Source organism: Flavobacterium johnsoniae (assembly GCF_001879205.1).
Lineage (GTDB): Bacteria > Bacteroidota > Bacteroidia > Flavobacteriales > Flavobacteriaceae > Flavobacterium > Flavobacterium johnsoniae_A.
The window spans coordinates 1-461373 of record NZ_MLFK01000006.1 but is presented as its reverse complement, the minus strand read 5'-3'; the positions used below and the strand labels follow the sequence as shown (position 1 = coordinate 461373).

The 461373-nt window shown below is 34.3% G+C and carries 380 protein-coding genes, 14 tRNA genes, 3 rRNA genes and 1 riboswitch (1 of these 398 only partly in view); of the genes, 161 read left to right on the top strand and 236 right to left on the bottom strand.

The features are described 5' to 3' along the window. Window positions 1-1015, bottom strand: the 5' portion of a protein-coding gene (locus BKM63_RS11225; RefSeq protein ID WP_071636666.1) for a FecR family protein. Its footprint begins 137 nt before the window's first position; only the first 1015 of its 1152 coding nucleotides appear in the window; it begins with the start codon at window positions 1013-1015; its stop codon lies beyond the left edge, outside the window. Window positions 1016-1293: 278 nt separating this feature from the next. Between BKM63_RS11225 and BKM63_RS11220 the strand changes: the two genes are divergently transcribed. Continuing rightward, window positions 1294-1896 (top strand): RNA polymerase sigma factor, encoded by a 603-nt coding sequence (locus tag BKM63_RS11220; RefSeq protein ID WP_071636665.1) that lies wholly within the window; start codon window positions 1294-1296, stop codon window positions 1894-1896. Window positions 1897-1913: 17 nt separating this feature from the next. Here the strand turns inward: BKM63_RS11220 and BKM63_RS11215 are convergent, their stop codons facing one another. Next, window positions 1914-2264, bottom strand: a complete 351-nt coding sequence (locus BKM63_RS11215) for a gamma-glutamylcyclotransferase family protein (RefSeq protein WP_083572218.1) — start codon at window positions 2262-2264, stop codon at window positions 1914-1916. A gap of 55 nt (window positions 2265-2319) precedes the next feature. Next, entirely contained in the window at window positions 2320-3042 is a 723-nt protein-coding gene (locus BKM63_RS11210) for an MBL fold metallo-hydrolase (RefSeq protein WP_071636664.1), read from the bottom strand. Between the two features lie 100 nt (window positions 3043-3142). Between BKM63_RS11210 and BKM63_RS23885 the strand changes: the two genes are divergently transcribed. Further along, complete coding sequence (locus tag BKM63_RS23885) at window positions 3143-3439, top strand: LysR family transcriptional regulator (protein ID WP_242661132.1); 297 nt, start codon at window positions 3143-3145, stop codon at window positions 3437-3439. A 12-nt stretch (window positions 3440-3451) separates the two neighbouring features. After that, a complete protein-coding gene (locus BKM63_RS23880) occupies window positions 3452-4018 on the top strand; it encodes a LysR family transcriptional regulator substrate-binding protein (RefSeq protein ID WP_242661131.1) in 567 nt (188 codons plus the stop codon). 109 nt (window positions 4019-4127) lie between these two features. On the opposite strand, the gene fsa is transcribed toward BKM63_RS23880, so the two are convergent. The 12 genes from fsa to BKM63_RS11145 all read right to left on the bottom strand — a co-directional run bounded on the left by fsa (window position 4128) and on the right by BKM63_RS11145 (window position 19627). Continuing rightward, a complete protein-coding gene (fsa, locus tag BKM63_RS11200; protein ID WP_071636663.1) occupies window positions 4128-4784 on the bottom strand; it encodes a fructose-6-phosphate aldolase in 657 nt (218 codons plus the stop codon). Window positions 4785-5347: 563 nt separating this feature from the next. After that, on the bottom strand, window positions 5348-6673 hold the full coding sequence (gene xylA, locus BKM63_RS11195; RefSeq protein WP_071636662.1) for a xylose isomerase: 1326 nt from the start codon (window positions 6671-6673) through the stop codon (window positions 5348-5350). A gap of 8 nt (window positions 6674-6681) precedes the next feature. Next, complete coding sequence (locus BKM63_RS11190; protein ID WP_071636661.1) at window positions 6682-8163, bottom strand: xylulokinase; 1482 nt, start codon at window positions 8161-8163, stop codon at window positions 6682-6684. A gap of 4 nt (window positions 8164-8167) precedes the next feature. After that, on the bottom strand, window positions 8168-9178 hold the full coding sequence (locus tag BKM63_RS11185; protein WP_071636660.1) for a GntR family transcriptional regulator: 1011 nt from the start codon (window positions 9176-9178) through the stop codon (window positions 8168-8170). 248 nt (window positions 9179-9426) lie between these two features. Then, window positions 9427-10461 (bottom strand): glycoside hydrolase family 43 protein, encoded by a 1035-nt coding sequence (locus tag BKM63_RS11180; protein ID WP_071636659.1) that lies wholly within the window; start codon window positions 10459-10461, stop codon window positions 9427-9429. Between the two features lie 24 nt (window positions 10462-10485). Further along, window positions 10486-11919 (bottom strand): MFS transporter, encoded by a 1434-nt coding sequence (locus BKM63_RS11175; RefSeq protein WP_071636658.1) that lies wholly within the window; start codon window positions 11917-11919, stop codon window positions 10486-10488. A gap of 253 nt (window positions 11920-12172) precedes the next feature. Then, window positions 12173-13282, bottom strand: a complete 1110-nt coding sequence (locus tag BKM63_RS11170; protein ID WP_071636657.1) for an endo-1,4-beta-xylanase — start codon at window positions 13280-13282, stop codon at window positions 12173-12175. A gap of 71 nt (window positions 13283-13353) precedes the next feature. Next, window positions 13354-14514, bottom strand: coding sequence for a mannonate dehydratase (gene uxuA, locus BKM63_RS11165; protein WP_083572223.1), 1161 nt, complete (start codon window positions 14512-14514; stop codon window positions 13354-13356). Between the two features lie 172 nt (window positions 14515-14686). Further along, window positions 14687-15424, bottom strand: a complete 738-nt coding sequence (locus BKM63_RS11160; RefSeq protein ID WP_071636655.1) for an SDR family NAD(P)-dependent oxidoreductase — start codon at window positions 15422-15424, stop codon at window positions 14687-14689. A 165-nt stretch (window positions 15425-15589) separates the two neighbouring features. After that, complete coding sequence (locus BKM63_RS11155) at window positions 15590-17743, bottom strand: alpha-glucuronidase family glycosyl hydrolase (protein WP_071636654.1); 2154 nt, start codon at window positions 17741-17743, stop codon at window positions 15590-15592. A gap of 282 nt (window positions 17744-18025) precedes the next feature. Further along, the gene (locus BKM63_RS11150; protein ID WP_071636653.1) at window positions 18026-19054 is read right to left on the bottom strand and encodes a LacI family DNA-binding transcriptional regulator; all 1029 of its coding nucleotides are present in this window, start codon (window positions 19052-19054) and stop codon (window positions 18026-18028) included. 135 nt (window positions 19055-19189) lie between these two features. After that, the gene (locus tag BKM63_RS11145; protein WP_071636652.1) at window positions 19190-19627 is read right to left on the bottom strand and encodes a PepSY-like domain-containing protein; all 438 of its coding nucleotides are present in this window, start codon (window positions 19625-19627) and stop codon (window positions 19190-19192) included. 199 nt (window positions 19628-19826) lie between these two features. On the opposite strand from BKM63_RS11145, the gene BKM63_RS11140 reads away from it, so the two are divergent. Beyond that, the gene (locus tag BKM63_RS11140; RefSeq protein ID WP_071636651.1) at window positions 19827-20843 is read left to right on the top strand and encodes a proline-specific peptidase family protein; all 1017 of its coding nucleotides are present in this window, start codon (window positions 19827-19829) and stop codon (window positions 20841-20843) included. 250 nt (window positions 20844-21093) lie between these two features. Here BKM63_RS11140 and rrf read toward each other — a convergent pair. The 6 genes from rrf to BKM63_RS11110 form a co-directional block, all read right to left on the bottom strand. Continuing rightward, window positions 21094-21203, bottom strand: a 5S ribosomal RNA gene (gene rrf / locus BKM63_RS11135). Window positions 21204-21363: 160 nt separating this feature from the next. Beyond that, window positions 21364-24247: ribosomal RNA gene (locus tag BKM63_RS11130) — 23S ribosomal RNA — on the bottom strand. A gap of 157 nt (window positions 24248-24404) precedes the next feature. Next, window positions 24405-24478: transfer RNA gene (locus BKM63_RS11125), tRNA-Ala, on the bottom strand. Window positions 24479-24585: 107 nt separating this feature from the next. After that, window positions 24586-24659 (bottom strand) — tRNA-Ile (locus BKM63_RS11120). 121 nt (window positions 24660-24780) lie between these two features. Further along, a 16S ribosomal RNA gene (locus BKM63_RS11115) occupies window positions 24781-26294 on the bottom strand. The 16S, 23S and 5S rRNA genes sit together here with 2 tRNA genes alongside, the layout of an rRNA operon. Before the next feature lie 944 nt (window positions 26295-27238). Next, complete coding sequence (locus tag BKM63_RS11110; RefSeq protein WP_071636650.1) at window positions 27239-28255, bottom strand: LLM class flavin-dependent oxidoreductase; 1017 nt, start codon at window positions 28253-28255, stop codon at window positions 27239-27241. 174 nt (window positions 28256-28429) lie between these two features. On the opposite strand from BKM63_RS11110, the gene BKM63_RS11105 reads away from it, so the two are divergent. The 4 genes from BKM63_RS11105 (at window position 28430) to BKM63_RS11090 (ending at window position 33698) form a co-directional block, all read left to right on the top strand. After that, a complete protein-coding gene (locus tag BKM63_RS11105; RefSeq protein WP_071636649.1) occupies window positions 28430-28945 on the top strand; it encodes a DUF2975 domain-containing protein in 516 nt (171 codons plus the stop codon). 2 nt (window positions 28946-28947) lie between these two features. After that, entirely contained in the window at window positions 28948-29154 is a 207-nt protein-coding gene (locus tag BKM63_RS11100; protein ID WP_012024053.1) for a helix-turn-helix domain-containing protein, read from the top strand. 115 nt (window positions 29155-29269) lie between these two features. Then, window positions 29270-30154: an ABC transporter ATP-binding protein gene (locus BKM63_RS11095; protein ID WP_071636648.1), complete on the top strand. Its 885-nt coding sequence runs from the start codon at window positions 29270-29272 to the stop codon at window positions 30152-30154. Between the two features lie 4 nt (window positions 30155-30158). After that, window positions 30159-33698, top strand: a complete 3540-nt coding sequence (locus tag BKM63_RS11090) for an ABC transporter permease/M1 family aminopeptidase (RefSeq protein WP_071636647.1) — start codon at window positions 30159-30161, stop codon at window positions 33696-33698. 250 nt (window positions 33699-33948) lie between these two features. Here the strand turns inward: BKM63_RS11090 and BKM63_RS11085 are convergent, their stop codons facing one another. Then, on the bottom strand, window positions 33949-35181 hold the full coding sequence (locus BKM63_RS11085; RefSeq protein WP_071636646.1) for a polysaccharide deacetylase family protein: 1233 nt from the start codon (window positions 35179-35181) through the stop codon (window positions 33949-33951). 366 nt (window positions 35182-35547) lie between these two features. Here BKM63_RS11085 and BKM63_RS11080 point away from each other — a divergent pair, with 366 nt between their 5' ends. Further along, complete coding sequence (locus BKM63_RS11080) at window positions 35548-36333, top strand: alpha/beta fold hydrolase (protein ID WP_071636645.1); 786 nt, start codon at window positions 35548-35550, stop codon at window positions 36331-36333. A gap of 175 nt (window positions 36334-36508) precedes the next feature. Here BKM63_RS11080 and BKM63_RS11075 read toward each other — a convergent pair whose 3' ends face one another. Next, a complete protein-coding gene (locus BKM63_RS11075) occupies window positions 36509-38482 on the bottom strand; it encodes a sigma 54-interacting response regulator (RefSeq protein WP_071636644.1) in 1974 nt (657 codons plus the stop codon). A gap of 207 nt (window positions 38483-38689) precedes the next feature. Here BKM63_RS11075 and BKM63_RS11070 point away from each other — a divergent pair, with 207 nt between their 5' ends. The 5 genes from BKM63_RS11070 (at window position 38690) to kdpA (ending at window position 45130) form a co-directional block, all read left to right on the top strand. After that, on the top strand, window positions 38690-41131 hold the full coding sequence (locus tag BKM63_RS11070; protein ID WP_071636643.1) for a sensor histidine kinase: 2442 nt from the start codon (window positions 38690-38692) through the stop codon (window positions 41129-41131). A gap of 50 nt (window positions 41132-41181) precedes the next feature. Continuing rightward, the gene (locus BKM63_RS11065) at window positions 41182-42537 is read left to right on the top strand and encodes a sigma-54-dependent transcriptional regulator (protein WP_071636642.1); all 1356 of its coding nucleotides are present in this window, start codon (window positions 41182-41184) and stop codon (window positions 42535-42537) included. Between the two features lie 224 nt (window positions 42538-42761). Further along, complete coding sequence (locus tag BKM63_RS11060) at window positions 42762-43043, top strand: DUF7674 family protein (RefSeq protein WP_071636641.1); 282 nt, start codon at window positions 42762-42764, stop codon at window positions 43041-43043. Window positions 43044-43229: 186 nt separating this feature from the next. Beyond that, window positions 43230-43307: a K(+)-transporting ATPase subunit F gene (gene kdpF / locus BKM63_RS11055; RefSeq protein WP_071636750.1), complete on the top strand. Its 78-nt coding sequence runs from the start codon at window positions 43230-43232 to the stop codon at window positions 43305-43307. 104 nt (window positions 43308-43411) lie between these two features. Beyond that, window positions 43412-45130, top strand: coding sequence for a potassium-transporting ATPase subunit KdpA (kdpA, locus tag BKM63_RS11050; RefSeq protein ID WP_071636640.1), 1719 nt, complete (start codon window positions 43412-43414; stop codon window positions 45128-45130). Window positions 45131-45265: 135 nt separating this feature from the next. Here the strand turns inward: kdpA and BKM63_RS11045 are convergent, their stop codons facing one another. After that, complete coding sequence (locus BKM63_RS11045; RefSeq protein ID WP_071636639.1) at window positions 45266-45625, bottom strand: four helix bundle protein; 360 nt, start codon at window positions 45623-45625, stop codon at window positions 45266-45268. A 68-nt stretch (window positions 45626-45693) separates the two neighbouring features. Here BKM63_RS11045 and kdpB point away from each other — a divergent pair, with 68 nt between their 5' ends. From kdpB to BKM63_RS11020, 5 genes are all read left to right on the top strand, one after another. Next, window positions 45694-47751 (top strand): potassium-transporting ATPase subunit KdpB, encoded by a 2058-nt coding sequence (kdpB, locus tag BKM63_RS11040; protein ID WP_071636638.1) that lies wholly within the window; start codon window positions 45694-45696, stop codon window positions 47749-47751. Window positions 47752-47913: 162 nt separating this feature from the next. Beyond that, on the top strand, window positions 47914-48465 hold the full coding sequence (locus tag BKM63_RS11035; RefSeq protein WP_071636637.1) for a K(+)-transporting ATPase subunit C: 552 nt from the start codon (window positions 47914-47916) through the stop codon (window positions 48463-48465). A 360-nt stretch (window positions 48466-48825) separates the two neighbouring features. After that, on the top strand, window positions 48826-49905 hold the full coding sequence (locus tag BKM63_RS11030) for a porin (protein ID WP_071636636.1): 1080 nt from the start codon (window positions 48826-48828) through the stop codon (window positions 49903-49905). A gap of 83 nt (window positions 49906-49988) precedes the next feature. After that, window positions 49989-51113 carry a universal stress protein gene (locus BKM63_RS11025; RefSeq protein ID WP_071636749.1) on the top strand — a complete coding sequence of 375 codons (1125 nt, stop codon included), beginning with the start codon at window positions 49989-49991 and terminating at the stop codon, window positions 51111-51113. A gap of 81 nt (window positions 51114-51194) precedes the next feature. Then, window positions 51195-52913, top strand: coding sequence for an ATP-binding protein (locus tag BKM63_RS11020; RefSeq protein WP_071636635.1), 1719 nt, complete (start codon window positions 51195-51197; stop codon window positions 52911-52913). Window positions 52914-52990: 77 nt separating this feature from the next. Here the strand turns inward: BKM63_RS11020 and BKM63_RS11015 are convergent, their stop codons facing one another. The 4 genes from BKM63_RS11015 to BKM63_RS11000 are packed head-to-tail and all read right to left on the bottom strand — an operon-like array spanning window position 52991 to window position 55007. Further along, the gene (locus BKM63_RS11015; RefSeq protein WP_071636634.1) at window positions 52991-53440 is read right to left on the bottom strand and encodes a GNAT family N-acetyltransferase; all 450 of its coding nucleotides are present in this window, start codon (window positions 53438-53440) and stop codon (window positions 52991-52993) included. 3 nt (window positions 53441-53443) lie between these two features. Further along, a complete protein-coding gene (locus BKM63_RS11010) occupies window positions 53444-53833 on the bottom strand; it encodes a hypothetical protein (protein ID WP_071636633.1) in 390 nt (129 codons plus the stop codon). A gap of 4 nt (window positions 53834-53837) precedes the next feature. Beyond that, window positions 53838-54212, bottom strand: a complete 375-nt coding sequence (locus tag BKM63_RS23435; protein WP_083572217.1) for a DUF4160 domain-containing protein — start codon at window positions 54210-54212, stop codon at window positions 53838-53840. Between the two features lie 21 nt (window positions 54213-54233). Continuing rightward, window positions 54234-55007, bottom strand: a complete 774-nt coding sequence (locus tag BKM63_RS11000; RefSeq protein WP_071636747.1) for an XRE family transcriptional regulator — start codon at window positions 55005-55007, stop codon at window positions 54234-54236. Window positions 55008-55097: 90 nt separating this feature from the next. Between BKM63_RS11000 and dinB the strand changes: the two genes are divergently transcribed. The 9 genes from dinB to BKM63_RS10955 all read left to right on the top strand — a co-directional run bounded on the left by dinB (window position 55098) and on the right by BKM63_RS10955 (window position 65764). Then, complete coding sequence (gene dinB / locus BKM63_RS10995) at window positions 55098-56279, top strand: DNA polymerase IV (protein ID WP_071636632.1); 1182 nt, start codon at window positions 55098-55100, stop codon at window positions 56277-56279. After that, window positions 56279-59338, top strand: coding sequence for a DNA polymerase III subunit alpha (locus tag BKM63_RS10990; protein ID WP_071636631.1), 3060 nt, complete (start codon window positions 56279-56281; stop codon window positions 59336-59338). The genes dinB and BKM63_RS10990 overlap by 1 nt, the downstream gene beginning before the upstream one ends. Before the next feature lie 32 nt (window positions 59339-59370). After that, window positions 59371-60750 (top strand): exonuclease domain-containing protein, encoded by a 1380-nt coding sequence (locus tag BKM63_RS10985; RefSeq protein WP_071636630.1) that lies wholly within the window; start codon window positions 59371-59373, stop codon window positions 60748-60750. A gap of 71 nt (window positions 60751-60821) precedes the next feature. Next, a complete protein-coding gene (xth, locus tag BKM63_RS10980; protein WP_071636629.1) occupies window positions 60822-61598 on the top strand; it encodes an exodeoxyribonuclease III in 777 nt (258 codons plus the stop codon). 7 nt (window positions 61599-61605) lie between these two features. Next, window positions 61606-62232 carry an alpha-ketoglutarate-dependent dioxygenase AlkB family protein gene (locus tag BKM63_RS10975; RefSeq protein ID WP_071636746.1) on the top strand — a complete coding sequence of 209 codons (627 nt, stop codon included), beginning with the start codon at window positions 61606-61608 and terminating at the stop codon, window positions 62230-62232. Window positions 62233-62389: 157 nt separating this feature from the next. Next, window positions 62390-62851, top strand: a complete 462-nt coding sequence (locus BKM63_RS10970; protein WP_071636628.1) for a DUF1810 domain-containing protein — start codon at window positions 62390-62392, stop codon at window positions 62849-62851. Window positions 62852-63136: 285 nt separating this feature from the next. Then, window positions 63137-63880 (top strand): hypothetical protein, encoded by a 744-nt coding sequence (locus tag BKM63_RS10965; protein WP_071636627.1) that lies wholly within the window; start codon window positions 63137-63139, stop codon window positions 63878-63880. Window positions 63881-63896: 16 nt separating this feature from the next. Further along, window positions 63897-64913 carry an alpha/beta hydrolase gene (locus BKM63_RS10960; RefSeq protein WP_083572216.1) on the top strand — a complete coding sequence of 339 codons (1017 nt, stop codon included), beginning with the start codon at window positions 63897-63899 and terminating at the stop codon, window positions 64911-64913. Window positions 64914-64930: 17 nt separating this feature from the next. Next, complete coding sequence (locus BKM63_RS10955) at window positions 64931-65764, top strand: alpha/beta hydrolase (protein WP_071636626.1); 834 nt, start codon at window positions 64931-64933, stop codon at window positions 65762-65764. A gap of 268 nt (window positions 65765-66032) precedes the next feature. On the opposite strand, the gene BKM63_RS10950 is transcribed toward BKM63_RS10955, so the two are convergent. Continuing rightward, window positions 66033-67442: an APC family permease gene (locus BKM63_RS10950; RefSeq protein WP_071636625.1), complete on the bottom strand. Its 1410-nt coding sequence runs from the start codon at window positions 67440-67442 to the stop codon at window positions 66033-66035. A gap of 173 nt (window positions 67443-67615) precedes the next feature. Between BKM63_RS10950 and BKM63_RS10945 the strand changes: the two genes are divergently transcribed. The 3 genes from BKM63_RS10945 to BKM63_RS10935 all read left to right on the top strand — a co-directional run bounded on the left by BKM63_RS10945 (window position 67616) and on the right by BKM63_RS10935 (window position 70214). Beyond that, the gene (locus tag BKM63_RS10945) at window positions 67616-68011 is read left to right on the top strand and encodes a DUF5958 family protein (protein WP_071636624.1); all 396 of its coding nucleotides are present in this window, start codon (window positions 67616-67618) and stop codon (window positions 68009-68011) included. Window positions 68012-68413: 402 nt separating this feature from the next. After that, entirely contained in the window at window positions 68414-69838 is a 1425-nt protein-coding gene (locus BKM63_RS10940) for a sensor histidine kinase (protein ID WP_071636623.1), read from the top strand. Continuing rightward, window positions 69828-70214: a response regulator gene (locus tag BKM63_RS10935; protein WP_071636622.1), complete on the top strand. Its 387-nt coding sequence runs from the start codon at window positions 69828-69830 to the stop codon at window positions 70212-70214. Before BKM63_RS10940 ends, BKM63_RS10935 begins: the two co-directional genes overlap by 11 nt. Window positions 70215-70223: 9 nt before the next feature. Here the strand turns inward: BKM63_RS10935 and BKM63_RS10930 are convergent, their stop codons facing one another. Next, on the bottom strand, window positions 70224-71678 hold the full coding sequence (locus BKM63_RS10930) for a LysM peptidoglycan-binding domain-containing protein (protein WP_071636621.1): 1455 nt from the start codon (window positions 71676-71678) through the stop codon (window positions 70224-70226). A 240-nt stretch (window positions 71679-71918) separates the two neighbouring features. Between BKM63_RS10930 and BKM63_RS10925 the strand changes: the two genes are divergently transcribed. Continuing rightward, entirely contained in the window at window positions 71919-73280 is a 1362-nt protein-coding gene (locus BKM63_RS10925) for a Kelch repeat-containing protein (protein WP_071636620.1), read from the top strand. Between the two features lie 180 nt (window positions 73281-73460). Here the strand turns inward: BKM63_RS10925 and BKM63_RS10920 are convergent, their stop codons facing one another. The 4 genes from BKM63_RS10920 to BKM63_RS10905 form a co-directional block, all read right to left on the bottom strand. Further along, window positions 73461-75725, bottom strand: coding sequence for an aconitate hydratase (locus tag BKM63_RS10920; RefSeq protein WP_071636619.1), 2265 nt, complete (start codon window positions 75723-75725; stop codon window positions 73461-73463). Between the two features lie 137 nt (window positions 75726-75862). Beyond that, window positions 75863-78634: a bifunctional aconitate hydratase 2/2-methylisocitrate dehydratase gene (locus tag BKM63_RS10915; RefSeq protein WP_071636618.1), complete on the bottom strand. Its 2772-nt coding sequence runs from the start codon at window positions 78632-78634 to the stop codon at window positions 75863-75865. Window positions 78635-79042: 408 nt separating this feature from the next. Next, window positions 79043-79996, bottom strand: a complete 954-nt coding sequence (locus BKM63_RS10910) for an AAA family ATPase (protein WP_071636617.1) — start codon at window positions 79994-79996, stop codon at window positions 79043-79045. Window positions 79997-80074: 78 nt separating this feature from the next. Next, complete coding sequence (locus BKM63_RS10905; protein ID WP_071636616.1) at window positions 80075-81502, bottom strand: peptidylprolyl isomerase; 1428 nt, start codon at window positions 81500-81502, stop codon at window positions 80075-80077. Window positions 81503-81988: 486 nt separating this feature from the next. Between BKM63_RS10905 and BKM63_RS10900 the strand changes: the two genes are divergently transcribed. Then, complete coding sequence (locus tag BKM63_RS10900; protein WP_071636615.1) at window positions 81989-83428, top strand: alpha-amylase; 1440 nt, start codon at window positions 81989-81991, stop codon at window positions 83426-83428. Window positions 83429-83576: 148 nt separating this feature from the next. After that, window positions 83577-85169: a peptide chain release factor 3 gene (locus BKM63_RS10895; RefSeq protein WP_071636614.1), complete on the top strand. Its 1593-nt coding sequence runs from the start codon at window positions 83577-83579 to the stop codon at window positions 85167-85169. An 87-nt stretch (window positions 85170-85256) separates the two neighbouring features. On the opposite strand, the gene BKM63_RS10890 is transcribed toward BKM63_RS10895, so the two are convergent. The 20 genes from BKM63_RS10890 to BKM63_RS10795 form a co-directional block, all read right to left on the bottom strand. Then, window positions 85257-85994: a hypothetical protein gene (locus BKM63_RS10890; RefSeq protein WP_071636613.1), complete on the bottom strand. Its 738-nt coding sequence runs from the start codon at window positions 85992-85994 to the stop codon at window positions 85257-85259. Between the two features lie 358 nt (window positions 85995-86352). Further along, window positions 86353-86664 (bottom strand): DUF3467 domain-containing protein, encoded by a 312-nt coding sequence (locus BKM63_RS10885; protein WP_012024017.1) that lies wholly within the window; start codon window positions 86662-86664, stop codon window positions 86353-86355. 11 nt (window positions 86665-86675) lie between these two features. Further along, window positions 86676-90986: a DNA-directed RNA polymerase subunit beta' gene (gene rpoC / locus BKM63_RS10880; protein ID WP_071636612.1), complete on the bottom strand. Its 4311-nt coding sequence runs from the start codon at window positions 90984-90986 to the stop codon at window positions 86676-86678. Window positions 90987-91267: 281 nt separating this feature from the next. Then, a complete protein-coding gene (gene rpoB, locus BKM63_RS10875; protein ID WP_068845397.1) occupies window positions 91268-95080 on the bottom strand; it encodes a DNA-directed RNA polymerase subunit beta in 3813 nt (1270 codons plus the stop codon). Window positions 95081-95346: 266 nt separating this feature from the next. After that, the gene (gene rplL / locus BKM63_RS10870) at window positions 95347-95718 is read right to left on the bottom strand and encodes a 50S ribosomal protein L7/L12 (RefSeq protein WP_025572412.1); all 372 of its coding nucleotides are present in this window, start codon (window positions 95716-95718) and stop codon (window positions 95347-95349) included. An 89-nt stretch (window positions 95719-95807) separates the two neighbouring features. Beyond that, window positions 95808-96311, bottom strand: coding sequence for a 50S ribosomal protein L10 (gene rplJ / locus BKM63_RS10865; protein WP_042564008.1), 504 nt, complete (start codon window positions 96309-96311; stop codon window positions 95808-95810). 22 nt (window positions 96312-96333) lie between these two features. Beyond that, window positions 96334-97023 carry a 50S ribosomal protein L1 gene (rplA, locus tag BKM63_RS10860; protein WP_012024013.1) on the bottom strand — a complete coding sequence of 230 codons (690 nt, stop codon included), beginning with the start codon at window positions 97021-97023 and terminating at the stop codon, window positions 96334-96336. 13 nt (window positions 97024-97036) lie between these two features. Then, window positions 97037-97474: a 50S ribosomal protein L11 gene (gene rplK, locus BKM63_RS10855; protein WP_026713295.1), complete on the bottom strand. Its 438-nt coding sequence runs from the start codon at window positions 97472-97474 to the stop codon at window positions 97037-97039. A gap of 66 nt (window positions 97475-97540) precedes the next feature. Next, on the bottom strand, window positions 97541-98092 hold the full coding sequence (gene nusG / locus BKM63_RS10850; protein ID WP_029273444.1) for a transcription termination/antitermination protein NusG: 552 nt from the start codon (window positions 98090-98092) through the stop codon (window positions 97541-97543). 10 nt (window positions 98093-98102) lie between these two features. Next, window positions 98103-98300 (bottom strand): preprotein translocase subunit SecE, encoded by a 198-nt coding sequence (secE, locus tag BKM63_RS10845; protein ID WP_008466927.1) that lies wholly within the window; start codon window positions 98298-98300, stop codon window positions 98103-98105. Between the two features lie 18 nt (window positions 98301-98318). Next, window positions 98319-98389 (bottom strand) — tRNA-Trp (locus tag BKM63_RS10840). A gap of 60 nt (window positions 98390-98449) precedes the next feature. Beyond that, window positions 98450-99637: an elongation factor Tu gene (tuf, locus tag BKM63_RS10835; protein ID WP_057123935.1), complete on the bottom strand. Its 1188-nt coding sequence runs from the start codon at window positions 99635-99637 to the stop codon at window positions 98450-98452. Between the two features lie 55 nt (window positions 99638-99692). Further along, window positions 99693-99764 (bottom strand) — tRNA-Thr (locus tag BKM63_RS10830). Between the two features lie 83 nt (window positions 99765-99847). Then, window positions 99848-99928: transfer RNA gene (locus BKM63_RS10825), tRNA-Tyr, on the bottom strand. Window positions 99929-99991: 63 nt separating this feature from the next. Further along, window positions 99992-100065 (bottom strand) — tRNA-Thr (locus tag BKM63_RS10820). A 90-nt stretch (window positions 100066-100155) separates the two neighbouring features. After that, window positions 100156-100458, bottom strand: coding sequence for a ribosome hibernation-promoting factor, HPF/YfiA family (gene hpf / locus BKM63_RS10815; protein ID WP_053472330.1), 303 nt, complete (start codon window positions 100456-100458; stop codon window positions 100156-100158). Window positions 100459-100492: 34 nt separating this feature from the next. Next, the gene (locus BKM63_RS10810; protein WP_071636611.1) at window positions 100493-101386 is read right to left on the bottom strand and encodes a tyrosine-type recombinase/integrase; all 894 of its coding nucleotides are present in this window, start codon (window positions 101384-101386) and stop codon (window positions 100493-100495) included. A 132-nt stretch (window positions 101387-101518) separates the two neighbouring features. Next, window positions 101519-101713 (bottom strand): 30S ribosomal protein S21, encoded by a 195-nt coding sequence (gene rpsU / locus BKM63_RS10805; RefSeq protein WP_012024008.1) that lies wholly within the window; start codon window positions 101711-101713, stop codon window positions 101519-101521. Window positions 101714-101950: 237 nt separating this feature from the next. Further along, window positions 101951-103093: an acyl-CoA dehydrogenase family protein gene (locus BKM63_RS10800; RefSeq protein WP_071636610.1), complete on the bottom strand. Its 1143-nt coding sequence runs from the start codon at window positions 103091-103093 to the stop codon at window positions 101951-101953. 14 nt (window positions 103094-103107) lie between these two features. Next, window positions 103108-103998, bottom strand: a complete 891-nt coding sequence (locus BKM63_RS10795; protein WP_071636609.1) for a ComEA family DNA-binding protein — start codon at window positions 103996-103998, stop codon at window positions 103108-103110. A 274-nt stretch (window positions 103999-104272) separates the two neighbouring features. Between BKM63_RS10795 and BKM63_RS10790 the strand changes: the two genes are divergently transcribed. After that, a complete protein-coding gene (locus tag BKM63_RS10790) occupies window positions 104273-105724 on the top strand; it encodes an amino acid permease (RefSeq protein WP_071636608.1) in 1452 nt (483 codons plus the stop codon). A gap of 66 nt (window positions 105725-105790) precedes the next feature. Here the strand turns inward: BKM63_RS10790 and BKM63_RS10785 are convergent, their stop codons facing one another. The 7 genes from BKM63_RS10785 to BKM63_RS10755 form a co-directional block, all read right to left on the bottom strand. Continuing rightward, complete coding sequence (locus BKM63_RS10785; RefSeq protein WP_007810860.1) at window positions 105791-106018, bottom strand: PspC family transcriptional regulator; 228 nt, start codon at window positions 106016-106018, stop codon at window positions 105791-105793. Window positions 106019-106129: 111 nt separating this feature from the next. Then, the gene (locus tag BKM63_RS10780; protein WP_071636607.1) at window positions 106130-107401 is read right to left on the bottom strand and encodes a DUF2851 family protein; all 1272 of its coding nucleotides are present in this window, start codon (window positions 107399-107401) and stop codon (window positions 106130-106132) included. 74 nt (window positions 107402-107475) lie between these two features. After that, window positions 107476-107958: a 3'-5' exonuclease gene (locus BKM63_RS10775; RefSeq protein WP_071636606.1), complete on the bottom strand. Its 483-nt coding sequence runs from the start codon at window positions 107956-107958 to the stop codon at window positions 107476-107478. 83 nt (window positions 107959-108041) lie between these two features. Continuing rightward, window positions 108042-109403: a pyridoxal-phosphate dependent enzyme gene (locus BKM63_RS10770; protein WP_071636605.1), complete on the bottom strand. Its 1362-nt coding sequence runs from the start codon at window positions 109401-109403 to the stop codon at window positions 108042-108044. A 40-nt stretch (window positions 109404-109443) separates the two neighbouring features. Next, the gene (locus BKM63_RS10765) at window positions 109444-111417 is read right to left on the bottom strand and encodes a putative porin (protein ID WP_071636604.1); all 1974 of its coding nucleotides are present in this window, start codon (window positions 111415-111417) and stop codon (window positions 109444-109446) included. Window positions 111418-111604: 187 nt separating this feature from the next. After that, the gene (locus BKM63_RS10760) at window positions 111605-113038 is read right to left on the bottom strand and encodes a RagB/SusD family nutrient uptake outer membrane protein (protein ID WP_071636603.1); all 1434 of its coding nucleotides are present in this window, start codon (window positions 113036-113038) and stop codon (window positions 111605-111607) included. A 12-nt stretch (window positions 113039-113050) separates the two neighbouring features. Beyond that, window positions 113051-116185 (bottom strand): SusC/RagA family TonB-linked outer membrane protein, encoded by a 3135-nt coding sequence (locus BKM63_RS10755; protein ID WP_071636602.1) that lies wholly within the window; start codon window positions 116183-116185, stop codon window positions 113051-113053. A gap of 332 nt (window positions 116186-116517) precedes the next feature. Here BKM63_RS10755 and BKM63_RS10750 point away from each other — a divergent pair, with 332 nt between their 5' ends. Beyond that, on the top strand, window positions 116518-117183 hold the full coding sequence (locus tag BKM63_RS10750) for a ribonuclease HII (RefSeq protein WP_071636601.1): 666 nt from the start codon (window positions 116518-116520) through the stop codon (window positions 117181-117183). A 47-nt stretch (window positions 117184-117230) separates the two neighbouring features. Here the strand turns inward: BKM63_RS10750 and BKM63_RS10745 are convergent, their stop codons facing one another. From BKM63_RS10745 to BKM63_RS10720, 6 genes are all read right to left on the bottom strand, one after another. Further along, window positions 117231-117971, bottom strand: a complete 741-nt coding sequence (locus BKM63_RS10745) for an SDR family oxidoreductase (RefSeq protein WP_071636600.1) — start codon at window positions 117969-117971, stop codon at window positions 117231-117233. Between the two features lie 64 nt (window positions 117972-118035). Then, the gene (locus tag BKM63_RS10740) at window positions 118036-118638 is read right to left on the bottom strand and encodes a Crp/Fnr family transcriptional regulator (protein WP_083572214.1); all 603 of its coding nucleotides are present in this window, start codon (window positions 118636-118638) and stop codon (window positions 118036-118038) included. Window positions 118639-118738: 100 nt separating this feature from the next. Beyond that, complete coding sequence (locus BKM63_RS10735) at window positions 118739-119329, bottom strand: NAD(P)H-dependent oxidoreductase (protein ID WP_071636599.1); 591 nt, start codon at window positions 119327-119329, stop codon at window positions 118739-118741. Between the two features lie 79 nt (window positions 119330-119408). Further along, the gene (locus tag BKM63_RS10730) at window positions 119409-120227 is read right to left on the bottom strand and encodes an AraC family transcriptional regulator (protein ID WP_071636598.1); all 819 of its coding nucleotides are present in this window, start codon (window positions 120225-120227) and stop codon (window positions 119409-119411) included. Between the two features lie 21 nt (window positions 120228-120248). Next, window positions 120249-120950: a lipoyl(octanoyl) transferase LipB gene (lipB, locus tag BKM63_RS10725; RefSeq protein WP_071636597.1), complete on the bottom strand. Its 702-nt coding sequence runs from the start codon at window positions 120948-120950 to the stop codon at window positions 120249-120251. 5 nt (window positions 120951-120955) lie between these two features. Further along, window positions 120956-121711, bottom strand: coding sequence for a hypothetical protein (locus BKM63_RS10720; protein WP_071636596.1), 756 nt, complete (start codon window positions 121709-121711; stop codon window positions 120956-120958). A gap of 365 nt (window positions 121712-122076) precedes the next feature. On the opposite strand from BKM63_RS10720, the gene lysS reads away from it, so the two are divergent. Then, entirely contained in the window at window positions 122077-123780 is a 1704-nt protein-coding gene (lysS, locus tag BKM63_RS10715; RefSeq protein WP_071636595.1) for a lysine--tRNA ligase, read from the top strand. A 74-nt stretch (window positions 123781-123854) separates the two neighbouring features. Here lysS and BKM63_RS10710 read toward each other — a convergent pair whose 3' ends face one another. After that, window positions 123855-124457 carry a hypothetical protein gene (locus BKM63_RS10710; RefSeq protein WP_071636594.1) on the bottom strand — a complete coding sequence of 201 codons (603 nt, stop codon included), beginning with the start codon at window positions 124455-124457 and terminating at the stop codon, window positions 123855-123857. A gap of 29 nt (window positions 124458-124486) precedes the next feature. Continuing rightward, window positions 124487-125491, bottom strand: a complete 1005-nt coding sequence (locus BKM63_RS10705) for a 2-hydroxyacid dehydrogenase (RefSeq protein ID WP_071636593.1) — start codon at window positions 125489-125491, stop codon at window positions 124487-124489. A 186-nt stretch (window positions 125492-125677) separates the two neighbouring features. Here BKM63_RS10705 and BKM63_RS10700 point away from each other — a divergent pair, with 186 nt between their 5' ends. Then, complete coding sequence (locus BKM63_RS10700; RefSeq protein ID WP_071636592.1) at window positions 125678-126109, top strand: hypothetical protein; 432 nt, start codon at window positions 125678-125680, stop codon at window positions 126107-126109. A 162-nt stretch (window positions 126110-126271) separates the two neighbouring features. Further along, window positions 126272-127009: a hypothetical protein gene (locus BKM63_RS23875; RefSeq protein ID WP_242661130.1), complete on the top strand. Its 738-nt coding sequence runs from the start codon at window positions 126272-126274 to the stop codon at window positions 127007-127009. Between the two features lie 42 nt (window positions 127010-127051). Here BKM63_RS23875 and BKM63_RS10690 read toward each other — a convergent pair whose 3' ends face one another. From BKM63_RS10690 to BKM63_RS10670, 5 genes are all read right to left on the bottom strand, one after another. Then, a complete protein-coding gene (locus BKM63_RS10690; protein WP_071636591.1) occupies window positions 127052-129526 on the bottom strand; it encodes a zinc-dependent metalloprotease in 2475 nt (824 codons plus the stop codon). Between the two features lie 187 nt (window positions 129527-129713). After that, the gene (hemL, locus tag BKM63_RS10685) at window positions 129714-131000 is read right to left on the bottom strand and encodes a glutamate-1-semialdehyde 2,1-aminomutase (protein WP_071636590.1); all 1287 of its coding nucleotides are present in this window, start codon (window positions 130998-131000) and stop codon (window positions 129714-129716) included. Between the two features lie 104 nt (window positions 131001-131104). Next, entirely contained in the window at window positions 131105-132001 is an 897-nt protein-coding gene (locus tag BKM63_RS10680; RefSeq protein WP_071636589.1) for a glucosaminidase domain-containing protein, read from the bottom strand. Next, complete coding sequence (locus BKM63_RS10675) at window positions 131998-132903, bottom strand: 1-aminocyclopropane-1-carboxylate deaminase/D-cysteine desulfhydrase (RefSeq protein WP_071636588.1); 906 nt, start codon at window positions 132901-132903, stop codon at window positions 131998-132000. Before BKM63_RS10675 ends, BKM63_RS10680 begins: the two co-directional genes overlap by 4 nt. Window position 132904: 1 nt before the next feature. Continuing rightward, on the bottom strand, window positions 132905-133234 hold the full coding sequence (locus BKM63_RS10670; protein ID WP_071636587.1) for a hypothetical protein: 330 nt from the start codon (window positions 133232-133234) through the stop codon (window positions 132905-132907). Between the two features lie 117 nt (window positions 133235-133351). Here BKM63_RS10670 and BKM63_RS10665 point away from each other — a divergent pair, with 117 nt between their 5' ends. From BKM63_RS10665 to ilvA, 4 genes are all read left to right on the top strand, one after another. Next, a complete protein-coding gene (locus tag BKM63_RS10665) occupies window positions 133352-133537 on the top strand; it encodes a DUF5522 domain-containing protein (RefSeq protein ID WP_071636586.1) in 186 nt (61 codons plus the stop codon). Window positions 133538-134006: 469 nt separating this feature from the next. Then, complete coding sequence (locus BKM63_RS10660) at window positions 134007-135986, top strand: urocanate hydratase (RefSeq protein WP_071636585.1); 1980 nt, start codon at window positions 134007-134009, stop codon at window positions 135984-135986. A gap of 192 nt (window positions 135987-136178) precedes the next feature. Then, a complete protein-coding gene (locus BKM63_RS10655; protein ID WP_071636584.1) occupies window positions 136179-136718 on the top strand; it encodes a DUF4136 domain-containing protein in 540 nt (179 codons plus the stop codon). 345 nt (window positions 136719-137063) lie between these two features. Further along, a complete protein-coding gene (gene ilvA / locus BKM63_RS10650; RefSeq protein WP_071636583.1) occupies window positions 137064-138308 on the top strand; it encodes a threonine ammonia-lyase IlvA in 1245 nt (414 codons plus the stop codon). 80 nt (window positions 138309-138388) lie between these two features. On the opposite strand, the gene BKM63_RS10645 is transcribed toward ilvA, so the two are convergent. Beyond that, window positions 138389-140533: an RICIN domain-containing protein gene (locus BKM63_RS10645; RefSeq protein ID WP_071636582.1), complete on the bottom strand. Its 2145-nt coding sequence runs from the start codon at window positions 140531-140533 to the stop codon at window positions 138389-138391. Between the two features lie 373 nt (window positions 140534-140906). Here BKM63_RS10645 and BKM63_RS10640 point away from each other — a divergent pair, with 373 nt between their 5' ends. The 3 genes from BKM63_RS10640 (at window position 140907) to BKM63_RS10630 (ending at window position 143774) form a co-directional block, all read left to right on the top strand. Continuing rightward, a complete protein-coding gene (locus BKM63_RS10640) occupies window positions 140907-141317 on the top strand; it encodes a group III truncated hemoglobin (protein WP_071636581.1) in 411 nt (136 codons plus the stop codon). Window positions 141318-141412: 95 nt separating this feature from the next. After that, complete coding sequence (locus BKM63_RS10635) at window positions 141413-141859, top strand: hypothetical protein (protein WP_071636580.1); 447 nt, start codon at window positions 141413-141415, stop codon at window positions 141857-141859. Between the two features lie 139 nt (window positions 141860-141998). After that, a complete protein-coding gene (locus BKM63_RS10630) occupies window positions 141999-143774 on the top strand; it encodes an aromatic amino acid hydroxylase (protein WP_071636579.1) in 1776 nt (591 codons plus the stop codon). Between the two features lie 195 nt (window positions 143775-143969). Here BKM63_RS10630 and BKM63_RS10625 read toward each other — a convergent pair whose 3' ends face one another. The 5 genes from BKM63_RS10625 to BKM63_RS10605 form a co-directional block, all read right to left on the bottom strand. Next, window positions 143970-144599: a DUF4230 domain-containing protein gene (locus tag BKM63_RS10625; RefSeq protein WP_071636578.1), complete on the bottom strand. Its 630-nt coding sequence runs from the start codon at window positions 144597-144599 to the stop codon at window positions 143970-143972. A gap of 222 nt (window positions 144600-144821) precedes the next feature. Beyond that, a complete protein-coding gene (locus BKM63_RS10620; RefSeq protein WP_083572213.1) occupies window positions 144822-147137 on the bottom strand; it encodes a BamA/TamA family outer membrane protein in 2316 nt (771 codons plus the stop codon). Next, window positions 147121-152223: a translocation/assembly module TamB domain-containing protein gene (locus BKM63_RS10615; RefSeq protein WP_071636577.1), complete on the bottom strand. Its 5103-nt coding sequence runs from the start codon at window positions 152221-152223 to the stop codon at window positions 147121-147123. Before BKM63_RS10615 ends, BKM63_RS10620 begins: the two co-directional genes overlap by 17 nt. Window positions 152224-152453: 230 nt before the next feature. Further along, complete coding sequence (locus BKM63_RS10610; protein ID WP_071636576.1) at window positions 152454-153410, bottom strand: GSCFA domain-containing protein; 957 nt, start codon at window positions 153408-153410, stop codon at window positions 152454-152456. 102 nt (window positions 153411-153512) lie between these two features. Further along, entirely contained in the window at window positions 153513-154295 is a 783-nt protein-coding gene (locus tag BKM63_RS10605) for a hypothetical protein (protein WP_071636575.1), read from the bottom strand. Window positions 154296-154675: 380 nt separating this feature from the next. On the opposite strand from BKM63_RS10605, the gene BKM63_RS10600 reads away from it, so the two are divergent. Beyond that, window positions 154676-156421 carry an ABC transporter ATP-binding protein gene (locus tag BKM63_RS10600; protein ID WP_071636574.1) on the top strand — a complete coding sequence of 582 codons (1746 nt, stop codon included), beginning with the start codon at window positions 154676-154678 and terminating at the stop codon, window positions 156419-156421. 272 nt (window positions 156422-156693) lie between these two features. On the opposite strand, the gene alaS is transcribed toward BKM63_RS10600, so the two are convergent. Continuing rightward, window positions 156694-159324, bottom strand: coding sequence for an alanine--tRNA ligase (alaS, locus tag BKM63_RS10595; RefSeq protein WP_071636573.1), 2631 nt, complete (start codon window positions 159322-159324; stop codon window positions 156694-156696). Between the two features lie 278 nt (window positions 159325-159602). Here alaS and BKM63_RS10590 point away from each other — a divergent pair, with 278 nt between their 5' ends. The 8 genes from BKM63_RS10590 to BKM63_RS10555 all read left to right on the top strand — a co-directional run bounded on the left by BKM63_RS10590 (window position 159603) and on the right by BKM63_RS10555 (window position 167089). Continuing rightward, entirely contained in the window at window positions 159603-160580 is a 978-nt protein-coding gene (locus BKM63_RS10590; protein ID WP_071636572.1) for a M23 family metallopeptidase, read from the top strand. Between the two features lie 46 nt (window positions 160581-160626). Then, window positions 160627-160959, top strand: a complete 333-nt coding sequence (locus BKM63_RS10585; RefSeq protein ID WP_012023968.1) for a MerR family transcriptional regulator — start codon at window positions 160627-160629, stop codon at window positions 160957-160959. Between the two features lie 34 nt (window positions 160960-160993). Then, window positions 160994-161578: a LemA family protein gene (locus tag BKM63_RS10580; protein WP_071636571.1), complete on the top strand. Its 585-nt coding sequence runs from the start codon at window positions 160994-160996 to the stop codon at window positions 161576-161578. Between the two features lie 59 nt (window positions 161579-161637). Next, on the top strand, window positions 161638-162075 hold the full coding sequence (locus BKM63_RS10575; RefSeq protein ID WP_071636570.1) for a TPM domain-containing protein: 438 nt from the start codon (window positions 161638-161640) through the stop codon (window positions 162073-162075). A 3-nt stretch (window positions 162076-162078) separates the two neighbouring features. Further along, entirely contained in the window at window positions 162079-162906 is an 828-nt protein-coding gene (locus BKM63_RS10570) for a TPM domain-containing protein (RefSeq protein ID WP_071636742.1), read from the top strand. Window positions 162907-162977: 71 nt separating this feature from the next. Then, window positions 162978-163391 carry an RrF2 family transcriptional regulator gene (locus BKM63_RS10565; protein WP_057117104.1) on the top strand — a complete coding sequence of 138 codons (414 nt, stop codon included), beginning with the start codon at window positions 162978-162980 and terminating at the stop codon, window positions 163389-163391. A 249-nt stretch (window positions 163392-163640) separates the two neighbouring features. After that, window positions 163641-166187 (top strand): TonB-dependent receptor, encoded by a 2547-nt coding sequence (locus BKM63_RS10560; RefSeq protein ID WP_071636569.1) that lies wholly within the window; start codon window positions 163641-163643, stop codon window positions 166185-166187. A gap of 164 nt (window positions 166188-166351) precedes the next feature. After that, a complete protein-coding gene (locus BKM63_RS10555) occupies window positions 166352-167089 on the top strand; it encodes a DUF2490 domain-containing protein (protein ID WP_071636568.1) in 738 nt (245 codons plus the stop codon). An 84-nt stretch (window positions 167090-167173) separates the two neighbouring features. Here the strand turns inward: BKM63_RS10555 and BKM63_RS10550 are convergent, their stop codons facing one another. The 3 genes from BKM63_RS10550 to era all read right to left on the bottom strand — a co-directional run bounded on the left by BKM63_RS10550 (window position 167174) and on the right by era (window position 172555). Continuing rightward, entirely contained in the window at window positions 167174-169942 is a 2769-nt protein-coding gene (locus tag BKM63_RS10550) for an outer membrane beta-barrel protein (RefSeq protein ID WP_071636567.1), read from the bottom strand. A 138-nt stretch (window positions 169943-170080) separates the two neighbouring features. Continuing rightward, window positions 170081-171388 (bottom strand): ribosome biogenesis GTPase Der, encoded by a 1308-nt coding sequence (gene der / locus BKM63_RS10545; protein ID WP_071636566.1) that lies wholly within the window; start codon window positions 171386-171388, stop codon window positions 170081-170083. Window positions 171389-171673: 285 nt separating this feature from the next. Further along, window positions 171674-172555 carry a GTPase Era gene (gene era / locus BKM63_RS10540; protein WP_071636565.1) on the bottom strand — a complete coding sequence of 294 codons (882 nt, stop codon included), beginning with the start codon at window positions 172553-172555 and terminating at the stop codon, window positions 171674-171676. 116 nt (window positions 172556-172671) lie between these two features. Here era and BKM63_RS10535 point away from each other — a divergent pair. Next, window positions 172672-172744, top strand: a tRNA-Met gene (locus tag BKM63_RS10535). A gap of 226 nt (window positions 172745-172970) precedes the next feature. Further along, window positions 172971-173471, top strand: a complete 501-nt coding sequence (locus BKM63_RS10530) for a GNAT family N-acetyltransferase (RefSeq protein WP_071636564.1) — start codon at window positions 172971-172973, stop codon at window positions 173469-173471. A gap of 273 nt (window positions 173472-173744) precedes the next feature. Here the strand turns inward: BKM63_RS10530 and BKM63_RS10525 are convergent, their stop codons facing one another. Both BKM63_RS10525 and yiaA read right to left on the bottom strand, forming a co-directional pair. Further along, window positions 173745-174335 carry a DUF4844 domain-containing protein gene (locus BKM63_RS10525; protein WP_071636563.1) on the bottom strand — a complete coding sequence of 197 codons (591 nt, stop codon included), beginning with the start codon at window positions 174333-174335 and terminating at the stop codon, window positions 173745-173747. A 733-nt stretch (window positions 174336-175068) separates the two neighbouring features. After that, the gene (gene yiaA / locus BKM63_RS10520; RefSeq protein WP_071636562.1) at window positions 175069-175542 is read right to left on the bottom strand and encodes an inner membrane protein YiaA; all 474 of its coding nucleotides are present in this window, start codon (window positions 175540-175542) and stop codon (window positions 175069-175071) included. 127 nt (window positions 175543-175669) lie between these two features. On the opposite strand from yiaA, the gene BKM63_RS10515 reads away from it, so the two are divergent. Next, the gene (locus BKM63_RS10515; RefSeq protein WP_071636561.1) at window positions 175670-177184 is read left to right on the top strand and encodes a hypothetical protein; all 1515 of its coding nucleotides are present in this window, start codon (window positions 175670-175672) and stop codon (window positions 177182-177184) included. Window positions 177185-177392: 208 nt separating this feature from the next. Next, a tRNA-Glu gene (locus BKM63_RS10510) sits at window positions 177393-177464 on the top strand. Between the two features lie 172 nt (window positions 177465-177636). Here the strand turns inward: BKM63_RS10510 and BKM63_RS10505 are convergent. After that, the gene (locus BKM63_RS10505; RefSeq protein WP_071636560.1) at window positions 177637-178581 is read right to left on the bottom strand and encodes a homocysteine S-methyltransferase family protein; all 945 of its coding nucleotides are present in this window, start codon (window positions 178579-178581) and stop codon (window positions 177637-177639) included. A gap of 172 nt (window positions 178582-178753) precedes the next feature. After that, window positions 178754-178988: riboswitch (cobalamin riboswitch) on the top strand. Between the two features lie 102 nt (window positions 178989-179090). Here BKM63_RS10505 and BKM63_RS10500 point away from each other — a divergent pair. From BKM63_RS10500 to BKM63_RS10465, 8 genes are all read left to right on the top strand, one after another. Further along, entirely contained in the window at window positions 179091-181136 is a 2046-nt protein-coding gene (locus BKM63_RS10500) for a TonB-dependent receptor (protein WP_083572212.1), read from the top strand. Between the two features lie 34 nt (window positions 181137-181170). After that, the gene (locus BKM63_RS10495) at window positions 181171-182328 is read left to right on the top strand and encodes a YncE family protein (protein WP_071636558.1); all 1158 of its coding nucleotides are present in this window, start codon (window positions 181171-181173) and stop codon (window positions 182326-182328) included. 17 nt (window positions 182329-182345) lie between these two features. After that, the gene (locus tag BKM63_RS10490) at window positions 182346-183905 is read left to right on the top strand and encodes a PKD-like domain-containing protein (RefSeq protein WP_083572211.1); all 1560 of its coding nucleotides are present in this window, start codon (window positions 182346-182348) and stop codon (window positions 183903-183905) included. A gap of 181 nt (window positions 183906-184086) precedes the next feature. Then, window positions 184087-184635 (top strand): DUF4494 domain-containing protein, encoded by a 549-nt coding sequence (locus BKM63_RS10485; protein ID WP_071636556.1) that lies wholly within the window; start codon window positions 184087-184089, stop codon window positions 184633-184635. A gap of 213 nt (window positions 184636-184848) precedes the next feature. Further along, window positions 184849-186360: a glycosyltransferase family 39 protein gene (locus tag BKM63_RS10480; RefSeq protein ID WP_071636555.1), complete on the top strand. Its 1512-nt coding sequence runs from the start codon at window positions 184849-184851 to the stop codon at window positions 186358-186360. Continuing rightward, the gene (locus BKM63_RS10475; RefSeq protein ID WP_071636554.1) at window positions 186361-186885 is read left to right on the top strand and encodes a DUF4269 domain-containing protein; all 525 of its coding nucleotides are present in this window, start codon (window positions 186361-186363) and stop codon (window positions 186883-186885) included. A gap of 126 nt (window positions 186886-187011) precedes the next feature. Then, window positions 187012-187084, top strand: a tRNA-Met gene (locus BKM63_RS10470). Between the two features lie 630 nt (window positions 187085-187714). Continuing rightward, entirely contained in the window at window positions 187715-188809 is a 1095-nt protein-coding gene (locus BKM63_RS10465; RefSeq protein WP_071636553.1) for an exopolyphosphatase, read from the top strand. A 185-nt stretch (window positions 188810-188994) separates the two neighbouring features. Here BKM63_RS10465 and BKM63_RS10460 read toward each other — a convergent pair whose 3' ends face one another. The 16 genes from BKM63_RS10460 to BKM63_RS10385 form a co-directional block, all read right to left on the bottom strand. Continuing rightward, window positions 188995-193650 (bottom strand): hypothetical protein, encoded by a 4656-nt coding sequence (locus tag BKM63_RS10460; RefSeq protein WP_071636741.1) that lies wholly within the window; start codon window positions 193648-193650, stop codon window positions 188995-188997. A gap of 92 nt (window positions 193651-193742) precedes the next feature. Then, entirely contained in the window at window positions 193743-196199 is a 2457-nt protein-coding gene (locus BKM63_RS10455; RefSeq protein WP_071636552.1) for a hypothetical protein, read from the bottom strand. Between the two features lie 6 nt (window positions 196200-196205). Beyond that, the gene (locus BKM63_RS10450; RefSeq protein WP_071636551.1) at window positions 196206-197549 is read right to left on the bottom strand and encodes a PKD domain-containing protein; all 1344 of its coding nucleotides are present in this window, start codon (window positions 197547-197549) and stop codon (window positions 196206-196208) included. Between the two features lie 81 nt (window positions 197550-197630). Beyond that, the gene (locus tag BKM63_RS10445; RefSeq protein ID WP_071636550.1) at window positions 197631-198935 is read right to left on the bottom strand and encodes an IPT/TIG domain-containing protein; all 1305 of its coding nucleotides are present in this window, start codon (window positions 198933-198935) and stop codon (window positions 197631-197633) included. A 33-nt stretch (window positions 198936-198968) separates the two neighbouring features. Beyond that, window positions 198969-199820, bottom strand: coding sequence for a hypothetical protein (locus BKM63_RS10440; RefSeq protein ID WP_071636549.1), 852 nt, complete (start codon window positions 199818-199820; stop codon window positions 198969-198971). Further along, window positions 199820-200170 carry a hypothetical protein gene (locus tag BKM63_RS10435; RefSeq protein WP_071636548.1) on the bottom strand — a complete coding sequence of 117 codons (351 nt, stop codon included), beginning with the start codon at window positions 200168-200170 and terminating at the stop codon, window positions 199820-199822. The genes BKM63_RS10440 and BKM63_RS10435 overlap by 1 nt, the downstream gene beginning before the upstream one ends. 3 nt (window positions 200171-200173) lie before the next feature. Next, entirely contained in the window at window positions 200174-200866 is a 693-nt protein-coding gene (locus tag BKM63_RS10430; RefSeq protein ID WP_071636547.1) for a hypothetical protein, read from the bottom strand. Between the two features lie 240 nt (window positions 200867-201106). Next, entirely contained in the window at window positions 201107-201499 is a 393-nt protein-coding gene (locus tag BKM63_RS10425; protein ID WP_071636546.1) for a hypothetical protein, read from the bottom strand. A gap of 1 nt (window position 201500) precedes the next feature. Then, on the bottom strand, window positions 201501-201704 hold the full coding sequence (locus BKM63_RS10420) for a hypothetical protein (protein ID WP_123907064.1): 204 nt from the start codon (window positions 201702-201704) through the stop codon (window positions 201501-201503). A gap of 270 nt (window positions 201705-201974) precedes the next feature. Then, a complete protein-coding gene (locus BKM63_RS10415) occupies window positions 201975-202415 on the bottom strand; it encodes a hypothetical protein (RefSeq protein ID WP_071636544.1) in 441 nt (146 codons plus the stop codon). A gap of 91 nt (window positions 202416-202506) precedes the next feature. Then, window positions 202507-203205 carry a hypothetical protein gene (locus tag BKM63_RS10410; RefSeq protein ID WP_071636543.1) on the bottom strand — a complete coding sequence of 233 codons (699 nt, stop codon included), beginning with the start codon at window positions 203203-203205 and terminating at the stop codon, window positions 202507-202509. 3 nt (window positions 203206-203208) lie between these two features. Further along, window positions 203209-208569 carry a fibronectin type III domain-containing protein gene (locus BKM63_RS10405; RefSeq protein WP_083572210.1) on the bottom strand — a complete coding sequence of 1787 codons (5361 nt, stop codon included), beginning with the start codon at window positions 208567-208569 and terminating at the stop codon, window positions 203209-203211. Between the two features lie 4 nt (window positions 208570-208573). Further along, on the bottom strand, window positions 208574-213655 hold the full coding sequence (locus tag BKM63_RS10400; protein WP_083572209.1) for a T9SS type A sorting domain-containing protein: 5082 nt from the start codon (window positions 213653-213655) through the stop codon (window positions 208574-208576). Window positions 213656-213659: 4 nt separating this feature from the next. Beyond that, window positions 213660-215726, bottom strand: a complete 2067-nt coding sequence (locus tag BKM63_RS10395) for a fibronectin type III domain-containing protein (RefSeq protein ID WP_071636540.1) — start codon at window positions 215724-215726, stop codon at window positions 213660-213662. Between the two features lie 243 nt (window positions 215727-215969). Continuing rightward, window positions 215970-216275 (bottom strand): hypothetical protein, encoded by a 306-nt coding sequence (locus tag BKM63_RS10390; protein WP_071636539.1) that lies wholly within the window; start codon window positions 216273-216275, stop codon window positions 215970-215972. A 229-nt stretch (window positions 216276-216504) separates the two neighbouring features. Further along, entirely contained in the window at window positions 216505-217218 is a 714-nt protein-coding gene (locus BKM63_RS10385; protein ID WP_071636538.1) for a leucine-rich repeat domain-containing protein, read from the bottom strand. 185 nt (window positions 217219-217403) lie between these two features. Here BKM63_RS10385 and BKM63_RS10380 point away from each other — a divergent pair, with 185 nt between their 5' ends. Both BKM63_RS10380 and BKM63_RS10375 read left to right on the top strand, forming a co-directional pair. Further along, window positions 217404-217892: a DUF1761 domain-containing protein gene (locus BKM63_RS10380; protein WP_071636537.1), complete on the top strand. Its 489-nt coding sequence runs from the start codon at window positions 217404-217406 to the stop codon at window positions 217890-217892. Window positions 217893-218008: 116 nt separating this feature from the next. Then, window positions 218009-219154 carry a GNAT family N-acetyltransferase gene (locus BKM63_RS10375; protein WP_071636536.1) on the top strand — a complete coding sequence of 382 codons (1146 nt, stop codon included), beginning with the start codon at window positions 218009-218011 and terminating at the stop codon, window positions 219152-219154. 52 nt (window positions 219155-219206) lie between these two features. On the opposite strand, the gene BKM63_RS10370 is transcribed toward BKM63_RS10375, so the two are convergent. Then, window positions 219207-220076, bottom strand: a complete 870-nt coding sequence (locus BKM63_RS10370) for a diacylglycerol/lipid kinase family protein (RefSeq protein WP_071636535.1) — start codon at window positions 220074-220076, stop codon at window positions 219207-219209. Window positions 220077-220139: 63 nt separating this feature from the next. Here BKM63_RS10370 and BKM63_RS10365 point away from each other — a divergent pair, with 63 nt between their 5' ends. Continuing rightward, the gene (locus BKM63_RS10365; protein ID WP_071636534.1) at window positions 220140-221102 is read left to right on the top strand and encodes an App1 family protein; all 963 of its coding nucleotides are present in this window, start codon (window positions 220140-220142) and stop codon (window positions 221100-221102) included. A gap of 84 nt (window positions 221103-221186) precedes the next feature. On the opposite strand, the gene BKM63_RS10360 is transcribed toward BKM63_RS10365, so the two are convergent. The 18 genes from BKM63_RS10360 to BKM63_RS10270 all read right to left on the bottom strand — a co-directional run bounded on the left by BKM63_RS10360 (window position 221187) and on the right by BKM63_RS10270 (window position 237581). Continuing rightward, window positions 221187-223100 carry an ABC-F family ATP-binding cassette domain-containing protein gene (locus tag BKM63_RS10360; RefSeq protein ID WP_071636533.1) on the bottom strand — a complete coding sequence of 638 codons (1914 nt, stop codon included), beginning with the start codon at window positions 223098-223100 and terminating at the stop codon, window positions 221187-221189. Window positions 223101-223352: 252 nt separating this feature from the next. Continuing rightward, window positions 223353-224360, bottom strand: a complete 1008-nt coding sequence (locus BKM63_RS10355; RefSeq protein ID WP_071636532.1) for a TerC/Alx family metal homeostasis membrane protein — start codon at window positions 224358-224360, stop codon at window positions 223353-223355. Window positions 224361-224390: 30 nt separating this feature from the next. After that, a complete protein-coding gene (locus BKM63_RS10350) occupies window positions 224391-225902 on the bottom strand; it encodes a helix-hairpin-helix domain-containing protein (protein WP_071636531.1) in 1512 nt (503 codons plus the stop codon). Window positions 225903-225904: 2 nt separating this feature from the next. Next, complete coding sequence (locus BKM63_RS10345) at window positions 225905-227311, bottom strand: PP2C family serine/threonine-protein phosphatase (protein ID WP_071636530.1); 1407 nt, start codon at window positions 227309-227311, stop codon at window positions 225905-225907. A 3-nt stretch (window positions 227312-227314) separates the two neighbouring features. Then, entirely contained in the window at window positions 227315-228367 is a 1053-nt protein-coding gene (locus tag BKM63_RS10340; protein ID WP_071636529.1) for a TerY-C metal binding domain-containing protein, read from the bottom strand. A gap of 252 nt (window positions 228368-228619) precedes the next feature. After that, window positions 228620-229105: a hypothetical protein gene (locus tag BKM63_RS10330; RefSeq protein ID WP_071636527.1), complete on the bottom strand. Its 486-nt coding sequence runs from the start codon at window positions 229103-229105 to the stop codon at window positions 228620-228622. Between the two features lie 2 nt (window positions 229106-229107). Beyond that, the gene (locus tag BKM63_RS10325) at window positions 229108-229743 is read right to left on the bottom strand and encodes a vWA domain-containing protein (protein ID WP_071636526.1); all 636 of its coding nucleotides are present in this window, start codon (window positions 229741-229743) and stop codon (window positions 229108-229110) included. 162 nt (window positions 229744-229905) lie between these two features. Next, window positions 229906-230544 (bottom strand): vWA domain-containing protein, encoded by a 639-nt coding sequence (locus BKM63_RS10320; RefSeq protein WP_071636525.1) that lies wholly within the window; start codon window positions 230542-230544, stop codon window positions 229906-229908. A 13-nt stretch (window positions 230545-230557) separates the two neighbouring features. Continuing rightward, a complete protein-coding gene (locus BKM63_RS10315; protein WP_071636524.1) occupies window positions 230558-230974 on the bottom strand; it encodes a hypothetical protein in 417 nt (138 codons plus the stop codon). Then, window positions 230974-231633, bottom strand: coding sequence for a TerD family protein (locus BKM63_RS10310; protein WP_071636523.1), 660 nt, complete (start codon window positions 231631-231633; stop codon window positions 230974-230976). Before BKM63_RS10310 ends, BKM63_RS10315 begins: the two co-directional genes overlap by 1 nt. 21 nt (window positions 231634-231654) lie before the next feature. Continuing rightward, window positions 231655-232206 (bottom strand): TerD family protein, encoded by a 552-nt coding sequence (locus tag BKM63_RS10305; protein WP_071636522.1) that lies wholly within the window; start codon window positions 232204-232206, stop codon window positions 231655-231657. A 12-nt stretch (window positions 232207-232218) separates the two neighbouring features. Continuing rightward, window positions 232219-233187, bottom strand: coding sequence for a hypothetical protein (locus BKM63_RS10300; protein ID WP_071636521.1), 969 nt, complete (start codon window positions 233185-233187; stop codon window positions 232219-232221). 20 nt (window positions 233188-233207) lie between these two features. Next, window positions 233208-234296 carry a toxic anion resistance protein gene (locus tag BKM63_RS10295; protein WP_071636520.1) on the bottom strand — a complete coding sequence of 363 codons (1089 nt, stop codon included), beginning with the start codon at window positions 234294-234296 and terminating at the stop codon, window positions 233208-233210. 6 nt (window positions 234297-234302) lie between these two features. Continuing rightward, on the bottom strand, window positions 234303-234911 hold the full coding sequence (locus BKM63_RS10290; RefSeq protein ID WP_071636519.1) for a TerD family protein: 609 nt from the start codon (window positions 234909-234911) through the stop codon (window positions 234303-234305). A gap of 4 nt (window positions 234912-234915) precedes the next feature. After that, window positions 234916-235470, bottom strand: a complete 555-nt coding sequence (locus tag BKM63_RS10285; RefSeq protein WP_071636518.1) for a TerD family protein — start codon at window positions 235468-235470, stop codon at window positions 234916-234918. A gap of 4 nt (window positions 235471-235474) precedes the next feature. Continuing rightward, window positions 235475-236281 (bottom strand): phosphoribosyltransferase family protein, encoded by an 807-nt coding sequence (locus BKM63_RS10280; RefSeq protein WP_071636517.1) that lies wholly within the window; start codon window positions 236279-236281, stop codon window positions 235475-235477. 2 nt (window positions 236282-236283) lie between these two features. Further along, window positions 236284-236949: an HAD family hydrolase gene (locus BKM63_RS10275; RefSeq protein WP_071636516.1), complete on the bottom strand. Its 666-nt coding sequence runs from the start codon at window positions 236947-236949 to the stop codon at window positions 236284-236286. A gap of 56 nt (window positions 236950-237005) precedes the next feature. Beyond that, the gene (locus BKM63_RS10270) at window positions 237006-237581 is read right to left on the bottom strand and encodes a TerD family protein (RefSeq protein ID WP_071636515.1); all 576 of its coding nucleotides are present in this window, start codon (window positions 237579-237581) and stop codon (window positions 237006-237008) included. A gap of 302 nt (window positions 237582-237883) precedes the next feature. Here BKM63_RS10270 and BKM63_RS10265 point away from each other — a divergent pair, with 302 nt between their 5' ends. Beyond that, window positions 237884-238267, top strand: coding sequence for a DUF983 domain-containing protein (locus BKM63_RS10265; protein WP_071636514.1), 384 nt, complete (start codon window positions 237884-237886; stop codon window positions 238265-238267). Here the strand turns inward: BKM63_RS10265 and BKM63_RS10260 are convergent. The 8 genes from BKM63_RS10260 to topA all read right to left on the bottom strand — a co-directional run bounded on the left by BKM63_RS10260 (window position 238248) and on the right by topA (window position 249261). Beyond that, window positions 238248-239321, bottom strand: coding sequence for an NAD(P)/FAD-dependent oxidoreductase (locus BKM63_RS10260; protein WP_071636513.1), 1074 nt, complete (start codon window positions 239319-239321; stop codon window positions 238248-238250). The genes BKM63_RS10265 and BKM63_RS10260 overlap by 20 nt on opposite strands. 76 nt (window positions 239322-239397) lie before the next feature. Next, complete coding sequence (gldN, locus tag BKM63_RS10255; protein WP_071636512.1) at window positions 239398-240387, bottom strand: gliding motility protein GldN; 990 nt, start codon at window positions 240385-240387, stop codon at window positions 239398-239400. Between the two features lie 198 nt (window positions 240388-240585). Continuing rightward, window positions 240586-241575 (bottom strand): gliding motility protein GldN, encoded by a 990-nt coding sequence (gene gldN / locus BKM63_RS10250; protein WP_071636511.1) that lies wholly within the window; start codon window positions 241573-241575, stop codon window positions 240586-240588. Between the two features lie 44 nt (window positions 241576-241619). Beyond that, complete coding sequence (gene gldM, locus BKM63_RS10245) at window positions 241620-243161, bottom strand: gliding motility protein GldM (RefSeq protein ID WP_071636510.1); 1542 nt, start codon at window positions 243159-243161, stop codon at window positions 241620-241622. 49 nt (window positions 243162-243210) lie between these two features. Further along, window positions 243211-243858: a gliding motility protein GldL gene (gene gldL, locus BKM63_RS10240; RefSeq protein WP_071636509.1), complete on the bottom strand. Its 648-nt coding sequence runs from the start codon at window positions 243856-243858 to the stop codon at window positions 243211-243213. A gap of 72 nt (window positions 243859-243930) precedes the next feature. Next, a complete protein-coding gene (gldK, locus tag BKM63_RS10235; protein WP_071636508.1) occupies window positions 243931-245325 on the bottom strand; it encodes a gliding motility lipoprotein GldK in 1395 nt (464 codons plus the stop codon). Between the two features lie 263 nt (window positions 245326-245588). Further along, on the bottom strand, window positions 245589-246740 hold the full coding sequence (locus tag BKM63_RS10230) for a formimidoylglutamase (RefSeq protein WP_071636507.1): 1152 nt from the start codon (window positions 246738-246740) through the stop codon (window positions 245589-245591). A 4-nt stretch (window positions 246741-246744) separates the two neighbouring features. After that, window positions 246745-249261 (bottom strand): type I DNA topoisomerase, encoded by a 2517-nt coding sequence (topA, locus tag BKM63_RS10225; RefSeq protein ID WP_071636506.1) that lies wholly within the window; start codon window positions 249259-249261, stop codon window positions 246745-246747. Between the two features lie 368 nt (window positions 249262-249629). Here topA and miaB point away from each other — a divergent pair, with 368 nt between their 5' ends. The 10 genes from miaB to BKM63_RS10175 all read left to right on the top strand — a co-directional run bounded on the left by miaB (window position 249630) and on the right by BKM63_RS10175 (window position 260278). Further along, entirely contained in the window at window positions 249630-251075 is a 1446-nt protein-coding gene (miaB, locus tag BKM63_RS10220; protein WP_071636505.1) for a tRNA (N6-isopentenyl adenosine(37)-C2)-methylthiotransferase MiaB, read from the top strand. A gap of 89 nt (window positions 251076-251164) precedes the next feature. Next, on the top strand, window positions 251165-252124 hold the full coding sequence (locus BKM63_RS10215; RefSeq protein WP_071636504.1) for a hypothetical protein: 960 nt from the start codon (window positions 251165-251167) through the stop codon (window positions 252122-252124). Window positions 252125-252157: 33 nt separating this feature from the next. Beyond that, entirely contained in the window at window positions 252158-253414 is a 1257-nt protein-coding gene (locus BKM63_RS10210; protein ID WP_071636503.1) for a sigma-54 interaction domain-containing protein, read from the top strand. A 99-nt stretch (window positions 253415-253513) separates the two neighbouring features. Next, window positions 253514-254023, top strand: coding sequence for an LptE family protein (locus BKM63_RS10205; RefSeq protein WP_071636502.1), 510 nt, complete (start codon window positions 253514-253516; stop codon window positions 254021-254023). A gap of 107 nt (window positions 254024-254130) precedes the next feature. Beyond that, entirely contained in the window at window positions 254131-255810 is a 1680-nt protein-coding gene (locus BKM63_RS23775) for a tetratricopeptide repeat protein (RefSeq protein ID WP_071636501.1), read from the top strand. 4 nt (window positions 255811-255814) lie between these two features. Then, the gene (gene secG / locus BKM63_RS10195) at window positions 255815-256156 is read left to right on the top strand and encodes a preprotein translocase subunit SecG (RefSeq protein ID WP_071636500.1); all 342 of its coding nucleotides are present in this window, start codon (window positions 255815-255817) and stop codon (window positions 256154-256156) included. A 139-nt stretch (window positions 256157-256295) separates the two neighbouring features. Continuing rightward, the gene (locus BKM63_RS10190; protein WP_012023920.1) at window positions 256296-256571 is read left to right on the top strand and encodes a co-chaperone GroES; all 276 of its coding nucleotides are present in this window, start codon (window positions 256296-256298) and stop codon (window positions 256569-256571) included. An 85-nt stretch (window positions 256572-256656) separates the two neighbouring features. Next, window positions 256657-257013: a four helix bundle protein gene (locus tag BKM63_RS10185; RefSeq protein WP_071636499.1), complete on the top strand. Its 357-nt coding sequence runs from the start codon at window positions 256657-256659 to the stop codon at window positions 257011-257013. A 43-nt stretch (window positions 257014-257056) separates the two neighbouring features. Beyond that, window positions 257057-258688, top strand: coding sequence for a chaperonin GroEL (groL, locus tag BKM63_RS10180; protein WP_071636498.1), 1632 nt, complete (start codon window positions 257057-257059; stop codon window positions 258686-258688). Window positions 258689-259075: 387 nt separating this feature from the next. Continuing rightward, window positions 259076-260278, top strand: a complete 1203-nt coding sequence (locus tag BKM63_RS10175; RefSeq protein WP_071636497.1) for an ectonucleotide pyrophosphatase/phosphodiesterase — start codon at window positions 259076-259078, stop codon at window positions 260276-260278. Between the two features lie 158 nt (window positions 260279-260436). Here BKM63_RS10175 and BKM63_RS10170 read toward each other — a convergent pair whose 3' ends face one another. The 5 genes from BKM63_RS10170 to BKM63_RS10150 form a co-directional block, all read right to left on the bottom strand. Beyond that, a complete protein-coding gene (locus tag BKM63_RS10170) occupies window positions 260437-261276 on the bottom strand; it encodes an oxidoreductase (RefSeq protein ID WP_071636496.1) in 840 nt (279 codons plus the stop codon). Window positions 261277-261367: 91 nt separating this feature from the next. Beyond that, entirely contained in the window at window positions 261368-262276 is a 909-nt protein-coding gene (locus BKM63_RS10165) for a helix-turn-helix domain-containing protein (RefSeq protein ID WP_071636495.1), read from the bottom strand. Between the two features lie 116 nt (window positions 262277-262392). Further along, the gene (locus tag BKM63_RS10160; RefSeq protein ID WP_071636494.1) at window positions 262393-263922 is read right to left on the bottom strand and encodes a SulP family inorganic anion transporter; all 1530 of its coding nucleotides are present in this window, start codon (window positions 263920-263922) and stop codon (window positions 262393-262395) included. Between the two features lie 250 nt (window positions 263923-264172). Then, window positions 264173-264385 (bottom strand): hypothetical protein, encoded by a 213-nt coding sequence (locus BKM63_RS10155; RefSeq protein WP_071636493.1) that lies wholly within the window; start codon window positions 264383-264385, stop codon window positions 264173-264175. 30 nt (window positions 264386-264415) lie between these two features. Further along, complete coding sequence (locus tag BKM63_RS10150; RefSeq protein ID WP_071636740.1) at window positions 264416-265405, bottom strand: hypothetical protein; 990 nt, start codon at window positions 265403-265405, stop codon at window positions 264416-264418. Between the two features lie 180 nt (window positions 265406-265585). Here BKM63_RS10150 and BKM63_RS10145 point away from each other — a divergent pair, with 180 nt between their 5' ends. Both BKM63_RS10145 and BKM63_RS10140 read left to right on the top strand, forming a co-directional pair. Beyond that, window positions 265586-266584 carry a sensor histidine kinase gene (locus tag BKM63_RS10145; RefSeq protein ID WP_071636492.1) on the top strand — a complete coding sequence of 333 codons (999 nt, stop codon included), beginning with the start codon at window positions 265586-265588 and terminating at the stop codon, window positions 266582-266584. Then, on the top strand, window positions 266557-267267 hold the full coding sequence (locus tag BKM63_RS10140) for a LytR/AlgR family response regulator transcription factor (protein ID WP_071636491.1): 711 nt from the start codon (window positions 266557-266559) through the stop codon (window positions 267265-267267). The genes BKM63_RS10145 and BKM63_RS10140 overlap by 28 nt, the downstream gene beginning before the upstream one ends. A gap of 97 nt (window positions 267268-267364) precedes the next feature. Here BKM63_RS10140 and BKM63_RS10135 read toward each other — a convergent pair whose 3' ends face one another. Then, a complete protein-coding gene (locus tag BKM63_RS10135; protein ID WP_071636739.1) occupies window positions 267365-267781 on the bottom strand; it encodes a DoxX family protein in 417 nt (138 codons plus the stop codon). A gap of 263 nt (window positions 267782-268044) precedes the next feature. Here BKM63_RS10135 and BKM63_RS10130 point away from each other — a divergent pair, with 263 nt between their 5' ends. After that, on the top strand, window positions 268045-268512 hold the full coding sequence (locus BKM63_RS10130; RefSeq protein WP_071636490.1) for a hypothetical protein: 468 nt from the start codon (window positions 268045-268047) through the stop codon (window positions 268510-268512). Window positions 268513-268784: 272 nt separating this feature from the next. Here BKM63_RS10130 and BKM63_RS10125 read toward each other — a convergent pair whose 3' ends face one another. Next, window positions 268785-269477 carry a S24 family peptidase gene (locus BKM63_RS10125; RefSeq protein ID WP_071636489.1) on the bottom strand — a complete coding sequence of 231 codons (693 nt, stop codon included), beginning with the start codon at window positions 269475-269477 and terminating at the stop codon, window positions 268785-268787. Window positions 269478-269566: 89 nt separating this feature from the next. Here BKM63_RS10125 and BKM63_RS10120 point away from each other — a divergent pair, with 89 nt between their 5' ends. Further along, on the top strand, window positions 269567-269794 hold the full coding sequence (locus BKM63_RS10120; protein WP_071636488.1) for a hypothetical protein: 228 nt from the start codon (window positions 269567-269569) through the stop codon (window positions 269792-269794). Window positions 269795-270005: 211 nt separating this feature from the next. Here the strand turns inward: BKM63_RS10120 and BKM63_RS10115 are convergent, their stop codons facing one another. Next, window positions 270006-270959: a hypothetical protein gene (locus tag BKM63_RS10115; RefSeq protein ID WP_071636487.1), complete on the bottom strand. Its 954-nt coding sequence runs from the start codon at window positions 270957-270959 to the stop codon at window positions 270006-270008. Between the two features lie 197 nt (window positions 270960-271156). On the opposite strand from BKM63_RS10115, the gene BKM63_RS10110 reads away from it, so the two are divergent. The 8 genes from BKM63_RS10110 to BKM63_RS10075 all read left to right on the top strand — a co-directional run bounded on the left by BKM63_RS10110 (window position 271157) and on the right by BKM63_RS10075 (window position 279085). Continuing rightward, window positions 271157-272386, top strand: a complete 1230-nt coding sequence (locus BKM63_RS10110) for a TMEM143 family protein (RefSeq protein ID WP_071636738.1) — start codon at window positions 271157-271159, stop codon at window positions 272384-272386. A 35-nt stretch (window positions 272387-272421) separates the two neighbouring features. Beyond that, window positions 272422-272970, top strand: coding sequence for a DUF2199 domain-containing protein (locus BKM63_RS10105; protein ID WP_071636486.1), 549 nt, complete (start codon window positions 272422-272424; stop codon window positions 272968-272970). Between the two features lie 46 nt (window positions 272971-273016). Then, window positions 273017-273481, top strand: coding sequence for a DUF962 domain-containing protein (locus tag BKM63_RS10100; RefSeq protein WP_071636485.1), 465 nt, complete (start codon window positions 273017-273019; stop codon window positions 273479-273481). A gap of 8 nt (window positions 273482-273489) precedes the next feature. After that, a complete protein-coding gene (locus tag BKM63_RS10095) occupies window positions 273490-274362 on the top strand; it encodes a class I SAM-dependent methyltransferase (RefSeq protein ID WP_071636484.1) in 873 nt (290 codons plus the stop codon). Between the two features lie 258 nt (window positions 274363-274620). Then, entirely contained in the window at window positions 274621-275211 is a 591-nt protein-coding gene (locus BKM63_RS10090) for a hypothetical protein (protein ID WP_123907063.1), read from the top strand. Between the two features lie 235 nt (window positions 275212-275446). Then, a complete protein-coding gene (locus BKM63_RS10085; protein WP_071636482.1) occupies window positions 275447-277288 on the top strand; it encodes a TlpA disulfide reductase family protein in 1842 nt (613 codons plus the stop codon). A gap of 113 nt (window positions 277289-277401) precedes the next feature. Further along, a complete protein-coding gene (locus BKM63_RS10080) occupies window positions 277402-278082 on the top strand; it encodes a metal-dependent hydrolase (protein WP_071636481.1) in 681 nt (226 codons plus the stop codon). Window positions 278083-278233: 151 nt separating this feature from the next. Next, window positions 278234-279085 carry an alpha/beta fold hydrolase gene (locus tag BKM63_RS10075; RefSeq protein WP_071636480.1) on the top strand — a complete coding sequence of 284 codons (852 nt, stop codon included), beginning with the start codon at window positions 278234-278236 and terminating at the stop codon, window positions 279083-279085. Between the two features lie 14 nt (window positions 279086-279099). On the opposite strand, the gene BKM63_RS10070 is transcribed toward BKM63_RS10075, so the two are convergent. Next, window positions 279100-279897, bottom strand: a complete 798-nt coding sequence (locus tag BKM63_RS10070; RefSeq protein ID WP_071636479.1) for a zinc-dependent peptidase — start codon at window positions 279895-279897, stop codon at window positions 279100-279102. Window positions 279898-280196: 299 nt separating this feature from the next. On the opposite strand from BKM63_RS10070, the gene BKM63_RS10065 reads away from it, so the two are divergent. Then, a complete protein-coding gene (locus BKM63_RS10065) occupies window positions 280197-280382 on the top strand; it encodes a hypothetical protein (RefSeq protein WP_071636478.1) in 186 nt (61 codons plus the stop codon). Window positions 280383-280424: 42 nt separating this feature from the next. Here the strand turns inward: BKM63_RS10065 and BKM63_RS10060 are convergent. The 15 genes from BKM63_RS10060 to BKM63_RS09990 all read right to left on the bottom strand — a co-directional run bounded on the left by BKM63_RS10060 (window position 280425) and on the right by BKM63_RS09990 (window position 297351). Further along, window positions 280425-280498: transfer RNA gene (locus BKM63_RS10060), tRNA-Arg, on the bottom strand. A 90-nt stretch (window positions 280499-280588) separates the two neighbouring features. Further along, window positions 280589-281038, bottom strand: coding sequence for a GatB/YqeY domain-containing protein (locus BKM63_RS10055; protein WP_071636477.1), 450 nt, complete (start codon window positions 281036-281038; stop codon window positions 280589-280591). Window positions 281039-281242: 204 nt separating this feature from the next. Then, window positions 281243-283231: a cell division protein FtsZ gene (ftsZ, locus tag BKM63_RS10050; protein WP_071636476.1), complete on the bottom strand. Its 1989-nt coding sequence runs from the start codon at window positions 283229-283231 to the stop codon at window positions 281243-281245. 86 nt (window positions 283232-283317) lie between these two features. Continuing rightward, a complete protein-coding gene (gene ftsA / locus BKM63_RS10045; RefSeq protein ID WP_071636475.1) occupies window positions 283318-284727 on the bottom strand; it encodes a cell division protein FtsA in 1410 nt (469 codons plus the stop codon). Window positions 284728-284733: 6 nt separating this feature from the next. Further along, entirely contained in the window at window positions 284734-285456 is a 723-nt protein-coding gene (locus BKM63_RS10040; RefSeq protein ID WP_071636474.1) for a cell division protein FtsQ/DivIB, read from the bottom strand. Beyond that, complete coding sequence (gene murC / locus BKM63_RS10035) at window positions 285443-286792, bottom strand: UDP-N-acetylmuramate--L-alanine ligase (protein WP_071636473.1); 1350 nt, start codon at window positions 286790-286792, stop codon at window positions 285443-285445. The genes BKM63_RS10040 and murC overlap by 14 nt, the downstream gene beginning before the upstream one ends. 209 nt (window positions 286793-287001) lie before the next feature. Continuing rightward, complete coding sequence (gene murG / locus BKM63_RS10030) at window positions 287002-288087, bottom strand: undecaprenyldiphospho-muramoylpentapeptide beta-N-acetylglucosaminyltransferase (protein ID WP_071636472.1); 1086 nt, start codon at window positions 288085-288087, stop codon at window positions 287002-287004. 45 nt (window positions 288088-288132) lie between these two features. Next, a complete protein-coding gene (locus BKM63_RS10025; RefSeq protein WP_071636471.1) occupies window positions 288133-289452 on the bottom strand; it encodes an FtsW/RodA/SpoVE family cell cycle protein in 1320 nt (439 codons plus the stop codon). A gap of 78 nt (window positions 289453-289530) precedes the next feature. After that, the gene (gene murD / locus BKM63_RS10020) at window positions 289531-290862 is read right to left on the bottom strand and encodes a UDP-N-acetylmuramoyl-L-alanine--D-glutamate ligase (protein ID WP_071636470.1); all 1332 of its coding nucleotides are present in this window, start codon (window positions 290860-290862) and stop codon (window positions 289531-289533) included. After that, entirely contained in the window at window positions 290863-292095 is a 1233-nt protein-coding gene (gene mraY / locus BKM63_RS10015) for a phospho-N-acetylmuramoyl-pentapeptide-transferase (protein ID WP_071636469.1), read from the bottom strand. It abuts the gene before it with no gap. 78 nt (window positions 292096-292173) lie between these two features. After that, entirely contained in the window at window positions 292174-293637 is a 1464-nt protein-coding gene (locus tag BKM63_RS10010; protein ID WP_071636468.1) for a UDP-N-acetylmuramoyl-L-alanyl-D-glutamate--2,6-diaminopimelate ligase, read from the bottom strand. Beyond that, a complete protein-coding gene (locus tag BKM63_RS10005) occupies window positions 293634-295640 on the bottom strand; it encodes a penicillin-binding protein (protein WP_071636467.1) in 2007 nt (668 codons plus the stop codon). Before BKM63_RS10005 ends, BKM63_RS10010 begins: the two co-directional genes overlap by 4 nt. Next, window positions 295631-295978 carry an FtsL-like putative cell division protein gene (locus tag BKM63_RS10000; protein WP_071636466.1) on the bottom strand — a complete coding sequence of 116 codons (348 nt, stop codon included), beginning with the start codon at window positions 295976-295978 and terminating at the stop codon, window positions 295631-295633. The genes BKM63_RS10005 and BKM63_RS10000 overlap by 10 nt, the downstream gene beginning before the upstream one ends. A 16-nt stretch (window positions 295979-295994) precedes the next feature. Beyond that, a complete protein-coding gene (gene rsmH, locus BKM63_RS09995; protein WP_207539252.1) occupies window positions 295995-296903 on the bottom strand; it encodes a 16S rRNA (cytosine(1402)-N(4))-methyltransferase RsmH in 909 nt (302 codons plus the stop codon). Continuing rightward, window positions 296878-297351, bottom strand: coding sequence for a division/cell wall cluster transcriptional repressor MraZ (locus tag BKM63_RS09990; protein ID WP_071636465.1), 474 nt, complete (start codon window positions 297349-297351; stop codon window positions 296878-296880). The genes rsmH and BKM63_RS09990 overlap by 26 nt, the downstream gene beginning before the upstream one ends. Window positions 297352-297729: 378 nt before the next feature. On the opposite strand from BKM63_RS09990, the gene BKM63_RS09985 reads away from it, so the two are divergent. The 3 genes from BKM63_RS09985 to BKM63_RS09975 all read left to right on the top strand — a co-directional run bounded on the left by BKM63_RS09985 (window position 297730) and on the right by BKM63_RS09975 (window position 299917). Continuing rightward, on the top strand, window positions 297730-298494 hold the full coding sequence (locus BKM63_RS09985; RefSeq protein WP_071636464.1) for an alpha/beta fold hydrolase: 765 nt from the start codon (window positions 297730-297732) through the stop codon (window positions 298492-298494). A 42-nt stretch (window positions 298495-298536) separates the two neighbouring features. Next, window positions 298537-299169 carry a ribosome biogenesis GTP-binding protein YihA/YsxC gene (gene yihA / locus BKM63_RS09980; RefSeq protein WP_071636463.1) on the top strand — a complete coding sequence of 211 codons (633 nt, stop codon included), beginning with the start codon at window positions 298537-298539 and terminating at the stop codon, window positions 299167-299169. 121 nt (window positions 299170-299290) lie between these two features. Further along, entirely contained in the window at window positions 299291-299917 is a 627-nt protein-coding gene (locus BKM63_RS09975) for a hypothetical protein (protein ID WP_071636462.1), read from the top strand. Window positions 299918-300161: 244 nt separating this feature from the next. Here the strand turns inward: BKM63_RS09975 and gldC are convergent, their stop codons facing one another. After that, window positions 300162-300497, bottom strand: a complete 336-nt coding sequence (gldC, locus tag BKM63_RS09970; protein ID WP_071636461.1) for a gliding motility protein GldC — start codon at window positions 300495-300497, stop codon at window positions 300162-300164. After that, a complete protein-coding gene (gldB, locus tag BKM63_RS09965) occupies window positions 300497-301453 on the bottom strand; it encodes a gliding motility lipoprotein GldB (RefSeq protein WP_071636460.1) in 957 nt (318 codons plus the stop codon). The genes gldC and gldB overlap by 1 nt, the downstream gene beginning before the upstream one ends. A gap of 111 nt (window positions 301454-301564) precedes the next feature. Between gldB and nadE the strand changes: the two genes are divergently transcribed. Beyond that, the gene (gene nadE / locus BKM63_RS09960) at window positions 301565-302371 is read left to right on the top strand and encodes an NAD(+) synthase (RefSeq protein WP_071636459.1); all 807 of its coding nucleotides are present in this window, start codon (window positions 301565-301567) and stop codon (window positions 302369-302371) included. A gap of 92 nt (window positions 302372-302463) precedes the next feature. Next, window positions 302464-303093, top strand: coding sequence for a response regulator transcription factor (locus BKM63_RS09955; protein ID WP_026730588.1), 630 nt, complete (start codon window positions 302464-302466; stop codon window positions 303091-303093). Window positions 303094-303177: 84 nt separating this feature from the next. On the opposite strand, the gene dnaG is transcribed toward BKM63_RS09955, so the two are convergent. From dnaG to BKM63_RS09930, 5 genes are all read right to left on the bottom strand, one after another. After that, a complete protein-coding gene (gene dnaG, locus BKM63_RS09950) occupies window positions 303178-305247 on the bottom strand; it encodes a DNA primase (RefSeq protein ID WP_071636458.1) in 2070 nt (689 codons plus the stop codon). Window positions 305248-305377: 130 nt separating this feature from the next. After that, window positions 305378-306469, bottom strand: a complete 1092-nt coding sequence (locus tag BKM63_RS09945; protein ID WP_071636457.1) for a hypothetical protein — start codon at window positions 306467-306469, stop codon at window positions 305378-305380. 34 nt (window positions 306470-306503) lie between these two features. Further along, entirely contained in the window at window positions 306504-307232 is a 729-nt protein-coding gene (locus BKM63_RS09940; protein ID WP_071636456.1) for a hypothetical protein, read from the bottom strand. Further along, a complete protein-coding gene (locus tag BKM63_RS09935) occupies window positions 307219-307779 on the bottom strand; it encodes an RNA polymerase sigma factor (RefSeq protein WP_071636455.1) in 561 nt (186 codons plus the stop codon). Before BKM63_RS09935 ends, BKM63_RS09940 begins: the two co-directional genes overlap by 14 nt. 206 nt (window positions 307780-307985) lie before the next feature. Continuing rightward, window positions 307986-308963: a polyprenyl synthetase family protein gene (locus BKM63_RS09930; RefSeq protein ID WP_071636454.1), complete on the bottom strand. Its 978-nt coding sequence runs from the start codon at window positions 308961-308963 to the stop codon at window positions 307986-307988. Window positions 308964-309121: 158 nt separating this feature from the next. On the opposite strand from BKM63_RS09930, the gene BKM63_RS23870 reads away from it, so the two are divergent. Both BKM63_RS23870 and BKM63_RS09925 read left to right on the top strand, forming a co-directional pair. Next, on the top strand, window positions 309122-309346 hold the full coding sequence (locus BKM63_RS23870) for a hypothetical protein (RefSeq protein ID WP_242661128.1): 225 nt from the start codon (window positions 309122-309124) through the stop codon (window positions 309344-309346). 7 nt (window positions 309347-309353) lie between these two features. Then, window positions 309354-309983 carry a hypothetical protein gene (locus tag BKM63_RS09925; protein ID WP_242661127.1) on the top strand — a complete coding sequence of 210 codons (630 nt, stop codon included), beginning with the start codon at window positions 309354-309356 and terminating at the stop codon, window positions 309981-309983. Between the two features lie 94 nt (window positions 309984-310077). On the opposite strand, the gene rlmN is transcribed toward BKM63_RS09925, so the two are convergent. Continuing rightward, the gene (rlmN, locus tag BKM63_RS09920) at window positions 310078-311127 is read right to left on the bottom strand and encodes a 23S rRNA (adenine(2503)-C(2))-methyltransferase RlmN (protein ID WP_071636453.1); all 1050 of its coding nucleotides are present in this window, start codon (window positions 311125-311127) and stop codon (window positions 310078-310080) included. Window positions 311128-311437: 310 nt separating this feature from the next. On the opposite strand from rlmN, the gene BKM63_RS09915 reads away from it, so the two are divergent. The 3 genes from BKM63_RS09915 (at window position 311438) to BKM63_RS09905 (ending at window position 313384) form a co-directional block, all read left to right on the top strand. Next, window positions 311438-312031, top strand: coding sequence for a YceI family protein (locus tag BKM63_RS09915; RefSeq protein ID WP_071636452.1), 594 nt, complete (start codon window positions 311438-311440; stop codon window positions 312029-312031). A gap of 199 nt (window positions 312032-312230) precedes the next feature. After that, window positions 312231-312629 (top strand): hypothetical protein, encoded by a 399-nt coding sequence (locus tag BKM63_RS09910; protein WP_071636451.1) that lies wholly within the window; start codon window positions 312231-312233, stop codon window positions 312627-312629. Window positions 312630-312742: 113 nt separating this feature from the next. Continuing rightward, a complete protein-coding gene (locus BKM63_RS09905) occupies window positions 312743-313384 on the top strand; it encodes an O-methyltransferase (RefSeq protein WP_071636450.1) in 642 nt (213 codons plus the stop codon). 270 nt (window positions 313385-313654) lie between these two features. Here BKM63_RS09905 and BKM63_RS09900 read toward each other — a convergent pair whose 3' ends face one another. The 7 genes from BKM63_RS09900 to BKM63_RS09870 form a co-directional block, all read right to left on the bottom strand. Further along, on the bottom strand, window positions 313655-314218 hold the full coding sequence (locus tag BKM63_RS09900) for a phosphatase PAP2 family protein (RefSeq protein WP_071636449.1): 564 nt from the start codon (window positions 314216-314218) through the stop codon (window positions 313655-313657). 1 nt (window position 314219) lies between these two features. Then, complete coding sequence (locus tag BKM63_RS09895) at window positions 314220-314567, bottom strand: Sec-independent protein translocase subunit TatA/TatB (RefSeq protein ID WP_071636448.1); 348 nt, start codon at window positions 314565-314567, stop codon at window positions 314220-314222. 103 nt (window positions 314568-314670) lie between these two features. Continuing rightward, window positions 314671-316908 (bottom strand): M1 family metallopeptidase, encoded by a 2238-nt coding sequence (locus tag BKM63_RS09890; protein WP_071636447.1) that lies wholly within the window; start codon window positions 316906-316908, stop codon window positions 314671-314673. 66 nt (window positions 316909-316974) lie between these two features. After that, window positions 316975-317481, bottom strand: coding sequence for a DUF6702 family protein (locus tag BKM63_RS09885; protein WP_071636446.1), 507 nt, complete (start codon window positions 317479-317481; stop codon window positions 316975-316977). After that, window positions 317481-318233, bottom strand: a complete 753-nt coding sequence (locus BKM63_RS09880) for a hypothetical protein (protein ID WP_071636445.1) — start codon at window positions 318231-318233, stop codon at window positions 317481-317483. The genes BKM63_RS09885 and BKM63_RS09880 overlap by 1 nt, the downstream gene beginning before the upstream one ends. Continuing rightward, window positions 318223-318951, bottom strand: coding sequence for a carboxypeptidase-like regulatory domain-containing protein (locus tag BKM63_RS09875; protein ID WP_071636736.1), 729 nt, complete (start codon window positions 318949-318951; stop codon window positions 318223-318225). Before BKM63_RS09875 ends, BKM63_RS09880 begins: the two co-directional genes overlap by 11 nt. Beyond that, the gene (locus BKM63_RS09870; RefSeq protein WP_071636444.1) at window positions 318938-319705 is read right to left on the bottom strand and encodes a carboxypeptidase-like regulatory domain-containing protein; all 768 of its coding nucleotides are present in this window, start codon (window positions 319703-319705) and stop codon (window positions 318938-318940) included. Before BKM63_RS09870 ends, BKM63_RS09875 begins: the two co-directional genes overlap by 14 nt. Window positions 319706-319871: 166 nt before the next feature. Between BKM63_RS09870 and pepE the strand changes: the two genes are divergently transcribed. Next, window positions 319872-320579: a dipeptidase PepE gene (gene pepE, locus BKM63_RS09865; RefSeq protein ID WP_071636443.1), complete on the top strand. Its 708-nt coding sequence runs from the start codon at window positions 319872-319874 to the stop codon at window positions 320577-320579. 127 nt (window positions 320580-320706) lie between these two features. On the opposite strand, the gene BKM63_RS09860 is transcribed toward pepE, so the two are convergent. After that, window positions 320707-320779, bottom strand: a tRNA-Gly gene (locus tag BKM63_RS09860). A 105-nt stretch (window positions 320780-320884) separates the two neighbouring features. Beyond that, window positions 320885-320957 (bottom strand) — tRNA-Gly (locus BKM63_RS09855). A 134-nt stretch (window positions 320958-321091) separates the two neighbouring features. Between BKM63_RS09855 and BKM63_RS09850 the strand changes: the two genes are divergently transcribed. Both BKM63_RS09850 and BKM63_RS09845 read left to right on the top strand, forming a co-directional pair. Further along, complete coding sequence (locus tag BKM63_RS09850) at window positions 321092-321529, top strand: GNAT family N-acetyltransferase (RefSeq protein ID WP_071636442.1); 438 nt, start codon at window positions 321092-321094, stop codon at window positions 321527-321529. Window position 321530: 1 nt separating this feature from the next. Beyond that, entirely contained in the window at window positions 321531-323114 is a 1584-nt protein-coding gene (locus tag BKM63_RS09845) for a L,D-transpeptidase family protein (protein WP_071636441.1), read from the top strand. Here BKM63_RS09845 and BKM63_RS09840 read toward each other — a convergent pair. Continuing rightward, window positions 323103-323828, bottom strand: coding sequence for a murein L,D-transpeptidase catalytic domain family protein (locus BKM63_RS09840; RefSeq protein ID WP_071636440.1), 726 nt, complete (start codon window positions 323826-323828; stop codon window positions 323103-323105). The two genes, BKM63_RS09845 and BKM63_RS09840, sit on opposite strands and share 12 nt — an antisense overlap. A gap of 597 nt (window positions 323829-324425) precedes the next feature. Between BKM63_RS09840 and gpmI the strand changes: the two genes are divergently transcribed. Then, window positions 324426-325943 (top strand): 2,3-bisphosphoglycerate-independent phosphoglycerate mutase, encoded by a 1518-nt coding sequence (gene gpmI / locus BKM63_RS09835; protein ID WP_071636439.1) that lies wholly within the window; start codon window positions 324426-324428, stop codon window positions 325941-325943. A gap of 345 nt (window positions 325944-326288) precedes the next feature. Here gpmI and BKM63_RS09830 read toward each other — a convergent pair whose 3' ends face one another. Further along, the gene (locus BKM63_RS09830) at window positions 326289-327542 is read right to left on the bottom strand and encodes a DUF445 domain-containing protein (protein ID WP_071636438.1); all 1254 of its coding nucleotides are present in this window, start codon (window positions 327540-327542) and stop codon (window positions 326289-326291) included. Between the two features lie 244 nt (window positions 327543-327786). Between BKM63_RS09830 and map the strand changes: the two genes are divergently transcribed. The 6 genes from map to apaG all read left to right on the top strand — a co-directional run bounded on the left by map (window position 327787) and on the right by apaG (window position 334718). Then, the gene (gene map / locus BKM63_RS09825) at window positions 327787-328605 is read left to right on the top strand and encodes a type I methionyl aminopeptidase (protein ID WP_071636437.1); all 819 of its coding nucleotides are present in this window, start codon (window positions 327787-327789) and stop codon (window positions 328603-328605) included. A 65-nt stretch (window positions 328606-328670) separates the two neighbouring features. Continuing rightward, complete coding sequence (locus tag BKM63_RS09820; RefSeq protein WP_071636436.1) at window positions 328671-329075, top strand: GxxExxY protein; 405 nt, start codon at window positions 328671-328673, stop codon at window positions 329073-329075. A gap of 40 nt (window positions 329076-329115) precedes the next feature. Further along, window positions 329116-329889 (top strand): class I SAM-dependent methyltransferase, encoded by a 774-nt coding sequence (locus BKM63_RS09815; RefSeq protein WP_056204700.1) that lies wholly within the window; start codon window positions 329116-329118, stop codon window positions 329887-329889. A 117-nt stretch (window positions 329890-330006) separates the two neighbouring features. After that, entirely contained in the window at window positions 330007-332907 is a 2901-nt protein-coding gene (locus BKM63_RS09810; RefSeq protein ID WP_071636435.1) for a DEAD/DEAH box helicase, read from the top strand. 85 nt (window positions 332908-332992) lie between these two features. Further along, window positions 332993-334252, top strand: coding sequence for a DUF5103 domain-containing protein (locus BKM63_RS09805; RefSeq protein WP_071636434.1), 1260 nt, complete (start codon window positions 332993-332995; stop codon window positions 334250-334252). 79 nt (window positions 334253-334331) lie between these two features. Next, complete coding sequence (gene apaG, locus BKM63_RS09800) at window positions 334332-334718, top strand: Co2+/Mg2+ efflux protein ApaG (protein ID WP_012023834.1); 387 nt, start codon at window positions 334332-334334, stop codon at window positions 334716-334718. Here the strand turns inward: apaG and pdeM are convergent. From pdeM to BKM63_RS09780, 4 genes are all read right to left on the bottom strand, one after another. Next, a complete protein-coding gene (gene pdeM / locus BKM63_RS09795; protein ID WP_071636433.1) occupies window positions 334715-335350 on the bottom strand; it encodes a ligase-associated DNA damage response endonuclease PdeM in 636 nt (211 codons plus the stop codon). The two genes, apaG and pdeM, sit on opposite strands and share 4 nt — an antisense overlap. Window positions 335351-335357: 7 nt before the next feature. Beyond that, window positions 335358-337817 carry a ligase-associated DNA damage response DEXH box helicase gene (locus BKM63_RS09790; protein ID WP_071636432.1) on the bottom strand — a complete coding sequence of 820 codons (2460 nt, stop codon included), beginning with the start codon at window positions 337815-337817 and terminating at the stop codon, window positions 335358-335360. Window positions 337818-337914: 97 nt separating this feature from the next. Continuing rightward, complete coding sequence (locus BKM63_RS09785; protein ID WP_071636431.1) at window positions 337915-339516, bottom strand: ATP-dependent DNA ligase; 1602 nt, start codon at window positions 339514-339516, stop codon at window positions 337915-337917. Between the two features lie 149 nt (window positions 339517-339665). Then, complete coding sequence (locus BKM63_RS09780) at window positions 339666-340721, bottom strand: ligase-associated DNA damage response exonuclease (protein ID WP_071636430.1); 1056 nt, start codon at window positions 340719-340721, stop codon at window positions 339666-339668. Window positions 340722-340914: 193 nt separating this feature from the next. Here BKM63_RS09780 and pruA point away from each other — a divergent pair, with 193 nt between their 5' ends. Both pruA and BKM63_RS09770 read left to right on the top strand, forming a co-directional pair. Then, window positions 340915-342540, top strand: coding sequence for an L-glutamate gamma-semialdehyde dehydrogenase (pruA, locus tag BKM63_RS09775; protein WP_071636429.1), 1626 nt, complete (start codon window positions 340915-340917; stop codon window positions 342538-342540). A gap of 309 nt (window positions 342541-342849) precedes the next feature. Then, the gene (locus BKM63_RS09770) at window positions 342850-343581 is read left to right on the top strand and encodes a hypothetical protein (RefSeq protein WP_071636428.1); all 732 of its coding nucleotides are present in this window, start codon (window positions 342850-342852) and stop codon (window positions 343579-343581) included. Between the two features lie 55 nt (window positions 343582-343636). Here the strand turns inward: BKM63_RS09770 and rsmG are convergent, their stop codons facing one another. Beyond that, entirely contained in the window at window positions 343637-344266 is a 630-nt protein-coding gene (gene rsmG, locus BKM63_RS09765) for a 16S rRNA (guanine(527)-N(7))-methyltransferase RsmG (protein WP_071636427.1), read from the bottom strand. 107 nt (window positions 344267-344373) lie between these two features. Between rsmG and BKM63_RS09760 the strand changes: the two genes are divergently transcribed. The 6 genes from BKM63_RS09760 (at window position 344374) to BKM63_RS09735 (ending at window position 351173) form a co-directional block, all read left to right on the top strand. Then, the gene (locus BKM63_RS09760) at window positions 344374-345471 is read left to right on the top strand and encodes a fatty acid desaturase family protein (RefSeq protein ID WP_071636426.1); all 1098 of its coding nucleotides are present in this window, start codon (window positions 344374-344376) and stop codon (window positions 345469-345471) included. 71 nt (window positions 345472-345542) lie between these two features. Beyond that, entirely contained in the window at window positions 345543-346733 is a 1191-nt protein-coding gene (locus BKM63_RS09755; protein ID WP_071636425.1) for a pyridoxal phosphate-dependent aminotransferase, read from the top strand. A 151-nt stretch (window positions 346734-346884) separates the two neighbouring features. Next, complete coding sequence (locus BKM63_RS09750; RefSeq protein ID WP_123907062.1) at window positions 346885-347898, top strand: hypothetical protein; 1014 nt, start codon at window positions 346885-346887, stop codon at window positions 347896-347898. Window positions 347899-348012: 114 nt separating this feature from the next. Continuing rightward, a complete protein-coding gene (locus BKM63_RS09745) occupies window positions 348013-348468 on the top strand; it encodes a ferritin-like domain-containing protein (protein ID WP_071636423.1) in 456 nt (151 codons plus the stop codon). A gap of 117 nt (window positions 348469-348585) precedes the next feature. Continuing rightward, window positions 348586-349164: an autotransporter outer membrane beta-barrel domain-containing protein gene (locus BKM63_RS09740; protein ID WP_083572207.1), complete on the top strand. Its 579-nt coding sequence runs from the start codon at window positions 348586-348588 to the stop codon at window positions 349162-349164. 134 nt (window positions 349165-349298) lie between these two features. Continuing rightward, window positions 349299-351173: a peptidase U32 family protein gene (locus BKM63_RS09735; RefSeq protein ID WP_071636422.1), complete on the top strand. Its 1875-nt coding sequence runs from the start codon at window positions 349299-349301 to the stop codon at window positions 351171-351173. Between the two features lie 49 nt (window positions 351174-351222). Here the strand turns inward: BKM63_RS09735 and BKM63_RS09730 are convergent, their stop codons facing one another. Then, complete coding sequence (locus tag BKM63_RS09730) at window positions 351223-352017, bottom strand: hypothetical protein (RefSeq protein ID WP_071636421.1); 795 nt, start codon at window positions 352015-352017, stop codon at window positions 351223-351225. Between the two features lie 956 nt (window positions 352018-352973). Here BKM63_RS09730 and purT point away from each other — a divergent pair. From purT to BKM63_RS09710, 3 genes are read left to right on the top strand one after another with little or no spacing between them, the layout of a single operon-like run. Then, window positions 352974-354278, top strand: coding sequence for a formate-dependent phosphoribosylglycinamide formyltransferase (gene purT, locus BKM63_RS09720; RefSeq protein ID WP_431733022.1), 1305 nt, complete (start codon window positions 352974-352976; stop codon window positions 354276-354278). A 3-nt stretch (window positions 354279-354281) separates the two neighbouring features. Further along, a complete protein-coding gene (locus BKM63_RS09715) occupies window positions 354282-354602 on the top strand; it encodes a DUF6370 family protein (protein ID WP_071636418.1) in 321 nt (106 codons plus the stop codon). Then, on the top strand, window positions 354602-355177 hold the full coding sequence (locus BKM63_RS09710) for a Crp/Fnr family transcriptional regulator (RefSeq protein ID WP_071636417.1): 576 nt from the start codon (window positions 354602-354604) through the stop codon (window positions 355175-355177). Before BKM63_RS09715 ends, BKM63_RS09710 begins: the two co-directional genes overlap by 1 nt. 206 nt (window positions 355178-355383) lie before the next feature. On the opposite strand, the gene aceA is transcribed toward BKM63_RS09710, so the two are convergent. Then, entirely contained in the window at window positions 355384-356664 is a 1281-nt protein-coding gene (gene aceA / locus BKM63_RS09705; protein ID WP_071636416.1) for an isocitrate lyase, read from the bottom strand. 323 nt (window positions 356665-356987) lie between these two features. Next, a complete protein-coding gene (aceB, locus tag BKM63_RS09700; protein ID WP_071636415.1) occupies window positions 356988-358589 on the bottom strand; it encodes a malate synthase A in 1602 nt (533 codons plus the stop codon). Window positions 358590-358786: 197 nt separating this feature from the next. Between aceB and BKM63_RS09695 the strand changes: the two genes are divergently transcribed. The 4 genes from BKM63_RS09695 (at window position 358787) to BKM63_RS09680 (ending at window position 362318) form a co-directional block, all read left to right on the top strand. Beyond that, window positions 358787-360268, top strand: coding sequence for a helix-turn-helix domain-containing protein (locus tag BKM63_RS09695; protein ID WP_071636414.1), 1482 nt, complete (start codon window positions 358787-358789; stop codon window positions 360266-360268). A gap of 6 nt (window positions 360269-360274) precedes the next feature. Continuing rightward, a complete protein-coding gene (locus tag BKM63_RS09690; RefSeq protein WP_071636413.1) occupies window positions 360275-360631 on the top strand; it encodes a hypothetical protein in 357 nt (118 codons plus the stop codon). Window positions 360632-360916: 285 nt separating this feature from the next. Then, window positions 360917-361633, top strand: a complete 717-nt coding sequence (locus BKM63_RS09685) for a pirin family protein (RefSeq protein WP_071636412.1) — start codon at window positions 360917-360919, stop codon at window positions 361631-361633. Between the two features lie 151 nt (window positions 361634-361784). After that, window positions 361785-362318, top strand: coding sequence for a YceI family protein (locus BKM63_RS09680; protein ID WP_071636411.1), 534 nt, complete (start codon window positions 361785-361787; stop codon window positions 362316-362318). 146 nt (window positions 362319-362464) lie between these two features. Here BKM63_RS09680 and BKM63_RS09675 read toward each other — a convergent pair whose 3' ends face one another. Continuing rightward, window positions 362465-363325, bottom strand: a complete 861-nt coding sequence (locus tag BKM63_RS09675) for a helix-turn-helix domain-containing protein (protein WP_071636410.1) — start codon at window positions 363323-363325, stop codon at window positions 362465-362467. A 96-nt stretch (window positions 363326-363421) separates the two neighbouring features. On the opposite strand from BKM63_RS09675, the gene BKM63_RS09670 reads away from it, so the two are divergent. After that, the gene (locus BKM63_RS09670) at window positions 363422-363784 is read left to right on the top strand and encodes a DUF983 domain-containing protein (RefSeq protein ID WP_071636409.1); all 363 of its coding nucleotides are present in this window, start codon (window positions 363422-363424) and stop codon (window positions 363782-363784) included. A 72-nt stretch (window positions 363785-363856) separates the two neighbouring features. Beyond that, window positions 363857-364732, top strand: a complete 876-nt coding sequence (gene fabD, locus BKM63_RS09665; RefSeq protein WP_071636408.1) for an ACP S-malonyltransferase — start codon at window positions 363857-363859, stop codon at window positions 364730-364732. 129 nt (window positions 364733-364861) lie between these two features. Here the strand turns inward: fabD and galE are convergent, their stop codons facing one another. Together galE and BKM63_RS09655 are read right to left on the bottom strand one after the other, a co-directional pair. Continuing rightward, complete coding sequence (gene galE / locus BKM63_RS09660; protein ID WP_071636407.1) at window positions 364862-365875, bottom strand: UDP-glucose 4-epimerase GalE; 1014 nt, start codon at window positions 365873-365875, stop codon at window positions 364862-364864. Between the two features lie 41 nt (window positions 365876-365916). Further along, the gene (locus tag BKM63_RS09655; protein WP_071636406.1) at window positions 365917-367050 is read right to left on the bottom strand and encodes a DegT/DnrJ/EryC1/StrS family aminotransferase; all 1134 of its coding nucleotides are present in this window, start codon (window positions 367048-367050) and stop codon (window positions 365917-365919) included. Between the two features lie 134 nt (window positions 367051-367184). Between BKM63_RS09655 and BKM63_RS09650 the strand changes: the two genes are divergently transcribed. Both BKM63_RS09650 and BKM63_RS09645 read left to right on the top strand, forming a co-directional pair. After that, window positions 367185-368414: a 3-deoxy-D-manno-octulosonic acid transferase gene (locus BKM63_RS09650; RefSeq protein WP_071636405.1), complete on the top strand. Its 1230-nt coding sequence runs from the start codon at window positions 367185-367187 to the stop codon at window positions 368412-368414. Between the two features lie 345 nt (window positions 368415-368759). Beyond that, window positions 368760-368984 (top strand): PG1828 family lipoprotein, encoded by a 225-nt coding sequence (locus BKM63_RS09645; RefSeq protein ID WP_012023801.1) that lies wholly within the window; start codon window positions 368760-368762, stop codon window positions 368982-368984. A gap of 121 nt (window positions 368985-369105) precedes the next feature. Here BKM63_RS09645 and BKM63_RS09640 read toward each other — a convergent pair whose 3' ends face one another. The 4 genes from BKM63_RS09640 to mutS form a co-directional block, all read right to left on the bottom strand. Beyond that, on the bottom strand, window positions 369106-369486 hold the full coding sequence (locus tag BKM63_RS09640; RefSeq protein ID WP_071636404.1) for a DUF1508 domain-containing protein: 381 nt from the start codon (window positions 369484-369486) through the stop codon (window positions 369106-369108). 172 nt (window positions 369487-369658) lie between these two features. Beyond that, window positions 369659-369744 (bottom strand) — tRNA-Leu (locus BKM63_RS09635). 14 nt (window positions 369745-369758) lie between these two features. Continuing rightward, window positions 369759-369831, bottom strand: a tRNA-Gly gene (locus tag BKM63_RS09630). Window positions 369832-369992: 161 nt separating this feature from the next. Further along, window positions 369993-372599, bottom strand: a complete 2607-nt coding sequence (gene mutS, locus BKM63_RS09625) for a DNA mismatch repair protein MutS (RefSeq protein WP_071636403.1) — start codon at window positions 372597-372599, stop codon at window positions 369993-369995. A gap of 157 nt (window positions 372600-372756) precedes the next feature. Between mutS and BKM63_RS09620 the strand changes: the two genes are divergently transcribed. The 3 genes from BKM63_RS09620 (at window position 372757) to BKM63_RS09610 (ending at window position 376966) form a co-directional block, all read left to right on the top strand. Then, on the top strand, window positions 372757-373188 hold the full coding sequence (locus BKM63_RS09620) for a DUF1573 domain-containing protein (protein ID WP_071636402.1): 432 nt from the start codon (window positions 372757-372759) through the stop codon (window positions 373186-373188). Window positions 373189-373262: 74 nt separating this feature from the next. Further along, window positions 373263-373799: an RNA methyltransferase gene (locus BKM63_RS09615; protein WP_071636401.1), complete on the top strand. Its 537-nt coding sequence runs from the start codon at window positions 373263-373265 to the stop codon at window positions 373797-373799. Between the two features lie 113 nt (window positions 373800-373912). Further along, a complete protein-coding gene (locus BKM63_RS09610; RefSeq protein ID WP_083572206.1) occupies window positions 373913-376966 on the top strand; it encodes a T9SS type B sorting domain-containing protein in 3054 nt (1017 codons plus the stop codon). 19 nt (window positions 376967-376985) lie between these two features. Here BKM63_RS09610 and folK read toward each other — a convergent pair whose 3' ends face one another. Further along, a complete protein-coding gene (folK, locus tag BKM63_RS09605; protein ID WP_071636400.1) occupies window positions 376986-378119 on the bottom strand; it encodes a 2-amino-4-hydroxy-6-hydroxymethyldihydropteridine diphosphokinase in 1134 nt (377 codons plus the stop codon). Window positions 378120-378256: 137 nt separating this feature from the next. Between folK and sppA the strand changes: the two genes are divergently transcribed. The 3 genes from sppA to BKM63_RS09590 all read left to right on the top strand — a co-directional run bounded on the left by sppA (window position 378257) and on the right by BKM63_RS09590 (window position 383740). Continuing rightward, entirely contained in the window at window positions 378257-380014 is a 1758-nt protein-coding gene (sppA, locus tag BKM63_RS09600) for a signal peptide peptidase SppA (protein WP_071636399.1), read from the top strand. Between the two features lie 10 nt (window positions 380015-380024). Next, the gene (locus BKM63_RS09595; RefSeq protein ID WP_071636398.1) at window positions 380025-380972 is read left to right on the top strand and encodes an alpha/beta hydrolase; all 948 of its coding nucleotides are present in this window, start codon (window positions 380025-380027) and stop codon (window positions 380970-380972) included. A 167-nt stretch (window positions 380973-381139) separates the two neighbouring features. Then, window positions 381140-383740 (top strand): AsmA-like C-terminal region-containing protein, encoded by a 2601-nt coding sequence (locus BKM63_RS09590; RefSeq protein ID WP_071636733.1) that lies wholly within the window; start codon window positions 381140-381142, stop codon window positions 383738-383740. 74 nt (window positions 383741-383814) lie between these two features. Here BKM63_RS09590 and BKM63_RS09585 read toward each other — a convergent pair whose 3' ends face one another. Together BKM63_RS09585 and BKM63_RS09580 are read right to left on the bottom strand one after the other, a co-directional pair. Continuing rightward, a complete protein-coding gene (locus BKM63_RS09585; protein ID WP_071636397.1) occupies window positions 383815-384867 on the bottom strand; it encodes a glycosyltransferase family 9 protein in 1053 nt (350 codons plus the stop codon). 304 nt (window positions 384868-385171) lie between these two features. Then, window positions 385172-385966, bottom strand: coding sequence for a DUF2797 domain-containing protein (locus BKM63_RS09580; protein ID WP_071636396.1), 795 nt, complete (start codon window positions 385964-385966; stop codon window positions 385172-385174). Window positions 385967-386213: 247 nt separating this feature from the next. Here BKM63_RS09580 and BKM63_RS09575 point away from each other — a divergent pair, with 247 nt between their 5' ends. Continuing rightward, window positions 386214-387737 carry a GH3 auxin-responsive promoter family protein gene (locus BKM63_RS09575; protein ID WP_071636395.1) on the top strand — a complete coding sequence of 508 codons (1524 nt, stop codon included), beginning with the start codon at window positions 386214-386216 and terminating at the stop codon, window positions 387735-387737. Window positions 387738-387909: 172 nt separating this feature from the next. Further along, the gene (locus tag BKM63_RS09570; RefSeq protein WP_071636394.1) at window positions 387910-388149 is read left to right on the top strand and encodes a redox-active disulfide protein 2; all 240 of its coding nucleotides are present in this window, start codon (window positions 387910-387912) and stop codon (window positions 388147-388149) included. 198 nt (window positions 388150-388347) lie between these two features. Here BKM63_RS09570 and serB read toward each other — a convergent pair whose 3' ends face one another. From serB to BKM63_RS09540, 6 genes are all read right to left on the bottom strand, one after another. Next, window positions 388348-389577, bottom strand: coding sequence for a phosphoserine phosphatase SerB (gene serB, locus BKM63_RS09565; RefSeq protein WP_071636393.1), 1230 nt, complete (start codon window positions 389575-389577; stop codon window positions 388348-388350). A gap of 237 nt (window positions 389578-389814) precedes the next feature. Next, window positions 389815-390252: a VOC family protein gene (locus tag BKM63_RS09560; RefSeq protein WP_071636392.1), complete on the bottom strand. Its 438-nt coding sequence runs from the start codon at window positions 390250-390252 to the stop codon at window positions 389815-389817. 58 nt (window positions 390253-390310) lie between these two features. After that, entirely contained in the window at window positions 390311-390748 is a 438-nt protein-coding gene (locus BKM63_RS09555; RefSeq protein WP_071636391.1) for an ATPase, read from the bottom strand. A 2-nt stretch (window positions 390749-390750) separates the two neighbouring features. Next, window positions 390751-391158: a VOC family protein gene (locus BKM63_RS09550; RefSeq protein WP_071636390.1), complete on the bottom strand. Its 408-nt coding sequence runs from the start codon at window positions 391156-391158 to the stop codon at window positions 390751-390753. Between the two features lie 117 nt (window positions 391159-391275). After that, complete coding sequence (locus BKM63_RS09545) at window positions 391276-391680, bottom strand: SRPBCC family protein (RefSeq protein ID WP_071636389.1); 405 nt, start codon at window positions 391678-391680, stop codon at window positions 391276-391278. 48 nt (window positions 391681-391728) lie between these two features. Then, entirely contained in the window at window positions 391729-392139 is a 411-nt protein-coding gene (locus tag BKM63_RS09540; protein WP_071636388.1) for a VOC family protein, read from the bottom strand. 142 nt (window positions 392140-392281) lie between these two features. On the opposite strand from BKM63_RS09540, the gene BKM63_RS09535 reads away from it, so the two are divergent. Continuing rightward, window positions 392282-393247, top strand: a complete 966-nt coding sequence (locus BKM63_RS09535) for a GlxA family transcriptional regulator (RefSeq protein WP_071636387.1) — start codon at window positions 392282-392284, stop codon at window positions 393245-393247. 49 nt (window positions 393248-393296) lie between these two features. Next, complete coding sequence (locus tag BKM63_RS09530; protein WP_071636386.1) at window positions 393297-393770, top strand: hypothetical protein; 474 nt, start codon at window positions 393297-393299, stop codon at window positions 393768-393770. A gap of 83 nt (window positions 393771-393853) precedes the next feature. Here BKM63_RS09530 and clpX read toward each other — a convergent pair whose 3' ends face one another. The 5 genes from clpX to BKM63_RS09505 form a co-directional block, all read right to left on the bottom strand. Beyond that, window positions 393854-395086, bottom strand: coding sequence for an ATP-dependent Clp protease ATP-binding subunit ClpX (clpX, locus tag BKM63_RS09525; protein ID WP_071636385.1), 1233 nt, complete (start codon window positions 395084-395086; stop codon window positions 393854-393856). A gap of 167 nt (window positions 395087-395253) precedes the next feature. Further along, a complete protein-coding gene (clpP, locus tag BKM63_RS09520) occupies window positions 395254-395928 on the bottom strand; it encodes an ATP-dependent Clp endopeptidase proteolytic subunit ClpP (RefSeq protein ID WP_071636384.1) in 675 nt (224 codons plus the stop codon). Window positions 395929-396172: 244 nt separating this feature from the next. Then, window positions 396173-397495 (bottom strand): trigger factor, encoded by a 1323-nt coding sequence (locus BKM63_RS09515; protein ID WP_071636383.1) that lies wholly within the window; start codon window positions 397493-397495, stop codon window positions 396173-396175. 115 nt (window positions 397496-397610) lie between these two features. Then, a complete protein-coding gene (locus tag BKM63_RS09510; RefSeq protein ID WP_071636382.1) occupies window positions 397611-397955 on the bottom strand; it encodes a phage holin family protein in 345 nt (114 codons plus the stop codon). A 53-nt stretch (window positions 397956-398008) separates the two neighbouring features. Next, complete coding sequence (locus BKM63_RS09505) at window positions 398009-398773, bottom strand: alpha/beta fold hydrolase (RefSeq protein WP_071636381.1); 765 nt, start codon at window positions 398771-398773, stop codon at window positions 398009-398011. A 207-nt stretch (window positions 398774-398980) separates the two neighbouring features. Between BKM63_RS09505 and BKM63_RS09495 the strand changes: the two genes are divergently transcribed. Next, complete coding sequence (locus tag BKM63_RS09495; RefSeq protein WP_071636379.1) at window positions 398981-400378, top strand: hypothetical protein; 1398 nt, start codon at window positions 398981-398983, stop codon at window positions 400376-400378. Window positions 400379-400427: 49 nt separating this feature from the next. Here the strand turns inward: BKM63_RS09495 and BKM63_RS09490 are convergent, their stop codons facing one another. From BKM63_RS09490 to BKM63_RS09480, 3 genes are all read right to left on the bottom strand, one after another. Then, window positions 400428-401282, bottom strand: a complete 855-nt coding sequence (locus tag BKM63_RS09490; RefSeq protein ID WP_071636378.1) for a DUF4249 domain-containing protein — start codon at window positions 401280-401282, stop codon at window positions 400428-400430. Window positions 401283-401287: 5 nt separating this feature from the next. Continuing rightward, the gene (locus BKM63_RS09485; RefSeq protein WP_242661126.1) at window positions 401288-403489 is read right to left on the bottom strand and encodes a TonB-dependent receptor; all 2202 of its coding nucleotides are present in this window, start codon (window positions 403487-403489) and stop codon (window positions 401288-401290) included. A 146-nt stretch (window positions 403490-403635) separates the two neighbouring features. Next, entirely contained in the window at window positions 403636-404349 is a 714-nt protein-coding gene (locus tag BKM63_RS09480) for a pyridoxine 5'-phosphate synthase (RefSeq protein WP_071636376.1), read from the bottom strand. 116 nt (window positions 404350-404465) lie between these two features. On the opposite strand from BKM63_RS09480, the gene BKM63_RS09475 reads away from it, so the two are divergent. From BKM63_RS09475 to BKM63_RS09445, 7 genes are all read left to right on the top strand, one after another. Beyond that, window positions 404466-405125 (top strand): CBS domain-containing protein, encoded by a 660-nt coding sequence (locus tag BKM63_RS09475; protein WP_071636375.1) that lies wholly within the window; start codon window positions 404466-404468, stop codon window positions 405123-405125. Between the two features lie 90 nt (window positions 405126-405215). Continuing rightward, complete coding sequence (locus tag BKM63_RS09470; protein WP_071636374.1) at window positions 405216-406100, top strand: NAD kinase; 885 nt, start codon at window positions 405216-405218, stop codon at window positions 406098-406100. A 173-nt stretch (window positions 406101-406273) separates the two neighbouring features. Next, window positions 406274-406963 (top strand): DUF6089 family protein, encoded by a 690-nt coding sequence (locus tag BKM63_RS09465; protein WP_071636373.1) that lies wholly within the window; start codon window positions 406274-406276, stop codon window positions 406961-406963. A gap of 2 nt (window positions 406964-406965) precedes the next feature. Further along, on the top strand, window positions 406966-407706 hold the full coding sequence (locus BKM63_RS09460) for an isoprenyl transferase (RefSeq protein WP_071636372.1): 741 nt from the start codon (window positions 406966-406968) through the stop codon (window positions 407704-407706). After that, window positions 407639-410416, top strand: coding sequence for a BamA/OMP85 family outer membrane protein (locus tag BKM63_RS09455; RefSeq protein WP_071636371.1), 2778 nt, complete (start codon window positions 407639-407641; stop codon window positions 410414-410416). The genes BKM63_RS09460 and BKM63_RS09455 overlap by 68 nt, the downstream gene beginning before the upstream one ends. Window positions 410417-410458: 42 nt before the next feature. Next, window positions 410459-411472, top strand: coding sequence for an OmpH family outer membrane protein (locus BKM63_RS09450; protein WP_071636370.1), 1014 nt, complete (start codon window positions 410459-410461; stop codon window positions 411470-411472). A gap of 14 nt (window positions 411473-411486) precedes the next feature. Beyond that, window positions 411487-411990 carry an OmpH family outer membrane protein gene (locus tag BKM63_RS09445; protein ID WP_207539250.1) on the top strand — a complete coding sequence of 168 codons (504 nt, stop codon included), beginning with the start codon at window positions 411487-411489 and terminating at the stop codon, window positions 411988-411990. A gap of 149 nt (window positions 411991-412139) precedes the next feature. Here the strand turns inward: BKM63_RS09445 and BKM63_RS23505 are convergent, their stop codons facing one another. Then, a complete protein-coding gene (locus tag BKM63_RS23505; RefSeq protein ID WP_123907061.1) occupies window positions 412140-412313 on the bottom strand; it encodes a class IIb bacteriocin, lactobin A/cerein 7B family in 174 nt (57 codons plus the stop codon). A gap of 113 nt (window positions 412314-412426) precedes the next feature. Here BKM63_RS23505 and murI point away from each other — a divergent pair, with 113 nt between their 5' ends. Continuing rightward, on the top strand, window positions 412427-413203 hold the full coding sequence (gene murI / locus BKM63_RS09440) for a glutamate racemase (protein WP_071636369.1): 777 nt from the start codon (window positions 412427-412429) through the stop codon (window positions 413201-413203). A gap of 4 nt (window positions 413204-413207) precedes the next feature. Here murI and BKM63_RS09435 read toward each other — a convergent pair whose 3' ends face one another. Both BKM63_RS09435 and BKM63_RS09430 read right to left on the bottom strand, forming a co-directional pair. Beyond that, a complete protein-coding gene (locus tag BKM63_RS09435) occupies window positions 413208-414446 on the bottom strand; it encodes an aromatic hydrocarbon degradation protein (RefSeq protein WP_071636368.1) in 1239 nt (412 codons plus the stop codon). Further along, window positions 414447-415772: a DUF4270 family protein gene (locus BKM63_RS09430; RefSeq protein ID WP_071636367.1), complete on the bottom strand. Its 1326-nt coding sequence runs from the start codon at window positions 415770-415772 to the stop codon at window positions 414447-414449. It lies immediately after the preceding gene. Between the two features lie 230 nt (window positions 415773-416002). On the opposite strand from BKM63_RS09430, the gene BKM63_RS09425 reads away from it, so the two are divergent. The 5 genes from BKM63_RS09425 (at window position 416003) to BKM63_RS09405 (ending at window position 420128) form a co-directional block, all read left to right on the top strand. Beyond that, window positions 416003-416845 carry a DUF6268 family outer membrane beta-barrel protein gene (locus BKM63_RS09425; protein ID WP_071636366.1) on the top strand — a complete coding sequence of 281 codons (843 nt, stop codon included), beginning with the start codon at window positions 416003-416005 and terminating at the stop codon, window positions 416843-416845. Window positions 416846-416861: 16 nt separating this feature from the next. After that, a complete protein-coding gene (locus tag BKM63_RS09420; protein ID WP_071636365.1) occupies window positions 416862-417869 on the top strand; it encodes a Kelch repeat-containing protein in 1008 nt (335 codons plus the stop codon). Beyond that, the gene (locus BKM63_RS09415; RefSeq protein ID WP_071636364.1) at window positions 417859-418188 is read left to right on the top strand and encodes a DUF4907 domain-containing protein; all 330 of its coding nucleotides are present in this window, start codon (window positions 417859-417861) and stop codon (window positions 418186-418188) included. Before BKM63_RS09420 ends, BKM63_RS09415 begins: the two co-directional genes overlap by 11 nt. Continuing rightward, on the top strand, window positions 418189-419289 hold the full coding sequence (locus BKM63_RS09410) for a sensor histidine kinase (protein ID WP_071636363.1): 1101 nt from the start codon (window positions 418189-418191) through the stop codon (window positions 419287-419289). It begins immediately after the preceding gene. Window positions 419290-419411: 122 nt separating this feature from the next. Further along, window positions 419412-420128, top strand: a complete 717-nt coding sequence (locus BKM63_RS09405; protein WP_071636731.1) for a LytR/AlgR family response regulator transcription factor — start codon at window positions 419412-419414, stop codon at window positions 420126-420128. Window positions 420129-420216: 88 nt separating this feature from the next. Here the strand turns inward: BKM63_RS09405 and BKM63_RS09400 are convergent, their stop codons facing one another. Both BKM63_RS09400 and BKM63_RS09395 read right to left on the bottom strand, forming a co-directional pair. Further along, window positions 420217-420735, bottom strand: a complete 519-nt coding sequence (locus tag BKM63_RS09400) for a gamma carbonic anhydrase family protein (RefSeq protein ID WP_071636362.1) — start codon at window positions 420733-420735, stop codon at window positions 420217-420219. A gap of 8 nt (window positions 420736-420743) precedes the next feature. Beyond that, window positions 420744-421733, bottom strand: a complete 990-nt coding sequence (locus tag BKM63_RS09395) for a PorP/SprF family type IX secretion system membrane protein (protein WP_071636361.1) — start codon at window positions 421731-421733, stop codon at window positions 420744-420746. Window positions 421734-421875: 142 nt separating this feature from the next. Here BKM63_RS09395 and BKM63_RS09390 point away from each other — a divergent pair, with 142 nt between their 5' ends. From BKM63_RS09390 to BKM63_RS09380, 3 genes are all read left to right on the top strand, one after another. After that, on the top strand, window positions 421876-422775 hold the full coding sequence (locus BKM63_RS09390) for a NifU family protein (RefSeq protein ID WP_071636360.1): 900 nt from the start codon (window positions 421876-421878) through the stop codon (window positions 422773-422775). A gap of 155 nt (window positions 422776-422930) precedes the next feature. Next, complete coding sequence (locus BKM63_RS09385; RefSeq protein WP_071636359.1) at window positions 422931-423224, top strand: hypothetical protein; 294 nt, start codon at window positions 422931-422933, stop codon at window positions 423222-423224. A 92-nt stretch (window positions 423225-423316) separates the two neighbouring features. Then, on the top strand, window positions 423317-424129 hold the full coding sequence (locus BKM63_RS09380) for a mechanosensitive ion channel family protein (RefSeq protein ID WP_071636358.1): 813 nt from the start codon (window positions 423317-423319) through the stop codon (window positions 424127-424129). 6 nt (window positions 424130-424135) lie between these two features. Here the strand turns inward: BKM63_RS09380 and tsaB are convergent, their stop codons facing one another. The 7 genes from tsaB to BKM63_RS09345 all read right to left on the bottom strand — a co-directional run bounded on the left by tsaB (window position 424136) and on the right by BKM63_RS09345 (window position 432092). Continuing rightward, window positions 424136-424810 (bottom strand): tRNA (adenosine(37)-N6)-threonylcarbamoyltransferase complex dimerization subunit type 1 TsaB, encoded by a 675-nt coding sequence (tsaB, locus tag BKM63_RS09375; RefSeq protein ID WP_071636357.1) that lies wholly within the window; start codon window positions 424808-424810, stop codon window positions 424136-424138. 94 nt (window positions 424811-424904) lie between these two features. Next, window positions 424905-426188, bottom strand: a complete 1284-nt coding sequence (locus BKM63_RS09370) for an efflux RND transporter periplasmic adaptor subunit (protein ID WP_071636356.1) — start codon at window positions 426186-426188, stop codon at window positions 424905-424907. Window positions 426189-426194: 6 nt separating this feature from the next. Further along, window positions 426195-427646 (bottom strand): TolC family protein, encoded by a 1452-nt coding sequence (locus BKM63_RS09365; RefSeq protein WP_071636355.1) that lies wholly within the window; start codon window positions 427644-427646, stop codon window positions 426195-426197. An 80-nt stretch (window positions 427647-427726) separates the two neighbouring features. Continuing rightward, entirely contained in the window at window positions 427727-428842 is a 1116-nt protein-coding gene (locus BKM63_RS09360) for an efflux RND transporter periplasmic adaptor subunit (RefSeq protein ID WP_071636354.1), read from the bottom strand. A 43-nt stretch (window positions 428843-428885) separates the two neighbouring features. Then, window positions 428886-430151, bottom strand: coding sequence for an ABC transporter permease (locus BKM63_RS09355; protein WP_071636353.1), 1266 nt, complete (start codon window positions 430149-430151; stop codon window positions 428886-428888). A gap of 2 nt (window positions 430152-430153) precedes the next feature. Further along, a complete protein-coding gene (locus BKM63_RS09350; protein WP_071636352.1) occupies window positions 430154-431398 on the bottom strand; it encodes an ABC transporter permease in 1245 nt (414 codons plus the stop codon). Then, a complete protein-coding gene (locus BKM63_RS09345; protein WP_071636351.1) occupies window positions 431391-432092 on the bottom strand; it encodes an ABC transporter ATP-binding protein in 702 nt (233 codons plus the stop codon). The genes BKM63_RS09350 and BKM63_RS09345 overlap by 8 nt, the downstream gene beginning before the upstream one ends. A 178-nt stretch (window positions 432093-432270) precedes the next feature. Between BKM63_RS09345 and BKM63_RS09340 the strand changes: the two genes are divergently transcribed. Next, on the top strand, window positions 432271-433677 hold the full coding sequence (locus BKM63_RS09340) for a DUF4403 family protein (RefSeq protein ID WP_071636350.1): 1407 nt from the start codon (window positions 432271-432273) through the stop codon (window positions 433675-433677). 16 nt (window positions 433678-433693) lie between these two features. Here the strand turns inward: BKM63_RS09340 and BKM63_RS09335 are convergent, their stop codons facing one another. The 19 genes from BKM63_RS09335 to BKM63_RS09245 form a co-directional block, all read right to left on the bottom strand. After that, on the bottom strand, window positions 433694-433909 hold the full coding sequence (locus BKM63_RS09335) for a hypothetical protein (protein WP_242661125.1): 216 nt from the start codon (window positions 433907-433909) through the stop codon (window positions 433694-433696). 46 nt (window positions 433910-433955) lie between these two features. Further along, window positions 433956-434498, bottom strand: a complete 543-nt coding sequence (locus tag BKM63_RS09330; protein WP_071636348.1) for a DUF420 domain-containing protein — start codon at window positions 434496-434498, stop codon at window positions 433956-433958. 1 nt (window position 434499) lies between these two features. Next, complete coding sequence (locus BKM63_RS09325; RefSeq protein WP_071636347.1) at window positions 434500-435186, bottom strand: SCO family protein; 687 nt, start codon at window positions 435184-435186, stop codon at window positions 434500-434502. 11 nt (window positions 435187-435197) lie between these two features. Further along, window positions 435198-435854 (bottom strand): hypothetical protein, encoded by a 657-nt coding sequence (locus BKM63_RS09320; RefSeq protein WP_071636346.1) that lies wholly within the window; start codon window positions 435852-435854, stop codon window positions 435198-435200. Between the two features lie 78 nt (window positions 435855-435932). Then, window positions 435933-436283, bottom strand: coding sequence for a cytochrome C oxidase subunit IV family protein (locus tag BKM63_RS09315; protein WP_071636345.1), 351 nt, complete (start codon window positions 436281-436283; stop codon window positions 435933-435935). 18 nt (window positions 436284-436301) lie between these two features. After that, on the bottom strand, window positions 436302-437288 hold the full coding sequence (locus BKM63_RS09310) for a cytochrome c oxidase subunit 3 (protein WP_071636344.1): 987 nt from the start codon (window positions 437286-437288) through the stop codon (window positions 436302-436304). A gap of 42 nt (window positions 437289-437330) precedes the next feature. Continuing rightward, a complete protein-coding gene (locus tag BKM63_RS09305) occupies window positions 437331-437918 on the bottom strand; it encodes a cytochrome c oxidase subunit 3 (RefSeq protein ID WP_071636343.1) in 588 nt (195 codons plus the stop codon). Between the two features lie 2 nt (window positions 437919-437920). Further along, window positions 437921-438823: a heme o synthase gene (gene cyoE / locus BKM63_RS09300; protein ID WP_071636342.1), complete on the bottom strand. Its 903-nt coding sequence runs from the start codon at window positions 438821-438823 to the stop codon at window positions 437921-437923. 158 nt (window positions 438824-438981) lie between these two features. Beyond that, window positions 438982-441096, bottom strand: a complete 2115-nt coding sequence (locus BKM63_RS09295; RefSeq protein ID WP_071636341.1) for an energy transducer TonB — start codon at window positions 441094-441096, stop codon at window positions 438982-438984. A gap of 19 nt (window positions 441097-441115) precedes the next feature. After that, window positions 441116-441859, bottom strand: a complete 744-nt coding sequence (gene deoC / locus BKM63_RS09290) for a deoxyribose-phosphate aldolase (RefSeq protein WP_071636340.1) — start codon at window positions 441857-441859, stop codon at window positions 441116-441118. A gap of 115 nt (window positions 441860-441974) precedes the next feature. Further along, window positions 441975-442358 (bottom strand): VanZ family protein, encoded by a 384-nt coding sequence (locus tag BKM63_RS09285; RefSeq protein WP_071636339.1) that lies wholly within the window; start codon window positions 442356-442358, stop codon window positions 441975-441977. Beyond that, complete coding sequence (gcvH, locus tag BKM63_RS09280) at window positions 442351-442731, bottom strand: glycine cleavage system protein GcvH (RefSeq protein WP_053471664.1); 381 nt, start codon at window positions 442729-442731, stop codon at window positions 442351-442353. The genes BKM63_RS09285 and gcvH overlap by 8 nt, the downstream gene beginning before the upstream one ends. A gap of 86 nt (window positions 442732-442817) precedes the next feature. Continuing rightward, on the bottom strand, window positions 442818-450035 hold the full coding sequence (gene sprA, locus BKM63_RS09275; protein WP_071636338.1) for a cell surface protein SprA: 7218 nt from the start codon (window positions 450033-450035) through the stop codon (window positions 442818-442820). A gap of 24 nt (window positions 450036-450059) precedes the next feature. Next, window positions 450060-450641, bottom strand: coding sequence for a Holliday junction branch migration protein RuvA (ruvA, locus tag BKM63_RS09270; protein ID WP_071636337.1), 582 nt, complete (start codon window positions 450639-450641; stop codon window positions 450060-450062). Window positions 450642-450720: 79 nt separating this feature from the next. Then, window positions 450721-453012 (bottom strand): NADP-dependent malic enzyme, encoded by a 2292-nt coding sequence (locus BKM63_RS09265; RefSeq protein WP_071636336.1) that lies wholly within the window; start codon window positions 453010-453012, stop codon window positions 450721-450723. 156 nt (window positions 453013-453168) lie between these two features. Beyond that, window positions 453169-453594 (bottom strand): CBS domain-containing protein, encoded by a 426-nt coding sequence (locus BKM63_RS09260; protein WP_071636335.1) that lies wholly within the window; start codon window positions 453592-453594, stop codon window positions 453169-453171. Between the two features lie 363 nt (window positions 453595-453957). Continuing rightward, window positions 453958-455961, bottom strand: coding sequence for an OmpA family protein (locus BKM63_RS09255; RefSeq protein ID WP_071636334.1), 2004 nt, complete (start codon window positions 455959-455961; stop codon window positions 453958-453960). A gap of 11 nt (window positions 455962-455972) precedes the next feature. Next, window positions 455973-456890: a PorP/SprF family type IX secretion system membrane protein gene (locus BKM63_RS09250; protein ID WP_071636333.1), complete on the bottom strand. Its 918-nt coding sequence runs from the start codon at window positions 456888-456890 to the stop codon at window positions 455973-455975. 49 nt (window positions 456891-456939) lie between these two features. Continuing rightward, window positions 456940-461373, bottom strand: a 4434-nt coding sequence (locus BKM63_RS09245; protein WP_123907060.1) for a gliding motility-associated C-terminal domain-containing protein, incomplete at its 5' end; no start/stop codon positions are given.

The window sequence follows — 461373 nt, the reverse complement described above, 5'->3', positions numbered from 1 at the left end:
TAATAAAAGTCACGTTATAATGACGTTCCAGCTTTTGGATAATATCATCAAACGAAGCGTTCTTAAATACCAGACTTCCCTTTACCCAAGCTGTATAATAATCCGGATTTACCTGTTCTTTTGTAATGGCCGTTTGTCCTTTTAGGATTGAGCCTTTTTCATTAGGTTTCAAATAAACCTGGCTGCGATCTGTTTTTTGGTCCTTAAAAAGCGAAACTTTACCTTCAACCAAAACAACATCTGTGCTAATATTTTCTGTGTAGGTATCGACATTAAACTTGGTACCCAAAACCTCAACATTTACATTCTGAGTATTTACCGTAAACGGATGTGCTTTGTCTTTTTCTACTTCAAAATAAGCCTCCCCAAGAAGATATACCTGTCGATTTTTATTTTGAGAAAACTGTACAGGATATCGAAAGGATGTTCCGGCATTTAAGTGCACCAATGTTCCATCTGAAAGCTGGACTTCAAACTTTTTGCCATACGGAATTCGGATGGTATTGTAAACCAGCTCTCCTTGTGTATAGGAATTGTTATAAACCAACCTGTTTTTTTCCTGTTTTCCAATTATGTTTCCCTTTTCATCCGTGACATTTCGGGCATCATTAAGATTAAGATTTTGTGATTCATTCCCAAGCTGAAGGACGATTTGATCTTCTCTCGGAATCACTACATTTTGTTTCGTGTGTGTCGTATTACTGGAATTTTTATAAAAATAAAAAACTCCTAAAGCCACAATCACAATCGCTGCATATTTATAATAAGATGAAAATCTTCTTTTATAAAACACATTTTTCTCTTTCTGAATTCTCTCCGATATCTCTTTCTTAATTTCAGAAGAATCAAAATGATACACAGCAGTGTCTATGGTGTAATTGATTTTTACAAAATCCTTAAACACTTTTTGGTTTTCATCTTCTTTTAACCATTCAGTCAGCTTTTCAATTTCTTCCTGACTGGCCTGATTTGTGATAAACTTAACAATTAATCGTTCTGACTTTTTTACTGTCATTTTAGCTATTTTTAATATTATTACGAAGCCAAAAAACAAAACCCTAACAATTTGATAAAGTTTTTTTCATTTTACTGATTTTTTTATTTTTCACAAGTCTTTTCTTTCAATAAACGCTGCTAATTTGATAGAGGTAAAAGAGTAGATTGTTTTACCTTTGTATTTTAGGTCATTTTATTTGTAATAATTTTCAAATAGAAAACAAAAAAATAGCTCATTTTTACCAAATACCAGCCTTATTTTAGCCCTAAAACCTATTAATTTATATATTTGTTTTTATGAAGATTGAGGATTACAACGATAATAGTACATTAATAGAGTCTCTTAAAAATGGAGATGAACATGCCTATACGTACCTTATTGACACTTATCATCATAAACTTTGTGTATATGCCAATAGTCTGGTAAAAAATGTATACAGCGCCGAAGATATTGTGCAGAATGTTTTTATTAAAGTATGGGAACAGCGTACGAGATTAAAAACAGACCATGCGCTGAAAAGTTTTCTTTATAAATTGGTTTACAATGAATTTATCGATTTGTATAGAAAAAATCAGTCTTTGTTTTCATTAGAAAAATCGTACTATGATGCCTTAAACGGAATTGTACAGGAAGATGATGCCGAATCTTTTCAAAGAGTTATGAATGCCGTAAATAATGAAATTCAAAATCTGCCTCCAAAATGTAAAGAGGTTTTTATTTTAAGTAAAAAAGAAGGCTTAACCAATATTGAAATTGCCGAACACCTGGATGTTTCAATAAAAACGGTCGAAGCCCAGATTACAAAAGCATTTTCAATTCTTCGCTCTTCACTTGAAGAAAAAGTTAGAAGTGTTTTATTTTTATTTTTTCCGAAGAAAAAAAAATTCAGACTAAACTAATAATCTGAATTTTTAATTTATTGATTTAAGGCATATATAAATCCTATTCCTTTTTTGCCGTTTTCCAATTCGTATTCTGTTTGAATGCGCTGATAGCCGTCGCCTTCAAATTCGTCCAGATAATCCCAATTTGATGGCAAATCTTCAGAAAAAAGAACATAACAATTGATCGTTTCAGCTTCTTCAGAATTTACAGAAATAAATCCGTTATAGCCTAGAGAGGAACCCCAGCCTCCTTCCTGCAATTTTCCTTTTATCGTTGCTTTTTGCCAATCTCCTTTTATAGGCGCCATAACCGAATGATTTGACTCGCCCGGCGCCAGAGATCCGTAAATAATTAAAGCCGGAATTGATTCGGTACTTTTCATTTTAAAATAATATTGTGTTTATTATTAGGTGATACTAACCCCCCACTCATAACTCTTAAAACTCCAAAACAGTAGTCTTCATATCGTGATACAAAAGTACTTTCCAGTTTTGATCTTTTGCTTGCTGCTCCCATTTTTTGCGGGATTCCATAGCGCGTTTTCCGTTAAAATCTGTTTTGTAGGCAACATGCATAGAAAGATATACTTTTTGAGGTAAATCGTCGGCGCCGTAAAAAACAATTTCATCATCTCCTTTGATCCAAAAAACCTGATGAAATTTAGTGTGTCCTGCCGAAACTTCATAGAAAATTTCATCCGTAATTTGTCCGCTGTCAGTATCCAGTAATTCAACATTAGGAAGTTTTTCGAGCTCATTCAATATTTCAAAAACATAAGACGGATTATTGGTTTGTTCCAATGCAAAATCTATTTCTCTTTTCTGAATATAAATTGCAGCTTCTGGGAAATTCTGAATAAAATTATCGTCTTCAAAATGTCCAATTCCTTCGATATGATCTTTATGCAAATGCGAAACCAAAACTTTTGTAATTTGATCCGGTTCGATATTATTCTTTTTCAGCATTTGATGAATAAAAGGAATCCCGTTGTTTACAAATCCCAAACCGAAATCCAATAAGATAACGTCACTAGCTGTAATAACCACAAAAGGCTGAATCGCCATTTTAAGTCCGGATTGAGTGGTTTCTTCGGTAATAAGTTTGAATTCTTTGTTAGAATCTGCGATATAATTTCCTTCTTGTAAAGCTATAATCTTCATTTTTTCTGCTCTAATTTGCAACTCTGCAAAGTTCTTAAGAATTTCTATATTTGTAAAACCTTATTTTTCGATAAAATCAATCGATAAAACCGATTTAGAAATGGAACTCAGACAACTCAGATATTTTCTTAAAGCTAAGGAATTATTGAATTTTACCGAAGCAGCATCGGCCCTTTTTATCAGCCAAAGTACTTTATCACAACAAATTAAACAACTCGAAGAAGAACTGCAGGTTCCTCTCTTTAACCGAATTGGAAAACGGATTACTTTAACAGAAGCCGGTAATTTATTTTCGGTTTATGCACAGCAATCTATAAGCAAAGCTTCTGACGGATTCGAATTATTGAAGGATTTGAATAACCTCCAAGCCGGGGAAATTGCCATTGGCGTAACCTAAGCTTTACGTCATGTGGTAACAAAAGCATTGATTGTTTTTAGTTCTGAATTTCCTAAAATACAGTTTCAAATTGTCTTTGGAACTTCGCAGGAATTAATTCAAAAACTAAATTCTTTTGAACTCGATGTTATTTTAACTTTTGAGGAAATAGCCTCCGAAGCGCATTTTAAATACCGTGAATTGTTTACTTCTCCAATGGCATTGGTTACGTCAACCGAAACACCTTTAAAAAACAAAAAAAGTATTGCTCTCGATGAGGTAAGTTCCCTGCCTCTTGCGCTTCCGTCGAGTGGTTTTAGTACAACTCAATTTATCAATAAAGCTTTTCAAAAAGATAATTTAAACCCAAAAGTTACAATTGAAATAAACGATATTCCTACTTTACTGGAATTAATTAAAACCGGCAAATGGCATACGATTTTAACCAAAACAACGGTTGAAAATGAAAATGATTTATTTGCGATTCCAATAAAAGGTGAAAATATGACGAGAACTGCTATGCTAATCTCTTTGAAAGAAGTATATGAGAAAAAAGCAGTTAGTGCTTTTTTGAAAACGCTTATGAAGAATTTGGAATAGTTTTTTTTGAATATAATCTTTAAAAAAGGCAAGTCGGTTGTTATAAAACTAAAAAAAAAGCTCCTTTCAAACCGAAAGAAGCTTAAGTGTTGTGTTGTTTTATTGTAGTTTATAGATTCATCTTTTTAGCATCTTCAACAAATTGTTTTAAACCAATATCTGTTAACGGATGTTTCAATAATCCTTTAATTGCAGAAAGCGGTCCGGTCATGACATCTGATCCAACTTTGGCACAATTTACAATGTGCATTGTATGCCTGATTGAAGCTGAAAGTATCTGCGTGTTGTAATTGTAGTTGTCATAAATCTCTCTGATTTCCGAAATTAAATGCATTCCGTCTGTTGAAATATCATCTAATCTTCCTAAAAACGGGGAAACATAAGTCGCTCCGGCTTTTGCTGCTAATAAGGCCTGTCCGGCAGAAAACACGAGCGTAACATTGGTTCTTATTCCCTTAGAAGAAAAATATTTGCAGGCCTTTACACCATCTGTAATCATAGGCAGTTTTACCACAATCTGCGGATGCAAAGCAGCAAGCTCCTCGCCCTCTCTTATCATTCCGTCAAAATGGGTTGAGATTACCTCTGCAGAAACATCGCCGTCGACAATGTTACAAATATCAAGATAATGTTTTAAAATATTCTCTTTTCCAGTAATGCCTTCTTTCGCCATTAACGACGGATTTGTGGTCACGCCGTCTAAAACACCCATAGACTGTGCTTCTGTAATGTCTTTTAAATTAGCGGTATCGATAAAAAATTTCATAAGTTTTTTGGTTTTATGGTTGATTAGAATTGTTGAGTATAATCCGTATAGTTGTCATTTCAACTGAAAGGAGACTCGAGCGATAGTGAATAGACGAAGTAAATCGCACTAATAATTTCGGATGCAAAATCGCCAATCTTTGTAGATTTTCTTGTGCGATTTCTCTCCATCCCGAAGTTTCGGGATCGAAATGACAAGATTGTGAGTAAAGTTTTAGTGAGTAAAAAATGTGCATCGCAATTCTATTCTTCAAAAAACATTCAATAAAAATATAACTCCCTTATAATCTTATCAAACTGACTTTGCTGTTAGTTCTAATTATCAAAAAATAGCAACTAAACCTTAAATCTATTTTCCTCAAATTTGAATCTTAAAACAAGTCAAAATCTTAATACACATTTTTAATTTTTATCTTAAATATTTAAAAACAGCCTTTAAAAGATTTTAACATTCTTCGGTTATCTTTAAAAAATTTCAGATTTATTTCTTTATTAGATTTGTAGAAGAAACCTAACAGACTTTAAAAACCTGTTAGGTTTGATATGTTTTAAAATCTAAACCAATTAAATATATTGGTTGATGATGTTTTCAAACAATTCTTGTTTACCGCTTTGAAGGTTTAATTCTCCATTTTCGTGAGCGATAGTATAAAGATCTTTCAAACTCAATTTTCCGTCAGCAAAATCTTTTCCTTTTCCAGAATCAAAAGAGCTGTATCTTTCTGTTCTTAATTTTTCGTATGGAGATGAAGTAATGATTTTATCTGCAGTCAATAAAGCTCTTGCAAAAGTATCAGCACCACCAATGTGCGCTAAGAAAACATCTTCTAAGTCAGTTGAGTTTCTTCTGATTTTAGCATCAAAGTTAACACCGCCGCCTTGTAAGCCGCCAGCTTTTAAGAAAACCAACATTGCTTCAGTCGTTTCCTGAATGTTATTAGGGAATTGGTCTGTATCCCAGCCGTTTTGGTAATCTCCTCTGTTGGCATCGATACTTCCTAACATTCCTGCTTTTGCAGCTACTTCTAGTTCGTGTTGAAAAGTGTGTTGTGCCAATGTAGCGTGGTTTACTTCGATATTAATTTTGAAATCTTTATCTAAACCGTATTGTTTTAAGAAACCAATTGCTGTTGCCGAGTCAAAATCGTATTGGTGTTTAGATGGTTCCATTGGTTTTGGTTCAATAAAGAAAGTTCCTTTAAAACCTTGAGCTCTTGCATAATCTCTAGACATTGCCAGGAATTGCGCCATGTGGTCTAATTCTCTTCCCATATCTGTGTTAAGCAAAGACATATAACCTTCTCTACCGCCCCAGAATACATAGTTTTCACCGCCTAAAGCGATTGTTGCATCCAAAGCCAATTTTACTTGCCCTCCAGCTCTTGCCACAACATTAAAGTCAGGATTTGTAGCTGCTCCGTTCATGAATCTTGGGTTTGAGAAACAGTTTGAAGTTCCCCAAAGCAATTTAATTCCAGAGTCTGCTTTCTTTTGTTTTAAGTAATCTGTAATGAATGCCAAACGCTTTTCTGATTCTGCGAAAGTTGGGCCTTCTGCAATCAAATCGTAATCGTGGAAACAGAAATAATCGAATCCCATTTTACTGATAAATTCAAAAGCAGCATCTGCTTTATCTTTAGCCGCTTGGTAGGGATCTGATGATGCATCCCAAGCAAAATTTTGAGTTCCTGGTCCAAATGGGTCGCTTCCTTGTCCGCAGAATGTATGCCAGTAAGCGATAGCAAATTTAAAGTGCTCGCGCATTGTTTTTCCAGCTACTACCTGATCTGGATTATAATATTTAAATGCCAACGGATTATCAGATTCTTTTCCTTCAAATTTAATTTGGCCAATACCTTTGTAGTATTCTTTATCTCCTAAAACTATCATTTGATTTTTTATTTAGTTGTTAATATTAATTCTAATTCTTTCTTCCATTTTTGATAAGCAGTCTCGTAAGGTTCTTTGTTATGAAGCGGTAAAAATGTCATTACATGATCGTTGTCACTAACATTAGTTCCAAATTTGCTGTAATCACCATCTTTTAAACCCACTGCTCTTGCTGCACCGACTGCTCCGGTCGTATTGTAAATTTCTATTTCATGACCAATTAAAGTTGCCACCGTATTTGAGAAAATCTCAGAACGGAATAAATTATCATTTCCTGCCCTGATTACATTAATCGTCGCATTATCTTCTTTTAAACATTCCATTCCGTACACAAACGAAAATGCAATTCCTTCTAAAGAAGCCCTAAACAAATGCGCGCTGTTGTGAATATTTAAGTTGAGGTTTAAAAAATGTGTTCCGATATTTTTATTGTTGAACATACGCTCTGCACCATTCCCGAACGGAATTACCACAACGCCTTCTGATCCTACTTCCACATTCGAAGCTTTTTCATTCATTACTTCGTAACTTTCGTTCCCCATATTATTACGAAGCCATCTGTACTGAATTCCTGCTCCGTTAATATTCAAAAGTTTACCAACTCTCGGCGTTTCTAATTCGTAGTTTACGTGAACAAAATTGTTTACGCGGGTGCTTTTTCCAGAAGACATTTCGCTTACCGCATAAAAAACTCCGGATGTTCCGCCTGTTGCCGCCACTTCTCCCGGATTCAAAACATTTAATGACAAAGCATTATTTGGCTGATCTCCTGCTCTATACACAATAGGAATTCCTGCCGGAAGCCCTGATGCTGCCGAAGCTTCTTCTGTAACAATTCCCTGATTTGTAAAGTTTTCTACAATTCTCGGCGTCAAAGACTGATCGATTCCGTAGTAATCCAAAAGCCAGTCGGCTACTTTATTTTCTTTATAATCCCAAAGCATTCCTTCAGACAAACCATTTTTAGTCGTCGTTACTTCGCCTGTAAATTTCAAAGCGATGTAATCTCCCGGAAGCATGTATTTGTCAATTTTTTTATAAACTTCGGGCTCGTTTTCTTTTACCCATTTCAGTTTCGAAGCCGTAAAATTTCCTGGAGAATTCAGTAAATGCTCCATGCATTTTTGCTCTCCAATTTCGGCGAAAGCCTTATTTCCAATTTCTACTGCACGGCTGTCGCACCAGATAATCGAATTGCGAAGTGCATTTTTTTCGTTATCCACAATTACTAATCCGTGCATTTGGTACGAAATTCCAATTCCCTGAATTTTCGATGCATCGATATTAGCTTCGCGAATTGCTCTTTTGGTCGCCGTACAAATGTGCTGCCACCAGATTTCCGGATCCTGTTCTGCCCAGTCTGGGTGAATAGACAGAATTTCCATTTCGTTTTGAGGCTCGTTCAAAACAATTACTTTTTTGCCTGTTTCTGCCTCTACGATTGCCGCTTTTACAGAAGAACTTCCAATATCATATCCTATATAATACATAACTTTATAATGATTCTCTTAAAATTAAATTTGTCGGCACATAACACTGAGTATCTTCATCATGCGTAATAAATGCCGCTGCTTTGGTTCCTAATTCTTTAAAATCAGTCGACACGACCGATATTCCTTTGTATATAAATTTCTTCATTGGCGTTTCGTTGTACGATAAAAATCCAACGTCTTTTCCGGGCTCAAAATCTTTCTCTTTGCATTGCTCTAAAAAGTATCCCAAAATCCTGTCGCTCACACTTATATAAGCAATTCCTTTTTCAATATTAAACTTTTTCGGATCTGTCAAAATTTCAAAATCAAAACTAAAATCAGCACAAAATTTCTTAAAAAAGTCAAGTGTTTCCTTTGGGTGATTAGTAAAATCCGGATACACAAATTGTATCTTTCTATACTTTTTAAACAAATCAACCGCCGGTATCAAAGACTCATAAAACGCTTTTCCAAAATCCTGAAAAACATAATTATTATTTTTATCCGCCTGAATATTCCAGTCAATCAGCAATAATTTATCTTTTGAAATAGCCGACAAAGCAGGCGCAATCTCAGGATGATCAAAATTCATGACTACATATTTGTAATACTTTCCAATTCCGTTATTAATGATGGTTTTAAAAACATCGATATTATAATGATGAAACTGTACATCCGTAATCACATTATCCGGCAGATTATTGACAAAAGAATGATACAAAACCTCTTTATACGCCTTAAAAGTGTCTAAAACCAAAAGCACTTTTCTCGTCTCTCCCGAAACATAATACCCTTTATTAGGCACAGAATCGATCGTTTTTTGGTCTTTTAAAATTGTATAGGCCTTAAAAACCGTATCTCTCGACAACTGATTCGTCTTGCAAATACTATTTACCGAAGGAAGTAAATCTCCCTTTTGTAAAATATTCTCAGCAATCGCATTATTTATTCCGTTTACCAACTGCTGGTATTTCGGAATATCACTATCATGATTAATAGTAAATACAAATTTTTCCTGTTCTTCGTTTAGCATACTGTTCCGTTCTGTTCTGGTATGCTAAAGTAGCTAATTCTATTCTATAAAAAAATACATTTTATAATAAAAATGTTAACTTCTTAAATCTGTTTGAATTTTATATTTTTTTGGGCGTGTCCTCCGGCCGGGCTATTCGTTGCAAGTCCTCGCACTTCCTTCGTCAGGCTGTGGGCTTTTCACTTCTATCCCTCACGCAACCCGTTTTCAGAAGACACATCTTTTTCTTTATAATGATAATCAAAGTTTTAATCAAACAATCTTCTTATTCCATACGGATCAATTGTTACAATAGAACCATCTTCCAGATAATCGATTTTGGTAACTTTCATGCTTCTTAAATGCGTTACCCCTTTTGACAAACTCGAATCGTGATAAAATAAATACCATTCCCCTTCAACTTCACAAATAGAATGATGCGAAGTCCAACCCACAACCGGATTTAAAATTCTACCCTGATAAACAAACGGCCCATAAGGATTGTCGCCAATCGCGTAACAGATAAAATGCGTATCTCCGGTAGAATAAGAGAAATAATATTTTCCGTTGTATTTATGAACCCACGAAGCTTCAAAAAAACGGCGGTTATTATCGCCAGCCAGCAGAAGTTCTCCGTTTTCATCCAGAATTTTAATTTCTTTTGGTTCTTCTGCAAACTCCAGCATATCGTCGCGCAGCAAAGCCACAATCGGACCTAAAGCGGATTCATTTCCAGAAGGTTCTTCGTTATTCTGGTCGTATTTATTGTTTCTGTATTTTTGAAGCTGTCCTCCCCAAATTCCTCCAAAATAAATATAATGTTTTCCATCTTCGTCTTCAAAAACCGCAGGATCAATGCTGTAACTTCCTTTTATCGCGTCTGGTTGAGGCAAAAAAGGTCCTACAGGTGAATCGCTTACAGCAACACCAATTTGGAAAATTCCGTTGGCACGTTTTGCGGGGAAATACAAATAATATTTACCGTTTTTACAGGCAGCATCGGGGGCCCACATTTGTTTTTCGGCCCAGGCAACGTCATCTACATGAAGCGCAACACCATTATCCACAGCTTTTTCCGCAATATTATCCATCGAAAAAACATGATAATCTTCCATCCCAAAATGATCTCCATTATCGTTAAACGGAATTCCGGCATCGATATCATGCGACGGATAAATATAAATTTTACCATTAAATACATGCGCAGACGGATCTGCAGTATAAATGTGAGACACTAAAGGCTGTGAAATCGCCAGTTTATTAATTTCTTCGAAATTAATTTGTTCAATACTATCTTCAGGCATAGTGATATCTTTGTTTTTAAATAATTAAGTTCTTCTTTCTTTTAATTCGGTTTCGATCTGCACTTCGAACTGTTTATTGATTTTATAGAAAAACAATAATCCGGCTCCAATTAAAAATGGAATCGCAGGAAAAATGCTGACCAATAATTTGATTCCGTTAATGGCCGTTTCAGTTTGCACAGTAGAATTTGGAGCGTAATGAAAATATCCCAAAAACAATGTTGTTAAAGCACCGCCAATACTCAATCCGGCTTTTAAGCCAACCATCATGGCCGAGAAAATTATAGCTGTGGCGCGGCGGTTATTAAGCCACTCTGAATAATCGGCAACATCTGCTATCATCGCCCAAAGAATCGGGATAGTGATTCCATAGAAAAATCCGTGCAGGATTTGGGAGAAAAACATTAGGCCGATGGATGCTGGCGGAAAGAAATAAAAAGCGATAATAAACAAGGTTGAAATGAATAAAAACAATCTGAATATATTTCGCTTTCCGTATTTATCGGCCAGGTTTTTAGATAAAGTAATTCCAACAATCATAAAAATAATACCGCCCGCATTAAACAACCCGAATCCGGCAGAAACAGGATCATTTCCAAAATGATTCAAACCAATATTTGATAAAGTATCTAAAATAGGCTGAATAAAAACGGCCAATTGTTCTTTATCTACATAGTTTTCAAAGTAATAAACATAAGCCCCGCCTTTCATGGCCAGCGTTATAAAAACCAAAGTCGTAAGCGAAAGCATAATAATCCACGGTCTGTTTTTCATCAAATCACTTAAATCTTCTTTGATGCTGGATTTTTGTTCCGGTTTAGGAATAATCCTTTCTTTTGTAGTCAAAAAAGTGATTAAAAGCATGATAGTCCCAATAATTGCCAGAACCGTCATTACCTTTTCTATACCAATTGCTTTGTCTCCGTTTCCGGCACTTTTAATTATCCCAAGCATAAAAACCTGAACAAAAAACTGAGCAAACATAACCGCCACAAAACGGTACGACGACATACTGTTTCTTTCAGACATATCGCCTGTAATAACGCCGCTTAAAGCAGAATACGGCAGGTTATTTCCGGCATAAAAAAGCAGTAACAAAGTATAAGTTACAACAGCGTAAATTACTTTTCCTTTATACGCAAAATCAGGCGTTGAAAAGGCTAAAAGTGCCACCACACCAAGCGGAATTGCTGTTAACAGAATCCACGGTCTGAATTTTCCCCATTTTGTACTGGTTCTATCGGCCAGCACACCAATAATCGGGTTAAAAATAAAAGCGGCAACTAAACCTACCACTAACATTATGATAGAAGAATCAGTTGGCGATAATCCGTAAATATCAGTGTAGAAATAAGCCAGATATGTCATCAAAGTCTGAAAAACCAGATTAGCAGCTAAGTCGCCTAAGCTGTAACCAATTTTTTCTTTGATGGATAATTTTTGTGAAATGTTATTCATTTTGTGGTTTTGTGGTTAGTTAGTCCTGCAAGGTTTTCTAAACCTTGTAAGTTTAAATTGTTTTTATACTGCTTGTCATACACCTGGAAGGTTTCGAAAACCTTGCAAAAGAACACTGGAGCAAATAAAACAATCGGTTGTGTAAATTTAGATAAAAAAACATATTACGCAAATTTAGTTTACTTTATTTCAAGAATATTTTTAAAAACAACCGATTGTTATTATTTTTTCAATTAAAAACGCATTTGACTAATTATTCTTCAGTCTTTTTTAAATTCAAAATACTATCGTATGCTTTTTTATGCTTTAAATTTGTATCAAATGGAAGCGGATAATTGGTTCTTCCTTTTATCGGCCAGCCATTTAACCAAGACTGTCCATCGTAAACTCCCCAAAAAGTAACGCGGCTGATTTTATCTTTGTGTTTTAAAAACAATTTAAAAATCGATTCATAACGTTCTGCAAGTTTGTTTTGAATAGAATCTGGTAATTTTTCAGGATACGGATTCATTTTTGGATTTCCTTCAAATTTCTGATTTACATCTGCTCCCTTTAAGTCCCACGGATTTGGGAGAACGGTAATATCCAATTCTGTAAAAGCGACTTTGATTCCTAAAGCCGAATATTCTAAAATACTTTTTTCAATTTCTTCTAACGACGGACTATTTAATTTCCAATGTCCCTGACTTCCTATTCCGTCAATTTTTCCGCCTGCCGCTTTTATTTTTTTGATTAAAGCTATAGCTCCAGCTCTTTTTGCCGGATCTTCAAGATTATAATCGTTATAATACAAATCTACTTTCGAATCTGCTTCGGCCGCCAGTTTAAAAGCATCAACCAGATATTTCTCACCCAGTGTATTCAAAAAAACCGATTTTCTTAAGGTTCCGTCTTCGTTTAAAGCTTCATTCACCACATCCCAAGAATCGATTCTTCCCTTATATCTGGAAACAATTGTTGTGATGTGATCTTTCATAAAAGCTTTCATTTCGGTACTGTCGGCAATTTTCTCCATCCACGGCGCTAATTGGCTGTGCCAGATCAATGTATGTCCGTGAATAAACATTTTATTTTTCTCGCCATACGCTACAAATTTATCCGACAAAGCAAAATCGTACTTGTCCTTTTGCGGATGCGTGTACATCGACTTCATAATGTTTTCTGCAGTAATCGCATTAAATTCTTTTCGAATTAACGAATCTGCTTTAGCATCTTTTTCTTCAATTTGATCTGCGCTTAAAGCAGTTCCGATATAGAAATCGTTTTTGTAAGCTTCTTTTAATGAAGTGGTTTCTTTTTGAGATGTACAGCTTACAGCCAGCAAAGTGCTGACGACAAACAAATAAGGGTTAATAAATTTCATATATTTTGGTTTAATAGTTAATAGTTTTTTTTGTCAATAGAGACTTGACAGGTATATGTAGTAAGTTTATTCTATTTCAATTTATAAGCAATTCCCATTTCTAAACCTCTTAATTCGGCCAATCCTTTTAATCTTCCTGTCAGAGAATAACCTGGATAGGTTTCTTTAGCTTCATCAACTTCGTGCAGAAAACCATGATCGGGACGCATTGGCAGGCTAACTTTTCGTTTATTCATTACAACTAAAATCTTTTCTACAATCTTTTCCATTTTGACATCGCCGTTTAAATGTTCTGATTCGCGGAAAATAGTTTCGCTTTCGCGGATGGTATTTCGAAGGTGCAGAAAGTGAATTCTATCTTCGTAATCGTCAATTATTTTTTCCAGATTGTTTTTCGGATCGGCGCTTAAAGATCCTGTGCAATAACACAATCCGTTTGCAGTTGAAGGAACAGCGCTGAAAATAGCTTTCAAATCAGCTTCTGTTGAAACGATTCTGGGTAATCCCAAAACCGAAAACGGCGGATCATCTGGATGAATCGCTAATTTCGCACCGATTTCTGCTGCAACGGGAACAACTTCTGATAAAAAATAAATCAGGTTTTCTCTTAATTTTTGGTTGTCGATTTCAGCATAATTGTCCAAAAGCGATAAAATCTGTTCTGCCGTAAAATTGATTTTGCTTCCCGGCAATCCCAATAAAACATTTTTAAACAACAATGCTTTTTCTTGTTCTGAAAGATTATTTCCAAAGTTTAAAGCATTCTGTTTTTGAACTTCTGAATAATCATTTTCGGCATTGGGTCTTTTTAACAGAAAAACATCAAAATAAGTAAACGCATCCTGATTGTATAAAAGGGCCTTACTTCCGTCTTCGTTGATAAAATTATGATTCGTACGCACCCAGTCCAAAATCGGCATAAAATTATAAGTAATGATTTTGATCCCGCATTCTGCCAGATTTCGCAAACTGATTTTATAATTTTCGATGTATTGCAGATAATTTCCCGAAGCTCGTTTTATTTCTTCATGAACAGGCAGACTTTCAACCACAGCCCATTCCAATCCGTTATTCCGAATGATTTCCTGTCTTTCTTTTATGTCTGTAATCGTCCAGACATCGCCCACCGGAATTTGGTGCAAAGCGGTTACAATTCCCGTTGCTCCGGTCTGCTTAATATCAATCAAACTGACATTGTCATTAGGACCGAACCATCGCATGGTTTGCTGCATTTTTATCATACTTATTAATATTATAATTATTTAACACATAGAAACATAGATTTATTTTTATTTAGAAAAAGTTTAAAATAAATGATTAATCATTTACACATAGTTATGTGCATTAATGCAAATGAAATGTCTTTGCAGATAAAGAAAAACTATGTTTCTATGTGTTTAAAAATTAAAACCCAATACTATTTCCCCCATCAACAGGTAAAACAGTTCCTGTTGTGTATTTTGACTCGCTTAAAGCGAAATAGTAAACGGCATCTGCAATATCCGAAGGTTCTCCTAAAAAGCCCATTGGAGTTCTTCCCAACACTTTATTTTTTCTTTCCGGATCGTTATCCAATGCTGCTGCCGACATTTTGGTTTTGATAAATCCCGGAGCAATACAATTTACGCGAATGCCTGACGGAGCCAGTTCTGTAGCCATCGCACGCGTCATAGATTCGATTGCGCCTTTGCTTGCCGAATATGCAATTACTTTCGGGATTCCGTATTGTGATGCCATCGAACTGATGTTGATGATACTGCCGCTTCCGTTGGCTTTCATGTTTTTAATTACTTCGCGGCTTACGGCAAAAACACTCAATAAATTGGTATGAATGATCGAAAGAAAATCTTCATCCGTCACGTCTGGAATTTCTTTTTTCATATTGATTCCGGCGTTGTTTACCAAAATATCGATTGGCCCGTTTTGGGTTATGTTTTCGATCATGGCTGGAATTCCATCCAGATTATTTAAATCGAAAATTACCGGAATCGCATTTTCTCCAATTTCCCTGCAGGCATCTTCTGTTTTTTCTTTTGATCTTCCGATGATGTAAGTTGTGATTCCGTTGTCACAAAGTTTTTTTGCGGTTGCAAAACCTAATCCTGAATTTCCTCCGGTTACAATTGCCGTTTTTTTGCTCATAATTTATTTTTTTTGGTACGCATATTTAACAGATTCGTTTTCGCGAAGACACGGAAAAAACGGGTCTTTCTCTAAACGAAAAAAAATAAAAAATACGTGTAAATCTGCGTTTTTGCGAAAGCGAATCCGCGTCATCTGCGTTCTAATTAATCTCAATAATTTAATTTATCCATTTCCCGGTGCAAATGGGAATTTTAATGATTTAAAATATTCTAATGTTTGTGTTGGTTTTTCGACTCCTGACGGCAATTCTTTTCCTGAAAACTGCTGAAAATACAACAAACAGGCATCACGCCACCATTTTGCTTCTTTCTGCTGAATTTCCAAGAGCATTTTTACTTCGTTAAATCGTTCGCTGTCCACATACTTTTTAGCTTTATTCCAAACATTTTGCATCTCGGCAACCTGATTTACGCCTTCCTGATATTGGAGCGCCAAACCGTTCCAAAGTGTCTGGCCGTCCTTTAATTTATAATCCCACGAAACATGATGAAACCATAATAAATCTTTCTCGGGACAAGTTTCTAAGCTATTGAAAACTTTTACCATTTCTGGCGCGTATTGTGAAACAGCATTTGTTCCTGATTTGGAGCGGTCAAAACCAATTCCGTTTTTATTGGCTTTATGATAATAGGTCGGATTCCATTCCGGACGAGATAAATCAGAAACCCAAGGTCCTGGTCCGTAGTGATGACCTGTATCCATAATATGATGAAGGCCAAGCGGTGTCATATAGTTGACAACAGCTTCACGTGAATCGATCATCATCTTTTTAACTGGTTTTATAAAATTTTCATCGTTTGAAAAAGTACATCTCAACCACTCATCGGCAATGGTTTCAGAATCCAAATACGGATTCCAGGCCAATCTTCCGAAACCATACCAATTCGCTTGCGCAAAAGGATGACCTGTCCAGTTTAAATCATTTCCAATATTAGAAACGCCTGCAATTCCAGTTAGTTTATTTTGATATAAAGTGCCGTCAATGACTTTGGCAACGTGTGAACCTTTTCCTTTTTGATAGGTATCTGATTCTAAAACTTCCTGAAATAATTTAGGCAGAAAAACCAAATGCGTGCTGAAACCTAAATATTCCTGTGTGATTTGAAATTCCATCATCAAAGGCGTTTTTGGCATGGCACCAAATAAAGGATGAAAGGGTTCTCGGGGCTGAAAATCGATTGCTCCGTTTTTTACCTGAACAATTACGTTTTCTTTAAATTTTCCGTCATACGGCTGAAATTCAGCATAAGCTTGTTTCGCACGATCGTTTGCGTCATGCTCAGAATATACAAAAGCTCTCCACATAATTACACCTCCAAATGGAGCAACTGCATCGGCCAGCATATTCGCACCGTCGACATGATCTCGTCCGTAATTTTGAGGACCGGGCTGTCCTTCTGAATTGGCTTTTACTAAAAATCCGCCAAAATCCGGAATTTGTTTGTAAATTTCCGCTGCTTTATTTTTCCACCAATTTATCACTTCGGGATCTTTTGGATCGGCAGTTTTTAGTTTTCCAATTTCAATTGGTGCCGAAAAACGGGCTGTCAAGTAGACTTTTATTCCGTAAGGTCTGAAAACATTTGCTAAAGCTTCTACTTTTTCTAAATATTGCGGCGTTAAGATTAATGCGTTTGCATTTACATTCGTTAAAACAGTTCCATTAATGCCGATTGAGGCATTCGCTCTGGCGTAATCAATATAACGCTGATCGATAAAATCAGGTAATTTCTGCCAGTCCCAAAGCGAAAATCCAGCGTAACCGCGTTCTACGGTTCTATCCAGATTATCCCAGTGATTTAAAATTCTGATATTTGTTTTGGGAGAATCGGTAATATTTAAGTGTTGAATTGATTTATTAGTCTGTAGTAATCTCAAGAAATTAAAAACTCCATACAAAACTGCAATATCATTTTTCCCAGTAATGATAATTTGCTTTTTATTTTTAAAACTAATGGTTTTGATTAAAAATCCTTCGCTGTTTATTTTGCTAAAATCATCTTGAAGTGTTTTTTGTAAATCAGGAGTTAATGATTTTTGAGATGCAATAATCAGATTTTTTTCTCCTGTTATTTCTGATTTAATTTCAGGTTTATTCCCCAGTAAAGCAGCAATTCCGTTTTCTAATTCTTTCATAGCAATTTTAGAAGTTTCAGAATTTTCCAAAGAAACAATTCCCTGAATATTACTTTTGTATTCTGATGCCAAAACGGTATTTGCTGTTTTATCAAACTGAAGCCATAATTTATAATCCTTTTGGGCTAAAGCCGAAAAGGAAATGGAAAGAAACAGGAAAACAAATCTGAATGAAGTCATTTAATTTAGTTTACGCTTTAAAATTCTACTTAGAAAGAAATATCAGTTTTGTCTTTTAATAAAACATTTGATAATATTTTAATTTAAAAAATGCATTATCAAAAACAAAACAACAATTGCAATCGGTTGCGTAAAAATATAGGATTGTTGTTTAAGAAAAAAATTTTACTACTCTTTTTTTCTTAAAATATATTTTTATAACAAATAAAAGCAGGATAATTTGAAAAACTATCCTGCTTTAGTATGGTTGAATCAAGATTAAATCCTGCTATTTTGTTTTATCTACTTCTCTGTAGATTCTCTTGCCAGCACTTCTGTATTTAAGAAAGTAATTTCTTTGGCATCATCATTTTTAGATGATTTCAGGTTTTTGATGATAATTTCGGCTGCCGCTTTTCCCATTTTTTCAGCCGGATGCGTAATAGTAGATAAATTAGGATCTATAATCTGTGAAATTGGATCGTTATTAAAACCAATGACCTTAAATTCTTCCGGAACTTTAATTCCTCTTTTTTTTGCAGTTTGTACAGCGCTTACTGCCAAAATATCTCCGGGAGCAAATAATCCGTCCGGAATGGGTTTTAAATCAAATAAAGCGTTGCTGGCTTTTACTCCATCTTCGTAGGTCACAGAATTCAAATTAATAATTAATTCTTCTTCAACGGCAATATTATGATCTTTTAAAGCTTCAATATAACCTCTCTTTCGTTCGTTGTATAAATTTCCTAATTCGAAACCGGCAGTTAAATGTGCTATCCGGATACAGCCTTGTTCAATAAGATGCTTTGTAGCTTTATAACCCGCCGAATAATTATCAATAACAACTCTAAATGTATTATAATCTTTCGGAACCCTGTCGACAAAAACCAACGGAATATTATTGTTTGAAAACTGATGGAAGTGCGCCGTATCTCTGGTTTCCATAGCAAGAGAGCAAATTACGCCACTTACACGATTGCTGTATAAGGATTTAGCCATATTAACTTCCTCCTCATAAGAATCATGTGATTGCATAATAATTACTGTATAATCAGATTTTTGAGCCGTTATTTCGATTCCGCTGATTAAAGAGGACAAAAATGGCTGTGTAACGGTTGGAATTAAAACTCCAATTGTTCTGGTTTTATTTCCACGTAAACCTGCAGCTAAAGTATTAGGAACAAATCCCATTTCTTCAGCTGTTTTTTTCACTTTCTTTATCGTTTTATCACTTATGGTATGATGATCTTTTAAAGCTCGTGAAATAGTAGATGTTGCTAAATTTAGTCTCTCGGCAATATCGTAAATCGTTACATGTTTATTTTCTTCCATGAAATAAAAAATAGAAATGTAAATATAAACTATTTTCCCTCAAGATGATCTCTCATGAAAATTGGTTCTAAATAAAAAATCCTGTATAGACCAACATAAAATGGTTATCTATACAGGATCATTTTTACTGTTTTTTTATTTGTCTTTTTTATCTTTCAGAATTTTACCATCTTTAGTAAATTCTAAATCGATATTGTTCGTTAAGTCCACATCCAAATCTTTGTGACCATAGTCAATATGTGTTATCTTTTCGTTAGGATGATTTTTTGCAACATAGGCTTTGATATTATCCGGTATAAAAGCAGTTGGAATAGGCTTATCTCCACCATCCACTTCACGATAAGAACCATCTTTCCAGAATTCCACCTCTGTTCCGTCTTTTAACTTTACTTCAAACCCTTTCTCACCGTGCTCTGCATCTTTCTTCGCACTTTCAACGGGGGTATTGCTAAAGTGTTTCTTCAAAAATTCCTGCGCTGGTTTTGGCAGTTCTGTTACTTCAATTTTTTTTTGTGCACTGGCCGATATTGTTAAACTTAACAATGTTATGGCTAAAAATATTCTCGTTTTCATAATTATTTATTTAAGTATAGTATTACTAATTTACTACAAGAAAATTTGCTCTCAAATCTATTTAAGATTTTTTTAGTTTTTAGAAGACAACATATACAACTGAAAACAAGATCAATACAGCAAAAATTCAGTAAAAAAAGGAAACAACAGATCTTGAAAATAATTTGTAAATTAGTTCAAACAACTAAATTGTAAACCCATGCGTTATATCCTGATCTTTGCATTCCTTTTACTTACAGTCTCGTGTAAAAAAGAAAACCAATCAAATGAACTTACTAATTATTTTACCTACGATCAAGGCGAGGTAGAAGCTGCCGGAATAAAAATGATTCCCATAAAAACACCTGTTGGAGAGTTTAAAGTCTGGACAAAACGTTTTGGAAATAATCCAAAAATAAAAATTCTGTTATTACACGGAGGTCCAGCCATGACGCATGAATACATGGAATGTTTTGAAACCTTTTTCCAAAGAGAAGGCTTTGAATTTTATGAATACGATCAACTGGGATCTTATTACAGTGACCAGCCAAAGGACAGCAGTTTATGGACCACCGAAAGATTTGTTGAAGAAGTTGAGCAGGTTCGAAAAGCAATAAATGCAGATAAAAACAACTTTTATGTTCTTGGAAATTCCTGGGGAGGTATACTTGCAATGGAATACGCCTTAAAATACCAGCAAAATATGAAAGGATTATTAGTTGCAAACATGATGGCCAGCGCTCCGGAATACGGAAAATATGCCAACGAAGTTTTAGCAAAACAAATGAAACCCGAAATTCTCGCAGAAATAAGAGCTTTAGAAGCAAAAAAAGATTTCAATAACCCAAGATATATGGAATTGTTACTGCCAAATTTCTACAAAGAGCATTTATGCAGACTAAAAGAATGGCCAGACGGTTTTAATAGAGCCGCTAAGCACGTAAATGGAGAAATCTATACTTTAATGCAAGGTCCAAGTGAATTTGGAATCAGTGGAAGATTAGCCAACTGGGATATCAAAAACAGATTACACGAAATCACAATTCCAACCTTAATGATAGGAGCCAAATACGACACAATGGATCCAAAAGCGATGGAAGAACAAAGCAAATTAGTAAAAAATGGACAGTATTTATATTGCCCTAACGGAAGTCATTTAGCAATGTGGGATGATCAAAAAATCTTTATGAATGGGGTAATTAAATTTATAAATGGTGTTAATAACAACAAAATTTAATGACGTATAATTCATAAAACACTAATTTACAAATACATAAGATACTCATGGCGTTCCCTCCGGGCCGGGCTGTGCGCTGTATCTTTTGTTTTTTAAAGAAAAAAACAAAAGGATGCCGCTTCCATCCCTAACGCAGGCGTGTTATAAGAAACTTTTTTATTTATTCGAGTGCAATACGCAGATTGATGCGAAGTTTTAAAAACTGCTATAAAACAAAAAACCCTATTCGCTGGAATAGGGTTTTTCAAAAGAAAGGCGACGACATACTCTCCCACATAACTGCAGTACCATCTGCGCAGGCGGGCTTAACTACTCTGTTCGGGATGGGAAGAGGTGAGCCCCGCCGCAATAACCACCTTAAGAAGTTATAATTGCTTTGGGCAATCTGTTTTAATTAACAATTGATAATTCACAATTCATAATTAAAACCAATATCTTAACATACTGAGATAAAGAAAAGTATTTTTATTTAGTATTTTTAGAAAGTTTCTCCCCCCGACTTGCATCGGGGGAAAAGGGTGTACATAAGCTTACGGATTATTAGTACTACTCGACTATGACATTACTGCCTTTACATCTATAGCCTATCAACGTGGTCATCTTCCACGATCCTTAAAAGAAATCTCATCTTGTGGTGGGTTTCGCGCTTATATGCTTTCAGCGCTTATCCCTTCCAAACGTAGCTACTCTGCGGTGCCCCTGGCGGGACAACAGATACACTAGAGGTTTGTCCAATTCGGTCCTCTCGTACTAGAATCAGATCCACTCAAATTTCTAACGCCCACAGTAGATAGAGACCGAACTGTCTCACGACGTTCTGAACCCAGCTCGCGTGCCACTTTAATGGGCGAACAGCCCAACCCTTGGGACCTTCTCCAGCCCCAGGATGTGACGAGCCGACATCGAGGTGCCAAACCCCCCCGTCGATATGAGCTCTTGGGGGAGATCAGCCTGTTATCCCCGGCGTACCTTTTATCCTTTGAGCGATGGCCCTTCCATGCGGAACCACCGGATCACTATGCTCTACTTTCGTACCTGATCGACCTGTATGTCTCTCAGTCAAGCTCCCTTATGCCATTGCACTCTACGCACGGTTACCAAGCGTACTGAGGGAACCTTTAGAAGCCTCCGTTACTCTTTTGGAGGCGACCACCCCAGTCAAACTACCCACCAAGCAATGTCCCCCACAATATGGGGTTAGGCCTCAGATAAACAAAGGGTTGTATTTCAACAATGACTCCACAACGCCTGGCGACGCCGCTTCATAGTCTCCAACCTATCCTACACATCATTTATCCAAGGTCAATACTAAGCTATAGTAAAGGTGCACAGGGTCTTTTCGTCCCACTGCGGGTAAACGGCATCTTCACCGTTACTACAATTTCACCGAGCTCATGGCTGAGACAGTGTCCAGATCGTTACACCATTCGTGCAGGTCGGAACTTACCCGACAAGGAATTTCGCTACCTTAGGACCGTTATAGTTACGGCCGCCGTTTACTGGGGCTTCAATTCAATGCTTCTCCGAAGATAACATCTCCTCTTAACCTTCCAGCACCGGGCAGGTGTCAGGCCCTATACTTCATCTTACGATTTTGCAGAGCCCTGTGTTTTTGATAAACAGTCGCCTGGACCTCTTCACTGCGGCCCTGATTGCTCAGGGCGACCTTTCTCCCGAAGTTACAGGTCTATTTTGCCTAATTCCTTAGCCATGAATCTCTCGAGCACCTTAGGATTCTCTCCTCAACTACCTGTGTCGGTTTACGGTACTGGTACTAATTACCTGAAGTTTAGAGGTTTTTCTTGGAAGCCCTTAGGCGCACTATCTCTTTGTCCGAAGACTCCGAGTACTATCGTATTTCACCAGTCTCTGCGGATTTGCCTGCAGAGCCTATAGCTAGGTACTTTAACGAACTATTCCGTCAGTTCGCGGCGCTTTCATCACTCCGTCACCCCATCACAGTAATTAGTAGTACGGGAATATTAACCCGTTAGCCATCGACTGTCCCTTTCGGGTTCGCCTTAGGACCAGACTAACCCACAGCTGATTAGCATAGCTGTGGAAACCTTAGTTTTTCGGTGTGCGGGTTTCTCGCCCGCATTATCGTTACTTATGCCTACATTTTCTTTTCTAACCAGTCCAGCCCTCCTTACGAAAAACCTTCAACCCTGTTAGAATGCTCCCCTACCACTTAGAGTAATCTCTAAATCCATAGCTTCGGTAATATGCTTATGCCCGATTATTATCCATGCTCGTCCGCTCGACTAGTGAGCTGTTACGCACTCTTTAAATGAATGGCTGCTTCCAAGCCAACATCCTAGCTGTCTGGGCAGACAAACCTCGTTCTTTCAACTTAGCATATATTTGGGGACCTTAGCTGATGGTCTGGGTTCTTTCCCTCTCGGACTTGGACCTTAGCACCCAAGCCCTCACTGTTAGTGAACATTATACAGCATTCGGAGTTTGTCAGGAATTGGTAGGCGGTGAAGCCCCCGCATCCAATCAGTAGCTCTACCTCTATATAACTTTATAACTAACGCTGCACCTAAATGCATTTCGGGGAGTACGAGCTATTTCCGAGTTTGATTGGCCTTTCACCCCTACCCACAGGTCATCCGAAGACTTTTCAACGTCAACCGGTTCGGTCCTCCACTGTGTGTTACCACAGCTTCAACCTGCCCATGGGTAGATCACACGGTTTCGCGTCTAACACTACTGACTAAAGCGCCCTATTCAGACTCGCTTTCGCTGCGGATCCATGGCTTAACCACTTATCCTTGCCAGCAACGTTAACTCGTAGGCTCATTATGCAAAAGGCACGCCGTCACCCCACGAAAGGGCTCCGACCGCTTGTAAGCGTATGGTTTCAGGATCTATTTCACTCCGTTATTCACGGTTCTTTTCACCTTTCCCTCACGGTACTGGTTCACTATCGGTCTCTCAGGAGTATTTAGCCTTAGCGGATGGTCCCGCCAAATTCAGACAGGGTTTCACGTGCCCCGCCCTACTCAGGATACCACTATCTATTACATTTATTACCCATACGGGGCTATCACCCTCTTTGGCGTCACTTTCCAGTAACTTCCGGTTCTGCATGCATAAAATCTCGTGGTCCTACAACCCCAGCAATGCCGTAACATCACTGGTTTGGGCTAATCCGCGTTCGCTCGCCACTACTTACGGAATCACTTTTGTTTTCTTCTCCTCCGCCTACTTAGATGTTTCAGTTCAGCGGGTTTGCCCACCTATCGGTGTACTATGTCTTCAACATAGTGGGTTGCCCCATTCAGGTATCTGCGGATCAATCGGTGTGTGCCCGTCCCCGCAGCTTTTCGCAGCTTATCACGCCTTTCATCGCCTCTGAGAGCCTAGGCATCCCCCATACGCCCTTATTTTGCTTATTGTACCAATCATAAAATCAATTATGACCGTTTTTTTTTGTTCTTTACAATAAATTATAAAAAACGCTTTCTACTTTTTATTATTTTCTTATCTCAATATGTCAATGAACTTTATATGCTTCGCGCTTTACGCACTAGGCCTCAGGCTTACAGCCTTTTGTGGAGAATAACGGAGTCGAACCGTTGACCTCCTGCGTGCAAGGCAGGCGCTCTAGCCAGCTGAGCTAATCCCCCATTTTAAATCTTAGATTTTAGAATTCAGATTTTAGATTTCTAATTCTTCTCTAATTTCCTTTGGTGAATCCCAGCTTCCAGAATTTCCTTTTTCTTAAGTAATTTAGTAGTCCCGGGCAGACTCGAACTGCCGACCCCTACATTATCAGTGTAGTACTCTAACCAGCTGAGCTACGAGACTCTGTTTTACTTAAAAATTTATTATTTGAACTAACAGCAAGAGTAATATTATCCCTAAATCCTAAAACCAATAGAGCATCTTTTTCCCCGGCGTGTGTTTCCACTAACACTCAGGGCTCTAGAAAGGAGGTGTTCCAGCCGCACCTTCCGGTACGGCTACCTTGTTACGACTTAGCCCTAGTTACCAGTTTTACCCTAGGCAGCTCCTTGCGGTCACCGACTTCAGGCACCCCCAGCTTCCATGGCTTGACGGGCGGTGTGTACAAGGCCCGGGAACGTATTCACCGGATCATGGCTGATATCCGATTACTAGCGATTCCAGCTTCACGGAGTCGAGTTGCAGACTCCGATCCGAACTGTGACCGGCTTTATAGATTCGCTCCTGGTCACCCAGTGGCTGCTCTCTGTACCGGCCATTGTAGCACGTGTGTAGCCCAAGGCGTAAGGGCCGTGATGATTTGACGTCATCCCCACCTTCCTCACAGTTTGCACTGGCAGTCTTGTTAGAGTTCCCGACTTGACTCGCTGGCAACTAACAACAGGGGTTGCGCTCGTTATAGGACTTAACCTGACACCTCACGGCACGAGCTGACGACAACCATGCAGCACCTTGTAAATTGTCTTGCGAAAGTTCTGTTTCCAAAACGGTCAATCTACATTTAAGCCTTGGTAAGGTTCCTCGCGTATCATCGAATTAAACCACATGCTCCACCGCTTGTGCGGGCCCCCGTCAATTCCTTTGAGTTTCATTCTTGCGAACGTACTCCCCAGGTGGGATACTTATCACTTTCGCTTAGCCACTGAGATTGCTCCCAACAGCTAGTATCCATCGTTTACGGCGTGGACTACCAGGGTATCTAATCCTGTTCGCTCCCCACGCTTTCGTCCATCAGCGTCAATCAATTAGTAGTAACCTGCCTTCGCAATTGGTATTCCATGTAATCTCTAAGCATTTCACCGCTACACTACATATTCTAGTTACTTCCTAATAATTCAAGTTCAGCAGTATCAATGGCCGTTCCACCGTTGAGCGATGGGCTTTCACCACTGACTTACTAAACCGCCTACGGACCCTTTAAACCCAATGATTCCGGATAACGCTTGGATCCTCCGTATTACCGCGGCTGCTGGCACGGAGTTAGCCGATCCTTATTCTTACGATACCGTCAAATTCCTTCACGAAGGAGTGTTTCTTCTCGTACAAAAGCAGTTTACAATCCATAGGACCGTCATCCTGCACGCGGCATGGCTGGATCAGGCTTGCGCCCATTGTCCAATATTCCTCACTGCTGCCTCCCGTAGGAGTCTGGTCCGTGTCTCAGTACCAGTGTGGGGGATCTCCCTCTCAGGACCCCTACCCATCGTAGCCTTGGTAAGCCGTTACCTTACCAACTAGCTAATGGGACGCATGCTCATCTTTCACCGTTGTGACTTTAATTATATCTCGATGCCGAGGCATAATACTATGAGGTATTAATCCAAATTTCTCTGGGCTATCCCTCTGTGAAAGGCAGATTGCATACGCGTTACGCACCCGTGCGCCGGTCTCTATATCCGAAGACATATACCCCTCGACTTGCATGTGTTAAGCCTGCCGCTAGCGTTCATCCTGAGCCAGGATCAAACTCTTCATCGTATATTTTTATATTATATTGCGATGCTTTATTCTAGTGGTCTTTTTTCGAATCAAACGATTCTATTACTCTTTATTATTTGTTTTGAGATCTCTCTCAAAACGGCTGTCAATTCAATATGTCTACGAACGTGTTTCTTTTTGTTTTCACTTGTGTTTCAAAGCGGGTGCAAAACTAAAACTTTCTTTTTAAATGTGCAAGAAAAATTTAAAAAAATTTGAAACTTTTTTTTCGCCTCTATTTCTTCTATTTTCTTATCACTATATCAAGGAACTTTCCGTGTTTTGCGGGGTGCAAATGTAACATCCGTTTTCCATTCTCACAAGCTTTTTTTAATCTTTTTTTTGAAAAAATTTCTTCATCCAAATCTTATAAGCTTGTCAGTATTTCAGGGAACGTCTGTCGCTGTTGCGGGTGCAAAAGTACCACCTTTATTTACATTTACAAGCCTTTTTTTTATATTTTTTCCATCTTTTTTACAAATCGCTGGTTATGCGTTTTTTACAAACCAAAGTTTTTTTGAGTCTTTTTGCGTCAGACCCATTTTGTGTTGATTTTAACGCTGAGACACCAAGACATAATCTTCTTTTTAGCTATTGCACAAAGAACACTGGACTGGATTTTATTGAGATTTTCTTCCGCTCTCACCTATCCTTCCTTGTTTATTCTTCTAAAAACTGCCATCGCTCTCTGGGTTTTATTCTGAAAACCCACACACCTGGCTCCGATAGAAACGGAGTAAGCTCCCCGTTAAAATGTAAATTTTGAAATTCCAGATTCCAAAACTGTATCAAAAGGCTTTGGCTTAGCTCAACCTTACAATAGAAATTTTCTGCTTATACATTATAGTATAGTTTTCTACTTATATATGTATAAAAATTAAACCCGCCAAGTTTTAGAAAACTGGCGGGTTGTGGAATGAAATCTACTCTTATATATAGTATACTTATATATGTATACTTTCGTTTAGAGTATCGATCGCTTCTTTAGTGATTTGAATGCTTTTTAATTTTGCCTGATGATCGAAGATTGGACTTGTTACCATTAGTTCGTCTATTCTGGCGTAGTCAATAAACTTTTTCAAATCAGTTACTAATTGTTCTTTGTTTCCTGTGAAGGTTCCAGCTGTCATTTGATTGACATGAAAACGTTCTGCTTCATTCATAATATCATCTAATGACGGAACTGGAGGCTGTAATCCTTTACGATCATTTCTAATTAAGTTCAGAAACATTTGATACAAACTTGTAGACAATACTTCTGCTTCTTCATTTGTGTCTGCCGCAATGATATTGACACAGGCCATTGTTTTTGGCTGGTCTAAATATTCTGAAGGCTGGAAATTCTCGCGATAAAATTCAAATGCCTGAATCATCAGCTTTGGAGCAAAGTGTCCAGCAAAAGCATAAGGCAATCCGTAAGCCGCTGCCAAAGCCGCGCTATCCATACTTGAACCCAGAATCCAAATTGGTACTTTTAATCCTTCGGCCGGGAATGCACGCACTTTTCCTGTTTCATTTTCGGAAGAAAAATACTCCTGAAGCTTACTCACGTTTTGCGGAAAACGCTGTGCCTGCTCAAAAAAATCTTTTCTGATTGCTTCGGCAGTTGGCTGATCTGTTCCTGGAGCTCTTCCCAAACCTAAATCGATTCGATTTGGATAAAGGGTTTCTAAGGTTCCAAATTGTTCGGCAACTACTAAAGGAGAATGATTCGGCAACATGATGCCGCCAGAACCTACACGAATATTTTTTGTCTGACTTGCCACATAACCAATTAAAACAACCGTTGCTGTACTTGCTACGTGTGCCATGTTATGATGTTCTGCCAGCCAAAATCGCTTGTATCCTAAATTATCTGCTAATTGCGCTATGTCTTTTGTTTTGTGAAATGTTTCCGTGGCGTTGCTATTCTGAGTGATGATAGCGAGCTCTAATAATGAGACTGAAATTGGGTTTTTCATATAAAAAAATGCTAGTCTACAAAATTAACTCATTTATGTGGATGCCTTTTGTTTTCTAATGTTAATAGAATTATAATATTCTCAAATTCATCAAAAGAAGCATTTTTTAATAATTATTTATTGTTTTACGATAATTAATTATACATTTGCAATATCAATTTAACTTTTCAATATATGAAGACCACTCATATTGTATCTAGAATATTATTTTACTTTACCCGATTTTTGGCTGTTGTTTATTTCTTTTTAGCCACATATTCTCTTTTTACTTTAGTAACGGGATTGTTTTTGACTTTTAAGGATAACGGAAAGTATTTTCAGGTTTGCTATCCTTTTACTACCCATCCATTAATGCTGGGAGATTATAACCTGCCCTATATTCTTTTTGATTTTTTGGCACCTTTGAGTTTGTATGGACTTTTCTTTTTATTAAGCAGTAATGTTTTTAAAGTGTTTTTTCAGCCTAAATTATTTACCGCAAAAGGAATTTCTCATTTAAGGCGCTTCTACTTATCTAATTTATTGATTCCGGGAATTGTAATATTTGCAGCTTTCTTTTTTGTGCCTTTAGACAATGAAGTTTCACTTTTTATATTACTGCACGGAATGCTTGGTGTTTTTGCTTACTTTTTAGCAGCCATTTTTAAGCAGGGTTTAAACCTTCAGAACGAACAAGACTTATTTATATAACTATGCCAATAATTGTAAATGTTGATGTAATGCTTGCCAAACGCAAGATGCAGAGTAAAGAGTTGGCAGAAAAATTAGATATTACGCCTGCCAATTTATCGATTCTAAAAACTGGAAAAGCAAAAGGGATTCGGTTTGATACTCTCGAAGCTATCTGTAAAATTCTGGATTGTCAGCCTGGCGATATTTTAGAATACGTGGCAGAATAGCATTCATTAATTCTTAATTTCTAAACATAATAAATCGGTTTTTGATGCCGACAGGTATTCTATTGCCTAATTTTTTCAAATCATATTTTATTCAATCATCTAAATCAATCAAAAAATGAACAGTTTATCAATCAAAAATCTCAGCAAAACGTACGAGAACGGTACAAAAGCAATTGACCAATTATCGCTTGAAATCACAAATGGCATGTTTGGCTTACTAGGTCCAAACGGTGCTGGAAAATCCAGTTTAATGCGAACTATCGCCGCTTTGCAGGAACCCACTTCGGGAATTATTGAATTTAACGGAATTAATATTCTGGAGAACCCAATGTTTATTCGACAAAATCTAGGGTATCTTCCGCAGGAATTTGGTGTTTATCCTAAAATTTCTGCTTATCGGCTGCTTGATCATTTGGCAGTTTTAAAAGGTATTGTCAATAAAAAGGAACGACAAGATCAAATTTTGTATTTATTGCAACAGACCAATTTATTGCAGCATAAAGACAAAGCAGTTCATTCTTTTTCTGGAGGAATGCGTCAAAGGTTTGGAATTGCTCAGGCTTTGCTTGGAAATCCGAAGATTATTATTGTGGATGAACCAACGGCTGGGCTTGATCCAGAGGAAAGAAACCGATTTAATAATTTACTGAGCGAAATTGGCGAAAGCATTATCGTGGTTTTATCAACTCATATTGTAGAAGACGTTCGCGATTTATGCCCTAAGATGGCGATTATCTCTAACGGAAAATTGATTTTGGAAGGAAAACCGAATGACGCAATCGATTCCCTGAAGGATAAAATCTGGATGAAAGCGATTCAAAAAACAGACTTGAAGAATCATCAATCGAACTTTAATATCATTTCATCACACTTAAATTCAGGGAAAATCAATATTCATGTTTTCGCAGATGAATGTCCGGATTCGGGTTTCGAATTAATATCGCCAGATTTAAGCGATGTTTATTTTAGTGTTTTAGGTCAAAATCAACTTCAAAATTAAGGTTATGTTTTCTAAATTAATTCAATTTGAATGGCATAACAATACCAGAAGCTGGACTTTTTATGCCACATTTATTATTTATCTGATTCTAGGATTTTTTGTGAGTGCGTTTGCGAACTTCTCTTTTTCGGACGCTCACAAAAACAGTCCGTATGTTTTAACTTATGCGATTGGCCTGATTTCGTTAATGACGATATTCTCGATAACGCTTCAGGTGGCACAGAGTTTTTTAAAGGAATATGAAACGAAATTCGATTCGATTATTTTCTCCTCTCCTATTTCTAAGTTTCATTATTTAGCTCCAAAATTTATTACAGCATTTATAATCGCCGTAGTTTCTTTTGGAATGTTTATCGTCGGAATGATCGCTGGACACCAAATGTCCTGGCTTCCTAAAACTGAAATTGGTCCTTTTGAAATTATAAATTATTTGTGGCCGTATTTCGTAATTGTAATTCCGAATATTTTCTTGTGCCTTTCTATCTTGACTGCTTTGGCCTGGCTTACCCGAAGTAAACTCTTAATTTATGTTGGCGGATTATTAATTTACATCTTATATATAGCAGGTTCGATTTTTTCGAATTCGCCCTTATTTGCAAATGCTTCTCCGTCTTCGGCGAAAGCCATGTCTTTGGCAGCAAAAATAGATCCGTTTGGTTTGGCAGCGTTTTTAGAACAAACGAGATATTGGACTTCAATTGAAAAAAACAGCCGCCTGGTTTCACTTTCTGGCAACTTTTTATTCAATAGAATACTGTGGATTTCTGTTTCTCTCCTTTTACTTTTTGTTTCGTATAAATTGTTTTCATTCCGAAAAACCAAAACCAAAAAGGTAAAAACATCTAAAGTTATTCAAAAAGAAACAAAAGTATTGTCAGCAGCAATTGCTAAAAACATCGAAATCAAATCTTTCAGTCATAATTTGGCTGTCTTTAAAAGCAATTTAAAACTGGATATTTATTTAATTCTGAAAGGAATTCCGTTTTTACTGATCGTTCTTTTATTTTCTGGATTATTAATGATTGAGATTTCAGATGAAATTGACGGCGGCATCCGCTTGTCCGAAAAAATTACCGATACTGCTTTAATGATTTCCACAATAATGGATCGCCTGCCTTTTATTCTGATCTTGATTCTTCTTTTTTACAGCAGTGAATTATTAAACCGAAGCGAAAATTCGAGATTTGAAATGCTTGAAAATAGCGCGCCTTTTTCTCCATTTGTTGTTTTACTGTCAAAATTGACGGCTCTTTTTATTATTCCGATGATCATAATTGCGATAAGTATTTTAATTGGATGCGGATTTCAAATTATGAATGCGAATGCTACCATCGAAATTGGTCTTTACTTTTCTTTGTTTTATTTCATTGGGTTTCCGTTGCTCTTAATTTCATTTTTGATCATTGCAATTCAGACTTTCATCAAAAACAAATATATCGGACTTGCAATTTCGGCTTTTGTATGCATTTTATTTTGTACCGGAATTGGAGAGCAATTAGGAATTTCACATCCTCTATTTCGTTTTGGAAATGCCTTCAAAACAGAATATTTTGATTTGAATGGTGTCGGAAAATATACAATTCCATTTCATATTTCGATGTTCTACAATTTCGGATTGGCATTAATCCTTTTGACCCTGACTGGAATTTTATGGAAAAGAAATGCTTCAATCCTAAAAACTTTTCGCAGAAATTCATTTAATGGTATCCAAAAAGCAATTTTAGGATTCGGAATGATTCTTTTTATTGGCTTTGGAAGTTATCTTTTTTACAAAACCAATATTGAATATCCATATTTGACCGAAGACGATCAGAATAATTGGAGCGAGAAATATGAAGCTCAATTTAAAAAATATATAAATCTTGCCCAGCCCACGATTGTTTCGGTAAAAAGTAAAGTCGATTTATATCCCGAAGAAAACCGCTATGAAGTAAAAGGCACTTATGAATTAATCAATAATTCTGAAAAACCAATTGATAGTTTACTCCTATATATAGATCGAAATTCAAAGCTGACTTCCGTTGAGATTCCGAATTCTAAAAAATTAGATGATGTTGCTGCTTTTCATCATTATTGGTATCGATTAGAAAAACCTTTACAACCAGAGCAAAAAATGAAAATGAATTTTTCTTTTGAATCTTCCTGGTCACCTTTTAAAGGACATACAGCTTTTAATTCTATCATCGAAAATGGTTCTTTTATGCGAATGAGCCGTTACTTTCCGCTTTTTGGTTATCAGGAATCGAATGAAATCAGCAGTAAAAAAGAGCGTGCAAAAAGACATTTGAAACCGCAGACGCCTCTTAAAAAGTTGGAAGATAAATCGGAAACTAAATATGATTTTGTTGATTATGATGCTGTGGTTTCGACCTCAAAAAATCAAACTGCCATTGGTGTTGGAGATTTAATTGGAAATTGGAAAAAAGACAACCGTAATTATTTTCATTATAAATCTAATGGAAAAATTCCGTTTCGGTTTGCTTTTTCTTCTGCCGAATATCAAATTCAAAAAACAAATTATAAAGGGGTTTCTATTGAAGTTTTTTATGATAAAAGACATTCCAGAAACATCAAAAAACTAATTCAGGATGTAAAAAACACTTTAGATTACTGCCAAAATAACTTTGGTAAATATCCTTATAAAGCGATTCGCTATGCCGAAGTTTCTGCTTTCGCTGATGGGTTTGCGGCGACTTCGTATCCATCGACTGTTTTTATGAAAGAGAATTTCGGTTTTTACAGCGATCTCAAAAACAAAGATAAAGAAGACGTCATCAATCAATTAACAGCTCACGAATTGTCGCACGAATGGTGGGGAAATGCACAGATAAGTCCGGAACAGAAAGAAGGAAGCTGGATTTTGACCGAAACTTTGGCGCAATACACAGAATTGATGCTTTATGAAAAGGAACATGGTTTGGAAAAAGCACTCGAAACTTTAAAAATCCATCTGGATTTATATTTGAGCAGCCGAAGTTACGATCCTGAAACGCCTTTATACAAAACAAATTACGACACGCCGCATTTACCTTATGATAAAGGAATGCTGGTCATGCATCAGCTTCGGATTTTAATTGGTGAAGAAAAGGTAAACCTGGCTTTGAAAAATTTTCTAAATCATTTTAAATATCCCAATCCGTTTCCTGATTCTGAGGATTTATTAAAAGAGATTTATGCCGTAACGGATAAAAAACTATATCCAAAATTAGATGAAATGTTTAAGCAGATTATCACCTATTCTTCAAAAATAGAATCGGTTTCAAGTATTAAAAAGAATGGTTTTTATGAGGTTTCTTTTAAAGCGGTTTCTAAAAAATTCAGAGAAAATGCAACTGGAGAACGAAAATCAATTCCAAACGACAGTACAATAGATGTTGGCATTTATGATGAAAACGGAAAATTGTTTCTTTATCCTTTCGCTATCAAAAACAATACAATTGAAGGCAAAATCAAACTCAGAACAAAACCTCAACGTATTGTTATTGATCCTTATTTAATGAATATCGATACTTTTATAAAAGATAACGAAAAGGAAGTTGATTAGTTTTTTTTGCCACGAATTTCACGAATTTCCACGAATTTTTATTTTTAGTTTTCGCAAATGCTCAAAATACAGCTCACGATTTCAACCACGGGAAAAGTTACGAATGGGGTGTAATTACATATTGTGTGCCCGTGGTTGAAACCACGGGCTATGTTTAAAATAAAAACCAGTAAAAAAAATAGGAATTAGAGAAATTCGTGAATTCGTGGCAAAAAAAATCTTTTAATCCTTTAATCTCTGGCTAAAACTTTTATTTCAATTGAATTAAAATCTGTTTGTGAGTTGTTTTTCCGTCGTCTTTAATTTTTAAATCTTTACTTGATTCTATTTCAAATTTTGAAGAAGTATCGATTACTAATGAAATATCGCGATGTTTAAATGTTTCTGGAATTTCAGGCAATTCAATCGTAACTTCAACTTCTTTATTTTTCTGTTTGTAATCGACTTTTATTCTGTCTCTTAACCAAATATATTCGTAAACTTCCTGCCACGGCGCCATCCAAATTGTATCACTTCCTTTTACGCCGTATTTATCTGCAAGGGTTGTCATATAATATTTAAAATCTGGAAAACGCATGCTTAAATTCCATAGATTTCCATTTCCTGTTCCGTGTGTGAATTCATTAAACCAAACGGGATCTGACTGTTTAACAATTGAATCTACTGTTTTTAAATAACGATCCATCGTTTTAAAACTAGTTGAATCTTTTGAACTCTGCACAAAAGTTCTGGCAGAAATCATTTTATCTAAATCGACTTTTGAATCGACTTTAAAAACAGGTCCAACACCTGTATAAGATGCAACAGAAAAAGCCCCATTTGCCAATGCCTCTTTTTCATATTCATGATGATAATCCGGATCTCCTTCTCCGCCTGGCACTACAAAATGCGACATTGTAAAACCAAGATTTTGTTTTATCGAAGCTGTATTTTCGGTTACTTCAGTCAAATAATTTGTACCGTGTTTTGTCGCATGATGAAAACCGTGATTCAAAATATCCCAACCGGCATTATACATTTCTTTAATCTCCGACCAGGAAAGATGCCCTCGGTTTGCCGGTAAATCGCGAACTGCACCACCGTTAACGGCTAAAGCTAATTTAAATGGAATTTTGTTTCCGAATCCGTCTGAATAAAAAAGTCCTTTTGAAGTTGTTCCGTCTCCGCCTTGATCGATTTTCCATTCGTTTTTATCGGGATTGCTGATTTTTCCGCCATTCAATAATGGAAACGCTGTCAAATAAGCCGATCGATATCCATCATCCAGCGTAAAACTATAAGCAAAATGTTTATTGAATTTTAAAGGAGCGGATTTTATTTTGACTTTATTGTCTGATTTCAATTTGATTTTAAAGGAAACAGTTTTCGCTTTTGAGGAATCAATTTTAGTCTTGAATTCATTTGCAGCAAAAAGTGAAACCGAATTAATCAGCAGAACAAAAAGGAATAAAAAGTGTTTTATTCGGGAATGTGGTATTTTCATTTTAAGGTTAGAATTAGAGATTTTAAAGATACATTTTCTTTAAACATAAATTCATGTGATTAATGGAACACAGATAAAACGGATTCACTTCGTGAAAACGCTGATTGACACAGATTTGATTTTTAAATGATAAAGCAGAAATAAAAAAATCCTTTATTATCCGCATTTTCACGAAGTGAATCCTTAAAATCAGCGTCTACAATTAATAATCAAACATTTAAAAAGAATGATATTTCAACACATTAAAAGTATTTAACGAAATATAATAAGTCCCGTAAGGTCAAAACAGCAATAAATGCCTTATAATCAGTACTTCGCAAAAGGGCATGCAGATTGTATTTTAATGTATAACTAAAAAATCCTGCTATGTATCTTTCTAATACAAAAACGATTGTTTTTATTTCGGGAGCTTTTGTGAGTCATTTTTATTGGGAAGAATGGCTCACGTTTTTTAAAGATAAAGGATATAAGGTTGTAGCGCCTCCGTGGCTTCACAAAAATGATTCGGCAGAAAACTTAAGAGATCAAAATCCGTGCGTAAAAATTGGATCGATCTGTTTATTTGACCTTTTGTGTTATTATACAGAAATCATTGAAAAACTTCCTGAGAAACCCATTTTAGTGGGACATTCTTACGGCGGGCTCTTGGTGCAATTGCTGGTTCAGAAAGATTTGGCCGAGGCTGGAATCTGCATTAATCCTTTCCCTCCAAAAGGTTTTACTACTTTAAAGTTTTCATTTTATAAAATCATTTTACGTTTTTCGTGCGCTATTTTTTCTTCTAAAAAAACGTTCATCTTACCATTCGAAAATTGGAAAAATGCATTCTTTAATACTGCAGTAAATGAAGAACAAAAGAATACATACGAAAACTTCATTATTCCAGAATCTAAAAAAGCTCTGCGGAATTTATTTTCAAAAAATGCGAAAATCAATTTCAGGAAAAAACACGTGCCTTTGTTTTTTATTTCTTGTTCTGAAGATCAAATTGTGCCACCAAAATTAGTTCATTGGAATTACAGAAAACATAAAAACATCCATTCTATTACCTGTTACAAAGAATTTAGAACCAGAAATCATTTTGTAATTCTTCAAAGCGAATGGCAGGAAGTTGCTGAAAGCATTACAAAATGGATTGAAAAAGTTACTTAACCTAACAGATGAGGATCATTAAACACATAGAAACATAGATTCTAATATCTTTAAAAGACGTTTCACTTGCATAAATAAACATAGCTGACTATGTGTTAGAAACTAGTTTGTTTTGACTTTCTTTTTAGAATAATTAAATATATGTTTCTATGTGTTAAACATTTAAAACCGTAGATTAACTTATTTCTCTCTTAATTTCCAATTTCTTGATTTTTGAATTTAAGGTTGAAGGATGAATATCCAGGATTTCTGCAGCACCGCCCGCGCCCGAAATTTTTCCATTGCATTTTTTCAGGATATATAAAATGTAATCCCGTTCATTTTCCATAATCGTTTTTATCGAAAATGAATCGGTGTTTTGCTGCGTATGCATTTTTGAAGAAGGCGAAAATTCAATTGTTTTAATGGTATTTCCTTCTGTAAGCAATAATGTGCGCTGTATGAGATGTTCGAGTTCTCTTATATTTCCCGGCCATTCATAATTTGTAATCTGCTGTAAGGCATTATCGGAAAGTATTGGCACTTTTCTGTTCATGCGTTCGCTGTATACTTTAATAAAATGATCTGCTAGTTCCGGAATATCTTCTTTTCGCTTTTTTAATGACGGAACTAAAATTGGAAAAACATGAAGTCTGTAATACAAATCCATTCTAAAACGTCCGGCGGCGACCTCTTCTTCGAGATTTTTATTGGTTGCCGCAATAATTCGAACGTCTATTTTTATGGGCATAAGTCCGCCTACCCTTTCAATTTCGCGCTCCTGCAAAACACGCAGTAATTTTACCTGAAGCTCTAGGGGCATTTCTCCTATTTCATCCAGAAAAATTGTACCGCCGTTTGCCAGTTCAAATTTTCCTATTCGTTTTTCTGATGCTCCGGTAAAAGCTCCTTTTTCATGTCCAAAAAGCAATGACTCGGCCAGGTTTTCAGGAATGGCACCGCAATTTATAATAATCAGTGGTTTGTCTTTTCGCGGTGATAACGCATGAATGCTTTGTGCAATTTTTTCTTTTCCGGTGCCGCTTTCGCCTAAAATTAAAACAGAAGTATCAGACGGCGCTACTTTTTTGATATAATTAAAAACCGTTACCATTTGAGAACTGTTCCCAATTATTCCTTCAAAACCAGATTTTATATTTTCGGCTTTTTCTCTTTTTACCGGAATTTCTTTTGGTTCCAGAATTATGGGTGCCGACGAATAAAAACGGGATATAAATTGTGAAAATATATTTTCTAAATTAGATAATAATTTCAGGTTTTCATTTGAATAAACATTAAAATTCCTGCTGTAAAAAGTAAAACAAAAACGCTGCGTTGCGGCAATAGAAATTGGAAAAACCAAATACGATTTGATTCCGAAATTATGCGAAATAATTCCTTTTATCGGCGCGGCCTGAAAATTATTAATCAACGATTCTTCACTGTAAATAACCGGTTTAATATCAATTTGAGATTTTATATAGGTTTCGTTTAATTCTTTTATAGATAGATCTGCAATCTGCGAAAGCTTTTGTACGCTGATAATTTGGTATTGATCGATGTTTTTTCGGATGATTCCCAGATTCGAATATTGCTCTGCATTTACAAATCCAACTTCTAAATAATCAAAACAAACAAAAGTCTGGATGATTTTGGCAAAAGCCAATAAAGCGTCTTCGAGTTTAAGGTTGGAATTGATTAATTCTGTAATATTGTTTTTCAATTCTAATTGCTGCATTAACTGCGATTCTAAACTGTACTCTTGTCTGTAAAAAGCAATTTCAAGCGTAGTTAAAATATCCTGATCTCTAAACGGTTTTACAATAAATCCGTATGGATGCGTGGTTTTGGCCTGATCTAAAATTCTCTTGCTGGAATTGGCTGAAATAAAAATAAAACCGATATTTTTTTCTTTTAAAATATGTGCCAGATCGATTCCGTTTTTATCTCCTTTGAGCATAATATCCAAAAATACTAAATCCGGCTTTTGTGTCTGAATAACATCCAATGCCTGATCGACAGAACGCACAATCCCGATCACTTTATAATTTGCTTTTTCAAGAATTAACTGCAAATCATGCGCTTCTATAAATTGATCTTCAACAATTAGTATTTGTTTTTGAAAGCCGTTTTTTTCAGATTGGGTGCTGTTTTCAGAGACCGTTCCCATAAATGTAGTATTATTTATATTATAACTCTGTAATTAACTGGCATAAAATTAGTTAAATATCACCATTAAATTCAGTGTTTTGAAAAAATTAAACAATAAAAATCATATTTAATGTGAATTTTCTTGATATTTTTCAAAAAAAACATTTCTCTTTATTTTATATTTGTTTCACCAAAACCAATTCAAAAATCTAATTTTTAACCAATTATGAAACGAATTCTGCCTTTTTCTTTTCTTTTCTTAATTACTTTTTCAACGCTGGCGCAGGTTTCGCCGGCAGTAGCAAAATATAATCTTCCTAAAAAACGATTATTAATACAATCCTGCTCGATGTATTTGTATAATGCCAACCAGGGTGCTATTGATGCAGACAGCGCGGTAGTAGTGGCTTGTAAAGCTTATAAACTGCCGGTTTCGTTAAGCTACAATGAAGGTTTTTATGATGGTACAAAACTAATAGGAAGTGATTTAATTGAAAAAGGAAACATCAATTCTGCCATAAGACTTCTGGCTAAGTCAAATGGAGAAGATAAAATTAAGCTGTTACTTGAATTAGGAAGCTTTTATCTTTTTAAACCCGGCACAAAACCAGAAGATTTAAAAAATGCAAAAACGTATATTGATAAAGCAGTTTCGGCAGGCAGTGAGCTTAAAGAAAAAAGATGGCAGCATCAAAGTTTATTGTTGTTAGGAAAATATTATTATCAGGCCAATAATCCTGCCGAAGGAAAAAAATATTTTTTGCAGGTTATAGAGGAATGCCGAAAACAAAATGATAAAAAAGGTCTTGCCGAAGCTTTAGATGCTTACGGAACGCTCTTATTTAATTTAGATCCCGAGAAAGAAAAAATACTGCAAGAAGCTGTTTCGCTTTATGCCTCTCTAAATCTTGAAGAAAAGAGAATAGAGAATTACATGAAGATTACCACTATTTATTTCTGGGGAGGAAAAGTAAATGAAGCCAAAAAAAGGCTCTACCAAAATTTAGCTGATTTGCGAAAAATTGGTTTTACACATCAGCAATTTGCAGAAACAACTATAACTTTTATTGAATTAGGGCAGCACAATATTCCTACGGCTCTTTACTATGCCTTAAAAAGTGTAAAAAGAATGGAAGCTGAAAAGGATTATACTTTTGGTGATATTTTTTACACACGTCTTGGGGATGTATATAACACTTATGGGCACAACGAAGAAGCGCTCGAATTGTATAAAAAAAGCATTAAAATTGGACAAAAAACTTTAGATACAGGTACTTGGTACAAAAGCTTTTTAAGCGCTGTTGCTGCTTTGTCGATAAAGAAAAAGGACGAAGAAGCTCTTGCATATATTAACACTGTAACCGCTGATTATCCTCCAAAAAGTATTTTTGACAAAATGCTTCTGGCTTATGCAAGAGCCAACTGTTATGGATCATTAAAGAAATATGATTTAGCAGAAAAATATTTTATAGAAATGGATTCTTATGCGCGACAATTAAATGCGCCCGAAACCTTTCGAGAAGTTACTCATTGTTATGCAAGTATGGCCTATTTTTATTCCTTTATAAATAATGCACAAAAGGCTAAATTTTATGCAGATAAAGTTTTTGCACTTTCTAAAATACACAAAAAACCTTATAATTCAGAAATCTTTCAATATTCTTTATACAAAATTGATTCGCTTAATGGAAATTATCTGGGTGCTTTAGAGCATTATAGAAATGTAAAAAAACTTAGTGATTCGACTAGTGGCATCAACAAAAACAAACAAATTGATGAACTAAAAATTGATTATGAAACGGCCTCTAAAGAACAAAAAATAAAACTTTTGAATAAGCAGGATAAATTGCAAAAAAGTGAATTGCAAAAATCAAAACTTTTAAACAGCGTATCGATCTGGAGTTTGATTTTATTGCTGGTTATCATTGCTTTATTGTTTAACCGATACCGTTTAAAACAACGAAATCATGCCAAACTGGAAATCAAGGAAAAAGAAATCAACCAGAAAAATATTAACCTTAAACATTTACTGGATGAGAAAGAATGGCTTTTAAAAGAAATTCATCATCGCGTAAAAAACAATCTGCAAACGGTTATCAGTCTTTTAAATTCGCAATCGGCTTATTTGGAAAATGATATGGCTTTATCGGCAATAAAAAACAGTCAGCACAGGATTCATTCGATGTCATTGATTCATCAAAAATTGTATAATTCTGAGAATATCTCGACAATCAATATGCCCAATTATATTAAAGAACTGGTCGAGTATTTACGAGAATCTTTTTCGCTTGGGCAGAGAATTCGTTTTGAAGTAAAGGTCGATCCGCTGGAATTAGATGTGGCACATGCCGTTCCGCTTGGATTGATTTTGAATGAAGCAATTACGAACTCCATTAAATATGCTTTCCCGGAAGATCGAACCGGAATGATTTATGTAACGCTCGCAACTATAGGCGAGAATAAATATTTGCTGACTATTTCTGATAACGGAATAGGTTTTGATACTGACCTCAGCAATAAAAAAGCAAACTCCTTTGGAATGAGCTTAATAAAAGGTTTAACGGATGATCTTGAAGGAAAATTGACGATGGAAAATAATAACGGAACCATTTTGAAAATTGAATTTTCGCAAGAATTTCCTCTGAATCAAAAAAGGAAAGTGATTTAAAACCTAAATTTGTACATCAAAATACCAATTCGGTTTTAGCTTATCTGCAAATGACACACAAAATTTTAATTATAGACGACGAAGAAAAACTGAGAAGTCTGCTGGCACGTATTATAAAATCGGAAGGATTTGACGTTTTTGAAGCTAAAGATTTAAAATCAGGTTTTAAAAAACTCGAACAAATGGATATTGATGTGGTTTTATGTGATGTAAAACTGCCTGACGGAAACGGCGTAGATTTTCTTCAAAACATAAAAGCAAGTTTTCCATTGTCAGAAGTTATTCTGCTAACCGCTTTTGGGAATATCCCAGACGGAGTGCAGGCAATGAAAAATGGTGCTTTCGATTATATTGTAAAAGGCGATGATAATGATAAAATTATTCCGCTTCTTTATAAAGCAGTCGAAAAAGTACAATTGCAGAAAAAAGTACAACAGCTTGAAAAACGTATTAACGATAAATATTCCTTTAATACCATTATCGGAAAATCAAAAGGAATTGAACAAGTAATTGATCTCGCTCAAAAAGTAGCCAAAACAGATTCGACTGTTTTACTTACGGGTGAAACCGGAACCGGAAAAGAAGTTTTTGCACAGGCCATTCATGAAAACAGCAATCGCGTAGGAAAATCGTTTGTGGCCTTAAACTGCAGTACTTTCAGCAAAGAAATCTTAGAAAGCGAACTTTTTGGTCACAAACAAGGTGCTTTTACCGGAGCCCTGAAAGATAAAAAAGGTTTTATTGAAGAAGCCAATGGCGGTACTTTATTTCTGGATGAAATTGGGGAAATGCCAATTGATCTTCAGGCGAAATTATTACGCGTTTTAGAAACTTCCGAATATATTCCGGTTGGCGACACAACTCCGAAAAAATCAAATTTTAGATTAATTGCCGCTACAAACCGAGATTTAAAAACAGAAAGTGATGAACATCGTTTCCGTTCTGATTTGTATTTCCGTTTGAATATCTTCGAAATAAAACTGCCGTCTTTACGAGAAAGAATAAAGGATATTGCCGTTTTGACGCATCATTTTGTCAAACAGTTTTCTGAGAAAACAAACAAAAAAACATTACATATTGCCGATGATTTTCTGCAGAAATTAGAAAATTATTCCTGGCCGGGAAATATCCGTGAACTTAAAAACATCATCGAAAGATCGGTTATTTTGAGTAGCGGTGATACTTTAACTTCGGACGTTCTGCCTTACGAAATGCAGCATCAGGCGGAGAAAACAACTAAATCAATGTCGGCTTTCTCTATGCAGAGCGTTGAAAAACTGCACATACAAAAAGTTTTAAATTATACGAAAGGTAATAAAGCTGAAACGGCTCGATTATTAGAAATTGGAATTGCGACTTTGTACAGAAAATTAGAAGAATATGGGATTGAAAATTCTAAAATTTAAATTCCAACTACAATAACAATGTCAATGACAAATTCAATTTACTAGAGCTTCGGAGCTTCAACAACATATCAAAACGAGAAAAGCTTATCAAAATGATAGGCTTTTTTTATGCCTGATTTTCGGCACACAACTACATTCCTTTTATTTACAACACTTTAGCTGTATCTTGACTTTTTCGGAACATATTTTGGCATAAGGAAGGAGAACATTAAAATTCATTCCAAATGAAAACTCAAGTTACCTCAATCTACAAACAAGCTGAGCGCTTTGCCGAAATCACCAAAAAATCGATTATTTCCGGCAATATCGTAAGAGCTAAGAAATGTCTGGCTCTTGCCGAACGTTTGTTTATAACCGGAAGCATCGAAACAAAAAATGCCATTTCTAATGTGTATGTTTTTTCGGTTTCTTCTTTTATGGAAGTGCGCCATTGCAATATTTCGCACTTATTTCCGCAAACACTTAAAGCGGAATATATCAAGCAGGTTAATGCTTCAGGAGTCTAATTAGTGAAATGTTTTTTGTGAAATGTAAGATGTTCATCACTTTTCACAAAAAACATTTTACTTCTCACATTTCACATTTCACAAATCTAAAATAATCCTATGATCACATTTCTTTTACTCGCATTGGCCGTTGTGCTGTTTGCTATTTGTTTTATCTCAGTTGAATTTTTTGAAAAAATCTAAATCATGACCGCACTATTTATCATTTCAGTCGCCGTTTTCGTGTATTTGGTTTATGTCTTAATCAAACCCGAAAAATTTTAATCTAGTGAAAAGTTATAAGTGAGAAGTTAGATGTTATGCGTCAATCCTGTTTTACAAATTACATCTCACTTTTTACATTTCACATCTCACAAAAAATAAAAAATATGAACACAGAATTATTAGGCGTCATTGGTATTTTTATTCTAACCATTGTTTTAGCGATTCCTTTAGGAAAATATATTGCTAAAGTTTATTTGGGAGATAAAACACTTCTTGACCCGATTTTCAATCCAATTGAAAAATTTATTTTTAAAATCAGCGGTATAAATTCCACTGAAGAAATGAACTGGAAACAACACTTAAAAGCCCTTTTAAGTATTAATATGGTTTGGTTCTTTCTTTGCTTTTTTGTCTTATTGTTTCAGGGTTCTCTGCCTCTTAATCCGGACAACAACCCTTCTATGACGCCAGATTTGGCATTTAATACTGCTATTTCGTTTTTGGTCAATTGTAACTTACAGCATTATTCAGGCGAAAGCGGGGTTTCTTATCTTTCACAAATCGTCTTGATGTTCCTTCAGTTTGTTTCTGCCGGTATCGGAATGGCTGCTGCCGCAATGATTTTCACGGCAATGAAAGAAAGAAGTACAGAAAAATTGGGTAATTTTTATAATTATTTCATCAAAAGCTGTACTCGTATTTTATTACCACTTTCAGCAATTGTAGCTGTTGCACTAGTATTCAGCGGTACTCCAATGACTTTTGAAGGTAAAGATGCTATTACAACGCTGCAAGGCGATCATGTAGAAGTTTCTCGCGGACCAGCAGCTGCTTTTATTGCTATTAAACATATTGGTACAAACGGCGGTGGATTTTTTGGAGCCAACTCAGCACATCCTTTAGAAAACCCAACTTATTTTACGAATGGAGTTGAACTTTGGGCGCAGATGATTATTCCTTTTGCAATGATTTTTGCACTTGGCTTTTTCTTAAACAAAAGAAAACTTTCAAACATTATTTTTGGTGTAATGACAATTGGATTCTTACTTCTGGTTGTTCCAACAGTGATGAGCGAAATCAACGGAAATCCTGCTATCGAAAAAATGGGAATTGCACAAGCGACCGGAGCGATGGAAGGAAAAGAAGTTCGGTTTGGACCCGCAATGTCAGGTTTCTGGAGTATTGCCACAACGGTAATTTCTACAGGTTCTGTCAACAGTATGCACGATAGTTCGATGCCGGTTTCTGGCGCAATGCAATTATTATCGATGATGGTAAATGCCTTTTACGGCGGTTGCGGCGTGGGTATTTTGAACTACTACATTTTCATTATCCTGGCTGTATTCATCTCTGGATTAATGGTGGGTCGAACTCCTGAATTTTTAGGGAAGAAAATCGAAGCACGGGAAGTTAAAATAGCCGCTTTTATCGCTATTCTTCATCCTTTATTAATATTATCAGGAACTGCATTAGCATCTTATTTTACTGCACACGATACCGCAATGGGTTATTGGTTCAGCGGTAACGCAACAGGCTGGTTAAACAATCCTGGAAATCACGGATTCTCAGAAATGTTATATGAATATACTTCGAGCGCGGCCAATAACGGTTCTGGTTTTGAAGGTTTAGGAGATAACAATCCGTTTTGGAATATCACAACAGGAATTGTGTTATTGTTAAGCCGTTTTATTCCAATCATTGGGCCGTTGGCAATTGCTGGTTTACTGGCAGGTAAAAAATATATCCCAGAAAGTGCAGGAACTTTAAAAACAGATACTTCAATTTTCGGAATCATGACTTTTGCCGTAATCGCAATTATCGCTGCTTTATCTTTCTTCCCAGCTTTGGCTTTAGGTCCATTGGCGGAATTCTTTGGAATGTAAAATGTGAAAAAGTGAAATGTGAAATGTAAGATGTGAAAAAGTAAGACCCAAACTCAAACAACAGCTTACATCTAACAACTCACAACTCACACCTTACACCTTACAACTCACATTTTACTTTTTCACAAATAACAATCATACACGCGCTTCAAGATTCTTGATTAATCCATAAATAAGTTTTCCTATGATATCTAATTTTTCAATCAATTGTTCACATTCTTTTTCATTGAGAAAATCTAACTCTTTACTTAATAAAAGTAAAGTGTCAAGCTCTGATAAAGAACCTAATGAAATATGCAAAAAATGGATAAACTCTTTTGTTCCTTTTCTTGCTGCTCCCTCAGCAATATTGATGGGTACGGAAACCGATGCTCTACGGATTTGAGAAGTAATTCCAAACTTTTCCTCAGAAGGGAATTGTCTTGTAGCTAAATAAATTTCTTTAACAAGTTCAAAACTTTTAATCCAAGAATTCAATTTTTTGTGTGGTTTCATATTTCAAATAATTATTTACAAAAGTAGGAATTTTCACATTTTACATCTAACATTTTACACAAAGAAAAATGACAACTAATAAATCCACATCATTGTTTGAAAGCAAGCAGGTAAAAGAAGCCTTAGTGCAGTCTTTTGTCAAGCTGAATCCAAAAATGATGATCAAAAATCCGGTAATGTTTACCGTAGAAATTGGAACAGCCATTATGTTTGCGGTCTGCGTTTCCATATTAATGGGAGCCCAGGATCAAGGCAGTTTCCTCTATAATTTAATTGTGTTCTTGATTTTACTGGCAACGCTTTTATTTGCCAATTTCGCCGAAGCAATTGCCGAAGCAAGAGGAAAAGCACAAGCTGATAGTTTACGCAAAACTCGTGAAGAAACTCCGGCAAGACAGATTCTGCCAAATGGAGAAATCCGAAACATTAGTTCATCAGCATTAAAAAAAGATGATATTTTCGTTTGCGAAGCAGGCGATTTAATTGCTGCTGATGGTGAAATTATCGAGGGTCTGGCTACGATCGACGAAAGTGCCATTACCGGAGAAAGTGCTCCTGTAATTCGGGAAGCAGGCGGAGATAAATCATCTGTAACCGGAGGAACAAAAGTATTATCAGATAAAATTAAGGTAAAAGTAACATCTGAACCAGGCGAAAGCTTTTTGGATAAAATGATTGCTTTGGTTGAAGGTGCGAGCCGTCAGAAAACACCAAACGAAATTGCCTTAACCATTTTATTAGCCGCATTTACCTTAATCTTCGTGATTGTGTGCGTTACGCTAAAACCGTTTGCCGACTATGCCAACGCACCCATCACGATTGCGGCTTTCATTGCTTTGTTTGTATGTTTAATTCCAACCACGATTGGAGGATTGCTTTCTGCGATTGGTATTGCGGGAATGGACAGAGCGCTTCGTGCCAACGTAATTACAAAATCCGGAAAAGCGGTTGAAACTGCCGGAGATATTGATGTACTGCTTTTGGATAAAACCGGAACCATCACGATTGGAAACAGAAAAGCAACCAATTTTTATCCAACAAAAGGAATTTCTTTTGATGACTTTGTAAAATCAGCTGTTTTGAGTTCGCTTGCAGATGATACTCCTGAAGGGAAAAGTATTCTCGAGTTAGGTAAAATCTTAGATGTAAATAGTAAAATGCAATCAGACATTTCACTTCTTACAGAAAACATCTCACACAGTATAAAATTTACCGCTGAAACAAGAACTTCTGGAGTAGTATTAAAAGACGGAACCAATATTAGAAAAGGCGCACAGGATGCTGCAAAAAATATTGCACAGCAAGCCGGAAATGCTTTCCCCGAAGATACTGCACAGCAAGTTATTACGATTTCATCTAATGGAGGAACACCATTGGTAGTAATTAAAAACAATGAAGTTCAAGGTGTTATCGAACTTCAGGATATTATAAAAACCGGAATGAAAGAGCGTTTTGAGCGTTTGCGCAGAATGGGAATCAAAACGGTTATGGTAACGGGAGACAATCCACTTACGGCCAAATTTATTGCCGAAGCTGCAGGAGTTGATGATTTTATTGCCGAGGCTAAACCTGAGGATAAAATGAATTATATCCGAAAAGAACAGGCTGAAGGAAGACTCGTTGCCATGATGGGTGACGGAACAAATGATGCTCCTGCCCTTGCCCAAGCCAATGTTGGAGTTGCCATGAACAGCGGTACTCAAGCTGCAAAAGAAGCCGGAAACATGGTCGATCTTGACAATGACCCAACGAAACTAATTGAGATTGTTGAAATTGGAAAACAGCTTTTAATGACTCGAGGCACTTTAACTACTTTTTCTATTGCAAATGACGTTGCGAAATATTTTGCTATTGTTCCTGCTCTTTTTATTACTGCGATTCCTGCGCTGCAAGGTTTGAATATTATGCATTTGCATAGTCCCGAAAGTGCGATTTTATCGGCTGTAATTTTCAACGCGGTTATTATTCCAATTTTGATTCCGCTTGCGCTGAAAGGTGTTGATTATCGTCCAATTGGAGCCAGTGCGATCTTAAAAAGAAATCTTTTGATTTATGGTTTAGGCGGTCTAATTGTTCCTTTCATCGGAATTAAAGTTATTGATTTGCTAGTCTCTTTATTTATGTAAGGTTCTGAGATGCTAAGACTCTAAGATGCTAAGTTTTCTTTTTAGAGTCGTAAAACCGAAGAACTTTAAAAACTCAATTAAAAACACAGACTATAGATTATTAAGCTTTCAAGAAAAAACCTTAGAACCTTAGCAACTTAGTCTCTTAGAATCTCAAAAAGAATGAAAAATCTATTTTCACTATTAAAACTTACCGTATTTACTTTGATTTTATTTGCGGTTATTTATCCTCTTGCGATTTACGGAATCGCACAAATTGCTCCAAATCAAGGAAAAGGAGAAACGATTTCGGTTAACGGAAAAGTGGTTGGTTACCAAAAAATTGGTCAGAAATTCGATAAGTCGAATTATTTCTGGGGAAGACCTTCTGCCGTTGATTATAACGCTGCCGGAAGTGCCGGAAGTAACAAAGGTCCAAGCAATGCTGATTATTTGGCTTTGGTTCAAAAAAGAATTGATACGCTTTTATTGGTTCATCCGTATTTGAAAAAATCTGATATTCCGGCTGATATGGTTACGGCTTCGGGAAGTGGTTTAGATCCGAATGTATCTCCTCAAGGCGCTTTGATTCAGGTAAAACGAATTGCCAAAGAAAGAAAACTGGACGAAACAAAAGTAAAAGCTTTGGTTGAATCTAAAATTAATACTGCCGTTGTTGGTCCGGAAACAGTTAATGTTTTGGAATTGAATGTGGCTTTAGACCAATTAAAGTAATCCGTTTTTAAACCCGACAGGTTTTCAAAACCTGTCGGGTTTGACAAAGTAATTTCGTCATTTTTGTCATCCCGAGGAACGAGGGATCTCCGCGAGTAACTCTACAAAGATTGGCGATTCACTTTACGGAGCTACTTACGGAGATTTCTCTCCCGAAGCCTCGGGATCGAAATGACAAACTAAGCGATAAAAACTAAACTTAAAATTAAATACCTACAAGGTTTTGTCCCGAAGCTTCGGGATTGCAGGAAACGAAAATGCCTTTTTTACCCCAAATGCCCTAGCCCCGATAGTCCCGAAGCTTCGGGAGCGGGATTAGCTCCTAAAAAATCTACAAATAAATAATTGAATACCACAAAAATGAAAAAAATAATACTTACTGCTTTAATCGCTTTTGGTTTTAGCAACTTACACGCACAAGAAGAATCAAAAAGTCCGTTTACGTTTTCAGGATATGTAGACGCTTATTACAGCTATGATTTCGGGAAACCGGAAGATCATACACGGCCAAACTTTTTTTATAGTTACAATAAAAGCAACGAGGTAAACCTGAATTTGGGTATGGCAAAAGTGAATTATTCGAAAGAAAATATTCGGGGGAATTTTGCCTTGATGGCGGGAACGTATGCCGAATATAATATGGCTGCCGAACAGGGTTTGTTGAAAAATGTTTACGAAGCAAATGTAGGTGTAAAGATTTCATCGACTCATAATTTATGGATTGATGCAGGGATTATGCCGTCGCATATTGGCTTTGAAAGCGCCATTGGCAAAGACTGCCAGACTTTAACGAGAAGTATTATGGCTGAGAATTCTCCTTATTATGAAACAGGAGTGAAAATTGGTTATACCTCAGAATCTGGAGAATGGTATTTGGCGGGAATGTACTTAAACGGCTGGCAGAGAATTGAGAAAGTAAAAGGCAACCAGACACCTGCTTTTGGGACTCAGGTTACCTACAAACCGTCTGATAAAGTTGTTTTGAACTGGAGCACGTATGTGGGGAATGAACAGCCGGATATTGACAAAAAATGGCGTTATTTTAATAATTTCTACGGACAATTTAAAGTAACGGAGAAAACAAACGTAACGGCTGGTTTTGATGTTGGATCACAGCAATCGGCTAAAAACAGTAACAAATATGATACTTGGTTTTCGCCAGTTTTGATTCTGCAATACAAACCAACAGATAAAATTCAGCTTGCAGCACGCTGTGAATATTACAGCGATGAAAAAGGTGTAATTATCGCAACTGAAACGCCAAATGGTTTTAAAACTTACGGATTTTCAGCTAACTTTGATTACTTAATTACTGATAATGTTATGTTTAGAATTGAAGCAAGAAATCTTTCAAGCAAAGATGAAATCTTCACCAATAAAGATAATCTCCCGACGGATACGAATACGTTTGTAACGAGTTCGCTGGCGATTTCATTTTAGCTTTAGGCTATAGGCTTTAAGCAGTAAGCTTTTTAAAAGTTATACTGCCTAAAGCCTAAAGCTTATTGCTTAAAGCAAAAATCATGGAAAACGAAAATAATAACGCACAGCACTTTCTCGATTTAATTCAGAAATCAAGAAAAGGGAAGTTTAAAATCTACATTGGAATGAGCGCCGGTGTGGGCAAAACTTTTCGTATGCTTCAGGAAGCGCATTCGTTATTGAAAAACGGAATCGATGTAAAAATTGGCTACATCGAAACGCACATGCGAAAGGAAACGCATGAATTATTGGCGGGTTTGCCGATAATTCCGAGACGGACCATTTTTTATAAAGGAAAAGAATTGGAAGAACTCGACGTTCAGGCTATAATAAATCTTCGTCCAGAAGTGGTTATTGTAGATGAACTGGCACACACAAACATTGAAGGAAGCAAAAATGAAAAACGCTGGCAGGATGTCTTAGAAATTCTGGAAGCTGGAATAAATGTAATTTCAGCAGTTAATATTCAGCATATTGAAAGTTTGAATGAAGACGTAAAGCGCATTACAAACATTGATGTTCAGGAAAGAATTCCAGATAATGTTCTTCGATTGGCAGATGAGGTGGTCAATATCGATTTAACATCGGAAGATTTGATTGCGCGTTTGAAAGAAGGAAAAATTTATACTCCGGATAAAATTCAGACTGCTTTGACGAACTTTTTTAAATCGGAACAAATTCTTCAACTTCGAGAACTGGCTTTGAAAGAAGTAGCGAGTCAAGTCGTTCGAAAAGTTGAGAATGAAGTTCCGAATCTTCATGCTTTGCGACATGAAAAATTGCTGGCCTGTATAAGCAGTAATGATAAAACGGCTAAAATTGTCATTAGAAAAGCAGCACGGCTGGCCAGTTATTACAACGGATCGTGGTATGTTTTGTACGTAGAAACACCACAGGAAAGCAGTACCAAAATTGCTTTAGACAAACAAAGACATTTAATTAATAATTTTAAACTCGCCGTACAATTGGGCGCAGAAGTTATTAAATTAGAAAACAAAAATATTGCCGATGCGATTTTGATTACCGCCGAAGAAAAACAAATTACAACTGTATGTATCGGGAAACCGCATTTGAATTTATTTAAAGTAATTTTGTCTACAACAATTTTCAGGCGTTTGCTAAACAAATTGTCTTTATCAAATGTGGATCTTGTTATATTATCGTGAAATGTTTGATGTAAAATGTGAAATGATCTTTCTGAAATACATTTTACATCTCACAACCAACATTTTACAAAAATTAAAATTATGAGAATTAAAACCAAATTAAATCTGGGAGTTGGATTGTTATTTTTAATGATTATTATACTTTCGTTAGTTAGCGGTTATTCTGTTTTTTTGATAAAAGCAGACACAGAGAATATTCTAAAAGCGAATTATAATACGCTGGAATATTCGCGAAATATGATTTTGTCTTTGGATGAAATTAAAGCAAATCCAGATAATGAGATTAAGACTTTTAAAGAATATCTGGAAAAACAAACTCAAAATGTAACCGAACCTGGAGAAAAAGAAGCAACTGCAAACCTAGAGAAAAGCTTTGCTCTTTTAGAAAAAAATGGAGCAAATGAAGTTCTGAAAACACAAATCAGACAGGATATTTTTGCGATTATGAAGTTGAATCTCGATGCTATAAAACAGAAAAGCGATATTGCCAAACTTACTGCCGAAAATGCTAATTTATGGATTGCTATTGTGGGAAGTTTATGCTTTTTAATTGCTTTTAATTTACTGGTCAATCTACCCAATAATATTGCGAATCCTATTAAAGAATTGACACTGAGTATTAAGGAAATTGCCAATAAAAATTATTCAGAACGCGTACATTTTACCAATCATAACGAATATGGAGATTTAGCCAAATCGTTTAATACGATGGCGCAAAAACTTCAGGAATATAATGACAGTAATTTGTATAAACTCTTTTTCGAAAAGAAACGACTGGAAACTTTAATCAATAATATGCACGATCCTATTATTGGTCTGGACAATGAAGGAATTGTTTTGTTTGCCAATGATGAAGCCTTGAAAATTGTTGGTCTGAAACTGGAAGATGTTATCGGGAAATCGGCTTCTACCCTAGCCTTATCGAATGATTTGATTCGTTCTTTGATTTTAAAAGAGGATGCAGATTCTCCTAAAAAGCAACCACTTAAAATTTTTGCACACGGAAAAGAAAGTTATTTCGAAAAAGAAATTCTGAATATTACCATAATTCCGACTGGTGAAGAAAAAGAAATCAATATTGGAGATGTGATTATTCTGAGAAACATTACGCTTTTTAAAGAACTGGATTTTGCTAAAACCAACTTTATTGCCACCGTTTCGCACGAATTAAAAACACCGATTGCCTCTATAAAATTAAGTCTTCAATTGCTTGAAAATGCCAAAACGGGCGACATGAACGATGATCAGAAACAATTGGTTGAAAGCATAAAAGATGATAGTCAGCGCTTATTGAAAATTACGGGTGAATTGCTCAATCTGTCTCAATTAGAAACCGGAAATATTCAACTGAATATTGAAAAAAGCAACCCGCACGAAATTGTAAATTATGCTGTTGAAGCCGTAAAAGTTCAGGCCGATCAAAAGCAGATTAAATTGATAATTGATGCCGATGAAAATCTGCAGGACGTAAAAGCCGACAGCGAAAAAACGGGCTGGGTTTTGATTAATTATTTGTCAAATGCGATTCGGTATTCTTCTGAAAAAAGCACGATTATCATCAAATTAAAAAAAGAAAACAATCAAATCGTTTTTCAGGTTATCGACACCGGAAAAGGAATTGACACACGATACAAAGACAAAGTTTTCGATAAATATTTTCAGGTTCCGGGAAGTCAGAAATCCGGAACGGGATTAGGATTAGCGATCAGCAAAGAATTTATTGAAGCCCAAAATGGGAATGTTGGAGTTGAGAGTAATTTGGGATTGGGAAGTACGTTTTGGTTTTCGTTGAAGGTTTAGATTTTTTTTCGCCACGAATTCACGAATTATTTTAAATCAAAATTCGGGAATTAGTGACAGATTTTTTTTCTTCGAAATTATAGCTTCATTTCCATAATGGGCATAAATCTATTTTTGATTGAAGTTTCAAATTCGCCGATTTTTGTAAATCCGATTTTTTGGTAGAATTTTTCGGCATTGGGTTCTGAGTCTAAAATGATTTTTTGACATTTTTCATTTCGCATTCTTTCCACGAAATCATTCATTAAAAAAGAACCAAATCCTTTTCCAATATATTCAGGTAAAATAAATAAGTTGTCCAATTTTACCTGATTGTCTTGTAGTTTGAAATAAGAATAATAACCAACAATCTGATTTTCATCAACTAAATTAAAAACAGGATTTGTTTCGATATAATCTATTGTGATAGTTAGATTATTATTCCATTTCTCCATTTGCTCTTCAGAATATCCCCAATACGCTTTTGACTTTTTGGTGATTTCCGTCAAGCGGATGTGATCTTTTGGAATTGCTTTTAATATATTCATCACTTATTTACAAATAAGTAAATACATAAAATATATAAATACACCAAGAGTTGAAAAAAGAGAAAGCAAAGAATAAAGATTCGTTTTATGATCTTTCTTGTCAACAAAATCAATTAATTCGTCTATGTCAAAATCTTCAATTCTATACTCTTTCCGACTTTTTTCCATCATTAAATATTCTATAAGAATTAAAAATATTAAATTTAATAATGGAATTATTATCACTAAAATATCGATATTATCTTGCACTCTTGAAAGAGCAAAGTAGCCAGCTATAAAAATATTATTTGAAGTAAATAATTTATCATGAATCCGGTTGAAATGATTTATTATATTTTTCCCAGCATCTTCTTTAATCTTTTCAATTTGCTTTTCAAATTTTTCTACATCCATAGCTTTAATTTAATATTGATAAGTCTATTTTTTGTCCCGCTTGCATATCATCCCAAATAATTAATAGTTTATCCCTATTTTTTTCCATCCATTCAAAAACTTTCCTTTCATATTTTTTTTCTATTGAACCCGCTAAAAAAGATAGTTTTTTTATACTAATACTAGCATTGTGGCTAGATTTTCCAATATCTATATGAACATGAGGTTCTCCATGATGCTCTTTATACATTTTTATTTTTATATTAGCATCAGGCCTAAAAATCAGTTGTTTTATTATAAGATCTCGTGAATTTAATTTCTCATTTAATAAATCAATTAACTGAATTTCCTTCTTTAATTTTAGAGATTCTTGGTATAATTCTTCTAATATTTTTTCCATATTTTAGCTAATATAAACTTTTTACGTATTCGAAGTATTATTCTTAATCTCTCGCACTTCTCGTTTCAATTCTAAAAGCAAATCCTTCATTGCTCCGGTTTCCGATATTTCTTGTTTTTTATCCGAACGTCCAATATTACATTCGTATTCCCAAATCTCCAAAATGTCTGAAGCTTTCACTTCATAATTCGGATAAAAACTATTGTCGGATTCTAAAACCAAAGCGTTCTTTTTGTTTTTATTAAGACGTTTATACACCATTCCTTCATTTTTAGTAATCAGGATATAGGTTTTTCCGTCCATAACTTCTCCTAATTTTTCTACGTAGCGGCCAATAATAATCGAACCATCTTCGTGTGGCGGCATCGAATCTCCTTCAACGGGAAATCCGCGATGTTTTCCAGGGCCTAAAAACGGAAGTGTAATCTGCTGTAAGCTTTCGATATATTCCGGATCAGCATAACCATTAAGGTATCCTGCTTTTGCTTTTTGAGATACAATTTCAATAAAATTTTCTCCAAAACTATCTACTTGTATTGGCAGAATAAGTCGATTACCTTCTAGTTTGATCAAATTTTGCACATCAATTTTACGAATATCGACAGATAATATCAAGTCGATGCTCATATGAAAATACAAGGCAATCTTCTTCAAAATATCATACGGTGCTTCCGAAGTTCCATCTTCGTATTTCACGTATCTTCCTCTGGTAATGCTAAGGTTTTCAGCTAATTTCTCCTGAGATATTTTATGCTTAACCCTTAATGCTCTGATGTTGTCTGAAAATAAGGACATAATTAATTTGTTATAATTTGGAACAGCAAATATACAAAAAAATGTTACCATCTGTACTAATTTTGCTTTATACAAAAACAAAAAGGAAAAATGGCAAGGGCAATTGTACATATGGATCTGGATACCTTTTTTGTATCCTGCGAAAGACGCACCAACTCTGAACTTAATGGTATTCCGCTTATTATAGGCGGAGGTGATCGCGGTGTCGTTGCTTCTTGTTCGTATGAAGCCCGTAAATTTGGAGTCCGTTCTGCTATGCCAATTCGTATGGCATTAAAACTTTGTCCGGACGCAAAAGTTATGAAAGGCGACATGGAATTGTATTCGCAGTTATCTCATGATGTTACTGAAATTCTTCAGGAAAAAGCACCAGTTTTAGAAAAAGCGAGTATCGATGAGTTTTATCTGGATATTACCGGAATGGACAAATTTCACGGTAGTTATAAATGGACAAATGAATTGGCTCAAAAAGTAATTAAAGAAACTGGACTGCCTATTAGTTTTTCCTTATCTATTAATAAAACGGTTTCTAAAATTGCAACCGGCGAAGGTAAACCTGTAGGAAATCTTGAAATTCCGGAACAAAAAGTACAAGATTTTTTAAATCCATTATCAATTCAGAAAATACCAATGGTTGGAAATGTCACTTTTCAGCTTTTGTCCCGAATCGGTGTTCGTAAAATTCAGACTTTAGCCGAAATGCCAGCCGAAGTTTTACAACAGATGATTGGTAAAAACGGCCTGGATATATGGAAAAAAGCCAACGGAATCGACCATACGCCTGTTGAACCTTATACCGAAAGAAAATCAATTTCTACCGAACATACTTTTTCTCAGGATACTATTGACATTGCCAAATTGAAAAGAGTGCTTTTAGGAATGGTGGAAAAACTTTCTTTCCAGCTTCGATCCGAACAATGGCTAACCTCAACGGTTACGGTTAAAATACGTTACGCCAATTTTGATACCGAAACGAAACAATGCAGGGTAGCTTATACTTCTGCAGATCATCTTTTAACTAAAAATGTAATGGAACTTTTTGAGAAGTTGTACCAGCGTCGTATGCGGCTGCGGCTGATCGGCATTCGCTTTAGCGGACTCGTGCGAGGTACTTATCAAATTGATCTTTTTGAAGATACTCAGGAAATGCTTTCGCTTTATGCTGCCATGGATAAAATGAAAAGCCGCTACGGTTTTGACGCCGTAATGCGCTGTGCCGGAGCTTCTTTTAAACCTAATAATAAAGACGAAATTTTAAAACGTATTAAATAATGTATCTCAATTGTCATTCTTATCATTCATTGCGTTACGGCACTATTCCGCTTAAGGAATTGGTTGAGCAGGCTGTCTTGTCTGGCGTAAAAACAATGGCATTGACAGATATTAATACCGTTACCGGAATTTACGATTTTATAAGAGAATGCGACAAAACAGGAATTAAGCCGCTTGTAGGAATGGAATTTCGATGCCATCATCAATTCCGATATATTGGTTTGGCCAAAAATGCCGAAGGTTTAGGCGAAATGAATCGCTTTTTGACGAAACATAATTTCAGTGGAGCATCTCTGCCATTGATTGCTCCTGAATTTGATTCGGTTTTTGTGATTTATACTTTAGAAAATGCTCCGAAAACGCTTCGTGAAAATGAATTTATCGGCATTCGTCCTGATGAAGTTTCCAAGCTTTTTACATCAGAGCATAAAGATAAAATTTCTAAAATGGTTATACTGCAATCGGTAACCTTTAGAAATAAAAGAGAATTTAATCTTCATAAAATTCTACGTGCGATTGATACGAATATCATTTTATCAAAACTGACTGAATCTGATTACTGCAGGACTTCTGAAAAAATCCTGCCTTTAGAATCGTTGCTGCCTTATTATGAAAACTACCCTCAGATCATTGAAAACACGCAGTATATAACCGATTCTTGTAATTTTCAATATGACTTTTCAACGCCTAAAAACAAAAAGTTTTTTACTGAAAATCGCGAAGGCGATATAGCAAAACTGACTCAATTGGCTCATGAAGGCTTATTATGGCGCTATGGCGAAAATCATGAAATAGCAAAAAACCGTATAGAAAAAGAACTCAAAGTAATTGACGAATTAGAGTTCAGCGGTTACTTTTTAATTACCTGGGATATCGTTCAGTACAGCAATAGTCAGGGATTTATGCATATTGGCCGAGGCAGCGGCGCCAATAGTATCATTGCGTATTGTTTAGGCATTACTGATATCTGTCCGATAGAATTGGATTTGTATTTTGAGCGTTTTTTAAATTTAAATCGAAAAAGTCCGCCTGATTTTGATATCGACTGGAGTTGGAAAGAACGTAATACGATTTTAGAATATATTTTCGATAAATATGGACGCGATCATGTTGCTTTTTGCGGTACCAATGTAGAATTCAAACACCGCTCTATTTTCAGGGAAGTCGGAAAAGTGTTTGGTCTCCCAAAAGAAGAATTGGATATGCTGGCCAAAAACCCAATGGCTTTACAAGAAACCAATTCTATTGTAAAACTCGTTCAGGATTACAGCCTGATGATGGGCAAATACCCCAACCAGCGGAGTATGCACGCTTGCGGTATTATTATTTCCGAAGAACCAATTACCAATTACACGCCTCTTGAAATGCCTCCAAAAGGTTTTCCAATTGTTCTTTTTGATATGCATATTGCGGAAGAAATTGGTTTCGAAAAATTCGATATTTTAAGTCAGCGCGGTATTGGACATATTGATGACAGCGTAAAGCTAATCGAAAAAAACCGAGGTATAAAAGTGGATATTCGAAATACTTCGATCTCTAAAGATGAAGCAGTTTGCAATGTTCATTTGACACAAGGAAAAACCATTGGGTGTTTTTATATCGAAAGTCCCGCTATGCGCGGCTTATTACGTCGTTTAAATTGTGATAATTATAAAATTCTGGTAGCTGCTTCGTCTATTATTCGTCCCGGCGTGGCACAATCCGGAATGATGAAAGAGTATATTTTTCGTCATAACAATCCAGATCAGTTTCAGTATTTCCATGAGGTTTTTAAAGAGCATCTTGGCGAAACTTACGGCATTATGGTATATCAGGAAGATGTTATTAAAATTGCCCAGCATTACGGCGGACTTCCGGCTGCCGACGGCGATATTCTGCGTCGTGCCATGTCTGGAAAAGGACGTTCTGTGGAGGCTTTGCAAAAAGTAAAAGACAATTTCTTTGCCTGTTGTGCCGAGAAAGGACATCCTGAAGAACTTAGTCAGGAAATTTACCGTCAGATTGAATCCTTTGCAGGTTTTTCGTTTTGTAAGGCCCACTCTGCTTCTTATGCTGTAGAAAGTTACCAAAGCTTATATCTCAAGATCAATTATCCTGTAGAATTTATGACCGCCGTAATCAACAATCAAGGCGGGTTTTACAGAACCGAAGTTTATGTACACGAAGCACGCATGTCTGGAGCAGCAATTCTTAATCCGTGTGTGAATAAAAGTGAATATCAAACTACGGTTTATGGAAATGATATTTACCTGGGCTTTATGCATTTGCAGGGTTTAGAATCGAAAATAGCAAATTTGATTGAAGCCGATAGAGAAAAAAATGGTGATTTTCTTTCTTTGGAGGATTTTATCAATCGAATACCTATTGGAATTGAAAGCATTAAAATTTTGATTTTTATAGATGCTTTTCGCTTTACAGGAAAAACCAAAAATCAGCTTCTTGTTATTGCAAGTTTGCTTCTGAATAATTTTAAACCAGAAAACAGGGGTTTAATGCTTTTACAAGAACCCGTTAAAGAATATAAGCTTCCAACTTTAGAGCGTTCTCTTTTTGAAGATGCTTTTGATGAAATTGAGCTTTTGAGTTTTCCTGTATCGTGTACCGTTTTTGATTTACTTCAAACCAAATATCGCGGCGATGTTATGGCGAAGGATCTTGTCTTGCATCATAAAAAACAGGTTCGTATGCTGGCTTATCTCATTGCCAGAAAACAAGTTCCTACCAAAAAAGGGAATATGTATTTTGGCACCTGGATTGATCATGAAGGTACTTATTTTGATACGGCACATTTTCCGGATAGTCTGGTGCAGCATCCTTTTCAGGGCGGAGGCTGTTATTTGCTTTTAGGAAATGTAGAAGTTGATTATCACTTTCCAACGATAACGATAACCAAAATGGCAAAAATGCCTTTTATTCCAGATCCCCGTTATATGGATGCTAAAGATCAGTTTAAAACACAGCAATTAATCAAGGAAGATGTTAGTCCAACGCATCGTAAGCCTTACCCACAGGCAAATGAAATTAATCTGCCGAGACATCGAATGAAATTTTTAGGCTAAAATAACCGAAGAAAAATTTACGTTATATACAGATGAAAAATACGGAATATGCCATAGTCGATATCGAAACCACAGGCGGGAATGCCAGTGGCAGCCGCATTACAGAAATTGCCATTATTATTCATGATGGTAAAAATGTAATTGACCGTTATGAAACCCTTGTAAATCCAGAAAAAGATATACCACTGTCTATTTTTGGATTAACAGGCATTAATAACGAAATGGTTGCAAATGCGCCAATCTTCGACGATATTTCAGAGAAAGTCTTAGAGATGCTTACAGATCGTATTTTTGTTGCTCATAACGTTAACTTCGATTATTCATTCGTACATCATCAGCTGGAACAAGCTGGTTTTAAATGGTCGGCAAAAAAACTTTGTACGGTTCGTGCAGCACGAAAAATCAAACCGGGTTTAGGTTCTTACAGTTTAGGAAATCTTTGCAACTCTTTAAATATCTCTTTAGAAAACAGGCACCGCGCCGGCGGCGATGCCGATGCAACCGCCGTATTATTTTCACTTTTACTAGAATGGGATGATGCCGGAGAAATCGAAAAAATGATTAAAAAAACGGCACAAGACCAGCGTTTACCTCCTAATCTCCCACCCGAGGATTTTAATAATTTACCCGAAAAACCAGGCGTATATTATTTTTATAATCAACAGAAAAAAGTGATTTATGTTGGAAAAGCCATCAACTTAAAAAAACGCGTGGCTTCGCATTTCAGCGGTAATAATATCAAACCGCAAAGACAGCATTTTCTGCGGGATATTCACGGGATTTCTTTTGAAGTCTGCGCTACCGAACTCATGGCGCTTCTTTTAGAATGCAGCGAAATCAAGAAACTCTGGCCGACTTATAACAGGGCTTTAAAACGTTTTGAAGCCAAATTTGGCATTTATCAATACGAAGCCCGAAACGGTTATAAATATCTGGCTATTGGCAAAGTCAGTAAGTTTCAAATCTGTATTCACGAATTTAACAGCTTGCACGTGGGTATAAATTTACTCCGAAGTCTTGCAGAGCAATTTGAGATCGATCACCGCTTTTGCAAATACTCAAGACCCGAAGAAGGAGAATTTTTCTATACTCCCGAAATAAAAGAGCTGCCAGATGTAGTAATTCATAACGAGCAAGTTGACAATGCGATTGATTTTTTACTGCACAACAGGCCTACTTTTGCGATTATAGATAAAGGAAGAACTGGAGACGAACGCAGCTGCATTTGGATAGAAAACGGTCATTTTCACGGAATGGGATATATACCAAGAGATGTTGCTATTAATGATCCCGAAGATGTAAAAAGTTATGTTACGCTTTATAAAAGCAATCAATATATTGAGCAGTTAATTTTTGCTTACGCAGAAAAATATCCGGGTAAAGTATTCTTTAACAAACAGTTCCTGAAATAAGAATACAAAACCAACTTAGATTAAATGCTTAATAATCAGTAAATTTAATGATACAAATTAATAAATGTACCATGAAAATAGCAACATATAATGTAAACGGAATCAACGGACGCCTGCCTGTTTTATTACGCTGGCTCGAAGAAACAGCTCCAGATATTGTCTGCCTGCAGGAATTAAAAGCACCACAAGATAATTTTCCGCTTAAAGCAATTAATGATGCGGGGTATAATGCCATTTGGCATGGACAAAAGCAATGGAACGGCGTTGCAATCCTTGCCCGAAATATGGAAATTGAAGAAGTAACCCGGATTCTTCCGGGAGATAATGAGGATGTTCAGAGCCGCTATATCGAGGCTTTGATCAACGGAATTGTAATTGCCTGCCTCTATCTGCCAAACGGAAATCCGGCACCGGGGCCGAAGTTTGAATATAAACTGAAATGGTTTGACCGACTTGCTGAACGCGCGCAAACATTATTAAACTTAAAAATTCCTGTAATACTTATTGGAGATTTTAATGTTATGCCAACAGAGCTGGATGTTTACAAACCTGAAAAATGGGTAAACGATGCTCTTTTCAGACCCGAAGTTCGAAAAGCTTTTAAAGATATCGCCTCACAAGGATGGACAGATGCCATTCGCACATTATACCCCGGTGAAAAAATTTACACTTTTTGGGATTATTTTAGAAATGCTTATGAACGAGATGCAGGTTTAAGAATTGACCACTTTTTACTGAGTCCGCAAATAGCCAAAGAACTGCGTTCAGGTGCTGTTGACCGTCATGTAAGAGGCTGGGAAAAAACAAGCGATCATGCTCCTGTTTGGATTGAAATTGACAAAAAATAAATGGAAAATGACATTATTTAACGACACCGAATTATTTACCGCAGGTTTGGCAGGAAAAAAAGTATTTGACATCCCTGATTCTGAATTGATTTTGATTGATAATTTCTTCACAAAAGAAGAGTCTGATCGTTTTTACGAAAGACTGCTTCGCAAAACCAAATGGAGAGAATATGAAATGGAGATTTACGACAAAACCTATACCGTTCCCAGAATGATCGCCTGGTACGAAGACAAAGATAACCCCGGTGCAGATCCAAAAGGCCCGGACTGGAACTATGAATTACTGACTATTAGAGGCCGTGTCGAAAAAGAAACGCAGCTGGATTTTAATACTGTACTGCTTAATTTATACCGAGATGGAAATGACGGTGTAGGCTGGCACAGCGACAAAGAACACAATACGGGGCCAAACCCGGTTATTGCTTCAGTGACTTTTGGCGAAACGAGAATGTTCAAGCTGCGTCATAAATTCAGCAAGGAGATTCCGCAGGTCGAAATTCCGCTGCATCATGGCTCATTTTTATTGATGGCAGGAACCACAAATAGCTTTTGGCAGCATCAGGTTCCGAAAACGGCACGGAATGTTTTACCCAGAATAAATTTAACTTTTAGACAAACGCATCGAAATGTGTAATTATTTAATAACTAAAAACAAGCGTATTTTTTAGCTCTATAACGATGAGGAAAATTCTGTCGAAAAAAGTTAAAATACTGATTGTATGCATGTTTTATTAGGCAGACCCTTTCTTTTTTACTACTTTTGCAACCCTTTTTTAAAATATAATACCAAAATGGCTTATTCAAACAATGATTTAATGCGCTTTTTAGATGCGCAGAACAAACTTTATCTTACTGCCCTTGCTGAAATTAAAAAAGGAAAAAAAGAAACACACTGGATGTGGTTTATTTTTCCTCAAATTAAAGGCTTAGGCACTAGTGATACGTCAAATCTTTATGCCATTGCCGATCTTAAAGAAGCTTCAGAATATCTGGAACATCCTATATTAGGAAAACATCTTATTGAAATTTCAGAACTGTTATTAACCTTTAAAAGAAAATCAGCTGATGGGATTTTTGGAGATTTAGATGCCAGAAAATTACGTTCTTCAATGACTCTTTTTTCTTTGGTAGAAAACACCAATCCTGTGTTCCAGGAAATATTGGATGCTTTTTTCTCTGGAGAAATTGATCCGCTTACTATATCTATTATTAATTCAACTATAAAATCATCTGTTGAACCAGTTGTTGTATAACAAACTCAATAGGTCATTTAATATCAAAAAGACATTGTTTTTTAGCAGTGTCTTTTTTTTGTTTCAGCAATATCTGTTGATGATAAAATTCCTAAACTTCTGTCAATCCTCTTTATCCTATTCTCTACTTTTTGATAGCGAAATTTCACGAAATAAAATTCGATTCACGAAATATAACACCTCATCATAAAACAAAATTTCTTTCAAGCCTTCTATTTTAGGGTATTCTCCGTGTGGCATGTCTATTGGTTTCTTATTGTCAATTAACATTAAACCACATGAATTATGAAAAAATCAATGTTTATTTTATGCTTTATCCTTTTTAATTACACTATTACTAAAGCCTGCGATAAATGCGGTACTTATAACAACAGTGACTTTAAAATAAAATCGGCTGTGATTACCCACAAAGCAGATTTAGGTATTACGGTTTGGGATATAAAAGTGGAAGGAACTGCTGGTAAAACTACACCTAAACCAGTTGGACAATTAAATGGAGCGCCTGTATTGGCTTATGTTTTCCCTACGACATTAAAATCTTCTGATATTGGTTTTGGTCAAGCCGAAGGAATTGCAGCACTTGCTTTAACCTCACATCCGGATTTTGAAGATACGCCGCTTTGGGATGAAAGTCTCGACGGAAATTATCTTAATGACGGTTTGGTTTGGCATGCGCATTGGGTTTTATTGGTAGAAGACAAGCGTGTTGCCGGAGGACTCTCGGTTAAAGAATTTACAAAAGGCGACCCAAATGTTGTTTTGCCTCCAACAAATCCCGGAATGGCAATGTATATGGACAGCCCGGGTTTTAATATAGTGACCAAAGGAAATTCAATTAAAGTAATTGTTCCTGATTTTAGAATCAATAACAAAACAAATTTCAAATTTGATGCTGTAAGCTGTTACATGGAAGTAAGTACAGGTGACGGCGGGTCGCACGAAGGCGAAGGAAAAAAACCAATGCTGGGAGTTTACAAAGTGTATACAGTAGCCAGTGGCAATCTTTCTCTTCCATATTCTGTAAAATAATCTAAATCCATTTAAGATGAAAAATTTTAATCCTTTACTATTAATTATAATTATAACAAATATGAGCTACGCACAAATAGATTATGCATCAGATCCCCATTTGACTCCGGCAGTAAAAGCATTCTTAAAACCTTTAAACGGAGGCGGACCACCACTTGAATCACTTCCTGTTGCAGATGCACGAAATGTTTTGGTTGGAGCACAAAATGCTTTTAAAGTAGATTTGTCCGGAATTGATGAGTCTGAAAAAGACATTACTTCCGATGGATATAAAATCAAATTAAATATAGTTCGCCCAAAAGGAGCAAAAGGAAAATTACCTGTCTTTTTGTTTATTCATGGCGGAGGCTGGGTTTTAGGCGATTATCCAACACACAAACGTATGGTTCGCGATTTAAGCGTTCTTACGGGTTATGTTGGTGTTTTTGTAAATTATTCATTGGCTCCTGAAACCAAATATCCACAGCCTGTAAATGAAGTTTATGCAGCCGCAAAATGGATTGCGACACATGGCGACGAAATTAATGTTGACGGAAATAAGCTAGGAATTGTGGGAAATAGTGCTGGTGGAAACCTAGCCACAGCAAGCGCTTTAATGGCAAAAGAAAAAGGAACGCCTTTGTATAAAGTGCAGATTCTTTTTTGGCCAGTAACCGATGCTAATTTTGAAACAGAATCATATAAATTATATGGAAAACAACGTTTCCTGACCGATACTTTGATGCAATGGATGTGGGATCAATATGTGGATAAGTCTAAAAGAAAAGAAATTTATGCCTCTCCGCTTCAAGCGAGTTTAGAACAATTAAAAGGCCTTCCTCCTACTTTAATTCAGGTTGCTGAAAATGACATCCTGAGAGACGAAGGCGAAGCATACGGACGCAAATTGAGCGATGCCGGAGTTATTGTAACCACAGTTCGCTATAATGATGTTATTCATGATTTTGGACTGTTAAATGGTTTGTCCGAAATTCCGCAGACAAAAGCTTTGTTTTTGCAGGCTGCTGTTGAACTCAAAAAGTACTTAAAATAATATTTAACATCAATGATATGAAAACAAATTCTAAATATGTAATGTTCGTTACCGGTGCTTTTGTAAGTCACACGTGTTGGGACAACTGGGTTAAGTATTTTGAAGAAAGAGGATATACGGCTGCAGCACCCGCCTGGCCTTTTAAAGATGCCTCGGCAAAAGAACTTCGTGACCGTCAGCCAAACGATATTGGTCTGGCTACCTTGACTTTAACGCAATTGGTTGATCATTATGCAGCGATTGCCAAATCATTTCCAGAAAAACCTTTAATTGTCGGCCATTCTTTAGGCGGATTAATTACGCAGATATTGGTCAATCGGGACTTAGCCTCTGCGGGAGTTGCGGTGCATTCAGTTCCGCCTATGGGTGTCATTCCGTATGAATTTACCTTTCTGAAATCCGGATGGAAAGTTTTGGGATTGTTTACTTCTTTAAAAAAAACATACTTAATGTCATTTGAGAAATTTCAATATGCCTTTGTAAACGGACAGCCTTTTAGTGTTCAAAAAGAGGCTTATGAAAAATATGTAATCCCGGAATCAAAAACCGTAGCCAGAGGCGGATTAACCTCAGCTGCTGCTGTTGATTTTAAGAAAAATCATCCCCCTCTTTTATTTGTTGCCGGAAGTGAAGATCAGTTTTTATCTCCACATTTAAATACTCGTAATTTTAAAAAATACAAACGCAATAATTCTATCTTGGATTACAAAGAATTTAAAGGCCGAAACCATAACGTACTGCTTTTAGACACCTGGAAAGAAAACGCTGATTTTATACTAAACTGGGTTGACAATGTTTTAACCCATACAGATTATGGCAAAGGGAAAGTCTTAACCAATTCACTTTATTAAACATTTTGGGAATCCGCAGGTTTTAACGGGTTAAACGGATTTACACTAATTTTCATTAAACAGCATAGTTAGAATAGACAGTAAATCTATTAAATTCCGTAAAAATCTGTGGATTATTTTTTTTAAGCAGATTTTGCAGATTCTGAATCTTTATAATCTTTTAATCTGTGGCAAAATAAATTAAATGTAAAAGCGCCTTGCAATTAGCAAGGCGCTTTATTATTCATAAAGTTTTTCAACTGAAACTTTAAACCTGAAACAAAAATCCTTATTCTTTTGGTTTAGTTAAGTAGTAAACAGGAATTCCGGTTAACATAATTAATACTCCCCATCCGCAGGTTGAGAATTTCGTAATTAATAACGAAACACAAATTGCTGCTGCTGTAATGATATACAACAATGGTAAAAACGGATATCCAAAAGCTTTATATGGTCTTTCTGCGTCTGGCATTTTTTTTCGCAAAATGAAAATGCCGTAAATCGTTAAAATGTAAAAAATTAAAACAATGATAATTACGAAGTCTAATAAATCCCCGTATTTTCCTGTCAAACATAAAGCCGAAGCCCAAATATACTGTGCCCAAAGTGCCCATGCCGGTACACTTGCCTTATTTAAAACAGCTGCTTTTTTAAAGAATAAACCATCATTTGCCATGGTGTAATATACTCTTGCTCCAGCCATAATTAATCCGTTATTGCAGGCAAAAGTCGAAATCATAATCATAATGGCGATTATCAGGGTTCCAATATTTCCGAAAATATATTGTGAAGCCACAACAGCTACACGATCTGATTTTGCTGTCGCAATTTCATCTAAAGGAATGACGGCCAGATACATAATATTTGTTAAAACATAAATAATCGTTACAATAAAAGTTCCCAGAAACAAGCTGAAACCCACATTGCGTTTTGGGTTTTTAATTTCTCCGGCAATAAAAGTAACTCCATTCCAGGCATCACTTGAAAATAAAGATCCTACCATTGCTGCCGAAATTCCAGTAATCAAAGCTGTTCCGCCAATTGGAAGCCATGAACCTGTTTCTTTATCAAACGAACGTGTGTTCCAAGCATCAGCCCAATTGGCATCCCAAACAGAAGCTTTTGCTGCAAGTGTTAATCCAAAAACGATTAATCCAAGCAATGATAAAATTTTGATAATCGTAAGAACGGTCTGAAGCGTCTTACTATTTTTAACCCCTCGGCTATTAATATACGTTAGTAAAATAATTGTAAAAATTGATACAAGCTGGGCGGCATTGAGTTTAAAAGAACCGATCTCGTACAATATATTTTCGTCACTAAAAGGTTCATATAGATAAGCTGCAAATTTTGAAAATGCTACTCCAACTGCTGCAATTGTTCCGGTTTGAATTACGGCAAAAAAGCTCCATCCATACAAAAATGCAATTAATTTATTGTACGCTTCTTTTAAATAAACGTACTGTCCTCCTGCTTTAGGAAACATCGCACTGAGCTCTCCATAACTAACTGCAGCAATAATAGTAATTAATCCAGAGATCAGCCAAATCAGTGTCAGCCATCCTGCAGATCCTACTTGTCTGGCGATATCAGCGCTTACAATAAATATCCCGGATCCAATCATGGAACCTACCACGAGCATGGTTCCGTCTAATAATCCGAGTTCTCTTTTAAAATGTTCTTGGTCGTTTTCTAGCATTTTTTTGGTTTTTGGGTTGGTTAAAGATATACTTTTTTTGGAAATTCAAATGTTATCAATTTTAAATTTTAAAATTCCAAATTCCAATCTTAAAAATCAACAATTCAGAATGATATAAATGATATTTCATACTTTAGCCTGATTAAGTTTTTAAAATCAATTTTATTGAAGTTATGAATCAGCAAGAACAACTAATCAACAAAATCGCACAGGATAAAATAGATTTTAAGTTGGGCTTAGCGGTTTTATTAGATGATGATGAATATAATTTCAAAAAGGTATTTACGACTTTGAGAAATTATATCATTAACGCTATTCCAAATAAAGTTGATTATAATTCAGAAGCGTATCAAACTGCAATAAATACCATTCCTTTAAAACCTACTTACACTCCAATTGTTCTTCTTAAAACTTTTTCAACAAAAATTGCTTTTGACAAATTAGCTCTCCTTCCTGAATCTGAACATAAAAAAACGATAACTGCTTTACTTTGGATTTTTAAAATAACCGATACAGAAAGAAGAAATACGGAATGTAAAAGTGGATGCGGCCATTTTTGGCACAAATGAAAATATTGATATTCAAAGCATTAAACAAATCTTTTCTAGAGAACTATTTGGCATTAAACAAAAAACCGTATTGATTTTAAAATACCTCATCTAAAAAAAACATACAAAACAAATAACATCTGATTATTTTAAAGACAACAAAACATTAAAATACTGACTGCCAATAAATTAATCCTTAACCTAAAAATATACAAGAAAAAACTTCGTTCTTGTAAAAAGATTCGTATTTTTTACTAAATTTGGTTAAAGACTACATTAGTCTTAAAATTTAGATATTTTCATTAACAATTGTTTATTTTTTATTATTAAAAATAATCAGCCTCAAAGGTTATTTTTAATAATAAAAATAAAACAGCTCGACATACGGCAGAACATTAATATTAACCTACTAATATGAAATTTATGTATAAGGTTCGCTCTATAAAAAACCTGCGTTTGCCAAATGTTTTCATTCTAATATTAATTGTATTTATTTCGTGCGCTTTATTAATCTGCATCAATTTTTTTACGATTAAAATTTTATCTGCAAACAGAGCTTATGTTAATGGAGAATCTCATTATTCTAAAGGACAGAAAGACGCTTCACGGCATCTTATTACCTACCTCTACAACAAAGATCCAAATCAATGGAGATTATATAATGAAGAACTAAAAGTACCGCAGGGCGACGGTATTGCACGAAAAACACTTTTAAAAGCAGGTGATAATGAAGTAGCCAGGCAAGGCTTTTTAACCGGGCGCAATCACAAAGACGATCTGGATGATCTTGTTTGGCTGTTTGTAAATTTCAGAAAGGTTTCGTTTTTGGCAAAGGCAATACATGAGTGGGAACTTGGCGATAATTTAATCAATGAACTTTTTATTATTGGAACTCAAATTAATGCCAAGATTGAACATAATTCATTAACAGAAGCTGATCAGAAAAAATTTATTCTTCAAATAAGTCGTATCAGCGACAAGCTTACCATTAACCAACGTAATTTTTCGAATACCTTGGGCGAAGGAACACGAAAAATAAAGACTCTTTTAATTATAACAAACATTTTTTTCATTTTAGTTATCGTTTTAAGTGTCTGCTCTTATTACTCTATAATGGTAAAACGTTTAACCATTTCTAAAAAAGAAATCGAAGTCAAAAATGAAAACTTAACATTAGTAAACCACGAACTTGATCGTTTTGTTTACAGTGCATCGCATGATTTAAGATCGCCTATAACTTCTTTAAAAGGTCTTATAGAGATTACTCAGCTGGAAGATGATGTAAACCAGATAAAAGATTATTTACAATTAATGCATCAGAGCCTGACAAGACAGGATCAATTTATAAGTGATATCATTGATTATTCTAAAAACAAGAGAAAGCAGATTATCATGGAACCTGTAAGTCTTCAGGAAATTTTTAATGAAGCTATTTCACAGTTAATGCATATCGAAAATGCAAATAAGATTACTTTTAAGCAGGAATTATTAGTAGATCAAATTGAAAGTGATGGTTTACGTCTTAAAATTATCATCAGTAATTTACTTTCCAATGCAATTAAATATGCTGATAACAGCAAACAAGAAATGTTCATTTCGATAAAAACTTATATTCTTGACGGATTTAACAAAATTGAGGTGATCGATAACGGAATTGGAATTAACGACGACTGTAAAGATTATATTTTTGAAATGTATTTTGGAACGAACAAAAATAAAGGTTCTGGATTGGGATTGTATATTGTAAAAGAAGCTGTAGAAAATATTAAAGGCAATATCACTGTATTTTCAGAAAGCAATATTGGAAGCAAATTCGTTGTAACTATCCCAGTCTCTTATGGAATCTAATCCAACATTTCTTTTAATCGAAGACAACTTAATTGATCAGCTTGTAACAAAACAACTGCTGAAAAAAATCCTTAATATTGATCAGGTTTTTGTTGCTAATAATGGTTTAGAAGGTTTACAATGGATAATTAAAAACAAAAATACCAGACAGGATATAATAATTTTATTAGATATTCAAATGCCTACAATGAATGGTTTCGAATTTCTGGAAATGTTTGAAACACTAAATACAGAGGTTAAAAAAGAAATTAAAATATATGTTTTATCTTCAACTTTAGATGCAGATGAGATTAAAGAAATCAAGAAAAGCAGTTATGTTACCGATTTTTTGAACAAGCCGTTCCCTATTGAAGAATTAAAAAGAAAACTTACCTAATACTAATTTCTATTCTAAAATACGATTTACCTGCGAAAAACTTCTTTGATAATAAGGTTCTTTGGTTGAAGAAATTATCACACCACCGTGAGTTGAAGAGTGTACAAATTTAATTTCTCCATCGGCGGCTTCCACTACCATTCCAACATGATTAATGTGGCGCCTTCCATTCGTTTTAAAGAAAATCAGATCGCCTTTTTGCGCTTCTGCAGAGGCTACTTTTGTTCCGATGCGGGATTGCTCTATTGAACTTCTAGGCAGTTTAATGTCAAAATTTCCAAAAGTACAAAACATCAAACCTGAGCAGTCAAAACCAGCTTTCGTAGTACCGCCAGAACGATAGCGTGTTCCAATATTCTCTGTTGCACTAACAATAATCTGATCAATTAAATCAGAATGATTGCCGTTATATACAAATGTTGAATCTTTTTTAGTTACTGTGTTGTTATCTGCAACCTGAGATTGATTTTCTACAGCTTCACCTAGTTGAGGCTGAGAAGGAGTTACCGCATTTGCTGCATCTGCTTTTTCTTTGGTCGTCTTTATTTTCAAAACGTAACCAACAGGAAGTTTTCCCTTTATAAACGGATTTTGAAGTTCTAATTCTGCAACCGTAATTCCGTATTTTTTTGCTATTGCGTATTTTGTTTCTTTTGGCTGTACTTCTACAACAACTTCAACATCTTTTGCAGAAATAATTTCAGGTTGATCAGTTTTAATTCCATTTTCCGGAATCACCGCAGATGTGTTGTCCTGTTTTACATCCGCTTTTTCAGCAACCTGACTTTTAGATGCATTGAAAGCATCTTTCATGTTCTGATTTGCTTTTTCTGCTGAAGTCCGGATTTTTAACATATAACCCGTTGCTAATTTCCCTTTTATAAAAGGATTTTGACGCTCTAATTCTGCAACTGTTATTCCGTATTTTTTTGCTATTGAAAATTTTGTCTCTTTAGGCTGTACTTCCACTACAATTTCCACATCGGCTGCAGGAATAATTTCCGGACGGGCTTCATTAGTTTTAGCAGTGTTTCCTGCAAGTGCTGTAGTATTAGACGGAATAGTAAGCTGCTGTCCTATTTTCAAATCTTCTGTTTCTAAAGCCGGATTTGCTTTTTTAAGATCATCAACAGAAACATTGTATTTTTTTGCTATTCCCCAAAGTGTTTCTTTTTGCGAAACTTCATGCAGTCCAGTATTATTAGCAGCAGAAGTCACTGCCAGTGATTGGGATGTTTTTTTAGGCGTTTGAACATTTTTATTCGGAATTAACAATACCGAATTCAGTTTTAAAACCTTTGGTGCATCAGGATTGGCATCTTCGATATCTTTAACTTTTACTCCGTATTTTTTAGCAATTACAGTAAAGTTTTCCCCTTTTGATATTTTGTGTTTGATAAATTTTTCCTGAGAAAAAACACCAACACTAAAGAAAAACAGCACTATAATCAATCTAAAAACCATACTCACCTATTAAAGTTATTACTCTTTTAAGTTTAGACACTAATTTTAAACTCAGAAAGCGTAAATATATTGCCTAAAAAGCGAATTTAACTTTTTAAAGTAAAATTTGCACGTTTTTTAACAACTAATTTACCTCGAATTAACAACCTCGGCACAAAGTTTGAGCCAACACTTTGAAAATATGCTTTTTATAAAAAACAGCATTTTTTAAACCAAAACTAACTTAAACCTGAGAACAATATGAAAAAACTATTACTATTGTTAATTCTCCCTGTTCTGTCTTTTGCTCAAAACATAAATGGTACTGTTTTTTGTTTACAAACCAATCTTCCAATTGAAAATACCAATGTCCTGGCCCTATCCAGTAAAGTAAGAACTATTACCGATCAGGATGGTAAATTCTCATTAAAACTACTTTCTCAATTTAAAGATGAGGAAATTTTAGAATTTTCTCATATTGGATTTACCAGCATAAAAATAAACATAGAAGACTTAAGAAAAACAAAGTTCAACGTTTTACTTTCAAATGAAATTGAGAATTTATCTGAATTAAAAATTAACGCTAATTATCAGTTAAAGCTAAAATCAAAATTGAACTTTAATACATTAGCTCCTCTAAAATATCCTATTTTCTCCTTTGGAGCTTTTTTAAAGGACGGCAAAATTTATGTTATTGGCGGAGATGGTTCGCGAGAAACTGATTCATGGAAAAAGGTCACTGCAGAAAAACCTGCTCCAACACTAAAAGATCTTCAGGATGAACTGAGACAGAATTCAACTTTTTTATTCTATAAGGGAGATTTTTCTATATATGACATCAAAACTGATACTTGGGAAATTTCAACAATAAAATTTACAAAAAGAGCTTATCATGATATCCATTTATATGATAACGCAATTTATGTATTGGGTGGAAAGAAAATTTCTGCAAATGGAAAATTTGAATATCTGCAAGATCAAATTGAAGTTCTGAACCTTAATAATAAGGCCATTAAACTAGATAATACTAATCCGCATCAAGCAGCAAATTTTGCCTCGTTTACTTATAAGGATAATATTATTGTAATGGGAGGTTCTGTAAAAATGACGGAGAGTGGTAAAAAAGATTTTACTAATAAAGTCCATTTTTATAATATCACATCAGGTTTATGGTATGAGTTAGCAGATATGCCGGTTAGAAAAGAAGCAAATGGAATATTAATAGATAATAAGATCTACCTCATTGGAGGAAATAACGCAAAACTTTTATCTGAAATCGAAAGTTTTGATTTGATTACAGAAAAATGGCAAAAGGAAGGTGAATTATTTTCCAGCATAGAATATCCAGCAATTGCTTGTGACCATAATACCATTTATTTTTTTGAAAACCAGAAAATGTATGTTTATGATTTAAAATCAAAACAATTGAAAGAATATGAAATTGAACTTCCATTAAAATATTCTGCGATGTTTTACAGTGATAATAAATTATATATTCTTGGCGGACGTACCGATAATGATTACTCTAAAACACCAACCAATAAAGTATTTAGTATTGATGTAAATGAATTTCAAATTACAAAACCTTCGAAATTCAAAAACTTATTTCAAGAAGCTAATTAGTAAAACTAATGGATCATTTTCTTTTAAAAAACAGGTACTCCAGCCCAGAAGAAGCGATATCTTTTTTTTTATCCGCCACAGCAGCTAAAAAGACATAGCGGATAGCTGAATCAGCTTCTAATAAAAATAAAAACGCCCTGTTTTCACAGCGCGTTTTTATTTATAATTGAATCGTAAAGATTAAGCTTTTCCGGCCGCAATTAAGTTCAAGGCAGAACCCGCTACGAACCATCCAATCTGCCCAGCATTGTAGGTATGATTTGCAAGGATAATATCTTTTGTACCATCTGCATGGATGAATTCTAATGTTAATGGTTTTCCTGGAGCAAATTCAGTTAAATCAGTAAAGTTGATTGTATCGTTTTCCTGAATTTTATCATAATCAGCTTCGTTTGCGAAAGTTAACCCTAACAGACCTTGTTTTTTAAGGTTTGTTTCGTGGATACGAGCAAAAGATTTTACTAATACCGCTTTAACACCTAAGAAACGAGGTTCCATAGCTGCATGCTCACGAGAAGATCCTTCTCCATAGTTGTGATCTCCCACAACGATTGATGGAACTCCGGCTGCTTTGTAGGCACGGGCAACAGCAGGAACAGCATCGTATTCTCCAGTTAATTGATTTTTAACCGAATTAGTTTTTTGATTAAATGCATTTACTGCACCAATTAGCATATTATTAGAAATATTATCCAGATGTCCGCGGAAACGTAACCACGGTCCAGCCATAGAAATATGATCTGTTGTACATTTTCCGAATGCTTTGATTAGCAATTTAGCACCTGTGATATTTTTACCATCCCAGGCATCAAACGGAGCTAACAGCTGCAAACGCTCTGATGTTGGACTAACAACCACCTGAACTCCTGAACCATCTTCTGCCGGAGCTTGAAATCCCGGGTCTTCGGCGTAGAAGCCTTTAGAAGGAAGCTCATCGCCCGTTGGAGCATCAAGCATTACTTCTTCACCATCCTCATTAATTAATTTATCTGTTAGAGGATTGAAACCTAAATCACCTGCAATAGCTAATGCTGTTACCAATTCTGGCGAACCTACGAAAGCTAATGTGTTTGGGTTACCATCTGCACGTTTTGAGAAGTTACGGTTGAAAGAGTGAACGATTGTATTTCTTTCTTCCTTCTCTGCTCCTTCTCTGTCCCACATACCAATACAAGGTCCGCAGGCATTAGCAAAAACGGTTGCTCCAATTTTATTAAAAGTATCAATAAATCCATCTCTTTCGATAGTAGAACGAACTACTTCAGAACCTGGAGTAATAGTAAACTCAGCTTTTGTTTTTAAGTTTTTAGAAGCAACTTGTCTAGCCAAAGAAGCTGCTCGGGAAATATCTTCGTAAGAAGAGTTGGTACAAGAACCAATTAGACCAACTTGAATTTGTAATGGCCAATTGTTTTTAATTGCTTCTTCTTTCATTTTAGAAATTGGAGTAGCTAAGTCCGGAGTAAAAGGACCATTTAAATGCGGCTCTAATTCAGATAAGTTAATCTCGATAACCTGATCAAAATATTTTTCAGGATTTGCATAAACTTCCGGGTCTCCGGTTAAATAAGGTGCAATTTTATCTGCAGCATCTGCAACCTCTGCTCTGTTTGTAGAACGCAGGTAACGTCCCATTGAAGCATCGTAACCAAAAGTTGAAGTTGTTGCTCCAATTTCAGCCCCCATGTTACAAATAGTTCCTTTACCGGTACAAGACATAGAAGTTGCCCCTTCTCCAAAATATTCAACGATTGCCCCAGTACCACCTTTTACAGTAAGAATACCGGCCACTTTAAGAATAACATCTTTTGGAGCAGTCCATCCTGATAATTTACCAGTTAATTTCACTCCAATTAATTTAGGAAATTTAAGTTCCCAGGCCATACCAGACATAACATCTACAGCATCGGCACCACCAACACCAATAGCTACCATTCCTAAACCACCTGCGTTTACAGTGTGAGAATCGGTACCAATCATCATACCTCCAGGAAAAGCATAATTTTCAAGTACTACCTGGTGAATAATTCCGGCTCCCGGTTTCCAGAAACCAATTCCGTATTTATTAGAAACTGACGATAAAAAGTCGAAAACCTCATTACTTTGCGTTTTTGCTCTGGCCAAATCAGTTGCGGCATCTACTTTTGCCTGAATCAAGTGATCACAGTGCACCGTTGTAGGAACTGCTACTTTAGATTTACCTGCATGCATAAATTGCAATAATGCCATTTGTGCAGTTGCATCCTGACACGCTACTCGATCTGGTGCAAAATCTACATAATCAATTCCTCTTCCAAACGCCTTCTCTGGATTTCCATCCCAAAGGTGATTGTACAAAATTTTCTCCGTTAAAGTAAGTGGACGACCAACAATCTCGCGTGCTTTATCAACACGACCCGGCATGTTCTCATACACTTTTTTAATCATTTCAATATCAAAAGCCATAAGTATATAATTGTTTTTGTTTTTTATTCTATTTTGAACATGACAAGTTACAAAAAATAGAAGAGCTATAAAAGAAAAAGCCCGAGTTTATCGCTCGGGCTTTCTATATATAATGATTATAACTAATCCTATATTTATTACATAACTAACTGTTTATTAGATGGTGCAAACTTGGTTAAGTTAATACCGTCTACTGCAGTTGTATATTCGTCTAATGTTGGAGTTCTGCCTAAAATTGTAGATAAAACTACAACTGGAGTAGAAGAAAGTAATGATTCTCCTTTTTTACCATCAGCGTCTTCTACAACTCTGCCTTGGAAAAGACGAGTTGAAGTTGCCATTACAGTATCTCCTTTTGCTGCTTTTTCCTGGTTACCCATACAAAGGTTACATCCTGGACGCTCTAAATACAACATGTTTTCGTATTCAGTACGTGCTGCACCTTTTGGAGCGTTATCATCGAATTCGAAACCAGAGTATTTTTGCAATACTTCCCAGTCACCTTCAGCTTTAAGTTCATCTACGATATTATATGTAGGAGGCGCTACTACAAGCGGTGCCAAGAATTCTACTTTACCTTTTTGCTCTTCGATGTTTTTAAGCATTTGAGCTAAAATTTTCATATCTCCTTTGTGAACCATACAAGAACCGATAAATCCAAGATCTACTTTTTTCACTCCTCCATAGAAAGAAAGAGGTCTGATAGTATCGTGAGTATATCGTTTAGAAACATCAATATTGTTTACGTCTGGATCAGCAATCATTGGCTCAGAAATCTGGTCAAGATCAACAACCACTTCAGCGTAATATTTAGCGTTTGAATCTGGAGTTAATGCTGGTTTTTCAGCTGATTTAATCTCTGCAATTCTCTTATCTGCTTTGTTGATCAACCCTTGAAGAACGTGTTTATCGTTATCCATTCCTTTGTCGATCATGATCTGGATTCTGCCTTTTGCAATTTCCAATGATTCAATTAAAGTATCATCTTCAGAAATACAAATAGACGCTTTTGCTTTCATCTCTGCAGTCCAGTCTGTAAATGTAAATGCCTGGTCAGCAGTAAGAGTCCCGATATGAACCTCAATAATTCTGCCTTGGAATACATTTTCCCCACCAAACTGATGAAGCATCTGAGCTTGTGTAGCATGAACCACATCACGGAAATCCATATATCCTTTCATATCTCCTTTGAAAGTTACTTTTACTGATTCCGGAATTGGCATTGAAGCCTCACCAGTAGCTAATGCAAGAGCAACCGTTCCTGAGTCAGCACCAAAAGCAACACCTTTTGACATTCTTGTATGAGAGTCACCACCAATAATGATAGCCCACTCATCGATAGTAATATCATTAAGAACTTTATGGATTACGTCTGTCATAGCGTGATAAACACCTTTCGGGTCACGAGCAGTGATCAAACCAAAATCGTTCATGAATTTCATTAATTTTGGAATGTTTGCCTGAGCTTTTTTATCCCAAACCGAAGCAGTATGACAACCTGATTGGTAAGCACCGTCAACAATTGGTGAAATTACCGTAGCCGCCATAGATTCTAATTCCTGAGCAGTCATAAGACCTGTAGTATCTTGCGAACCTACGATATTAACCTCTACACGAACATCTGAACCTGCGTGCAATACTTTACCAGGAGCAATTCCTACTGCATTCTTGTTGAAGATTTTTTCTACAGCAGTAAGACCTTGTCCTTCGTGTGAAATTTCTTTTGAAGCAGCAAATACAAGAGGAGCTTCAATACCTAAAACTTTTGCCGCAAGTGTTTGAAGTTTTTTACCAAATACAATAGCATAAGAACCACCAGCTTTAATAAATTCTAATTTCTGAGGAGTAAACGCCTTAGAAATATCTATTAGCTCCTGGTCGCCATTGTAAAGTTTTTTCTCTTTAATATTGATTGTAAGCACTGTACCTGTTTCAACAGAATACGTTTGCTCTAATATTGGTTCATCGTTTTCATTACGAACAACGTTACCATCTGAATCTGTTTTTTTAACCCAGTTTTTAAGATCTAGTCCAATACCGCCTGTAACGTCTACAGTTGTTAAGAAAATTGGAGAGATTCCATTAGTTCCTGCAACGATTGGAGCGATATTAACGAATGGAATATATGGGCTTGCTTGTTTACCTGTCCAAAGTGCTACATTATTTACACCAGACATTCTTGAAGAACCTACTCCCATAGTTCCTTTCTCAGCAATTAACATCACACTTTTATCAGGATGCTGCGCTTGTAAAGCTCTAATTTCCTGCTGTGCCTGTGGAGTAATCATACATTGACCGTGAAGTTCACGATCTGAACGTGAGTGAGCCTGGTTACCCGGAGAAAGTAAATCTGTTGAAATATCTCCTTCACCAGCAATAAAAGTAACTACTTTAACTTCGTCAGCTACATCTGGAAGTTTTGTAAAAAACTCAGCCTGTGCGTAACTTTCCAAAATTTCTTTGGCAATCGGATTATCATTTTTAAATGCTTCTATCAAACGGTCAGTGTCAGCCTCGTAAAGGAAAACTTGTGTTTTAAGAACTTTTGCCGCTTCTTTTGCAATAGCAGTATCATTTCCCAGAGCTAAATCAAGCAGTACTTCAATAGAAGGCCCGCCTTTCATGTGTGATAATAACTCAAAAGCAAAAGCAGGGGTGATTTCTTTTACTACAGATTGACCAAGAATAATCTCTTTTAAAAACTTAGCTTTTTCACCAGCAGCGCTTGTGGTCCCTGGTAAAGTATTGTAAATAAAAAACTTAAGAGAATCCTCTCTGTATTCATTATCTAAATCTTTAATTTGTGCAATAATTTCGCTTAATAATTCAGCTGTATCAATTGGCTTAGGGTGAAGTCCTTGATTTTTTCTTTCTTCAATTTCTTGAATATAATCCTTATAAATGTTCATAATTAAGGCAGATTTATTTTTTTGATGCAAATTTAAACATTAAAGCCGATAATTAAAAAAAATATAATAGAAGTCGCCTTTTCAAAAATTATTATTGTTAAAAAACGATTTTCACTGCTTGTTTTTGTCAATATATCAATTTTATATTAAAATAATGAATTATTGATATTTTAAAATCTTTTCTTTAACAAAGTCGAAATTTAGTGTTACAAACTATGTGAGATTTTACCTCTGTTTTAGCTAAGAAACTTTCTAAATAAGAATTTATAACGTTATAGTTGCGATTTATTGATCCTGTTTAGAAAATTTCACAGCACCTCAAGGTTAATAATTATTTCAGCTTTTTTACAGCATAAAAAAAAGCCTGATGATAAATCATCAGGCTTTTGTAAAATATATTTTTTGAATTTACATCAGCTTTTTAATAATAACTTCCTCAGTTATTCCTTCAGCATCTGCTTTATAATTTTTAATAATTCTGTGACGTAGAATTCCGGTTGCAACAGCTTTTACATCTTCAATATCGGGTGAAAACTTACCATTAAAAGCAGCATGAGCTTTTGCAGCCAATATTAAATTTTGCGAAGCTCTTGGTCCTGCTCCCCAATCCAGATAATTTTTTACAAAATCTTTTGTCAAAGCATTGTCCGGACGAGTTTTACTTACTAAAGTTACAGCATATTCGATAACATTATCAGCCACAGGAATTCTGCGGATTAAATGCTGGAAATCTATAATTTCCTGAGCAGTAAACAAAGGTCTAATTTCGACTTTATTATCAGACGTTGTTTGTTTTACAACTTTTACTTCTTCTTCAAAAGTTGGATATTCTAATTTAATTGCAAACATAAAACGGTCTAATTGAGCCTCCGGCAAAGGATAAGTCCCTTCCTGCTCAATTGGGTTTTGTGTAGCCAAAACAAAATACGGCAAATCTAACTTATAATTCTGCCCTGCAATTGTAACTGAACGCTCCTGCATTGCTTCCAGCAAAGCTGCCTGTGTTTTAGGAGGCGTTCTGTTAATCTCGTCGGCCAAAACGATATTAGAGAAAATTGGTCCTTTTATAAATTTAAAGTGTCTGCTTTCATCTAAAATTTCACTTCCTAAAATATCCGAAGGCATTAAATCCGGTGTAAACTGAATTCTTTTAAAATCTAATCCTAAAGCCTGAGACAAAGTATTTATCATTAATGTTTTTGCCAAGCCGGGAACACCAATTAAAAGTGCATGACCTCCAGAAAATATACAAAGTAAAATTTGGTCAATTACGGCGTCCTGCCCTACAATGATTTTTGCTATTTCGTTTTTTAATTCGTTACGTTTCTGAACTAAGTTGTGAATTGCTGTTACGTCAGACATTTATGAATGTATTTAAAATTAAAAAGAGTTAGTTTAATGAATTCATAAAACTAACTCTTTTTCTTTATTTAATAAAAATTATTTTTTCAACCAATTGTTAGCAAATGTACAATCTCTGTATTCTCCAATAATTTTAATGTAAGTGTCCTTAATTTTAGTATCAAACCATTTTGCAATTGCATTGATCTGCTTTTCTTTTAATGCCAATTCTTTAATTTTTGTATAATCTTTGGCATAATCTGCTGTATGTTCATCAATTCTGTTAGTAACAGTAATTAATTTATACGTTTTCTTTCCTTTATCATCTACATTTAAAAGTGGTTGCGAAATTTCGTCATCTTTTAAATTTGAAACCTGACTGTATAAAGTTGGATCCATTTTAGTTAACTCAAAACGAGTATCCTGTGTATTTGGATTTACTAAAGTTCCTCCGTTTGCTCTTGTTTCTTTTTCATCAGATTCTGTTCTGGCTGCTTCTGCAAAAGAAATCTCTTTGTTTATAATTTTAGCTCTGATGTTTGTGATTCTTTCTTTTGCTTCTTTTAAAGCACTTTCAGAAACAGTTGGAGCAATTAATATATGACGTAATTCGACTTCTTGTCCTTTTATTTTATCAACCATAATGATATGGAATCCAAAAGTAGTTTCAAATGGCGCTGAAATTTCACCTTCCTGCAAACTAAAAGCAACATCTTTAAATTCTTTTACGAAAGGTGTTTTACGCGTCATTTTGTAATAACCTCCATTAGGCGAAGATCCAGGATCTTGTGAATACAAAACAGCTTTTGTTGCAAAACTAGAACCTTCTAAAACGTCTTTTCGAATAGCATTTAATCGATCTATTACTTTTTGCTTGTCTTCTTTAGAAACTGCTGGGTCAACCACGATCTGCGCTACTTCCATCTCAGCTCCAAAAGTTGGCAATTCTTCTTTCGGGATTTTTTTAAAGAAATTACGAACTTCCTCAGGAGTAATTTCTACATCCTTAACAATTTTATCTCTCATTTCTGAGGCTAATTTTTGCTCTTTTAAGATATCAGCAAAATAGGTTTTAAATTCCTCAACAGAACTTTTTTTGTAATATTCAACTACTTTATTAATGTCTCCAACCTGTTGAATCATATAGTTCAAACGCTCATCCATCATGCTTCTAACTTCAGCATCACTCACAATAATACTATCCTGAATTGCCTGATGTGCATAAAGTTTATCTTCTAACAGTTTTCCAAGCATTTGGCATCTTGTAATATCTTTTATATTACCTCCTTGGCTTGCGATTTCCAAATATCCTTTATCAATATCAGAATCTAAAACAATATAATCTCCAACTGTAGCGATAATACCGTCTATTTTTTGTTTTCCATGCGGAACTTCAACCGGTTTCTCAGCTACAACATCCTTAATAATTTCCTGAGCTGAAATTATGGAGTTGAAAAAAAGTAAAAAACACATTGTTAAGACTAACTTATAATCAATCGTTTTTAGCTGTAATTTTTTTAATAACATTATTTTAAATTTAATTTGGATGTAAAGATCTGTATGTAAAATTTAATAAGCTATTATTTGTTTTCAAAAGTTATTCTGAAAAACTAAATAATTCACTTTTATTTCTTTTATATAAAACGAACAAAAATAACAATTCAATTACATAATACAACTATCAGCCATAGTATTAACAAAAAATTATGTGGAACTTAATCAAATTGAATACCTGAGGTTTTCATTCTTCCCACTTTTTGTTCGTCAAAAATATATTTAACAAAACTCACTTAAGTATAAAGAGTTAATTTATAACCAAATAAAAAAAAGTTGTAAACACTACAACGTTTTCGTTGTAAAACTATTTTCCTACAAAAACCAATCGAATTAAAAAACTTCTACTTTAGATGCAGAATTATTAATTTATATCTGTAAAAAATAAGGATTTATTCTTTTTACACTATTAAAACTAATAATTACAAACTTTACAATTTAACCTTAACCACATCTATTATGAAAAAACCTATTGCAAGATTATGTTTCATTACTGCAATTACAGGATTGCTGTTTTCCTGTTCACAAAATGAAATAAATGATGCTGACTTAAAAACAGAAAGTCAGCAGTTTAAAATTATCGACGTTACCCATCACGACGGAAAACCTTTCAGCACTGGCAAATCTTCTTCTGTAACCGGAAAATATGTTGATAATCCCGGTGGAGGTGTTATGATGCAGGCTTTTTACTGGGATGTTCCTGCGGGCGGAAACTGGTGGAATACCGTAAGCAGTAAAGTAACAGCGTGGTCAAATGCCGGAATTGGTTCTATTTGGCTTCCTCCTGCATCGAAAGCACAAAACGGAGCTTTTTCTATGGGATATGATCCTACGGATTATTTTGATTTTGGAGACTACAATCAAAACGGTTCCGTTGAAACCAGATTTGGTTCAAAAACTGAATTAGTAAATTTAATTACGAATGCACATGCCGAAAACATGAAAGTTTATGCTGATATTGTAATCAACCATAATAGCGGTGGACAGTCAGAAGCCAATCCTTTTACGGGAACTAACACCTGGACAAATTTCAGCGGTGTTGCTTCGGGAAAATTTACTCGTAATTATAATGACTTTTATAAAAACAGCTACGGAAATAACGATGAAGGTGCTTTTGGCGGTTTTCCGGATTTATGCCATGCAAATCCACACGTACAGGATTGGCTTTGGCTGAGAGCTGATGGAGTTGGTAAATATTACAAAAACACTATGAAATTTGACGGCTGGCGATTTGATTATGTAAAAGGATTTGGTGCATGGGTTGTAAATGCATGGAATGCTAATGTAGGTGGTTTTTCGGTTGGGGAATTATGGGATTCAAATGTAAACGTATTAAATGACTGGGCTAATAATGCCAATAGTTCTGTTTTTGATTTTGCTTGTTATTACAAAATGAATGATGCTTTTGACGGAAACAATCTTGCATTATTGAACGATGACATGATGTGGAAACGTAATCCGTATAAAGCCGTGACTTTTGTAACCAATCACGATACAGATGAAATTTGGAGCAAAATGTTAGCTTACTCCTATATATTAACTCACGAAGGTTATCCAACCATTTTCTATAGAGATTACGAAGAATGGCTGGATAAAAACAAGCTAAACAACTTAATCTGGATTCATAACAATAAAGCAACCGGTACGACTTCTATCTTATATTCTGATAATGATGAATATGTAGCGAGAAGAAACGGATACAACGGAAATCCGGGACTGGTGGTATACATCAATAACTCTGATACCTGGCAGGAAAGATGGATTCAAACCAATTGGGCCAATACTCAAATCAAAGATTTTACAGGAAACTCAACCTGGTATCCCACAACTCAGGCAGACAAATGGGTTAAAATACAATGTCCTCCACGAGGATATTCAATTTGGTCAATTAATCAGTAATTTTAAAATGACTATTTAAGGCTGTTGCAAAACAGCCTTATTTTTTTTCCAAAAAAGAATCTTTAGGAGAAAGACTTCCCAAATTAAGAAGTGAATATTTTTATTAAGCGGTAATTAATAGTATTTTTGCAACCTATTTATACAAAATATGAGCTTTTTAAAAGAAATACAACGCAGAAGAACATTTGGAATTATCTCGCATCCCGATGCCGGTAAAACAACATTAACAGAAAAGTTATTGTTATTTGGAGGGGCGATTCAAGAAGCAGGAGCTGTAAAAAACAATAAAATTAAAAAGGGAGCAACGAGTGATTTCATGGAAATCGAGCGCCAGAGAGGTATTTCGGTTTCGACTTCTGTACTTGCTTTTAATTATAAAGACAAAAAAATCAATATCCTTGATACTCCAGGTCACAAGGATTTTGCCGAAGATACTTTTAGAACTTTAACCGCTGTTGATAGTGTAATTGTTGTTATTGACGTTGCAAAAGGGGTTGAGGAACAAACTGAAAAATTGGTTTCAGTTTGTAGAATGCGTAACATTCCTATGATTGTTTTCATCAATAAATTAGATCGTGAAGGTAAAGATGCTTTTGATTTGATGGATGAAGTAGAACAAAAATTGGGATTGAAAGTTACACCTTTAAGTTTCCCAATTGGTATGGGGTACGATTTTCAGGGAATTTACAATTTATGGGAAGAAAACATCAATCTTTTTAGCGGAGACAGCCGTAAAAACATTGAAGAAACAATTGCTTTTTCTGATGTTCAAAATAATCCTGAACTAGATAAAATTGTTGGCCAAAAAGCTGCTGAAAAACTTCGAGAAGAATTAGAGTTAATTGATGAAGTATATCCTAAATTTGAACGTCAGGATTATCTTGATGGAAAAATCCAGCCTGTATTTTTTGGTTCAGCTTTAAATAATTTTGGAGTTCGCGAATTACTAGATTGTTTTGTAACAATTGCTCCTTCTCCAAGACCAAAAGATTCTGAAACTCGTTTGGTTGATCCTGCAGAAGAAAAAATGACTGGTTTTGTATTTAAAATCCATGCTAATATGGATCCAAAACACAGAGACCGTTTAGCATTTATTAAAATTGTTTCGGGAACTTTTGAAAGAAACAAACCTTATTATCACGTTCGTCAGAAGAAAAATTTAAAATTCTCGAGTCCGAATGCATTTTTTGCAGAGAAAAAAGAGATTGTAGATATTTCATATCCTGGTGATATTGTAGGTTTGCATGATACCGGAAACTTTAAAATTGGAGATACCTTAACAGAAGGTGAAGTAATGAGCTTTAAAGGAATTCCAAGTTTCTCTCCGGAACACTTTAGATATATCAACAACGCCGATCCGATGAAAGCTAAGCAATTAGAAAAAGGAGTCGATCAGTTAATGGATGAAGGTGTGGCCCAGTTATTTACTTTAGAGATGAACAATCGTAAAGTTATTGGAACTGTTGGAGCACTTCAGTATGAGGTTATTCAGTATCGTTTAGAGCACGAATACGGAGCAAAATGTACTTACGAAAACTTCCCTGTACATAAAGCCTGCTGGGTAAAACCTGATGATGCTAAAAACGAAGAATTCAAAGAATTTAAGCGAATCAAACAAAAATTCCTGGCTCACGATAAATACGGACAATTGGTATTTTTAGCCGATTCTGATTTTACAATTCAAATGACACAAAGTAAATATCCAAGCGTTAAGTTATATTTTACTTCTGAGTTTGATTAATATTTTTTGTTTAAAGAAAAATTACAAAAGGCTGTCAATTTATTTAGACAGCCTTTTGTATTTACATTCTCCAATATGTAAATTTAATTATTGCCCGTTATAATTAATTCCTAATCCGCCGGCAATATAAATTTTAGTCAGTTCTTCTGATGCAATAATGATATTTTGCTTCCATACATTTCCTTTAACCGATTTTATGTTAAAAGGGATTTCTTTAGCAAGATAATAGTCATTTCCGCTTATTGTAACCATAAGTGTTTTACTGTCTTTTGGAACTGCTGTTGTTATAGAAAATTCTCCAGTTTTTGGATTTACTTTTACCGCATTTCCTGAATTATTAATAGCAATTGTTAAATTAGAATATGCTTCTCCTCCAAATGGTCTATTAGACTTCGATTCAATTAATCTACCTTTAATTGTGATCAAAATCTCCTTGTTTACCGTTTGGTTATGAGCTACTTTACCTAATCTATACATAATAGGTGCTGCATAGGATTCTTCAGTTTTAACGGATTCCTTTTCCTGCGCAGTAAGATTTGAAGCTAATAAAACAGATGCTGCAACCGCTGCATATTTAAGATTATGAATTCTAGAAGTTTCATTGTATTGAAATTCTTCTTCCAGTTGAGTTACTTTTAGTCGGGCACAAATATTTTTGTCTTTAGTTTCGGCAATGAATTTAGCAACCTCTGAATTTGTTTTTCTACTCAAATCAACTACATTCTTCATACAAGAATTGCAAAATGAACCATTTGCATTAGGAATCATTTTGTCAAAATTTTCAGAACAAGGGTTTGCTATTTCTAAAGTGAATTTCTTTTTCATACGATACTTATTTAAATTAAAACCTTTTGAACCGGCTCTTACTTATATAGAGTATATTTTTAATGAAAAGGTTGGGAAGAAAACGAAAATAATTTTCACATTCAACTTAATCACTTAATTTTCAAGTATAAAAAAAGCGCTAATGTAAATAATTAGCGCTTTTTTTTAATTTGAATTAATTAACCTTACTAAGTCATTATATTTCAAAAATTAATTTTTTCTAGGAACAGCCAATTTAAAACAATACGTCGGCGAAAAGAAATTTTTCCGATTAAAGTAAATTAAATCAGACAAACTGCATTTATATTTTGATTTTACCTCAAAAAAAAAGCCCCATTAAAAAATGGGGCTTTAAAATTTATGCTTGTCCTGCCGGACCAAAATTAAGTGGTATTGGAGCTTGTTCTGTCTCTTTGATTTCGCCGTGGGCTGCTTCAAATCGATGAATATTTTCGCCAATGGCTCTTAATAATCTCTTAGCATGTTGTGGTGTCAAGACAATTCTTGACTTTACCTTGGCTTTAGGAATACCTGGCATAATGCTCACAAAATCTAAAACAAACTCTGATGAGGAGTGATTAATAATCGCAAGGTTAGAATAAATTCCTTCTGCGATAGTTTCGTCTAACTCAATATTAATTTGCTCTTGTTGTTGTTTCGGATTACTCATAGTTTCCCTAATTAATAAATGTATTCTTCTTTATTAGCCATCATTTCATTGTAATCGTCTTTAGATCCTACGATAGTGTTATCGTACTCTCTCATACCAGTTCCCGCGGGAATTCTGTGTCCAACAATTACATTTTCTTTTAATCCTTCTAAATCATCTACTTTACCAGCTACTGCAGCTTCGTTAAGTACTTTTGTTGTTTCTTGGAAAGAAGCAGCAGAGATGAATGATTTAGTTTGTAACGAAGCTCTTGTAATACCTTGAAGAACTGGCGTTGCAGTTGCAGTAATTACGTCTCTTGCTACAACAAGATTTTTATCATTTCGTTTCAATAATGAGTTTTCATCACGTAATTCACGAGGAGAAATAATTTGACCTGGTTTCAATACAGCAGAATCTCCAGCATCTTCAACTACTTTCATACCATATAATTTATCGTTTTGAACGATGAAATCTTTAGTGTGAATTAATTGATCTTCTAGGAATAATGTATCTCCTGGATCCTGAACTCTTACTTTACGCATCATTTGACGAATAACTACCTCAAAGTGCTTGTCATTAATTTTTACCCCTTGTAAACGGTAAACCTCTTGAATTTCATTTACCAAATACTGTTGAACAGCAGCCGGTCCTTGAATTCTTAAGATATCATCTGGTGTAATTGCACCATCAGACAATGGAACTCCCGCTCTTACGAAGTCATTTTCTTGTACTAAGATCTGGCTTGAAAGTTTAACTAAATACTTTTTAATTTCACCAAATTTAGATTCGATAACGATCTCACGGTTACCTCTTTTGATTTTTCCAAAAGAAACAACACCATCAATTTCAGATACAACTGCTGGGTTTGAAGGGTTACGAGCCTCAAGCAACTCAGTAATTCTTGGTAAACCTCCCGTGATATCGCCTGCTTTAGAAGAACGACGAGGGATTTTCACTAATACTTTACCTGCTTTAATTTTCTCACCGTTTTCAACCATTAAGTGTGCACCTACTGGTAAGTTGTAAGAACGAATCAATTCACCTTCTTTACCATAAACTAATAAAGTTGGAATTAATTTTTTGTTTCTAGCCTCAGAAATTACTTTTTCCTGGAAACCAGTCTGCTCATCGATCTCAACCATGAATGATTGTCCTTGTTCTAAATCCTCGTAAGCAATTTTACCAGTAAATTCAGAAACAATTACACCATTATAAGGGTCCCATTTACAGATTACAGTTCCTTTAGCAACAGTTTCTCCGTCTTTAACAAAGATACTAGAACCGTAAGGAATATTATGTGTATTTAAGACGATTCCAGTTTTCTCGTCAACTAATTTTAATTCAGTTGAACGTGATACTACGATATCTACCGCATTACCTTCGCTGTCTTCACCTTTAACAGTTTTTAAATCTTCAATCTCAAGTCTACCGTTGAATCTTGTAATAATACTAGACTCTTCAGAAATACCTCCTGCAACCCCTCCAACGTGGAACGTACGAAGTGTTAACTGTGTACCTGGCTCACCAATAGACTGAGCTGCAATAACTCCAACAGCTTCACCTCTTTGTGTCATCTTACCAGTAGCTAAGTTTCTACCGTAACATTTAGCACAAATACCTTTTAAAGCTTCACAAGTTAATGGAGATCTAACCTCTACTTTTTCAATTGGAGAAGCTTCGATAGTTCTCATAATTGCTTCAGTAATTTGCTGGCCAGATTGAACCATTACTTCATTAGTAAGTGGGTTTATAACATCTTGCAATGCAACACGTCCTAAAATTCTTTCTCCTAATGATTCAACGATTTCCTCATTTTTCTTCAATGCAGCAACTTCAACACCTCTTAAAGTTCCACAATCTTCAATGTTAACAATAACATCTTGAGAAACGTCATGAAGCCTTCTTGTTAAGTAACCAGCATCGGCCGTTTTAAGAGCCGTATCCGCAAGACCTTTACGAGCACCGTGAGTAGAAATAAAGTACTCAAGGATCGAAAGACCTTCCTTAAAGTTAGAAAGAATCGGGTTTTCAATAATCTCACCACCACCAGCAGTAGATTTTTTAGGCTTAGCCATCAAACCACGCATACCAGTTAACTGACGAATCTGTTCTTTAGAACCCCTCGCCCCAGAGTCAAGCATCATATATACAGAGTTGAAACCTTGCTGGTCTTCTCTAATATTTTTCATTGCTAATTCTGTCAACTGAGCATTTGCAGAAGTCCATACGTCAATAACTTGGTTGTAACGTTCGTTATTGGTGATAAGACCCATGTTATAGTTGGTTGAGATACCTTCAACTTGCTCTCTGGCATCTGCAATCAATTTAGTTTTTTGTTCTGGAATTCTAATATCACCTAAAGAGAATGATAAACCTCCTCTAAATGCGAATTTATAACCCATATCTTTCATATTATCCAAGAAAGCTGCCGTTGTAGGTACATCAGTCACACTTAAAATGTGTCCGATAATATCTCTAAGGTTTTTCTTAGTCAATACGTCATTGATATATCCAGCTGCTTCCGGTACTACTTCGTTAAATAATACACGTCCTGCAGTTGTTTGTATAATTTTGTACACTAACTCTCCAGCGTCATTAAAATCTTTTGCTCTAATTTTTACACGAGCATTCAATTCTAATCTACCTTCGTTTAATGCGATGTTTACTTCTTCAGCAGAATAGAAAGTCAAATCCTGACCTAAAATCTTATGATCTTCTGTAGAAATACGTTCTTTGGTCATATAATAAAGACCCAAAACCATGTCCTGAGATGGTACCGTAATAGGTGCACCATTTGCAGGGTTCAAGATATTATGAGACGCAAGCATTAATAATTGAGCCTCTAAAATAGCTTCTGGTCCTAATGGTAAGTGAACCGCCATCTGGTCACCATCGAAATCGGCGTTGAAAGCCGTACATACTAATGGGTGCAATTGGATCGCTTTTCCTTCAATTAATTTTGGCTGGAAAGCCTGAATACCAAGTCTGTGTAACGTAGGAGCACGGTTAAGCAATACTGGGTGTCCTTTAATTACATTTTCTAGAATATCCCAAACTACCGGCTCTTTTTTGTCAATGATTTTCTTAGCAGATTTTACAGTTTTTACAATACCTCTTTCAATCAATTTACGGATAACGAAAGGTTTGTATAACTCAGATGCCATATCTTTTGGCAATCCGCATTCGAATAATTTTAACTCAGGACCAACAACAATTACCGAACGAGCAGAATAATCCACACGTTTTCCAAGTAAGTTTTGACGGAAACGTCCTTGCTTACCTTTTAAGGAATCAGATAAAGATTTTAATGGTCTGTTAGATTCTGTTTTAACAGCAGAAGCTTTACGAGTGTTATCAAATAATGAATCTACAGATTCCTGTAACATACGTTTCTCGTTTCTCAAGATAACCTCTGGAGCTTTAATCTCCATTAATCTTTTCAAACGGTTGTTACGGATGATTACACGACGGTATAAGTCATTTAAATCTGAAGTTGCAAAACGACCTCCATCAAGCGGCACAAGCGGACGTAATTCTGGCGGGATAACAGGAACCACTTTCATAATCATCCATTCAGGACGATTTTCGCGGTTTTCGTTAGACTCACGGAAAGACTCAACAACTTGTAATCTTTTTAAAGCTTCCGTTTTACGTTGTTTAGATGTTTCGTTGTTAGCACTGTGTCTTAATTCATAAGATAAAGCATCTAAATCAATACGAGCTAATAAATCCATAATACACTCTGCTCCCATTTTGGCAACAAATTTATTTGGATCTAAATCATCTAAATATTGGTTTTCCTGCGGAAGAGTATCTAAAATATTCAAATATTCTTCTTCAGTTAAGAAATCTAATCTTTGTAATGATTCTCCATCTGCATTTTTAGCAATACCAGCCTGGATTACTACATATCTTTCGTAGTAAATGATCATATCTAATTTCTTAGATGGAAGACCAAGTATATAACCAATTTTGTTTGGAAGAGAACGGAAATACCAGATATGAGCAATTGGCACAACAAGGTTGATGTGTCCTACTCTATCACGACGTACTTTTTTCTCAGTAACTTCAACACCACAACGGTCGCAGATGATACCTTTGTAACGAATTCTTTTATACTTACCACAAGCACATTCGAAATCTTTTACTGGTCCGAAGATTCTTTCGCAGAAAAGTCCGTCACGCTCTGGTTTGTGAGTTCTATAGTTAATAGTTTCCGGCTTTAAAACCTCTCCTCTTGATTCTTTCAAGATAGATTCTGGTGAAGCCAATCCAATAGAAATTTTGTTAAATCTTTTTACCGGATTCTTATCTTTATTATTGTTTCTGTTATTCATCATAGTTTTTACTATTGATTTATTTGCAATTAAAAAATTGATTTAGATTTATAATCTACTCTTAAAAAAATAAGAGTTAATCATTCAGCTACTACCTCGGATTACTTCTCTAAACCTCAAGATTTAAACTTGAAGTGCTAGTTATAAAATGCCTCGCATTGTTATAAAAAATCGGAACGGTTTACGGGTATAAATCTTTAAAAACTTCTAACATTTAGTAAACAGCCGCAGTCTCAGTTTTCAGTGCTAAACTGAATACTGAGACTGTAAACTGAAAACTTTTATTATTCTTCCAAACGAAGATCTAATCCTAGACCTTTCAATTCGTGCATTAATACATTGAATGATTCTGGTAAACCTGGTTCTGGCATAGTTTCTCCCTTAACGATTGCTTCGTAAGTTTTAGCTCTACCAATAACGTCATCAGACTTAACAGTTAAGATTTCACGTAGTGTACTAGAAGCTCCATAAGCCTCAAGTGCCCAAACCTCCATCTCTCCAAAACGCTGACCTCCAAATTGAGCTTTACCTCCAAGTGGCTGCTGCGTAATCAATGAGTATGGTCCGATAGAACGTGCGTGCATCTTATCATCAACCATGTGTCCTAATTTAAGCATGTAAATTACACCCACAGTCGCTTTTTGTGCAAAACGCTCTCCAGTTCCACCATCATAAAGATATGTATGGCCAAAACGTGGTACGTTAGCTTCATCAGTCAAAGCATTGATCTCGTCTAGAGAAGCACCGTCAAAAATTGGAGTAGCAAATTTTCTACCCAAGTTCATACCAGCCCATCCAAGAACAGTTTCATAAATCTGACCAATGTTCATACGTGAAGGTACCCCAAGTGGATTCAATACGATATCTACCGGTGTTCCGTCTTCAAGGAAAGGCATATCTTCATGACGAACGATTCTAGCAACAATACCTTTGTTACCGTGACGTCCTGCCATTTTATCCCCTACTTTCAGTTTACGTTTTTTAGCAATATAAATCTTAGCTAATTTCAAGATTCCAGATGGTAATTCATCCCCAACTGTAATAGTGAATTTTTCTCTTCTTAAAGATCCTTGTAAGTCGTTCAGCTTAATTTTATAGTTATGAATCAAATCATTAACCATTTTATTTGTAGCATCATCAGCAACCCATTGACCTTTGCTTAAGTGAGCAAAATCTTCTACTGCGTAAAGCATTTTTTGAGTATATTTTTTACCTTTTGGTAAAACTTCTTCACCCAAATCATTCATTACACCCTGAGATGTTTTTCCGTTAACGATCAGGAATAATTTTTCAACTAATCTGTCTTTTAATTCAACAAATTTAGTTTCAAATTCCATTTCTAAAGCGCCTAAAGCATCTTTATCCTGAGTACGTTTACGTTTATCTTTTACGGCTCTTGCAAATAATTTTTTGTCAAGAACTACACCGTGTAAAGATGGAGAAGCTTTTAATGAAGCATCTTTTACATCACCTGCTTTATCCCCGAAGATCGCACGAAGCAATTTCTCTTCCGGAGTAGGATCTGATTCTCCTTTTGGTGTAATTTTTCCGATTAGAATGTCGCCAGGTTTAACCTCGGCTCCAATTCTGATCATACCGTTTTCATCTAAATCTTTAGTAGCTTCTTCAGAAACGTTAGGAATATCGTTTGTTAACTCTTCATTTCCTAACTTAGTATCTCTAACCTCTAATGAATAATCATCAACGTGGATAGATGTAAAAATATCATCACGAACTACTTTTTCAGAAATTACAATCGCATCCTCAAAGTTATAACCTTTCCATGGCATGAACGCAACTTTTAGGTTTCTACCTAAAGCTAATTCTCCATTTTGAGTAGCATAACCCTCTGATAATACTTGTCCAGGAACAACTCTATCACCTTTTCTTACGATTGGTTTCAAGTTGATACTTGTACCTTGATTGGTTTTTCTAAATTTAATTAAGTTGTATGTTTTCTCATCAGCATCAAAACTAACCATTCTCTCGTCTTCTGTACGATCGTATTTAATAGTAATGATATTAGCATCAACATATTCAACAGTTCCATGCCCTTCAGCATTGATTAATACTCTTGAATCTGAAGCTACCTGACGCTCTAAACCTGTACCTACAATTGGTGCTTCAGGACGGATCAAAGGAACTGCCTGACGCATCATGTTTGATCCCATCAACGCACGGTTCGCATCATCATGCTCCAAGAAAGGAATCAATGACGCAGAAATAGATGCAATCTGATTAGGAGCAACGTCTGTATAATGAACTACAGATGGTTCAACAACTGGGAAGTCACCCTCCTCACGAGCAATAACATTGCTAGCTGTAATTTTACCAGTTTCGTCCATTTCAATGTTTGCCTGAGCAATCATTTTTCCTTCTTCTTCTTCAGCACTTAAGTAAATTGGAGTACTTTCTAAATCAACTACACCATTAGTTACTTTACGGTATGGAGTTTCGATGAATCCCATTCCGTTTACTTTTGCATAAACACCAAGAGATGAAATCAAACCAATGTTTGGTCCCTCAGGAGTTTCAATCGGACATAAACGACCATAGTGAGTATAGTGAACGTCACGAACCTCGAAACCAGCTCTTTCTCTCGAAAGTCCACCTGGTCCAAGTGCAGAAAGTCTTCTTTTGTGCGTAATCTCAGCTAATGGATTTGTTTGGTCCATAAATTGAGATAACTGGTTAGTTCCAAAGAAAGAGTTGATAACTGATGATAATGTTTTAGCATTGATCAAATCAATTGGTGTAAACACCTCGTTATCTCTAACGTTCATACGCTCTCTAATAGTTCTAGCCATACGTGCTAAACCTACACCGAATTGTTGAGACAATTGTTCACCAACTGTTCTAACACGACGGTTTGATAAGTGATCAATATCATCAATCTCTGCTTTAGAGTTAATTAATTCGATCAAATATTTTACGATTGTAATGATATCTTCTTTAGTAAGCACCTGCTTATCCATAGGGATATCTAAATCTAACTTTTTGTTCATTCTGTAACGACCAACTTCACCTAAGTTGTAACGTTGATCAGAGAAGAACAATTTATCTATAATACCACGAGCAGTTTCCTCATCAGGCGGTTCAGCGTTACGCAGCTGACGGTAAATGTGCTCTACAGCTTCTTTTTCTGAGTTAGTTGGATCTTTTTGTAATGTATTGTGGATAATAGCATAATCAGCTTGATTATTATCCTCTTTATGTAACAAAATAGATTTAACGTTAGAATCGATGATTTCTTCAACATTATCTTTATCGATAATTGTATCACGATCAAGGATGATTTCGTTACGTTCGATAGAAACTACCTCTCCGGTATCTTCATCAACGAAATCCTCGTGCCATGTATTTAATACACGTGCAGCAAGTCTTCTTCCAATATATTTTTTGATACCTGTTTTAGAAACTTTAATTTCTTCGGCTAAGTCGAAAATTTCAAGGATGTCCTTATCTCTTTCAAAACCAATTGCACGGAATAAAGTTGTAACAGGTAATTTTTTCTTTCTATCGATATAAGCGTACATTACGCTGTTGATATCTGTAGAGAATTCTATCCAAGATCCTTTAAAAGGAATTACTCTTGCAGAATAAAGTTTAGTTCCATTTGCGTGGAATGACTGTCCAAAGAAAACTCCAGGAGAACGGTGTAATTGTGATACTACTACACGCTCGGCACCATTAATTACAAAAGTACCACTTGGAGTCATATAAGGTATTGTTCCAAGATAAACATCTTGTACAATTGTTTCAAAATCTTCGTGTTCTGGATCTGTACAATATAGTTTTAACCTGGCTTTTAAAGGCACACTATAAGTAAGACCTCTCTCTATACATTCTTGAATTGTATAACGCGGCGGATCAACAAAGTAATCTAGGAATTCCAATACAAAGTTGTTTCTTGTATCTGTGATTGGAAAGTTTTCCATGAAGGTGTTGTATAACCCTTCGTTGCCTCTTTCGTCAGATTTCGTTTCTAATTGAAAGAAATCTTTAAAAGATTTAACCTGAACATCTAGAAAATCTGGATAGTCAGGAATATTTTTTGTAGAGGCAAAATTCAATCTTTCAGTCTGATTTGTTATCATCAATGGACAAAATTTTGATTAAAAAAAAGTAATTTTTTTGTGTAAAAACACACTGTTTAATCTATACTTTCTTATTATAATCAATACATCTTTAAAAATAAACCGGTAAAAATAAGTTGTATTTTTTTTCTTCGTATTGATCAAAAACTTTTTCGTATTTTAAACTATTTGATAATAAAACTTGATCTATTTTATTATACGAAAAATGGTTTAGACCCTTGGATGATTCCATCCAAGGTCTAAACCTAGTTCTAAACTGTGTTTTGTTATTTTAACTCAACAACAGCTCCAGCTTCTTCTAATGATTTTTTAAGACCTTCAGCCTCTTCTTTAGAAACACCTTCTTTAACAGTACTTGGAGCACCATCAACTACATCTTTAGCTTCTTTAAGACCTAAACCTGTAAGTTCTTTCACTAATTTTACAACTGCTAATTTAGAAGCTCCAGCTTCTTTTAATACAACTGTAAATTCAGTTTGTGCTTCTTCAGCAGCACCTTCTCCACCACCAGCAGCAACTACTACAGCTGCAGCAGCAGGCTCGATACCATACTCGTCTTTTAATATTGTTGCTAATTCGTTAACTTCTTTAACTGTTAAGTTAACTAATTGTTCTGCGAATTGTTTCAAATCTGCCATTTTTTCTATCGTTTAAAATGATTTGTAAAATTATATTTTGTTTATTGTGCGCTATCTAAGCTGCAAGGAAACATTCCTTACAATAATTATTATGCCTCAGCCTCTTCTTCGCTGCCAGCAAATTTGTTTTGCAAAGCAGAAATAATTCTTTGAGCTGGAGATTGTAATAATCCAATAAGTTCTCCAAGAAGTTCTTCTTTAGATTTAATAGTTGCTAATGCATCTAATTGATTATCTCCGATGTAAATTTCATTATTAATGAAAGCACCTTTTAAAACTGGTTTATCAGATTTCTTACGGAAATCTTTAATGATTTTTCCAGGAGCATTAGCTACATCAGAAATGAAGATAGCACTATTACCAGTCAAAACTGAAGGTAAATCACCATAATCATTAGCAGAAGCTTCCATTGCTTTTGCAAGCAAAGTGTTCTTTACAACTTCTAATTTAATACCTGCTTTAAAACAAGCTCTACGTAAGTTTGAAGTTGTTTCTGCGTTTAATCCAGAAATATCCGATACATAAATAATATTTGTACCAGCTAACTGCGCAGTTAAATTTTCAATCGCGATTGATTTTTCTTCTCTAGTCATACTAAAAATTTTTAACTACCAATTATACTGCTTTTGGATCCAATGCAATAGCTGGACTCATAGTGCTAGTTAAGTGAATACCTTTAATGTAAGTACCTTTAGCAGCAGTTGGTTTAAGTTTTATTAATGTTTGAATAATTTCGTGTGCGTTGTCAACAATTTGCTCAGCTCCAAAAGAAACTTTACCAATTCCTGCGTGAACGATACCAGTTTTATCAACTTTAAAGTCAATTTTACCAGCTTTAACCTCTTGAACAGCTTTTGCAACATCCATAGTTACAGTACCTGTTTTAGGGTTTGGCATTAAACCTCTAGGTCCTAAAATACGACCTAATGGACCTAATTTACCCATAACAGCCGGCATAGTGATGATAACATCAACATCTGTCCAACCGTCTTTAATTTTTTGTAAGTAATCGTCAAGACCAACGTGATCTGCTCCAGCTTCTCTAGCTTCTGCTTCTTTATCCGGAGTAACCAATGCTAATACTTTAACGTCTTTTCCTGTTCCGTGAGGTAAAGTAACTACACCTCTAACCATTTGATTCGCTTTTCTTGGATCTACACCCAAACGAACTGCGATATCAACAGACTCATCAAATTTTGCAGAAGCAACAACTTTCAATAATGCCGCAGCATCTTTTAGAGAGTATAATTTGTTCTTTTCAATTTTTGAAGCAGCCTCTTTTTGCTTTTTTGTTAATTTTGCCATGTCTTTTTCTTAATTAAAAAGGAGCATCTCCTGATACGGTTATACCCATAGATCTAGCTGTTCCAGCAACCATACTCATTGCTTTTTCTACTGTAAAAGCATTTAAGTCTGGCATTTTGTCTTCAGCAATTGCTCTAATTTGTTCCCAAGTAACGCTAGCTACTTTTTTACGGTTAGGCTCACCTGAACCAGATTTTAGCTTTGCAGCTTCCATTAACTGAACCGCTGCTGGAGGAGTCTTAACAACAAAATCGAATGATTTGTCTTTGTACACAGTGATTTGCACTGGACAAATTTTGCCAGGTTTATCCTGAGTTCTAGCATTAAACTGCTTACAAAACTCCATGATATTAACCCCAGCAGCTCCTAAAGCAGGTCCAACCGGTGGCGACGGGTTCGCAGCACCTCCCTTAACTTGTAGTTTAACTACCTTACTAATTTCTTTAGCCATTTTTAAAAAATTTAACATCACAATCAATTGGAAGCGATTGTAATGGATATTATATGTAACAAAAAATTATACTTTTTCAACTTGCATAAAGCTCAATTCTAATGGTGTTTTTCTTCCGAAAATCTTAACCATAACCTCAAGTTTACGCTTTTCTTCATTGATTTTTTCAACTGTACCGTTAAAACCATTGAAAGGACCATCGATCACTTTTACTGTTTCTCCTAAGTTGAAAGGAATAGCACGAGTATCTGTATTTACAGCCAGCTCATCTACTTTACCTAACATACGATTTACCTCCGACAATCTTAAAGGAACAGGTTCTCCTCCTTTAATCTCTCCTAAGAAACCAATTACACTTGTAATAGACTTAATAATATGAGGTATCTCACCAACTAAATTAGCTTCGATCATAACATATCCAGGGAAATACACTTTATCCTTAGACATTTTCTTTCCTTCTTTTACAGTAACCACTTTCTCAGTAGGCACTAAAACTTGGGAAACATAATCACCCATACCTAATCTGGCAATCTCGGTTTCGATGTAAGCTTTAACCTTATTCTCCTGGCCGCTTACAGCTCTAACCACATACCACTTTTTCACATTATTATCTGCCATCACAAAAAAATTATCCTTTTAACCAGTTAAAAAATCCAGCCAAAGCTTTTGCAAAAAATTCGTCTACTCCCCAAGTTGCCAAAGCGAATAGGATCGAAAATACAGCTACGACAATTGTCAATTTTTGAACCTCAGCCCAAGCAGGCCAAGTAACATTTGACTTTAATTCTTCGAAAGCCTCTGATAAATAATTAGTAACTTTTGTCATTTGATATATTTTTTATTGCACGGGCGGAGGGATTCGAACCCCCATCAACGGTTTTGGAGACCGCTATTCTACCCTTGAACTACGCCCGTAATTAAAGCCAGTGACTTCAGTTAAGAAAATCAACTGGCTTTTTTTTATTATTTATAGAATTACTCTACGATTTCAGTAACCTGACCAGCACCAACTGTTCTACCACCCTCACGGATAGCGAAACGTAAACCTACGTTCATAGCGATTGGGCTTAATAAAGCAACTTCAATAGTTAAGTTATCACCTGGCATTACCATCTCTACACCTGCTGGTAAAGAAATAACTCCTGTTACGTCAGTTGTACGTACGTAGAACTGTGGACGGTAGTTATTGTGGAATGGAGTGTGACGTCCACCTTCTTCTTTTTTCAAGATATAAACCTCAGCTTTGAATTTAGCGTGTGGTTTTACTGAACCTGGCTTAATAATAACCATACCTCTTTTGATATCAGCTTTATCAATACCTCTTAACAATAAACCTACGTTATCTCCAGCTTCACCTCTATCAAGGATTTTACGGAACATCTCAACTCCTGTAATAGTAGAAGTTAATTTTTCAGCTCCCATACCAATGATTTCAACAGGATCTCCAGTGTTAGCAACTCCAGTTTCGATACGACCTGTAGCAACAGTTCCACGACCTGTAATTGTAAATACGTCCTCAACTGGCATCAAGAATGGTTTAGCTACGTCACGCACTGGCTCTTCGATCCAAGCATCAACAGCTTCCATTAATTCAATAATTTTAGGAACCCAAGCAGGATCGTTATTCAATCCTCCTAAAGCAGAACCTTGAACTACAGGACCATTATCTCCATCATATTCGTAGAAAGATAATAAATCTCTAATTTCCATTTCAACAAGCTCTAACAACTCAGCATCATCAACCATATCCACTTTGTTCATGAAAACAACGATTCTTGGAATACCAACCTGACGTCCTAAAAGGATGTGCTCACGAGTTTGTGGCATTGGACCATCTGTAGCAGCAACTACTAAGATAGCTCCGTCCATTTGAGCAGCTCCAGTAACCATGTTCTTTACGTAATCCGCGTGACCAGGACAGTCAACGTGAGCGTAGTGACGGTTAGCAGTTTCATACTCTACGTGTGATGTATTAATAGTAATACCTCTTTCTTTCTCCTCTGGAGCGTTATCGATTTGATCAAACGATTTTGCTTGACAGTAACCAGCATCTGACAATACTTTTGTAATTGCAGCAGTTAATGTAGTTTTTCCGTGATCTACGTGTCCAATTGTACCTATGTTTAAGTGCGGTTTGGAACGATTAAAATTCTCCTTTGCCATTTTACTTAATTTTTAATCTTAGTTATATATTAATTTTCAATTTCCTACTTACTTGAGCCAATGTCGGGATTTGAACCCGAGACCTCTTCCTTACCAAGGAAGCACTCTACCCCTGAGCTACACCGGCAGAGAGTTCTGATTTTAGATTTTTGAATTTAGATTTCAGATTTTTGAAAATCTAAAACCTAAAACCTCACCTTCTTTTTTTTGTGGGGAGAGCAGGATTCGAACCTGCGAAGTTCACACAGCAGATTTACAGTCTGCCCTCGTTGGCCGCTTGAGTATCTCCCCTAATTTCCTAAATTTCAATCTTTTAAAGAACCTGTTTCAAATCGCATTTGAAACTTATTTTTGAGCCGATAGAGGGACTCGAACCCACGACCTGCTGATTACAAATCAGCTGCTCTAGCCAGCTGAGCTACATCGGCAATTGCATTAAAAAAGTCCGCTATTTCTAACGGACTGCAAATGTAGCTATTTTATCTTTTAATCAAAACATTTTTTAAAAAAAATTTCAATTATATGTGTGCTCTTATTTTTTCTTTCCTTTTTACCAGCAAACGTTCTAGCGATTCTGCCGAAAGCTCTACAGCCTCTTCGAATGATTTACACTGCTTTTTAACCAAAAATTCATCTCCCGGAACATTAATCTTAATCTCTACTGCCTTATTCTCCTTATCACTTGTTCTCTCCACCTTCAGAAAAACATCTGCCGAAACAACTCGATCATAGTACTTTTCAAGCTTATCCATTCTTTCCTGAATAAAATCCACCAATTTTCTATCAACAGTAAAGTTAACTGCATGAACATCTACCTTCATAATAATAATTTTAGGGTTAAACATTTCAGAATTACTATTTATTTCTTGGATGCGCATCAGAATACACTTTTTTAAGCTCCGCTAAACTATTATGAGTATAAACCTGCGTAGATGCCAAACTCGAATGTCCTAATAATTCTTTAACTGAATTTAAATCTGCTCCGTTATTTAATAAATGAGTCGCAAATGTATGCCTAAGCACATGCGGACTTTTTTTTACTTTCTCAGAGACCCTACTAAAGTAAGAATTTATTAATCGATACACAAAAGATTCACTCAATTTTAACCCTTTTTTCGAAATAAAAAAATAATCCGAATCACGAATTTCTTCAAGCCCAGATCTTTCTTTTAAATACAAATCAATCTGACCCGCAACAACAGACAGAAGCGGCATAATGCGCTCTTTATTTCTTTTTCCCAAAACCTTAATTACATTCGAAGACAAATCAACATTCCTCAACATCAAACCAATCAATTCTGCGCGACGCATTCCCGTGGTATAAAAAAGATCCACAATAAGCTTATCCCTCACCTCTTCAAATCCAAACGGAGAATCCACCCCCAGCATCAAATCATTTACTTCTTTCTCCGAAAAAGGAATCTGAATAATTTTAGGAGTTTTAAGCGATTTATGTTTCAACATCGGATTAACCTCTATTTGCTTTATCTTCAAAAGAAATTTATAAAAAGCCTTTAACGAAGCCATTTTCCTATTTACCGAAACATTAGAAATTTCATTATCTACCAAAGAAACAATCCAGCTTCTAATCTGGCTGTAATTTACCTTTTCCACACCATCCTGTTCAAAACGAGTTTTGTTAAACTCCTCGAACGACTCAACATCTTTCAAATAAGCATTAACCGTATGTGGAGAATATTTTTTTTCCAGCTGCAAATAATCACGAAAGGCTTCTTTATTAGATTGCATAAGAAAGTTAATTTTGATTTACCTTTATATATAAGTAAAACATTTACGTAAGATTATAAAAACAAAAAACCGTTAGCATCAAAGTTAAAACTTTTTGATGACTAACGGTAATTATTTTTGAAAAGCGAAATACTAACTTTCTAAACTATCTTTCAAAGTTTGGATGTAAGCAGCTTTTTGAATTTGAGCTCTTTTTACAACAGAAGGCTTAATAAAAGCAGTACGCGCTCTTAATTGACGAACAGTTCCTGTTTTATCAAATTTTCTTTTATAGCGCTTTAATGCTCTATCGATATTTTCTCCGTCTTTAATTGGTATAATTAACATAATATAGACACCTCCTCTCGTTAAGGCTGCAAATGTAAAAATTAATTATTAAATATGACTTATAAATTGTAAATAATTTTAATAAAATCGTTTTTTATGTGTGCGTGAGGGATTGCAACGGAAATCCTTTTTGTTTTTTTCTTTAAAAACAAAAAGATTGGAGTGAAAAGCCCGACCATAAAAACAAAAGCCACTCAACGTTTGCTGAATGCTTTTGTTTTTATGGGCACGCCCAAACTATTCTTTTAATAAATTCCTGGAAATAACCAGTTTTTGAATTTCTGTAGTTCCTTCACCTATAGTGCATAATTTAGAATCTCTGTAAAATTTCTCAACAGGAAAATCTTTGGTATATCCATAACCACCGTGAATTTGCACTGCTTCATTTGCAATTTTCACGCAAGCTTCAGAAGCATACATTTTGGCCATTGCTCCAGATGTTGTAACAGGTTTATGCTGTTGTTTTAAATAAGCTGCTTTATGCAAAAGCAATTCTGAAGCTTCAATCTCCGTTGCCATATCGGCTAGTTTAAATGAAATTCCCTGAAAATTACTAATTGGCTGACCAAACTGATACCTTTCTTTTGAATACTTTAATGCTGCTTCGTAAGCTCCTTTTGAAATTCCTAATGATAAGGCTCCAATAGAAATTCGTCCTCCATCTAAAATTTTCATTGCCTGAACAAATCCCTGTCCAACTTCACCTAACCTATTTGCATCAGGTACACGGCAATTATCAAAAACCAATTCTGCAGTTTCACTTGCACGCATTCCTAATTTATTTTCTTTTTTACCTGATGAAAATCCCGCCATTCCTTTTTCTAATACAAAAGCTGTCATTCCTTTCGAATCGCCTTTTTCGCCGGTACGAACAATTACAACTGCAACATCACCCGATATTGCATGTGTAATAAAATTTTTGGCTCCATTAATAATCCAGAATTCCCCATCCTTTACAGCTGTTGTATTCATTCCTCCGGCATCAGAACCTGTATTGTGTTCTGTTAAACCCCAAGCTCCAATATATTCGGCAGTTGCCAGTTTTGGCAGAAATTTCTTTTTTTGATCTTCATTCCCAAAAGTCAGGATATGATTAGTACAAAGCGAATTATGAGCTGCCACAGATAACCCTATTGAAGGATCTACTTTTGAAATCTCCTCAACCACGGTAATATATTCATGATAACCCAATCCTGATCCGCCATATTCTTCCGGCACTAAAACACCCATAAATCCCATTTCTCCAAGTTTTTTAAACAAGTCGACAGGAAAAATTTGTGCCTCATCCCACTCCATTATATAAGGTCTTATATTTTTTTCGGCAAACTCTTTTATAGATTGTGCAATCATCGACTGCGTTTCGTTATATTCAAAATTCATTGTTTACTAATTTTTTAGAACTCCAAATATAAACTAATTATTTTTGCTTTTTCAACAGGAAAACCTTTAATTTTTGATAAATCCTCAATATTATTAAAATTTCCATTCATACTTCGATAAGTTACAATTTGTTTTGCAAGAGAATATTTAAAATATGGAAACTGCGATAATTCTTTTAAGGAAGCATCATTTATGGATATTTTTTTAAAATTGGAAGGAATAACAACTTTAAAGTGACTGTTTAATTCTACTATCACTTCGGGCGAAAGCCCCCAAACATCTTTCAACTGCTCCATTGAAACAAATCCTCCTAAAATTTCTTTTTGTCTTAATATTCTAGCAGATAATGTCTCGCCTACACCGTATACTTTAATCAAATCTTCCTGAGCCGCCTGATTTATATCCAGAAGTGCAATTTTTGCTTTAGCAGAGAATACTTTTGGGACATATTCTTTTTTCTCTGTTTTAAAATCATTCTTTTTCTGCTGCGTCCAATCTGGAAATTTAAACTGCGGCGAAAGCACTTTTAATAATGAATCTGAAATTTGTGTTACTTTTTGAAACTCCTCTGCAGAGTTTACATATTTATTTTCTTTTCTGAAAGCCAATAAACGATCAATTTCCTGAACAGACATTCCCAGTTTATATCCTTTATAATCTGAAATAAAATTTGGATTAAACGTATACACCTTATTCTTTTCGTTATTTTTTTCGAGTTTGGCGTTATCTATTTCTGTTTGCAGCGACAGCCATTGAGGCTCTTCAGCAAACTTCTTTTCTGGTTCTGAAAAATCTAAAAAAAAATACAACAGCTGCAATACAATTATAATAACAAAAAGCAAAAAAAGCCCCGTTCGTTGTTGTTTTGTAAACTTAAAATACTCATTTACTGCTTTAAAATTCATATTTAATAAAAATAATAATTGAACAAAAAAGCCGAAAATAACGAAAAATAAATTAATTTATTAGGAAAAATAGTAAGAAATGAATTTTCTTAATAAATACATATACTGCAGCTTTACCTCAATTAAATTAATGAATCTCAGCATACAAAGAATGTATGCTTTACGTTTCCTCAAAAAATTAAATATTTTATAACTTAAAATATGATAATTGTTTTTATTTTTTACAAAAAACAATACATTTGGAGCTTAATAACAAATAAACCAATATTATAGTATGTCAATTTGGAAAACTAAACCTCTTTCGGTATTGCTTGGTGAAGCATCCGAATCTGAGAAAGGACTAAAAAGAACCTTATCTTCACGTTCGCTTGTTGCACTTGGAGTTGGAGCAATTATTGGAGCGGGACTATTTTCGCTAACAGGAATTGCCGCTGCAGACCATGCAGGTCCTGCCGTTACAATTTCTTTCGTTTTAGCTGCAGTAGGATGCGCATTTGCGGGACTCTGCTATGCTGAATTTGCTTCGATGATACCTGTTGCCGGTAGTGCTTATACTTATTCTTATGCCACTATGGGAGAATTTATGGCTTGGATTATCGGTTGGGATTTAGTTTTAGAATATGCTTTAGGAGCCGCAACCGTTGGGGTCAGCTGGTCTCGATACCTTCTTGAATTACTTGCTAAATTCAACATTCATCTCCCGCCTGATTTAATTTGCTCTCCCTGGGAAACTTTAACGTTAAGCAATGGTACTGTAATAGAAGGGGGAATTGTGAATTTACCAGCAATTTTTATCGTTTCATTACTTTCATTATTATTAATTAAAGGAACAAAAGAATCTGCTACTATAAACAATATACTAGTTGTTGTAAAAGTGGCTGTTGTAATTATCTTCATTGTATTAGGATGGAAATTTATTGATCCAACTAACTACACGCCTTATATTCCTGAAAACACAGGGGTATTCGGAAAATTTGGATGGTCTGGAATTGCTGCCGGAGCCGGAACTGTATTTTTTGCTTTCATTGGTTTTGATGCTGTTTCTACAGCTGCACAAGAAGCTAAAAATCCTCAAAAAGGGATGCCAATTGGTATTCTGGGTTCATTAATTATTTGTACTCTATTATATGTATTGTTCTCTCACGTTATGACAGGACTTGTACCTTATTATAAATTTGCCGGTGATGCTAAACCAGCTGCGACTGCATTTGCTGTAACTGGTTACGACTTTTTACAAACAGGTTTAATTATTGCAATTCTTGCAGGTTATACATCTGTAATGTTAGTAATGCTTATGGGACAAAGCCGTGTTTTCTATACAATGAGTAAAGACGGTTTATTACCTTCTTTCTTTAGTGAAATTCATGCAAAATTCCGTACGCCTTGGAAAACTAATCTTTTCTTCTTAGTATTCGTTAGTTTATTTGCAGGTCTTGTACCGGTTAGTGATTTAGGCCATATGGTAAGTATCGGAACTTTATTGGCATTCGTATTAGTTTGCGTTGGCGTTATGGTAATGCGAACAAAAATGCCAGATGCACCAAGAGCATTTAGAACTCCTTTGGTTCCATTTGTTCCAATTGCAGGAATTGTAATCTGCTTGGCTTTAATGTATTCATTACCAAATGAAAGCTGGGCTAGACTTGTTATCTGGATGGCATTAGGAATACTTATCTATTTTGTTTACGGTAAGAAAAACAGTAAATTAAACAATCCGGAAAAATAGTTTACACACCTTATAAAAAATCAAAAGGGATCATAATTTATGATCCCTTTTTTATTGTTCTCTTATTTACAAATCAAAAACCGAGGTCCTCTTTGCTCTGATTAAATCTTTTAAACGAATCCAAAAAGCCAGGGTAAGATAAACTCCAAATCCTAAACCAGCCGTAACAAACGAAATGTAGATAAAAAATAACCTTACACTTGTTACTCGCATTCCTAATTTATCTGCCAATCTAGACGATACGTGAAAACCGTATTTTTCGAAAAAGAATTTAAGTTTTAAAATAGCTGACATCTTTGATATTTTAGATTTTAATCCCGATTCCGAAACTTCCGGACGGGGTTGATTTTAGTTTCCTCTTATTACAAAAGTACAAATTATCTCACTGTTACATTTTATAATTGGCTAATTATTTTTGAGCAGTTCTATCCCCACTGCGCATTTTAAACATGCTTTATGATTACAATATTCATTCTTTAGTTCTAATAAAGTCTGGGTTTCAAAAGCGTTTTTAGATTGCATTCCGAAAGAATCAAACTTGTCTATAATGGCATTTTTTTCTGGTGCAATTTGATTCATAAGTTCAATTAAATCTTCAGAAATAGATTCTCCCCTTATATTAGAATAGGCAAACTGAATTGGAATTATGCTATTAATAATTACTAAATCCAGAAATGATTTTGATACAGTTTTGGCCTTCTTCGGGCTTTCTTTATCGAACTGATAATGATTTTTCCAATATGAACTTACAGAAACATTTAATACTTCATAAACATCCGAAACAGATTTTAAAGCAATTATTTTAGAAAAAAGATTTTGATGCCGACTGTATAAAGCAGCCAACTGCGAGAGCCGGATTGTTGGAAAATTATCCGGACGATGTTTAAAAAACTGAACAGGGATAATACATGTTTTCTCTAATTGATATTTATGGAGCAGATAAAAATACCTAAATTTTAAATCTTTAAAATAAACATCTTCTTTTTCTTCATCTAACAAACCTAAAGTCCCAAAAAGTAATGCCTCGAGGTTTTCAACTTCAAAACTTTCTTTTCTTATAACCGAAAAAGGTATTGATTTTGACATTTGCAGAAAAGCTGATCCGTTTGTATTTAAGCCAAAATTCTTTGCCAATAAGCAAAATAAAACGGCTTCCCAATCTTGATTTGTCTCTTCTAGCAAATCATAAATAAACTTAGATTTGCGCTCCTGACGTTCAAAAAACAATCGTTCCTGCCAATTATTAAAAACAAAGACATCTATTTGCTTTATTTGCTTTTCGCAGGAAATCCAGGTTTTGGGAGAAATCAGTGCATTATAGTTTTCTACTACTTCCCGGGTGACATAATCCTTAAGAACCAAAACGGGAATTTCGGTATTATTTTCCCTAAAAATTGCAGTATCATTTTCCCATACAACATGCAGGATTACATTTGTATAAGCCGGATCTTTTTCATGATTGTGCAAATACCAATCTGAAGATTTTAAATGAATTTCAACATTTCCTGCCCATTTTTGATTTCCAATCTTAATCTGGGTATTAAAAAAATCCGGCCCTGCAAGTTCCAGATAATCTCCGGTTTTAATAATGGTAATATATTCATTTTGAGCAGTCTTTAAGTTCAAGGTGTCAAACTTCTTGAATTTCCAGAGATAATGAAGAAAGTCTTCTCTCATTTTTAGATTTTATAATGGATAACAAAATCTAAAAATAATAAATTTTAATATTATTCTTACAAAATAAACAATATTTAACGAAGCAAATATAGCTTAGCACAAGCTTTTGCATCAGAAAGTGCTTCGTGATGGTTCAGCTGTATCTTCATTTCCCGACAGCAGTCACTTAATTTTGTGGGCTTTAAACCTTTTGCTTTATAAATTTTTACTGTGCATTCCCATTTTGCAGCAATATTTAAATCTTCATAATTTAACCCGTACAACAGCATCGATTTCATTAAAACATTACGATCAAAGCTTTCGTTGTGCGCTACTACTACTCTATTTTTAAGTCTTTTTTCAATTTCAGGATAAACCTGCAGGAATGATTTTGAGTTTACCGTATCTTTTGGATAAATGCCATGCACCCGAATCGTAAACGGATTGTACTCATTATTGGGCGGTTTAATCAAAGTCACAAACTCATCAACGATAATCCCGTTCTGGACCGTAACAATACCAACAGAACACGGGTGATATCCTGTAGCAGTTTCAAAATCTATAGCTGTAAAGTTCATTTTAAAATTTTTAAAGATAAAAAATCCATAAACCTAATTGCACATTACAATCAGATTTATGGATAACTTTTATTTGTAAGTTCTTATTTTATAGAACCAATAATATCATATTTGGTGATTATATGGTGATTTCCGTTTCCTAAATCAACCAAAACAGCATCATTTTCTTTGGTAAAAAGTTTTGATACTTCTTCAATTGGAGTTCCTAATTTCACAATCGGGAAAGGTTTTCCCATTACTTCTTTAATTGGTTTTTCAGCTACATTTTTATCAGCAACATAACTTCTAAATAAGTCTGTTTCGTCAACAGAGCCTACAAAACCGGTTATATCAACAACCGGAATTTGTGAAATTTTATATTTACGCATACGCTCAATTGCATGCGATACTAATTCTTCTGTACGTACTACAATTAATTCTTTATCAATATGATCTTTGATAACATCTTCGGCTTTGGTAACGTTTTCTTCCAGGAATCCGCGTTCACGCATCCAATCATCATTAAACATTTTCCCTACATAACGGCTTCCTGAATCGTGAAATAAAACTACGACAACGTCATCCGGTTTAAAATGGTCCTTCAGCTGAAGCAAACCTTTAATACAAGCTCCGGCTGAGTTTCCAACAAAAATAGCTTCTTCAAGTGCAATCTTTCTTGTATAAACAGCAGCGTCTTTATCAGTTACTTTTGTAAATCCGTCAATTAAAGAAAAGTCAACATTTTTTGGAAGTATGTCTTCTCCAATTCCTTCTGTTATATAGGAGTAGATTTCGTTTTCGTCAAAAATTCCAGTTTCATGGTATTTTTTAAAAACTGAACCATACGTGTCAATTCCCCAAATTTTAATATTTGGATTTTTCTCTTTTAAATATTTCCCAACTCCCGAAATTGTTCCTCCAGTTCCTACCCCCACAACAAAGTGAGTAATTTTACCTTCTGTCTGTTTCCAGATTTCTGGTCCGGTCTGCTCATAATGTGCCAATGAATTTGACATATTATCGTACTGGTTTACATACCATGAATTTGGTGTTTCTTCTGCCAAACGCTTTGAAACCGAATAATAGGAACGAGGATCTGTAGGTTCAACATCTGTAGGACAAACGACAACTTTTGCTCCAACAGCACGAAGAATATCCATTTTTTCCTTAGACTGTTTGTCTGAGATTACACAAATCAATTTGTACCCTTTTACAATAGCAACAAGTGCCAGTCCCATTCCGGTATTTCCCGAAGTACCTTCAATTATAGTTCCTCCAGGTTTAAGTCTGCCGTCAGCTTCTGCATCTTCAATCATTTTTACGGCCATTCTGTCTTTTACAGAATTTCCCGGATTAAATGTTTCGACTTTTGCCAATACTAACGCATCAATTTCAGCAACAATTTTGTTGAGTTTTACCAATGGTGTGTTACCAATTGTTTCTAAAATGTTATTTGAAAAGTCCATTTTTATTTAAGTTTAATGTGGTATTTAAGTTAAGCCAGATTTATTGGAAGAAATTCCAAACCAAACCAAATCTGATTACGAAATCACGATATGGATTATCAGGCGCTGCATAATAATTGCTTTTTGCGAATAATGCGTTCAAATGTTCTGCTTTTAAATAGAAACGTGTTTGACGTATTCTAGCGTTTATAAAAACATCAAAAGTGGCATAATTACCAATTTCTTTTGTGTTCTGAACAAAAAATTCTCCAATAACCGGGTTGTAACTATTACCATAATATTTGGTAAAATAATTAAATACAATTCCTCCCTGAGCGTATAATGCCTTTTTGAAAAAGTAGTTGGTGTAATAAAATGTATTTCGGGTTACAAAATCAGGAACATTTAAAATCAAATCTGACTGATCTACTTTTTGATATAATAAAGTATTATCTAAAGCAAATTTTCCAAACTTAAATTCTCTATTTGCCTTAATTTCTAAATAATTTATTGCATTTCCATATTGAGTTGGTTTTATAATTTGTGTTCGTACTGCTGCTTCTGCTGCTGTAGATACGTCTGCAAAATATAAGTGATCATTTAATACCGTATATTGAACTTCTGCATTTACCCATGGTGTAGACACAACAGCTCCTAACAAATTAATTTTTTCGTTTTTAAAATTATTCGACCAATTGTACTCTACGTAACTACTCTGGTATAAGTTATAATTATTGTTTGGCAGTTTATTAATATTTCTATATCTGAAATCAAACTGTATTTTCTCGTTTAGGTTGTAACGTAATTTTGCATCCAAATCAGATAATGACTGGTTGGTAATAGATCTTGTATACAAAAAGCGTCCGTTCCATTTATTCTTTTGATATTCAAATTGCCCTCCAACATTATTAATCTGTAAAAATAAATTATCCGGAATAACATTTCCTGAAGCATCTATCAAAATTCGATTATACTTGTAGTTTGATCTGTAATCGTCTACAAAAAAATTAAATTTTCCTAAAAGAGAATTTTCATAAGCCACTCCCACTTTATTATAAAGTCTTTCAAAGTGTGTTTGATCATTTATACTGCTTGTTACATAAGATTCTCCAAAACGTTTTACTGGCAAAGATATTCCATCAACTGTTGAAAGAACCGTTGGCTGTTTGTATTCGTATGATTTATTTTCGTAGTTAAATTGATGATTTATATACAAATTGTTGTTTCCGTTTTTCGGATTTATTCTAAATGCATGATCAAAAAACAAACGTCTTCCTTTTAATAATGACTCTGCATCTGTCAAATAAACTTGTAATCGCTGACGGTTTTTAAAATCCGGATCGTCACTTTCGAAATCTGCCGTTGTTGTAATACCGCCATTTTCTTCGTTCATATTATCCTGATAGGTATAATGCGCATTTAGTGCATATCGTCTGTTGGTCGTCGCATAGCTTGTAGTAAATCTAAAACTTCCGGAACTCACTAGCTGATTTATATAATCTCCTTCTGAACGCAAGCCTCTGTAGGCAATAGAAAAATTAAGGTTTTTTGATGTATTTAGTGTAATAAACGAATCTACGTTTTGTCCTTTGTTTATTGTGGTGTTGAAAAATAATTCAGTTAAAGGTGTTGGAGCTGAGTAATATCTTACTTCATCGGCTTGTATGTAATTATAATGTTTGGCACTAAAACCAATTTCGGGGTACGGTGAAAAACTAGTTAAACTATATTGTAAAGTATTCAATGGCAAACCAATATTTGAAAACTCTAAAAGACCAAAAAGATCTTTTCTAAGATGGTTTTGTTTGTATGCGCTTTTAATAGTCAGGGAAGTATCTACATAAGTGGTATCATGCTCTAAAGTAATTATATGATACTGATCTATCTTGGCTACTATTGACTTTTTCTTTTTAACTGTGTCTGTTATACTTGAATATTGTGTATTCATATCTAAACTACTTTTTGGAGTAGTTTTTTCCTGAGAAAACAATAAGGCTGGTACAATTAATAGATATAGAAAAATGAATATTCTCATTTGATAGCGTTATATAAAATTATTTCGGCAATTTTTGTTGAGCAAAGGTAAAAGATAAAAACGTATAAACGAAAAAAAACAAATTCTTAGTATTTTAATTATCTATAAAAAAACCGTCTCAAGTTAACTTGAGACGGTTAATTATTTAGCTCCTTATTAGAGACAAGATAACCTGCACGAATACTAATTATCTATTACTATTTATATCTTTAGGAATTAAAGGATTAGCATCAATTTCTGCTTGAGGGATTTTTAGGAAAAACTTTTTATCATCAACGCTCAAGTTTGCTGCCTCTCCAATTCTATGATTTCCTGTTCTAATAATCCCTTTTCTTAAACGTTTTGCATCAAACCATTCGACACCAACTTCAGCATACAATTCTTTTCTTCTTTCAATTAAAATTTCATCAATTAACGCGGATCCTGTATTTGAAGACATTATGGCATTTACATCTCGATTCTTTTGTAATACAAAAAGTAGATTATGCGCCCCCTCGTTATCTCCCAAATTTGCTTTAGCTTCTGCTTCAATTAGGATCATCTCAGGAGTTCTAATAATAGGATTATCTCCCGCAAAACTAAATGAAAACTTGCGTGTTATCCAATACCTGTAATCATTAACATCTGATATTGAAGCACTTTTCATTTGAAAATACCCCCTAACATCTGTTGGAGAGAATAAACTAACAAAATCTTTATTAATAAATGTTGCAGCATAGGATGGTACCATATGATCAGTCATAACAGCTGGGGCATTATAATAATAATTCGTTTGATCTGATCTTTGTGCGCTTCCCCAAATCCATTCAATATTAGAATAATCGTCAAATCCTAAACGATAACTCGCAGCATTTAATACTGCCAAAGGGTTTCCTCCATATGCCGCTTTTGCAGCAATTTCAGCACCAGACCAATTTCCCATTACTTGATAAACCTGAGCTAAAATACCATTAGCAACACTTTTATTAATATATGATTTGCCCAAACGATCTTCCTTTAACCCATCAACTGCTTTTATTAAATCTGACTCGATAAATTTATATAACTCTCCAACAGTTGACATAGAATTTCCAATCATAGATAAACCTGTATAAATTGGAGGAGCAGGATAATTAACATCAACCGAATAAGATGGACAGAATTCTAAAACCAACTGGTGATAGAAAAATCCTCTCAAAGCATATCCATAGCTGGTTAACTCTTTTTTATCATCTACTGATAACGCATTGCTTTCTTCAACTCCAGAAATTAAAGCATTTGCCTGATTAATCATATAATAGCAGTAATTCCAAGTAAATATAGTTCTTCTATAAGTAGGTTCTCTATTAGTATTTGCGTAATCAGATCCGAACCATGTATCAGACTGAATTAAATCATTTCCTTTCAAACTTCTTGCAAAAAAAATCGAATTAAGACCTGCGGAATCTACGTTTGTATATTGTCCTCTGAAGCGTCTCATTATTCCTGAAATGAAAGCTTCTACTCCTTCTCGTGAACTAAAAACAACCGTTTCAGAAACACCAGCTGTTGGTTGTGGCTCGTCAAGAAAATCTTTGCTACAACTCGTCACTATAAGTAATGCCACTATGGCAATGAAAATTCTTGAAATTAAATTTTTCATGTATTTTTTATTTTAAAATTCTAAATTAAGTCCGCAAGAGATTATTCTTAAGTTATAAGACCTACTATCCGTTGTTCCTGCAAGATTCTGCTCTGGATCAAGTCCTTTATGAGATTGGAAAGTAAATAAATTATCTCCTTGGAAATATAATCTTAGTTTAGAGAGACTGGTTCTATCAAGAACACTTTGCGGGAAATTATAACCAAAATTTAAAGACTTAAGTCTAACGTAGTCATTTCTAAATAAAAATCTTGTAGATTGAGAATTGAAATCATTATTTGACGCCAATAATAATGGTACATTAGTAATGTCTCCAGGGTTTTGCCAACGATTTTCAATATCCTTACTAGCTGCTCTACCTGCTGATTTAAGACCTTCCATCAAACTAGCATAACTACTATCATATATATATGAACCACAACTGAAATTAAATAGTATATTTAAGTCAATGTTTTTATATCTGAAAAAATTTGTAAATCCACCAACGAAATCAGGTAAAGAAGATTTATTAACATAATACCTTGTAGCTTCAGAATAAACTTTAGTTGTAACTCGTTCACCTGTTGGTTTACCATCAGCTCCTAGTACGTCCTTATACCACATTCCATAACCTGTTTCTGGATCTACACCTGCCCAGTCCTGAAGATAAAATTCATATAAAGAGCGTCCAACTTCCCATCTTTTGGTTCCATTAATAAAACTTGCTTGTGTAAGTTGGGTAATTTCATTTCTATCAAAAGACAAATTCAAGCCTGAAGTCCAATCAAAATTTTGAGTTTTAATATTTTTTGAGTTCAAAGAAAATTCCCATCCGTAATTTCTTAAGGATCCCACATTTGTAGTAATACCAGTATTACCTGTAGAGCCTGGAAGAGGTTTGGTATAAATTAAGTCAATAGATTTTTTATTATAATAATCAATTGTCCCCGTTAATCTGTTTTTGAATAATCCAAAATCAACTCCTATATCTGTTGAAGCCGTTTTTTCCCATGTTAATAATCGATCTACAGCAGAACCTAATACAACCCCTGTATTATCTAATTCGTTATACCCCGATTCAAATAATTGTTTATAAGGAAAATAGTTGGGGTTTCCATCAGCATCTAACGTTTGATTATTACCTAATTCTCCATAAGAACCTCTTAATTTTAAGTCACTAATGATAGTATTTTCTTTTAAGAAATTCTCCTGAGATATTAACCATGAACCTCCAACAGAATAAAAATTACCCCATCTAACATCCGAATTAAATCTCGAAGAACCATCTCTTCTATAACTTCCTTCTATAAAATATTTTTCTTTATAATTATAGGCTAATCGTCCAAGATAACTAGAAATCCTCTCTTCTGATATATATCCCCCAACACTAGATGGAGTAGTACTTCCATCCAATACTTTAACTCCAGGTAAAAAACCTTCTCCTTGCGCTCTCATAGCATCAATTTCGAATTTATAAGCTTCTTGTATTAAATCTGCAGAAAAGTTATGGTTACCAAAAGATTTTTTATAATTCAAACTATTAATCAAATTTGTAGATGTCGTAATATCTCTATCCTTAGTAATCCTTCCACCTACACTAGCCGCATATCCAACTTCACTACTAGCATAATTAGAATAATCATTTAAATATCTATCATAAGCTAGATTAGTTTTAAAAGTTAAATCCTTTGCTAATATGAATTCTAAGTAAGCATTTGCTGTATAGTTTTCACGCTTATAACCTACCTTGTAATTATATAATGAACCATAAGCATTTTCATTATTTAATTGAGGTCTACTTCCGTTAAATGCTTGCCCTGGAGTAGATCCGTAATCAAAAATTTTCTGTCCATTTGAATCTAGTGTTAAATCACCCGAGGCATTTCTTTGATATACTGGATAAATTGAAGGAATAGTATAAATCCATTGAATAGCACTTTGAAAACTAGTACCACTCTGAGAAGGAAAATTTTGATTTGATGTCGAATAAAACATTGTTGTTCCAACTTTAAGCCAATTATTTACTTTTGAATCAACACTCAAACGTGTTGTAACACGTTCAAACTTTGAAGTAACCACATTTCCTTCCTGAGATAAATAATTTGAAGTAAAAAAGTATCTTGTATTATTACTACCACCAGAAACAGATAAAGTATTTTCTTTTCTGACAGCTGCATTATTTAACATTAGATCTGCCCAATCAGTATCCCATTTTTTTTCAGTTGTTACTAAATTACCATTTGCATCAACTGGATTTGCAACCGTATAAGGATTATAACCTAATCTTGAAATTAATGAGTTAGAAGCATTTAAACCAGCCGTTTCGGCCGTTTGTTTATTAACATATTGATTTGCATTTTTAATAGCTTCCCATGTCAATTTCATATAATCATCTGAGCTTACTAATTTTTGCAAGGGAACAGCACTATCAGCAAATCCAACTGTGCTTGTAAAACTAATTTTTGGAGCTGAATTTAATTTTCCCCTTTTTGTTGTAATAAGTATAACTCCATTAGCCCCTCGAGAACCATAAAGAGCTGTTGATGATGCATCTTTTAAGACACTCATAGATTCAATTTGATCAGAACTTATTGAGTTTAAATTTCCACTAAAAGGTGCTCCATCCAATATAATTAAAGGTTCAGCAGAAGCATTGATAGAACCAACACCTCTAATTCGAATAGTAGGATTTTCACCTGGCATACCTCCAGACGAAATAACATTAATACCCGCCACACTGCCTTGCAAAGCGTTTAGTACATTCGCATTTTGTTGTTTTTCGATAACATCAGAATTAACAACTGCAAGTGATCCAACTATTGATTTAAGTTTTTGTTTACCATAAGCCACAACAACTACTTCTTCCAATTCTTTTCCATCTTCTTTCATTTTAGCATTTACTGTAGAACTGCTTCCAACCGCAGCTGTAAAATCCTGCATTCCCATGTACGAAAAAACCAAAACATCTCCCGTTTTTGCCTTTACTGAATATTTACCATCAAAATCAGTTTGTGTGCTGTTTTTTGTTCCTTTTACAATCACGTTAACTCCCGGAACAACACCACTTCCATCCGAAACAATTCCTGAAATTGTTCTTTCTTGTGCAAAAGAGAACAGAACACAAAAGAGTAACAATAATGTTAAAATAGACGTAAATTTTAATTTCATCCTAAATCATTTTAAGTTAATAAGCCGACAAAATTGAAATTATTTTCCTACATTAACAATTTTAAAGTGTTAAATAATTGAATACTTTTCTTACTTTTTTATTGTTTCAAATAATCAAACTCGAAATTTTTAACAAAAAACATCCTTTTAGAAATAATCTTAATTTATTTATAGTCACAACGTGGTTAATCTAAAAAATAAAAACAAAACGTTAAAAATTAAGACTTTAAATATTTTACATTATAATGCAAAGGGATTTAATCGTTTTTTTTATCATATTTTTTCAATAAGTTTTAGAAAAAAATATAATATTTGCGATTAAACAAATTAGCATGCTGCAACTTAATTATTCGGGATTTATTCTGGAAACCGGCACTGACGAAGCCGGCCGTGGATGTTTAGCGGGGCCTGTAACGGCTGCTGCCGTAATTTTACCCGAAGCATTTGAGAACAAAATATTAAATGACAGTAAACAATTGTCTGAAAAAGCACGGGCACTTCTAAAACCTGTAATTGAAGAACAGGCACTTTGCTTTTCAGTAACTCACTTATTTCCAAATGAAATAGACGAAATAAATATTTTAAATGCTTCTATGAAAGGAATGCAGGAGTGCATATTGAAATTAAAACATGTTCCTGAATATATCATTGTAGACGGTAACCGGTCTTTAAATGCAAAATTGGGATTGAAAAATACTTTTGGAAGACAATTTTCTGATGAAGAAATAAAACTATTAAAATCGATTCCAAATCAAAGCATTATTAAGGGAGATGCAAAATATTTAAGTATTGCCGCAGCTTCGATATTGGCTAAAACATATCGGGATGAATACATGGACCAAATTCATGAAGAATTCCCTATGTACAACTGGAAACAAAACAAAGGATATCCCACAAAAGAACATCGCGAAGCGATTAAAAAATATGGTACAACAAAATACCATCGAATGAGTTTTAGACTTTTACCAGATCAATTAGAGCTCAATTTCTTCGAATAACAAAAAAAGACTTATCTTAAAATGATAAGTCTTTTTTGTTACGAATTTCAGCTTAAACTATTCATCTTTCTGAATGCCAGTCGAGGTGCAATCCTAAAAAGCAAATACAGTAGTTTGACTTTTGAAACCCTTATTTCTGTTTTGTTTCTGGCAATTCCCTTCATCATTTCTAAAACGGCTTTCTCCGGCGAAATAGCAATTTTCGGTACATTCCCTTTATGCCATGGAGTATTTACTACCGGAAACAAAACTTCAATTACTTTTATTTTTTCACTTTTAAACTGTTCTCTCAAAACCTGAGTAAAAGAATGCAGCCCCGCTTTTGCTGCGTTATAAAAAGGATAAATGCTTCTTGGAACATAAACCAGACCTGTGGTAATATTTATAATTTTTGGCTGTTTATTTTCGATCAAAACCGGATATACTAGTTTAACCAATCGTATTGGAGCAATTAAATTTACAGCAAATTCGTCTTGCATTTTTTCTAAAATAAAATTGTCTTTCAAAAAACTGCTCTTGTTTGCTATTGCCGCATTGTTGATCAAAACATTAGTTTGAGAATAATTAATTCGCAGCCATTCGACGAAATCTTCGCATTGTAATTCTTGTGCAATGTCGCATTGATAAATAATCAAATCAGGCAGCTGCTTTTTCGCATTATTAAGTTTCTCTAAAGAACGTGAACAGGCAATTACTTTATTTCCTTTTTCAATAAACTGTTTACACATTTCAAGTCCTAAACCCGAGCTGCCTCCGGTTATAACAATTGTACTATTTATAATTTCCATAACTTCTGTTTTTAAATTAGGAATCAAAAATAGTTTTATCCATAAAGGATTACATTGATCTATGTTAAGCCTTATATTTTCTTTTTATACGACTGAGTGACTCGGGCTGAATACCTAAATAAGAAGCTATAATTTGCTGAGAAATTCGGTTTTCTAAGTTTGGAAATTCAGCCGTAAAGATTTCATATCTTTTCTCAGCATCTAAAAGCAGTAACTCTCTTTCGCGTTTTTCTTTTATGCAAAAAGCCTTTTCGATTATTTGAAGTAAAAAAATATTCCAAAACGAATTCTGATCTTTTATCTTCTGCCAGTTCTTATAATCAATTTCAAGAATTTCGGATTCTTCTAAAGCTTCAATCGAAAAATAAGAGGAACTATTCTGAATCATAGCCGAGTACGAACTGATAAAGCTGTTTTCTAGTATAATGCTTTTTGTAAACTCATTTCCTTTTTCATCAACATAAACATACCTGAACAAACCTTTTATTACAAAAGCCATCTTTTTTGGGATTTGCCCTTCGCTAATAAAATAATCGCCTTTGGATATTGTTTTAGGTTCCGAAATATTCCACAATTCATTTAATTCTTTTTCCGGAAGATTTAAATGATTTAAAAGTGTTTTCTTATTTTCCAATTTCTGCGATTCATTTTTGGCAACAGGCTGCATAATTATGAGTTTTAGGATTAATTGCCTTGAGTGTTAAATTAAACATCCAAAATCAATTAAAAATACGAGTTAAAAACCTATAAGTCAAGAATATTTAAAACTAGCTGCATAAAGATTTTTCCTGAAAGAATATTTTCAACTCCTTTTCCCATGCCGAAATATTTTCAGATGAAGCTCTATCTGCTTTATCAAAGTAAAAATGATGTTTAATTTCTAAACCACTGTATGCAAAAATTCCCGTATCTGAAGTTAGAGCCAAAGCCTTATTCATCCCCATAGCCTCATATTCGTCATTTGATTTTCCGTGAGAATTAACAATAATAGTTTGTTTTCCGTTCAGTAATCCTTTTTGAACACCCTGATCGTATCGATACGCAAATCCATAACTAAAAACACGATCAATATAACCTTTCATAATAGCCGGCATTCCTGTCCACCAAATTGGGTAAATAAAAATAATCTGATCGGCCCAGGAAATAAAATCCTGTTCTGTTTTTACATCATCAGCCACTTGTCCCATTCTTTGGCTGCGCATATCATCCAATGAAAGAACAGGATTAAAATTAATTTCATTTAAATCTCGAACTACAATTTCATCTCCTAATTTTTCGAGGCTTTCTACAATCGTTTGTTTAAAGAAATGGTTTAAACTTGCTGCATTTGGATGTGCGTAAATAATTAAATTTTTCATGTTTTCTATTTTTAAAGATTCAACATGACAAATGTAAAATGCAAGTTGCAGCAGCAATTGTAAGAAAACGAAATCTCCTTTAAAGCTCTTTTGAACTGCAGATATCGTTTTGAAATTTGAGAAATTTTGTTGGTGAAATATTCATATAGTATTTAAAGTCATGAATAAGCTGGCTTTGGTCGTAATAACCACATTCGTCAACAACAGTTAGCCAATCTGTTTTAGATTCATTTACTATATTTTTTTGTATTTGATTTACCGCTTTTAAAAACCTTTCATAGCGATTTGCTTCTTTCATAGTATAGCCAAAAATTTTCTTTTGATTAAGCTGAATATTTCTTTCTGTCTGCTTGAGTTGTGAAGCAATTGTTTTAATCGGGTCTAAATTCTCATTTTGAAAATCTGTTAAAAGTGTTGTTATTTCTTTTTGTTCTCGTAAATAAGGCTTGCAGAAATCTAAAATATAATCGACACGTTCTTGTGTATCAGAAAGTTTTTGAAGTTCTTCCCATAAAAGAGTAAAGCAATTTTCATTAATTAAATCATCAGGATGAATGGGCAGAGAATCAAAAAGGGCATTACCAAAGAATCTGTAAAAAGCATCTTCCTTAAAATTGGCTGCCAAAATTTCTGAATTGGGTTCCAGAGTATAATCAAAAGCTTGTTTTACAGGTCCTAAAACAATACATTTTTCAACCTCCAAAAAAGTATGCTGCTGCGATTTTAAAGATGATTTTGTTCCGAAGTTAAAAACCAGAATGGTTTGAAAACTCGGCAATAAAGTTTTTGTGATAGGAAATTCTGTTTTATTTTCGGCGAAATAAAAGTGCGAAAAAACAGTTTCAAATGCTGAAGGAACTGCAATCCTGTAATTGTTATTTTCTTCAGCATTTTTCATTCTATTATTTTTTTTAGAAGCTTATTTAATAAATTCTGCTTCAAATAAATGCGTTAAATGTTTTATGATTTTAGACTTTACTTCGTCTTCATCTACTTTTTCGACGCCAAGTTCAACGTTTAAAGAGGTGACACCTTTTCCGCGAATACCGCACGGAATTATATTATCAAAATAACCTAAATCTACATTTACATTTAAAGCAAATCCGTGCATGGTTACCCATCGTGAAGCGCGAACGCCCATAGCACAAATTTTACGGGCAAAAGGAGTTCCAACTCCAAGCCAGACTCCGGTCTCGCCTTCGCTCCTGCCCGATTCTAATCCGTATTCTGCTAATGTCAAGATCACGGATTCTTCAAGTAAACGCAAATATTTATGAATATCTGTAAAGAAATTTTCTAAATCCAGAATGGGATAACCCACAATTTGTCCCGGCCCGTGATACGTAATATCACCGCCGCGATTGATTTTATAAAAAGTTGCTCCTTTTGCTTCGAGCTGTTTTTCATTTAACAATAAGTTCTCTAAATCACCGCTTTTACCCAAAGTATAAACATGCGGGTGCTCAACAAATAATAAATAATTTGGTGTTGGCTGCTCAAGTTCTTCTCGTCTGTTTTTGATTTTTAAATCGACAACATCCTGAAAAAGTTCTTCCTGATATTCCCAAGTCGATTTATAGTCTCTGTTTCCCAGATCCTGAAGTTGAATTTTTTTATTCATTTTAATTATTTTTCAAACTCAACATCAAAGTTCAGTTTGTCAGGATTCTCCATATAATCCGTGAAAGGGTATTGAATTGTAATTGATTTTCGGTCGTCGCTGAATAAAGCGTTTGGATTGGATACTTTTTTGATCTTTTTTGGAAAATGATACTTCACTACATACGTCGACGAAGCAAACATCATTTTAGACATATCTCCGGCAGAATCTTTGGCTTTTTCGGCCTTTTTTTGAGTATCGATAACGGCTTTTCTGGTAAATTTCTTCCCGTCGTAGCTGTAACTTAATTTACTGTTATTGTTTCCAAAACCATTTCCAAAAGGAGACGCAGGTGCTGCTCCTCCTTCTAATTTTTGAAGCGTACTAAGTGTTTGCAAAATATCCTGCATTTCATTTACATTTTTAAAATCACTTGACAAGGTCATTAAAAACTGTTTTTTCTCAGCATTCATTTTAGTATTAACTACAAAATTTTCGAGTTTTTTAATTTCTTTCTGCGCTTCTGCCGATAATTTTGCGATGCTGTCTTTTTTCTCTTCAAACACTTGTTTAAAGGTAAAAGTCGTATCTACATCTTTTTTAGCATCAGCTCCCATTTGGCTTCCAATTTGATCACCGGCCATTTCCATTAAAGCAGAGCCGTCCATGTCTACAGAAAATTTTCCGGTTCCATTATCATTAATGTAAATATTTTCGGTAAAAGTGCAGCTAGTTAAAGTTGCTATTAAAAAAGAAAAACTAAGTAGTTTGTATAATTTCATCGTAGTATAATTTTTTATCAAATATACGAACTCTATTTTGTTTTTAAAGATTCTGAGGTTCTGAGATTCTAAGCTGCTGAGATTTTATATTGTGTAATCGTTAATTTGTTTAATTGTTTAGTGAAAATTGACCACAGATTTTACCGATGAAACGGGTTTATACTTTTTTTGCAGTGTGAAACTTTGCCAAAGTTCGCATTAACATAATCTGCGTAAATCCATTTCATCGGTAAAATCAGCGCACCATTCATACATTATTTTATAGATTGAAACCCAATAAATTGCTGCAGCAAAAAATCTAAAAACTGCATTCTAAAATCTACATTCTTTTCTTTATCTTTGCACACTTAAAAAAAGAGCACAAAATGGCATTATCAGAACAAGAAATCATCCGAAGAGAAAAACTTCAAAACTTACGCAGTCTGGGAATCAATCCTTATCCAGCTAATCTTTTTCCTGTAAATCATACTTCTAAGCAAATAAAGGAGTCATTTGAAGAAGGTAAGAAGGTTATCGTTGCGGGTCGTTTGATGAGCGTGAGAGATCAGGGAAAAGCTTGTTTTGCTGAATTGCAGGATAGCGAAGGACGTATTCAATTATATGTAAATCGCGATGTTTTGTGTGAAGGTGACGATAAAACTTTATACAACCAGGTCTTTAAAAAATTAACTGATTTAGGTGATTTTATTGGTATTGAAGGTGAATTGTTTACTACAAAAGTGGGTGCGCAATGTGTTCGCGTTGACGGTTTTACTTTCTTAAGCAAAACATTACGTCCGCTTCCTTTACCAAAAGTTGATGAAGAAGGAAACGTTCACGATGCATTTAATGATGCAGAGTTACGTTACAGAATGCGTTATGTAGATTTAACAGTTAACCCACACGTTAAAGAAACTTTTATTAAACGTACAAAGTTGTTCAGCGCAATGCGTGGTTATTTTAATGATGCAGGATATCTTGAAGTTGATACGCCGGTATTGCAGTCAATTCCTGGTGGTGCAGCCGCAAGACCTTTTATTACACATCATAATTCGCTTGATATTCCGCTTTACATGCGTATTGCAAACGAATTGTATTTAAAAAGATTAATTGTTGGTGGATTTGAAGGTGTTTATGAGTTCTCTAGAAACTTCCGTAACGAAGGAATGGACAGAACGCATAATCCTGAATTTACTGCCATGGAAATATATGTAGCTTACAAAGACTACAACTGGATGATGGAATTTGCAGAAGGCTTATTAGAGCATTGTGCAATTGCCGTAAACGGTACAAGCGAAGTGACTTTTGGAGAACACAAAATCAACTTTAAAGCGCCTTACGCCCGCGTTACAATGACCGATTCTATCAAACATTTTACTGGTTTTGATATTTCAGGAAAAACAGAACAGGAATTGTTTGAAGCAGCAAGAGGAATGGGAATCGAGGTTGACGAAACAATGGGTAAAGGAAAATTGATTGATGAAATTTTTGGAGCTAAATGTGAAGGAAATTATATTCAGCCAACTTTCATTACAGATTATCCAAAAGAAATGTCTCCTCTTTGTAAAGAACATAGAGATAATCCAGATTTGACTGAGCGTTTTGAATTAATGGTTTGCGGAAAAGAAATCGCAAACGCATATTCTGAATTAAATGATCCAATTGACCAGCGTGAGCGTTTTGAAGATCAAATGCGTTTAGCTGCAAAAGGCGATGATGAAGCAAACGGAATTATCGACGAAGATTTCTTAAGAGCTCTTGAATACGGTATGCCTCCTACTTCCGGAATGGGAATTGGAATGGACCGTTTGATTATGTATTTAACAAATAATGCATCGATTCAGGAAGTTTTATTGTTTCCGCAAATGCGTCCGGAGAAAAAACAAGCTCAGATTGAATTGACTGAAGAAGAAAAAGTAATTATTACTTTATTGAAAGGAAACGAAAATAAAATGGAATTAGCGCAGCTAAAAGTTACTGCTAACTTAAGCGGAAAAAAATGGGATGCGTCTATGAAAAACTTATCTAAACATGGTTTGACTAAAGTTGTCGTTGACGGCGAGTTTAAAACTGTGGAATTGGCAGGATAATTTTCGTTTTATTTTATTATAAATGCAACCCGATAGGTTTTATAACTTATCGGGTTTTGTATTTTTAATAACTCTTAAAACGAATACTTCTCTAAACTCTTCCCCTGGATGTCCAAAATCTTTGTACTTTCTTTAGGAATATCTCCTTTTACTTTTTCCTGTACAGAGGGGTTTGAAGGATATTTTCCATTTTTCATTTTCAGAAGATGAAATTTTCCCCCTGTTTCAAAAATAAGATCGTAAAACTTTTCAGTTGAAGACGTGGTTACATATATCGGGAAATCGGTTACGGTAAAACGATTAATCACACTTCCGTCATTGTTTAGAATATATCCTGTACAGCCTCCGCTTCCGCAGAAATAAGAGTTTGAAAAACCTACGAAATACTCATTTTTCTGATCATTATTTAAATCGAAAGCTTCATAGTAAAAAAACCGGTCATCTTTTGTCATTGCCGGCAAATCATTTTTTAGTAAATCTTTTAATTTAGTTCTGATCTGCTCGACTGCTTTATCTTCTTTTGCAGGAGTATCACTTACATCTGCTGTACCTGCTGCTGTTTTTGACAATGTGTCTTCGGCAATTGTTTTAATAACATTTTTCGATTCTGTTTTATCTTTATTCTGACAAGAGAACATTCCTAAAACCATTAACGCAATTAATATTTTACTTTTCATAATTAATATTTTAAGTTCTACATTTATTTTTAAGCCAATAATGCTGCTTGATTCTCGATGTTATTCTGAGTCAATAAGGATTGGATATTATGGAAGGTTACCAATGCAATCTGCGTTAAAGCTTCGTTAGTAAAAAATGCCTGATGCGCGGTTACCAAAACATTGGGAAAACTCATTAAACGCTGGATTGCATCATCCTGAATAATATCTGCTGATAAATCTCTAAAGAAAAGTTTCTCTTCCTGTTCGTAAACATCGATTCCCAGATAACCAATTTTACCTTCTTTTAGACCTTCGATAACGGAGGCAGTTTCTATTAATCCGCCACGGCTTGTATTGATAATCATAACACTATCCTTCATCAATTCAATTGATTTTTTATTGATAACGTGCTTTGTTTGGTCATTTAAAGGGCAATGAAGCGAGATAATATCACTCGATTTAAAAATTTCATCCAAACTAACAAAAGCAACTCCGTCTTTTATCATTTCATCATTTCTAACAATATCATAGGCCAAAACTTTGCATCCAAAACCTAATGCAATTTTAGCAAAGGCTTTCCCTATATTCCCAGTCCCAATGATTCCGATTGTTTTTCCAAATAAATCAAATCCCAACAAGCCATTAAGTGAGAAATTTTGTTCCCTCACTCTGTTGTAGGCTTTATGTGTTTTTCGGTTTAAAGTCAAAATCATAGCTATGGCATGTTCTGCAACGGCCTGAGGTGAATAAGCAGGAACACGACAAACTTTTAAACTGTACTTTTTTGCTGCTTCTAAATCAACATTATTGAAACCGGCACAGCGTAATGCAATTATTTTTACCTTTTTTTCGGCCAATTGCTTAATCACTGCTTCGTTTACAATATCGTTTACAAAAACACAAACTATATCGGCATTTTCAATTAAAATGACTGTTTGCGGATTCAATTGTGTCTCAAAAAAATCCAATTCAAATCCAAAATCAACATTGTACTTATTAAAGAATGCTTTATCATAAGGTTGTGTAGAGAAAAAGGCAATTTTATTATTCATAAGATTTGTTTTTGGATTTATACTTAATTGTTATCTTAAAAATAAGCAATTAAATTGGTATTTCGCAAGAATAAACTGCTTTAATAAACTACATTATACTGTGTTAAATAAGCGATTCTAACAATATAATTAAACCAAATCAGTTTATTATAGTCTAAATGCTATAACCTTAAAAAGAAACAAATCATGAAAAAATTATTAATTGCAGCTATGTTATTTGTTGGAATAGCAAGTTTTGCACAAGAGACTGATCAAAAACCGTCACGCGAACAGAGAGAAAGATTAACTCCGGAACAACGTAATGAAAAGCAGTTACAAAAGCTAACTACAGAATTGAGTTTAGATGCCAATCAGCAAGCTCAGGTAAAACAATTGCTGGCTGACCGAAGTGCCAAAGCAGAAAAACTTAGAGAAGCGAGAAAAGATAATAAAACAAAACCAACAGAAGCAGAAAGAGAAGCTTTTAGAAATGAGTTGAAAGCTGAAAAAGATGCTAATGATGCTAAAATGAAAACAATTCTAACTGCTGATCAATACACGAAATGGCATTCTTTACAAGAAAAAAATAAAGAAAAAGCCAGAGAAAAAATGAAAGAATACAAAAAAGAAAACGAATAATTTCGTTTACCAAAAGAGGCCTCAAGCCTCTTTTTTTATTTCATAATAGACTTTATATTTTAATTAATAGTTTCTGTTAAATAAAAGATAAATCTGACAATTCAATTAAACTTAGCAAACTCTTTGAAGTCTAAAGCATATAAACCTTTAAAAAAACGAAAAATGAAAAAATTATTTATTGCAGCTTTATTGTTCGTTGGAATGGTAAGTTTTGCGCAAGACATCAATCAGAAAACGCCACGTGATCAACGAGAAAAATTAACTCCGGAACAACGTAGTGAAAAGCATTTACAAAAATTAACTTCTGATTTGAACTTAGATAAAAAGCAGCAGGAACAAGTCAAACAACTTTTAGCAGAAAGAAATGCTAAAGCTGAAAAATTTAGAGATACCCGAAAAGACAGTAAAACAAAACCAACTGCCGAAGAAAGAGAAGCTTTTAAAAAACAAATTGCTGCTGAAAGAGAGGCAAACGATGCCAAAATGAAAGCGATTTTAAATGCTGATCAATACACAAAATGGACATCTCTTAAAAAAGAACACAGAGGACATCATGGCAAAAAAAATCATAAAGGTGAGTTCAAAAGCCCGCAAGAACGCGATCAGGCACATTTGCAAAAACTAACAACAGATTTAAATTTAAATGCCGATCAGCAAAAACAAGTCGGCGAACTTTTATCTGAAAGAAGCACCAAAATGGCAATGCTTAAAAAAAGCAGAGGGGATGCAAAACCAACTGATGCTGAAAGAAAAGCCATGAGAAAACAAATGGAAGAAGATCACAAAGCGGCCGATGCAAAAATGAAATCTATTCTGAATGCGGATCAATATAAAAAATGGACTGCGATTCAAAAAGAACGCAAGGATAAAATGAGAGAACACAGAAAAGATAAAATGTAATTGAAACAAAAAAAGAGGCTTTAAAAGGCCTCTTTTTTTATATTATTTTATTGGATTTAATATCAAATCAATTCTTTTGATACAATCTTCGTAGTGGTATTTGGTTTCGGTATTTATTGCTCCTGCTTTTGCAGCAACAATTGATTTTCGTAATGCACTTAATTCTCCTCTAACTAAAGCTCTAAGATCAGACTGTGCAGTGTTGTAATATATGAATGACTTATCTGTCGGTTTAATCTCCTCAGTCATTAAATACCCCATTCTGTCAATATAAGCACGTTGTAAATTTCTGCGATATACTGTTACATTAGCAGCTGTGCCTGACTCTTTCCAAATACCTTTGCGAATATCTTTAAAGAAATCCAAAGCTTTGTAATTATCCCCGCTTAGAATTTCATTATCCATTAATCTTCCTATTCGTCCTAAAGTCATTAAACTATAAAGCTGCCTTACTTGTAGATTTCTAAACTTTTCTGTGTAACCCGCAAACTCTGTATTTTGTAAAGTTTTTACATTTACAATCCAAGTTGGCGATTCAAAAGCATTTTTCTGAAGCCAGTTCATTGCTTCAATTTGTTTTGCTTTCGGAACTACTTCATAAACACTTCCCGCTTGATTTGGCTTTTTGGTATTCTCATAAATCCCTCCTACATTGGTTACAACATGACCAGTATAACGACTCCAGCAATCTAGTAACTCTTTGTATAATTCGTCTAAATCTTCGTAATTATTAGTAACATTACTTGTCCATTCGTTTAAATGACTGGCTACATATTCTAAATTTTTAAGTCCGTACGAACTTGCTTTCATTGAATTATTTCCAATATCTTCTGTTTGAGAAGTTGGATCAAAAGCACTGCTTTGTTTCCCAAATTTATAAATAGGATTTCCTGCTTTATCCAAAATCCATTTGTCTAAAACTGCAACTTCTGCCTCTGGAGATTTTGCATTCGGAATCACTCTATATCCCCAGTTTAAGGCATAATGATCGTAAGCTCCCATTTTACGGATAAAGCGAATATTTTTATCTCCAGGCTGTGCGATATAATTAAAACGTGCATAATCCATTATACTGGCCGAAATCCCGTTTTGCTGCGTAAAATCACCATTTCTATAACTTTCGACATCATACGCGCAGCTTGCCCCCATATTATGCGGAAACCCCAGAGCATGTCCTACTTCGTGCGCAATTACCATTCGCATCATTTCTCCCATTTCTTCATCAGCGGTTTGCAAAGTTCTGGCTGACGGATTTGCTGCTCCGGTTTCTAACAAATATCTGTTTCTGTAAGATCGCAAATGATTATGATACCAGATAACATCACTTTCGATAATTTCTCCGGTTCGAGGATCAGAAACACTCGGGCCAACTGCATTTCGGGTTGTACTTGCCACATATCTAATGACCGAATATCGAATATCTTCGGGACTAAAATCCGGATCTTCTTCTTTCGTTGGAGCATCTTTAGCAATTATAGCATTTTTAAAACCAGCTGTTTCAAAAGGTTTCTGCCATTCTTCAATTCCTAATTTGATATATTTCTTCAACTTTTCCGGAGTGGCAGGATCTAAATAATAAAGGATAGGCTTTATTGGTTCAACCAATTCTCCTCTATTATAGGCTTCCGGATCTTTAGGTTCTAATCTCCAACGTTTAATATAAGTTTTAAGGTCAGATTTCAATTCGTTGCTTCCATAATCGTATTGACTTACCGTAAACCAACCCACACGCGGATCTGCCAATCTCGGTTTCATTGGCACTTCGGGCAGTAAGATCATCGATTGATTCATTTGAATGCTTATTGATTCTGTTTCTTCTAACATAGAAGGTTTTGAAGCATTATAAGTCATATCCTGAATTACCTCAATATTCATCGGGAAACTTTTAATCGTATTGATAAAACTTCTCGAATCATCCAATCCTTTTACTTTGTAAGTTTCGCGCATTTCTGCAGTTATACCGCTGATTGCCTTAACATCTGTACTATAAAATTTCGTAACATCAATAACCGTATTGGCAGAATCTTTACTAAAAGCAACGATATCAAAAGCAAATAATGTAGGTTCATAATTATTTGATTTTACGGAAATACTAATAGGCAGTGTATCGTTTGCAACCGAATTATATGATTTAGATTTGATGAGAATCTTATCCTGAAAACGCTGCCAGACAATTAATTGCTCATTGGTTTCAGAGCCAGCATTTACATATCCGCCGCCTAAATTGGATGGAAGTTTAGAAAGTCTGCTCACTAAAAGCATGTCTTTTTCTAGATATTTATTCGGAATTTCAAAATAATATTTTTTATCTACTTTATGAACCGTAAACAATCCCTCATCAGATATAGCGTCTTTGGTTATAACTTTACTGTATTCTTTAATCGTCGATTCTGCTTTTTTTTCGGGAGGAGCACTAACTGGTTCTTCTTTTGATTTTTTCTTGCGCGATTGAGCATATTGTGAAGTACTAAACAGCATAAAAACTGTCATCATTATAAAAATGAAAAATCTCTTCATTTATTATTGGTTTTATGGTTATTTTCCAAACAAAAATAAATTTTATTCTAAATATTTAAGAAAAAACAGCACTATTAACTTTATATTAACTAAAATTAATTCAGACTTTAAACCATAAAAAAAGGTTCAGCTTTAATGAAAAAGCTGAACCTCAAATTGAAAAAAAATATAATCTATTTTCTAATATTTAAAAAGTTTTTGAAACCTTATCGATTGCATTTATAGTAAAATCTAAATCTTCATAAGTTAAAGCATCTGTAATAAACCAGGTCTCATAAGCAGATGGTGCGATATAAATTCCTTCCTGCAATAATCCATGAAAGAATTTCTTAAACGTTTCATTATCTCCTTTTGCCGCCGTTTGAAAATCGGTAACCGGATTAGCATCAAAGTGAACAGAAATCATAGAACCCACTCTATTGATGGTAAAAGTGACATTATTTGCTTTTAAAACTCTGTCGATTCCTGCTTCTAAATAAGCTGTTTTTTCTTCTAAACGGGTAAAAATTTCGCGGTCCTCGTCTAATGCTTTTAACATTGCCAGTCCGGCAGCCATTGCTAACGGATTTCCTGATAAAGTACCTGCCTGATAAACAGGCCCAAGAGGCGCTAAATAATTCATAATTTCTTCGCGTGCCGCAAAAGCTCCAACCGGAAGTCCGCCGCCAATTACTTTTCCGAACGTTACAATATCAGCATCAATACCATATAATTCCTGAACTCCGCCGCGAGCCAGACGGAAACCCGTCATAACCTCATCAAAAATCAGTAAAATTCCGTTTGCTGTACACAACTCTCTTAAACCTTCCAGGAAACCTTTTGCTGGTGGGATACATCCCATATTTCCTGCAACTGCTTCGATAATAATCGCCGCAATTTCCCCTTTATTAGCTTCGACTAAAGTTTTTACATTTTCTAAATCATTGTACTTAGCTAGCAAAGTATCTTTTGCAGTTCCTTCTGTAACTCCTGGACTATTTGGAGATCCAAAAGTTACGGCACCACTTCCTGCCTGAATCAAAAATGAATCTGAATGTCCGTGGTAACAACCTGCAAATTTTACTATTTTATCTCTTTTTGTAAAGCCGCGAGCCAAACGAATCGCGCTCATACAAGCTTCTGTACCTGAATTTACAAATCTAATTTTATCAATATTCGGAACCATCGAAACGGCCAAAGCTGCGATTTCGGTTTCCAGTTCTGTAGGCATTCCAAATGAAGTTCCCAGTTTTGCTTTTTCGATTACTGCATCAACAACCGGCTGATACGCATGACCCAAAACCATTGGCCCCCAAGAGTTGATGTAATCTATTAATTTGTTTCCGTCCTCATCGTATAAATAAGCACCTTTGGCACTTTTTACAAAAATTGGAGTTCCGCCTACTGCTTTAAATGCTCTTACTGGTGAATTTACTCCTCCCGGAATTACTTTTTCTGCTTCAGCAAAAAGCTGACTACTTCTTTTATATAACATTTAATTTTAGATTTTTGAGTTCAGATTTCAGATTAGAAACTGAAAACTTATTTTTGGATTTTAAATTAACTTTAAACTGAAAACTGTCAACCGAGACTGAAAACTTATTTCACTTTCAACCTCTGCCCAATTGAAATAGCATTATCAGTCAGGTTATTTTTCCTTTTCAAATCGTCAACTAATAAATTGAATTTCTTTGAAATGGAATATAAAGTATCTCCTTTTTGAACTTCATATGAATTCGGGTCGTATGAATTCATATTTATCTTTGGATCAGAATTCGCCACTGAAGATGAACTTCTTGCTGGAGCCGAAGTATTGATTGGTACGTAGTTTCTTCCTGTAACCTGACAATCGTATTGATGCAGATTGTAACGCTCAATATAACTAACTAACTTGTCTGGATATTTTGGATCTGTTGCATAACCTGCCGCTCTCAATCCTTTTGCCCAGGCTTTATAATCGTCTTTTTCGAGAGTAAATAAAGCTTCGTATCTCTTTTTTCCAACCAAAAACAAAGCGTGGTCTCTATAAGATTCTGCCGCTTCCGGATATTTCCTAAAACACTCCTGAGCCGAATCATCGTCGTGACGGACACTTTCTCCCAGCCAGTCTTTATGGCATTTTATTCCGAAATGATTATTAGCTTCAAGCGCCAAATCGCCTCTTCCTGCACCCGATTCTAAGATTCCCTGCGCCAAAATAATACTGGCTGGAATTCCATACGTTTTCATATTTCCAATTGCAATATCTTTGAATTGTAAAATATAATTGTTAATCAAATCGCTGGTTACAACTGTTTTTGAAGTAGATTGAATAACCTCAGTTGTATTATTTGTAGAAGGGTATTTAGCTGTAGGTTTAGAATAAACAGGCTTTTTAGCTGCTGCTGTTCTTGTTTGATGCACAGCCGCTTTTTTGGTCGTTGCGATAGCAGGCTTGCTTGACGAACAGCTTGCCAAAACTATAACTGTAAAAAGCAATACAATTTTTTTAATCATTGTTTTTTGAGTATTGGTAATTTTTTCTGCTTCAATTTTATGTTCATTCCTTCAATTCCCTGTAATCCCCCGGTGTGAATGAGTAAAATTTTTGAATGTGCAGGAAAATAATTTCTGCCTATTAAATCTATAACGCCAAAAACCATCTTTCCTGTATAAATTGGATCTAAGGGCACTTTTGTTTCTTCAAAAAAAGTGTTGATAAATTCAATTAATTCTAAATTTATCTTTCCATAACCTCCAAAATGATAGTCAGAAATCAAATTCCAGTTATCTTTTTTTGCAAAAATACGAATTTCATCGGTTAAAAAGTCACCTTTTAACGCCGGAAAACCTAAAATTTTCTGATTTGGCAGCGAATTATTAATTAATCCCGAAATTGTACCACCAGTTCCAACAGCACAGCAAACGTAATTAAAAACGGAATCTTCGGCTGTTAAAATCTCTTCACAGCCTTTTACCGCTAATTCGTTTGTGCCGCCTTCAGGTACTAAATAAAAATCGCCAAACTTCTCTTTTAGCTTTTCAACAAACGCAGGATCGTTTTTTAAACGGTAATCTTCACGCGAAACAAACTCAAACTGCATTCCGTTTTCCTGAGCAAATTTCAAGGTTGGGTTTTCTTCAATTTTATCAAAAAGCTCATCACCGCGAATAACTCCAATTGTTTTAAACCCCTGCTCCTTTCCGGCATACGCCGCAGCAGTAATATGATTGGAAAAGGCACCGCCAAAAGTCAGCAGTGTTTCCTTGTTTTCGGCTTTCGCCTGAAGCAGATTGTATTTTAACTTTCTAAATTTATTCCCCGAAACAAACGGATGAATTAAATCTTCACGCTTTATCGTTAAGGAAATATCATTTGGATAATTAATTGAAATATGTTGATTAAAAACTGGGTTCATTTTATTTTATGTATTTTAAAAACTGAAAAAAAGATCGGTTTTTTAAATAATGTAAGTCGGTTTCGTTCGTGTAAGCTTCTCTTTCAAAACTAATATTTCGATAAGCCAGGTCTTTGTTTTTATATTGAATAAGCCGAATTAAAAACTCTAAAAAATACCAGACAAAAAACGGTATTATTAAAAGTTCCAACTGCTGTCTCAAATGAATTTTTTCGTGGTTTACAAAAATTCCGTTTGTTTTATCAAAATCATATTTTACTAATATAAACGGAAATAAAGCCATACCTCGATATCCTTTCGGAATTAAATATTTGACAACAATCAGAAACATTGGCTGTAAAATTTATAAATTTGTAGCTATAAAATTGTTCGATTTCAATAAAATCATAATCAAATATTTTTATTTTTAATTTTAAAATTTATCCGAACACGAACACGAAGCCGATTTATGAAAGAGCAAAGTAATGAAAATAAATTAATCGAAGGCGAAGATTTTTACTATACGCCCGAAGGTTATAAATGCTTTACTGAAAAACATCATTTAAAAAGAGGCTATTGCTGTAAAAGCGGTTGCCGCCACTGCCCGTACGGATTTGATAAACGCACTGGGGAAATAAGAAAAAAGACTAATTAGATAATTTTAGCAATCTAAATCTAAAATCAACAATATAAAATATCAATATGGATGTTCGCTCAAGAAAATTTAGGATTACGATCCACAAGTCCTATCACAGGTCGGATATCCGTTATCCCTAGTTTTTTTTAATTAGAAAATGTGGCAATGTGCCAATTTGAAAATGAGATAATTATTTTTTGAATTGAATTTTCATTGACAATCTTATTTCGCTCCTATGGAGCTTTTGTATTGCGTGATTATTGTTTTCTACAAATATTACGCCTTTCCAAGGCTTTAGATCTGTTTGATCTAATTAAGCTCCATCGGAGCAAAATATTTATAGAAACAAGCCATCAGTCACATTTAAGCCCCAGCGGGGCGACATACTTTTAAAAACAAAAAAATTAATCTGTTGTTAATCTTGCTAAATTATCTTAGCAACTTAGTCCCGAGGCTTCGGGATAGCAACTTAGCATATCTAAAAAAAATGACTTTTCAAGAAGAAATAAAACAAGGAATTCCATCTGTATTACCTCAGAAAAAAGAATACGATCCAGCCATTAATCATGCTCCGAAACGAAAAGAAATTCTTTCGGCAGAAGAGAAAAAACTGGCTTTAAAAAATGCGCTGCGTTATTTTGAACCCAAACATCACGCTGCATTAATTCCGGAATTTTCAGAAGAATTAGAAAAATACGGACGCATTTATATGTATCGCCTTCGTCCTGATTACAAAATGTACGCAAGACCAATTGATGAATATCCGGGAAAATCATTGCAGGCAAAAGCGATTATGCACATGATTCAGAACAATTTGGATTATGCAGTTGCACAACATCCGCATGAATTGATCACGTATGGCGGAAATGGCGCTGTTTTCCAGAATTGGGCGCAATATTTATTGACGATGCAATATTTGTCTGAAATGACCGATGAGCAGACTTTAACCATGTATTCAGGTCACCCAATGGGTTTGTTTCCTTCGCATAAAGAAGCGCCGAGAGTCGTGGTTACAAACGGAATGGTTATCCCAAATTATTCTAAACCGGACGATTGGGAAAAAATGAACGCACTTGGTGTTTCACAATACGGACAAATGACAGCCGGAAGTTATATGTACATTGGGCCGCAGGGAATTGTACACGGAACGACGATTACGGTTTTAAACGGTTTCAGAAAAATAAAATTAAATCCCGAAGGAAATCTTTTTGTGACTTCTGGACTTGGAGGTATGTCTGGCGCACAGCCAAAAGCCGGAAATATTGCCGGATGTATTACGGTTTGTGCCGAAGTAAACCCAAAAATTACTAAAATCCGCCACGAACAAGGCTGGATTAATGAAGTGGTAACTTCTACCGATGAGTTAGTCGCAAGAGTCAATTCGGCGAAAGCCAATAAAGAAACCGTTTCGATTGCTTATTTAGGAAATGTAGTTGATGTTTGGGAACGTTTTGATGAGGAAAATATCAAGATTGATTTAGGATCAGACCAGACTTCACTTCATAATCCTTGGGCGGGAGGTTATTATCCGGTTGGAATTTCATTTGAAGAAGCTAACGAAATGATGGCCAATAACCCGGATTTGTTCAAAGAAAAAGTTCAGGAATCTTTGCGCAGACAAGCGAAAGCAATTAATAAACACACCGCAAAAGGAACGTATTTCTTTGATTACGGAAATGCCTTTTTATTAGAAGCTTCCCGTGCTGGTGCCGATGTAATGGCGGAGAATAATATCGATTTTAAATATCCAAGTTATGTACAGGATATTATGGGACCAATGTGTTTTGATTACGGATTTGGACCATTCAGATGGGTTTGTACTTCCGGAAAACCGGAAGATTTACAAAAAACAGATACAATTGCAAGCCAGGTTTTAGAAGAATTGGCCAAAACTTCTCCAAGTGAAATTCAGCAGCAAATGCAGGATAACATCAAATGGATTAAAGGTGCACAGGAAAACAAATTGGTTGTAGGCTCGCAAGCCCGAATTCTTTATGCTGATGCCGAAGGAAGAATTAAAATTGCCGAAGCTTTTAACCAGGCGATTGCAAAAGGCGAAATTGGAGCCGTAGTTTTAGGACGCGATCATCATGACGTTTCAGGAACTGATTCTCCTTATAGAGAAACATCAAATATTTATGATGGATCTCGTTTTACAGCAGATATGGCCATTCAAAACGTGATTGGAGACAGTTTTAGGGGAGCAACCTGGGTATCAATTCATAACGGCGGCGGAGTTGGCTGGGGAGAGGTCATAAACGGCGGATTTGGTATGGTTCTTGATGGTTCTAAAGAGGCTTCAAAACGTTTAGCATCAATGCTTTTTTGGGATGTCAACAACGGAATTTCAAGACGAAGCTGGGCCAGAAATGACGAAGCTATTTTTTCTATAAAAAGAGCCATGCAGGTCGAGCCGTTATTAAAAGTAACTTTACCTAATATGGTAGACGAAAGTTTACTTGGTTAAAGTTCATTAAAAATAGATTTTGTTATAAACGCGCTGTCACCCTGAGCGATCCCGAGGTTTCGGGAGAAGGGTAATCTGAGAAAATTTGAAGACTGATGAAAAAAGGGATTCAACTCCGCTCAGCCTGACAAACAAAAGAATTGTGGTTACGATAAAACAAACAAAACGAGAACATTAAAATTTCTAATAATTATGAAAACATTCAAATTAGTTCCGATTTTACTGCTATTGATACTTTCATCATGCAGCAGTGTTACTGTATACTCTGATTACGACAAAAATGTCGATTTTACGCCCTATAAAACGTATGCTTTCTTTAAGCCCGGAATTGATAAGGTCGAGATTTCTGATTTGGATAAAAGACGTATCCTTCGTGCTATAGATAACGAAATGCAGGCTAAAGGATTTACAAAAAGTGAGAATCCTGATTTATTAGTAAACATTTTTACCAAATCAAGAGAGCAAGTCGATGTAAATCAGTTTAGTGCCGGCTGGGGTTATGGCTGGGGCTGGGGTTGGAATCCGTGGATGATGTACGGAGGAAACCAAACAACTGTTTCTACTTCTACCGAAGGAACTTTGTACATTGATTTAATCGATGCCAAAAAGAAAGAAATGATCTGGCAGGGTGAAGGTCTGGGAACTTTAACCCGAAACATTGATAAAAAAGATCAAAGAATTGCCGAATTCGTAAACAAAATTTTAGCACAATATCCGCCGGTTAAAAAATAGTGATCAGTTTCAGTGATCAGTTCTCTGCTTTTTATAAAACTTTAAATAGCTGTGAACTTTTCAAAATAATTTTTTACATTTGCTATTCAATCAGCTAAAAAAATGACAAACTTTAATAACATTATTATCGCTATTATCAGCATTATTGCAATTCAGCAGTAATGGCGAGGTGTTATATAAGTATGTAAAAATATAATTTATAGAAACCTCCCAATTGGGAGGTTTTTTATTTTAAAAAAGATTTTAAATCGCCACGAATTACACAAATTAGCACGAATTGTTTTTGTCAGCTTCTAGATAAAAATTAGTGGACATTAGTGGAATTCGTGGCAAAAAACAACAATTATGAGTTTATTTAACGAAGTACTTAACGCAAAAAAGCAGCTCGAAAACGTAGTTGCCGCGACGCCTTTAACCCAAAATCTAAATCTTTCAGACGAATTCAAATCGACTATTTTATTAAAACGGGAAGATTTGCAAATTGTTCGTTCGTATAAAATTAGAGGCGCTTACAATAAGATTTCTTCGTTAAATGAAAAAGAAAAAACAAACGGAATTGTTTGTGCCAGTGCAGGAAATCATGCGCAGGGCGTTGCATATTCTTGTAATTTGCTGCATATAAAAGGCAAAATTTACATGCCCAAAACAACTCCAAAACAAAAAGTAAAACAGGTGCAGTTATTCGGGAAATCATTTGTTGAGATTGTTTTAACCGGAGATACTTTTGATGATGCATACGCTTCGGCTACTGCAGATGCAATTAAAAATCATAAAACCTTTATTCATCCTTTTGATGATGAAAAAGTAATTGCAGGACAAGGAACCGTTGGTCTGGAAATTCTGGAAAGTTTTAAAGAACCTATCGATTATGTTTTTGTGCCAATTGGCGGCGGCGGACTGGCTTCTGGTTTATCTGAAGTTTTTAGACATTTAAGTCCGAACACCAAAATAATCGGTGTTGAGCCAAAAGGTGCTCCTTCGATGAAAACCTCTATTGAAGAAAATAAAAATACGGCTTTAAAAACGATTGACAAATTTGTTGACGGTGCGGCTGTAAAACAAGTTGGCGATAAAACTTTTGAAATCTGCCGATATAATCTTGAAGATATTGTTCTGGTTCCCGAGGGAAAAGTCTGCACCACTATTTTAAGATTATATAATGAAGAAGCAATGGTAGTAGAACCGGCAGGTGCTTTAACCATTGCAGCTTTGGATTTTTATAAAGACAAAATTAAGGGCAAAAATGTAGTTTGTGTAGTAAGCGGCAGTAATAATGACATTGAAAGAACTGCTGAGATAAAAGAACGTTCACTGCTTTATGAAGGTTTAATGCATTATTTTATGATTCAGTTTCCGCAGCGTCCGGGGGCTTTAAAAGAATTTGTAAATAATATTTTAGGTCCTGATGATGACATCACTTATTTTCAATTTGCTAAGAAAAACAGCCGCGAAGTAGGTTCGGTTGTTGTAGGTTTAGAACTGAAAAAGAAAAAAGACATTATGCCTATTAAAATGAAAATGACACAATATGGTTTTGAATTTCAATATTTAAACGATAATCAGGATTTGTTTACGCAATTAATTGGATAAAAAAATAAAAGGCTGTCTAAATAAATCAGACAGCCTTTTAACATCAATATAAAATTACTAATTGAATTCTTTGTTTGCGACTATTGCTTCAATACTTTTTTAGAATAAGAACCCTCACTGTCGTTTATTCTCACAATATAAACTCCTTTTGGAAGTCTTGAAATTTCAATTTCAGATGGATTCCCTTTTACAAAATTTACATTTTTCTTCACAAGGCTCTGTCCTCCAATATTAAATATTTCAACATCGGCACTTCCTTCATGACTGGTATCGATTTTTAAATAATCATTTGTCGAATTAATAAAAACGGCCATATCATTTAAAATTTCACCATCTGCTGTAATTTCTGTTAAAGCTTTTTTCGCAGTTGATTCTACCTGAACCAATTGCCATTGCTGATTTAGTCCTCCTGTATAATCCCAAACCTGAATATTAGCCCCATTTGCTGTAGAAACACTTTCAACATCAAGAGATTTGCCTGTATTTAAATTGGTAATCTTATAATAACCTCCGCCAAGACTTTCAACTTTCCATTTAAATTCATTAGAATTAACAAAAGTTCTTTGCTGTACTTTAAGTCCATTTGCAGTTCCATTATTTTCTACCGCCAGATACATTCCGGTTGATTTTACTATTATATAATAATTTCCTGCTCCGTCAGAAACAAATTTCCAACGCTGGTTATTTCCGCCTCCGCCGGTTACATCATATTGCTGAATTCTGCCGCCGCTTGCAGTTGAATTATCCGCAACATCTAAACCTTTATTACTGTTTCTGGAAATAATATTATAGTAACCAGGTAAACCCGTAACCGGAGGCGTTCCTGCTCCCCAAGTAAAAGTTACTGCAGAAGAAGCCGGCACAGTATAATTAAAAGCCGATGATCCTGAAACTACTTTAATGGTATTTGATCCGCCTGAATTATAAACTACAAGCGCAATCGAACCATCAGGATTTCTGAATGCAACAGAGAAAATACTGCCGTTGCTGCTTGAAGAACCAATACGCACAGCACCCGGTTTTACATATTTTGAGATTTGGCCAATAATATAGTAAGCTACATTTTTGGTGTAACTGGTACTATTATTAACTGTAATCGCACCTAAGCAGGTACTGCATCCGCCGGGAGTACGCGGTCCTAAACTTGAATTATTGGCTGCATTCCATTCTAGTACTGTTTTTGACCAGTTGTTGGTACTCCCAATAACTACGTTTTGCATATGCCAGCCAAAATCACCGCTAAAGCTTCCGCCAGAGCCTGTATATTGTTCTGTAAAATAAACGTTTTTATTAGTCGCATTTCGTACGGTTGACATAGCCGAAATATTCCCTAAATACAAATGAAACGCCGCGCCGTCAACATAACTACTGTTATTTAAAACATCAATAGGATAAGCTGTATTGTCACAATTATGATCAAAAGCAATAATTTTGACACCTCCATAACCAGCTGTGGCCAATTGTGGTCCAAGCTGTTGATTAATAAAATTCTTTTGTTCTGTAGAATTCATCAGCATACTAGGCTCATTGTGTGGATTTTCAGGTTCGTTTTGTGGTGTGATTCCCCAAATTGGAATTCCCTGCGCCTGCATTGCGGCAATGTATTTTACAAAATATCGGGCATAAGCGGCGTAATATTGCGTTTGTAAACTGCCTCCAATCCATGAATTATTAGTTTTCATCCAGCGAGGTGCTGACCATGGTGTGGCCAATATTTTTATGTTGGGATTAATCTGCTGGATTTTTTTGATAATCGGAATTAAATACGTCAAATCTGGCCCGTTTAGACTAAAGTTATTCATATTTGTATCTCCCGAAGTTTCGTTATAACTGTAAGAAGAACTGCTTAAATCTGAAGCCGCAATACTAATACGAATGACACTTGCGTTTAATCCTGTTGTAGGATTATACAAGTCATTCAATAATTGATTCTGCTGCGTTGCTGCCATACCGCTGATCACTTCGGCACTTCCTTCAGTAAGAGTGTAACCAAAACCGTCCATAGTCTGGTACGTGGTTCCAGCATTAACGGTTACTGTAGATGGGTTAGTTCCGGAATTCGTCCCGAAACTTACAGTAGATTGCTGCTGCAATAATCTCGTCTGATCACCTGATGTTATAAAAGGTGTTACGGTTTGTGCGTTTACATTAATAATAAAGAGCATTATAATGACTTTCATTACTGCCATTACTCGATTTGTAGGTTTTTGAGTAGTTTTGTGCATTTTTTTAAGGTTTTTGTGGTTTTTAGATAGTTAATTTTTTCTCATTTTATTATGATTATTTTTATTAAAACGCATCTAAATTACATAAACCTTCAACGAAATCGTTGTAAATCAAACTTTACAAATACACATCATTTGTAAATATTACCTTAACAAAAACTTATCTTTTATTTTTTCAAAACATTAATTATCAAATAGTTAAAAACAAAAAAAAGCACAAAACATTATTTTTAGTTTTATTCACTTAAAGATCAGGATTTTAAATTGTACGGTATCTCTTTTTGCTATGATAAAATTTTCACAAATGACAAATATCATTGAATAAACTTGGAGTTATAACGTATTTTTGCGGTTTATATAATTACAAAAAAATATGGAAACTCTTAAAGATATTTCGAGCTTAGAAGACATCAAGCAAATGGTTAACAGCTTTTATGCAAATGTTAGAAAAGACGATCTGATTGGTCCTATTTTTAATGACAAACTTCAAGATCGCTGGGAACCTCATCTGCAAAAAATGTACGGATTCTGGCAGACCATTTTATTTGATGTAAGAGCTTATTCCGGAACTCCTTTCCCGCCGCACAAACAATTACCCGTAGATAAAACGCATTTCGACCGTTGGATACAAATTTTCAACACCACGATTGATGCTCAATTTGCCGGTCCCATTACCGAAGAGGCTAAAATGCGTGCCGCAAATATGGCGTATATGTTCAGTCATAAAATTGAATATTTTAGAAATGCTGAAAATGAATTGCGAAATGCATCAGGAAAATCTTAAAAATACTTAGCATTTAGATTGGATACTATTTTTAATTAAATAAATTTGATTGGAAAAAATACTATTAAAAGCCCAAATCAAAACAATTAATTAAAATGAAAAAAATAATCCTGTTCTTTACAATCTGTTTTTCTTTATTAAATCATTTAAACGCACAATCACAAGCACCTATTCCTAATTTATATAAAGGAACCGTAGATGGAAAAATGCCTATAACCGTTTACATTAAAACAGAAGAAAACCCTTGTACTGCAGATTTAATGTATACGTCGATGTATCGATATAATAAATCAAACAATTGGATTCAGCTTGATGTTACTCAAAACAAAAAGAAGGAAAACGAATTTATTTTAGTTGAACATGGTTTTAGCGGCGTATTAATTCTAAAGAAAACCGGAAATACTTTTACCGGCTTATGGATTAGTCCCGATGCTCAAAAGCAATTAAAAGTAGATTTAAAAGAAGCTTCAATGACTAAAAAAGAACTTGAAAACTTCGCAAAAACACTAGAAAAAGTCAATTATGAGAATAATGACTGTTAGAAAAATTCTCTTTCTTCCGAGTTGATAAAATCTATAAAAATGCAATAAAAAACACTTTCGAATAAAAATATTGTGATGAACATCAAAAATTAGCGGTCTAAATTCGTAATTTTACATTCTAATCTACAACGTTTTCGAAATGAATGCATCTATAGAAACCAATCCGTTATTAGAGCGATTGCCAAAACATTTAAAGCAATTTATTAAGCCTCAAGATTATAGCGACTACACTCCTATTAACCAAGCGGTTTGGCGATATGTTATGCGCAAAAACGTAGATTATCTTTCGAAAGTTGCCCATCATTCTTATTTAGATGGTCTGCGCAAAACCGGAATCGAAATTGATTCTATTCCGAGTATGTATGGTATGAATCGTATTCTAACTGAAATTGGCTGGGCGGCCGTTGCGGTTGACGGATTTATTCCGCCAAATGCTTTTATGGAGTTTCAGGCTTATAACGTTTTGGTTATTGCATCAGATATCAGACAATTAGAACATATTGAATATACACCCGCACCAGACATTATTCATGAAGGTGCCGGCCACGCTCCTATTATTGCCAATCCTGAATATGCTGAATATTTGAGACGTTTTGGTGAAATTGGCTGCAAGGCGATTTCATCTCACAAAGATTATCAGATGTATGAAGCGATTCGACTGCTTTCTATTTTAAAAGAAGCTGAAGATACTCCTCAGGAAAAAATTGACGAAGCCGAAAAAGCGGTTGCCGATTTGCAAAATGATATGGGCGAATTGTCTGAAATGGCCCAAATTCGAAACCTGCATTGGTGGACCGTTGAATATGGTTTGATTGGAACGGTTGAAGATCCAAAAATTTACGGCGCCGGATTACTTTCTTCAATTGGGGAAAGTGCCTGGTGCATGACTGATAATGTAAAGAAAATACCTTATGATATTTCAGCAGCGAATCAGAATTTTGATATTACGCAATTACAGCCTCAACTTTATGTAACACCAACTTTTTCTTATTTAAGTCTGGTTCTGGAAGAGTTTGCAAATAAAATGGCCTTGCGTACCGGAGGCCTTTCGGGAATTAAGAAACTAATTCAGTCGAATGCTCTGGGTACAATTGAGCTGAGTACTGGTTTGCAAATTTCAGGAGTTTTCACAAATGTTATTGAAGAGGAAGGAAAACCGGTTTACATTCAAACAACGGGAAAAACAGCCTTGTCTTATCGTGAAAAAGAATTGGTAGGACACGGAACTTTAACGCATCCTCACGGATTTGGAAGTCCGATTGGTAAACTGAAAGGTTTTAATCTGGCAATTGAAGACATGAGTCCAAAAGATTTGCAGGCTTACAGTATTGTAGAGAATGAAACGGTAAAACTGGAATTTGAAGGCAATATTATTGTGGAAGGTGAAATTATTACGGGATCCCGAAATTTACACGGTGAAATTATCCTGATTAGTTTTAGAAATTGTACCGTAACTCATGGCGAAACTATTTTGTTTCAGCCTGATTGGGGAAATTACGATATGGCAATTGGTAAAAAAGTGATTTCTGCTTTTTCTGGCCCAGCTGATGTAAACAGTTTTGATTTAATAAATATTGTTCCGACAACTAAAACCATAAAAGCAAAACATACTGATGAACGTGATGAATTGGAGAATTTATATGCGTCAGTTAGAGATATCAGAAAAAATAAAACTTCTAAAACAGAGCTGAAATCTATTTTTGAAAACCTAAAAAAAAGCCATCCAAATGATTGGTTATTGTCTGTTGAGATTGCAGAACTTTTGAAAGATTCAGATGAAAAACAACTTTTGCAGGAGGTATTAGTTCATTTAGACCAACTGAAAGAAAAACGTCCTGAAATTGCGCATTTAATTGCTGGCGGTTTGGATTTGATTTTTGATAGTTCTTTGCCTCATTTGCCACAAAGGCACTAAGGCACAAAGTTTTTTATTTTGCCCACGGATTGTGCAGATTTAAACGGATTACGCAGGTTTTATTTTTAGCAAAGATTTCCACAATCTTTTTGAGATATTTTCAAATGCAAAAATCATTTTAATCCCTTAATCTGTGGCAAAAAACCTTTGAACCTTTGCTACTCTGTCCCGAAGCCTCGGGATTGAACCTTCCTCTTACAATTTCAAATCTTCAGTAAAATCTTTATCAGATTCGATTGTTTTTCCTTCGTATTGTAATTTCCAGCCCATTGAGTTGGTTAAAATTAAAATCTTAGACAATTCGCTGATAAGTCGGTTTTGGGCATTTGATTTTAAGGTAGATTTTTCAATTTTTTTCGCCAGGTTGGCTTTTACAGATTTGTTGATTTTATTATAATCGTCTCCCGTAAAAGGATTCAGTTTACTTTGTTCTACATCATAAAACTGAATATCAGGGTTGATTGTTATTTCTTCTTTTGGAATATTTAAAATCGTAATCGTTTTGTTTTTTTCGTCGATGTCGTATTTCATTTTATGCAAATCGTAAGCAACGGTAACATTTGCATTTACGACAACTAATGCTTTCTTTTCAAAAGAAACCATATCCATTAAATATTTCTGCTGGTTTTTATACGTGATCACTTCTGAAAAATGTCCCTCAGTGACCACCAGCTTTCCCACATTTAAAATTTGCTGCTGAATTAAATTGGTATTATAATCGATTGTAGAATCGTCGTCTTTTTTGAATTGACAATATTTGAAAGCCAAAACGATCAAAAGTACAACCGCAGCAAAAACTATTATTCTCTTTACTAAATTTTGCATTCTATTATTTTATTAGACCAATTTACTTCTTTTTTTTAGATTTTTTCGCCACGAATTATTTTTTCTTTCGCCACGAATTTCACGAATTACACTAATCTCAACTTTGTGTTTTTCTATCAATTTCACGAATTATAAATTCGTGAAATTGATAATTATGCGCAAACTACTAATTAGTGTAATTCGTGAAATTTGTGGTAAAAAAATCATGATAAAAAAAACTTTTTAGAACGGATATCCAATCGCAATATTTAAAATCAGGTTGTCTTTTCGCCATGGTCCGCTTCCGAAATTAATATCATCAATTACCCAGCGCTGTCCATCTGGCAGTGCTGGATTTCTAAGAGGAAAAGCTAAATCAGTTCTTAAAACCAAGAATGACAAATCGAAACGTAATCCCGCACCGGCGCCAATTGCCATTTGTTTCATAAAATCTTTTGAGATTTCTGCTCCGGGTTTATCAGGATCAGCGTGTAAAAGCCAAATATTTCCCGCATCGATAAACACTGCTCCCCTTACAATACTAAACAGCTTTGCTCTGTATTCTGTATTAAATTCCAATTTTAAATCTGCCGATTGATCTGGTGTATAATTGTTGTTTGTTGTTGGCGGAATTACATAACTTCCAGGCCCTAAAGTTCTGGCTCTAAAAGCGCGAATACTATTGGTTCCTCCTACTACAAATTGTTTTGATGTTGGCAGGGTCCTTGAATTTCCGTAAGCAATTCCTGCACCTACAATTAATCTGCTGGCTAATTCGCTTTCTTTCCCAAGCTTTAAATAATGCCTGAAATCGGTTCTGATTTTTACATATTGGCTAAACGGAACATCAAATATGGTTTTTACATTGTCTTTATAATCTGCACCTGTAACTAAACCCGTTATATTTCCCGCCAAATCTAATTCTCCATTAAAATAGATCGTGTTTTTTCGGCGTTTCTGCATCGTGTTTGTGTAGGTGTAATTATAAGTTGGGCCAAAAATAAGCTGTTTCTCAATTACTTTCCCCAGAGCAGCATCATCTTTAATATCTTCTAAATACTCCGGCGTAACATGATTTGGACTCACGTAGGTTACATCTATTACATTTAGCTGATGTTCTTTCCTGATGTTTTCTTTCCACAAATATCCAAAAGACGTATTAAAAGAATTAAGTGCATACAACTGTGTTCTTTTTTGATATTCATAGCGTAAAGTTGCTTTTGTTCTTGGCACATATTCGCTGTTTCCTTCAATATTAAACGGCGTTATAAATCTCGGCCAGGTCAAACTGGTTTCAGCTCCCAGTTTATAAATATTTTTTCCCTTATTTACACCGCCCAGCTGAAAATCGGCACCGCCAAAAACGGAAACGGTAAATAATTCTGCTCCTTTAAGTAAATTTCGGTTGTTCCAGTTTACATTTAATTCTGTACCGGTATAACTGGCTGAATTTGTTTTCCCTAAAACCTCGACCCTAATGAACTTTTTAGGCAGAAGTGTTAGATAGTAATAGGAATCTAAAGCATTTTTTATACTGTCTGATGGTTTAAATTCATTTTTAACAAAACTAAAAGTACCCAGATTTACAAACCGATTAAGGGTTAGATTATGGTCTTTTCTGTTATATAAATCCCCTTTTTTGAAATATATGGTTCGATCGTAAACTCTTGGTTTAAAAGTTTCCGTTGTATCAATAATCGTGAAGTCTTTATACTTTGTTATATTTTTTCGTCTGTAAACAACGCTGTCATTTGAAAGAGAATAATTAGGATAAACAAAAATGTTATTGATCTTATAAGCTGTAAGGGCTTTGGGCGGTGTATCTGGTTTAATTACCAGTCTGATTTTTACTTCATGATCACCTTTACTGCTGTCTACCTGTGCCAAAAGATAATCCGGATTAAAGTAGAAATAGCCTTTCTCTTTAAGTCTTGCGTCAATTCGTTCTCTTTCGGCTTTTATGATATCTAAATCGTATGGTTTTCCAACTTTCAATAAACTTCTTCGGCTTGATCTTCCAATAATTCTGGACATTGCCAGGGAATCATCAGGAAAAGTCACGCTTTTAATGATGTATTGTTTTTTGGGTATAACGGTATATTCTGCTGTAACTCGTTTATTACGAACGGTAGAATCAGCGCTGACACGGGTTTTAAAATAACCGCGGTTTTCGGTAAAATTTCGTAGAACAGAAGCATTGTAATCTAAATCGACTTTACTGAAAAGTACAGGCGCTTCACCTACTTTATTACGAAGCCAATATCTGGTTCCTTTTTGTTTTTTAGGTTCTCCGGCAATATTATAAATCCATAATTTAGGACGCAACCCTAAAAATTGTTTGTTGGGTTTTGGGCGTAATAAGTCCTCCAATTCTGTTTCGAGTGCTTTTCTTTGTTTTTTCTTTATCAAAGAATCTTTGACCGTTACAGAACCTCCGGTGTAAAGTAAATCGCCTTCCGGTAAATATTTTGTATTACTGCAGCCTAAAACAAAAAACAGGCAAAACAGTACAAAATACTTTACATACCAATTTTCTATATGATTATGTTTTTTGTTCATTGCCTTCAATTTTATTTTCTTCCTGATTCTCTTTTAATTCTTTTTCTTCTTTCTCTTTTTGCTTTTGTTTCTCTTTACGAAGTTTTTCTTCTTTTATCATTTGTTTTTCTTGTTCTGAACGATGAAAAAGCTCTCTGAATTTATTGTAACTCATCGTGATAATAAAAGCGACACCCGTTTCTACAACCTGGCCTTCAACTGCTACCTGATATTGATTTTTTCTGTAGGCACGCACCATATAGCGGCCGTCTTTAGTAAGCTGATAATCCAATGCCACATCTCCCGCAATATTGGTGCTTTCTTCGTTTGCACGTTCTGCACCTTCAACGCCAAAACTGCTTCCTACGGTGACTTTCAATCGGTCATCCAGTAGTTTTTTAGAAACAGCAACATTTAAATCAGTTCTGTTTTCCATTGTTCCGGAAGTATAATCTTCTGTAGATTCTAAATCGAAGTTGACTTCAAATCCGGTAATCAATTCGCCGGCAAGATTGTTCAGTTGCTGTGAAAGAATCTTGCTCACACTTTGTCTGGCCAAAGATTCTGCATTTGTACCGCCGCTTTCGCTTGCAAACGGATTTTCGCCCACAAATCGGTTCAATAATAAAAGAGCAAAAACCTGTTTATTTAATTCTGCAGGATCTTGTTCTAATTGTTTCAGTTTAGTCTGCGTCAGGGTCACCACATCCGAAGAAACATCATAATTACCATCCGGAAGTACAATTCCGAAAGAGATATCCGGTTTCATCAACTCCCCTTTCATTTTCAATAAAGTCTGAAACGGAAGTTTTTGTTTGTATCTGTTTCTTATGGCCGGATCATCGTTTCCAAGCTGGTTTCCTAATAAATCAATTGGTGCGGCATTTACTTTATAAACAGCCGTAATATTTAGATTCGCCATTGTAGGCTCACCATTCCAGGTAATATAGCTTCCTTTCTGGATATCAAATTTTCTTTTGATTCCGTTAAAATTCATTTCATAAGCTCCGTCCGAAAACTCATATTTACCAGTCAAAGTTGTTTTTCCTGATTTATCGATACCTCCAACCAATTCGGCTTCGCCTTTCAAATTCAAATAATCACCATTCGCCTTATCGATTAACAAAGTCAATTCAGCTTCTTTATCAATCGAAATGGCCACATTTACATCCATTCCTTTTACTTCAGACTGATCCAGTTTGTTTTGCAAATCGACTGTTTGTTTCAAATACATATTATCTTCATCAACAAACTCCACAATTCCTTCACGGTCAGCAATCGAAGGGTCAGACTGCGGCATTACAACCGTAAAATTGGTTTCTTTATTAATTTTTATGGTTCCGTCAATAACGGGGCTGTCAAGATTTCCTTTAATATTTAGTTTAGTATCTAAAAACATATCTCCATAGAACAAATCATTATCAGCTTCTTTAGAATGGATAGCTCTAAAATCGTCTGCAGTAACTACTAAACCAAAATTATAATTCTTGAAATCCGGAGACTGAATGGTTCCGTCTACAGATAATTGATTATCGTTTTCGTCGTTAAGCGTAAATTTATCAAAGGTGATTACATCATTATTAAAAGTGATTTTTTCCTGATCTGTTTTAAAGAATGAATTCAGCTGTGTGATTCTAAAACCGGTATCGTTAAAGTTTAATTCACCCGATACTTTTGGACTTGATGCATTACCTACAATTTTAAAATTTCCAGACAAATAGCCTGTTCCTTCTGTAACATTACCCATTGTAAAACCCTGAATGCTTTTGATAAAAAGTTTCCTTAAATCTAAATTAAAATCAAGATTTCCATCATCCATTCTATAATTTCCGGTCAGGTTTACTTCATTCCCTTCACCTGTAAGGGCTACATCGGCGTTAAGTAAATTAGTAGTTTTATTATCGACTTTTATGGCAATATCGCCAACAGCTTCTCCTCTAAAAGCAAAATCATCTATTTTTAAATCTGAAGTAAAGGTCGGACTCGTCATGACATTTTCAACAACAGCATTTCCGTTGATCAATCCCTGCATTAACAATTTGTCTTTTTTGACAATATTCATAATGGTTTCGATTTTGAAGTTTACAAAATCGACTTGCAATGGTGCATTTTCCTGCGTTCCCTGCGACTGAACTTTCAACTCGTTTCCGTTATTATTAAGGAAAAATTTGTTCACGTACAATCTTTTACCTCCAAATTCAATCGCATTTTCCGGATCTATATTCCACTTATCATAATTTAAAATGAAATTTTCCGCATCGATTTTAAAAATGTTTTTAGAATCTTCCGCTTTAAATTCTCCGGCAATAAAATATTGTGGTTTTTCTTTTGAATCCTGAACTTCAAGTGCATAAGTTAAAATATTATTCTCAACTTTTCCGGACAAACTGGTAAACGGAACTTTTAATGAACCGCTTTCGATTGTAGCAACAGAAACCGAATATTCTAAAGCATTTTCTTTGGCTTCAATATTAATTTTCCCGTCGGCAATTGTATTATCTGCGTATACGATTCTTGGAATTGTTCCTCTTATTTCTAAAGAATCGGTTACATTATTGTATTTTCCGGTAATTTTAATTGGCTCTAATCCTGTCAGCTTTGGAATTAATTTGAAAAGAATTGGGTCGTTATCAACCGTTAAAGTAAAAGCTAATCTTTGTTCGTCAGATTCTCCATTTACTTTTGGAGTTTTCAAATCGATGTATTTTGACAATGATTTTTTTATTGCCGCTGTCAATGTGGTCAATTTGTATTTTCCATCCACTTCTGCTTTTAAAAACTGAGAGGATATTTTAATGTTGTTTCGAGTGTTATCCGAAAAAGCAATAACACGAACCGAATCCAGAACAATTGGTTCTTTATCCTGTAAAACCTGAATATTTGACAAAAACACCTTTCCATTCAAAAAATCCGGATTGCTATTGGCAATATCGGCGTCTACATTGCCTCGGAGCTTCATTGGTCCAGCATGAAGATTCAGTTTTTCAAGATCGGCAATATCCAGATTTAATTTTAATTTTATTGAAGGATACTTTTCCTGCGTATTGCCGCTCGCTGCCAAATCAAAATTTAAATTTGGATCCTGCATTCCTGATTTTACTGCGAATGAACCATTTGCAATATTTCCTTTTAAAGCCAAATCCCTGTATGTGTATCTGTTGAAAACTGCTTTTTGTACAATTCCGTCCAATTCTGCCTGAGCCGTTTTGGGATCCAGACCTTTTCCTTTTACTTTTGCTTTCAGCGTAATTTTTCCAATCGAATCATTTTTGATTAATCTTCCTAAATCAAAATCAAGCAGATAAACTGATGCATCGTATTTCTCTTTTTTCTTAACACGCTGGTCAAATAACGCATCTACTTTTGCATTTCCGAAACTGCTGTTTAAAGTCAGATTGGTCTTGAAATTTTGAACAGAACCTTTAAATTTTCCCTGCAGATTTAACTGCGATGGAAGCTGTATGTTTTTTGGAATTGTTCCTGCAGGAACAAACGAATTAATATCTTTTGAAGTACTGGCTATTCTTTTAATATTCAGGTCATAATATGCTTTTTGAGCATCAGGCAGTCCGGTTATCTTCCCCGAAAGGGAAACCTTTGTAGATCCGATACCGCTCATTTCAAACAAAGGAATATTTAAATCTTTTACTTTTCCGCTTACACGGCTGTTTATATACAAAATCGCATTTGGATTACTTTTAAACGGATTTGTTTTCTGCAGGTCAGGAACAAATAATAAAATGTCTTTGAAACCAATTTTTGAGTCATTCAAATTGGCATCAACAGAAAGGTTTGCAATGTCTTTTTGCAGCGCGGCAAGTGATTTGTATTCTACTTTAATTTTATCTTTTACAAGTGTTTGAGGCGTTTTTAAATATAAATTATCCAAGTAAGCATTTTTAGGCCCGTAGAAAAAATCTGTTTTTAAAGACTGAATGTTCAATCCGCTTTTTTCTGTTGCAACAAGTGATTTTATATTTCCAGAAATCGTATCATTTCCATAATACAATTTCTCGGCTTCAAGATTGAATTTGCTTAAATCTAAGTGGCTGTAATCGATTCCTTTTTGAACCGGTTTCGACTGCATATCATCAAATTTAAAAGCTATATTTTGAATGTTGACTTTGTTTAGTCTGGCTTTCCAGCCGGCTTGTTTTATGGCTGTTGTGTCTAGACTGGGCGCTTGAATTTGTTTGTCTTTTGCTCCTAATCTTAAATTGCCGCTTAGATTTTTAAGTTCGAAAGTGTCGAAATCTAAAAGCTGTTTGTTCAGGTCAATTTCATTAACGGATAAATCTAAATTACCCAATTTTATTCCCGAATCTAATTTTGAATCTTTGTTATCATATGCAATATCAATTTTTGACAAACTGATTTTACCTAATTTTAATTTGAAGTCTTTTCGTTTTGAAATTGTATCAACAGTTTCTACTGAAACTTCGGCAATTTTTTCGACTACATCCTGATTTAAAACCAATTTTAATCCATCCAAATCAATATTTGGAATATCAAAATCCATTTTATCCAAATCGAATTTATTGAATTTGGTGTCGAAATGCGTCAGTTTTACGGCAATGTCATTTTTAGAAAAATCGTCTTTAAAATTGAATTTGACATTATCCAGATTTACTTTTACAACAGAGATTTTAAAAGGTTTGCTATCCGGATCTTCTACTTTTGGCTCTTTTGATTCGAATGCTTTTATGATATAATCGAAATTAAAAACACCTTCTTTATTTCGGGAAATATTGGCTTTTACATTTTCAAGTGAAACCGAATTGATTTCGAGTTCGCTGCTTACCAGTTTAAACAAATCAACATCAACCTCTAACCTTTTGCCTGCCAACAAGGTATCTTTCTTTTGATCTTCAAAATAAAAACCTTCCAGAACTACATCTTTTGGAAATTTAATAGAGATATGATCTAACGAAACTTTAGTTTTGATTTTGTCCTGCAGATAGGTTATTGCTTTGTCTTTTACGAAATTTTGAACAGACGGAACCTGAATTAAAATAATAAGAAGTAATAAAAGTGCAACTACAGTAATCACGCACCAAAGAAGTATACGTAATGCTTTTTTAAGAAAATAAACAGGTTTCTTATTCATACGCCGATAAGCACGATTAGATTAAAGTTGTGTTATTGTAAAAACTGTATTTCTACAGATTACAAAATTGGAAATTTTAAACCTTAACAATTTACATAATTATATGCAATTATTCTAAAATTTCATGGTAAAATAGTTAATTTCCTACTTTTGTTGTTTTGATCACAAACTCGATAAGACTCCAATTACCTTTGTTTATCATCGATTTTCAATGAATGCTTATTTCGAGATTAGAATTTAATGTGAGGTAACTTTTCTCCTAAACGATTTATTTTCTGCTGCAGGTTTGCTAAGAATTTTTGATGCTGTTCAGATTCTGGATTGAAGCTTCGATGGCGCAGGCTTTTTTGGATTTCATCAACTTCCTGCAGGATAGAAATGCTTTCCGACGAAATATAATTTTCACTGAAAAGTTTCCAAATATAATCGATTGCAATTTGATTAGGATGCAGCATATCTTCAGCATAAAAACGATAATCGCGAAGTTCGTCCATCATGATTTCGTAGGAAGGGAAATACGCTAATCTTTGATTGTAGATTTTAGATTTTAGAATAGAATGTAAGGCTGTAAACAAATGCGATTTACTCAATTGATTTTCTACAAAACCATCTTTTATGTGGCGCACCGGCGAAACGGTAAAAATGAAATTGATCTCTGGATTTAAAGTCTGAATTAAATCGATTGTGTTTTGAATGCTTTTCTCGATTATATCTACCGATAATAATTCTTTTGAAAATTGTTTTTGAGGTACTTTATGGCAATTGGCCGCGATTTCTTCACTTTCAATATTTCGATAAACCCACGAAGTCCCAAACGTGATAATAATATGTGTAGCTTCTTTGATTTTTTTATTTGTTTCCGTAATCGCTTTATTCAGCGTCTCCAGTAATTCCTGTCGGTCAGCATTACTTAAATCAGAATGAACCTCAAAACTGTGCCAGCGCTCGTTATAAAAAAAAACATCTTTTTCTTCAAACAATTCTTCTTTACAAACTCTGCTGAATAATTTGTTTATTGAAACTGGATTAAAAATAATTCCGAAAGGATTGGTTTCATTTTGCAATTTAAAATAATCGAATTTTTCGGCCATATTTTCTGCAAAACAGGAACCAATAGAAAGTACTTTCGAATTGTAATCGATTGGGGTATTACTTTTTGAAATTGGAATTTGAGTTCTGAACTGCATTTTGTTTTTTTATTCAAAAATACGGTTTAAAACTTATTTACGAATCAAAAAAAATCCCCAAAATCAATTGATCATGGGGATTATTTTAATTATTTTGAATTATTAGTATTCAATTTCTAATTTTTCAGAGTTTTTGGCATCTCCAGAAAACAACTCAGTAACATAATTACTTCCATTGTATTTATTAGTATTTGTTACTGTTGCTGTTTCATCAACTGCTCCTTCGCTGTCGTAAGTTACTGTAACATTTTTTACTGTATTGTTTGCTGAATAAAAATCAAAATAGTTATCTAGATCTAACAAAAGTTTAGCTCCTGTAATGTTAATGTATGGGCTTTTCTTATCGTCAAATGTGCTTGTAATTTTTTCTTCCAAACGACCATCAATTAATTCTGTAGAAGCGATGTTTCCATTTACAAAAGTATAAAGAGTAGTTGTATCATACTTTGTTTCTAGTCTGTCGATGATTTGAGATTGGTTTGCGTTAACAGTTCCGTTTGCATTGTAAACGAAAGTTAATTTATCCTGAATACTTTTGTTAGATTCTCTTGTAGTGATTTTAGAAACTAATTTTCCACCTTCGTAAGCATAAACATCCGTAGATTGTAAAATACCCGATTTAAATAATTCAACCTTAGTAATAAGATCTCCTGTGTAAGTGTAAACAGATTTAGAAGCATCTGAAAGAGAGATTTGCTTCAATTTGTTTCCATCGTACGTTAAAGTGTAAGTAATACTTCCTGATTTTCCGTCTTCAACAACTGTTTCAGTAATTTTTTTTGGTAATAATACTGCATTTTCAGATTCTGATGAATTATCATCACTTGAGCAAGAAGAAATCAGTACCATTGATAAAGCACTAAAAAGGCATAAAATTTTTTTCATTTTGAATTGGTTAAATTTATAATGCTGCAAACGTAATACAACCTTACACCAAAACCTTACGGCATTCCACATTGAAAAGAAATAATGTAACTTAAACACTTATAACCCATTAACTATAAACAATATAAGTCAGTTTTTTTCTGCTAAAAAAATTACTCAAAAATAAAACTCCGTTTAGATCTATAGTTTTTTTCTTATTTTTTATGATATAAAAATTAAATAAATATCTTTTAAGATTAGCAAATCTAAATTCTACTTTTTATAATGCTGTACTGTGAAAAAACAACTTTACAAAAATTACATTTTTAATAACAAAAACCATCACCGCAAACTAAAACATTTGCTTACTTTTGCATCTTCCATTTTTTTAATATCCCTATATGAAATTATTATATTCTTATATAATCAGACATAAAATGTTATTGTTTTTTGCTTTGATTATGGCCTCTATAAACATTTGTTTCAGTTTGTCAGATTCTATTATTACCGGTAAATTAATGCAGGATTGCGGTGTTGGACTGGCAAAATACAAAGGAAACGAAATCGGGTTTATAAAATCTTTATCATTCTGGCTGGGTCTTTCGCTTGGTGCTGCCATGATTTCCAGAATTACCAAAAATTTTCAGGATTATTTTACCAATGTCGTAATTCAGAGAACCGGTGCTCAAATGTACACGGACGGAATCAAAAAATCGCTCGATTTACCTTATGCCGAATTTGAAGATCAGCGAAGCGGTGAAACTCTAAGCAAACTAACCAAAGTTCGTTCTGATTCTGAAAAACTGATTACGCTTTCTATATCACTTATTTTTCAAACCATTATCGGATTCATATTTGTCATTTTGTATGTGGCCCGAATTGACTTTAGAATTTCGATTATCTTTTTAATTACTGCTCCTATTATTGCTTTGGTAAGTTCTTATTTGGGTAAAAAGATTAAAATCGTTTCTAAGAAAATTGTCAATCAAACCAATGCTTTAGCCGGTTCTACGACAGAAAGTCTGCGAAATATCGAATTGGTTAAAAGTCTTGGATTAACTTATCAGGAAGAGAAACGTTTGAATTTAAACACTTTTAAAATTCTGCAGTTAGAGTTAGAAAAAATCCGTTTTATTCGAAGTTTAAGTTTTATTCAGGGTACAACGGTTCACTTTTTAAGAACCTGCGTCGTTTTCACATTATATTATTTCTTGTTTGGAGGAAAAATTATCGTGGGCGATTTACTTACAATGGTTTTCTTTACTTTCTTCATTTTTGGCCCGCTGCAGGAGCTTGGAAACTTTATTATTGCATTGAATGAGACCAAAGTTTCAATGGAGAATTTCAAAACCTTACTAAGCGCTCCAAAAGAATTTCGTCCGAAAAACCCAAAACATGTTGGAGCGATTCAGTCGCTGTTATTTTCAAATGTGAGTTTCCAGCATAAAACCGCAAAATTTAAAGCCGTTGAGAATATCAATTTCGAGATTAAACAAGGCCAGACCGTTGCATTTGTAGGTCCTTCTGGTTCCGGAAAAACAACTTTGGTAAAATTACTGGTTGGATTGTACACGCCTGCTGAAGGTCAGGTTTTTTATAATGATATTGATTCAACCGATATTGATTTACTGGACTTAAGAAAACAATTAGGATTTGTAACTCAGGATGCACAACTATTTTCTGGAACTATTCGCGAAAATCTTTTGTTTGTAAAACCTAATGCAACCGACGAAGATTTATATGACGCCTTAAAACGCGCAAGCTGTGATAAACTTTTAAGACGTGCCGAAGATGGTTTAAACACCACAATTGGCGAAGGTGGAATCAAAGTCTCAGGCGGAGAAAAACAACGTTTATCTATCGCAAGAGCAATTCTTAGAAATCCTAATTTATTGATTTTTGATGAGGCAACTTCTGCTTTGGATTCTATTACCGAAGAAGAAATCAATGCTACAATACGAAATATTTCAGATAAAAACAGAATTACGGTTTTAATCGCTCACCGTTTATCTACTGTTATGCACGCTGACAGAATTTTTGTTCTGGAGCAAGGTAAAATAATCGAGCAAGGTAAACACGAAGATTTAATTGTTGAAAAAGGACTGTATTATGCAATGTGGCGCCAGCAGATTGGGGAAAGAAAATAGTTTTTTTTAGTTACTAAGATGCTAAGGCTCTAAGAGACTAAGTTTTTTTGAATAGCCTCCTCGATGATGATAAATAAATTTAAAGGGCTTTAGCCAAACCTGATAGTTCGGCTAAAGCCTTTCTTAATTCCTCTTTCTTCGTCCAATGATAAAATGAAAGAATACTATAAATACAAAACCCGACAGGCTTTAAAAACCTGTCGGGTTTACTTTTTTGAATACTATAAAAGCCTTAGAACCTTAGTAACTTAGATTCTCAGAACCTTAAAAAATTACTTCACAAAATCAACCGCTTTTGATAAAGCCTCTGCGATTCCGTCAACATTTTTACCTCCTGCAGTTGCGAAGAAAGGCTGACCTCCTCCTCCTCCCTGGATATATTTTCCTAATTCGCGAACTACTTGTCCGGCATTTAGGTTTTTCTCTGCTACTAATTCTTTAGAAATATAACAAGTTAACATTGGTTTTCCTTCATGAGCTGTAGCGAAAACTACAAATAAGTTATGGTAAGAATTCCCCAACTCGTAAGCTAAATCTTTTGCTCCTTCCGGATTTAAATCTACTTGTTTCGCTAAAAACTGAACTCCGTTGATTTCTTGCAATTCTTTAGCCAAATCAGCTTTCATGTTTTTTGCTTTATCTTTCAATAAAACTTCTAATTGTTTTTTCAATTGTGCGTTTTCGTCCTGCAAAGCTAAAATTGATTTTACCGGATCTTGTGCATTTTTAAGTGCTTCTTTAATTTCATTTAAAGAAACCGCCTGAGATTCAAAATATTCTTTTGCAGCTTCACTTGTAATTGCTTCAATTCTTCTAATTCCAGATGCAACAGCACCTTCTGAAACAATTTTAAAATGCCAGATATCAGATGTATTGGCAACGTGTGTTCCTCCGCATAACTCTACAGAGTCACCGAATTTAATCATACGTACCAAATCACCATATTTCTCACCAAACAAAGCAATAGCACCTTCTTCAAGAGCCTGTTCTTTTGGTATAGCCCTTTTTTCTATTAATGGTAAACTCTCACGAATTCTTGCGTTTACAAAGTTCTCTACTTCTACTAATTCTTCATCCGTTACTTTAGAGAAATGAGAAAAGTCAAAACGCAATGATGCGTTGCGAACCATCGAACCTTTTTGTTCAATATGCGTTCCTAAAATCTTGCGCAAACCTTGGTGCAATAAATGCGTAGCCGAGTGGTTTGACGAGGTTTTAGCTCTTTGATTTGCATCTACAACCGCATTAAATGTTGCTGTAATATTTTCCGGTAACGATTTTGCTAAATGTATCGTTTGATTATTTTCCTTTTTAGTATCGATGATATAAATGATATCTCCGTTTTGAGATTCTAAATATCCTTTATCGCCTGTTTGTCCTCCGCTTTCTCCATAAAATGGAGTTGCATTGAAAACCAATTGGTAGATTTCACCATCTTTTGCACTGTCAACTCTACGGTATTTCGTGATTTTTACCTGATGTGATAATCTGTCGTAACCAATAAATTCCTGAATATCATCTTCTATAATTACGTTCCAGTCTCCAGCCGTTACTTTTGATGCTGCACGAGATCTTTCTTTTTGCAATTGCAATTGTTCCTGGAATCCGGCTTCATCCAGCTTTAATCCTTTTTCAGAAAGAATCAAAGCCGTTAAATCGATTGGAAAACCATAGGTATCATACAATTCAAATGCTTTTTTACCATCGATTGTATCTCCTTGATTATTTAAAATTACAGCATCTAAAAGAATTAATCCCTGATCTAATGTACGTAAGAAAGAGTTTTCTTCTTCACGGATTACATTAGAACAAAGTGCCTTTTGCGTTCTGATTTCCGGGAAAGAATCTCCCATTTGCTCGCTCAGAGTTTCAACCAGTTTATAAATAAAAGGTTCTTTTGTTCCTAAGAAAGTAAATCCGTAACGAATAGCGCGACGTAAAATCCTGCGAATTACATATCCAGCTCCAGTATTAGACGGCAATTGTCCATCGGCAATAGCAAAAGCTACCGCACGAACGTGATCTGCAATAACACGAATTGCGATATTTACTTTTTCTTCCGCTTCATTAGAAGCTTTAACTGTATAATCAGCCCCGGTAATTGTTTCGATTTCTCTAATCAAAGGCATGAAAACATCCGTATCATAGTTTGATGTTTTTCCTTGTAATGCCATACACAAACGTTCAAATCCCATTCCGGTATCTACGTGTTGTGCAGGAAGTTTTTCAAGAGAACCATCTGCTTTACGGTTAAATTCCATGAATACATTATTCCAGATTTCAACTACTTGTGGGTGATCGTTGTTTACCAGGCTTTTTCCAGAAACCAATGCTTTTTCTTCCGGAGTACGCAAATCAACGTGAATTTCAGAACAAGGTCCGCATGGTCCCTGATCTCCCATTTCCCAGAAATTATCTTTCTTGTTTCCAAGAATAATTCGGTCTTCATCGATTAATGTTTTCCAGATATCCCAAGCTTCCTGGTCAAACGGGACATTATCTTCTTTACTTCCTTCAAAAACAGAAACATAAAGATTTTCTTTTGGTATTTTATAAACTTCTGTCAATAATTCCCAAGCCCAGTTGATTGCTTCTTTTTTGAAATAATCCCCAAAAGACCAGTTTCCTAACATCTCAAACATCGTGTGGTGATACGTATCGATACCTACTTCTTCAAGATCGTTATGTTTTCCTGAAACACGAAGACATTTTTGCGTATCGGCAATTCTAGGACTTTTTGGCGTTCCGTTTCCTAAGAAAAATTCTTTAAACTGGGCCATTCCCGAGTTATTGAACATTAAGGTTGGATCGTCTTTAAGCACAATAGGAGCCGATGGGACAATAGTATGTCCTTTGCTCTCAAAAAAATCTAAAAATTGTTTACGTACGTCTTGTGATTTCATATTTAAATTAGAAAATGTATCTGTTTACAAATGTGTCAATTGATAATGTGATAATTAGAAAACAGCCCAATTTGATAATGCGTTATTTTAAAATTGAAAATGAAAAACTTATTATTTACAACAATAAATTTCCTATTTTGCGCATTATCTAATTGTCTAATTGACTCAATTATCTAATTATTTTTATTCTTGAAAAAAAGCCCCGAACAACTGAAACATTTAGTAATTTTGTTCGACTAACTAATTTTACAAGCTGCAAAAATAGGGTATTTTAAAATATGGCGAAAGTAAAATATTATTACGACTCAGAAAATCTGGCTTATACGAAAATAAAAACCAGAAAAAGAATCAAAATTGGTTACGCATTACTGTTTTTAGTGGCTTCGGCGCTGTTTGGTTTTTTAGTTTTTGTACTTTTAATAAATACTCCTTATTTTGAAACGCCTAAAGATCGTTTACAAGCCCGTGAAATTGAAAATTTAAAGTTGCAATATTCTATTTTGAATAAAAAACTGGATGAAATTGACGCTGCTGCAGATGCCTTAGAGGAACGAGATAATAACATTTACCGGGTTTATTTTAATAAAGCAGAAATTCCGGATTCGATCAGGAAAGCTGGCTTTAGAAATTCTGAAAGATATAAGGTTTTAGAGGGTTACAACAATTCGCAGCTGGTTTTAAATACTACTAAAAGAGTTGATAAACTCTCAAAAGAATTAGCCATCCAATCCAGATCCTTAGACGAAATATTGAAACTGGCCGGCGCAAAAGAAAGTTTGTTATTGGCAATTCCGGCAATTCAGCCTGTTCAGAATGAAAATTTAAAACGCGTTGCATCTGGTTTTGGATACAGAATCGATCCTTTCACGAAAGTGCGAAAAATGCACAACGGAATGGATTTTACTGCCAATACAGGAGCGCCTGTATATGCCACTGGTGACGGCGTTGTGGCAAGGGCTGACAACACTGCGTCAGGCTTTGGGAACCATGTTGTGATCAGGCACGGTTTTGGATATGAAAGTTTATATGCGCATCTAAGCAAATACAACTGCAGACCAGGACAACATGTCAAACGCGGCGATGTGATTGGTTATGTAGGAAGCACAGGAAGATCTGAAGGACCGCATTGTCATTATGAAGTACACAAAGACGGAAAAGTTGTGAATCCGCTGAATTTCTATTACGGGAATATTTCAGCCGCAGAATATGTTGCAATTTCGCAAATGGCAAACCAGGAAAATCAGTCATTAGATTAATACTACAAAAAGTATTATTTTTGAAATAAATTAGAAATAAAAAAACATGCACATTGAGCTTTCAAAAGATAAAAGATATTACAGTATTGGCGAAGTTGCCAAAGCTTTTAATGTCAATGCATCATTGATACGATTTTGGGACAGCGAATTTGATATTCTGAAACCAAAAAAGAACGCCAAAGGCAACAGAATGTTTACTCCGGAAGACATTACAAACCTGCAATTGATTTATCATTTAGTAAAAGAAAGAGGTTTTACGCTTGAAGGGGCAAAAACACATTTAAAAGAGGGACAAAAGAAAACATTAGATAAATTCGAAATAATACGTAAATTAGAGTCCATTAAAACGCAATTAAACGACATCAAAAACGAATTGTAATTAAAAATAGAAATAAACTTAAATCAAAACAAATATGAAAAAGTGGTTAATCCCTGTAGGAATTATTGTAGTACTGATTGCTATTATCGCATTTTGGTCGATTGGAATTAAAAATACTGCTTTACAAAAAAGTCAAGCTGTTAATAAAGAGTGGGGAAATGTAAGTACTACTTATCAAAGAAGAAATGACCTTATAGGAAACCTGGTAAATACAGTAAAAGGTGCTGCCGATTTTGAAAAAGGAACTTTAACTGCAGTTATAGAAGCGCGTGCAAAAGCAACATCTGTAACAATTGATCCAAGTAATGTAACTCCTGAACAATTAGCACAATATAACCAGGCTCAAAGTGGTGTATCTTCATCTCTTTCGAGATTATTGGTTTCTGTTGAACAATATCCAACATTAAAAGCTAACGAGAATTTCCTGAAGTTACAAGATGAATTAGCAAGCACTGAAAACCAGATTTTAACAGCAAGAACCCGTTTTAATGAATCTGTACAAGATTACAATGGTTACGTTTTAGCTATTCCTAACAACTGGTTCTTGAGTAACTACAAAGAAAAACCATATTTTGAAGCTGTTGCAGGTGCAGAAAAACCAGTTGAAGTAAAATTCTAAAAAGTTTAAGGCAATAATCAAAATTAAAAATCTATAATCTTAACTCTAAAATCAGTTTCATGTCAAAAGTAGAAGATTTTTTAACCAAAGAAGAAGAACAAGAAATTGTTGAAGCTATTCGTGTGGCCGAAAAAAATACTTCTGGCGAAATTAGAGTACATATAGAAAAAACAACTTCTAAAGCTCATTATGACCGGGCTTTAGAAGTTTTTCATGAATTAAGAATGGATGAAACCAGATTACAGAATGGTGTACTACTCTACTTTGCAGTTGATGATAAAAACTTTGTAATTTGCGGAGATAAAGGAATTAATGATGTAGTTGCTGCTGATTTTTGGCATTGTACCAAGGATATTATGAGCAATCACTTTAAATCCGGAAACTTCAAACAAGGCATTGTCGATGGTATTTTAAATGCCGGCGAACAGCTCAAAAAATATTTTCCCTCATTAGAAGACGACACAAACGAATTATCTAACGAAATCTCAAAAGGATAAATGATGAAAAATTCCAAAAATAAAATCTCAAATTCCACTAGAATTTTTCAGTTTACCCTTTTGTTTATCGCACTTTTTAGCTGCAATACCATTTTTGCTCAATTCGAAATTCCGAAAAAACCAAGTTTTCAAACTTCTGTTTACGATTATGCCAATGTTTTAAGTGCTTCAGAGAAAACGCAATTAGAAGAAAAATTAATTCGTTATTCTGATTCCACTTCAACTCAAATTGTAGTCATTACAATCGAAAGTTTAAAAGATGAAGACGTAAGCCAGTTAGCCACAAAATGGGCTCAAACCTGGGGACTGGGACAAGCAAAAGAAGATAATGGTGTTATTATTTTATTGGCTAAAGCCGAAAAGAAAATCGCTATTAATCCCGGTTATGGCTTAGAAGACAGATTGACTGCAGGAATTGGCGGAACCATTATTCGAAATATTATTATTCCCGAATTTAAAGCCGGAAGTTATTATCGCGGACTAGATAAAGGTGCAGATGCTCTTTTTGATGTTTTTACCGGCAAATACAAAGCAGAACGCAAACAAACTAAAGGTAAAGATTTTCCAATATTACCAATTATTGTTATTGTTGTAATTGTATTAATTTTACTTTCCCGCGGTAAAAGAGGAGGAGGAAATTCTGGCAACAATGGCGGTGGAGGCCCTAGCCTGCTTGACGTTATTATTCTGAGTAATCTTGGAAGAAGCGGCGGTGGTTTTGGAGGCTTTGGCGGAGGATCATCTGGCGGCGGTTTTGGCGGAGGCGGCGGCTTCGGCGGTGGATTTGGCGGAGGCGGATTCTCTGGAGGAGGCTCAAGCGGAAGCTGGTAAACTGATATTGTTTCAAGTTTTAGGTTTCATGTTTAAAAAATCTTATTTTTACAATTTACAATTTAATATAGATGTTATCACATAAAGCAAAATACGCCCTTAAGGCCTTACTTTATTTAGCTGAACAAGACGAAAATCACATTTCTAGAACTGTAGAAATAGCTGATGGCGCTAACATTCCTAAAAAGTTCCTGGAACAAATTTTATTAGACCTAAAACGAGGACGTTTTGTGAGCAGTAAACAGGGAAAATTTGGTGGATATTATCTGATAAAATCAAAAAATGACATCACTTTGGCAGAAATTCACCGATTATTTGACGGTGCAATTGCTCTTTTGCCATGCGCTTCTTTAAATTTTTACGAGCCTTGCTCTGATTGCAAAACCGAGTCTGAATGCAGTCTGCGTCACGGTTTAATGCTTATTAGAGACAAAACTTTAAAGGCAATGGAAGGCATCACAATCGCTTCATTAGTAAATAAATAAAAAAATATTTTCTAATTCCTAGTAAATCGATAGAATTAATATTTATATTTGCAGAAAATAATTAACAAACCATTTACAAAATTTTAACTCATGAAAGTACATTTTAGTCCATCAGGTGTAACAAAACTTTTGCAAAACAATCCAACCAAAATTTCTGCAGGTGCAAAAAGCAATTCATTTTTTATGTGTATATGTTGATTTAAAAAAAATTTCTTTTAAATTCTACTAATCACATATACTTAATATAAAATGAAAACATCTATACAAAATATCTTTACAATATTATTCTTTTTAACTTTCTCTATCTCATTTGCACAAAATATTGAAGGTGTAGTTACAACAAGCGAAAACATTCCTTTAGAGGCCGTAAACGTGGTAATTAAAGGAACTACTACAAGCACTATTACAGATAACAGCGGTAAATTCATTATCGATTCAAAAGGAAGACTTCCTTTTACACTTTTAGTTCAATATGTAGGTTATACAACTACCGAAATAGAAGTTACTTCAGTCCCGGCAAACCCTATTCAGATTGCGCTTAAAGAGGAAAACGAGCTTATTGAAGTTGTCGTTTCTTCTCGACGCAGAATCGAAAAAGTTCAGGATGTGCCAATTGCTATTTCTGTTATTACAGGAAAACAAGCAGAACAAACAGGAGCTTTTAACGTAAACCGTATTAAGGAATTAGTTCCTTCGGTACAGCTTTATTCTTCTAACCCAAGAAATACCGGAATCAACATTAGAAGCTTAGGTTCTCCATTCGGATTAACAAATGATGGTATCGATCCGGGAGTTGGGTTTTATGTAGATGGTGTTTACTATGCACGTCCGGCTGCGACAACTCTTGATTTTATCGACGTAGAGCAAATTGAGGTTTTACGTGGACCGCAAGGTTCATTATTCGGAAAAAACACAACTTCTGGTGCCTTTAATATTACAACACGCAAACCAAGTTTTACTTCGGGTGCTGATTTTGAAGTTAGCTACGGAAATTATTCTTTTCTACAGGCTAAAGCTTCGGTTACCGGTGCGTTAGGTAAAAAAGTTGCAGGTAGATTATCTTTCTCAGGTACGTCACGTGATGGTTTAGTTGATAATGTTGCAACAGGAAGGCCTACAAATACTTTAAACAATCAAGGAATTAGAGGTCAGTTACTTTGGACACCAACTGTAAATACTAATGTTATTTTTGCTGCAGATATTACAACACAGCGCCCTGACGGATATGCACAAGTTGTAGCTGGTGTTGCTCCTACTCAAAGAGCTGCTTACCGCCAGTTTGATGCTATTATTAAAGATTTAAATTATCAGTTACCAAGCCAAAATGCTTTTGATCGTAGAATTGATCAAGATACCCCATGGCGTTCTAATCAAGACATGGGAGGTTTTTCACTAAATGTGGACACCAAAATTGGAGGTGGAACTTTAACTTCAACAACTGCTTGGCGTTTCTGGAACTGGGATCCATCAAATGACAGGGATTTTACAGGATTGCAGGTATTAGCTAAATCTCAAAATCCAACAAGACAAACACAAATTACTCAAGAGGTTCGTTATGCAGGACAACTAACTTCTAGAATTAGCGGAGTTGCGGGAGTATTCTTTATCGATCAAACATCGCAAACGGATGGTACAGAAGAATCTGGAAATGCACAATGGAGATTTTCTCAAAGTACAACAAGCCCATTATGGAAAACTCCAGGTCTTTTTGAAGGATACGGAATTAAAACCGATGCAAGAATCAGATCGTCAAGTGCTGCCGTTTTTGCTCAAATCGATTGGTCAATTACAGATCGTCTTCATATTTTACCAGGTTTAAGATATAATTTTGACAAAAAAGACGCGCATTATGCCCGTACAACTTACGGAGGTTTACAAACCAGCGACCCTGCATTAATAGCTTTGAAAAAATTAGTTTATTCAGATCAATCTTTTGATTCAAGCACTGACAATACTGACTTTTCCGGAAACTTAACGCTTACTTTTAAAGCAAACGATAAAATCAATGCTTATGCAACTTATGCTAAAAGTTACAAACCAGTTGGTGTAAACGTTGCGGGGCTTCCAACAGATTCAAAAGGTGCTCCATTATTAGATCTTGCGGTTATTAAACCAGAAAAAGTAAATCATTATGAAATTGGAGTAAAAACTTCTCCTTTCAGAAATTCAATTTTCAATTTAGCTTTCTTTAAAACAGACATTAAAGATTTCCAGACTAACGTTCAGGCTGCTGAATTGGGTGTAAACCGCGGTTATCTTGCAAACGCAGATAAAGTACGTGTACAAGGTGTAGAATTAGACGCAAGCTTTGTGATTAGTTCTCACTTAACAATAAATGGAGCGGCAACTTATACAGATGGTACGTATGTAAAATTTACAAATGCACCGCTTCCGTTAGAAGAAACTGGGGCTCCGGTATCATTTAAAGATGTTTCCGGAACTAACCTTCCTGGTGCTTCAAGATGGGCAGGATCTTTAGGCGGTGAACTTTCAGACAATGCAAGGTTCTTTGGAAACGCTGGAAAAGTTTTCTTAGCTATTGACTCTTACGCTCGTTCTGAATTTTCTTCAAGCCCTTCAGCTTCAAAATATTTAGTTGTACCGGGATATGCTATTTTTAATGCTCGTTTAGGATTCCGTGCTTCACAAGGTTTATCAGTTCACTTTTGGGGACGTAACCTTTTGAACAAAGATTACTATGAGCAATTATTACCGGCAGGAGGTAACGCTGGACAATATGCTGGTGTTCTTGGAGATCAAAGAACTTACGGAGTTACATTAAAATATAACTTGTAAATTTTAAATTAAAGTTAGAAACTAATTAACGGGATGCATTTTAAATGCATCTCGTTTTTTTATGTCTCAAATCTAAAATCACAAATTACTATCTAAACCCCATTTTATTCTGCTGTAAATCGATTCTGGTTTATATATATTCGCAGCCTGAATTTATCGGTTGAATGAAGATTACTAAATTAGTATTTGTTTTAGGCTTTATAAGTCCTTTTTTACTGGCACAAAGCCCCACGAGAACAGATCAGCAGACACTGACCTGGGTTCGTTATTATAATATTTTTCCTTTAACTGAAAAATGGGCCGTTCATTCTGAATTTGACAACCGAAGTTTTCTAAACCCAATCCATCAGAATTTATTTGTGGTAAGACTTCAAGGCAGATACCGAACCTCAAAAATGGTTGATTTAGGCGGTGGTTTCGCCTATTTTAATGTAAACACGCAAGACCCAAAGATTGATCCTGATTTTTCTATTCCGGAATATCGCATTCAGCAAGATATTACTTTAATCAACGACATTGCCAAAATCACTTTTCACAACAGATTTCAGCTCGAAGAACGTTTTATGCAAAAAGCTACAAAAACTGAATTGCTGGATAGTTTCACATTTGCATTACGATTCCGTTATAGATTACAATCCACTTTTGACATTTGGAAAAAAGAAAAACAAAGTCTAAAAGGAACAATTTCTGATGAAATTATGTTCAACTTCGGAAAAGATAACAAACGAAATACTTTTGATCAAAATCGTCTCTATGCTGCGCTGCGCTATCATATAAATCCAAATATTGGTCTGGAATTAGGATACTTAAAAAGTTTTCAAAGACGTGCCAGCGGACTGGATTTTTATGATCGTGATATCATTCGCTTCACTTTTTATCATAAGATTGATCGTAAGTTTTAGAAAAAAGGCTGATCAAATTAAAATTTTGATCAGCCTTTTTCTTTATCCCTTTGAACCTCTGCTCCTTTGAGCCTTAAAAGAGAACTAATCTCTTTGTCTTCTCTTCCCTCCTTTTTCAGATCCTGTAAAGTTTCCTATTTTATAAGCTAAAGAAAACATCACATAGCGTCTTAAAACGGTATTTTCTTCATCGCGAATTGCGGTTGCAGATATTGTTCTTGTTGCGCTTAAATTTTGATTTAAAACATCATACACTTTTACTTTTGCATAAAGTGTTTTATTTAAAAATCCGTAAGACAAACTGGTGTTCCATAAATAGAAATCTTTTTTGAAATCTCCTGAGATATTGGAATTATAAGTATAACCAAAATCATTTCCGAAAATTAAATTCTCCGGCCAGTATGATGTTGTTTGCAAATTAATTCTGTGTACCACATTTGAAGTCTGTCCTAGCAAATAATTTTCATATTTAGACTGGTTGTATGATAAATTATATGATGGCGCAATTGTTAATATTTCTCCATAATCATAAGACATATATACTTTTGGAGTAATTCCGACAGATTTTGAATTATATAAAATATCATTGGTATATCCTTTATCAAAAGAATAGTTTCCGCTTAACCCTACACCATATCGAATTGTATGTGCATCTTTTTTAATCTGCTGATTCCAGTTTGCTCCTAAAGAAAGATTATAAACTCCTGAAATATTTGTATAGGTCGTTTCTTTCTGTCCGTTTTCATTAAAGCTGGAAATAGAAACAATATCATTATTATAATAATCTCCTTTTAAATTAAAACTATAACCCGAGCGAGATCTAAAATCATAATTTCTAAACTGGAAATTGACACTGTTTTTTTCAACTGGTTTTAAATCAGGATTTCCAATAATTGTATTTAAAGGATTATTCAAATTTACAATCGGCATTAACTGATTGGCTGATGGTAATGCATTTGAATAATCATATTTGAATGATAAGTTTTTTGAACGATTAAATTTGTATCGCAATAAAGCAGTTGCAAAAGGCAACGCATATTTTTTACTCAAATCTGTCGCTGCATTTTGATATAGTGAGTAATTTTCAAAATTTACAATTGAAGTTCGGCTGTCCAGATTTACAGTAAACTTGTTTTTTTGCAAAGTAATTCCAACTTTTGGCGTAACCGAATTTTGAATTGAACTTGTATAATTACTAAATTTTGAATCATAATCCGTATATTCTTGAGTATCATCATTGAAATTATACGTTTTTTGATCGTTGCTAGTACTTCTCCAGTCTAAATCGGCACCAATTCTAATTCTTAACGAATCGGTTATTGGTTCTGTATATTCTATATCCGCAGAGTAAGCATCACTAATTGCTCTCTTTTTTGTATTCTGATTCCTTAAATCATTTGGAGTAGAGCCTACGTAATAAATTGTCTCAGAAATATTCAAAGCATTAGAATCACTGTCTGTGTTATTGTTCGTAAAAACAAAACTTAAATTACGGGCTTTTCTATCAAAAGCTTTATTAAAGTTTATCGTGTTTGCAAAATTTGTGTTTGTACCCTCTGAAATTGAGCTTCCATCACTTTTATTCAGTTCATTACCGTTTTCATCTTCAGTAGAACTGGAAGATGATGAAATACCATTTGTGTGTGATTGGCTTACTTTCGGAGCAATTACAATTCGTGTTTTAGGATCTAACTTATACTCCAGTTCAAAATTTGCATTATTACCTGTGTTTTCGTTTCTGGTTTTAGATTCACTTTGTGTTATGTTATTTCCCGTTGGCTGAAAAACAACTTCATTTGACTTACTATCATTTTTATTGACTGTATTCGAAAAATTATAACTCCCCATAGCCAATAATTTTTCAGTCCAGTCATCAGAATAATTAAGTCCCACTAAATTAGACTGCGTAATTCCTTTTCCGCTTCCGCCAGAACCTGAATTGCCGCTTCCGCCTCTGCCGCTGCTATTTCTTCCTCCTCCCATATTATCAAAAACGTCATCCATCGAAAATCCGGTAGAATTGATGTTGTTAGAAGAAGCCAGCAAACTTATTTTTTGCTTATTATTAAAATAATTCAGGTTGACATTAGCTTCATAGCGATCATCTGTACCATAACCGCCCATTATTTTTCCAAAATAACCTTTGTTTTTCTTTTCGTCGATAGTAATATTGATACTTGAAAAATCTGAAGTCGATTCCTGTTTGGATAGTTCTTCTTTTTTGGTTTTAAAATCAGAAACCTGAATTTTCTTTATAATATCTGCGGGTAAATTTTTAATCGCAATCGCGCCGTCTTTATCAAAAAAAGTTTTTCCGTTTACCAAAACCTGATTAACTTCCCTCCCATTTACGGTAATCTTCCCGTCGTTATCAACATCAAATCCCGGGAGCTGCTTTAGTAAAGTTTCGACGTTAGAATCCGGGCGGACTTTATAAGAAGCCGCATTAAATTCTAAAGTATCTTTTTTAATGGTAATTGGCGCCGCTTCCGTTTTAATAACAACATCGTTCAGCGCATTTACATTTTCTATCATGTAAAGCTTTCCAAAATCCTTACTTTCTGTAAGTCCTTTATATTCTTCGAAATAAGTTTGATATCCCATATAACTTACCTTTAAGAAAACAGGTTTGTCATATTTTTTGATATCCATTCTAAAAGCCCCATTTTTATCTGTGGTGGCATATTCAATAACGGTAGAATCTTTTATAGTAGTAAAATAAACAGTTGCCATCTCCATAGGCAATTGTGTATTAACATCGAGAACAGTTCCTCTTAGAGTGATGTCATTTTGCGCACTGGCTGTTAAGACAAAAAGAAAGCATAATGATAAAAACGAATAAATCTTGGTCATAAAAAAAATTGGTTAGTTAGACTGGTTAGACTACAAAAAAGTAAAAAGGTTTAATTGTAGATTCAACGTTTATTCAAATAGTGTGCCATTAAAAAAAAAGATAAAAAAAAGTCCCCGTATTTTGGGGACTTTCTTATCTTATTTCTCTCTGATATAAATATCGATTGGAACTCCTGCGAAATCCCAATTATCGCGAATTTTATTTTCCAGATACCTTTTGTATGGTTCTTTTACATATTGCGGCATATTGGCAAAAAACACAAACTGAGGTGTTTGAGTTGGTAATTGCATACAATATTTAATTTTTACATATTTCCCTTTTGTTGCTGGCGGCGGATAAGCTTCAATTACTTTCAACATGTATTCGTTGAATTTTGAAGTTGCAATTCTTTGTTTTCTGTTTTCGAAAACCTGAACTGTAGCTTCTAAAGCTTTTAACAAACGCTGTTTCGTTAAAGCCGAAACAAACAAAATTGGCACATCTGTAAAAGGCATTAATTCTTTTTTAATTTTTTCTTCGTAATCACGGCTTGACATGGTATCTTTTTCAACCAAATCCCATTTGTTTACCAGGATTACTACACCTTTACGGTTTTTCTCGGCAAGCCAGAAAATACTTTGATCCTGACCTTCAAAACCACGAGTCGCATCAATTACTAATATACAAACATCTGCATGCTCAATTGCTCTTACAGAACGCATTACAGAATAAAACTCTAAATCTTCCTTAACTTTTGCCTTACGACGAATTCCGGCAGTATCAACCAAGTTAAATTCAAATCCAAAACGGTCAAATTTTGTATCAATTGCATCACGTGTAGTTCCTGCAATATCAGTTACAATATAGCGATCCTGACCAATTAATGCATTGATAAAACTGGATTTCCCAGCATTTGGACGCCCTACAACTGCAAAACGAGGTAATTCTTCTGTAACCTCAACTGGTTCTTTTTCAGGAAAAGCATCAATTAAAGCATCTAATAAATCTCCAGTTCCGCTTCCTGAAATACTTGCGAAAGTAAAATAATCTCCTAAACCAAGATTATAAAACTCAATCGCATCTTTTTCGCGCATTGCGTTATCTACTTTATTTACAGCCAATAAAACTGGTTTAGTAACTTTACGAAGCAGTTTTGCAACCGTTTCATCCATTGGTGTAATACCTTCTTCTACGTCTACAACAAAAATAATAACATCGGCTTCGTCGATAGCAAGTTCTACCTGTTTACGGATTTCACCTTCAAAAACGTCATCAGAACCACGAACGTATCCACCCGTATCAATGACAGAAAACTCTTTTCCGTTCCACTCGCTTTTACCATAGTTTCTATCACGGGTAACCCCAGATACTGAATCTACAATAGCTTCTCTTCTTTGTATCAGCCTATTAAAAAGGGTCGATTTCCCTACATTAGGTCTTCCTACTATCGCAACAATGTTATTCATTTTTTTGAATTTTAGATTTCAGATTTAAAATTTCAGATTTCGTTTTTGACTAAATCACAATAAATTATAAACCAAAAATGCCTTATTTAAATTTTTTGCAAAGGTAGTCTTTTTTAGTTTGCAGTTATTAGTTTTAAGTATTCAGTAAAAAAAGTTATAAAACCATGACTCTAAACTGAAAACTGACTACTCTTTCTCAGGAGCTGTTTCCTTCTATATTTTAGCTCTCAGTCTCAGTCAAAGTTTGAAGACTGAGACTGAAAACTGCTACTGAATACTCCTTGATTACTGATTATAACCAAATCGTTTCAACATATTAGCGTTACTTCTCCAGTTTTTGTTCACTTTTACATACAGTTCAATGTGTATTTGTTTCCCAAAGAATTTCTCAAGATCAACACGAGCATCCATTCCTACTTTCTTTAAAGCGGCACCTTTATGTCCAATGATAATTCCTTTTTGCGTATCGCGCTCCACCATAATTACAGAACGGATTCTGATAATTTTTTCATCCTCAAAAAATTCTTCTGTTACGATTTCAACCGCATACGGAATCTCTTTTGCATAATTCAATAGGATTTTTTCGCGAATGGTTTCATTTACAAAAAAGCGTTCGGGTTTATCTGTTAATTGATCTTTAGGATAATAGGCCGGAGATTCTGGCAGTAATTCGATAATACGTCCAAAAACTTCAGGCACATTAAAGTTTTGCAATGCCGATATTGGAAAAATTTCTGCGTTTGGCACTTTTTCTTTCCAAAAAGCCACTTGTTCTTCTAATTGTTCCTGATTTGAATTGTCGATTTTGTTCAACAATAATAAAACCGGAATTTTAGCATATACAATTTTATTAAAGAAAGCTTCGTCTTTTAAATCCTGCTCTCCTATTTCGACCATGTAAATAAGAATATCAGCATCTTCAAAAGCCGATTTTACGAAGTTCATCATCGACTCCTGCATTTCATAGGCCGGTTTTATAATTCCGGGAGTATCTGAAAGTACGAGTTGAAAATCTTCGCCATTTACGATTCCAAGAATACGATGACGTGTTGTTTGTGCTTTTGATGTGATGATAGATAATCTTTCTCCAACAAAGGCGTTCATTAGTGTCGATTTTCCAACATTTGGATTCCCGATTATGTTTACAAAACCTGCTTTATGTGACATTTGCGTAATATTTAAGGTGCAAAGGTAGTCATATCAACTCAATACAGAAAATAAAACATTTTTTAAAGTTTTCGTTGGATTTCTCAAAAAACGACGTATCTTTGCACCCGAAACATCGCGGGATAGAGCAGTAGGCAGCTCGTCGGGCTCATAACCCGAAGGTCACAGGTTCGAGTCCTGTTCCCGCTACTAAGACAAAGCTTCAGAGAAATCTGGAGCTTTTTTATTTTATACTACCTCCACTTTGTGTTTCGCGAAAGGGATTTAAATCTCAACTTTTCCGAAACAAATTAAACATTTGGAAAGCGGGAAGTTTTCTTTATTTATTTCTGTAAATTTGAATGTATTTACAAAAGAAAAATGCTGCTATTAATTTTAGAAGACAACTTTTAAACTATTTATCATACTATAATCAATGTCTACCCTTTATCAAAGCCCGAGAATAATTATTCGCGAATTTTTACCTCAAGAGCAACAAACATTTTTAGATCTTTTTAAAGATAATCAAGTAACGCGATATCTTCCTGATACTTCACCAGAAAGATGTTTGGAAATGTTTAACGAATTACTTGAAAATTACAAAAAGAAAAACCTTAGTCGGTGGGCAATATTTGACAGTACAAACAACAATTTTATAGGAATGTGTGTTGCTCGTATTTTTGCACATAACATAAACCAAATAGAGATTGGGTATGTACTTAGCAGGGAATATTGGGGAAAAGGTATTGCTACAGAAGTATGTAAGGCCATAACGCAATATAGTTTTGTAAATACAAATACAAAAGAAGTTGTAGCCATAACCGATCTCGATAACACTGGATCACAAAATGTACTGCAAAAAGCCGGATTTGAACGATTAAATAATTTAGTAAGAGATGAAGAAGAATTAGCCTATTTTAAGATAGAAAGATCATAATTGCAATAAGACATTAATAGAAGCAATTTATAGGATCTAAATTTAAATTATATATAATTCTAAAATTGTGCTGTTCCCGCTCCTAATTAAAGCTTCAGATTTCTCTGAAGCTGTTTCGTTTGTTTTAGATTTACAAAATAATCTGATTCCGATAGCCGGTGCAAAGTCGGGAGAAATTCGCACAACTTTTCAATAAAACTCTGCCGAGAGCAGTGTTTTTTTGTTCGTTTTACCCCTTTTGTCAACATCTCACTGCTTTTACAAGCGGAAGCTTTATTTTTGAGCTTTTAATTGTTCTAATCTTTGTAAAGCTTTTGGTAAATCATATTGATCTTTTGGCAGCTCTTCTATTAGCTCATAATTTAGAAATCTGTATCTTTTTATTCCACAACCTTTATCAAAAATATTCAGCTCAGAACATTTTACACATTTAATTATATCAAACTCAAAACTCGGAATGTCATTATCTCGTTCCAATATAAAAGTCTCCAGTTGCGTTTTGCATTTTTGACATTCTATGAAAAGAATTTCATATCTTTTCCTTTCTTCTGCTAATATTTTTTCCGAAGCTTTCTTTACTGCTTCTTCATGATCATAATCTTCAATTCCATAAGTCCAAAGGTTTAATTTTTTATTAATACTCTGAATGTTTAAAATTTTCCCAATTTCATCAAAATAATCTGCAACAAATTCCATTTCTTCTGTATCTAATTCTTCAGATTTAATTTCCTTGAAATAGCGTTCAAATATTTTTTCAATTTCTTTATCCGATTTCTTTGTACTATTGGCAGAAATTAAATTTGTCAGCAGATCATTAAAAGAATTTTCAAGCTCAATACATAGACTTTTTTCTGAAGGATTCAATCCACGACTTTTCCATTCTTTGGCAGAGAATTTTTCTTAGTTTTTAATTTTTGCAATGCCGAAATCTTATTATTCACGATTTTTTATTTAAGGTAAATATTAATTTAACTACATGTGTAACAAAACCACACAGCCATCCGAATTTAGGTAAATATATATAAACATTATTTACTCTCAAATATTTTTCTTTCACTACAAATTATTATCTCATTAGATACTTAAATGCTTTCCGCCACTAAAATGAAGCTTCGGACAAATTTGGAGTCTTTTTTTATTATTTTATATTTACTAAAAACTTGATTTACAGTGACGGTACGAAGTCAGGAGAATAAATTCTTTTAGTTAATCATTCCTTAATCCCGCAAGAAAGTCATTGTTATTACTCTAAATTCGTTGGATATATTAGTATGAAATAAGCCGGTGCAGGCGGAGGATGGAAATGGGTCAGTAAAAAAGGCTTTCTTTTTGAAGTTAATGCCGGCTTGGGCAAACTATTATTTAATGCCAATAAAACTGACCATACTCAAGTTCCAAAATTGGAGTGAGCGCAGGATATAGATTTTAATAAACCGGAGAGAAACAGAGAAAGTTATTACGAAATAAATCGGTTAACAATTTGAGCACCTTTAAAAAAGAAAAAAGCTTCAGGAATCTGAAGCTTTTTTTAATATCAAAAATAGTAGAAAAACCTCAAAACTGCGCAATTATGCGACAGTAATGAGGCCCCGCTAAACTACTTAATAGTCGATTCAAATTGTTTAAGATCTCTGGTGTTCTTTTGCACAGCAAGAGCAGAAAATAATCCTAACACAAATGACATTCCGAAAAATCCTTTTTCACTTAATAATAAATCGGCATTCCAAAGACCAATTATTAGCAATACTATAGAGGCAATGGTACTAAACCAGCTGATACTGTAATATAAATCAGTTACCGGAATACCTTCCAGCCTGTCTCGCACACTTTTTTGCACTGATATTACAGAGAAAAGACCAAAAAGGAGAATTGTAAAATAATATCCTTTTTCGTTGTAAGCCATAGCCGAGTTATACAGACCAATACAATAAGAGGTCATACCTATAAGCAGCGTCATCCAGGATGCGCCTATAAAAGCGGCACTTGGTTTTAACGGACTTTGCCCATTATTTAATCTTTCATTTTTTGATTCTGAATTGTTGTTTAATTCATTTGATTTTAGCGGTTCCATAATTTTTTATGTTTTATAATTATGAAGCAAATTTCTACATGAAACCAGAGTTATAAAAATCAATTTATTTAAAAAACTGATGACATAAAATTACATTTTATTATTTTTACTCCATAAAATTGTACTCATGAATGCACTTCAGGAAATATCAAACATGATGAATGATACCGATAAAAAGGCATTCATATCATATCTTTCAAAAAAGAATAAGCGTAAAGACACCGGTAATATAAAATTATTCCAATCTTTAGAAACTGACGATATAAAATTTAAAAAAAAGATTTTAGAAGATAAAAAAAGTGTCGATGCTTATCATGCTCTGAGAAAAAGGCTTTATGACAACATGATTAATTTCATGGCTAACCGAAGTTTTGAAAATGATACTTCCCAAGAAAACAATGTACTGCGTCTTATTGTTGTAAGCCGCTTATTTTTTGAACATAAACTTATAAAAACGGCATTTAAATGTCTTACAAAGGCCGAAGATATTGCACTGAGTATCGAGCATTTTAGTCTTCTTAATGAAATTTATCTGACTCAGATACAATTTGCCCACTTCAATTTATTAGAACCAATTGAAAAATTAATCGAAAAATTTAAAGCAAATAAAAAACAACTCGAATATGAGCAGCAGCTTAATTTAGGTTATGCTGTTTTACGTCGAGAACTTGCGGCTATTTATCACGAAGGCCGAATAGTAGATTTTCAGGCACTTATAAAAAATACAATTGAAACACATGGAATCTCATTAAAACAGGGATTAACCTTTAAATCTCTATATCAAATTTTATTTATTGCCAATGAATATGCCTCTATAAACAACAATTACTCCCTTATTCAATCATTTGTTATTAAAAGCTATCGGTTCATTAGTAAAAAAAACAATTTGACAGACAGGCATTTATACTACCATATTTACATCTTGTATTTTATCGCTAATTTCTACTTTCGTAATGGTCAGTTTACGGAGTCCTTGAGTTATCTTAATTTGATGTTTACTGAAATTCAGAAACAATCTGGCAAATATTATCAGCGTTTCTGTCTTAGGTATTTTATTTTATTAGCTTTTAATGAAAATTATCTTGGGCATCCTCAAAAAGCGATAGAAATTGCTGAAAAATCTCTTTCTTCAAGTAAAAAAGCTGATCCTAATGACAGCAATGACCTTCGCCTGATTCTTATCGTTTTTTATATTCAGCAAGACGACGGACGCAATGCCATAAGGGAAATGGCAAAATTAAACCATACTGATAGCTGGTACGAAAAAAAGATGGGCATGGACTGGACAATAAAAAAGTATCTGGTCGAAATCCTTCTGCACGCAGAACAAGAAAATACAGAACTGGCTTTATCCCGAATAAAAAGTTTTAAACGACGCTATAAAAAATATCTTTTAACGGTAGATGAAGAACGTGTTGTTCGATATCTGCTGTTTGTAGAACAATACGCAATGAAACCCGAAATTATAAAAACACAAAAATTTCAAAATACAGTAGAAGATTTTATAATAACAGCACAAAATGGCCCTAAAGACATTTTAATTATGAGTTTTTTATCCTGGCTGCTGGCAAAAGTTAGACGAAAAACAATTTATGAAACCACCTTAAACCTGCTGTCAACGTATTTCCCTAATACAAATTAGAAACAAAAATTGGCAGAAATTACCCGTTAGCTGGTTAGATTTTCTATGTTTTAAAAGCTATACAGAAACCTAAGGCCGGTGTTTGCTTTTTTGCACAATCTTTAAATTACTGACCTTTAACTTTTTAAAAAATATCTAAAAAAGTTTTTTAAAATCTTTTTGTGCATTCCAAAAATAATTGCACTTTTGCACCCGCATTACAAAAGCAGGTCCGTTCGTCTATCGGTTAGGACGCCAGGTTTTCATCCTGGTAAGGGGGGTTCGATTCCCCCACGGACTACTTAACAAAACAAAAGCTTCAGAGAAATCTGAAGCTTTTTTATTTAAAATCTTTTTTATTTTTTAATTGCCAAAATCATAATAAAAATTAGACGCCTTAAATCGTCTTTCATTTATAACCTCGAAATCTATCTTTTTCTTTTTTTAGCTTAAAAATTTTTCTAAAATTAAAGTTACCTCATCTGCTGTACAATCTCTACAATATGTTCTTCATCAGTACCACAACAGCCACCAAACACATTTAAATGAGGAAAAGAATCTTTTATTTTTTTATACTCTTTAGCTAATTCTTTTGGAGTTCCTCTATCCAATTCCGTGGCTTCGTCTAGTTCTGCGTGACTTTTACAAGAAGCATTTGCTCTGAGGCCTTTTATTCTTTTTACCCAGCTTTCATGTTTACTTTCTTGTAGTTCATCTAAAAAATGTGTTGGATGTGCACAATTAATCATAAAATATAGTGGAGGAACCGCAGCACTTTTATCTACTTCTTCGATTGCATCTTTTAAGCTCATGCCCGTTGGCAATTTTCCATCGGTCTCAACGGTAAAGGAAATAACCGCAGGAATATCAAAAGCCTCTGCTGCCCTAACAATTCCAATTACTTCTTCTACATAATTCATGGTGAGTGCCGAAATAAAATCAACTGGACAATTACGTAAAGCTCTTACTTGTTCTGAATGATATTCTTGGGCTTCATCAATGCTCATGCAATTACCAGGAACATACCCGTCTCCACGAGGACCTACACAGCCGCTTATAAGAATAGATTCTATATCATTTGAAAATTCCAATTTTAAATCTGCTAAAAGAGCAACTGCTTTTTCATTTAATTCAGACAGTGAATTTCTTGAATAGCCAATTTTTTCAATCCAATCTGGATTTATCCGCCAGGTTGGGCTTTCTAAAATAAAATTAGTTTCATACTCTTTAGCAATTTTCAAGTACCTAGAATAATAATCTTTAAGCGCATTGTACCCTTCCTTATTCTTCAATAAATCAAAAGCGGCGAAATAAGGAAGATCAAATCCTTCCAAAAAAACTAATGTCGTTTCAAGTCCTCCATCAGTTAAAAATATTTCATTGGATTGATTTGGCAACATATTTTTAGTCTTTTTCATTTGCTCAAATATTTACAAAGTATTAAAAATCAAATAAATAACAATACTAAATTACAAAATATTAAATTCTCCAAATACTTCTCAAAGAAAACTTTCAAAGAATCAATTTTATCAAAAAATCGCTAAACAGTATTTTTTTCAAAAACACCACCATAACCAAACATAGTTTATATACATTTGCACCCGCAATGGTTTAGCTGCATTTTTCGAGTGCAGCTGACGAAGAGGGAATCAGGTGTAAATCCTGAACAAGCCCGTTACTGTAAGTTCCATGCAACATTTTGACAGATTCAAAAGCTTTCTAAAGCTTCAAAATCTAATCTTTTGCCACTGCATTTTTCTCAAATGTGGGAAGGCGGCTCAAAATGGGAATAAGTCAGGAGACCTGCCACTGCATATAAATTCAGGCTTTCGTGGACCAAAGCTTTGGAGCAAATACAATATCAAACTAAGATTTGATTTTAATTTTTTCCGTTTAAAACTATTTGTTACAAATAGACTATTTTGCTATGCACGTATGTAAACACAGGCATTTAAGCCTAGTACATGGTGGGTTATGTTTCTTGCTTTGGATTTTATTCACGAATCCGATTTTTGCACAGGACAACCCTAAAAATAAAGAGCTTGACTCTTTAAAACCGCTTCCGTTAAACGAAGTTATTCTAACCGCAAGCAAACGCGAGTTTAGGATAGAATCGCCTATGCCTGTTCAGATTTTATCGGGCAAACAGCTTGAAAACCTCAACAGCCTTTCTGTTGCCGATGCTGTTCGGTATTTTTCGGGTGTGCAATTAAAAGATTATGGCGGAATTGGCGGTTTAAAAACCATAAACGTACGAAGTTTAGGAAGCGCTCATACAGCGGTTTTTTATGACGGAATGACGGTGGGAAATGCGCAAAACGGACAAGTGGATCTGGGAAAATATTCTCTCGACAACATCGAAGCCATCGAACTTTATAACGGCCAGAAATCTACCATTTTTCAGCCGGCAAGAGGTTTCTTTTCTTCAAATACCTTATTCCTGAAATCGAAAATTCCTGTTTTTGAATCGGGTAAAAATGCAAATGTTCGCGCTTCTTTTAAAACCGGATCTTTCGGATTGGTGAATCCTTCTCTTCTTTATCAGCAAAAAATAGCTTCAAAAATTTCCCTTTCATCGAATATTGAATGGATGAAAGCCGATGGAAAATACAAATACAGATACCAGAAAAAAGACGGTTATGACACAACGGCCGTTCGCCAAAACGGAGACATTGAAGCGCTACGGGTCGAAATAAATTTAAACGCAAAATTCGGCGCAAACGGGCAGGCTAACCTTAAAGCCTATTATTACGATTCTGAACGAGGTCTTCCGGGTGCCATTTTAGCAAACAAATATGAATATGTCCAACGACAATGGGATCGAAATTTCTTCATTCACGCTTCGGTGCAAAATTCTTTTTTCGAAAAACACGAAATGCTTGCCAATGTAAAATTCAGCCGAGACTACAGCCGTTACATCGATCCTGATTACAAAACCCTCGAAGGCGCACTGGACAATAAATATTATCAAAACGAATTTTACGCTTCAATTGTCAATCTCTACAATATAAAAGACTGGTGGAAAATGTCTCTGGCGACAGATTTCTCCATAAATACACTCGATGCCAATTTGTACCGTTTCCCCTATCCTACCCGATATTCTTATTTGGGTGCAATTTCAAGCGAAATGCATTGGAAACGTCTGGATATTCAGGCAAACTTACTTGGAGCTTATGTTGATGAACAGGTTAAATATTACCAGCAGGGAGACAGCCAGCATGTTTTTTGTCCGGTTGTATCGGCTTCCTTTCAGCCGTTTGATGTAAAGAATTTTAGAATCAGGGCTTTTTACAAAGAGTCTTTCCGAATGCCTACTTTCAATGATTTGTACTATACTTTCATTGGAAACAGTTCTCTACGTCCTGAATTCACAACTCAATATGATTTTGGCACTACCTATATCATTGAGCCTAAAAAGTTTTTACATTCGGCATCATTTCAGGCCGATGTTTACTACAATCGTGTAAAAGATAAAATCATTGCAATGCCTTCTGCAAATCTTTTTAGATGGACAATGATGAATCTGGGCGAAGTCGATATTCGAGGTTTAGAAATAAACACCAATTTCGTTTTCAAATTTCCGGAGCAAATATTTTTAGATCTGGGCCTTAGTTACACTTATCAAAAAGCAATCGATATTACGCCAAAAGGAACTACCTATGGAAACCAAATTCCATATACACCCAGAAACAGCGGTACATTAACTTCATCCATCAACTGGAAAAACTGGAATTTAAACTACAGTTTTATTTACACAGGAGAAAGATACAGCCAGAAAGCAAACATTCCTGTTAATTATGTAAAACCTTGGTACACCAGTGATATGGCCTTTATCTGGAATGGAAAAATTGAAAAACTTCCGGTAAAAATAAGCGGTGAAGTAAACAATATGTTTAATCAATATTATGATGTCGTACTCAATTTCCCAATGCCGGGAAGAAATTATCGATTAAGTCTGTCTCTAAATTTTTAAACCCAAAATAGCATCAACAATTAAAATCTCAACAATGAAAACAAATTTCAAATTTTGGCTCTTACTCGCATTTGCAGCAATTGTCTTTCAGGGATGTCAGGAAGAAGATCCCATTATTCCCGAAGAAATAGTGGTTTTACCACCAGAAACTGTTACAACCGTAGAAGGTTTTTATCTTCTAAATGAAGGGAATATGAACATGAACAAAGCTTCACTGGATTATTACGATTATGCAAGCGGCGTTTACAAACGTAACGTTTACGGTCAGGCAAATCCTGAGGCTACTTTAGGCTTAGGAGATGTTGGAAACGACATTGCGATTTACGGTTCAAAACTATATTCTGTAATCAACAATTCTAATAAAGTTGAAGTTATGGATGTTGTCACAGCGAAACGCCTTAAAGTGATTGATGTAAAAAACTGCCGCTATGTAACTTTTGCCAACGGAAAAGCTTACGTAAGTGCTTACGACGGCGAGGTACAATTAGGAGAGAATTCTCCAAATGGTTTTGTTGCCGAAATAGACACAACCTCTCTTGCTATTACAAAAACCGTAAAAGTGGGCCGTCAGCCGGAGGAAATGGCTATTGTTGGCACCAAACTTTATGTTGCCAATTCAGGAGGATATAGTCCTCCAGATTATGAAAAAACCGTTTCTGTAATCGATCTAAAAACTTTTACAAAAATCAAAGATATAGAAGTTGCCATCAACCTTCACAGGCTTGAAGCCGATGAAGATGGAGATTTATATGTAAGTTCCCGCGGCGATTATTATGACATTCGCCCTAAATTATTTGTAATTGATACCAAAACCGATAACATCAAAAAAACTTTTGATATCACTTGTTCTAACCTCACAATTGTGGGAGACAAAGCTTATATAATTGGTTCTGAATTCAATTATAAAACTTTCGACTGGATCATTAATTACTCGATGATTAATGTTAAAACCGAAACGCTGCTTTCTGAAAGTTTTCTGCCAAAAACAGTAACCGACGAAATAAAAACCCCATACGGAGTGGCTGTAGATCCAATTTCTTTAAATGTATACATAACAGACGCCGGAGATTATGTTTCGCCCGGAAAATTGTATTGTGTTGACAAAAACGGAAATACAAAATTCATAGTAACTACAGGAGATATTCCGGCGCATTTTGCCTTTAAAACTAAAAAAACAATAATTAATCCATAAACCTTAAATTTTAAAAAATGAAGAAAATTCTACTAGCATTGTCGCTTGTCCTGCTTCTTTCAGGATGTTATAAAGACGATATTAACGATCTTAAAAACGACGTCAATGACTTGAAAACCCGAATGGCACAATATGAAAACCTACTTGATGTTCTAAATAAAAGATTATATGTAGTAAGCTATGAAACCAAAGAAGGAAGCTACGTTATTACTATGAGCGACGGTTCGAAACTAACAGTTCGTAATACTTCTTCTTTCATAAAAATTGGAGAAAACGGCAACTGGTGGATTGATGGTGTTGATACCGGAACATCTGCTAAAGGACAAAGCGGAGATAAAGGTGAAGCGCCTAAAATTAGTATTGGAAGTAACGGAAACTGGGTTATTGATGGTGTAGATACAGGAGTTTCGGCATCTGGACAAAAAGGAAAAGATGCGGCTGAAATTATTTCTGTATCATTAGCAAACGGAATCATGACTTTTACTTTCGCAGACGGACGTACAATAAGCATTCTGGCCAGTGCACCAGAAATTACTTTACCAAATCCTGCCGGCGGTTTTAATGTCGATAAAATGCAATGGTTTAAAGTTGAACCACAGGTAACAAATGCTTCTGGTGCTGCTTACAAATGGTTTATAAACAATCAGGAAATAGATACTGCAAACCATTTATTTTATGTTTTCGCAGCTCCCGGGACTTACAATGTTGAGTTTAAGGCTAAAAATGGCGTGGGTGAAAGCTCTAAAACTTTTACAGTTACAGTTGCAGACAAAACTTATTTAAACAGAATTACACGTGTATTTGATTTCTTCCCTGCCCCTGGACAATTTGTAAATGCACTTCCGGCAGCTACTGCAACAGATACTGATGAAACAATGAGAGTAAAAGCAGAAACGGCCTTAACTACCGGAAGCATGATAAGTCTGGGCGGATTTGGAGGTTACGTACAATTTGGTTTCGATCATACTATTATTAATAAAGACGGAAATGATTTTGTAGTTCTTGGTAATGCATTCACAGATTGGTCTGAACCAGGAATTGTAATGGTTTCTTACGACGCAAACGGAAACGGAAAAGCTGATGACGAATGGTTTGAAATCGCAGGTTCTGAGCACAACAAAGAAACGACAATTAAAAACTACGAAATCACGTATTACAAACCAGAAACTGAGCCAACGAATCCAAACGAGCCAAAATACATTCGCTGGACAGACAATCAGGGAGAAACCGGATATCTGTCAAAAAACCAGTTTCATAAACAAACTTTTTACCCATTGTGGAAAGGAAACACAGTAACTTTTAAAGGAACGTTCCTAAAATCTAACATTTACGATAAATCGGGAACAGGAACAAACTGGGCAAATCCAGCTTATGCATGGGGTTATACAGATAATTGGGCTAACACAGATGTGAGAGGTCAAATTGATATTAACTGGGCGGTAAATGCCAAAGGCGAATCGGTAAAATTAAAAGGAATTGACTTTATTAAGGTTTACAATTCAAACCGTGCCGAAGGCGGATGGTTAGGTGAAGTTTCTACAGAAGTTTCAGGATTTAAAGATTTAAATTTACCATAATTTAGAAATCATGTTTTTGGAAAAAAGCCTCAGGAAATCTGAGGCTTTTTAATTTTACGCTAAAACCAAAACAGTCAGCACGTTACCAAAAACATACTTAAATTGTGAATATCTATTTCAGGATTTCGGTTATTTATTTTGCTGCAAAATCTATCTTTGGCATCCTTAAAAAACAGAAAAGATGAGCGCAATTTGGTACGAATGCAAAGTAAAATATAGAAAAACAGATGAAACTGGAGGCCAAAAAGTTTTAACAGAACCTTATTTGGTAGATGCAATATCTTATACAGAAGCCGAAAAAAGAATTAATGAAGAGATGGCTGCCTATATTAGTGAAGAATTTAAAATCACCAATATAAAAGTGGCTAATTATGCCGAAATACATCCATTTGAAAATGCCGATCGCTGGTTTAAATCAAAAGTTTCTTTAATTGCTTATGATGAAGAAAGCGGTAAAGAAAGAAAATCAAACATGTATATGCTGGTTCAGGCAAATGATGTGCGAGAAGCTTATGATAACACGATTCATGTTATGAAAAATACAATGGGAGAATATTCGATTCCTGCTATTTCAGAATCGCCAATTATGGATGTTTTCCCGTATTTCAGCGGTGAAGAAGAAGAAACTGAAATGCTCGAAAGATTCAACGCACTAAAAGCTTCAAAACCTGTAAAGGCAGATGAAGAAATAGTAGACCACATGGAATTTGAAACCGCGGAGGAGGAATAAATTTTTAAAACTCCAAAAATTGAAACTCCAGATTCCAATTAAGAATTTTATTCTCAATATTGAAATTTTAACGAATTAGCTTCAGAGAAATCTGGAGCTTTTTTATTTTAAGGAAACAGAATCTTATCCCAACAAAAAATCAAAATAAACCCTATATTCGCTTTGCATTTTATTTAACTGATACAAAACCACTTACTTAAAACCAAAAGTTCCATGACCAAAAAAACGCTCCTTTTAATTGGTTTTATTATATTAAAATTTGTTCTGCAGTATGTTTTAATAAGTCCCGAATATGATTTACAGCGCGATGAATACTTACATCTGGATCAGGCACATCATTTAGCCTGGGGATATTTATCAGTCCCGCCCGTTACTTCATGGTTTTCTTATCTTATTTTATTACTCGGAAATTCTGTTTTTTGGGTTAAGTTCTTCCCTGCTCTTTTTGGTGCGCTAACTCTTTTAATTGTTTGGAAAACAATAGAATCCTTAAAAGGAAATCTTTACGCCTTGGCCCTAGGCGCAACATGTATCGTGTTTTCTGCACTATTAAGAATAAACATGTTGTATCAGCCCAATTCATTTGATGTTTTGTGCTGGACCACATTTTACTATATTATCATACAATATATTATTTCCGAAAAACCAAAATGGTTTTATATTGGGTCAATTGTTTTTGCTTTTGGCTTTCTTAATAAATACAACATACTGTTTATGTTAATCGGGCTTTTGCCTGCACTTATTCTTTCTAAAGAAAGAAAAATATTAACGGAGAAAAAATTATACTTCGCGCTGACATTAGGAATACTATTAATTCTTCCAAATTTATTATGGCAGTACAACAATCATTTTCCCATTGTGCATCACATGAAAGAATTGGCAGAAACACAATTGGTAAATGTAGACCGTGCCGATTTCTTAAAAGAACAGTTTTTCTTTTTTATTGGATCCTTCTTGGTGATTCTTTCCTCTTTTTATGCCTTGTTATTCTATAAACCGTTTGAAAAGTTCAAGTTCTTTTTTACCTCGATAATCTTCACAATACTAGTCTTTTTATACTTCAAGGCCAAGGCTTATTATGCAATTGGTTTGTATCCTATTTATATTGCCTTTGGTTCGGTTTTTCTTTCAGATGTTTTAAAGACAGGATGGAAACGATATTTAAAGCCGGTTTTTATTGCACTTCCGGTTTTATTTTTTATTCCGATGTATTATTTGGTTTTCCCTAATAAAAGCCCGGAAAAAATAGTTTCAGAAAAACTGGAAAAACATCGCTGGGAAGATGGAAAAGAACACGATTTACAACAAGATTTTGCCGACATGCTGGGATGGAAAGAACTGGCCCGAAAAACCGATTCGGTTTATACCTTATTTCCAAAATCAGAAAACACATTGGTACTTTGCGACAACTACGGGCAAGCAGGAGCGATTAATTTTTATACCAAAAAAGGGATTAAAGCCGTTTCTTTTAATGCCGATTATGTTAATTGGTTTAATCTGAATGTTCATTACAAAAACCTTATTCGAGTAAAAGAATTTGAAGAAAACAGTAATGAATTTAAAGAAACAAGTCCGTTTTTTGAATCGGCATTTATAGCAGGTAAAATCAAAAATAAATATGCCAGAGAACATGGAACAACGATTTTTGTTTTTACCAATGCTAAAGTCAATATCAATAAAAGACTTGAACAGGAAATTAATGAAGAAAAAAAATACGATAATTAAATGATAGATTTTACCAATATCGAATATTTAAAAACTGGAAATCCAAAGCAGATTAAGGCCTACGAAACCTTAAGTCAAAATAAGGTTTTAGAAATTCTTTCTGAATTTACTCCTATTCTGATTGGTACCATACCCATAAATATTGACATTGAAAACAGCGATCTGGATATTATTTGTTATTGGAAAAACAAAACCGAATTTATCGATAAAATCTCTGTCACTTTTAAACACAAACCTGAATTTAAGATTCAGGAAACTATCATTAATGAACATGAATCTGTCGTTGTAAATTTTAAAATAAATGATTTCGAAATAGAACTCTTTGGGCAAAATATTCCAACCCAAAGTCAAAATGGCTACAAACATATGATTATAGAACACCAAATTCTGCAATCGAAAGGCGAAAACTTCCGTTTAGAAATCGTAAAACTCAAACAAGATGGTTACAAAACTGAGCCTGCTTTTGGTAAATTATTGGGTCTAAAAACCAATCCGTATTTAGAATTATTAGAATACGAACTTTGATATGGCAAACACAAACACACAATTTACTATTTACCAAATAGTTACAATTAAGAATAGTTTAATAAAAATATTTCATTAATTTCTTTGCATAACAGTATTTAGTGCTTATCTTTGCACCCGAAACATCGCGGGATAGAGCAGTAGGCAGCTCGTCGGGCTCATAACCCGAAGGTCACAGGTTCGAGTCCTGTTCCCGCTACTAAGACAAAAGCTTCAGAGAAATCTGGAGCTTTTTTTATTTCATATAAAACCTAAACTATTCGAGAAATTATAAAAATAGCAATACAAAAAACGACAGTAAATACAATTGAGTTAACAATTCTATCTTTTATTTTAATCGAGTTATCCGCTGTTTCGAATTTCGTTTTATCTTTTTTTCTTATTTTATTTACTTTCATACTTTTTATTTTAATTCACCGTTTTTTCTTATTTGTAAATTCAAACTGTATGCCAAAATAAAGCAAGACATCGTAAACAAATGAATACCAACAAAATAAAAACAAACAGTTACTATCTATCTCGTAACCTCCTATCAAAATGATACACCTGACTATCAAAATGATAAAAGTTTTAAGTTGATTTTATTGAAAGGAAAATCTAAAACAAAAAGCCTTTTGTAATGAAATATTAATTTAGATACAGCACAATAAATTAATTAATATGTTTTCTGTAAACGGAGTTTGTATTAGTAAATGTTTTTATAAATTTGCAATCTCATATTGAAACCCATTATTTTCAATACAAAATTATGACTTTCACATAAATACCGCAAAGTTACCTTAAAGTCTTTATCCAAAAACAAATTATATTATAATCATATTTAAACACAATGCTTAAAAAACACAACCCCCAGATTCTATTTTTTATTCTTTTAAATTTATTATTTTCCATCAGTTCTTATTCTCAAAAAAGTATTTATGCCGGAATTGAAATTGGAAGAAGAGCAATAAAAGTTTCAGTTATTGATGTAAGTAATATCAAAAAAGCTGATTATAAAATTCTTTCTTTCTGGACTGAAAGAATCCCTTTTGCTGATCATATTGCCGCTTCTAATGCGCTTCCTCAGGAAGACATCAACAAAGCAAGTATTATAGTTGCTGACCAATTAAAAAAAATAAGATCTGAATATAAAATTCTTGAAGAAAATATATTTATTGTTGCTGCTCCCGTTTTTCAATCTGCCCGCAACATTGATGTTTTAAAAAATAAAATTTCTTCTCTTACCAACAAAGAGCTTGAAATACTTGATGTTAACGAAGAACCTAAAACGTTAGTTAAAGGTGCTATACCTCCTGTTGATTATGCAAATGCTTTTCTTCTTGACATTGGCGCTCAAACCACCAAAGGCGGTTACATTGATGAACTTAAAGACAATAAATTAGAGTTCATACCTTTAGAGCTTGATTTTGGTACAATGACACTTACTGATGCTGTGCAAAAAACGGTTCTAAATCCATCTCAGGCAAATGACATGTCTACTTATCAGGAAAAGTCTTTTGATTTTAACTCGGTTCTGCGTAAAAAAGTAAAAGACCTGTTTGAAAAAAATCCTCTTTTATTCAAAAAAGACAAAATATATTTATCAGGTGGTGCTGTGTGGGCATTTTCAACTTTATTTTATAACGAAAACGTAAAAGAGCATTATATTGCTTTGACTCTACAGGATGTTATAGATTATGATGCAATTCTAAAGAATAATTTCGGCAAATTTACTGCTCTTTCAAAAACTAATTCAGAAGCTGCGAGAGTTTTAAGCACTTACGAACAGAAATACTTAATCTCTGCAAACAACATTCTTGTTTCATGTCTGGAAGCGATACCAAATTTAGAAACAAAGAAAATTTACTTTGTAAAAGAAGGACAGGTAACCTGGCTTATCTCATTTATTGCAGAACGTTCTAAAAGAGTAAATACTAATTTTTAAGACATCTCTTTTTACAATCTTAAAAGGCTTCAGAAAATCTGAAGCCTTTTTTTATTTAGGATTTGACACCAACTAATTGTTTTATTTCACTAAGAAACTCAGAAAGAAAAACAGAAAAAAAAGGAAATGCTGCTTAAAATTAAGCAGCATTTCCTTTTATATTTATTTCATTAAATAATTTTAGACTACCTAAAATTATTATTGTTTTTGAATTTATAAACAAACTCATTTGCCTGTTTATTCCCCGGCAGATTATATTTCATTACGATTTCATAATTTCCGTATCGCATAAATAGGAAATTGCTGTTTATAAATCGCTGGGCAAGTACTTCAACTCCGGCTTCTCCGTTTACATAAGAGTTTACAATTTGATTGTTTAAATCCATCCAATCCTGCTTATAAAGCAACGGTAAATTATACTTAAACGGAAAATTTTCTTTTGTCCATGACTGGTTAACTTCATTTTCTATACTAGTCATATAATAAGCATTAAGCGGTATTGCTTTTGCCGGAATAACTCCCAACTCACTTGTATCTCTATTGCTTATAGAAAAATTACCGTTTAAAGGATAATCTTTATATAGATAAGGAAATATATCTGTTGTATAATATTGATCGTTTAGTTTAGATTCTGCTGTTACAATCGCTTTACTATCACTGTAATTTACTCCTCTAAGTTCGACTATATCAAATGCTTCCTGACTTGAAATTGTATTGGTTAAGTAAATAACATCTGAATACAAGACTCCAAAATTATAGCTCTGAGTATTAATTGCATTCATTTTAGAAGCAAAAGTTTTGTATTTACTTGTATTAAATGAGTAAGTTAAACGTTCGATACTTCCTTCTGCTTTCGACAATGCATCTGCCTGATTTTCTTTTATCTGAATATCATTTCCTTCATCATTAATTGTATTTGTTTTTACACTTGATGGCGCATTTGTGGCCGATTGCTGTTTCAAATTACTTACGATTGAAAAATTATATTTCTTTTCCTGATCGATGTTTGGCAAATTGTAATATACTTCATTTGAACTTGTATCATAATTAAAAGCTACTGCTTTTGAATTTGAAGTTCCGTCCTGATCCATTTTAATACTGGTTTCCCAACTCGCATCCTCAAACAAATAGTCCTGTCCTCTTTTCAGCTGAATATATCCTTTTGGATATTCTTCTTCAAGAAAATACTTTTGATCTACTACAGGATACGAATATTTAATATTTGTGAGCGGAATATGATTAGGAGCGCTTCCTGTTGTAAATAATCTTTCTTCATATTCTGTGGCTATTTTACCATCTACTTTTATAGGCTGAAAAGAACCGTTTACCATTTTTTGGAAACTTACCTCAACCTGAACTTTTAATTCTTTATGCGGAGGAAGAATATCAGTTGAAACAAAATTAACTCTGTCTTTCAAAGAACTCCATTCAAAAACACCTGGAATTTCTTTTGTTCCGTCAAATACTTTAAACTTTTCTAATATTACTTTATAGGTAACATCTCCTGAATCTTCAGGAATTACAAAAGCTTCGTTAACCTTCATTGAAAATGCGGCCTGTGGTATGGCAAAAACATCTACATCTGCAGAGCTCTGTTTTGGTGTTACATCGGTTATCAGTTTAATACCTCCTAATGGCGATGCATTTTCAAACTGGCATTCTTCTCCTAATTCAAATTTAAATCGGAATTTCCCTTTTATTAATCCTCCCAATATATTCATGTTTCCAGCCATATATCCTCTCATCCAAACCGGATTTGGCAGTTTTGCCTGTAATAAAACAGCGGCACCTCCAGAAATAATCGGCACTTTTAGTTTTAAGAATGACAATTTAATTCTAATTCCTAATTCTCCCTGCAGGTAAGCATAAGATTGTCCGTTAGCGTACCATCCGTTTATACCCACACGATCTCCTGTATTAGAACATCTTGCTTCCTGATAATCTTTAAGCATGATATCGAATCCCATTCCTGCCTGAAAACGAGCGTAAAAAAGCAAGAAACTTAAATCTCCTGTATCAAAATCCAAACTGGCTCCAAAGGCTAAACCTCCCCCATTTGCTAATGCATTTTCATCACGCATATAGTCCAGCTCCTTTAAATCGACACCTAAAATCTGTGCAACTTGAGGAGGCGGAGGCGGACTTCCCGGAAGTACTGTTCCGGCCATAAAGTAGCTTGTTGTTTTTAAGTACATTCCGGCTACCCCAATTTTTATACCGCATCTGTCATCTGGCGTTCCTACGTACATGTACCAATCTTTTGGATCTTTGTGAAAAACTCCCCAAACTGCTCGCCCTCCCGGTCCTGTTCCTGAAAGGAAATTTCCTGGTGTATTGATATAAACATCTGTTGTAGCATGCAGCGATTTGTTTTCAAAATCAAATTCAATAGCTGCAGCCATTCTTATTCCTACCGCAGCAGATAAATCTCCCGGAATTGCTTCTTTTGCTTCCGGAATATATTTACTGGCAAAAGAACCTTTAAGATCACTTTCTGTAACTCCTAAGAAACTTTTCTTTGCTGTAACATCCGATGCTACTTTCCCCATTAAATCAGTGACACTTTTAAGTCCCGGAATTTTAGCCATAACATTGGCTTTTCCAAAAATAGCCAATCTGTTTATTCCTCCTTTTGAGTTAAATGCGATTTCAAATCCTGCTTCACCATCGCAGATTGTTTCTGAACCTACGTGAAAATAAATTAAAGCTTTAACGCCCAGATTTATTTTTTCATCCGGAGTATAACTCAATCCTGATGGAGAAAAATCGCCGATAGCAATATCTGAATTTCGGTGCATTTTATAATAAGCACCTCCTCCAAAACCATTAATCATGAAAGGTGCGGGAGTTGGCGGCCATTTAACAGCGGCATCAAAATACCAATATCTAAAGGTCGTACGTCCAAAAATAGCTTTTGCTTTTACATTGACAACACCAGCAACATCGACTTCAAGATCTGCATTGAATCCATTTCCGTACACAGGATCTTTTTCCATTAGGATAAGACCTCCTTTAATTGTTAACCCGCTAAACTTACAGTCAATATTAATGGCCGATAAATCCAGGCCGTCATATCGGCTTCGCTGCCTGTATCCATCATCATACATTTTGCCTTTTATTCCAATTCGGGCTGTGGCTCCGGCACCAACACTTTCCATCAAATTAATTCCCAGATCAAAATCGATTCGGGAATTATCTCCATTAATCGCAACATTAATATTTCCAATGGAAACAGGGAAATTACCAAAGGCAACTGTGCCTTTATATCCCATATTTCGAACAGAAATAATAGGCGAAACGGTTTGCAACTGCAGGTTTTCAAAAGAAATACCTTTAAAATCTACTGTGCGTTTTCCTTCTACATCTTTATCATCTGTAGCTCCTTTATTGGTACCAAAAGAAACCGAACCATTTAGGTTTGCTTTGGGTAAAAAACGTCCATTGACTAATTTTAACTCAACAGAACTATTAGGCAGTAATAAGGCTTTTGCTTTCCAGATATCAAAGGCTATTGAATCTTTGGTAATAACAACTAATTGCTGTTCTTCCATTGAGATAAACCCATTATACTCTAAACCTGCTCTATTTGTCTGTGTTTGTTTAGGTGGTGTACTTCCTGCAGGAGCCGCTGGAGTTTCTTTTTTCTCTGTTGATGCTTTGCTTATTGGCAAAAGGATCTGTCCTTTTAAATTTGCTTTTACAAACGTATTTGCTGCAATCGTTACATCAATATGATCTAAGGAATAGGCCCACGATTTTTCCTGACTTGTTATTCCTCTGTCTAATGGAAAGACATTATCTGCATAAAAAGTTCCCGAAACCCCAAATTTATCAATAATCAGGTTTTGCGCCCCTAAGTGAAGTCTTTCTTTACTTGATGCGGTATCTGTGGTTTGAAATTCCTTTGGAAGCCCTACATCGAAAGTCTGGACAAATACGCCTTTCCAAGCTTCCTGGCTGGGTACTAAAAGTGCATTTTTTGTATAATACTCAGGAAAAACAACTACCGGATCATTTTTTAAATCACTTAAATCTAATACTGCATTATTTACCAGAAACTGAAAATTACCATCAAAATCTTTTCCGTTTCGTTTGTCTTTCAAAACAAATGGCTGCAAGCTTACATTTACTAAAATATCATTCCAGCTCCCGGCAGTAAAACTAAATTCTCCTCTAACTCTATTGGGTATTTGAACAGTTTTTCCGTTATAATATGTTTTTGGAATTGTAGCTTTTGTTTCATCAACAGTTTTGGTTAATGGGTCTATTGGTAAAATTAAATTTCTGGAGAACTCTACCGCACCTGAAACTTTCATTTCTTTAAATCCATCGCAGTCAATTTTTACATAGGTCAGATCGTTTACATTTCCGGTTGCCATGTCGAAACCTCCATATAATGAAAGCTGCCATTTATTATCGCTAAACGGAATATCTACATTGCCCAGCAGTACTAATTTAGCTTCGCCCATAATACCTCCCTGATGCGATAATTTAACATTATCTGCACCAAAGAAAAGCTGCATCGGCTGACCGTTTTTATCTTTCTGCGGAATATCAACTCTACAAAAAACAGTCAAAGTAGTATACTCTGGAGAAAAAGTCGCCTTAGTGATTCCAATAGAATATTGAATATTATTTACTGTATTACGAATACCTATTGGCAGTTCTACCAAATCCTGATTTGAAAATTTATCTACCCAGCGGTCAGATGCTTCAATCTTTTCGATAGAGCTGGAAGCTGCACCTAATTCTTTTGGAGGAGCGATATCCTGCCCATAAGAAAAAACAACCGAAAGCATGATAAGCAGCACTGCGAAATGTATTTTGTAATTTTTTTTCATAAGCAAATAATTCTGTTTTTTTGAAAAATAAAGCATACTAACTTTTTTTATATTTTATACTCCTTATTCAGGCCTGAGGATTTTTTTGATCCTTAATTATTTTTTAAAAATTTAAAATCAACCTCATCATCTTTTACATTTTTGAGAGCCAGATCATGATAAAATGGAATTAATTTGATTTTCAATTCTTCAATTACTTCTGTTTCCGCCTTTTTCTCTTTCATCATTTTGAAGAAATGTCCAAGTTCTTGTTTATTAAAAATCGAAAGATTTTCATTTTGCGAAATCTGATCTGCCGGTGTATTTGAAAGTATCGCAATTTCGTTAAGCATCCATCGATGCACTAACAAAGGTTGTAACTTTTTGTTTTTACGTTCTACCAGCTTTAAATAAGAATTGTAACTCACTTTATCTGTGACATCCTTTTCATTTATGCCATGCATTTTATGTTTATTCACTCTTCCTAGAGCCATAACATAATCATTTTCAAAGCCTTCATCTTTACGAATCATTTCTTCTCTTAAACTTTTTGCAGTTTCAAGGAGATACTTATTGTATTTATCCAAGATGTCATTATTTAAGTCGTATGCTTTTAGGTAATTCAACGCTTTTTCTTTAAAACTATCATCATCAGGCGTTAAAGTAGTCAGTGTAAGCAGATCCTGTAAATCATCAAAATCTTCCTTAGGTATTGAACTTAGTGCCTGCTGAAGATCCTGAAGCTGTTTTATAATTTCGTCTCTTGTACCCTCGTAAGTCTTGTCTTTATGATTTATTTTTAGAATAGGATTTAAAACTGGTTCTTTTTCTTTTTTAGGTTCTTTTTTCGCTGGCAGTTTGATTTTATCAAGCGAGCAGGAATAATTTAAGGTTGCTGTTAGATCATTAAATTTCTGAGTATTGGTACTGCTTCTAAACATTGAAATAACGTTCAGACTAAAGTTATGTCTTTCGAGCATTACATAACTGTTATTGAATTTAATTCCAAACACAGAACTTGAATTCATGTTTCCCTGCGAATTATTATACAGAAACCCAAGATTGGTATTCAGCTTGTCTTTGAATAACTTTTTTGAAGCCCCAACCGAAGCTCCCATTGCAGAATTATTGTTTCTGCTTACCTGATTATTCGTATAATTAAGCGAGCTGTTTAAGGCAATTTTTGTTGCCAAAAAACTCACTGTATGCGCCAGATTATAATTTTGAACTGTACTTGCCTGGCCTTTTCGAATAATACCGCCTTGTTCATTGGCCTGACCCGCAATACTGTAATTAAAATTCAGATTTTGATTTCTCTTTTTTCCAAAAGCATAAGACATATTTACATTAGCATTTTGCGACAATTGTCTGTAATCTAAAGTATCTGACTGCACTACATTTGGATTATTAATAAGTTCAAACTGATCTAATTTTTTATTAGTATAAGTTGAAAAATTTGAATAACTACCGGTAATATTAAATTGATCTGTTACTCTATAATTCATATTAATAGAACCTACTACTCGTTTAGTATCCTGTTTTTTTACTTTTTCCAGATCATCTCTCTGAAATCCTAAACTGGTTGACACCGTAATTCTATCCTGATAAAAAGGACGTGCAAAACGCAGTGCTATATTTTCTAAGTCATTGTTAAAATACAAAGCCCCCAATGTAGCATAATTAGGATCAATGCGTTCGTATGTTAATCCTACCGTACTCTTTTGAATGTTGTAATCGAAATTAACATTAAAGGCGTTCATATAACTTGTACTTTCTTTGCCTGAAAATAATTTATCCCGAAAACCTCCTCCAGAAATAGCTTTACTTCGAGTATCATCTGTTAAAACCGATAAAGCATACTCTACATTTAAATTTAAATTTTTCACTAAAGAGGTACTAAAAAGTAAACTGTTTACAAAGTTTTCTTTTGGTGTAACTCCTTTATCATTAGTCATGTTTAACGAATTAACATCATCCTTGGCATAAAAACCAATCCATCCTAATTTGTATTGTGCTTTCTCGAAACCTACTTTTGCCCCATAACCAAAACGCTGGTATACCGGAACTCCTCCTAAAGCTTTTTCTTCTGAAACTGCTTTAAGAAGCTGTCCTCCCATTAAACTTACTTTAAAAGGGCCATTTGGTGTAAGTTCTAACCCAACACCTTTAAACGGATAACCGCTTAATGTATAAGGTGAAAATGTCATGCTCACATTTCCTATATATGCTTTTACCCATTTGTATTTTGGCATAATACTTAATCTGTTAAAATCAAATGGAGCTGTGTAGCCTAAGTTATTTCCCTGATTGGTAATGCTGTAAAATAACGGAACGCTAAAATTAAAAGCACTAATGTTTAAACTTCCTGAAAACAAATAAGTAAAAGGTTCACGCGAATTTTCCATACTAGAATTATAATACATCATATTTGCATTAATATTTCCTGTTACTTTAAAATTTGGTTTATAAAAATTCTCCAGGTCTACATCTTGAGCATATCCTTTCCTGCAAAAACAACAGGCAAAAACAATACATAACCAAAACAAGATTTTCTTATTCTCTCTCTTCATTTAGGGTTATTGTTTTTGAACTTTGATATCACATAAAATATAAGAACTTGTTCCGTTCTTTACCATGTCTTTAATTTTAATGGCGCCTTTTCTGCCGTCTTGTGTTTTAAATAAAATTATTCTTGGATATGTAAAACCAAATTCCTGCGCTCCTCCTGCAGTATAACTTATATTTAATGATTTTACAGGTGTGTCATTTACCATAGCATCAAACTGTGCTTCGGTAAAGTTTAAACCGCAATTGCATAAATTTTGAGAGTTTACAAAAATGGTGCTTTGCGCATTTTTTAATGATAAAAACCCATAATTGTTTGCTTGATCAGGAGATACAAATTTATTGTAGGTAAAATTGCTGTTTAACCCTTGAAAAACAATATCTATTAAACTGCTGTTCTGATCGTTAATTTCATTTGCCTTATAAACTTGGCGTGTTACTGTTGAGAACATTGCACCAATATTATTGTTGTTGTGTGCAGAGTTTATTCCTAATTTAATGTTTGTCAAAATACGAAGATTCGTATCCGGAAGAACTGTAATCGTCGTCTTATAAATATGGCTTGTTTTATCATTAAAAGCTTCCAGAGTAACTTCATGACTGCCCGCATTTGTAAAGACAACTGTTGGATTTTCTTCTGTAGAAACAGCTGGGTTCCCACCTTCAAAACTCCATTTATAACTTGTTGCGCTAATTGATTTGTTGGTAAAATTAATTGTTACAGGAGCCTCATAATCATCATCTTCAAATTTTGGTTCATAGGTAAACAAGCTTACCAGATAAGGAGCAACTGTAATTGTTTTTGTTTGTTTTTCAGATTCAAAACCATTCGAAACGGTCAAGGTTATCACATGCTCGCCCGGAGTTGTAAATACAACATTTGGAGGTGTTTTTCCTGTAAAAGATGCTGGTGATCCATCCTGAAATTCCCATTTAAAAGTAAGGCCTTCACCAATCGTAGTATTCTTTAAAATTACCTCAACAGGAGAATAATTACTTTTTACAATTTCATGTGTAAACTCAATATTAATCCCGTCTTTGATTACTACCGTTTTAGTAAACTCTCTACTCTCTCCATCTACATTTGAAGCTTTTAACTTAATAGTAAAAGTTCCCTGTTTGCTGTATAAAATCTCTCCTGGATTTTTCAAATTTGAAACAGAAGGATTTCCGCCTTCAAATGTCCATTCATAGGCATCTGCCCCAGTTATTTTATTATCAATTTTAATAATAACGGGGATAGACTCATCGAGGTTGGCATACGAAGTCGTGAAATCACCTTCTATAGCTATAGAAGTTTCCTGATAACAAGAAGTAAAAGCGATAAGTAAGAATAAGAGTAAAGTTTTTTTCATTCAGCGCATTTTAAAACACTGCAGTTATTAAAACACTGCAGTGCTTTTATTTTATATATAGAATTTTCTATCACTTAAAAATTACAAATAACGTTTGATTATCTTATTTTTAGAAAAGGCCCAAACAACGTTATTTTTATATGAAATATTTCCAATATTCTCATCATGAGTGTAGTCTAAAGCCCATGAAGTACCACCATTTGTAGTTTTGTAGATTTTATTACCTAAAACTGCCCAACCAGAATCAGCATCTTTAAAAGTAAATTTCGAGAACATTTCTCCGTTGTAAACTTGAGTCCAGGAATCACCGCCATTTGTAGTTTTAAACAACTTAACATCTAGTAAAGTCTGATAGTAATGATTAATTAAAAGAAATCCGTTTTCGTTATCAACAAAACAAATCTCTCTTGCAAAATACCCTGCCGCTTCATTAACAAAAGGGTATTCTTTCCATCCATCTGTTGTGTTATTTTTAAATAAAATAAAAGGTCGGTCGCCGATAAATCCATCTTTATTTTTAACTGATTTATAACCAATTACCCAAATATGATTGTTGTCGATTTTTGTTGATTGAAAAAGATTAGCTGTGTCATCTCCTAATTCATAAGATTTTTTAAAATCAACCCCATTAGTTGTTGAGAAAACTCTGCCTTTTTGTGTTACAACTGTACCATCTTTCATGTTAGCATCTACATATATTGCATAATAAGCTTCGGTAGTATTTTCTATATTAGCAAACGTTTCTGTTCCCATACTGCCGCCTACTTTAACTTTATTAAGTTTATTTGATCCTAATGTACTACTCCACCCTTCATCGTTTGCAGTTGCGTGAAATGCTGAACCTTCTGCCCATTGTGTCCATGAAATACCACCGTCTGTAGTTTTTAAGACACCTCCCATATACAGCGTTTTATCATTTACCATTTGAATAGATGATGATGCTCCATCTCTTTTAAAGGTATTTTCCTGAACTACCCAATTTTGTAAAGAACGAGCCGGAAGAATACCTATATTTCCTTCGTAATTATTTTTGACTTCGTTAGCTACTTCTTTACCCCCAACTGTAACTATCAATTTAGGCAGTACTTTTTCTGTGGCTGGTAATTTGAATGTTACTTCTCCTGCTTTAGCCGAAATTACTGTCGCCGCTACTCCATCAAAAGCTACTGTTATATCATTCACTTTATCTGAAAAATTTTCACCATATATGCTAATTGTTTCTCCGGTTTCGCCTGAGTTTTTAGAATATGATGTTATTTTTGGTGTTTTAACTTCTACAACCGGTGGTTCAGGAGTTGGCACCGAATCATTTCCTGAATCTGAACTACAACTATTCAGCACTAAAAAAAACTGTAACACTACTGCTAATAAAATTCTCTTTTTCATTTTTCTATTTTTAAGTATTCTTAATCAACCTAATTATTTTGTTTTTAATAAAGACGGGCTTCCTAAAGTGTAACCGTTGCCAATCAAAACTCTAACGATATTCATTGCTGTTATATCGTTACTCATTTTATAACCTATCGGATTCCCTCTGTTTTCAAAAGCAGCCTTAAATACTTTTCCATTGAATGTAATAAGTTCCTGATTTAATAATTTTTCATAACCGCTGAAGGAACCGCCTCTCGCAAACCATGTTGCTATTAAATTATTATCCAGATCCATTACTTCATACTTCAAATCTCCATTTGAAGAAGGCGAAGTCATTCTTATGTACCCAATTCTTTTATCCTCCGGATCCGGATTTTGTGCCTTTATACTATAAATAACACCAAAATCATCAATTCCTAATTTATAGGTATCTGCAATGTTTTCAGCCTTGTTAATCTCACCCTGAACTCCATATCTTTTTGCAGAAATACCTGTTGATTCTCCGTTGATAAAGCTTTCTATAGCAGTTTTATTTAAACCTTCAACACTGATATAATTTCTATCTAGTAATTCGTATACCACACTTCGGTCATAATTGAAAGCACTAAATTTTCTGCTCTTAAACTCTAACTCGTTATATTTTCCTGATTCTTCATCTTGCAATTCAATCCAGGGCAATGTTAAAGATTCTTCATTTGGAGCTTTTTTTAATTCTACCGTAACTCCATAACTTTTGTCTAAACTTACGATTCTAAAAAAAGGCTTTTTACCTTCTATAAAACCAATTGTTTTATCGTCCAGCTTTATTTCGCCTTTATCAATTTTAATTTTTTGCGAGAAACCGCAAATACTTATTAAAAGAAATAATAGAACAAAAAAGCTTTTTCTAGTATTATTCATTATATATTTTGTTTGTTTTCATCGTTTCTTTTTTCTAATTCGATAGAGTCTCTTTCTTGCTGCAAAATATTACCTCTAAATGTTTTAGTATCTTCATCAATACTAGTTTCCATTTTTCTTTTTTCGTTTTCTTGTTCTTCTAATGTTAAAGATTCCCAACGTTTTTTTTCTTTTGCCATCTGAATCTCTTTAACCCTCTCTCTAATTAGATTTCTTTCTTCATAACTTATTATATCTGATATTTTTCTCCATTCTTCTGAAGGCGACATTGCCATCATCATTTCTGCCAGAATTTCAATATTTTCAGAAGTCATGCTGATTGGAAAATCTTCAAATTTTATCATTTTCATTTATTACTTATCAACTTCAACAACTACCTCATAATCTAATTCTGAAAACTCAAAACCTGTAATTTCATTTTCCTTAATTAATTGCTTTAATCTCTCTGAAGCTATATTATCCTTAAAAAAACTCTGCATAGGAAAAAAGTCCAAATCATCTTTTAATACAATTTTTTTCTTTACGAAATCAGTATCTTTTTCAAAATAAAGTTCTTCGCTTTTTTCAGCGTAATGATCTATATCATTAAAAAAATGCAGCTCTTCAGTTGCTGGATTTATGAACTCAGATTTTGAAAAATCGATATATGAAGTTAATTCCTTGTAAATATCCTTACCTAAAAATTGAAAAATAAAATACTTATATATTTCGTCATGATATAATAACTTACCAGAATAGAAATAATGAGGTTGTGAAATTTTTAGATCCGAAAACAGTTTTTTTAATTTTTCAGATATAAACCAACCAGTTATTACTTTTGCCTTTCCAATAAATGAGTGTATATCATTTAATTGATATTCCCAGTATTTTTCATCATCAAAACTTTCTAAATAAAAAGAATCTATTATGGGAAAACTCTCTACAATCTCACCATATCTAATTTTTTCGAATTCATTTTCTAATCCAGGTAAATTATCGACGCTAGCACTACTAGATATCCTGCCGTTATCATTATTTAACTTAGGGGCTATTTTATAATATTTCATCCTATTATAGATTTATTATATGATTCACGCTATGCGAAGTTTCCCGATTTCTTATTCATTTCAATCTATTATCAAATTGTATTTTATTTTATTTCAATGAACGTATTATAATTTAAATATCTGTTTACCTTCACGAGCGAGACGCTCGCGCTAGCAGAAACATCTATAGTCCAAAAAAGTTTAAATAATTTATACTAAACCAAGTCTATTCAACAATATTTTGCTTTATGTTTTAATATTTTATTCCTCCTTTTCATCTTTTCCTTCTTTCTCCTTCTTTTCTTTTTCTTTTTTTTCAATATCTATCGAATCCCATTCTTGTTGCAGAATATTACCTCTATAAACCTCAGGTCCCTCTTTTAGACTCTTCTCTATTGAATGTTTTTCCTCTTCCTGCTCTTCATGAGTTAAAGATTCCCATCGTTGTTTATCTATTTCTTTCTGTATCTGGTTTATCTTATTTGATATTAATATTTTATCACTTTCCGATAAGAGAGGTAATACAGCCCTCCATTCAGTGGAGGGAGGAAATTTTATAGGAGGAGGATAATTTAATTTCATTCTAGCTAAAATCTCAATATTTTCCTCATTCATTTCAATTGGAAAATCTTCGGGCTTTATTATTGTTCTCATCTTAATATTTTTTATACGGATCTTTTTTATACAAATCTGACACGCGATTATATGTCTCTCTTAATTTTTCTAATTCGCAGTCTAAATAAAATGTTGTGCTTTTTATCTCAATCAAAATAGCCTCCACAACTTCTTCAAAAAGTACATGACCAGAATACTTAAGATTTAATCGTTTATTTAAAGCAAATAACTCTATATACATCATATTTTTTAAGCGAAATAACACAAACTCTTCTTCTGATGTATTTTCATGATTAAAAACAACTAAACTAACCTCGTCTAAAAATTCTATTATGAGTTTATTTAATTTTACAATTGATTCTTCATATAAAATTATTAAATCAGAATATGCTTCTTTAAAAATATATTTTTTCGTTAATTACACTTACTATTTTATTTCAATGAACATATCTACAATAAAAACTTTGCGTTCAAGAGCAAGATCTCACGCTAGCAGGAGTATTTATTCGATAAACTAATATTTTTTCTTAATGTAAACTATTGGCTCTACATCGAATACAAATTCATCTATAGGTTTTCGTTCTTCCCATATTTCTTCAAGCTCATTTTCTTCAACTTCATAAACTGGATCATAACCATGATGTTCATAGTCCTTAAAATGAATTTGTGCTTCTGATAAAGGTCTAATCCTATAAAGCCCAGTATTTAATAAAACCTCAAGAAAAAACTTAAACCCTCTGTAAGTGCAAAACGTACTTACCTCATAAGCACTTTCAATATCACTAAAAGTAACTTCCTTATATACTTTGTCTTTTAGTTCTATATCATCATACTTTCTAAACCCATTACTTAGTAATTTCTCATTGTAATCTGTTTGCAAAACATATAAATTATTAGTTTCCCAAAACCTACAATCAACTCCCATATGCCTGGCATATAAATCGTTTCTTATCATTTTTTATTGTTGTTTTAAACCAATAGTTTACAATAATTTATTCTTTTTGGGCTTCACTTTCTAATCAAATAATCTTGAACCTACTTATCTTTTATTTTTTAGTATCATTAATCTTCTTTAATAATTTTTGAATGATATTATCTACTTTATTTGCATCAAACATACCTCCCCATATATTATATATTTTCGGAAGTAACTCTAAAAAATTAGAATCTATATTTAATGTATCTAACAACCACTTTTCAGAATAAATATCATATGGATTAAGTCTACTCTCTTCTTGCCAACGCATGCTCTTAAATAATCCTCCCGCCCAATACTTCGCTTTTTCGTCTAATGAATAGGAATTATATTTTATAATTAATTGTTCATATTCTTTCTGTTCTTCATCTTTTAAATGTAAATAGTCATAATAAACACCCTCAATTTTTTCTTTTGAAAACCCTTCTTTTGTGACGCTGTATATCAAATTATTTTCATTATAAATTTCTCCATAAATTGATTCGTTACCTGATATTTTATTAACAATTCTTTGCTCTATTGCTTTAAAATCACCATGATTCTCAATTCTCTCTTTATAGTCAATATATTTCCACCTATCTTTTACATCAATAATATTAGCATTTGCTGTATCAACAGTAGTTACATAGATATTGTTATCAAAAGAAGTGTCTATAAAAATTTCTTCAATAATTAATAAATTAGTTTTATAATCAATAAATTGGCCGATAATTTTTTTATCTGCATCAGGTTCAAATTGAAGTGTTTCCTTATTAATTAAAATTGCCATGTTTTATAATTGTTCTAAGTTTAATGTATAAGTGTTATCTACATTTTTAATTACTTTTTTTACTCTAAATTGACCATTAGTATTCAATAGTAGCTCTTCTGGACTATACCCTCTGAATTTTATACCGTCTGCCACTGAAGATATAATTGGAGCATCGTTTACTTCCATTATGATTCTTACATTTTTTTCTGCCTTATTAAAAAATGCTGCTTCTTTTGTACTACCTGCAGATAAGAAATCATCAAAAGCAACAACACTGCCCTCTTTTCCATATTTGCTCATAAAAGCAGTTAAGGCGTCTCCTTTGAACTCTAAAGCTCTATATGCAGTTCCACTATATTTTGGTACTTTTTGGAGTCCTTTTTTCATAAGATCTACAATCTCTGTAGTTTTACCAATATTAGTTCCTTCCCTTAACCAGGTATTTAAATCTCGATAAAAGAAGTTAGTTGTATAACCCCAAAGAACATAGGCTTCATCTCTTGTAAGATTATAGGGATTATTCTTGGTTAGAATATTTTCTATTTGTGTAAAAAATTCTCCTTTAGTATAAATGTTATTGTAATTTCTAAAATAATCAACAATTTGATCATCAGTTTTTCCGAATGTTTTCAATGTACTTACAAATTCTGCAGGCAATAATGTTTTTACAAAATCCGTGTTGACAGCATCTTTAAATATCTTAAGCAAATCTGCATCAGAATACTGCATTTTAAGTTTGACTTTATTCGCAATTTCTGGTAACAATAATGAATTTTCATCTAGATATTTTAGATTATCGGACTGCTTTAAAAGATTCTCAAATCTATACCTATCAAAACCTCCTGATTTTAAAAGTGGATCAATTTCAGCTAAAGCTTTTCTAATGTTTGGATAACTGGCTAAAAATTCTAATTCTTGTTCAGCATTTTTAATTACTTTTAATCCCTTCCAAACATTCATCAACTCGCCATTAAAATCAAATGATTTCATTTTTGAGTAAAATGCTTTTGTACTACGAACTAAATTTACTTTACTTAAGTTATTGGCTAAATTATAAATGTTAGCTCCAGCATCAGCAATCATAACAGAGTTGTAGAAAAATTCCCAAGCATCATAATATGATTCATATTTTTCTTTAAATGCAGGATCTTGATTTAGTTTTAGTCTGTCTTTCTTTATTAATTCATCTCCAGCCGCAACTATACCTCCTGCATAAGTTAAATATGCCAGATAAGAAGTTCCTCCTGTAAATGTTGCTGTAATTACTGCTGCTCCCATGGCAACCCCATTACCTAATGAACGAATACTTTGGTTTGTATCATCGTCTATAATAGCTTGTTGATAGGCTGCTGCCATAAAAGCCGGCACTGTATATTCGACTCCTTGCTCTATACCTAAGTTTAGGTAATTTCGGGAAGCAATCATAATTACAGGTTCAAACAAGTTTACATTTAACTCATATCTTTCAGTAAAATCTTTTGGTTCATTACCCGGCAATGTTATATAAACTCCATCTACTTTTTTAAGCAGTGTATGCTGAAAACTTATAGAATTACTTTCACCAATTTTTACAAAACTATTACCTAAAATTTGTGGCTTGAATTTTACATTATCTTTAATGTCTATAAAATTAAAAGAACCACTGCCATCATCTACCGTTCCTAAATAAACAGGGTTAATACTTGCCACTGGATAGTCAAAACTACTAAATCCATTAGGACCTATATCTACCATCGTAGCTATCGTTGGCTTAATCCCTAAATCTTTATAGTACTTGGAAACCCAGGCTGATAATCCTCGAAACAATGGAACAATTTCTGACATTGTTGCATCGTTATTAGTAAGCATGCCTCCCCTGCTTTTATCAAATATATTTTTTATCCATTCAGAATTGTTTTTCATGAAACCATCCTTCAACAGTTTCAATCTATCTTTCTCTGGAGTAGTAAGAATCAAATTATCTAAAAAGAAAGTATCCCCCAAAGAAAGAGCTGTCTTGCTAAATTCCCAATCAGCATCATCTTTTGCTTTGTTAATTAAATTATCAAGCAGAATAATTCTTAGATTAATATCTATATTCTCAAAAAGACAATCTTTGTAATTTATTTCTAATATTTTATTAGTTTCTTTTGATGAAGTATTAGCAGTAATAACATTTAGATCTATTAATTCAAACTTTAATAATTCTTTAATGTTATCCGCAGTACAATTCAAAGGCGCCTTTGAGCCAGTCATTGCCCAGCCTTTTTCTTTAGGATCCTCTGTTGAATTAGAATTAAAATCTACACAGTTTAAAACGTTTGCATTAACTTGATTCTTTTTAATAATAGAAAGCAATCCATTAGCTGTTTGATATTCATTAGCAATTTCACTAAATTTAAGATCCAAAAAACCTGCTGGGCAATCTACATAATTATAAAATAATGTAACTAAAGATTGGGCTTTTGGAGTAACAGTCGTAGGATTGAAAACTTCATCTTTTGAATCTTTAGTCTTATATACTTTTTTATCATTATCCCAGTAATAGTGCTTAACGTTTTTAAATGCCTTAAGCTGTTTATCATAATTGTAAGTGACGAAGCCTGGACATGTCCCAGAAGGAATTAAAATGTTAGATTTATCAAAAGTTAATGTATTAGATTGCGGAATATTAACAATTCTATAGTCTGGAGTTACTACATAATTTCCAAATTCCCCGCTAGCCTGACTTTGAAACGCATACAATTTAAACGCAGGATCATTAATTTGTTTCCAATCCAGGTGATTTAGGACAGTTCCTGAGCTGTAATCCATTAAGAAATCAGTACTTTTTTCTGAAGTTTTGTAAGTCTCAAAAGGATGCTCTAATTTAAAAATACCGTGACCTAACTCGTGCGCAGGTATTTTATCTTCAGCTGAATTAAATACATAGCCAAACTGACCATTTAAACGCATATAACCGTCTTGTCCTGTACTTGAAGATTTACTTGTTATGAATAGCACATAACTGTTATCTGTACCTCCATGGAGTGTGTTGATTGCTTGCTGTTCGCTGCTGTAAGTAGAAGTAAGTGTGTTTTTTTCAGTTTGAATTGTATTGCCTGAAACAGCGCTGCTAATGTTAAGGATTTCTTCTTTCTTAAAGTTTATTTTAACTCCTGCTTTATTATAAATTGCCTGAGTATTAGCAATAATTTCATCAAGCTTATCTCTAGATACGACATCTGTAGGAACCAAAGCCACATTAACATCTTTTGGTGAAATATGTACCAACATAAATGCACCAATAACCTGCCATTTTTTGCCTTGTTTTACAGTTGCTAATATTTGTTCTTCGGCATAGCTCAGATTTCCTTTTACCGTTATTACAAATACTTTATCATTTCTTATAAAGTCGATTTTAGCTCCATTTTGGGTTTTAAAAACAATACTGTCCAATTTTATATTGGAATCTGTGACTGTAACTATACCCAGCAATGTATCTGAATCGCCATTTAAAACTGCTTTATAAGGCAATGCGGTATTATCAACTTTTTTATAAAGTTTTTGTAAAGCCGAAGACGCATTACTTGGCATTACGTCAAAAGCATATTTACTTCCATTACCGCTAAATGCAATCGAAATACCTTTGGCGGTAAATGCTGTGGCTTGTCCGCTTTTATCTACACCGTCTGTATTTTCAGGAGTTGGTTTTCCTCCATCGGCAACTGCAACACCTTGATTACTGCCGTTTCCTTCGCTGTCTACGGTATAAACTTTTGGAGGGACAACAACGTTTCCGTCAGCATCTTTAACACCGCTGTCTGTAATTACAGTATCTTTTCCTCCCGGAATAATTACCTGCTGGCCGTCTACACCGTTTACAACTATATCACCGTTAGCATTGATAACGATATCTTTAATTACAAACGGAACAGTTTCTTCGATTTGTCCGCCCTGGCCTTCACCGGTAAAATCTTCAACATCGGTAACATTTTTCCAGTCGGGATTATAGCTTGTCTCTACAATTCCACTTATCAATTGATAATCTGTATTGATGACAATATCCTTAAACTCAACTGCAATTTTAGTATCTGCTAAGTAAGGCACAATGATATATCCTCTTCCTGAATATGGACTGTTTTCTCCTTTTAGTTCTAAAATAGTTACTGGGAAATCTCCCGCCTTAAAAGTTTCGCTCTGAATTAAATTAGTAAGCGGTTTTTGATTTTGAATATTAATTTGAGGCACAATACCGCAGTTATAAGCTGGTACGCCATTTGTTTCTGTAGGTGTTGTAAATGTGTTTATTCCGGAGTAAGTAAAAGACTGAACCCCATCTTCGACTGGATCACAGCTTGACCCCACTCTAAACTGATAGGTAACTCCCGGCTCTAAATTGGTAATTAAACTCTGTTTGTTTAAACTATTTGAAGAAAACCATTGCGCATTACGAACATCTTGTTTTTTGTACTGTACTTGGTAACGTGTGTGTTCTGGTACTCCTTCCCATGTTATTTTTACACTTTTGGAGCTTTGAGCTTCGCTTAACAAAAATGTCGGTGCAGAGCAGGAAGCAGTATATTTAAATGAATATATTTCACTGTATCCGTCATTTTTAAAAATAGCATTCTCTGAAAGTCCTGTAGTTGAAACCGCTCTTACTCTCCATGCGTAGCGAAGACCCGGAGTAAGAATTGGCATGCTTAGATTATACAATAATGCTGTACCAAATAGAGTTTCTTCATATAAAGTTGGAGACATTTGAAATCCAATCTGCGGATCTAATGTTGGATCCAGAAGCTGTTTTAATTCAAATTTATACGAAACGTTTGTTGCATTTATCTGGCGTGGTGTCCAGGTAAATAAAATATTAGGAAATTCTGTCGAGGCAATTTGTTCGTTTTTCTGCGGTGTATTTAATATTGGCGGATCGTTTAAAATCAGGTATAAACTGGCACAGCTTTTTTGCGATATTTTTTGATTGGTTACAAAATCATACATCTCAAAACAAAAATTGTACATTCCCTCTGGTAATGGGTTAGCATATTGTGCCGGAGAAATTCCTTGTAAATTCTCTAATCTAAAAAGTGATGCAATATCAACATTTGTTAAAGTTTGCAGTTCGCCCCCATTAATAAATATTGGTCTTTGTTCTTGTGCAAAATCACTGCTTTGTATATTAAGTCCATTACCTTGTATGTACAATTTTAGGCGTACTCGTCTTTGCGATATAGAAATATCCGTAGGATTAATAAGCAGCTGCATTTTAGTATCCATACTAGTGGCATAATCAGATATTTTGACACTATACGGACTATTAAAAACCGGAGTTATCTGAACTGGATATAATTGTGCATATCCAGTTACATTAAAAATCAGAAATACAACAAATAAGTATATGCGATTGAAAAGGTTCTTCATTTTTTTAATTGATGATAATTTTTTTAACCAATGTTTGCTGCCCTGTCTCTAATACCAAAACATATATTCCGGATGATAATGAGGTATTGAAATCTACTTCATATTTTTTCTTTCCCGATTCTTGTTTCTGAATCATAGTGTTTTGTCCACTGGATGAAAACAGTCTTAGATTTATGGCGCTATTGTTTTCTAAATTTACAATTGCTTTAAAATTACCATTGCTCGGACTTGGGGTTACAATAAAGTCTATAATAAATTGCGATGTTGTTCCCGTATTTGGTAACGTACCTCGCTCTTCAACTGTAACGTTTTTAGTATACACCGCATAACATTCTCCCTGTGTTTGCTGTAAACCAATTGAATAAACACCGATCGCATCAAATTTTAGTGTTATAAATTTTTCTTTCTGCTCTACGATTTTTACTCCTTTAGGAATTACCCAATCAGTGCTTTCTCCAAAAGGATTACTGGTATTAACCAAAATTACTTCTTCGTCTAAATAAGCTTGTGAACTCAATAAAAACTCAGAACTAATTGTTGCCTGACTTGTCTTAATTACAATTTCATCTTCGCCGATACAGCCTAAACCAGATGTTACTTTTACATGATACGTTCCAGCTTTTGATACATTAACTTTTGCTTCATTTGAGGTAAATCCGTTTGTAGAAGTCCAGCTGTATTTTGCATTAGGATCAGCAATTGAAGCGTCTAAATCTAAATTTTGTTCACTACATAAAGTCCTGTCTGAACCAATGTTAACAATAACAGGTTCAGGATCCTTTAAAACAAATCTTTTCTTATAAACACAACAATCAGGGCAGGTAATCGTAACCTCATAATTTCCTGCAGTAAGATTTTTTAAGTCTTTGGTTATTGCTCCTGTATTCCATAAATAATTGTATGGCAAGTTTCCTCCTGTAACATTAAGTTCAATTGATCCATCATTTCCTTGATAACAAATAGGATCTTTGATTGTTTCTGTAGTAAATATTCCGTTAGGATCTCCCACAAAAATACTTCCCTGAACCACACATCCTTTATCATCCGTAACCATTACAAAATAATTGTTTGCTGTAATGTTTTCTATTTTTGAAGTTGTTTCTCCGTTTGTCCATTGATAAGTGTAGGGCGGCGTTCCTCCTGTTACATGTGCTTCTGCCCAACCGTCATCACCAGTAGTACAGCCTACATCAAATTTTGTAAAAGTTAAACTCAGCCTATCTGGTTGCGGCACATATTTCTCTGCATCTTTTTCTTCAACTAAAATATTATTAACATACGTTCCTAGTTTTATTCCGTTTGCATCTTCAATGTTCAATGCATAAGTTCCTTCTGAAAGATATTCTGCTGTATCTCCTATATTATTCCAAAGCGTCCACGTACCGTCTTTTTGTTTTTTCTTCCAGGTATAGTAATATGGCAATCCATTATTTTTATTTGCCGGCAGCTGAATTCCTCCTTTTACATGAGCTTTTAAAATCCCATCCTGAGATTCATCTCTTTGATTATCTAAAGGTTTCGCGTCAGTTTCATTTCCAAATTCATTACTAACATTACAGGAAATAGTGCGAATTACTTCAAAAGTGACTTCAAGCGGATCCGGATCGTCTAGCGCTGTAACAGAATTTGCTACCGTACAGCTTGCTTTATTTGTTGCAGCATCATAATTGGCATCGCGAACTGTAAGAGTATAGATTTCTTCTCCAAGTCCGTTTAAGGAAATGGTATAAATATTATTAGTAAAACTAGTTGTTGTAGTGGTTTGCACTACTCCCTTACTATTTTTCCATTCAAACCAGTAAGTATTGTCTGCCGCTATAGTGCCGCCTTTAACTTCTACAACAATTTTTCCGTTTGTTGCTTTATAAAAACTCGGATTAAGAACTTCTTTGTAATTAATCGTTAAGGGCGCATCAGGTTCTTTAATCTCAATACTTTCAAATGTTGTACACCCTTTGTGGTCTGTAATTAAAACCGAATATGTTCCTGCTTTTAAAACTGTATTTTTTGTAATTTCTACACCATTAGACCATTTGTATTCATAAGGAGGTGTTCCCCCAACAACATGTGCTTCTGCCCAGCCATCGTTTCCTCCATTACAGAAAACATTCCCTTTGGTTATGGTAACAGATAATTTTGGCGGTTCCTGCATCAATTGAACTGCATCAATTTCTTGAGTAAGCTGGTTGTTAACGTATGTACCAAGTCTAATACCATTTCTATCTTCAACATTTAGAGCATAATTACCATGAGAAAGGTTTGACGCTGTTTCTCCTTTAATATTTGGTAAAGCAAGCCAAGTGCCATCTGCCTGTTGTTTTTTCCAATAAAAATGATAAGGCAATCCATTATTTACAGAAGATGCCAAAGGAATTCCTCCTGTTACATGTGCCTTCAAAATTCCATCTTGAGATTCGTCACGCTGTCCGTCATTTGGAGTTGTATCTGTATCACTTCCAAACTCATTACTTACGTTACATGAAATACTTTGAACGATTTCAAAAACTATTTTTAAAGGATCTGGTTCTGTTAATTTAACTTCAGATTTTAATACAGAACAGTTAATAATTTGATTAGCCGCTTCGTTATAATTGGCATCTTTAATTGTTAAAAAATAGGTATCAGCCGGAAGATCTTTTAGAGTAATCGTAAAAACTCCATCCACTAATTGAGCCGTTGCATTTTTCAAATCACCCGCTGCATTTCTCCATTCATAAGCATAAGAATGATCAATACTGTCTGCTGTACCTCCTGTTATCTTCGCTACAATTCTTCCGTTAGTTGCACCCGAAAAAGTAGGAGTAAAAATTTCTGCGTACTCAATTGCTACTGGTGCTCCAGGTTCAGTTATCTCTATATCTGCTGTAGCAAAACAACCATTTTTATCGGTAACTTCAACAGTATAAGTCCCGGCAATTAAACTAGATATTTTGTTTTTATCAACAACTCCGTCGCCAGTATTATACCATTTATAGGTATAAGAACCAGTTCCTCCAATTACAGCTGCATTTACCCATCCGTTATTTCCGTCATGACAAGAAACATTTCCTGAACTAAACGAAATTTCTATTTTTTTTGGCTCAGAAATGTCTTGAATTTCAGGAGTCGCGGTTTCTAACTCTATTGCATTATAAATTCCTTGTACTATTTTGTTGGCATCTTCAACATTTAAAGAGTATTTACCTTCTGAAAGACCGTCGGCAGTATCTGTTTTATAATCTGCTAATAAATCCCATTCTCCAGTTACGGTATTATATTTTGACCAGAAAAATTTATATGGCAGTCCGCCGTTTTCTGTTCCCTTAAATGTTATCCCGCCTTTTACTGTTGCTTTTAAAATTCCGTCCTTTGCCTTATTTTCACCTCCAACCGGATTTAAACTTTCTGAATTACAGGAAATAGGCTGCTCGATTTTCAACTCTATTTCAATTTTCTCAGGCTCTGTTAAAACTTGTTTTGCTTCAATGATTGTACAACCTGTTTTTACCGTTGCTGCGTTATAATTTTTATCTCTTACTGTTAATTTATATTCTCCGGCAGGAGCACCAGTTAATGTTATGGTGTAGGTTTTATTAACGGCGTCATACTGAGTTGTAGTAGGATATTGTGTCCCATCACTATGCTTCCATTCATACCAATATTTATTTCCATCTATTGTACCGCCTTTTACAATGGCTGTTAACTTTCCGTTTTTTGCATTAAAAAAAGTTGGGTGTACCGGGTCTTCAAAATCTACTGTTAATGGATCTGGCTGTTCAATTTCTTTCTCTTGAACAATTTCTTCTCCTAATACGATCTTTCCATTCAATAATGATTGTTCTCTGGCAACACATTTATTCATGTCCCTGACTCTTATTTTATAAATTCCAGGTTTTACTCCCGTAAGAACATAAGGCTTGTTGTTTGGAAACGGCATCCAAGGTCCGTTATTTATTGAGTAAGAATCATTGCCTGTAACATCGCGGGTACCTCCTGTAGGGCTGATCGTTATTGTACCATCTTCAGCTCCATTACACACAACATCTGTTTTGTCTAATGTAAAATTTACCGGTGGAGGTGGTATAATACTAAAAGTTGTCAAATCAAAAACATCTTCATTAATGGCAGTATTTAATCCATCCTTAAATCCTATTAACTGTAAGGTATATTTTCCTCCACGCAAATTATTTAATGTAACAGTCATATCTGAGCCAATTGCTAATTCGCCATTATAATTTGCCGGAGTACCAGTATCAGCGTCAATCAAAGTATAGTTTAATTTTTCACCATCAAATAAGCCTCTATTAAAAACAAGTTTTACAGCACCATTATTTTCATCTGTACATTTAGGCTGAGAGGGTTCAAATGATAAAACTTTTGGAGCAGATGCACGTATTGAATATTGTATTAATGTGCTGATTCCCGGTGTTTCTATACAAGGTTTTATTCTAAAATATATATTCTTACCAATATTTAAACCGGTATTAGCCCCAAGAATATCAACTGCATCGACATTAAGACTTGGCGAATTATTATATAGCGGCAAATCTATCCATTGCGTTGCAGTTGCATTTGGTATTAAAGTATACTGCCATCTATAATAATGTAAATCATAACCAGGAGTGGCGGTCATCGTTTTTTTGGCATGCGTAGGCAGAATGTCGTCGCCAGTTCTGGTAATATAAAATTTAGGCTCAATTTTATAATTAAAAGTTATATTGGACATTCTTGGAGAATAATTGCCGCTAAAACTCCCGCTAGGGCAAAACATGTCGACATTTCTTGATATTGTACCGTTTGCATCTGATCCTGATCTAAAATTTACAAAGGCATAACAATCTATAGCGACCGGCTTAGAACTTCTGACAATAGACGCAACATCTAAATTAACTTCTTTGTCTCCATTATTACGAATATCTCGATAATAAAGATCAGATTTTGTCCCATCTTTAAAACGGACTGATATTCTAATATTAGAACTTGTATTATTTTTAACCCCTCTATTAATTGAATAACTAAGGTTAGAAATTTTTATTACATACTGTGTTCCTTGAGCAAATCCGAATCCGCAGATCAATAAAATGACTAATAGGTAAAATTTCTTCATAGGCTTAATATATAACTGTTAAAGTCTCTGCTTTTGCCGGACTATCACTTTCCAAATTTGGAATTAAATGATATTCGTATTCCTGATTAATTTTTAAATTTTTATCTTCTAAAGTAAAAATATTCCCGTTCAATTCTTTCCATAAAGTAGGCGGCGTTCCTTTTGCATTTTTATAAATACTCAGCCCTATAACCTTACTTTTATTTTTTGCATAATCCCAGGAAAGCACTATTTTTTTATTTTCTCTGTCGGCTGTTCCCTGTAAGAATGTAATTATTTTTACTGGTGTAAAATTTAAGACACTCACCGTTACAGTAGAATGATCTAAAGAAGACCAAAGATTACTTTTATCCTTAGCCAAAATAGCATATTGGTATGTTTTTCTATTTTCTACCCTATCATCTGTAAATTCCTGAATCGTATCGTTTATCTGTTTTATTTCCTGCCATTTTTCCTGACCTTTTTCTCTCCTCCTCAGGCTGTAACTTATCACATCTTCACTATAACTTCGTATCCATTTTAGATGTACCTTCCCATCTTTATTCTCATAATCTTTAAAAATTGGAGCCGCCGGCGGAATTTTATCCGGCTTGTCCAGAATAAGGATATCAGATGGGTCTGAGATATTAAAGCGCATGTCTTCGGCAGCAATTCTATAGTAAACTTTACTGTTGGTCATTTTTAAACTCACGCTGTCTTTGTACTCGGTTCCTACATACGATTGATGATAAATATCTACAAATTCCTCTCCTTCATTATTTGCTTTCAATAATCGATATCCTCGCAAATCTTTTTCCTGATTCGGTTTCCATTTTAACCGAACCGTTCCCAGACTATCAATTACGCCCTCTAAACCAATTGGTTTTGCAGGCGGGATAGAATCAACTGGCTGTACTAGCATACTCTGTGATGTCAATCTCTGATTATTTTTTCCAACAACAGAAATTGTAAAATAATTTGATGGGTATAAATTATCTTTAAAGTTTAGTTTTCTTTCTGATGGAGGAATAATTTTAGAAACAACCTTGTATGGTCCTTTATCATTATTGGCTAAATTAATTTCATACCCCTGAATAAAACCCTCTGATTCTTTTGGATAATCCCATTCTAAATTAACTTCATTTGAATTTATAATGTTATAGTCTACCAGTCTGGCCGGAGTAACGATTGCCGCAACACCTGTTACAGTAATTGGTTTTGTAAATTCTCCTTTTTCTCCAAATGAGGTTATTCCATACAATCTATAATGAAATACTTTATCGTTTACACTAAGAGTATCAACATAATACATATTTTTAGACGGATGCTCATCTTTATCGTTAAGGTTGACTAAAGGAGTTGTGGTTATAGGACTAAAATTTATACCATCAGAAGATTTCTCCACCATAAACGAAGTATAAATTCTTTTAAAAGTTTCATAATCCCACGAAAGCAGTACTTTTTTATCATCAGGAATCGCAATAAAATCAGTTGGAGCAGGCAATTCACTATAATCCTTTAAACCGATCATATAAGATGATTCTTTAACCTGCGGGCTTTCAAAAACGCTCACCTGATAAGCATATACCTCATTTTTCTTTACGTTTGTGTCGACAAATCCCCAGCCTGCTTTTACTGCGCCTGTAAAACTCATATCAGCTGCATATAGAGCAAAAGTGTATCGTTGATCCAATTCGTCCGCCATGTTTACTATTTTTGCCAAATCCCCTTCCTTGGCAGAACTTATTTCAAAACTTTCGCCATAAATAGATTGTGCAATAATAGCTGCGTTATTATCCTTTTGCACCAAATCCATCCAGGAATCCAGCGGTTCAGCAATCAACGGTTTTGGAGTGAGAAGCGTTTTTTCGGGTTTAGGCAGAACATTGCCATCTCGTACTACTGTAGTTCTGGTAATTACAAATCCTTTTTTATTTGCTTTCTGCCATTCGGCCGGAGTATTAACAGCCCAGCGAACTAAGATTTTATCTTTTTGTGCTCTGGCATTCACCATAACAGCAGCACGTTTATTTTGTGAGTATGAAATTGTTATAAACAGTAAAAAGAAAAAAAGGAGCTTATTTGGGGACATTTAAGATGTAATTATTTCCATGTTAAAAAAAACAAAAATAATATTTTTAAATAAATTTGTGGGAATTATTTACGTAATAAAAATAAATAAATGAAGATATAAGCCTTTAAAGATAAGACAGATACAATAAGCAAGAAAAAACTGATGATAATTATTTTTTTACCACAAAAAGGCTGCTCAATTTATAACTAAAAAGGCTGCTCAAAATTGAACAGCCTTTTAAAAATATCTTCTAAATAAAACCTACGCTCTAAACAAAGCATATTTATTGTAGTTGTATAAAACCTTATCATAAGGAACATAAAGAGAAACTATTTTCTCTGACGATTCGTCGAATTTAATTCCGTTATGTTTTCTGAATAAGTAAATCTCTTTTAAACAATTTGAAAGACTTTGATGAATTTCAGTTGTAAAAGTCGGCAGTTTTTTATCTCCAACCAATAAATCAATTTGGTAGTTAGAACTGCTTTTTGATAAATTATTTCCAATTATTCTAATGGTAAATGTGGTTGACTTTCCGTATTGTTCACCTTGATATTGTAGTGTCATAATTTTATAGTAAAAAGGTTAATATTTTCTCTTCTAAATCTTAAAGTTATAAAAAAAATCGAATGCTTTAAAACTTGCTTTAAATTTACTGAAACAAAGTTAAATATTATTTCAACGTTTATATACTATCAGAAACAAAAAAAGCCGTAACAAATTACGGCTTTTTCACAATTAACTAAATATATTTAATCAACTTGTTTCAACGAGTAAAATTCATTCATAAGCACGATTAATTTACGGTAATATTTTCATTTTTTCTTTCGTCATTTATGTCTAACAAAAACGGATTTCCATTATCATCAAACATTGTCATATTTAAAGAATCCAGTATGGTCAGATTTCTCGATACTGAACCTTTAAATTTATTATAGGAAAGATTCAATTCAGACAAATTATTTAATTTTTCCAGCTCTTTAGGGATTTCTCCTTCAAAGCTGTTATTGAACAAACTCAGGTTTTGCAAATATTTTAAATTCATAATTTCAGGACTAAAACTTCCTGAAAATTTATTGCTGTTTAAAAGAAGTACTTTTAAAGTTGCTATTTGATAAAGCGAATTGGGCAATGTGCCTTCAATCTCATTGTCAGATAAACACAGAATCTGCAATTGATTTAACTTTCCAATTTCAGCCGGCAGCGCTCCTTTCAGATTATTTTTATGGAAATCTACAGCAACTAAATTTATCAGGTCAAAAAATTCTAAAGGCAGTTCACCCTTTAGATTATTATCGGCTAAATTCAGGGCTGTTACTTTTCCATTTTCGGCATGAACTCCATACCATGTTGAAACTGACAACGATAAATCCCATTTAATTTTCCACTGCGAACCATTGGTTGCGTGGTATAATTTTATCAGCACGTCTTTCTCCTTATCTGAAACAGTATCTGCAAACATATTTAGAGAAAAAACAAATGCTAAAAAAAGTGTGGCTAAGCTTTTCATAACAGACTTGGGGGGTTATGTTTTTCTTGGCTTCAAAATTAGATAATTACTAGACATAAAGCATCAAATGTCGATAAAGTGTTGATAAATAAAAACAGTGTAATAATTTTCCTGTTTTTTAAATTATCTATCTGCTTTCTTTTTTTGATTAATTTTGAAACAACTAATTATAAAAACCTAATATCATGGAATTTAACTTTTACGCATTATTAGCGGCCGCCGTTGTAACCTTACTCGTTGGCTTTGCCTGGTATCATCCAAAAGTTTTTGGAACAATATGGATGAGAGAAAATAATTTTACCGAGGACGATCTTAAAAAAGGAAGTATGCTCAAAATTTTTGGGCTTACGTACATTTTTTCTTTAATGATTACAATGACCTTGATGGGCTTAACCATTCATCAGTCTGGCGCGGTAGGAATGGTTGGCGGACCACCATTGATAGCAAGTGCAAAACCGTCCTTTGCCGCTTTTATGGCAGATTACGGAACGGCTTACCGCACGTTTAAGCATGGCGCACTTCATGGTTTTATATCAGGGTTATTTTTTGCTTTGCCAATAGTAGGAATAAATGGTTTATTCGAAAGAAAATCATGGAAATATATTTTCATACACGCAGGATATTGGATTGTTACGCTGACTTTAATGGGCGGTATCATTTGCGCTTATGCATAAATAATAAATACAGAAACCCGTTTGAAATGAACTCAGACGGGTTTTTCTTAATAATAACTTAAAGAGCCTGAGTTATTGTAAATATTATCTAATTTTGAAGAAATTAGCTCACACTTTTGAATACAACTTATTCTTTTAAACTCTACAACAGCACATCATTACTGCCTTCAGAATGGAATTTGCTGGCCATAGACAACATTTTTTTAACGCGCGAATACCTGGAAGTTCTGGAAAACTCTTGTCCGGTAAATATGATTTGTCATTTTATCGGAATTTTTGAAGAAGACAAACTAATAGGAATTGTTTTGACCCAATTTTTATTTGCCGAAAAACTGGAATCTTTTGGAGAGCGTGATCAATGTTTAAAAACTTCGGTTCGTAATTTTGCTCTCAAAAATTTCGCTTCGCATGTACTATTTGTTGGAAATAATATGCTTACAGGACAAAATGCTTTCGTTTTTGATAAAAATGCAAAAGAATCTAAGGCGATAAAAACACTTCATAAAGCCATAAATCAACTTAAAAAAGATTTAAAAGCAAGCGGAAAGAAAGTTCATATAACCAGCATAAAAGATTTTACTGCAGAAGAAATCGAACCATTACAAGCTGAATTCAAGAACAATTACACTTTTTCGACACAACCCAATATGATTTTTACCATCAATGAAAATTGGAAATCAGAAAAAGATTATATTGATGCATTGTCCAAAAAATATCGGGATCAATATAAACGGGCTCGTAAAAAATCCGAGGGAATCCAAAAACAGCAGCTGTCTTTGTCTGACATTCGAAAATATGAAGACGTTATTTATGATTTGTACTTTCATGTAGCCAAAAATGCACCTTTCAATACTTTTTTTCTGGCACGAAATCATTTTAGTTTTTTTAAAGAAATCATGAAAGAGGACTTTTTGTTGTACGGTTATTTTTTAGATGAAAAACTTATTGGTTTTAATACATTGATAAGAAACGGGAATGTTATGGACACCTACTTTTTAGGATATGACGAAAGCATTCAACGCGAAAAAATGCTGTATTTAAACATGCTGTACGACATGATTTCGTATTCTATCAAAAAAGGTTTCGAAGAAATTGTTTTTGCCAGAACAGCATTAGAAATTAAAAGTTCTGTGGGAGCAAAACCGGTAAAAATGTACGGCTTAATTACGCACAGTAATGCTCTGATCAATCATAATATTGCCAGATTTTTTAATTACCTCGAGCCAAAAACGGAATGGCAGGAACGTAATCCGTTTAAATAGTTATGAAAAACTTTGACAAAGTTTCGAAACTTTGTCAAAATTCAATTTTAATTTACGGAATAGCAATTTTCATCTGCTTATGCAAAATATGAATTTCCAAAGAATTTTGCGCTCCGCAATATTCACCGTCTATTTGAAAACTAACCGGATAATCTGTTTTTATTTCTGCTTTATCAGTCGAAATAATTACAATATCATCAGAGTCAATTGGCATATTGCCGGTAATAATTTTCCCAATTAATAGTAAATCAAGGCTTTTTAAAATAACCAGTTCAAATTTCCCGTCATTCATGGCACCATTGGGATTTATTATTACCCCTGTTCCGTACTTTTGAGAATTGGCAATTACAATCATTCGTGCAACATGTTCAACAGTTTTATTATTTGCTGTAATTGCAGCTACAAAAGGTTCGTTAGATTCTGTTAAAGTTGTAAATGCCTGCAAAGCATATCCCCAAATTCCCCTGACATCGCTTTGTTCGTAATTCTTTACTAAATCGGCGTTAAGGCCAATATCACTCAAATGGATACTCTTTTTGCCGTTGATACAAATCATATCCATTTCGATATAATGATGCAGAAAAGCAATTTTAAGATTTTCTTCGATTCCTGCAGGTAAATTCAAATCTACCGAAAGCCCGTTTGCAGAGCCTGCCGGCAAAATACCAATAATTACATCGTGTTCTTCCATAGCTTCAGCAACCATTTTAATGGTTCCGTCTCCACCGGCAACAACAATGCGTTCTGGCAAATAGTGATTATAAAGTGCTTTTATTTCTTTAATATCACTTTTTCCGGTCGTTTCGTAAACTTCCAGATCAAAATGATTTGTAGCTGCAAACTCCTGTACAGCCTCTATTAAATCTGATTTATCAAGGTCTCCCGAAATAGGATTTACAACAAATATGATATTCTTTTTCAATTTTTTATTTTTAAAACCAATTAAAATAATTAATTTACAGTCTACTATAAATATACGTAATTAATGAAACCAATTCTACAATTATATCGAGGTTATGCCAATGAAGAAGAATTAATTGTGATGGGGCATGTTTTTAAAAGAACGTATGACTATGATTTTCAGAAGAAAAACCTAAAAAACGCACGTTCAATTATTAACCAGTTTAGGATAAAAACAATTCAAAATTTTGATGTTTATCTTAAATGCGGCGGTTTAGAGATTCACACCAAAACGCTTGATGATGGGTATTTTAAATTTTGTATTCCCGTTGAAAAAGAAATGAGTTTTGGATGGATGGAATATGAAGTGAGCATTAAATATGGTGAAAGCATCATCACTTCAAAAGGAAGTTTTATTCGTCCTCATAAAGGAAATTTAGGTATCATATCAGATATTGATGATACTTTCCTTATCTCGCACACACGCAATATTTTCAGAAAAATATACATTTTACTTTTCAAAAATGTCAATGACAGGAAAATCTTTAAAGATGTTGTGACGCATTATCAGGCTTTAAGTTCAGCTGGAAGAAATAATAAAGGGGAAGAAAATGCTTTTTTTTATGTTTCGAGCAGTGAATGGAATTTATATAGGTTTATTGTAAAATTCACTAAAATCCACAAACTTCCGAGAGCTGTTATTTTATTAAAAGATATTAAAAGGGGAATTACGGATTTCTTCATGAGCGGAAGAGGAAACCATGATCATAAATTTGATAAAATAAAACATGTTTTAGAGTTTTATCCCAATCTAAAATATGTTCTTTTAGGAGATGACTCACAGCATGATCCTGTTTTATACGAGCGCATCTGCAAAATATTTCCCGTTACTGTTATTGCAGTTTATATCAGGCAGACTGGCAAAACTCAAAAAACGGAAGTAAAAAAAATCATGAAAAATTTAGAATCGCTTGATGTTTCTGTATGTTATTTTAAAGAAAGCAGCGAAGCGATAATGCACTCAAAATCTATTGGGGTTATTAAGTAGGTTTCAAGTTTCAAGTTTCAGGTTTCAGGTTTCAGGTTTCAGGTTCTTGTTGAAACGTGAAACCTGAAACTTGAAACAAAAAATCTAAGCATTAAAGTTATCAATCTCCTCCTGAACGATTTCCCAATCGATAAGTAATTGATCCAGATCTTGTTTCTTTTTATTGTATGCTGTAAAAAATGATGCATCTTCAATATGTTTGTCATAATTAGAAGCCAGCATTTTGTCATCGTGCTGAATATCGTTTTCTAATTGTTTTATTTGACTTTCTATTTTACTTAATCGGTTTTGAAGTGCTTTTCCTTTTTTCTGATCTTCGTATGAAGTTTTGTTATTTTCTTTAGGGGCTGCCACTTTTTCAACATCTTTTTTCTCTACTTCGCGCATGTTTTCAAGATTACGCTGCTCTAAGAAAAAGTTTATATCGCCTAAATATTCTTTAATTTTTTGATCTTTGAATTCATACACAATGTTCGACATTCCCTGCAGGAAATCTCTATCGTGCGAAACCAATAATAAAGTACCGCCAAATTTTTGAAGCGCTGCCTTTAAAACGTTCTTTGATTTAATATCCAGGTGATTCGTAGGCTCATCCATCAGCAATACGTTGATGGGCTGTAATAGCAGTTTACAAAGAGCCAAACGGTTACGCTCACCTCCTGAAAGTACTTTTACTTTTTTCTCAACATCATCTCCACGGAATAAAAACGATCCCAGCATATCACGAACTTTAGAACGGTTTGTGTCTGTTGCAGCGTCTTCCATAGTTTGCAGCAAAGTGATTTCGCCATCAAGATATTCTGCCTGATTTTGGGCAAAATAACCTAATTGTACATTATGTCCTAATTTGATATTTCCATTATATTCAAATTCGTTTACAATGGCTTTAATAAAAGTCGATTTTCCTTGTCCGTTCTGTCCCACAAAGGCAATTTTACTGCCGCGTTCTACAAGTAAATCAATATCTTTTAAGATGACTTTATCTCCGTAAGCTTTTGTAACATGTTCCGCTTCAATTACTACTTTTCCTGGTTCTTTTGAAACCGGAAACGAAATATTCATTACTGAATTATCGTCTTCATCAACTTCAATTCGTTCTACTTTATCCAGTTTTTTAATCAGCGATTGTGCCATTGAAGCTTTTGAGGCCTTTGCACGGAACTTTTCAATTAATTTTTCTGTTTCTTCAATCTTTTTAGCCTGGTTCTTTTGAGTCGCCAATTGCTTTTCACGAATTTCATGACGCAATTCTAAATATTGAGAATAAGGTTTATTAAAATCGTATGCTTTTCCTAAAGAGATTTCGATTGTACGGTTTGTAACATTATCAAGAAACATTTTATCGTGCGAAACGATTACTACAACTCCAGGATAATTACGCAGGAAACTTTCTAACCAAATGATACTTTCAATATCTAAGTGGTTGGTTGGCTCATCCAGCAATAAAACATCATTTGACTGTAATAATAATTTAGCTAATTCGATACGCATTCTCCAACCTCCGGAAAATGTTTCGGTTTGGTTGTTAAACACTTCTCTCTTGAAACCAAGTCCTAAAAGAATTTTCTCTGTATCTCCTACATAATTATAACCTCCAAGAAGTTCAAAACGATGTGTGTAATCAGATAAATCTTCGATGATCTGACCGTATTCTTCACTTTCATAATCGGTTCTGGTAACCAATTGATGATTGATTTCTTCTAGTTTTTTCTCTACAATTTTGATTTCTGTAAAAGCTTCATACGCTTCTTCTAATACGGTTCTTCCTTGTTCAAAATCGATATCCTGGCGTAAAAATCCCATTCTGATATCTTTTTCCTGAGAAATAACCCCAGAATCTGGTTTAAAATCTCCTGCGAGCATTTTTAGCATTGTCGATTTACCCGCTCCGTTTTTACCAACAAGACCTACGCGGTCGCCGGCACCTAAACGAAAAGTAACTTCTTCAAATAAATATGTTCCTCCAAAAGAAACCGAAAGATTGTGTATATTAAGCATAATTTGTAACTATTGTGGCAAGCAGTAAAGGTTTTAAGCACCTTATTTACTTTACTTTTTGAAAGTGCAAAAGTATGACAATTAATTTAAGTTTCGACTGTCGTTTTAAAAACAAATATTACAGAACTTTTTGATGGCAAAAACTCCATTTTACTGCTTAAGTTCTTTTGTTTCAATAACAATAATTATAAAAAAAAAGGATAGAAATCTTTTAGACTTCTATCCGTTTTAATAAATCGTTTCTCTTCTTTTTTATACCTCTGTTGCTTCTTTTGGCTCTGGTAATAAAATTGATAATAATACTGATATTACTAAAATTCCTCCAATAACAATTAACGAATAAATCGAATCAATATGATAGAATGGAGCAATAATCATTTTCACACCAATGAAAGAAAGGATAATGGCCAGTCCGTATTGCAGCTTACTAAATAAGTGAATGAAATTATCTAATAAGAAGAACAGTGCTCTTAATCCTAAAATTGCAAAAATGTTAGAAGTGTAAAGAATAAATGGATCATTTGAAATCGCAAAAATCGCCGGAATAGAGTCAACTGCAAATAATAAATCCGTAAACTCGATTACTGCTACCACTACTAAAAGCGGTGTTGCTAATTTTTTTCCGTTTTCGTATGTAAAGAATTTATCGCCATCGTATTTATCAGAAACACTAAAAAACTTTCTGATTAATCTTGCTCCTCTTGTATTGTTGTAATCTTCTTCGTCATCATCATCTCCGGCAGACCAAGATTTGATTCCTGCATATACAAGGAATAATCCAAAGGCTGTCATGATTAAATTGATGTCATATTTGAAACCTTCTACTCCAACAAGACTTAATAGTTTGTTTAGGTAAGTAAGTTCTATTAAGAATGCTCCTGAGAATATAAAAATAGCCCTTAAAACCAAGGCTCCTATAATACCCCAGAAAAGAACCTTATGTTTGTTTTCGTTTTGTACATCAAAAAATTTAAAAACCAATATAAATACAAAAAGATTATCTACAGAAAGTGCTTTCTCTATCCAGTATGCAGACTGGAACTCATAAAATTTGGCAGCTCCTGCAAAGTGATAGATCAAACCACTAAAAATCATTGCTAAACTTATCCATACTAATGACCATGTAATCGCTTCTTTATTAGTTACGACATGGCTTTTCTTGTTGAAGATTCCTAAATCTAACAACAGCATGATTACTACTGCAACCGCAAAAACTATTATTAAACCGGGATGTTCTGAAAAAATAGGGTGTTGATTCATTTTTAAATATTAATTAAGTTAGATTTTAAATTATTTATTGGCCATTGTAACTACTATAACCCTGCCTCCTTCTTCTTTAGAAAGGAGTATTTTTTTACCATCTGTAAGCTCCAGCATTGTCCCAATAGGAATTTCTTTATCCTCCGTAACATCTTTTAATGATGTCAGCTTTTGATTAACAAATACCCATTTATCATTATAGAAAGTAAAATAACCTACCGGCACTTTTTGTTCTGCCGTGAGTTTTTCATTTCGGGCAATATTACGATTAACATGCCATTGAAACAAATATTGATCGTTATAAACCATTAATCTGTGATTCTCGGGTTTCCAGACGGTTTCCTGAAACTGATAATAAAGGTCTAAAACCGGAAGTGTCCCTTTGTGAGCAGTATTACAAAACGGACATCTAGGTGTATTTGTGTTATCAAAAACATACCATTTTTGTTCGCATGAAGCGTTATGGCATTTTTGCATCAAATCAGTTGTTTTTAACAGTGCGATTTCCCATTCTTCTGCATTTGGTCTCTGCATTGGGTTGTGCAATCCGTCTATGAAAACTTTGTCAAACAAGGTTTTAAGATATGGACCTGTAATGGCATAAGGCAATTTGGTGATATCTGCCCAAGGCAAGTCCCATTTTGAAACCTGATTGAGTTTTGGTCTGTTTGCTGCGTCAGTTGGATGTTCTATAAACATTGCTTTTTCTCCCATAGACAGCAAATCATCTTTTTCGGTATCAAGATCATGGACCTTTCCTCCTTTTAACGGATGTCTGTGCAATAAAAACATATAAATTAAAACCGGCAATGCATGCAGATCTGTTAATCTGCTTGGTAATTTTCTATTGGGATCAGTTTTATTAAGATGTTTGGTAGAAAGTACTTCTGGTGCTATAAATTCTGCTGTACCAATAACTTCTGCAGGAAATAATCCCGGAACTACAAGTCCATCCAAATCAATCATACATGCCGATTTATTGACAGGATCTATTAGAACATTATTGTATGATAAATCAGAATGTGCCAATCCCATGGCATGCATTTTTTTTACGCCGCGGGTCAAATTGACACAAACCTGGAAATAACTCAGCCAATCGCCTAATTCTGATTTTGCAACTCTAAGCGGAAAATTTGGATTTCTAAATTTAGAACCTGCAAACCATTTTCCGTTTTTTTCTTTTCCCTGAATTAAATCGCTGGTTTCATAACCTTTTTTAAAGAAAAATTTAGAATCGTAAATAGGCACAATGATTCCGGTTAATCCTTTATGTTCAATAACATCAGTTGGCCATCTGTATACTTCGTTTAAATAATAGTCGCCTGCATCTCCGTTTTGAATTTGAACTAAATATTTATTTGTAATTCTTTGGAGTCTCTCTTTTTGATTAAAATCTAGTTTTTCTCTAAAAATCGCAACTACATATTTTTTATCGGGACTAAAATAAACATCCTTTACACCACCACGCATAGGTTCGCCATTATCAACAAATTGATATGATTTTGCGTTGTCATTAATAGATTTTACTGTAATAGTACTCATACTTAATAAATTATAGCAAGGGTTCTGTCATCGTGATTTCCCGGACTCCAAAAATCCATCCAGCTCGAAAGCTGTTGCGCAATATCAGAATTTTCTTTCGAAAAATCAACTGTACTTCCATCTTCATTTCCCCCATTTAAATCATCAAGAAAATCTTTCCATTTTTCGATTTTTTCCAAATTGGCTTCAACGACAAATTTAGGGTCGTAAATTCCGTCTGTCATCAGCATTAAATAAGAGAAATCATCTACAAGTTTAAAGCCGAATCTGGTTGAAAATTTATCATTCTGAAAAATTTCGGGCATGGTAACAAAGCGTGTTCCGCCTCCAAAATCACCTACATCCAGCCAGTTCATTAATTTAATTTCGGTAAGATCTTTATTTAATAATCCGATTGGGCAGTCGCCAATTCCGAAAGTTAAAATGGCATATCCAAAATCGTATTTTTTAACCAATGCAAAAATTAAAGTTGCATGTAAATTCTTTAATTCTGTTTCGTTTTTTATTGCAAATTCTTCTAATTTTTGATGTGCAGCATGTGCGGCTTTTGAAAGATTTTGATAAACAAAATGGCTTATTTTTTTTGATGTTTCGTCGCTGGCTTTATTATGATGCTCAGCCAAAACCTGATCAAATTCTTTTAGATTTTCTGGATTTAAATTTTCTTCAAAATACTGAATAACAGTTTCACACGCTATTTTAGAACCTTTTCTTGAGAGTTTTGCAGATCCTGCCCCATCAGAAACCGCCAGAACACTCCAGCCTATTTCTTTTAAATTTTTAAATGCAAAATCATCTTCTCTAAAGGAGCCCGTATTGGCATGACTTCTTCCTCTTTTGGATGCTACTACAATATTTTTATCTAAAAATTTAGCAGCAACTGCTTCATTATCCGGTTTCCAGAAAGGATCGTTTTTATCGCTTTCAATATTTTTCCACAATGATTTAGGATCTGGATTTATAATAAGCGTCAGCACTTTTTCATTTAAAGCAGAATCTTCGGGTTCGCCTTCAATCCTAAATTTTATTTTGATTTTTAAATCGCCGCTTATTTCTGGAGTTCCAATAAGCTCATCATTTTTAGTAAATTCAAGACCTGTATTTTCCAAACCTTCAATTTCTAAGGCAATAAAATCATTCCAGCCCAAAGTATTGAAATCAATTTTTGCATAATATTTTTTATTAACGGTTCCGTTTGGTATTGAAACCGTTTGGGTCAAAATATCATGAATTTTATTTTTCAACATCCAATTCTCCATAATCATTTTTTGGTTTTCCTGAATTATTTTTACTGCGTTCACATTTTGTTCATTAGAAGCAAATGCTGCAAAAAGAGCTGCTTTATCTGCAGAAATGTCAATTTTCTTTTGTGATAAAAAAGACTGAATATATCTTTTAGTCTCTTCCATAAATTATCCCTGCGTTCTGTTTACATCAAAACCGCCTTCACCGCAGCCATAACTTCCCTGATTACCGCACCATGGACACGTACTGATATTTTCATCGCCAATACAATGTATTTTACCGCATACACAAACGGCAAAAGCAACCTGATTGCCACAACACGGACAGGTTGGACCGCCTATAAGTTCATCGGTATTGACTTTATTGTTGAAATTTCCAGAATCGGCTAATTCAAAATAAGAATTATCAACTTGATAAGCTCCGACTAATTTGTAATTTTTAGACGATAATTCGATTCCGGCATAAATAGATTCGGCAATAGTTTTGCGGTATTTCATCAAATACGGTCTTTTGGTATTTTGACATTTTCCGTTTAAAACCACAAAATTATCATCGACATATTGACGATTCGGAATTTCTTTGGTTAAATCTATTTTCGAAAGTGTTTCTCCGTCTAATTTAGCCAATTCAAAACCGCTCGAGTTGTTTTCTACACTTATACTGCTTGTTTTAATAGAATCTGTGACCCATTTAAAAAACTCTTTGTACGACTGTACATTGGTATTTTTAAAATGAAGTACATTTTCTGTAAGTTCGCCTAATAATTTTGTATCTGTTTCGCTGCCAAAAGAGATCGCAATTAAGTTGGCTGTTCGCTGCCAGTTTTGTTTCCATTCGTTTATGGCTGCCTGACTGTCATCTGTAGGAACTCCATCTGTAAAAAGGAATACAATGGGTTTCCAATCGCCTTTTACCTCATAAGTTGTTTTAACGATATTAGTTCTTAATTCATACATTAAATGTCCTAAACCTTTGCTAAGCGATGTACCGCTGCCAATAGGAAATTTTGGCGGATAAAAGCTCACAATTTCCTGCAGAGGAACGAGTGTTTTAGGCTGGCCGGCAAATACTATAATCGACACAAAAACAGTTTCTAGAGCATGCGGATCTGTTTTTAAAGCCTGAATTATGGTCGCCAATCCTTCCTCAACCTGCTGAATGGGCTCTCCAACCATTGATTCCGAAATATCAATTAAAAAATATATGGGTAATCTTCTCATCTTAAAGGAAATTTAATAACATTAAAAAAATAACTAAAAGCAGGATCTGAGTCATATCTACCGCTAAACCTACTCCAACCTGAAAAGGTTTGATCATTGTTTTTAGAGAATTGAATATGGGCGAAAAAATACTATTGAAAAATTCAAATATGCCTTTGTACTGCGGATTCAATTTGTCTTTATACGGCAGTAATTTGGAGTACAAAAACAACCCGACAATTAGAATTTGGATAAATAGTTTTAAGAAATACATTATGAAACTGCTTTTATTAATTCGTTTGCGATTTCTTTAAAAACCAGTTCTTCATCGGCATTGATTTTCTTTGATCCATAAACGGCAACTCCATCATTTACGGTCATAAAATTCATGGAAAAAGAAGCTCCATAACATTTATTTCCTCCATTAAAAGGGATAGCATGCATTACTTTTATGTACATACAATTTTGACGTATAATAACATCGTCTATATAAAAATCATGCTGCACATAACTGTTAAGCAAAGTTCGTCTGGCTTTTTCGATAGAAAAACCACTAATCCCGGCAGTTTTATAACAAATATTGAGACTGTCAATATTCATGTTATCTAATTTTTCCTGCGGTGTAAACTTGTGTACAACAGCGTAGGTCGTGTCAGTGTAATAAGTCGTGTTAGTATCTCCATGAGAGGATTGATTTACTTTTTGTATTATATGTACAATTAAACCAATAACTGAAATTATTGTTCCCAGCACTTCCATAATTAGATCACAACAGTTATTTCACTTGGCGGCGGAGGAAGCATTACACTCTCTCCCGTTCCCTGGCTTTTGTTACCTTGTTCAATTGTTTCTGAAACCCATTTGAAAAATTGTTTCAGCGTAGAGCTATCAGCTGATGCTAAATGTACTACGTTGTCTGTCAGTTCTTTTAGAATATCATCATTGGCCATGTGTCCGGCTGCACATCCTACAACTGCTCCAAAACTCATATTTCGTATTTCGGCAGTCTTCTCTCTGTAAAACTGAATATCGGATGGTTTTCCGTCGGTAAAAACAAAAAGTAGCGGCTTCCAATCTCCTTTTTGATCTGCAGAACCTTTTATAACTTCTTTATTTACTTTTTGAATAACAAAATCAAGTCCGGCTCCTGTATTTGTGGGACCACTCTGCGGACAAGTGATTTCTGGAAGCTGAAAGTGAACCAGCTCTGTCAGCGGCACGATTTCTTTTACTTCTCGGTCATACGTAATTATGCTGATCCAAAGTGAATCTAACGCCTGAGCATCTGAACGCAACGTATTGATCATACCACTTAAAGCATTATTTAAAGCTTGAATTGGCTCTCCATACATCGATCCTGATGTATCTAGTAAAAAATAAACTGGTAGTCTTCTCATATAACTTTAAAGAAAATGATTTAATAAATGAAATTACCTAACGCTCACAACCAGATGGCAAAAATTATAGGCATACGTAATGCGTATAACTTCTATCAAAAAGATGTAATACTAAAAAACTTAATTAAAAACAGTACTATAAAAACTCCGCCTTTCCGGAAGTTAAACCACAATGTTTAATTCAGATGGCGGCGGAGGTAATTCTTTAAAATTTGTAAAATCTTTACCAAAATCTTCAACTTTTGTTGAAGTTACTCCAATTGAAGCGGTTACCCATTGAAAAAACTTGCCAATACTAGCGCTGTCTGCAGTATCGAGACTTACTACATTATCTGTAATTTGTTTTAAAATTGCAGTATCTGCTCCGCCTCCTGCACCGCACGCAACTGTAAAGGCAACTTTTGCTTTCTTAAATTCATTCAGACCATTTTCCCAATTATCAGTGGGGATTCCATCGGTCATAATAAAAACTAATGGTTTCCAGTCTCCTTTCTGTTCTGTTGTTGTTTTGGCAACTTCAGTTTCTATTTTTTGTGCAGCTAATCGTAACGCTTCGCCCAGTGCGGTTACACCTGAAGCCTTAAGATCAACCATTTGAAAAGATGCCAAATCTGTTAAAGGAATAATTTGCTGCGCTGTAGTATCGAAAGTTATTACACTTAAAAAAGCAGTTTCAATGGCTTGCGGATTTTGTCTTAATGAACTAATCATCATTTGAACGCCATTTTTCACAGCTTCAATAGGCTCACCGGTCATTGATCCCGATGTGTCTAATACTAAATATACAGGCAGTCTTCTCATGGTTAAAATTTATTTATACAGGAATATTATAAGTTGGTCTCTCGTTATTAATATCGCCTGCCTGATTAGAGCTTTCGATACCATTAATATTATATGTATTTGTATTGGCCTCAGGATCATGCTGTGCTAAATGGCTCATAACTGCCTGAGTCAGGTCTTTGCCTCCAACTACATGATGGTATGCTGACCCAATTGTATAAATGGGGCCCCACGGAATTCCCCACCAGCCAATGATTAAATTTAGAAATACATATCCGTAAGAATACTTAAAAGTATTTTCGTCAGGTCTGATAAAATAAATATCAGAACTTCTTTTTAAGGTCATTAATATAAATGAAACTGTGTACGGAAAAACCACAAATTTACCTCCCTGCTGAACCATGTCTCTTATTTGAGAAACTCTTAGTCCTTCAATGTTTTTGATTTCCATTACAGGTAAGATTGTACGATTTTATGAATCGTCTGTCCTAAGAATGTATCATCTGTTGGATCTCCAATCGCGCTGAATTTCCATTCGCCATTACGTTTGTACAATTTACCCATGATAATTGAGCGTTTGTTTACGTATTGTGAATCTGCAGAAACATTATACGAAGCAAATTCTGAAACTACTTTTGTTGGAGTACCCTCATACATTCTGATTTTTGCATAAGGAATTTGAGAGAAATCTTCTTTTCCGGCATTATTTAAGAAGAAAAATATCTGACTAACTTTGGCATCAACTTTAGAAAGGTCAACCGTAATAATTTCATTATCCAAACCATCATCACCTCCGGTATCTCCTGCAAGGTCATCACCAGTGTGTTTTAGAGCTCCGTCAACACTTAACAATTTACCTTTTGGAAGACCAAATTGCTGTAATACTTCGACTCTGTACAAAGGAGAATATAAATGATCGCAAAGTTTATTTTGATCGTCAATTAATACACAGCTCAAATCTAAGTCGATTTCTACTACGTTTTTTGATAATCCTAAGAATCCTTTGGTTTCTATTGCTCCCCAGTTTACACCAACGCAGAAATTGGTTAATGTTTCTCCGCTTGTTTTTCTTAAATCAATTTTTTGTCCTTTGGTTAAGTTAATTGCCATAGTTTTTTAATAGGGTTTAAGTTAATTATATTTATTTAAATAATCTTGTAAGCCGCCTTTCATTCCAATACCAACTGCTTCAAATTTCCACTCATTATTTCTTTTATAAATTCTTCCAAACTCAACTGCAGTTTCAATAGAAAAATCTTCATCTAATTCGTATTTAACCAGTTCTGTGTTAGTTTGATCGAGGATTCTGATATATGAATTTCTAATTTGTCCGAAGTTTTGTCTTTTTGTATCGGCGTGGTGAATCGTTACAACAAATGAAATTTCATGCACATCCGGAGATATTGTAGATAGATCAATTTGTATTTTTTCATCATCTCCATCTCCTGCACCTGTTAAGTTATCTCCGGTATGAGTTACCGCTCCATCAGGCGATTTTAAGTTGTTGTAATAAACGAAATGGTTGTCATTTGGAATTTTGCCATTTGCACCCACCAAAAAAACTGAAGCATCTAAATCAAAATCTGAACCTGTATTACTTGAGTTACTGTCCCATCCAAGTCCCACAATAAATTTTGGTGCGTCAATACTTTGTCTTTGACCTTTTTCTAAGTTAATTGCCATTTTATTTATTCTTTAATTAATATTAATATTCAACATTGTTTTCAAAATATTAGTCTGTTCATCGACATTTTGCAAATCTTCTAAAAAGTCAACAGATGATATTTTATTTAAATAATCTTTTAAAACTTCTTGAACACTCTCTGGAAGAGAGGTTTTAATTGTGCTTAATTCTAATTCCAACAAAGCGTTTTTATCTTTCAATTGCGCAATAATTTCTTCTTTAGCCGAATTATTTTTTGAAAGATTTACTACTTTTTCCATATCGTTTTCTATGAAAGAAAAAGATTTTTCATTTCCAACAAAAATAAATTTGTCATTAGAATCTCTAAACTCATACACCTCAATAATCTCATTATTACAAACTAAACCGCATAAAAACTTAATCTTAAAATTGAGTATGTTAAGTCGGCCTAAGAGTTTTTTCTCGAACTTAACGTACTTGTTTTCATAATTTTTCTTATTGGCAGTAGTCAGTTTTTCATATTGATCGATATTAATCTCCCTGTAATATTCTGATTTAATGGCATCCGAAAAAGACATTACATCACTCCAATCAAAAAAACTATTACTATCTGTTGCAAAAATCTGATAGAGCTGCTCAATTTTTTTTGACATTTTTTGGGCGTGCTCTTTTGTCTGATCAGAGAATTTTTCTTCTCCTATTTCAAAACTCAGTTTTGAGATTATATCGCCGTTAATGTATATTTCATCTGAAATGAGAGTATACTGCTGTTCTTTAGATTTTTTTATTTTTTGAAACAAATCAATCAGACTATTTGTATACTGAATGTGAAACAATTCGAGTTTATTAATGTCTAATGATTGATTCTTTTGAAAAAGAGAATGAATGACTTTTGTTCTTACCAAAACGCCAACAAAATCCTTGTGGTTAAAAAAATTGGACAACAATTTTAAAACCACAAGCTTTCTGTTACTATCTTTTATTATTTGAACGTATCTTTCCTCTTCCTCTTGCTGCATTCCGTTAATTCCTTATTCTTTTAACTTACAACCCCTTTTTTCAATTCTGCTTCAAGGCTTTGTAATCCTGCATCAAGCTGTCTGCGGGTTTCTGTACCTTGGTCGTGAATTTGTTTTACTTCGGTTAAAGTGTCTATTAATGATTTAGTCGTCATTTTTAATGTCTCTAATGAAACGACTGTGTTTTCATTTTCTTTCGCCACTTCAATACTATTTTGTTTCAGCATTTCTGCATTTTTCTGCAAAATGGTATTAGTGGTTTCAGATACTCTCCTCTGAACTTCAATATTTTGTTTTTGTCTTTGAAGTGCCACAGCAAGTGTAAGCTGGTTTTTCCAGACTGGCATTGTGGTAGTCAGGATAGACTGTGCTTTCTCGGCAATTGAGGTGTTGTTATTTTGAACCACACGTATTTGCGCTAAAGATTGCAGCATAATGAAACGAACAATTTTCATATCGGCAAGACGTTTGTCGAGACGATTAATGAAATTTCTTTTGTCTGAAATCTGGTAATCCTGGTACTGAGCCGGATTTCCTTCCATTACAGCAAGTTCTTCTCCTAATTCTTTAAATCGAATCTGCCCTGCAATAATATGTTTTTCCATTTCTTTAATAAGACCAACATTACCGTCAAACATAGTTTGAAGCGCACTGTTATCTTTTACAGAATTGATCATTCCGGCCTTTACCTTATTACTGATTTTATCAATATTAACCGTAATTTTATCGTATTGCTGGAATAACTTTTTTACATCTACTACTAGTTTATTCAGCAGTGGAATTTTAGAAAGAAATCTTTTAAAAGGCCCCTGATCAAGCTGATCTACATCAACATAATTTAATTCTGTCAACAAATCATTGATTAGAGTTCCTACTTCGCCAGAATTATATGTTCTAACATTAGTTAAGAAAGTATCACTTTGCTTGGCTATCGAATTTTGAATTTCGGCTCCATAGTTTAAAATCGAATTCGCATCATTTTCGTTTAACTGATTCGAAATTGATTTGAAATTATTTACTTCAGCTTCTGAGATTGAAGTTAAATTCACATTACCATCTTTGTCAATCAAAGCGGTATTTTCCTGAGTAACTAATTGATTTTCTTCCATTTTAGTTTATAGATGATTTTGTTGAATAGTAACGATAGTCTGCTCCAGCTTTTTATCATTTGTTGGAACTCCAACTGCACTAAATTTCCACTCCTCATTTCTTTTGTAAAACACCCCTAAAACCATAGAAACATTTCCTGCAAAAGTTACATCGTTTGCCACATCAAAACGTGCAAATTCCTGGCTTACTTTTGTAGGTGTTCCTTCGTAGATACGGATAGAAGCAAAAGGAATATCTTTAAAATCCTGTCCTCTAAAACTATTTATAAAAAACGCAACATGGTTTGCTGCCGGTGATAGTTGTGAAAAATCTAAAGTGATCACTTCATTATCTAAACCGTCATCTCCATTTAAATCTCCTGTCAAATCATCTCCACTGTGTTTAATAGCACGGTCGTTTGAAATTAATTTTCTGAAATTTACAGAATCAATATGATTTTTTTTATCATCATAAACGGCACAGCTGGCATCTAAATCTACCGCTTCTTTTTTAGTTCCAAAAAAACCTTTTTTCTCAATTGCGCCCCAATTTACACCAACACAAATGTTTTGCAATTTGGTACCATTACTTTTTTCAAGATTTATACGTTGTCCTTTTTCTAAGTTAATTGCCATGTTTCTAGTTATATTTGTTTAAATAATCTTCTAATCCGCCTTTCATTCCAACACCCATTGCTTCAAATTTCCACTGCCCGTCTTTATTGTAAATTCTTCCAAACTCAACTGCAGTTTCTATAGAGAAATCTTCTTCTAATTCATATTTCACCATTTCTGTATTATTGCTGTCATCTACAATTCTGATAAACGAATTTCTAACCTGTCCAAAATTTTGTTTTCTGTTTACAGCGTCATGAATCGTTACTACAATACAAACTTCTTTTACAGCCGGGTTTATTTTAGTAAGGTCAATTTTTACTTGTTCGTCATCTCCGTCACCGTCTCCTGTTAGGTTATCACCTGTATGAATAACTGCCTCATCCGGAGATTTAAGGTTATTGTAAAAAACAAAATGAGAATCAGATAAAATTTTTCTGTTATCACCTAAAATAAAAACAGAAGCATCAAGGTCAAAACTTGATCCTGTGGTGCTGTTGTTTGTATCCCATCCTAAACCAATTGTAAATTTCGGAGCGTTTATATTTTCGCGCTGTCCTTTTTGTAAGTTGATAGCCATAGTGTTAATCTATTTTTATTACATTAATGTTTGTTTTATATTCTAAAATCTGGTGATAATTATTGCTTATCGCCAAATGAAATAATTCATCGCTTTTTTGAGAAGAAATACTATTGATTAAATACCCAAACTCCTCTTCATTTAAACTCAAAATAAATTTTACTATTCTGGTATTGTATTGAAAGTGTTCGCTGTTAATAACCGAGATAATATCTTCAACATTTTTAATATCAAAATAATTATAATGGTTTTCAATTTTAGGATGAATCTCCTTATTGGCCAGTTCTGCGAAGTAAACAAAAATGAAATCTCCGTTTACATTATACTGATTTAGTATCTTGTTTACTGTATGTTCGTGACTTCCGGTTATTTTGATATCGTCAACAAAAATGCAGAGTTTATCATTAATAAAGTTTCGGTCAATGTAATACGTATCATTGGATATTAAATTCACTCTTTCATTAAAGTCCAAATTTCCGTAATCTGTAACATAGGTTTGATTTCTATAGATTTTTGACTCTATACTGGCTTTTTTACCATTTCTAAATAAAAAGCTGTTTAATTCTTTTTTGAAATAGTAACATAGGAAGTTGGAAGCCGTAGGTATAGACAAATACGGACTAGGTAAAATGACAATCTCTTCGTCTGAAAGAAGTAGTTCTCTAAACTGATCTACAAATCCTGCAAATAAATCTTTGGCAAATTTTTCTGCGTAAAATTTGTCACCAAACTTAAATCGGCTGTATTCATTTTCTTTAAATGGACAATTATCTTTGTCGATAATTTTATGTAAGCTGTAACTTTTGTTCACTTTTAATTTTTTAATAGATGCGCTTCAAATCCAAAATTGACTGCGCCATTATAATCTGCAATACTATTATCTCCAATATGCAGTATTTTGTTTTTTTGTATTTCTTTTGATTCTTTTACCCGATCAAAAACCAGCTGAAAAATTTCTTTGTTTGGTTTTGAAAACCCTACTTCATCAGAATAAATCTGAAAGGAAATAAAATCTGCCAATTCATAATGCGATATCAGTTTTCTTAAACTTTTTCCCTTTATAAATCCGGTATTGCTCAATATGTTAATTGATTTTCCTTCTGAAACTATCTCTTCAAACTGAATTTTAATATCTGGAAAAATCAATTCTGGTTTATTATTAAAAAATAAAGCTTCTGTCTCATCATAAAACGCGGCTAATCTGTCTAAACCATTTGATTCTAAATTTACCTCGAGGGCGCCTAAAATTAGGTAATAAATCTCGTAAGTACTTAAATTTAATCCTGTTTTTTCGTTAATGTTATTGCACAAAACATCATAATAACGCACTACCTCAGATACTTTTTCGATAGATGCATTTATTTCAAAAAAATCTTTAAACAATAGATTTCTCTTTCGTTTAAATTCAGGATTAGACCGTATCAATGTTAGCCATAAATCAAAAGAAAAATGGTTGTGATTTTTGTAATTTATTTTCAAAATTTATTTTAAAAAAAAGATGGAAACATTCTGATTTTGAATGCGCACAGTTAATATTATTTTATTATTTCTCCCGAAAAGTATTTTTCAAGGAAAAAGCCTAAATCTGCCTTATATCCAATACCCGAAGCTTCAAATCTCCACTGGTTATTGCGTTTGTAAAGTCTTCCGAATTCAACTCCAGTTTCAACCGAAAAATCCTCGTCTAATTCGTATTTAGCAATTTCTTCTCCATTTGCATCATCCACAATTCTAATATAAGAATTTCGGACCTGTCCAAAATTTTGTTTTCTTCTTTCAAAATCTTCGATAGTAACTACAAAAAGGATCTCCTGAACATTTGGGTCAATTTTACTTAAATCTACTTTTATTGCCTCGTCATCATCTCCATCGCTGTTACCGCCTGTTGGGTCATCTCCCGTATGCTCCAGCGCTCCATCAGGAGAATTTAAATTATTATAAAAAACAAAGTAATTTTCATCCAGAAGTTTACGATCAGAGTTGATCATTATTGCAGAAGCATCTAAGTCAAATTCATGACCTGTGCCCTCATTTGGGTCCCAGCCTAATCCTACAGAAATTCTAGACAGTCCAATGTCAATTTTTTGTCCTTTTTGTAAATTTATTGCCATTATTATAATTCTTTAATTAGATTTTAAATTATACAATGATACAAAAAGCAAAGTAAGTAAAAATGTGGGATTCCGTAAAAGCAGAAATATTTATTAACAAATTAGCAATTTGGGGAAAAAAAATTACTGTAACTCGCAAAAATCAAACATTCTATTCCTCTTAATAGTTCCAACAAAATAGGTATATTTGCATTATTCTGCTTTAAAAAATTTACAAGTAATTTTTCCTATACTGATAAAAAGAATTTACTCCCTTAAAAAGAAATAAAAGCGGCAGGACTTACCTAATAATACTTATACTAATGTTGAAAAAAGGATCTAAACTAAATAGCATTTTAACAGGAAGTTGTCCAAGATGCCAAAAAGAGAGCATGTATTCAGACAGAAATCCGCTTCATTTGACTAAAGTTCTAAAAATGAACGACCATTGCAGTCATTGCGGCTTAAAATATCAAATTGAACCATCCTTTTTTTATGGCGCAATGTATGTAAGTTATGGTTTGAATGTTGCTGTTGGAATTGCAGCGTTCATTGTTTCTTTTGTCTTTTTTGGAGCAAGTATAGAACAGTCATTTATAGCGATTGTTATTACATTAATCCTACTATTTCCATTTGTTCTTCGTCTTTCAAGAAATTTATATATTAATATGTTTATTTCTTACGATGCTAAGGCCGGTCAGAATTAAGGCTCTTTAAGTATCTTTTATGAAAACGTTTAATATCAATTTCACGCTCTAAAGGAACATCATTTTCAATATAATCATACAAAACTTTGGCCATTGCCGGCCCAAGCATAACGCCTCGCGTTCCTAACCCGTTCAGAATATGAAGTGACTGAAACTGTTCGTGAGTTCCTATCAAAGGTCTTCTGTCTTTTACAGTAGGACGAACTCCGCCATAATGTTCTATGATTTCAAAATCGCAGTTAATAATTTCCTTTATCCTATCTATTAATTCCTGTTTTCCTTCTGAGGTAGGCAGATCTGTTTTATCCTGCCAGTTATAAGTAGCACCAACTTTAAACAAATCATTTCCCATAGGCAATATGAAAACACTTGTATTTATAATAACGTCCAAATCTAAATCTGGAGCTTTTATTACAAACATTTCCCCTTTAGTACCGTCTAATGGCAGGTAATTAAAAAATGGGTTTTTATGAAGCCCGAACCCTTCCGCAAAAATAATATGACGTGCCTGAATATTTTTATATTGAACTCCAAAATCAAAAAATTCAATATATCCCCAGTCAAACGACTGGTCTAAAAGTAAATCATTGTTTTTTAAATACTCTCTATAAGTATCCAATAGCAGCATAGTATCCACATAACCGGTATGCAGGACTTCTCCATAATTATAAGGAGAATCTATGCTTTTATATTTTTTTGAAACCAGTTTTGTAGACAAAAAAGGCGCTAAGTTTCTTTTATCAGAAGCTGCAAACCAATTGTTTTGCTCTTCGATAGAAAAAAATTTTCTCAGTATTGGAAGTTTATGATTAAACTTCGTCTGTAGTTTTTCCTCAATCTCATCATAAAAATCATTCATAATGATCAATTGTTCCTGTGCATTCCAAACTTCGCTAAATCTTTTTAAAATAACAGGATTATAAAATCCTCCAGCTACCCTCGAAGAAACTTGAGACATATTATCTACCACTAAAATAGATTTATTGTTTTTTAATGCAATTTCAGCAAACGAAATTCCAGCCAATCCAGATCCGACGATTAAATAGTCAAGCATTGTGTAGTATAATAAAATAAAAAACTCTTACTGCAAAGGTAGTAAGAGTTTTTCGTATAATTTTAGATTTAAGTACTTAGTAATTCCACATATCTTCCTCAAAATTACGGATCTTTTCTTTTACTCTTTCAGACTCTAATAATTGATTCAGCGCATCATCCTTAATATAATCTTTAATCTCACGATCACCATACATGTTTTCTTCTTTGTAGATAACAGCATTGAAACGTCTTGAATTTAGAACCTGATCAAATGAGATTGGAACTGCTGAATTTTTGTCGTTGAAAGCTTTTGCTTCATGCAAAACTTCCCGCGCATCGGGAAAGAAAACCCAAAATAATTCAATATAATCTTTTTCGTCACTATTCATTGTATAAACATCTGGAGTTACAGGACAAATTCCAAGCAAACGATATTTCAATTCGCTCTGACGTTTATCAAAGTACCAGTATCCTTTTATTTTGTATTGTGAAACATCAGCAGCTGTAAGATCTTGCTTCAATATATACTCCGCAGGAACTGTTCTTGTAGGCCCTACTGTTTCATCTACATAAGTAACAACTTTTTTCTTACCAGTGCCTGTAACGACTTTTTTCTTAACAACTCGTGTTCTGTAATCATCCGGATATTGGTTTATCAGTTCTCTACCGGCATCTGTAGTATCTACACGAGACAAAGCTCCGGTAATATCTTTCATTGACTTTTTGGTATTAAAATAACTATCTGTATAAACTTCTGTTATTCTGCCATTTTTTATAGCCTTAGTCAATACATCGTAGAGCGACCGCCTATCCGGTCCTATATTTGCAGTATCTACAGGGAAATATAGAGGAAAATTGATCTTTTCATTCAAATCAATGATCTCCCAAGTAGTTTTTCCCATCAAGATATCTCTATCATCTACATAACCATAAGCTAATGGCTTATCATTATCAGAAATAAGCCTTGCAGCAGGCTTTAACCCAATCTGGTCAGCAGTTTTAGCATTCAGTAAATTAGATTGTGCTTTAGCACCTAATGCACCAAAGACAGCAAATACAATTATTAAAAAATTCCTTATTTTCATTGTGATAAATATTATAAGAAATTAAACGTGATTTTAAATTATATATTGTTATTTTTCTTACATAAATCAAAATTAATAAAAAGTAAGTAAAATCAAGGGCTGTTTACAAGTTTTAACAAATGAATATTATGCCGTAAAACAAAAAAACTCTTACTACAAAGGTAGTAAGAGTTTTTTAAATATTTTATTTTCAGATACTTAGTAATTCCACATATCTTGTTCGAAGTTACGAATCTTCTCTTTTACTCTTTCAGATTCTAACAATTGATTTTGCGCATTATCTTTCATATAATCGCTGATCGCTCTGTCTCCATAAAGGTTTTCCTCTTTGTAAACTACTGCGTTAAAACGTCTAGAGTTTAATATCTGGTCAAATGAAATTGGAAGTGCCGAGTTGTTATCATTAAAAGCTTTTGCTTCATGCAGTGCTTCACGTGCATTTGGGAAAAATACCCAGAATAACTCAATATAATCCTTTTCGTCACTATTCATTGTATAAACGTCTGGAGTTACAGGACAAATTCCAAGTAAACGATATTTCAACTCACTTTGACGTTTGTCAAAATACCAGTATCCTTTGATTTTGTATTGTGTAACATCAGCAGAAGTAAGATCTTGTTTCAAGATATACTCAGCAGGAACCGTTCTTGTTGGCCCAACTGTCTCGTCAACGTAAGTAACAACTTTCTTTTTACCAGTACCCGTAACCACTTTTTTCTTCACAACACGTGATTTGTAGTCATCAGGATATTGGTTGATAAGCTCTCTACCAGCATCTGTAGTATCAATACGAGATAATGCACCTTCGATGTCTTTCATAGATTTTTTAGTATTGAAATAACTATCAGAGTAAACTTCAGTTATTTTGCCTTTTTTAATGGCTTTCGTCAAAACATCGTAAAGTGAACGTCTATCAGAACCAATATTAGCTGTATCTACAGGAAAATACATTGGAAAGTTGATCTTTTCATTCAAATCAATGATCTCCCAAGTAGTTTTTCCCATCAAGATATCTCTATCATCAACATAACCGTAAGCTAAAGGCTTATCATTATCTGAGATAAGTTGCGCAGGAGTTTTAAGTCCAATTTGAGCAGGGGTTTTCGCATTAAGCAAATTAGATTGCGCATTAGAAGCAAAACCTCCAGCGATACAAACAATAGCTATTAAAAAATTTCTTACTTTCATCGTGGTATCATTATAAGATATTGAACGTAGTTTAAACTACTTTATTATTGTATTTCGTAAATTACCGGAGCAGTTCTTGGTAATAAATAACTACCAGCTCCAACAAGTTTAGTTTTAATTTCAGAAATAGTAACCTGGTCTCCTTTACCAGCTCTGGAAAGAACTGATTTACATTGAGCATTTAATCTATTACCACTAACAACAACTGTAGGTTGTCCAGCAATTTTCATATTAAATCCTACAACATCTAAACCAACTTCAAAATCAAAATCAAGTAATTTAGCACCAATAGTAGCAATTTCTAAGTTAGATTTAGGACCTTTAACAACTCCCATTTCACCTCTAATTGTACCTGTTGGACCAGGAATACCTTTAATTCTGAATGTTTTCTTATCTGTAACTTTATCTCCGTTTGGTAATGTACCAGTCACAGAGATTGTAGCCTCAGTGCCTTGACCTGGGCTCATGTTATATTTTCCTGGTTTACCTGCAGAAGATAATCCCGGAGCACTTGCAACAATTTTGTTAGCATCAACACCAGCGAATGATACAGAGATTGGGTTAACAACACCTCTATACACAACATTCATTTTATCAGCAGAAATTGTAGCTGAATTTGGTCTTGGAACTACAACATATTTCCCGGCAAATTTCAATGGAATGTTTTTACCATCTTCTAAGAAAGTAAATTGTCCGTTGATATCTTGTTCTCCAACACCTCCAGCAGTTAATGAGATAACAGCTTGTCCGTTAACAATTTGTCCTGGACCTTGGAAAGAAGTTGGTTTTGTGTTTTCGTCATAACGACCTAAAACTACTTTACCAGTAACTTTTTCTCCTTGGAAGTAAGCATTTTTGTCTAAAACAACAATTGCCTGATAGTTACTATAGGAAGCAGCAGCAACTGCAGCTTTTCCTAAAGCACTGTTGTAAACGTCAGCTTCAACTTTTTTCACGTCATTCTGCCAAGCTGAAAGTTTAGCAGCTGATGCAATTGCAGGAAATCCTTTGAAGTGGTATGCTAAGTATTTTTCTTTAATACCTTCTTTGTTTTTTACGTCAGAAACATCAAATTTTTTCTCAACCTCAGAAATAATACCAGCATATTTTTTATCTGTACCTAAAGCAGCTTTAATATCTGATTTGTATTTTTCTATTTTTGAAATAATTTCATTTCCTTTTTTAGTGTAACCGTCACCTGTAAACCAGTCGTCGATGTTATCACCTCTATCCATAGCTTCGTATGGCATTTTTCCAGTTTCTTTATCAACTTCAAATCCTTTAACAGCCTGAGCTTTTAAAGATCCTATATAATCATAAAATTCTTTAGAGATTGTTTCAACTTTGTGAGCAGTAACTGCAGCGATAGCAAATTCTCCTTTTGCTTCAGCAGCTTTTTGATCTAAAGATGTTAATAAACTTGCATTTGTTTCAGTTGAACTAGTATTTGCACCTTCAAATTTTTCGTTCATCAAACCAAAAGCAGAAATAACTTCTTTTGATACGTTCATTGCTAACATTGCGATGAAAACCAGATACATCAGGTTAATCATCTTCTGTCTAGGGGTTAATTTTCCTCCTGCCATTTTTTTCTAATTAGTTCTTATTAATATTTAATATATAGTCAAAAACTAATTATCCTTTGTTACTCATTGCAGAAAGCATACCACCATAAACACTGTTTAATGAAGCAATGTTTGCAGTCATAGATGCCATTTGTTCTTTTAATTTAGAAGCATTTTCAGCGATTTCACTGTTTGCTTGTGCATTTCTTGAAGCACTTTCTAATTGTACTTTATATAAGCTGTTTAATGATTCCATTTGCGCAGCAGCAAGAGACATTTCTTCAGCATATTTCTTTTGACCTGCAATAGAATCTACTGTTGGAGAAATTGCTTTTGCAGCTCCTTCGAAATTTTTGATGCTGTTTCCTAAGCTTGACATTAATTCACCATCAACTTTAGCTTCTTTTAACATTGCGTCTAATTTTTGAGACAATAATCCTTGAGCATCAGATGGAGTTTCAACTTTGTCAGCTTTTTTTCTAGCTTGTCCGTTAGCTAATTCTGGGTAAACAAGAGTCCAGTCTAATTCGTCTTCAACTGGTTCGAAAGCAGAAAGAGCGAAGATTAATGCTTCAGTTACCAATCCGATTGATAACATAACAGTTCCTGTTAATGGTCCAATTTCAAAGTGAGTAATTTTGAATAAAGCTCCAATAATTACTACTGCCGCTCCCATACCATAAGCGAAATTCATCACTTTTTTACTTAATAATGCCATAATACTTTTTTTTAGGTTTTAATTTTAAATAGATTCGATTTGGTTTTTGTATATTGATTCAATTATACTCTATTATTTTTTTCCGCTTCCTGTTACTTGAGTTCCCATGTAATCTTGTACAGTTCTGAAACCAATGTAACTTCTTGCAGAATCAGCATATTCGTGATCACGAGTACTTACTTGTAGGAAGTAAGCAACATCTTTCCAAGATCCTCCACGAACAACTTTTCTTTGGTTGTTTCCATCAATTACGTTAGGGTTCATTGTAGAAACATATTCGTATGCATTTGGATTATAAGCTGAATCTGTCCACTCTGAAACGTTTCCTGCCATGTTGTATAATCCGTATCCGTTTGGATCGTATGATTTAGCTTCAACAGTATATAAAGCCTCATCAGCTGCATAATCTCCTCTGTTTGGTTTGAAGTTAGCTAAGAAACAACCTCTGTCACTCTTAGTGTAAGGACCTCCCCAAGGATAAGTTGCAGATTCAAGACCACCTCTTGCAGCATACTCCCATTCTGCTTCTGTTGGAAGTCTGAAAGAGTTTACTAAATCACGTCCCTTTTTCTTAGATTTGATATAGCTGTTTTTATTTAAAGTTCTCCAAGCACAGAAAGCCTTAGCTTGTTTCCAAGTTACTCCTACTACCGGATAATCTCCATAAGCTTTATGCCAGAAGTAATCATTATGCATTGGCTCATTATATGAATAAGCAAAATCTTTAATCCAAACTGTTGTGTCAGGATAAACACTAACCTGCTCAGTCTTAACGAAATCTTTTCTTTTTCCAACTTTAGCTTTTGCAGCAGCCTGAATATCCATCCATGAATAACGGAATTTCAATTTATTTACATCAATTGTTCTTAAACCATTATATGATTCTTCAATTGGCAAATACATAGAATCCATTACCTCAGCATAGTATTCATCTGGGTAAGCTTTAGTATCTTTAATTAACTTAACTTTTTTGTTTAATTTTCTACCAGCATACGGATCATCTTTTGTCCCTACACTATAATAATTATCATACATGTATTTATCATAAGCCGTCATTTTATCCGGCTCAGAATCATTAAATGCATAATCAGCAATACTGCCTCCTTTTTTTCCTTTGTCACCAGTACTTTTTTGACCAGTTTCATCAGCCAAGATAGCAAGACGAACTCTCATTGTAGAATCTTTTACCCATTCTACAAATTGACGGTACTCACTATTAGTGATCTCAGTTTCGTCCATATAAAACGCACGAACCGTTACTGATTTAGTTGGAGCATCTTCCACATTAGCTAAATCAGCATCTGATTTACCCATAATAAAAGATCCACCCGGAACTAATGTCATTCCATAAGGCTTCTCGGGATGCCATTTCCCTCCTGTAACACCAACTAATTCACCTTTGTCACCTGACTTACCACAGCCGATTACTAGTGTTAACATTGCTGCAAATGCAATAAACTTCTTCATATAAATTTGGGATTATCTATTCATTATTAAAAGTCCGTAAACGTATTTATTATTTATCTAAAAAACAATACTACTTGCGAAATTTATTTTACCGTTCAAAAATAATGTTAAAAAAAATAAAAAAAAAATATTTCATCGATAAACTGATTAAAAAAATCGATGTAAAACGTTAAATTTTATAATATATAAACATTATCTTACTAAATTTTTTAACTTATTTTTTTGAAATTGAAAAATTTTAAGATTTCTTTTAAATTTTTAATTTACAAAGCGTTTTTTCGCTGTGCTTTCCACCATCTTTCTGGCAATTCTTGGTTACATGCGCTTAAATATTCGTCATAAGAACACGGTAATAACGTATTTCTTTTTAGTTTATTGTGCCCATTTGTTTCAAATGGAATTTCGATCCACCAGCGCTCTGTTTTGTCACTTTTATAAAAAACAAGTTCTTCTTCTTCAAGAGGTACAATGTATTTTAAATAATTGGTTCTGCTTCCAAACGGATATTCCTTAGAACGATAATGATACCCTTCAATAAAATACCATATAATCTGAGCAACAATAGGAGCTTCGGGCAATGTGCTATTGTGATTAAACACTCCAAAAGAAGAAACTTTATCACTAATTCCGGCATATCTTGCCAGAGAACAAATCTCTTTTCCGTTAAAGCCATTTGGCTCAAAAGAAACCATATTACCTGAAGCTGAAGATTTTACTGAATTTAAATCGATACTAACTAAATCGGCATCTCTAAAAACAGGCTCAGCCAAGGCAATGTTGTTTGAAATCTCTCCTAAACGGTAAGCATCAAAAAACAACTTCTCGATTAAATCTATCTCCTCTTGAGAGTTATAATAGGTTTGATAACCAATATTACAATAATTAAAAAGATTATTTGGCTCATTAATAATAATTTGAGTCAGGTAAGAATTAGCCGAAACTGTTTCATTTTCTTTACCAAAATCAAACTTATTATCTACAGAAACCATATTCACCATTTGCTCTAAATCATCATAAGCGCGATATAAAGCATATGTTAAATCCTGAGAACCTCCCAGGACTATAGGAATCACTTTATTCTTAATTAAGGTCGATGTAACTTTTTTAACTGCGAAGTAAGTATCCTCTACAGAATCTCCTGCAAGAATATCTCCTAAGTCTGCAATTGATGCATCCCAGTTGCCCGGAAACATACCGTAAAGCTTTTTACGAATAGAAGTAAGATTGACTTCATGGACCGCATTAACATTACGACGATCTTCTAAAACACCGACAATCGCAATATTAATTTTGCTGATATCCGGAAACTGATCCTGGGTATGCAAAACAATTTTACTCCCCAGTTCTTGTGAAGACAATGAACTGATGAATTTTAAAATTCCGTCATTTAAAGGCTCTAGAAAATCAAATTCCATTTTTTTATTTCTTTTTTGCAGCTGGTTTTTTAGCCGTTGCTTTCTTGGTTGTTGCGGCTTTTTTTGCCGGCGCTTTTTTAGCTGGTGTTTTCTTAGCAATCATTTCCTGAACTTCGGCCAATGTTAATTTTGTTGCATCAACATCTTTACTTAATTCAATTTTGATTTTGCCTTTTGTAATAACTGAACGTCCCCAACGTGCTTTTTCAACCAAAATTCCTTCTTCTTCCCAGTTGTGAAGAACTTTATCAATATTCTTTTGTAATTTATCTTCAATTAATTCTTCAACTTCTGCCTGAGATAAATTATCAAAATTGTACTTTTTACTCACATTTACAAAAAGACCATTCCATTTGATGAACGGACCAAAACGCCCCACACCTTTTTGAACAGGCTCTCCTTTATAAACCGCAATTGGCGCATCTGCAAGTGCTTTGTCATCGATTAATTCCTGAGCTCTTTCTTTTGTAACTCCAAGCGGGTCTTCACCTCTTGGCAATGAAATAAATACACTTCCGTGACGTACATAAGGACCATAACGACCGTTACTTACCTCTACTTCTTCTCCTTTATAATCTCCTAAATTTTTAGGAAGCAAGAATAAATTCAAAGCTTCTTCAAGCGTAATATTTCCAATATTTTGATCTGACATTAAGCTGGCAAACTTTTTATCTTCGTCGTCTGCCTCTCCAATTTGAGCCATTGGTCCAAATTTTCCTAAACGAACCGAAACCTGTCTTCCGTCTGCATCTTTTCCTAAAATTCTTTCACCGCTTTCACGTTCAGCATTTGCCTCAACTTCTTTTACATTTGGATGAAATTTATTGTAGAAATCCTGCATCATAATTGCCCAGTCGATATTTCCTTCGGCAATTTCGTCAAAATCCTGTTCTACTTTTGCAGTAAAATTATAATCTAAAATATTTCCGAAGTTCTTTACCAGGAAATCAGTAACAATTGTTCCAATGTCAGTTGGAACCAGTTTTCCTTTATCAGAACCTGTATTTTCCTTAAGAAGCTTCTCGCCTACTTTACTATTTTGCAAAGTAAGCTGCGTATAATTACGTTCCTGTCCTTCCAGTGTTCCTTTTTCAACATAATTTCTGTTGATGATAGTGGAAATAGTTGGTGCATAAGTAGACGGACGCCCAATTCCCAATTCTTCTAATTTTTTAACCAAAGAGGCTTCTGTATAACGTGCCGGAGGTCTTGAATATCGTTCTGTGGCTGTAATATAGTTATTAGCCAGTTTTTCGTTTACTTTTAAAGCAGGAAGCATTCCTTCTTGCTCTTCTTCATCATCATCGTGACCTTCTAAATAAACTTTTAAGAAACCTTCAAAAAGCAAAACTTCTCCAGAAGCTGTAAAAATTTCGTTGTGATTATCCGCTTCAATTTTCACGTTTGTTCTTTCAAGCTGCGCATCGCTCATTTGAGATGCCAAGGTTCTTTTCCAGATCAAATCATACAAACGAGCCTGATCACGGTCAATATTTACAGTATGGCGCGACATATCGGTTGGACGAATTGCTTCGTGCGCTTCTTGTGCTCCTTTACTTTTGGTAGCAAAAGTTCTCGGTTTTGAAAATTCTTTTCCGTAAGATTTTATGATTTCAGCTTCAGCAGCGCTCATCGCCTCTTTTGAAAGATTAACGCTGTCAGTTCTCATATAAGTAATAAGTCCCGCCTCGTATAAACGTTGTGCTAACTGCATTGTAATTCCAACCGGCAAATACAATTTTCTCGCTGCTTCCTGCTGAAGAGTAGAAGTTGTAAAAGGTGCTGTTGGAGATTTTTTGGTAGGTTTAGTTTCTAAATCAGCTACCTTATATTTAGAACCGATGTTTTGATTTAAAAAATCTTCGGCTTCTTTTTTAGTATTAAAGTTTTTTGGAAGTTTTGCTTTAAAGGCTTTTCCTGCTTCGTTTACAAATTCGGCAACAATTGAATAACTTGCAACTGCATTAAAATTCTGGATTTCGCGTTCTCTCTCAACAATTAAACGAACAGAAACAGATTGTACACGACCGGCAGAAAGTCCGCCTTTAATCTTTCTCCATAAAACCGGAGACAATTCATAACCTACTAAACGATCCAGAACACGACGTGCCTGCTGAGCATTTACTAAATTATAATCTATTTCTCGTGGGTTCTCAATTGCTTTAAGAATCGCCGTTTTGGTAATTTCATGAAAAACAATTCGTTTTGTTTTTTTTGTATCCAGTTTCAGTTCTTCCGCCAGGTGCCATGAAATAGCTTCCCCTTCGCGGTCCTCATCACTTGCTAACCAAACCGTTTCGGCATTTTTAGACAGTGTTTTAAGTTTACTTACCAAAGCTTTTTTATCCGGAGAAACTTCATATTTAGGTCTAAAACCATTCTCTACATCTACTCCTATTTCCTTTGATGGTAAGTCGGCTATGTGACCATAACTTGACTCCACCTGAAAATCGTTTCCAAGAAATTTCTCGATCGTTTTCGCCTTTGCAGGTGACTCCACTATTACTAAATTCTTTGCCATTGCTCTTATTTTCTGCAACAAAAGTATTTATTTTTTTTAAATATTAACCTTACGAATGAATTTTTGAGGTATTTTGATATTATGAAACTTAAAATTGCAGATTTATCTGTAATATTCTTTAATATATATATAGGTACAACTTTTAGTCGATTATGACCGAGAAATTCTTTTAATTTTAGATTTTAGTCCCAAAGCCTCAGGATTGATTTTAAATTTTAGGTTTTGCGTAAAAAAAGCTAACGCTTTTTTGAGATTTCTTTCAATCTGCTATCTGTCCCGAGGCTTTGGAACTAAAATCTAAAATTTCTCCTCTGCCATCTTGTCATATTGACCGTATTTACGCTATCTTTGCACTTTGAAATTTTACAATGGAAAAGATTATTGAAGAAAGTAAACAAGGTGAAAGTCTTGTTTTAGAAAATAAACCCGAAAATACTAAGAAGCTTTTTATAGAAAGTTATGGTTGTGCGATGAATTTTTCGGATAGTGAAGTCGTAGCGTCTATTTTGTCTAACGGAGGTTATAATACAACTTCAGTTTTAGAAGAAGCGGATTTGGTATTAGTAAACACTTGCTCAATTCGTGATAAAGCTGAGCAAACTATTCGCAAACGTCTGGAGAAATACAATGCCGTGAAACGCACTAACCCAAAAATGAAAGTAGGCGTTTTAGGCTGTATGGCCGAGCGTTTAAAAAGTCAGTTTTTGGAGGAAGAAAAAATAGTCGATCTTGTTGTTGGACCTGATGCTTACAAAGATTTACCAAATTTATTGGCAGAAGTTGAAGAAGGACGCGACGCCATTAATGTAATCTTATCAAAAGAAGAAACTTACGGAGATATTTCACCAGTTCGTTTAATGAGTAACGGAATTACAGCGTTAGTTTCTATCACTCGTGGATGCGATAATATGTGTACATTTTGTGTTGTGCCTTTTACACGCGGACGAGAACGCAGTCGTGAGCCACAAAGTATTATGGCCGAAATTCAGGATTTATGGAACAAAGGCTTTAAAGAAATTACGCTTTTAGGACAAAACGTTGACAGTTACCTTTGGTACGGAGGAGGCTTGAAAAAAGATTTTGTAAACGCTTCTGAAATGCAAAAGGCAACTGCAGTAGATTTTGATCAATTGCTGGAAATGGTTGCTGTTGGTTTTCCTAAAATGCGTATTAGATTCTCAACTTCTAATCCTCAGGATATGCACGAAAGCATTTTACATGTTATTGCTAAATATCCAAATATCTGCAAACATATTCACTTGCCTGTTCAGTCTGGAAGTAACCGAATTTTAAAAGAAATGAATCGCCTGCACACTCGCGAGGAATACATGGCATTGATTGATAAAATTAGAGCAATTGTTCCAGATGCTTCAATTTCACAAGATATGATTGCCGGTTTCCCAACCGAAACTGAACAAGATCACGAGGATACAATGAGTTTAATGGAATATGTAAAATACAATTTCGGTTATATGTATTCGTATTCTGAACGCCCTGGAACTTTGGCCGGAAGAAAAATGAAAGATGATGTTGAAGAAGAAACCAAAGCCAGAAGACTGCAGGAAATTGTAGACTTACAACAAAAACACGCTTGGTTTAGAAGCGAAGAGTTTGTCGGAAAAACGGTTGAAGTTTTGGTTGAAAAAGTTTCAAAAAAATCAACAGAAGAATTCTCTGGAAGAAACTCTCAAAGCATTACTGTAGTTTTCCCGAAAGAGAATTATAAAATTGGAGATTTCGTAAACGTAAAAATAACAAGCTGTACCAGCGGTACTTTAAAAGGTGAAGCTGTTGGATTAAGTGAAATGAATTAAAAATTAGTTTCAGGTTTCAAGTTTCAGGTTCTTTGCGTAACTTGAAACTTGAAAGAAAGACATATAAAAGTTTTATCCCTATATCTATTATGAAAAAATTCATTATTCTAGTGTTCTCATTATTTATTGTATCATGTTCAAACGATAACAATTCATCTTCTGAACCTGAGAATATAGAAGGAACTATATTGAAAAGTTACAAAGAAGACAGTCCTAATGGAAATATACATTTATTTGAAAATGAAGGCAGTCGATACGAAAAAATAGTATTTTCGACAGGAGAAATACTTATAAAATTCGCTTATGACTCTAATAATAAAATGACAAAAACAACTGTTAGCCCTGATAGTAATCCTTCCACAACTACTTTTACTTATAATAATGATGGCCAAATTATTAAAATGGAAAAGGATAACAGAAAGTTGGGGACAGAAGGAAAACTTTTTGTTTGGTTGTTCTCTTACAATAATAATGTTGTAACCGGCGAATTGGTTTCTGATCAAGATCCGAACTTTAATCATATAAAAGTTCAATATACTTTTAATAATGAAGGATTACTTATTTCTAAACATGATTATGTTGATTATCCGGCTAAAGAAAACAGACCAATAAGAACCAACTCGTATATCACTTTGAAATATGACAATAATAAAAATCTTGTTTTATTAAAAATGACTCAAAACGGTACTCATGACCTGCCAGACAGTCCTGCAAGCCTTTATGTAAATACAGCTACTTACGAGTACGACGACAAACCAAATCCTGTTCATAAAGTTTATATGAATCATTATATGAATTATATTTTAAGCAATGAATATCCGTTTGTTTTAGAAAGAGGCAGCATTCAGGACAGAGTAACAGGAACCGGAACAAATAATTTAATAAGAACAACTTATTCAAATAGTGAATCTGGCGGCATACCTGTAGACAATGTTTATAAGAACATTTATACTTATCAATTAAACAACTTACCTAGTAAAATGGCAAGAATTTCAACCGTTGACAATAAAAAAGATAGCGGTTTGATTTTTAATTATTCAGCCAAATAAAAAAAATTGAAAAATCCAAGAAATAGCTAGTTTATGGAAACAGTTCAAGCAATAAAACAACGATTTGAGATTATTGGGAATGACCCAAAATTAAATCGCGCCATTGAAAAAGCCATTCAGGTTGCTCCAACTGATATTTCGGTTATGGTAACTGGGGAAAGTGGTGTTGGTAAAGAAAATATTCCGAGAATTATTCATTCGCTTTCACACAGAAAGCACGGTAAATATATTGCAGTAAACTGCGGAGCCATTCCCGAAGGAACTATTGACAGTGAACTTTTTGGACACGAAAAAGGTGCTTTTACAGGTGCAACAAGCACACGTGAAGGTTATTTCGAAGTAGCCGATGGCGGAACGATTTTTCTGGATGAAGTTGGAGAACTGCCTCTAACAACCCAGGTTCGTTTACTTCGTGTTCTTGAAAACGGCGAATTTATAAAAGTAGGTTCGTCTCAGGTTCAAAAAACCAATGTTCGTATTGTAGCCGCAACAAATGTCAATTTATTTAATGCGATCGAAAAAGGAAAATTCCGTGAGGATTTATACTATCGTTTAACAACGGTTGAGATCACATTACCTCCTTTGCGTGAGCGAAATGAAGACATCCATTTATTGTTTAGAAAATTTGTAGCCGATTTTGCTCACAAATACAAAATGCCCCCATTAAAATTAGATGACGATGCTGTACAGCTGCTTCAAAAATTTAGATGGAACGGAAACATTCGACAGCTTCGAAATGTGGCAGAACAAATCTCGGTTTTAGAAACCAATCGTGATATTTCTGCTGCTACACTATCTTCTTATTTACCAACAGAAGGAAGCAATTTACCTTCTGTAATAAGCGACAAAAAGAAAGAAAGCGATTTCAGTACTGAAAGAGACATCTTATACAAAGTCCTTTTTGATATGAAAAGCGACTTAAATGACCTAAAAAAACTGACTTTAGAATTAATGAAAAACGGCACCTCAAAAGTGCAGGATATTAATCCCAATTTAATTCAGAAAATATACGGTTCACAGGAAAATGACAGCGAAATTGATTTTGAAGAAGAACCAAGAACAGCCGTCATGACGCCTGCAGTACGCGAAGAAAACTATCAGATTCCGGAGGATAATTATTTATTTGCCGAAACTATTGAGGAAGAAGAAGTTTTACGCTTGGAACAGAAAGAAATCGAAATGATCAAAAAATCATTAGAAAAAAATAAAGGAAAACGAAAAGCGGCAGCAGACGAATTAGGCATTTCTGAAAGAACATTATACCGAAAAATTAAACAATTCGATTTGTAATTTGCTACAAAGATGTTAAGACACAAAAATGTTTTAACCGAAATGAATATCTTTGACCCTGATGTCAGCAAAATGACGAAGCAATTTTTATAAAACAAAATGAAACACTTAAAATATCTTTTTATAGTATTAGTTGCAACAACTTTTAGCGGTTGCGGAGCTTATAACTTTACAGGTGCAGCACCAGTAGACGCTAAAACTTTTCAGGTTAACTTTTTTCAGAATAATGCTGACCTAATCGAACCAGGAATCGACAGGGATTTTACATTGGCTTTGCAGGATATAATCATGAATCAAACCAATTTAAACCTAGTAAGTACAGGAGGAGAATTAGTTTATGAAGGAGAAATTGTTGACTTTAGAACTACTCCTATGACCGCAACTGCAGATCCAGAACGTCCTGCGGCTCAAAACCGTTTAACGATTAGGGTGAATGTTAGGTTTACAAACAAAAAGAAAGAAAGTGACGATTTTGAAAAACCATTTGAGTTTTATTATGATTTTCCGGGATCTGCCCTGCCAACCGGATCTGTTTTAAATGAAGCTGTAAAAACTATTTTCGAAAGAATCACCCAAGATATTTTTAATGAATCACTGGCTAAATGGTAGTCTCTGGTTAACTGTTAAATCTTTTATTCGTTTAATCGATAAAATGATCTAACAAGTACAAACTATCGATTAACAGTTAAACAAATAAACGATTAAACAAACAAAAAATGAACGTTACTGATTATACCTACTTAATGAACAAACCCGATGCTATCACTGAAAAGCAGGCGGAAGCATTAGGAAGTGTTTTGAATGAATTCCCCTATTTTCAAAGTGCCAGAGCGCTTCGATTAAAAGGACTTTACAATCAAAACAGCTTTAAGTATAATTATGCATTAAAAGTTACAGCAGCACATACTGCAGATCGTTCGGTTTTGTTTGACTTTATCACCTCTGAAACTTTTACTTCTATTCAGAGTGAATATTACGATCAAAAACTAAAAGATCTTTTAGAAATCAAAGTTTTTGACAGTGAAGTAGTCTCATTCGAAGAAGTAACCAAAACTCCTGAAGTTAGAATCGATCCAATTGAACAATCTATTCTAAAATCAATTAAAGAAGCTACAACTGTCGTTTTTGAAGCTCCAGTTCAGGAAGAACAAAAAACAGCAGACTCAATTATTGATCCGTCCATTACTACAACAGAGCAAGATACTTTTATAGAAGCTAAAGAAGAAGAAACAATTGAACCTGTAATCGAGCAGCCAATTGTAATTCTTAGCGAAGAAGAAATCCTGAATACTTTTAAAGAAGTAACCGAAGTTGAGGAACTAACGGAAGATGCAGTTGGCGAGCAGCCAATCGCGATTCTTAATGAAGAAGAAATATTCAATTCTTTTCAGGAAGTAACAAAAGCTGAAGAAGAAGAAGAAGAAGAAGAAGAAACTATTATTGAAGAAACCATTATAACTCCAAGCGAGGAAGAAATATTAAACACTTTTAAAAAGGTAGAAGAAGTCGAAATAACCAAATCTGTCATTAAAGAAGAAATTCTAAATACTTTTAAAGAAGTAGAAGTAACAGAAACTGCCGAAGAAACAATTGAACCAGTTATAAACGAATCTATTGTAACTCCAAGTGAAGAAGAAATATTAAACACCTTTAAGGAAGTGAAAGAAGTTGAAGAAAAATCTGCTGATCCGATTATAGGACAGCCTATTGCTAAAACAACTTTTTTTGATGAAGTGGTAGATGACGAAATTACGGAAGTTCACGTTGACCCGATCGAAGAATCGATTTTAGTTTCTATTAAAGAAGCGGCCACTGTTACTTTTGAAAAAGAAGAAAAAACCATAGACGAAAATCCAGCTGCAGAAGAACTTCTGGAAATTGAAATTCCAGAAGCTGAAGTTCCGGAAAATGTAAAAGAAGCTCAGGAAAATTTAGAAATAGGAAAGCCGATAGATTTTTCTGTTAGTGAAAAACATTCTTTTCAGGAATGGCTTCAACTTGCAAGGGCAGAACCTATTGATCGCACTTCTTCAGAAACACCAAAAGAAACACAATCCGTTGAAAAAAAAACAATTGAAGCGATTGAAGTAATTGATGCCGAAGAAGAGAAAAAGAAAAAAGCAGAAATAATTGACAGATTTATAGAAGCAAACCCAAAAATTTCTCCAATTAAACCCACTATGGCAAATCCGCCTGTGCAGTTTAACATTAACGAAGAGGAGAATTCATACCTAATGACAGAGACTTTAGCCCGTGTATATTTAGAACAAAAAAAATATACAAAGGCTATACAAGCATATGAAATATTAATTTTGAAATATCCAGAAAAAATTAGTTTCTTTGCAGACCGTATTTCGGATATAAAGATTTTACAACAAAATAACAATAACAATTAATACAATGAGCACATTTTCAATTTTCTTAGTTTTAATCACAATAGTTTGCTTTCTATTGATCGTAGTGATTATGGTACAAAACCCTAAAGGAGGAGGATTATCTTCTACTATCAGCGGAACTCAAATGTTAGGCGGTGTACAAAAAACAACTGACTTTTTAGATAAAAGTACTTGGACATTAGCTACTATTTTGATTGCTTTAATCTTACTTTCAAGCTTAAGCTTTACTGGAGCTTTAGGTGATACCGGATCTAAAATTATTGAAAAATCAGAAACGCCTGCTGCAACTACACCAGCTGCACCAGCGCAACAAACTCCTGCTCCGGCAGCACCTGCAGCAAAATAATAATTTTGATATAAATTAAAATGCCAGCCTGTCAAAGCTGGCATTTTTTTTAAGAAAAAATGTCAGTTTATAGAGCATGGCATAATTTCTGAAAGTTAATAGAACATTAAAAAACGTATAACTATAATAATATAAAATCATGGCCTTAAACATTAAACCGCTTTCAGACAGAGTACTTATTGAGCCTGTTGCAGCTGAAACTAAAACTGCCTCAGGGATTTTTATTCCAGATACTGCCAAAGAAAAACCACAAAAAGGAACTGTAGTTGCAGTAGGAAACGGATCTAAAGACCACACTATGACCGTAAAAGTAGGTGATACTGTACTTTATGGTAAATATGCCGGAACAGAATTAAAACTGGAAGGGACTGATTATTTGATCATGCGCGAAGATGATATTCTTGCGATTATCTAAAAATCGCTGTAAGCTATAAGCTGTAGGCTATAGGCTTTTCAAAAAGCTCAAAGAGTACTGCCTAAAGCTTAAGCAAAAAACAAAAATGAGAGATTTTAAAAAATATGATATTTGGCAGCTAAGTCATTCTTTTACTTTAGAAATCTATAAATTAACTTCTCTTTTTCCAAAAGAAGAATTATACGGATTAATAAGTCAAATTAGAAGAGCTTCTTCATCAATTCCAACAAATATTAGTGAAGGATGTGGAAGAAATAGCGACAAAGAATTTAATCAATTTCTCAATATCGCTTTAGGTTCTGCCAATGAAACAGAATATCTTTTGATTTTAGCAAAAGATTTGCAATATCTTAATAATGAAATTGCAGAGGATCAAATAGAAAAAATCAATAGCATAAAAAGCAAAATTTACAAATTAAAACAAAAATTAATTCAGCAGTAGAAAGGCTTAAAGCCTAAAGCCTACTGCGTAAAGCAAATTAAAAATGGCAAAAGATATAAAATTTGATATTGAAGCACGTGACGGATTAAAACGTGGTGTTGATGCATTAGCAAATGCTGTAAAAGTAACTCTTGGACCAAAAGGTCGTAACGTAATTATTGGAAAATCATTTGGCGGACCAACAGTTACTAAAGATGGTGTTTCTGTTGCAAAAGAAATCGAATTAAAAGACCCATTAGAAAATATGGGCGCACAAATGGTAAAAGAAGTTGCTTCTAAAACCAATGATCTAGCGGGTGACGGAACTACAACTGCTACAGTTTTAGCTCAGGCTATCGTAAAAGAAGGTCTTAAAAACGTTGCTGCAGGTGCAAACCCAATGGATTTAAAACGCGGTATAGATAAAGCTGTTGAAGCTATCGTTGCCGACTTAGCAAAACAAGCTAAAGTGGTTGGAAGCGATTCTGACAAAATCAAACAAATTGCTTCTATCTCTGCAAATAACGACGAAGTTATTGGTGAATTAATCGCTACTGCTTTTGCAAAAGTGGGCAAAGAAGGTGTTATTACTGTTGAAGAAGCTAAAGGAACAGATACTTTCGTTGACGTTGTTGAAGGAATGCAGTTTGACAGAGGATACCTTTCTCCTTACTTCGTAACCAACCCAGAGAAGATGGAAGTTGAATTAGACTCTCCATACATCTTATTATACGACAAAAAAGTATCTTCTTTAAAAGAATTACTACCTGTTTTAGAGCCAGTTGCTCAATCAGGTAAACCATTATTGATTATTGCTGAAGATGTTGACGGAGAAGCTCTTTCTACATTAGTAGTAAACAAATTAAGAGGTGCTCTTAAAATTGCTGCTGTAAAAGCTCCAGGTTTTGGAGACAGAAGAAAAGCAATGTTAGAAGATATTGCAATCTTAACTGGTGGAACTGTAATTTCTGAAGAAAGAGGATATACTCTTGAAAATACAACTATCGAAATGTTAGGAAACGCAAAAAGAGTTTCTATCGACAAAGATAATACCACTATCGTAAGCGGTGCTGGTGAAGCTGATATCATCAAAAACAGAGTAAACCAAATTAAAGGTCAGATGGAAACTACAACATCTGATTATGATAAAGAAAAATTGCAAGAGCGTTTGGCTAAATTAGCTGGTGGTGTTGCTGTTCTTTATGTTGGTGCTGCTTCTGAAGTTGAAATGAAAGAGAAAAAAGACAGAGTTGATGATGCATTACACGCAACTCGTGCTGCTGTAGAAGAAGGAATTGTTGCCGGAGGTGGTGTTGCTTTATTAAGAGCAAAAGCTGCATTGGCAGAACTTAAAGCTGATAACGCTGACGAAGCAACTGGAATCCAGATTGTATCTCGCGCAGTTGAATCTCCATTAAGAACAATTGTAGAAAATGCAGGTCTTGAAGGTTCTGTAGTTGTTGCTAAAGTTTCTGAAGGTTCAGGTGACTTTGGATACAATGCAAAAACTGACGAATATGTAGATATGCTTACTGCTGGAATTATTGATCCTAAAAAAGTAACTCGTGTAGCTCTTGAAAACGCTGCATCTGTTTCTGGAATGATCTTAACTACAGAATGTGCATTAATTGATATTAAAGAAGAAAATGCCGGAGGCGGAATGCCAATGGGAGGCGGAATGCCAGGAATGATGTAATCGTTCTTTTCTTAAAACTTAAAACGCCAGATATAAATCTGGCGTTTTTTTTTGTTTGCCATGAATTTTCACGAATAATTTTTTCTAAATCTTGTCGAATATTTTTTTAGCCAACGATTAAAAGATTCTCATAGATTAATCCTTTTAATCCTCTAATCTGTGGCAAAAACAATTCGTGAAAATTCGTGTAATTCGTGGCAAATTTCCAGTCACAGATTAAAATATCCTCACAATTAAGCCTTTTAATTCTCTAATCTGTGACAAAAAATAATTCGCAAAAATTCGCAATTCGTGGCAAGCCTTTTTTTATTTTATGATTGTTTAACATTCTGTTTTTCATTAAAAAATCTGTTATTAATACCTTTGCGGTTCTATTTAAATTACAAAATGAGAAAATTCACAACTCACCTTCTATCTTTTACCTTTCTATTTCTCACAACTCTTTTACATTCTCAAACCAATAAAGATGCTTACGTAGTTTTGGTTTCTATGGATGGATTTCGCTGGGATTATCAAAAACAATTTAATCTTCCAAACTTAAAACAAATTGCAAAAGAAGGATCGCATGCCAAGTCTATGAAACCTTCTTACCCAAGTAAAACTTTCCCCAACCACTATTCTATTGTAACGGGACTTTATCCGGATCATCATGGCATTATCAATAATGTTTTTTATGATGCATCACTAAACGAATCATTTTCATTATCAAGTAAAACAAAAAACGATTCAAGATTTTATGGAGGCAATCCGATTTGGAATTTGGCCGAACAACAAGGCGTAAAAGCAGCTTCTTTCTTTTGGCCGGGTTCTGATATCGACAACAGAAATCCAAGTTATTACAAAAATTACGATAACAAAATTCCGTATGGTGCCAGAATCGACACCGTTTTAAAATGGTTACAGCTTCCGGAAAAACAACGCCCGCATTTAGTGACTTTGTATTTCGACCAACCGGATCATACCGGACATAATTTTGGCCCGCTTTCTCCTGAAAACAAAAAAATGGTCATCAAAATGGATTCTATTATGGGAGCTTTATCTCAAAGATTAGATCAATTGCCAATTGGAAAACAAATCAATTTAATCATAGTTTCAGATCACGGAATGGCTGATATCAGCAATGATAAAAAGGTGGCTGTTCTGAATTACCTAAAACCGGAATGGCTTGGTTACAAAGATGTAATTAATCCTATTATGAGTATTCAGGCAAAAGCCGGTTATCAGGATTCGATTGCTAAAGCTTTAAAAAAAGTACCTCATATTAAATTTTGGAAATCAACCGAAGTTCCTGAGAGACTTCATTACGGAACCAATCCGCGCGTGCATGATTTTGTTATCGAAGCCAAGAAAGGTTACAGTTTAGTTGGCAAAGAAAGTACACACATAAAAGGCGGAACGCACGGTTATGACAATGACGAGAAGGACATGCATGCCATTTTTTATGCAAAAGGCCCTGCTTTTAAAGTCGATAAAACAGTAAAAACATTTCAAAATGTTTCGGTTTATCCTTTAATAGCTCATATTTTAGGTTTGCAGATTGGTAAAATTGATGGAAAAATGAGTGATGTAGATTCGATGCTGGTTAATTAGCGGCAATTTGATAATTAGATAATTTAATTGCTTATAAACATATTAATTGCCTCCAGCTTTATATGGAGGCAATTCAAATTAGACTTCAACTGAATTTTCTAATCGACAAATTCTTTAATTATCAAATTGTCACATTCTCTAATTGCCAAAGTCTCCAATTAAAAATTAGTCGAAACAGAAACTGATTTCCAGCCCTCTAATTCACTTTGAACACTTGCTATTTTTTGGTTTGCCATATTATAAGCATCCTCCCCTAAAAACAAATGTAATGGCGGATTCTGATCCTGACTAGCTTTAATTAAAGCTTCAGCTAATTTTACAGGGTCTCCAGGCTGATTCTCGTTAATATTGTCTTTATGGGCACTTTCAGATTCTCTTACTTCTTTATAATCTGCAATCGGATTTTGAGGTAGTAATAAAGAGCTGTCTTTTAAGAAATCGGTTCTAAAATAACCCGGATAAACAATGGTTGCATGAACTCCAAATGATTTTACTTCAGCCGCTAAAGATTCTGTTAGTCCTGCAACTGCAAATTTTGTAGAACAGTAAATTCCCCATCCCGGAAATTCTCCATAATAACCTCCAACAGAAGAAATATTAAAAACATGTCCAGATCTCGCAGCACGCATATAAGGCATTGTATTTCTGATTACATTCAGCAATCCAAATACATTTACTTCGTAGTTCTTTCTTGATTCTGCATCAGTTAATTCTTCTAAAGCTCCTAGTAAGCCGTAACCTGCATTGTTTACCAAAACATCGATTGTTTTAAAATGATTTATGGCTTTATCAATTGCGTTTTTCACGCTGGATTCATTTACCAAATCCATTTCAAGAGGAAGAAAATTTTCTGATATGTTTCCTAATTCTTTTATTAAAGAAGCCTCACTTCTTGAAGTTGCAGCCACTTTAAATCCTTCTGCTAATAATTTTTTAGCTAATTCTAATCCTAATCCTTTTGAGGCTCCAGTAATGAACCAAACTTTGTTATTTCCCATGATTTTAATTTTTTACGTTATAATTACAGGACAAAGGTATGGGCGAAGTGTCTCTTAAATATTGAATGAATCAAACCATAAGTTACAAAAATCAAACAATTTCAGCTAAACGGTAGTTTTTAGGCGAAACCTGAACATTTTTCTTGAAGAAATTAATAAAATGAGAGGATTCGTCGAATCCCAGACACCAGGCAATTTCATTAATATTCCAGTTGGTTTGTTTCAGCAATATCATCGCTTCCTGAACAATTCGTTCTGAAATAATCTGAGAAGTTGTTTTTCCAGTTGTTTCTTTTAAAGATTTATTCAAATGATTGATGTGTACATTTAACTGATTTGCAAATTCAGACGGCGAACGAAAATTAATTTGCTGCGTGATAGATTCAATCGGAAACTGACGTTCTAATAATTCTAAAAACAAAGACGAAATTCGAATTGTAGCGTTCGATTTACTGTATAATGAAGTAGTTACGGTCTGGGTTTTGAGTGCGAGATGAATAATTTCAAAAACTAAATTTCGAAGCATATCATATTTAAAAGCATAATCTGAATTGATTTCGTCAAACATTCTTAAATAAATGATCTTCAAAGATTCGGCTAATTCTGCAGAAACCGGAACAACCGGATTTCCTCCGGGCTGAAACAATGGGTATTCTTTTAAATTTCCAAACTGACTAAAAAACGCATCCGTAAAAATGCAGAAAAATCCGGTTTGATTTTCATCGATATGTTCCCAGCTGTACGGAATCTGCGGATTTGCAAAAAATAATGCCTGATCGTCTATTGTAACGATTTTATCTGCATAATGCACTTTGTTTTTCCCTATAATCAAACTTATTTTGTAAAAGTCTTTTCTAGTATAAGGCAAAGGATTACAGGTACTCCCAACATAATCATCCAATTTAAAAACATTAAAATGTCCGATTTCTTTTTTAAGATTCTCGGGCATCCCTTTTATTTTAATTGTATAAAAATCTTCTAAAGTTTCTGTCAGTTTCATTTTGTAAAGTTACAAAAATCAATCTTACTTAATTAGATAATTTGACAATTTAGATAATGATTAACGCAACACATCTCTATGGAAAATTGTGATCTATAATTAAATTAAAACAATTATTAAGACACCACTTTATAAGTAGGATCATCAATCACATTTACATTAATAACCGCATCGGCATTTTTAAGCAATTGCCTGCAGTCTGCACTTAGGTGCTGCAATTCTATGGTTTTATTTTCCTGATTGTACTTTTTAGTCAGATTGTTTAAAGCTTCAATTGCCGACATATCAGAAACACGGCTCTCTTTAAAATCAATTATCACATGATCCGGATCGTTCACAACATCAAATTTTTCTAAAAAAGCAGTAATTGACCCGAAGAATAGCGGTCCGTAAATTTCATAATGTTTTATACCGTTTTCATCAATATAATGTCTGGCACGGATTCTTTTGGCACTTTCCCATGCAAAAACCAAAGCCGAAATAATAACACCAATTAAAACCGCTAAAGCCAAATTGTGCAATACAATAGTAATTAAAGCAACTAAAATCCCGACAAAAATATCGTGTCTTGGCATTTTATTGATAATCCTGAAACTTGCCCATTCAAAAGTGGTAATAGCAACCATCATCATAACGCCTACCAAAGCAGCCATTGGCAATTTTCCAATTACCGGTGCACCAAATAGTATAATTAATAAAATCGTCAAAGCAGCGATAATTCCAGAAAGTCTTGCTCTTGAACCAGCCCCCAGGTTTACTAAAGTCTGCGCAATCATAGGACAGCCGCCCATTCCGTAGAAAAAGCCGTTTAATATATTCGAGCTTCCTTGTGCGATGCACTCACGATTACTATTGCCCCTAGTTCCGGTAATTTCATCGACTAAATTCAGCGTAAGCAAACCTTCAGTCAAACCAACTGCGGCCACAATTACAGAATACGGAAATATCACTTTTAAAGTTTCAAAAGAAATAGGAATATTAGGAATATGAAAAGGAGGAAATCCCCCTTGAACTGATGCAATATCTTCAACGGTTTTGGTTTCGATATTAAAAATAATGACCAAAGCAAAAACAACCATAATTGCTACTAAAGATGCCGGAACTGCTTTTGTGATTTTTGGAAAAATTAAAACAATAGCAACTGTAAGCGCAACCAGACCAAGCATAATATACAACGGAGTTCCCTGAAGCCAGGAAACCTGACCGTTTACAATGGTTTTAAACTGCTCCAGCTGCGACATAAAAATCACGACCGCCAATCCGTTTACGAAACCAAACATAACGGGTTGAGGAACTAACCGAATAAATTTTCCGAGTTTAAAAAGTCCGATAAAAATTTGCACTACGCCTCCAAGTGCAACGGCAGCAAAAACATATTCTATTCCGTGCGACTTCATCAAAGCAATCAAAACGATTACCGTTGCTCCTGCTCCACCCGAAATCATTCCGGGTCTTCCGCCAAAAACAGCTGTAACTAAACCAGCAATAAAAGCGGCGTACAAACCAACCAAAGGGGGAAATCCAGCCAAAATAGCAAACGACAAAGATTCCGGGATCATTGTCATCGCAACCGTTAAACCGGCTAAAATTTCATTTTTGTAATTAACCTTTTGAGTAAAATCGAAGAGTTGGAAAGCTTTTTTCATAGGGCACAAATGTAAAAAATAATGCCCGAAAACGGAACAAAGCTTTTCAGCATGAAAAAGTCATGATAAAAAGCTATGTATAAAACAATTGTTATAGTTAACAGAATTGTTTTAAAAGTAAAATGAACAATGAAAGAATGAAACTTGTCATTTGAGTAGTTTTTATTTTTTAGATGAAATTATCGCACAAAACTATCTATAAAGCGAAATATACAGCTGCGTATTTTTACCTGTTTTGCATAATAAAATGTTAATCCAGACGAATGCAGGTATAGCCTAGACAATTTACATAATCAATAATATCGTTATATTGCGGTTCAACACCTTCTACACGCAATATTTTATCGCAGTCTTCGAGATCAAAATTGATTTTATAATCTGGAAACTGTGTCTGAATAACGGCTATGACATAATTTTTGTCTGATTCTTTGTAAACGTTTGTCTTAAAAACCTCAACAACCATAACTATATTATTTTAATTTTTAAATCTAAATTATTTTTGCTGAAAAAGATTGTACGATATCCCAACTCTAAAATATCCCTGCGCATCTTCTTTTTGATCGTAAACATATCGATTGGTACGTTCTCCCTTTTCGGTAATACGCGTACTTACAACGTTATTGACACCGGCTTTTACAAATGAAATTATTTTTGGCGTAAAGCAATATTCGTAGGTAATGCCGGATTTTAATTCCAGCTGATTGAGCTCGTAAACACCATTTAAATTTGAGGTGCTTAAATTTAAGTAAAAACTTTCAGAATTCAATTCTGTTCCCAGCGAAATTCTTCCATTTTCCAACAATTCCCTTCTAAACAAAAGCCGTTGCGGCAAAATAAAATCCATATCCCATTTTGAATCTTTAAATTTATGGTTCATAGAAAAAAGCGGTGTTACAGGAACGATCGAGGACGGATCTAACAATGCCAATGCTCCAACAGTAATAGTTGTGCTTGGCGTACGTTTCAGCACTATTACTGCTGATGCAAATCCTTTTACCCGTTGAAAATCATCTTCATTTCCGTCAAAGCTGATCGTAGCGTTATAAATAATCGGCTTTTTAAAAAGCGATGACATATAAGTTGCAGTCAAAGCTCCTGCCCAATAATGAAGCTCCTCACGTTCTCTTGAATAATTCTGAGTACTGTTGTAATTATAAATATCGCCAAACTCATAACTTTCGTATTTATATCGAACTGACGTGGTTAAAGCAAATCTTTTCGATTTTGTGGCATAAAAAGGCATATTAAAAGCGGCTTTAAAACGGTTATGGCTTTCAAATCGGCCTCTTTCAAAATTATTTCCAAATAAATCAGAATTGTAATTAGAAGGCCCTAATTGTTCATATTGTACATCAAAAGTTCGCGTTGTTGGAAATTTATCTACAATTGCTTTACCAAAAGTCTTGATGCCCGGCTCTTTTTCCTGCGCCATTATGTGCATTGAGGTAAAAACAATTAAAACCGAAATAATTCTTGATTTCATAAACTGGAATGTATAAGATTTGTTTTGGATGATACTTGAAATTCGGGTCAAAAGTAATCGAGCAGTACCTATTATAATAGAATATTTATACCAGTGGCGTATCATTTATACGAATGGCGTTTGTATAATTTCTACAACACAAATAGCTGCAAACTATAATATTAAACTAATTTTGCCGTTATGAAGATTCTCAAAATTTATCAAAACTTTTTTCTTAGAAACCTCATCGTACACACCTTTATAATTATGGTTATTTTGGCTTGTGTCTATGACGAAATAAAATTAGACGGTCATGACTGGCCTTATATGATCGAGAAAGTCTCAATTGGTTATTTTCCTTGTATTGTCTGGGTAACGATCTTTAATGTCTTTATCATCAGACCTTTTTTATTTAAAAAAAAGCTTAAAACATTTTTTGCCCTCTTTGTAATTTACTGGACTTCGTTTTACTTTTTCATGAACTGGTTTTTTCCGCTGGTTGGTTTAGGAAATTTCAAAACGCTTCAGATATTATCGCTGATTATCAACGGAATGTTTTTCTATTTTATGCATGTTGTTATTACCAAAAAAATCACAGATGCGGATAAGGATATTATGAATTTCAAATCAGAACTTTCGTTTTTAAAACAACAATTGAATCCGCATTTTTTATTGAATGCTATGAATAATCTCTACGGAGAATCTCTTTCAGAGCCGGATAAAGTTCCAGACCGAATCCTGAATCTTTCGGATATGCTGCGATACCAAATCGAAGCCACTAAAAAAGATTATGTTTTGGTTGAAGAGGAAATTGCTTTCGTAAAAAAATACATTGAATACTACACCTTTAGAAACGAACGTTTGAAGGTGACTCAAAAATTTGAAGGTGCTTTTGATGAAATCGAGATTCCGCCTTTATTCTTTTTACCTTTGGTTGAAAATGCGGTTAAATTCTCGGCCGAAACCGCCGAACCGTTTATTATATTAGACTTAAAAGTAAAATGCCGTAATTTGTCTTTTACGATAAAAAACAATTATCTGGACTCAGGATCGCGTCTTTCGAGTACCGGAATTGGAATTGAAAACCTAAAAAGACGTTTGGAAGTTTACGGCCTAAAACACGAATTAAGCTGTAGAAAAGAGAAAAATATGTTTGTAGTAAAATTAAATATATGGCATTTACCTACCGCTGTCTTATAATCGATGACGAATCGCCGGCACACAAAGCCTTGATTTCGCACATCTCTAAATTTGACGAACTGGAACATTCCGGAAGTGCTTTTAGTGGTATGGAAGCCGTAAAAATGCTTAATGCCAACCAATACGATATTATTTTCCTGGATATTAATATGCCTGTAATTTCGGGCGTAGAATTAATGGAACTACAGCCCAACCGACCGCTGACGATTGTCACCACAGCTTATTCTGATTTTGCGCTTTCGGCATACCAAAACGACGCGATCGATTATTTACTTAAACCCATTTCGCCCGAAAAATTTGCCAAAGCTATAGAGAAAGCCAAAACGTATTTCTCCGGAAACAGCCTTAAAAAAGAAGTCAATACCAACTCAAAAACACTCTCCTACCGCTTAAACGGACAAACAATCGACATGCCTCTTTCTGATATTATTTATATCGAAAGTCTGGGCAATTATATGAAACTCTACAGCACAAAACATAATTTACCTCATATTATTTATGGGTCGCTTTCGAGTATTTCTTCTGAAATCGACTGTAAAAGTTTTGTACAGGTGCATCGTTCTTTTATAGTAAACACAAACAAAATATCAGCGGTTACTTTTAAAAATCTTACTATGTCGAATGGAGAAATCATTCCTGTGGGCAGAAAGTATCAGATTTTATTGGACAATCTTTCGATTTGATAATTAGACAATTATGTAAAGATTGACTTTTTCTGACTTATATATATGGATATCATAGCAATAATAACACAGATTGTAATTATAAGTGTTCAAAACGCTAAACCTTCCTCCTAAAATAGCCAATTGCCCCAGTCGACCACAAAGCCAGAAAAATCAAAACAGGCTGAAAAAACAATCTTATTAAACGGGCTTGATCTGTGTCGAGTCCGAAGGCGGGAGTTCCGTTTAAGTATTGGGCGATATTACCTGGAAAAACCAACACGTAAAAAATTGCCAGCGCGATTCCGACTACTATTTTATATCGGGTTAGGAATAACATACTAAGACCTAAAGCAATTTCAACCACTCCGGAAAGAATTACAACCAGATCTTTATCCATGGGTATCCAATTGGGAACCTGCGCCTGAAAATCGGCTCTTTGAAAAGTAAAATGGCCAATAGCCGCTGTGATCATAAATAGCCCTAATAGAATTCTAAAAAAATCCTGTGTTTTAGTAGTTGGTATATTTCTCATCTTTAAGTGTTTGTTAGTTTGATTCAAAAACCTCAAATCAAATTTATAACATAATGCAATATAGTTCTTTGCATCGTCAGCATCGAAAAGTTGTGAAATATCCATGTTTATTAAACATACCCGCGGCTGAAAACCTAATTATATTTTTAACCAAAAGGCAAAAAAACCTTACTCAATCAAAAATAACTTCCATTAAAATAATTTTCTTACATAAATAATTACCTTCGCACTGCTATAAAACGCTAACCAAAATTTTTAAAACAATGTCCATTTTTAAATTATTATTTAAAAAATCAGATTTAGAATGTCCGCGATGTCTAGGAAAAGGATTTGTAGATTGGGAAGACATACAACGCTTAAAAAAAGAATTAAAATGGGTCCCCGCCCCCTGCGCTTACTGTGATGCCTCAGGAAAAACGACTAAAGAAATGCTTTCAAAAGTTCCCGTAGATACTGCATTCCTGACTATTGATCTGCCCGAATCTGAAATAGAAAAAATAAAAAATGGCGATACCAAAACGCTCAAAAAAGGACGCTTAAAAGAACTTTTTTTTGATGATTTAATAAAATATACCCTTCATCATCATCTTAACAAAAACATGGATGCCCAAAGCATTACCGATTTATACTTAAAAAACGAAGATTCAAACGCCTCTTTTTCTCTCGAACGGGAAAACCTGTTACAATACATTGAAAAAGTAATTAGATTAAGTAAATCCAACCCTGAATAATTATTCTAGTTAAAAAAACTTTACAGCTCTGCACCTTAAAAAAATAAAAAACAGGTATAAATACGCGCTGTCTGAATTTTATTTCGCTGTATACTTGTATGCAATAATTTTTATTTTAGAATATAGTTTTTTTTCACAAGAAAGCTTGTAAATTTTGTCACTTTTTTTTGGAACAAAAAGTGGGATTTCAAATCGCTGGTAACGATTAGAAATCCCACTTTTATTTTTTAGGGCTGCACTTTTACTAAATTTAGTTTACTCAATATCAATAATTAAAACTGAGAATTAACCCTAACCGAAGCCTTAATTAAGGCAAGGACTTTTATACTGCTTACGGGAAATTCTACCGTTTGATGATCCGGGTTTTGAGACACAAACTGCACATACGATTCACGATCTGACGGTTTTAAATATCGGGTCAAAAAGTATTCATTATCATCGTTTTTTACATAAATCAAATACATCTCGCCCCAAATAATATTTTCTTCGGGATTATTGATCTTCTTATATATTACAATATCACCGCTTCTAAGCAAAGGATACATACTGTCGCCTACAACATACAAAGCACCGTCGAACTCAGAAATTCTGGGAACATTTAAAAAACTAACGGCCTTTTGATTGTTATTTTCTCCAAACAAATCTACGATTCCGGCAGTACTTTGTACATCATAAATTGGAATATTATGACTTTGTGATTTTTCTGTTTTTTTGTAAAGCGTGCTTCTTTCATTTAAACTTTCGTAAGACAACATATCTCCATTCCCTTTTAAAAGCCATTCCAGATTAATATCCGGGTACTGTTTTAAGATATTTTCTAACTTATCCACCCCAATTGTTTTATTGTTCTTGAGCTGGCTTGCAAAAGAACCGTTTGACATTCCAACTTCCCTTTCAAAAGTCCTAACCCGAATACCTTTGTAATCTAAATACTGTTTGATCCTGTTTATTGTATTTTCCGCCATAATCTTCTTTTTTACAAAATATCTTACAATTGTTTGCGATTAAGAAATATCCTACTTATATTTGTCTTATTTTTAATACAAATAATGCAATGGACAAAAATATAAAATCTCAGCCAAGTTACAACCAAGATGTCTTAAAGATTATTAAAGAAAAGCACGGTTATTCTTACGACTATATTCGCAAATCCATTCGAGGTGACCGTGTAGGCATAATTTGCGATATTATTAAAGCCGAATACAAGAGGCTTGATAATGAATATAGAATTGTAAGAGAAAGTCAAGCCAAGAGATTAAGAGAGGAGATAAGAAAACAATAATATAAAATGGGTCCCGCTCTTTTCGCCATAAGAATTCATAAAATTTTATATAGAAGAATCCTAACTTCCTATAATAAACAATTATGAGAGGGACCCTAATAAATCTATTTGTGCAGTATGCAAATAATTAGATAAGCATCTGATCCTAGCCTGTCTAATGTATTTCCCTGAGAAGGCAAAGCCGTAAAATCATCTTACGGCTTTTGTTTTTTTAGGCTAAAAAGGTCTTCAACGCCTTTTTAAGATATAACTTTTCGGGTTTATTAATTTCTTCAATTACATAAATCCAGCTTTTTTCCAAGCTTACTTTTTTATAAAAATCTTGTATATAGGACCAATCTCCATTTTTATTTTCGTTTTTGCAGTTAATTGCAATTTCGATTACCGTAAGCCACAAAAACCAATATTTTCCGTTTTTAAATTCTTTAATAACAGCTTGTAAAACCATATCGTTTCCACTCTCAACAAATTTAGAATAACTAAGCAGGCCTATTCTCAAAGTATTAATATAATGTTCGGCTATTTTACTGTTTTTACTATTCATTTTAGTGAGCTGTATCGCTATATTCAGGAGTTTCAAAACTTCTTTCTTTTGTTCTTCGGGGGTTTTATCAAGATCGAGAAACCATAACGCATCTACATACTGATAACCCGGCCAGAATTTAAATGTACAGTTTTGATACAGCACGCTGTTAATTTCTTTGTTTTGAAGTAATGCCGTCATTTGTTTTTCATCTTGGGCATTAACCGCTATCAAAAGCCGGCTTCCTTTTATCTGAGGCTCCAGTTTTGACGAATGCACAAGCGCTTTACCAATCATAAAATCTTTTGTAATAGTTACAGAAGTATCTCTTTCGCCAATCGTCATTTTTCCAACGCTCACAGCACCGCGTGGCAGCAAATAAAAATCAGCATCACTAATAGTATCATTATAAAGAAAACAAACCCTGTAAATCTCAGCAAGACAGTTGATAAGAACCGAATAATTATCGGAATAAACCAGCAGGCAGTCAGAAGATATATTCCCTTTCAGCCGGTTATCATCGTTGATAATCCCAAACGCAATATCATAAAACTGCAAAAGCAATTCTTCCGCTTTCTGATGCTCTTTTTCAATCATCTTCGTGAATCCGAGTAAGTCGATATAGGCCAGAATTTTTTCCATAAAAATGATGTGGCTGCAAAGGCTCTATTTTATAAAATTGATTATTAATCTATTATCTATAAAATTATTATTATTTCACACAGATTCATCAGATTTAGCATCTTTTTTTATTACCCCAACCTGAAACCTGAAACTTGAAACAAAACCATATCTTTGCATCCTCCACGCCAAAAAACAAATTAAAGCCCGAAATCGATATGAAACGAGAACATTATATTCCCTTCAACAAGGAATTCTTACTCGAACAACAAATTGCAGCTTTCGCCGAAGACAAACAAAAGGCTGATGAATTTAAAAAATTATTCGAGATTATCGAACATTATTATCATTACGAATCTTTCAATCTTAATCGAAACCTAAAGCAAAACTACGCTTTATACGATCCGGATTTAAGCGAAAAAGAACGTGAAGGCTACATTGGTAAAAGTGACTTTTCGGTTTTTAAAGAAACTCTTCTTACCGTTTTAGACCGAGGAAATTATTACAGAATAGATCAGGAAACTTTAAGAGAAGCTTTTGAAGAATCAGATTTAATAGGTTTAAATCTGGCTATTGATTTTAATGCTTTTAAGGATTATGAATTGTATGTTCGAGGACACCACAAAGCAAAAGAAAAGGTCAAAAAATATTATTTCTGGAAAAAAGAGGTAGAGATTGAATATTACGATCGCGTTTTGATTTACCTTAATTACAGCGACGCCGATTATTTGACTAAAAAGAAAGTCAAATTAGGAAAAATGCCAATCGATCCGGGCTCTATCGCTTTAAAAATATTTAAGCGTGTTCCTAAAAACGATTTGGAAACGATTTTCCCTAATGCGGTTCCAAAAATGTCTATAAAAGATAAAATGTTACTTTGGGTTCCGGGAATTTTTGGAGGTATTTCGTTATTGAGTGCCAAAGTAATTCCGGCCTTATTAAATATGTACGAAGCCTATCAAACCGGCGAAACGATAGATTTACTAAATAGTAAAACATCTTTAAATCAGGGCTTAATTGCACTGGGAATCTTATCTGCTTACTGTTTCCGTCAGTACAACAATTTTGTAAACAAGAAAATTAGATATTCAAAAATGCTTGCAGACAGTTTGTATTTCAAAAATCTCGGAAACAACAGTGGTGCATTTTATTCGCTTTTAAATTCATCTGAAGAAGAGGCCCTAAAAGAAACGATTCTGGCGTATGCTTTTTTAAACCGAAGCCAAAACCCGATTACCGCCGAAGAATTGGACTTCCAAATTGAATCCTGGTTTGCTTCAAAATTAAAAACCGACTTAGATTTTGATGTAAACGATGCTTTGCTAAAACTAAAAAGCATTGGCCTCGGAATAGAAAACAACGGCAAATGGAGTGTTATCTCGCTAGGAGAATCACTAATTAAAATGGATGAATTGTGGGATAATGTTTTCGATTACAATCAGAAATAAATCTAGAGCATACGATTGAACTTAACTTTAAAAAAATGAAAGTATCTGATAATTCCGAAGGAGAGAAAAAATCAAGCTATAAATGTTCCTGCTGCGATGAAACTTTCGACGAAATGCCTTTGTGTTTTGGCAATGAATATCCGGCTTATTATTTTGCGATTCCTGCCGAAGAAAGAGAACAGCGAATTGAATATGGCGGCAGCTGGTGTTATGTCGATGAAGAACATTTTTTTCATCGGGGCAGATTGACCATTCCAATAATTGATTATCACGAAGATCTGGTTTTTAATGTCTGGACAACTATAAGCGAGGATAATTTTTGCCTGAGAATGGATTTGTGGGAAGATCCCGAACGAGTAAATCAGGAACCCTATTTTGGATGGATGCAGACCGATGTTCCCACTTATGGCAAAACAATTTCTCTTAAAACCGTTGCCATCGAACAAGAGTTAGGATTGATTCCCGAAATAAAAATGATCGAAGAAAATCATCCTTTAACAATTGATCAGGAAAACGGAATAAACTTTGAAAAAGCCGTCGCTATTGTCAATGAAATAATGAAAATACAGCACGGTAAAAGCTAAAGGAAATTTTATTAGATTTACGACAACTAACCTTAAAACCAAAACAATGAGAACATTAGATCAATGGTTTGCAGAATATGCCGTAAGTCATCAAAATCCAAAAAACAAAGCGATACATTATATTTGTGTTCCGGCGATTTACTTTTCTATCGTAGGCTTATTAATGAGTATTCCCAGTGGTGTTATTGCCAATACTTTAAAATTAAATGCACCTATTATCGAAAACTGGGCTTTTATCGTTTTGCTTTTTGTCCTTATTTTCTATATCCGGCTATCGATTTCAATGGCAGTTAAAATTGCTCTTTTTTCAGCAATTTGTCTTATTGTAAATTATTATATCAGCCAGATTTTTCCGTTGTGGATATTCTCGATTGGTGTTTTTGTAATTGCCTGGATCGGGCAGTTTTATGGCCATAATATCGAAGGAAAAAAACCTTCTTTCTTAAAAGATCTTCAGTTTCTGCTAATTGGTCCGGCTTGGGTTGTCGACAACTTATTTTCCAGAAAATAAGCGTTGCCATGAAAGCAGAAAGAACCAGCAGAACGGCTCAATACATGGCTTTTTTTAGAGCTTTAGAAACACAGCGTAATATAAACGACAGATTATTCTTGGATCCATACGCGGTTCATTTTCTGGATTCTAAATTAAGATGGGCCGCGCGTTTATCAAAATATTCGATTGTTTCAAAATACATAAGCAATACTATCAACAAAAAAATTCCGGGCGCCTTATCTTCGGGAATTGCCAGAACAAAATACATCGATGAATTGCTTCAAAAAGCGATTTCTAACGGAGCACAACAAGTTATAATTTTGGGAGCCGGTTTTGACACCAGAGCGGTGCGTCTTGATTTTCTAAAAACAATTCCGGTAATAGAAATCGATCATCCGAATACGTCAAATTATAAAGCCGAAATCTACAAGAAACGTATTGGTCAAATTCCCAAAAATGTCACTTTTCTTCAAATTGATTTTAATAAACAAAGTCTGGATCAATTGGCAATAGAACACCATTTAGATTTTTCTAAACCAACTGTTGTAATATGGGAAGGCGTAACCAATTATCTAACCGAAGAGGCTGTAAAAAGTACCTTTGCTTTCATTTCTAAATTTGCCCAAAACAGCTCTGTCATATTTACTTACGTACATAAAGATATACTTGACAATCCTGAATCATTTTTGGGTGGTAAAAAGCTTTTAGAAGACCTTGAGAGGTTAGAAGAACATTGGACCTTTGGCTTTAAGCCTGAAGAGTTACCTCAGTATTTAAATCTGTTTAACTTACAGCTTTTAGAAGACTTAGGTGCCGATGAATACCGTCAAAAATTCCTTCCTAATAGATCTGAAAAAGGATATGAATTTTACAGAACTGTTTTTGCGACAAAACAATAATTTTTATAACATTTCAAATTGCAGTACGGACAACCACACATAGATACCAAGATAAGCCTTTTTATTATTATTATTTTTCTTTTTATTGCAGTAATGACTTTCTCAATTGCGGTAATTACTATTGCAAGAAAATGGAATGTCATTAGCTTCTCAAAAGTTCTAAAATCAAATTTAACTTTATATGCTACGCTTGTTTTTATTTATATAATAAGTTTTCTTTTAAATATCTATATTCTAAATTTTAGCAGGAAAAATGATTTGATTGAAAAAATCACTTACTTATTATTTTTTATCATCTTATTGCGAATTCAAGCTTTTTTCTTTTTAGAATATTTTTATAAAAACACGAAAAACACCTTTTTTAAAATATATAAAGTATTAATTCTATCCTTTTATTCTCTTTCATTAGTTTATATATTGATTAATTATTTTCCTGACAATGCCTACGATAAATTTTTAACACATTCTAAAACTTACAATTATCAACCTGTTAACTACTCTAAAATATTATTAGACAGTTCAACATTAAAAATAGATTCAGCAATTTCTATTATTAATTACTACAGTGACAAAGAAGCAATTGAAAAAGATTTAGACTTTACCATTTATTTCAATTCTCATCATAAAGAAAATATTCCTTTTGCTTTTAAAGCTCTTGATTCTACAAATGAATTTGGAGGATCAAGCAGTCAAATAAAATACAAACAATTATATTTAAAAAAACTAAATGACACTATCAAAATCATTCTTAGGGAATATTCTAACAAAAGCCTAAGTTCGGATGGTCTTGTAAATACAGACACAATCATATTTATAAAAACAAAAACTACAATAACTCGTTATCCTTAAGAAGCATTTTTCAAAGAAAAGATAATTAAGAACAAATCTCCTGGTACTTTTTAAAAAATCAAAATCAATTAACTGACTAACAAGCACTTTATCGTTTACTAACAAAATCATTTTTTCTTCTCTTGAATAATTTCTGCTAATATTTTCTTAATAAAAAAAGTGAACTAAGGCATAATATATACTTTTACAATTCGTTAAGTATTTAAGAAATATTCTAACCAAAAACCACAAACGAATGAAAAAAATTACCATTTTATTATTTCTTTCCCTCATTAACAATGTGTTTTCTCAAAACGGAAAAATCTATTTAAAAATTCCAAAATTTAAAACAGGTGCCGAAAACACTTATGTTTACGAACCACCGACAGGTTTAGTAATAGAAAATAACTCTAAAGCCAATATTCTATATGCTTTTGATACTGATTACAGTGTAGATATAAGTCCATTAAAGAAAAGTGAAAAAGGTTATGAGTTTACTGCAAAAGTCCCGGATTCTGCCCGAACAATTTTAGTAGTTATAAGCGACTTGCAAAAAATTGCAGATAATAATAACAATAAAGGATATATCGTACATCTTAAAACACAAAATGAGTCTGAATTAGGCAAAACGCTGGCTAATGAAATTTTCATTCGATATTATGCTGTAAACGTATTGAAACTAGACCTGGATAATAAACCCGAAAACCTGGTTCTTGAATACGAAACTTTATTTAAAAAATACCCTGATTTAAAAAATGATAAATCTTATTTGAGTTACTTGTACAATCTGGAAAACGTTAAAAAAACGAAGCTTAAGGATGAGACAATAGCTTTTGCAACAAGATGCGTGAAGAAAAACAATGAAAACAGCTTAGTTACGGCCTATCATATATATGAAAATTATGGCATGCAAACAGATGCAGCAAAAATTAAAAAAGAGGTCTTAAAGAGATACCCAAACGGAGAAATGCAAAAAACGATGTTTATTCAAGGTTTTATGAACCATCCGAATAAGAGTGAAGCTTATGTTTTAGAATCAATAAATACGCTTAAAACAAAATTTAAAGATCATTCGAAAAGATCCTTAAGTTTTTTCTATGGAAATTTAGCACAAATATATCTGAGTAAAAAAGATCTTGAAAAAGCAAAATCAATCGAGCCTTATTTATATAATCCTTCAAATACATATAATGATGCTGCGTGGGTTTTGTCCGGAGGTTCATTAAAAGCTCCCGGTAAAGATCTTGACTTTGCGGCAACGATTTCTAAAAGATCATTGGACCTTTTGGAAGAAAAGAAAAAAGAGAATTTTTATCCGGAATATCAAAGCTTATATAATATGTATGCAGATACATACGCTCATATACTTTACAAACAAGGTAAATACAAAGAAGCATTTACATATCAGGACAGTTTAAGAAAAATTGACGGATTAGATTCCAATGGTAAAGAATGCTACTTAGCGATTCTTGAAAAAGTAAAAAGCCAGGGAGAAGTTAAAGAATACATTGAAAATGAAATCAATAGCAATAATGTTCCTCCCGCAATATTCCTTACCAAATTAAAAGAAATATACGTTGCACAAAACCTTCCTCTTGATGGTTATGAGAAATTTAAAGAAAAAGCAGATAAAAGCAATAAAGCAGCCAGAGCAAAAAATGTACTGGAGACTTTTGGTAATGCCACAGCAACTGATTTTGCCCTGAAAAATCTGGACGGAAAAGAAGTTAAACTTTCAGATTACAAAGGCAAAGTTGTGGTACTTGATTTCTGGGCAACATGGTGCGGTCCTTGCAAAGCTTCTTTCCCTAAAATGCAGGAACTAGTTACGCAATATAAAGACAAGGATGTCGCTTTTTTATTTATAAATACCTGGGAGAATAAAAAAGAAGATGAAGTTTTAAAAAATGTTACAAATTATATAACAGAAAAAAAATACGATTTTAATGTTGTTTTTGACTCTAAATCTGAAGTGGTGGCTGATTATAAAATAAAAGGAATTCCAACCTCTATTCTGATTGGGAAAAAAGGAAACATTCTATTTTCAGGCCATGCTAATGGCAGCTTAGGAGAAATGATTGATGAAGAATTAAAATAGATTTACTCTAAATATTAAAGTCTAAAATGCGCAGTAAAACTACTGCGCATTTTTTATTGGTATCTTTATTGAACTAAAAATCAATAGATTATTAATCCTAAAAAACATATCTTATGAAACTAACGTATTATGGTCATTCGTGTTTTTCTGTTTATGCTAATGGAAAACATCTTCTTTTTGACCCTTTTATTACACCAAATGAATTAGCAAAACACATCAATGTCGACGAAATAAAAGCCGATTATATTTTTATTTCACACGCGCATTACGATCATATTCTGGATGTTGAAAGAATTGCGAAAAACACGGGAGCAAAAGTGCTCGGGAATTTTGAAATTTACAATTGGCTTTTAAAAAACGGAATCGAAAATGCACACCCCATAAATCCGGGTGGAAAATTCAGTTTTGATTTTGGAACCGTAAAATGTGTTATAGCACAGCATCCGAGTAGTTTTATCGATGGAACTTACGGCGGTATTGCTACGGGTTTTGTACTCTCAACAGCTGATGGAAATTTTTATTACAGCGGCGATACTGCTTTGACTTTAGACATGAAACTGATTCCGAAATTTACGAAACTTGATTTTGCCGTTTTCCCAATTGGCGATGGTTTAACAATGGGAATTGAAGAAGCCATTGAAGCTTCTAAACTCGTTGAAGTTGATAAAATACTGGGCGTTCATTATGACACTTTTGGTTTCATAAAAATGGATCATCAAAAAGCTTTAAATGATTTTAAAAACGCTGATTTGAATCTTTATTTACCAAAAATTGGCGATACAATTGAGTTGTAGCATTTTCTATATTTCGTGAAAGATCTTTTTTGTTAGCGAAATAAAACAGAAAAATTTATACCCTGTTCTGCTAAAGCTTGATTTTAATTATTTTTTTCAAAAGGCATCAAAATTGTTTAGTAGTTCATTATTAACCAAAAAACTAAAAGTAATGAGTACATTAAAAATAGACGCTTCAAACTCTGAAACTCAATTTGCCGACATCTCTGGGCGAAAAATCGCTTATAGATCAATTGGCGAAGGAACTCCAATTATTTTAATTAACCGTTTTAGAGGAACGCTTGACACCTGGGACCCCTTGTTTTTGGATCTTCTGGCCGAAAAATATCAGGTTATCACTTTTGATTATTCCGGAATTGGCTATTCGACGGGGAAATTACCTTCCGATATTAAAGAAGTCGCTAAAGATGTAAAGGATCTTGCTGATTTTCTTAAAATCAAAAAAACAGCTTTAATGGGCTGGTCTTACGGCGGACTGGTAACACAAGCTGCCACTTTTGAATATCCTGAGCTTACAACACACACCGTATTACTAGGAACAGGTCCTGTGGGAGAAAGGGTTGTACCGCTGGAGCAGGCTTTTCTGGATGCAGCTTTAAAACCTGTTAACGATTTTAATGATGAAATTGTACTCTTCTTTGAGCCAGAATCTGAAGAAAGTAAAAAAGCGGCAAAATCGTCTCACGATCGAATTGCTAAAAGAATTGACGTTTCTAAAATCCCATCTACAATGGACATTTTTCAATTGTACTTTGCAGGAGGCGAAGGTGCCGTTGCTGACAAAGACAATTTTAGAGCCAAATTAAAAACAACAAAAACACCAATATTAATTATTTCCGGAGATCACGATATTAGTTTTGCTGTAGAAAATTGGTATCCGCTGACCAAACAGCTTCCAACATCACAGCTAATTGTGCTGCCACAAACAGGTCATGCTCCTCAGCATCAAAATATTCCACTAGTGGTCAATTACATCGATAATTTTCTACAGAATACAAAATAGATTTCCGGAAATTTCTATTCTTCTTTAAAATTAATCATCACTTTTACATGTTCAAACAACTCCGGGAATTCTTTTTTAAAGGTTTCCGGAGTTTCAAAAAAGTGTTCCAAAAGAACAGCCAGAAATTCGAATTTATTGGTATAGGCATATTCTCTAAAATACTGCTTTTGTTTTAATTGGTTCCTTAAATTTTCCTCATCAAAATATTTCTCAATTTCACTGAATTCATCAAAGAAAATAATTGCATTTGGATCTCTGCTTTTTCTTGAATTATAATGCAGAACATGTGCAAATTCATGTAATCCGAGGTTTATGTTGTCTTTTGTCTGATGTCCGCTTAAAAAATCTTCCCAGGAAAAAACCACTGTTTTAGCCCTTGGATTGTATTCTCCTTTATGGTATTCGTCGTTAATAATCGAATAATAAACGGACGGATATACAATGATGCTTTCAAATAATTCAATAAGATACTTTCTCATTCCAAAAGTGAGCATCACATAAGTTCCGGCAATAATCAATTTCATTTCCTGAGTAACTTCAACGTCTTTTCCGTCAAAATTATAATGATTCAGGAAACAATAAATTCGATGTTCAAAATAACTCTTTCTTTTATCTGAAAGCTGGGTATAAAAAGGGAATTCTTTACTTAAAAAGATTTTGTCTTTAAGCACCATTTTCTTCAAAATAGGATTCCAAAATAAGAATAATGGTTTATTGAACATCAACATATAAGCTGGTTCAATGACTCTAAAAACAATAATTACCAGAAATATAAAACCAAATAAAACAGCAAGAAATAATAATGCAAACATAAAACAAGATAGGATTTGGGATGAAACATGCATTATAAGCACCTAAATATGCTGTCTCTATTTCGCTAAAATAACAAATTAAAAGACTAAAAACTAAATTCTTAAATCCTTACCTAAAGCGATATTATTCCTTTTATTATTTATTAGTTGCTGCTTAAAGCCAAGCCTTAACTGATATCTTACCTAAGTAGAATTTAATTCCCGTCAAAAAACAGAGAGCTTTATTAGTAACTCCCTTAATTGGAATTAAATATTTCTTTATATTAGCCTCTAAACAACCAATCAAAACATAAAAAACTATGAAAAAAAACAACTTATTAGTATTTACCTTTAGCATAATTGCTATCATTTTAGGCGTAACATTGTTTAAACAATTTGACTTTAAAAATCTAACATTTGAGAAACCAGCGCTTGCAGTTGTTTATATAATTGTTTTTGTTTTTTCAGTTTTTGCTATAATTAAAAACTCTAAGAAACAATCTTAAAATAAAAAAAGACCTATTTCAAAACGAAATAAGTCTTTATAGTGACCGCGGAGGGGTTCGAACCCCCAACCCTCAGAGCCGAAATCTGATATTCTATCCAGTTGAACTACGCGGTCAAAAATATTAAATTTTCAATTTTTTATCCCGAAGTTTCGGGACCAAATTCCAATTTAGCTTTGGAATTTGGAATTTTATATTGGATTTTTTTACGAAAGTAACTTCTTAACAATTGTAGAGATTGTTTTTCCTTCAGCAGTTCCGCCTAATTGAGCAGAAGCTAATCCCATAACTTTACCCATTGAAGCAATTCCTGAAGCTCCTGTTTCTGCAATAATTTTTGCAATTACTGCTTCTACTTCTTCTTCGCTTAACTGAGCTGGTAAAAACTTCTCGATTACAGCAACCTGAGCTAATTCTGGTTCAGCTAAATCAGCGCGGTTTTGCTCTGTAAAAATTCTTGCGCTTTCTTTACGGGTTTTAACTAATCTTTGAAGCAATTTAATTTCTTCATCTTCTGACAAATCTTCTTTAGATCCCGAAGAAGTTGAAGCTAATAACAATTCAGATTTAATTGCTCTTAAAGCCTCTAACGCTACTGTATCTTTTGCTTTCATGGCCGTTTTGATCTCGTCCATGATCTTTGCTTGTAAACTCATCTTTTTATTTTTTATTTATATAAGCCAACTGCTTATAAATTGATATTGCATTGAAAGTATTCTCGCCTCGGCTCGAACTGACAACAGAATTAACTTTAAAAGTTAAGTAAAGAAGTCAAATTTCTAAATTCTGTGCGAAGATAAAAAAAATAACCCGAAAATTAAATCCAATTTTCGGGCTATCCTAATATTATGATTGTAAATTTAATCTACGTTGTCGTGCAAAAATGAATTGTTTGAACGCAATTGCAAATCGTTGTTACTATCTGTTCCAACCGAAATTCTTGAATTTGTATTGTTTGACTGAGAATTCGACAAATCGATTCCTAATCTTTTATAAGCCGGTTCTTTTTCCAACTCATCAATTCTTGAAACATTATTGTGGAATTTATAATTAAATTCTTTTAGTTTCTTTCTTCTTTCTTCTGCTCTTAAGCGTAAAGTCTCTTCAATTGTTAATTCAAGTGGAGAAACTTCAGAAGTTGTAGAAAAATCAGGCTGGCTTGCAAAATCAACTCTTGGTTTTAAAGTAATGTTCAATTCCTCAGGAACAACATCTTCAACTACTTTTTCAACTGGTTTAGAAGCCATTAAATCATTTTCAACTTCCATATATTCTTCCAACGAATACTTGATGATTCCGTTATCAGAAAGTTCCGTTACCGGTACAAATGAAACTGGATCGTTTACTTTAATATTACGAGTTTCGTTTGAAAGTTCAAAAACAATTTTATTATCTTGTTCTGCAACCGGCTCTCTTTTAACTTCAGGCTCAGATCTGAAAAGCGGTAAATCAAATGAAAAAGTAGTTTGTTCTTCTCTCTCAAAAGTTCTCTGCTGTACAGGTTTTACTTCCTGAATAGTTTCTGCTGCCGGTGCCGGAGTAGAAATTTTAAAATCAATATCAGTAATTGGCGAAACAATTTCAAAAGTTACATCCAGGTTTTTAATAAACTCAGACATTACTACCAATTCTTCCTGATTGATTGTTGGTGTTTTTACTGGCGCAGCTGGAGTTTGTACTACGGGAGCAACCGTATCTTCCATTAAATCAAAAACAATTTTCTCTTCTGATTTTGCAGTAGGTGTTTCAGCATTTAAATCAAAAGAAGTCAATGTTCTATTGGTTAGATTATGAACACTTCTCTGCTCATCTTCTAACGTATGAATGATTTTTTTAGGCTCAGTATTAACGATTTCGTTTTGCTGTTCAACATCAAAACCGGTAGCAATAATAGTTACTGCAATAGCCTCACCAAGAGTTTCGTCTTCACCAACTCCCATGATAATATTGGCATTATAACCTGCTTCTGCCTGAATGTGATCGTTGATTTCTCCAATCTCATCAAGCGTTATTTCGTTAGATCCAGAAACGATAAGCAACAATACGTTTTTGGCTCCTGTAATTTTATTGTCATTTAATAACGGAGAATCTAATGCTGATACAATAGCATCTTTTGCTCTGTTTTCACCTTCTGATACTGCAGATCCCATGATCGCTGTTCCGCTGTTTGCCAAAACAGTTTTAGCGTCACGTAAATCGATATTTTGAGTATAGTGGTGCGTAATTACTTCGGCAATACCTCTTGAGGCTGTTGCCAAAACTTCGTCTGCTTTAGAGAATCCTGCTTTAAAACCAAGATTTCCATAAACCTCTCTTAATTTGTTATTATTAATTACAATTAAAGAGTCAACTTGTTTACGTAATTTTTCGATTCCTAATAAAGCTTGTTCCTGACGCACTTTCCCTTCAAACTGAAAAGGAATTGTCACGATACCAACTGTAAGAATTTCTCTTTCTTTTGCTAATTGTGCGATTACCGGAGCAGCACCTGTACCGGTTCCACCACCCATACCGGCTGTAATAAATACCATCTTGGTACCACGATCTAACATTTTCTCAATGTCAGCGATACTCTCAATAGCAGACTGCTGTCCAACATCAGGATTTGCTCCTGCTCCCAGACCTTCTGTTAAATTCATCCCTAACTGAATTTTGTTAGGCACCGAACTGTTCTGCAGTGCTTGTGAATCGGTATTACAAACTATAAAATCAACACCTTTAATACCTTGTTTAAACATGTGGTTAATAGCGTTACTACCACCTCCACCTACACCTATTACTTTGATTACATTTGATTGGTTTTTTGGTAAATCAAATGAAATACTTCCAAATTCTGAGTTGCTCATCATCTTTTTGGTTTTTGAAATTCTTATTTAGTACATTTTTTACTTCTTGACTTGGGGCAAAAAGTAATCCTTTTCTCTTTTTATTCTTGTTATTCTGCGTTGTCTAAAAAATCTTTGATTTTATCGACATATCTATCAAAAAATGATCTTCTAATTTTTGTTTCCGTAGATTCCGCTTCAACCTTTGCTGCTGTTTTAACTTCTCTTGTTTCTTCAAAGGTTTCTACTTGTTCAACGTAGTTTTCTTCAACTTCGTATCGCTGCACCGGCGGAGGAACATTTCTGTAAACTACTTTTGGCTGCTCATTAACGATTTCCATTCTAACGGCGCTTTGCGTGCTGTTTTCGATACTGTTCATTACCAAACCTACAGCTGTTGCAAATAATGGACTTGAGATTTCTTCGCTTGAGTTTCCGGCTAAATGCTCGTTTGGATATCCAATTCTGGTATCCATACCAGTAATATATTCTACTAATTGTTTAATATGTTTTAGCTGTGCACCGCCGCCCGTAAGAACAATTCCTGCAATTAATTTTTTGCGGGGATCTTCGTGTCCGTAAGCTTTAATTTCTGCAAAAACCTGTTCTACAATTTCCACCACACGGGCGTGAATAATTTTAGAAAGATTTTTTAATGAAATTTCTTTTGGTTCTCTGCCTCTTAAACCTGGAATAGAAACAATTTCATTGTCTTTATTTTCTCCCGGCCAAGCCGATCCGAATTTTATTTTTAAAAGTTCAGCTTGCTTTTCGATAATCGAACAGCCTTCTTTAATATCATCTGTAATTACATTTCCTCCAAAAGGAATCACAGCAGTATGACGAATAATTCCGTCTTTAAAAATAGCCAAATCTGTTGTTCCGCCTCCAATATCGATAAGCGCAACACCAGCTTCTTTTTCTTCCTGACTTAAAACTGCATCTGCCGAAGCTAATGGTTCTAATGTTAATCCTGATAATTCGATTCCTGAACTTTGAATACATCTTCCAACATTTCTGATGGATGATGCCTGTCCTACCACTACGTGAAAACTAGATTCTAATCTTCCGCCGTACATTCCGATAGGTTCTTTTATTTCAGACTGCCCGTCAATTTTAAACTCTTGCGGCAAAACGTGAATAATCTCTTCTCCCGGTAACATAGCCAGTTTATTAACCTGATCGATTAAAAGCTGAATGTCTTTTTCTCCAATTACTTCTTCCGGGTTATTTCGGCTTATGTAATCTGTATGCTGAATACTTCTGATGTGCTGTCCGGCGATACCCACAACAACATCTTTTATTTTATAACCTGAATTATTTTCGGCTTCAAGTATTGCTTGCTGAATGGATTGAATAGTTTGCGTAATGTTGTTTACAACACCTCGTGCAACTCCCAGACTTTTGGATTTACCAATACCCAAAATTTCCAACTTTCCATACTCATTTTTCTTGCCGATCATGGCAACTATCTTTGTCGTTCCAATATCTAGACCTACTGCAATGTTATCTTTTTCCATTTTCTATTATTTTGTGCAAACTACTTGTTCCGTAAACCTAAGGTCAATCTTACTGTATTTATATAACGAACTATCTAAAACCGCTTTTTGAAAAAAGGCTTTATAGTTATTAAATTTTTTATCAACATTCATCGTACGACCAAAATCTATGATGTAATCATAGTTTCGGTTAAACATTTTTAGGCTGCCATTCGGCATAATTTGTATCGCAATGATGTTTTTTTTCAAAAACGCATCGTCGTAAATTGTGCGAAATAAAGCAGCTAAATCTTCGTTATTTTTTTCATTTATTGCCCCGGAAATAAGAGGAACTCGCGCCGTAAAATTATCTGACAAGGGCATTTTATTACCCTCATAGTCAATATAAAAAGAGTGATCACCATCATAAACTCTCGCTATTGGTGTCTTCTGTTTTACTACCGCTTTTAGAACACCATCGATACTTACAAAAACATCTGACTTCTCAATCATGTCTTGCGTATCCAGGGTTTTCTCTATCTTATTCAAATCTAGTTCATCTTTTCTAATACTGGAAGCGTCTCTTTTATTTTCTATCAACAATTTATTAACCGTTTCCGGCTTAACGAAAAGCGTATTTTCTCCTACAAAAACAACCATAGATTTTTTCAATTTTCTATCTCCATTTCGATGCTGCGCGAAAGAATATAGAAAAAGAACAAGCCCTAAAATGAGTACTAATCGAATATTTGTCCAATTAAATATTTTCATTTAGCATTTTTTTAATTGACGGTACCATTTCACCAATATCACCAGCCCCTATTGTTACAATTATTGGCGCATCACTGGCTTTGATTTCCGCTAATAAATCTTCTTTTGCAACAATTTTTTTATTCGAATTTGTCATTTTACCTAACAGCCATTGCGATGTAATTCCTTCCATCGGTAATTCGCGTGCCGGATAAATATCCATTAAAAACACTTCATCAAACTGTGATAAACTTGCTGCAAATCCATCAGCAAAATCCCTTGTTCTGCTAAATAAATGCGGCTGAAAAACCGCCAGTACTTTACGCCCCGGATACAATTCCCTAACTGCTTGATGAACAGCGTTTATTTCTGTTGGATGATGTGCATAATCATCTATATAAACTAAATTTTCAGATTTAATCTGATAAGAAAAACGTCTTCTGATGCCGTTAAACGAGGCAATAGCTCTTGCAATGGCCTCGGTCGGGGTGCCATAAGTTTTTGCCATCGCAATAGCCATTAACCCATTCATTAAATTGTGTTTTCCTGGCAGTCCGAAATGCAGGTCTTTTATAATTTCTGAAGGCGTCTGCACATCAAAAACATAACTTCCATCCTCGATTCGAACATTATATGCTTTATAAACAGCATCCTCATTTATAGCACATTGAACACCTTCAAGAGGCAATTCTCTGGTTATAAACAATTTATTTTTATCTTCTACTTTTGATGCAAACTCAACAAACGAAGCCTCAATTGCATCGCTTGTTCCGTAAATATCCAAATGATCTGCGTCCATTGAGGTTATACAGGCAATATTTGGATGCAGGTGCAAAAATGAACGATCAAATTCATCTGCTTCTACAACTGTAACGGTTTTTCCGGTTCCTATTAAATTAGAATTATAATTTTCTACAATACCGCCCACAAATGCCGTAACATCTGCTCCGCTTTCGTATAAAATATGTCCTAAAATACTTGAAGTTGTTGTTTTACCGTGTGTTCCGGCAACTGCAAAACTAAAAGTATCTTTCGTGATAATTCCTAAAACCTCTGCACGCTTTTTAATCTCGTAATTTCTTTCGATAAAATAATTCCATTCTGAATGTGATTTTGGAACAGCAGGCGTAAAAATAACCAGTGTGTTCTCTACAAAATAGTCACTCGGAATCAAATTAATATTATCTTCAAAATGAATATCAATACCACTTTCGATTAATTCGCTTGTAAGCATTGACGGCGTTTTGTCGTAACCCGAAACCTGTTTCCCGATATACTTAAAATAGCGGGCCAGGGCACTCATTCCGATGCCTCCAATACCAATAAAATAAACGTTTTGTATTTGATTTAAATTCATTTTTAATTTTTGCTTTAAGCATTACGCTTTAGGCTTTAAGCCGTAAAACTTTATCCTTTAATTTTATCTTCAAACCTATTTACTGCTTTTCACCTCATAAAAAACTAGTAATTAAGCCGTTGTGTTTTTTCTGTTCTTATTTGACCAAATTGCCTAAAATAACATGCTGCTTTTCTCTAAATGTTTCACAATTTTTAGAAAAAGTTATATTATAACAACTTTTTAATCTCCTCTACAATCACTTTTACTGCATCCGGACGGGCCAGTTTTTTAATATTTGCACTTAATTGTTTTTGTTTTCCGTCATCTTTCAGCAGCGCTTCAAAAACAATGCTAAACTGACTTTCCAACTCAGATTCTTTCAACAAAATTGCACCTTTTGCATCTACAATTGCTTGTGCATTTTTAGTTTGGTGATCCTCAGCAACATTGGGCGAAGGAATAAATATTACTGGTTTACCCACAATACATAATTCTGAAACTGATGATGCTCCTGCTCTCGAAATAATCACATCCGCAGCAGCGTATACAAAATCCATTCTTTCGATGAAATCAACTACTCTAACGTTTTGTTGATTGTGTTTTTTATATTCTTCAAAATATAGTTTTCCGCACTGCCAGATTACCTGAACGTCCTGTGAAAGAAAATTTGGCAATTCTTTTTCGATTAGCTGATTGATTCTTCGTGCACCTAAACTTCCTCCTAAAACCAGTAATGTTTTTTTATTCGGATCTAAACCATAAAAAGCAATTGCTTCATTGCGTTTACTATCAATATCAATTAAATCCTGACGAACCGGATTTCCAGTTAGAACTATTTTCTCTTTTGGAAAAAACCTTTCTAAATTTTCATAAGCCACACAAATTGCATTTGCTTTTTTGCTCAACAATTTATTGGTAATTCCCGGAAAAGAATTCTGTTCCTGAATCACTGTCGGGATTCCCGCCCCGCCTGCCGCCTGCAATAAAGGTCCGCTGGCAAAACCTCCGGTTCCTATTACTACATTTGGCTTAAACTGCCTGATGATTCTTCTTGATTCTAACAAACTTGTTGCTAATTTTAGAGGAAACATCATATTTTGAAGCGTGAGTTTTCTTTGCAAACCTGCAATCCACAACCCTTTTATTTCATAACCAGCCTGAGGCACTTTTTGCATTTCCATTTTGTCCTTGGCTCCAACAAAAAGAAATTCAGCATCAGGAAATTGTAATTTTAATTCATTTGCAATCGCAATTGCAGGATAGATATGCCCTCCTGTACCGCCACCGCTTAATATGAATTTATATTTTGACATCTTTTAAAAAGTTTTAACGCTTTAAAAACTATTGTTTTTATTCTTTTATTTATTTAAAACCGCATTCATTGGGTTTCTTGAATTATCCTCGATAGAATACATGGCTTCGTCTTCGTAAATTTCTTCTCTTTCATCAACTGGCAGATCATCTTCGGCCAATTCTTTATCTATTAAACGTTGAAGCGCTTCTCTTCTTCTTTCTTTTTCTTCCTGTTCTTCGGCGATTTCTTCATCTTTCTTGGTTACGCTAATAATGATCCCAAGAGAAAAACAAGTCATCCAGATAGAACTACCTCCAGAGCTTATCAATGGAAGCGTCTGTCCTGTCACCGGCAGTAATTCGACTGCAACTGCCATATTAATCATCGCCTGAAATATCATGGGGAATCCGAGGCCTACGACGACTAACTTACCAAATAATGTATTGGCTTTGTGCGACGCAATCACAAATCGAAACAGCAGCAACAAATAGAGCACTAATATCGAAACTCCTCCTACTAAACCATATTCTTCTACTACAATGGCATAAATAAAATCCGAAGACGACTGCGGTAAAAAGTTTTTCTGAACACTTTTCCCCGGACCTAATCCGCCCAATCTTCCGGATGCAATAGCAATTTTTGCTTTTTCTATTTGATAATCATCTTCATCCGGCTTATCAGTGGTAAAGTTCATGATACGACTTTCCCAAGTTGATACCCTGCTGAAAAATCTTGACTCCGGAAATGCTTTGGCTACCAAAAGGAAAAAAGCCAGCATGGCAATTCCTGAACCTATAATAAAACCAATATATTTTAATGGATATTTACCGATAAACGTAAGCATCATTACCATAGAAAAAATCAACGCAGTGGTCGAAAAGTTGGCTGGTAATATTAATGCCAAAGTAATAAATACCGGAACCCAAAGCTGAATTAATGAGGTTTGAAACGGTTCATTTTCTTCTTTGGTTTTTGACAAATACCGTGCTACATAAATAAACAATACGCTTGCCGCCAAAGTCGAAGTTTGAAACGTAATTCCGATAAACGGCACCTGAATCCAACGACTTGCATTTGCTCCTGCAATTACAGTTCCCTTTAATAAAGTATACAATAACAAAAGCCAAACTACCGGAAGCGCAATTTTAGAAATCGCTCTAAAATAATGATACGGCACTTTGTGAACCCAGTAAATAATCAAGAAACCAATACAAACATGCGCCAAATGTTTTACCAAATAACCCAATGTATTTCCGGTTCCGTGACCTATATATGCCAGATTACTACTCGCACTAAAAACAGGCATAAACGAAAACAACGCCAATAAAGCCACGAATGACCATATTACCCTATCTCCTTTTAGTTTGTTTACTAATTCCTTCATTGTTTTTAGTTTCAGGTTTCTTTTATTTCAGGTTTCAGGTTCCTCGTAACGTGAAACCTGAAACTTGAAACTTTTATTTTATAAGTTATGAACCGCTTGTTTAAACTGCTTTCCACGATCTTCGTAGTTTTCGAATAAATCGAAACTTGCGCAGGCTGGGGACAATAAAACGGCATCACCTTTTTCTGTTAATCTTTGTGCTGTTTTTACAGCATCATTCATATTATTAACTTCAACCATAATATCAACCACGTCTCCAAAAGCATTAATAATTTTGTGATTATCAACCCCAAGGCATATAATTGCTTTTACTTTTTCACGAACCAATGACATTAATTCATTGTAATCATTTCCTTTATCAACCCCTCCAACAATCCAAACCGTTGGCACGTTCATGCTGTCAAGAGCAAAGAAAGTAGCATTTACATTTGTTGCTTTAGAATCGTTGATGTATTGTACATTTTGGATTTTCAATACTTTCTCTAAACGGTGTTCAACACCTTGAAAATTGGATAAACTTTCGCGTATTGTTGCATTTCTAATTTGCATCAATTTTGCTACAGAGCTTGCTGCCATTGCGTTTTTCATATTATGTTTTCCTTCTAACGCAATGTATTCTGTTTCCATTGTAAACTCTTCTTGGTTGATCTTTATTTCCATTTTGTTGTTATTTATAGAAGCCCCTTCACTGAATGATTTAGTCAATGAAAAAGGAATTAATTTTGCTTTTGTTTTGTTCTCTTTTAACCATTCTGCGCTTGCCTCATCGTCTGCATCATAAATGAGATAATCACTTTCGGTTTGATTCATCGTTATTCGAAACTTTGAATTGATATAATTCTGATATTTATATTCATATCGATCCAGATGATCTGGACTAATATTGGTTATAATAGCAATATCTGGTCTGTAATCTATAATTCCGTCTAACTGAAAACTGCTTAATTCAAGAACGTATGCGTCAAATTTATTTTCGGCTACCTGCCAGGCAAAACTTTTACCTATGTTACCTCCCAAACCTACATTTAATCCCGCTGATTTAAGCAAATGATAGGTTAGCATTGTGGTGGTCGTTTTACCATTACTTCCCGTAATTCCAATTGTCATTGCTTCCGTAAAAGGCTTTGCAAATTCAATTTCCGAAATTACTTTCACCCCCGCCGCAACCAGCTTTTTTACTATGGGGGACTTCTCCGGAATTCCGGGGCTTTTCATCACTACATCAGCATTTAGAATTAAATCTTCTGTGTGCTGTTCTTCCTCCCAGGCAATTTTATTAATGATAAGAACTTCCTTGTAACTCTCTTTTATCTTTCCAAAATCAGATACAAAAACTTCATATCCTTGTTTCTTTCCGAGAATAGCTGTACCTACACCGCTTTCTCCTCCTCCTAACACTACTAGCCTCATCTATCTTAATTTTAAGGTAACAATTGACAATATGGCCAGCATGACAGCAACAATCCAGAAACGAGTCACAATTTTACTTTCATGATATCCTTTTTTCTGATAATGATGATGCAGAGGTGACATCAGAAATATTCTTCGCCCTTCTCCAAAACGTTTTTTAGTATACTTAAAATAACTTACCTGAATAATTACTGAAGCGCTTTCTGCAAGGAAAATACCGCAGAACAACACAATTAATATTTCTTTACGAACTGCAATTGCTAAAACGGCAATAATTCCTCCGATGGTTAAACTTCCTGTATCTCCCATAAAAACAGATGCCGGAAATGAGTTATACCAAAGAAACCCAATTAATGCCCCCACAAAAGCCGATATAAAAACCGTCATTTCTCCGGAATTGGGGATGTACATTATATTTAAATAGTTCGAAAAAATAATATTTCCAGAAACAAACGTAAATATTCCGAGTGCGAGCACTGACACTGCGGAGGTTCCGGCAGCGAGTCCATCAATTCCATCTGTTAAATTAGCTCCGTTTGAAACAGCCGTGATAATAAAAATTACTACTGGTATAAATACTAACCAAGCCCATTTTTCGTATCCATCCCCCATAAACGATAAAACTTCAGCATAATCAAATTCGTTGTTTTTTACGAACGGAATTGTTGTTGCCGTAGATTTTTCTTCTACAGGCGCCGGAAGTACAACTGCTGTATTAGCGACAGTTTTAAAAACATCTGTACGACCTGTATCTGTTCTAACTGTTACAGCAGGGTTAAAATAAAGAACCGCTCCCACAATTATTCCAAGACCCACCTGACCAATTACTTTAAAAATCCCTTTTAAACCTTGTTTATCTTTTTTGAATATTTTGATATAATCATCTACAAAGCCAATAGTTCCCATCCATAACGTCGTTACGATAAGCAATACGATATAAATATTATGCAGTCTTGCGAATAACAAAACCGGAACCAATGTTGCAAAAATAATGATCAAACCACCCATAGTAGGCGTACCTGCTTTTTCATTTTGACCTGCAAGACCAAGCTCACGCACTGTTTCTCCAACTTGCTGACGGCGTAAAAAATTAATAATTCTTTTTCCGTAAATGGTTGACAACAGCAGCGAAAGCATAAATGCTAACGCTGATCTAAATGTGATGTACTGAAAAACTCCTGTTCCAGGCACATCCAGTGTTTTGTCAAAATATTCAAATAAATAGTATAGCATATCTCTTTATTTTAAATTCCTTTCTTAAACTTCAAATCCCCGTTTATTCTGTGGTATTTGGAATTGTATATCTGGATATTATTTGTTTAGTTGATCTAAAATTTCTTTAACTGTTTCCATATCATCAAAATGATGACGCACTCCTTTAATTTCCTGATAGGTTTCATGCCCTTTTCCGGCAATTAGAATAATATCATTAGGCTGAGCCAGCTGACAGGCAGTTTTAATAGCCTGCTTTCTGTCGGTTATTCTTAATATTTTTTTATAATTATGAGCCTCAACACCTTGTTCCATTTCATCTAAAATCACTTCAGGATCTTCATTTCTTGGATTGTCTGAGGTTAAAATTGCTTTATCACTAAGATCTGCCGCAATTTTGGCCATAATTGGTCTTTTAGTTTTATCTCGGTTTCCTCCGCAGCCCACAACTGTAATCAATTGTTCGTTTTTGGTTCTGATGTCGTCGATCGTCTTTAAAACATTTTCAAGAGCATCCGGAGTATGAGCATAATCTACAATTGCTGTCACTTTAGAATCAGTGACAATGTATTGAAAACGCCCAGAAACACTTTCTAAATCAGACAATAAGCGCAACGCCTCAAGACTATCCATTCCCAGCTCTACAGCCGTTCCATAAATAGCCAGAACATTGTAGGCATTAAAAGTTCCTATTAGTTTTACCCAAACTTCATTATCATTAACTTTTAGCAGTAAACCTGACAATTGGCTTTCTAAAATTGTTGCTTTAAAATCAGCATACGATTTTAGCGCGTATGTAAACTTTCTTGCCATAGTATTTTGCAGCATCACAGTTCCGTTTTTATCATCTATGTTTGATAAAGCAAAAGCTGTTTTGGGCAGCGAATCAAAAAATGATTTTTTTACATCTCTGTATTCTGCAAAAGTTGGGTGATAATCTAAATGATCGTGCGAAAGATTCGTAAAAATACCGCCTACGAAATGCAAAGCTTCAGTACGCTTTTGATGAATTCCGTGTGAACTCACTTCCATAAAACAATGCGTTACTCCAGCTTCAACCATTTCATTTAAATAATGATTAATTGTAATAGAGTCCGGCGTTGTATGCGTTGCAGGATATTCTGTTTCATCAACCATGATTTTTACAGTTGATAATAAACCAACTTTAAAACCGGCTTTTTCAAACAACTGAAACAATAACGATGCAATAGTTGTTTTTCCGTTTGTACCTGTGACACCCACTAATTTTAATTTTTCAGAAGGATTTCCAAAATAATTAGCTGCCATAAAAGCCAATGCCGTGTTGGTATCTTTTACTTTAATATACGTAATTCCTTTTTCGATATTTACAGGTAAAGTATCGCAAATAATCGCAATAGCCCCCAGCTGAATCGCTTTTTCTATATAATCATGACCATCAGAAAGTGATCCGCGAATCGCTACAAAAACATCATTCGCTTCAATTTTTCTCGAATCAAATTCAATTTTATGTATATCGATTTCTGTCGAACCCGTTACAGACTCAATAGCTACTTTATATAATATGTCTTTCAGTATTTTCACGATAATTCTAATACTATTGTTGTGTTTTTACTAATATTTTGTCCAGCTTGTAAAGACTGTTTTTTTACTTTCCCTACTCCATTTACCTTAACTCTCAAACCTAAATTTTCCAGTAAAGCAATTGCATCCATTCCAGGCATTCCTTTTAAATCAGGAATTTGATTTATTTTCTTATTGGCTTCAACGATATATTTATCATAACTGCTTTCTTGTTTTTGAATTTTAGAATCCAGTTTTTTGATTTTATTTGTTGAAGGTGCGTCAGTAAATATTTTTTGGGCAATTCTTTTAAAAACCGGCCCCGCAACGTCTGCTCCGTAATAATTATTTCTAGCCGTATTGGGTTTATGAACCACTACAATACAAGAATACTTTGGATGATCTGCCGGAAAAAAACCAGCGAAAGAAGATGCATAATACATTCCTTCTCTTCCAGCGTTACCATAATTTACCATGGCTGTTCCCGTTTTTCCTGACATCGAAAAATCTTTCGAATACAACTTAGAACCTGTTCCTTTTTTTACCACGTTTGCTAAAACTGCTTTTACCTTTTTAAGCGTTTCCGGCGAACAAACTCTTGGATTTATTACTTCTGTATCAAACTTTTTAATAGTCTTATTCCATTCCTTAATTTCAGATACAAATTGAGGTTTTACCATAACCCCATTATTTGCAACGGCATTATATAAGGTTAAGGTCTGCATTGGCGTAACCGAAACATTATACCCAAAAGCCATCCACGGAAGTGTAGTTCCCGACCAGTGCTTGTCTCCAGGCTGTGGAATATATGGTCTACCTTCTCCTTTAAAATGCAGCCCTAATGTTTTATTTAATCCTAATGCATTAATATGATTTACAAACTTGGAGGGGTTATTTTTATAATTTTCATAAACCGCTTGTACCATTACAGTATTTGACGAAAGCTCAAATCCACGTGCCAATGTAACTTTGCCGTACCCTCCTTTATGCGAATCACGAACTGCTCTTCCATAATATCTAATTTCTCCGCCGTGACTGTCATAAACAGTACTTGTATCTGCAACTTTATCTTCTAAAATTGCCATTAAATCAACTAATTTAAAAGTCGATCCAGGTTCGTGAGATTCTGCAATTGCATAATTTGTTGTTTCGTAATACGACCCATCTTCTGCTCTTCCTAAATTCGAAATTGCTTTTACATGCCCTGTTTCTGTTTCCATAACCACCACACAACCGTGATCTGCTTCATAATCTTCCAATTGTTTCAACAAAGCGTGGTGCGCAATATCCTGAATAAAAACATCTATCGTAGAAATTACATCATAACCATCAATAGGATCTACTTCGTTAACATCACGAATAGGTTTCCATTGTCCTTTTGCAATTTTTTGCTTTAGAATTTTACCATCTTTTCCGTTCAAATAGCTTTTAAAAGCCCACTCGATTCCTTTACCAACTTCTACTCCGGTTGCCGGATCAATACGATCGTAACCAATTGTTCTTTCAGCAATTTTTCCTATCGGATGTTTTCTAACTGTTTCCTGCTCTACAATAATACCTCCTTTAAAAGCTCCTAAATTGAATAATGGAAAGCCTTTGATCTTAACATATTCTGTATAGCTTAAATTGCGGGCAATTAAATAATAGCGGTTTTTATTGGCTCTTGCTTTTCGTAATTCTTTTTCATAATAACCTCCGGGTCTATCCAAAACAGTCGCTAAAGAATCTGATAATGCTTTGACATGTTTTTCAAACGTCTCTGTTTTTGGCGCTTTAGCATCAAAACGAATTTCATAATTAGGAATTGATGTTGCCAATAAACTCCCATCTGCAGAATAGATATTTCCTTTATTTGCCGGAATTACAAAATTTCTAACTGTACGCTGTTTGGCCAGTTTTCTGTAATAATCTCCTTCAACCCATTGAATATTGGTTAATTTAACGACAATAGCAATTGCCATCAAAAAGATGAAAACTGCTACGAGGTAAATTCTGTAGGATATATGTTTATCTTCTACTGCCATATTCTTTTAAAGAAACTTTTTTCTTCTTCTTTTTCAACTTCTATCTTAACTGGAGGAACAGTGGATGGAAAAATCTGCTTTTCGAGCATTTTATCCGAGATTGTTGACTCCATTTTCAGCTTCATTAATTCTGAACGCCTATCTACAAATTCTGATCTTAGTTCTTTTACTTCATTATTTAGTTTTGCAATTTCAAATACCTTCTGCTCATATCGCTGTGTATTTGCAATCATCAAAATCGCCAGCAGAATTATAAAAACAATGAACCGCCAGTTCTTTACTGCATCATCGTTAATTAGAAATCTTGCTTTTAATATGCCAAATACTCCACTCTTCATTTTCTACCTATATATATTATATCTTTTCAGCAATTCTCAATTTTGCACTTCTTGCTCTATTGTTTATTTTGATCTCCTCATCGTCCGGAACAATCAACTTGCCAATACTTTTAAACGGTACCGAAAAGTTTCCAAAAAAATCGCGTTCCGGTTCTCCTTCAAACATTCCGTTTTTAATAAATCTTTTTACCAGTCTGTCTTCTAAAGAATGATAAGAGATTACAGAAAATCTTCCGCCCGGATTCAAAATTTCAAGAGACTGCTCAATAAATTCTTTCAGAACATCCATTTCCTGATTTACCTCAATTCGAATCGCCTGATAAATCTGGGCTAATATTTTATTTCGAACTTTCTCTGGCAAATACTTCTTTAAAACTTCTTTTAACTCATCTGTAGTTTTAATTGGCCAATGTTCTCTGGCCTCTACGATAGTTCTTGCTAAAACCGGTGCATTTTTCAACTCCCCATAATCAAAAAAAACACGACGTAAATCCTGTTCTTCATATTCGTTAACCACCCGATAAGCATTTAAATCATTTTTTTGACTCATCCGCATATCAAGCTCGGCATCAAATCTGGTTGAAAAACCTCTTTCCGGAACATCAAACTGGTGTGATGAAACTCCCAAATCTGCTAAAATCCCATCTACTCCTTTAACACCATGAAAACGAAGAAATCTTTTTATAAACCTAAAGTTTTCATTAATCAAGGTAAATCTTTCATCAGGCAGCGCATTTGCCAGCGCGTCTTCATCCTGATCAAAGGCAAATAATTTTCCGTTTGGCCCTAATCGTCTCAAAATCTCTTTTGAGTGGCCTCCGCCGCCAAACGTTACATCTACATAAATGCCGTCTGGTTTAATATTTAAACCATCAACTGTTGGATGAAGTAAAACCGGATTATGATATTCCATTGTCGTCGTCATTAATATTTCCCATTACTTCCTCGGCTAAATCTGCAAAATCCATATCTTCGCCGCTTATTGATTTTTCATATAAATCTTTATCCCAAATTTCCACAATATTAACCGCAGATGAAAAAACCACATCTTTAGAAATACCCGAAAACGTAACCAAATCTTTTGGCACCAATAATCTTCCTAATGCATCAATATCTACCACTTTTACGCCGGCAGTAAATCTGCGGATGAAATCATTGTTCTTTTTTACAAAACGATTCAACTTGTTAATTTTCGCCATCATCAAATTCCACTCCTCCATTGGATACAATTCTAAACACTGCTGAAATACCGAGCGCTTCAAGACAAAACCATCCTGAAGAGAGGCCGCCAACTGCTTTTTTAAGGGTGCAGGCATCATCAGCCTCCCTTTTGCATCGACTTTACACTCGTATGTTCCTACAATTGTGTTCAAGAAAAATCTATTAACATGTTATACAGCAAAAATATAAAAAATTTTACCACATATTACCACTATATACCACTTTGTTAATAAGTTTAACCACTTTCCTACCACTTCTCATAAACATTAAGCAATCAACAGTTTAGATATTAATCAGCGCAGAGAAAGATTCTTTTAACAATTACAAAAATTAAACATCATTTCTCTTAAAAAATTAATTATAATGCAATGATTTTAACATTTAAACAATATAACAAAACCCAACAGAAAAGCTGATTTTTAAACACTTAGATGTTCTACTAAAATAATCTAGTTAAAAAATGGCGGCAAAAATTCATTTTTATTTATTTAACCCTATATTTGTCGAAATTGAAATTGGCATTAGATTAGATGGACAAACACTACAAAAAAGAAGGCAAATACAGCTATTTTGAAGCTGGAGAAGGAACTCCTATCGTAATTTTACACGGGTTAATGGGAGGCCTTAGTAACTTTGATGCTGTAGCACAATATTTCCCAACGAAAGGATACAAAGTTGTTATCCCGGATTTGCCAATATACACACAAAGCATTTTAAAAACCAACGTAAAAAGTTTTGCGAAATACGTAAAAGACTTTATCACTTTTAAAGGTTTTGACAAAGTTATTTTATTAGGAAATTCATTGGGAGGACATATTGCACTTTACCACACAAAATTATATCCTGAAAAAGTAGCCGGACTTGTAATAACCGGAAGTTCTGGACTTTACGAAAGTGCAATGGGAGACAGCTACCCAAAAAGAGGCGATTATGAATACATCAAAAAGAAAGCTGAAGATGTATTTTATGATCCAAAAATAGCAACACCAGAATTAATCGATGAAGTTTATGCAACAGTAAATGATCGTATAAAATTAATCAAAACACTAACAATTGCAAAAAGCGCAATTCGTCATAATATGGCCAAAGATTTACCAAAAATGACAGTTGAAACCTGTATCATCTGGGGTAAAAATGACGCCGTGACACCGCCAAATGTGGCTGAAGAATTTGACAGTTTATTGCCTAATTCAACTTTGTATTGGATTGACAAATGTGGACACGCTGCTATGATGGAACATCCTCAAGAATTCAACAAAATTCTTGAACAATGGCTTGTTGAGAAGAATTTATAGCATCTAACTTTCGATTTCAAGGAGGTTTTAAAACCAAAAAGCATGAAAATTAATACCGCCGAATTTATTGTCAGTAATTCTGATGCATCAAAATGCCCGAAGGATTTCTTACCGGAATACGCATTTATAGGCAGATCAAACGTGGGTAAATCATCGTTGATAAACATGATTACCAATCATAAAAACTTAGCAAAAACATCTGGAAGACCAGGAAAAACACAGCTGATAAATCACTTTAAAATCAACAACAATTGGTTTTTAGTCGATTTACCAGGGTATGGTTATGCTAAAGTTTCAAAAAAGACAAAATCAATATTTCAACAGTTTATAACCGATTACTTTGAAAACAGAGAACAACTGGTTTGTGCTTTTGTTTTAATTGATATTCGTCATGAAGCCCAAAAAATAGACATCGAATTTATGTCGTACATGGGCGAAAGTGAAATTCCGTTTTGCATCATTTTTACCAAAGCCGATAAAATAAGCAGGGTAAAAATTGATTCGCATATTGCAGCATACAAAAAACAAATGTTTGCCAACAACTGGGCCGAAATGCCTCAGTATTTCGTTACCTCATCTACAGAATCAATCGGTAAAGAAGAATTACTTTCTTATATTGACGAAGTAAATCAGGAAGTTTTTAAAAGTAACAGCGGTTTTTTAAATTCAATTTAAATAGTTGAATTTCAATATGAAAAACTTTAAATTCCAAATTTCAATTTACACAGTTGGAATTTGGAATTTTATTTATTGTAACTTTTTTACACTATATTTGAGGCGAATCCAAAACCTGGTTATGAAAAAAGTCCTGCTCTTTCTAAGCTTTCTTTTTATTGTTTTTTCATCATGCTCCACTCCATCTTACATATTTGAAACCGGACAAAGAACCGGAGTTGATTTTACTTCGGGAAAATGGCTTTTGAATGAATTAGACTGCCCTAAAAATTCTAAAGACAAACTGACCGAAGAGACCTTAAATTTTTTCAAAAAAAACGTAGGAGAAAGAATTTCATACATTCATGATGTTAATGGACTGCTTATTACGAGAAAAATTAATTTAAATCCGAATAGGGCAAAAATGAAGGAACTGAAAGACGGAACCGGCTTTGATTTTTTCATTAATATTTCTACCAAAAAAAGCAAAAGCGATTTATATTCAATAGAACTGTATCAGGACGATTATTCTTCCGGAAAAAATCAGGCTTCGGTAACTCTGGAAATTTACGATTTAAATCTGCATCAGATTATATATTCGCAAACCGTTACCGGTGTCACTCATAAAGACAATTCGAAATCTATGTGGGAAACAGAAAAATCAAGCAAACTTGCTGACAACATACAATTTTACAAAAACTCAAACAGTTTAATGAACGGAGCTTTAAAACGAATTTTTAAAGATTTGACTAAAAGGTCTGTGAAATAGTCTCCGTTTTCAGAGAAAGTTAAATGTTTTTGCTGCCACAGATTAAACGATTTAAAAGGATTTTTATCTGTGTTAATCTCTTAATATTCGACGAAGCCATTTTCAAACCAATGTAAAGTTCTAACTAAAAACCGCGACTGCAAACTTTTTTATATTCAAAGCTGAAATTTCAAAAATCAAAATAAAAAATCCCAAATTCCAATTGTAAACTTGGATTTGGGATTTAAATATTTAGAATTTTATACTATTTAGTCAATTCCAGTTTCTCTGCAAAGTAATCACAGAAATCCTTCATTGTGTCCGACATTTTTTCGTCGTCTGTAGCACGTTTAAAAGTATCAGCCATGGCAACTAAAGTCTGGTGAAAGAAAATTTTCATTTCGTCTACCGGCATATCTTTTGTCCATAAATCGATGCGCATTGTTTCCTGCGCTTTGCTGTCCCAAATAGACAACATTATTGCTTTTGCTTCTTCAGCCTGAATGCCGCCGTCTTGAGCACTCCACGTTAATTTTTCGGGAACACGGTTTTCATCTAATTCAACGTTGAATTTAATTTCTGATTTTATTGTATTTGACATTATTTCTTAGGTTTATATTTTGACTTTTCGAATACTTCTTTTGGGTTTATTTTTAGCAATTCTGATAACGAAACATTGTTGTTCTTCATATACGAACGAACAATCTGCCATCCAATCCAGGCACCCACTCTTCCTGGAGAATCATTATCTATCTCTAAATAAAATTTAGAAAATGGAGCTGGATTTATAAAACGAGTAGTTAATTTAGGATCTAAACTATACAGCATTTCGTTTTCAAGAAAATATCGCCACATATAACTTTCATTTTCCTCACACCATTTTATCTGCTCCGGCGTATAGCCAATTTTTTCTGCATCAGTATATTTAGGCAAAAGCAAATCTTTTGCATACAATTGTTTCCCTTCAAAAATCATTTGAGAAATTAGATTTTTATCCTGATAGGCCGGAATATTTCGATACGTAAAACTCGAAACAACATCTGGCATTATTTGTTTTTCTTCAAAATTATATTTCAGGTATTTTGGAAACTCATAAAACTTATGATCCCTTCCTAAATATAATTCTAATGCAACAATTACGAGACTGTCTGCATAAATTGCCTTTGCATTATAGTCCATTTCTCCAATTACCGTAATCACTTTTGGTGTTTTCGTTTTTGGAAAATAATATTTTACATGTTTAAAAAGGTCATCGAATTCTTCTTGAACGGGTTCAAAATTGGCATATTTTTTTTGTACCTCCTCATATACTTCTCTCCAAATTGGTTCCTGCATTTTTTGCAGCCAAACACTGTCATCGTTTCCTTCAGGAAAAAAGAACGGATACTGCTTTTTTACTTTGGCCAAATCTTGTGGCTTGGTTTCAAAAAACACTTTATCAAAACGCTCTACTTTAATATTAACCGGGATTTCTTCAACCTCTTTTTCAACCTTTGTTTTTTGGTCACAAGACAAAAAAAACAAGCACAGAACCACTACAAAGCGATAAATTTTCATTTTATTTTAATTAGATTTGTGTTGCTGGAATTTAAGTACATATATGTGTAGTATGTGTACTTAAAATAATTCTGCAAATATACATCCCTGCATCTTAAAACTTGAACTATTATGGCTAAAAAAAGCACAATTCAAACAGAAAAAGTAAATAAACATATTGTTGAGTGGTTAAAAAATTACGCTGATAACGCAAAAGTAAACGGTTTTGTAATTGGTATTTCGGGCGGAGTAGACTCTGCAGTAACTTCTACACTATGCGCACAGACCGGTTTACAGGTTTTATGTGTAGAAATGCCAATTCATCAGGCTGAAAGTCAGGTATCAAGAGGAAGAGAACATATAGAGCAATTATCGAAGCGTTTTTCTAACGTTTTGAGTGTAAAAACGGATTTAACTGACACTTTTGAAGCTTTTAAGGCCTCTGTGCCTACCACAAAAGATTCAACAAAAGTTAATTTATCGTTAGCCAATACCCGAGCACGTTTAAGAATGACTTCTTTATACTATTTAGCCGGTATTCACGGGCTTTTAGTAGCAGGAACGGGCAATAAAGTAGAAGATTTTGGAGTAGGATTTTATACAAAATATGGTGACGGCGGCGTCGATTTAAGTCCAATTGCCGATTTAATGAAGTCGGATGTTTATGCTTTGGGAGAATTTTTAGAGATTCCAAAATCAATTTTAACAGCTGCTCCAACTGATGGTCTTTTTGGCGATAACAGAACCGACGAAGATCAATTAGGCGCAAGTTACGATGAACTGGAGTGGGCCATGTTGGCCGCGGAGTCAGGAAATACGGCAGATGACTTTAATGGGAGAGAAAAATCTGTCTTTGAAATCTATAAAAGATTAAACACCAGCAACAAGCATAAAATGGAATCAATACCCGTTTGTTTAATACCAAAAACGTTAAAATAATTTTTTTAACATTTGTCTGCAATTAATTACAGAATTTATTTATTAATTTTACAGTTCCAAAAACATGATAACAATTCTAAAAAGGTAAAATTATGATTAAAGTATGTCTTGCAGACAATCATCCTGTGACTCACTTTGGCGTTAAGTCTTATTTCAAAGACCACGATCAAATTTCAATTGTTGCCAACGTAGGCAATTTTTCAATGGTTAGAGATATTCTTCAAACGAAAGAAATCGACATTCTAATTTTAGATCTAGAATTAGAAGGTCTTTCAAGTATCTTTGAAGTTAAATCAATCTTGAAAAATTTCCCAAAAACAAAAATTGTGATTTTCAGTGACCTGGCTGAGCAAATGTATGCTCCAAACGCAATTAAAGCAGGTGTATCCGGGTATGTACACAAAACAGAAAAACTTGAAACTTTAGGTCTTTCTATTATTAAAGTACACGAAGGAAAAATTATCATCAACGAAACTGTACGTAAAAACATGGCACTTATTGCTAAACAAAGCAAAAGCGAGCGTTTGTACAGAAAACTTTCTAACCGTGAAATCGAGGTTTTACGTTACTTAAGTGATGGTAAGAAAAACAATGAAATCTCTAAAATCTTAAACCTGAACGAAAAAACGATCAGTACTTACAAACTAAGATTATTGACTAAATTGAACGTTACTAATTTAGTTGACTTAGTAAACAAAGCTAAGACTTTAGAAATTATTTAATTTGGTGGTATCCTGATTTGCTTTGCAAGTCATCAACCATAAAAAAAGCTCTATATTGTTAATCACTATAGAGCTTTTTGATTTTTATCCGCCATGATAAGGGACCACTACCCTTCCCAGTTTTTTTGAAAAATTATTGAGCAGTTTAGAATAATCGACCACCATTGATAATATTTCTGAATTATCTTCCTGTGGATCAGAAACCAGCGAATTTTTTAAATCGTGAATTATTTTTGAGATTAAAAACCAACGCATCGAAAAAATAGTATCTGAAACATTTTGCTCGATCGTAACATTTTTATGTTTTGGAAAAATATTCTGTCCTTCCCAGTTGTGGATTGTTACTTTTTCATCTTCCATTAAAATATTGGTGACTTCCTGAGCAAAATCAGGATGCAGATGCATCAAATATTTATCTAAACTAAAAGTTTCGTTTCGATTGTAAAAATCAATTAATCCAGCAAAAATATTCTGAAACAAAGTATTAGACAGCTCTACTTCATCTTCCTGCAGGCTTAAATAAATTTTTTCGTAAACTCTGTATTTTCGTTTTTCGCTGACTTCCTTAACATTTCCTTCTTCATCTGCTTTCAGGAAAACATCTTCAAAATCTTCTTCTACGCTTCCGTATAGCAATAATAGTTCGATAATTTTTTTCTCGAAACCATATAAAATATCTACTTTTTCTGTCTGCTCTCCAGGATATCCATAGTCTCCCGGATAATCATCCGGCGGGCCTGTTCTTGGATCTTCGGGATCTCCACCCGAAAAGCTTGTATATTTTGGATTTTGGTTTCTAACGACTTCAAAAGGCTTTTGTTCCTGCTTTTGTTTTTTATTAACGTCTGCAATATCTTTTTGAATCAGCTGCGCCAGCGTACTTACCAAAACCTGTTCCGAAATATCCATAATTCGGGCACATTCCTGAATATATACTTCACGCTGGATGCGATCCGGTATTTTAGAAATACTGCTAACCATATCCCGAATTAAATCGGCTTTTTTTATAGGATCGTTTTTAGCCTCGCCCATCAGGATCGAAGCTTTAAACTGTATAAAATCTTTGCTGTTATTTTCTAAATAAGCAACTAAATCGTCATGCGAATTTTTTCTCGCAAAACTATCCGGATCTTCTCCATCTGGAAAAGAACAGACTCTTACATTCATTCCTTCTTCAAGAATCAAATCGATTCCTCTAATTGCCGCACGTAAACCCGCCGCATCACCATCAAAAAGAACGGTGATATTTCTGGTCAGACGATTGATTAATCGAATTTGATCCGGCGTTAAAGCAGTTCCCGAGGAAGCCACAACGTTTTCAATTCCGGCCTGATTAAACTGAATAACATCTGTATATCCTTCAACCAGGTAGCAATTGTTTTGTTTGGCTATGGACTGTTTGGCCTGATAAATTCCGTAAAGCACTTTACTTTTATGGTAAATATCACTTTCTGGTGAATTGAGGTATTTTGCCGCTTTTTTATCATTGGTTAAAATACGTCCTCCAAAACCCAGAACTCGTCCGGACATACTTTGTATAGGAAACATAACACGCCCTTTGAAACGGTCAAACGGGCGGTCTTCTCTTGGAATTGTCAAACCTGTACTTTCCAGAAATTCTAATTTGTAACCTTTTCCTAATGCTTCTTTCGTCAAAGCGTCCCAGGTTTCCGGAGAATATCCTAAACTAAATTTTTTGATGGTTTCATTGGTAAAACCTCTTTCTTTAAAATAAGACAAACCAATGGCTTTTCCTTCTTCAGAATTTAAAAGTACATCCTGAAAATATTTGGATGCAAACTCAGAAACCAGATACATACTTTCGCGTACATCGGTTATGGCTTTTTCTTCGTCTGTCTGCTCCGTTTCTTCAATTTCGATATTGTATTTTTTAGCTAAATACCGAATCGCTTCGGGATAAGTAAACTGCGAATGTTCCATTAAGAATTTAACAGAATTCCCTCCTTTACCAGTACTAAAGTCTTTCCAGATTTGTTTTACAGGCGAAACCATAAACGATGGCGACCGCTCATCTGAAAACGGACTTAATCCCTTGAAGTTACTTCCTGCGCGCTTTAAATTGACAAAATCACCAATAACCTCCTCAACTCGAGCAGTTTCAAAAACAGTATCTATTGTATTTTGTGAAATCAAAACTTAAATTATTTTTTAAAAATGAGAGCCTGTAAAAGTACATAAATCCAGCCTGAATTTTTAGGTTTTAAGCAAAAAAAAGTGCCTCTTTCGAAGCACTTTTTCTACTAACTAAACTCAAACTTTGTCCTTAATTAAAATCGAAACGAATACCTAAAGAAATATTGTTTTCGTCGACTGTATTACTTTTAAAAATCGGATTTAAATCATATTTTAAATACAAACTTATTTCTTTATAACCTATGTATGAACTCAATCCGTAAACAAAATTGTTTACATTAAAATCCCCTTTTGTTTTCTGTGTTGTTTTATAATCATTATCTTCAAATTTTAAAATCTGTTTAGATTTGACATTGATTCCTGCATAACCTCCAAACCCCATACGAAAACCCTTGTGTGTTCTATAATATGATTTCCCTTCATAATTTCCATCTTTCGAAAAATCAAATTCAAGATGTACAGGAGCCACCAAATACACATTTCTAAAACGAGATTCTTTTAAATTTATAGGATTCGTAACCAAATCTGTCTGCTCACCATTCACCACAAAACTGCGATTATCTGTCGGACGAAGATTGTTATACATTAATGAAAGTCCATATTTTGCATGAAGTAAATTATTATGTTCTAATATTCTGGAATTAAAAGTTAAACCCCATTCATAAAAATGAGAACCAATAAAATTGTAATTTGAATCCTGAAGTTTGCCGTCAGCCATTGTGCTGTTTAACCCCATAGCAAATACAAATTGAGAAGTAGTTCTTTTTGATTCTCTTTTTACCTTGTCATCCTGTCCATCATATACTTTCATAGCAGGAATTTTTATTTCGGTCTGGTGAGGCCTGATAGAATCATTACCTCCTCCAATTAACAATATAGTACCACCTTTCTCCTTATCATAATTTATTTTACCATCTACTTTTTCCTGTACTAGTTTTTCTAGTTTTTCCTGCTCTATTGCAACTCTATTTTCTATATTACGCGCTCTTTTTTCTGCAAATTCTTTTTTCTTTTTTTCCGCTTCCTCTTTAGAAATCACTCCTTCAACTAACTGATTATTGACTTCATCAACTTCCTTTTTTAATGCTGCTTTCTCTTCATTGGTGATTTTTTCAATATTTACAGCAATTGATTTTGCTTTGTTCTCAAAAGTTTCCTGCCCTACCATTTTAGTAACAAATAAGAATACTAAGAGAAATAAATAAATTGTAAAATTTTTCATAATTGTTGATTTGATTGATTTGATTGATGATTATTTAATTTTTGACATTACGATTTTCTACCGCTACTTTTACCGTATGATAGCTTTTATTGATTTTTGTGATCATTTTCTCTCTAAATGAAAGTTCCAATTCGCCGTCGACCTGATTCAGTAAATCCGAAGCATTGATTTTTACTTTTTTTGGCTTTGCCGAATTTTCAGCCAAAACTGTTTTTTCTGCCGCTTCCAGTAATTGATCTACATTTTCTTTTTGAGGGTTTTCAGCAATTACGGTTTGACTATTATTTGATTGTTTTTCTTGATTGTTTTTGATGATGACTGAAGACTCCACTATTTGATTTGATTTGTTTGGGATGATTTTATTTGGTTTTAGGCTAACATTATTTCCTTGTTGATTTGATTTTTGGGTAGAAGGTTCTGTTGAAGTTTTTTCGGCAATTACAGTTTCAGCCTTAACGGAATCAACTTTATTTAAGATTGGTTTTTCGACAGAATTTCTCTTTGTATTTTCTTCTATTACAACATTTTTAGTTACTTCAACCGCATGTTTCTTTTGATTAAAAAAGAACGTTCCCGCCAATAAAAAGCCTGCAATACTAGCCGCGATGTACAGCCATTTTCTTTTTGAATGTTTTACTGGCGTTTTCTTTTCTTCAGCTACGCTCAACATCGCATCTAATCGATCCCAGGCTTTATTGCCTGGCTCAATTTTGCGTTCGTTTAGCTTTTCACGGAAATCCTTTTCAAAATTATTCGGTTCCATTATCTTGTTTTTTTAAAATACTAATTTGTGTTTGCAGCATTTTTCTGGCGTGCGATAATTGCGATTTCGATGTTCCTTCATTAATTCCTAACATCTTGGCAATTTCATTGTGTTTGTAACCTTCGATGGCGTACAGATTGAAAACCATTTTATAACCATCGGGCAAAGCATCAATTAAAAACTGAATCTGTTCAACGGTAAACTGGCTGTCGATTTCATTAAAACTTTCTTCGACAAAAAATTCATCTTCGGCAAATTTTACTTTCTTCTGAACTCTCAAATACGAAATGCATTCGTTAACCATAATTCGGCGGATCCAGCCTTCAAAACTTCCTTTATTTTCAAACTTGCTTAAATTGGTAAATACCTTCATAAAAGCCGTTATCATTACATCTTCTGCCAGCTGAATGTCCTTTATATATTGCCGGCATACGCTTAACATTTTAGGAGAAAACCTGCTGTAAATCTGCTGTTGTGCCTGACGATTATTTTCGACAGCCAGCTTTATGACTTCAGTTTCTTCTTGATGTAAATGAATAATTTTCATTAATAAGCTTTCGGTTTTTGTTTTTTGGTTTTAGAAACAGACTTCTATTAGCATAGACGCTTAGAGTTTTAAAATGGTTGCATGAAGGTTGTGAAAATTTCAAAAGAAATTAAATCAAAATTCCAGAAAATAGAAATACACACTGATTTACAATAAAGTAAACCAACTATCTAATTGATAAATTTTCCAATTATTTAATTAAAAAATTATTTCTTTCTTTCAATAACGTAGTTTACCATCAGGGTAAGCGCCGCTTTGAACTCAGAATCCGGGTAATTGTTTAAAAGAGAAAGTGCTTCCTGCTGGAATTGCACCATTTTGTTTTCGGCGTAAGCCAAACCATTATTATTTTTTACAAAGGCAATCACTTCTTTTACGCGTTTTTTGTCTTTGTTGTGGTTTTTGATGGAGTTTATCAGCCACTTTTTTTCCTGCGTTGTACAAGTATTTAAAACATGAATTAAAGGCAAAGTCATTTTTTGCTCTTTAATATCGATTCCGGTTGGTTTTCCAATGGCTTCTTCACTATAATCAAACAAGTCGTCTTTAATCTGGAAAGCCATTCCGATAAGTTCGCCGAACATTCGCATATTCTCAACCTGAGCATCATCTTCAATTACCGATTTTGCACCAAGAGCACAGCAAGCCGCAATAAGAGTAGCGGTTTTTTTTCGGATAATTTCGTAATAAACATCTTCGGTAATATCGAGTCTTCGGGCTTTTTCTATTTGAAGTAGTTCTCCTTCGCTCATTTCGCGAACAGCTACAGAAATGATTCGGAGTAAATCGAAATCGCCGTTATCTATAGAAAGCAGCAACCCTTTCGAAAGTAAATAATCTCCAACAAGAACAGCAATTTTATTTTTCCAAAGGGCGTTGATAGAGAAAAATCCACGGCGGCGATTACTGTCGTCCACAACATCATCATGAACTAAAGTTGCGGTATGAATTAACTCAATAACCGAAGCACCACGATAGGTTCTTTCGTTTACAATGCCGCCAGAAACCATTTTTGCAGTCAGAAAAACAAACATCGGACGCATTTGTTTCCCTTTTCTATTGACGATATAATAAGTAATTCGGTTCAGTAACGCAACCTTTGAAGTCATCGATTCATGAAACTTTTTTTCAAAAAGTTCCATCTCGGCAATAATGGGCTGTTTTATTTGTGAAGTAATATTCATTTCGATTCCAAATATACTATTTTAAATAAAAAAACGTTGTCTATTTTAAGTTAGTATATTAACAATTATGCACTAATTTAAAAAAAACAATCCAAAAACACCTCAATCTAATACTAATTTGAATTCATTAATTAAAGTAAAACCAAAAAACTACTATTATGAAAACAAAATTTTTATTAATTGGAACCTGTATGGCTTTATCATTATTTACAAGTTGTAATTCTGATGAAAACACAAATGACGGAACGAGTAAGGTAATTACGAATGACGAAATTATTGCAAATGCCAAAATTGATGCCTCAATAGAAGATGTTACGAATATTGCTGAAGACCAATTTAGTTCTCAGCTTAATATTAACAACAAACCTTCCGGAAACATTTAAAAACTTTTTGCCTAGCTGCGCTGTTATTACAACAGTTTTAACGAATAATACTTTTACAAAAACAGTAGATTTTGGCGTTGACGGCTGTACACTCGATAACGGAAATACAGTAAAAGGAAAAATGGTCGTTTCATTTTCTAATGATTTTTCGGCTTCGACACAAACCATTAGTTATACGTTTGAAGGTTTTTATCATAATGGTAAAAAACTGCAGGGAAGTAAAAGCATTGTTCGAACTGTTAAATCAACAGATCTATTAGCAGAAGCACATCCGGTTTCGACGGCAGCAATAGATTTAACCATTACTTTTGATGACGGAAGTGTGTACAGCAGAAAAGGTTCTTTAGTCAAAGAAATGACCGCTGGTTACAACACCTGGTTTAATTGGGAAGATAACGTATTTGTTGTGACCGGAAGCGGGACGACAACTTTACCAAATGGAGATACTTTTTCAGCAGAAATTACAACACCTTTAGAATTTAAAGCTTCTTGCAGAAAATCATTTGCTTTAAAAGGAATTGTTTCTGTAACCAAAAATGGAGCTTCTGCTGTAATTGATTATGGTAACGGAGATTGTGACACGCTGGCTTCTGTAACAAAAGACGGGGTAACCGAAGAAATCGACTTGAAAAAATAATTCCCTTTTTGCCCAGAAAAAAAGCATTAAAAACAAGATTCACTCTCGTTTTTAATGCTTTTTTATTTATAAAATATTCCTCGTTGAATATATATTAAACTTCTGCTTCCTTATTGGCTAACTGGCCACAGGCGGCATCGATATCTTTTCCGCGGCTTCGACGTACTTTTACTACAACATCAATGCTTTCTAATGCTTTAATGTAAGCCAAAATAGATTCTTCAGATGCCTGTTGAAATTCTCCGTCATCAATTGGATTATATTCAATTAAATTAACTTTGCATGGCACATATTTACAGAACTTAACCAAAGCATCAATTGAGGCTTTATCGTCGTTAATTCCTTTCCAAACTACATATTCATACGAAATTTTGCTTTTGGTTTTTCTGTACCAATATTCTAATGCTTCGCGAAGGTCTTTTAAAGGAAAATTTTTGCTGAAAGGCATAATCTTCGCGCGTGTTTCGTCAATAGCCGAATGCAGTGAAACTGCCAATTTGAATTTTACATCATCATCGGCCATTTTCTTAATCATTTTCGGAATTCCGGATGTCGAAAGCATAATACGTTTTGGCGACATTCCTAAACCTTCCGGAGAGGTAATCATATCGATGGCTTTAATGACATTATTATAGTTCATTAAAGGCTCTCCCATTCCCATAAAAACAATATTCGAAAGCGGATGATTGTAATACAAACGACTTTCTTTATCAATTGCCATAATTTGATCGTAAATTTCTCCCGGCTCCAAATTTCGCATACGTTTTAAACGGGCAGTAGCACAAAAATTACAATCCAAACTACAGCCAACCTGACTAGAAACACAAGCTGTTGTACGTGTATCAGTAGGTATTAAAACAGATTCTACCACTAAACCATCATGCAGTCGTACAGCATTTTTTACTGTTCCGTCACTGCTTCGCTGCATGGTATCTACTTTAATATGGTTGATAACAAAATTCTCTTCAAGCATAGAACGTGTTGTTTTAGCAACATTGGTCATATCCTCAAAACTATGCGCTCCCTTGCTCCAAAGCCATTCATAAACTTGATTACCGCGAAAAGCTTTGTCGTTATTTGCGACAAAAAAATCTCGCAGCTGTTCTTTTGATAACGCTCTTATATCTTTTTTCTCAATTTGCATGCTGCAAAGTTAATCACTTTTGTCATTTTTTTCGATTTTTAGATGCATTCTTGTTTAAAGATCCAAAACATACAATCTTTTTTATCGATCTCTATTGTATACAAAACTAAAGTCCACTAATTAGCTGTCCTTTCAAAAAAATATGATTTACTTTTTAATTATAAGATTTTAATAAAATTCTAACCATGATTTTTATCAGTTCTTTTACTATTCGTTCGCAATAAATTTGATCCAAGAAAAGAAAGGGATTTATAATCAAACCTAGTCCAATTATAAACCTTTTTTAGATTTAACTAAATACCACATAGAGATGAAAACGATCAAATCAATTTTATTGACAGTAGTAATCATATTGTCATTACAAGTAAACGCACAAAAAAGATACAGTCTGGTAAAATCAACTTTTGAAGTTGCCGGAACTTCTAATATACACGACTGGGTAATGAAATCCTCTGAAGCAACCGGAAGCGCTTACTTAACAATTACCGACTCAAAACTAACAGACATTAAAAACTTATCAATTACCTTATTGGCAGAAAGCATAAAAAGCAGCAAAACAAGTATGGATGATGTAGCGTACGAATCTTTAAATACTAAAACGTACAAAAACATTAAATACGTTTTAAAATCTGCTGACAAGGTAAACGAAACAACATGGGTTTTAACCGGAACTTACACTATTGCAGGTGTTAGTAAAGATTTTAAAACACAAGTAAAAGTTACTAATTATGATAACGGTACTTTTGTATTACAAGGTTCGAACCGAATGACATTTACTGATTTTGAAATGACGCCCCCATCAGCAGCACTGGGAGTGGTAAAAGCCGGCAAAGAATTAACCGTTATTTTTAATATTACTTTTAATGATTTTGCAAAAAATGAAAATGTTCTAGTTATCAAATAACAGCTTACTATGAATCTAAAATTATACGCTCTTAAAAAAAATAATTCTCATTTCTAAAAACTAAAAAGTTTGGCATAAGAATTGTCTTGCACTCAAATGAAAAATAATCTTACAAAGCGCGCAATCATTTTAAAATTTGTATTTTTATTATTCCACTTTATAACCTTTTAAATTTTATAACCTAAAAAGACAATTTATTATGAAAAAACAAATTTTAAGCTTAGCTGTTGTAGCTCTATTAGCTTTCGGAGTACAATCTTGCGAAAAGAAAGAAACTAAACCTGCAGATGAAGAATTAACTCTTGGAAACAAAGTCGATTCCCTGACTACAGATATTAAAGAAGTAACAGACACTGCTGTAACAAAAGCAGAAAATGCGGCTGACAAAGCCAAAGCAGCTACTGAAAATGCCGCTCAGGATGTAAAAGATGCAACTAAAAAAGCAGCAACAGATGTTGAAAATGCAGCAAAGAAAACGGCAACTGACGTAAAAGATGCTACTAAAAAAGGGGCAGAAAAAGTTGAAAATGCAGCGAAAGCGGCGAAAGACGGAACTGTAAAAACAGCAAAAGAAGTAAATGAAGCTTTGAAAAAATAACTTCATTCCTCATTCAATTAAACTAAAACCATTCGATAACCGAATGGTTTTTTTATGCAAAATAGGCAGCGGATATTTTTTGTATTTTTGTTTTAAATTAGAACAACTACAAAATGCATTTTATATCACAAGAATTAGAAGATTATATCGAGCAGCATTCTGAAAATGAACCAGAATTATTAGCTAAACTTAATAAAGAAACCTACCAGAAAATACTTTTACCACGAATGCTGAGCGGACATTTTCAAGGCCGTGTTTTAAGTATGTTATCCAAATTAATACGTCCGGTAAATATTTTGGAAATTGGAACTTACACAGGTTATGCCGCGCTTTGTTTATGTGAAGGAATGCAGGAAAACGGACAGTTGCACACTATTGACATTAAAGAAGAATTAGTTGATTTTCAGAGAAAATACTTTGATGCATCGCCCTGGGGAAATCAGATTTTTCAGCATTTGGGTGAAGCCATAGATATTATCCCAACTTTAGATGTAAAATTTGATCTCGTATTTATTGACGCCGATAAAGAAAATTATCTTAATTATTGGGAAATGATTGTTCCCAAGATGAATAAAGGCGGCATTATTTTATCTGATAATGTTTTATGGAGCGGAAAAATCCTTGAGCCGGTTCATCCAAACGATGTAAGTACAAAAGTTCTTTTAGAGTATAATCTGCTTTTAAAAAACGATCCAAGAGTAGAAACGGTTTTATTACCAATCCGTGATGGATTGACAGTTTCGAGAGTTTTATAGATACTAAGGTTCTGAGGGGCTAAGAAACCAAGAATCTTAGTTTTATATGAATTGCCTCCAGCTTTAGCTGGAGTTTTTTTTATAGAGCAAAATAAAAAAAGGTTTTAGCCAAAATCCATTGTGTATTTGGCTAAAGCCTTTTCCTTTTAGACTTTATTATCTCCAGCTAAAGCTGGAGGCAACTCACTTGCATATTTTTTGAGTTTAAAAACTTAGTCCCGATAACTATCGAGATAGTATCTTAGTAACTCAGAACCTTTTTAAAAAATTTTACCCTGGAAAATATTGAGGTTTCAATCGTTTGTAAGCTAAAAAGATCAGGGAACCAAAAATTGCTCCAAAGAAATATCCTGTCAGAATATCTCCCGGATAATGTAATCCCAAATAAATTCGGCTGTAAGCGAAAATTAGAGGCCATAAAAACAAGAATCCTAAATACTTGAAATGGCGTTTTAAAACTAAATATAAAAACGTTGCAACAGCCATTGTATTGGCGGCATGTCCTGAGAAAAAGCTAAAAGATTTTCTAACCTGAACAACTCTGATAATCGTATTGATATCAGGATTATTACAAGGACGTAAACGTTGAAAGGTATGTTTAAACAGATTTGTTGTCTGGTCTGTAAAAGCAATTAAAACTGCTATAAAAAGCAATAAATAAAGAGTCTGTTTTCCACCTATTTTTTTATAAATAAGATAAAAAAGCAATAAGAAAAATGGCGTCCAATTTAATTGATCAGTAATGATTAGCCAAAATTTATCGTATGTTTCAGAACCTAAACCGTTCAGATATACCAATAGATTGATATCTAATTGTTCTATTTTTTCCAGCATATTATCTTTGGCGTTTTACAGGTCCTGAAATTGAATCTATATCTTCTTTTACCTTATCGATTTCTGTTGCAGTATCACCAAGCAAATTAGTTGTATCGCCTAATAAGTTTGATTTTGCATTATTAATCTCGGCATTGATATTACCTGTCAGGCTATTCAAAGATTTAGAATCGAGACCGTTTGCCTCTGCTCCTTTTTGAATTTCACTTTTAATATCGTTAGTTGCATTTTTTAACTGTGCCATAGCTTTACCCATTGTACGAGCAATTTCCGGCACTTTATCTGAACCAAAAAGCATTAGTACTATAAACAGTATGAAAACTAGTTCTCCTCCTCCTATACCAAACATATCTTTTATTTTTGTGTGCAACAAAGATATTAAATTTTGAAGCGCACCGTTTTAAAATTTACTTAAAAAAAAAGACTCTTTTCAGAGTCTTTAGTATTTATTTTTAGTCAAACTTTGATTTTTGTTCAACTTTTGGCCATGAATTATTGGTTACATCAATATCGGCTGTCAGCAATTTTGGATCGATCTGAATGCTTTTAATCGCTTTTGCAGTTGCATAAACTTTTTTAGCGGTATCGTTATTTTTTCTCCAGATTTGCGCCGGATATTGGTAATTATCTTTTGTACCATCTTCATAAGTAATCTCAACAAGAATCGGCATAATCATACCTCCCGGTTTGTTGAACTCTACTTCATAAAAATATTTAGGTGATTTAATGCTTGTTTTTTCTTCGGCAGTAAAAGTTTGATCCACATAATCTGCCAACGGCTTAATATCTTCTACTTTTAGCGCTTTTTTATTTGCAGCATTAACTTCCGGATTATCTCCGTTAACCAAATAAACAAATGGTCCTTTCTCGAATCCAAAACGTCCTTTTCTTACTTTTACATCTTTGATATCAGCAGTTGGAGTTTCAGAAACATAATATTGTTTTACATCTTTAATTCCGATATCTACAAAATCTGTTGAATAAAACCATCCTCTAAAAAACCAGTCCAAATCTACAGCAGATGCATCTTCCATGGTTCTAAAGAAATCTTCCGGAGTTGGGTGTTTGAATTTCCATCTGTTGGCGTATGTTTTAAAAGCATAATCAAACAATTCTCTTCCCATTACAACTTCTCTTAAGATATTAAGACCTGTAGCCGGTTTTCCGTAAGCGTTATTTCCAAACTGGTGAATCGTTTCAGAGTTAGACATAATTGGCTCCAAAAATTTTTGATCACCGCTCATATAAGGAACAATATTTTTTGCAGGCCCTCGTCGTGACGGGAAGTTAGGATCTAATTCCTGTTCTGCCAAATATTCTAAAAATGAATTCAACCCTTCGTCCATCCAGGTCCATTGACGCTCATCAGAGTTCACGATCATTGGAAAGAAAGTATGTCCAACTTCGTGAATAATTACGCCAATCATTCCGTTTTTAACTTCTTTACTAGTTACCCCATTTTCATCAGGACGACCGTAATTCCAGCAAATCATTGGATATTCCATTCCCTGATCTTCTGCAGAAACTGATACTGCTTTTGGATAAGGATAATCAAAAGTATGAGATGAATAACTTTTTAAAGTATGTGCTACAACCATTGTAGAAGTTTCTCCCCAAAGCGGATTGGCTTCTTTTGGATAAACAGATTCTGCCATAACAGTTCTGTTTCCAATTTTCACAGCCATTGCATCATAAATGAATTTTCTTGAAGAAGCGATACCAAAATCACGAACATTTTTGGCACTGAATTTCCATGTTTTTTTCTTTTCTGAAAAACCTTTTTCAGCAGCTTCTGCTTCTGCCTGCGTTACAATAACAACCGGTTTGTCAAATGATTTTTGCGCTTGTTCGTAACGTTTAACTTGTTCCGGAGTAAAAACTTCACTTCTATTAGTCAACTCTCCTGTAGCATCAATAACGTGATCAGCAGGAACTGTAATATTTACATCGAAATTTCCAAAAGGAAGAGCAAATTCGCCGCTTCCCCAGAATTGCATATTCTGCCATCCTTCAACATCATTGTAAACTGCCATTCTTGGGTAGAATTGTGCAATTACATATAATTTATTACCATCTTTTTCAAACAATTCATAACCAGAACGTCCGCCTTCTTTTCTATAATTATTAATGTTATACCACCATTTTATAGAAAATGAAATTTTCTCTCCCGGTTTTAGTGGTGAAGCCAAATTGATACGCATCATCGTTTCATTGATAGTATACGACATTGCATTTCCTTTCGCATCTTTTACCTGTTCAATATTAAAACCACGCTCTAAGTCTTTCTTTAAATATTTAGTTGAAAAACCTTCAAGCGGTAAAACCTGATTGATTTTTTCGCCTTCTGCTAAAGAAGTCTGCCCGTTTGCTCTGGCTTGATTTTGATCTAACTGAATCCATAAATATTCTAAACTATCAGGCGAATTATTAGAATAAGTAATCGTTTCAGCACCTGTTAATTTTGATTTTTTATCGTCTAACTCAATATCAATTTTATAATCTGCCTGCTGTTGATAGTATGCAGGTCCAGGTGCCCCAGAAGCTGTACGAAACATATTAGGCGTTGCCAGCAGATCATACATCTGGCTAAACTTGTTTGTATCGTATTTGCCTTGCTGTTTAGGGGTGACGGCTTTTTCCTGAGCAATTAACATTGCAGGAAAAATTAATAATAATGAAAGCTTTTTCATAAAAAGGTAATGGTAATTTTGTCAGGGTGTGAAAATAATAATTAAAAGATTAATTTAACTTATTAATTAATACTTTAACAATTCTTTCCTTGAAGATACTGTAAAGAGAACACTTCTTTTTGTACCAAATGCTGAAATATGTGTAATGTTTTGCTGCTCAGAATTCCAGTCAACAAGTATTGTATTTGAAATTTCGATATTTTTAAACTTATCAATATCTTTTATTCTGGAATAACAAACCAGCACATCACCAGCTTCAACTTCTTTAGACAAAAAGGTAATAGGCTTATTCTGGCCGTTTATTTTAATAGTAAAATTTTCGGCCAGGTATTTTTTAAATAAATCGAGGTCAGCCTGCGTTTCTTTTTCTGTTCCTATGAATGTTTTTTTATGGTATTTTTTCTCCACAGCATTATTCAAATCATCTATAAAAATACGAGATGTAATTTGAATCATTTTTTTTTCTGATGCATATTCAACCTGAAAAACACCTACATAAAATTTATGAAATGCAAAAGCAGAAAGCGATAAAAACAATATCCCGATTAAAGGATAGAACATTATTTTCTTCATTATTGAGCAGCATTCACTTTTTTAAATTCAGCATTTTTATTGATTAAAAAATCGATCAATTCAAATTTCTGATCTTCATTAAGATGCCTTTTCGACTCTGGATCGTTTGAGCAGTACATTAAAAATAAATCTACTTCATCTGACTTTAAACCTAGGGTTTTGGTAAAAAAATCCGGTTTAAAATTCGCTTTAGCATATTCAACAAATGCAATATCGGAGATTACCTCCTCTTTTACTTCATCATTTTTAGAAAGAAGTTTTTTAACATCTTTAAAAATACGAACAAAATCTGTTCCGTATTTAATGGTTTGATCAGAATACATTGCTATATTTTTTGCTGTCGATTGCTTATCATCTTCAAACTGCATATCAACATATTTTTGAGTATTCTTGTCCAGTGATTTTACTTTGAGATCTTTTTTAACCAAAACCTCCTTTAATTCATTACTAACTAAATCCAAAGGAACAGAGAGAAGTATTTGCGCACAATCTTTTTCTGTTAAAACTATTTTTTTAGACTGAAAAGCCAAGCCTGTAAAAAGCAGTGTATCTTTTGGCTGAGCCAAAATATCAAACAACCCGCCCGGACCTATAAAAGTTCTGGATTTTGCATTAATATTCATTACATAACCACTTTCAATAGAAAGCGATTTGTTGGTAACCTGACCGTGCAGTGATTTTCTTGTACCGTTTTGCGCAAGCATTATTTGGCAAAATAAGCAGACAACAAGTACTCCTAGATTATTTTTCATTTTTAAGAATTATTAGATATTTTCGGGCTAAATCTGTTATCAAAAACATACTCATTGTTTTGTTCTTTGTATTCAAAGATACGGCAAAATCAGCATCATCCACACAATATAATTGAAATCCTTTAATATCATCTACCGGAATTTTCAATCTTTCGGTATAATAATTCTCATCAAAAAGATACTCTATTTTTCTAAAAAGCGCTTCTTTTTTCTCTACATTCACCTCTTTTTTTAACATTGCAGTACGTCCTGAAATCCCATTTAAAATTTTATCTATAGAGGTAGAAGTAGCTGTATAAACTTTACGTTCTGCCGGGGTATATGTTTTTTGTCCGTGCGGTATAATGCCTAAATTTTCAGCTGTAATTCCAAGATTATCATTTACAACAACCTCTTTTAATTCTATTTCTTTTGCTGTCATTTTTATCACCAGCAGACTTATGCGTAAATCTTCGGCCGAAATTCGGCGCTTATACGGTTCTAAGTTTACAGCCGAAAAAACCAGAACATCTCCTTCTTTAACTGCAATAGAAAATCTACCGTCATCATCTGAGACAGTAGAAACCTGAGTTGTATTATTGATGATATTTACTCCGTTTACAGAAGTTGATTTTTCCAGAATTTGCCCTAAAATTTCTTTAGAAGCAGTATTTTGCCCAAAACTAAGCTCCACAAAAAACAGAAACAGAATGAGATAAAAAGCATTATTTCCTTTCACTTGCAATAATTTCTTTATACTTCACAGCTAATTCGCCCAACAAAAATTCTGTTGAAGTTTTATTTTTAGAATTCAAAATATTTGTAAACTGTTTATTTTCGACTGCATAATATTCAAACCCCTTTACATATTCAGCCGGAATTTTTAACCTTTCAACAAAATGCTCAATACTGAACATTTTCTCCAGAAGCTTCATAAAAAATTCTTTCTTTTCTACTTCGACTTCTTTTTTCAGCATAGCAGTCCTACCCGAAAACAAGTTAAATAAAGGATCAGCAGAAATCGACCCTCCAGCCATAGTTCCAGCATTTGCTGTTGGATTTAAAGCCGTAGCTGTGCGTAGTTTTCTTTCTGCCTCGGTATAAGTTTTCTGTCCATAAGGAACAATTCCTAAAGAAGCAGCGTTAATATTGTCATATCTTTTAATCACAACTTCCTGCAATTGATGCATAATGAGATTCATTTTTACTGTAAAATTTAAGTCAGTAAAATTTTCACTAGTTAATATTACTCTGTTTTCTTTAAATTGAATAGAAGAAAAAACTAGCATATCATCAGGTTTTGCCAAAATTGAAAAAGCTCCGGATGCATCCGTTGTTGTCATAGCTTCGGTTTGGGCATTCACAACATACACACCTTCCAGATCATTTGTATTTGCTGTTATTTTTCCGTTTATAGCAGAGCGTTCCTGACTTTGAGACCAAGAATTCTGACTTAAAACAGCAACTAAAAAACATACAATATTCTTTGTCAAAACGAATAAATTAGGAAATTATTAAAAAGGTAAAAATATCCTAATGTCTTCCAAATTTAATACTAATGAGTTGGTAAAAATATGTTAATTAAAGCCGTATATGCCAATTTTCAGAACATCGCTTTTTTTAATACCTTTAACGGATAGAATTTGAGTTTAAAAAATTATGAAAAGCATTATTATCGCCAGCACTTCTACCCTGCACGGCGGAAGTTATTTGGATTATTTACTACCCGTATTACAATTACATTTTAAAAACTGTAAAAACATTTTATTTATTCCTTATGCACGTCCCAGCGGAATTTCGCATGACGAGTACACCACAAAAGCCGCACAGGCATTTGCTTCAATAAATCTTAACCTTCAAGGAATTCATGAATTTGAAGATCCTAAGAAAGCCATAGAAAATGCCGAAGGAATATTTACCGGCGGAGGAAATACCTTTTTACTGGTAACCCAATTATACAAACACAACATCATGCAATTTCTTGCAGAAAAGGTAAAAAACGGAACTCCCTATCTAGGAACAAGTGCAGGAAGCAATATTTGCGGATTATCAATGCAGACTACTAATGACATGCCTATTATTTATCCGCCTAGTTTTCAAACCTTAGGATTAATTCCGTTTAACTTAAATCCACACTATTTAGATCCTGATGCAAACTCACAGCACATGGGCGAAACTCGTGAAACCCGAATAAAAGAATTCCATGCCTTTAACGCAATTCCGGTTTTAGGTTTAAGAGAAGGAAGCTGGCTTGAGGTAAAAGGCGAAAAAATAACCCTAAAAGGCTCCTTAAAGGCAAGACTTTTTAAACAAAATGAAACACCTACAGAATTAGAGACTGAAAGCGACTTAAGCAACCTGAATTAATTTTCACCATTTTAAGTTATGTTATTTAAAGAAAGCGTTATCCAAACTTACTTTAGTTATATAACTTAAATGGTTCAAAAGAAATATAAAACAAAAAAGCCTCAAACAATGTTTGAGGCTTTTGAAGAGCGAAAGACGAGGCTCGAACTCGCGACAACCAGCTTGGAAGGCTGGAGCTCTACCAACTGAGCTACTTTCGCATTAACAGGGTGCAAATATAAATAATTAAATCATTCTAAAAAACAAAAATCAAAAATTATTTAGTTTGATAAAAAAACCGAAACAATTAAGTTCCGGTTTTTTAGAGCGAAAGACGAGGCTCGAACTCGCGACAACCAGCTTGGAAGGCTGGAGCTCTACCAACTGAGCTACTTTCGCATTGCTGGTGCAAATATAAAAATAAAGTTAAGTTCAAAACAAGCTTTTTGGCAAAAAAAATTAATTAAAATCAACATTTTTTTATAACCTATTTAAAATTAAATCATTATAAAATCAATTATTTTTTAAAAATCATGAATATTATTAAAGAAATTCCATCACAAGAAACCTATATCGTACGCCAGCCAGTTTTAAGAAAAGGAAAACCTATCGAAAGTTGTGTCTTTGATGGAGACGATCTTGAGACAACACACCACTTTGGTTTATTTAGTGACGAAAATTTAACAGGAATTATTTCGTTATTCAATCAAAGCAACCCTATATTTGCCGAAAAAAATCAGGCGCAGATTCGAGGAATGGCCATTTTAGAAAATCATCAGAAAAAAGGTTTTGGCGAAGCACTGGTTAAACATTGTGAAACCTATTGCAAAAATAATCAAACTGACTTAATTTGGTTTAATGCCCGAACTGCTGCAGTTGGTTTTTACAAAAAAATGAATTACCAAATTTTAGGAACCCCCTTTGATATAAAAGATGTTGGAGAACATTATTTAATGTTTAAAAGATTATAGAATGAAAAAACTTTACTTTTTATTAGCAGTATGCATTTTTATTAGTTGCAAGAAAGAAGAACCTAAGATTAAACCTATTGTAATCAAAAAGGCTCCTGCAATTATACTTACTGACGAACGAAAAGTAGAGATCGATACAGCATTATTAAATACTTTTAAAAGTGAAACCCTCAAACAGTTTTACATTTCATCTGAAAATAAAACGGTTTGGGGAAATCTAAAAAAACGAACTTACGTTTTATCTCAATTAGAAAAATCGGCTGCATTAGGTTTAGATCCTGAAGACTACAAGGCTTCGCAGCTAAAGAAATTTGAAAGCAAAATAAGTAATCTAAATGATGCTGATTTAGCCACTTACGATATACTTCTGACCTATAATTTCGAAAAATACTTAAACCATTTGTACAAAGGAAAACTAGATCCGAAGAAATTGTATACAGATTGGGATTTAGATGAAAAAACATTCGACGTAAATAATGTTTTGATAAAAGCTTTCAACAAAAATAAATTAGACAGCATTGTTGAGAGTATTCAGCCAAAATCAGAAACATACAAGCAGTTATTAAAATCACTTGAAATCATCAATTCTTTTCCAGATGAAAACATTAGCACAATTGATGCGGTTAAGAAAATCACTTTAAATGATACAAACAATGCTTTAATACCTATTAAAAAGAAACTTTTATTCTGGAAAGATATGTCAGGAAAAGACAGTCTAACTGATAAATACGACAAAAAAACTTTTGAGGCAGTTAAAAAATTCCAGGCTCGTCACGGCCTTGCCGATGATGGTGTTATTGGCATTGGAACTATCAGCGCATTAAATTATTCTAAAGAAAGAAGAAAACAGCAGATTATCGCCAATTTAGAACGCTGGAGATGGTACCCAACCGAGTTGTCCGAAAATTACTTTATCATCAATATTCCGGATTACAGCTTACATGTAGTTGAGAATCAAGATACGACTTTGGTCAGAAATGTTGTCGTAGGAACCAGTAAAAGAAAAACCCCTATCATCACATCGTTTTTAAGAACAGTCGTTTTTAATCCAACATGGACCGTCCCTCCTACTATTTTAAAGGAAGACGTTGTTCCTGCAATGAAGCGAAACCGAAATTACCTGACAAAGAAAAATATCACTATTTACGACACATCAGGAAATGTGGTTGAACCTGCTGCATGGAACGAAAACAAACCTAATAACTATCGATACGTTCAAAGTCCGGGTTATAATAACTCATTAGGATTAATGAAAATCCTATTTCCAAATCATCATAGTGTTTACTTGCACGATACCAATCATCGAAATAATTTCGTAAGAAACAATCGCTCTTTAAGTTCGGGTTGTGTTCGTGTCGAAAATCCGCTGGAACTGGCCGAACACATTTTAAATGACTCAACAAGATTTTCAAAAGAAAAAATCGACACTATAATTGCTTCAAAAAAAACAATGAGTTTCAAAATCACAAAAAAATATGCATTGTATCAATGGTACTGGACAGCCTGGAGCAAAAAAAATCAGCTCATTTTCAGAGCTGACATTTATAATCTAGATTCAGATTTGTATGCTAAATTAAGAAATTAGCCTTTCTTCCATTGTAAAACTTCTTGATGGATGATAGATATACAAACATGATTTGTCTTTTATAGTCTGGATGATTTCATCTGTTAATTCTACCGGAACAGCGGGACATCCCTGGCTTCTGCCTAGTCTTTTATGATCTCTGATAAACGATTCAGAAACATAATCTGCACCATGCATTACCACTCCTCTTTCGCGGGCCTTGTCATTCAAACCTCTTTCAAGACCGTCTAAACGCAATGAGGCTCCGTGTTTACCCTGATAAATTTCGCCAGTTGCATAAAAACCTAAACTGCTTTTAAAAGAAGAATTTAAGTTAGAAAATGTATTGGCAAATTCTTCTCCGGTGTTTCTTCCGTGCGCCACCAGAGAGTTAAATAAAATCGTATTGGTAGTCATATCAATTACCCAAAGACGTTTGGTATTTGATGATAAACTAAAATCAACTAATGTTAGAATGTTTTTCTGAATAATCCCTTTTTCTTTCAAAAGATAAAAACCTTTCAACGCTTCAGTAAAAGATTTTAGTTCAGGAAGCTTAAAATTGTTAGAATTTAAAGAGTTATAAATGGTTTCAATTTTTGCATCAACTGTAAGCTTTTTTTCAACTTTAGCAATACTTCTTGTTGTTGCAATCTTTAATTCGGAGGTGTTTTTTGAATCTTTGCCAAAAGACAATAACAAAAACACAAGCAGCGGATACATTTTGTAAATCATTGAATTTCTTTAGGTTAATAATAAAAAATTTGGGTAAGGCAAAAATAGAAAAAAATCACCCCACGCAAAATATAACCCTGAAAATCAGGCCTTTTTTGCTTAAATTTTAACATTATTAACATAAAATGATTCTTTCTGTAAGATTATTTCCCACTCAAAAAATCATAACATTTCAGCGTATTTTCTTAAAAAAAACAGAAGAAAATGGAAATATTGAAACTCAGAATGTAATAAATAGAACAAAATTCAGCCTGTTTTTTTTAAATTAAAGCATTAAAACAGAAACATTTTCTACTTTAAACCATATATTTAGTAATTCTTTTTTTGATTACTATTTTGATTAACAGCCCCTAAAAAATAACTTTGAATCAGCGAGGTCTTCATCACATTTTTCATTGTGCCAATATTTGACATTCAAAAGCGCTGTCAAAAATAAAGCTTAGAAAAAGAGCTTAGTGTGAATTAATTTTAAAAAATAAAGAGTTCTATAATTAAATTAGTATTTTTTGTTACACTTCATTTTATTAAACATAAATGTAATAAAGCTTTCTCTCCAAATTTTAGAAATGACTTATCTTTGTAGAAAACAAAAATGTAATGAACAAAAAAGTTATCCTTATGATTTTAGATGGTTGGGGAAAATCTCCTGACCCTAAAGTATCTGCAATAGACAATGCAAATGTTCCTTTTATAAACAGTCTTTACAAAAATTACCCAAGCGCACAGCTTCGTACCGATGGATTAAATGTTGGTTTACCTGAAGGTCAAATGGGAAACAGTGAAGTTGGGCACATGAATCTTGGTGCCGGACGAATTGTATATCAGGATTTAGCCAAAATAAATTTAGCCGTAGCCCACAAAACACTGGCTAAAGAACAAGTTTTAATTGATGCCTTTACTTACGCTAAAGAAAACAATAAAAAAGTACACTTTTTAGGATTAGTTTCTGACGGAGGTGTTCACTCTCATACTTCTCATTTAAGAGGCCTAATTGATGCTTCTCAGGAATATGGTTTAGATCAGGTTTACGTTCACGCTTTTACAGACGGACGTGATGTTGACCCAAAATCCGGAGCAAAATACATTCACGATTTAGAAGATTATATCAAAGATACTCCTGTAAAAATTGCTTCTATCATTGGCCGTTATTATGCAATGGATCGTGACAAACGCTGGGAACGTGTAAAATTAGCTTACGATTTAGTAGTTAACGGAGTGGGAATTCCGTCTACAAATGCTGTAGCAAGTGTTCTTGACAGTTATGCACACGACGTTACTGACGAATTTATTGAGCCGGTAGTAATTGTTAATGAAGAACAAAAACCTTTAGCCACAATTATTGAAGGTGATGTTGTCATTTTCTTTAACTTTAGAACAGACAGAGGCCGTGAACTTACGGAAGCGCTTTCACAACAAGATTTTCATGAGCAAAACATGCACAAGTTAAACTTGTATTATGTAACACTTACCAATTACGACGAAACATACCAAAACGTAAAAGTAGTTTACAATAAAGATAATATTACCGAAACTCTTGGCGAAGTTTTAGAAAAAGCAGGTAAAAAACAAATTCGTATTGCCGAAACTGAAAAATATCCGCACGTAACATTTTTCTTCTCTGGAGGAAGAGAAGTCCCTTTTGAAGGAGAAAGCAGAATTTTAAGAAATTCTCCTAAAGTAGCAACTTATGATTTACAGCCGGAAATGAGCGCTTACGAGTTAGCCGACGCTCTTGTTCCTGAATTAAACAAAGGCGAAGTGGATTTCGTTTGTTTGAATTTTGCAAATGGAGACATGGTAGGCCACACCGGAATTATGAGCGCTGCAATTAAAGCCTGCGAAGCCGTTGATGCCTGCGCTAAAAAAGTAATCGAAGCTGCTCTTGCTAACGATTACACCACAATTGTAATTGCAGACCACGGAAACTGCGAAACGATGATTAATCCTGACGGAAGCCCAAATACAGCCCACACCACAAACCCTGTACCTATTATTTTAGTAGATAAACACTTGAAAAATATTCAGGATGGTGTTTTAGGCGATATTGCTCCTACTATTTTAGAATTAATGGGAGTACAGCAGCCAAATGCAATGACTTGTCATTCGCTTTTGTAGAAAACGCTTAAACTTTAAACATATAAGTAATAATAAGTTCATTCAAATCGAACTTAAAAAATCTCGCAAAGACGCTAAGCCGCAAAGAAATTTATAAAACTTTGCGCCTCTGCGACTTTGCGAGAACTATTTTATACCAAAATGTAACGCTTAGTTTAGCTTTTATCTTATGTGATTTTCATTTCTTAAATTAAACAATGCTTATTTATATTTACTTATATCACTTATATGGTTTATATTTCTAATATCCCATTTTGTCAGCCTGAGCGAAGTCAAAGGCACATGACGTTTAACTCAAAAAAGGCTTCAGCTTCGCTCAGCCTGATTCGTATCTATTACTCAATATCAAACAACAAAATAATGATAAAGCTGTTCAACCCCATAAATCACAAGTCCAATAATTCCTCCTACCAAAGTTCCGTTGATTCTGATGTATTGAAGATCTTTTCCGATTTCTAATTCCAGTTTTTCAGAAACCTCTTTTCCATCCCAGCTTTTTACGGTTGACGAAATTAAATCTCCAATTACTTTTTTGTTGTTTAAAAGAATCGACAAAACATCATTTTTAATAAAATTATTGATTTTGTCTATCATCACAGAATCTTCTTTGAGTCCGTTTCCGAATACCTGAATCACATTGGCAATATTATTTTTTATTGAAGACTCATCACCTTTATTTAAGTCATTATTTATCGAAAGTTTTATTTCATCCCAAATTCCGTTAATATAATCCTGAACTTCTTTTTTTCCGGCAAAACTCAGAATCATATTATTGATTTTAATTCTCATTTCTTCAGAGTTTTTTACTTTCTCCAAGAAATCATAAACATATTCATCAATTTTAACCCTTATTTCGCTTTGCGGTTTTTTGGCTTCATTTAAAAATTCCTGTAAGCCATTAAAAATCCCTTCTGAAATACTTTTATCGGCTAAGCCAAAACTCAAAAATGGCGTAGATTGTTTTACTTTTTTTCGAATCAAATCTTTGTTATTCGTTAACTCATTGCTCATCACTTCGAGCACATTCGTTAAAAGTTCATCTTTTACATTTCCTTTGTGCAAAGGTTCTAAGGCCAGCGCAATCCAGTCTCCAAAATTTATTGCCTCCAGTTTTTCTTTAAACTGAACCTGAATAAACCTTTTAATGTCTTCGTCTTTTATGGTTTTTAAAATTCCCGGGATAATATTTACCGCAACTACATTGGCAATTTTATTGGCATTTTCGTTTTGCGAAAGCCATTCTGAAGCTTTTGTGGCGAAGTTGAATTCTTCTAGTTTAATTTCTAATTTTTCCCGGTTTAAAAATTCTTCTGAAACAAAATTCCCTAAGTTTTCTCCAATTTCATTTTTCTTCGTCGGAATAATGGCCGTGTGCCAAATCGGGATTCCCATAGGATGGCGAAATAAAGCCACAACTGCAAACCAATCGGCAATTCCTCCTACCATCGCCGCTTCGCTAAAAGCCTGAAGCATCGGAATTTTGAAATAAATAGCAATAATAAACAAGAGCACTGCAACACCCAAAAGTGCCAGAGCATTTCCTTTCATCTTTCTTAAAGCCTTTACTTTTGATATATCTTGATCTATAATAGTTTTCATGATTAGATTCGTTTTTACTACTAATTTAGGGCTTTTTTGCGAGATATTTGATTCTCATCACTGTTTAAACAGTCTCTGATTCACGAATTTTATACAAAACTTCTTTATGAAATTTTTAAAATATAAAATTTATGAAATCCATTTTAAAATTTTCCATTCTTAATAATTCGACAATTCGCGTCAAAAAAATAACTTAAAAAATGAGATAAAAATTGTACTTTTGCCAACTGAAAATCTGAAAAATATGATCATCCAAAAAACCAGAGAAGAAATCGAATTAATGCGCGAAAGTGCTTTGATCGTATCGAAAACATTAGGAATGATTGCTTCTGAAATTAAAGAAGGAGTTACTACATTATATCTTGACAAATTAGCCGAAGAATTTATTCGTGATCACGGTGCGGTTCCAAGTTTCTTGGGGTTATACGATTTCCCGAATTCACTTTGCATGAGTCCAAATGCTCAGGTTGTTCACGGAATCCCGAATAATACGCCTTTAAAAAATGGAGATGTAATTTCTGTTGACTGCGGTGCATTTAAAAACGGATATCACGGAGATCACGCCTATAGTTTCGAAATTGGAGAAGTTGCTCCGGAAGTAAAACAACTTCTAAAAGTAACCAAAGAATCTCTTTATGTTGGAATTAGAGAATTTAAAGCCGGAAATCGCGTAGAAGATGTTGGAAATGCGATTCAAAAATATACAGAATCTCACGGATACGGAGTGGTTCGCGAATTAGTTGGGCACGGTTTAGGGCAAAAAATGCACGAAGAACCGGAAATGCCAAACTACGGAAAACGCGGCCGCGGAAAACTTTTTGTTGAAGGAATGGTTGTTGCAATTGAACCTATGATCAACCTTGGAACAAGAAATATAAAACAATTAAAAGACGGCTGGACTATTTTAACTGCTGACGGAAAAGCAAGTGCCCATTTCGAACACGATGTAGCTTTAATAGACGGAAAACCAGAATTATTATCGACTTTCCAATACATCTATAAAGCCCTGGGGATCGAAAGCAACGAAGAAGACGAATTCAGAAAAGTGCCTTTGGTATTATAGTTATTACGCAAAGATTCACAAAGATATACGCCGAGATTCACAAAAATTATTTATACGCCTTTAAAATGAATTCTCAAAATTTAGTCTCTCAAAATGAGCTAGATTCTATTTCATATAAAATTATTGGTTTAGCGATTGAAGTTCACAGACAATTAGGCCCTGGTCTATTAGAATCTGCTTATCAGGAATGTTTGTATTATGAAATTATGAATTCTGGTTTAATTGTTGAAAAACAAAAAGCTTTACCCATAATCTATAAGGACATAAAATTAGATCATGGTTATAGAATTGATTTACTGATAGAAAATAAAATAGTAATTGAATTAAAAACTGTTGAAGCTTTTACGGAAGTACATTTTGCCCAAATATTAACTTATTTGAAACTAGGAAATTATCCATTAGGATTGCTCATTAATTTTGATTCAAAAATATTAAAAAACAATATAAAAAGATTTATAAACACTTTGTGAAGCTCTTTGCCTACTTTGTGTAACTCTGCGAAACAGCCCCATGAAAAAACTTTTTAAACTCGTACTTAATACAATCCCCCGCCCATTATTAATTCGTTTGAGTTATGTTGCGCGACCAATTTTAGCTTTCTCATTAAAAGGAGATAAATTTACAGATCCTATCGACGGGAGAAGTTTTAAATCGTTTTTGCCTTACGGATACGGAAAACAGCGTAATAATGTGCTTTCGCCAAGCACACTTTCGTTAGAAAGACATCGTTTGCTTTGGTTGTATTTAAACGATCAGACTGATTTTTTTACAGCACCAAAAAAAGTACTTCATTTTGCTCCGGAACAAGCTTTTTACAAAAGATTTCGCAAGCAGAAAAACTTGGATTATACGACAACCGATTTGTTTTCGCCTTTGGCCGATGTAAAAGCAGACATCTGTAATCTGCCTTTTAAAGACAATGAGTATGATGTCATTTTATGCAATCACGTTTTAGAACATATTCCGGATGACACGAAAGCGATGCAGGAATTATTCCGTGTTTTAAAACCGGGCGGAATGGCTATTTTACAGATTCCGCAGGATTTAAACCGTGAAGTGACTTTTGCCGATGATTCTATTACAGATCAAAAAGAACGCGCTAAAATATTTGGACAATATGATCACGTTCGTATTTACGGAAGAGATTATTTTGACAAATTAAGAAGCATTGGATTTATCGTAATTGAAGAAGATTATACCAACAAAATTGCACCAGAATTAGTTGAGAAATACTGTTTAGCAAAAGGCGAAATCATTCCACTTTGCTTTAAACAGGAAAACTAATTTTCACCATATAAGTGATCTAAGTTCATTTAAAAAAGAGTTTTCAAAATAGTAATAATTTGAAAACTCTTTTTTTTTGCCCAATCCCTAATTATAAGCCAATCAAATCCCTAAACCTTGAAACCTTCAAAATCATATCAATTTTGTTTTGACATCAGTTTTGAAAAAAACCTGAATACCTATATCCCAACATCCTACATTATTGAGGATACCGATGAAATAAAATATCTGGATAAAAAAGCAACCCCCGGCATAATTGAAAGCTTCGGAATTGTTTTTGAAAATTTAGATTCTAATACAAAAAAAATACTGACTGCCTGCGAATCTTTAAAACCTGAATTCATATTTAAAAAATTCAGTTCCAAAATCAAATCAGCTAAAACTATTGCTGATTTGCAAAAAGATTCTAAAATTGAGTTTGCAATCCGTCAGCATTTAAAATTTCATTTAAGCTCATTTTACAACCTCATAGTTCAGGAGCAATTTCCCTTATCTATAAATCTTGGACCCGAAAAAGATTTCTATCGTTCCAGAGTTGATATAAGTCCGCTTTATTTTGAACCACAAATTCAATTTGACAAACATGCCGAAGGAATCACCTATACCCTTTCTTTAAAAGAAAACGAAACGGCTTTTTTGCCTATGGACCGCAATGTCGATATACTGCTGGATGAGCCGGGCTGGTTAATTATCAATAAAAAATTAGGACAGTTAAAAGAGCTTAATGCCAAAAAACTAATGCCTTTTTTAAAGAAAAAATCAATCGAAATACCCTCAAAATTAGTTGATGATTATTTTAAGAATTTCATTCCGGAAATAGCAAAAAAAATTGACATCGAAGCAACAGGTTTTGAAATCGAGCTTCGCGATACAATTGTATCCTGCACCATTCAGCCCGTTTTTGACTTCTTCAAAAACTGCTATTATCTCAACCTTTATTTTGATTATAACGGATATTCATTTGATGCAAGTAAAACAAAAAAAACGCATTCATTCGTTGATTTTAGTGTTACCAATGAACCTAAAATTATTCAGTTTAAACGAAATACTGACGAAAATTTATATGCCGATAAATTAATTGAAATTGGTTTAGCAAAAATTAAAAACGAATTATTTGGGCTGAATTCTGATGCTGAAACTTCTGATCCCTATGCCAATATTCAATTGATAATTGACCATAAGGAAAAGCTGGAAAATTTAGGTTTCAATATTCAAAATTTAAAACTCGAAAGCAAAGAAATCATTACAGAAAACCACACTGTTTCGGCTTCAAAAGACACAAATGGAGATTGGTTTGACATTAAAATCATCATTACAATTGGAACTTACACGATTAATTTCAGTGAAATTATTCCAAATATAAAAAGCAAGGAAAGACTTTTTGCTCTGCCTGACGGAAACTACTTTTTGATTCCTTTAGAATGGTTTAGTAAATACAGTTCACTTGCAAAACTGGCCAAAACAGAAAGCGGGAACTTACTTTTACGAAAAAGTAATTTTACTGCACTGGATGCGATTCCTGAAATTAAAGACGAAGTAACTTATAAAGCCGAATATATTGCTTCTGATTTATTAAAAGCAACATTGAGACCGTATCAAATTGATGGTGTAAAATGGCTTTTAGGACATTTTAATTCCAATTTGGGTGCGTGCCTAGCTGATGATATGGGACTTGGAAAAACGCTGCAGACTTTAGCTGTTCTCGTTGCCGTTCAGGAACAATTAGGATTCACCACGAAAACGACCAATTTTGATTTATTTGCAAACGAAACTACAATCGAAAGAGAACCGCTTAAAGCCTTGATTGTTTTGCCTTCTTCATTGGTTTTTAACTGGTTTAATGAAGCCGGAAAATTCACGCCGCATTTTTCAAAAATGCAATATGTGGGTAATGACAGGAAACAATTAGCGAGCAGATTAGCAGCAACCGATCTAATTTTTACGAGTTACAGCATTATTCATCGTGATATTTCAATTTTAGAAAAATATGATTTCCGTTATTTAATTCTGGACGAAAGTCAATATATTAAAAATAAAGATTCTAAGATTTTCAAAGCTATAAATAAAATAAGTACAGGGCATAAAATCGCACTGAGCGGTACGCCAATCGAAAATTCGCTTGACGATTTATGGTCGCAGATGCAGTTTATAAACCCGGATATTCTGGGAACGTATAATTTTTTCGCAGCAAACTTTAAAATTCCAATTGAGAAAAAACAGAATGAAGATGTTTTATCTGAATTAAAAAAACTCGTGCAGCCTTATATTTTAAGAAGAACCAAAGAACAGGTTTTAAAAGATTTACCCGAGTTATCCGAACAGATTTATTATTGCGATATGGATCCTGAACAGGAAAAATTATATGAAAAAGAAAAATCGAAAGCGCGTAACTTTTTATTAAAAACAGACGGTTCAAGTCCTGATAAAATCAGTATAATCAATACGCTGATGAAGTTAAGACAGTTGAGTAATCACCCGAAAATGATAGATCAGGAATCAGAAATTGATTCCGGGAAATATATTGCCGTTACCAATTATCTGGATAATTTAGTCAAAGCAAAACAAAAAGTAATCATTTTCAGCTCATTTGTTACCAACTTGAGTTTTTATACAGATTGGTGCAGAGAAAACAAAATAGAATATTGCGAAATTACCGGTGAAACCCCTTCAGGAAAAAGAGAACAGCAGGTAAAATTGTTTCAGGAAAAAGAAAATCCTTTATTGTTTTTTATTTCGCTGAAAGCAGGAGGCGTTGGTTTGAACATCACAAAAGCTTCTTATGTTTTATTTTTAGACCCGTGGTGGAATCCTTTTGCAGAAAAACAAGGAGTAGGAAGAGCACACCGAATTGGGCAGTTAAATAAAGTAAACGTTATTCGTTTTATTTCTAAAAATACAGTAGAAGAAAAAATTATCAAACTGCAGGAAAACAAAAAACTACTGTCTGATTCCCTTTTAGAAGAAAGCTATATCAATGATGAAATCGAAGCTAATTTAGAGTACATTTTGAATTCTTAGCCAATTCCTTTTTTTTTAACCAATAAATTGGCATCTTAATACGTTTAATAAAATTCTTATATTTACAATCTTACAACGTAATAAGATGCCAAATTTTTTATATCAAAGCTTAATTGCGCTTTTTATTTTTACTTCGGCGAAAGCCCAGGAAATCCAAACTGAGGTAGTTCCTCCATACAATATTAAAACCGTAACTTTTGTTCAGAATGGCAATAATGTCGTTCCGATATTTGAACTGAATTCGACATTTCAATTTGAGTTTGATGACTTATTTGGAAACGAAGCCAATTATTATTTCGAAATTACACATTGCGATTACAACTGGAAACCAAGCGATATTCCTAAAACAGATTATTTAAGAGGTTTTGACGGCCAGCGAATTACAGATTATTCTAATTCCTTTAATACACTTCAGGTTTACTCCCATTACAGACTTCCTTTTCCAAATCAATTTACAACCCAGATAAGATTATCCGGAAATTATATTTTGAAAATTTTAAATGAAGATAAAGAAGTCGTTTTATCCCGAAAATTTATCGTATACGAAGAACATTGTACAGTTGCAGCGCAGGTAAAACGAACCCGAAACCTCAACAATATTGAGCACAAACATAATCTGGATTTCACGATTGCTTCAAATGATATTACTTTTCAAACGCCAACCCAGAATGTAAAGGTTCTTTTATTACAAAATGGAAACTTCAATACTGCTATTAAAAACATTGTACCACAATATACTATCGGGAATCAATTGGTTTATAAATACGATGCTGAAACGCAATTTTGGGCCGGTAATGAATTTTTATATTTTGAAAATAAAGACATTCGGGCAGCCAATAATAATGTAGGAAGAATTGGTTCTAACAATGATATCTACAATGCGTATTTGTACACAAATGCTGCAAGAGGAAATCAGATTTACACCAATTATCAGGATGTAAACGGGAATTTTGTGGTTAAAAACATCAACGGTTCTGACAACAGTATTGAAGCCGATTATGCCTGGGTTTATTTTACACTTTCGGCACCTGCCTTCATGCTTAATAAAGATATTTATATTACCGGAATGTTTAATAATTACAGCATTTCGCCAGAATACAAAATGGACTATAATGCAGACAAGGCTGTTTTTGAAAAAGCGGTAATGATCAAGCAGGGTTTCACTAATTTTCAATATACAATTGCTGATAAAAAAGGAAATATTGATTTTGAAAATGCCGTTGACGGAAATTTTTATCAGACAGAAAACGAGTACACTATATTAGTTTATTACAGAGAAAGTACAGATCGTTATCAAAGAGTTATCGGAAAAGGCAATGCAAACTCAATAAACATCGTTAATTAAAACATTGTTAAGGTTTTAGGATTCATAGTTTTTTTTCGTAGCTTTGTACCTATAACGCACACAGATTTACTAGGTTAGTATGGTTTCTCAAATTACACGAGGCATAAAAATATCGGTTTTAACTAGTTTTGAAGGTACATACTTCAAGAACTACAAGATTCACTTTGCTTTTAGTTACGTAGTTACAATTGAAAATCACAGTAAAGATTCTGTTCAGTTAACTTCTCGTCACTGGGAAATTTTTGACTCTTTAAACGATTTAGATATTGTTGACGGCGAAGGCGTTATAGGAAAAAAACCAGTTCTAAAACCTGGTGAAAATCACACTTACAGCTCTGGTTGTTTATTATCATCTCCTTATGGTGCTATGAAAGGTCATTTTAATATGATCAATTTCACAACAACCAAAACATTCAAAGTTATTGTTCCTACTTTTAGAATGTGCGCTCCTTTTGCATTAAACTAATGCAGGGTTATTTCTATTACTTCTTCTTTTGTTAATGCATAAACTTTATCATTTTCTTCGGGAATCAGATAAAAATTACCTGTGAATTCTCCAAAAGAAGGAAAAATCAATTGCTGCGGTTTTCTAAAAAAACAGGATAAACTCAAAAACTGCCTGCCCAATCCTTTTAGTTTTATTCCGGGATGAATGTGTCCGCAAAAATTAAAAAAGTTTTCTCTTGTTGTGGGATGATGTGTAAGCAGAAAATCGTCGATTATTAATTCTTCGTAAATTTCGATATTTAGATCAGCGTAGTTTTTTTTTGAAATAATATCATGATTGCCCTCAACCAAAATAATCTGCTGAGAAACTGTTTTAGTCCAATCTGAAAAAAAGTTCCATTCGTTATTGATTTTACTGTGAAATAAATCTCCGAGAAAAATAATCGTCTCTGCATCGAATAAACCCAACACTTCATTTAATCTCGCAAAATTTTCAAGAACAGCTTTTTCAGGTATTGCCATTCCATGTTTTCTAAAATGCACAATTTTCCCTAAATGCAGATCAGAGATCAGGAGTATTTTCTTTTCCTCCCAAAAAGCAGCACCGGATTGATGTAAAACGAATTCGTGATTGTTTATCTTAATTTTCATGTTGTAATTATTTCATGTAGCTCGCCGTCATTTTTTTGATTCTTTCCTGTAATGTTTCGCTGGAAATTTTCTCTCTCAAGCGATCTGTAATTATTGGAAAACTAAACGGCGTAGGTTTTTTGCATTGTTTCCAGACAATCGTCTGGTTACTTATTCTTTCCATTGCCTCAATCAAACGCCCTTCTTCTAATTGATGTTCAAATGTTTCTATAAAAGCCTGCTGTAATAATAAATTATCCGGTTCATAATCTCTAAAAACCTCAAAAAGCAATTGCGAACCGCTTTGCAAATGTTTTGTTTTAACTGGTTTTCCGGGCATTCCGGTAAAAACCAAACCTGCTATAACAGCAATATCCCTAAATTTTCTACGCGCCATTTCGGTCGAATTTAAACTTTTCTGCAGATCGTGATGCACGTAAGCTGTCGTAAATAAATCATTATCAAAAACGGCCTCCATATCAATTTCCTGATCAGAAAGCAATTCAAATCCATAATCATTATAAGCGAGAGAAAAAGTAATTAGCGAAAGCAGACTAATACGATACGAAATTAAACTAGCCATTGCTTCATGCACATAACGCCCTTCAAAAGGATAAAAAATAGCATGAAAGCCTTCTCTGGTTTTAAAAGTTTCGATTAAAAATTCATCATTATTGGGCACGATACTTTCTTTTCGCTGTCTTTCAAAAATAGGTCTGAGCGCTTTTAATTCAGGAGACAAATGTTCTGTATTTGCAGCATACAATTCCTCCCGGAGCAATTCACTCATTTGTGCTGATAATGTCATTCTACCGCCCATCCAGCTTACCACACGCGCCGTTTTTTTAGGATCGGCTTTTCGCACTAAAACCTGCATGTTTTTTATCTGGAATAACTCGAGTCGCCTTCCGGCAAAAGTAAAAACATCGCCTCGTTGTAATTTTGAAGCAAACCATTCTTCGACAGTTCCAATAAATCCCCCGCCTAAAAATTTTACATTCAAAACTGCATCGCCCACAATAGTTCCCATTTGCATACGATGATGCATGGCAATAAAACGGCTGTTAATTTTAAAACGTCCGTCTTCTTCAATTTCTACTTTTTTAAATTCGTCATACGCCTGCAGACTCTGGCTTCCGTTTGTAATGAAATTTAAAATCCAGTTCCAGTTTTCTTTTGTTATATTTTGATAGCAAAATGTTGTCTTGACTTCTTCGTAAATTTCATCAGGAAAAAATCCGTCAGAAACGGCGAGCGTATTTAAGTATTGAACCAAAACATCCCAGCTGTTTAAATACGGCATTCGGTCTTCAACAACAGTTTTGGCGACTGCTTTTTTTAGTGCCGAAGCTTCGATCAATTCCATTGCGTGTGTAGCAAGAAAATAAATCACACTTTCTTTTCCGGGCTGGTGGCCGCTTCTTCCGGCTCTTTGCAAAAAACGCGCAACGCCTTTTGGTCCGCCCACCTGAATAATCGTTTCAACTGGTGCAAAATCCACGCCGAGATCCAAACTCGAAGTGCAAACCACGACTTTTAATTCTTCTTTTCTGATGGCATCTTCAACCCACAAACGAGTTTCTCTGCTGATGCTTCCGTGATGCATGGCCATTTCGCCCGCAAATTCCGGATATTTATCTAAAATGGCCTGAAACCAAATTTCGCATGCCGAACGCACATTGGTAAAAATCAAAGTAGTTTTACTTCTTCTGATGATTTTGGCAACCTCATCAATTAAATGCAAACCCATGTGTCCGCGCCACGGATAAGTTTCCATTTTCTCCGGAAGAATCGATTCAATTTTGATTTTTTTATTGATATGCGCTTTAATCAAAACCGAATTTTTGTATGCTTCTGTATTATGACCTAACAAAACTTCTTGTGCTAATTCGAGATTGCCAATTGTTGCTGAAATTCCCCAAATGCGCATTTTTGGTGTAATCGTTTTTAAACGCGAAAGCGCCAATTCCATTTGAACACCCCGTTTTGTACCTAACAATTCGTGCCATTCGTCAACTACAATCGCCCCGCAGTTGGCAAATGTTTTTTCGTATTGTTTAGACGCAAGCAGCAACTGTAAACTTTCTGGCGTTGTAATTAAAAGATCAGGCATTTTGTTTTTCTGCTTTGCTCTTTCGCTTTGAGTAGTATCTCCGGAACGAATCCCCACTGTTAACGGCAGATCTAAATCTGTAATAATTCGTTCTGCGGCTTGTTTTATTTCTACAGAAAGTGCTCGCAGAGGCGTAATCCAAATGGCTTTTAATCCGGCTTTGTGCTTGGTTTTATAATCGGGATTTTTTTTGATGTAATCAAGAACTACCGGAAACCACAAGGCATAAGTTTTTCCGCTTCCGGTTGGAGCGTTCAGTAAGCCATTTTTTCCCTGCAGAAAAGCAGTCCAGGTTTGAGTCTGGAACGGAAAAGATTTCCACCCCTGACTTTTAAACCAATTTTCGGCTAACACATATAATTCGTCCCTATTCATTTTTTTCAGGTTCAAAGTTGCAAAGGCTCAGAGGGACAAAGTTTAACTGTTTCCTAATTTTTCTTTGAAACTCTGTTACTTTGTCCCTTTGAACCTTTTATAAAATCATATTTTTTAAATCTTCAATAGAATTGGCTTCTTCTATTTTTTTGTCTTGACGCCATCTCAAAATTCTTGGAAAACGGGTTGCGATACCGCTTTTATGCCTTTTAGAAAGCGAAATTCCTTCGAAACCAATTTCAAAAACCAATTTTGGCGTTACACTTCTAACAGGGCCAAAACGTTCTAAAGTATTTTTCTTTATAAAATCGTCTACTTTTCTGAATTCGGCATCGGTTAAACCGGAATAGGCTTTTGCAAAAGTGACCAATTCTTTTTCTCCTTTTTCATTGTTCTGCCAAAGTGCAAAAGTATAATCGGTAAACAAATTCGAGCGTCGTCCGTGTCCGCGCATTGCGTATGTAAGAACGGCATCGATTACCAAAGGTTCAATTTTCCATTTCCACCAATCGCCTTTTTTTCTTCCCACCTGATAAGGTGACGCATTTCGTTTTAACATCAAACCTTCGCTTTTCATTTCGCGGGCGCGTTCTCTTTCTTTTGTTACATCTTCCCAGGAAGTTAAGGCCACTCTTTCTGAAAGTCGGAAAGAATTCGTTTGATGCCTGATTTCTTCATATAAATTCTCCAGTAAAATTCTTCTTTCTATATACGGAAGATTTCTAATATCCTGCCCTTCCCATTCTAAAATATCATAAGCTTTTAAAATCACGGGGACTTTTTCTAAGAGATTTGCTGATATGGTTTTGCGTCCAATTCGAGCCTGCAGATCATTAAAAGTTCCGATTTCATTTTCGGGAAAAGCCAAAATCTCTGCATCGATAACGGTTCCGTTGGGAATAATGCCCACGAAGGATTTAAACTCCGGATATTTATCGGTAACGAGCTCCTCACCTCTTGACCAGACGTAAATTTCATCATCGCGAATAATCGTCTGCGAGCGAATTCCGTCCCATTTATGTTCAATAGACCAGTCCTCGGGATTTCCTAAATCTTCAACATCACCTTCAATTGGATACGCGAGATAAAACGGATAAGGTTTTGATAAGTAATCTGAGCTTTTTTCATCCAGAATTAATTCCTGAAACGTGATCGTATTGGGATTCCAATTTCCCATTAATTTATAAGCCAATGCATCTTCATCAACATCTTCTGCTTTGGATAAGGCCCTTGTCATCAGTTTTTGGCTTACGCCGATTCTAAAACTTCCGGTAATTAATTTGGTAAAAACAAAACGCTCGTAATAATTTAAAGCAACCCAATTTTCATGCAGGTATTCTTTTTTCTCAGCATCTGTTTTCTTTTTTAAAGCGATGATTTCCTGAAGGAATTCGGTTAAACTTTTATCTGAATGTTCTTTTGTTGTTGGAATAATTAAGGCGATTGTTTCGGCCAAATCTCCCACTATATGATAACTTTCTTCAAAAAGCCATAATGGAATATTTGCCAGTTCATTTGCCCAAAGCCGAAGCAAAGTCGTATTAACAGGACGCGCCGGGCGACGATGCGAAAGAATCGCAATTGTCCACACTTTATCTTCCGGCGATGCATTTTTAAAATACGTCGTTAGTGCATCTACTTTTACATTCGTTTTATTTGAACTGTCAAGTGTTTTTATGAGTTGGGCGAAATTCTTCATCTATATTCATTTTAACCGCATAATTAATTTTAACACATAGAAGCATAGCTTCTCTTTGAGATTAAAGGCGTTTCACTTGTTTAAATAAACATAGCTATTTCAACCTTTTTCATTTTTATTGATTTTAAATCTATGTTTCTATGTGTTAATTACTTTTCAGAAATAATCGAAGTTTCATTTTGATCTGCTTCGGTTTCTTTTTCTTCTTTTTCCATTTCAGCACTTTCGCCTTCATATTGTGTTTTTTCTGTTCTGGCGTCGTAACCTAATTCTCTTAAATACTTGGCAAAAATATCGGTATAACCGTGCGTGCAGATTACTCTTTCGGCGCCTGTTGCTTTAACACTTTCTAATAAAGAATGCCAGTCGCAGTGGTCGCTTAAAACAAAACCTTTGTCTATGGCACGTCTGCGCCTTGCGCCTCTAAACGCCATCCAGCCGCTTGCAGAACCGGTAACAAAAGGCGTCATTTTTCTGATCCAGATGCTTCCGTGTGCGCTTGGCGGAGCGAGAACTATATTTCCTAAAAGTGCTTCTCTTTTTGTTTCTCTGGTAATTAATTCTGTTGGCGGAAAATAAACCATTGGCCGTAAAACATTCGTCATATTTTCGATTGCACCGTGTGTATATATTTTTCCAATATCAGTATCTAAATATTTTAAAAGTCTTTGTGCTTTCCCTAAAGAATATCCAAACAGAATTGAAGTTCTTCCCTCCGCCCTGTTCTCTGCCCACCAATTATTGATTTCAGAAATAACTTCAGCTTGCGGTGTCCAGTTAAAAGCGGGTAAACCAAAAGTGCATTCGGTTATAAAAGTGTCACATTTTACTACTTCATAGGGAGTTGAAATTCCGTCATCTTCGGTTTTATAATCTCCGGTAAAAACCCAGACTTCGCCTTTATGTTCTACGCGAATCTGCGAGCTCCCAATAATATGTCCGGCAGGATGAAGTGAAAATTTTACATTATTTATCACAAAGGTTTCCCCCCATTCTTTTCCGGTAACATTTATTTCTCCCAGCCGATGTTTAATAATCGGCACATTCATATTATGTGTAATGTAATTTTGATGTCCCCAGCGAGAATGATCGGCGTGTCCGTGAGTAATAATTGCATTTTTCACAGGGCGCCACGGATCCAGATAAACGTCTGCCTGCTGGCAATAAATACCTTTGTCATTAAAAGCTAAAAGGGGAATTTTCATAGTAGTACATTTAAAAACGTTCTTTTCAGAAGTATCTCAAATTTAAAGCTTTATACTAATCCATGTTTTACAACTTCATCTGATTAGTTTATTAAATTACAACTTTTTAATATTGTATTGTGATATAATCAAATTATCATTTGTACTTTTGTAGAAAATTAAACAATTCGTAAATTTTAAAACAATTTATCCCATGTTAAAAGGATTCTTTCATGTACCAAAAGCGGTAAACGAGCCTGTAAAAAGCTACGCGCCGAACTCACCAGAAAAAGCAGCTGTTCAAGCAGCGTATACCACATTGTGGAATTCTCAAATTGACGTTCCTTTGTATATTGGAAGCGAAGAAATCAGAACTGGAAATACAAAAACAATATCAGCACCACACGATCACAAACACATCGTTGGTAAATATCATTTAGCTGAAAAACAACATATTGAAAAAGCAATTGCAAATGCTCTTGAAGCAAGAAAAGCATGGGCAGATATGGCATGGGAACAACGTGCTGCTATTTTCTTAAAAGCTGCTGAATTAATCGCAGGACCATACAGAGCTCGTATTAACGCTGCTACCATGATTGGTCAGTCTAAAAATATTCATCAGGCAGAAATTGATGCTTCTTGCGAATTAATCGACTTTTTACGTTACAATGTTGAGTTTATGACTCAAATCTACAACGATCAGCCAAAATCAGATTCTACTGTTTGGAATCGTGTAGAATACAGACCTCTTGAAGGTTTTATTTACGCTATTACTCCTTTTAACTTTACCGCTATCGCTGCAAATCTTCCTGCAAGTGCTGCTATGATGGGTAATGTTGTGGTTTGGAAACCTAGTGACAGCCAGGTATTTTCTGCAAAAATCATTATCGATGTTTTCAAAGAAGCTGGAGTTCCTGATGGCGTTATCAACGTAGTTTTTGGTGATGCTTTAATGATTACCGATACAGTTTTAGCAAGTCGTGATTTTGCAGGAGTTCACTTTACAGGTTCAACTCACGTATTTAAAGATATCTGGGCTAAAATTGGAGCAAACATTCACCATTATAAAACGTATCCAAGAATCGTTGGTGAAACAGGTGGTAAAGATTTTATCATTGCACATCCAAGCGCAAACGTGAAACAGGTTACTACAGGTATTACTCGTGGTGCTTTTGAATTCCAAGGTCAAAAATGTTCTGCTGCATCAAGAGCTTATATTCCGCAAAGTTTATGGCCTGCTGTGAAAGAACAATTAATTGCTGACGTAAAATCTATGAAAATGGGTTCTCCGGAAGATTTCGGAAACTTCATTACAGCAGTTATCCATGAAGGCTCTTTTGATAAATTAGCAAGCTACATCGATCAGGCTAAAAAAGATGCTGATGCGGAAATTATCGTGGGCGGAAATTACGATAAATCTGTTGGATATTTTATTGAGCCAACGGTTATTGTAACTACAAATCCAAAATATACTACAATGGAAACCGAATTATTCGGACCTGTTATTACGATTTATGTTTATGAAAATGCAAAATGGGAAGAGACTTTAGAATTAGTTGATACTACTTCTGAATATGCTTTAACCGGAGCAGTTTTCAGCCAGGATCGTTATGCTATTGAAGTTGCTACAACTAAATTGCAAAATGCTGCCGGTAACTTCTATATTAATGACAAACCAACCGGAGCAGTTGTTGGAATGCAGCCATTTGGAGGCGCAAGAGCTTCTGGAACGAACGATAAAGCAGGTTCTGCATTGAATTTATTGCGTTGGGCTTCTCCAAGAACAATCAAAGAAACTTTTGTAACTCCAGAAGATTACAGATATCCTTTCTTAGGTTAATCCTTATTTCAATATCAGATTTCAATCTTTGAAATCTGTCAACATAAACAAAGCCGAATCTTATATAAAAGATTCGGCTTTTTATTTATTAATTAATTCTGATAAAAACAATCAGGTAATTAAAAGCTTTTGTAGTCTATTTTATGTTTTGTAATATTTTTCTTATTATATTAAAAGTCAATGTCTTATGTAATAAAAAACCTTATTTTGTTAGTTTTTAAACTTTTTGGTCCTCTGAAAGAAAAAGCATCCGTCTAAATTTGCTTTACTAAAAATTTAAAAAAACTACCTAAAAAAAATATTCGACTTATGAGAAATTTAAACAATGTTCCAAAAGTAATTTCGGAAGCAAAAAGTATCGGTCATCCTATTAATTATAAATGGACAAAAAAGAAAATAAATCATTTTTTAGATCCGATAGAAGGAAACGAAGAGTTAGAAAAAACCTTAATGCTAATTAATCATAAAGGCTGCGTAGGACTTACTGCAGCACTTTTAGAATGGATTTACTGGCGCTTTACAGGATATACTCACGCAGCCAATGATATTCAAAAACGAATTGAGGCTCTTTGGTGCTCAATAAATAATCGTGAGCAGACAAATCCCTTGTTATTTGATACTAATTTTGATATGCCAGCCTCAGGTTCTGTAAACGGAGCATTATGGATTGCACTAATGAATGTACGAATGATCGATGTGAGATACAGAAAAGGATCGTACTTTTTACAAAATGAACTTGTTGGTTTGATTTTACTAGCAAACCATATAACACCTAAAAAGAAAAAATTTGAGGACTGGTTCAACCAGATCATTACTGAATTAGTACGTTCCTATCCTTCTACTTACAGAAATGCAGATTTAGACGAAACAGATGAAGCCGTATACGATTCTTCTAATGAACCTGTAATCTGTCGTGAATTTTTCTTTGATGCTGAATTCAAACACAGCGTTCAGGCATCAGAAAATGCACTTCATAATTTTATTGATAATCTTGATCTCAAGGCAAATCCTTTTTTAGATTTTTCTAGAAAAGCATCTTAATAATTCTTAGTTCAAAAAAATACCCCGAAAAGATTTTTTTCGGGGTATTTTATTTTTAAGCTTTAAACTTCAAAGGAAGATGAACAACTTTTTTAGTTTCAAAAAACTCGTCATCAAATATTTCGGCTAAATCATATAAAGTCGCATTTGGAAAATCTTTCAACTCTTCTGCTAAATCACCTCCTTTTAAATATAGAATTCCATTTTTTAGAGTATGCTTATGCTGCTTTTTAATTTTATCTTTTATCCATGAAACAAAATCAGGCATATTGGTTACGGCACGGCTTACAATAAAATCGAAATCTCCTTTTACTAATTCAGCACGTTTTTGTTCTGCTTTCACATTTTTTAATTCTAAAGCATCCACCACTCCCTGAACCACTTTTATTTTTTTAGCAATTACATCAATTAAATAAAATCGGGTTTCCGGAAAAAGAATCGCTAACGGAATTCCCGGAAAACCGCCTCCCGTTCCAACATCCAAAACTGTTGCTCCCGGCTCAAATTTCATGATTTTGGCAATTCCTAACGAGTGCAAAATATGTTTTGTATATAATGAATCAATGTCTTTACGCGAAATCACATTGATTTTTTCATTCCAATCGTGGTATAAAAAGTCTAATTTTTGAAATTGTTCGATTTGAAGATCGGTCAAATCAGGAAAATATTTCAATATCTCATCCATTGCTGTAAATTTTTAACAAAAGTACTACTTTACGATTGAAATATTTAACTCAATTTTGCAAATTGAGAATTTATAATAATTACCTTTGAAAACTATTTAAAACAATTATGAATAACACTGCTCCAACTTTTGCAAGGCAAGACAATCTGAAGTTTTTCAGAACACTTAACTCTCGGGTAAACAATTACTTTAAAGAGAATAATATTCAGAAAACCGGAAACTGGAAATTACACTTAAAAGCCGTTATTCTATTCGCAGTTTTTTTAACTCCGTATTTTTTAATCCTTACACTTAACATGCCTTTCTGGGTTATGCTGCTTTTATCAATTGTAATTGGTATTGGTATGGCGGGCGTTGGAATGAATGTTATGCACGATGGTAATCATGGTTCCTATTCAACCAAAAGCTGGATTAATAAATTTATGGGAGGAACAATTTATGTTCTTGCCGGAAATGTTTACAACTGGCAGGTACAGCATAATGTGCTGCATCATACTTATACAAATATTCCTGGTCACGACGAAGATCTGGATGCGGGAAGAATTATTCGTTTTACCAAACATGCTGAATGGCATAGTTTTCACCGTTTTCAGCATTACTATTCTGTTTTCTTATATGGTTTATTGACTTTTAATTGGGCCATTACTACCGATTTTAAACAGATGAGAAATTATCTGAAAAGAAAACTGTCTTACGGAGAACCAAAAAGCCCAAAAATTCTTTGGACAACTTTAATTATCACTAAACTTATTTATATTTCAATCTGGATTGTTTTACCAATGGTTATTGGAATTACATGGTGGAAAGTGCTAATTGGCTTTTTTGTAATGCATTATACTGCAGGATTAATCTTGAGTGTTGTATTTCAGCTAGCACACGTTGTAGATCATACAACAAATCCATCTCCAAATGAGTTAGGAGAAATGGACAACACCTGGGCAGTTCACCAATTGTATACCACAACTAACTTTGCTCCAAAAAATGCAATTGTAAATTGGTACACAGGCGGACTAAATCATCAAATTGAGCATCATATTTTCCCTAATATTAGTCACATTCACTACGGTAAAATTGCGAAAATCGTGAAGGAAACGGCAAAAGAATGTAATTTACCATATTACGAATACAAAACAATGCGAAGTGCTATCGCAGCTCACTTCAAGCATTTGCGTGACTTGGGAATGAAACCTGAATTATCTGTTTAAACTAAAAAAAATCTATTAATAATAACCTTCCTTAATTTAAAGTGCAATTAAGGACATTCAAAATTTTTATAATGAACCATATTCTTTCAGACAGAATCAACAACTTAGCAACATCACAAACCTTAGCAATGGCTGCTTTAGCACGTGAATTGAAAGCACAAGGAAAAGACATTATCAGTTTAAGTTTAGGTGAACCAGATTTCAATACACCAGACTTTATTAAAGAAGCTGCAAAGAAAGCAATCGACGAAAATTACAGTACGTATTCTCCGGTAGACGGTTATCAGGAATTGAAAGAGGCAATTTGCAGAAAATTCAAAAGAGATAACGGATTAGAGTACAAACCATCTCAAATCGTAGTTTCTACAGGAGCTAAACAATCTTTATATAACATTGCACAAGTAATGCTAAACGATGGTGACGAGGTAATTTTACCAGCACCATATTGGGTTTCTTATTTCGAAATCGTAAAACTTTCCGGCGGAGTTCCTGTTGAAGTTCCAACATCTGTAGAAACTGATTTCAAAATTACACCAGAACAATTAGAAGCAGCAATTACACCAAAAACAAAAATGATGTGGTTCTCTTCTCCTTGTAATCCTTCAGGATCTGTTTACAGCAGAGAAGAATTAACTGCTCTTGCAAAAGTTTTAGAAAAACACCCAAATATTTACGTAGTTGCCGATGAGATCTATGAGCACATCAATTTCTCAGGAACTTTCTGCAGTATCGGTTCAATTCCGGGAATGTTAGAAAAAACAATTACAGTAAATGGAGTTGCAAAAGCATTTGCGATGACAGGATACAGAATTGGTTACATCGGAGCTCCTGAATTTATTGCAAAAGCATGTACAAAAATTCAAGGACAAGTAACATCTGGAGCAAACTCTGTAGCACAGCGCGCTACAATTACTGCTGTAGATGCTGATCCAAGCGTATTAAACGAAATGGTTCAGGCTTTTCACGGTCGTAGAGATTTAGTTGTGGGATTATTAAAAGAAATTCCAGGAGTAAAAATTAACGTTCCGGAAGGGGCTTTCTACGTTTTCCCAGACGTTTCTTCTTTCTTCGGAAAAACTTTAAAAGGAACAGAAATCAAAGATGCCAACGATGTTTCGATGTATCTTTTGGCAGAGGCTAATGTTGCAACAGTAACAGGAGACGCTTTCGGAAATCCAAATTGCATTCGTTTCTCTTACGCAACAAGCAATGATATTTTAAAAGAAGCATTACGCAGAATTAAAGAAGCTTTGACTGTTTAATCAGGATTCATATTATACAAATGAGGCCTCAGGAAATTCCTGAGGCTTTTTTTATGCTATACGCAACTTTAAATTAATTACATTTTTTATAATTCAGAAGTTAATGTAAAATGATATGTTTGCAACTTCAGTTAACAAAACCACCAACGAAATGAAAAAAAAATTACTCCTGGTTCTAACATTTATACTATTTTCTAAAGAAATTAACGCTCAAAAAAGTCCAAACATAATGCTTTCCGTTTTTTACAAAGGGGAAAGTGAAAAAATTAATAACGAAAATTCTTCGGCTATATATGATGCTATTTATGGTATGTTTGAAAACTACAATACCATTTCAGAAGAAGTAAGTCTTAAAAAATATGATGAAAAAGAAGTTTTCTTCAAAAGCAATCTTTCCAATGAAAAATTAATTTCCTGTATTGATTCGCTTTCAAAAAATTCAAAATTGAGCTTAATCACGCAATTTAATAAACAACAACTTGTACTTGAATCATATTTTCCAAGCTTCTTTCAAAAAAATAATGATCTCGATTTTGTCAAAATAAAATTAAAATCTTTTGATGCAATTAATGAAAACAAAAAGAAAATAGCTATTGACAGCATGCATACTACAAGCGAGAATAGTGGTACGCTTTTAGACAAAGATTTAACCTATCATACCATCAAATTTCAGGATAACATTAATACTTCTTCAAAAAAAGCAACAGGATTTGCAACATATAATGTAAAAATCTTAACAGATTATGCTATTCAAAAATTAAATAAATCAAATTTAATTACTACGTTTTCGATAAATAAAAAGGAAATAAAAATAGTAGAAATCTATAACAAGATTTTTGTATTTGATGTTTTAAACGAAAGCAATGAATTCAATAAAAAAGCTGAAAATTTTAATTATTGGGCACTTGACATCAATAATAAAAATGAAAGAAAATTAGGCTCAAACATGTCTTATCTTATCTACAAAGACCTTTACAACATTTTTAAATTAAATAGAAAAATCACTAAAGAAGAGTTGAAAAAACTTTTGCCAGTAGAGAAATTACAAAAAATGAAAGAAAATGGATTTTATAATGTAATCGAACACGATTTTGCATTTGACAACAATATCTTATTCTATTCGAAAATATATGGTATTTCAAAAGATATTAAAGTAAAAATATAAATAAGTTTTCAAAATTCCCATTCTACAATATTGTAAAACCTCACTAAAATCCTGTAAAACAGACGCTTTATATTTCCCCAACTTTGTAATGTATTAATTTAAAAACTATTAGTCATGATACATACAGATGAAACCACAAAAGAAACAGTTAAAACTTTAGAAGGATTAATTTCAATTCTTGAAGACGGAAAACTAGGATATACAAACGCTGCTGAGCACGTAGAAAATGCGGCTATGAAGACAGATTTTCTCGAATATGCACGTGAAAGAGCTTTATTTATTGTAGAACTACAAGACGAAATCAACAAACTTGGAAAATCAACAGATACATCTGGCGGTGGACCATTAGGAGCTTTACACCGTACATGGATTGATATTAAATCTTCATTTACAGGGGGAGATACAGAAGCAATTATTAACGCCTGTGTGACCGGAGAAGAAGCAGCCATTGAAAAATACAAATCTGCTCTGGAAGACAACAATTTAGAATACAGCCAGGCTTCAGTTGTTTCAAAACAATTAAACAGTATTCAAAATACGTTATCCCAAATTAAAATGAAAGCGAATTAATCGATCGATCGATTCATGCTTTTTTTTGAAAACTGCTCGGTCTTCGGATCGGGCGGTTTTTTTGTTTATTAAAAATGAAAAATAAATATTATTTTCGTCGCAAACAATTCTAATATTATGACATTAATTTTACGCAGCATTTTTATTTTTACTGTTCTTATAATCTTATTTCCTAATTCAATAAAAGCGCAAACAGAAGGTAATTTCATTAAAGCATCTATCGGTTTTGGATCAAGTACATCAAATTATGAAGAAGAAAATCCAGAAATCATAGATGGTTTTGGTTTTTATACCCAAGGAGAATATGTAATTGGAATAAAAAAATGGTTTAGCGTAAGACCATATGCCGGAGTTATTTTTACCTCAACTAGCGAAGATAAAATTAAAAATCCGCAAGGTTATAAAGTAGAAACGAATGCTTTCTTTCTAGGCGGAAAAGCACGCCTTTGTGCTCCCATCCCTTGGGTAGCTCCTTTTGTAGAGGCTGGTATTGGTGCATCTTTAGGTTCTTTTACAACCTATACAGAAGTTATTAATATAAAAAAAACCGGCGCCCAACTCCACATTCCTATAGGTTTTGGACTTGCAGTGGGACGCAAAAATAATATAGAAATTGGAGTTTCATTCTACGCACAACCCTCTGCTGAACAATCCTTCGGAGGATTTACTGCAGGATATTCTTTTCCTCTTGATTAAAATCTGATTTATCATCATTCCATATTAAGTTAACAATTTTAAAAAAATCCCTTCATCATTAGCAAACTCGAAATATTTATAAGAACTTTGCAAACTTTTTTCCGTGAATACCACAAAAGCCTAAAGTTCTAAAAATGAAGAAGAAAATTGAAATATTAGCTCCTGCTAAAGATTTAATTGGAGGAATGGCCGCTATAAACAGCGGCGCCGATGCAGTTTATATTGGTGCACCGCAGTTTGGTGCGCGTTCTAACGCCAACAATTCTATCGAAGATGTTGCTGCTTTGGTACAATATGCACATTTATTTAATGCTCAGGTTTTTGTTGTTATGAATACCATTCTGTACGATAACGAACTGGAAACGTGTCGCGCAATGATATGGGAATTATATGATATTGGTGTAGATGCTTTGATTATTCAGGATATGGCGATTATGGAAATGGACTTGCCTCCTATCGTACTTCACGCCAGTACACAAGCCAATAATCGTGATGCCGATAAAATTAAATTCCTTAAAGATGCCGGAATCAAACGTGTGGTTTTAGCCCGCGAATTAAACCTGCATCAAATTAAAACAATTTACGATCATGCTGATGTTGAATTAGAATTTTTCGTAACCGGAGCTTTATGTGTTTCGTTCAGCGGAAACTGTTATATGAGTGTGGCAAACGGAGAACGCAGCGCCAACCGTGGTTCCTGCGCTCAAAACTGTCGTTTACCATACAACTTAATCGACGGAAACGGAGAAACTTTAATCAGAAACAGCCACTTACTTTCGATAAAAGATTTAGATATTTCAGATCAAATTCCGAATTTGATTGAAGCCGGAATTGTTTCTTTTAAAATTGAAGGTCGTCTAAAAGATGTGGTTTACGTAAAAAATAACGTCTCTTACTTACGTCAAAAACTAGATAGTTATTTAGAAGGAGCAGGAAGCGAAAAATACATGAAAGCTTCTTCCGGAACTTGTACCTATACTTTCGATTCTTCTTTAAGCAGAACTTTCAACCGCGGTTATACTGATTATTTTGTAAACGAAAGACACAGCTCGATTGGTTCTTGGGAAAGCCCAAAATCAAAAGGACAATATATTGGTAAATTAATTAGAACCGTTGGAAACGCTTACGAAATAGAAAACGGCGAATTGCTAAACAACGGCGACGGACTTTGTTTCATCAATGAAAATAATGAAGCTGACGGAATCTACGTAAACAAAGCCGAAAACGGAAAAATCTATCCAAACGTTTTAAAAGAAGTAAAGGACGGAACTTTTATCTATAGAAATAATGACGCCGCTTTTATCAAAATTGTAGAAAGAGAAGACAGTGCCGTTCGTAAATTAAGCACCTCTTTATTACTTACTGAAACTGAAACTGGTTTTGAATTGATCGCAACCGATGAAGACGGAAATGTAAGCACTGTTACTTTAGATCACCCAAAAGAACAGACAAAAACTGGCGAATCAATCGAAGAAAATATCAAAACCCAATTGGCAAAAACAGGTTTTACGCCTTATACTGCTGATGAAATCAACATTATGTTTTCTCAAAACTGGTTCCTTCCTATTTCAAAAATCAACGAAATGCGAAGAACCGTTTATGATCAGTTAACCGAAATTCGTTTAGCAAACTACAAACGCGAAGAACACCAATTGGTAAAAACGTCACATCCTTATCCAGAAACCAAACTGGATTTCATGTACAACGTTTCAAACAAAACCGCTCGTAAATTTTACGAACGTCACGGTGTTACCGAAATCGAAAAAGCATTCGAATTACAATGGGACCCAGGAAAATCTCGTGTAATGACAACCAAATATTGCATCAAATACGAATTAAAAAAATGTCCTATACACCAAAAAGATATTGTTGGTGTCAAGGTAAAAGAACCATTAGTACTAAAACAAGGCGAATTGGAGTATAAACTAAAATTCAACTGCAAGCCCTGCGAAATGGAAATCTGGGAAAAAGATGCCGAATTTGAAATCGAGGAAGATCATTTTCATTAAAAACATAAAAAGCGATACTCACAAAGTATCGCTTTTTTTATTTACCTATTTATTTCTTCTTAGTAGTTTTTGTCTTTGATTCTGACTTTTCTGGCGGTGTAATCTTTATTTTTGTTGCCTTTAATGCCGATTTTGATTCTGCTTTTTTCTCTCGTTTTGCATTATACAAATTCACAACCTTTTCAATATCATCATACTTATATTCTTTCTCTTCAATTTTTTTAGCAATTTCCGGATTGTCACTAAAATAATACACTCCATATTCCTTAAAAAAAGCGTTATATCCCGCAGAAAGAGCATTTGAACTCATGGAAACTAATACCGGAAAATCTTCATTGCTTCTTTTCAAATAATGATTCACCTCTTTAGAGACAACCTGCATTTTATTCACCTTAACTTTTTCTTTCGTTTTTTCATCCTCAACCTTAACCTCTTTTATTCCGTATTCTTCACCTCCTAAAAATAAAGAAGCCTTCCCTGTCATTATTTTACAAATCCATCTTTCATCAATAACTTTAAATTCTGTACCCTTTTTTTTATAGACTTTTGTTTTTGTCCATATAAAAGTATAAGACAGTTTTTTATTGCTGTCAAAAATCTGAATTGAATCTACATCACTGCTGGCAAACTTTTCATTTTCCTCACCAACCTTAATTTTTACTTTTTTATCTTCAAAGCTTGGAAATTTAACTATTCCGTTAATTTTTTGCTTGTCTTTCTTGAAAATAATCGCATCAGCTTTTTGTTCTCCCATTCCAAAATTAAATGTAATTCCTGCCGACTGAGCATTTATAAACGAGGTAATGAACAAAACGTTCACTATCAAAAAAAATTTTACTTTCATTATTTGGGGTTTTATTTGTAAGCCGGCAAATATATAAATATAGAATCGCTTTAACAGGATTTTTAAAACAATCATTAATGAAGTTATATAAAAATTATCAACAAATATTCTCACAAATAATTTGGGCGTGTCCCTCCGGGCCGGGCTATCCGTTGCAAGTCCTCGCACTTCCTTCGTCAGGCTGTGGGCTTTCCACTCCTATCCCTCACGCTAACAAGTTAACAAGAACTTTTATATTATAATTTCTCACAATCTTGTCATTTCGACGGAGGAGACCCGAGCGATAGCGAACAGGCGAAGCAAATCTCCGCAAGAAGCTCGACAAAGATTAGCTTATTAGAACGGAGTTACTTGCGGAGATTTCTCGTTCCTCGAAATGACAAACTATACGGTTACTTTATCTAAAAATTAAATTTCAAACTAAAAAAAATCTGCTCGATCTGCAAAATCTGCGAGAGAAATTTTTTATCCCTTTTTAACTTAAAAACAAAAACTTTGCGTTCTTCGCGTAATTCTTTGCGAACTTTGCGGTTAAATTTAAATCCCTGAAACTGCAAAAATCAACGTTAGAATAAATTCCATTTTCTTTATCTTTACTTTCCAAACTAAATTCAAATGGAATCAAAAAATAACATTCAAAAACAAGCAGTTAGCGCAGGGATTTTTGTGAGTACTTTTTATTCAGTTATTATTTTTTCACAACATTCTTTTGTTAGTCTCTTAACTCAAATCTGTGATTTCGGACGAATTTGGAATCCAATATTTTGGAAAATTCTATTTCCGGTATTTATCATTTTTCTTTTCGGAAAAGCATCAAAAAAATTAAATTTATTATTAAACCAAACAACATATTTTAAAACTTGTTTAAAGTTCTCTATGGAAATAAGTTCAAAAATTATAGTATTTCTTTTTACAATTTATATTGGTGGATTATTAGTTAACGGAATAAATAGCGCATTACACGGACAAATTCAGTCTCAGATTGTTTTCTCTTTGATTATTATTCTTGTTCTGACTTTTCTATTAATGATTTTTACCTTTATAAGCAGTTTAATAATTATAAAACTGAACCAAAACACTCAAAATTTAAATCAAATAAAATGAAAATACTCCTTCTGGGTTCAGGCGAATTAGGCAAAGAATTTGTCATTGCCGCGCAACGAATCGGACAAACCATAATTGCAGTTGATAGTTACGAAAACGCGCCGGCAATGCAGGTTGCACATGGATTTGAAGTCATCAATATGCTTGACGGCGAAGCTTTAGACCGAATCGTAGCCAAACACAAACCCGATTTTATAGTTCCTGAAATAGAAGCCATTCGCACAGAACGTTTTTACGATTACGAAAAACAGGGAATCACAGTGGTTCCATCAGCGAAAGCGGCAAACTTTACCATGAACCGTAAAGCAATACGTGATTTAGCAGCAAAAGAATTAGGTTTAAAAACGGCTAAATACCAATACGCAACATCTGCAGAAGAATTGCAAAAAGCCGTTCAGGAAGTAGGAATTCCATGCGTAGTAAAACCTTTAATGTCGTCATCCGGAAAAGGGCAATCGACTATAAAAACAGAAAGCGACATCGAAAAAGCGTGGCAATATGCTGTTGCAGGTTCGCGTGGTGATGTTATCGAAGTGATTGTAGAAGCTTTTGTAGATTTTCATTCAGAAATTACGCTTTTAACGATTACCCAAAACGGAAATCCAACTTTATTTTGCGCCCCAATAGGCCACCGACAAGAACGAGGTGATTATCAGGAAAGCTGGCAGCCGGCTTTGGTTTCAGAAAAAGATTTGTACGAAGCGCAGGATATGGCCGAAAAAATCACTGAAGCACTTGGAGGAGCAGGTCTTTTTGGTGTTGAATTTTTCCTAACCAGCGAAGGCGTTTATTTCTCTGAACTCTCTCCGCGTCCGCACGATACGGGAATGGTAACTTTGGCCGGAACGCAGAATTTTAACGAATTTGAATTGCATTTACGTGCGATTTTAAGCCTTCCAATTTTCGAAATTACTTTAGAAAAAGCCGGAGCAAGTGCCGTAATTTTAGCATCAGAAGATTCGACAAATCCAACTTTTACCGGAATCGAAAAAGTCGCTTCTTTACCCAAAACCGATTTCAGGATTTTTGGAAAACCAACTTCAAGACCCTACCGCCGAATGGGTGTTGTTTTAGCGAGCGATTCCTTAATAACTCCAATCGAAAAAATAACAGAACGCGCCAAAGAAACGGCCAAATTAATAATTGTAAATTCTTAAGAAATGAAAAAACTTATATTCATGCTTTTCCTGTTTATCGGGATTACAGCGCAAGCACAAAGCAAAAAAGTAATTGACAAACCAACAATTGTAGAAGCCTCTTGCGGAGAATGCCAATTCGGAATGAAAGGTAAAAGCTGTGATTTAGCTGTTCGTATTGACGGAAAAAGCTATTTCGTAGACGGAACAACTATTCACGATCACGGTGACGCGCATGCAGAAAACGGATTTTGCAACTCCATCAGAAAAGCTTCTGTAACGGGAACTATCGAAAAAAATCGTTTTAAAGCAACTTCATTTACCTTAATAGACGAAAAAAAATAATGGCATTAATACTCGAAAACATTGCCAAACATGTTTCTTTGACACTAGAAGAACAGGCACTCTTTTTATCTAAATTAGAAACGAATACTTATAAAGCCAAAACAATTTTATTGAACGCCGGCGAAATCTGCAAACATTCTTATTTTGTTAATTCGGGGATTTTAAGAAGTTTCAACATCAACGATAATATTGTAGAGCATGTACTTTCATTTGCCTGCGAAGGCTGGTGGATGAGCGATATGTACAGTTATTTTTCACAAAAACCCGGACAGCTTTTTATTGAAGTTCTGGAAGAAGCAGAAGTTGTTTCTTTATCTAAAGAAAATCAGGAACAATTGTATCTTGAAATTCCAAAACTGGAGCGTTTTTTCAGGATTTTAATTGAAAACTCTTTAGTTGCCAATCAACAACGATTGATGGACAATTTAAGTTTACCTGCGGAAGAAAGATTCGATAAATTCTGTAAAAAATACGGAACATTGGTTCATAAAGTTCCTCAAAAACAAATCGCTTCTTTCATTGGAGTAACGCCGGAATTTTTCAGCAAAATGAAAGCCAGGCTTTTGAAGAAATAAAATTATTTAGCCACAGAGTGCACGGATTAAAATGTTTTTTTTGCCACGACCCGAGCGATAGCGAATAGGCGAAGCAATTTCACGAATTTTCACAAATTAAAACTCGCGAAATTCGTGGCAGCATTTTTTTTAAATCCTTTTAATCTGTGAAATCTGTGGCAAAAAAAAGAAAAAAAACACGGCCAAAGACCGTGTTTTCGTTTGAATTAAAATTGCTCAACCTCAGTAGAATGTTTCATCGCTGTTATGGTTGATTTTCCTATCATTACCGTATTTTGAACCGCATCAAAATAAGAAGTCCCCACAAAAGCCTGATGTTTTACTGCCCTGAATCCGTTTTTCTGTAAAGCAAATTCACGTTCCTGCAATTCAGAATATCCTGCCATGCCGCGTTCTTTATACGCTTTTGACAATTCAAACATACTGGTATTCAAAGCATGGAATCCTGCCAAAGTAATAAACTGGAATTTATAACCCATTGCTGCCAAATCTTCTCTAAACGTTTCCATTTCGGCAACCGTTAATTTTGCAGCCCAATTGAAAGACGGAGAACAGTTGTAGGCCAGCATTTTATCCGGGAATTCTTTTTTCATAGCCGTCGCAAACTTTCTCGCATAATCCAAATCCGGATTACTGGTTTCCATCCAGATTAAATCCGCGTAAGGCGCATAGCTCAAACCTCTTGCAATTCCCTGCTCGATTCCATTATTTACATAGAAAAAACCTTCAGCTGTTTTTTCGCCTGTTAAAAATTTCCTGTCTCTCGGGTCGGCGTCGCTCGTTAATAAATTGGCTGCATCAGCATCTGTTCTCGCAACGATTAAAGTTGAAACGCCCATAACATCAGAAGCCAAACGTGCTGCAATTAATTTATTGATCGCTTCCTGCGTGGGTACTAAAACCTTTCCGCCCAAGTGCCCGCACTTTTTAGCAGAACTCAGCTGATCTTCAAAATGCACTCCAGAAGCTCCGGCTTCGATCATCGATTTCATTAATTCGAAAGCATTCAGATTTCCGCCAAAGCCTGCTTCGGCATCGGCTACAATCGGAACCAGATAATCTTTTTTATCTTCAATATTATTTACAGTCTGAATCTGATCGGCGCGCAATAAAGCGTTATTAATTTTTTTAACCACCATCGGAACGCTGTTTACAGGATAAAGTGACTGGTCCGGGTACATTTCTCCCGCCAGATTTGCATCGGCCGCAACCTGCCAGCCGCTTAAGTAAATTGCTTCTAAACCCGCATCAACTTCCTGAATCGCCTGATTCCCGGTTAAAGCGCCCAACCCCGCAACATAATCCTGATTTTTTAACTTTCTCCATAATTTTTGCGCTCCCATTTTGGCAATAGAGTGCTCAATTTGATAAGATCCCTGAAGCGTCACTACTTCTGCAGCAGTATAAGGACGTTCAACACCTTTCCATCTCGGGTTCGTTATCCAATCGTTAATCAATTCCTGAATTCTGTCTTCTGTTGTTTTCATAAATAGTTTAGTTAAAGTGGTTAGTAAGTAAATAGTTTTCAGTTCCAGTTTTCAGTTTTCAACTGAGACTATAAATTTTATTCTTTGAGTTTAATTTTTAAACACATAGAGACATAGTTTTTCTTTGTGGTTAAAGGCATTTCATTTGTTTTAAACAATCCCGAAGCTTCGGGACTATGTGTGAAAAAACTAGTTTTTTTTATAAACTTTTTTTAATTGAAACTCAAACCTATGTCTCTATGTGTTTAAAAAAAATATTCTCATTTCATCTGCATGATCTGCATGAAAAATATTTTAATTTTAAATTCTCAACTTTTAATTCTTTATAAATATTTGTAGCAGGGAATAGTCAAAAAGTCAACGAAATCAGAATTTACAACTAATCTTTCCAGTACTTTTTCAGCCAATGGAAATTGTTGTTTTTCATGAATTTCTTCGCCTAATTCCTCTTTTATTTTTCTGAATTCATCTAAAGCCAATTCATGATAATAAGCTAAATCTAGTTTTCGTCCATTATCTAAAACCACTTTATTCTGCAGCCATTGCCACAATTGCGATCTCGAAATTTCGGCGGTTGCAGCGTCTTCCATCAAATTATGCAATGCCGCCGCGCCTTGTCCGTTCAGCCATGAGGCCAGATATAAAACCCCAACATTGATATTTTTTCGAACACCATTTTCGGTTATGATTCCAATTGGTGGTTCAATCAAATCAGCTTCTGTAATTTTGCGATGCTCTCTTTTAATATGAATTTGATTGGGAGTCGGCATTCCTTTATCAAAAATTTCTTTTGCCAGCGAAACCAAATCCGGATGCGCTACCCAGGTTCCGTCGTGGCCGTTTCGAACTTCACGCTCTTTGTCGGTTTTCACTTTCGCGAAAGCGACTGCATTAGCTTCTTCATTATTTCGAATCGGAATCTGCGCTGCCATGCCGCCAATGGCATGAATTCCTCTTTTATGACATCTTTGGATAACCAAATTCGAATATGCATTCATAAAAGGCGAAGTCATGGTTACCTGATCGCGATCTGGAACAATGAATTTTGGATTTTTTCTAAACTTTTTGATGTAAGAAAAAATATAATCCCAGCGTCCGCAGTTTAAGCCAACGATATGTTCTTTTAATTCATATATGATTTCATCCAGCTGAAAACTTGCCGTAATGGTTTCGATTAAAACCGTCACTTTTATAGTGCCTCTTTTCAGTTTCAAATAATCCTCGGCAAAATCAATAACCGTATTCCACCAGCGTGCTTCCAGATAATGTTCTAATTTCGGGATGTAGAAATACGGCCCTGAGTTGTTTTCTAAAAGTCGTTTATGGTTATGAAAAACATACAATCCAAAATCTACCAAAGAACCCGAAACTTCTTTGCCTTCAATTAAAAGATGCTTTTCAGGAAGGTGTAAACCACGCGGGCGTACAATTAACGTTGCCGTTTTTTCATTTAAGTGATATGATTTCTGCTTCACTAAATCGGTAAACGTAATTGTTTTATTTACCGCATCAATTAAATTCAGCTGGCCTTCCATCAAATTTTGCCAGGTTGGCGAAGTGCTGTCTTCAAAATCAGCCATAAAAGTTTTAGCTCCCGAATTCAAAGCATTGATAATCATTTTGCGATCAACCGGTCCGGTAATCTCCACTCTTCGGTCTAATAAATCTTTCGGAATTTCACCAGCCGTCCAATTTCCCTCTCTGATGCTTTTGGTTTCAGGTATAAAAACCGGCATGATTCCCTGATCGAAAGTGACTTGTTTTTGATCGCGCTGCAAAAGCAATAGTTTTCGCTGTGATTCGAATTTTCTATGCAATTCAGTTATAAAAGCAATCGCTTCTTCTGTCCAGATCTTTGGATAACGAAGCTTCTTTTCGGCTAAAAATTCCATTGCCGTTTCGGTAATTTCTAATTGGTTTTTCATAGCTGTGGTTTTTAATTTTCATTAGTCACAATTGAATCGTTTATATATTTTTTTCAAAACAAAACCATAACAAACTGATAACTAATACTTACTACACCACAATATTAGAAAAAAGTTTTTTACAAAACAAGCGAACGTTCGCTAAATATTAAAAATAATTTTTTGGCGATTATTTTTAGAATAACTATATTTGATTCATGGATATCGAAAAAGACTATATAAAGCTGATCTTCGGACTAAAATTGAGACAAGTTCGTACTCAAAAAAACTTGTCACTTTTTGGCTTAGCCAAACTGACCAATCTTTCAAAATCATACTTAAATGAGATCGAAAAGGGAAAAAAATATCCAAAAACAGATAAGATTTTACTTTTATGCGAACATTTGGACGTGACTTACGACCAAATGGTGTCCTTAAAACTCGATAACAACCTCGCTCCTATTGGCGAAATCTTAAAATCTGGAATTTTAAAAGAGATTCCGCTTGAACTTTTCGGAATTCAGGAAGCTGATTTAATTGACATTATTGCGAATGCTCCAGCCAAAGTCAACGCTTTTATTAGCACGATTATTGAAATTGCACAGCATTATAACTTAAGCCGTGAAAGTTTCTTTTTAGCTGCTTTACGATCGTATCAGGAAGCGCACAGTAATTATTTTGAAGATTTAGAAGAAAAAGTAATTGCATTTTCGAAGTCGTTTCAGATTAATTTGGATTCAAAAATTACTATTGAAGAGTTAGAAGCAATTCTAAAAGAAGAATACGAATACAGCATTAAAGAAATTGTTTTTACAGATCAGGAAGCTTTGGGCGATTTGCGTTCGATTTATGTTCCGAAAAGCAGAACTTTATTGCTGTCAACAGAACTCGACGCTCCACAGAAAGCTTTTATTTTAGCCAAGGAAATTGCCTATAATTATTTAAAAATATCCGATCGTCTGCTGACTTTCAGCTGGATTAAGTTTGAAAATTTCGATCAGGTTCTGCATAATTTTTACGCTTCGTATTTTGCCGGCGCTTTATTACTACCCAGAAAATTACTGGTAGATAAAATCAATTCCTTTTTAGAAAATGAAAATCCAAAACCGGAAGAATTTGTTGCACTAATAGAAAGTTTCGAAGTTTCACCAGAATCTTTTTACCAGCGATTAACCAATTTATTACCGAAAGATTTTCAGCTGAAGAACCTATTTTTTCTAAGATTATCGCATCGCGTAGGTTCTGATGTTTATCAAATTAATAAAGAACTGCACATTACACATCAGCAGGAACCACATGCCAATGAGACCAACGAACATTATTGCAGAAGATGGGTTTCGGTTAAAACAATAGACGAAGCCATCAGACAAAATAAATCTCATTTTTTTGATGCGCAGATTTCCAGCTATGCCAATAGTGGTAACGAGTATCTGGTTTTTTCATCGGCTACAAAAGATCCTTTCGCAGATAATTATATTAGAAGTATTTCTGTCGGCATCCTGATAAATCCGACAATGAAAAAGAAATTCAAATTTATCGAAGGAAAACCTTTAGTGAAAAGAATTGTAGGTGTTACCTGCGAGACTTGCGCGGTAAAAGATTGCTTGGAAAGAGCCGCGCCTCCGATTGCTTTAGAAAGAAAGAAACGTCATGAAAACACAGATGCAGTGGTGCAGCAGTTTATTAATCAATATAGTTAGAACGTTATGAAATATTTTGCTTTACTAATAGCGCTGTTTCTTATTAGCTTTAATCAGAAAACAGAAAAACTTACCGGCCGCTACAATTATTTAATTGAAGATGACAATTCCTATATTCAAAAAGATAAAATTACTTTTAAGGATAGCGTTTTTGTTTTTGACAATAAGTATATGCCAAAAGGAAAAATCTCTTATGGCAATGTAATTCTATTGGACAATCTCATTAATACTGATTTAATTCTAAGTATTCGAAAAGATCAAATCAAAAAAGACACTATTCAATTTTATATACACAATAAAAATGGCGGAGGAAATTATCTTGACATTTCAGAGGGGAGAGGAAAATTGATTAAAATCAAATAATAGGAGTTTTTTTTTAATCTCGCAAAAACGCGAAGTAGCAAACTTTTACTTCATTTTGAATATAATTACCTAAACATATCTTCTCGCAATCTTGTCATCTCGACAACCTATGTGTTATATGCACTACTGTGTGCCTCTACCTTAAAACCTTTGAACTTCTACAACTTTGAACCTTTGCACCTTACAACTTCAGAACCTCAAAAACTTTTCTTAATCTAGGTTAAGTGCTTTTCCTTGACATCGACGGTATCTTTGTACTATAAAATTAACAAAACATACAAAATCATGGAAAATATAGTATTGCACAAAGCAGACACAAGAGGAAACGCAAATCACGGATGGTTAAACGCTTATCACAGCTTTAGTTTTGCGAGCTGGTACAATCCGGAAAGAATTCAGTTTGGGGCACTTCGTGTTTTAAACGATGATACAATTGCAGGCGGAATGGGTTTTGGAACGCATCCACACGATAATATGGAAATTATTACGATTCCGCTTGAAGGAGATTTAGCTCATAAAGACAGTATGGGTAATACTGAAATCATTAAACATGGTGACATTCAGGTGATGAGTGCCGGAACTGGTGTGCAGCACAGTGAGTTTAACCCAAACGCAGATCAGCAGACTAAATTGTTACAAATCTGGTTGTTCCCAAACAAAAGAAATGTTACACCGCGTTACCAGCAAATTACACTGAATGTAGCTGACAGACATAATAAACTAGCACAGGTTTTATCTCCAAATGCAGATGATGAAGGCGTTTGGATTCACCAGGACGCTTGGTTTAATATGGGGAATTTTGATGCCGGAATCGCAACAGAATATAAAATCAAAAAAGAAGGAAACGGAGTTTACGCTTTTGTTTTAAAAGGAAACGTAACCATCAACGGTCAGGAATTAAACACTCGTGATGCTGTTGGAATTTCAGGAACTGACACTTTAACTATCAAAGCAAACTCAGATGCTGAATTTTTATTGATGGATATTCCGATGAACTATTAATTCGACAGCAATTTTTCAAACAGCAAACAAAACAAACGGACAATCAAAAGTTATTCATTTTATTTCTTAATCTAGGTTAAGTGCTTCAGGATAACTGTCATCGTAACTTTGTCCTATCAAAATGAAATTAATTATTTAAAAAATAAAAATTATGGCAACTACAAAATGGTCAATTGACCCAACACATTCAGAAATTGGTTTTAAAGTTAAACACATGATGTTTACAAATGTTTCCGGAAAATTCGGAACATACGACGCAACAATTACTACAGAAGGAGACAACTTTGAAAATGCAGCAATTGAATTTTCTGCTGATATTGCTTCTGTCGATACTGCAAATGCAGACAGAGACGGACATTTAAGAAGCGGTGACTTTTTTGATGCTGAGAATCATCCAAAATTAACTTTCAAAGCTTCATCTTTCAAAAAAATTAATGAGGGAAGCTACGAAATTACTGGAGATTTAAACATTAAAGGTGTTTCTAAAAGCGTAACTTTTCCTGTAGAATACAGCGGCATCTTAACTGATCCTTGGGGAAATACAAAAGTAGGTTTAAGCATAGAAGGAAAAATTAATCGTAAAGATTGGGGTTTAAACTGGAATTCAGCTCTTGAAACAGGGGGTGTTTTAGTAGGCGAAGAAGTTCGTTTAAACATTGAATTACAATTTGTAAAACAAGCCTAATCAGGTTTTAGATTTAATTGGTTGGTTATGAAATCCTGTACTTTTTAGTACAGGATTTTGCTTTTAGGAGCGGCTTCAACTTCGCTCCGCCCGATATGCGATATCATTATGAATGCAACTGTCAGGCTGAGCGAAGCCGAAACCCTTTATTTTACATTTCTAAATTCTGTTGGCGACATTCCGGTTTGTTTTTTGAAGAAACGGGAGAAATACGAGTAATCTTCGTAGCCTACCTTAAATGCGACTTCGCTTACTGCTAATTGCTTATCGATCAACATTCGTTTTATTTCGAGGATTACACGATCTGTAATCACTTCTGTGGCCGTTTTTTGAAGAATTTCATTGCAGATTCTGTTTAAATGCTTCAGCGTAATACTTAATTTTTCAGCATAAAAAGACGGCAGTTTTTCAGTCCTGAAATATTCCTCTAAAAGCGATTCAAACTTATTGATCTTAATGTTATACGAATGTGTCTGATGCGAATAAGTTTCACTGTATTTACGAGCAATCTCAATATGAATGCAGTCTAATAAATTCAACATTTTATCCAGCTGATACCGATTGCTTTGATTGTTTTCCTGAATCAGCAAATCAAAGTAAGGCAGGATTTTAGGAATTTCTTTTTGCTCGAAAACCATCTCCGGTCTGTTATGAATAGAATGATAGAAATTATATTCGTTAATATTTTTTTGTCCAAAATACAAATTATACAATTCCTGTGAAAAAATAATCACAAATCCCTCAACATCTTCAGACAAACTCCAGTGATGCATCTGTCCTGGCTGGAGCACAAACAAACTTCCTCTTTTAATTTCGAATTGATCAAAATCAACTTCATGCAGTCCGGAACCTTTCGTAAAAAATACCATCAAATAAGAATCATGACGATGTGGTTCTTCGACAAAACTGTGATTTTTTAAATGCTCTTTAAAGGTATTTACATAAAAATCACGATGGATATCATTACAGCTAAAATTCCGAACACTATAAATTGGATATTTCTTCATAACAAATGTCTTTATTGTGCTATAAGTAGCGAAGATACTAAAAAGACTTTTATACAACACTGAATTACCTTTGTGTAAATAAAAAACAACAAGATCATGTCAAGTGCATTAACTCATATTTTAAGCAACGAATGTCCTATTTGTCATAAAGGAAAAGTATTTACAGACAAAAATATTTTTCTGACTTTCGGCCTTCCAAAAATGAATGAATACTGCAGTCATTGTAATTACAAGTTTCAAAAAGAACCTGGTTATTTCTTTGGTGCCATGTATGTAAACTACGGATTAACAGTTGCTCAGGGAATTGCAACTTATTGTATTGCACAGTTTTTCTTTGAGAAAAATTTCGATTTGAGAATCATCCCAATCATTGCAGTTGTCATTACTTTACTTACTTCATTCAACCTCCGATTTTCAAGATTAGCATGGATTTACATGTTTAAGGATTATACGAAATAAAAAAATACTATTTTTGCCTTTCTATTGAAACTAGTTTTCAATTCCAAAAAAAATAAAAATTAAATTAGACAAATGAAAGCATACGTATTTCCAGGTCAGGGCGCACAGTTTACAGGAATGGGCAAAGACTTATATGAAAACTCGGCTTTAGCCAAAGAATTATTCGAAAAAGCTAATGAAATCTTAGGTTTTAGAATTACAGATATTATGTTTGAAGGCACAGCCGAAGAACTAAAAGAAACTAAAGTTACGCAGCCGGCTGTATTTTTACACTCGGTTATTTTAGCGAAAACTCTAGGTGATGATTTTAAACCAGAAATGGTTGCAGGACATTCTTTAGGAGAATTTTCAGCATTGGTTGCCAACGGGACTTTATCTTTTGAAGATGGTTTAAAATTAGTTTCTCAACGTGCTCTTGCTATGCAGAAAGCCTGCGAAATTACTCCATCTACAATGGCAGCTGTTTTAGGTTTAGCCGATAATATTGTAGAAGAAGTTTGTGCTTCTATTGACGGAATCGTAGTTGCTGCAAATTATAACTGCCCAGGGCAATTAGTTATTTCAGGAGAAACTTCAGCAGTTGAAAAGGCATGTGAAGCCATGAAAGCTGCAGGAGCAAAACGCGCCTTGATTTTACCTGTTGGAGGAGCATTTCACTCACCAATGATGGAACCAGCAAGAGAAGAATTAGCAGCTGCAATTGAAGCAACAACTTTCTCTACTCCTATCTGCCCAGTTTACCAAAACGTAACGGCAAATGCGGTTTCTGATGCAAACGAAATTAAAAAGAACTTAATCATTCAATTGACTGCTCCGGTAAAATGGACACAATCTGTACAGCAAATGATCGCTGACGGTGCTACTTTGTTTACTGAAGTCGGCCCAGGAAAAGTATTAGCAGGTTTGATTAATAAAATTGATAAAGAAGCGGTTACGGCGAATGCTTAAATTTTAAGTGTTCAGTCGCAGTAGCAGTTTTCAGTTATTATCGATATTAAATGAAAAATCCCAAATGACAATCATTTGGGATTTTTTATATTTAGTTTTTAGACTGAAAACTGTCACCGAGACCGAAAACTAAGAACGAACTTTTTGTTCCCATTTCCAGGCGCTTGCCATTGCTTCATCTAAGCTTAATTCTGCTTTCCAGCCAAGAACATTATTAGCTTTATGTGTGTTGGCGTAAGCTTCGGTAATATCTCCTTCGCGACGCGGCTTAATTACGTATGACAATTTCTTATCGCTTACTTTCTCAAAACTGTGAATTACTTCCAAAACAGAACTTCCTTTTCCGGTTCCTAAATTAAAGGTTTCTACTTTTGCTAAATTCTTTTTATTCAATAAACGCTGCAATGCAATAACGTGTGCTTTTGCCAAATCGACAACGTGAATATAATCACGAATTGCAGTTCCGTCCGGTGTTGGGTAATCATCTCCAAAAACTGATAATTCTTTACGCAATCCTACTCCGGTTTGCGTAATAAAAGGAACCAAATTTTGTGGAACTCCCAACGGCAATTCTCCAATTTCATTTGAAGCATGTGCCCCAACCGGATTAAAATAACGCAATAACACAGCATTAATACTCGTTACTTTAGCGGTATCTGTAATAATTTCTTCTCCAATCTGTTTTGTATTTCCATAAGGAGACATGGCAGTTTGAACGGGAGCATCTTCTGTAATTGGCATTTTCTCTGCCTGACCGTACACTGTACAAGACGAACTAAAAATAAAACTTGCCTCAGGTTTTTGCTGTAATTCCTGTAAAAGGTAAACTAAAGTACTAATGTTGTTTTCATAATACAACAACGGATTTTCGACACTTTCTCCAACCGCTTTTGAAGCTGCAAAATGAATCACCCCAGTAACATCATTATATTTTTTAAAGAAATCCTGAACGGCACTTTTTTCTCTTAAATCAATTTTTTCGAATAAAGGCGTTTTCCCCGTAATGGCTGTAATTCCTTTTAAAACATCTTCTGAAGAATTTGAAAGATTATCGATGATCACTACCTCAAAGCCTTCATTTTGCAATTCGACTACGGTGTGAGAACCAATAAATCCTAATCCTCCGGTTACTAATACTTTCATTTTTTGGTTGTTTTTGTTGTGTTGTTTAGTTTAAGCTTTTTTTATTTATTCAAAAATTCTAAAACAGAATCGGTAATAAATTTAATTTGTTCATCGTCAAGCTCAGTATGCATTGGCAAAGCAATTACTTCCTGCACTAACTGATTGGTAACAGGAAATTGTTCTTCTTTATAACGAGAATCCAAATATGCTTTTTGAGAATGCAGCGGAATTGGGTAATAAATCGCACACGGAATTCCTTTATCTAATAAATGCTGCATCAAAGCATTTCTGTCGGCATCTATAATTCTCAATACATATTGATGAAAAACGTGATCATTTTCGTTTACATCAAAATCAGGTGTAACAATGTGTGCATTTCCAGCAAAAGCCGCATTGTATTTTGTTGCTGCTAAACGACGTGCTTTATTATATTCATCTAACAAAGGTAGTTTTGCATTTAAAACACCAGCCTGAATACTATCTAATCGAGAATTTACTCCTACTACATCGTGGTGGTAACGCTCGTACATTCCGTGATTTACAATGCCGCGGATGATGTGCGCTAATTTATCATCATTTGTAAAAATTGCTCCTCCATCTCCATAACAGCCTAGATTTTTTGAAGGGAAAAATGAAGTTGCGGCAACGTGACCAATAACGCCAACTTTGCTTTTTGTTCCTGATTTCGAAATATAATCAGCACCAATAGCTTGTGCGTTATCTTCAATTACATATAAATTATGCTCAGCTGCAATTTCCATAATAGCATCCATATTCGCAGCACGCCCAAATAAGTGTACCGGCACAATTGCTTTTGTCTTTGGCGTAATTGCTTTTTTAACCGCTTCGATATCAATATTCATGTTTACCATATCAACATCTACTAAAACAGGCGTTAACTGCAATAATGCAATAACTTCCACAGTAGCCGCAAAAGTAAAATCGGCAGTGATAACCTCGTCGCCTGGTTTTAAATCTAGTCCCATCATGGCAATCTGAAGCGCATCGGTTCCATTAGCACATGGAATCACGTGTTTTGCCCCCAAATAATCTTCAAGATTTTTTTGAAATTGATGAACCAATGGTCCGTTAATATAAGTATTTGTATCTAAAACCTCTTGAATTGATGCATCAACAGTCGCTTTTATTTTTTCATATTGACTTTTTAAGTCAACCATTTGTATTTTTTTCATTTTGAATATTTATTTAAAAAAAGACCTGATTTTTAAACAGAATCTCTAAAAGGAGGAACAAAAATAGTTATTTAATACCTTCAAACCAATGAAAATAATGGAAAGAAACGTAATTTAGCCACAAAAATTAACACATGCTTTTTTTATATAATTTAGTCATTTCTATCGCAGGATTTTTTCTTAGAATTATAGCTTTATTTAGTCCGAAAATTAAGCTTTTCGTTGATGGGCGAAAAAATGTTTTTGCTATTCTTGAAGAAAAAATAAAACCCAATGACAAAACCATTTGGTTTCACTCCGCATCACTAGGCGAATACGAACAAGGACTTCCTGTTATCGAAAAAATCAAAGAAAAATATCCTTCACACAAAATTATTGTCACCTTTTTTTCCCCTTCCGGATACGAAGTGCGTAAAAATAACACAGTTGCCGACGTTACCGCTTACCTCCCTTTAGACACCAAAAGCAATGCAAAACGTTTCTTAAAACTCGTTCATCCCGAATTTGCTTTTTTTATTAAATATGAATTTTGGCTTAATTACTTAAAAGAGCTGGAAATAAGCAAAACCCCAACTTATTTAATTTCGGGGATTTTTAGAGACAGCCAGATGTTCTTTAAATGGTATGGCGGATTTTACAGAAACGCATTAAACGCTTTTACTTATTTTTTTGTTCAGAATGAAAGTTCAAAACAAAAAATTGAAGCAATTGGATTTAAGAATGTAATTGTTTCCGGCGATACCCGTTTTGATCGTGTAAACACCATTTTAGAACGAGACAATACACTTGATTACATTGAGAATTTCAAAAACGATCAGCCCGTTGTTGTTATGGGAAGCTCCTGGCCAAAAGACGAGGCTTTATTAATTGAATACATTAATCAGGCGCCGGAAAATGTAAAATTCATAATTGCACCACATAATATTAAAGCCGATCAAATTTTAAGTCTTAAATCGCAAATTACAAAATCGACTGTTTTATTTTCTGAAAAAGAAAATCAGGTTTTATCAAATTATAATGTGTTCATCATTGATACCATTGGAATTTTGACCAAAATTTACAGTTACGGAACCATTGCATACGTTGGGGGCGGATTTGGAAGCCCAGGAATCCATAATATACTGGAGCCGGCCACGTTTGGAATTCCAATTGTTATTGGACCTAATTATTCCAATTTTGCCGAAGCTGTTTCATTAGTTAATCTTGGAGGCTGCATACCCATATCTAATACAAATGAATTAAAAGATATTTTCGACAAGCTCCTTACGGATGAAAACTTTTTAAGAGAGAAAAGCGAAATCTGCAGATCATTTATTCAGGATAATAAAGGTGCAACAGATACGATTATGAGAATTGTCTCTTAAAAACAACTCTTAAAATGCTTTTTACTGAGTAATATTTTACCAAAACCTCTTAAAGCAGCCTTTTTTTGATTGTTTAAGATTATTCAATAATCCTTAAAATACAAAACAAACTGCAATACAGACAAGCAAAACAGCCAATTCTACCATATAATATTCAACAAAAAATTATTTACACGAAATATAAAACAATTTAAGATAATTTTATATTTTTGGCATATTCTTTGATAAATAAGATAATCGTGAGCAAGGAAAATATTTTAAAAAAAAAGTGAAAAAATATTTTACATATTAAAAAATTTATATCTTTGCCACGAATTAATAATTAACCTTTTATAATAAAGTAAGATGAAAAAAGTATTTTTAAGTTTAGCTGTTGTTGCTGTTTTAACTGTTGTATCTTGTAAAAAAGCTGACGCTGCAGCTACTGAAACTGTAGATTCTACTGCTGTTGCTGTTGATTCTGCTGCTACTGTAGTTGATTCTGCTGCTGCAACTGTTGATTCTGCTGCTGCTAAAGTTGATTCTGCTGCTGCAAAAGTAGAAGATGCTGCTAAAGAAGTAAAAAAATAATTAGAACTTAAATTCTAAAGATTTTAAAACCATCGAAATCGATGGTTTTTTTTTTGACCGAACCTCAACCTTTGGTCTTTCAAATAAAAAAAAAGCGCTCACTTTTGTGAACGCTTTTTTTTTAATCCTCTATTTCCTCCTCAACAGAAACTTCTTCATCTTCAAAAATCGATTCACTGGATGAGAAATCCAAAATCTCCGACTTTGAGGCATAAGTCACAATTTCTTTAATCCCTTTTTGAAGAAGCAATTCTGTAGTGTATTTTCGACTTGTTGCAAAGTGAACACCATCTAACATCAATTTAAAAAAATACTTTCCTCCTGAGCCTTTAAATTTTAAAAACTTAGAAAGCTCGATTATCCTTTTAAACCTTTCAATATCTTCTTCACACTCAAACCTCAACTCATAACTTAAACTTGTAAAAATAACCTTCCCCTTTCTGGATGTAAACACAAACTTATATTCATCATTAAACCGCTTGCTAATTACAAAAGCACCCATATTTTATTTTAGATTTTAGATTGGAAATTTTAGACTTTTTACACTACGAACTTTTTTTTCAGACATTGAATCCAAAAAACTCAGCTATCAAGAAAACCAGCCTCTTAACAACTCAAACAAAATTCATGAGTTTACGCAATAAAAAAAGCCTCTTCAAAAGAAGAGGCTTTAGTACTCAGAGCGGGACTTGAACCCGCACGAACATTGCTGTTCACTGGATTTTAAGTCCAGCGTGTCTACCAATTTCACCATCCGAGCATTATATGCTATTGAGCGAAAAACGGGGCTCGAACCCGCGACCTCGACCTTGGCAAGGTCGCGCTCTACCAACTGAGCTATTTTCGCGTTTCAAATTCTAATAAGAACTACAATACTTGACTTGTGCTGTATTGCGAGTGCAAATTTAGGACATTTATTCAATTACACAAGCGTTTTTTGAAAAAAAATTCCAGTTATTTTATAACATTCTGATAACCTAAACTTTAAACTTGATTTTTTTTTAGTTTTTATTTCTTAACCAGCATTCTCTTGATTTCATTGAGTTTCATCAGTGCTTCAACCGGCGTGATCGCATTAATATCAAGACTTAAGATTTCTTCTTTTATCTCTTCCAACAACGGATCATCCAAATTAAAGAAACTCATCTGCATTTCATCTGCAGCCGACTTTACTCCATTTAAAGCCTCGCTCGAATGATTCTTCTCTAATTTCTTTAAAAGTTTCTGCGCTTTTAAAATTACAATCTGAGGCATTCCAGCCATTTTCGCTACGTGAATTCCAAAACTATGTGCACTTCCTCCTTTTACCAGTTTTCTAATAAAAAGAACGGTATCTTTTAATTCTTTTACGGCAACATTATAATTTTGAATTCTAGGAAGCGATTCGGTCATTTCATTCAACTCATGATAGTGTGTCGCAAACAACGTTTTTGGTTTTGACGGATGTTCGTGCAAAAACTCAGCAATTGCCCACGCAATCGAAATTCCGTCGTAAGTACTGGTTCCTCTTCCAATTTCATCTAAAAGAACTAAACTTCTATCCGAAATATTATTCAAAATCGAAGCTGTCTCGTTCATTTCAACCATAAAAGTAGATTCTCCCATCGAGATATTATCCGAAGCTCCTACTCTGGTGAAAATTTTATCCACGATTCCCATTCGCACACTATCTGCCGGAACAAAACTTCCCATTTGAGCCAGAAGCACAATTAAAGCAGTCTGCCTTAAGATCGCCGACTTACCCGACATGTTAGGCCCTGTAATCATGATAACCTGCTGTGTTTCTCTATCCAGGAAAACATCATTTGCTATATATGGAGTTCCAACCGGCAACTGTTTCTCAATAACAGGGTGTCGTCCATTTCTGATCTCTAATTCAAAAGTATCGTCGATTTCCGGACAAACATATTGATTCTCAACAGCCAATTGCGTAAACGAACACAAACAATCTAATTGCGCAACCAAATAAGCATTCATTTGAACAGGCTTAATATAAGTGGCAATCCAACCTACTAACTGCTCGAAAAGTTCCGATTCTATTTTATGAATTTTTTCTTCGGCACCTAAAATTTTGGTTTCGTATTCTTTTAATTCTTCGGTAATATAACGCTCTGCGTTTACCAGAGTCTGTTTACGAATCCATTCCTCCGGAACTTTATCTTTGTGTGTATTTCGAACTTCAATATAATATCCAAAAACATTATTGAATGATATTTTTAAAGAAGAAATTCCTGTTCGCTCTGATTCTCTTTTTTCTATTCCTTCTAAATATTCTTTTCCGGAATTTGAAATAGATCTTAAATCATCCAGCTCTTCATTAACCCCTGTTGCAATTGCATTTCCTTTTGAAATAGCAACCGGCGCATCCTGATTTAAAGTATTTTTTATTTTTTCGCGCAGCAAATCACACGAATGCAGACTATCTCCAATAACTTTCACAGCTTCCTGCGGACTTTCGAGCGCCAATGTTTTAATTGGAATAATAGCATCCAGCGATTCTTTCAAATACACAATTTCGCGAGGAGAAACCTTTCCAGCTGCGATTTTAGAAATCAAACGCTCTAAATCTGAAATTTGTTTAATTTGATATTGAATATTCTGCAGCACTTCCTGATTCGATTTCAAATACGAAACCACATCATGACGTCCTTTAATTTTATTGGTATCCTTTAACGGCAGGGCCAGCCATCTTTTTAACAAACGACCTCCCATTGGCGAAAGCGTTCTGTCGATTACATCCAAAAGTGTTACCGCATTTGGATTATAACTGTGATATAGTTCCAGGTTTCTAATCGTAAAACGATCCATCCACACATAAGCATCTTCTGCAATTCGCTGAATAGCGGTAATATGCTGTACTCTATTATGCTGCGTTTCTGATAAATAATACAAAATGGCCCCGGCAGAAATAATCCCTTCCTTTAGCTCCTCAACACCAAACCCTTTTAAAGAGTTGGTTTGAAAATGTTTGGTCAAAGTTTCCAGAGCATAATCTTCTTTATAAATCCAGTCTTCGAGGTAAAAACTATGAAAATCTTCTCCAAAAGCATCTTTAAACTCCGTTTTACAAGTTTTCGGAACCAAAACCTCACTTGGGTTAAAATTCTGCAGTAATTTATCTATATATTCTGCATTTCCCTGCGCAGTAAGAAACTCCCCTGTAGAAACGTCCAAAAAAGAGATTCCGATATTTTTATTAGCAAAATAAACAGAGGCTAAAAAGTTGTTTGTTTTGGATTGCAAAACCTCATCGTTTAGAGAAACCCCCGGAGTTACAAGTTCAGTAACGCCTCTTTTTACGATTGTTTTGGTCATTTTTGGATCTTCAAGCTGATCGCAGATCGCTACACGAAGTCCGGCTTTAACCAATTTTGGCAAATATGTATTAATAGAATGATGCGGAAAACCTGCCAGAGCAGTTTCGGTATCAGAACCTGCACCTCTTTTAGTTAAAGTGATTCCCAGAATTTTTGAAGCCCTAATAGCGTCTTCTCCAAAGGTTTCATAAAAATCCCCCACTCTGAAAAGCAAACATGCATCAGGATATTTTCTCTTGATTTCGTTGTACTGTTTCATTAAAGGTGTTTCCTTCACCACTTTTTCTTTAGCTGCCAAAATTGATATGTTTTTAAATGAAAATTAAGACAGCGAATTTATAATTTTTTAGCGGCATAACGAAGACTTCAAAAATTAAAATATTTTAAGATTTTTTTAGGGTCAGATATAAGAATTTTATATAGCTTTGTTCATCATTAAAAAAGACCCTTAAAAGATGAAAAAAATAATTTTATTCGCTATGTTAGCTGTAGCTGGTATTACAGCTTCTAACGCACAAACAACTAAAAAAGCTAAAGCTGCTAAAGTTGCTAAAATCGAAGGTGCTGGTATGGCTTTCGAAACAGAAACTATTGACTACGGAACAATCGCACACAATGCTGATGGTAAAAGAGAATTTGTTTTTGTAAACAACGGAACAAAACCGTTAATCATCACTAACACTCAAGGTTCTTGCGGTTGTACAGTACCTACAACACCAAAAGAGCCAATTGCTCCGGGTGCTAAAGGTATTATAGGTGTAAAATATGCTACTGACAGAGTTGGTGCTTTTACAAAAACTGTAACTGTTACTTCTAATGCTGAAGGACAACCAACAAAAGTACTTACAATTAAAGGTACTGTTTTACCAGATCCAGTAAAAAGCTAATCTGAAAAACAATAAAATAATCGAAAAAGCTTCCTTATCTTTGGAAGCTTTTTTTATGACCTGAATTTACACCAATGAGAAAACTTGAAAATAGCGAATTAGAAAGAAAATCGATTGAAGATTTTAAAAAATCAGACAAAACTCCTTTAATTATAGTTTTAGATGATATTCGCAGTTTACACAATATCGGATCTGTATTTAGAACCTCTGATGCTTTTTTAATCGAAAAAATTATCTTGTGCGGTATTACAGCTACTCCTCCAAACAAAGAAATTCATAAAACAGCACTAGGCGCAACCGAAACTGTTGCCTGGGAACATCATGAAAATGTTTTGGAAGTTATCGAAAATCTTAAAAAAGAGAAGGTTTTAACCCTTGCTATAGAACAGGTCGAAAGTTCTGTTTTTCTTCAGGATTTTCAGGTCGAAAAAGACAAAAAGTATGCACTGGTTTTTGGAAATGAAGTCTATGGCGTATCTCAGGAAGCGGTGGCAATTTGTGACGGCTGTATTGAAATTCCACAATTAGGCACAAAACATTCTTTAAACATTGCAGTAAGCGCAGGAATTGTAGTTTGGGATTTGTTCCAAAAACTAAATTGGCCAAAATAAGTTTTAAAAAGCATTTTTGTTAATTAGATGTGATTATTTAATCAATTAGAGAGATAATTTGTTAAAAATTTAAATATATTTTTTTATCATTACAAAATTGATACTTTTATAAAATGAAAGGTATCAATTTTATAAAACCACAATTTTTATTTTTTTTATTGTTTTTCCCTTTTGCCGGATTTGCACAGTATACTCCTATTCCGGATCCAAATTTTGAACAAGCTTTAATTGACTTAAATATTGACACTGGCGTTATTGATGGCCAGGTTCTGAAAGCAAATGTTAAAGAGGTAACAACATTAGTAATTCCAGGTAAAAATATTACTGACTTAACTGGTATTGAAGCTTTTGTAAAACTGGAAAGATTAAGTGTAGGGATAGCTGATGATAATATATATCAAAAAAACGCTCTTACTAATTTAAACCTTACCAACAACATTTTTCTGAAGTCTTTATCATGCGGTTATAATGAATTATCTACTATAGATCTTTCACAAAACACGGCATTAGAAGTTTTATCTATAGAGAATAATAAATTAAACAGTTTAGATGTTTCAAAAAATACATCTTTAACTAACCTTATATTTTCCCACAATAACATTACAAGCATAAATCTTGCTCAAAATACTTCTTTAACGAACATAACTTGCATTTTTAATAAGTTAACAAATTTAGATCTTTCAAAAAACATTAACTTAATAACTCTAAATTGCGGTAATAACAATTTATCAAATCTTGACACTTCTAAAAATGCAGTATTGCAATTATTAGTTGCCAATAATAATCAAATAACTTCTCTTGACACTTCTAACAATCCAAATTTAGGAATATTAAATTGCAGCTATAATCAAATAACATCTCTCAATGTTTCTAATAATTTAACTTTAGGAGTCTTAGAGTGTAATCATAATAAATTGTCTGGTTTAGATTTGTCCAGCAATATTAATCTAAATAGTTTTTTTGGAAATGATAACCTCTTAACAAATTTGAATCTAAAAAACGGACAAAACACGATACTAACCGCTCCAAATTTTAAATATAATTCTGGTCTAACCTGTATACAAGTAGACAATGAAGCGTATTCAAACACAAACTGGACATTCAAAGATAATACCGCAAAATATTCAAACGACTGCAGTAAACCTTCAACAACTGCCCCTGTTGTCAAAGCAACTGGAGATCAGTTATACTGCCCACAAAATACAATAAAAATTGTAACTGATTTTACTATTACACACGATCCTGCGGAAACAGGAACTAAAGGTGTTTATATTCAAATTTCATCTGGTTATGCAAGCGGCTTAGATCTGCTTGGGTTATCAAATCCGGCAGCGCACCCTAATGTAAGGACAAGCTGGGATGCAACAGCAGGAAAATTAAGCATAACAAGCCCAACAGGCAATGATGTTTTATACTCTGACTTAGTTGACGCTGTAAAAGATGTAATTTTCTCAAATCCTTCGGCTTCAGCTTCTGGAACCAGAACTTTTTCGATCACAATTGGTAATGCCAATTATCTGCCTTCAACCAAACATTTTTATCTATTTGTGCCCAGTATTGGCATTAGCTGGACAACTGCCAAAGCAGCTGCCGAGGAAAGTATTTATTACGGACTTAGAGGTTATTTAGCGACCATATTATCTGCAGACGAAGCAAAATTAATTGGCGAACAAGCCTCAGGAACGGGATGGATTGGCGGCAGTGATGCCGAAACAGAAGGAGTCTGGAAATGGGTTACAGGACCAGAAGCCGGAACTATTTTCTGGAATGGAAATGCAAACGGTTCAACGCCAAATTTTGCATTTTGGAACTCAGGCGAACCTAACCAGCAAGGAGACGAAGATTACGCACATATTACACAACCTGGTGTTGGAATAAAAGGTTCATGGAACGATTTGTCAAATACGGGAGACACCTCGGGCAATTATCAGCCAAAAGGTTATGTAGTTGAATTCGGAGGAATGCCGGGAGAAGCTACGGTAGAGATTGCGACAAGTACTAAAATTACAATTCCAGAAGCAGTACCTGCTGCTAATCCAAGTCCGGTCTGCGATTCCGGAACTTTTACTTTTACTGCAACGCCCACAGCCGGGGCCACAATTCGTTGGTTTGACGCAGCAGTTGGCGGCAATTTACTAGCGACTGGAAATACTTATACAACTGCAATAAACACCACAACAACTTATTATGTCGATGCCGGATGCGAATCGAATAGAAAATCTGTTACAGCAACTGTTTATGCTACACCAGCAAAGCCACTTGCAGATCAGGATACTTATACCAATTGCGGCCCCGGCTCTGTAACAATCAAAGCCAGTTCAAATGTAGGAACTATTAATTGGTTCACTGCTTCTTCCGGAGGTACCAGTCTATATCAAGGAAATAGTTTTGCAACTCCAAAAATTTCTGCCAATACAACTTTTTATGCAGAGGCTTCTAATTCCGGATGTATTAATCCCGATCGCACGCCAGTAAATATTGTAATTTACAACCCTCCGATAGTTACTGATGAAACTTTGCCTTTATGCGAGCTTCAAACCATTACATTAGATGCCGGAATTTCCGGAATGACTTATTTATGGTCAAATGGAGCCACAACTCAAACTATTACAACCGCACAAGGCGGTACTTTTACCGTTGATGTTACAAGTCCTGAACCAGAAAACTGTACCAGCAGGAAAACCATTATTGTGGAACAACATCAAATTCCCGAAATAACACGAATTGGAGTAAATGGAAGCCGGGTGGAAATTTTTCTTAAAAAAGAAGCTTCCTATTTCGAATATTCTGTAGATGGCACGAATTTTCAAGATTCCAATACTTTCTATGATGTTCCCGGCGGACTTCAAACTGCATATGTTAAGGAGAAAAGTGGTTGTGGCGGAACAACACGAAATTTTGTCGTGCTGGTTTTTCCGGCCTTCTTTACTCCAAACAATGATACTTATAATGATTTTTGGGAAGTAACCGGAATGGAAAATTACCCTCAGGCCGAAGTAACCATATTTGATCGATACGGAAAACTCGTTGCACAGTTAAATGCTTCTAAAATGAGTTGGGACGGTACTTATGAAAAAATACCGCTTCCGGCTTCTGATTATTGGTATGCTTTAAAAATAGACGATTCAAAACCTATTTTTAGAGGGCATTTTTCTTTAAAAAGATAATAACACGGTAATTATCTAATTAACTCAGCTTCTTCTGAATTTTATCCAAAACAAAAAGATAATCTTCCTGTTTTTTTACAAAGTCGCGATCAGAAACATCAATAATCAAGACGTTCAAATCGGCTTGGGATTTTATGTATTCCAAATAACCGTTGTTGATTTTATCCAGATATTCGGCTTCAATATTTTGTTCGTAATTTCTGCCTCGTTTTTTAATATTTTGAAGAAGACGCTCTGTATTCTGATACAAATAAATATACAGATCTGGTTTTGGCATTTCTTTGTAAATGATGTCGAAGAGATTTCGGTATAACCTATATTCATCTTCCTGCAGCGTAATTTTAGCAAAAATCAATGATTTAAAAATATGATAATCGGCTACGATAAAATCTTTGAATAAATCAAACTGCGCCAAATCATCTGATAACTGTTGATAGCGATCGGCCAGAAAAGACATTTCTAACGGAAATGCATATCGATTTTGATCTTTATAAAACTTAGGCAGAAACGGATTATCAGCAAATCTTTCTAAAACAGTTTTAGCATTAAAATCCTCTGCAATTTTATGAACTAAAGTCGTTTTTCCGGCACCAATATTTCCCTCAAAGGCAATATAATTGAATTTTTCCAGCGGAATTTCACTTAACGGACATTTCAAATCCTGAACAATGGTACAAACGCTGTCATCTGGAGAAATGGCAATTAATTCTGAAATAGTTTTCTGAAAAACAGGATGTTTCCAGTCTAATTTTAAATCCTGAACCGGCAATAACACGAAATTTCGGTTTTGCATTAAAGGATGCGGCACCTGCAATTTTTCAGATTCAATAATTTCATCATCAAAAACAATTAAATCAACATCAATAATTCGGGACTGATATCCTTCCTGATTCAATCTGATTCTTCCTAATTGTTTCTCGACTTTTAAAACCTGGTTTAATATTTTTTGTGCCGATGATGCCGTATGCAACAGCAATGCACAATTATAAAAAGCATCGCTTTCAAATCCCCAGGCGGGCGTTTCATAAAGCTTTGAAACCCTGATTACAGTTCCTACTTCCTGATGTATCAGATTAATACAACTCTGGATGTTTTCTAACCTGTTTCCCTGATTGCTGCCTATAGATAAAACGACTTGATGCTGTGACTTCATAATTAATGCAAATTAACTAAAACTATTTAGAATTAACCAATATATTTGTGAAACGGCGCATCGAGCCAATTAAAAAATATGTGCGAAATTTGTAACAAACAGCCCATTAATACTACTTATTAAAAAAATATATACTTATGAAGTTTTTAGGAAATGTAATTGCCACAGTTATTGGTATTTTTGTATTTATCATGATCTTCTTTTTTGGAGTAATCCTAATTGGAGCAATTTTTGGCGGAGATGATAAAGTCTCGGTTAAAAATGATTCTGTTATCGAACTGGATTTAAAACAAATTAATAATGATTACGCAGGAAAATACAAAGATCCTTGGGTAACTGTTTTTTCAGATAAAAAAGGAGTTGGTTTAACTGACGTTATTAATGCAATCGAAGCAGCAAAAACCGACAATAACATCAAAGGAATTTCTATTTTAAACGATCAGTCTTCTTTAGGTCTTGCTCAATATAAAGATTTGAGAAACGCACTGGAAAGTTTTAAAAAATCAGGAAAATTTGTCTGGGCTTATGCTAATACCTATTCGCAGAAAGAATATTACTTAAATTCTGTTGCTAATACCATTTATTTGAATCCGGCCGGAGATCTAGATTTTAAAGGACTTTCGTCTGAAGTAATGTTCTTTAAAGATTTTCAGGAAAAATCCGGAATCCACATGGAAGTGATTCGTCACGGTAAATACAAAAGTGCCGTTGAGCCATTTTTAGAAAACCAAATGAGTGATGCCAACAGAGAACAAGTTACCGCACTTTTAAATTCGATTTGGTCAACGGTTTGCAGCGACATTTCAAAAAGCCGAAATATTCCGGTTGCCAAACTAAATGAGATCGCAAACGGATTATTGGCCAGAACTCCTCAAATGGCAAAAACACAACATTTAATAGACATTGTAGCTTATGAGGACGTTTATCACGATGCCATTAAAAAAGCTTTGAAGGTAAAAGGCGATGACGATTACAATAAAATTTCGATTTTAGATTATACTCAAAATAATATTACAACAGCATTAACCAATACGGCCGATGACCAAATTGCTATTATTTACGCTCAAGGCGAAATTGCCGGCGGAGAAGGCGACGTAAATATAATTGGAGAGGGTTCAATGCGTCGTTCGCTGCAAGAAGCCAGAAAAAATGAAGATGTAAAAGCGATCGTTTTAAGAATTGACAGCCCAGGCGGAAGTGCTTTAACTTCTGATTTAATCTGGAGGGAAATTGAAATCACGAAAAAAGTAAAACCAGTTGTGGTTTCAATGGGAAATTATGCCGCTTCCGGAGGTTATTATATTGCCTGCAACGCTAATAAGATTTTTGCAGAAAGCAACACAATTACGGGTTCTATTGGCGTTTTTGGCGTATTACCAAACTTTACACCGCTTGCAACTAAATTAGGAATTCATACAGAACAAGTTAAAACTCACGAAAACTCGGCAAATTATAGTCCGTTTGTGCCAGTTGACGAAAAATTCAAAGCTTTTACTCTTGAAGGTGTGGAGCAGATTTACAAAACTTTTGTAACACATGTTGCCGAAGGACGAAAGATGACTTTTGCACAAGTAGATTCTATTGCGCAAGGGCGAGTATGGTCTGGTTCTGAAGCTTTAAAAATTGGATTAGTAGACAAAATTGGAGGTTTAAATGATGCCATTGCCGAAGCTGCCAAAATTGCTAAAATTAAAGACTACAGCACACAAAATTATCCTGAATATGAAAAAACATTTAGCGAATTAATGACTAATCTGCCTTTTGCTCAATCTAAAGAAGCTTTCATTAAAGAAGAAATTGGCGAAGAAAACTATTTGCTTATTGAACAGGTAAAAAGATTTCAAAGACAAAAAGGAGTGCAGGCCATGATGCCTTTTGGAATAAATATTAAATAAATTCCACAAAATGAAAAATATATTTCTGTTTACTGCCTTGCTGTTTTTAACAATTACAAATGCTCAAAATGTAAAGCAGTATACTTTTAAGGAAACAAATGTTACTTTAAAAATCAATATAGATCAGCTTTACGGCACACTTACCGTTCCTGACGAAGTAAAGAAATGTCCGGTTGCTTTGCTAATCGCGGGTTCTGGCCCTACAGACAGAAACGGAAATAACCCAATGATGAAAAACAATTCCTTAAAAATGCTGGCAGAAGCTTTAGCAAAAAACGGAATTGCTTCCTTAAGATTTGATAAAAGAGGAATTGGCGAAAGCAAAGCATCGGCTGTAATGGAATCAAGTTTGGTTTTTGAAAATTATACCGAAGATGTAAAAAGCTGGATTAACTTTTTAAAACTAGACAAACGCTTTACACAATTGACAGTTATCGGCCATAGCGAAGGTTCCTTAATTGGAATGATTGCAGGTGCAAAAGCAAACAAATTTATTTCGATTGCAGGAGCCGGAGAATCTGCAGATAAACTTTTGAAGTCACAAATTGCTTCTAAATCGAATAAACAAATCGAAGACATGACGTTTCCTATTATTGACAGCTTAAAAAGCGGCAATAAAGTAAAAAAAGTCGATCCGCTTCTCAATTCATTATTCAGGCCAAGTATTCAGCCTTATTTAATTTCCTGGTTCAAATATGACCCGCAGACAGAAATCAAGAAGCTGGCCGTTCCAATTTTAATCATTCAGGGAAATAATGATTTACAGGTTTCGGTTAAAGATGCCGAAAATTTATCACAGGCCAACAAAAACTCTGAATTGGTTATTATTGACAAAATGAACCATATCATGAAAATTATTGACGGCGATAAACAAGCCAATATGGGAAGTTATAATAATGAAACGCTGCCCATTTCAGAAACAATGACAAATAAGATTATTTCGTTTATTAAAAAATAGTTACAACAATAAAAAGTTAAATCCGTTTGAATAGTATCAAACGGATTTTCTTGTTTTAATTAGCATACTTTTCTTACTTTATTAAGAAAATTTTATCTTGATAGTTGAATAAAAAAACTATTTTTGCAACAGTCGATTTTTCAAAATTAAACCTCAAATCTATAAATATGTTAAAGAAAATTTTAAAAGTAACCGCCATTGTCCTTGTGGTTTTTGTGGCCGCACTATTTGCCATTCCGTATTTCTTTAAAGATCAAATTAAAGCCAAAATTGCTGATGCCATCAACGAAAGCGTCGATGCAAAAGTAAGTTTTGCCGATGCTGATTTAAGTTTGTTTAAAAACTTTCCGAATGCAGCTGTTGGAATCGAGAAATTGGTTATTATCAACAAAGCACCTTTTGAAGGTGATACTTTGGTTTCATTAGGAGAATTGAATCTTAAAATGAGTATTAAGGAACTTTTTAAAGGAAAAGACGAACCCTTAAACATTCAGGGAATTAGTTCTCAAAATGGTTTAATCAACATTATCTTCAATAAAGATGGCGTTGGAAATTTTGACATCGCTTTGAAAGACAAAAAAGAAACAAAAACAGACGAAAAAAGTAGTCCGCTTTCTTTAAAAATTCAAAACTATAAAATTGAGAACTTTACCTTTAGATATATCGATCAGGGTTCAAAAATTAAAATGGTTATTGACAGTTTAAACCATGAAGGAACCGGAGATTTCACCAATTCGAAACTGGATTTAAACACCAAAACTACAGCAAACGTATCTCTGGATATGGATAAAGTTAATTATATGAAAAATATAAAACTGACTTTAGATGCTGTTTTAGGAATTGATTTAGATCAAAGTAAATATACTTTTAAAGAAAATAAAGCTTTAATAAATCAATTGCCATTAGAGTTTGATGGATTTATTCAGATGGTTGAAGCGGGTCAGATTTATGACTTGAAATTTAAGACCCCAACTTCGTCGTTTACCAATTTCTTAGGCCTGATCCCTTCAGCTTATGCCTCAAGCCTTGACGGGGTAAAAACAACCGGAGAATTTACCGTTGCTGGTTTTGCAAAAGGACAGTTAACAGAAACAACAGTTCCTAAATTTAATATTGCTATTGCTTCAAACAATGCTTCATTTCAGTATCCGAATTTACCAAAATCAGTTCAAAACATTGTAATCGATACTAAAATCATCAACGAAACCGGAATTTTAAACGACACTTATGTAAACTTAGATAAATTGTCTTTTAGAATCGATCAGGATGTTTTCAGTGCTAAAGCAAATGTTAGAAACATTACCGTTAATCCGCTTGTAAATGCCGCTTTAAAAGGTACTATCAATCTGGCTAATCTTTCAAAAGCCTATCCAATTAAAATGGACAAACCTTTGGCAGGGATTTTAAAAGCCGATGTTACAACAAATTTTGATATGGCCTCTGTTGAGAAAAGCCAGTATCAAAACATAAAAAATGCCGGAACTATGAGTTTGTCAGGATTTAAATATACTGATGAAAACAATAAATCGATGAACATCAGCACAGCTATGGTGGAGTTCAATCCGAGCACTATTAATTTAAAACAGTTTAATGCCACAACCGGAAAAAGTGATATTGCCATAAACGGGGTTCTGGAAAATTTCTATGGTTTTATGTTTAAGAAACAAGAACTGAAAGGGAATTTCAACATGAGCTCAAATCAATTGGCTGTCGATGATTTTATGACAGCCGGAGAACCAGCAAAAACAGAGACAAAAACGCCGGCAAAACCTGCTGAGGCAATGAAAATTCCAGCTTTCTTAAATTGTACTTTAAACGCAAAAGCAGCAACTGTTTTATATGACAATTTAAAACTAAAAGATGTTTCGGGCAAATTGATTATCAAAGACGAAAAAGCTTTATTGGAAAACTTTAAAACATCCGTTTTTGGCGGAACAATTGGTTTAACAGGAGCGGTTTCGACAAAAACAAAAGTGCCTACATTTGATATGAATTTAGGTTTCAATCAAGTTGATATTGCACAGACTTTTACGCAGTTAGACATGATGAAAAAAATTGCTCCAATTGCCGGAATTATCAATGGTAAACTAAATTCTACGATAAAATTAAACGGAAATCTGGATGCTAATGAATTAACTCCTGACCTAAAATCTATTTCAGGGGATTTAATCGGTCAATTACTTTCTACAACCGTTAATGCCAAAAATTCTACGGTATTAAACTCTTTAACTTCAAACCTTAAATTCATTGATATGAACAAAGTGAATTTAAATGATATTAAAGCAGCCTTAACTTTTGATAACGGAAAAGTAAACGTAAAACCTTTTGAGATTAAATATCAAGACATTAAAGTAACGGTTGGCGGAACTCACGGTTTTGACCAAACGATGAATTACAACTTAAAATTTGATGTTCCTGCTAAATATTTAGGAAGCGAGGCAAATGCTTTTATTGCAAAAATGTCTCCTGCAGATGCCGCAAAACTGCAAAACATTCCTATTAATGCCGTTATTGGAGGTAATTTTTCAAACCCAAAAATTACTACAGACATGAAAAGCGCTGTAACTAGTTTAGCTTCTCAAGTAGCCAATCAGCAAAAAGAAAAACTGACGCAAAAAGGTACTGCAGCTTTGACTGATTTAATAAACAAAAACACGAAAGCCAAAGACACAACGCAAGCGGCAAAGACAGAAAAGGAACAAAAAACTCAGGAAGCTACTAAAAAAGCAAGCGACTTAATTAACGGCCTTTTCAAGAAGAAAAATTAAAGACTAAATACAATAAAAAAACTGCTCCGGAATTCATTTTCCGGAGCAGTTTTTTTATTATATTTTCTATTGAATTATTTATTCAAAATTTTGTTTATAGCATTTATAAAATCCGGGATAGTCGATTGGTTTGTATCGATCCCAATATTATTATTTCCATAAGGCTGATATTTTTTTAGAATAGAAACCGAAAACAATCCAACAGTTGCGGCTTTTGACGCACTCGCCAAATGCATAATCCCACTATCTGCGCCTATAAACACGTCAACATTGGCTAATACTGAACCTATTTCGCGAATATCTTTGCTGTAAAATGAAGGAGCCTGAAAATTAATTTGAGATCTATTTTCTATAGGCAGTACTTCAAAAATATTATGATCCGGATATTCCTTTTTTAAAGCAGCATAAAATTCTTCCCACCATGACTCACAATAACATTTTTCTCCTGTTGCATAGGTAAAGATTGCGATTGTTTTTTTCTTCTCATCAACAATGTTGTTAAGAATGGTTTTTCCTTTTGAAATTTCTTCGCTACTTAATTTTAAATCAAGCAGTGCAACAGGCTTTTTTTTATCTTCTATTCCAAATTGACTTAAAAAATATCTAAAATTATAAACAGGGTATTTTGCAATATGATCTTGGTCGTTATAATTTAACTGCACATTTTCCGGAAGGTCTCCAAAAAATTTATATTTAGCACTCGAGAATTGCACCGCTAATCTTCCTGAAGAGGAATTTTGGTCAACATTGATTACGAGATCGTAATTTTGGTTTTTTATTAAAGTCCAGACTTTTAAATACTTTATTAACTCTTTAAAAGGTTTTTTAGGAAGATCAATAATCTTATCAATGTTATCGTATTTTTCAAAAACAATGGGAGCGAGAGTTCCTTTTACAAACAGATCAATTTTACAATTGGGAAATGTGGTGGTAACTTCCTGAACTAAAGGTGTAATTAAAAGCAGATTACCAAGTCTCCCGTTTGGCCTGCATATCAATACCTTTTTGATTTGGTCTTTATCAATCGTACCGTTTTTGTTAGAGTTTGCATTACCAATATTCTTAGTTAAAATGCGCATCAATTTACGCCTGACTTTATTAACACTAACTTTTTTTAAGTTACTCATTGGTATTATTATTTTGTTGTATTTTATTTTTCACTAAGAGAACATCACTCAAAAAAACAAGTCAAATTCATTAAAAAATGTGCTTTTGACCTTTCTCAAATTTAGGCTCTTTTTCCTTCAAAAATAAATTCTTTCAATAAGCAATTATTACATAATTGTTATCTAAAAGTATCAATATTCACACTTTTACTCTCAATACAAGAATAAAAGTACAATATTTAACAAAACAACAAACAAATATTCGACAGTAAGCCAGTACAAATCGACAGTGAGTTAATAAAAATCGACGGGTTTAGTAAAATAGTTAAACGTTTATATTTACCACATAACCTTCTGAACCCCGAATATTAAAAACAGTTCCATTTTCAAAAATCAGATACTGTCCTTTAATTCCAACCAATTTCCCTTGAAACGTTGGTGTTTTATCCAAATTTAAACTTGCCACTTTTGCCGGATAACTTAAAACAGGATAATTCAGTTCATAAACATCATTTTTCTGACTGTAAAAATAATCTTTAACCTCAGCTGGTATTAAACTTTCTACTTTTGATTTCTCAAGAATTAAGTCACATCCCTCAGCAGTACACTGAAGCATTTTTCTCCAATTGGTTTTATCAGCATAATGATCTTTTAGGGCCACCTCGGTAATTCCGGCTAAATATCTATTCGGGACCTCTACAATTGCAATTGCTTGTGTCGCACCCTGATCGATCCATCTTGTCGGTACCTGCGTTTTACGGGTAACTCCCACTTTAATCTCACTTGATAAAGCCAGGTAAACCACATGCGGCTGTAATTGTGCTTTTTGTTCATATTCTAAATCACGGTCTGCAATTCCTAAATGAGCGGTACTCAATTCCGGCCTCATTATCCAATCGCCAACCGCCGGGCTCGAATAGAAGCAGTCGTAACAAAAACCTTGTCTAAATATCTTTTTCTTTTTATGGCAATTCAAACATTGAAAACCTGCAAAATTAATCTCAATCTCCTTATCTAATAATTGATTTACATTAAGAAAACTATCTTCAAAAACTAAATAGTATTGAATAGGATTTCCAATTTCTGTCTGCATTTTTGTTAGTACACCTTGATATGTCATTAGATTTAAATTGTAGATTTTAGAATTAGATATAGATTACCTCTGTTTTTGACTTATTAATCGTTTGAAATCAATTTTTGAGTTAATCTTTAGTTCATAAGGAGTGGTTTTTATTACAAAAAAACACTATTTTTGATACAATGACAAAGTTAATGTTTGTCGCTCGATATTCAAATTTTAAGTTTCGATTTACATAAATTGTAAAACCTAAATCTAAAATCAGCAATCTAAAATATAAAATCTACACATGCCTTTATCAATAATAAACTCTTTCGCTTCCTGGGTCCTCAAACAAAGGATTCATCAAATTGAACTTTTTTTAAAATACCCAAATGAAGTTCAGGAAGAACTATTGCATAATTTGTTATTGGCTTCTGAAAATACCGTTATTGGAAAAAAATACGACTTTGAATCGATAAACTCTTACCAGACTTTTGCAGAAAGAGTTCCTATTGCAAGTTATGAAGAGTTACAGCCTTTGATTGAACGCACACGTCAGGGCGAGCAAGGTGTTTTTTGGGAATCTCCTATTAAATGGTTTGCGAAATCTAGCGGTACTACCAATGCTAAAAGTAAATTTATTCCGGTAAGCAACGAAGCGCTGGAAGACTGCCATTATAAAGGAAGCAAGGATTTACTTTGTTTGTATTTGAATAATAATGAAGATTCTGAGCTATTTCTCGGAAAGAGTCTTCGCTTGGGCGGAAGTTCTCAGATTTATGAAAACAACAATACTTTCTTTGGTGATTTATCGGCTATTTTAATCGAAAACATGCCTATTTGGGCTGAATTCAGCAGTACGCCAAGCAGTAAAACATCGTTAATGAGCGAATGGGAAACCAAGATTGCAGCCATCATTAACGAAACGAAAAATGAAAATGTAACGAGTTTTGCAGGAGTTCCATCCTGGATGCTGGTTTTAATGAATAAAGTTTTAGAAAATACAGGAAAACAAAGTTTGTTAGAACTTTGGCCAAATCTTGAAGTGTATTTTCACGGAGGCGTGAGTTTCTCTCCATACAAAGAACAATACAAGAAAATTTTACCAAGTAAGGATTTTAGATATTACGAAATCTATAATGCTTCTGAAGGCTTTTTTGCTATTCAGGATTTAAACAATTCGAGTGATCTATTATTGATGCTTGATTACGGAATTTTTTATGAATTTATTCCGATGGATACTTTTGGAACGCCAGATCAGAAAGTGATTCGTTTAGCCGATGTTGAATTAAATAAAAACTACGCGATTGTTATTACCACCAATTCTGGTTTATGGCGTTATCTAATCGGCGATACGGTTCGCTTTACTTCGCTAAATCCTTATAGAATTAGAGTTACCGGAAGAACCAAACACCATATTAATGTTTTTGGGGAAGAATTGATGGTAGAAAATACCGATCAGGCCATTGCCAAAGCCTGTCAGATTACCCAAACCGAAGTTATTGATTATACCGTTGCCCCTATTTTTATGCAGGACAAAGAAAAAGGTGCTCATGAATGGATGATCGAATTCAAGAAAAAACCGGCTGATGTGGGGCTTTTTCAAAAAGTGCTGGACGAAACGCTGCAGACTTTAAATTCAGATTACGAAGCGAAACGCTACAACAATATGACTTTAAATCCTTTGGTGATTAATGTAGCACGCGAAAATCTATTTTATGACTGGCTGAAAGAGAGAGATAAATTAGGAGGACAGCATAAGATTCCGAGACTTTCGAACCAGAGAGATTATTTGGAGCAGTTGAAGGAGATGTGTGCCGTTAAAAGTTAAACACAGATTTCATAAGAATTATTTTGATCAGGCCTGAGCTTCAAATTTGACTAAAGCCTTAGCCTTTTTCAAATCTATTTCCTCCAGCTAAAGCAGGAGGCAATTTATTTACAGATTACTGTTTTAGAAACATAAAATTAACCAAACCATACTCCATTTAAACTAAACCAAAATGAAAAAGAAATTTAACGAAATGAGCAGCGAAGAACTACTCAAGAATGAAAAATCATTAAAAGCAGTGACTTATATTTTTGGCATTGTATTACTGCTTCTATTTGTTCTTAACATATACCTTGCCTTTATCAAAGGATTTAGCGCTGCGAATGTTATTCCGCTTGCTTTACTTCCTATCTTCATTTTGAACATGAATACTTTAAAAGAAATTAAAAAGGAATTAGAATCTCGTAAATAAACGAAGATTCCACTAAACCCGCATGAGGGATAGAAGTGGAAATCCTTTTGTGTGGTCCCGAGGCTTCGGGAGAAACAAAAGATTGGAACGGATAGCCCGACCCGAAGGGACATGCCCATAAAAAAACCTCAGCCTTTTATTGTAAAGACTGAGGTTTGTTTTTTTTCATTACATCAGTATGTCACAAACAATAATTTTCTACATCATGTCGATATACCTGTCGTGGTATCCTAAAAGATATAAAACTCCATCAAGACCTAAACTTGAAATTGAGGTTGAAGCGCTTTCTTTTACTTTTGGTTTGGCGTGAAAAGCAATTCCTAAACCAGCTAAGTTAAGCATTGGCAAATCGTTGGCACCGTCGCCCACTGCAATAGTCTGGTTGATGTGAATTCCTTCTTTTTCGGCAATAGCTTTTAGGTATTCGGCTTTCTTTTGTCCGTCTACGATATCACCTAAATATTTGCCGGTTAATTTTCCGTCTTTAATTTCTAATTGATTGGCGTGAACATAATCGATTCCGAGTTCTTTTTGAAGATAATCTCCAAAATAAGTAAAACCTCCCGAAAGAATTGCGGTTTTATAACCGTAGTATTTTAGGGCTTTCATTAAACGATGTGCTCCTTGTGTGATAGGTAAATTTACCGCTACTTTTTGTAGCACTTCTTCGCTTAAACCTTCCAGCAAAGCCATACGCTGCTTGAAACTTTCATTGAAATCAATTTCACCATTCATTGCCGACTCTGTAATTGCTCTTACCTGAGGTCCTACTCCGTTTAGTTCTGCCAGTTCGTCGATAACTTCGGTTTGAATTAAAGTAGAATCCATATCGAAGCAGACCAAACGACGGTTTCTTCTGTAAATATTATCTTCCTGGAAAGAAATATCGACGTTTAAGGTTCTCGAAATTTCCATAAAACTTGCCGTCATGACAATTTTATTTACTATTTCGCCCGTTACAGATAACTGAATACAAGAACGAGGATATTCTTCTTTCTCTACTATAGAAGTTCTTCCTGTTAAACGTATAATAGAGTCGATGTTTAAATTTTGATCTGACATTATTTTAGTCACTGCTGCCAATTGCGATGCTGCCAGTTTTTCCCCTAAAATATTGATGATATAACGCTGCTTAGACTGCGATTTTACCCATGTTTCGTAATCTTCGATAGAAATTGGAATAAACTTAACCTTAATCTCTAATTCGTAAGCTTTGAATAATAAGTCTTTTAAAACAGGTGCCGATGAAGAACCGGCCGCAATTTCGAATAAAATTCCTAAAGAAAGTGTATCATGAATATCAGCCTGACCGATATCTAAAATATTAGCATCGTATGCCGCCAATACAGCTGTTAAACCTGCTGTAACCCCTATTTTATCGTGTCCTGAAACTTTTAATAAAATAATTTCTTTATCCTCTATTGCCATTTTATCTGTGTTGGTTTTGAAAGCGACAAAAATCGACAATCTCTTGGTGATAAAAAAGAATAATCATTGTTTTTTGCAAAGAAAAAGCGCATATTGATGCGCTTTTTTAAGTAATTTAACAATAATGTCCTGCTATTAAAATAACCTAACAAAATTAGGTTTTGATTCTTCCTGACACGGATTCCAGAATTATTTTTTCATTGCAAAATTATAACCTAAGAATCGCGGCAGTAAAAATTATTGTGGAGTTTGGTCAAAATTCACCATCCAGTTAACACCAAATTTATCGGTGAACATTCCGAAATAAGCACCCCAAAATGTTTTATCCATTGGCATAAAAACGTTGCCTCCTTCTGAAAGTCCATTGAAAATTCGGTCCGCTTCTTCTGTACTCTCAACATTAATTGAAACAGAGAAGTTTCCTCCAAACTGTACATCGCCTGACTGCTCGCTGCTGTCACTTCCCATTAAAATGGTACTTCCTATTGGCAGTGAAACGTGCATGATACGATTGGCGTCTTTTTCTGAAAATTCAGCACAACCTCCGTCTTCAGCAGAAGGCATATCTTTAAATTTTCCGATATATGAAAAATCACCTCCAAAAACTGATTTATAATGCAGAAATGCTTCTTCGCAATTTCCGTTAAAAACTAAATAAGGATTTACTGTTGTCATGATATTTTGTTTTTTGTTTGTTATTATTTTTTATTCTAATTGATCTTGACATTGCAATTTATTTCTCCGAAAGTTCTTTAACCACTTCTAAACCTTTTGGAAAAACTTCTTTAAAATAATCGATAAATTTTTCGCCCGAATCGACCAGGGCAATCAAATCTGTAAATTCATCATCGGGAATTAATCTATAGGTTTCCATTGCCCCGCTCCATTTTTTTGTTTCTTCATTGAGAGGCTGCTCTTTAAAATCTTTTATTTCGCCTATATGCTTAAAAGCCATATATTCGTTTGGAGTTTTTGTTTCAATTACACTATACATTCCTTCTCCGTTTGGTGACATAAAATGTATTTTATCACCTTCGTTCCATTCGCTTATGGTATAAGATCCTTCGCAAAAAACGCTTGTCCATTTTTTATACGTTTCATCATTCCATAAAACTTCCCAAACTTTCTGGGCAGGGGCTTTAATTCTTATTTTAAATTCTAAAGTTTCCATAATTAAGATAGTTTAGTAAAATCCATAAATAAAACATTCCAGCGATGTCCGTCTAAATCAGCGAAACCGCATCCGTACATCCAGCCTTGACTTTCTGCCGGTTTAGCAAAAACATAACCTCCGGCTTCCTGTACTTTTTGGGCCAGTTCATCCACTTCTTCCTTACTTTCTGCATCGATCGAAATGAGAATTTCAGAGCTTGTTTTTGTATCGGTAATTTTGTTTTGCGAAAAACCTTCAAAAAGTGATTCTTCAAAAAGCATTACCACAAATTTTCCTTCGCCTACAACCATACAAGTTGAACTTGGCGTATCGTGTTCTTCATTAAAAGAGAAACCTATTTTCGAAAAAAAAGCTTTTGAAGCCGCCACCTCTTTTACCGGCAGATTCAGCCATATTTGATTTGTCATTTTTTTTGATGTTTTTCGTTAAACTTTTTTTAAAGGGACTAAGGTTCTGAGAGACTGAGGCGCTAAGTTTTTTTCTTTGCACCTTTGTAACGCTGTAACTTTGTACCTGTAAAAAAACTAATTTGCCTCTACATAATTTTTAAAATTATCGAGGATTGCCTGCCATCCTCCTCGCTGCATTTCTTCCGAATTTTGTGTTTCAGGATCAAAACTTTCAATTACTTCTATGCCATTTGGGGTTTCTTTAAAAGTAATCTCTACCTTTCTTCCATCTGCCATAACATATTCAAGTGCTTCATTTGGTTTTACCGACGTATATTCTCCTTCAAAATCAAAACTCATACTGCCGTCTTTCGCCGCCATAGTCGATTTAAATTTTCCGCCTTCGGTTACATCATTTTCTGCATAAGGTGTATGCCAGTCCGGAGAAGCAAAACTCCATTTTGTAATGTGTTCAGGCAAAGTCCAAAAGTCCCACACTTTATTGATTGATGCATTGATTGTGCTTTTTACAGTTATCATTGTTTATATGTTTAAAAGTTATACCCTATTAAATACTTACGCTTTAATTTAAAGCTGCTCCGGAATTTGAGTTTCATCCATAAAGAAAACCTCCCAATGATGCCCGTCAAGATCAAGAAAAGTTCTTTGATACATCCATTCAAAATCCTGCGTTCTTCTATAATCGGTTCCACCGGCTTTAACCGCTTTTTCTATTATACCATCAACATCTTCACGTGTTGGAACAGAAATAGAAATAAGTACTTCGCTTGTTGTATTAGAATCACAAATCTGCTTGTCGGTAAATGTTTTATAAAACTCTTCGACCAAAAGCATGACATTGATATTTTTGCCAATAACGATACAGGCCCCCTTTTCATTTGTAAATTTCAAATTGGTTGAAAAACCCAATTCGTTAAAAAAGGATATTGCTCTTTTTAAATCTTTTACAGCAAGATTTATATAAATTTTCGTGTCCATAATATCTAAAGTTACAATTATTTAAAACAAATTTAGAATATTACAATTGGCTTTTGGATACAATAAAAGTCAACTTTAGGGGCATTTAAGACAAAATACTTACATTTGTTTAGAAATTAATTTTCCTAAAAACCACAAAATCATGAGCAAAAAAGTAGGTTTAATTGTTCCGCACGATTATAAATTATTAAGTATAGCTGCTATTTTAGAAGTTTTTGAAACAGCAAATAAACTCAGTAAAGAAACTGAAAAACCATTTGAAATCATGTTATTTCAATTGACTGAGCAAATCAATCAGGAGCGTTTGTTTGGATATGAAATTAATTCTATTGAAGCTTCGAGCGAACTTTTAGAATTGATTTTGATTCCAGCGTTTACGACTGACAATATGAGCGAAATGATTGCGAAGAATAAGAAATTTATTCCGTGGCTGCAGAAACAACATCAATCCGGAGCGGAATTGGCCAGTTTTTGTACGGGCGCTTTTCTGTTTGCCGCTTCGGGACTATTAAACGAAAAATTAGCTACTACGCATGTTGATGCCTGCAGTGCTTTTACAAAAGCTTTTCCGATGGTAAAATTAAAGCCAGAAGAAACGCTAACGGCAGATGGAAGTTTATATACCAGCGGCGGTTCGACCTCAACATTTCACTTATTGATTCTTTTGGTTCAGAAATATTGCGGAAACGAAATTGCAGTACAAATTGCCAAGATTTTCTCGATCGACTTAAACCGATACAAACAAAGCTATTTCAGTACTTTTAGGCCGAATCATTTGCATAATGACACTTTGGTTGCGATGTTACAGCAAAAAATCGAAAGTCAGTATCACAGCATCGAAAAACTGGAAGAAATCACCAAAGATATTCCAACCAGCGCCAGAAATATGACACGCCGATTTAAACAAGTAACCGGAATTCCGCCAATTGAATATCTGCAGAATATCAGAGTCGAAAGTTCAAAGAAATATTTGGAACAGACACAGCTTTCAATTTCAGAGATCATTGAAAAAACAGGCTACAATGACCCAAAGGCTTTTAGAAAAGTATTTTATAAAATGGTTGGCATGAAACCTATTGAATATAGAGAAAAGTTTAGGGTACAGTAAATTTTATTCCATATTTTCTTATATTTAACCAAACTTTTAACCAATCAAAATGAAAAAATTGTTTTTTATCTGTTTAATTACTTTTTTATCAATTAGCTGTTCGTCTGACGAACCTACCGTAGAAGGATTTTCTCTCGACGTAGGTGTATCGATTAAAGTAACCAATTCTAATAACGAAGATTTGTTAGATCCTAATACCCAAAATAGCTATAACAAAGACGAAATAAAAATCTTCAATAAGGTTGATGGTAAATTAGTTGAGGTTTATGATGGATTTAAAAATGCTCCACGCAACTTCATAATTGAAAAAGAACAAAATGGAAATCAGTATTTGATTACCGTTTTCTTAAATAATGATAAAGACGAAAAATTCCCAGAGACCTATATACAATGGAATAAAGATAACACCGATATAATTAAAGCTGAGTTTTCAAGGACAAAAAATTCAGTGGCTAAAAAAACGGTTTGGCTGAATGGCAAAGAAATCTCTAACGTGACACCTTATTTTATTATTTCAAAATAAAAAAACCTGCTCAAATAAAAATGAACAGGTTTTATAATTGAAACTTTGTCAGAGTTTAAAACTTTGACAAAGTACTATTAAATTTAAGAAGCAATTTCCATGCGCTTCAATAAGTTTTTACTTAAAGTATGTTCTGCATAATCTTTATCGATTGATAAAATTTTATCGTCAGAGCTTGGTAATTCGTACATGGCATCTGTTAGGATTGCTTCGCAAAGCGAACGTAATCCACGTGCTCCTAATTTGTATTCTAAAGCTTTATCTACAATAAAATCTAAAGCTTCATCGCTAATATTAAACTCAACATCATCCATTAAAAATAATTTCTGATATTGTTTTACTAATGCATTTTTAGGCTGTGTTAAGATCGCACGAAGTGTTTCTTTATCTAAAGGATCCATGTGCGTTAAAACTGGCAGACGACCAATTATCTCCGGAATCAAACCAAAATCTTTAATATCTTTTGGGATAATATATTGTAATAAATTGTCTTTGTCGATGTTATCTACATTTTTAGAAGTAGAATATCCAACTGCCTGACGATTTAAACGTTTAGAAATAATACGTTCTACTCCATCAAAAGCGCCTCCTGCAATAAACAAAATGTTTTGAGTGTTTACCTCAACAAATTTTTGATCCGGGTGTTTACGTCCTCCTTTTGGCGGTACGTTTACAACTGTTCCTTCTAATAATTTTAATAAAGCTTGCTGCACACCTTCACCAGAAACGTCACGTGTTATAGATGGATTATCACTCTTACGTGCAATTTTATCAATTTCATCAATAAATACGATTCCTCTTTCGGCTTTGGTTACATCGTAATCTGCGGCTTGTAAAAGACGTGTTAAGATACTTTCAACATCTTCTCCTACATAACCTGCTTCTGTTAATACGGTTGCATCAACAATTGCCAAAGGAACGTCTAACATTTTTGCGATTGTTTTAGCAACCAATGTTTTACCTGTTCCGGTTTGACCTACCATAATGATGTTACTTTTTTCAATCTCTACTTCATCATCTAATTGCTGCTGCATTAAACGTTTGTAGTGATTGTAAACCGCAACCGACATTACTTTTTTTGTCTGGTCCTGACCAATAACATATTGATCCAGGAAAGCTCTGATTTCTTTTGGTTTCTTTAAAATTAAGTCCCCGACAAGTTTTGCGCTTCCACTTGATTTTAATTCTTCTAATACAATTCCGTGGGCCTGCTCAATACATTTATCACAAATGTGTGCATTAATACCGGCAATTAATAAATTAGTTTCTGGCTTTTTTCTTCCACAAAACGAACATTCTAATACTACTTTAGCCATTCTTTTTTAGTTACTAAGCTACAAAGTTACTAAGTTTCTGAGACTTTCAACAAAAACCTCAAAAACTTAGTAACTTCTTAACTTATTTATTTTTGTTTCAAATTATATTTTGTTTCAGGTTTCAAATTAACCATAGCAACTTGAAACCTGAAACCTGAAACTAAGTTTTATCCTCTTCTCAATACTTCATCAATCATTCCGTATTCTTTTGCGTCGTCAGCTTTCATCCAGTAATCGCGCTCACTGTCTTTATGCACTTTGTCAAAAGTTTGTCCTGAATGTTGTGAGATGATATTGTATAATTCATCTTTTAATTTCAACATTTCACGTAAGTTGATTTCCATATCTGTTGCAACACCTTGCGCTCCTCCAGAAGGCTGGTGAATCATAACGCGTGAATGCGGCAGAGCCGAACGTTTTCCTGCTGCTCCTGCACATAACAAAACGGCTCCCATAGAAGCGGCCATTCCGGTACAAATTGTAGCAACATCTGGTTTGATGTACTGCATTGTGTCATAGATTCCAAGACCTGCATAAACGCTTCCTCCCGGAGAGTTTAAATAAATCTGGATATCTTTTGATGCATCGGCACTTTCTAAGAATAATAACTGCGCTTGTACAACATTTGCAATCTGATCGTCGATACCTGTTCCTAAAAAGATAATTCTGTCCATCATTAATCTTGAAAAGACATCTAATATAGAAACATTCAACTGACGTTCTTCGATGATATTTGGAGTTAAATTCGTCGGCGTCATAGCACTGATGATTTTGTCATAATACATGGCATTTACTCCGTGGTGCTTTGTAGCAAAATTTTTAAATTCTTTACCGTAGTTCATATGTATTTGTTCTAAGTTTTACGTTTATATTGGTGTATATGTTTTTATTCTCTGCAAAGGTCATACCTTTTTACAAAGGATGTCATTATGTCTTCTTTTTTTTAAGTTTCAAAGGTTCTGCGATGCTATCCCGAAGCTTCGGGACTAAGTTTCTTTTTAAAACTGGAATATTAACATATAACCGGAAACAAAAAAAGCGTCGGCAGTAAACTGCCGACGCTCAAATATAATTATTTTTCAGAAATTATTCTCCGTAAGAAGCAGCAATAAATTCTTCGTAAGTAACTTCTTTAGTTGTTGGATTTGCTTTTTCTTTAAACAATTCTAACAATTTCTCTGCTACAACCTGCTCAGAAAGTCTTTTCACTTCTTCCTGGTTAGATAAAACTCTGGCTACAATTCCCTGAACTTCTTCGTCAGTTGGATTAGTTTGACCAAATTGAGCCATTTGTTGTTTGATAGCGTTTGTTGTAAAAGCTTTTAAATCGTCAAATGTAATTTGGATGTTACTTTGAGCCATTGCTTTTCCTTCGATTAATTGAAAACGTAACCCTTTTTCAGATCTTGCGTATTCAACTTCCGCTTCTTCTGCAGAAAGTTTTTTCTCGCCAACAGTTTGTAACCATTTTTTAAGGAATTCAGCCGGTAAATCGAATTTTGTGTTTTCGATCAAGAAATCCTGAACGTCTAATAATAATTTTTGGTCAGCTTGCTGTGCAAATTGAGCTTCAGCATCTTCTTTAATTTTAGATTTCAAATCTTCAAGAGAAGCTACTTTTCCTTCACCAAAAAGTTTATCAAACAATTCTTGGTTTAATTCTGCCAATTCAGCACCGTTGATTGCTTCGATTGTAAAGTTTACTTCGATATCTAAACCGTGAACATCATCGTGAGATACTTTTAAGTAATCCATTAATTGGTGATCGTCTTCGAATAAACCTTTTGTGCTTACTGTAACAACATCTCCAACTTTTTTACCGATGAATTTATCTCCGGCTTTTTTGTTGAAAGTAGAAACAGAAATTGTAGTTGTATTGTTGATTCCTTTTTCTTCGTTAGTAAAAGTTCCAGTTAAATCTGAATCAGCTTCAACTTTATCTTGAGGAATTGCTTTTCCGAATTGTTTTTGGATACGCTCTACTTGTCCGTCGATTAATTTATCATCAGCAGTAACGATATATTTTACGATATTGTTTTTAGCTTCTAAATCAATTTCAAAGTTTGGCACTAAACCAATTTCGAATTCAAAAGTTAATTCTTCTGCGTCCCAGTCAAGGTTTTCGTTTACTTTTGGAAGAGGAGTACCTAAAAGATTTAATCTTTCAGATTGAATAAAACGCTCTAAAGCTAAATCAACTACTTTTTTAACTTCTTCTTGTTTAATACCTTTTCCGTATTGTTTTTCAACAAGATCTTTAGGAACTTGTCCTTTTCTAAATCCTTTTACTTGCGCCAAAGGCAATTTTTCGTTGATTCTTTTTGCCACTTGACCTTTATAATCCATATGAACAACGTTCATTACAATTGTCTCGTTAACAGCGTCTATTGCTACTCTTTTAATATCCATCTTCTTCTTTAATTTACATAATAAAATTGGGTTGCAAAATTATAAAATTTTTGCAACCCAACCAAGTTTTTAATCTATTGTATTTGAAGCAGTTTTAATCTGCTTTTAATTTCGATTAATTATCGTCTCCTAATATTTTATAAGTAATTGACTGCAGGATAGACAAAATAATACTAAAGAATAATGCTGTCCAGAACGAATCGACTGCGAAGCCCCCAACAATATTGGTACATAACAAAATAATAATGGCATTAATCACTAACAAAAACAAGCCGAGTGTAACAACCGTAACAGGCAGAGTCAGTATAACTAAAATTGGTTTTATAAACAGATTTAACAATCCTAAAACCACTGCAACGATTACAGCCGTACCAAAACTGGCAACATGCACTCCTGGCAAAAAGTTTGCAATTAATAAAACCAAGGCTGCAGTAACGAGAAGTCTAAGTAGTAATTTCATAGTTTTTAGTTTAAAATTTATTTAAAAGTAATAAAATTTTTATCAAAATAGCACTACTCCTTTAAAAATGCTGTGGTCATTTCAAAAAACATTTTTGGGTTTTCGGCATGAAGCCAATGTCCGGCGTTTGGAATGGTTTCCAGTTTAAAATTGGGAAATTGTACTTGGATCGCATCCAAATCAGAATCCTGAATATATCCTGAATTTCCTCCTCTTATAAACAGCGTTGGTTTATTAAATACTAAATTTTCTGCTAAGGGTTTTCCGATAGCATCTAGATTATTATTAAAAACTGATAAATTAAAACGGAAAGCCAATTGCCCAGGTTCCTGCCAATATAAGTTTTTCAGCAAAAACTGGCGGGTTCCAAAATCAGGAACATATTGCGTTAAAGTTGTTTCGACATCATTTCTGCTTGGTTTTACCGAAAAATCAACCGCATTTAATCCTGCCAAAATATCCTGATGGTGCTGCTTATAGAATTTAGGCCCAATATCTGCTACAATTAATTTGTCTACAATCTCCGGATGTAATGCTGCAAAGAGCATCGCCACTTTTCCGCCCATCGAATGTCCGAGGATATCAATTCGGGTTAATTGATTTGCCTGGCAATATTCAAAAACATCCTGAGCCATTGCTTCATAACTCCATTCGTCTGAATGAAAACTGCGGCCGTGGTTTCGTAAATCTAAAATATGAACCTGAAAACCGGCTTCTACATATTGTCCTGCCAAAGTTTTCCAGTTATCAGACATTCCGAGAAATCCGTGCATGATGACAAAGGGTTTTCCTTCGCCTTCTATTTTTGAATATAACATTTATTTTTTCTTTTAAATTCTGTTACAAATGTAAAAAACTTATCTAATAATCTGTTGCAGAATGTGTTCTCCAACATTTTTTCTGCAAATAATATTAATAAAAAAAAGTTTACGTTTTTACGGTTTCCCGTAAGCTTTAGATTTTTTTTAAAACTATCTTGCGCCACAAAATGCAACCAACAAATTCATTTAATTTAAACACAAATTATGATTAAAAAATTCCTTTTATTATCAGTAGTTGCCTCTCAACTTATGATTTCTTGTTCTAGTGAAGACAACCCTAACGAAACTACACCAGAACCAAAACCAGAAACTGAGCAAACATTACAAGAACAAATTGCTGCTTTATTAAAACAGCCTTATTCTAGTCTTACCCCTGCACAGCAAAAAACAAAATTAGAGGCTGAAGCAAACGAAATGCTGGTACAATTAGACAAAACTAAAAGTTCTGGAGCAATCGAAGCATTAGAAAATTTAAACAATTTATTGCAAGTCAGCAAAGTTGATATTTTCAATGGTAAAAATGATAATAAGGTAGAAGACATTTTACAAATTTCTGGTGTTTACGGTATCTATACCTGGAACAATACAGCTAAAACTTGGGTTAAAACTGCATCAAGTACAGAATTAAAATTTGTTTTCCCTGCTAAGAAATCGCAAACAGCAAATAACGCTGTTTTTTCTGCAAAAAGTATTTCTTCTGATATCAAAGTAAAATACACAGATTATAATGGGAATTGGTCATATGATGATAAAACAAATACCTGGGTGTTAAGTAATCATGTAAATGATTATTTCTTCTTACCAACTTCATCAGATGCTGTTTTAACAATCGATGGTACACAATCGGCTACATTTGTACAAACTGCAAAATATGCTAATGGAAAAGAAGTTCCAACTGATTTTTCATACAAAATGGTATTAAACGATGGTTACACTTGGGAAATGAGCAGTGTAAAAGCAGTACAAAACACTGCAAAAGCAGCTCTTACTTATAATGGAAAAACACTAATTGACTTTAACGGTGCAAGCAATGCCGAAATTGACAAATTATTAGACAACCAAGAACTTGTTCAATACAGAGGAAAAGCAAATGGTTTAGCTACTTTACTGGACAACTTTGTAATTGTTGCTGATATGGACTTAGCTGGTCAGGCATCAGATGATACAGCATTAGAAAAAACCGTTGTAAACCCGGGATATCCTGATTATTCAAAATCAACTACAGATTTTAAAGCTGGCTACGCTGCTCTAAATGCATATTATAAAAAATATTCTGAAGGAACTGCTGCCAATTTTAACAAAAATATAAAATTGATTTTAGTATCTAAAAAAGACGGAACTAAAATAGCAGACGTAATAAAACGCTCTAAAGAAAATTATAACTATTACTACACTATTCCTGTTTGGACAGTTAATGAATGGTATCCTCAAGGAACGTGGATGGGCACTAATGAAGAATTTAAGATGCAAGATTATACAGAAACTTATTTCTTAAAATTCAACGACAATACAGAAGCAGAAATGAGCGTCTATTTCTCTGAAGGATTCAATACTTTTGAAGCTAAATTTGAAGACTTCCTTGCCGCTTTTAACAGAAAATAATTTTTAGAATTTAGTTGTAAATAAGCCGATTTGAGTAATTCAAATCGGCTTATTTTTTTGGAGGCGTTCTTACTATAATGGTACTCTGGCCATATCCTGCCCAAATACCAATGCCGCCTTTTATATTCGATTTTAAACTGGTGTTTGACGGATAAATAGGATTCTTGCTGTTTACGATTTCGTTTTGCCAGCTGTTCCAAAAATCTAATGCTTCTTTTGTTTGCGTTCGCAATTTTACCTGAATCAAATCTCCATCGGCAAAATAAGGGGTAAATTTTGTTTTTGGAAATAATAAAATACCTCTGTTTATCTGTACAGAAACAGACGAACTCTCGAAGTTTTTATCGTCTAAATTACCGTAAAAAGCAGGCACAAAAACAGGCTCTTCGCCTTCAATTTTTGTGGCGATCTGATAATAGTTTTTTTCTTGTACAGGATCATCAAATTTTACAAAAACATAACCTGTTGTATCTGCCGCATTCTTCTTTATATATTCGGCACTTTTTAACGGTACCGATTTAGGAATTGAAGTTACCGCTTCGACAACACGATTTAAATATTCAATTTTAATCGAATATTCTTTCCCTGCTTCACCTTTTAACTCCGACCCAAAATAGACAAAAGGAGGAATTCTGTTTTTATCGTTTTTAACTCTTAGAACTTCTGAATTCTGCCCGTCAGAAATGGTAATTTTTGCAGATCTGATTACATGATTTAAAACATTTGTAGAATCAATAACATCTGTAACCGGAATACTGCTCGATAACAAAACATTAGCATAGCCGTCTTCTTCGATCCAGCCTTCGACTACTATTTTAGATTCCAGAGTTTTCTGTTCGCTAAAATTGTCGCTGGAACAGCTCATTAAAAACAAACTAAAAAGAAACAATAGATACTTTTTCATATTTCTTAAAATTTAAATCTCCAGCTAACGGAAGGAAGCATTCGATACAATACTTTCTTTTCCTGTTTTACCACCACATTGCTTTTATCTTCACTTACCTCTACATCCAAAACAACATAAATTGGATTTGCAATATTAAATGTATTGTAAATCGAAAAGTTTAAAGCACTTTCTTTTTTTGCTGTTTTTATAAAATAATAATTCACAGAAAGATCTGTTCGAACATAATCCGGCATTTGTGCATTATTATATCCTGAATATTCTTTAACCGGATTGTTATTGATAAAATACCATGAAGTTGGCATCGTAAAACGGTTTCCGGAACTAAATATCTGCGTTACGCCAAAATTCCATTTTGAGTTTAAATCGTACATTCCCACTACAGAAAGATTATGGCGTCTGTCGTATTTTGCAAAATACGTTTTTCCGTTATTCAATTCATCAAAATTTCGGTCAGACCAGCTTAAGGTGTAACTCAGCCAGCCGCTAAATTTTCCGCTGCTTTTTTTCAGCATCATTTCAAATCCGTACGCTTTTCCTTCTCCAACATACAAATCATTTTTAAGCGTCGTGATCTCATTAAACTGAGTTATGCCATACGGATATTCAAGCAGGTTTTTCATCGAACGATAAAACCCTCCAAAAGAGGAAGAAATACTTTTGGTTATATTTTGATTTGAACCAATTGAGAATTCATCCGAAGACTGTGGTTTGATACCGTCCGAACTTGCAATCCAAAAATCAGTAGGGATACCAACGCTCGAAGTAGTTATTAAACTTAAATATTGATACTGCCTATTATAAGAAGCATAAAACGAATAATTTTCATTAGCATAATAATTCAACACCGCACGAGGCTGAAAATGCAGATAAGAATCTGATCCGGAAGTATAATAATTAATACGAACTCCTAAATCGGCCGTCACGTTTTCGAATAACTTAGGCTTAGCGCTTACAAAAATGGCTGCTTCATTGGCATTAATTATTCTTTGTGATTTATTATCTAACGTTGTCAGGTTTTCAACATTTACTTTTTGAGGCTGTAAATTGTGATAAACATATTGCAATCCTGACTCAAAAGGAATATTTGCAATTGAATATCGCACTGAATTTGCAAACCCAAAATCTTTAACATAAGAAGAAACACCAAATTGAATTGTTGCCTGTTCCATGCTTAAATCATTAGCATAATGACTAAAATAAAGCGAATTTGTCATATTTACTTTAGCAGAAAACATTGTGGTTAAAGAGGGTGAAACGGTAAAATTACTCCATTTTAAATTGGTTTTCAGTGCCAGATTTTCATCTTTTACTTTTAATTCATCTCCGCTGAAAAAAGCATTTAGAGAAAATAGATTGTTTTTTGAAATTTGAGATAAGAAAGTAAAATTCGCATCCGAAAAACCATATTTCATATCCTGAACATCATTATTTGAGCCTGATTTTAATATCGGACCCATAATTTCATCGATATAGGTTTTTCTTCCTGAAATATAAAATCCTGTTTTATCGCTTAACGGAACTGCAAAGGTCAATTGCGAAGCCAAAATTCCGGCATTTCCCTGAATCGAAAACTCTGACGGCAGTTTTTTATTGGTGTTTAGGAGCGTAGTAGAACTTAATCTTCCGCCGTATTTTGGGTTAGAACTTGATTTATCAAATTCGACATCCTTAATATGATCGGTATTGTAAAAAGGAAAAATCCCAAGAAGATGAGACATTCCATAAATTGGAGTTTCATTATACAAAATGGCATTATGTCCCGGATCACCGCCGCGCACATACAAATATCCGTTTGCATCACCAGAATTTTGCACCCCAGGTGTTAATTGTAAAAGTTTTATAATATCGGTAGTTCCTAAAACGGTTGGAACTCCAGATAATTCTTTTAAATTAAAGGATAGTTTACCGCCGGATAAAGTTTTGATGCCACTTTTTTTGTCATTAGAAATAACAACTTCTTTTAGCTGCGCAATATCTTTTTCTAAAAAAACAGAAATTACGGTATCTTTTACCGCATTAAAATAAATGCTTTTGGGAGTAAAATCTAAATGATGAATTTTGATTACTACATCACCAGAAGGAACATTTTCTGAAAAATTCCCTAAAGTATCTGTAACAGCATGAAACTGTTTTTTGTCGATCTCAAAAGAGAGATTTACCTCACTTAGGTTTTGATTTTCAGAAGATTTAACATTTCCCGACACCCTTATATTTGACTGTGCAAAAAGGCCGCAAAAGGATACTAAAAAAAAGAGAATAATAGATTTTGACACGTAAATTTAATAAGAAAAGTGCGAAAGTAAACAATTATAACCCAACTACATCAGGTTATAATTGTTTAATTTTAATCTTATTTCAATTTATTCAAATACATATTCACCACATTATCTAAACCAAGATAAAGGGCTTCTGAAATTAAGGCGTGCCCTATAGAAACTTCTAATAATCCTGGAATATTTTGTTTAAAAAACTGAATATTATCCAAACTCAAATCGTGTCCGGCGTTAATTCCTAATCCTAGTTCGTTTGCCAATTCTGCTGCTTTTACATACGGGTCAATTCCGTTTTTATTTCCCAAATCATATTGGTGAGCAAAAGCCTCTGTATACAATTCAATTCTGTCTGTTCCTGTTTTTTTTGCACCTTCGATGATTTCTAAAACCGGATCAACAAAGATCGAAGTCCTGATTCCGTTTCTTTGAAACTCCTGAATCACTTCGGTTAGATATTCTTGATTTTTTATCGTATCCCAGCCTGCAGAAGAGGTAATCGCTCCAATTGCATCAGGAACTAATGTCACCTGATCTGGCTTGCATTCTAAAACTAAATCAATAAAATTATGCTGCGGATTTCCTTCAATATTATATTCTGTAGTCACAATTGCTTTTAAATCGCGTGCATCCTGATAGCGAATATGACGCTCATCCGGACGCGGATGAATGGTAATTCCCTGCCCTCCAAAACGCTGAATATCGACAGCAACTTTTAATAAATCAGGAACATTTCCGCCTCTGGCATTTCGAAGCGTTGCAATTTTATTGATATTTACACTTAACTTTGTCATATAAATAGATAATTAATTCAAGTAACACTATATTTGTTACGACAAAAATACAAAGTAAAACGCAGCAGTTTTTGGTATTTTTTGATTATTTTGCATCAAATATCTTCAATTGATTTATGACAGAAATTACGAACTATATCACAAATGATTTCAGAGCGATTGATAGTCAGGAAACGATAGCCTCGATTCAGGACTTTTTTATCGATGTAAATTTTTCTCATTTCCCAATTTTAGAAGATGGGATTTTTATCGGAAGCATTTCTTCTGATGATGTTGAAACATTCGATTCAGATAAAAAGGCGATTGACTACAAATATACCTTAGAACGATTTTTTGCCAGAAAATCAATGATCTGGCTGGATGTTCTTGAAGTCTTCGCTAAAAATCATACTAATATTATTCCGGTTCTTGACGAAAATAACAGCTATATTGGCTATTATGAAATGGAAGATATTATGAAGTTTTTTCAGGAAACTCCATTTTTAAAAGAACAAGGAGGCATTATCATCGTTCAAAAAGGTCTTTTAGATTATTCGATGAGCGAAGTAACACAGATTGTAGAAAGCAATAACGGTAAAATTTTAGGCTGTTTTATTTCTGAAGCTGATGTAGAGAATGTTCAGATTACGGTAAAAATAGGGTTGGGCGCCATGAATGAAATTATTCAGACTTATAGAAGATATGGTTATGAAATTATTTCAGAACACCAGGAAGACACCTATATTAACAGCCTGAAAGAACGCTCTGATTATTTAGACAAATACCTTAATATATAGTATTGTTTGTTGAATCGGTTAATTGTTTAATCGTTTTGACGAAGAAAATTAACGATTAAACAATTAAACAAAAAATCGATTAAACACCAGATGAAAATAGCCATTTACGGACAATATTATCAAAACAGCACCGAACCTATTATAAAAGACATTTTCTCGTTTTTTAGTTCCAATAATGTAGAAATGGTAATTGAAGAAAATTTCCTTAATATGCTTTATGAAAAGCAGCTTATAAAAAAGGAATACAAAACTTTTTCACCAAGTACTACGTTAGATAATAGTTTTGAATTGCTTATTAGTATTGGCGGTGATGGAACAATTTTAAGAGCAGCGGCTTTAGTACGCAATTCAGGAGTGCCTCTTTTGGGGATAAATGCAGGCCGACTTGGTTTTTTAGCTAAGGTTCAGAAAGAAAACATAGACAGCTTACTGCAGTTTGTTATTGATCAAAATTACACCACATCTGAAAGAACTTTACTGGGTATATCCTGCGAGCCTAAAAATGATGCTTTTGAAGAACTGAACTTTGCTATGAATGAGGTTACAGTAAGCAGAAAAGACACGACCTCGATGATAACCGTAGAAACATACCTGAACAACGAATATTTAAACTCATATTGGGCAGACGGCCTTATCATTTCTACGCCTACAGGCTCAACAGGATATTCATTAAGCTGTGGCGGCCCTATTTTAACGCCAGATGTAAAAAGCTTAGTAATTACGCCAATTGCACCACATAATTTAACCGCCAGACCGCTTGTTATTCCTGATGATACCGAAATTACATTACGTGTTACAGGAAGAGAAGATCAATATTTAGTTTCTTTGGATTCAAGAATTTCTTCGGTACAAAACGAATCCGTTCTTAAAATCAAAAAAACAGATTATAAAATTAAAATGGTTGAAATTCCGGGCGAAACTTTCTTAAAAACCTTAAGAAACAAATTGCTTTGGGGAGAAGACAAGAGAAATTAACCTCTTTTATTCTTATTCACTATACGATAATACCACATTTTCTCGTTCTGCATGTAGTGAATCATCATTAAATGTCTCAAAATCATAATGTAAATTGAAAAAAAAGCACATTTAACTAAAGGAACGTTGATTCGTATCGATAATTATTATATTTGCACGCAATTTTGAATTAAATGAAGAAAATTTTTAATTTATTGTTATGTTTTTTCCCTTTTATAACGCTAAATGCTCAAATAAACGAGCTGGGTGTTTTTATTGGCGGAAGCAACTTCGTTGGTGATGTTGGAAGTACAACTTATATCAACCCGAATAAAGTGGCTTTTGGTGTTTTGTATAAGTGGAATAAGAGTCCCAGACATTCTTATCGCTTTTCATATACACAATCTCAGGTTTCAGGAAACGATTTTGATTCTGACGAAACCGGGAGAAATAAAAGAGGATACCGCTTTAAAAACAATGTAAAAGAATTTTCTGCTGGTTTAGAATTTAATTTTTTCGATTTCAATCTGCACGATTACCATACAAAAGTTACTCCTTATATATATTCAGGTTTAAGCTTTTTTATTTATGACGGATTGTATCGCTTTAAAGCAAACCCAAACGACATACAAAGTGTGAATTCAAATTCATTTGCAATACCTATAATATTAGGTATAAAATCGAATATAACACCTCATTTTGTTGTAGGTGCTGAAGTTGGAGTGCGATATACTTTTACCGATAATATTGACGGAAGTAATCCTGACACCAGCAATACAAATATTTTAAAATTTGGAAATTTAAATAATAATGACTGGTATGTCTTTTCAGGTATTACTTTAACCTATACCTTTGGACAAAAACCTTGCTACTGCGCACAATAATAATGAATTTACTAGACTCTATAGATCAATCAAACTTACCAAAACATCTGGCCATTATTATGGACGGAAACGGGCGCTGGGCTAAACAACAAGGCTTTTTAAGAGCCTTTGGTCATGAAAACGGCACAAAATCTGTAAAAAAAACAATTACTACCTGCGCCAAACTTGGCATTGAGTACCTAACTCTATATGCTTTCTCTACAGAAAACTGGAACCGCCCTAAACTGGAAGTTGAAGCCTTGATGAAAATATTGATCAATTCTTTAAAAAAAGAGCTGGTTACCCTTCAGGAAAACAACATCAGGCTTAATGCAATTGGAAATCTTGAGAAATTGCCAAAAAGTGCTCAAAAAGAGCTTTTAGATGTTATTGAAAAAACAAAAAACAACACCCGCCTTACCCTAACTCTTGCCTTAAGCTACGGATCTAGGGAGGAATTGGTAAATGCCGTTAGAGTGATTAGTGATAAAGTTAAAAATAATATAATTTCAATAGACACTATTGACGATTCAATTATAAATGAGCATCTTTACACGCAAAATTTACCCGACGTAGATTTATTAATACGAACAAGTGGAGAACATAGAATAAGTAATTTCTTGCTTTGGCAGATTGCCTACGCAGAATTGTATTTTACTAATGTCTTGTGGCCAGACTTTAAAGATCAAGATTTATATGAGGCTATTATTAGTTATCAAAAAAGAGAACGTAGATTTGGAAAAACCAGTGAACAAATTAAATAATTTTTTAGTGTTACAAAAAAGAATACCACAAATAATCTGTACCCTTTTACTATTGGGTAGTTTTTCACAAGTTAAAGCTCAAGAAAGAGTTCCTTTTGATCAAGGAAAAAAATACATTCTGGCTAAAGTCTCTGTTGTTGGTAAAATAAGCTTCAATGAGCAAACCGTCGTAACCTTTTCGGGTTTGCAAAAAGGGCAGGAAATAACCGTTCCTGGCGAAGAAATTACTAGTGCAATTAAAAAATTAGGTAAACTTGGTCTTTTTGACGAGATTGCTTTCTATATTAATAAGGTAGAAAACGATAGTATTTATCTAGATTTAGATATTGTCGAACTCCCTAAACTAAACGAAGTTAAAATTACCGGTGTCAAGAAAAGTAAAGTCGAAGGACTTATTAAGGACAACAATTTAACCAAAAATAAAATTGTCAACGAAAACTTAATTACTACGACCAAAAACTACATCGAAAACAAATACAAAAAAGATGGTTTTTACAACACAAAAGTTGTTATTACCACTACTCCTGATACCACAGCAGGAAATCAGGTAAACATGCTTGTAAGAGTCGATAAAGGAGACAAAGTAAAAATCAGCAGTATTGATTTTACTGGAAACAAGCAGCTTACAGATACTAAATTGAGAGCAGCAATGAAAGATACGAAACAAAAAAATCTGCTTCGTGTTTTTAAAGCCTCTAAATTTATTCCTGAAAAATACAAAACTGACTTAGAAAAAGTTATTGCCTCTTACAAAGAAAAAGGATACCGTGATGCACGTATTATTTATGATTCTGTTACTTACAACAAGAAGAAAAATATGCTTGCCATTAAAATTGATGTTGAAGAAGGAAACAAATACTACTTCGGAAACATTAAATTCTTAGGAAATACAGTATATTCTGATCAGCAGCTGAACCGTTATTTAGGTATCAAAAAAGGAGAAGTTTATAATGGTGTAATGTTAGAAAAAAGAATCGCTGACAACTCAAAACCTGACGGTGAAGACATCACAAACTTATACCAAAACAATGGTTATTTATTCTCTAAAATTAATGCTGTAGAGGTAAAAACCGTAAATGATACTATTGACTTCGAAATTAGAATTACAGAAGGACCAATCGCGTACTTCAATAAAATATATGTTACCGGGAATGACAAAACAAATGACCACGTAATTTACCGTGAGTTAAGAACTAAACCAGGAAACAAATACAGTAAAGAAGAATTAGTTAGAACAATTCGTGAAATTGGTCAATTAGGATTCTTTGACCCTGAAGCTATCAAACCTGAATTTAGAAATGTTGACCCGGCTGCAGGAACAGTTGATATCGAATACCAATTAGTAGAAAAAGGATCAAGCCAGGTTGAACTTCAAGGAGGTTACGGCGGCGGCGGTTTCATCGGAACTTTAGGTTTATCATTTAACAACTTCTCTGCAAGAAAATTATTTGATAAAGATGCATACAAACCACTTCCTATGGGGGATGGTCAAAAAGTAGCACTTCGTTTACAAGGAAGTACTTATTTCCAAACTTACAGCTTATCGTTCTCGGAGCCTTGGTTTGGAGGAAAAAAACCAGTACAATTTAGCTCTTCAATCTCGTATAGCAAACAATTTAACAACAATTATCTTACCAGAACTGTTGATAGAAGCCAAAGTTTTAATATTTTTACAGTGCAGGTTGGTTTAGCAAAACGTCTTACTGTGCCAGATGATTATTTTGTATTATCACAATCGGTAAGTTACCAGCACTATGATTTGAATAATTATTTCACAGGTTTATTCACCTTTGGTAACGGAGCGTCAAGAAACTTAGCATATACAATTGGTCTTTCAAGAAGTAATAAAGGAGTTAACCCAATCTTCCCTACTTACGGTTCTGAGTTCAGTATTTCTGCAAAAGTTACACCTCCTTATTCATTATTCAACGGAATTAATTACGGTGATTTACAAAACCAGAAAGAATATAAAACACAATACACAGGTTCGACTACAGCAACTGGTATAGATGGACAGGCTATTAATCCTGGAGATTATACAAAAGCAGAAACAGTTAATGGTCAAACAGGAACGGTAAGTGTGGGATCTGATTATAAGAGTGCAGATACAGATGTAGCAAAAGTCGATCAAAAGAAATACAACTGGTTAGAATACTATAAAGTAAAATTTAAAGCAGACTGGTATACCAAAATTTATGGTAAATTAGTTCTTAGAACCTTAACAGAATTTGGTTTCTTAGGTGCTTATGATCAATCTAGAGGTGTAGTGCCGTTTGAGCGTTTCTACTTAGGAGGAGATGGAATGGCGCAGTATTCTATGGATGGTAGAGAAACAATACAGTTAAGAGGGTATCCTAACAACTCGTTGACACCAATTATTGAAGATAAAACAAGTCCAAGATACGGACAGCAGACTGGAGCTACGATTTATAACAAATTCTCAATGGAGTTACGTTATCCAATCACATTAAAATCATCTGCTTCTATTTATGCTTTGACGTTCCTGGAAGCGGGATCATCATATGATGGATTTAAAAATTATAATCCGTTTGACTTGAATCGTTCAGCAGGAGCTGGTTTACGTGTATTCATGCCGGCATTTGGATTATTAGGAATTGATTTCGGTTATGGTTTCGATGCATTACCTGGATCTGTTACAAATAAAGCCAATGGTTGGGAGACTCACTTTATCATTGGACAACAATTTTAGAAATAATACGTTTGGTTAAAAATCAGCAAATAAAGTAATGTTATGAGAAAACAATTTTTATTTATATTTTTAGCCTTGATTGTAGCTAATACAAGTCAGGCGCAAGGCAAGACAACTAGAATTGGTTACATTGATATGGAATATATTCTGGAAAATGTTTCTGATTATAAAGAAGCAAAATCACAGTTAGAGCTTAAGGCTCAAAAGTGGAAACAAGAAATAGAAACCAAAAAATTAAACATCAATTCGCTAAAGGAAAGCCTTAAAACAGAAAAGGCCTTACTTACCAAAGAGTTAATTGATGAAAGAGAAACAGAAATAAAGTTTCAGGAAACTGAAATGCTGGATTATCAGCAAAAGCAATTTGGAGCTGACGGTAATTTAATGAGACAAAAAGCTGCTCTGGCAAAGCCAATTCAGGATCAGGTTTTTACAGCAGTTCAAGATATTGCCGAAGCTAAAAATTATGATTTTATATTTGATAAATCATCAGATTTGACCATGCTTTTCAGCAATAAAAGATTCGATATAAGCGATCAGGTGATCCGTATTTTGAATAGAACTGATAAAAGAGAACAATTGACTAAAAAGCAATTGAAAGATCAGGAAGCCAAAGAAAATCGTGAAAACGAAATTGATGAAAATCCTGCAATGGCAGATCGTCAAAAAGTATTAGACGAAAGAAAAGCGGCTAGGGAAAAACTTATTGAAGACAGAAGACTCGAGCAGGAAGCTAAGAAGAAAGAATACGACGATAGACGAAAAGCTATTCAGGCTGAAAGAGAAGCCAAAAAAAATGGCACGGTTTCTGAAACTGCTAAACCAGCAGAGGCAGCAAAATCAACAGAGGCTGGTAAAACAACTGAAACAGCAAAACCGGCAGGAACAACTGAAACAACAGAACCTGCAGTAAATAAAGCCGAAGAAAGACAAAAGCTTTATGAACAACGTAAAAAAGAATTAGAAGAAAGAAGGAAAAAAATACTCGAAGAGCGAGAAGCGGCTAAAAAAGCAAAAGAAGCCGAAACACAAAAAACAAATACGACCAATAATTAATTAATATTTTAAAAATGATGAAACAAATCAAAACTTTACTAATTGCTGCAATACTAATTTTAGGAGCAAGTAACACAATGAACGCACAGGCTAAGGTTGCCCATGTTGATGTTAGCGAGATTATGTCGAAGATGCCTGCTATGCTTGATGCTCAAAATCAACTGCAAAAATTAAGTGGGACATATGATGCTGAATACAAAAAAATGGTTGACGAATACCAAACTAAAATCAAAAAGTACGAAGCTGAAGCTGCAACTGTAACTGAAGCTGTAAACGGAGATCGTTCTAAAGAAGTTCAAGACATGCAAAAAAGAATTGTTGACTATAGAGACAATGCACAAAAAGAACTACAACAAAAAGAAACTGATATCGTAAAACCATTAATGGAAAAAGTAAGAGCTTCTATCCAAAAAATTGGAAAAGCTAAAGGTTACCAATACGTTTTAGATGGTTCTACTCTTTTATTAGCTGATGGTCCAAACATTACTGCTGATGTGAAAAAAGATTTAGGATTCTAAGAAAACGAATTCTGATAAAATAAAACGGCTCAAACTTTTTAAGTTTGAGCCGTTTTATTTTATGGTATTTCTCTTTAAAATGATCGTTTATTAAATTCAAAAAAAAGGAGCCTGATATCAGACTCCTTTTCTTCAATACACAAAGTATATTAAGTTCTTGGCGGGCATTTAGTTCCTGATGGAAAACATTCCCAAATAGGTTTTCTTTCTTCAAACCCAACGATACAGGCAATACCATAGCACTCTGGTGCATTTCCCCCATTAATTTTTTTAAGCTCTTCTTTAGTCAGCTTTTCAGATGACAATTTTTCGATAATTTTCATAGTATATTGTTTTTTGGATGAAGTATAAATATAGTATTTTATTTACAATAAAATGTCTTTTTATTAAAAAAAAAACAAATTGCAGAGAAAGTAAAAAATATTAATTTTGTAGTATGACAAACAATAATCCTATAGGCGTTTTCGACTCTGGAATTGGAGGAACCTCCATTTGGAGTGCCATTCACGATTTACTTCCAAACGAAAAAACAATTTATTTAGCTGACAGCAAAAATGCGCCTTATGGTCAAAAAACAAAAGAGGAAATTGTTGCATTAAGCAGAAAAAATGTTGATTTTTTACTCGAAAATAATTGCAAGCTAATTGTAGTTGCCTGCAACACGGCAACAACAAATGCCATTAGAGAACTTCGTAATGAATACGATGTTCCGTTTATTGGTATAGAGCCCGCAATAAAACCTGCCGCTACTAATTCTAAAACGCAGGTTATTGGAATCCTGGCTACAAAAGGAACCCTTAACAGCGAACTGTTTAATAAAACAGCCGAGATGTTTCAGCATACTACAATTATCGAACAAGTTGGTCATGGCCTGGTTCAATTAATTGAAGATGGAAATTTATACTCTCCTGAAATGACGCAATTATTAGAATCGTATTTACAGCCAATGATTGATGCCAATATTGATTATCTGGTTTTAGGCTGCAGTCATTATCCGTACCTGATTCCGCAGATTAAAAAGATTCTTCCGGAACATATTCAAATTATAGATTCCGGAGAAGCAGTAGCAAGACAAACTCAAAACATCTTAAGAGAAAAAGTTGGTTTTTCAGACGTACAAAGCAGCGATCCGGTATTCTACGTAAATTCGAATCCCGCAGTTTTAAAATCGATTTTAGAGGATAAATATCCGGTAATCGAAAAAGATTTCTAAACCGTTATTCAAACTTTCGTTTCACAAACCAAATTCCGTCTAAAGACAAATTGATCGATATTTTATGATAATTTTCTTTAATTAAATTATTTGAAACAGTTCCTTTTTGTCCGTAAGAATACGAAATATTTAAGGCCGAAAAAGTGTTTTCAATTGGCAGGTTAACCCCAACAGAAACCGAAGCATTGTTAACCCTTTTTCCGTCTATTTCGAGATAGCCGGTATCAAAATTAGCTCCAGCAAAATACTGAATCCTATCCCAGTATTTCCTGAAATTCTTTTTTGGGTTGAAATAGGCAAAACCCAAAGCAAATCGGTCCTGATTTACAAAATCTCCATACAACTCAGATTGTTTGGTATCGTTCCATAAACTCTTTTCGTAATCTAAAGTAACATTTAGAACATTCTTAAAACGTTTGCTAACTCCTACTCCAATTTCAAGGGGCATATAATAATCGTCTATATCTGATCCCTTGTCTGATTCTATAGCAGTTACAACCCCGTCTTTTGTAGTTTCAACCGATTGCACTTTTGAGCTTTTAACCCGCGACGGCAGCTTGACAGTTCCTCCAATAGTAAAAGTAGAATCAATTACATATTGCCCTCCTGCTGTTGCGTGCACTCCATTATAATCATTTCTTTTATGAATCGTTGTTATTGAATTTAAAATCGTAAAAGTTCTGTCATCGACCGTATTTCCAAACAATAAAGCAGCCGAGACTCCTACGGTTAGTTTTTTACCAAATCGATAGCCATAAGAAAAATCAAAATTATTTAATCCACCGGAACCTTCGGCTGTTAAGCTATACGTTTCCTGACTATCCGAAATAGGGAGAATGAGATCAGAAATTTTGAATGTCGCACTCGAATAAGGACACAAAGCCACGCTGAAACCCGAATTTTTCGTAACAGGAAATGCAAAAGCAATATGCGAAAACTGAAAATTATTTCGTTTTTCAGTCAAAGTTTTATTCTCATAAGTTGTGGCTATCGCTTTTCCTCCCACATCGAGCATAAAATGATTTAAAGGCATAAATCCTAACGATGCCGGATTTAAATTATTAATAAAACTATCCGACGGCAATGCAATTCCGGAAGATCCCATTGAAGGAAGTGATCCAAAATCTGAATCGTACAAACTTCCTAATCCGTATAAGGAATAAGGAGAGCTTGAAATACTTTGAGAAAATGAAGTAAGCGACATTAAAATGAAGCAGCTAAAAAAAACTATTCTATTTTTCATTTAATAGGAGATGTAATAAATTTTGAGTTGAATTTTATTGTCCAAATGTTTTTGATCACCTAAAACAATTCTATTAACTGCTTTTGAAATACCCGGCAGCATTAAGATTAGAGAAGATCTGGAATCAGATGTTTTTAGCATTTCTTTTTGCAAAAAATTTCCAAGCGGAATTGTATATCCGATGTTTTCGTTGAACTCGTCACTCTTTTTATTTAAAATCCCGTAAACGGCAGAACCTGCAGAGTTCAGCAATGGACTGCTGAGTCGGTTTAAATTGTCAGCCACATAGACCCTTAAGGAATCGGCCAGGGGATATTTCTCAGAATAAGAATTATTGACTGGTTTTAAGAGCAGCTGCGCATCGACAATAGCACCATTATCTGAAATATATTTAAGCTGTTTTATGTTCGGAAAATCAATTCGACAGGCGACTCCCGTTCCAGATTGTATAAAACCCTGTTTATTGGTTAACGAACTCGAAAGTTTACTGCTGGAAACAGGTAAATTTTGAATTAAAGTTCCCGTTTTATCCGAAGAAATAGAATTAAACTGCTTTGCAATATCTAAAACCGAAAAATCAATATAATACGAATCCTCTTTATCTGATTTGTATTTAGAATAATACAACCTGATTTTACTTGTTGAAGTATGAAAACCAATAACGCTCGAAGAATTTGAAGTCGAAGGCACGAGTACAAGTCCTTTTAGATACTCTGTAAAACTGTCAAAATCTGTAACCTCCCTGCTTTTTATTTTTTGGAAAATCCCTTCACCAAACGCAGTACTCATTTTAATATTAATAGAATCTTTTTCTAGTGGACGTGGTTTGTATGAAATTGTTCCCAAACTTTCATCGCTGTAACTTAAAGTTGAACTATTGTAAAAACTGGAATCATCAGTATTTGGTTTTACTTTTTGAGTTAAACGATGAATATCAAATTTTTGCACCTGAGTCGTATCTCCGTAATAGTAATTATCATACTTAAGGATCATGGAAATCGAGTCGAAAACAAGATTTGCCGTCTCAGTATCTGATCCACTATTGTTTAAAGCATAAGAAGTTCCTGATAATTGAAAATAACTATTTGACTTTACTTTCCCAAAAACAGGATCATCATAATTTCCTATCAAAATGCGGCTCTGGCTTGATGTTAACAGCGAATCAATGTTTATGGTAGACATGTCGACCGTTACCGTATCAACAAGTATCACTTTATTGTTTACTGCCAAATAATCAGACCCCACAACAAACTTTCCGGCATCGGTATCAGTACCGCATGAAAATATAGTAAAAACAAAAAACAACAATAATATAAACTTGCGCATAACCTATTTTTTGAGCAAATATAAATTGAGCTCTTCTGCACGTCACTATAACATATACAGGCTAGTGTTTTTACCCTATAAAAGGCACGAAACTATCTATAATAGACCTACAGCACTAAATATCTCGTTCGCCCTTAAAAACGACGATTTAGTCTATCAAAAAGAGTCATACATATATCTTCTTTTTTTTAAACCCTTCCCCAACCTACTTTTGAACCAATAAATAAGTAATGAAAATAAGGTTTATAATTTGTTCGGCTTTTTTAGTATCGTCTTTCAGCATGAAAGCTCAGGAAAAGTTTTCGGTAAACATGAATTTAAAAACAGAACCAACGGATAAAAGTGATTTTAACGAAACTGGCATTGGAGTCTTTTTCAGCAAAATAATAAACCCAAAAACCAGTATCGCAAATACTGTATCGTTTTCTAATTTGAATGTAAATTATGAACCGGGAAGTGCCGGAACATTTGAGAGTTTAAATGAGCTGCGTCAGATTAAGGATAAATTCGAAATATCAAAAGACATTTCGAAGTCGACAACGCTACATTTTTCGCTAACGCCAACGGCAGGTTTTCAGCACAATTTAGATTTTTCTGATTTCTCGCTTTTAGGAAGTTTTGAAATCAGTCAGAAACTAAATTCAAAAGCCATTCTCAGCATTGGAGCTGCGAGAACAACTGTTTTTGGAAATATGAAGTTTATGCCTACAGCCTCATTCAATTATACTGTCAATAACAGTACTAATGTATTGATTGGTTTTCCGGATTCAAAAATTTCGTATTCAAATAACATCCGAAATAAATTCAGCCTGAACAACAATTTCAACGGGAACTTTTACAATTTAGATACTCAGAATAACACAAATAATACAGCCGCAAAGGCAGTTCTTTCGCAAATGACAACATCATTTGAATATGAACGAAATGTCGAAAAAAACTGGTTTTTAAATTTTAAGGCCGGATATGATTTTGACAAAAAATACAAACTAACCGACAGCAGAGATCATGCTGTTTATGATTTTAATACAGGCAGCGGTTACGTTTTGGGAATTGGGATCAAATACAAACAATAAATAAATTTAATAGATTATGAATAATTTAAAAAAAGGAATATTATTCGCAACACTGTTTTCCAGCCTTTTTTTTGTAAGCTGCAGTAATGACGATGACGACGATGATTTGGTAGGGAACTGGATTAAAAAGTCTGCTTTTGACGGTCCTGCCAGATCCAGTGCCACAAGTTTTGTAATTGGTGATTATGCGTATGTTGCAACCGGTTATACAGGAGATGTTTATTTGAAAGATTTATGGGCTTATAACTCAAATGGGGATTATTGGGAACAAAAAGCAGATTTTACAGGAGTAGGAAGAAGTTCTGCATCGAGTTTTACATTAAACGAAAAAGGCTATGTTGGTCTTGGGTATGATGGAACTAATAAACTAAAAGATTTTTATCAATATGATCCTTCAAATAACAGCTGGACGCAAAAAGCAGACTTTGGAGGTACAGGACGTTATGGAGCTGTAGGTTTTCAGGCAGGTGGAAAAGCGTATTTTGGAACTGGTTATGACGGAAATTATCTAAAAGATTTCTATCAATACAATGATCAGGCAAACACCTGGACACTTGTAAACGGTTTTAGCGGCAACAAAAGACGTAATGCGACTGTTTTTGTTATTTCGGATAAAGCTTATCTGGTAACCGGAGTGAACAATGGGTCTTATCAGGAAGATTTTTGGGAATTTGATCCGGCAACCGATGTCTGGACAAGAAAAAGAGATATCGATAAAGATACTGATGACGACTATTCGTATAATGATGAATATGCCATTACACGATCTAATGCTTCTAGTTTTGCAATGAACGGATTGGGATATGTTGTAGGCGGTGAAAACATCAAAACAGTTTGGGAGTATACTCCGTCAACAGATCTTTGGGTAGAGAGAACTGCTATGGAAGGTGCAACCAGAACTGACGCTGTTGGCTTCTCCATTAACAATCGCGGTTTTTATATGTTAGGAAGAGTGGGCTCGTCTTACTTTGATGATGCCTGGGAATTTAGACCTCAAGATGAGCAAAGCGACGATGACAATTAACAAACACAAATTCTTCTGGAGTAAAATCCAGAAGAATTTATTGATTTTGTTTTTTGCTTTACAAATCGTTTCCTGTGCAAAAAAGGAAAATTTCAAAACAGAATCTTTTAAAACAAGTTCAGGCTGGGGATATTCGATTTCGTATAAAGAAAAAATTATAATCAAACAATCGATTATTCCGGTTATAAATGACACCAAAAGTTTTTCGACAGAAGAAGAGGCTTTAAAAACAGCTGGTCTGGTTGTAGAAAAACTCAAACAGAACTTATCTCCAACGGTAACCAAAAATGAATTAATTTTATTAAAAATAAAATTATAAATGACACTAGATACCATTAAAAATACAAATTCAAATAAAATATTGTTTCACTTTATGATTTGGGTTTTCTTCATTCTGACTTCGCTAATCCAATTTTATGAAAGTCCATTTAGAATCAACAATGATTTCTATGTACAATGGGCAACTGGAATTATCTTGTTCTATCTGAATTATTTTTATTTGGTTCCTGCTCTTCTGCTTCAAAAAAAGTATTGGAAGTATTTTCTTTTCATTTTTGTCATCATCGCCGTTTTCATGATTATCAGAATTAATTATTTTATTCCTGAATTTAAACATGTAAGACCAAGGATGATACCGCCCGAAGATCTTAAATTAATCTATAAAGGACGAAGAACAACAGCAATAATGGCCACAAGACAGCCCTTATTTTTTAAAATCGGACCTTCATTCTTTTATATTTTAATTATCACAATAAGCGCAGTAATTAGAACATTAACAGAGTTCTATAATAACCAGCAAAACAAATTAATAGCCGAAACACACCGAACAAATACAGAATTGATCTATCTGAGAAAGCAGACTAATCCGCATTTTTTATTCAATTCCCTAAACAGTATTTATTCTCTGGCGCATAAGAAATCTGATTTGGTCCCTGATGCCATCGTAACATTGTCTGAATTAATGCGATATATGTTGTATGAAACAGATAATAAAACGGTGGCTTTAGAAAAAGAAATCAATTACATTCAGAATTATATCGATTTACAAAAACTCCGTCTTAACAATATCGAAGACATCGTTATTAATGTTCACGGCGATACCAGAAACAAATTTATTGAACCTTTGTTATTAATTTCTTTTGTTGAGAATGCTTTTAAATACGGTACCGATTACAAGGGCGCGGCACACGTAAAAATTAAGATTTTTATTTCAGAAAACAATCTTGATTTCTGGATTGAAAACACAATTGAAAACTATATAAAAGACCCTGAAAATTCGGGAATTGGATTAGTAAATATTCAAAACCGACTGGATTTGCTTTATCCGAATGCACATGAACTAACTATTAATCAGGATGATCAATTTTATCGAGTGCATTTAAACCTGAAATTAGATGAGATTCAAACTGCAGTAAATTAAACAATACATTAATGAACCTAAAAATATTCGAAATAGTATTTTATGATAATTTTAAAACTTAATTTACTGGTTTAAAACTACTTTTGACCGCCAAACAATTTTTAAAACTTAATTTCAAACAGATGAAATGCGTAATAATAGATGATGAACCTTTAGCAGTTGAGTTATTAGAAGATTTTGTCAAAAAGGTCGATTCGCTGGAATTGGTCAATACTTTTAATAATGCCATTGATGCCGTTTCATTCATCAATCAAAATAATATTGATTTGATTTTTCTGGATATTCAGATGCCGCATTTTTCCGGAATAGATTTTTTAAATACAATAGAAAAAAAACCTTTAGTAATTTTTACTACTGCTTTTTCTGATTATGCCGTTGAAGGATTTAATCTTGGTGCCGTTGATTATCTGGTAAAACCAATTCCGTTTCATCGTTTTTTAAAATCGGTTGTAAGGGCACAGCAAATCAACAATACTGCATCTCCCGTTCAAGCCGTTTCAGAAAATATTTCGACTCCTGAAATTGAACAAGATTTTATGTTTGTACGAGCAGAATATGAAAATGTAAAAATGAATTTTTCAGATATTCTATTTATCGAAGGACTAAAAGATTACGTAAAAATATATACGACAGATAATAAATTTACACTTACTTTAATAAGCTTAATAAAACTCGAAAACCTGCTTTCCAGCAAAGGTTTCTCAAGAATTCACCGATCTTACATTATCAATATAAAACATGTAAAATCGATTCAAAAAAACAAAGTTTTAATCAGTGACAAACGAATTCCCATAAGTGAAAGTTATAAAAATGCTTTCTTTGAGAAAATCAATTTATAGATTATTAAATTTTAAAAATGAAAAATTCCAATAATTATTAACAATCATTGGAATTTGGAATTGTTCTATTAATTGGAATTTATCTAATTTATTCTTCGTTTTTAAACCAGCCCGAATACATTACGTAATTATTAGAAATACGTTCTATTTCACCTGCAAAATCAGATTGGTCAATATCTTTTACTTTTTTGGCAGGAACTCCGGCAAAAATAGCCCCCGAAGGAACAATGGTGTTTTGAGTTAAAACAGCTCCGGCTGCAATAATCGAATTGCTTTCTACCACACAATTATCCATTACAATTGATCCCATACCAATTAAAACATTGTCGTGAATCGTGCATCCGTGCACAATGGCATTATGTCCAATCGATACATTATTTCCTATAATTGTGGGATGTTTTTGATACGTACAGTGAATTATCGCACCATCCTGAATGTTTACCTTGTTTCCTATTTTGATAAAATGAACATCGCCGCGAACCACAGCATTAAACCAAACACTGCAAGAATCTCCAAATGAAACATCTCCAACAATTGTGGCATTTTCAGCAACATAACAATCTTCTGGAATAGAAGGTGTTTTTCCGTTTACAGATTTAATAAGCATAACAAATTTTAATTAATTGCAGGACAATTACAATCGTAACGTTCCTTTCTACAAAATAGATCAATTCCTAAAGTAATCTGGTGATAACCACCAGTATCAAATTTCACATTTCCCCCAACCTGAGAATAGGTATAGGCAAACATAAAGTTCTTGTAATTTACACCAATAATTGGAGTAAAATATTGCAGTTTTTGAGATGAAACCCCGCTTCCTGAGCTATATTGCGCCCCATCAAAACTTCTTCTATATGAGAATGCTGCCCACAAACTTCCAAAATCCATGTTCTTGTATGCTTTTAAATTCAAGTCTATAGATTTTTGTTTCGTCTGATCAAAATATTGAAACAAAATTGAGGGTTCCCAGGTAATTTTATCTCTTTTACCAAAGACATATCCGGCACTTAAAAGAAACTTTCTCAAATTATCGCTTTCATAATCTGTATACAATTCTCTTCTGGTTTCAAGAAGCCCCTGAACTGTTGCATGCGCATAAAAATCCAGAAAATTATACGATGCTCCAATATCCATATTAAAATAAGAATCTTTTTGAATCGAACCAAAAACGATTGGGTCAAAAGTACTTCCAAAATTTGTTTCGTCTAATTGATTTTGAGTCAAACCGCCGCTTATACCAAAAGAAAGCTGATTTAAATCTAGTTCGTCTCTTGAAAACATAATATGATGCGCATAAGTAAGCTTTACTCCTTTTTCTGAATGATATCCGTTTTTGTCGTTAAAAACAATAATTCCGGCCCCGGATCTCTCTCCTATTCTTCCGTTAAAACTTAAAGTTTGAAGAGCTGGCGCATCTTCCTGTCCAAACCATTGTTTCCTGGCTGTTAATCTTATTTTTGCACAATTTGCAGCTCCCGCCATCGAGGGATGAATTAAGTAATAATTATCTGATAAATAATCTGAATAAACCGGAATTCCTTCCTGCGAATAAGAAAAGAATGAAGCAATTAAAAAAACAAATAAATACTTGATTCTTAATTTCATAATGGCAAAGGAGTTTAAATATTTTTTACACTCTCATAATTTCGTACGAATTATTTGAAAAGAGTCTTAATTATTTTATTAAAAAATCAAATATAGGTATTAGTAGAAAATAACTTTAGTAAATTTGCAAAAAATTACTACCATGACAAAAATCACTATAAAAGAAACTCAAAATCCAACTATATTAAAGTTCGAATTTGAAGATTTTATTACTCAAAATCAAAACTTTGAATTTAAAAACATTGACGAAGCGCAAGCCTCTCCTTTAGCACAGCAATTGTTTTATCTTCCATTTGTAAAAACGGTTTATATTTCGGGAAATTTTATTGCTATCGAAAGATACAGTATTGTAGAATGGGATGACGTAAAAGATGCTGTTGCAGAACAAATTACAGCATTTGTAGATAAAGGCGGTGTTATTATTAAAGTCGACGAAAACAAAGCCAAAAAACAGCCTATTACTGTTTACGGAGAAACAACTCCCAATCCTTCAGCATTAAAATTTGTGGTAAGCAGAATGCTAACCAGAAATGCTGTTGAATATAAAAACATCGACCAGACTGCTTCTTCTCCATTGGCACAGGAATTATTCAAATTTCCTTATGTAAAAGAAGTATTTATCGATGAAAATTATATTTCTGTAACTAAGTATGAAATCAACGACTGGCAGGAAATCACATTAGAATTAAGAACCTTCATCAAACAATTTATTGAAAACGGAGGAACTGTTTTAGATGAAAGTTTAATTCAGACAGCAACTAAAAATGATGTTACAAAAGACGAAGCATTTGATAAATTAGATGTTACTTCTCAGCAAATCATTAATATATTAGAAGAATACGTAAAACCTGCCGTTGCAGCTGATGGCGGTAATATCGCTTTTGATTCTTATAATGAAGACGACAAAACGGTAAAAGTAATCCTGCAGGGTGCCTGCAGCGGTTGTCCTTCTTCCACTTTTACATTAAAAAGCGGTATCGAAAACATGCTGAAAAGTATGCTGAACGACGAAGCAATTAAGGTTGAAGCTGTAAATGCATAAAATTTCTGCATCATAAATAATAGAAAAAGCGCCTTTTAAAGAGGGCGCTTTTTTTATTCCCATACTCTATTAATTATCAATTAATTATTCTGGATTTCGATTGTTTTTCCGGAAAAACAATTAATATTGTAATCTAAATCAATCGACCAAAAACCATGGGATTAACTTCATTTTTTAAGAATTTCTTTGGATCAGCCAAAGAAACTGCAGACGATTTTGCCGGCAAAGCCGAAAACACTTTAGAAGAAGTAAAAGAAGCCGTTGAGCCTTTTATAGATAAGGCCGAAATTTTTGCTGAAGAAGCTATTGAAAAAATTAAAGAAGCTGCAGATTCAATAGGTGACGCAATTGAATCTCTAACTTCTGAAATTACAGATGATAATCTGGTTACAGAAAGTGTAGTTGATGTGAGCGAAAAAGCGATTACGGCAGACGATTCTGATAAGTAATCAAAACTCTTTTCAGATAAAAAATAAAATATATTTATATTTGCAAAACTAATACGCCTTCTCTATTGAGAAGGTTTTTTTATACAGAAAACATGTACATCAATCCGGAACAGTTTAGCAATTACGCAACGAAATTTATTAATATCTTAATTGATTATTCTCCAAAATTAATCTCTGCATTTCTAATTTTATTTATTGGTTTATATGCCATTAGATTAATAAACAGAGTCATCAGAAAAATAATGGTGAAGAGAAATCTTGACCCAACGTTAACAAAATTCCTTGCCGATATTTTACTTTGGGCACTTCGCATTTTATTGTTTGTAACTTTTATTTCAAAACTTGGCATCGAGACTTCGTCATTCGTAGCGATTTTGGGTGCGATGGGACTTGCAGTTGGTTTGTCATTGCAGGGTTCACTTTCAAATTTTGCCGGCGGAATGCTAATTATCGTTTTTAAACCTTTTAAAGTGGGTGATACAATCGAAGCTCAGGGCGTGATTGCAACGGTTTTAGAAATTCAGATTTTTGTAACTAAAATGCTTACCGGAAACAATCAGACGGTTTTTGTACCCAACGGCGCCTTGTCAAACGGAACGATTATTAATTACTCGATGCAGGGAGAAAGAAGAGCCGATTTAACATTCTCAATTTCTTATGATTCGGATATTAAAAAGGCAAAAGATATTCTTTTGGATGTTTTAAACAAAAACCCTAAAGTGCTTAAAACTCCGGCTCCTGAGGTTTTTGTAAAGAATTTATCTGCAAGTTCAGTTGATTTTGCAGTTCGTCCCTGGGCAAAAAATGCTAATTACGGAGCTGTTTTTTCAGAAACTTTAGAGAATTGTAAAACCGCCCTAGACGAAGCAGGAATTTCTGTTCAGCCGTTTACACTTCAAAAATAATAACGTTTATTGTTTTTTTGATGGCAGCGTCATCATAAAATCTTTTAAATAATAAGGCTCAAAATAAGCGACATCTACCGTGTCGCTTTTTTGATATTTATCATAACTGATTTTACTCATTTCTCCAGCCGAAGGATATTTGATTTCTTCTAAAAAGATAAAATTTTCTTTCGTTAAAAGCGGTTTGCATTTCTCGGCACAATCTCCAACAAAGTAAACTTTTTCATTATATTCCGAAAAAGAATCTTCTGTAATAATCTCCGCCTGAATCGCTCTTTCAACTTGTAAATCAGCATTAAAAACTTCGCTGTAAACCTCCATTCTTCTGGCATCCAGCATTGGAATAATCTTACCATCAGAAACATTGGCTTTAGAGGCTAAAGTCTGCAGTGTATCAACCGCAATTAATGGAATATTTAGAGCAAAACACAATCCTTTTGCCGCCGAAACACCAATTCGTAAACCTGTATATGAACCTGGCCCCTGGCTTACCGCAATTGCAGCTAATTCCTGAACCGAAATTCCGGATTCGGCTATAACATCTTCAATAAAAACGTGAAGTTTTTCGGCATGCGAATATCCTTCTTCAGCAATTTCTTTACAAAGAATCGTTTCTCCGTTTTTTGCAATTGATACTGAACAATTTTTGGTCGCTGTTTCGATATTGAGAATAAAAGACAAGGTGTGTAATTTTAAAATTTATTATTATGTCAGGCTGAACGCAGTTGAAACTCCTACTTCGCTCAGGCTGACTATATCTTTAAAGATATCTTATTTATTTCTTAGGCGTATCTGCTTTTTTAAGCTTTACTTTATCTCCGGAATTTAGTTCTTTAGAAACCGTAGTATAAGGTCCGGTAATTACTACATCACCAGCTTTTAATCCAGACATTACTTCAATATTGGTATCGTCCTGAATCCCGGTTTTAATAATTCTGATTTTTGCTTTATCACCAACTTTCACAAAAACGCATTCGAATTTCTTATCGCTTTTTGGGGTGGCTTTTTTCTCGTTTGGATCTTCAACTTTAAAATCTGTAACGGCTGTAGTATCTGATTTAACTACAACAGAGCTAATGGGCACGGCCAAAACATTATTTTTTGTTGTCGTAATAATATCAACTGTAGCGGTCATTCCTGGTCTAAAAGGTGAATATGCAGCTGGTTTTCCCTCTACTAAATCCTGATACGATTCTTTTAAAATACGAACTTTTACTTTAAAATTCGTAACCTGATCTGATGTTAATGTTGTACTGGCAGAATTCGAAATACTGGTTACGGTACCTTTAAATTTCTTTTTTAGATAAGCATCGACTTCAACATTGGCTTCGTCTCCAATTTTAATTTTTACGATATCATTTTCATTTACATCAACTTCAACCTCCATATTATTAAGGTTGGCTACTCTTAAAAGTTCTGTTCCGGCCATTTGCTGTGTTCCTAAAACACGCTCGCCTAACTCAACATTTAAAACTGAAATAGTACCATCTGCAGGAGCATAAATTGTCGTACGTCCTAAATTGTCTCTGGCTTCTGTTACAGACGCCGAAGCACTTTGAACATTATAATACGCATTTTGTTTTGTCGCTTTTGCAACTTCGTATGTTGAAATTGCTTTATCCCAATCTGATTTTGAAATTACGCCTTTGTCATACAAGGTTTTATTACGTTCGTAATTGGCTTTTGCTTCTTTAAAACTGGCTTCAGACTGTACTAAACCAGCCTTAGTTCCAGATAAATTGGCTACAGATCTCTCTAAACCTGAAGTATATAAATCAGGGTTTATTTTTACTAATAAATCACCTTTTTTTACAACCTGACCTTCTTTTACATTTAACGCAATAATTTCACCGGAAACCATGGATGAAAGTTTTACTTCTATTTCGGGCTGGATTTTTCCAGTTGCCGAAACCGTTTCAACAATTGTAGAAGCTGCCACTTTTGATGTTTCAACTTCTTTTCCTTCCTCTTTATTTCCTATTACTCCTTTATATGTTATTAATGCAGCAATTAGAAGCACTGCCCCGCCAACTAAGAAGTAAATTGTTTTTTTTGACATAATAAATTATTTTGTAATAATTGGAACAATTGGAATTCCAAAATAGAATTCAAGTATTTTAATTTTGAACATGTAATCGTATTTCGTTCTAATAACGTCAGACTGTGCATTGGTCAGCAAAGTTTGTGCTTGTGTAAAATCGAATGAATTCATTAAACCAACATCATACTTTTCTTTAGCGTAATTATACGCTTGTTGTCTCGCTTCTAAAGTAACAGTTGATGATTCATAGGTATTTAAAGCTCCTTTTGCATCTGTAAACGCAGTATAAACGTTACGTTGCAAATCTAAACTTTTTTGCTCTAAATCTATTTTAGATTTCTCTAAACTTACTTTGTTTCTTTCAACATTATTTCTGGCAGAGAAACCGTTAAATATTGGAACAGAAAGCTGCAAACCAAAAGACTGCCCTTTATTATCATTAAACTGATCTAATATTGGAGCTGCGTTACCCAAAACAGAAGTGCTGTTATTACGAAGCACTGCCTGATTTGTTCCTTCAACAAATCCAATTTGCGTAGTTGGATTGACTGTATTTGGGATAGATCCTGTAATTATATCAGAATAACTAGCTCTTGTATTAAAGTTATAAAACGCACTTAAAGTTGGCTGATATGCTCCTCTCGCAATAGCAACATTTTTTTCAGCAATTTCGAGGTTAGTCTGAGCTAATTTTAACTCTGTTCTGATTTCTTTTGCTTTATTGTAAATCTCAATTGGACTCTGCGCCATGATATTATTTTCGTCCTGCAAGTTTGTATTATCGATTACATCAAAATCAGCAAATTCTTTTAATTGTAAAAGCTGTGCTAAACTTAATTTAGAAATCAACAAATTATTTTCAGAAACTGTAATGTTTTGTTTATCTGTTGCAACAGTGGCTTTTAAATCAAATAAATCACCACGTGGAATGGTTCCTGCATTTACCATTTCTTCAGAACGCGCATAACGCTTTTCGTCAATAGCTAACTGCTCTTTTTTAACTTTTAAATCTTCTTTATTAGATAAAATCTGCAAAAAAGCACTGGCAACGTTCAATGAAATATCCTCCTGCATTTTCAGCAATTGATATTTTGAAGCTATGATAGAAAGATTTGCTCTGCGAAGTGTATTCTGATTTTGAAGTCCTTTATAGATATCAACTCCAACAGAAGCTCCGATAGAAGAGTATTGTGTAGTTTGATTTTCAAGTAAACCTGTTGTAATGTTCTGGTTTAAACCAATATTCCAAGAGTGTGAAGCATTTGCATTTACTGACGGAAGATAATTTCCTATAGCACCTCTTTTATCAATTGCCGCGGTTTTTAAATCTAACTCGGTTAATTTAATCGTTATATTATTCTCCAATGCGTATCTCACACATTCCTCCAAAGTCCATTGTTTTGATTGTGCATGACCGGTTACTCCAAAACCGAACAAGATGGCAAAAACAAAACTATTATATTTATTTATTTTCATATATTTTGAATGAAAGCGCAGTAAACCAACTACGCAAATTTAACATTTTTTAAAACCAAAAAACTCTTTATACTATCAGATTATTTTTTCTCTTTTTCATCGATCAAACCTTGATTCCAGATTTTAATTTTATCTGTATTTTTGATCCCGCTTTTAACCTGAACGTAAATTCCGTCGCTTACACCTAAAACTAAGTCTCTTCTTTCAAATTTCTGAGGAGCTGTTTCAACTTCTACATAAGGTTTTTGAGTTTTTTTGTCGAACTGCACTAATGATTCTTTGATAGCCATAACTTTATCCGCTTTTTCAAGGATAATAGAAGCATTTGCACTTAAACCTGCTCTAATAAATGTTTCATCTCTATTTTCTAATCTGGCTTTTATTTCAAACTGGATTGCTCCGTTTTCTACAACACCTTTTGGTGCGATATCAGTTAAAACGGCTTCAAATTTTTTATTTTCGATAGCTCCAACTGTAATTTCAATTGGCATTTTTTCTTTGATTTTACCCACTTCCGATTCGTCAATTTTTCCAATAAAAATCATTCTTCCCACATCGGCAACACTTGCAATTGTAGTTCCTTCATTAAAGTTATTACTTTCGATAACCTGATTTCCTACTTTTACCGGAACTGCTAAAACCATTCCGTTTACCGTAGAACGAATTAAGGTATTTGCATAATTTCCTAATGAAGATGTAGTTCCTGTTTTTACAATATCTAAACTCTGCTTTGCTGATGCGTAGTTTTGTTTTGCTTGTTTGTAAGCCAATTGAGCGGCATCAAAATCGTTGGCAGAAATTACATCTTTATCAAAAAGTGTTTTTTGTCTTTGATAAATTTTTTCCTGGTTATCTAAAGCAATTTTTGCAGTCTGTACCTGATTTTGAGTACTGCTTACATTAGATACATTTGCCACAACTCTAATTTTGGCAATCATATCTCCTGCTTTGATTTTCTCTCCGGCTTTAATATAAACTTGTTCAATAATACCTGAAATGTTCGGTTTGATTAAGACTTCTTCATCAGGCTGAATGTTACCAGTAGCAATTGTATTTTTTACTATTGTTTTAATTTCTGCTTTCTCCGTTTTAAAAATAACTGGTGATTCCTGATTCTTCGCGTACAAATAGTAAAGTGCACCAAAGAACACTACAGCAATTAAGATTAAAATGGTTACGGTTACTCCTTTTTTCATTTTGTTTTCGGTTTAATCGATTATTTTTTTTTGATTGATAATTTTATTCTGTTCGCAAAGCATCTACCGGCTTTACATTAATTGCGGTCTGCGCCGGAATAAATCCTGCCAGCAAACCAGATCCTACTAATATTATTAAGGCAACAAATACAACTCCCAAATCAACGCTTGGATTGGCAAACATAGTGTCATTTCCGGGCGGCATCGAATCTAAGGCCATATTTAAAAGCGCAATGATTCCGGTTGCCACCGCAATACCAAGCATTCCCGAAATTATGGTTAGAAATATAGATTCTGATAATATCTGCCCGCGAATTGCTCCCGGAGTAGCTCCTAAAGCACGTCGAATTCCAATTTCCTTGGTACGTTCTTTCACTACAATCAGCATAATATTTGAAATTCCAATTACACCGGAAATCAAAACCATTGTTCCAACAAAATAAGCAATGATTTTTAGAATATTAAACAGACTCTGCACTTTATTAAACTGCTCATACAAGTCAAAATTCCCAACTGCTCGTTCATCAGTAGGGTTTACAGAATGCAGGGCTTTTATAATTTCTAAAATTTTTGGTTTTAATTCCGTAATCGAAGTTTCGTCTTTTGCAGTAAGTGCCATCCATCCTACTTTGTCTCCATAATTAAACGCCTGCTGAAAAGTGGTAAACGGAATAAAAATGTTTTTTTGTTCCTGTTCCGCATTACCTCCCTGCTGTTTGGATTTATAAACGCCGACAACCATAAAATTTATTCCGTTGATTTTAATATAAGTACCAACAGCTTCTTCTTCTTTTCCATAAAGTTCACTGATAACACCTTTACCAATCACTGCGATTTTTCTCTTCTCCTGAATATCCTGCTGGTTCACAAATCTTCCTTTTATAATATCCATCGGCTGTTGTTTAATAAGCTCCGGATAATCTCCATAAATAGTAAATGCAGAAGTTTTCGTCCCTCGAACCACGTTATTCGTTCCGTTAAAATCTCCTAATTGGTTTCTTGGTGAAACATATAATAAATCAGGCAATGCTGCTTTTAAAGCCGTAACATCACTGTTTCTAAAATCGTAACGACGTATTTTTGGCAGTCCTTTATATGCTTTTGAGGTTGTCTGACTCCACATAAACATAGTATTTGTGGCGATTCCGTCAAATCCTTTTTTGATACCATTTTCTAAACCATTACCTGCCGCAAGCAGAATTACCAAAATAAAAATCCCCCAAAAAACACCAAAAGCCGTCAGAATTGTTCTGAATGGGTTAGCCGTTAAGGCCTGTAAAATTTCGTCCCAATTATCTTTTTTAAACATAATTATTCGTCTCTAAGTGCTACAATAGGTTTAATTTTGGCTGCCCTATATGCTGGAAAAAATCCAGCAACAGCACCTGCAAATACAAGTAAAAATAATGTTGTTAAGGCAACACTAAAATCAACTTCGGGGTTTCTAAAATATTCACTCTGAACCATAGGCCCAACAAATTCTAACAACAATAAACTTGCTAAAAGCCCTACAAAACCGGCAATTGTAGTGATGAAGATAGATTCGTGAAGTATCATAGTAATAATCGAAAATGGCGAAGCTCCTAAAGCTTTACGTATCCCAATTTCTTTTGTTCTTTCTTTTACAATAATCAACATAATATTACTAACTCCAACCACTCCGGCAATAATCGTACAAATACCAACCCACCAGAAAAACAATCTGATGTAAAGATTTAAATCATAAAACTGCTTTGCATCTTTAACCGAGTTATAAACCCCAACTCCCCCGTCATCTTCGGGAGCAACCATATTTTTACTTTTCAATAAATCTTTTAAATCCTGAGTAAATTTTTCAGATTGCGCCAGAGCTTCGTCATAATCGTTTGTCTTTTTTAAAGTAAAAAACAAATTGCTGATTTTATCTCCGCCTCCAAAAGTTCTCTGCACGGTAGTCAAAGGCAGGTAAGCTCTGGTTTCTTCTCGTTCTCCTCCCGGATCTGTAAAAATCCCGATTACCTTAAAATTGATTTTGTTTATTGCAATTTCTTCTCCTATCGCTTCCTTATCCTTAAATAAATCCGTCTTTAATTTCATTCCAATAACAGCGACTTTTTCATTATTCTGTAAATCTTTACTGTTTACATATCGTCCCTGAACTATCGTTAGGTTTTCGATTCCTCCATAATCAGGATTCACTCCTCTATACTGGTAATTTCCGGATTCTTTTCCATACGAAAAAGGTGCTCCCCAATAATTCTGTGTTGAAGCTCTCAAATCTAATTTGTCTTCGAATTTTTGAACCGATTGATTATAATCACTATTTCGAAACTGAACCTGTCTTCCCGGATTTAATCCTTTGTACTCTTTTGTAGTTGTACCAGACCAAACTTCAATAATTCCAGCGGCATCGCGTTCGAATTGTTTTTCAATACCATTTTGAAGGCCTTTCCCTGCTCCAAGCAAAATCACCAAAATGAAAATCCCTGAGGCTACCGAAACTCCCGTTAAAAAAGTTCTAAGCCGGTTTTTTGAAATTGCCTCAAATATTTCCTGCCAACGCTCAATATTAAACATAAGATGAAGCTCTAACTTGTTCTACCAATTTATCGTCGATAATTAATCCGTCTTTCAGGACCACATTTCTTTTGCACATTGCAGCAATATCAGGTTCGTGTGTAACAATTAAAATTGTTTTTCCTTCATCGTTAATTCCCTGAATAAGTTCCATTACTTCATAAGAAGTTTTAGTATCCAAAGCTCCTGTCGGCTCATCAGCAAGCAAAACTTTTGGGTTCGATGCCAATGCCCTTGCAATCGCCACACGTTGTTTCTGTCCGCCCGAAAGTTCGTTAGGCAAATGGTGAGAATGCGAGCCTAAACCTACTTTTTCAAGATATTTCATCGCGATATCATAACGTTCTTTTCTCTTTACTCCCTGATAATATAAGGGCATCGCAACATTATCCAGCGCGGATTTGTAATTAATCAAATTGAAAGACTGAAAAACAAAACCTAAAAATTTGTTACGGTATTTTGAAGCTAGAGTTTCGTTTAGTTTTCTAATTGGTGTTTTATCTAAAATATAACTACCAGAATCAGCTTCATCAAGAATTCCTAAAATATTAAGCAAAGTCGATTTTCCAGATCCTGAAGACCCCATAATCGCCACTAACTCACCTTCTGCAATATTAAAATTAATCCCTTTCAACACATGCAACTCCGAACTCCCCATTTTATAGGATTTGTGTAAATCTTTGATTTCGATCATGGTATTGTTAAATTTTTAAAACAATAATAATATTTTTTATAAGTAAATTATGATAACAAAACGTTAATAATTTCACCATACTATTTAAATAAGACGGCAATAGTTATCAAATGTTACACTTTGTCAGAATAATTTAATTGTTTTCTTAATTTTGCTTCACTTAAAAAAATCATTAATTATGAAGTTTTTTTCAAAAATATCAGTGTTTGCAGTAACTGCCGTATTTTTTAGCTGCTCAACAACTCAAAAATTAGAAACACTGAAGCCAGAGCCGGATGACGCAAGTCCGTTAATTTATGATGCAACGCCGTCATTCATCAATCTGCCAATTACAGTTAAATTAACTGACATAGAAAGTCAGACCAATGCCCTCTTAAATGGATTGATTTATGAAGACAACAACATCGATGATGACGACATTGAAATGAAAATCTGGAAGCAGGCGCCAATTAAAATTCAAAATGATCCTGCGAATCCTGATAAAAAAATAAAAACGATTCTTCCTTTAAAAGTCAATATTAAGTACCGCATTGGAACAAAAAAACTTGGTGTAGAACTTTATGATACGCGAGAGTTTAATTTAAACGGTGTGATTACTTTATCCAGCGATGTCGCTTTAACAAACTGGAAATTAAACACTAAAACCGAATTCAAATCTTTAGACTGGAACGAAAGCCCGACGATGACTGTTTTTGGAAAAAATATGCCGATTACTTATCTAATAAACCCGGCTATTACTATTTTTAAATCTAAACTGGAACGTAAGATTGACGAAGCAATTGAGAAATCAATAGATTTTAAGCCAAATGTCTTATCGGCTTTAGAAAAAATTTGTACACCGTTTCAAATGAGCGATACGTATGAAAGCTGGTTAAGAATTGTTCCGGTTGAAATTTATTCTACCAATGCCAAACTCAAAAAAGATTCGTTTCTACTAGAAATGGGAATGAAATGCAATATGGAAACCATTGTAGGCAAACAACCGGAATCTAAGTTTAATGAAAATAAAATTGTCTTAAAACCAGTTACCAAAATCCCAAATCAGATTTCGGCCAATATTGCAGCGATTTCCAGTTATGTTGATGCATCAAAAATTATGACGAAGAATTTTGCCGGACAGGAATTTGGCTCGGGAAGCAAAAAAGTAACCGTGAAAAACGTTTCAATTTGGCATAAAAACGGCAAAATGGTAATTGCGCTTGATGTTTTAGGCTCTATAAACGGAACACTTTACTTAAATGGAACACCGCAATACAATGCACAGACTAAAGAAATTTATTTTGACAAGCTCGATTATGTTCTTGATACCAAAAGCAAATTAATGCGAACTGCAAACTGGCTGGCACAAGGTTATGTTTTAAGAAAAATGGAAGAAAGCTGCCGTTATTCAATACAGCCAAATTTAGAAGAAGGAAAAAAAACCATGGCTGCATATCTTAAAAACTATTCGCCAATGCCGGGAGTTTTTGTAAATGGCAAAATGGAAGATATTCAATTTGACAAAATTCAATTGACCAACCAGGCTATAATCGCTTTTATAAAAATAAACGGAACTGTAAATGTTTCTGTAAACGGATTAAAATAAAAAAAAGGCAGAATAATTATTCTGCCTTTTTCTTTTTAGATCGGTACATCTTATAAATAAGAAAACCAATTATTGCTACAAGCAAATACGGTATTATCATCAAAAAAACGATTCCGTCATTTACAGCTTCTGCCTTTTTTATGTTCGAATCTCCTGCAAGCGCCGCACGGCACATTGCACATTGAGCATTCGCTGAAATCCCAAGCAGGAAAATACAAATTCCAAAAAACATTTTTTTTAATGCAGATTTTGGAGTCTGAAAGTTTGATATTTTATTTTTAGTATACATAATAAGGAGAAATCATTAAATAAACTACAACACCTGTAACCGCCACATATAACCAAAGCGGAAAAGTAATTTTAGCTATTTTTTTATGTCTGTCAAATCTTTGTGCAAGGGCTCTTACATAAGTAATTAATACTAAAGGAATAATAGCAATCGACAATAAGATATGCGTTAGCAGAATAAAGAAATATACATAACGTATAACCCCTTCACCACCAAATTTAGTAGAATCCGAAGTCATGTGATAAGCTACATACATCACTAAAAATGCAATAGACAATGCAATGGCAAAGGTCATTAAGCGTTCGTGCAATTTTAATTTTCCGTTTTTAACAGCAATTACAGCCCAAACCAAAACAACAGCCGTAATACCATTTGTTGTGGCATAAATTGGAGGCAAAAATGAAAGCGGCTCAACATTGATTCCGAAATCTTTTAATTTAACTCCAAAAAGAATTGCTACAACAACCGGTATAATGATTGAAACAGCAACGATAAATTTATTGTACTTTTTTTCTAATGAATGATCTTCCATTTTATTCTTCTAATAATATTTTAATGTCTTGTTGAATATCTCTAACACCTTTTTTATCTAAACCGTCATAGTAGATGTTTGGGTTTCCAAATTCATCTTTTCTACAACGAATGTTTCCGTCTTTATCAATTAAAGCAAATAATCCGGAATGCTCAAAACCACCGCTTACTTTTGAATTTTCGCCAGCATAAAGGTTAAATCCTTTGTTAGATAAATCCATAATAGTTGCTTTGTCTCCTGTTAGAAAATTCCATGTAGACGATTTTACTCCCAGTAATTTTGCATGGTCTTTTAAAACCTGAGGCGTATCATGTCCTGGATCGATTGTAATGGAAACAATTCCAAAGTTTGGATTTCCAAAAAAAGTTTTTTCGATTTCCAGCATGCTCATATTCATCTTTGGACAAATTGAAGGACAAGTTGTAAAGAAAAATTCCAATACATACACTTTTCCTTTATAGGTCTCGTTAGATATTTTAACATTATCCTGATTTGTCAACTCAAATTTTGGAGCTGGCCCTATCGTTAATAATTTTGCGTCTTTAGAATTTTTAAGCCCTACGTTATCTAAACGATTTCCTTTTACAACTTCATCATTTTTTATTCTATTAACAATTTTTGGCACGGCATAGATTCCGAAAATCAAAATAACAAACGAAATCCCGATGTAAGATTTATTTTTGAACATTATAAGTAAGTTTAAAGTTGTTTTGTGGCATTATGGTTCTTTTTAAGAGCGGCACGATATTCATACAAAATGATTTTAAAATCGTCCAGCATTTCATTGCTCAATTCTGATGGATGAAAAGTATCGTATCCTTCTTTGTATTCGTCTTTCTTATCTTTGTCTCCTCCTTTTCGCCCTCGTAGGTTTCTTTCTTTATCTACAATAAAAACATTTGAAGTCCCCAGCTTATCATCCAGCTTTCCTTTTAAATGAAGCTGTTTGTAAAATGCCTGTATTTCATCAGGCGAAGCAAAAACAAAATTCCAGCCCGACACATCCGTAAAAGGCTTAAGTGCATCAACCAGTTTTTGAGCTTCATTTTCTGTTCCAAGCGGACATACCACCACAAACTGAAGATCTTCGAAACCGTGATAGCGTTTGTAGATTTTTTCGTTAAGATTAAAATAGTTTCCTCTGTTGCTTAAAATATCAGAACCGGAAAAACCTAAAACGGTAATTTTTTTATCTAGAGAAACTTTTTTGCCGTCGAGAGATTTCCAATTTCCAAAGTCGGCAATTTTGGGAGTTATTATGGGAAGTTTTGTAAAACTATTTACACCTGAAGCAAAAAACAAATAGGCTACAATTGGCAAAACAAAAAGCACAAAAAGAACTATATTTTTTTTCATTGTATTAACGGAAGTTATTGAGGTACAAAAATAAAAAAAGCTCCGTTAAACGGAGCTTCTTTTCGAATTAATATCATGTTAAAAATTCCATTTAATAGTAGAATCTTTAAAAACCCCATAAATATAATGTCCTTCTGTTAACAGAATAAACAATAAATATAAAACTAGGAAGATAACTGGCGATACAACAGACCATCTAAGGCTGCTTTTTTCACCTTCCATGTGCATAAATGCCCATACTATATAATATGCTTTGAAAATTGTTAAGATATAGAATATCCAGTTTAATAGATTCAAACCAATAAAATGATTAAATTCTAATGATGCTGGTTTTAAGATACCAAGGATAACTTCTACTGTAGTTACTAATGATAATAATCCGAAAACAAACCAGATTCTTTTTGTATTTGATACGTGCTCGTGTGACATAATAATTAAAATCTAAAATTAAACTAAGTAGAAAACTGTAAATACAAATACCCAAACTAAATCTACAAAGTGCCAGTATAAACCAACTTTCTCTACCATTTCGTAGCTTCTTCTTTTCTCGTAAGTTCCTAATAACACATTAAAGAAAATAATGATGTTAATAATAACCCCAGAAAATACGTGGAATCCGTGGAATCCTGTAATGAAGAAGAAGAAATCAGCAAATAATTTATTACCGTACTCATTTCTGATTAAGTTTGCACCTTCTACTACATATTTTGCTTCACTCAAACGAGCTGCAGATTCTTCTCTTGATAAAACTGTTTTCTTTTTATCTTTAGTAAGCGTTTCTGTTCTTACTAATAACTCTGGATGAGCTTTAAAACCAGCCTGAATTTCTGCTACAGAATACGTTGGCAATGATTGTGCATCTTCCATGAACCAAGTAGTTTTGCTTCTTGTTAAAGCTTCTCTTTGTTCTGGTAATTTTACTGCAAAATCAGCAAGAGCAACTCTTGTTCCGTCTGCTTTAACGAACTGCAATAAACTTCCTCCGTGAGTTTCAACTGCACCATATTCTCCTTTAATGAAGTTTTTCCACTCCCAAGCTTGTGAGCCCACGAAGATCAAACCTCCAATAATAGTTAAGAACATATAAACAGCCACTTTTGTTTTCTTTAATTGGTGACCCGCATCAACAGCCAAAACCATTGTTACAGATGAGAAAATCAAGATAAAAGTCATTAAGGCTACATAATACATAGGAGCCGAAACGCCATGCATAAAAGGAAAGTGAGTAAACACTTCATCAGCCAATGGCCAAGTTTCAATAAATTTAAATCTAGAAAAACCATAAGCCCCTAAGAATCCTGAAAATGTTAAGGCATCTGATACGATAAAAAACCACATCATCATTTTACCATAACTTGATCCTAACGGCTGGATTTCATGACCGCCTCCCCAAGTTTTTTCGTCGTTATTTGCAGTAGTAACTGTCGCTTCCATAAAAGATATTCGTTAAAAAGTTCCCAAATTTACGTTTTTTTCTTATTTAAAGAAATATAAAAATAAAAATAATAATACCCATAATAAATCCAAAAAGTGCCAATACATCGCACCTAGTTCTATTCCAAGAGTTTGAGTCGGATTGTATTTTTGTTTAAAATGATTATAAATTATAATTAAAAGTGAAATTAGCCCGCCTGCTAAGTGCAATAAGTGCATAAGTGCGATTACATACAGAAAAGTTGTAGTAATTGAACTACCTTGTCCTGTCAAATAATAACCACTTTCTATAATTTGTCCGAAACCTGCAAACTGCAAAATCACAAACAAAACACCCAAAGCCAATGTTCCTAAAAGAAACGCGGTAGTTGCAGCCCTATTGCCTTTTTCAATCGCTTTTTTGGCAAGAAAAAAAGTAACACTGCACCCAATAATAACTGCTGTACTAAAATAAAAGGCAATTGGTATCTGAAAATTCTCCAACCAATCAGCTCTTGATTTACTTACTACAAATGCACTTGTAAGTCCAGCAAACATCATGGTCATACTTACCATGGCGAACAACAAAATCAGCTTTGCCGACTTTGATTTCTTTACCTGCTCTTCACTTGTTGTTAATGTCATTTCCATAACTATCTTAAAAATTTATCTACTATAAATACAATCTGCAGCAGCGAAATGTACGATACACTCACCAGCATTAATGTCCTTGCTGCTTTTGATGTTCGCAATTGATACAAACGAACTGCGTAAAACAACATCCACAGACCTAATAAAAACACTAAAACCGCAGCGATTGGCGAAATAAACAACTGCCCAGTATAGCCCAAAACCGGCAATAATGAAGCTATTATAAGCCAAATCGTATACAAAATAACCTGCAAAGCTGTCTTTCTATCTTTATTTCCTGTTGGAAGCATAAAAATACCTGCTTTAGCATAATCATCATATAAAAACCATCCTATCGACCAAAAATGAGGAAACTGCCAGAAAAACTGAATTAAAAAAAGAGTTCCGGCTTCGATACCAAATTCTCCTGTTGCTGCAACCCAGCCTAACATAAAAGGAATTGCTCCAGGGAACGCACCAACAAAAACCGACAATGAAGTTACGGTTTTTAAAGGAGTATATACACTTGTATATAAAAATATTGAAATTGCAGCAAACATTGCCGACTTAGCATTTATAGTATACAGCAATGCAATACCTATAATAGTAAGGAGACTTGCTACGATTAAGGCCGTTACCGGAGACATGCGCCCTGAAGGAACCGGACGATTTTTTGTTCGATCCATTAAAGAATCGATATCTTTTTCTATTACCTGATTAAAAGCATTTGAAGCCCCAACCATGCAATAGCCGCCAATTGCCAAAATGACCAAAACACTCCATTTAAACGGATGTTCTTCATTAACTCCTAATAAGTATCCTGCTATTGAAGAGAACAAAACACTAATAGCCAAACCGGCCTTAGTAATCTCTTTGAAATCCAGAAATATTGATTTAATTGAAAATGTATTTTTAGCAGCGTTCAATACCGTAGTCTTTGTATATTTTTTTTGAGTGCTGCAAATGTACAAATTAGATTGTAGAATTTAGGACTATAAAATTAGATTTTTTTCAATAAAACCTTTACAGAATAAGAACTTGTACATCTTTAACAGTATTATTTCGAAAAATCTTATTAAAAATTCTAATAATCAAAATACCAATTAAAAATATCTGAACGCAATCCGATTGTGAACCAGGTCGTACTTTGTTTAAATGTTGTTGCCGTTTCCTGAGTTGGATCAAAATTTCTGTAGATAAAACTTCCAAACAATTTCAAATTCGTAATTGGGTTTATTAAATATCCACCTTGAATATCAGCTATAAAAATACTCGTTTTATTTCCCTGTCCTACTTTTACTCCTGTATTATACGGGCGTTTTTCGTCGTAACTTTTGTATATGTTGCCTCCATAATTAAAACTGTTTTGTGCAGTATCAAAATCTAAACCTCTTTTTCCGGCAGTAAATTTAGCATCTGCAAAAAGACGTCCTTTATGGTAACGGCCTATTGCAACTAATTCCTCAAAATTTCCACCCCATTGATGTCCAATACTTTGATTGTTATGCCCGTAATTTGTTATTACAGCGCTGTGAGAATAGACATAAGGACGAACATGATTATACTCCAGCTGCAGCAATAGATCTTTGACCTGGAAAGCATTGTAATATTTAGCTCCTAATTGATATCCAAATTTATTTTTCCAGCTCTGTTCTCCGCCTGCCATATCTCCAACTGAAAATTCATCGAGCAGAAACTGCGCATATAAATTAACATTATTGCTCCATTTGTATTTTGCCGTCATTCCTAAAAGTGCATTCCCGCTTCGTGAAGAAGAAGCAAATTCTACTGAACGATAAAATATAATTGGATTTACAAAGTTGACATCAAATCCTCTATTGTTTGTATCTGTCCAGACAACTGATTCAAAAAAACCAAGATTCAGTTTATTCGAAACATTCCAGCTCAAATAATGATTTGCCATAAATTTTGTAGCATAGGTTCTTTCTACCGTAACATCCGGACGAACATCTTTCAGCCACATATACGTATTTGTATATTTAATTTTCCAGAATTTGGTATTAATTTTAAAATACGGATATGGACTTGCCCCGTCGCTTTCAAGCAAAGAACGGTAACCATCTCCAATAAAATTCCTTCCATAACCTAATTGAAAATCAAAAATTTCACCAGGAGCAAAAGTAATATTAGCTTCGGCTAAAGGAAAATCATATGCATCTGTTTTAAATCGCTTTCCAATTCCCATTCCCGGAATAATAGCCGGATTTCCCCCTGAAGGTTTTAACGTTTCGGCATACGTATTATAATAACCCGCAAATCTTCCCTGACTTTCAAAAACCGTCGTAGTAAAGTTGATTTGTTTTCCCAAACCTCCTCTAAAATTTAAAGCGCGCGTATTTACATAAGAATATGAAGCATCAAGGTCTGAAGCTTTTCCCATTTGTAAATCTACAATTGGGTTTAAAGCCAGCCAGTAATCTTCACCCTGAATCTGCACCATATTTTCATTCCACCACTTTCTTCCCAGCCACGTCGAAACATTTTTTTGAAGTGACTGATTTACGGCTTTTAAGTTGTAATATTTTGAAACCTCAGCATACGTATAAGGTTTTGAAGCGGTGTGGTTATTGCTTCCAACCTGATTCATCGCGCCATCAAACTGCGCATAATAACTATGAGAAAAAGGAATATTCAAATGACTTTCAAATTCAGGCATATTGTATTTTTTATACACAATACTATCCAATTCAGTCATTGGTTTTTCAACTGGTTTTAAAATTTCTGCCGCAGCCAAAGCCTCTGCAGCAATCTGATCAGCACTTTTTAAAGGAATATCAATTGAGATCGTATATTTTGAATAGGTCGGCCTTCCATTGTAAGTTGAAGGTTTAATTTTTGGAAATTTACCAAAAACACGTTTTGCTTCTTCCGCCAGATCATCATTTACAGCATTTACATAAATTACTTTAAATTCTCCGCTCGCATTAACTTCAAAAAGAACTTTTACTTCTCCTTTGTAATTATTCTGCTTAAGATCTGCAGGAATTTGAAAGTTATTATAAACAAAATCCTGTACTTCTCTGTAAAAGCAATTTTCCAGATTTTTAGCCTGAAGATTTTCACAGCTTGGAAAAATTGGAAATTGTTCTGCCGTAAAACCTTGTTTTATATTTGTTTCCTGAGAAAAAGTAAACAAGGGAATTAAAATAATAACAAAAGATAAAAAAAACTTATTCACGTAAATTTGGGGCTTTTATTTAATATTGATTTGTGGTATTTTCTCCGTTTGCAATTGCTTTTGCCGCCGAAGTTCCAATTCGTTTAACACCTAAACGAATCATTTCTATTGCATCCTTATACGAACGTACGCCGCCAGCAGCCTTTACGGGCAAAGGTGACGCATTTTCTAACATCATGATTATGGTAGGAATTGTGGCTCCGTTTGGAGCATCATTTGTAGTATTAAAAAATCCGGTCGATGATTTTACAAAAATCGAATCATAATCTTCTTCTTTAAAATTTGAGATTACAACATTCTTTATTAAAGCACAAAGCTGGATAATTTCTTTTTCGTTCAAAGCCGCAACTTCAATAATCCATTTTACTGTTTTATTGTTGGCCAGTCCTATTTGCGTGCCTATTAAAACCTCTTGTTTAATAATCGACGCATCTCCATTTTTAAAAGCTTCATAATTACATACAAAGTCTAAATCATCAGCACCATTTTCTATGGCTTCATTTGCTTCTTTAATCTTGGTTTCTAAACTTGATTTTCCTTCAGGGAAATCTATTACAGTGCCAACCAATAAAGCTGAGTTTGCTTTTAAAATCATCTCTTTTGCCAAACTCACATATTCAGGCCTTATCATAATCAGCTTAAATCCTTCCAGAATTGCTTCTGAAATTGCATTTTTAACAACAACAAGATTTTCCTCTTCCGAAATTCCGGCTTGAGCTGCTGTTTTCAAGTAAGTTGAATCTAAATACTGCTTAACATTCATAATATTGAAGTTAGATCGAATGGCGCAAAAGTACATTTAAATTCAGAAAAAATACGATTTTATAAAACTTGATTTTATGCCAATAAAAAACCCACCGAAGTGGGTAATTATATTCTTATATTTTATCGATTTGTTTCTTTAAAGCTATAGCTGTAAAAACTCCTACGACTGCACCGAGTGCGTTTGCCAAAACATCTGTTACATCTGATGCTCGTGTTACTGTTAAAACACTTTGTAAAATTTCGATTGTAATCCCGAAAAAAACCGAAAATATAAACGAAATCAAATAAGCTTTGTAATCATTAACATCTTTTCCCTTTAATTCTTTTTTAAAAAATACTATCCAGGAAATTGTAAAACCGAAATGAAAGCAAAAATGCACTATTTTGTCAATACTTGGAAAACTTACAGCAGGAAGATTACTTGAATCTGTCAAACAAAAATAAGCAATGATTCCTGAACATAAAATTGCCCAGACCAACAATAATTGTTTAGGCACCGATAAGTTGTTTATAAGCTTCGTCAGACAATAAAGAATCTATTTCTGATGCATCAGCAATTTTAATTTTGATCATCCATCCAGCTCCGTAAGGATCTGAATTTACTGTTTCAGGTGCGCTTTCTAAATCTTCATTAAAAGCAATAATTTCTCCTGTTAAAGGCAAAAACAAATCCGAAACTGTTTTTACAGCTTCAACTGTTCCAAAAACCTCATCTTTATCAAGTGTCTGATCTAAAGTTTCTACTTCAACATACACGATATCTCCTAACTCTTTTTGTGCAAAATGAGTAATCCCTACAGTTGCAACATCTCCTTCGATGCTAACCCATTCGTGATCTTTTGTGTACTTTAAATTTGCTGGTATGCTCATAATAATATGTTTAAAAATTATTTTTTTTAATAATGATGCCACAAATGTAATAATCTTCTAAGAAAATCTTGTTTAGAAAGCTAAATTTAATTTCCGAAATTATATCTAAGCGTAAAGCCCGATCTGATATTGGTTAACGGGAACGATGTTGAAATAACTGCTTTTGAAAACGAGTGATCGTAATAAAATATTGCAGTTAGGTTTTTACTAAAGGCATAATCAGCAGTTAATTTAACTGACCAGATATTCTGCCCCGCCGCCAGCTGATTGTTGTCGTAATCTAAATAACGTACCAATGTTTCGTTATTTCTAAGAGAGAAGTCAGCTTTAATATTAATATCACTTTTAATAATTCCGGTTGGGCTGTCTGCCAGCCTTGATGAGAAAATTACATCCTTAAATCGGTAGCCTAATCCAATTACATACTCCATTCCTTTTACTTCTGTAAGCAGATTATTATCAAAACTCATTGATAATGCTCGGTCTTTCTTAATTTCAGAAAGAACGCGTAATGAACTTTTCAATTCAAAATCCATTCGAATCAGCGGACTAAACTGCTCTACCAAATTGACATTAGACATTATCGTTTCGTTATAGAAGTTGGTATTAACATCCTGCACTTGCGGCGTGCTGTTGTTGTAATCAAAATTAGATCTAAACTGGTTTATTGTATAAGATGCTCTATAATTGTGCTGCAATGAAAAACGTTTAAATTTATCTTTAAAGTATTTATAGCGCATTAATCCATTATACTTAATACTCCAGTTTGGAATAGGGAAACTTCTAAAAATATCTGTCGACGAACTCGATGCATCTCCTCCTGTATAAGCCGCTAAGAAAGCTGGTAACAAAACAGCCTGATTACTTTTTGTGTACCCAATAGGATATCCCTGATTGGCTACATAAATCTTATAATTAGGATCTGTTTCAGCCGGAATTGGGTTATTGGCATCACCATATCTCGGAATCACCACACCAGAACCATAGCGTTCTTCGGCCAAACGATTTGCAATTATCAAACGGTTGTTTCTAAAATCATCAAATGCTGCCGATTCGACTTCATTGCTTGTTGAAAAAGCTGTTTTTATCATTATAGTCGAAATAGAAAACATACCATACGTATAAGGTGACAATGGCTTGTATTCTCTCGTTGTAGGATCAACGCTGTATTGCTCTGAAGTATTTTCAGAATAAGAGCGGTCCATTGATAAATCTATTTTTAAATCCGGCAGTAAATCAATATTTGCTGTAACCTTCAACAATTTATTTGAAACCTGTGTAAAACTCTGGTTGAAATCCTGATACGTTGTAAGCCATCCGTTTTTGGCTGCTTCGTAGCGTACATCGTCCTGACTACCAAAAACAAATCCTAAACTTGGTTTTGAAGTTCCTAAAAACCCTACACCTGGCGTATAACCCGGTAAAACTGTTCCGCTGTTTTTAGTATAATTAATTTGAACATTTTTTATACTTGTAAGAACTCCAATCAACCCATCATAAAACGGACTGGTGCTTACTACTGGTTTTGCTGTATTCACAATTTTTTCTCCCGGTTTTGGCGGCGCAGCAGGTTTCGGCTTAGCTTGCTTTTTTGCTCCCGGCGTTAAACCAAGATATTTGTACAGCATATTCATATTCAGCGTTGTTGTAAGCGTGTTTGAATTTGAATTCTGAATAGTGTTTCCTAAATCAAAAATTTGATTGGTATCAGGATCCTGATATTCAGAAAATGCCGTTGAAGAACGCTGCCACATGTAATCTGCCGTATAAGAATAACTTGCTTTAACAAAACTGAAAATTGGAATTTTATTAATCGGAATTTCATAATTTAAAACCAATTGCTGCGCATGCTGATTTGGCGTTCCAATGTCAAAATAATCATCCCAAATATTAAAATCTTCTTTTGGAGAATTATCATCATTTAAGAAGTTTCGAACAATATTGTTTGAGGTTGCGGAATAATTCAGTTTTAGTGATTTCGTTAAGTTAAAGCCAAAACCATATTGATAATTAAACGCAAAATTTCTTCTGTAAAGAGGATCAAGTCCAATTCCCTGCACTTCCACTTCTCTAAACTGCTGGCGGTTGCTTTGTCTTAAAATATTAGTATTAAAAGATATGTTTGAAGGAAGATAATTAAAGTTGAAATCACTTAATAATTTCCAATAATCACTTTTCTTCATGAATTTATTACTCTTGAAAGGAACAACTTCTTTTGGCTGAAAAGTATAAGCATAATTTACAGCTGTATTAGACTGTTCATCTTCATAGCTTTCAACTTCATAATCATGACGTTCAACCTGATTGTAAGATTGCGAGAATGTAAAATTCTCTACATCATAAACATGAGGTTTCTGCTCAGGAGCCCTGTCTTTTCTAACACCAATAAAGTTGATGCTTTTTCGTTTTGTATAATCAACAGCACGAGTTCTAATATTATCTTTTTCTGCCTGATCTGTAGTTTCTCTAATTAACTGATCTAATTTAATATCCTGATTAAAAGGATCATATTCCGGAGTAATTACTTCTTCGCCAATAGCATAATTAAACGGCAGGTTGATTCCCCATTTTGGCGGAAGCAGTTTTCCTAAATTTAAATTTGTAACGATATTATACTGTTGTATATCTTCACGACTGCGCTCATTTGCTCCTTGTTCTAAAGATCCAAATCCAATTGTACTTTTCTTTCCAGTTGCAGAAAGGGTCGCAAAATCGGCCATATTGGTATCAATGTTTAATATTGCAGCCATTCCGCCTTTGTTTTCCAAATCGGCTAAACGAAGTTCATTAAACCAAAATTCTCCTTTAAGATCTTTATGATCAGCCCTGCTTTTTACCCCTACCATTAAATTTCGAACCAAACCAAAGTTAGGATTTCCTTTAATACCTAAAATCAACTTATCGTCACCATCACCACCATCGATATCCGGGTCATTATCCGGATAGTAAATACCATTAATATCTCTTTTTGGAGAACTAATATCGATATTCATTCCCTTGATTTTCATTCTTGTCAATAACTCAAGTGCTAAATCGATACTATTCTCATCCATCCAAACCTGATCCGGACTTATAGCACAGCTTCCTCCTGCCTTGGTCACTTTTAACGGAATCTCAACTTGATAGAAGTTTTGTGTAAAGTCATTTCCAAAACGGATAAAACCAATCATTTCTCCATCTTCTAATGCGATTTCATTTGGTAATGATTCTGCATGTAAAAACATTTTAAGTTTTTTATACTGACGCATATCGACACTTACGTTCTTGAAAACAGCTCTTGAATCCTGAAATTGCAGACCAGTTCCGCCTATTCTAACCGATAATGCCTGTTCGTTCTGATTTATAACTGTATTGTTATTATACAATTGTTCTCTCTGAACACCCGGAGGCATTACATAGTTTACCGGACATTTCGTTCCGTTTTCCTGAATATTAACTGCGGCAACGTCAAATTCTACACCATCATCATTTGGATTTTGATCATTTGCATCAAGTGTTCCTGTATATCTTCTCCATTCTCCTCTTACTAAATCTAATGCTCCAAAACGAACCGTCATTTGGTCGTTGAAACCAGTCATAAACATACGCATGAAACGAATAGATCTAAAATCGGTAATATTTCCAATTGTATTTTGAGGCTGTGCAACCGGAATTTTAAACTGAATCCATCTTGCATTCGTTGTACCGCCATTTGGCAAATCAACCGGACCAATATCCCCTGGCTCACGAACGTCCGTAACATAATTAGATCCTGGCATCATACCTGGTTTAATATCGATACTATATTCATAATAAGCATTGATGGTGCTCATCGTATTGTCACGATTAATATCTTCTACATCCGGCAGAGTTGTAGAACCGCGATTAGGATCATTGATACTTACGGCTGAGTTTCCTTCTGTACCATTGTAATTTTTATAACGGTCTAAAACGCCTCCTTCTGTATTTAAATAATACGTATAATCATCTGCCGCCGGATCTGCCTCTCCTGCGTAGCTTGTATACACAGCTGCTTCTCTTGAATTTGGCAGACAATCTAAACCAACGTCCTGATTTTTTCTATTATCCGGATTGGTATCAAAGGCATAAATTAAAGATTGTGATGCCGGAACGTCTCCCCAAATAGGCTGTGGATTTACCATAATCTGATCTGGCCCTAATCCGTTTTCATATTGTTTTCTTCCGTCTTTTAAAACGTCTTCAGAGATTTCCCCTAAATTGAAATATATCTTACCTGAATTTGTTGTAGGTGCTTCGCCGTTTCCAACATACGGATCCAAAACCCAAAACTGAATATACTCCACATTTCCCTGCTCGAAGTTTGTTGAATTTAAGGCACGCATGATTCCACCAAAATTCGAAGCCGGATTACTTGTTCCAAAATCCGGGTTGTTATTATACGGTCCTCTTTCAGAAGGATAATAGGTTAAGTCAAGCGTATTAACAACCTGAATTTGTCCTTGTGCAATATCTGTGTTTGGATATAATTCTCTACTATAAATTCTTCTTGTGGTATTTAACGATAAATCATCATTTGAAATTCCGGATGGTTTTGAAGAATAAAAAACAGGATCGATGGTATACCAAGATAATTTAGCTCTTTTATAACCATATCTCAAATCCTCATAATTAGCATTAAAAGTAGGATCTCCATCTGCAGTTATAAATGGTGTTGAAGACAAGCTCCATGCATAAGCAGAACGCATATCAATGGTAGACTGTGATCCTTCAAAATCGTCTACATAAATTGTAGCTTCACCTTCAAAATCACTTGCTTTTGGAGCGTCTGGTCTTAAAAACGCTACTTCTCCACGGATTGATAAATTTGATGGAACATCCGTATCAATATTTGGAAGTTTATTTGCTAATCTTGTCAAAAATGGAACTTCTGTTGAATAATTTCCATTAAATCCAAAAATGGTATTATTTACCGATTCCTGACCATAACTCGATTTTTGAGTAAAAGGTCTTTCGGTCATTTTTAAGAAAGTTCCGCCAAGAACAAAATTATCAGAAAATTTGTGTTCTACGTTTAATCCCATAAATCTTCTGGTCTGCTGTCCGAAGATTGAATTGTTTTCTAATGAAACTTCAATTGGTGTATTAGAAGCCTGCAGGGAAGGGTCGAGAATTTGAACTCGGCCTAATTGATAATCAACACTGTAATCTATACCTTCTACCAAAACTCTTCCGGCAGCTGTAACTACAACAGAACCCTGAGGTACATTAAATGCTCCAATTGGAATTCCGTTACTTCCAGATGATTTGTATTTTCCTCTTAATAAGAATTTGTTTTTATCACTGTCCTGCAAGGCACCAGCTTGTGTATTGCGGTACATATTTCTAAAAACGTATTTCTTCTGGTTATCATTATATGTTGTTGGATCGTTATAATTCTGACCACCATCTTTCAATTTGTCAAATATAAGTTCTCCAAAAGGCTCTTTAGTAGTAAAAATAATTCGCCCGTTTTGAACATCAACGGTAATTCCAGGAATAAAATCGAAGAAACCATCTCCTCCGCCCTGCGGGTCATTGTTATAATTTAAACGATCCAGATTAAAAACATTCAATAAAGGCGTTTGCTCAACCTTCATATCCGATGTTGGATTCTGCGGGAATGCTGATCCTTGAACCGGTGTAATATAATTTATAGGAGAAGGATCTGTATAAAGAATATTTAACCTAAAATCGTCTTGTTTAATCTGATAAGCCTGTGGAATTTGATAAACGTTTTTCATCATCAGGTTCCATACCGGATTTTTAACGTTTGTCAAATTACTTTTCAGCATTTTCAAAACTAAACTTTGCGTGATAATAGCCTGATTTGCATTATTATTTCCCGTTACAACAGTTGCATCTACACCATCACTTCCAAATTCTCCAACCTGATACACTTTACCTCCCATGGTATACTCAAAAGCTACTGCCAGAATTTCGTCATTTGCTAAACGCTGCTGTAAAGAGATATATCCTAATTGCGGATTAAAAGTAAATTCGTTTGCGGTTAGTTTTCTGGCATTTTCCAAAACAGAATAATCTGTTGCTTCGCTTACATTTGTATTATTGAATCCAGATTTTGCTGTTACAATTTCTCTAATATTCGAATTTAAGAAAGAACCAGACTGACCAATTGTTGCAGGGTCGTATTTATTATTGGTATTACTTGCAGGGCTGTCAGGCGGATTGTTAAAGAATCCTGCGCTGGAACTTATCACGACTACCTCATTATCCGGAAGACCTGTAAGCTGGCTTTCTCCTAAATCCTGAAGTGCAATAATGTTTCGTAAGTTGTTATTGTTTGTGGATACCCTGTTTTGTTTATTGGTAACCCAGACTTCGATTCTTGTAATTTGAACACGGCTGTCAATAAAAGGGTATTTTTCTAATGAAGCGTCGTATTTATTTCTAAAATATTGTGATAAGAAAAAGTGACGATCGTTATCGTAATCAAGAGCATACAAATCAAAGTTTTGAACTGTCCCTCCGTTTTCTGCTACTACACTTTTTGTCTGCGATTTTTGTTCAGAAAACACACCTGTAAAAGTCGTTCGTCCAAATTGCAGTTTTGCTTTTACCCCAAATAAACTTTGAGCCCCACGAATTAAGGTACTATTAAGGGGCATACTAACGTTACCAACTTCTATACTTTGAATAATATCATCTTCTGAAGGAGTGTAAGCCAGTTTAAATAAATTTTGGAATGCAAATGTAGACTGAGTATCATAATTGGCATTTACCTCGAGTCTGGTCCCAATTTTCCCCATCAAACTCATACTAATTCGCTGATCAAAATCGAATGTAAGACTTGATCTGTTTCGGGGTGAAAATGCGGGATTATCTTGTTTGGTGTAACGAAGACCTAAGTCCATTTCTACAGAACCCGTAGGTTTTACATCTATGGTATTACTTCCAAATACGCTTTCAAACAAACTTGAATTGATGTAATATCTTGGCAGTAAATCTTTTTTTGCAGCTTCACTGTTATTCTTTTTACCATCAATAGCATCCATTTTTTTTCTAAAATAATCTCGTCTTGATTCTTTTAGAACTAAATCTTCGTATTCTTTGGGCGTTAAAACTAAAGGATAGTCGATGGAGAAACCATCAACGGATGTGGTGTAAATGTATCGATCTGTAACGGGATCGTATTTATAGGCCGAAAGTATGCTTGGAGGATTTTCCAGCTCCATTTTCCCTACAGAAAATTGAGTCTTAGTTGTATCTTGAACCGCCGGATTTACTTGTGATCGCAAAACGTTACCACAAAATAAAACCAGTAAAAAAATACAAATTTTACGCATACAATTGGTTATATAAAATTGATTTTATAAGCTTTTTAAAGCCTTTTTAATGATCGTTTCGACAGTAGCTTCCGGATCTTCTTTCACGATTTTTTCTACTACCTTTTCAGAAGTTTTTCTCACAAATCCTAAAACTTCCAAAGCAGATAACGCTTCATCTCGATTTGTATTGTTTTGAACTACCGAAACTTCATCTAAATCGTACAACTTTAACACTTTTTCTTTCAAATCAAGTATTACACGTTGTGCTGTTTTGTTTCCAATTCCTTTTATAGACTGAATAACTCCAACGTCTCCAGAGGCAATTGCATTAATAATTTGTCTTGGTTCGATCGAAGAAAGCATTGTTCGAGCAATACCAGCTCCAATTCCTGAAACAGACAACAGCATTCTAAATATCTCTCGTTCAGATTTTTCTGCAAAACCATATAAAGTATGCGCATCTTCTTTAATTTGAAGATGCGTATACAATTTTATAAAATCAGCATTAGGAATTAATGAAAAGGTATGTAAAGAAATATTTACATGGTAACCTACTCCACCGCAATCAATTACAACTTCTGTGGGATTCTTTTCAACCAATTTTCCCTGCAAATGTGCTATCATAGTATAATTTATAAGAATCAAATATAATAAAAATGCAATAAAATTAAGACAATTTTATTTGATCCTTATTTTTATTGAACTACTGTGCCAATTTGTTCTTTTTATTTTCTTTTTCCTGCGCGTCGATTACCGCAATTGCTGCCATGTTAACCATTTCTTCAACGCTTGCTCCTAATTGGAAAATGTGAACCGGTTTACCCATTCCCATCATAATTGGACCAATAGAATTTACTTTATATAATTCTTTTAGCAATTTATAAGTAATATTTGCCGACTCTAAGTTAGGGAATATCAACGTATTTACTTTTTTTCCTGCTAATTTAGAGAAAGGGAATTTTTCTTGCAGCATTTCAGAATTTAAAGCAAAATCTGCCTGAATTTCACCATCTACGACCATCTCAGGGTGATTTTTATGTAAATAAGCTACAGCATCTCTTACTTTTGAAGCATTTTGATGTGAAGATGATCCAAAGTTTGAGTAAGAAACCATTGCTATTACAGGCTCAATTCCAAACATTTTTGCTGTTTTAGCTGTCATAAGCGCAATGTTCACCAGATCTTCTGATGATGGATTGATGTTTATCGCCGTATCTGATAAAAACATTGGTCCGCGAGAAGTAAGCATCATGTTTGCAGTAGCAACAAGTGAAGCGCCATGTGCCTTTTCGATTAACTGAAGCATCGGTTTTACCACACTTGGGTAACTTCTTGAGTAACCCGTAACCAAAGCATCGGCTTCGCCTTCGTTTACCATCATGGCTGCGAAATAGTTTCTCTCACGCATAAACTTTTGAGCATCAAGCAATGAAACTCCTCTGCGCTCTCTTGTATCCCAGTATGAATTTGCAAATCTGTTACGTCTTGCTTCTTCTTCGTTTGTTTTAGGGTCAATGATTTCCAGCTCAGCATCAAAACCTAATTCGGCTTTTAATTCTAAAATAGTTTCTCTGTTTCCTAATAAAACCGGAATACCAATTCCGTCTTCATGCACAATTTGCGCTGCTTTTAAAACATTTAACTGATCTGCCTCGGCAAAAACAACTCGTTTAGGGTCTAATTTAGCACGATTGGTAATTAAACGTACCATTTTATTATCATTACCCATACGCTCGCGAAGCTTATCTTCATAAGCCGCCCAGTCTGTAATAGGATTTTTTGCTACTCCAGATTCCATTGCCGCTTTTGCAACAGCCGGCGCTACAACAGTAATTAATCTAGGATCAAATGGTTTTGGAATGATATATTCTTGTCCAAAGCCTAATTTTGTTGCTCCGTAAGCTACGTTAACCTGTTCAGGAACCGGTTCTTTTGCTAAAATAGCTAAAGCTTTAACGGCTGCCATTTTCATAGCTTCGTTAATTTTTGTAGCTCTTACATCAAGTGCTCCTCTAAAAATATACGGGAAACCTAAAACGTTATTTACCTGATTAGGAAAGTCTGAACGGCCTGTAGCCATAATAACGTCTTTACGAGTTTCTACAGCTAAATTATAATCGATTTCCGGATTTGGATTTGCCATTGCAAAAACAATCGGGTTTTCTTTCATTGTCAATAGCATTTCTGCTGATAAAATATCTCCTGAAGATAATCCGATGAAAACATCTGCTCCTTTTACGGCTTCTGCTAATTCAATTTTAGGACCATCAACGGCATATTTTAATTGTAAATCTGATAATGAAGTATTGTCTTTTGTTAAAAGTCCTTTACTGTTGAACATTTTAATGTTCTCTACTTTTACTCCTAATAAAACATATAAATCTGTACAAGCAATTGCTGCAGATCCTGCCCCTGAAACTACTACTTTTACATCTTCTGCTTTTTTTCCTGCCAATTCAAGCGCATTGATTAAAGCTGCCGAAGAAATAATTGCTGTTCCGTGCTGATCGTCGTGCATTACCGGAATATCTAATTCTTCTATTAATCTTCTTTCGATTTCAAAAGATTCCGGTGCTTTGATATCTTCAAGATTAATACCTCCAAAAGTTGGAGCGATATTTTTTACAGTCTGAATAAATTCTTCAACATTTTTTGTATCAACTTCGATATCAAAAACGTCAATATCCGAGAATATTTTAAACAACAAACCTTTTCCTTCCATTACAGGTTTTCCTGCTTCTGGACCTATGTCTCCAAGACCTAAAACTGCTGTACCGTTTGAAATTACGGCAACTAAATTTCCTTTTGCAGTATATTTATAAACATCATCAATGTTTTCTGCGATTGCTAAACAAGGCTCAGCAACTCCCGGCGAATAAGCCAGCGATAAGTCTCTCTGGGTTGCGTATTTTTTTGTTGGAACTACCTGAATTTTTCCTGGAGTTGGCTCTGCGTGGTACAGTAATGCCTCTCTTTTTTTACTCTCTTTGTTCATTATTTTTAGCTTTTATTCTAGCTTACAAAGATATAAGTCTTAGTTTAAAATGGGGTTATTTTACTGCTTTCTTTTGTTAAAATATCAAAATGAGAAAATCAAAAAAAATAGCCCGATGTGATCCGGACTATTCGAAAAAGTATTTTATAGAAGTATTTACTGTGAGATGTAAGAGTTTAAGTGATGAATAGTGTCTTTTTGAATTTCAATAATTGCTTTAACCACATCACTAATAGAAATTATTCCTACCACGATTCCGTTTTCTAAAACCGGCAGGTGTCTTATTCTTTTAGAACTCATAAGTTCCATACAATCTTCAATATTATTGGAGAGCTGTACCGAAAAAACATTGCTTTCCATAATTTCATGTACAAATGTTTCTTTAGAGGATTTGTCTTTTAAAACAATTTTTCGGGCATAATCTCTTTCAGACAAAATTCCTTTTAAATCGGTTCCGTCTATGACAAGAATAGCGCCTATGTTTTTTTCGCCCATTACCTTTAGAGCTTCGTAAACGGTTGTTGTTGAACGTACCGAAAAAACATTTTTCCCCTTTGCGTTTAGTATTTGATCTACAGTCATATCTGAAAAATTTTAGTTTTATAAAGTTAAAAAAAAATAAACACAATTTACAGTGAATAGCTTTTTTTAGAAACACAACTAATTCATTTTAAACAAAATACATCAAATTTAAAGTTTTCAAAACTATCCTCTAATGAAAGAAAACTTTTATAAAGCTTTTTTGTGAAAAATTAGATTTTTTAACTCTTAAGTACCTGATTCAACCCAATGTCAAAATTCAATTTAATTTTTATCAAATACCTCATTAAAGTTACCTATTGACGTAAGCCTAAAGTTAAGAACTGGTAAAAAAATCATATTACTATATTTTAAAAAAGGCTTTCTGAAAAATATTTTCAGAAAGCCTTTCTTAATTTAATCAAACTACAAACTCGTAATTATAAACTCACTTCGTCTGTTTTGCTGATGCTCTTTTTCTGTACATTTTACACCATCGGCACATTTATTTACCAATTGTGTTTCTCCGTATCCTTTTGCTGTTAATCTGTTGGCATTAATTCCTTTACTTATCAGCCAGTCTTTTGTAGACTGCGCTCTTTTATCTGATAAAACCTGATTACTTTCTGATGAAGAACGGCTGTCTGTATGCGAACGGATATCGATTTTAATTGTTGGATACTGGTTTAGCATATCGACCATTTTCTGCAATTGAGGTTCAGAAGTTTTTTTAATTGTCGCTTTTCCTAAATCAAAAAAGTTCATCGGTATTTTTAATAGTTTCCCTAAATCTGTTCCAATGTTAATCGTAACTTTAACTGGTTTAATCGCATTATTTGCTTTTATTACAACCGGAATTGCAGTTATAGGTTTTGGTTTCTGTTCTAAAGCTATGGGCAGCGAGACGGAACCTGTTGCTTTTTTTAGGGTCACAGAAACCTCCTTAAACAAATACTCTTCTTTGGATGTTTTAATGAAATATTTTTTACCACATCTTACATTCGGAAAAGCATAATTTCCATTGTCATCTGATTTTGTTTCAATGGCAGATTTTCCTGCTTCGTCAAATAAAATTAAAGTTACATTTGAAAGTGTTTCGTTTGTTTCCTGATCAGTAATTGTTCCTGATATTTGCTGTTCGCAAATTAATCTGCGATTTTCTGTAAATCGGTAAACATCGTCAAGTCCGTGACCGTTTGCGCGGTTTGAAGAGAAAAAACCATTTCTGTTTTTACTGTTGATGATAAACGCAAAATCATCTTGTTTACTATTGATTGGTTCTCCAACATTTTGAACTTCATCAAAAGAACTGTCTTTATTTATTTTTGAAACATAAATATCAAGTCCGCCTAAACCTGGTCTTCCGTCGCTCGCAAAGTAAAGTTCGTTTTCATCTGAAATAAAAGGAAACGTTTCTCTTCCTTCTGTATTAATTTCCGGACCTAAATTTTCCGGCGTACCAAAAGTTCCGTCAGCATTTATACTAACCTTAAAAATATCCGAAAGCCCAAATGTTCCCGGCATATCTGATGCAAAATATAATGTTTTTTCATCAACGCTTAAAGCCGGATGTGCCACACTATATTCATCACTATTAAAGGGAAGTTCCTGTACTTCTTTCCATTCATTACCTATTAAAACTGCTTTATAAAGTTTTAAGAATGTGATTTTATTTTCATTCTGTCTTCTTTTTCCGTCTACAGAATTATTTCTGGTAAAGTACATTGTTTGTCCGTCTTTTGTAAAAACCGGAGTCGATTGATTAAAATTGACTTTCAAATTTTCTTTATGAAACAACATTGGTTTTCCAATGCTTCCGTCAGGATTTAAATCTACTGCATACAAAGTTGAGATGGCTTTATTCGTCCATTTAAAATTCTTTTTGATTATGTTACCCGTATCGCGGGCAGAAGTAAATACCAGTTTATTATTTAAAATGGTACTTCCGTAATCTGAATCTTTTGAATTAATTCCGGCATCTGCGACATCAAATCGGCCTGAGTTTTCTTTGATATCTTCCAGATAGCTTCTGTTTTTTAGGAATAAAACAGCTCTTTTATCTGATGGTGCTTTTTGACTAAATTTTACCAGAATTTCATCTGCTTTAGCATAGCTTCCCTCCCATTTTAGGCATTGGGCATATTTATACATATACTCGGCTTCCTGATTTTCATTTAGAATGAATAATTCCTGATAGTATTTTAGGGCTTCTTGTAATTCACCGATAAAGTAATAGGAATTTGCAAGTCTTTGAAATACTTTTTCGTCTCTTACTCCTTTTTCAACTAAACTTTCGTATGCTTTTACAGCATCCGCGTAAGCGTAACTATCGTACTTTTTATCTGCATTTTTTATACCGGACGTTTGAGCATTTGCCATGAAAAAAAAGCAAAAGAACAAAACGGAATAAAGTAGGTTTTTAATCTTCATATTTAAATCAATTAAAAGAATCTTGGTGAGGTAAGTTTGCTGTAATTATTGAAAAAATCAAAACGAAGGAAAATTTCATGTGACCCTGAATTGTATTTTCTTAACTGAGTGGTTTCGTGATCGTAGCCGTATCCTATATACATTCCTTTTGTAACCTGAAAACCTGCCATAGCACTAACTGAGGCGCTCCAGCGATAGGCAAGCCCCAGAACGAACTTATCATTAAACATAAAATTACCCGATACATCTACTTGTAAAGGTGCTCCTTCGACCATTTTTGTCAACAAGGCCGGTTTGAATTTTATGTATTCTAAACGATCTAGATTAAAGACATAACCAGCCATAAAATAATAGTTTATTTTATCTTTGAAGATAGCCGTATCACTGCGATTATCAGCATAACGGTTTGTTTCAATGAAATTTGGAACAGATAATCCTAAATAGGCACGGTCAGAATGCCAGTAAATTCCGGCTCCAACATTTGGTGTGAACTTGTTCTTTAAATCCTGAAACATCTCGTCGTTTTGATCTTCATAACTTAATTTACCTATATCAAGATTAAAAAGATTTGCCGTTGCTTTGATCCCGAATGAAAGCTTAAATGATTCTGAAGTTGGAATACTATAGGATAAATCTGCTGATAACGTATTTTCATTTGTTGGCCCGATTTTATCGTTTACCAATGAAACTCCTAACCCTAAATTACTGTTATTTAAAGGCGTATTTACTGAAAATGTACTTGTTTCAGGGGCTCCGTCAAGACCAACCCATTGTGTACGATATAATCCGAAAACACTCAGCACACCTCGAGAACCCGCATAAGCCGGATTGATTTCGATTGTATTGTACATATATTGTGTAAATTGAGCATCTTGCTGCGCTGAACACACAATGGTAAAAAACATAAAAATTAAACCTAATTTTTTCATCTTTAAGATTTTAAAAAACGGATTAGCTTGTAATAAGCCGTTTGTTTTTTTATTTATTAATATATAAATAACCTGATTTTTCGTGAGGATTAGAGCCGCTGTCTTTGTATTTCAGGATATAGAAATAAGTTCCTACTGGCAGTCCTTCTGATTGTTTCATCGTTGTACGGCCATATGAATATCCTTTAAACACTCTGTCTTCATTATTATAACGATCTATGTCGAAAACCAAAACTCCCCAACGGTTGTAGATTTCTACTGTATTATCTGGATAACATTCTAATCCCTGAATATAGAATCGTTCATTTTTATTATCACCATTAGGAGAAAAAGCGTTAAGAACATTAATTGTACATCCATTTATGTCTAATACTGTAGGTTTGTCACCAGCAACATTCTCATCATCAGAATTGTCTTCCACCGCTACTCCTCTTTCACTATTTCCTTTGACAACTGCCTGATTGCTTACTTTTCCGTTATTTATATCGGTTTGCGTAACTTTATATACTGCTGTAAAATTGGTTTCGTTTGATTGGTTTACATCTAAATCAATTGCTTGACCTGACATTACCACTCCCGGCAGCGGATCTGAAATTGTAATTCCTTTTAATGGTACATTTCCGGTATTGGTTACTACAAACTTGTAAGTGATTGTTTCACCTGCATTTGCAATTCCGTTACGATTTTCATCATTAAATACTGCTGTTTTGATAAGCGCAATAGCAGGAACTTCTACGAACACATTTAATGTTGCTGTACTGCAATTTGCAGGGTTTGCTTTTTCGCAAACCTGATATACTATTGTATAGGTTTTACCTGGTGTGTTTGGTTTAACATTTACAGTTCCATCAGCATTAAATTCAAAATTCGAATCTCCTGACTGATTGGTAATAATTACATCTGCCGGGTTAATAGGCAGGCCGTTTAACAAATCGTTGTCTAAAACATTTACAAACTCAAGTGAGCCATTTATTCCGTCAACTGCTATCAAAGCATCATCAGTTAAAACCAGTGGCTGCGCCGGATTTAATGGAGTTGTAGAATTTGAAACTATAACTTTGATAACTGCCTGACTGCAATTAGTTGAATTAATACTGCATATTTGATAGGTTAATTCATAAGTACCCGAAGGAGTTCCTGGTGCAACATTTACTGAACCATCTGCATTTAAAACCAAATTAGCATGTGGAACAATCGTGCTTAAAACTACATCAGCAGGATTAACCGGTAATCCGTTAAATGTATCATTATCAAATATTGTTATTGACGTTTTTGATCCTTTACTTGTGTCTAATGGTCCGGCAACATCATCTTTTGCTACAATTACAAAAGTTGGCCTTGCGTTACACTGCGCGGTTGCTGCAGGATAATTTACAGAAATGCTTGCTGTTGAATTAACCAAAAACTCCATTGTTACAGCAGTTTTTGTATTTTCAAATCCATCTGCTCCTTCTATCCATTGACCATTCGTTAATATCCATCCCGGCCAGTCAATTCCTTTTCCGCTGCCATCTACAATTGCGCCCGGCCATAAAATAGTACCACTCAGTGGTAAATCCGTTTGAGTCGCTACTACATTATTAGCACTGTCAATCCATTTAATCGTTAACAGATTTGTTGGCGTGAAGTTATCTGCCACAACCTTATAAGATACATAAGGAACATTGTCTGAACAATAACTGTCTGCTGTAACTGTTATCGTTGGTTCTTCAACTGTAACCTCTATTAATGCCGAACTGCAATTTGAAGGATTTAGTATTTCACAGATTTGATAGATCAATTCGTATGTTCCTCTTGGTGCATTTGCCTCCAGCGTAACTGTTCCGTCAGGATTTAAAGTTAAATACCCTTTTGGATCTGGAGTTAATACTGAAAGTTTTACATCATTTGGTACAACTGGTAAATTGTTATTTGTATCATTGGCAAAAACATTTATAATTGTTTTCGGCTGATTTGTTCCAACGACTGATGGAACTACATCAGGATTTGCCAGTAATTTTCCTCCTGTTACTTCAACCGTGCTTTTTGCCGTATCACAGTTTCCTGGATTTGTCACCTCACAGATACTGTATTCGATTTCATAAGTCCCGATTGGTGTACTGGCCGGAACCGTTACTCGTCCGTCTGATTTTAATACAAAACCTGCAGGAAGATTTACTTTTGTCAAAATAACTTCTCCAGGATTTGTTCCAATAACAGCCTGAACTCCGTTTAATTTATCATTTAAAATTACTGAAGCGTTTGTTGTTCCGCCAATGCTTCCATTTACCGAACCTAAGTTTTCTGCAACCGCGTCGATTGCTGGAGCCGTTACGGTAACTTTCACAACTGCTTCCGCACAATTGGATGCATTAAGCTTTTCACAAACCTGATACGTAAATTCATAATTACCTGCTGGTGCGTTGGCTTTTAATTCAATTGTTCCGTCTGGATTTAATGTTAAATATCCTTTTGGATCTGCTGTTGTTACAGAAAGATTTACTTCTGCAATATTGATCGAAGCATTGTCTTTTTTATCATTAGCCAGAACATTTACCAGAGTCTGGTTTTGAGCTGAACCTACAACTGCAGAAACTGAATCATCTTTTAAGTCGAATACCGAACCTGTTACTTCAACCGTGCTTTTTGCCGTATCACAGTTTCCTGGATTTGTCACCTCACAGATACTGTATTCGATTTCATAAGTCCCGATTGGTGTACTGGCCGGAACCGTTACTCGTCCGTCTGATTTTAATACAAAACCTGCAGGAAGATTTACTTTTGTCAAAATAACTTCTCCAGGATTTGTTCCAATAACAGCCTGAACTCCGTTTAATTTATCATTTAAAATTACTGAAGCGTTTGTTGTTCCGCCAATGCTTCCATTTACCGAACCTAAGTTTTCTGCAACGGCGTCAATTGCTGGAGCCGTTACGGTAACTTCTACTTTATTTGTACTGCAGTTTGTTGGATTTAAAAGCTCGCAGATTTCATACGTTAATTCATAATTTCCTGCCGGAGCATTTGCGCCTAAAACTGCATTTCCGTTTGCATCAATTGTTAAGTATCCTTTTGAATCTGTTCCAGGAGTCAGTTTTACATCTAACGGATCTAGTTTAGTTCCGTTTTTTGTATCATTATCAAAAACATTAATAAGCGTTTGAGATGTATTTCCTCCAACAACTGATCCCGCAGAATCTAAATTAGCTACTAAATCTGAAGCCGTTACCACAACTGTTGAAGTTGCTGTTGAACAGTTTCCTGCATTGTTATTATCGCAGATGGTATATTCTACATCGTAATTTCCCGCTTTTACACCTGCGCTTACCGTTATAGTTCCATCTGAATTTATGGTAAGTCCTGTTGGAGTCGTTGCTGTCAGCGTAAGTTGTCCCGGGTTTGCTCCGATTACAGCCTGAAGTCCGTTTAATTTATCTGATGCAATAAGCGATGTTGTTGTTCCACCGATCGTACCGTTAATTGGCCCCAAGTTTTCTTTTACTGCAAGGATTGAAGGAGCTGTTACCGTAACTTCAACTTTATTTGAAGAGCAGTTTGTTGGATTTAAAAGCTCGCAGATTTCATACGTTAATTCATAATTTCCTGCCGGAGCATTTGCGCCTAAAACTGCATTTCCGTTTGCATCAATTGTTAAGTATCCTTTTGAATCTGTTCCCGGTGTCAGTTTTACATCTGACGGATCTAGTTTAGCTCCGTTTTTTGTATCATTATCAAAAACATTGATAAGCGTTTGAGATGTATTTCCTCCAACAACTGATCCCGCAGAATCTAAATTAGCTACTAAATCTGAAGCCGTTACCACAACTGTTGAAGTTGCTGTTGAACAGTTACTTCCAGGATTGTTATTATCGCAGATGGTATATTCTACATCGTAGCTTCCAGCTTTTACACCTGCGCTTACCGTTATTGTTCCGTCTGCAGTATTTACTGTAAGTCCCGTTGGAGCTGTTGCTGTTAAAGTAACCTGCCCAGGATTTGATCCGATTACTGCTTGGATGTTATTTAATTTATCTGATGCAATAAGCGATGTTGTTGTTCCGCCGATTGTGCCGTTGATTGGACCCAAGTTTTCTTTTACTGCAAGGATTGAAGGAGCTGTAACTTTTACTTCTAAAGTTGCAGTACTACAATTTGAAGAATTTGAAGCTTCACAAATTTTATAATCAAATGAATATGTTCCTGCTGGTGTATTTGGCTTAACAGCAACTGTTCCACTTGTAGTATCAAAAGTTAAAACTGATGGCAATGTAGAAGCTAATGTTAAAACAACTTCACTTCTTACTACCGCATTACAGTTAAGCAAATCATTAGCTAAGACATCTGAAACAGCTGTTCCTCCATCATATCCATTTATTGATGCGACTTTATCATCATTAGCTATAATTGGTCCTACAACTTTTACATTCTGAGTACAAGTCTGCGTATTTCCTGCAGCATCTTTTGCTGTCCAGGTTACTGTTGTGTTTCCGATTGGGAAAACTGA

Excerpts from the sequence above, each read along its gene's own strand:
- BKM63_RS09805 (WP_071636434.1), top strand. The coding sequence starts at position 332,993 with ATGCCAAATTTTTTATATCAAAGCTTAATTGCGCTTTTTATTTTTACT.
- BKM63_RS10105 (WP_071636486.1), top strand. The coding sequence starts at position 272,422 with ATGAAAGTATCTGATAATTCCGAAGGAGAGAAAAAATCAAGCTATAAA.
- BKM63_RS10405 (WP_083572210.1), bottom strand. The coding sequence starts at position 208,569 with ATGAAGAACCTTTTCAATCGCATATACTTATTTGTTGTATTTCTGATT.
- BKM63_RS10435 (WP_071636548.1), bottom strand. The coding sequence starts at position 200,170 with ATGAAAATGATAAAATTTGAAGATTTTCCAATCAGCATGACTTCTGAA.
- BKM63_RS09910 (WP_071636451.1), top strand. The coding sequence starts at position 312,231 with ATGAAAAAACAAATTTTAAGCTTAGCTGTTGTAGCTCTATTAGCTTTC.
- BKM63_RS10620 (WP_083572213.1), bottom strand. The coding sequence starts at position 147,137 with ATGAACAAAAAACATAATCATATAGAAAATTGGTATGTAAAGTATTTT.
- BKM63_RS10600 (WP_071636574.1), top strand. The coding sequence starts at position 154,676 with ATGAAATTATTATATTCTTATATAATCAGACATAAAATGTTATTGTTT.
- BKM63_RS11185 (WP_071636660.1), bottom strand. The coding sequence starts at position 9,178 with ATGCTAAACGAAGAACAGGAAAAATTTGTATTTACTATTAATCATGAT.
- BKM63_RS09420 (WP_071636365.1), top strand. The coding sequence starts at position 416,862 with ATGAATAATTTAAAAAAAGGAATATTATTCGCAACACTGTTTTCCAGC.
- BKM63_RS11150 (WP_071636653.1), bottom strand. The coding sequence starts at position 19,054 with ATGGAAGAAAATAAACATGTAACGATTTACGATATTGCCGAGAGACTA.
- BKM63_RS09370 (WP_071636356.1), bottom strand. The coding sequence starts at position 426,188 with ATGTCAAAAAAAACAATTTACTTCTTAGTTGGCGGGGCAGTGCTTCTA.
- BKM63_RS09785 (WP_071636431.1), bottom strand. The coding sequence starts at position 339,516 with ATGAAGAATTTCGCCCAACTCATAAAAACACTTGACAGTTCAAATAAA.
- nusG (WP_029273444.1), bottom strand. The coding sequence starts at position 98,092 with ATGGCAGATAATAATGTGAAAAAGTGGTATGTGGTTAGAGCTGTAAGC.
- mraY (WP_071636469.1), bottom strand. The coding sequence starts at position 292,095 with ATGCTATACTATTTATTTGAATATTTTGACAAAACACTGGATGTGCCT.
- BKM63_RS09930 (WP_071636454.1), bottom strand. The coding sequence starts at position 308,963 with ATGAATATTACTTCACAAATAAAACAGCCCATTATTGCCGAGATGGAA.
- BKM63_RS10625 (WP_071636578.1), bottom strand. The coding sequence starts at position 144,599 with ATGCAAAATTTAGTAAAGAGAATAATAGTTTTTGCTGCGGTTGTACTT.
- BKM63_RS09390 (WP_071636360.1), top strand. The coding sequence starts at position 421,876 with ATGACAAAAATCACTATAAAAGAAACTCAAAATCCAACTATATTAAAG.
- BKM63_RS10700 (WP_071636592.1), top strand. The coding sequence starts at position 125,678 with ATGAAAAAATTATTAATTGCAGCTATGTTATTTGTTGGAATAGCAAGT.
- BKM63_RS09555 (WP_071636391.1), bottom strand. The coding sequence starts at position 390,748 with ATGGAAACTTTAGAATTTAAAATAAGAATTAAAGCCCCTGCCCAGAAA.
- BKM63_RS09940 (WP_071636456.1), bottom strand. The coding sequence starts at position 307,232 with ATGGAACCGAATAATTTTGAAAAGGATTTCCGTGAAAAGCTAAACGAA.
- BKM63_RS10455 (WP_071636552.1), bottom strand. The coding sequence starts at position 196,199 with ATGAAGAGAGAGAATAAGAAAATCTTGTTTTGGTTATGTATTGTTTTT.
- BKM63_RS10000 (WP_071636466.1), bottom strand. The coding sequence starts at position 295,978 with ATGAAGAGTGGAGTATTTGGCATATTAAAAGCAAGATTTCTAATTAAC.
- fabD (WP_071636408.1), top strand. The coding sequence starts at position 363,857 with ATGAAAGCATACGTATTTCCAGGTCAGGGCGCACAGTTTACAGGAATG.
- rsmH (WP_207539252.1), bottom strand. The coding sequence starts at position 296,903 with ATGACGACGACAATGGAATATCATAATCCGGTTTTACTTCATCCAACA.
- BKM63_RS10740 (WP_083572214.1), bottom strand. The coding sequence starts at position 118,638 with ATGCAGCCTGTTGCCAAAAATGAATCGCAGAAATTGGAAAATAAGAAA.
- BKM63_RS09900 (WP_071636449.1), bottom strand. The coding sequence starts at position 314,218 with ATGCTGGAAAAAATAGAACAATTAGATATCAATCTATTGGTATATCTG.
- BKM63_RS09310 (WP_071636344.1), bottom strand. The coding sequence starts at position 437,288 with ATGGAAGCGACAGTTACTACTGCAAATAACGACGAAAAAACTTGGGGA.
- BKM63_RS10770 (WP_071636605.1), bottom strand. The coding sequence starts at position 109,403 with ATGGACTTTTCAAATAACATTTTAGAAACAATTGGTAACACACCATTG.
- BKM63_RS11110 (WP_071636650.1), bottom strand. The coding sequence starts at position 28,255 with ATGAAAAACCCAATTTCAGTCTCATTATTAGAGCTCGCTATCATCACT.
- clpX (WP_071636385.1), bottom strand. The coding sequence starts at position 395,086 with ATGGCTAAAGTAGTATTAGAATGTTCGTTTTGTGGAAGAAAAAAGCCA.
- BKM63_RS10155 (WP_071636493.1), bottom strand. The coding sequence starts at position 264,385 with ATGGTTGTTGAGGTTTTTAAGACAAACGTTTACAAAGAATCAGACAAA.
- rplA (WP_012024013.1), bottom strand. The coding sequence starts at position 97,023 with ATGGCAAAATTAACAAAAAAGCAAAAAGAGGCTGCTTCAAAAATTGAA.
- BKM63_RS10100 (WP_071636485.1), top strand. The coding sequence starts at position 273,017 with ATGAGAACATTAGATCAATGGTTTGCAGAATATGCCGTAAGTCATCAA.
- BKM63_RS09680 (WP_071636411.1), top strand. The coding sequence starts at position 361,785 with ATGGCAACTACAAAATGGTCAATTGACCCAACACATTCAGAAATTGGT.
- BKM63_RS09975 (WP_071636462.1), top strand. The coding sequence starts at position 299,291 with ATGAAAAAAGTCCTGCTCTTTCTAAGCTTTCTTTTTATTGTTTTTTCA.
- lysS (WP_071636595.1), top strand. The coding sequence starts at position 122,077 with ATGGCATTATCAGAACAAGAAATCATCCGAAGAGAAAAACTTCAAAAC.
- BKM63_RS10305 (WP_071636522.1), bottom strand. The coding sequence starts at position 232,206 with ATGGCAATTAACTTAGAAAAAGGTCAAAGACAAAGTATTGACGCACCA.
- BKM63_RS09570 (WP_071636394.1), top strand. The coding sequence starts at position 387,910 with ATGAAAAAGAAATTTAACGAAATGAGCAGCGAAGAACTACTCAAGAAT.
- BKM63_RS10330 (WP_071636527.1), bottom strand. The coding sequence starts at position 229,105 with ATGGAAGTGCTGGGAACAATAATTTCAGTTATTGGTTTAATTGTACAT.
- BKM63_RS09405 (WP_071636731.1), top strand. The coding sequence starts at position 419,412 with ATGAAATGCGTAATAATAGATGATGAACCTTTAGCAGTTGAGTTATTA.
- serB (WP_071636393.1), bottom strand. The coding sequence starts at position 389,577 with ATGGCAATAGAGGATAAAGAAATTATTTTATTAAAAGTTTCAGGACAC.
- BKM63_RS09400 (WP_071636362.1), bottom strand. The coding sequence starts at position 420,735 with ATGCTTATTAAATCTGTAAACGGAAAAACACCTTCTATTCCAGAAGAT.
- BKM63_RS10550 (WP_071636567.1), bottom strand. The coding sequence starts at position 169,942 with ATGACCAAGATTTATTCGTTTTTATCATTATGCTTTCTTTTTGTCTTA.
- BKM63_RS10575 (WP_071636570.1), top strand. The coding sequence starts at position 161,638 with ATGTCAAAAGTAGAAGATTTTTTAACCAAAGAAGAAGAACAAGAAATT.
- BKM63_RS10755 (WP_071636602.1), bottom strand. The coding sequence starts at position 116,185 with ATGAAATTAAAATTTACGTCTATTTTAACATTATTGTTACTCTTTTGT.
- BKM63_RS11000 (WP_071636747.1), bottom strand. The coding sequence starts at position 55,007 with ATGTCCTTATTTTCAGACAACATCAGAGCATTAAGGGTTAAGCATAAA.
- BKM63_RS10210 (WP_071636503.1), top strand. The coding sequence starts at position 252,158 with ATGGAAACAGTTCAAGCAATAAAACAACGATTTGAGATTATTGGGAAT.
- BKM63_RS09850 (WP_071636442.1), top strand. The coding sequence starts at position 321,092 with ATGAATATTATTAAAGAAATTCCATCACAAGAAACCTATATCGTACGC.
- BKM63_RS11035 (WP_071636637.1), top strand. The coding sequence starts at position 47,914 with ATGAAAAATCTATTTTCACTATTAAAACTTACCGTATTTACTTTGATT.
- pruA (WP_071636429.1), top strand. The coding sequence starts at position 340,915 with ATGTTAAAAGGATTCTTTCATGTACCAAAAGCGGTAAACGAGCCTGTA.
- BKM63_RS10555 (WP_071636568.1), top strand. The coding sequence starts at position 166,352 with ATGAAGATTACTAAATTAGTATTTGTTTTAGGCTTTATAAGTCCTTTT.
- BKM63_RS09250 (WP_071636333.1), bottom strand. The coding sequence starts at position 456,890 with ATGAAAAAATTAGGTTTAATTTTTATGTTTTTTACCATTGTGTGTTCA.
- BKM63_RS09610 (WP_083572206.1), top strand. The coding sequence starts at position 373,913 with ATGAAAGGTATCAATTTTATAAAACCACAATTTTTATTTTTTTTATTG.
- BKM63_RS10760 (WP_071636603.1), bottom strand. The coding sequence starts at position 113,038 with ATGAAAAATTTAATTTCAAGAATTTTCATTGCCATAGTGGCATTACTT.
- BKM63_RS09470 (WP_071636374.1), top strand. The coding sequence starts at position 405,216 with ATGAAAATAGCCATTTACGGACAATATTATCAAAACAGCACCGAACCT.
- BKM63_RS11145 (WP_071636652.1), bottom strand. The coding sequence starts at position 19,627 with ATGAAAACGAGAATATTTTTAGCCATAACATTGTTAAGTTTAACAATA.
- BKM63_RS10515 (WP_071636561.1), top strand. The coding sequence starts at position 175,670 with ATGAATGCACTTCAGGAAATATCAAACATGATGAATGATACCGATAAA.
- BKM63_RS10655 (WP_071636584.1), top strand. The coding sequence starts at position 136,179 with ATGAAAACATTCAAATTAGTTCCGATTTTACTGCTATTGATACTTTCA.
- BKM63_RS09770 (WP_071636428.1), top strand. The coding sequence starts at position 342,850 with ATGAGAAATTTAAACAATGTTCCAAAAGTAATTTCGGAAGCAAAAAGT.
- BKM63_RS10130 (WP_071636490.1), top strand. The coding sequence starts at position 268,045 with ATGTCCATTTTTAAATTATTATTTAAAAAATCAGATTTAGAATGTCCG.
- murG (WP_071636472.1), bottom strand. The coding sequence starts at position 288,087 with ATGTCAAAATATAAATTCATATTAAGCGGTGGCGGTACAGGAGGGCAT.
- BKM63_RS10095 (WP_071636484.1), top strand. The coding sequence starts at position 273,490 with ATGAAAGCAGAAAGAACCAGCAGAACGGCTCAATACATGGCTTTTTTT.
- BKM63_RS10920 (WP_071636619.1), bottom strand. The coding sequence starts at position 75,725 with ATGGCTTTTGATATTGAAATGATTAAAAAAGTGTATGAGAACATGCCG.
- BKM63_RS10445 (WP_071636550.1), bottom strand. The coding sequence starts at position 198,935 with ATGAAAAAGAGAATTTTATTAGCAGTAGTGTTACAGTTTTTTTTAGTG.
- BKM63_RS09615 (WP_071636401.1), top strand. The coding sequence starts at position 373,263 with ATGAGAAAACTTGAAAATAGCGAATTAGAAAGAAAATCGATTGAAGAT.
- BKM63_RS10605 (WP_071636575.1), bottom strand. The coding sequence starts at position 154,295 with ATGAAAAAAATTTTATGCCTTTTTAGTGCTTTATCAATGGTACTGATT.
- BKM63_RS11010 (WP_071636633.1), bottom strand. The coding sequence starts at position 53,833 with ATGGATGTAGAAAAATTTGAAAAGCAAATTGAAAAGATTAAAGAAGAT.
- BKM63_RS09580 (WP_071636396.1), bottom strand. The coding sequence starts at position 385,966 with ATGACATATCAAGGTGTACTAACAAAAATGCAGACAGAAATTGGAAAT.
- BKM63_RS11065 (WP_071636642.1), top strand. The coding sequence starts at position 41,182 with ATGACACACAAAATTTTAATTATAGACGACGAAGAAAAACTGAGAAGT.
- BKM63_RS23775 (WP_071636501.1), top strand. The coding sequence starts at position 254,131 with ATGAACGTTACTGATTATACCTACTTAATGAACAAACCCGATGCTATC.
- BKM63_RS09305 (WP_071636343.1), bottom strand. The coding sequence starts at position 437,918 with ATGGAAATGACATTAACAACAAGTGAAGAGCAGGTAAAGAAATCAAAG.
- BKM63_RS10065 (WP_071636478.1), top strand. The coding sequence starts at position 280,197 with ATGAAAAAAAACAACTTATTAGTATTTACCTTTAGCATAATTGCTATC.
- BKM63_RS09255 (WP_071636334.1), bottom strand. The coding sequence starts at position 455,961 with ATGAAGATTAAAAACCTACTTTATTCCGTTTTGTTCTTTTGCTTTTTT.
- BKM63_RS09530 (WP_071636386.1), top strand. The coding sequence starts at position 393,297 with ATGAAAAAATTGTTTTTTATCTGTTTAATTACTTTTTTATCAATTAGC.
- BKM63_RS10800 (WP_071636610.1), bottom strand. The coding sequence starts at position 103,093 with ATGAATTTTGAATATAACGAAACGCAGTCGATGATTGCACAATCTATA.
- aceA (WP_071636416.1), bottom strand. The coding sequence starts at position 356,664 with ATGAAAACAACAGAAGACAGAATTCAGGAATTGATTAACGATTGGATA.
- BKM63_RS09455 (WP_071636371.1), top strand. The coding sequence starts at position 407,639 with ATGAGGCTATTATTAGTTATCAAAAAAGAGAACGTAGATTTGGAAAAA.
- BKM63_RS09955 (WP_026730588.1), top strand. The coding sequence starts at position 302,464 with ATGATTAAAGTATGTCTTGCAGACAATCATCCTGTGACTCACTTTGGC.
- BKM63_RS09330 (WP_071636348.1), bottom strand. The coding sequence starts at position 434,498 with ATGGAAGATCATTCATTAGAAAAAAAGTACAATAAATTTATCGTTGCT.
- BKM63_RS10590 (WP_071636572.1), top strand. The coding sequence starts at position 159,603 with ATGGCGAAAGTAAAATATTATTACGACTCAGAAAATCTGGCTTATACG.
- BKM63_RS10985 (WP_071636630.1), top strand. The coding sequence starts at position 59,371 with ATGAAAAATACGGAATATGCCATAGTCGATATCGAAACCACAGGCGGG.
- BKM63_RS23875 (WP_242661130.1), top strand. The coding sequence starts at position 126,272 with ATGAAAAAATTATTTATTGCAGCTTTATTGTTCGTTGGAATGGTAAGT.
- pepE (WP_071636443.1), top strand. The coding sequence starts at position 319,872 with ATGAAAAGCATTATTATCGCCAGCACTTCTACCCTGCACGGCGGAAGT.
- BKM63_RS09430 (WP_071636367.1), bottom strand. The coding sequence starts at position 415,772 with ATGCGCAAGTTTATATTATTGTTGTTTTTTGTTTTTACTATATTTTCA.
- gldN (WP_071636511.1), bottom strand. The coding sequence starts at position 241,575 with ATGAAAGTAAGAAATTTTTTAATAGCTATTGTTTGTATCGCTGGAGGT.
- BKM63_RS09505 (WP_071636381.1), bottom strand. The coding sequence starts at position 398,773 with ATGTTATATTCAAAAATAGAAGGCGAAGGAAAACCCTTTGTCATCATG.
- BKM63_RS09595 (WP_071636398.1), top strand. The coding sequence starts at position 380,025 with ATGAAAAATATATTTCTGTTTACTGCCTTGCTGTTTTTAACAATTACA.
- BKM63_RS09730 (WP_071636421.1), bottom strand. The coding sequence starts at position 352,017 with ATGAAAGTAAAATTTTTTTTGATAGTGAACGTTTTGTTCATTACCTCG.
- BKM63_RS10585 (WP_012023968.1), top strand. The coding sequence starts at position 160,627 with ATGCACATTGAGCTTTCAAAAGATAAAAGATATTACAGTATTGGCGAA.
- BKM63_RS09315 (WP_071636345.1), bottom strand. The coding sequence starts at position 436,283 with ATGTCACACGAGCACGTATCAAATACAAAAAGAATCTGGTTTGTTTTC.
- BKM63_RS09325 (WP_071636347.1), bottom strand. The coding sequence starts at position 435,186 with ATGTTCAAAAATAAATCTTACATCGGGATTTCGTTTGTTATTTTGATT.
- BKM63_RS09845 (WP_071636441.1), top strand. The coding sequence starts at position 321,531 with ATGAAAAAACTTTACTTTTTATTAGCAGTATGCATTTTTATTAGTTGC.
- BKM63_RS10055 (WP_071636477.1), bottom strand. The coding sequence starts at position 281,038 with ATGAGTTTACAAGCAAAGATCATGGACGAGATCAAAACGGCCATGAAA.
- BKM63_RS09935 (WP_071636455.1), bottom strand. The coding sequence starts at position 307,779 with ATGAAAATTATTCATTTACATCAAGAAGAAACTGAAGTCATAAAGCTG.
- BKM63_RS23870 (WP_242661128.1), top strand. The coding sequence starts at position 309,122 with ATGAAAACAAAATTTTTATTAATTGGAACCTGTATGGCTTTATCATTA.
- BKM63_RS10460 (WP_071636741.1), bottom strand. The coding sequence starts at position 193,650 with ATGAAAAAAAATTACAAAATACATTTCGCAGTGCTGCTTATCATGCTT.
- BKM63_RS09885 (WP_071636446.1), bottom strand. The coding sequence starts at position 317,481 with ATGAAGAAAATAATGTTCTATCCTTTAATCGGGATATTGTTTTTATCG.
- topA (WP_071636506.1), bottom strand. The coding sequence starts at position 249,261 with ATGGCAAAGAATTTAGTAATAGTGGAGTCACCTGCAAAGGCGAAAACG.
- BKM63_RS10170 (WP_071636496.1), bottom strand. The coding sequence starts at position 261,276 with ATGGGAAATAACAAAGTTTGGTTCATTACTGGAGCCTCAAAAGGATTA.
- BKM63_RS11215 (WP_083572218.1), bottom strand. The coding sequence starts at position 2,264 with ATGAAAAGTACCGAATCAATTCCGGCTTTAATTATTTACGGATCTCTG.
- rpoC (WP_071636612.1), bottom strand. The coding sequence starts at position 90,986 with ATGATGAATAACAGAAACAATAATAAAGATAAGAATCCGGTAAAAAGA.
- BKM63_RS10140 (WP_071636491.1), top strand. The coding sequence starts at position 266,557 with ATGGCATTTACCTACCGCTGTCTTATAATCGATGACGAATCGCCGGCA.
- BKM63_RS10475 (WP_071636554.1), top strand. The coding sequence starts at position 186,361 with ATGATAGATTTTACCAATATCGAATATTTAAAAACTGGAAATCCAAAG.
- BKM63_RS10745 (WP_071636600.1), bottom strand. The coding sequence starts at position 117,971 with ATGGAAATTATAAATAGTACAATTGTTATAACCGGAGGCAGCTCGGGT.
- BKM63_RS11140 (WP_071636651.1), top strand. The coding sequence starts at position 19,827 with ATGCGTTATATCCTGATCTTTGCATTCCTTTTACTTACAGTCTCGTGT.
- BKM63_RS09780 (WP_071636430.1), bottom strand. The coding sequence starts at position 340,721 with ATGAAAATTCCCCTTTTAGCTTTTAATGACAAAGGTATTTATTGCCAG.
- BKM63_RS09815 (WP_056204700.1), top strand. The coding sequence starts at position 329,116 with ATGAAAAAACTTTTTAAACTCGTACTTAATACAATCCCCCGCCCATTA.
- BKM63_RS10560 (WP_071636569.1), top strand. The coding sequence starts at position 163,641 with ATGAAAACATCTATACAAAATATCTTTACAATATTATTCTTTTTAACT.
- BKM63_RS10580 (WP_071636571.1), top strand. The coding sequence starts at position 160,994 with ATGAAAAAGTGGTTAATCCCTGTAGGAATTATTGTAGTACTGATTGCT.
- BKM63_RS09740 (WP_083572207.1), top strand. The coding sequence starts at position 348,586 with ATGACATTAATTTTACGCAGCATTTTTATTTTTACTGTTCTTATAATC.
- BKM63_RS10930 (WP_071636621.1), bottom strand. The coding sequence starts at position 71,678 with ATGGTTTTTAGATTGATTATAGTGCTGTTTTTCTTTAGTGTTGGTGTT.
- apaG (WP_012023834.1), top strand. The coding sequence starts at position 334,332 with ATGGTTTCTCAAATTACACGAGGCATAAAAATATCGGTTTTAACTAGT.
- BKM63_RS09545 (WP_071636389.1), bottom strand. The coding sequence starts at position 391,680 with ATGATAACTGTAAAAAGCACAATCAATGCATCAATCAATAAAGTGTGG.
- BKM63_RS10410 (WP_071636543.1), bottom strand. The coding sequence starts at position 203,205 with ATGGCAATTTTAATTAATAAGGAAACACTTCAATTTGAACCTGATGCA.
- BKM63_RS09435 (WP_071636368.1), bottom strand. The coding sequence starts at position 414,446 with ATGAAAAATAGAATAGTTTTTTTTAGCTGCTTCATTTTAATGTCGCTT.
- BKM63_RS09760 (WP_071636426.1), top strand. The coding sequence starts at position 344,374 with ATGAATAACACTGCTCCAACTTTTGCAAGGCAAGACAATCTGAAGTTT.
- BKM63_RS09915 (WP_071636452.1), top strand. The coding sequence starts at position 311,438 with ATGAAAACGATCAAATCAATTTTATTGACAGTAGTAATCATATTGTCA.
- BKM63_RS10285 (WP_071636518.1), bottom strand. The coding sequence starts at position 235,470 with ATGGCTATCAACTTACAAAAAGGACAGCGCGAAAATATAAACGCTCCG.
- BKM63_RS11100 (WP_012024053.1), top strand. The coding sequence starts at position 28,948 with ATGCCAATAATTGTAAATGTTGATGTAATGCTTGCCAAACGCAAGATG.
- BKM63_RS11190 (WP_071636661.1), bottom strand. The coding sequence starts at position 8,163 with ATGTATTATATAGGATATGATATTGGAAGTTCTTCTGTAAAAGCGGCA.
- rplL (WP_025572412.1), bottom strand. The coding sequence starts at position 95,718 with ATGGCAGATTTGAAACAATTCGCAGAACAATTAGTTAACTTAACAGTT.
- BKM63_RS10615 (WP_071636577.1), bottom strand. The coding sequence starts at position 152,223 with ATGAATAAGAAACCTGTTTATTTTCTTAAAAAAGCATTACGTATACTT.
- BKM63_RS10400 (WP_083572209.1), bottom strand. The coding sequence starts at position 213,655 with ATGAAGAAATTTTACCTATTAGTCATTTTATTGATCTGCGGATTCGGA.
- tuf (WP_057123935.1), bottom strand. The coding sequence starts at position 99,637 with ATGGCAAAGGAGAATTTTAATCGTTCCAAACCGCACTTAAACATAGGT.
- BKM63_RS09380 (WP_071636358.1), top strand. The coding sequence starts at position 423,317 with ATGTACATCAATCCGGAACAGTTTAGCAATTACGCAACGAAATTTATT.
- BKM63_RS10260 (WP_071636513.1), bottom strand. The coding sequence starts at position 239,321 with ATGCTTGACTATTTAATCGTCGGATCTGGATTGGCTGGAATTTCGTTT.
- BKM63_RS09395 (WP_071636361.1), bottom strand. The coding sequence starts at position 421,733 with ATGAAATTAAGAATCAAGTATTTATTTGTTTTTTTAATTGCTTCATTC.
- alaS (WP_071636573.1), bottom strand. The coding sequence starts at position 159,324 with ATGAAATCACAAGACGTACGTAAACAATTTTTAGATTTTTTTGAGAGC.
- BKM63_RS10355 (WP_071636532.1), bottom strand. The coding sequence starts at position 224,360 with ATGAATCAACACCCTATTTTTTCAGAACATCCCGGTTTAATAATAGTT.
- BKM63_RS10380 (WP_071636537.1), top strand. The coding sequence starts at position 217,404 with ATGGAATTTAACTTTTACGCATTATTAGCGGCCGCCGTTGTAACCTTA.
- BKM63_RS10570 (WP_071636742.1), top strand. The coding sequence starts at position 162,079 with ATGAAAAATTCCAAAAATAAAATCTCAAATTCCACTAGAATTTTTCAG.
- map (WP_071636437.1), top strand. The coding sequence starts at position 327,787 with ATGATCATCCAAAAAACCAGAGAAGAAATCGAATTAATGCGCGAAAGT.
- BKM63_RS10640 (WP_071636581.1), top strand. The coding sequence starts at position 140,907 with ATGGAAACTCTTAAAGATATTTCGAGCTTAGAAGACATCAAGCAAATG.
- BKM63_RS09515 (WP_071636383.1), bottom strand. The coding sequence starts at position 397,495 with ATGGATATTAAAAGAGTAGCAATAGACGCTGTTAACGAGACAATTGTA.
- BKM63_RS10955 (WP_071636626.1), top strand. The coding sequence starts at position 64,931 with ATGAAAACAAATTCTAAATATGTAATGTTCGTTACCGGTGCTTTTGTA.
- BKM63_RS09640 (WP_071636404.1), bottom strand. The coding sequence starts at position 369,486 with ATGGGTGCTTTTGTAATTAGCAAGCGGTTTAATGATGAATATAAGTTT.
- BKM63_RS09880 (WP_071636445.1), bottom strand. The coding sequence starts at position 318,233 with ATGAAAAATAATCTAGGAGTACTTGTTGTCTGCTTATTTTGCCAAATA.
- BKM63_RS09490 (WP_071636378.1), bottom strand. The coding sequence starts at position 401,282 with ATGAAAAAGTATCTATTGTTTCTTTTTAGTTTGTTTTTAATGAGCTGT.
- gldN (WP_071636512.1), bottom strand. The coding sequence starts at position 240,387 with ATGAAAATAAGGAATTTTTTAATAATTGTATTTGCTGTCTTTGGTGCA.
- BKM63_RS10430 (WP_071636547.1), bottom strand. The coding sequence starts at position 200,866 with ATGAAATATTATAAAATAGCCCCTAAGTTAAATAATGATAACGGCAGG.
- BKM63_RS10110 (WP_071636738.1), top strand. The coding sequence starts at position 271,157 with ATGAAACGAGAACATTATATTCCCTTCAACAAGGAATTCTTACTCGAA.
- BKM63_RS10115 (WP_071636487.1), bottom strand. The coding sequence starts at position 270,959 with ATGGAAAAAATTCTGGCCTATATCGACTTACTCGGATTCACGAAGATG.
- BKM63_RS10810 (WP_071636611.1), bottom strand. The coding sequence starts at position 101,386 with ATGCAATCTAATAAAGAAGCCTTTCGTGATTATTTGCAGCTGGAAAAA.
- BKM63_RS10945 (WP_071636624.1), top strand. The coding sequence starts at position 67,616 with ATGAATCAGCAAGAACAACTAATCAACAAAATCGCACAGGATAAAATA.
- BKM63_RS09890 (WP_071636447.1), bottom strand. The coding sequence starts at position 316,908 with ATGAAAAAGCTTTCATTATTATTAATTTTTCCTGCAATGTTAATTGCT.
- BKM63_RS09645 (WP_012023801.1), top strand. The coding sequence starts at position 368,760 with ATGAAAAAAGTATTTTTAAGTTTAGCTGTTGTTGCTGTTTTAACTGTT.
- BKM63_RS11180 (WP_071636659.1), bottom strand. The coding sequence starts at position 10,461 with ATGCCTGAAGATAGTATTGAACAAATTAATTTCGAAGAAATTAATAAA.
- BKM63_RS10215 (WP_071636504.1), top strand. The coding sequence starts at position 251,165 with ATGAAAAAATTCATTATTCTAGTGTTCTCATTATTTATTGTATCATGT.
- BKM63_RS09755 (WP_071636425.1), top strand. The coding sequence starts at position 345,543 with ATGAACCATATTCTTTCAGACAGAATCAACAACTTAGCAACATCACAA.
- BKM63_RS10490 (WP_083572211.1), top strand. The coding sequence starts at position 182,346 with ATGAAGAAAATTCTACTAGCATTGTCGCTTGTCCTGCTTCTTTCAGGA.
- rpoB (WP_068845397.1), bottom strand. The coding sequence starts at position 95,080 with ATGATAACAAATCAGACTGAAAGATTGAATTTTGCCTCTACAAAAAAT.
- gcvH (WP_053471664.1), bottom strand. The coding sequence starts at position 442,731 with ATGAGCATACCAGCAAATTTAAAGTACACAAAAGATCACGAATGGGTT.
- clpP (WP_071636384.1), bottom strand. The coding sequence starts at position 395,928 with ATGAACTACGGTAAAGAATTTAAAAATTTTGCTACAAAGCACCACGGA.
- BKM63_RS10270 (WP_071636515.1), bottom strand. The coding sequence starts at position 237,581 with ATGGCAATAAATTTACAAAAAGGACAAAAAATTGACATTGGACTGTCT.
- rplJ (WP_042564008.1), bottom strand. The coding sequence starts at position 96,311 with ATGACTAGAGAAGAAAAATCAATCGCGATTGAAAATTTAACTGCGCAG.
- BKM63_RS09575 (WP_071636395.1), top strand. The coding sequence starts at position 386,214 with ATGCCTTTATCAATAATAAACTCTTTCGCTTCCTGGGTCCTCAAACAA.
- BKM63_RS10450 (WP_071636551.1), bottom strand. The coding sequence starts at position 197,549 with ATGAAAAAAACTTTACTCTTATTCTTACTTATCGCTTTTACTTCTTGT.
- BKM63_RS10465 (WP_071636553.1), top strand. The coding sequence starts at position 187,715 with ATGCTTAAAAAACACAACCCCCAGATTCTATTTTTTATTCTTTTAAAT.
- kdpF (WP_071636750.1), top strand. The coding sequence starts at position 43,230 with ATGACCGCACTATTTATCATTTCAGTCGCCGTTTTCGTGTATTTGGTT.
- BKM63_RS09465 (WP_071636373.1), top strand. The coding sequence starts at position 406,274 with ATGAAGAAAATTTTTAATTTATTGTTATGTTTTTTCCCTTTTATAACG.
- BKM63_RS11170 (WP_071636657.1), bottom strand. The coding sequence starts at position 13,282 with ATGAAATTTATTAACCCTTATTTGTTTGTCGTCAGCACTTTGCTGGCT.
- BKM63_RS09340 (WP_071636350.1), top strand. The coding sequence starts at position 432,271 with ATGAAGTTTTTTTCAAAAATATCAGTGTTTGCAGTAACTGCCGTATTT.
- rplK (WP_026713295.1), bottom strand. The coding sequence starts at position 97,474 with ATGGCTAAAGAAATTAGTAAGGTAGTTAAACTACAAGTTAAGGGAGGT.
- murD (WP_071636470.1), bottom strand. The coding sequence starts at position 290,862 with ATGAGGCTAGTAGTGTTAGGAGGAGGAGAAAGCGGTGTAGGTACAGCT.
- BKM63_RS10610 (WP_071636576.1), bottom strand. The coding sequence starts at position 153,410 with ATGCAGTTCAGAACTCAAATTCCAATTTCAAAAAGTAATACCCCAATC.
- BKM63_RS11220 (WP_071636665.1), top strand. The coding sequence starts at position 1,294 with ATGAAGATTGAGGATTACAACGATAATAGTACATTAATAGAGTCTCTT.
- BKM63_RS10190 (WP_012023920.1), top strand. The coding sequence starts at position 256,296 with ATGGCCTTAAACATTAAACCGCTTTCAGACAGAGTACTTATTGAGCCT.
- BKM63_RS10720 (WP_071636596.1), bottom strand. The coding sequence starts at position 121,711 with ATGAAATTATACAAACTACTTAGTTTTTCTTTTTTAATAGCAACTTTA.
- BKM63_RS09355 (WP_071636353.1), bottom strand. The coding sequence starts at position 430,151 with ATGTTTAAAAAAGATAATTGGGACGAAATTTTACAGGCCTTAACGGCT.
- kdpA (WP_071636640.1), top strand. The coding sequence starts at position 43,412 with ATGAACACAGAATTATTAGGCGTCATTGGTATTTTTATTCTAACCATT.
- BKM63_RS10185 (WP_071636499.1), top strand. The coding sequence starts at position 256,657 with ATGAGAGATTTTAAAAAATATGATATTTGGCAGCTAAGTCATTCTTTT.
- BKM63_RS10205 (WP_071636502.1), top strand. The coding sequence starts at position 253,514 with ATGAAACACTTAAAATATCTTTTTATAGTATTAGTTGCAACAACTTTT.
- BKM63_RS11090 (WP_071636647.1), top strand. The coding sequence starts at position 30,159 with ATGTTTTCTAAATTAATTCAATTTGAATGGCATAACAATACCAGAAGC.
- BKM63_RS10785 (WP_007810860.1), bottom strand. The coding sequence starts at position 106,018 with ATGTCAGCTATTTTAAAACTTAAATTCTTTTTCGAAAAATACGGTTTT.
- BKM63_RS23885 (WP_242661132.1), top strand. The coding sequence starts at position 3,143 with ATGGAACTCAGACAACTCAGATATTTTCTTAAAGCTAAGGAATTATTG.
- miaB (WP_071636505.1), top strand. The coding sequence starts at position 249,630 with ATGGAAAAGATTATTGAAGAAAGTAAACAAGGTGAAAGTCTTGTTTTA.
- BKM63_RS10765 (WP_071636604.1), bottom strand. The coding sequence starts at position 111,417 with ATGAGAATATTCATTTTTCTATATCTATTAATTGTACCAGCCTTATTG.
- BKM63_RS10660 (WP_071636585.1), top strand. The coding sequence starts at position 134,007 with ATGACTTTTCAAGAAGAAATAAAACAAGGAATTCCATCTGTATTACCT.
- BKM63_RS10320 (WP_071636525.1), bottom strand. The coding sequence starts at position 230,544 with ATGAGAAGACTGCCTGTATATTTAGTATTAGACACATCGGGATCAATG.
- BKM63_RS09510 (WP_071636382.1), bottom strand. The coding sequence starts at position 397,955 with ATGAAATTACTACTTAGACTTCTCGTTACTGCAGCCTTGGTTTTATTA.
- BKM63_RS10905 (WP_071636616.1), bottom strand. The coding sequence starts at position 81,502 with ATGTTATTAAAAAAATTACAGCTAAAAACGATTGATTATAAGTTAGTC.
- BKM63_RS10390 (WP_071636539.1), bottom strand. The coding sequence starts at position 216,275 with ATGACACTACAATATCAAGGTGAACAATACGGAAAGTCAACCACATTT.
- ruvA (WP_071636337.1), bottom strand. The coding sequence starts at position 450,641 with ATGATAGCACATTTGCAGGGAAAATTGGTTGAAAAGAATCCCACAGAA.
- BKM63_RS09540 (WP_071636388.1), bottom strand. The coding sequence starts at position 392,139 with ATGGACACGAAAATTTATATAAATCTTGCTGTAAAAGATTTAAAAAGA.
- BKM63_RS09535 (WP_071636387.1), top strand. The coding sequence starts at position 392,282 with ATGAGCAAAAAAGTAGGTTTAATTGTTCCGCACGATTATAAATTATTA.
- BKM63_RS11075 (WP_071636644.1), bottom strand. The coding sequence starts at position 38,482 with ATGGGAACGGTCTCTGAAAACAGCACCCAATCTGAAAAAAACGGCTTT.
- BKM63_RS10150 (WP_071636740.1), bottom strand. The coding sequence starts at position 265,405 with ATGAAATCAAGAATTATTTCGGTTTTAATTGTTTTTACCTCAATGCAC.
- BKM63_RS10775 (WP_071636606.1), bottom strand. The coding sequence starts at position 107,958 with ATGAACTTTACAGCTATAGATTTTGAAACTGCTACAGGATATCACCCG.
- BKM63_RS09475 (WP_071636375.1), top strand. The coding sequence starts at position 404,466 with ATGACAGAAATTACGAACTATATCACAAATGATTTCAGAGCGATTGAT.
- BKM63_RS11045 (WP_071636639.1), bottom strand. The coding sequence starts at position 45,625 with ATGAAACCACACAAAAAATTGAATTCTTGGATTAAAAGTTTTGAACTT.
- BKM63_RS11085 (WP_071636646.1), bottom strand. The coding sequence starts at position 35,181 with ATGAAAATACCACATTCCCGAATAAAACACTTTTTATTCCTTTTTGTT.
- BKM63_RS10690 (WP_071636591.1), bottom strand. The coding sequence starts at position 129,526 with ATGAAGAGATTTTTCATTTTTATAATGATGACAGTTTTTATGCTGTTT.
- BKM63_RS10340 (WP_071636529.1), bottom strand. The coding sequence starts at position 228,367 with ATGAGAAGATTACCCATATATTTTTTAATTGATATTTCGGAATCAATG.
- BKM63_RS09675 (WP_071636410.1), bottom strand. The coding sequence starts at position 363,325 with ATGAAGAAATATCCAATTTATAGTGTTCGGAATTTTAGCTGTAATGAT.
- BKM63_RS11060 (WP_071636641.1), top strand. The coding sequence starts at position 42,762 with ATGAAAACTCAAGTTACCTCAATCTACAAACAAGCTGAGCGCTTTGCC.
- BKM63_RS10780 (WP_071636607.1), bottom strand. The coding sequence starts at position 107,401 with ATGAGAGAAGACTTTCTTCATTATCTCTGGAAATTCAAGAAGTTTGAC.
- BKM63_RS10345 (WP_071636530.1), bottom strand. The coding sequence starts at position 227,311 with ATGGAAGAGACTAAAAGATATATTCAGTCTTTTTTATCACAAAAGAAA.
- BKM63_RS09450 (WP_071636370.1), top strand. The coding sequence starts at position 410,459 with ATGAGAAAACAATTTTTATTTATATTTTTAGCCTTGATTGTAGCTAAT.
- BKM63_RS10395 (WP_071636540.1), bottom strand. The coding sequence starts at position 215,726 with ATGTCCCCAAATAAGCTCCTTTTTTTCTTTTTACTGTTTATAACAATT.
- BKM63_RS09265 (WP_071636336.1), bottom strand. The coding sequence starts at position 453,012 with ATGAACAAAGAGAGTAAAAAAAGAGAGGCATTACTGTACCACGCAGAG.
- BKM63_RS10175 (WP_071636497.1), top strand. The coding sequence starts at position 259,076 with ATGAGAAAATTCACAACTCACCTTCTATCTTTTACCTTTCTATTTCTC.
- BKM63_RS10705 (WP_071636593.1), bottom strand. The coding sequence starts at position 125,491 with ATGAATAATAAAATTGCCTTTTTCTCTACACAACCTTATGATAAAGCA.
- gldC (WP_071636461.1), bottom strand. The coding sequence starts at position 300,497 with ATGTCAAATACAATAAAATCAGAAATTAAATTCAACGTTGAATTAGAT.
- BKM63_RS09345 (WP_071636351.1), bottom strand. The coding sequence starts at position 432,092 with ATGATCGAAATCAAAGATTTACACAAATCCTATAAAATGGGGAGTTCG.
- gpmI (WP_071636439.1), top strand. The coding sequence starts at position 324,426 with ATGAACAAAAAAGTTATCCTTATGATTTTAGATGGTTGGGGAAAATCT.
- BKM63_RS10970 (WP_071636628.1), top strand. The coding sequence starts at position 62,390 with ATGGCTTATTCAAACAATGATTTAATGCGCTTTTTAGATGCGCAGAAC.
- BKM63_RS10310 (WP_071636523.1), bottom strand. The coding sequence starts at position 231,633 with ATGGCAATTAACTTAACCAAAGGACAAAAAATTGATTTAAGAAAAACA.
- lipB (WP_071636597.1), bottom strand. The coding sequence starts at position 120,950 with ATGAATAAAAAAATTCAACTTCAGGATCTGGGAAACAGAGACTATAAA.
- BKM63_RS09410 (WP_071636363.1), top strand. The coding sequence starts at position 418,189 with ATGACACTAGATACCATTAAAAATACAAATTCAAATAAAATATTGTTT.
- BKM63_RS10265 (WP_071636514.1), top strand. The coding sequence starts at position 237,884 with ATGTTGAAAAAAGGATCTAAACTAAATAGCATTTTAACAGGAAGTTGT.
- BKM63_RS10665 (WP_071636586.1), top strand. The coding sequence starts at position 133,352 with ATGAAAGAGCAAAGTAATGAAAATAAATTAATCGAAGGCGAAGATTTT.
- BKM63_RS10680 (WP_071636589.1), bottom strand. The coding sequence starts at position 132,001 with ATGATTAAAAAAATTGTATTGCTTTTTACAGTTATAGTTTTGGCAAGC.
- BKM63_RS10075 (WP_071636480.1), top strand. The coding sequence starts at position 278,234 with ATGAGTACATTAAAAATAGACGCTTCAAACTCTGAAACTCAATTTGCC.
- BKM63_RS10505 (WP_071636560.1), bottom strand. The coding sequence starts at position 178,581 with ATGAAAAAGACTAAAAATATGTTGCCAAATCAATCCAATGAAATATTT.
- BKM63_RS10350 (WP_071636531.1), bottom strand. The coding sequence starts at position 225,902 with ATGAGTACTATTACAGTAAAATCTATTAATGACAACGCAAAATCATAT.
- BKM63_RS10885 (WP_012024017.1), bottom strand. The coding sequence starts at position 86,664 with ATGAGTAATCCGAAACAACAACAAGAGCAAATTAATATTGAGTTAGAC.
- galE (WP_071636407.1), bottom strand. The coding sequence starts at position 365,875 with ATGAAAGTATTAGTAACCGGAGGATTAGGATTTATTGGTTCTCACACC.
- BKM63_RS09830 (WP_071636438.1), bottom strand. The coding sequence starts at position 327,542 with ATGAAAACTATTATAGATCAAGATATATCAAAAGTAAAGGCTTTAAGA.
- BKM63_RS09460 (WP_071636372.1), top strand. The coding sequence starts at position 406,966 with ATGAATTTACTAGACTCTATAGATCAATCAAACTTACCAAAACATCTG.
- BKM63_RS09690 (WP_071636413.1), top strand. The coding sequence starts at position 360,275 with ATGAAATATTTTGCTTTACTAATAGCGCTGTTTCTTATTAGCTTTAAT.
- BKM63_RS09385 (WP_071636359.1), top strand. The coding sequence starts at position 422,931 with ATGGGATTAACTTCATTTTTTAAGAATTTCTTTGGATCAGCCAAAGAA.
- BKM63_RS10900 (WP_071636615.1), top strand. The coding sequence starts at position 81,989 with ATGAAAAAACCTATTGCAAGATTATGTTTCATTACTGCAATTACAGGA.
- BKM63_RS10080 (WP_071636481.1), top strand. The coding sequence starts at position 277,402 with ATGAAACTAACGTATTATGGTCATTCGTGTTTTTCTGTTTATGCTAAT.
- BKM63_RS10960 (WP_083572216.1), top strand. The coding sequence starts at position 63,897 with ATGAAAAATTTTAATCCTTTACTATTAATTATAATTATAACAAATATG.
- BKM63_RS10295 (WP_071636520.1), bottom strand. The coding sequence starts at position 234,296 with ATGGAAGAAAATCAATTAGTTACTCAGGAAAATACCGCTTTGATTGAC.
- BKM63_RS10485 (WP_071636556.1), top strand. The coding sequence starts at position 184,087 with ATGAGCGCAATTTGGTACGAATGCAAAGTAAAATATAGAAAAACAGAT.
- era (WP_071636565.1), bottom strand. The coding sequence starts at position 172,555 with ATGTCACATAAAGCAGGTTTTGTAAACATAATCGGGAATCCAAATGTT.
- fsa (WP_071636663.1), bottom strand. The coding sequence starts at position 4,784 with ATGAAATTTTTTATCGATACCGCTAATTTAAAAGACATTACAGAAGCA.
- BKM63_RS09320 (WP_071636346.1), bottom strand. The coding sequence starts at position 435,854 with ATGAAAAAAAATATAGTTCTTTTTGTGCTTTTTGTTTTGCCAATTGTA.
- BKM63_RS09945 (WP_071636457.1), bottom strand. The coding sequence starts at position 306,469 with ATGAAAAATTTTACAATTTATTTATTTCTCTTAGTATTCTTATTTGTT.
- BKM63_RS09985 (WP_071636464.1), top strand. The coding sequence starts at position 297,730 with ATGGACAAACACTACAAAAAAGAAGGCAAATACAGCTATTTTGAAGCT.
- BKM63_RS09840 (WP_071636440.1), bottom strand. The coding sequence starts at position 323,828 with ATGATTTACAAAATGTATCCGCTGCTTGTGTTTTTGTTATTGTCTTTT.
- BKM63_RS10365 (WP_071636534.1), top strand. The coding sequence starts at position 220,140 with ATGAAACCAATTCTACAATTATATCGAGGTTATGCCAATGAAGAAGAA.
- BKM63_RS10160 (WP_071636494.1), bottom strand. The coding sequence starts at position 263,922 with ATGAAAAAAGCTTTCCAACTCTTCGATTTTACTCAAAAGGTTAATTAC.
- BKM63_RS09650 (WP_071636405.1), top strand. The coding sequence starts at position 367,185 with ATGCTTTTTTTATATAATTTAGTCATTTCTATCGCAGGATTTTTTCTT.
- aceB (WP_071636415.1), bottom strand. The coding sequence starts at position 358,589 with ATGAAAAACCAATTAGAAATTACCGAAACGGCAATGGAATTTTTAGCC.
- murI (WP_071636369.1), top strand. The coding sequence starts at position 412,427 with ATGACAAACAATAATCCTATAGGCGTTTTCGACTCTGGAATTGGAGGA.
- BKM63_RS11080 (WP_071636645.1), top strand. The coding sequence starts at position 35,548 with ATGTATCTTTCTAATACAAAAACGATTGTTTTTATTTCGGGAGCTTTT.
- dinB (WP_071636632.1), top strand. The coding sequence starts at position 55,098 with ATGGCAAGGGCAATTGTACATATGGATCTGGATACCTTTTTTGTATCC.
- BKM63_RS10500 (WP_083572212.1), top strand. The coding sequence starts at position 179,091 with ATGCACGTATGTAAACACAGGCATTTAAGCCTAGTACATGGTGGGTTA.
- BKM63_RS09620 (WP_071636402.1), top strand. The coding sequence starts at position 372,757 with ATGAAAAAAATAATTTTATTCGCTATGTTAGCTGTAGCTGGTATTACA.
- BKM63_RS23435 (WP_083572217.1), bottom strand. The coding sequence starts at position 54,212 with ATGGAAAAAATATTAGAAGAATTATACCAAGAATCTCTAAAATTAAAG.
- BKM63_RS10795 (WP_071636609.1), bottom strand. The coding sequence starts at position 103,998 with ATGAATTTTAAAGCAGTAAATGAGTATTTTAAGTTTACAAAACAACAA.
- uxuA (WP_083572223.1), bottom strand. The coding sequence starts at position 14,514 with ATGCAGCAAACCATGCGATGGTTCGGTCCTAATGACAATGTCAGTTTG.
- nadE (WP_071636459.1), top strand. The coding sequence starts at position 301,565 with ATGGCTAAAAAAAGCACAATTCAAACAGAAAAAGTAAATAAACATATT.
- BKM63_RS10420 (WP_123907064.1), bottom strand. The coding sequence starts at position 201,704 with ATGATGTATATAGAGTTATTTGCTTTAAATAAACGATTAAATCTTAAG.
- BKM63_RS10005 (WP_071636467.1), bottom strand. The coding sequence starts at position 295,640 with ATGGCAGTAGAAGATAAACATATATCCTACAGAATTTACCTCGTAGCA.
- BKM63_RS10415 (WP_071636544.1), bottom strand. The coding sequence starts at position 202,415 with ATGATAAGAAACGATTTATATGCCAGGCATATGGGAGTTGATTGTAGG.
- BKM63_RS10645 (WP_071636582.1), bottom strand. The coding sequence starts at position 140,533 with ATGCACAAAACTACTCAAAAACCTACAAATCGAGTAATGGCAGTAATG.
- BKM63_RS10530 (WP_071636564.1), top strand. The coding sequence starts at position 172,971 with ATGTCTACCCTTTATCAAAGCCCGAGAATAATTATTCGCGAATTTTTA.
- BKM63_RS09745 (WP_071636423.1), top strand. The coding sequence starts at position 348,013 with ATGATACATACAGATGAAACCACAAAAGAAACAGTTAAAACTTTAGAA.
- secE (WP_008466927.1), bottom strand. The coding sequence starts at position 98,300 with ATGACAAAAGTTACTAATTATTTATCAGAGGCTTTCGAAGAATTAAAG.
- BKM63_RS09260 (WP_071636335.1), bottom strand. The coding sequence starts at position 453,594 with ATGACTGTAGATCAAATACTAAACGCAAAGGGGAAAAATGTTTTTTCG.
- BKM63_RS11160 (WP_071636655.1), bottom strand. The coding sequence starts at position 15,424 with ATGAGCAAAAAAACGGCAATTGTAACCGGAGGAAATTCAGGATTAGGT.
- BKM63_RS10935 (WP_071636622.1), top strand. The coding sequence starts at position 69,828 with ATGGAATCTAATCCAACATTTCTTTTAATCGAAGACAACTTAATTGAT.
- rlmN (WP_071636453.1), bottom strand. The coding sequence starts at position 311,127 with ATGCAAATTGAGAAAAAAGATATAAGAGCGTTATCAAAAGAACAGCTG.
- deoC (WP_071636340.1), bottom strand. The coding sequence starts at position 441,859 with ATGAATGTTAAGCAGTATTTAGATTCAACTTACTTGAAAACAGCAGCT.
- secG (WP_071636500.1), top strand. The coding sequence starts at position 255,815 with ATGAGCACATTTTCAATTTTCTTAGTTTTAATCACAATAGTTTGCTTT.
- BKM63_RS09905 (WP_071636450.1), top strand. The coding sequence starts at position 312,743 with ATGCATTTTATATCACAAGAATTAGAAGATTATATCGAGCAGCATTCT.
- BKM63_RS10940 (WP_071636623.1), top strand. The coding sequence starts at position 68,414 with ATGTATAAGGTTCGCTCTATAAAAAACCTGCGTTTGCCAAATGTTTTC.
- BKM63_RS09790 (WP_071636432.1), bottom strand. The coding sequence starts at position 337,817 with ATGAATAGGGACGAATTATATGTGTTAGCCGAAAATTGGTTTAAAAGT.
- BKM63_RS09365 (WP_071636355.1), bottom strand. The coding sequence starts at position 427,646 with ATGAAAATAAATAAATATAATAGTTTTGTTTTTGCCATCTTGTTCGGT.
- BKM63_RS09685 (WP_071636412.1), top strand. The coding sequence starts at position 360,917 with ATGGAAAATATAGTATTGCACAAAGCAGACACAAGAGGAAACGCAAAT.
- groL (WP_071636498.1), top strand. The coding sequence starts at position 257,057 with ATGGCAAAAGATATAAAATTTGATATTGAAGCACGTGACGGATTAAAA.
- BKM63_RS09820 (WP_071636436.1), top strand. The coding sequence starts at position 328,671 with ATGAATTCTCAAAATTTAGTCTCTCAAAATGAGCTAGATTCTATTTCA.
- BKM63_RS10165 (WP_071636495.1), bottom strand. The coding sequence starts at position 262,276 with ATGAAACTGACAGAAACTTTAGAAGATTTTTATACAATTAAAATAAAA.
- BKM63_RS10040 (WP_071636474.1), bottom strand. The coding sequence starts at position 285,456 with ATGAAAATATTTAATTGGACAAATATTCGATTAGTACTCATTTTAGGG.
- BKM63_RS09670 (WP_071636409.1), top strand. The coding sequence starts at position 363,422 with ATGTCAAGTGCATTAACTCATATTTTAAGCAACGAATGTCCTATTTGT.
- ftsZ (WP_071636476.1), bottom strand. The coding sequence starts at position 283,231 with ATGATGAGCAACTCAGAATTTGGAAGTATTTCATTTGATTTACCAAAA.
- BKM63_RS10670 (WP_071636587.1), bottom strand. The coding sequence starts at position 133,234 with ATGTTTCTGATTGTTGTCAAATATTTAATTCCGAAAGGATATCGAGGT.
- BKM63_RS09585 (WP_071636397.1), bottom strand. The coding sequence starts at position 384,867 with ATGAGTAACTTAAAAAAAGTTAGTGTTAATAAAGTCAGGCGTAAATTG.
- BKM63_RS11020 (WP_071636635.1), top strand. The coding sequence starts at position 51,195 with ATGAGAATTAAAACCAAATTAAATCTGGGAGTTGGATTGTTATTTTTA.
- BKM63_RS09695 (WP_071636414.1), top strand. The coding sequence starts at position 358,787 with ATGGATATCGAAAAAGACTATATAAAGCTGATCTTCGGACTAAAATTG.
- yihA (WP_071636463.1), top strand. The coding sequence starts at position 298,537 with ATGAAAATTAATACCGCCGAATTTATTGTCAGTAATTCTGATGCATCA.
- BKM63_RS10735 (WP_071636599.1), bottom strand. The coding sequence starts at position 119,329 with ATGAAAAATTTAATTATTTACGCACATCCAAATGCAGCAAGTTTAAAC.
- BKM63_RS10630 (WP_071636579.1), top strand. The coding sequence starts at position 141,999 with ATGAATGCATCTATAGAAACCAATCCGTTATTAGAGCGATTGCCAAAA.
- BKM63_RS10890 (WP_071636613.1), bottom strand. The coding sequence starts at position 85,994 with ATGAAAAAGAAATTCACTTTAGAAATAGCAAACCCTTGTTCTGAAAAT.
- BKM63_RS10290 (WP_071636519.1), bottom strand. The coding sequence starts at position 234,911 with ATGGCAATTAACTTAGAAAAAGGACAACGTATAAATCTTGAAAAAAGT.
- folK (WP_071636400.1), bottom strand. The coding sequence starts at position 378,119 with ATGAAGTCACAGCATCAAGTCGTTTTATCTATAGGCAGCAATCAGGGA.
- gldK (WP_071636508.1), bottom strand. The coding sequence starts at position 245,325 with ATGAAGAAGTTTATTGCATTTGCAGCAATGTTAACACTAGTAATCGGC.
- BKM63_RS09895 (WP_071636448.1), bottom strand. The coding sequence starts at position 314,567 with ATGTTTGGTATAGGAGGAGGAGAACTAGTTTTCATACTGTTTATAGTA.
- BKM63_RS09710 (WP_071636417.1), top strand. The coding sequence starts at position 354,602 with ATGGCATTAATACTCGAAAACATTGCCAAACATGTTTCTTTGACACTA.
- sprA (WP_071636338.1), bottom strand. The coding sequence starts at position 450,035 with ATGCGTAAAATTTGTATTTTTTTACTGGTTTTATTTTGTGGTAACGTT.
- BKM63_RS10495 (WP_071636558.1), top strand. The coding sequence starts at position 181,171 with ATGAAAACAAATTTCAAATTTTGGCTCTTACTCGCATTTGCAGCAATT.
- BKM63_RS10230 (WP_071636507.1), bottom strand. The coding sequence starts at position 246,740 with ATGGAATTTGATTTTCTAGAGCCTTTAAATGACGGAATTTTAAAATTC.
- BKM63_RS09750 (WP_123907062.1), top strand. The coding sequence starts at position 346,885 with ATGAAAAAAAAATTACTCCTGGTTCTAACATTTATACTATTTTCTAAA.
- BKM63_RS23505 (WP_123907061.1), bottom strand. The coding sequence starts at position 412,313 with ATGAAAATTATCGAAAAATTGTCATCTGAAAAGCTGACTAAAGAAGAG.
- gldB (WP_071636460.1), bottom strand. The coding sequence starts at position 301,453 with ATGAAAATTTATCGCTTTGTAGTGGTTCTGTGCTTGTTTTTTTTGTCT.
- BKM63_RS11210 (WP_071636664.1), bottom strand. The coding sequence starts at position 3,042 with ATGAAGATTATAGCTTTACAAGAAGGAAATTATATCGCAGATTCTAAC.
- BKM63_RS10895 (WP_071636614.1), top strand. The coding sequence starts at position 83,577 with ATGAGCTTTTTAAAAGAAATACAACGCAGAAGAACATTTGGAATTATC.
- BKM63_RS09655 (WP_071636406.1), bottom strand. The coding sequence starts at position 367,050 with ATGAAAAAAATACAAATGGTTGACTTAAAAAGTCAATATGAAAAAATA.
- BKM63_RS11105 (WP_071636649.1), top strand. The coding sequence starts at position 28,430 with ATGAAGACCACTCATATTGTATCTAGAATATTATTTTACTTTACCCGA.
- BKM63_RS11030 (WP_071636636.1), top strand. The coding sequence starts at position 48,826 with ATGAAAAAAATAATACTTACTGCTTTAATCGCTTTTGGTTTTAGCAAC.
- BKM63_RS10425 (WP_071636546.1), bottom strand. The coding sequence starts at position 201,499 with ATGAGAACAATAATAAAGCCCGAAGATTTTCCAATTGAAATGAATGAG.
- BKM63_RS10385 (WP_071636538.1), bottom strand. The coding sequence starts at position 217,218 with ATGAAAAGCTTAGCCACACTTTTTTTAGCATTTGTTTTTTCTCTAAAT.
- BKM63_RS11095 (WP_071636648.1), top strand. The coding sequence starts at position 29,270 with ATGAACAGTTTATCAATCAAAAATCTCAGCAAAACGTACGAGAACGGT.
- BKM63_RS10950 (WP_071636625.1), bottom strand. The coding sequence starts at position 67,442 with ATGCTAGAAAACGACCAAGAACATTTTAAAAGAGAACTCGGATTATTA.
- BKM63_RS10915 (WP_071636618.1), bottom strand. The coding sequence starts at position 78,634 with ATGAACATTTATAAGGATTATATTCAAGAAATTGAAGAAAGAAAAAAT.
- BKM63_RS09735 (WP_071636422.1), top strand. The coding sequence starts at position 349,299 with ATGAAGAAGAAAATTGAAATATTAGCTCCTGCTAAAGATTTAATTGGA.
- BKM63_RS09495 (WP_071636379.1), top strand. The coding sequence starts at position 398,981 with ATGATTAAAAAATTCCTTTTATTATCAGTAGTTGCCTCTCAACTTATG.
- BKM63_RS09590 (WP_071636733.1), top strand. The coding sequence starts at position 381,140 with ATGTTAAAGAAAATTTTAAAAGTAACCGCCATTGTCCTTGTGGTTTTT.
- BKM63_RS10565 (WP_057117104.1), top strand. The coding sequence starts at position 162,978 with ATGTTATCACATAAAGCAAAATACGCCCTTAAGGCCTTACTTTATTTA.
- hpf (WP_053472330.1), bottom strand. The coding sequence starts at position 100,458 with ATGAAGGTAGATGTTCATGCAGTTAACTTTACTGTTGATAGAAAATTG.
- BKM63_RS10300 (WP_071636521.1), bottom strand. The coding sequence starts at position 233,187 with ATGCAGCAAGAGGAAGAGGAAAGATACGTTCAAATAATAAAAGATAGT.
- BKM63_RS09415 (WP_071636364.1), top strand. The coding sequence starts at position 417,859 with ATGACAATTAACAAACACAAATTCTTCTGGAGTAAAATCCAGAAGAAT.
- BKM63_RS10145 (WP_071636492.1), top strand. The coding sequence starts at position 265,586 with ATGAAGATTCTCAAAATTTATCAAAACTTTTTTCTTAGAAACCTCATC.
- BKM63_RS09560 (WP_071636392.1), bottom strand. The coding sequence starts at position 390,252 with ATGACAACAGTAAATCCTTATTTAGTTTTTAACGGAAATTGCGAAGAA.
- BKM63_RS10325 (WP_071636526.1), bottom strand. The coding sequence starts at position 229,743 with ATGAGAAGACTACCAGTTTATTTTTTACTAGATACATCAGGATCGATG.
- BKM63_RS10675 (WP_071636588.1), bottom strand. The coding sequence starts at position 132,903 with ATGAACCCAGTTTTTAATCAACATATTTCAATTAATTATCCAAATGAT.
- BKM63_RS10135 (WP_071636739.1), bottom strand. The coding sequence starts at position 267,781 with ATGAGAAATATACCAACTACTAAAACACAGGATTTTTTTAGAATTCTA.
- pdeM (WP_071636433.1), bottom strand. The coding sequence starts at position 335,350 with ATGAAAATTAAGATAAACAATCACGAATTCGTTTTACATCAATCCGGT.
- BKM63_RS10480 (WP_071636555.1), top strand. The coding sequence starts at position 184,849 with ATGACCAAAAAAACGCTCCTTTTAATTGGTTTTATTATATTAAAATTT.
- sppA (WP_071636399.1), top strand. The coding sequence starts at position 378,257 with ATGAAGTTTTTAGGAAATGTAATTGCCACAGTTATTGGTATTTTTGTA.
- BKM63_RS09715 (WP_071636418.1), top strand. The coding sequence starts at position 354,282 with ATGAAAAAACTTATATTCATGCTTTTCCTGTTTATCGGGATTACAGCG.
- gldL (WP_071636509.1), bottom strand. The coding sequence starts at position 243,858 with ATGGCATTATTAAGTAAAAAAGTGATGAATTTCGCTTATGGTATGGGA.
- gldM (WP_071636510.1), bottom strand. The coding sequence starts at position 243,161 with ATGGCAGGAGGAAAATTAACCCCTAGACAGAAGATGATTAACCTGATG.
- BKM63_RS10120 (WP_071636488.1), top strand. The coding sequence starts at position 269,567 with ATGGACAAAAATATAAAATCTCAGCCAAGTTACAACCAAGATGTCTTA.
- xth (WP_071636629.1), top strand. The coding sequence starts at position 60,822 with ATGAAAATAGCAACATATAATGTAAACGGAATCAACGGACGCCTGCCT.
- BKM63_RS10440 (WP_071636549.1), bottom strand. The coding sequence starts at position 199,820 with ATGAATAATACTAGAAAAAGCTTTTTTGTTCTATTATTTCTTTTAATA.
- BKM63_RS10635 (WP_071636580.1), top strand. The coding sequence starts at position 141,413 with ATGAAAAAAATAATCCTGTTCTTTACAATCTGTTTTTCTTTATTAAAT.
- BKM63_RS09360 (WP_071636354.1), bottom strand. The coding sequence starts at position 428,842 with ATGAAAAAAGGAGTAACCGTAACCATTTTAATCTTAATTGCTGTAGTG.
- BKM63_RS10925 (WP_071636620.1), top strand. The coding sequence starts at position 71,919 with ATGAAAAAACTATTACTATTGTTAATTCTCCCTGTTCTGTCTTTTGCT.
- BKM63_RS09350 (WP_071636352.1), bottom strand. The coding sequence starts at position 431,398 with ATGTTTAATATTGAGCGTTGGCAGGAAATATTTGAGGCAATTTCAAAA.
- BKM63_RS10360 (WP_071636533.1), bottom strand. The coding sequence starts at position 223,100 with ATGCTTAATATACACAATCTTTCGGTTTCTTTTGGAGGAACATATTTA.
- BKM63_RS09335 (WP_242661125.1), bottom strand. The coding sequence starts at position 433,909 with ATGTTTTTTGGAATTTGTATTTTCCTGCTTGGGATTTCAGCGAATGCT.
- BKM63_RS09445 (WP_207539250.1), top strand. The coding sequence starts at position 411,487 with ATGATGAAACAAATCAAAACTTTACTAATTGCTGCAATACTAATTTTA.
- BKM63_RS10710 (WP_071636594.1), bottom strand. The coding sequence starts at position 124,457 with ATGAAAAGTAAAATATTAATTGCGTTAATGGTTTTAGGAATGTTCTCT.
- rsmG (WP_071636427.1), bottom strand. The coding sequence starts at position 344,266 with ATGGATGAGATATTGAAATATTTTCCTGATTTGACCGATCTTCAAATC.
- BKM63_RS09425 (WP_071636366.1), top strand. The coding sequence starts at position 416,003 with ATGAAAATAAGGTTTATAATTTGTTCGGCTTTTTTAGTATCGTCTTTC.
- BKM63_RS10965 (WP_071636627.1), top strand. The coding sequence starts at position 63,137 with ATGAAAAAATCAATGTTTATTTTATGCTTTATCCTTTTTAATTACACT.
- ilvA (WP_071636583.1), top strand. The coding sequence starts at position 137,064 with ATGAGTTTATTTAACGAAGTACTTAACGCAAAAAAGCAGCTCGAAAAC.
- BKM63_RS11175 (WP_071636658.1), bottom strand. The coding sequence starts at position 11,919 with ATGAATAACATTTCACAAAAATTATCCATCAAAGAAAAAATTGGTTAC.
- BKM63_RS10990 (WP_071636631.1), top strand. The coding sequence starts at position 56,279 with ATGTATCTCAATTGTCATTCTTATCATTCATTGCGTTACGGCACTATT.
- BKM63_RS10025 (WP_071636471.1), bottom strand. The coding sequence starts at position 289,452 with ATGAAGGAATTAGTAAACAAACTAAAAGGAGATAGGGTAATATGGTCA.
- BKM63_RS10070 (WP_071636479.1), bottom strand. The coding sequence starts at position 279,897 with ATGTTTGCATTATTATTTCTTGCTGTTTTATTTGGTTTTATATTTCTG.
- BKM63_RS10125 (WP_071636489.1), bottom strand. The coding sequence starts at position 269,477 with ATGGCGGAAAATACAATAAACAGGATCAAACAGTATTTAGATTACAAA.
- der (WP_071636566.1), bottom strand. The coding sequence starts at position 171,388 with ATGAATAACATTGTTGCGATAGTAGGAAGACCTAATGTAGGGAAATCG.
- hemL (WP_071636590.1), bottom strand. The coding sequence starts at position 131,000 with ATGTTATATAAAAGAAGTAGTCAGCTTTTTGCTGAAGCAGAAAAAGTA.
- murC (WP_071636473.1), bottom strand. The coding sequence starts at position 286,792 with ATGAATTTAAATCAAATACAAAACGTTTATTTTATTGGTATTGGAGGC.
- BKM63_RS11155 (WP_071636654.1), bottom strand. The coding sequence starts at position 17,743 with ATGACTTCATTCAGATTTGTTTTCCTGTTTCTTTCCATTTCCTTTTCG.
- BKM63_RS10315 (WP_071636524.1), bottom strand. The coding sequence starts at position 230,974 with ATGGAAATCAAAAACATTGAAGGACTAAGAGTTTCTCAAATAAGAGAC.
- yiaA (WP_071636562.1), bottom strand. The coding sequence starts at position 175,542 with ATGGAACCGCTAAAATCAAATGAATTAAACAACAATTCAGAATCAAAA.
- BKM63_RS10790 (WP_071636608.1), top strand. The coding sequence starts at position 104,273 with ATGTCAATTTGGAAAACTAAACCTCTTTCGGTATTGCTTGGTGAAGCA.
- BKM63_RS10085 (WP_071636482.1), top strand. The coding sequence starts at position 275,447 with ATGAAAAAAATTACCATTTTATTATTTCTTTCCCTCATTAACAATGTG.
- xylA (WP_071636662.1), bottom strand. The coding sequence starts at position 6,673 with ATGATAGTTTTAGGAGATAAAGAATACTACAAAGGTATTGGCCAAATT.
- ftsA (WP_071636475.1), bottom strand. The coding sequence starts at position 284,727 with ATGGAAAAAGATAACATTGCAGTAGGTCTAGATATTGGAACGACAAAG.
- BKM63_RS10975 (WP_071636746.1), top strand. The coding sequence starts at position 61,606 with ATGACATTATTTAACGACACCGAATTATTTACCGCAGGTTTGGCAGGA.
- BKM63_RS10750 (WP_071636601.1), top strand. The coding sequence starts at position 116,518 with ATGCTGCAACTTAATTATTCGGGATTTATTCTGGAAACCGGCACTGAC.
- BKM63_RS11015 (WP_071636634.1), bottom strand. The coding sequence starts at position 53,440 with ATGAATATATTAAAAGCAATTCCAAAAGATCACATCCGCTTGACGGAA.
- rpsU (WP_012024008.1), bottom strand. The coding sequence starts at position 101,713 with ATGTTAATTATACCAATTAAAGACGGAGAAAATATCGATAGAGCATTA.
- BKM63_RS09480 (WP_071636376.1), bottom strand. The coding sequence starts at position 404,349 with ATGACAAAGTTAAGTGTAAATATCAATAAAATTGCAACGCTTCGAAAT.
- BKM63_RS09550 (WP_071636390.1), bottom strand. The coding sequence starts at position 391,158 with ATGACAAATCAAATATGGCTGAATCTGCCGGTAAAAGAGGTGGCGGCT.
- kdpB (WP_071636638.1), top strand. The coding sequence starts at position 45,694 with ATGACAACTAATAAATCCACATCATTGTTTGAAAGCAAGCAGGTAAAA.
- BKM63_RS11070 (WP_071636643.1), top strand. The coding sequence starts at position 38,690 with ATGAAACGAATTCTGCCTTTTTCTTTTCTTTTCTTAATTACTTTTTCA.
- BKM63_RS11025 (WP_071636749.1), top strand. The coding sequence starts at position 49,989 with ATGGAAAACGAAAATAATAACGCACAGCACTTTCTCGATTTAATTCAG.
- BKM63_RS10730 (WP_071636598.1), bottom strand. The coding sequence starts at position 120,227 with ATGAAAAATGCTGAAGAAAATAACAATTACAGGATTGCAGTTCCTTCA.
- BKM63_RS10910 (WP_071636617.1), bottom strand. The coding sequence starts at position 79,996 with ATGTCTGACGTAACAGCAATTCACAACTTAGTTCAGAAACGTAACGAA.